338 protein-coding genes, 6 tRNA genes, 1 pseudogene and 1 CRISPR repeat array (2 of these 346 only partly in view) are annotated in these 461,373 nt (G+C 37.7%); of the genes and pseudogenes, 177 read left to right on the top strand and 168 right to left on the bottom strand.

Going from position 1 to position 461,373, the window contains the following annotated elements; all coding sequences use genetic code 11:
- From ACSBFT_RS21060 to ACSBFT_RS21040, 5 genes are all read right to left on the bottom strand, one after another.
- Nucleotides 1–1,069, bottom strand: the start of a protein-coding gene (locus ACSBFT_RS21060; RefSeq protein ID WP_489602321.1) for a TonB-dependent receptor. 2,363 nt of this gene lie to the left of the window's left edge; only the first 1,069 of its 3,432 coding nucleotides appear in the window; it begins with the start codon at nucleotides 1,067–1,069; its stop codon lies off the left edge, out of view.
- 134 nt (nucleotides 1,070–1,203) lie between these two features.
- The gene (locus ACSBFT_RS21055) at nucleotides 1,204–2,217 is read right to left on the bottom strand and encodes a FecR family protein (RefSeq protein ID WP_489602320.1); all 1,014 of its coding nucleotides are present in this window, start codon (nucleotides 2,215–2,217) and stop codon (nucleotides 1,204–1,206) included.
- A 10-nt stretch (nucleotides 2,218–2,227) separates the two neighbouring features.
- The gene (locus ACSBFT_RS21050) at nucleotides 2,228–2,785 is read right to left on the bottom strand and encodes an RNA polymerase sigma factor (RefSeq protein ID WP_489602319.1); all 558 of its coding nucleotides are present in this window, start codon (nucleotides 2,783–2,785) and stop codon (nucleotides 2,228–2,230) included.
- Between the two features lie 564 nt (nucleotides 2,786–3,349).
- Nucleotides 3,350–4,204, bottom strand: a complete 855-nt coding sequence (locus ACSBFT_RS21045; RefSeq protein ID WP_489602318.1) for a 3-keto-disaccharide hydrolase — start codon at nucleotides 4,202–4,204, stop codon at nucleotides 3,350–3,352.
- Nucleotides 4,205–4,320: 116 nt separating this feature from the next.
- Complete coding sequence (locus ACSBFT_RS21040; RefSeq protein ID WP_489602317.1) at nucleotides 4,321–7,113, bottom strand: Kelch repeat-containing protein; 2,793 nt, start codon at nucleotides 7,111–7,113, stop codon at nucleotides 4,321–4,323.
- 189 nt (nucleotides 7,114–7,302) lie between these two features.
- Here ACSBFT_RS21040 and ACSBFT_RS21035 point away from each other — a divergent pair, with 189 nt between their 5' ends.
- Complete coding sequence (locus ACSBFT_RS21035) at nucleotides 7,303–7,947, top strand: GntR family transcriptional regulator (RefSeq protein WP_463044447.1); 645 nt, start codon at nucleotides 7,303–7,305, stop codon at nucleotides 7,945–7,947.
- Nucleotide 7,948: 1 nt separating this feature from the next.
- Here the strand turns inward: ACSBFT_RS21035 and ACSBFT_RS21030 are convergent, their stop codons facing one another.
- From ACSBFT_RS21030 to ACSBFT_RS20960, 15 genes are all read right to left on the bottom strand, one after another.
- Entirely contained in the window at nucleotides 7,949–8,953 is a 1,005-nt protein-coding gene (locus tag ACSBFT_RS21030) for a 2-dehydro-3-deoxygalactonokinase (protein WP_489602316.1), read from the bottom strand.
- 235 nt (nucleotides 8,954–9,188) lie between these two features.
- A complete protein-coding gene (locus ACSBFT_RS21025) occupies nucleotides 9,189–10,067 on the bottom strand; it encodes a hypothetical protein (RefSeq protein ID WP_489602315.1) in 879 nt (292 codons plus the stop codon).
- Nucleotides 10,068–10,106: 39 nt separating this feature from the next.
- Nucleotides 10,107–11,324 carry a galactonate dehydratase gene (dgoD, locus tag ACSBFT_RS21020; protein ID WP_489602314.1) on the bottom strand — a complete coding sequence of 406 codons (1,218 nt, stop codon included), beginning with the start codon at nucleotides 11,322–11,324 and terminating at the stop codon, nucleotides 10,107–10,109.
- A gap of 71 nt (nucleotides 11,325–11,395) precedes the next feature.
- Complete coding sequence (locus ACSBFT_RS21015; protein ID WP_463044443.1) at nucleotides 11,396–12,688, bottom strand: MFS transporter; 1,293 nt, start codon at nucleotides 12,686–12,688, stop codon at nucleotides 11,396–11,398.
- 7 nt (nucleotides 12,689–12,695) lie between these two features.
- Nucleotides 12,696–13,334, bottom strand: a complete 639-nt coding sequence (locus tag ACSBFT_RS21010; RefSeq protein ID WP_463044442.1) for a bifunctional 4-hydroxy-2-oxoglutarate aldolase/2-dehydro-3-deoxy-phosphogluconate aldolase — start codon at nucleotides 13,332–13,334, stop codon at nucleotides 12,696–12,698.
- Nucleotides 13,327–14,328, bottom strand: a complete 1,002-nt coding sequence (locus ACSBFT_RS21005; protein ID WP_489602313.1) for a 2-dehydro-3-deoxygalactonokinase — start codon at nucleotides 14,326–14,328, stop codon at nucleotides 13,327–13,329. Before ACSBFT_RS21005 ends, ACSBFT_RS21010 begins: the two co-directional genes overlap by 8 nt.
- 50 nt (nucleotides 14,329–14,378) lie before the next feature.
- Nucleotides 14,379–16,553: an outer membrane protein assembly factor BamB family protein gene (locus ACSBFT_RS21000; protein ID WP_489602312.1), complete on the bottom strand. Its 2,175-nt coding sequence runs from the start codon at nucleotides 16,551–16,553 to the stop codon at nucleotides 14,379–14,381.
- The gene (locus ACSBFT_RS20995; protein WP_489602311.1) at nucleotides 16,550–17,503 is read right to left on the bottom strand and encodes a hypothetical protein; all 954 of its coding nucleotides are present in this window, start codon (nucleotides 17,501–17,503) and stop codon (nucleotides 16,550–16,552) included. Before ACSBFT_RS20995 ends, ACSBFT_RS21000 begins: the two co-directional genes overlap by 4 nt.
- Before the next feature lie 53 nt (nucleotides 17,504–17,556).
- The gene (locus tag ACSBFT_RS20990; RefSeq protein WP_489602310.1) at nucleotides 17,557–18,804 is read right to left on the bottom strand and encodes a mandelate racemase/muconate lactonizing enzyme family protein; all 1,248 of its coding nucleotides are present in this window, start codon (nucleotides 18,802–18,804) and stop codon (nucleotides 17,557–17,559) included.
- A gap of 45 nt (nucleotides 18,805–18,849) precedes the next feature.
- Nucleotides 18,850–20,097 carry a mandelate racemase/muconate lactonizing enzyme family protein gene (locus ACSBFT_RS20985; protein WP_489602309.1) on the bottom strand — a complete coding sequence of 416 codons (1,248 nt, stop codon included), beginning with the start codon at nucleotides 20,095–20,097 and terminating at the stop codon, nucleotides 18,850–18,852.
- A 24-nt stretch (nucleotides 20,098–20,121) separates the two neighbouring features.
- Nucleotides 20,122–21,138 carry a LacI family DNA-binding transcriptional regulator gene (locus ACSBFT_RS20980; RefSeq protein WP_489602308.1) on the bottom strand — a complete coding sequence of 339 codons (1,017 nt, stop codon included), beginning with the start codon at nucleotides 21,136–21,138 and terminating at the stop codon, nucleotides 20,122–20,124.
- A 111-nt stretch (nucleotides 21,139–21,249) separates the two neighbouring features.
- Nucleotides 21,250–22,602: an enolase C-terminal domain-like protein gene (locus ACSBFT_RS20975; protein WP_489602307.1), complete on the bottom strand. Its 1,353-nt coding sequence runs from the start codon at nucleotides 22,600–22,602 to the stop codon at nucleotides 21,250–21,252.
- A gap of 68 nt (nucleotides 22,603–22,670) precedes the next feature.
- Nucleotides 22,671–24,212 (bottom strand): SusD/RagB family nutrient-binding outer membrane lipoprotein, encoded by a 1,542-nt coding sequence (locus tag ACSBFT_RS20970; protein WP_489602306.1) that lies wholly within the window; start codon nucleotides 24,210–24,212, stop codon nucleotides 22,671–22,673.
- An 11-nt stretch (nucleotides 24,213–24,223) separates the two neighbouring features.
- Nucleotides 24,224–27,355: a SusC/RagA family TonB-linked outer membrane protein gene (locus tag ACSBFT_RS20965; RefSeq protein ID WP_489602305.1), complete on the bottom strand. Its 3,132-nt coding sequence runs from the start codon at nucleotides 27,353–27,355 to the stop codon at nucleotides 24,224–24,226.
- A gap of 769 nt (nucleotides 27,356–28,124) precedes the next feature.
- Nucleotides 28,125–28,658 carry an NADPH-dependent FMN reductase gene (locus tag ACSBFT_RS20960; protein WP_463046702.1) on the bottom strand — a complete coding sequence of 178 codons (534 nt, stop codon included), beginning with the start codon at nucleotides 28,656–28,658 and terminating at the stop codon, nucleotides 28,125–28,127.
- 222 nt (nucleotides 28,659–28,880) lie between these two features.
- Between ACSBFT_RS20960 and fbaA the strand changes: the two genes are divergently transcribed.
- From fbaA to ffh, 5 genes are all read left to right on the top strand, one after another.
- Complete coding sequence (fbaA, locus tag ACSBFT_RS20955) at nucleotides 28,881–29,963, top strand: class II fructose-bisphosphate aldolase (RefSeq protein WP_463046701.1); 1,083 nt, start codon at nucleotides 28,881–28,883, stop codon at nucleotides 29,961–29,963.
- 431 nt (nucleotides 29,964–30,394) lie between these two features.
- Entirely contained in the window at nucleotides 30,395–30,760 is a 366-nt protein-coding gene (locus ACSBFT_RS20950) for a T9SS type A sorting domain-containing protein (protein WP_489602304.1), read from the top strand.
- Between the two features lie 801 nt (nucleotides 30,761–31,561).
- A complete protein-coding gene (locus tag ACSBFT_RS20945; RefSeq protein ID WP_489602303.1) occupies nucleotides 31,562–31,927 on the top strand; it encodes a T9SS type A sorting domain-containing protein in 366 nt (121 codons plus the stop codon).
- A 944-nt stretch (nucleotides 31,928–32,871) separates the two neighbouring features.
- Nucleotides 32,872–33,237 carry a T9SS type A sorting domain-containing protein gene (locus ACSBFT_RS20940; RefSeq protein WP_463046698.1) on the top strand — a complete coding sequence of 122 codons (366 nt, stop codon included), beginning with the start codon at nucleotides 32,872–32,874 and terminating at the stop codon, nucleotides 33,235–33,237.
- Between the two features lie 162 nt (nucleotides 33,238–33,399).
- Nucleotides 33,400–34,719: a signal recognition particle protein gene (gene ffh, locus ACSBFT_RS20935; protein ID WP_463046697.1), complete on the top strand. Its 1,320-nt coding sequence runs from the start codon at nucleotides 33,400–33,402 to the stop codon at nucleotides 34,717–34,719.
- Between the two features lie 7 nt (nucleotides 34,720–34,726).
- Here ffh and ACSBFT_RS20930 read toward each other — a convergent pair whose 3' ends face one another.
- The 4 genes from ACSBFT_RS20930 to hemA form a co-directional block, all read right to left on the bottom strand.
- Entirely contained in the window at nucleotides 34,727–35,635 is a 909-nt protein-coding gene (locus ACSBFT_RS20930) for a PE-PGRS family protein (protein ID WP_463046696.1), read from the bottom strand.
- Between the two features lie 129 nt (nucleotides 35,636–35,764).
- The gene (locus tag ACSBFT_RS20925) at nucleotides 35,765–36,889 is read right to left on the bottom strand and encodes a lactonase family protein (RefSeq protein ID WP_489602302.1); all 1,125 of its coding nucleotides are present in this window, start codon (nucleotides 36,887–36,889) and stop codon (nucleotides 35,765–35,767) included.
- Between the two features lie 48 nt (nucleotides 36,890–36,937).
- Nucleotides 36,938–37,618 carry a GDSL-type esterase/lipase family protein gene (locus ACSBFT_RS20920; RefSeq protein WP_489602301.1) on the bottom strand — a complete coding sequence of 227 codons (681 nt, stop codon included), beginning with the start codon at nucleotides 37,616–37,618 and terminating at the stop codon, nucleotides 36,938–36,940.
- Between the two features lie 185 nt (nucleotides 37,619–37,803).
- On the bottom strand, nucleotides 37,804–39,060 hold the full coding sequence (gene hemA, locus ACSBFT_RS20915) for a glutamyl-tRNA reductase (RefSeq protein ID WP_489602300.1): 1,257 nt from the start codon (nucleotides 39,058–39,060) through the stop codon (nucleotides 37,804–37,806).
- A gap of 194 nt (nucleotides 39,061–39,254) precedes the next feature.
- On the opposite strand from hemA, the gene ACSBFT_RS20910 reads away from it, so the two are divergent.
- Complete coding sequence (locus tag ACSBFT_RS20910; RefSeq protein WP_489602299.1) at nucleotides 39,255–40,451, top strand: ATP-binding protein; 1,197 nt, start codon at nucleotides 39,255–39,257, stop codon at nucleotides 40,449–40,451.
- On the opposite strand, the gene ACSBFT_RS20905 is transcribed toward ACSBFT_RS20910, so the two are convergent.
- Nucleotides 40,448–40,879: a hypothetical protein gene (locus tag ACSBFT_RS20905; RefSeq protein ID WP_463046691.1), complete on the bottom strand. Its 432-nt coding sequence runs from the start codon at nucleotides 40,877–40,879 to the stop codon at nucleotides 40,448–40,450. The two genes, ACSBFT_RS20910 and ACSBFT_RS20905, sit on opposite strands and share 4 nt — an antisense overlap.
- Nucleotides 40,880–41,042: 163 nt before the next feature.
- Between ACSBFT_RS20905 and ACSBFT_RS20900 the strand changes: the two genes are divergently transcribed.
- A complete protein-coding gene (locus tag ACSBFT_RS20900) occupies nucleotides 41,043–42,107 on the top strand; it encodes a long-chain-fatty-acid--protein ligase (protein ID WP_489602298.1) in 1,065 nt (354 codons plus the stop codon).
- 79 nt (nucleotides 42,108–42,186) lie between these two features.
- On the top strand, nucleotides 42,187–46,053 hold the full coding sequence (locus ACSBFT_RS20895) for an AAA domain-containing protein (protein WP_489602297.1): 3,867 nt from the start codon (nucleotides 42,187–42,189) through the stop codon (nucleotides 46,051–46,053).
- Here the strand turns inward: ACSBFT_RS20895 and ACSBFT_RS20890 are convergent.
- A complete protein-coding gene (locus ACSBFT_RS20890) occupies nucleotides 45,995–47,071 on the bottom strand; it encodes a TerC/Alx family metal homeostasis membrane protein (protein ID WP_489602296.1) in 1,077 nt (358 codons plus the stop codon). The two genes, ACSBFT_RS20895 and ACSBFT_RS20890, sit on opposite strands and share 59 nt — an antisense overlap.
- Before the next feature lie 119 nt (nucleotides 47,072–47,190).
- Between ACSBFT_RS20890 and ACSBFT_RS20885 the strand changes: the two genes are divergently transcribed.
- Entirely contained in the window at nucleotides 47,191–47,931 is a 741-nt protein-coding gene (locus ACSBFT_RS20885) for a glycosyltransferase family 2 protein (RefSeq protein WP_489602295.1), read from the top strand.
- On the opposite strand, the gene pnuC is transcribed toward ACSBFT_RS20885, so the two are convergent.
- On the bottom strand, nucleotides 47,928–48,596 hold the full coding sequence (pnuC, locus tag ACSBFT_RS20880; protein WP_489602294.1) for a nicotinamide riboside transporter PnuC: 669 nt from the start codon (nucleotides 48,594–48,596) through the stop codon (nucleotides 47,928–47,930). The genes ACSBFT_RS20885 and pnuC overlap by 4 nt on opposite strands.
- A 113-nt stretch (nucleotides 48,597–48,709) precedes the next feature.
- On the opposite strand from pnuC, the gene ACSBFT_RS20875 reads away from it, so the two are divergent.
- The 6 genes from ACSBFT_RS20875 to ACSBFT_RS20850 all read left to right on the top strand — a co-directional run bounded on the left by ACSBFT_RS20875 (nucleotide 48,710) and on the right by ACSBFT_RS20850 (nucleotide 53,272).
- Complete coding sequence (locus ACSBFT_RS20875; protein ID WP_489602293.1) at nucleotides 48,710–49,702, top strand: c-type cytochrome; 993 nt, start codon at nucleotides 48,710–48,712, stop codon at nucleotides 49,700–49,702.
- 66 nt (nucleotides 49,703–49,768) lie between these two features.
- On the top strand, nucleotides 49,769–50,497 hold the full coding sequence (locus ACSBFT_RS20870) for a DUF6503 family protein (protein ID WP_489602292.1): 729 nt from the start codon (nucleotides 49,769–49,771) through the stop codon (nucleotides 50,495–50,497).
- A 15-nt stretch (nucleotides 50,498–50,512) separates the two neighbouring features.
- Nucleotides 50,513–51,181 (top strand): SGNH/GDSL hydrolase family protein, encoded by a 669-nt coding sequence (locus ACSBFT_RS20865; RefSeq protein WP_463045490.1) that lies wholly within the window; start codon nucleotides 50,513–50,515, stop codon nucleotides 51,179–51,181.
- 113 nt (nucleotides 51,182–51,294) lie between these two features.
- Nucleotides 51,295–51,852, top strand: coding sequence for a TetR/AcrR family transcriptional regulator (locus tag ACSBFT_RS20860; RefSeq protein WP_463045489.1), 558 nt, complete (start codon nucleotides 51,295–51,297; stop codon nucleotides 51,850–51,852).
- Nucleotides 51,853–51,879: 27 nt separating this feature from the next.
- Nucleotides 51,880–52,773 carry an alpha/beta hydrolase family protein gene (locus ACSBFT_RS20855; protein ID WP_489602291.1) on the top strand — a complete coding sequence of 298 codons (894 nt, stop codon included), beginning with the start codon at nucleotides 51,880–51,882 and terminating at the stop codon, nucleotides 52,771–52,773.
- The gene (locus tag ACSBFT_RS20850; protein ID WP_489602290.1) at nucleotides 52,754–53,272 is read left to right on the top strand and encodes a DinB family protein; all 519 of its coding nucleotides are present in this window, start codon (nucleotides 52,754–52,756) and stop codon (nucleotides 53,270–53,272) included. The genes ACSBFT_RS20855 and ACSBFT_RS20850 overlap by 20 nt, the downstream gene beginning before the upstream one ends.
- Here ACSBFT_RS20850 and ACSBFT_RS20845 read toward each other — a convergent pair.
- The 6 genes from ACSBFT_RS20845 to ACSBFT_RS20820 all read right to left on the bottom strand — a co-directional run bounded on the left by ACSBFT_RS20845 (nucleotide 53,269) and on the right by ACSBFT_RS20820 (nucleotide 59,746).
- The gene (locus ACSBFT_RS20845) at nucleotides 53,269–54,447 is read right to left on the bottom strand and encodes an MFS transporter (protein ID WP_489602289.1); all 1,179 of its coding nucleotides are present in this window, start codon (nucleotides 54,445–54,447) and stop codon (nucleotides 53,269–53,271) included. The genes ACSBFT_RS20850 and ACSBFT_RS20845 overlap by 4 nt on opposite strands.
- A gap of 70 nt (nucleotides 54,448–54,517) precedes the next feature.
- On the bottom strand, nucleotides 54,518–55,984 hold the full coding sequence (gene guaB / locus ACSBFT_RS20840; RefSeq protein WP_489602288.1) for an IMP dehydrogenase: 1,467 nt from the start codon (nucleotides 55,982–55,984) through the stop codon (nucleotides 54,518–54,520).
- 84 nt (nucleotides 55,985–56,068) lie between these two features.
- Nucleotides 56,069–56,491: a hypothetical protein gene (locus ACSBFT_RS20835; protein ID WP_489602287.1), complete on the bottom strand. Its 423-nt coding sequence runs from the start codon at nucleotides 56,489–56,491 to the stop codon at nucleotides 56,069–56,071.
- On the bottom strand, nucleotides 56,488–57,696 hold the full coding sequence (locus ACSBFT_RS20830; protein ID WP_489602286.1) for a serpin family protein: 1,209 nt from the start codon (nucleotides 57,694–57,696) through the stop codon (nucleotides 56,488–56,490). The genes ACSBFT_RS20835 and ACSBFT_RS20830 overlap by 4 nt, the downstream gene beginning before the upstream one ends.
- A 68-nt stretch (nucleotides 57,697–57,764) precedes the next feature.
- Nucleotides 57,765–58,259, bottom strand: coding sequence for an META domain-containing protein (locus tag ACSBFT_RS20825; RefSeq protein ID WP_489602285.1), 495 nt, complete (start codon nucleotides 58,257–58,259; stop codon nucleotides 57,765–57,767).
- A gap of 269 nt (nucleotides 58,260–58,528) precedes the next feature.
- Nucleotides 58,529–59,746 (bottom strand): NupC/NupG family nucleoside CNT transporter, encoded by a 1,218-nt coding sequence (locus ACSBFT_RS20820; protein WP_463045481.1) that lies wholly within the window; start codon nucleotides 59,744–59,746, stop codon nucleotides 58,529–58,531.
- A 99-nt stretch (nucleotides 59,747–59,845) separates the two neighbouring features.
- On the opposite strand from ACSBFT_RS20820, the gene ACSBFT_RS20815 reads away from it, so the two are divergent.
- Nucleotides 59,846–60,448 (top strand): hypothetical protein, encoded by a 603-nt coding sequence (locus tag ACSBFT_RS20815; protein WP_489602284.1) that lies wholly within the window; start codon nucleotides 59,846–59,848, stop codon nucleotides 60,446–60,448.
- Here ACSBFT_RS20815 and ppk1 read toward each other — a convergent pair.
- The 3 genes from ppk1 to ACSBFT_RS20800 form a co-directional block, all read right to left on the bottom strand.
- On the bottom strand, nucleotides 60,431–62,683 hold the full coding sequence (gene ppk1, locus ACSBFT_RS20810) for a polyphosphate kinase 1 (RefSeq protein ID WP_489602283.1): 2,253 nt from the start codon (nucleotides 62,681–62,683) through the stop codon (nucleotides 60,431–60,433). The two genes, ACSBFT_RS20815 and ppk1, sit on opposite strands and share 18 nt — an antisense overlap.
- 32 nt (nucleotides 62,684–62,715) lie before the next feature.
- Nucleotides 62,716–63,855, bottom strand: a complete 1,140-nt coding sequence (locus tag ACSBFT_RS20805; protein ID WP_489602282.1) for a cysteine desulfurase family protein — start codon at nucleotides 63,853–63,855, stop codon at nucleotides 62,716–62,718.
- A gap of 104 nt (nucleotides 63,856–63,959) precedes the next feature.
- The gene (locus tag ACSBFT_RS20800) at nucleotides 63,960–64,412 is read right to left on the bottom strand and encodes an Lrp/AsnC family transcriptional regulator (protein WP_463045477.1); all 453 of its coding nucleotides are present in this window, start codon (nucleotides 64,410–64,412) and stop codon (nucleotides 63,960–63,962) included.
- A 134-nt stretch (nucleotides 64,413–64,546) separates the two neighbouring features.
- Between ACSBFT_RS20800 and rocD the strand changes: the two genes are divergently transcribed.
- Nucleotides 64,547–65,782, top strand: coding sequence for an ornithine--oxo-acid transaminase (gene rocD, locus ACSBFT_RS20795; protein WP_489602281.1), 1,236 nt, complete (start codon nucleotides 64,547–64,549; stop codon nucleotides 65,780–65,782).
- Nucleotides 65,783–65,868: 86 nt separating this feature from the next.
- Nucleotides 65,869–66,393: a hypothetical protein gene (locus ACSBFT_RS20790; protein ID WP_489602280.1), complete on the top strand. Its 525-nt coding sequence runs from the start codon at nucleotides 65,869–65,871 to the stop codon at nucleotides 66,391–66,393.
- 7 nt (nucleotides 66,394–66,400) lie between these two features.
- Here ACSBFT_RS20790 and ACSBFT_RS20785 read toward each other — a convergent pair whose 3' ends face one another.
- From ACSBFT_RS20785 to recQ, 4 genes are all read right to left on the bottom strand, one after another.
- Nucleotides 66,401–67,423: a serine hydrolase domain-containing protein gene (locus ACSBFT_RS20785; protein WP_489602279.1), complete on the bottom strand. Its 1,023-nt coding sequence runs from the start codon at nucleotides 67,421–67,423 to the stop codon at nucleotides 66,401–66,403.
- Between the two features lie 11 nt (nucleotides 67,424–67,434).
- On the bottom strand, nucleotides 67,435–68,547 hold the full coding sequence (locus ACSBFT_RS20780; RefSeq protein WP_463045473.1) for an acyltransferase family protein: 1,113 nt from the start codon (nucleotides 68,545–68,547) through the stop codon (nucleotides 67,435–67,437).
- A 171-nt stretch (nucleotides 68,548–68,718) separates the two neighbouring features.
- The gene (locus ACSBFT_RS20775; protein ID WP_489602278.1) at nucleotides 68,719–69,912 is read right to left on the bottom strand and encodes a PHP domain-containing protein; all 1,194 of its coding nucleotides are present in this window, start codon (nucleotides 69,910–69,912) and stop codon (nucleotides 68,719–68,721) included.
- 94 nt (nucleotides 69,913–70,006) lie between these two features.
- Nucleotides 70,007–72,139: a DNA helicase RecQ gene (gene recQ / locus ACSBFT_RS20770; RefSeq protein ID WP_489602277.1), complete on the bottom strand. Its 2,133-nt coding sequence runs from the start codon at nucleotides 72,137–72,139 to the stop codon at nucleotides 70,007–70,009.
- Nucleotides 72,140–72,322: 183 nt separating this feature from the next.
- On the opposite strand from recQ, the gene ACSBFT_RS20765 reads away from it, so the two are divergent.
- Together ACSBFT_RS20765 and ACSBFT_RS20760 are read left to right on the top strand one after the other, a co-directional pair.
- A complete protein-coding gene (locus tag ACSBFT_RS20765) occupies nucleotides 72,323–72,679 on the top strand; it encodes a hypothetical protein (RefSeq protein WP_463045470.1) in 357 nt (118 codons plus the stop codon).
- 121 nt (nucleotides 72,680–72,800) lie between these two features.
- A complete protein-coding gene (locus ACSBFT_RS20760) occupies nucleotides 72,801–75,005 on the top strand; it encodes a carbohydrate binding family 9 domain-containing protein (RefSeq protein WP_489602276.1) in 2,205 nt (734 codons plus the stop codon).
- 10 nt (nucleotides 75,006–75,015) lie between these two features.
- On the opposite strand, the gene ACSBFT_RS20755 is transcribed toward ACSBFT_RS20760, so the two are convergent.
- On the bottom strand, nucleotides 75,016–79,629 hold the full coding sequence (locus ACSBFT_RS20755) for a translocation/assembly module TamB domain-containing protein (protein WP_489602275.1): 4,614 nt from the start codon (nucleotides 79,627–79,629) through the stop codon (nucleotides 75,016–75,018).
- Between the two features lie 47 nt (nucleotides 79,630–79,676).
- On the opposite strand from ACSBFT_RS20755, the gene tsaD reads away from it, so the two are divergent.
- The 4 genes from tsaD to ACSBFT_RS20735 all read left to right on the top strand — a co-directional run bounded on the left by tsaD (nucleotide 79,677) and on the right by ACSBFT_RS20735 (nucleotide 84,865).
- Nucleotides 79,677–80,687 (top strand): tRNA (adenosine(37)-N6)-threonylcarbamoyltransferase complex transferase subunit TsaD, encoded by a 1,011-nt coding sequence (gene tsaD / locus ACSBFT_RS20750; RefSeq protein WP_489602274.1) that lies wholly within the window; start codon nucleotides 79,677–79,679, stop codon nucleotides 80,685–80,687.
- Between the two features lie 237 nt (nucleotides 80,688–80,924).
- The gene (locus tag ACSBFT_RS20745) at nucleotides 80,925–83,279 is read left to right on the top strand and encodes a transglycosylase domain-containing protein (RefSeq protein ID WP_463045466.1); all 2,355 of its coding nucleotides are present in this window, start codon (nucleotides 80,925–80,927) and stop codon (nucleotides 83,277–83,279) included.
- A gap of 198 nt (nucleotides 83,280–83,477) precedes the next feature.
- The gene (locus ACSBFT_RS20740; RefSeq protein WP_463045465.1) at nucleotides 83,478–83,981 is read left to right on the top strand and encodes a GbsR/MarR family transcriptional regulator; all 504 of its coding nucleotides are present in this window, start codon (nucleotides 83,478–83,480) and stop codon (nucleotides 83,979–83,981) included.
- Between the two features lie 56 nt (nucleotides 83,982–84,037).
- Nucleotides 84,038–84,865 carry an endonuclease/exonuclease/phosphatase family protein gene (locus ACSBFT_RS20735; protein ID WP_463045464.1) on the top strand — a complete coding sequence of 276 codons (828 nt, stop codon included), beginning with the start codon at nucleotides 84,038–84,040 and terminating at the stop codon, nucleotides 84,863–84,865.
- Here ACSBFT_RS20735 and ACSBFT_RS20730 read toward each other — a convergent pair whose 3' ends face one another.
- From ACSBFT_RS20730 to ACSBFT_RS20720, 3 genes are read right to left on the bottom strand one after another with little or no spacing between them, the layout of a single operon-like run.
- The gene (locus ACSBFT_RS20730; RefSeq protein ID WP_463045463.1) at nucleotides 84,866–85,003 is read right to left on the bottom strand and encodes a hypothetical protein; all 138 of its coding nucleotides are present in this window, start codon (nucleotides 85,001–85,003) and stop codon (nucleotides 84,866–84,868) included.
- Nucleotides 85,004–85,005: 2 nt separating this feature from the next.
- On the bottom strand, nucleotides 85,006–85,503 hold the full coding sequence (locus ACSBFT_RS20725; RefSeq protein ID WP_489602273.1) for a SixA phosphatase family protein: 498 nt from the start codon (nucleotides 85,501–85,503) through the stop codon (nucleotides 85,006–85,008).
- An 8-nt stretch (nucleotides 85,504–85,511) separates the two neighbouring features.
- Nucleotides 85,512–85,961, bottom strand: coding sequence for a CBS domain-containing protein (locus tag ACSBFT_RS20720; RefSeq protein WP_463045461.1), 450 nt, complete (start codon nucleotides 85,959–85,961; stop codon nucleotides 85,512–85,514).
- A 114-nt stretch (nucleotides 85,962–86,075) separates the two neighbouring features.
- On the opposite strand from ACSBFT_RS20720, the gene ACSBFT_RS20715 reads away from it, so the two are divergent.
- Nucleotides 86,076–86,264 (top strand): hypothetical protein, encoded by a 189-nt coding sequence (locus tag ACSBFT_RS20715; protein ID WP_463045460.1) that lies wholly within the window; start codon nucleotides 86,076–86,078, stop codon nucleotides 86,262–86,264.
- On the opposite strand, the gene ACSBFT_RS20710 is transcribed toward ACSBFT_RS20715, so the two are convergent.
- Genes ACSBFT_RS20710 through ACSBFT_RS20680 form a run of 7 tightly spaced genes read right to left on the bottom strand, consistent with a single transcriptional unit; the run spans nucleotide 86,261 to nucleotide 93,076 of the window.
- Nucleotides 86,261–87,295, bottom strand: coding sequence for an FAD:protein FMN transferase (locus ACSBFT_RS20710; RefSeq protein ID WP_489602272.1), 1,035 nt, complete (start codon nucleotides 87,293–87,295; stop codon nucleotides 86,261–86,263). The genes ACSBFT_RS20715 and ACSBFT_RS20710 overlap by 4 nt on opposite strands.
- Nucleotides 87,261–88,565 (bottom strand): NADH:ubiquinone reductase (Na(+)-transporting) subunit F, encoded by a 1,305-nt coding sequence (nqrF, locus tag ACSBFT_RS20705; protein ID WP_489602271.1) that lies wholly within the window; start codon nucleotides 88,563–88,565, stop codon nucleotides 87,261–87,263. Before nqrF ends, ACSBFT_RS20710 begins: the two co-directional genes overlap by 35 nt.
- A gap of 11 nt (nucleotides 88,566–88,576) precedes the next feature.
- Nucleotides 88,577–89,191 carry an NADH:ubiquinone reductase (Na(+)-transporting) subunit E gene (gene nqrE / locus ACSBFT_RS20700; RefSeq protein WP_463045457.1) on the bottom strand — a complete coding sequence of 205 codons (615 nt, stop codon included), beginning with the start codon at nucleotides 89,189–89,191 and terminating at the stop codon, nucleotides 88,577–88,579.
- Nucleotides 89,192–89,205: 14 nt separating this feature from the next.
- The gene (locus ACSBFT_RS20695; protein ID WP_463045456.1) at nucleotides 89,206–89,871 is read right to left on the bottom strand and encodes an NADH:ubiquinone reductase (Na(+)-transporting) subunit D; all 666 of its coding nucleotides are present in this window, start codon (nucleotides 89,869–89,871) and stop codon (nucleotides 89,206–89,208) included.
- A 1-nt stretch (nucleotide 89,872) separates the two neighbouring features.
- Complete coding sequence (gene nqrC, locus ACSBFT_RS20690) at nucleotides 89,873–90,580, bottom strand: NADH:ubiquinone reductase (Na(+)-transporting) subunit C (RefSeq protein WP_463045455.1); 708 nt, start codon at nucleotides 90,578–90,580, stop codon at nucleotides 89,873–89,875.
- Complete coding sequence (locus tag ACSBFT_RS20685; RefSeq protein WP_489602270.1) at nucleotides 90,573–91,727, bottom strand: NADH:ubiquinone reductase (Na(+)-transporting) subunit B; 1,155 nt, start codon at nucleotides 91,725–91,727, stop codon at nucleotides 90,573–90,575. The genes nqrC and ACSBFT_RS20685 overlap by 8 nt, the downstream gene beginning before the upstream one ends.
- Nucleotides 91,728–91,747: 20 nt before the next feature.
- The gene (locus ACSBFT_RS20680) at nucleotides 91,748–93,076 is read right to left on the bottom strand and encodes a Na(+)-translocating NADH-quinone reductase subunit A (protein WP_489602269.1); all 1,329 of its coding nucleotides are present in this window, start codon (nucleotides 93,074–93,076) and stop codon (nucleotides 91,748–91,750) included.
- Between the two features lie 309 nt (nucleotides 93,077–93,385).
- Here ACSBFT_RS20680 and ACSBFT_RS20675 point away from each other — a divergent pair, with 309 nt between their 5' ends.
- Nucleotides 93,386–94,840, top strand: coding sequence for a S41 family peptidase (locus tag ACSBFT_RS20675; RefSeq protein WP_489602268.1), 1,455 nt, complete (start codon nucleotides 93,386–93,388; stop codon nucleotides 94,838–94,840).
- A 214-nt stretch (nucleotides 94,841–95,054) separates the two neighbouring features.
- Entirely contained in the window at nucleotides 95,055–96,122 is a 1,068-nt protein-coding gene (locus tag ACSBFT_RS20670; RefSeq protein WP_463045451.1) for a branched-chain amino acid aminotransferase, read from the top strand.
- A 227-nt stretch (nucleotides 96,123–96,349) separates the two neighbouring features.
- Here the strand turns inward: ACSBFT_RS20670 and ACSBFT_RS20665 are convergent, their stop codons facing one another.
- The gene (locus ACSBFT_RS20665) at nucleotides 96,350–97,363 is read right to left on the bottom strand and encodes a zinc-binding alcohol dehydrogenase family protein (protein WP_489602267.1); all 1,014 of its coding nucleotides are present in this window, start codon (nucleotides 97,361–97,363) and stop codon (nucleotides 96,350–96,352) included.
- A gap of 173 nt (nucleotides 97,364–97,536) precedes the next feature.
- Between ACSBFT_RS20665 and ACSBFT_RS20660 the strand changes: the two genes are divergently transcribed.
- The gene (locus ACSBFT_RS20660; RefSeq protein WP_489602266.1) at nucleotides 97,537–98,403 is read left to right on the top strand and encodes an AraC family transcriptional regulator; all 867 of its coding nucleotides are present in this window, start codon (nucleotides 97,537–97,539) and stop codon (nucleotides 98,401–98,403) included.
- Between the two features lie 21 nt (nucleotides 98,404–98,424).
- Here the strand turns inward: ACSBFT_RS20660 and ACSBFT_RS20655 are convergent, their stop codons facing one another.
- Nucleotides 98,425–99,495 carry a BamA/TamA family outer membrane protein gene (locus ACSBFT_RS20655; protein WP_489602265.1) on the bottom strand — a complete coding sequence of 357 codons (1,071 nt, stop codon included), beginning with the start codon at nucleotides 99,493–99,495 and terminating at the stop codon, nucleotides 98,425–98,427.
- Nucleotides 99,496–99,710: 215 nt separating this feature from the next.
- Between ACSBFT_RS20655 and recJ the strand changes: the two genes are divergently transcribed.
- The 3 genes from recJ (at nucleotide 99,711) to ACSBFT_RS20640 (ending at nucleotide 104,632) form a co-directional block, all read left to right on the top strand.
- Nucleotides 99,711–101,426, top strand: a complete 1,716-nt coding sequence (recJ, locus tag ACSBFT_RS20650) for a single-stranded-DNA-specific exonuclease RecJ (RefSeq protein ID WP_489602264.1) — start codon at nucleotides 99,711–99,713, stop codon at nucleotides 101,424–101,426.
- Between the two features lie 172 nt (nucleotides 101,427–101,598).
- The gene (lptB, locus tag ACSBFT_RS20645) at nucleotides 101,599–102,336 is read left to right on the top strand and encodes an LPS export ABC transporter ATP-binding protein (protein WP_489602263.1); all 738 of its coding nucleotides are present in this window, start codon (nucleotides 101,599–101,601) and stop codon (nucleotides 102,334–102,336) included.
- A gap of 64 nt (nucleotides 102,337–102,400) precedes the next feature.
- Nucleotides 102,401–104,632 carry an APC family permease gene (locus tag ACSBFT_RS20640; RefSeq protein WP_463048401.1) on the top strand — a complete coding sequence of 744 codons (2,232 nt, stop codon included), beginning with the start codon at nucleotides 102,401–102,403 and terminating at the stop codon, nucleotides 104,630–104,632.
- On the opposite strand, the gene ACSBFT_RS20635 is transcribed toward ACSBFT_RS20640, so the two are convergent.
- The 6 genes from ACSBFT_RS20635 to ACSBFT_RS20610 all read right to left on the bottom strand — a co-directional run bounded on the left by ACSBFT_RS20635 (nucleotide 104,633) and on the right by ACSBFT_RS20610 (nucleotide 113,205).
- The gene (locus ACSBFT_RS20635) at nucleotides 104,633–107,047 is read right to left on the bottom strand and encodes a TonB-dependent receptor domain-containing protein (protein ID WP_489602262.1); all 2,415 of its coding nucleotides are present in this window, start codon (nucleotides 107,045–107,047) and stop codon (nucleotides 104,633–104,635) included.
- 63 nt (nucleotides 107,048–107,110) lie between these two features.
- Complete coding sequence (locus tag ACSBFT_RS20630) at nucleotides 107,111–108,454, bottom strand: HTTM domain-containing protein (RefSeq protein ID WP_489602261.1); 1,344 nt, start codon at nucleotides 108,452–108,454, stop codon at nucleotides 107,111–107,113.
- A gap of 39 nt (nucleotides 108,455–108,493) precedes the next feature.
- Nucleotides 108,494–109,882 carry a di-heme oxidoreductase family protein gene (locus ACSBFT_RS20625; RefSeq protein WP_489602260.1) on the bottom strand — a complete coding sequence of 463 codons (1,389 nt, stop codon included), beginning with the start codon at nucleotides 109,880–109,882 and terminating at the stop codon, nucleotides 108,494–108,496.
- 67 nt (nucleotides 109,883–109,949) lie between these two features.
- Nucleotides 109,950–111,101 carry an imelysin family protein gene (locus tag ACSBFT_RS20620; RefSeq protein WP_489602259.1) on the bottom strand — a complete coding sequence of 384 codons (1,152 nt, stop codon included), beginning with the start codon at nucleotides 111,099–111,101 and terminating at the stop codon, nucleotides 109,950–109,952.
- A 24-nt stretch (nucleotides 111,102–111,125) separates the two neighbouring features.
- On the bottom strand, nucleotides 111,126–112,163 hold the full coding sequence (locus tag ACSBFT_RS20615) for an imelysin family protein (RefSeq protein ID WP_489602258.1): 1,038 nt from the start codon (nucleotides 112,161–112,163) through the stop codon (nucleotides 111,126–111,128).
- 538 nt (nucleotides 112,164–112,701) lie between these two features.
- A complete protein-coding gene (locus ACSBFT_RS20610; protein WP_463048407.1) occupies nucleotides 112,702–113,205 on the bottom strand; it encodes a ferritin in 504 nt (167 codons plus the stop codon).
- A 338-nt stretch (nucleotides 113,206–113,543) separates the two neighbouring features.
- Here ACSBFT_RS20610 and ACSBFT_RS20605 point away from each other — a divergent pair, with 338 nt between their 5' ends.
- Complete coding sequence (locus ACSBFT_RS20605) at nucleotides 113,544–113,858, top strand: hypothetical protein (protein WP_489602257.1); 315 nt, start codon at nucleotides 113,544–113,546, stop codon at nucleotides 113,856–113,858.
- On the opposite strand, the gene ACSBFT_RS20600 is transcribed toward ACSBFT_RS20605, so the two are convergent.
- Entirely contained in the window at nucleotides 113,855–115,531 is a 1,677-nt protein-coding gene (locus ACSBFT_RS20600) for a hypothetical protein (RefSeq protein WP_463048409.1), read from the bottom strand. The two genes, ACSBFT_RS20605 and ACSBFT_RS20600, sit on opposite strands and share 4 nt — an antisense overlap.
- Nucleotides 115,532–115,664: 133 nt before the next feature.
- Between ACSBFT_RS20600 and ACSBFT_RS20595 the strand changes: the two genes are divergently transcribed.
- On the top strand, nucleotides 115,665–116,894 hold the full coding sequence (locus ACSBFT_RS20595; protein WP_463048410.1) for a 4-hydroxy-3-methylbut-2-enyl diphosphate reductase: 1,230 nt from the start codon (nucleotides 115,665–115,667) through the stop codon (nucleotides 116,892–116,894).
- 112 nt (nucleotides 116,895–117,006) lie between these two features.
- Entirely contained in the window at nucleotides 117,007–117,201 is a 195-nt protein-coding gene (locus ACSBFT_RS20590) for a hypothetical protein (RefSeq protein ID WP_463048411.1), read from the top strand.
- A gap of 51 nt (nucleotides 117,202–117,252) precedes the next feature.
- Here the strand turns inward: ACSBFT_RS20590 and ACSBFT_RS20585 are convergent, their stop codons facing one another.
- From ACSBFT_RS20585 to ACSBFT_RS20575, 3 genes are all read right to left on the bottom strand, one after another.
- A complete protein-coding gene (locus ACSBFT_RS20585; protein ID WP_489602256.1) occupies nucleotides 117,253–118,590 on the bottom strand; it encodes a dihydroorotase in 1,338 nt (445 codons plus the stop codon).
- 2 nt (nucleotides 118,591–118,592) lie between these two features.
- Nucleotides 118,593–119,702, bottom strand: a complete 1,110-nt coding sequence (locus ACSBFT_RS20580) for a tetratricopeptide repeat protein (protein WP_489602255.1) — start codon at nucleotides 119,700–119,702, stop codon at nucleotides 118,593–118,595.
- A 66-nt stretch (nucleotides 119,703–119,768) separates the two neighbouring features.
- A complete protein-coding gene (locus ACSBFT_RS20575; protein ID WP_463048414.1) occupies nucleotides 119,769–120,428 on the bottom strand; it encodes a hypothetical protein in 660 nt (219 codons plus the stop codon).
- Nucleotides 120,429–120,552: 124 nt separating this feature from the next.
- On the opposite strand from ACSBFT_RS20575, the gene ACSBFT_RS20570 reads away from it, so the two are divergent.
- From ACSBFT_RS20570 to ACSBFT_RS20560, 3 genes are read left to right on the top strand one after another with little or no spacing between them, the layout of a single operon-like run.
- Nucleotides 120,553–121,017, top strand: coding sequence for a pyrophosphohydrolase domain-containing protein (locus ACSBFT_RS20570; protein WP_489602254.1), 465 nt, complete (start codon nucleotides 120,553–120,555; stop codon nucleotides 121,015–121,017).
- Between the two features lie 2 nt (nucleotides 121,018–121,019).
- Nucleotides 121,020–121,676 (top strand): YggS family pyridoxal phosphate-dependent enzyme, encoded by a 657-nt coding sequence (locus ACSBFT_RS20565; RefSeq protein ID WP_489602253.1) that lies wholly within the window; start codon nucleotides 121,020–121,022, stop codon nucleotides 121,674–121,676.
- Complete coding sequence (locus ACSBFT_RS20560) at nucleotides 121,673–122,047, top strand: DUF423 domain-containing protein (RefSeq protein ID WP_463048417.1); 375 nt, start codon at nucleotides 121,673–121,675, stop codon at nucleotides 122,045–122,047. Before ACSBFT_RS20565 ends, ACSBFT_RS20560 begins: the two co-directional genes overlap by 4 nt.
- On the opposite strand, the gene ACSBFT_RS20555 is transcribed toward ACSBFT_RS20560, so the two are convergent.
- Nucleotides 122,003–123,055 (bottom strand): hypothetical protein, encoded by a 1,053-nt coding sequence (locus ACSBFT_RS20555; protein ID WP_463048418.1) that lies wholly within the window; start codon nucleotides 123,053–123,055, stop codon nucleotides 122,003–122,005. The two genes, ACSBFT_RS20560 and ACSBFT_RS20555, sit on opposite strands and share 45 nt — an antisense overlap.
- A gap of 245 nt (nucleotides 123,056–123,300) precedes the next feature.
- Between ACSBFT_RS20555 and ACSBFT_RS20550 the strand changes: the two genes are divergently transcribed.
- Entirely contained in the window at nucleotides 123,301–124,251 is a 951-nt protein-coding gene (locus ACSBFT_RS20550) for a hypothetical protein (RefSeq protein ID WP_463048419.1), read from the top strand.
- Between the two features lie 75 nt (nucleotides 124,252–124,326).
- Here the strand turns inward: ACSBFT_RS20550 and ACSBFT_RS20545 are convergent, their stop codons facing one another.
- On the bottom strand, nucleotides 124,327–125,349 hold the full coding sequence (locus ACSBFT_RS20545) for a M28 family peptidase (RefSeq protein WP_489602252.1): 1,023 nt from the start codon (nucleotides 125,347–125,349) through the stop codon (nucleotides 124,327–124,329).
- A gap of 66 nt (nucleotides 125,350–125,415) precedes the next feature.
- On the opposite strand from ACSBFT_RS20545, the gene ACSBFT_RS20540 reads away from it, so the two are divergent.
- Nucleotides 125,416–126,240 carry an N-acetylmuramoyl-L-alanine amidase family protein gene (locus ACSBFT_RS20540; RefSeq protein WP_463048421.1) on the top strand — a complete coding sequence of 275 codons (825 nt, stop codon included), beginning with the start codon at nucleotides 125,416–125,418 and terminating at the stop codon, nucleotides 126,238–126,240.
- A 1-nt stretch (nucleotide 126,241) separates the two neighbouring features.
- Here ACSBFT_RS20540 and cysS read toward each other — a convergent pair whose 3' ends face one another.
- The gene (cysS, locus tag ACSBFT_RS20535; protein ID WP_463048422.1) at nucleotides 126,242–127,729 is read right to left on the bottom strand and encodes a cysteine--tRNA ligase; all 1,488 of its coding nucleotides are present in this window, start codon (nucleotides 127,727–127,729) and stop codon (nucleotides 126,242–126,244) included.
- 150 nt (nucleotides 127,730–127,879) lie between these two features.
- On the opposite strand from cysS, the gene ACSBFT_RS20530 reads away from it, so the two are divergent.
- From ACSBFT_RS20530 to porV, 3 genes are read left to right on the top strand one after another with little or no spacing between them, the layout of a single operon-like run.
- On the top strand, nucleotides 127,880–128,560 hold the full coding sequence (locus ACSBFT_RS20530) for a SprT-like domain-containing protein (RefSeq protein ID WP_489602251.1): 681 nt from the start codon (nucleotides 127,880–127,882) through the stop codon (nucleotides 128,558–128,560).
- 51 nt (nucleotides 128,561–128,611) lie between these two features.
- Complete coding sequence (gene porU / locus ACSBFT_RS20525; RefSeq protein ID WP_489602250.1) at nucleotides 128,612–131,938, top strand: type IX secretion system sortase PorU; 3,327 nt, start codon at nucleotides 128,612–128,614, stop codon at nucleotides 131,936–131,938.
- A gap of 58 nt (nucleotides 131,939–131,996) precedes the next feature.
- Nucleotides 131,997–133,145, top strand: a complete 1,149-nt coding sequence (gene porV, locus ACSBFT_RS20520; RefSeq protein ID WP_463048425.1) for a type IX secretion system outer membrane channel protein PorV — start codon at nucleotides 131,997–131,999, stop codon at nucleotides 133,143–133,145.
- 67 nt (nucleotides 133,146–133,212) lie between these two features.
- On the opposite strand, the gene ACSBFT_RS20515 is transcribed toward porV, so the two are convergent.
- The gene (locus ACSBFT_RS20515) at nucleotides 133,213–133,722 is read right to left on the bottom strand and encodes a rhodanese-like domain-containing protein (protein WP_463048426.1); all 510 of its coding nucleotides are present in this window, start codon (nucleotides 133,720–133,722) and stop codon (nucleotides 133,213–133,215) included.
- Nucleotides 133,723–133,824: 102 nt separating this feature from the next.
- On the opposite strand from ACSBFT_RS20515, the gene ACSBFT_RS20510 reads away from it, so the two are divergent.
- The 3 genes from ACSBFT_RS20510 (at nucleotide 133,825) to ACSBFT_RS20500 (ending at nucleotide 137,317) form a co-directional block, all read left to right on the top strand.
- A complete protein-coding gene (locus ACSBFT_RS20510; RefSeq protein ID WP_489602249.1) occupies nucleotides 133,825–136,272 on the top strand; it encodes a penicillin acylase family protein in 2,448 nt (815 codons plus the stop codon).
- Complete coding sequence (locus ACSBFT_RS20505) at nucleotides 136,269–136,619, top strand: hypothetical protein (protein WP_463048428.1); 351 nt, start codon at nucleotides 136,269–136,271, stop codon at nucleotides 136,617–136,619. The genes ACSBFT_RS20510 and ACSBFT_RS20505 overlap by 4 nt, the downstream gene beginning before the upstream one ends.
- A 101-nt stretch (nucleotides 136,620–136,720) precedes the next feature.
- Nucleotides 136,721–137,317: an OmpH/Skp family outer membrane protein gene (locus ACSBFT_RS20500; protein WP_489602248.1), complete on the top strand. Its 597-nt coding sequence runs from the start codon at nucleotides 136,721–136,723 to the stop codon at nucleotides 137,315–137,317.
- A gap of 38 nt (nucleotides 137,318–137,355) precedes the next feature.
- Here ACSBFT_RS20500 and ACSBFT_RS20495 read toward each other — a convergent pair whose 3' ends face one another.
- A complete protein-coding gene (locus ACSBFT_RS20495) occupies nucleotides 137,356–138,072 on the bottom strand; it encodes an NUDIX hydrolase (protein ID WP_463048430.1) in 717 nt (238 codons plus the stop codon).
- Between the two features lie 90 nt (nucleotides 138,073–138,162).
- Here ACSBFT_RS20495 and ACSBFT_RS20490 point away from each other — a divergent pair, with 90 nt between their 5' ends.
- The gene (locus tag ACSBFT_RS20490) at nucleotides 138,163–139,797 is read left to right on the top strand and encodes a carboxylesterase/lipase family protein (RefSeq protein WP_489602247.1); all 1,635 of its coding nucleotides are present in this window, start codon (nucleotides 138,163–138,165) and stop codon (nucleotides 139,795–139,797) included.
- Nucleotides 139,798–139,922: 125 nt separating this feature from the next.
- Here ACSBFT_RS20490 and ACSBFT_RS20485 read toward each other — a convergent pair whose 3' ends face one another.
- The 3 genes from ACSBFT_RS20485 to ACSBFT_RS20475 form a co-directional block, all read right to left on the bottom strand.
- The gene (locus ACSBFT_RS20485; RefSeq protein WP_463048432.1) at nucleotides 139,923–140,555 is read right to left on the bottom strand and encodes a hypothetical protein; all 633 of its coding nucleotides are present in this window, start codon (nucleotides 140,553–140,555) and stop codon (nucleotides 139,923–139,925) included.
- Nucleotides 140,556–140,653: 98 nt separating this feature from the next.
- Nucleotides 140,654–141,673 carry a uroporphyrinogen decarboxylase gene (gene hemE, locus ACSBFT_RS20480; RefSeq protein ID WP_489602246.1) on the bottom strand — a complete coding sequence of 340 codons (1,020 nt, stop codon included), beginning with the start codon at nucleotides 141,671–141,673 and terminating at the stop codon, nucleotides 140,654–140,656.
- 96 nt (nucleotides 141,674–141,769) lie between these two features.
- Entirely contained in the window at nucleotides 141,770–142,240 is a 471-nt protein-coding gene (locus ACSBFT_RS20475) for a thioredoxin family protein (RefSeq protein ID WP_463048434.1), read from the bottom strand.
- A 547-nt stretch (nucleotides 142,241–142,787) separates the two neighbouring features.
- Between ACSBFT_RS20475 and ACSBFT_RS20470 the strand changes: the two genes are divergently transcribed.
- The 18 genes from ACSBFT_RS20470 to glmM all read left to right on the top strand — a co-directional run bounded on the left by ACSBFT_RS20470 (nucleotide 142,788) and on the right by glmM (nucleotide 162,021).
- Nucleotides 142,788–143,354 carry an RNA polymerase sigma factor gene (locus ACSBFT_RS20470; protein WP_489602245.1) on the top strand — a complete coding sequence of 189 codons (567 nt, stop codon included), beginning with the start codon at nucleotides 142,788–142,790 and terminating at the stop codon, nucleotides 143,352–143,354.
- Nucleotides 143,351–144,274, top strand: coding sequence for a hypothetical protein (locus ACSBFT_RS20465; protein ID WP_489602244.1), 924 nt, complete (start codon nucleotides 143,351–143,353; stop codon nucleotides 144,272–144,274). The genes ACSBFT_RS20470 and ACSBFT_RS20465 overlap by 4 nt, the downstream gene beginning before the upstream one ends.
- 31 nt (nucleotides 144,275–144,305) lie before the next feature.
- Nucleotides 144,306–145,367, top strand: a complete 1,062-nt coding sequence (locus tag ACSBFT_RS20460; protein ID WP_489602243.1) for an outer membrane beta-barrel protein — start codon at nucleotides 144,306–144,308, stop codon at nucleotides 145,365–145,367.
- Nucleotides 145,368–145,553: 186 nt separating this feature from the next.
- A tRNA-Tyr gene (locus ACSBFT_RS20455) sits at nucleotides 145,554–145,636 on the top strand.
- A 24-nt stretch (nucleotides 145,637–145,660) separates the two neighbouring features.
- Nucleotides 145,661–145,733: transfer RNA gene (locus tag ACSBFT_RS20450), tRNA-Gly, on the top strand.
- Nucleotides 145,734–145,741: 8 nt separating this feature from the next.
- Nucleotides 145,742–145,813: transfer RNA gene (locus tag ACSBFT_RS20445), tRNA-Thr, on the top strand.
- A gap of 110 nt (nucleotides 145,814–145,923) precedes the next feature.
- On the top strand, nucleotides 145,924–147,111 hold the full coding sequence (gene tuf / locus ACSBFT_RS20440; protein WP_489602242.1) for an elongation factor Tu: 1,188 nt from the start codon (nucleotides 145,924–145,926) through the stop codon (nucleotides 147,109–147,111).
- A 71-nt stretch (nucleotides 147,112–147,182) separates the two neighbouring features.
- Entirely contained in the window at nucleotides 147,183–148,397 is a 1,215-nt protein-coding gene (locus tag ACSBFT_RS20435; RefSeq protein ID WP_489602241.1) for a TCR/Tet family MFS transporter, read from the top strand.
- Nucleotides 148,398–148,475: 78 nt separating this feature from the next.
- A tRNA-Trp gene (locus ACSBFT_RS20430) sits at nucleotides 148,476–148,546 on the top strand.
- A 15-nt stretch (nucleotides 148,547–148,561) separates the two neighbouring features.
- A complete protein-coding gene (gene secE, locus ACSBFT_RS20425; RefSeq protein WP_489602240.1) occupies nucleotides 148,562–148,753 on the top strand; it encodes a preprotein translocase subunit SecE in 192 nt (63 codons plus the stop codon).
- A gap of 6 nt (nucleotides 148,754–148,759) precedes the next feature.
- On the top strand, nucleotides 148,760–149,314 hold the full coding sequence (nusG, locus tag ACSBFT_RS20420; protein WP_489602239.1) for a transcription termination/antitermination protein NusG: 555 nt from the start codon (nucleotides 148,760–148,762) through the stop codon (nucleotides 149,312–149,314).
- Nucleotides 149,315–149,661: 347 nt separating this feature from the next.
- Nucleotides 149,662–150,099 (top strand): 50S ribosomal protein L11, encoded by a 438-nt coding sequence (rplK, locus tag ACSBFT_RS20415; protein WP_489602238.1) that lies wholly within the window; start codon nucleotides 149,662–149,664, stop codon nucleotides 150,097–150,099.
- A gap of 58 nt (nucleotides 150,100–150,157) precedes the next feature.
- The gene (gene rplA / locus ACSBFT_RS20410) at nucleotides 150,158–150,856 is read left to right on the top strand and encodes a 50S ribosomal protein L1 (protein ID WP_489602237.1); all 699 of its coding nucleotides are present in this window, start codon (nucleotides 150,158–150,160) and stop codon (nucleotides 150,854–150,856) included.
- A gap of 2 nt (nucleotides 150,857–150,858) precedes the next feature.
- Nucleotides 150,859–151,392 carry a 50S ribosomal protein L10 gene (gene rplJ / locus ACSBFT_RS20405; protein WP_489602236.1) on the top strand — a complete coding sequence of 178 codons (534 nt, stop codon included), beginning with the start codon at nucleotides 150,859–150,861 and terminating at the stop codon, nucleotides 151,390–151,392.
- A 38-nt stretch (nucleotides 151,393–151,430) separates the two neighbouring features.
- Nucleotides 151,431–151,811: a 50S ribosomal protein L7/L12 gene (gene rplL, locus ACSBFT_RS20400; RefSeq protein ID WP_489602235.1), complete on the top strand. Its 381-nt coding sequence runs from the start codon at nucleotides 151,431–151,433 to the stop codon at nucleotides 151,809–151,811.
- A 294-nt stretch (nucleotides 151,812–152,105) separates the two neighbouring features.
- A complete protein-coding gene (gene rpoB, locus ACSBFT_RS20395; RefSeq protein WP_489602234.1) occupies nucleotides 152,106–155,963 on the top strand; it encodes a DNA-directed RNA polymerase subunit beta in 3,858 nt (1,285 codons plus the stop codon).
- A 30-nt stretch (nucleotides 155,964–155,993) separates the two neighbouring features.
- A complete protein-coding gene (rpoC, locus tag ACSBFT_RS20390; protein WP_463046910.1) occupies nucleotides 155,994–160,301 on the top strand; it encodes a DNA-directed RNA polymerase subunit beta' in 4,308 nt (1,435 codons plus the stop codon).
- Between the two features lie 325 nt (nucleotides 160,302–160,626).
- Complete coding sequence (gene glmM, locus ACSBFT_RS20385; protein WP_489602233.1) at nucleotides 160,627–162,021, top strand: phosphoglucosamine mutase; 1,395 nt, start codon at nucleotides 160,627–160,629, stop codon at nucleotides 162,019–162,021.
- Between the two features lie 8 nt (nucleotides 162,022–162,029).
- Here the strand turns inward: glmM and ACSBFT_RS20380 are convergent, their stop codons facing one another.
- From ACSBFT_RS20380 to smpB, 20 genes are all read right to left on the bottom strand, one after another.
- On the bottom strand, nucleotides 162,030–162,317 hold the full coding sequence (locus ACSBFT_RS20380) for a hypothetical protein (RefSeq protein WP_463046912.1): 288 nt from the start codon (nucleotides 162,315–162,317) through the stop codon (nucleotides 162,030–162,032).
- A complete protein-coding gene (locus tag ACSBFT_RS20375) occupies nucleotides 162,310–162,831 on the bottom strand; it encodes a DUF420 domain-containing protein (protein WP_489602232.1) in 522 nt (173 codons plus the stop codon). The genes ACSBFT_RS20380 and ACSBFT_RS20375 overlap by 8 nt, the downstream gene beginning before the upstream one ends.
- Nucleotides 162,828–163,502, bottom strand: coding sequence for an SCO family protein (locus tag ACSBFT_RS20370; RefSeq protein WP_489602231.1), 675 nt, complete (start codon nucleotides 163,500–163,502; stop codon nucleotides 162,828–162,830). Before ACSBFT_RS20370 ends, ACSBFT_RS20375 begins: the two co-directional genes overlap by 4 nt.
- 29 nt (nucleotides 163,503–163,531) lie before the next feature.
- Complete coding sequence (locus ACSBFT_RS20365; RefSeq protein WP_463046915.1) at nucleotides 163,532–163,867, bottom strand: cytochrome C oxidase subunit IV family protein; 336 nt, start codon at nucleotides 163,865–163,867, stop codon at nucleotides 163,532–163,534.
- A 24-nt stretch (nucleotides 163,868–163,891) separates the two neighbouring features.
- Entirely contained in the window at nucleotides 163,892–164,620 is a 729-nt protein-coding gene (locus ACSBFT_RS20360) for a cytochrome c oxidase subunit 3 (protein ID WP_463046916.1), read from the bottom strand.
- A gap of 89 nt (nucleotides 164,621–164,709) precedes the next feature.
- The gene (locus ACSBFT_RS20355; protein WP_489604853.1) at nucleotides 164,710–165,282 is read right to left on the bottom strand and encodes a cytochrome c oxidase subunit 3; all 573 of its coding nucleotides are present in this window, start codon (nucleotides 165,280–165,282) and stop codon (nucleotides 164,710–164,712) included.
- Nucleotides 165,282–166,163 carry a heme o synthase gene (cyoE, locus tag ACSBFT_RS20350; RefSeq protein ID WP_463046917.1) on the bottom strand — a complete coding sequence of 294 codons (882 nt, stop codon included), beginning with the start codon at nucleotides 166,161–166,163 and terminating at the stop codon, nucleotides 165,282–165,284. Before cyoE ends, ACSBFT_RS20355 begins: the two co-directional genes overlap by 1 nt.
- A gap of 1 nt (nucleotide 166,164) precedes the next feature.
- The gene (locus tag ACSBFT_RS20345; protein WP_489602230.1) at nucleotides 166,165–167,109 is read right to left on the bottom strand and encodes a COX15/CtaA family protein; all 945 of its coding nucleotides are present in this window, start codon (nucleotides 167,107–167,109) and stop codon (nucleotides 166,165–166,167) included.
- 77 nt (nucleotides 167,110–167,186) lie between these two features.
- The gene (locus tag ACSBFT_RS20340; protein ID WP_463046919.1) at nucleotides 167,187–169,055 is read right to left on the bottom strand and encodes a cytochrome c oxidase subunit I; all 1,869 of its coding nucleotides are present in this window, start codon (nucleotides 169,053–169,055) and stop codon (nucleotides 167,187–167,189) included.
- Nucleotides 169,056–169,085: 30 nt separating this feature from the next.
- Nucleotides 169,086–170,192 (bottom strand): cytochrome c oxidase subunit II, encoded by a 1,107-nt coding sequence (locus ACSBFT_RS20335; protein WP_489602229.1) that lies wholly within the window; start codon nucleotides 170,190–170,192, stop codon nucleotides 169,086–169,088.
- A 57-nt stretch (nucleotides 170,193–170,249) separates the two neighbouring features.
- Nucleotides 170,250–171,596, bottom strand: coding sequence for a quinol:cytochrome C oxidoreductase (locus tag ACSBFT_RS20330; RefSeq protein ID WP_489602228.1), 1,347 nt, complete (start codon nucleotides 171,594–171,596; stop codon nucleotides 170,250–170,252).
- 55 nt (nucleotides 171,597–171,651) lie between these two features.
- Nucleotides 171,652–172,266 carry a c-type cytochrome gene (locus ACSBFT_RS20325; RefSeq protein ID WP_463046922.1) on the bottom strand — a complete coding sequence of 205 codons (615 nt, stop codon included), beginning with the start codon at nucleotides 172,264–172,266 and terminating at the stop codon, nucleotides 171,652–171,654.
- An 8-nt stretch (nucleotides 172,267–172,274) separates the two neighbouring features.
- Nucleotides 172,275–172,796 carry a DUF3341 domain-containing protein gene (locus tag ACSBFT_RS20320; RefSeq protein ID WP_463046923.1) on the bottom strand — a complete coding sequence of 174 codons (522 nt, stop codon included), beginning with the start codon at nucleotides 172,794–172,796 and terminating at the stop codon, nucleotides 172,275–172,277.
- Between the two features lie 31 nt (nucleotides 172,797–172,827).
- Nucleotides 172,828–174,189 (bottom strand): NrfD/PsrC family molybdoenzyme membrane anchor subunit, encoded by a 1,362-nt coding sequence (gene nrfD, locus ACSBFT_RS20315; RefSeq protein ID WP_463046924.1) that lies wholly within the window; start codon nucleotides 174,187–174,189, stop codon nucleotides 172,828–172,830.
- A 55-nt stretch (nucleotides 174,190–174,244) separates the two neighbouring features.
- Entirely contained in the window at nucleotides 174,245–177,283 is a 3,039-nt protein-coding gene (locus ACSBFT_RS20310; protein ID WP_489602227.1) for a TAT-variant-translocated molybdopterin oxidoreductase, read from the bottom strand.
- A gap of 56 nt (nucleotides 177,284–177,339) precedes the next feature.
- The gene (locus tag ACSBFT_RS20305; protein WP_463046926.1) at nucleotides 177,340–178,545 is read right to left on the bottom strand and encodes a c-type cytochrome; all 1,206 of its coding nucleotides are present in this window, start codon (nucleotides 178,543–178,545) and stop codon (nucleotides 177,340–177,342) included.
- Nucleotides 178,546–178,796: 251 nt separating this feature from the next.
- Nucleotides 178,797–178,867 (bottom strand) — tRNA-Cys (locus ACSBFT_RS20300).
- Between the two features lie 125 nt (nucleotides 178,868–178,992).
- Nucleotides 178,993–180,795, bottom strand: a complete 1,803-nt coding sequence (gene rpsA, locus ACSBFT_RS20295) for a 30S ribosomal protein S1 (RefSeq protein WP_489602226.1) — start codon at nucleotides 180,793–180,795, stop codon at nucleotides 178,993–178,995.
- A 152-nt stretch (nucleotides 180,796–180,947) separates the two neighbouring features.
- Nucleotides 180,948–181,457 (bottom strand): HNH endonuclease, encoded by a 510-nt coding sequence (locus tag ACSBFT_RS20290; RefSeq protein ID WP_463046929.1) that lies wholly within the window; start codon nucleotides 181,455–181,457, stop codon nucleotides 180,948–180,950.
- Between the two features lie 109 nt (nucleotides 181,458–181,566).
- A complete protein-coding gene (gene smpB, locus ACSBFT_RS20285) occupies nucleotides 181,567–182,022 on the bottom strand; it encodes an SsrA-binding protein SmpB (RefSeq protein WP_463046930.1) in 456 nt (151 codons plus the stop codon).
- 482 nt (nucleotides 182,023–182,504) lie between these two features.
- Between smpB and hflX the strand changes: the two genes are divergently transcribed.
- Complete coding sequence (gene hflX / locus ACSBFT_RS20280; RefSeq protein ID WP_463046931.1) at nucleotides 182,505–183,767, top strand: GTPase HflX; 1,263 nt, start codon at nucleotides 182,505–182,507, stop codon at nucleotides 183,765–183,767.
- 44 nt (nucleotides 183,768–183,811) lie between these two features.
- Nucleotides 183,812–183,883, top strand: a tRNA-Arg gene (locus ACSBFT_RS20275).
- 345 nt (nucleotides 183,884–184,228) lie between these two features.
- On the opposite strand, the gene ACSBFT_RS20270 is transcribed toward ACSBFT_RS20275, so the two are convergent.
- The 3 genes from ACSBFT_RS20270 to ACSBFT_RS20260 are packed head-to-tail and all read right to left on the bottom strand — an operon-like array spanning nucleotide 184,229 to nucleotide 185,165.
- Nucleotides 184,229–184,510, bottom strand: coding sequence for a hypothetical protein (locus ACSBFT_RS20270; RefSeq protein WP_489602225.1), 282 nt, complete (start codon nucleotides 184,508–184,510; stop codon nucleotides 184,229–184,231).
- Nucleotides 184,510–184,854, bottom strand: a complete 345-nt coding sequence (locus ACSBFT_RS20265; RefSeq protein WP_489602224.1) for a hypothetical protein — start codon at nucleotides 184,852–184,854, stop codon at nucleotides 184,510–184,512. Before ACSBFT_RS20265 ends, ACSBFT_RS20270 begins: the two co-directional genes overlap by 1 nt.
- Nucleotides 184,855–184,856: 2 nt before the next feature.
- Entirely contained in the window at nucleotides 184,857–185,165 is a 309-nt protein-coding gene (locus tag ACSBFT_RS20260) for a helix-turn-helix transcriptional regulator (RefSeq protein ID WP_489602223.1), read from the bottom strand.
- Nucleotides 185,166–185,570: 405 nt separating this feature from the next.
- On the opposite strand from ACSBFT_RS20260, the gene ACSBFT_RS20255 reads away from it, so the two are divergent.
- The 13 genes from ACSBFT_RS20255 to ACSBFT_RS20195 all read left to right on the top strand — a co-directional run bounded on the left by ACSBFT_RS20255 (nucleotide 185,571) and on the right by ACSBFT_RS20195 (nucleotide 203,394).
- Entirely contained in the window at nucleotides 185,571–186,494 is a 924-nt protein-coding gene (locus tag ACSBFT_RS20255; RefSeq protein WP_489602222.1) for a helix-turn-helix transcriptional regulator, read from the top strand.
- A 63-nt stretch (nucleotides 186,495–186,557) separates the two neighbouring features.
- A complete protein-coding gene (gene cas6, locus ACSBFT_RS20250; protein WP_489602221.1) occupies nucleotides 186,558–187,340 on the top strand; it encodes a CRISPR-associated endoribonuclease Cas6 in 783 nt (260 codons plus the stop codon).
- Nucleotides 187,282–189,159 carry a hypothetical protein gene (locus tag ACSBFT_RS20245; protein ID WP_489602220.1) on the top strand — a complete coding sequence of 626 codons (1,878 nt, stop codon included), beginning with the start codon at nucleotides 187,282–187,284 and terminating at the stop codon, nucleotides 189,157–189,159. Before cas6 ends, ACSBFT_RS20245 begins: the two co-directional genes overlap by 59 nt.
- Nucleotides 189,160–189,192: 33 nt before the next feature.
- Nucleotides 189,193–190,119 carry a type I CRISPR-associated protein Cas7 gene (locus tag ACSBFT_RS20240; protein WP_489602219.1) on the top strand — a complete coding sequence of 309 codons (927 nt, stop codon included), beginning with the start codon at nucleotides 189,193–189,195 and terminating at the stop codon, nucleotides 190,117–190,119.
- 11 nt (nucleotides 190,120–190,130) lie between these two features.
- Nucleotides 190,131–190,928 (top strand): type I-B CRISPR-associated protein Cas5b, encoded by a 798-nt coding sequence (cas5b, locus tag ACSBFT_RS20235; RefSeq protein ID WP_489602218.1) that lies wholly within the window; start codon nucleotides 190,131–190,133, stop codon nucleotides 190,926–190,928.
- Nucleotides 190,906–193,599, top strand: a complete 2,694-nt coding sequence (cas3, locus tag ACSBFT_RS20230; RefSeq protein ID WP_489602217.1) for a CRISPR-associated helicase Cas3' — start codon at nucleotides 190,906–190,908, stop codon at nucleotides 193,597–193,599. The genes cas5b and cas3 overlap by 23 nt, the downstream gene beginning before the upstream one ends.
- 86 nt (nucleotides 193,600–193,685) lie before the next feature.
- Complete coding sequence (locus tag ACSBFT_RS20225; RefSeq protein WP_489602216.1) at nucleotides 193,686–194,888, top strand: ATP-binding protein; 1,203 nt, start codon at nucleotides 193,686–193,688, stop codon at nucleotides 194,886–194,888.
- Between the two features lie 86 nt (nucleotides 194,889–194,974).
- Nucleotides 194,975–195,490 carry a plasmid pRiA4b ORF-3 family protein gene (locus ACSBFT_RS20220; protein WP_489602215.1) on the top strand — a complete coding sequence of 172 codons (516 nt, stop codon included), beginning with the start codon at nucleotides 194,975–194,977 and terminating at the stop codon, nucleotides 195,488–195,490.
- Nucleotides 195,491–195,501: 11 nt separating this feature from the next.
- Entirely contained in the window at nucleotides 195,502–196,017 is a 516-nt protein-coding gene (gene cas4, locus ACSBFT_RS20215; RefSeq protein WP_489602214.1) for a CRISPR-associated protein Cas4, read from the top strand.
- Nucleotides 196,014–197,018 (top strand): type I-B CRISPR-associated endonuclease Cas1b, encoded by a 1,005-nt coding sequence (gene cas1b, locus ACSBFT_RS20210; protein WP_489602213.1) that lies wholly within the window; start codon nucleotides 196,014–196,016, stop codon nucleotides 197,016–197,018. The genes cas4 and cas1b overlap by 4 nt, the downstream gene beginning before the upstream one ends.
- 56 nt (nucleotides 197,019–197,074) lie before the next feature.
- Nucleotides 197,075–197,338, top strand: a complete 264-nt coding sequence (gene cas2 / locus ACSBFT_RS20205; protein WP_489602212.1) for a CRISPR-associated endonuclease Cas2 — start codon at nucleotides 197,075–197,077, stop codon at nucleotides 197,336–197,338.
- 199 nt (nucleotides 197,339–197,537) lie between these two features.
- A CRISPR array of direct repeats spans nucleotides 197,538–201,906; the repeat unit is 30 nt; unit sequence GTCTTAATCGCATCACATAGAAATTGAAAC.
- 29 nt (nucleotides 201,907–201,935) lie between these two features.
- On the top strand, nucleotides 201,936–202,163 hold the full coding sequence (locus ACSBFT_RS20200) for a hypothetical protein (RefSeq protein WP_489602211.1): 228 nt from the start codon (nucleotides 201,936–201,938) through the stop codon (nucleotides 202,161–202,163).
- 202 nt (nucleotides 202,164–202,365) lie between these two features.
- Entirely contained in the window at nucleotides 202,366–203,394 is a 1,029-nt protein-coding gene (locus tag ACSBFT_RS20195) for a transposase (RefSeq protein WP_489602210.1), read from the top strand.
- 150 nt (nucleotides 203,395–203,544) lie between these two features.
- On the opposite strand, the gene ACSBFT_RS20190 is transcribed toward ACSBFT_RS20195, so the two are convergent.
- Nucleotides 203,545–203,799 carry a hypothetical protein gene (locus tag ACSBFT_RS20190; protein ID WP_489602209.1) on the bottom strand — a complete coding sequence of 85 codons (255 nt, stop codon included), beginning with the start codon at nucleotides 203,797–203,799 and terminating at the stop codon, nucleotides 203,545–203,547.
- Here ACSBFT_RS20190 and ACSBFT_RS20185 point away from each other — a divergent pair.
- The 6 genes from ACSBFT_RS20185 to ACSBFT_RS20160 all read left to right on the top strand — a co-directional run bounded on the left by ACSBFT_RS20185 (nucleotide 203,798) and on the right by ACSBFT_RS20160 (nucleotide 209,988).
- On the top strand, nucleotides 203,798–204,889 hold the full coding sequence (locus ACSBFT_RS20185; RefSeq protein WP_489602208.1) for a peptidase domain-containing ABC transporter: 1,092 nt from the start codon (nucleotides 203,798–203,800) through the stop codon (nucleotides 204,887–204,889). The genes ACSBFT_RS20190 and ACSBFT_RS20185 overlap by 2 nt on opposite strands.
- A gap of 86 nt (nucleotides 204,890–204,975) precedes the next feature.
- Nucleotides 204,976–205,935, top strand: coding sequence for an HlyD family secretion protein (locus ACSBFT_RS20180; protein WP_489602207.1), 960 nt, complete (start codon nucleotides 204,976–204,978; stop codon nucleotides 205,933–205,935).
- A gap of 182 nt (nucleotides 205,936–206,117) precedes the next feature.
- A complete protein-coding gene (locus tag ACSBFT_RS20175; protein WP_489601691.1) occupies nucleotides 206,118–206,477 on the top strand; it encodes an ISAon1 family transposase N-terminal region protein in 360 nt (119 codons plus the stop codon).
- Between the two features lie 28 nt (nucleotides 206,478–206,505).
- Nucleotides 206,506–207,441, top strand: a complete 936-nt coding sequence (locus ACSBFT_RS20170; protein ID WP_489602206.1) for an ISAon1 family transposase — start codon at nucleotides 206,506–206,508, stop codon at nucleotides 207,439–207,441.
- Nucleotides 207,434–207,841 carry a hypothetical protein gene (locus ACSBFT_RS20165; RefSeq protein WP_489602205.1) on the top strand — a complete coding sequence of 136 codons (408 nt, stop codon included), beginning with the start codon at nucleotides 207,434–207,436 and terminating at the stop codon, nucleotides 207,839–207,841. Before ACSBFT_RS20170 ends, ACSBFT_RS20165 begins: the two co-directional genes overlap by 8 nt.
- Before the next feature lie 461 nt (nucleotides 207,842–208,302).
- Entirely contained in the window at nucleotides 208,303–209,988 is a 1,686-nt protein-coding gene (locus ACSBFT_RS20160; RefSeq protein WP_489602204.1) for a S41 family peptidase, read from the top strand.
- Nucleotides 209,989–209,995: 7 nt separating this feature from the next.
- Here the strand turns inward: ACSBFT_RS20160 and ACSBFT_RS20155 are convergent.
- Nucleotides 209,996–211,090 (bottom strand): annotated as a pseudogene (locus ACSBFT_RS20155) (IS5 family transposase); the annotation flags it as partial.
- A gap of 100 nt (nucleotides 211,091–211,190) precedes the next feature.
- The gene (locus ACSBFT_RS20150; RefSeq protein ID WP_489602203.1) at nucleotides 211,191–211,652 is read right to left on the bottom strand and encodes an integrase core domain-containing protein; all 462 of its coding nucleotides are present in this window, start codon (nucleotides 211,650–211,652) and stop codon (nucleotides 211,191–211,193) included.
- 296 nt (nucleotides 211,653–211,948) lie between these two features.
- Here ACSBFT_RS20150 and tnpA point away from each other — a divergent pair, with 296 nt between their 5' ends.
- The 3 genes from tnpA to tnpC all read left to right on the top strand — a co-directional run bounded on the left by tnpA (nucleotide 211,949) and on the right by tnpC (nucleotide 214,210).
- Nucleotides 211,949–212,122, top strand: a complete 174-nt coding sequence (gene tnpA / locus ACSBFT_RS20145) for an IS66 family insertion sequence element accessory protein TnpA (RefSeq protein WP_489602202.1) — start codon at nucleotides 211,949–211,951, stop codon at nucleotides 212,120–212,122.
- 111 nt (nucleotides 212,123–212,233) lie between these two features.
- Complete coding sequence (gene tnpB / locus ACSBFT_RS20140) at nucleotides 212,234–212,584, top strand: IS66 family insertion sequence element accessory protein TnpB (RefSeq protein WP_489602201.1); 351 nt, start codon at nucleotides 212,234–212,236, stop codon at nucleotides 212,582–212,584.
- 72 nt (nucleotides 212,585–212,656) lie between these two features.
- Nucleotides 212,657–214,210, top strand: coding sequence for an IS66 family transposase (gene tnpC / locus ACSBFT_RS20135; RefSeq protein ID WP_489602200.1), 1,554 nt, complete (start codon nucleotides 212,657–212,659; stop codon nucleotides 214,208–214,210).
- A gap of 299 nt (nucleotides 214,211–214,509) precedes the next feature.
- Here tnpC and ACSBFT_RS20130 read toward each other — a convergent pair whose 3' ends face one another.
- From ACSBFT_RS20130 to ACSBFT_RS20110, 5 genes are all read right to left on the bottom strand, one after another.
- A complete protein-coding gene (locus ACSBFT_RS20130; protein ID WP_489602199.1) occupies nucleotides 214,510–218,184 on the bottom strand; it encodes a hypothetical protein in 3,675 nt (1,224 codons plus the stop codon).
- A 295-nt stretch (nucleotides 218,185–218,479) separates the two neighbouring features.
- Nucleotides 218,480–219,064: a hypothetical protein gene (locus ACSBFT_RS20125; RefSeq protein ID WP_489602198.1), complete on the bottom strand. Its 585-nt coding sequence runs from the start codon at nucleotides 219,062–219,064 to the stop codon at nucleotides 218,480–218,482.
- Nucleotides 219,065–219,108: 44 nt separating this feature from the next.
- On the bottom strand, nucleotides 219,109–219,630 hold the full coding sequence (locus ACSBFT_RS20120; RefSeq protein ID WP_489602197.1) for a hypothetical protein: 522 nt from the start codon (nucleotides 219,628–219,630) through the stop codon (nucleotides 219,109–219,111).
- A 276-nt stretch (nucleotides 219,631–219,906) separates the two neighbouring features.
- Entirely contained in the window at nucleotides 219,907–220,389 is a 483-nt protein-coding gene (locus tag ACSBFT_RS20115) for a hypothetical protein (RefSeq protein WP_489602196.1), read from the bottom strand.
- A complete protein-coding gene (locus tag ACSBFT_RS20110; RefSeq protein ID WP_489602195.1) occupies nucleotides 220,386–230,789 on the bottom strand; it encodes a DUF6443 domain-containing protein in 10,404 nt (3,467 codons plus the stop codon). Before ACSBFT_RS20110 ends, ACSBFT_RS20115 begins: the two co-directional genes overlap by 4 nt.
- A gap of 172 nt (nucleotides 230,790–230,961) precedes the next feature.
- Here ACSBFT_RS20110 and ACSBFT_RS20105 point away from each other — a divergent pair, with 172 nt between their 5' ends.
- Together ACSBFT_RS20105 and ACSBFT_RS20100 are read left to right on the top strand one after the other, a co-directional pair.
- Nucleotides 230,962–232,851: a T9SS type B sorting domain-containing protein gene (locus tag ACSBFT_RS20105; RefSeq protein WP_489602194.1), complete on the top strand. Its 1,890-nt coding sequence runs from the start codon at nucleotides 230,962–230,964 to the stop codon at nucleotides 232,849–232,851.
- Nucleotides 232,852–233,460: 609 nt separating this feature from the next.
- Nucleotides 233,461–234,663 (top strand): ATP-binding protein, encoded by a 1,203-nt coding sequence (locus ACSBFT_RS20100; protein WP_489602193.1) that lies wholly within the window; start codon nucleotides 233,461–233,463, stop codon nucleotides 234,661–234,663.
- A 280-nt stretch (nucleotides 234,664–234,943) separates the two neighbouring features.
- Here the strand turns inward: ACSBFT_RS20100 and ACSBFT_RS20095 are convergent, their stop codons facing one another.
- From ACSBFT_RS20095 to ACSBFT_RS20070, 6 genes are all read right to left on the bottom strand, one after another.
- A complete protein-coding gene (locus tag ACSBFT_RS20095) occupies nucleotides 234,944–235,315 on the bottom strand; it encodes a hypothetical protein (RefSeq protein WP_489602192.1) in 372 nt (123 codons plus the stop codon).
- 65 nt (nucleotides 235,316–235,380) lie between these two features.
- The gene (locus ACSBFT_RS20090; protein ID WP_489602191.1) at nucleotides 235,381–235,836 is read right to left on the bottom strand and encodes a hypothetical protein; all 456 of its coding nucleotides are present in this window, start codon (nucleotides 235,834–235,836) and stop codon (nucleotides 235,381–235,383) included.
- 345 nt (nucleotides 235,837–236,181) lie between these two features.
- Nucleotides 236,182–236,622: an SMI1/KNR4 family protein gene (locus ACSBFT_RS20085; RefSeq protein ID WP_489602190.1), complete on the bottom strand. Its 441-nt coding sequence runs from the start codon at nucleotides 236,620–236,622 to the stop codon at nucleotides 236,182–236,184.
- A gap of 11 nt (nucleotides 236,623–236,633) precedes the next feature.
- Nucleotides 236,634–238,025: an HNH/ENDO VII family nuclease gene (locus ACSBFT_RS20080; protein ID WP_489602189.1), complete on the bottom strand. Its 1,392-nt coding sequence runs from the start codon at nucleotides 238,023–238,025 to the stop codon at nucleotides 236,634–236,636.
- A gap of 556 nt (nucleotides 238,026–238,581) precedes the next feature.
- Nucleotides 238,582–239,784: a site-specific integrase gene (locus ACSBFT_RS20075; protein ID WP_489602188.1), complete on the bottom strand. Its 1,203-nt coding sequence runs from the start codon at nucleotides 239,782–239,784 to the stop codon at nucleotides 238,582–238,584.
- Between the two features lie 380 nt (nucleotides 239,785–240,164).
- The gene (locus ACSBFT_RS20070) at nucleotides 240,165–241,106 is read right to left on the bottom strand and encodes a nucleoside hydrolase (protein WP_489602187.1); all 942 of its coding nucleotides are present in this window, start codon (nucleotides 241,104–241,106) and stop codon (nucleotides 240,165–240,167) included.
- Between the two features lie 779 nt (nucleotides 241,107–241,885).
- Between ACSBFT_RS20070 and ACSBFT_RS20065 the strand changes: the two genes are divergently transcribed.
- From ACSBFT_RS20065 to ACSBFT_RS20010, 12 genes are all read left to right on the top strand, one after another.
- Nucleotides 241,886–242,353 (top strand): c-type cytochrome, encoded by a 468-nt coding sequence (locus ACSBFT_RS20065; RefSeq protein WP_489602186.1) that lies wholly within the window; start codon nucleotides 241,886–241,888, stop codon nucleotides 242,351–242,353.
- 11 nt (nucleotides 242,354–242,364) lie between these two features.
- Nucleotides 242,365–242,925, top strand: a complete 561-nt coding sequence (locus ACSBFT_RS20060; RefSeq protein WP_463047851.1) for a fasciclin domain-containing protein — start codon at nucleotides 242,365–242,367, stop codon at nucleotides 242,923–242,925.
- A 35-nt stretch (nucleotides 242,926–242,960) separates the two neighbouring features.
- Nucleotides 242,961–244,919: a Sec-dependent nitrous-oxide reductase gene (gene nosZ / locus ACSBFT_RS20055; protein WP_489602185.1), complete on the top strand. Its 1,959-nt coding sequence runs from the start codon at nucleotides 242,961–242,963 to the stop codon at nucleotides 244,917–244,919.
- A 70-nt stretch (nucleotides 244,920–244,989) separates the two neighbouring features.
- Entirely contained in the window at nucleotides 244,990–245,571 is a 582-nt protein-coding gene (locus ACSBFT_RS20050; RefSeq protein WP_489602184.1) for a hypothetical protein, read from the top strand.
- On the top strand, nucleotides 245,568–245,990 hold the full coding sequence (locus ACSBFT_RS20045; protein WP_463047848.1) for a nitrous oxide reductase accessory protein NosL: 423 nt from the start codon (nucleotides 245,568–245,570) through the stop codon (nucleotides 245,988–245,990). Before ACSBFT_RS20050 ends, ACSBFT_RS20045 begins: the two co-directional genes overlap by 4 nt.
- 10 nt (nucleotides 245,991–246,000) lie before the next feature.
- Nucleotides 246,001–247,365 carry a nitrous oxide reductase accessory protein NosL gene (locus tag ACSBFT_RS20040; RefSeq protein ID WP_489602183.1) on the top strand — a complete coding sequence of 455 codons (1,365 nt, stop codon included), beginning with the start codon at nucleotides 246,001–246,003 and terminating at the stop codon, nucleotides 247,363–247,365.
- Nucleotides 247,366–247,368: 3 nt separating this feature from the next.
- Nucleotides 247,369–248,604, top strand: coding sequence for a nitrous oxide reductase family maturation protein NosD (locus ACSBFT_RS20035; RefSeq protein ID WP_489602182.1), 1,236 nt, complete (start codon nucleotides 247,369–247,371; stop codon nucleotides 248,602–248,604).
- The gene (locus ACSBFT_RS20030) at nucleotides 248,601–249,308 is read left to right on the top strand and encodes an ABC transporter ATP-binding protein (RefSeq protein ID WP_489602181.1); all 708 of its coding nucleotides are present in this window, start codon (nucleotides 248,601–248,603) and stop codon (nucleotides 249,306–249,308) included. Before ACSBFT_RS20035 ends, ACSBFT_RS20030 begins: the two co-directional genes overlap by 4 nt.
- Nucleotides 249,301–250,083 carry an ABC transporter permease gene (locus ACSBFT_RS20025; protein ID WP_489602180.1) on the top strand — a complete coding sequence of 261 codons (783 nt, stop codon included), beginning with the start codon at nucleotides 249,301–249,303 and terminating at the stop codon, nucleotides 250,081–250,083. The genes ACSBFT_RS20030 and ACSBFT_RS20025 overlap by 8 nt, the downstream gene beginning before the upstream one ends.
- A gap of 99 nt (nucleotides 250,084–250,182) precedes the next feature.
- Nucleotides 250,183–251,019: a LytR/AlgR family response regulator transcription factor gene (locus ACSBFT_RS20020; RefSeq protein ID WP_489602179.1), complete on the top strand. Its 837-nt coding sequence runs from the start codon at nucleotides 250,183–250,185 to the stop codon at nucleotides 251,017–251,019.
- Nucleotides 251,020–251,120: 101 nt separating this feature from the next.
- A complete protein-coding gene (locus ACSBFT_RS20015; RefSeq protein ID WP_489602178.1) occupies nucleotides 251,121–252,329 on the top strand; it encodes a cytochrome-c peroxidase in 1,209 nt (402 codons plus the stop codon).
- A 16-nt stretch (nucleotides 252,330–252,345) separates the two neighbouring features.
- Nucleotides 252,346–253,872 carry a parallel beta-helix domain-containing protein gene (locus tag ACSBFT_RS20010; RefSeq protein WP_489602177.1) on the top strand — a complete coding sequence of 509 codons (1,527 nt, stop codon included), beginning with the start codon at nucleotides 252,346–252,348 and terminating at the stop codon, nucleotides 253,870–253,872.
- 185 nt (nucleotides 253,873–254,057) lie between these two features.
- On the opposite strand, the gene ACSBFT_RS20005 is transcribed toward ACSBFT_RS20010, so the two are convergent.
- The 10 genes from ACSBFT_RS20005 to ACSBFT_RS19960 all read right to left on the bottom strand — a co-directional run bounded on the left by ACSBFT_RS20005 (nucleotide 254,058) and on the right by ACSBFT_RS19960 (nucleotide 265,701).
- On the bottom strand, nucleotides 254,058–255,041 hold the full coding sequence (locus tag ACSBFT_RS20005) for a DUF4382 domain-containing protein (RefSeq protein WP_489602176.1): 984 nt from the start codon (nucleotides 255,039–255,041) through the stop codon (nucleotides 254,058–254,060).
- A 165-nt stretch (nucleotides 255,042–255,206) separates the two neighbouring features.
- Nucleotides 255,207–257,414 (bottom strand): TonB-dependent receptor, encoded by a 2,208-nt coding sequence (locus tag ACSBFT_RS20000; protein WP_489602175.1) that lies wholly within the window; start codon nucleotides 257,412–257,414, stop codon nucleotides 255,207–255,209.
- A gap of 11 nt (nucleotides 257,415–257,425) precedes the next feature.
- Nucleotides 257,426–258,703 carry a hypothetical protein gene (locus ACSBFT_RS19995; RefSeq protein WP_489602174.1) on the bottom strand — a complete coding sequence of 426 codons (1,278 nt, stop codon included), beginning with the start codon at nucleotides 258,701–258,703 and terminating at the stop codon, nucleotides 257,426–257,428.
- 63 nt (nucleotides 258,704–258,766) lie between these two features.
- Nucleotides 258,767–259,330, bottom strand: a complete 564-nt coding sequence (locus tag ACSBFT_RS19990) for a DUF4331 family protein (protein WP_489602173.1) — start codon at nucleotides 259,328–259,330, stop codon at nucleotides 258,767–258,769.
- 29 nt (nucleotides 259,331–259,359) lie between these two features.
- Complete coding sequence (locus ACSBFT_RS19985) at nucleotides 259,360–260,007, bottom strand: DUF4331 family protein (protein WP_463047836.1); 648 nt, start codon at nucleotides 260,005–260,007, stop codon at nucleotides 259,360–259,362.
- Nucleotides 260,008–260,692: 685 nt separating this feature from the next.
- Nucleotides 260,693–261,478 (bottom strand): anti-sigma factor, encoded by a 786-nt coding sequence (locus tag ACSBFT_RS19980; RefSeq protein WP_463047835.1) that lies wholly within the window; start codon nucleotides 261,476–261,478, stop codon nucleotides 260,693–260,695.
- Nucleotides 261,475–262,017: an RNA polymerase sigma factor gene (locus ACSBFT_RS19975; RefSeq protein WP_463047834.1), complete on the bottom strand. Its 543-nt coding sequence runs from the start codon at nucleotides 262,015–262,017 to the stop codon at nucleotides 261,475–261,477. Before ACSBFT_RS19975 ends, ACSBFT_RS19980 begins: the two co-directional genes overlap by 4 nt.
- An 89-nt stretch (nucleotides 262,018–262,106) precedes the next feature.
- On the bottom strand, nucleotides 262,107–262,661 hold the full coding sequence (locus ACSBFT_RS19970) for a fasciclin domain-containing protein (RefSeq protein ID WP_489602172.1): 555 nt from the start codon (nucleotides 262,659–262,661) through the stop codon (nucleotides 262,107–262,109).
- Between the two features lie 655 nt (nucleotides 262,662–263,316).
- A complete protein-coding gene (locus ACSBFT_RS19965) occupies nucleotides 263,317–264,249 on the bottom strand; it encodes an alpha-E domain-containing protein (RefSeq protein WP_489602171.1) in 933 nt (310 codons plus the stop codon).
- Between the two features lie 6 nt (nucleotides 264,250–264,255).
- Entirely contained in the window at nucleotides 264,256–265,701 is a 1,446-nt protein-coding gene (locus ACSBFT_RS19960) for a circularly permuted type 2 ATP-grasp protein (RefSeq protein ID WP_489602170.1), read from the bottom strand.
- A 393-nt stretch (nucleotides 265,702–266,094) separates the two neighbouring features.
- Here ACSBFT_RS19960 and ACSBFT_RS19955 point away from each other — a divergent pair, with 393 nt between their 5' ends.
- On the top strand, nucleotides 266,095–269,409 hold the full coding sequence (locus ACSBFT_RS19955; RefSeq protein ID WP_489602169.1) for a transglutaminase family protein: 3,315 nt from the start codon (nucleotides 266,095–266,097) through the stop codon (nucleotides 269,407–269,409).
- A 5-nt stretch (nucleotides 269,410–269,414) separates the two neighbouring features.
- On the opposite strand, the gene ACSBFT_RS19950 is transcribed toward ACSBFT_RS19955, so the two are convergent.
- The 6 genes from ACSBFT_RS19950 to ACSBFT_RS19925 all read right to left on the bottom strand — a co-directional run bounded on the left by ACSBFT_RS19950 (nucleotide 269,415) and on the right by ACSBFT_RS19925 (nucleotide 277,547).
- Nucleotides 269,415–270,152, bottom strand: coding sequence for a proteasome-type protease (locus tag ACSBFT_RS19950; RefSeq protein WP_463048669.1), 738 nt, complete (start codon nucleotides 270,150–270,152; stop codon nucleotides 269,415–269,417).
- Between the two features lie 116 nt (nucleotides 270,153–270,268).
- The gene (locus tag ACSBFT_RS19945; RefSeq protein ID WP_489602168.1) at nucleotides 270,269–271,594 is read right to left on the bottom strand and encodes a hypothetical protein; all 1,326 of its coding nucleotides are present in this window, start codon (nucleotides 271,592–271,594) and stop codon (nucleotides 270,269–270,271) included.
- A gap of 21 nt (nucleotides 271,595–271,615) precedes the next feature.
- The gene (locus ACSBFT_RS19940) at nucleotides 271,616–272,527 is read right to left on the bottom strand and encodes an AAA family ATPase (protein ID WP_489602167.1); all 912 of its coding nucleotides are present in this window, start codon (nucleotides 272,525–272,527) and stop codon (nucleotides 271,616–271,618) included.
- 144 nt (nucleotides 272,528–272,671) lie between these two features.
- Nucleotides 272,672–273,736 (bottom strand): alkaline phosphatase family protein, encoded by a 1,065-nt coding sequence (locus tag ACSBFT_RS19935; protein WP_489602166.1) that lies wholly within the window; start codon nucleotides 273,734–273,736, stop codon nucleotides 272,672–272,674.
- Nucleotides 273,737–273,770: 34 nt separating this feature from the next.
- Nucleotides 273,771–274,712 carry a purple acid phosphatase family protein gene (locus ACSBFT_RS19930; protein WP_463048665.1) on the bottom strand — a complete coding sequence of 314 codons (942 nt, stop codon included), beginning with the start codon at nucleotides 274,710–274,712 and terminating at the stop codon, nucleotides 273,771–273,773.
- Nucleotides 274,713–274,793: 81 nt separating this feature from the next.
- A complete protein-coding gene (locus ACSBFT_RS19925) occupies nucleotides 274,794–277,547 on the bottom strand; it encodes a TonB-dependent receptor (protein WP_489602165.1) in 2,754 nt (917 codons plus the stop codon).
- A gap of 257 nt (nucleotides 277,548–277,804) precedes the next feature.
- Between ACSBFT_RS19925 and ACSBFT_RS19920 the strand changes: the two genes are divergently transcribed.
- Both ACSBFT_RS19920 and ACSBFT_RS19915 read left to right on the top strand, forming a co-directional pair.
- Nucleotides 277,805–278,503, top strand: coding sequence for a glycosyltransferase (locus tag ACSBFT_RS19920; RefSeq protein WP_489602164.1), 699 nt, complete (start codon nucleotides 277,805–277,807; stop codon nucleotides 278,501–278,503).
- Nucleotides 278,504–278,883: 380 nt separating this feature from the next.
- On the top strand, nucleotides 278,884–279,342 hold the full coding sequence (locus ACSBFT_RS19915; RefSeq protein ID WP_463048662.1) for a DinB family protein: 459 nt from the start codon (nucleotides 278,884–278,886) through the stop codon (nucleotides 279,340–279,342).
- Nucleotides 279,343–279,533: 191 nt separating this feature from the next.
- On the opposite strand, the gene ACSBFT_RS19910 is transcribed toward ACSBFT_RS19915, so the two are convergent.
- A complete protein-coding gene (locus ACSBFT_RS19910; RefSeq protein WP_489602163.1) occupies nucleotides 279,534–280,544 on the bottom strand; it encodes a bestrophin family protein in 1,011 nt (336 codons plus the stop codon).
- 118 nt (nucleotides 280,545–280,662) lie between these two features.
- Here ACSBFT_RS19910 and trhA point away from each other — a divergent pair, with 118 nt between their 5' ends.
- Complete coding sequence (trhA, locus tag ACSBFT_RS19905) at nucleotides 280,663–281,328, top strand: PAQR family membrane homeostasis protein TrhA (protein ID WP_489602162.1); 666 nt, start codon at nucleotides 280,663–280,665, stop codon at nucleotides 281,326–281,328.
- Here the strand turns inward: trhA and ACSBFT_RS19900 are convergent.
- Both ACSBFT_RS19900 and ACSBFT_RS19895 read right to left on the bottom strand, forming a co-directional pair.
- Nucleotides 281,325–282,650 carry a sensor histidine kinase gene (locus ACSBFT_RS19900; RefSeq protein ID WP_463048659.1) on the bottom strand — a complete coding sequence of 442 codons (1,326 nt, stop codon included), beginning with the start codon at nucleotides 282,648–282,650 and terminating at the stop codon, nucleotides 281,325–281,327. The two genes, trhA and ACSBFT_RS19900, sit on opposite strands and share 4 nt — an antisense overlap.
- Nucleotides 282,651–283,970, bottom strand: coding sequence for a sigma-54-dependent transcriptional regulator (locus ACSBFT_RS19895; RefSeq protein ID WP_463048658.1), 1,320 nt, complete (start codon nucleotides 283,968–283,970; stop codon nucleotides 282,651–282,653).
- Between the two features lie 300 nt (nucleotides 283,971–284,270).
- Between ACSBFT_RS19895 and ACSBFT_RS19890 the strand changes: the two genes are divergently transcribed.
- The gene (locus ACSBFT_RS19890; RefSeq protein ID WP_463048657.1) at nucleotides 284,271–285,521 is read left to right on the top strand and encodes an efflux RND transporter periplasmic adaptor subunit; all 1,251 of its coding nucleotides are present in this window, start codon (nucleotides 284,271–284,273) and stop codon (nucleotides 285,519–285,521) included.
- Between the two features lie 49 nt (nucleotides 285,522–285,570).
- Here the strand turns inward: ACSBFT_RS19890 and ACSBFT_RS19885 are convergent, their stop codons facing one another.
- Entirely contained in the window at nucleotides 285,571–285,936 is a 366-nt protein-coding gene (locus ACSBFT_RS19885) for a four helix bundle protein (protein WP_489602161.1), read from the bottom strand.
- Between the two features lie 76 nt (nucleotides 285,937–286,012).
- On the opposite strand from ACSBFT_RS19885, the gene ACSBFT_RS19880 reads away from it, so the two are divergent.
- The 26 genes from ACSBFT_RS19880 to ACSBFT_RS19755 all read left to right on the top strand — a co-directional run bounded on the left by ACSBFT_RS19880 (nucleotide 286,013) and on the right by ACSBFT_RS19755 (nucleotide 332,466).
- The gene (locus tag ACSBFT_RS19880; RefSeq protein WP_463048655.1) at nucleotides 286,013–286,690 is read left to right on the top strand and encodes an ABC transporter ATP-binding protein; all 678 of its coding nucleotides are present in this window, start codon (nucleotides 286,013–286,015) and stop codon (nucleotides 286,688–286,690) included.
- 149 nt (nucleotides 286,691–286,839) lie between these two features.
- Nucleotides 286,840–289,230, top strand: coding sequence for an ABC transporter permease (locus tag ACSBFT_RS19875; RefSeq protein WP_489602160.1), 2,391 nt, complete (start codon nucleotides 286,840–286,842; stop codon nucleotides 289,228–289,230).
- 153 nt (nucleotides 289,231–289,383) lie between these two features.
- Nucleotides 289,384–291,789 carry an ABC transporter permease gene (locus ACSBFT_RS19870; protein WP_489602159.1) on the top strand — a complete coding sequence of 802 codons (2,406 nt, stop codon included), beginning with the start codon at nucleotides 289,384–289,386 and terminating at the stop codon, nucleotides 291,787–291,789.
- 165 nt (nucleotides 291,790–291,954) lie between these two features.
- Complete coding sequence (locus ACSBFT_RS19865; protein ID WP_489602158.1) at nucleotides 291,955–294,378, top strand: ABC transporter permease; 2,424 nt, start codon at nucleotides 291,955–291,957, stop codon at nucleotides 294,376–294,378.
- 29 nt (nucleotides 294,379–294,407) lie between these two features.
- Complete coding sequence (locus ACSBFT_RS19860) at nucleotides 294,408–296,834, top strand: ABC transporter permease (protein ID WP_489602157.1); 2,427 nt, start codon at nucleotides 294,408–294,410, stop codon at nucleotides 296,832–296,834.
- A 20-nt stretch (nucleotides 296,835–296,854) separates the two neighbouring features.
- A complete protein-coding gene (locus ACSBFT_RS19855) occupies nucleotides 296,855–299,212 on the top strand; it encodes an ABC transporter permease (RefSeq protein WP_489602156.1) in 2,358 nt (785 codons plus the stop codon).
- A 23-nt stretch (nucleotides 299,213–299,235) separates the two neighbouring features.
- Nucleotides 299,236–301,614: an ABC transporter permease gene (locus ACSBFT_RS19850; protein WP_489602155.1), complete on the top strand. Its 2,379-nt coding sequence runs from the start codon at nucleotides 299,236–299,238 to the stop codon at nucleotides 301,612–301,614.
- Between the two features lie 226 nt (nucleotides 301,615–301,840).
- Nucleotides 301,841–302,212, top strand: coding sequence for a BlaI/MecI/CopY family transcriptional regulator (locus ACSBFT_RS19845; protein ID WP_111373374.1), 372 nt, complete (start codon nucleotides 301,841–301,843; stop codon nucleotides 302,210–302,212).
- A 3-nt stretch (nucleotides 302,213–302,215) separates the two neighbouring features.
- Nucleotides 302,216–303,724: an ankyrin repeat domain-containing protein gene (locus ACSBFT_RS19840; RefSeq protein ID WP_489602154.1), complete on the top strand. Its 1,509-nt coding sequence runs from the start codon at nucleotides 302,216–302,218 to the stop codon at nucleotides 303,722–303,724.
- Between the two features lie 370 nt (nucleotides 303,725–304,094).
- Nucleotides 304,095–306,437 (top strand): ABC transporter permease, encoded by a 2,343-nt coding sequence (locus ACSBFT_RS19835; protein WP_489602153.1) that lies wholly within the window; start codon nucleotides 304,095–304,097, stop codon nucleotides 306,435–306,437.
- A 177-nt stretch (nucleotides 306,438–306,614) separates the two neighbouring features.
- Nucleotides 306,615–308,993: an ABC transporter permease gene (locus tag ACSBFT_RS19830; protein WP_489602152.1), complete on the top strand. Its 2,379-nt coding sequence runs from the start codon at nucleotides 306,615–306,617 to the stop codon at nucleotides 308,991–308,993.
- A 69-nt stretch (nucleotides 308,994–309,062) separates the two neighbouring features.
- Nucleotides 309,063–309,770, top strand: a complete 708-nt coding sequence (locus ACSBFT_RS19825; RefSeq protein ID WP_489602151.1) for a GIN domain-containing protein — start codon at nucleotides 309,063–309,065, stop codon at nucleotides 309,768–309,770.
- A gap of 52 nt (nucleotides 309,771–309,822) precedes the next feature.
- Nucleotides 309,823–312,222 carry an ABC transporter permease gene (locus ACSBFT_RS19820; RefSeq protein WP_489602150.1) on the top strand — a complete coding sequence of 800 codons (2,400 nt, stop codon included), beginning with the start codon at nucleotides 309,823–309,825 and terminating at the stop codon, nucleotides 312,220–312,222.
- Between the two features lie 200 nt (nucleotides 312,223–312,422).
- The gene (locus tag ACSBFT_RS19815; RefSeq protein WP_489602149.1) at nucleotides 312,423–314,855 is read left to right on the top strand and encodes an ABC transporter permease; all 2,433 of its coding nucleotides are present in this window, start codon (nucleotides 312,423–312,425) and stop codon (nucleotides 314,853–314,855) included.
- Between the two features lie 65 nt (nucleotides 314,856–314,920).
- On the top strand, nucleotides 314,921–317,341 hold the full coding sequence (locus ACSBFT_RS19810; protein ID WP_489602148.1) for an ABC transporter permease: 2,421 nt from the start codon (nucleotides 314,921–314,923) through the stop codon (nucleotides 317,339–317,341).
- Between the two features lie 310 nt (nucleotides 317,342–317,651).
- Nucleotides 317,652–320,069: an ABC transporter permease gene (locus ACSBFT_RS19805; protein ID WP_489602147.1), complete on the top strand. Its 2,418-nt coding sequence runs from the start codon at nucleotides 317,652–317,654 to the stop codon at nucleotides 320,067–320,069.
- Nucleotides 320,070–320,205: 136 nt separating this feature from the next.
- Nucleotides 320,206–321,555 carry an NAD-dependent succinate-semialdehyde dehydrogenase gene (locus ACSBFT_RS19800; protein ID WP_489602146.1) on the top strand — a complete coding sequence of 450 codons (1,350 nt, stop codon included), beginning with the start codon at nucleotides 320,206–320,208 and terminating at the stop codon, nucleotides 321,553–321,555.
- Nucleotides 321,556–321,714: 159 nt separating this feature from the next.
- Complete coding sequence (locus ACSBFT_RS19795; RefSeq protein WP_489602145.1) at nucleotides 321,715–324,105, top strand: ABC transporter permease; 2,391 nt, start codon at nucleotides 321,715–321,717, stop codon at nucleotides 324,103–324,105.
- Between the two features lie 60 nt (nucleotides 324,106–324,165).
- Nucleotides 324,166–326,553 (top strand): ABC transporter permease, encoded by a 2,388-nt coding sequence (locus ACSBFT_RS19790; protein WP_489602144.1) that lies wholly within the window; start codon nucleotides 324,166–324,168, stop codon nucleotides 326,551–326,553.
- A gap of 180 nt (nucleotides 326,554–326,733) precedes the next feature.
- Nucleotides 326,734–327,351 (top strand): 3-keto-disaccharide hydrolase, encoded by a 618-nt coding sequence (locus ACSBFT_RS19785; RefSeq protein WP_463049020.1) that lies wholly within the window; start codon nucleotides 326,734–326,736, stop codon nucleotides 327,349–327,351.
- A gap of 327 nt (nucleotides 327,352–327,678) precedes the next feature.
- Nucleotides 327,679–328,098 carry a PqqD family protein gene (locus tag ACSBFT_RS19780; protein ID WP_489602143.1) on the top strand — a complete coding sequence of 140 codons (420 nt, stop codon included), beginning with the start codon at nucleotides 327,679–327,681 and terminating at the stop codon, nucleotides 328,096–328,098.
- Nucleotides 328,080–328,781: a glycosyltransferase family 2 protein gene (locus ACSBFT_RS19775; protein WP_489602142.1), complete on the top strand. Its 702-nt coding sequence runs from the start codon at nucleotides 328,080–328,082 to the stop codon at nucleotides 328,779–328,781. The genes ACSBFT_RS19780 and ACSBFT_RS19775 overlap by 19 nt, the downstream gene beginning before the upstream one ends.
- Nucleotides 328,771–329,418 carry a glycosyltransferase family 2 protein gene (locus ACSBFT_RS19770; RefSeq protein ID WP_489602141.1) on the top strand — a complete coding sequence of 216 codons (648 nt, stop codon included), beginning with the start codon at nucleotides 328,771–328,773 and terminating at the stop codon, nucleotides 329,416–329,418. Before ACSBFT_RS19775 ends, ACSBFT_RS19770 begins: the two co-directional genes overlap by 11 nt.
- Nucleotides 329,405–330,088, top strand: coding sequence for a glycosyltransferase family 2 protein (locus ACSBFT_RS19765; RefSeq protein ID WP_489602140.1), 684 nt, complete (start codon nucleotides 329,405–329,407; stop codon nucleotides 330,086–330,088). The genes ACSBFT_RS19770 and ACSBFT_RS19765 overlap by 14 nt, the downstream gene beginning before the upstream one ends.
- Nucleotides 330,063–331,283 carry a PQQ-dependent sugar dehydrogenase gene (locus ACSBFT_RS19760; RefSeq protein WP_489602139.1) on the top strand — a complete coding sequence of 407 codons (1,221 nt, stop codon included), beginning with the start codon at nucleotides 330,063–330,065 and terminating at the stop codon, nucleotides 331,281–331,283. The genes ACSBFT_RS19765 and ACSBFT_RS19760 overlap by 26 nt, the downstream gene beginning before the upstream one ends.
- Entirely contained in the window at nucleotides 331,267–332,466 is a 1,200-nt protein-coding gene (locus ACSBFT_RS19755) for an SGNH/GDSL hydrolase family protein (RefSeq protein ID WP_489602138.1), read from the top strand. Before ACSBFT_RS19760 ends, ACSBFT_RS19755 begins: the two co-directional genes overlap by 17 nt.
- Here the strand turns inward: ACSBFT_RS19755 and ACSBFT_RS19750 are convergent.
- The 6 genes from ACSBFT_RS19750 to ACSBFT_RS19725 form a co-directional block, all read right to left on the bottom strand.
- Nucleotides 332,458–333,264 (bottom strand): lipid II flippase family protein, encoded by an 807-nt coding sequence (locus tag ACSBFT_RS19750; protein ID WP_489602137.1) that lies wholly within the window; start codon nucleotides 333,262–333,264, stop codon nucleotides 332,458–332,460. The two genes, ACSBFT_RS19755 and ACSBFT_RS19750, sit on opposite strands and share 9 nt — an antisense overlap.
- On the bottom strand, nucleotides 333,265–334,419 hold the full coding sequence (locus ACSBFT_RS19745) for a nucleotidyltransferase family protein (RefSeq protein ID WP_489602136.1): 1,155 nt from the start codon (nucleotides 334,417–334,419) through the stop codon (nucleotides 333,265–333,267).
- Complete coding sequence (locus ACSBFT_RS19740; RefSeq protein ID WP_489602135.1) at nucleotides 334,412–335,434, bottom strand: hypothetical protein; 1,023 nt, start codon at nucleotides 335,432–335,434, stop codon at nucleotides 334,412–334,414. Before ACSBFT_RS19740 ends, ACSBFT_RS19745 begins: the two co-directional genes overlap by 8 nt.
- A gap of 146 nt (nucleotides 335,435–335,580) precedes the next feature.
- Nucleotides 335,581–336,636: a family 20 glycosylhydrolase gene (locus ACSBFT_RS19735; protein WP_489602134.1), complete on the bottom strand. Its 1,056-nt coding sequence runs from the start codon at nucleotides 336,634–336,636 to the stop codon at nucleotides 335,581–335,583.
- 34 nt (nucleotides 336,637–336,670) lie between these two features.
- Complete coding sequence (locus tag ACSBFT_RS19730) at nucleotides 336,671–337,849, bottom strand: hypothetical protein (protein WP_489602133.1); 1,179 nt, start codon at nucleotides 337,847–337,849, stop codon at nucleotides 336,671–336,673.
- 247 nt (nucleotides 337,850–338,096) lie between these two features.
- Nucleotides 338,097–338,234, bottom strand: coding sequence for a hypothetical protein (locus tag ACSBFT_RS19725; protein ID WP_489602132.1), 138 nt, complete (start codon nucleotides 338,232–338,234; stop codon nucleotides 338,097–338,099).
- A gap of 225 nt (nucleotides 338,235–338,459) precedes the next feature.
- On the opposite strand from ACSBFT_RS19725, the gene ACSBFT_RS19720 reads away from it, so the two are divergent.
- From ACSBFT_RS19720 to ACSBFT_RS19710, 3 genes are all read left to right on the top strand, one after another.
- On the top strand, nucleotides 338,460–339,758 hold the full coding sequence (locus ACSBFT_RS19720; protein WP_489602131.1) for a Gfo/Idh/MocA family protein: 1,299 nt from the start codon (nucleotides 338,460–338,462) through the stop codon (nucleotides 339,756–339,758).
- Nucleotides 339,759–339,926: 168 nt separating this feature from the next.
- Nucleotides 339,927–341,450, top strand: a complete 1,524-nt coding sequence (locus ACSBFT_RS19715) for a M43 family zinc metalloprotease (RefSeq protein ID WP_489602130.1) — start codon at nucleotides 339,927–339,929, stop codon at nucleotides 341,448–341,450.
- A gap of 160 nt (nucleotides 341,451–341,610) precedes the next feature.
- A complete protein-coding gene (locus ACSBFT_RS19710; RefSeq protein ID WP_489602129.1) occupies nucleotides 341,611–342,804 on the top strand; it encodes a DUF4440 domain-containing protein in 1,194 nt (397 codons plus the stop codon).
- A 52-nt stretch (nucleotides 342,805–342,856) separates the two neighbouring features.
- On the opposite strand, the gene ACSBFT_RS19705 is transcribed toward ACSBFT_RS19710, so the two are convergent.
- From ACSBFT_RS19705 to ACSBFT_RS19690, 4 genes are all read right to left on the bottom strand, one after another.
- Nucleotides 342,857–344,677 carry a tetratricopeptide repeat protein gene (locus ACSBFT_RS19705; RefSeq protein WP_489602128.1) on the bottom strand — a complete coding sequence of 607 codons (1,821 nt, stop codon included), beginning with the start codon at nucleotides 344,675–344,677 and terminating at the stop codon, nucleotides 342,857–342,859.
- Between the two features lie 233 nt (nucleotides 344,678–344,910).
- A complete protein-coding gene (locus ACSBFT_RS19700; RefSeq protein WP_489602127.1) occupies nucleotides 344,911–345,237 on the bottom strand; it encodes a LytR/AlgR family response regulator transcription factor in 327 nt (108 codons plus the stop codon).
- Between the two features lie 262 nt (nucleotides 345,238–345,499).
- Nucleotides 345,500–345,871 (bottom strand): ThuA domain-containing protein, encoded by a 372-nt coding sequence (locus tag ACSBFT_RS19695; RefSeq protein ID WP_489602126.1) that lies wholly within the window; start codon nucleotides 345,869–345,871, stop codon nucleotides 345,500–345,502.
- Entirely contained in the window at nucleotides 345,795–346,322 is a 528-nt protein-coding gene (locus ACSBFT_RS19690; RefSeq protein WP_489602125.1) for a ThuA domain-containing protein, read from the bottom strand. The genes ACSBFT_RS19695 and ACSBFT_RS19690 overlap by 77 nt, the downstream gene beginning before the upstream one ends.
- A 119-nt stretch (nucleotides 346,323–346,441) precedes the next feature.
- Here ACSBFT_RS19690 and ACSBFT_RS19685 point away from each other — a divergent pair, with 119 nt between their 5' ends.
- The 3 genes from ACSBFT_RS19685 to ACSBFT_RS19675 all read left to right on the top strand — a co-directional run bounded on the left by ACSBFT_RS19685 (nucleotide 346,442) and on the right by ACSBFT_RS19675 (nucleotide 349,134).
- Nucleotides 346,442–347,344, top strand: coding sequence for a histone deacetylase family protein (locus tag ACSBFT_RS19685; RefSeq protein ID WP_489602124.1), 903 nt, complete (start codon nucleotides 346,442–346,444; stop codon nucleotides 347,342–347,344).
- A gap of 127 nt (nucleotides 347,345–347,471) precedes the next feature.
- Complete coding sequence (blaOXA, locus tag ACSBFT_RS19680; RefSeq protein WP_489602123.1) at nucleotides 347,472–348,284, top strand: class D beta-lactamase; 813 nt, start codon at nucleotides 347,472–347,474, stop codon at nucleotides 348,282–348,284.
- A 160-nt stretch (nucleotides 348,285–348,444) separates the two neighbouring features.
- Nucleotides 348,445–349,134 (top strand): hypothetical protein, encoded by a 690-nt coding sequence (locus ACSBFT_RS19675; protein WP_489602122.1) that lies wholly within the window; start codon nucleotides 348,445–348,447, stop codon nucleotides 349,132–349,134.
- Nucleotides 349,135–349,437: 303 nt separating this feature from the next.
- On the opposite strand, the gene ACSBFT_RS19670 is transcribed toward ACSBFT_RS19675, so the two are convergent.
- From ACSBFT_RS19670 to ACSBFT_RS19615, 12 genes are all read right to left on the bottom strand, one after another.
- Nucleotides 349,438–350,376 (bottom strand): nuclear transport factor 2-like protein, encoded by a 939-nt coding sequence (locus ACSBFT_RS19670; protein WP_489602121.1) that lies wholly within the window; start codon nucleotides 350,374–350,376, stop codon nucleotides 349,438–349,440.
- 200 nt (nucleotides 350,377–350,576) lie between these two features.
- Nucleotides 350,577–351,683 carry a tail fiber domain-containing protein gene (locus ACSBFT_RS19665; protein WP_489602120.1) on the bottom strand — a complete coding sequence of 369 codons (1,107 nt, stop codon included), beginning with the start codon at nucleotides 351,681–351,683 and terminating at the stop codon, nucleotides 350,577–350,579.
- 36 nt (nucleotides 351,684–351,719) lie between these two features.
- Nucleotides 351,720–352,049 (bottom strand): LytTR family DNA-binding domain-containing protein, encoded by a 330-nt coding sequence (locus ACSBFT_RS19660; RefSeq protein WP_463048627.1) that lies wholly within the window; start codon nucleotides 352,047–352,049, stop codon nucleotides 351,720–351,722.
- Between the two features lie 98 nt (nucleotides 352,050–352,147).
- The gene (locus ACSBFT_RS19655; RefSeq protein ID WP_489602119.1) at nucleotides 352,148–353,797 is read right to left on the bottom strand and encodes an AMP-binding protein; all 1,650 of its coding nucleotides are present in this window, start codon (nucleotides 353,795–353,797) and stop codon (nucleotides 352,148–352,150) included.
- Between the two features lie 64 nt (nucleotides 353,798–353,861).
- The gene (locus tag ACSBFT_RS19650; RefSeq protein ID WP_489602118.1) at nucleotides 353,862–355,577 is read right to left on the bottom strand and encodes a helix-turn-helix domain-containing protein; all 1,716 of its coding nucleotides are present in this window, start codon (nucleotides 355,575–355,577) and stop codon (nucleotides 353,862–353,864) included.
- Nucleotides 355,578–355,806: 229 nt separating this feature from the next.
- Nucleotides 355,807–361,305, bottom strand: coding sequence for a fibronectin type III domain-containing protein (locus ACSBFT_RS19645; RefSeq protein ID WP_489602117.1), 5,499 nt, complete (start codon nucleotides 361,303–361,305; stop codon nucleotides 355,807–355,809).
- 21 nt (nucleotides 361,306–361,326) lie between these two features.
- Complete coding sequence (locus tag ACSBFT_RS19640; protein WP_463048623.1) at nucleotides 361,327–361,830, bottom strand: lipocalin family protein; 504 nt, start codon at nucleotides 361,828–361,830, stop codon at nucleotides 361,327–361,329.
- 484 nt (nucleotides 361,831–362,314) lie between these two features.
- Nucleotides 362,315–368,434 carry a 3-coathanger stack domain-containing protein gene (locus ACSBFT_RS19635; RefSeq protein WP_489602116.1) on the bottom strand — a complete coding sequence of 2,040 codons (6,120 nt, stop codon included), beginning with the start codon at nucleotides 368,432–368,434 and terminating at the stop codon, nucleotides 362,315–362,317.
- Nucleotides 368,435–368,436: 2 nt separating this feature from the next.
- Complete coding sequence (locus tag ACSBFT_RS19630; protein WP_489602115.1) at nucleotides 368,437–368,736, bottom strand: LytTR family transcriptional regulator DNA-binding domain-containing protein; 300 nt, start codon at nucleotides 368,734–368,736, stop codon at nucleotides 368,437–368,439.
- Nucleotides 368,737–368,993: 257 nt separating this feature from the next.
- Nucleotides 368,994–370,661: a tetratricopeptide repeat protein gene (locus ACSBFT_RS19625; protein ID WP_489602114.1), complete on the bottom strand. Its 1,668-nt coding sequence runs from the start codon at nucleotides 370,659–370,661 to the stop codon at nucleotides 368,994–368,996.
- A 461-nt stretch (nucleotides 370,662–371,122) separates the two neighbouring features.
- Nucleotides 371,123–374,632, bottom strand: a complete 3,510-nt coding sequence (locus ACSBFT_RS19620) for a choice-of-anchor Q domain-containing protein (RefSeq protein WP_489602113.1) — start codon at nucleotides 374,630–374,632, stop codon at nucleotides 371,123–371,125.
- Between the two features lie 148 nt (nucleotides 374,633–374,780).
- Entirely contained in the window at nucleotides 374,781–375,137 is a 357-nt protein-coding gene (locus ACSBFT_RS19615; protein WP_489602112.1) for a LytTR family transcriptional regulator DNA-binding domain-containing protein, read from the bottom strand.
- 155 nt (nucleotides 375,138–375,292) lie between these two features.
- On the opposite strand from ACSBFT_RS19615, the gene ACSBFT_RS19610 reads away from it, so the two are divergent.
- From ACSBFT_RS19610 to ACSBFT_RS19570, 9 genes are all read left to right on the top strand, one after another.
- Nucleotides 375,293–375,925, top strand: a complete 633-nt coding sequence (locus tag ACSBFT_RS19610) for a response regulator (RefSeq protein ID WP_463048616.1) — start codon at nucleotides 375,293–375,295, stop codon at nucleotides 375,923–375,925.
- A gap of 116 nt (nucleotides 375,926–376,041) precedes the next feature.
- Nucleotides 376,042–379,383 (top strand): sensor histidine kinase, encoded by a 3,342-nt coding sequence (locus ACSBFT_RS19605; protein ID WP_489602111.1) that lies wholly within the window; start codon nucleotides 376,042–376,044, stop codon nucleotides 379,381–379,383.
- A gap of 246 nt (nucleotides 379,384–379,629) precedes the next feature.
- Nucleotides 379,630–381,609, top strand: coding sequence for a tetratricopeptide repeat-containing sensor histidine kinase (locus tag ACSBFT_RS19600; protein ID WP_489602110.1), 1,980 nt, complete (start codon nucleotides 379,630–379,632; stop codon nucleotides 381,607–381,609).
- On the top strand, nucleotides 381,609–383,441 hold the full coding sequence (locus ACSBFT_RS19595; RefSeq protein ID WP_489602109.1) for a sensor histidine kinase: 1,833 nt from the start codon (nucleotides 381,609–381,611) through the stop codon (nucleotides 383,439–383,441). The genes ACSBFT_RS19600 and ACSBFT_RS19595 overlap by 1 nt, the downstream gene beginning before the upstream one ends.
- Nucleotides 383,442–383,445: 4 nt before the next feature.
- Nucleotides 383,446–384,165 (top strand): LytR/AlgR family response regulator transcription factor, encoded by a 720-nt coding sequence (locus ACSBFT_RS19590; protein ID WP_489602108.1) that lies wholly within the window; start codon nucleotides 383,446–383,448, stop codon nucleotides 384,163–384,165.
- Between the two features lie 256 nt (nucleotides 384,166–384,421).
- Nucleotides 384,422–392,566 carry a 3-coathanger stack domain-containing protein gene (locus ACSBFT_RS19585; RefSeq protein WP_489602107.1) on the top strand — a complete coding sequence of 2,715 codons (8,145 nt, stop codon included), beginning with the start codon at nucleotides 384,422–384,424 and terminating at the stop codon, nucleotides 392,564–392,566.
- A 358-nt stretch (nucleotides 392,567–392,924) separates the two neighbouring features.
- A complete protein-coding gene (locus tag ACSBFT_RS19580; RefSeq protein WP_489602106.1) occupies nucleotides 392,925–398,198 on the top strand; it encodes a BspA family leucine-rich repeat surface protein in 5,274 nt (1,757 codons plus the stop codon).
- A gap of 204 nt (nucleotides 398,199–398,402) precedes the next feature.
- Entirely contained in the window at nucleotides 398,403–398,726 is a 324-nt protein-coding gene (locus tag ACSBFT_RS19575) for a LytR/AlgR family response regulator transcription factor (RefSeq protein WP_463047151.1), read from the top strand.
- Complete coding sequence (locus ACSBFT_RS19570; RefSeq protein WP_489602105.1) at nucleotides 398,723–405,964, top strand: choice-of-anchor Q domain-containing protein; 7,242 nt, start codon at nucleotides 398,723–398,725, stop codon at nucleotides 405,962–405,964. The genes ACSBFT_RS19575 and ACSBFT_RS19570 overlap by 4 nt, the downstream gene beginning before the upstream one ends.
- A gap of 81 nt (nucleotides 405,965–406,045) precedes the next feature.
- Here the strand turns inward: ACSBFT_RS19570 and yaaA are convergent, their stop codons facing one another.
- Entirely contained in the window at nucleotides 406,046–406,804 is a 759-nt protein-coding gene (gene yaaA, locus ACSBFT_RS19565) for a peroxide stress protein YaaA (RefSeq protein ID WP_489602104.1), read from the bottom strand.
- 271 nt (nucleotides 406,805–407,075) lie between these two features.
- Between yaaA and ACSBFT_RS19560 the strand changes: the two genes are divergently transcribed.
- The 5 genes from ACSBFT_RS19560 to ACSBFT_RS19540 all read left to right on the top strand — a co-directional run bounded on the left by ACSBFT_RS19560 (nucleotide 407,076) and on the right by ACSBFT_RS19540 (nucleotide 413,241).
- Nucleotides 407,076–407,369 (top strand): hypothetical protein, encoded by a 294-nt coding sequence (locus ACSBFT_RS19560; RefSeq protein WP_489602103.1) that lies wholly within the window; start codon nucleotides 407,076–407,078, stop codon nucleotides 407,367–407,369.
- Between the two features lie 75 nt (nucleotides 407,370–407,444).
- Complete coding sequence (locus tag ACSBFT_RS19555) at nucleotides 407,445–408,458, top strand: DUF4097 family beta strand repeat-containing protein (protein WP_489602102.1); 1,014 nt, start codon at nucleotides 407,445–407,447, stop codon at nucleotides 408,456–408,458.
- Between the two features lie 335 nt (nucleotides 408,459–408,793).
- Nucleotides 408,794–411,211 (top strand): ABC transporter permease, encoded by a 2,418-nt coding sequence (locus ACSBFT_RS19550; protein WP_489602101.1) that lies wholly within the window; start codon nucleotides 408,794–408,796, stop codon nucleotides 411,209–411,211.
- 95 nt (nucleotides 411,212–411,306) lie between these two features.
- Complete coding sequence (locus ACSBFT_RS19545; RefSeq protein WP_489602100.1) at nucleotides 411,307–411,813, top strand: hypothetical protein; 507 nt, start codon at nucleotides 411,307–411,309, stop codon at nucleotides 411,811–411,813.
- A 546-nt stretch (nucleotides 411,814–412,359) separates the two neighbouring features.
- Nucleotides 412,360–413,241: a PIG-L family deacetylase gene (locus tag ACSBFT_RS19540; RefSeq protein WP_489602099.1), complete on the top strand. Its 882-nt coding sequence runs from the start codon at nucleotides 412,360–412,362 to the stop codon at nucleotides 413,239–413,241.
- 88 nt (nucleotides 413,242–413,329) lie between these two features.
- On the opposite strand, the gene ACSBFT_RS19535 is transcribed toward ACSBFT_RS19540, so the two are convergent.
- Complete coding sequence (locus ACSBFT_RS19535) at nucleotides 413,330–414,292, bottom strand: nucleoside hydrolase (protein WP_489602098.1); 963 nt, start codon at nucleotides 414,290–414,292, stop codon at nucleotides 413,330–413,332.
- Nucleotides 414,293–414,805: 513 nt separating this feature from the next.
- Between ACSBFT_RS19535 and ACSBFT_RS19530 the strand changes: the two genes are divergently transcribed.
- The 3 genes from ACSBFT_RS19530 to ACSBFT_RS19520 all read left to right on the top strand — a co-directional run bounded on the left by ACSBFT_RS19530 (nucleotide 414,806) and on the right by ACSBFT_RS19520 (nucleotide 419,253).
- Nucleotides 414,806–415,468, top strand: a complete 663-nt coding sequence (locus ACSBFT_RS19530; protein WP_463047142.1) for an ABC transporter ATP-binding protein — start codon at nucleotides 414,806–414,808, stop codon at nucleotides 415,466–415,468.
- Between the two features lie 24 nt (nucleotides 415,469–415,492).
- The gene (locus ACSBFT_RS19525) at nucleotides 415,493–416,791 is read left to right on the top strand and encodes a TolC family protein (protein WP_489602097.1); all 1,299 of its coding nucleotides are present in this window, start codon (nucleotides 415,493–415,495) and stop codon (nucleotides 416,789–416,791) included.
- Nucleotides 416,792–416,925: 134 nt separating this feature from the next.
- Complete coding sequence (locus ACSBFT_RS19520) at nucleotides 416,926–419,253, top strand: ABC transporter permease (protein ID WP_489602096.1); 2,328 nt, start codon at nucleotides 416,926–416,928, stop codon at nucleotides 419,251–419,253.
- Between the two features lies 1 nt (nucleotide 419,254).
- Here ACSBFT_RS19520 and ACSBFT_RS19515 read toward each other — a convergent pair whose 3' ends face one another.
- A complete protein-coding gene (locus ACSBFT_RS19515; RefSeq protein ID WP_489602095.1) occupies nucleotides 419,255–419,731 on the bottom strand; it encodes a hypothetical protein in 477 nt (158 codons plus the stop codon).
- 131 nt (nucleotides 419,732–419,862) lie between these two features.
- On the opposite strand from ACSBFT_RS19515, the gene ACSBFT_RS19510 reads away from it, so the two are divergent.
- The 5 genes from ACSBFT_RS19510 to ACSBFT_RS19490 all read left to right on the top strand — a co-directional run bounded on the left by ACSBFT_RS19510 (nucleotide 419,863) and on the right by ACSBFT_RS19490 (nucleotide 425,138).
- Nucleotides 419,863–420,693: a winged helix-turn-helix domain-containing protein gene (locus tag ACSBFT_RS19510; protein ID WP_489602094.1), complete on the top strand. Its 831-nt coding sequence runs from the start codon at nucleotides 419,863–419,865 to the stop codon at nucleotides 420,691–420,693.
- Between the two features lie 66 nt (nucleotides 420,694–420,759).
- Nucleotides 420,760–421,473, top strand: coding sequence for a (Fe-S)-binding protein (locus tag ACSBFT_RS19505; protein WP_463047137.1), 714 nt, complete (start codon nucleotides 420,760–420,762; stop codon nucleotides 421,471–421,473).
- A complete protein-coding gene (locus ACSBFT_RS19500) occupies nucleotides 421,470–422,834 on the top strand; it encodes a lactate utilization protein B (protein ID WP_489602093.1) in 1,365 nt (454 codons plus the stop codon). Before ACSBFT_RS19505 ends, ACSBFT_RS19500 begins: the two co-directional genes overlap by 4 nt.
- Complete coding sequence (locus ACSBFT_RS19495) at nucleotides 422,831–423,409, top strand: LutC/YkgG family protein (RefSeq protein ID WP_489602092.1); 579 nt, start codon at nucleotides 422,831–422,833, stop codon at nucleotides 423,407–423,409. Before ACSBFT_RS19500 ends, ACSBFT_RS19495 begins: the two co-directional genes overlap by 4 nt.
- Before the next feature lie 94 nt (nucleotides 423,410–423,503).
- Nucleotides 423,504–425,138, top strand: coding sequence for a ribulokinase (locus ACSBFT_RS19490; protein WP_489602091.1), 1,635 nt, complete (start codon nucleotides 423,504–423,506; stop codon nucleotides 425,136–425,138).
- Here ACSBFT_RS19490 and ACSBFT_RS19485 read toward each other — a convergent pair.
- A complete protein-coding gene (locus ACSBFT_RS19485; protein ID WP_489602090.1) occupies nucleotides 425,135–425,593 on the bottom strand; it encodes a GyrI-like domain-containing protein in 459 nt (152 codons plus the stop codon). The genes ACSBFT_RS19490 and ACSBFT_RS19485 overlap by 4 nt on opposite strands.
- A 202-nt stretch (nucleotides 425,594–425,795) precedes the next feature.
- Here ACSBFT_RS19485 and ACSBFT_RS19480 point away from each other — a divergent pair, with 202 nt between their 5' ends.
- On the top strand, nucleotides 425,796–426,680 hold the full coding sequence (locus ACSBFT_RS19480; RefSeq protein ID WP_463047132.1) for a sulfite exporter TauE/SafE family protein: 885 nt from the start codon (nucleotides 425,796–425,798) through the stop codon (nucleotides 426,678–426,680).
- Here ACSBFT_RS19480 and ACSBFT_RS19475 read toward each other — a convergent pair.
- The 3 genes from ACSBFT_RS19475 to ACSBFT_RS19465 are packed head-to-tail and all read right to left on the bottom strand — an operon-like array spanning nucleotide 426,677 to nucleotide 430,313.
- Nucleotides 426,677–427,921: an acyltransferase family protein gene (locus ACSBFT_RS19475; RefSeq protein WP_489602089.1), complete on the bottom strand. Its 1,245-nt coding sequence runs from the start codon at nucleotides 427,919–427,921 to the stop codon at nucleotides 426,677–426,679. The two genes, ACSBFT_RS19480 and ACSBFT_RS19475, sit on opposite strands and share 4 nt — an antisense overlap.
- Nucleotides 427,922–429,454: a gluconokinase gene (locus tag ACSBFT_RS19470; RefSeq protein WP_489602088.1), complete on the bottom strand. Its 1,533-nt coding sequence runs from the start codon at nucleotides 429,452–429,454 to the stop codon at nucleotides 427,922–427,924.
- Complete coding sequence (locus tag ACSBFT_RS19465) at nucleotides 429,444–430,313, bottom strand: helix-turn-helix transcriptional regulator (protein WP_489602087.1); 870 nt, start codon at nucleotides 430,311–430,313, stop codon at nucleotides 429,444–429,446. Before ACSBFT_RS19465 ends, ACSBFT_RS19470 begins: the two co-directional genes overlap by 11 nt.
- A gap of 139 nt (nucleotides 430,314–430,452) precedes the next feature.
- On the opposite strand from ACSBFT_RS19465, the gene ACSBFT_RS19460 reads away from it, so the two are divergent.
- The 5 genes from ACSBFT_RS19460 (at nucleotide 430,453) to ACSBFT_RS19440 (ending at nucleotide 438,973) form a co-directional block, all read left to right on the top strand.
- On the top strand, nucleotides 430,453–433,593 hold the full coding sequence (locus tag ACSBFT_RS19460) for a SusC/RagA family TonB-linked outer membrane protein (RefSeq protein ID WP_489602086.1): 3,141 nt from the start codon (nucleotides 430,453–430,455) through the stop codon (nucleotides 433,591–433,593).
- Nucleotides 433,594–433,604: 11 nt separating this feature from the next.
- Nucleotides 433,605–435,122 carry a SusD/RagB family nutrient-binding outer membrane lipoprotein gene (locus tag ACSBFT_RS19455; RefSeq protein ID WP_463047127.1) on the top strand — a complete coding sequence of 506 codons (1,518 nt, stop codon included), beginning with the start codon at nucleotides 433,605–433,607 and terminating at the stop codon, nucleotides 435,120–435,122.
- 200 nt (nucleotides 435,123–435,322) lie between these two features.
- Complete coding sequence (locus tag ACSBFT_RS19450; protein ID WP_489602085.1) at nucleotides 435,323–436,249, top strand: RraA family protein; 927 nt, start codon at nucleotides 435,323–435,325, stop codon at nucleotides 436,247–436,249.
- Nucleotides 436,250–436,421: 172 nt separating this feature from the next.
- Nucleotides 436,422–437,942 carry a mandelate racemase/muconate lactonizing enzyme family protein gene (locus tag ACSBFT_RS19445; protein ID WP_489602084.1) on the top strand — a complete coding sequence of 507 codons (1,521 nt, stop codon included), beginning with the start codon at nucleotides 436,422–436,424 and terminating at the stop codon, nucleotides 437,940–437,942.
- A 101-nt stretch (nucleotides 437,943–438,043) separates the two neighbouring features.
- Nucleotides 438,044–438,973: a bile acid:sodium symporter family protein gene (locus ACSBFT_RS19440; RefSeq protein ID WP_489602083.1), complete on the top strand. Its 930-nt coding sequence runs from the start codon at nucleotides 438,044–438,046 to the stop codon at nucleotides 438,971–438,973.
- Between the two features lie 98 nt (nucleotides 438,974–439,071).
- Here ACSBFT_RS19440 and ACSBFT_RS19435 read toward each other — a convergent pair whose 3' ends face one another.
- The 3 genes from ACSBFT_RS19435 to ACSBFT_RS19425 are packed head-to-tail and all read right to left on the bottom strand — an operon-like array spanning nucleotide 439,072 to nucleotide 442,884.
- Nucleotides 439,072–439,431 carry a phage holin family protein gene (locus ACSBFT_RS19435; RefSeq protein ID WP_489602082.1) on the bottom strand — a complete coding sequence of 120 codons (360 nt, stop codon included), beginning with the start codon at nucleotides 439,429–439,431 and terminating at the stop codon, nucleotides 439,072–439,074.
- 41 nt (nucleotides 439,432–439,472) lie between these two features.
- On the bottom strand, nucleotides 439,473–441,959 hold the full coding sequence (gene priA, locus ACSBFT_RS19430; protein WP_489602081.1) for a replication restart helicase PriA: 2,487 nt from the start codon (nucleotides 441,957–441,959) through the stop codon (nucleotides 439,473–439,475).
- Between the two features lie 19 nt (nucleotides 441,960–441,978).
- Nucleotides 441,979–442,884 carry a DMT family transporter gene (locus ACSBFT_RS19425; RefSeq protein WP_489602080.1) on the bottom strand — a complete coding sequence of 302 codons (906 nt, stop codon included), beginning with the start codon at nucleotides 442,882–442,884 and terminating at the stop codon, nucleotides 441,979–441,981.
- Between the two features lie 97 nt (nucleotides 442,885–442,981).
- Between ACSBFT_RS19425 and ACSBFT_RS19420 the strand changes: the two genes are divergently transcribed.
- The 5 genes from ACSBFT_RS19420 to ACSBFT_RS19400 all read left to right on the top strand — a co-directional run bounded on the left by ACSBFT_RS19420 (nucleotide 442,982) and on the right by ACSBFT_RS19400 (nucleotide 449,054).
- Nucleotides 442,982–444,880 (top strand): 3-coathanger stack domain-containing protein, encoded by a 1,899-nt coding sequence (locus ACSBFT_RS19420; protein ID WP_489602079.1) that lies wholly within the window; start codon nucleotides 442,982–442,984, stop codon nucleotides 444,878–444,880.
- Nucleotides 444,881–445,223: 343 nt separating this feature from the next.
- On the top strand, nucleotides 445,224–447,020 hold the full coding sequence (locus ACSBFT_RS19415; RefSeq protein ID WP_463047119.1) for an acyl-CoA dehydrogenase FadE: 1,797 nt from the start codon (nucleotides 445,224–445,226) through the stop codon (nucleotides 447,018–447,020).
- Nucleotides 447,021–447,187: 167 nt separating this feature from the next.
- Entirely contained in the window at nucleotides 447,188–447,898 is a 711-nt protein-coding gene (locus tag ACSBFT_RS19410; protein ID WP_463047118.1) for an ATP-binding cassette domain-containing protein, read from the top strand.
- Between the two features lie 24 nt (nucleotides 447,899–447,922).
- Nucleotides 447,923–448,681, top strand: a complete 759-nt coding sequence (locus tag ACSBFT_RS19405; protein WP_489602078.1) for a HipA family kinase — start codon at nucleotides 447,923–447,925, stop codon at nucleotides 448,679–448,681.
- Nucleotides 448,671–449,054 (top strand): DUF3037 domain-containing protein, encoded by a 384-nt coding sequence (locus ACSBFT_RS19400; protein WP_489602077.1) that lies wholly within the window; start codon nucleotides 448,671–448,673, stop codon nucleotides 449,052–449,054. The genes ACSBFT_RS19405 and ACSBFT_RS19400 overlap by 11 nt, the downstream gene beginning before the upstream one ends.
- Nucleotide 449,055: 1 nt before the next feature.
- Here ACSBFT_RS19400 and ACSBFT_RS19395 read toward each other — a convergent pair whose 3' ends face one another.
- The 3 genes from ACSBFT_RS19395 to ACSBFT_RS19385 all read right to left on the bottom strand — a co-directional run bounded on the left by ACSBFT_RS19395 (nucleotide 449,056) and on the right by ACSBFT_RS19385 (nucleotide 451,629).
- Complete coding sequence (locus ACSBFT_RS19395) at nucleotides 449,056–449,613, bottom strand: DUF4136 domain-containing protein (protein WP_463047115.1); 558 nt, start codon at nucleotides 449,611–449,613, stop codon at nucleotides 449,056–449,058.
- A 114-nt stretch (nucleotides 449,614–449,727) separates the two neighbouring features.
- On the bottom strand, nucleotides 449,728–450,756 hold the full coding sequence (gene aroB, locus ACSBFT_RS19390; protein WP_489602076.1) for a 3-dehydroquinate synthase: 1,029 nt from the start codon (nucleotides 450,754–450,756) through the stop codon (nucleotides 449,728–449,730).
- Nucleotides 450,757–450,786: 30 nt separating this feature from the next.
- On the bottom strand, nucleotides 450,787–451,629 hold the full coding sequence (locus ACSBFT_RS19385) for a 1-acyl-sn-glycerol-3-phosphate acyltransferase (RefSeq protein WP_463047113.1): 843 nt from the start codon (nucleotides 451,627–451,629) through the stop codon (nucleotides 450,787–450,789).
- Between the two features lie 80 nt (nucleotides 451,630–451,709).
- Between ACSBFT_RS19385 and ACSBFT_RS19380 the strand changes: the two genes are divergently transcribed.
- Together ACSBFT_RS19380 and dinB are read left to right on the top strand one after the other, a co-directional pair.
- Entirely contained in the window at nucleotides 451,710–452,213 is a 504-nt protein-coding gene (locus ACSBFT_RS19380; protein WP_463047112.1) for a DinB family protein, read from the top strand.
- A gap of 11 nt (nucleotides 452,214–452,224) precedes the next feature.
- Complete coding sequence (gene dinB, locus ACSBFT_RS19375) at nucleotides 452,225–453,265, top strand: DNA polymerase IV (RefSeq protein ID WP_489602075.1); 1,041 nt, start codon at nucleotides 452,225–452,227, stop codon at nucleotides 453,263–453,265.
- Here dinB and ACSBFT_RS19370 read toward each other — a convergent pair.
- A complete protein-coding gene (locus ACSBFT_RS19370; protein ID WP_463047110.1) occupies nucleotides 453,262–454,599 on the bottom strand; it encodes a Gfo/Idh/MocA family protein in 1,338 nt (445 codons plus the stop codon). The two genes, dinB and ACSBFT_RS19370, sit on opposite strands and share 4 nt — an antisense overlap.
- 37 nt (nucleotides 454,600–454,636) lie before the next feature.
- On the bottom strand, nucleotides 454,637–456,004 hold the full coding sequence (locus ACSBFT_RS19365) for a 3-keto-disaccharide hydrolase (RefSeq protein WP_463047109.1): 1,368 nt from the start codon (nucleotides 456,002–456,004) through the stop codon (nucleotides 454,637–454,639).
- Between the two features lie 103 nt (nucleotides 456,005–456,107).
- On the opposite strand from ACSBFT_RS19365, the gene ACSBFT_RS19360 reads away from it, so the two are divergent.
- A complete protein-coding gene (locus ACSBFT_RS19360; protein ID WP_463047108.1) occupies nucleotides 456,108–456,971 on the top strand; it encodes an AraC family transcriptional regulator in 864 nt (287 codons plus the stop codon).
- A gap of 66 nt (nucleotides 456,972–457,037) precedes the next feature.
- Here ACSBFT_RS19360 and ACSBFT_RS19355 read toward each other — a convergent pair whose 3' ends face one another.
- The 3 genes from ACSBFT_RS19355 to metG form a co-directional block, all read right to left on the bottom strand.
- The gene (locus ACSBFT_RS19355) at nucleotides 457,038–457,421 is read right to left on the bottom strand and encodes a hypothetical protein (RefSeq protein WP_489602074.1); all 384 of its coding nucleotides are present in this window, start codon (nucleotides 457,419–457,421) and stop codon (nucleotides 457,038–457,040) included.
- A 282-nt stretch (nucleotides 457,422–457,703) separates the two neighbouring features.
- Complete coding sequence (locus tag ACSBFT_RS19350; protein ID WP_489602073.1) at nucleotides 457,704–458,081, bottom strand: T9SS type A sorting domain-containing protein; 378 nt, start codon at nucleotides 458,079–458,081, stop codon at nucleotides 457,704–457,706.
- A gap of 330 nt (nucleotides 458,082–458,411) precedes the next feature.
- Nucleotides 458,412–460,457 carry a methionine--tRNA ligase gene (gene metG, locus ACSBFT_RS19345; RefSeq protein WP_489604852.1) on the bottom strand — a complete coding sequence of 682 codons (2,046 nt, stop codon included), beginning with the start codon at nucleotides 460,455–460,457 and terminating at the stop codon, nucleotides 458,412–458,414.
- 183 nt (nucleotides 460,458–460,640) lie between these two features.
- Between metG and ACSBFT_RS19340 the strand changes: the two genes are divergently transcribed.
- Nucleotides 460,641–461,373 carry the 5' end (the start) of a glycoside hydrolase family 95 protein gene (locus ACSBFT_RS19340; protein WP_489602072.1) on the top strand. It continues 1,655 nt past the right edge of the window, so only the first 733 of its 2,388 coding nucleotides appear in the window; the start codon lies at nucleotides 460,641–460,643; the stop codon falls past the right edge of the window.

The following is a 461,373-nucleotide window of genomic DNA, read 5'->3' as shown; positions in this document are numbered from 1 at the left end:
AGACCCTCATCTTCTCTCTATTCACTCCAATTTTAGTGGTTACCAATACCACACCATTTGCAGCCTTTGAACCATAAATGGCGGCACTCGCAGCATCTTTAAGTACTGAAATAGATTGGATATCCGATGGGTTTATCTGATCAAAAGAACCCTCCACACCATCAATTAGAATCAAAGGATTGGAATTATTCAAAGTTCCCCATCCACGAATTCTAATTTGGGCATCATCTCCGCCTGGTTTTCCAGAATTTTGACTCACCCAAACTCCAGAAGCCGTTCCACCCAAAGCTTGTGACGCATTGGTTATCGGTCTGTTTTCTAATTTTTCATCGAACTGTATGGTAGATATCGCCCCTGTCAAATTCTCCTTTTGGCTGCTACCATATCCTACCACCACGATTTCGCTTAAGTTGGTAGCATCTGGTCTTAGTTGTACCGTTATCTGCTGCTGATTTTTAGCTACGTTTATTTCACGGTGGATATAACCCACAAAAGAAATAACTAAAATCACGTCTTCATCAGGAATTTCAAGCTGAAAATTACCATCCCCGTCAGACTGTGTGGCCATTTGGGTGCCCTTTACAAGGACCGTTGCTCCAGGAACAACTTCATTATGTTCGTCTGTAATTTGTCCTTGAATTTTCCTATTGATAATTTCATCGACAACAGGCGTAGGCGTTGAAAATATCACCCGAGAACTCATATCATCGTTTATTTTCAACACAATTCTATCTTCAGCCACTATGTATTTTAATCGGACAGGTGTTAGAATTTCCTTCAGCAAAGCATCAACCCTTTTATTCTTGGCATTGACATTTATTCTTTGATTGATGTTGATACCGCTTGGGCTGTATATAAATTTAATATTGACCTGGTTTTCAATGTCCTTTAATACATTTTCCAGGGGTACATTGTTCTTTACCAGTGTAACACGTTGTTTTAAATCTACCTGACTATATCCTGGTAGAGCAAGTGACAGTGTACAAAAAGTGTAAGAAATTAAGAGATAAAATAAGGTTGTCCTCATAATAATCCTCAGCAAATGGGTTTTGCATTGGTATTTTTTCATATTTTCGCAAGGTTTGATGGTTGTCAGAATCGTTTAAACATCCCTTTTCAAAAGGGTAAAAATTAGTTGGAGATGTTACAGCATCTCTAACTTTTTTAAGTATTTTCAAATCATATTTTATATCTGTTTTAGGGTTAATTACACTCTTTTCCTTTTATAATTATCTTGGCACCTTTGGTTTCAAAATCAGAGCCAATTACACTACAGATTAGGTTTAGCTTTTGGTACAGTGTTAAACTTATCAAGTCTCCAGTGAACAATTGATTTTCGCAAGCTTCATTTAACAAAATGACTTCTACGCCATAGACCTCTCTGATGTCTTTTATTATCTGTGATATTTTCTGTCCCTCGTATTTAAATATACCTGCTCTATTCCTAGAATTCCCTTTAATTTCCGCGGGATTGTCCACAATAGTTTCGCGAATCAACTTGGTTTTCTTGTCAAAAACAGCCTTTAAATTTGGCGTAAGTATCAATTCCTCCTTTTTGGTTTTGACTAAGTTTTTTTCAAGATGAACAGAAACCTTTCCTGTAAACACCTCCACTTCCACCTCTCTATTATCTTTCTTAGCATTAATTTCAAAACTGGTGCCTAATACACTCGTTACCAATCCCCCAGATTTAATAATAAAAGGTTTATGCTCATTTCTGGCAATATCAAAAAAGGCTTTCCCTTCAAATTTGATTTCACGTAAATTCTCATTGAATTCCTCATGTATAAACAGCTCAGACTCTCCTTTTAAAGTGACCACACTTCCGTCTGGTAATTGAATTTTCTTTTCTGAATTTATAATTTCATTCTTAACAAAAAGACGATAATCACTAGCGACAGAATCATTTCCAACGAAAAATGGCAAGAAAGACAAAGCGACAAGAAATAAAGCCGCTGCTGCCCATAAGACTGGCTTTGATTTGAGTGTTTTTTTGACAGGAAACAACCAAAATAGAAATGGATTAATTGCCCTTCTCAGTGCCCGAATTCCCCGTTCCTCAGCCTCATTTTTATCCTTTTCATCTTGGAATATCCCCAAAGACCCATCGCCTGAAAGATTATGCTTTGCCAATTGTTTCAGAAAACTCTCTTCTTCTGAAGTACAAAGCCCTTTTTCATACCTATTTATTAAATTATCTATTTCTTTTTCTTTCATTTTTCCTTTCTTAATTCTCTGAAAAAGAGCCTTTAAAATTCTCTCTTATAATTTTCATCGATTTTGTAATGTGATATTCAATAGCCTTTTCTGAGAGGTCTAACTTATGAGCAATTTTCTTAACAGGCATTTCTTCCAACTTGCTCATTTTAAAAATCAAAGCTGTTTTTTCAGGCATCCTAGACAACACCGTTTCCAATTTAAGTTTTAATAGAGACTCGTCCATTTTTTCTTCAATATGGGTTATCTCACCCATCTGATGCATAATTTGAAATTCTCTATACTTACGAAGGTTAATTTCTCTTCTAATAAATTTATTAATCTGGTTTCTAGCAGCAATAAAAAGGTAAACGCCTAAGCTCTCAATGTTTGCCGAATTTCTGTTTTTCCAAAGAGCGAGCATTATTTCATGAAGCACCTCTTCAGTTTCTTCGTTTGAACCCAAATTCCGATAAATAAATCCATATAAATTCTCCCAGTATTTGTTGTAAATAGATTCAAAAGCCTTTTTACTCCCACTTTTTAAGAGAGCAACGAGTTCTATATCTTCCAATTCATTCTGAGTCATGGTTTGTAAGGGTTGAGATTCTTTTGCCTAATAGTACCACTAAGTCTAGAAACCCCTAAATAAAATCCATTTTTTTTGTCAAATTTCACAATTAAGTAATTGTAACAGAAATCTCTCTATAAAAGATTGCTGTAAATAAGCTGCCTGTGAGACCTAAGTCGGTCGTTTTTTCTGTCAAAAAAGGCTTAAAACAGCTCCATCATTCCTAATAAGCAAAGACAGCATAAGCTGAGAAGACAATGATTCATCAAGTCTAGATAACAATTCCATCTTTTTGAGCTGAGAGAAAAAAACTTGGAAGCATATACGCTAGCAGAGATACATTCTTTGGTTCTGCCTATATTAAGCCTACATAGAGTTATCAGTATTTAACTTTTTAAAACCGAGTATAGATGAACAACAAGATTCTTTTTATTTCATTATCCAAGATTGGCATTCTCCACCTAAAACCATAGCAGCTCTAGTAATACCTATCATGAAATGGTAAGAACTGTTTAGGCCAACGTGATTTATTGGCAACAGGGAGGGAGATCTAAAAAGTATTACCCTATGAAAACTCCGACCTTAAAACTTACAAGATGCCGCATCGTCTTTAACGTAATACGACTTGTAGTTCTTTGCTTTAGGGTTCATACACCCTTTTAAGTTTAGTAGCTCTACTTTTCTAAATTCAATTGGGTGACTTTCACTTTGTAAAGAAATAGAACCATGACTTAGACGGCTTCCGTCTGGTTTAAACTCTGGGTCAAAACCACTTACCACACCTCCGCCAAAAGCTGGTTTTGTATATTCCATGGCCACCTCACCATTTACCCAATGACGAATCAATGAATCTCCATATACCTCAACCTCCACTTTTACCCATTCGTTTAATGGGGCAGCCTGTATACTTGAGCTTATGCAGTGCCGCTCGTCAAATTTACCTTCATACCACACCGTTGTGCCTGGCGTACATAAATTACAATTTGTTCTCGGCTTTTTATCATCATAACCTCCTAAAAGCTGTACCTCTATAGATATCGGAAAATCTTGTTCCAGACCCATGCTTTCTGCTGGCTGACCGTGAACCATAATACCACTGTTTCTAAAAGCCCAACCCTCTCCTTCAGGAGCTTGATCGCCAATAAACCTATACTCCGTAGCTATTTTGTAATAACTAAAATCACCATTATAAAATAGGTGACCATACTGTTTGTTAAAATCGTCGTATGCATCATAATTAACCACAATGTTCCCATTCTTAACCTGGAATGTCTCGTTATAATTATCATTTAACTCGTACCCTCGGATTTTAATATCCCAGCCGACTAGGTTCTTACCATTAAATAATTGCAGCCAATTTTCTTTAGAAGAATTTGCTTTTTGAGCTACACAACTTATTTGAACAAGGCAAAAAAGGAAGACTACTAGTTTTTTCATTTCAAGGAAATATTAATGGATTCAACAAGAAACTGCATTCTGACGATTTAAACAAGTGGATTTTCCCAAGTGTGTTATAAAGCATCAGAATGCAGCATTATCCGTAGATGAAAATATTACTTATTCGCCTTTTTTATTAATACAACCCAATCTTGATCAGCATTATTAGGTGAGGTACCTAAACTTTGAAGTGAGCCACCTTTCACAGCCATTAAACTTCCTTCTAACAATCCTCCACCTTTTATTGGGTTATACCACTTTATACTAAAATCACCTTCTGCTTCCGTTAAGTCAATTTTGGCATCGCCCTTTTTAGGTAGATAAACAGCATAAACCTCATTTTTCTTGCGAAAACAATAACCATCTTCCTGATTTATCAAATGATGGTTTGGAGTCATATCCCAGTACGGAATATAGTTTTCGAAAAAGACTCTGGCGTGATTAGAAAGCTCCCATAGTTGGTCTCTTTTTCTCCAGTCTTCGGAGGTAAGGTCGTTTTGCGGATGCTTCGCTCCAAAATACCACTCCACTCCTGCCGCACCAGACATCAAAGAACCCCAAAGCACAAAATGACGAAGCGAATCATGACCTGGATTTTCTTCATCCATAACAGCTCCTGTGTGCCATTTCCCAATCTCATCCATGGTAATTAACCACTCATGATTCTTTTCCTTAGCTTTTGCTCGCCAATGTTCTATTACTTCACTTGTTTCTGTGCGTTCTGCCTGCTGAAGAGATAGTCCATCCAAATATTTATATCCCACTATATCTTCTAAAATATCAGATCTTAAAGGGTCTTCGGAGTGAGTATGCAATAAAACTGGATGATTATAAGGATCATTTTCTTTCAGATATTTCGCCATAGCTTTTCTCTGAGCATCATTTTGCCCCACAGGCGACCAACTGGCGGGACCATTTTCTTCTCCTAAATTCCAAACTAATCCTAAGTTATGACCAAATCTTGCTATGAGTTCATTGAAGTAAAGCTTCCTCATAGGGCCTGTGTCACCGCCATCAAGCATGGTTTCGTTTTCTGTCTCCTGAATAACCAAATGCAGAAGAAGTCCCTTGGACTGCATATGATCGAATAGAATTTGCCATTGATCCAGCTTGCTCACATCAAATCTCGTAAAATCACTTTCATTAATATAAGGCCACACATCTTTCCCATCTCCCAGAATATTCATGGTTAAGAAATATACCGTGTTCATCCCTTTGGAAGACAGGTAATTCATGGAACCAATGATAGACTTCCCCTTTCCATTTTGCCAAGTAGGATCTCCTAATTTCCAGTCTTTTTCATGATTTGCATATTTATGCAGCTCATCAGAAGCTGTAGCCTCTCCTTCGCTGGCTTCAGAAGAAATCCTAAATGTCCCGTCAAAATCGCCATATGCTAAAAGGTTCTCAGGGCTATTGGTCCCCATTTTTATCCAGTGCTTATCCGTATCCTGAAATTTGAAATAACCTTCACTAGCCACTAAACGGCCTTTGCCACGAAAGTCTGCCTCATCTTTATCAGAAGGAACTACTATAAAATGGCCTTTAGCATTGGTGATAGAAATAGCCTTTTCTGCACTAGCCTCATTATTTAGAGCAATGTTTTCTCCTTTTTGCAAGGTTGCCGCGTAGCTCCAATCACCCACTTTATCTGGTGAAAACCTAACATTCCAAATGGCTCCTGCAGCTGCACTGGTCTCTCCCGCATTTCCATCGGCAGCGTAAAAACCTCTAATGGTTTGATTACTTTCTTTATGCTTAAACTCCACTAAAAGCCTATAATTTAAAAATGGATTATCAGTAGCATTCTCAGAAGTTTCTGGTCCTTTGAAAGAAAGCGTAACTGTGTTAAACTTGGTATAAACCGGGGTCTTTATAACTCCTTTAGTTGACGCAAAAGAAGATTCCTTAGGCAAACGTAAACGCTCTACCGATTTAAGTTCTGGCTCTCCACCAGGTTTCCCACAACCTGAGGCGATATAGACATAATCTCCAACCACGGCAAAGCCAGTACCATGTCTTCCTGTATTAAAAGAAGGCCATTTCTCCCAAGTTTCTGTCGCGGTGTTAAAGGCTTCCGCTTCATTCTGAGCAAGGGCCATTCCTGCCTGTTCTCCTCCTCCTATTATCACCAAATTGTTATGGGCAAAAGCAAAACTTCCTGCCCTCTGGGTAGGTATGGCTAAATTATTAGTTACCGGCTGCCATTTCTGAGTTTTGAAATTATAAATATTTCCATGCTGAATAGTTCTAGACATGTCTTCTCCTGTTCTCCTAGAGCTATTTCGTCCACCAAATGCATATAACTTGTCGTTAACAGCTACTGCCTGAAAATGGTCTCTAGCACTAGGGGCATCTTCTAAAACTTCCCATTCTCCTGTTTTAGGATCGTAAACATCTAACCAAGACTTTGAGCCATCCATATGGCCATTTGTAATTCCTCCTACAATATAAATTTTATCGTTATAAACCACGGCTCCGGCACCTCCTCTCCTCCTATCTTTTGGAATAGAATGTCCAAATTCGTATCGGTCTTCATTTGGGTGATAAATAATCACTTTATCCACTGGCTGTTCGGTTGGCCACTTTCCGGTCATGGCACCTACTATATAAATGGCATCACCATAACTTACTGGCTGAAAATGATGTAATTCTATTGGTGTTTCAGACTTCGAAGCCCATGAGTTTGTTGATGGGTCAAATTGAGAAGTTTCATTTATTCTTCTGCCACCCAATAAATATATTTTTGAATCATGAGCCACTAAGCCTGCTTCATGACGAGCCACCGGTTCTCCCTCCACAGCTAATGTACTCCATTGCCAGTTTTCCGTTTTAGGTTTAATACAACCCACAAGAAAAAAAATACCTAAAATGTAAATAATACGACTGAATGGTTGAAATTCCCTCATTAAAAATTGTTCGTTATTTGTTGTTCGCTCCAGATTAGAATTTATAAAAATAAGAGACTTAAATAATGCATAAGTCGCTCATAGAATGATATTTAATAAAATTATAGATTCATAAATAGAACTAGAATTTTATCAATCCTAACAAATCTAGTGATTTTCTAATACTTTTGTATACAAAATACAGTATACATGATAAAGCATTCCGACTTAAGCAAGCTAGCCTACCATGAGCTAAAAACCAGAATCCTAAAAGGTCAACTGGAAAAGGGTCAAAAATTGGTTCAGGAAAAAATTGCAGTAGAATTGGGCATTAGTCGGATGCCCTTGCATAAAGCTTTTCAAATGCTAGAAAGTGAGTTCTTGATTGAATCTGTTCCTAGAAAAGGTTACATCGTGAAAGAACATCATATAAAAGACAAGATAGATGCTTTTGAATGCCGAGAAGTATTAGAAGGATTAGCGGCTAGGAAGCTAGCGAAAAACGTAAACCACGAAAAAATAGCAGAAAAGCTAGCCTCATACTTCAAACCTTACCTTAATGAAACCGATATTGATGACGAAAAATACCGCAAGGCTGACCAAGACTTTCATAATGCCATTTGCGAATTAAGCAATAATGCCGTCTTACAAAAAATGGACGCCTTAGCCAATTACTTACAAATGACTTTCACTTATGGTTTAGTAAGAACACCGCAAGAAACTTTACCTGAGCATATCAGTATTATAGAGGCCATCAGAGCTGGGAATGCGGAAAAAGCGGAGCTATTAATGCGTGAGCATGCCACTATAACGATAGATAAACTCGAAAAAGAACTAAGGGAACAAAACCATTAGCTTAAGCTTCTGCTGCTATTAAGGCATGTTCCTTAAAAACCATTGATTGACCTGTCAAGGTGGCTTTTAATAAAATATCATTCGCAACTAGCTCTGTCCTATGCTCTAATTTTAAAACCTTTATGGCTTTTTGATAAAGTATATTTAATCCTTCGGCTCCGCATAAAACAATGGGTCTCTCGTCTGACGGTTTTGCTATATTAGACAACTCTTCGCCTAGAAGAAGCCCACTTAAATAAAAAGCATTCGATTTTTTATCGAAAGTTTCGAAGAGTACATTGGTCCTGACTCTAAAGAGGTTTGTTAGCAAGTTGGTCTCCTTAGCATCTAACACACCTTTTTCAAATGCTGTAGCAGCCTCAGCATTCACTTCTAACACTTTTTCAGTGTGTACCGAATTACTTAAAATACTATGTTCCGACAAAATCTGAAAGAGCTCACCTGTTAAATAGGTTTGAAAATGGGTTAAGGCTCCATTCTCTATAAAACAATGTTTGGAATGCGTTCCTGGTAGTATGACAATAGAATCATCATTTTCCCCAAAATTCATTAATTCTGCTAATCCCAACAACTGAATTTCCTCGCCACGCATAACATCGTGCGTGTCTCTTAAACCAGAAACCAATATCACTGGATTAGACCATTTTGAGTTGGGAACAATGGATTTAGAAAAAAGACTTTTCGGTTTTCCTAAATGAAAAGGTAAACTACCATACTCTAATTCTTCCATTCCAATAGAAGAAGAAGCCATTCCTGATAAAACCAAAGTGAGATCGGAAATATCAAAGCTTACTTTCTGTTGAAGCAAGGCCATTTTCAGACCTAAAAAATTACTGAAAAAATCAAATCTACTTTCGCTATCTGTCAATTGACTATTGACAAAAGCAATCCCTTCTTTGCTTTCTACCTCTGCTAAAACAGAATTATACTCCGAATCAATAAGCCTTAATCTGAAAGAACTGGTACCCCAATCGCAGCCTATATAATTTCCTCTACCCTCCATCATCTTTAAAAAATCCTATGAAACAGTATCGTGATATTAACCTTTAGGTTCACTAAACCCAATGTCACGTACTGATTTTTTTATAAACTTAGTATATATGCAAATTACATCATTTCGATTTTGATGCCTGAATAAATCTTTGAAGTGGTAAAGTACTGGTCAAAAAATCATAAAAAAAGTAGGCTTTGTTGTATTTCTATCAACAAAGCCTACTAGAACCAGGTATTTATGAATATTCCTATTCCGTAATTTCCATTTCTATTTCACCTAAGCTGCTGAACTGAAGGTTCACTTTAGCAGAACCTGTTACTGTTGGGTTCACATACATGGATCCGGTAATAACCACATCTCCTTTTTTAATCATCAATCCATATTTAGGAAGCAGATTAGCCAAGGCATTGAGGGCATTTAAATGGCCGCCATATATTCTGCTAGAAACGCCAGAGGCTGCCACTTTTCCATCAACAAAGCATTCCACTGACTCGTCTGATACATTAAAATCTGCAAAGTCAATTTTCTTATTTCCTAGCATAAAACCACACTGTCCGGTATCAAAAGCCAGCACATGATTAGTCTTTACCGTCTCAGGGTTATTGTTGATTCCGATGGCGTTTGACTGAGCAAACTCTACCGCTGCTACTGCATAGTCAATACCATTTTTCAATTCTTCAATAGACTTTACGCCGTTAGGAAAATCTTGTTTGAAAACAAAACCAACTTCTCCTTCTATCATCACTTCGCTAGCGGGAAACTTTTTAATGGATATTTTATCTCCAGAAAAATTCTGATTGGCTTTAAGCATATAACCCATTATAGGGTCAAAGCTAGCACTATCACCAACGGTTCCTCCCATTTTCCATCCAGCCAACTGTCCGCCGCCAGATAGTTCTTTCTTTAGTGATGCTAGCTGAAGCTCCACAGCCTTTTCTCTTTCAAGGTCAGGAAATTTACGCGACAAAAAATCTGTCTTGATTTTATTGTTCCTAAAGTAGAGCAGTGAATCTACTATGGCATCTACCTCTTCTGCTTCCGTCATACTTTTATCTGTATTACTGTTTCCCTCGCCGCAGGCCATTATGACTCCGACAAGAGCGAAAATCCATACATTTTTTAACATTCTCTATTTATTATTTCAATTTGTTAAGATACTCATTTCTCACCAATCTACTACAGAGCCATCAAATGAATCATAAGTTTCTGGATTTTTCCAATCATGATCTAATTTATCAGAAATTTTATCTTCATCTAATTCTACGCCTAAGCCAGGGCCAGTTGGAATCATCACATGACCATCTTTTTCTAACTTAAATGGTGTTTTCAAATATCCCTCTCCTAAAGAAACTTGCTCTTGCACCAAGAAATTAGGAATACTAGCTGCTAACTGAAGACCTGTAGCTAAAGAGATAGGCCCCATAGGATTATGAGGAGCTATTTGGGCATAATAGGCTTCTGCCATACCTGCAATAATCTTAACCTCCGAAATTCCACCTGCATGGCACATATCTGGCTGAAGAATACTGGCAGCACCTTTTTCCAAAATCTCTCTAAAGCCCCATTTGGTAAATATTCTCTCACCTGTAGCTATCGGCAAATACGTACTCCTAGCAATGTCTGCCAATACATCTATGTTTTGTGGTTGACATGGCTCTTCAATGAACATAGGCTGATACTGCTCTAATTCCTTGATTAGTATTTTGGACGTTTGCGGAGGAATGCTACCATGAAAGTCAATCCCTATATCCATTCCATCACCTCCAGCCTCTCTTAAGGCAGCAAAGTTTTCGATGGCGTGTTTGATAAATGCAGGGTTCTCAACGGCTCTGGCAGGGCGATCTTTCGCTACGCCAGTTTTGATAATCGTATATCCTTCTGCCTTTCTTTGCTTCATTTGCTCCGGAGTACTTGCTCTTCCGTAAATACGTACTCTATCTCTCGTAGGTCCACCTAATAATTCATATACAGGAACATTCAAAAGTTTACCTTTTATATCCCATAAGGCATGGTCAATCCCACTCAAAGCACTGGTAAGAATAGGTCCGCCTTTATAAAAACTATGTCTATAAATAGCTTGCCAATGGTGTGTTACAGCTCTTGGGTCTTTTCCTATAAGGTAAGGCTCTATCTCTTTAATGGCTGCCTGAATAGTTTGGGCTCTGCCCTCTAATAAAGGCTCTCCTAAACCTACTACACCAGCATCTGTATGAATCTTTAAAAAGACCCATCTTGGCTTTATCAAAAAAGTCTCCAGCTTGGTTATTTTAACCATAGTTCTGTCTTCTTTGTAAACCTTAGGTTCTGGTCTGGCAAAGCTTGTTCCTGGAATAGCCATTGCTCCGGCCAATCCTAATGAAGACAAAACCTTTCTTCTTGACATTCCGTTTTTCTTTTCGTTCAAATCGTCGTTCGTCATTTTTGTAGGGTGTATTTATATATTAAAATTTAATTTCAACTCAATTCTTCCAAAGACACTTTGCGGCCCCTTTTGGTCAATAAATGGATGATTAACCATGCCACTAAGTAGGTAAATCCGCAGATAGTGAATAAAATATTATAGCCCGCTTCTATGTTGCCCAAAGCTTTATACTTATCTAAAAGTCCACCGATAAGCATGGGAAAAAGAATACCTCCGAATGCTCCAGCCATTCCACCAATACCCACAACGGAGCTTACGGCTTGCTTGGGAAACATGTCAGAAGGCAGTGTGAAAACATTGGTAGCCCATGCCTGATGAAGAGCTACTGCAAAACTGATTAAACCTACAGCCACCCATACATTTCCAGCAAACTGGATAAAGATGACGGAAAGCTCCAAAACGGCAAAGACAAACAATACTGTCTTACGAGCCTTTATGGTTTCCATCCCTCTTTTTATCAAATAAGAGGACAAGTAACCTCCACCAATACTTCCTACTGTGGTGGCCGTATAAATTATCATTAACTCAACACTAAACTTCTTAAGATCTAAATCAAAAGTGGATGCAAAATAAGAAGGCAACCAAAACAGAAAGAACCAGTATATGGGGTCAATTAATCCTTTACCCGTTATGTATGCCCATGTTTGCGGATAAGAAAACAGTTTAGACCATTTTACGGGGTTTTTACCTTCTTCAGTCTCCGTTTCTTCTTGCCCAGACACAATGTACTCATACTCTTCTGCGGTTAGTTTCTCTTGCTTTGACGGAACCTGATATAACCAGAGCCAAAAAATTAACCAGACAAAACCCAAGGCACCTGTAAACCAGAAAACCTCATGCCAGCCATAATTTGCTAGAATAGGTGGTACTAAAACCAAGGCTATCACTACTCCTACACTAGTACCAGCGTTAAATATCCCTGTAGCCAATGCTCTTTCTTTCTTAGGAAACCACTCTGCCACCGTTTTAGCTGCCGCAGGATAATTTCCTGCTTCTCCTAGACCCAGTCCCACACGTGCTACACCAAAACCAAATGCACTTCGAGCTACAGCATGTAACATCCCTGCTATACTCCAAAATACTACGGTAAAGGAATATCCCTTTCTAGTACCTACTTTGTCAATTAGCCACCCGAAAAACAACAAACCTATAGCATAGGCTGCCGTAAACGCCATCACTATCCGAGCAAAGTCTGTTTCTGTCCACTCAAACTCTAGCTCTAAAACGGGTTTTAATAAACCTATAATTTGTCGATCCAAATAGTTAATAGTGGTTGCAAAAAACAGCAATGCTACTATTATCCATCTATAATTTTTAATTTTCATTAGGGTATTAATTTTGAGTTTTCAGAATGTATTGTTCAATATGTTCTTGTAATCCTTTCCAGTTTTTATCGTCAATTAATTTTTTATTAAAAAGCTGACTTCCTATGCCATATCCTGCTGCACCTGCCGCCTTAAAATCTTGGATATTATCTAAACTCACTCCACCTGTAGGCAAAAGTTTGATTTGGTCTAAAGGGCCTTTCAAGTCTTTAATAAATGACGGCCCTAGAGCAGTGGCCGGAAAAACCTTGACGACTTTTGCTCCCCAAGTCCATGCGGTGTAAATTTCTGTGGGGGTGTAAGCTCCAGGAAAAATAGGCACGCCTAGTGACACACATTTTTCAATAACAGCCTTCGAGATTATTGGTGTCACAACAAACTGTGAACCTGCCTTCAGAGCTCTTTCTAGGTCTGACTCCGAACAGACCGTTCCGGCCCCAACATTCATTAGACCATCACTGTTTTCAAAAGCATAAGAAATCATTTCTTCTACCCTTGGTGTGTTCATAGTTATTTCTAGATTAGTAAGACCTACTTGCTTACAAACCTCAAAAACCTCTTTAAAGTCATCGAAAGCTATGTTTCTAAGAATGCCTACGATAGGTACTTTCTCAAATAATTCCCAAGAAAACGTTTTATTAGTCATGTAGAATTTTGTTATGAATTTTAAATACTTCGGACTGACCTGCAATCGTTGATTTTATAAGAATGTCATCCGCTACAAACTGCGTTCTTTTTTCTATTCCTAAGACTTCCACTGCTTTCTTATACAGCACATTCATGTTTTCTCCACCACAAAGAATAATAGGTCTGGTATCGGACGACCCACTGATATTACCAAGCTCCTCACCAATAAGCAAACCACTCAAATACAAGGCATTTTCCGACTTATCCATTTCTTTAAAAAGGAAGTTGGTTCTGACCTTAAATAAATTGACCAGCATATTGCTTTCTTTAGCATCCAATACCCCTTTTGAGAAAGCCTCCATTGCCTTTGGCGTCCACGCTTTAAGGGTCTCTTTCATAACTGAATTACTTAAAATGCTGTATTCCGAAAGTATTTCATATAGCTCCCCAGTGAGGTAAGTTTGAAAATGGTTTAATATACCGTTTTTGACAAAGCAGTGTTTAGAATGTGTTCCAGGAAGTATAATGATGGTTTCTTCCTCTTTATTGAATTCCATTAAATGAGCCAAACCCAAAAGCTGAACCTCCTCTCCACGCATGACATCATATTTATCTCGCAAGCCAGAAATTAAAATAAGCGGGTTTACAAAGGATGTATTTCCCTCAAATATTTCAACATCTAAACCAGAAGCGTCTTGTATAGCAAATGGCAAAGAGCCATAAGGAAGCTCTTTCATTCCTATAGATGATGACGCCATTCCTGACACCACAATACTCAGACTATCAATATCGAAAGCGACCTTACTTTTCAATAAAGCCAGATTCTCGGATACCACTTCGCAGAATAAGCCGAAACGAACAGACTCCTTCTCTATCATTCTATTGGTTTTAGCTATCCCATCTGCACTTGTTATCTCAGTCAAAACAGAGTTTGTAGAGCTGTCAATAAGCCTTAATCGGAAAAAACTCGTTCCCCAATCACAACCAATAATTAAATTTTTTATATGTTCCATTTTTATAATGTGCTCCTTTAGTGTTTTCCCAACCTTATTTTCAAGTCGTCTTACTCTATTGAAAAGGCCATAAATTTTGACCCTCCTTTTAATCCATATCTAGCTCCACCGGCGGCTATAACAACATATTGTTTACCATTAACCATATATGTAGCGGGAGTAGAATAGCCGCCAGCCGGTAGCTGATATTCCCAAACAGTCTTTCCTGTTTTAGTATCTATTGCTCTTAATTTCTCATCAAAAGTAGCTCCTATAAATAAGAGACCTCCTGCTGTCACTACAGGTCCCCCATGATTTTCAGTACCTGTTACAGGCAAACCTTTTTTCATCAATTCAGGAAACTCACCTAAAGGAACCTGCCATAAAAACTCACCTGAATTCATATCAATGGCATTCAAGTTACCCCAAAGTGGCTTGATTGCGGGATACCCATCCAAGTCTAGAAACTGATTATTACCATTATTCAAATAGGGCGGATTATATGGAAATACTTTACCCTCCTCTGTTTTTATACGCTCTACTTTATGTACATCAAAACTTGAGCTTTCTTTTGCCAATAGAAAATTCACGATGGCCTGTCTATCCTCCAGTTTTAAGTGCTGAAAAGATGGCATCCTACTCCTTCCAGATTCCAGTATGTTTAAAATTTCAGACTCCTTTAAACGTGCACCAATGTTATCCAGATTTGGAAATGCCTGACTAACAGATCCACTTTTATCCATTCCATGGCAGGCACTACAGTTTTGATTGAAAAGGTGCTCTCCTCTAGATCGCTTATTGGTATCTGATCCTTCAGACATTTTCCGCATTTGAATCCACCACAGCATGTTATTGCCATTGACATACATGACGCCTTTTGGGTCTGCCGCTGCACCACCCCATTCTGCTCCACCGCCTATATGATAGATTAAAGAACCTTTTTCACTTGGTGGTAAATACTTGTGGCCTGAAATACTATTTCTAAATCTATCGAGTACAAAAGCATGAGACTCCGGTGTCCTATCTGTGATATCTTCTTCTTTCAGAACCTGATTAACGAAAGGTTTTGGCTTGGTGGGAATAGGTTGTGTAGGCCAAGGTTTTTCTCCTGGCAATGCCGGGGACACAGGAACGTCTATTTCTTCAACATCAAAAAGTGGTTTACCTGTATCTCTATCAAAAATGAAAACAAACCCGTCTTTGGTAGCCTGAGCCACGGCTTCTATCTTCTTTCCTTGATGCTTAACGGTCATAAGCGTAGGTGGACATGGGATGTCTTTGTCCCATAAATCATGATGCACGGTTTGAAAATGCCATACGCGTTTTCCTGTTTTGGCATCAAGAGCAATCACACAGTTGGCAAAAAGATTTTGACCTGGTCTTTCTGCTCCATAAAAATCTACCGAAGGCGAACCCGTGCCCAAAAACACCATTCCTCTCTTTTCGTCTACCACCATTCCAGCCCAGCTGTTTGCCCCGCCAATTTTTTTGTACGATTCTTTGGCCCATGTTTCATAACCATATTCGCCTGGCAGTGGTATGGTATTGAAAACCCATGTCAATTTTCCTGTCTTGACATCAAAGGCTCTAATATTTCCTGGCAATGCACTGCCTCCTTCTGAAACCGTAGAACCTATGATGAAAGTATTCTTATAAATTACACCGGGAGAAGTAGAACGAATGCTATATTCATTCACATCAAAACCCCTTACAGACTCGTCTCCCAAACCTTGATGCAAATCCACCAGACCTTTTTCACCAAAACTTTCTACCAGCTCTCCTGTAGTAGCATTTACAGCCAACAAAAAAGGACCTACCGTGTAAAGTATTCGTTTGTCTTCCTTTTCTTCCCAATAAACCACTCCTCGAATGGCATGAAAACTCTTTTTGAATTCTGGTAAAGTATAAGGGTCAAATTTCCATAGCTCCTGACCCGTGGCAGCGTTAATTGCAAAAAGCTTTTGTTTTGAGGTAGTTCCGTACAGCACTCCTTTTACCACAATAGGTTGACATTGATTGGCCAAAGGCTTTTCTGAATCCACCTCTTCTCCCGTATCATACTCCCAAGCCACCTTTAATGACTTTACGCTTTCGGTGTTAATTTGAGTCAACTCAGAATACCGTGTTCCTCCACTATCTCCTCCGTAATATCTCCAGTCTACATTTTTAGATTCACCTGAAGAGCCACATGAAGCCAATAGAAACAATAAGCTCTGGCAATAAATGATTATTATAGTCTTCTTCATGGCTTATCAATTAAAAATTCATAATTAATAGTCCACGTGAAAGTCTCCCCTGGCAATACTTCTACTTTAGTATAAGGTTCTGGACAAGAGGTGGTTGCACATGCCCAAAACACCATATTATTTATAGGTCGGTCGCTCGTAATGCGTACGCCAGCTTTCGTTTTTAGATTTTCAATTTTTATATCGAAGTCCTTTGCTGTGTTTCCAAAACCTGTCATTTCATTGGAAAACACATTTTCTTTTGAAGAAATAGCACGATTAAAAACAATAGCATTATTCTCAATTTTGGCCGTAGTGCCAAAACCTCTCACCACCCCTTCTGGCTTAACATCAAAAACAAAAGAGGTCTTTATATTTTCGTTGGTAGGTTCATTGTCAATGATGAAAAAGTTATGATTGTAAACACTCGTTTCAATCTTTCTATCTCCTGTATTTTTCAAACTATGGCTTATAATCAAATTTGAACCTTTCAATTCCATTTTTTTAGCATACTTATAAGCATAACCATTCGCCATTTTAAGGTTTTGAGTAAACGTTATTTCACTCTCCTTTACTTTGGTTTTTCTTTTTCCTTGATTTTGGATTTGATACGTTTTAAACCTCAAATAAGCTGGCTCTTCTGGCTTGATTAACTCACCTATTCCAATTTTCAAAAACGTTTCGCCCTCTTGAGCTTCATCATACCCAATTACTGTAAACTCTTCAACAGGCCCCATAATGGCATCATGCAGTCCATCTTCAAATTTGGGATTCCAAACGCCAAAGAAACTATGACCACCATATTCTAATTCGGAAACCACTCCCGACCAATCAAACCTTGTCCCTTGATAATATCCTTTTCCTTCTTTAGGTAGGAGGATTTTAGCAGTGATAAGACCATTGGAGATTTCTGCATTTGGATACTTTTGACCAAAGCAATTCACGGCAACAAACATTATTGCGAAAAACATTCTCATTCTAAATTCCAAATAGGGTTTATCTATTAAATTAAAACTGTTTTAACTTACCAACCATGAATAGCTCCATCTGGGCTTTTCAAGTATGGGTGAGGAAATTTTGTTCTCTCAGAAATCTCCATCACAAAATCTGCCTTCTTAGGGTTAAACTTAACTCCTAAACCTGGTGCTGGATTTAGATAAAGCTTCCCTTTATTAAACAGGATATAGTCATCATTAAAGTAAGCTGGTCTATGTGGTTCTCCACCTCCCAGCTCCATCATACATCTAGAAGGGCTGCTGGAACCCAGCACATGAACTAAAGAAGCTGTAGATAGTGGTCCAGTACCATGGGGAATCAAACCAGTGTAATGCGTCTCAGACAATGCTGCTATTTTCTTTAATTCGGTAAGTCCACCTGTATTAGGTAGCGTTACTCTAGCATAATCTAGCAGTCTACCTTCTATTAATTCATTAATATCCCATTTGTCACCAAACTGTTCTCCTACGGCAATAGGAACATTAGTCATAGCTCTGACCTGATGGTATATATCTATGTTTTCGCTGCGGATGATATCCTCTACAAAGTAAGGCTGAAGTTTTTCTAAGGCCGTACAAACTTTCAATCCATCTATCAGATCATATTTAGTATGTAAGTCAATGGCCCAGTTTCCCTGTCCGCCTACTGCACTATCTAACCTTTTGCAGAGTTCGATGGTTTTTTGAGTATTTTGATAAAAATCATAAGGCACATTGAAATCACCTCCGCCTGTAGGACCTGTTCTAAAACAACGCAACCCTGCCTTAAGACAATCTTCTGCTCTCCCTTCTAAAGTAGTGGCATTGGACGCTTTGAAACCTGTAGCATAGCATTCAATATAGTCTCTGGTAGCTCCACCCATTAAATCATAAACAGGCACATCCAGTGCTTTTCCTTTAATATCCCAAAGTGCCATTTCTAGAGCACCCAGAGCATGAAGCTTTTCTCTTCCTGGGGGATAAAACATGGTGCGATACATATACTGCCAGAGATGTTCTATTCTGAATGGGTCTTCCCCAATGAGCATTTGAGCACACTGCTCAATCATGTCCTTACTACCTCCTTCTCCTATCCCTATAATACCTTCGTCTGTTTCTATTTCAACGATACCGCGAGCCTGATTAAACAAGGGTTTAGTATAATCAGGGGCTGCATAATACCTAATTTTCTTTATTTTAAGTGAGGAAGTGGCGGTATTAGCTAGACTAGATTTAAGCCCAAGCATTAGGGCACCACTTCCTAATGCCATGTTTCTTAAAAATTTTCTTCTTTCCATTTCAATAGGGTTGAATTGCCTCTTTCTAAAACGAATTACTTCTAATTACCAGCCATGAATAGCTCCATCTGGGCTTTTCAGATATGGGTGAGGGAATTTTGTTCTCTCAGAAATCTCCATCACAAAATCTGCCTTCTTAGGATTAAATTTAACTCCTAAACCGGGTGCCGGATTCAGATAAAGTTTACCGTCTTTGAAAAGGATGTAATCCTCATTAAAATAAGCTGGTCTTTCTGGGGCACCGCCACCCAACTCCATCATACATCTGGATGGACTACTAGAACCTAATACATGTACCAAAGAAGCGGTAGATAATGGCCCTGTAAAGTGGGGAATCATACCTGTATAATGTGTTTCGGAAAGTGCTGCTATCTTCTTTAGTTCTGTTAAACCTCCTGTATTTGGAAGTGTAACTCGAGCATAGTCCAACAACCTCCCTTCTATCAGTTCGTTAACATCCCATTTGTCGCCATACTGTTCGCCTACGGCAATTGGCACTTTAGTCATGGCCCTCACTTGCTTATAAACAGCTTGGTTTTCACTCCTAACAATATCTTCTACGAAATATGGCTGCAAATCTTCCAAGGCTGTGCAAACCTTTATGCCATCTATTAAGTCAAATCTAGTATGAAGGTCAATAGCCCAGTTTCCTTGACCGCCAACCGCATTATCAATGCTCTTACAGAAGTCAATGGTTTTTTGAACGTTCTGGTAAAAATCATAAGGCACATTAAAGTCACTTCCGCCAGTTGGCCCTATTCTGAAACAACGTAATCCAGCCTTCAAACAGTCTTCAGCTTGACCCTCTGGGGTAGTAGCTTTAGAAGCTCTAAATCCTGTGGCGTAACATTCTATATAATCTCTGGTGGCTCCACCCATGAGTTCATAAACTGGTACATTTAATGCCTTGCCTTTGATGTCCCAAAGTGCCATTTCTATGGCACCCAAAGCATGCAATTTCTCTCTTCCTGGTGGATAAAACATGGTTCTATACATGAACTGCCAAAGATGCTCAATTCTAAAAGGATCTTCACCTATGATCATTTGAGCACATTGCTCTATCATATCTTTACTTCCACCCTCTCCTATTCCTACTATCCCTCCATCGGTTTCTATCTCTACTATTCCTCTTGCTTGATTAAATAAAGGTTTGTTATAGCCGGGTGCCGAGTAGTATCTGATTTTAGTAATTTTAAGGGACGACGTGGCCGCAAAACCGCTGGTAAATTTCAAACCACCTAGCAGTACACCTGTTCCCAAAATTGTGTTTTTCAAAAATGATCTTCTTTCCATTTCTTTTAGGGTTGACTTTGTATCTTATATCTGTTTAACTTTCTTATTAGAAGACTCTTGCTGTATTAATTTAGCTTTCATTAAAACCTGAGTCAGTGGCATTTCTTTATCATTAATTTTCCCCATTAATACATCTACTGCCTTAACTCCCAAGTCTTCTAAAGGCTGTAATAAATAGGTTATGGGGCAGTAATACAGCTCAAAAATCTCTGCCTGTCCAAAACTCACAATCGCGAAATCATCTGGGACTTTTAATTTCAATTCATTGATGTATCTCAATCCGTTAATGGCTAAGCCATAGGTGGCAAACATCAAAGCTTCTGGTCTGTTTTCCATCTTTAAAAAACCGTCGATGGCACGTTTAACCTCATCTTCCAAGGTTTCAAACTCCACCTCAACCAACCATTCATCTTTCCTTTCAATATTATTCTCCATCAAGGCAGACTGATAACCTTTTATCCTTTCATGCATATGATGCATATCTAGTTTATAAGCTATCAAACCTATCTTGTCATAACCCATTTTTATCAAATGCTCACACCCATCGTAAGAAGCCGTATAGTTATCTGTAGCAACAAAATCTGTATTAAGCTCAGGAAAATGTCTGTCTAAGAGAACAAATGGAATCTTCTTTTCCCGCAAATGCCTTATTTGATCTTCTGAGTGTTCTGAAGCTACTATGATGAAGCCATCCACCTGCCTGTTCATTAATACTTTTATTAAATCCCAAGCCTTTTCTGCATTTTCATCACAGCTTCCTATGATTACCGTATAACCTTTTCGTCTTGCTTCATCTTCCACCACTCTAGCAATATTGGCAAAAAATGGATTGGAAATATCTGCTATCACCAAGCCTATTGTATATGTTTTTCCGCTCCTAAGACTTTTTGCAACTTGATTAGGTTGATAGTTAAGTTTCTTAGCTATCTCCCTAATCTTTATTGCAATCTCCTTTCCAACCCTTTTCTCTTTCTCATTTCCATTTATCACATAAGAAACTAAGGCTGTTGAAACCCCTGCTTCTTTTGCGATATCTTTCATTGAAACCTTTTTTCCACTCATGGAGTAAACTTAAAAATTGATCTTAAGTAAAAAAACTATAAATCACGAAAAGTTAATTTAATCGATTAAATACCCCACATTTAAGTCCAATTATGGCCTTAAGATAGTTCCGTCATCTTTACGAACCTGCCAGTTTGACTTCGTCCCAATAGGATATTTGGCGGCTTCTTTCTCATTGAGATCTACCCCTAGCCCTGGCACATCATTTACAGACATGTAGCCATTTTTCATGGTAGGACAACCAGTGAAAACATCTTGCATTTTGTCGCTAAACGATACCGCCTCCTGTATTCCAAAATTCCAAACGGCCATATCAATGTGTGCATGAGCAGAATGGCCAACCGGGGAAACATCCCCCGGTCCATGCCACGCTGTTCTTACATTAAACCATTCACCTAACCTTGCCACTTTCATGGCGGGTGTAATCCCACCAATCTGTGATACGTGAATCCTGATAAAATCAAACCATTGATTTACCATCGGTTCCACAAATTCATTGATATTATTAAAAAGCTCACCCATCGCTAGCGGTACAGACGTGCTTGCTCTAAGCTGCTTAAACCATTTCATGTTTTCTGGAGAAAAAGGATCTTCAATAAAGAAAGGTCTAAACTCCTCCAGCTTCTTTATCATGTTTATGGCATCCATAGGCTGCACACGCTCATGTATGTCATGCAGCAATTCTACTTCTTCGCCGCAGCCTTTCCTAACAGCCTCAAACATCTTAGGCACAGATTTTAAGTAATACTGGGTATTCATGTAATTATCTCCCTCACCACCAAAACCTGCCGCCTTAAAATCCGGTGTTTGCTGTATAGCACCTACTGCCCCATAACCACCTTGCTGAATTCTTATATGCTTAAAACCTTGTTCTTGATATTTTTTAACGCTTTCCACCATCTCCTCTGGAGTTCTTCCATTAGCATGGGTATAACAAGGAATCGCAAACCTAGATTTACCACCCAATAATTGATAAACTGGCATACCAGCCCTTTTACCCTTAATATCCCAAAGAGCTTGATCTAAACCACTCAAGGCATTATTTAAAACAGGGCCGTTTCTCCAGTAAGAACTAACATAGGCAGACTGCCACATGTCTTCTATATTATCTACGTCTTTGCCTCTACAGAAATCATCTAGATAGCTATCAATAGCTGCCACAACAGCCACTGCTCGCTGGGTAAACGTGGCACATCCTAAACCATAAAGACCAGGTTCAGATGTTTCCACTTTAACTACTATCAGGTTGGACCCTTGGGGTGCCGTGGCTATTGCCCTCACTTTGGTAATAGTCACTTTGCCCATTCCCTTTGCGTAGCTTGGTGTGGTTTCTCTAGCTTCGGCTCTTGAGGCTCCACCAAAGAGCCCCAAGATTCCTGCCGAACTCAACCCTAGTTTCTTTATCGTATCTCTTCTACTTTCATTTACATTCAAATCCTTCATTCGTCTTTTAGTTAATAGGTTACAAATCTTTATTGTTTAAGCACTTGGTCTTTCAATTTGATTAAAATCTATTTTTTATCCCACCAAATGCGAGTTTCAAGATTATTAGGTCCTTGGCGTGCTATGGCTTCATTCATGTTTGCAGAGTTTACCACAATTTCACCATCAGGATAAGGAAGTCTTCTGATAAAACCTTCAGTTTTTAACTCAGAACCCGGATAAGGATTACTTTTCAATGTTGGAAACCCACTTCTTTTGAAATTGGCTACACTCTCATTTCCATCTAGAAATGTGGCAACCCAATACTGATTATTTATTTGCTCATATCCTTTAGCAGGGTCAAAAGCTTGCGAATCGATATATGCTTTTATAGCTGCCTCAGGTATGGCGGCTTTAGTATCATATAAGGCCATCTGCTCCAGGTTAGCTCTAATTCCATTGTTATAATAGGTGCCTGCATCTCCAGAAACCCAGCCTCTCAATGCCGCTTCTGCCAACAGTAGTTGCGTTTGAGAATAGGTAACATGAAACTCTGGTGCATCCAGTTTGAGTACTGTTGTTAGGTTTGGCTGACTATAATCCCATAAACTTGCCACTCCTTTGGCAGCAAATGTGGACGAAATAGAAACATCATTATAGCCCATTGGCATGCCAATTTGAACTTCTGGGGAATAATTAGCCTTAGAAGCGTTTTGCTCTTGACCACCCTTGGCTCCTACATGCCTCACTGCAAAAATACCTAATCTTGGATCATTGTTCTTCTTTAAATAATCTACAAAAGGTTCGGCTAGGTAATAATTTGTTTTTTCACGTGCAGCCAAATGATTTGCAATATAATTGTTCCAATTAGAGGTATGTCTGATAATTGAGTTGTCAGCGTTAGACTCAATCAATCCACCCGCTACGGCTTTTTTTACATAAGCTTGAGCTGTGGCTGGATCTACTTTACTCAAACGCATAGCAGCTCGAAGCATTAATGAGTAACCCAACTTTTTCCATCTAGGTACATTCCCGCCATACAAAATATCGGTAATAACCGCTGGTTCACTAACTTTAAGGCCTGCCGTTGCTTCCTCTAATTCTTTGAGGATGTCCTTGTAAATCACTTGCTGAGCATCATATTTAGGAGCGACCACTTGGTCAATATATCCTTTCCCAGCTTCAAAATATGGAATATCTCCATAGTTATCGGTCAAAATCATAAAAGAGTATGCTTTCCAAATCCTTGCTGATTGGTAGGTATTTACTTCTAATGGTTTGTCCTTGGTTTGCTCTACAGCGGCCACCACTTGTTTCAAAACATTTTGATAGAAGTTATTCCATATGGCAGTAGCATTTCCATTATTTAGCTGATTATAGTTGGCACCAGATAATGAGCTACCGTAAGGCGTAATAATTTGCTGTACTATACCAAAATTATAGCTTAACATACCCAATGTACTACCGCCATCGAGGTAAGTAGTTGAAATTATAGCTTTATTTAATATAGCTGAAGAGGTAAGCGACGTTGGGTTTATTCTATTTGTATTTACCTCGTCGAAACCTTTGTCGCAGGATACTGCAGACATGGCTAGCAAGGTGCCTAAAATGTATTTAATGTATATTTTCATTGTAATAATATTTAGAATTTGAAATTTAAATTGAATCCAATGCTACGGGTAGGCGGCAATCCTGGCCAAAAATCAAGCCCTACAGCATTATCTGATGAAACTAAAGCTTCTTCAGGATCCATATTCTCTGTCCATTTTTTGATTACCAAAACATTGTTAGCAATGGCACTTAAACGTAAACCTTTCACAAAACCGCTTTCGCTGAAAAGTTTGGTGGCATCATAGCTTAAAGTAAGCTGACGAAGCTTCCAGAATCCGGCATTTGAAACCCAGTCCTCATTGATCCCAAGTGGGTTGATAGCCTCATAGTAAGGTTGTACAGCCACTTGCGTTTTATTTACTTCTCCATTTTGGTTTACACCCTCTCCTATCACATATCCTACATCACGACCAGGCAAGGTACGTTTTGAAAGACCATGCCTTTGGAAGTTTGTATTACGACCGGCAATCATAGTGTGACCTAATTTAAAGTCGACTAAGGTTGATAAGGAAACGTTTTTATACGAGAATGTATTGGTAATACCTCCTACGTATTTTGGTAAGGCACTTCCTACATTTTGCATCACATTATTACGAAGTGGAAGTCCACTTTTTGCATCGAAAACTTGGTTCCCTTGGTCATCACGGAGATACATAAACGTATACAACTGACCAATTGGTTTACCCACTACTTGAGCTAGGTTACGACCACCGCCAGAAGCCACCGTTATAATGGTATCCGAATCTGTTAAGCCTAGTTTTAACACTTTCGAGGTATTATAGGCCATATTCGCATTTATATCCCAACGGAAATCTCCCTTAGCTACCGGTGAGAAGGTAAAAGCCATCTCAATACCTTCATTTTTACTACGTCCAACATTTATAAGCTTACTATTATAAGATGTTGCATTAGAAATTTGAGCCGCCAGAATTTGGTCTTCCGTAATCTTGTGATAGTAGGCAAAATCTAAACCAACTTTATTGAAAATCTTTAATTCTAAGCCTACTTCAGCTTCCTTAATACGTAATGGTTGAAGATTAGTATTTGGAACCACACCTGTATTTATGCCCCCAACTGGTACAGATAGCCCTGAAGGATTTGGAAACGGATTGTTTTCAACAGCATAGAATAGGGCATTGGAATAAGGGTTTACGTTATCAGAACCCACTTGAGCATATGCAGCTCTGAATTTACCAAAATTTAACCAAGCAGGTATATTATCAAAGGCTTGAGAGAACACAAAACTACTGGTGGCAGAAGGATAAAGAATACTTCTATTTGCTGGTGCCAAAGTAGAAAACCAATCATTTCGTGCCGTTACATTTAGGTATAAAAACTCGTTATATGAAATGGTTGCTGCACCAAAAACTGAATTGATTTTTTTCTCTGAAAGATTATAAAGTGGGTCTTTTATACGCCCATTCATAACCGTGTAAAGACCAGGCAAAACAAAATCCTGTACTGCTACTGAATTATAATCATTTCTAGCATATCGCTGATTACCACCCAAAGTAAGATCAACACCAATTTTACCGAAGGTGCGATCGGCACCAATAATTAAATCGACGTTACGCTCTAAATTTTGGCGAATGTCTTGAGTATAAGAGCCATTTACAAATCCAACTGGAGCTTTGGCAATAGGTGCATATCCGTTTGGTATATTGTATTCCTGATTACGGACATAAAAGTCTTCTGCAATTCTACCCTGTACATAAAGCCAATCGGTGAAATTATATTTAAGAGCAATATTTCCAAATATCCTGTTCCTATTTACATTTTCATATTTATGAGACATGGAATAATAAGGATTATTACGCACCAAGAAACGGGCAAATACAAATTCATCCCCATTGGGAAGCGTCTGGTTATCACGAAGGGCATCAAAGGGCATTGAATTGGCCAAAGTACCAATGACAGTTGCCACAGCTACATCTTGCGTATTAACTTGAGGTGGATTGGTGTTCTTTTCTAATGAATAGTTCACATTTCCACTGGCTACCAGTTTACTGGTTATGTTTTGATTGAATCCTAAATTAATAACCTTACGATCAAATTTATTGTTAGGCATTATCCCTTTATTAGCTGCATTAGATAATGATAAGCTAAAACCACCAGTGGCACCACTATTTGACACCGTTACTGTATTGTTAAGATTAGTACCTACATCATAAAACTGACGGATACGATTGTAAACCGGCTCATATGGGTAGGTTTTATTATCAAAAAGAGTTTGAGTCATTCCTGGCTCGAATTTTTCACCAAAACTCCACACGCCAGAAGTAGGGTTAGCAGTTGTAGGTCTTTTACCTCCTTCACCTTGACCATATTCATATTGATAGTCCGTAAAATCAAGTGGAGTGTCTGTCGTAAAATTGATGTTATAATCTACACCAAAACCTTTATTTCTACCACCCGATTTCGTTGTGATCATCACTACACCATCTTTAGCACGTGAACCATATAAAGCCGCCGCCGTCGCTCCTTTTAATACGGTCATACTTTCTATATCGTCTGGGTTTATGCTCGAAAGACCATCACCTCCATCTGAACTATTAGAAGACCTAGAACCAAAGTCTCCGCCTAAAGAATAGTTAGAGTTGTCCATAGGAACGCCATTGACAATAATCAGAGGATTATTTTGACCACTAAAAGAAGACTGGCCACGAATCCTGATTTTTGCAGTTCCTCCAGGGCCTGTACCCATAGTTGTAATATTCACCCCTGCCATTTTACCCTGCAAGCCAGACATAACATTCGGCTGACGGTTGATGGATATTTGGTCTGAATTTAAAGTAGCCGTAGCATAACCAAGCGTCTTAGCTTCCCTTTTTATTCCCAACGCAGTTACTACCACTTCTGAAAGACTAGTTTGCTCTTCTTCCAGATTTACATTAATAATGGAGGTGTTATTAACTTTTACAGCCTGAGTTAAATAACCAATAAAGGAAAATTTCAAAGTTCCACTTGAGGGAACATTAATGGAATATTTCCCATTCACATCTGTCATGGTACCTTGGGTACTGCCTTCTAAAATGACACTTACTCCTGGCAGGGCACCTGTCTCTCCTGAGACGGTTCCAGATACCGCTATGTTTTGTGCCAAGGCTACTGAGCCTGTTAGCAGAAACATAATTGCTAAATTTAAAAATAGTTTTTTCTTCATAGGTTTGAAATTTTAGATAGTTTAACTAAACGGAACCAAACAGATATCCTTTACCAAAACCACATGCTTAATCGTTTAAGCACATGCTCAAAAAAATATCTTTTGATTAAATACTTCTTTTATAAAGGTGGGCGGATAAATAACTTCCCCTTATTCATCTTTCCATGACAATGATAAGGGAAGGCTATTTTTTAAGGACAATTCAAAACTATGCTTAATCGATTAAACTGGCAAAACATTTTTAACTTTTATTTATAAAAAACACAAGTATAGTACCATTTAGTATCTCAAAGTGGATTATCAGAAGACGAAATTTAAATTCGAATTATCTAATATTATCTCCATTTAGTGCCATAATGCTAAAGTACGTTGGACATAATTATTACTGTTCACCTTAGAAATTCATAAAATCAAATAGTGTCCCAGCACAAGATGTTTGTTAGAAACTCGAGCTTACTCCATACCCAACTAACTCAGCATTAGCCTAATGACTATGCTACAACAGAAAAGTTCTAAATTTAAACTCGGATTATGCGTTGGGGAATCGTTATGAGTTTTAAAGTACAATAAATCAGACAATTAAAGGAAATTAGCATAGCGTTTACCCTGAGCTAATATCGAAGGGCTATGGTGATTAAGTTTAAATGGGTTTACGACTGAACTGAGCCTGAGAAAGTGAACTGATTTGTGTTACCCTGAGCTTGCCGATGGGAAGCATTTAGCTACGGTCCCGATAACAATCGGGAGATTTTCTAATGAATAAAGCGAGTTAAAACGCTATCAAACTTTGAATTTGTTTATCGATAAAACTGCCATAGGTCAAATTGGTTAAGGATCTACCATCAAAATGCTTATGAATTTCTCCTAATTTCACTCTCAAACCCAACACATGAGCACCCATATAGCTGAGTATGTCACTTAAGTGACTAAGCCCCACTGCATTTCCTAACACGCCATTAGACAAGCCCACCAATGCAATTTTTTTATCCTCAAAGGAGTCAGGGTATCTTAAACCGTCAATAAAGGTTTTTAAAACTCCAGGAAAAGAACCATTATACTCCGGTACTAACAGAAACGCCTTATCTACTTCATCCAACTTCTTTTGAAAAATATTATAAGCATCACTCTTCCCTTTATTTTCATATAATGCCGAAAAAGCAAAATCCTGAGGTAAGTCTAGCAGATTAATCATCACAGTTTCTTGCCCTGCTTTCTCCAGTTTCTCCTTATAATAAAGTGCCATCTCATAAGACATAGCCCCTGTTCTATTTGTACCTACTATAATCCCAATTTTCTCAGACATCTAAACTACTTTTCGGTTATTCTACAAAAACAAAGTTAAAAAAGTTAGGTTCAAATCCTTGGAAGTAACAGAACAACTGCAATACTCCCAAAAGCCAAAATATGCTACTTTTCTATACATATAGATACAAAAAGCTTACTTTTGAATAACTTTCCCATTCAAAAAGTGGGCTTCTTTTTAAGTTTAAAGAAATTCTAAACATAATACAAAAATAAAAAATTCATGAGTCAATCATTGATTAAACCGGGTGTTGTAACTGGTGAAGCACTAAATCAATTACTTCGTCATGCAAACGAAAATAATTACGCTCTTCCAGCAGTAAACGTGGTAGGTACTAACTCTATCAATGCTGTTCTTGAAACCGCTGCGGCCTTAAACTCTCCAGTTATCATTCAGTTTTCTAATGGTGGTGGCGTATTTTATGCAGGAAAAAGCTTATCAAACGCCGACCAGAAAGCTGCTATAGCTGGTTCTATTTCTGGTGCTATGCATGTTCATCAAATGGCGGAATACTATGGTGTACCTGTAGTATTACATACGGACCATTGTGCTAAAAAATTATTACCTTGGATTGACGGTCTTTTAGATGCAGGTGAAAAACATTTTGCACAAACTGGCAAGCCATTATTTAGCTCTCACATGATAGACCTTTCTGAGGAGTCATTAGAAGAGAACATGGAAATCTGTTCTGAGTATCTTAAAAGGATGGCAAAAATAGATATGACTCTTGAGATTGAACTTGGAATTACTGGTGGAGAAGAAGACGGTGTAGATAATTCTGATGTAGATAGCTCTAAATTATATACTCAACCTTCTGAAGTGGCTTATGTTTATGAAACATTAAAAGCTATTTCTCCTAACTTCACAGTAGCAGCTGCTTTTGGAAATGTTCATGGGGTTTACAAGCCAGGTAACGTTTCTCTTCAGCCTAAAATCCTTAAGAACTCTCAAGACTTTATTCAAGAGAAATTTAAAACTGGCCCACTTCCAGTGAATTTTGTATTTCACGGTGGTTCAGGTTCTTCTAGAGCAGAAATTAGAGAAGCTATAGATTATGGTGCTGTAAAAATGAATATCGATACAGATATGCAATGGAGCACTTGGGAAGGAATTTTGAAATACTATCAAAAGAACGAAGCCTATCTTCAAACTCAATTAGGAAATCCTGATGGAGACGATGTGCCAAACAAGAAGTTCTATGACCCACGTGTATGGCTTCGTAAAGGTGAAGAAAGCATGGTAGCTCGTTTGAAAGTTGCTTTTGAAGATCTTAACTGTATCAACAGAATAGAAGGTTTAGTTTAATCTCAATTAAGCTTCACATAATATTAGCTCCGTAAGTAATACTTACGGAGCTTTTTTATACATAAAAACCAAATATCCAATTAACCATTAAGATGTAAAAGTAACAATTTGAACAATTTCAACACGACTTTGGACTAAGTAGAAGCATTATCCAAGCACTTTCTTTAAATCATTTAAAACCAGTATATTACTGAATTGTTAATAGTCATTGTACTTTATAAAGTACTTGTATCAAAATATACATAACCATGGTACTTTTTAAAGATTATGGTAGGATTGTGTTATGAATCTTTCATTGACCATACCTAGCCTATTGCATCGTAAAGGCACATTTACCTAAGTTTGTAATGTCAAAGAGGCACAAAGTATGAGCCACTTGACTTGGTAACAAAACAAGAATTCACAATTCTTACAACACAAAAAGGAAAAATATGAAAAAGCTAATTTTAACCGCGGTCATGTTAATGGGATTATCAACCACAACTATCGCAGAAGCAAACGATCACATTTACACTGCAAATTTCTTTGAAACAGAATTAAGTGTAAAAGCTCTTAAAGGTCTTAAATTTAAAGTGACGGCTTTAAATGTAGAACAGAAGTCAGTTCTTGAAATTAAAGACACAAATGGCATTATTCTATATAAAGCTGTTGTCAATGATGCCGATTATGTAAAAGTATTTGACTTATCTACTTTACCTGACGGAAACTACAGCCTAGAATTATCAAAAGGAGCAGTAAAAACTGTGAAGTCCTTTGAAATCAAAACAGAAACAACAAGATCTGTATCTAATATCTAAAAATATTATTTCGCGTATTAATACAATACGTCAATTATCTGGCCTCTGCTTACAACTAAGCAGAGGCTTTTTTGTACACCTAGTTTTAAACCCGGTTTATGCCTTGGAGAATCGTAATGAGTAGCTAAAGTGGAATAAATCAGACATTTAAACAAAATTAGCATAGCAGTTTACCCTGAGCTTTTTGTCGAAGGGTTCTGGTGATTGAGTTTAAATGAGTTTACGAACCGATTTGAAGCAATTTAGCTACGGTCCCGATAGCTATCAGGACATTTTCTAATGCATAAAGCGGGTTAAAGCTAAACTAGGAAAATTAGTCTTCAACAGAAAGCTAAGGAAGCCGAAACACCACCACACACCAAAGAAAGCTGAGGCTCTCGAAGTTTTACAACTCCACACCACAGGAAGCTGAGGCACTCGAAGCTTCCAATTCTACCTAAGAAAACTGCATGACCCAAATCTCGGAATAATTCAATTTTTGTATTATTTGATAAGACATTTGGACACTTCAGAACGAACATCCTACCATAATCATCAAATCATTAAACATCAATATGTTACGCAATTGTTAACAAGCATTGTACTTTATAAAGTACTTATTGCAACCAGAGCACAATCGTAGTACTATTCAAAGAATACCGTAGGATTGTGATATGAACTTTCAACTTGACCCTTCTATGCTATTGCATCATTGACAGTATGTTAGCTACATTTGTATTGTCAAAAAGAAACAATGTAACAGTTTCAACATAAAGACAAAAACAAGAAAAAGGAATTACAAAACATTAAATTTATAAAACTATGAAAAAGCTAATTTTAACTGCAGCAATGATCATTGGACTATCAGCTGTAACTCTTGCAGAAGCAAACGATCACATTTTCTCTACAAACGTATTTGAAACAGAGTTGAGCCTAAAGGCTTTAAAAGGACTTAAATTCCAAGTAACTGCATCTAATGTTCAAGAAAAGTCAATACTTGAAATTAAAGATGCTAAGGGTGTAATACTTTATAAGGCTGCTGTAAAAGATGCCGATTATGTAAAAGTATTTGACTTATCTACTTTACCTGACGGAAACTACAGCCTAGAATTATCAAAAGGAGCAGTAAAAACTGTGAAGTCTTTTGAAATCAAAACAGAAACAACAAGAACTGTATCTAATATCTAAAAGTATTATTTCGCGTATTAATACAATACTTCAATTATCTGGCCTCTGCTTACAACTAAGCAGAGGCTTTTTTGTACTCCTAGTTTCAAACCCGGTTTATGCATTGGAGAATCGTAATGAGTAGCTAAAGTGGAATAAATCAGACTTTTAAACGAAATTAGCATAGCAGTTTACCCTGAGCTTTTTGTCGAAGGGTTCTGGTGATTGAGTTTAAATGGGTTTACGAACTAATTTGAAGCAATTTAGCTACGGTCCCGATAACAATCGGGAGATTTTCTAATACATAAAGCGGGTTAAAGCTAAACTAGAAAAATTAGTTTTTAACAGAAAGCTTGGGCTCTCGAAGCTTCACCACGTCAAACCAAAGAAAGCTGAGGCACTCGAAGCTTAACCACAACACACCAAAGGAAGCTGAGGAACTCGAAGCTTAACCACTACACACCTAAAAAGCTGAGGCTCTCGAAGCTTCACCACAACACACCAAAGGAAGCTGAGGAACTCGAAGCTTATCCACTACACACCAAAGAAAGCTGAGGCTCTGGAAAAAGGAAGCTGAGGAACTCGAAGCTTCCAATTCTACTTAAGAAAACAGCAGGGCCTAAATCTCGGAATAATTCAATTTTGTATTATTTGATAAGACATTTGGACACTTCAGAACGAACATCCTACCATAATCATCAAATCATTAAATGTCAATACATTATGCAATTGTCAACAAGCATTGTACTTTATAAAGTACTTATTGCAACCAGAGTACAAACGTAGTACTTTTCAAAGATTACCGTAGGATTGTGATATGAACTTTTAGCCTAACTCTACTATGCTATTGCATCATTGACAGTTAGTTACCTATATTTGTATTGTCAAAACGAAACAACGTAACAGTTTCAACACAAAGACAAAAACAAGAAAAAGAAATTACAAAACATTAAATTTATAAAACTATGAAAAAGCTAATTTTAACTGCAGCAATGATAATTGGACTATCAGCTGCAACTGTTGTAGAAGCAAACGATCACATTTTCACTTCAAACGTGTTTGAAACCGATTTAACTGTTAAAGCATTAAAAGGACTTAAGTTTAAAGTGACAGCCTTTAACTTAACTGAACTAGCTACCGTAGAACTTAAAGACAATTCTGGTGCTACACTTTACAAGTCTGAAGTAATTAACGGAGAATATGTGAAGGTACTTGACCTATCTTCTTTACCAGATGGCGACTACAGCATTGTACTTTCTAAAGGAAAAGATAAAACGGTTAAACCTTTCGAAATCAAAACAGAAACGACAAGATTAGTATCAAGTCTTTAAGCTGTAACAATACAATTTCAGGGTAGTCATTGAAAGTCTAGCCTAACAAAGCCTCTGCTTATTATAAGCGGAGGCTTTTTTATTTCTTTAGTACAAGGCAATTTGTTAAATTTGCATTCATTTTTTGCCCAAAAGGCAATGAACAAGAAACAGCTATAAATAATGTTTGAAAGTTTACAAGATAAGTTATCCGGTGCCTTTAAGACCTTAAAGGGTAAAGGCAGAATTACTGACGTCAATATTGCAGCCACTGTAAAAGAAATCCGTAGGGCTTTAATAGACGCCGATGTAAACTATAAAGTAGCTAAAGAAGTTACAGACAGAGTAAAACAAGAAGCTCTGAACCGTAAAGTAATGACGGCTGTGGAGCCAGGACAACTCTTCACTAAGATTGTTCAGGATGAACTAACCCAATTAATGGGTGGAACCGCTCAGAAGGTCAACATTACAGGTTCTCCTGCTGTTATACTTATTGCAGGTCTTCAAGGTTCTGGTAAGACCACATTTTCTGGAAAATTTGCCAGTTACCTAAAAAAGCAAGGTAAACAGGTATTACTAACTGCTGCCGATGTCTATCGTCCTGCTGCCGTAATGCAGTTACAAGTTTTAGGAGAACAAATAGGAGTAGATGTATACGCGGAACCTGACAATAAAAACCCTGTTGACATTGCCAGAAACGCTGTAAAAGAAGCTAAAGCGAAAGGAAAAAATATTGTCATTATTGATACTGCAGGTCGATTGGCCGTGGATGAAATAATGATGAACGAGGTGGCTGAAATCAAAAAAGCCATCAGCCCTACAGAAATCCTATTTGTGGTGGATTCCATGACAGGTCAGGATGCTGTTAATACAGCCAAAGCGTTTAACGACAGACTAGATTTTGACGGCGTAGTCCTTACTAAACTAGATGGTGACTCAAGAGGTGGTGCTGCCCTATCTGTGAAAGCAGTGGTAGATAAGCCTATCAAATTCATGAGTACTGGGGAAAAAATGGAAGACCTTGACATCTTTCACCCAGACAGGATGGCCAATAGAATCTTGGGCATGGGAGATGTTATCTCCTTAGTAGAAAGAGCTCAGCAGGCCTATGATGAGGAAGACGCTAAGAGGTTAAATAAGAAGATGAGGGAGAACAAGTTCGACCTTAACGATTTCTTAAGCCAACTACAGCAAATCAAGAAAATGGGGAACGTGAAAGACCTCATGGGAATGATTCCTGGAATGGGTAACGCCGTAAAAGATTTAGACATAAGCAACGACTCCTTCAAGCCTATAGAGGCCGTAATATGCTCTATGACACCTAAAGAAAGAGAAAACCCTGACATCATCAATGGATCCCGTAGAAAGCGTATAGCTAATGGTAGCGGAACATCCATTCAACAGGTCAATAACCTTCTAAAGCAATTTGACCAAATGAGAAAAATGATGAAGAAAATGAATAAACTTCAGGGGGCTGGTAGACTAGGAAAAATGTTCGGATAATTAATAATTACTCCGTTAGCTTTCTTTGATAGTAATATAGGTTAATAAAAGGCGTATTATTCCTTTCAGATAAGGTATAGTATCCTGAATCCTTTATATCAAAACAAATAGCTTCTCCCTGAGTCTCTACGTAATAAGGTGCTCCTACATCTCTGGATCTCGAAAGAGCCTGGTAGATGCTTTCGTTATCTCTAAGCCTCCAGTAAAAAATAGAATTATAATCTTTAATTAAAAGCTGCTTACCGTCTGAAGACATATCTGCAGCAGTTATAATAGAATGAGGAATCGTACCTAATAATTCGGCTACATTCTGAGACTCTGTACTATAAGGGTAAGTGAGTCTATAAACCCTAACACTAAATAGCTGCCTTTTAGAGATTAAATAGATATCTTTAGTTTTAGGATCTACAAACATCGCCTCCACGTCTATTGACACGCCATCCTGATATTTAAAAGATATGGTTTTTAGATCCAAATCCTTGTCATTAAGTGACTTAGGCTCTTTTAATCTATAAATCATATAGTCCTTATGAACATCAGCATTATCCCCTGTCTCGCTGATATAAAGGTAATTTTGCCCGTCTATAGGCCCTGGACCACTAGAAAGGTCTTCCCAGTCTCGGTTAAAAAGTGGTAACCTAACATCTCCTTTATATTCTCCCGAAGTAGAAAGCAAATGAACACCTGGAACCTCTAAGCCATCTTCAATAACCCAAAGATGCCCTGGCATAGAGCGAGAAATAGCTATCCCAGAAGCCTCATCAATAATTTTTGGGGCAACGGGGAAGATTGATGGTGTAGACAAAAATTGTGGAAGCGGCTCATCTTCTACGAGTGGGTCAATAGGATCCCCTTGAAAGAGAAAACACGATTGACACATCAAAACAAAAACTAACGCTACTAATATTCTACTCATCAAAACTCCCAGATATTTTCAGATTACTAACGACAAAACTATGCCATTAATGCATCATTAGTGGTATGATTTACCAGTTTGTTAGAAAAGTAGGTATTAAATCTTAATACTCGCTTTTTCAAGCCAATATCAGTCAACGAAAAGCAAACAAACAGGCATCGAAACTTTAATCTCTTTTCCGGAAGGAGAGATTTTTCCCGTGGCCGCATCCCTGTCGTAAATAACGATATTATCAGATTCTTGGTTGGCAACTAACACATATTTTCCAGAAGGAGAAATGGCAAAATTTCGAGGCATTTGCCCCAGCGTTGAGTGATGACTCACGGCCGTTAACTTCCCAGACTTAGCATCAATAGAGAAAACCGCAATACTATCATGGAATCTATTAGAAGCGTATAAAAACTTGCCGTCTGGAGAGATATGAATATCTGCGGAAGAGTTTTTACCCTCAAAATCAATAGGTAATGTGCTCACCTCTTCAATAGTCTCTAAACCCTTATCCGAATAATTAAAAGCAGTGACTTTACCCGTTAATTCTTGAACCACATAAGCATACCTACCATTAGGATGGAAAGTAAGGTGCCTTGGACCTGAACCTGCAGATACAGCTACAGAATTACCTTCTGTTAGCATACCAGTGCTATCATTCAGCCTATATGCCATGACTTTATCTATGCCCAAATCAGGCACAAAAAGATCTTTATTATTAGGAGAGACATTCACAGAATGTACATGTGGCTCTTTTTGCCTCCCTTTGTCTGGACCACTTCCTTTATGCACTATACTCTGTATTGGCTCACCAAGCCCACCATTTTCTAAAACAGGCAATACAGATAAAGAACCACTACTATAATTACCCGCAAAAACCCATTTTCCACTGTGATCAATACTTACATGGCAAGGATGAATTCCAGCTGATGAGACCATGTTTATTTTTGTCAAAGTAGAGTCACCCAAAGCTAAAGCCACCACACTACCTTTATCCGCTTCGCTTACAGTGTAAACAAATTTCTTGTCTGGAGAAAGGGCTAAAAAGGAGGGGTTATCTAAATCTTTGGCAACATCCACCAGTCTACTTTCTCCTGTTTCGGGATTAAATTTATAGACGTAGATACCTTCACTATCTCTGGAGGTATATGTACCTACCAAAAGCGTTATTTCTTCTATAGGTGTAGATTCCATTTCGTTTTCTTCTGTTTTTGGCTGACAAGATAATACTACACACAGAGCGGCTAAAAAAACTATATACTTCATTGTTTGGGTTAATTGAATAATGAATGTTTAAAACTTTATGGGACTAAACTATTTTAAAACCTTATCTAATTCTTTTTTAATTTCTACGGCCCATATGTCGTAACCATCTTGGTTTTGATGGAGCTTATCCCCTAAAAAAAGTTCATCTCTAGGAGTTCCTTCGGCATTTAAGTATGCCTGAACAGAATCAATAAAATAAAGATTTTCATGTTTCTCACAATAAGTCTTCATGGCAGCATTTAACTTTTGTGTTTCCGACCATACTTTCCATCTACTACTAGTTGGTGTAATGGCTATTTGAAATATCGGTGTTTCAGGATACTTTACCCTTACCGTATTGACCACTTCCTTAAATAAAGTCATCACCTCCCTCACACTCCTGTCATCGTCTCCTCCAGTGATGTCATTGGCCACAAAAATACATAATGCTTGAAATCTATGAGGATAAACTAGCCTCTTAGTAAAATGAACCAGGTCTGAAAAATGTGCTCCCCCATATCCTCTTCTAATAGGCTCATAAGGAGCCATATCGGATTGAATATTTTTCCATATCCTAATACTAGAGCTGCCAATAAAAAGAACGGCATCGTCAGAATAAGTCTCGGCATCGTCTTTATACTCCAGCATGGTTATCTCCTCTTCCCATCCCGCTGCAGTATGTGCATATTTTTTATAGGGCGAGCAGCCGAAAATTACCAAAGGGATAAAAAGTAATACGATTTTATTCATTTTAGATAGGTCTTAATTAGTAAGCAAGATACAAATCTTATGCACATCCTTATTATCCAAATAGCCGAGTGTTGCAATTCGTCTAGGCTAACATCAGTTAGTGTAGATAAAAGACCCATTCTTGACTTTAAAAGGTTTGGCACAAAAGTCCCAAGTCTTTAGAAATGCAGTATTATAACAAATAATTAAGCTTTAACCTTTTCTAGATCAAAAAGGTCATTAAGAAGGTCTATCAGTGTTTCCGCTTCTCCTCTTTTACATGCAGCTTTTAGCTGCAATACTGGCAATTTAATAACCTTTTGCATCATGCTACTGGTTATTTTATCCATTTTAATAGCTTCTTCCTCAGAAAGAGATTTCAAATATTTTGACATCTCCTCTTTACGAATCTGCTCTAAAGCCCCTTTCAACTTTTGAATAGTCGGAGAAACAACCATCTGATTTGACCAATCACCAAAATCATTGACGGCCTCGCCAATAATAGACTTCACAGCAGGTACAGAAGCTATTCTTCCTTCTAAAGCTTTATTGGCTCTAATTTGAATTTCATCCAAATCATAAAGCACCATACCCGGCACTTTTTGAATTTCTGGAGAAATACTACGTGGGACAGAAAGATCCACAAAATACTTTACACTTTTATGACCCAAACCCTTAACAGTGTCAAAGTCTATAAAAGGCTCTTCTGTGCGTATAGAAGAGATAACTATATCAAAGTTTTTAAGCTCACTTTTTACATCATCAAACGATAAAACATCAAACTTTAAACTCGCTGGAAGTTCTTCTGTTTTTGCAAGCGTTCTATTAGCAACAGTAAAATTGGTATAACCTTTATCGTCTAAGGTTTTCACAACATCCTGCCCTATTTCTCCTAAACCTAAAACTAAAATTTTAGGCTCATTCAAAAGGTGCAAGAAGGTCTCAATAGTTTCTACCGTAGCATAAGATGTAGAAGCAGCACCGTCTCTAAAACCCGTCTCCTGTACCACTCTCTTATTAACAAAGAATACCGTATGCATCAAGCGATGAATAAACGGACCCGCCATTGCCATATCCGCAGACCATTGATAAGCATTTTTAATCTGATTAGGAATCTGAAGATCTCCTATTACTTGAGAATGCAAACCCGTGGCTACTTCAAAAACATATTCTAAGCCCTGCTCTTCTGTAAAGGTTTCAATGAAGGGCAAAATCAATGAAGAATCAATAGATTTCTGGGCAGAAAGTAGCTTTATAAGATCAATAGTATGATTCGATTCCGATACATAATAAATCTCCGTACGATTACAAGTAGACAACACTACAGCCTCACTAATCCCAAAAATGTCCTTTATTTTTAAAAGAAGTGCCTTGCTCTCGTCTTCATTTAATGCAATTCTCTCCCTTAACTCCAGAGATGAAGTTTTAAATGAAATTGATATTACTTTAAAATGACCTGTCATACTGTATGTAATTCGACCGCAAATTTACGTTTAGAAAGTATATCTTTGTTATGATTAAAATCACAAAAGTCAATTTAGAATCATTCTAAACTAATTTTTAGCTTTCTTGAAAAAGTCCAATTTGAAATAATTCTAAGCTGTTCTACGGTGATATCTAACGAAATAAATCAATGTTCCGTTCCTAAATTCTTAAAATGTCAAAAAACAGGTTCTTTTTTAACATGTACGATCAGCTCTCTGGCTGGCGACTTGGTCTTATCAGTATTTTACTTATAGTTGGTGCGGGTGTATTATATTATTTCAATCAGCTTGGGCAAGCTTTAGAGGATAGAGAAACTAAATATGCCACGCTCTATGCAGAAAGTGTAAGATTCTTTATTGAACAAGGTATCGATAGCTCATGCGACTACACTTTCGTGTCTGACGTTATTGAAGCAAACGAAACCATCCCTACCATATTAGTTTCTGACGGAGTGCCTATTGACTTTAGAAATATACCCGAGTTAGCAGATTCCACCAGTAATTTCACCCCTGAAGAAGTAACCGCTTTGCTGCAAAGAAAAGTAGAAGAGATGAAAACCGAGCGGGAGCCCATATCCATAGATCTCTTGGATAATGAAACGGCTTATATATATTACTCCAGTTCTAGCACCTTAAAAGAGTTAAAGTTTTTCCCCTATATTCTTTTAGCCACATTTCTAATCTTTGGAACACTGGCATTTATAGCGTATAGCTCTTCCAGAAGAGCAGAAGAGAACAGGGTGTGGGTAGGCTTGGCAAAAGAAACAGCTCACCAATTAGGAACGCCTATATCTGGACTACTAGGATGGGTAGCAGTATTAAGAGAATCTGATGGCTTTGACCAAAATATTGGTGACGAAATGGAGAAAGATGTTTATCGCCTAGAAACCATAACCACAAGATTCTCAAATATTGGTTCAGTGCCTACCATGAAAGAAGAGAATCTAGGTATAGTAGTAGAGCAAACTACAGAATATTTAAAAAGACGTATTTCTACAAAAATCGAATGGTTTATCACTAACTCTCTTCCTTCAGACGTCATGACCAAAATAAACCGTCATCTCTTTGAATGGGTGATAGAAAATCTTTGTAAAAACGCGGTAGACTCTATGACAGGCGTAGGAGAACTTCACGTTACCATTTATCAAAAACCTAATGGGAAAGTACAGATTGATATAAGAGATTCAGGAAAAGGTATTAGCAATGCCAATCAAAGAAAAATCTTTAAACCCGGATTTTCCACCAAAAAGAGAGGATGGGGTTTAGGACTAACACTTGCCAAAAGAATAATAGAAACTTACCATGGAGGTAAACTATTCATTAAACAGTCTGAGTTAGATAAAGGGACTACTTTCGGGATTATAGTTTAAATCTGGTTAAGAATAATCTCTTCCGACTCTGCAGTATTGCTCAGGTTGCCGGAGTTATCCAATATCTGAATCTCAAATTTAAGCGTATCTTTTTTCGGGGAAAAAGCATGGAAAAACTCTATACTGTAACTCAATGTTCCTTGTATAGGACCAGGCTTGGTTTCAAAATTCAAACTCGGGAAATAACCAGAATAGGGAATCAATGGCGTAAACTCCTTAAAAACGCCGTTCTTTCTCCTAAATGGCCTTATGATGTAATTATAATTATCTGTTTCTTGAGCATCATTCTTTTGAGACTCGTTATAACCTAAATCTCCGTCACCATCTTCAAACCTGACAGAAACCACTACAGAGTCCTTGGTAAGACCTGCAAATTGATCTAACCTTATCTGACTATTGATGGAATCAAAATAGATAACTGGTGTCAATGAAAAGTTTGGTTCTTTAAAACAAGAACTCATGGTCACCAATAAACATAAAAAAACAACTAATTTTCCCACTATTCTCAATTCGAAAAGTAATTTTGTAAAAGAACGAAAAACAATTACGTTCTGTTTAAAAACGATTAAAAAAATAATCCATTGCCCATTAGTGAACCTTAAAAAAGATCTCAAAGCTGCTGTTATTTCACTTTCAGAAAACGACCAAAATTTTGAGCCGTTGGCTTTAGAAATTTTTAAGTTTCAAGCGGAACAGAATCCAATTTACAAAGCATTCCTAAAAAACCTTGGTGTAAAACCTTCAAAAGTTTCTCATCTCGAAAAAATACCTTGTTTACCCATTTCATTTTTTAAGTCTCATCAAATTTCAACGGGTAAAGACAATGTCCAGCAAGTTTTTGAAAGCAGTGGCACAACGGGTTCTATAAACTCAAAACATTTCGTCTCTGACCTTCCATTATACGAATACCTTAGCTTGAAAACATTTGAGGCCGAGTATGGCCCAGTAACGGATTATCACATTTTAGCCCTTTTACCCAATTACCTTGAGCGGAACAATTCCTCTTTGGTGTATATGGTTCAAAGTTTTATATACAAATCCTTTTCAGCAGATTCAGGCTTTTACCTTCATAACCAAAAAGAACTCATTGCTAAATTAAAGTCACTTTTAAACGACCCCGATTCCAACAGAAAAATACTTCTCTTAGGTGTCACTTTTGCATTACTAGATTTATGTGAAGATAAAGATCTAATGCTGGATAACCCTGATAGACTAATCGTAATGGAGACGGGTGGCATGAAAGGAAAAAGAAAAGAAATGCTGAGAGAAGAGGTGCATGATGAATTGAAAAGCGTATTTCATATTTCTGACATTCATTCTGAATATGGAATGACTGAACTGCTCTCACAAGCTTACTCCAAAGGCAACGGTTGGTTTAAAACCTCCGCCACTATGAAGGTATTGCTAAGAGAAGTAAACGACCCACTTAGTTATTTACCAAGTTTCAAAATCGGTCAAACACCAGCACCGAAAAATAAATACCGAAAAACGGGTGGTATTAATGTGATAGACTTGGCTAATATAGATTCATGTAGCTTTATAGAAACCCAAGACCTTGGTAGTTTTTCTGAAGATTATGAGTATTTTAATGTTTTAGGGAGGTTTGACAACTCAGACATTAGGGGCTGTAACCTCATGAGCCTTACTAATTTGTAGAAATACCTATCTATTAATAAATTATGGTAAGCTATTTGATTATACTTTTGTAAATTCTATTTCATTGCACCGTCATTGAATGTTAAAACTGCTTATAACATATAAAAAAAGGCTTACTAACCTTACGTCAAAAAATCGCTCTCTATTACTATTAAGGCCTATTCTCCGTCAATTTATTGACCTCCGAGAACTTGACCTTATCAATAGTGGATCCATTTTGAATGATCTCATTGCCTCTAAAAAAAGAATTGAACTATGCCATAGCATAGATCCAAGAGACGGAAAAACGAATCTTATAAGTCAACACCTAAGGAAAATCTGGAAAACAGACAATCTATTAAAAGAAGAAAGAGGGGCAGAAGATTTATACGTTGGATATCTTTTCATTACCGGAAAGCTCGTAGATGGCACTTTGATTAGATGTCCCTTGCTATTTTTTCCAGTGAATCTAGAATTACATGATAACAAGTGGTTTTTAGAGAAAAAAGAAGCCACAGTATCGCTAAACAAAACCTTTCTTTTAGCATACAGCCAATTCAATAAGACATTTATTGACGAAGAATTTTTCAATTTTAGTTTTGAAGATTTCGGACATGAGCCCCTGGTTTTTCTTACCCAGCTTTACGAATTCCTAAAAGACAGTAAACTAGAAATAAATTTTAACTCTGAACTTTTCACACAAAGCTTAAAACCTTTTGAAACCCTGAAAAAGGAAGATTTAGAGTCTATTAAAATTGGAGAACTTAAACTCGAGCCTCAAGCTGTATTAGGCATATTCCCCCAAACGGGTTCATATATAGCCGCAGATTATGACCAGTTGATATCCGACGGGCTCGCCAAATTTCAAGGTCCTGTTGAAGATTATCTTTTCAAAGATGCTCCATTAAAAGAGAAAATACGAGAGCAGGACTTACACCTCCCTTTTCCTGTAGATGCCTCTCAAGAAGAAGCCATAAGACAAATTAAATCTGGCAAGTCCCTCGTGATTCAAGGCCCTCCTGGGACAGGAAAATCACAACTTATCTGTAACCTCATGGCCGATTATGCCGCAGATGGGAAAAAGGTACTGCTGATATGCCAAAAAAGAGCGGCAATAGATACTGTTTATAAGAGACTGGAAGAAATAGGTATGGATAAATTCTCTGCCCTAATTCATGATTTTCAATCTGACAGAAATCTTCTTTATAAAAAAATCAGTTCACAAGTTGACAATATACTCCCTTATAAACATCAAAACCAGAGCTTAAATGCCATTTTTCTCGAAAGGGAATTTGATGCTTCCTGTAAAAAAATTGATCATTTAGTAAAAGAACTCACAGCATATAAAACAGCTCTTTTCGATACTTCCGTTTATGGGAAATCGGTCAAGGAGTTATACTTAATGGCGGATCACCAAACCGCAAAAGAGTTAGATTTAAGTGATACTTTCTCTTTTTTCCACTTTGATAGTTTAGACGTTTTTACGCATAAACTAGCTACCTTAGAAAGGTACCATAAGCTTTTTTTAGAAGATACAGAAGCCTATTCTTTCTGGCAGCAAAGAAAACCATTTACCAATTTTGCCCTTAAAGATTTAGAAACTATTCATAAATCTCTTTCACAAATTGTTCATGCTAAGAAAGGTCTAAATGAGCTAGGAGAACCATTTTCTTTAGAAGTAGACTCCGAAAGTGAGCTCGTTAAATCTTTTTTCCAGAATTTCAATTCTGAAAAATCTTTTAAAATTTTACTCGCTGCCACGCAAAATGGAAACCTTAAGAAAAAGCTTAGCAGCTTAATAACGGAGGTTGAAGCACTTAATACCATTGCTTTGCCCGAGTCATACCATTCGTCCCAAAAGATTACGGAATTAAGAGCGTTTATTAGTGAGGTAAAATTGGCTAGTTCAAATGTTCTTTCTCGTTTTCTGTGGAATACATTCTCCAAAAACAAACAAGTGGCTTTTGGTTATTTAGAAGAATTTAATTTTGAGCCCAATCCAAGAAATTTCGGAGTCCTCCTTCAAAACCTAGATGAACTTATTCGCATCAATGAAATTGGGAAAGCAATAAACCTTGAAAGAGAATGCTTTGATGGGGTAGAATTAAAGCAGGAACTAGCATTTCAGCAGAGCTGTCATACTTTCCTAGAACAATTAAAATCCAAAGCCAAGAGAGATATCAAGCTCACGGATAAAAAAAGTCTAGAATCTGAAATGTCCAATTGGAGAAATCTAATTAAGGGTATTGAAACCAATAAGTCTATTTGGCAGAAATATCTTTCCTTAGAACAGATAGAAGACATTATACCTGCTAATCATAAGAAAAATGAAACTTATCTAGATACACATTTTGACAACATTTGTGGAAGAGACAAGGTTTTTGCAGAATTATCTGCTATAGAGAAAAAGTGCTATTTACTCTGCAAAGATCATTTTAGAGAAGATTATACCTTTCATTTCAGACAATGTCTATTTATACATTTCATTGAAGATTTGGAGCAAAAATCACCCATTCTTCGTAGTGTCAGCTCATTGCAAATGGAATTATGGGAGGAAGAGCTGCAAAGCCTAATTCTAAAAAAGCAAAAATATAGCAACGAGTACCTTCTCATTAAACTTAGAGAAAACACGTATAAAAACATTGAAAAAAATAGACTAGGCAACTACACCACCTACAGAGAACTTTATCACCAAACCACCAAAAAACGTCAAATATGGCCCGTGAGAAAGTTACTCTCTAATTTCAAAACCGAGCTTTTTGATTTGGTGCCATGCTGGATGGCTTCTCCTGAAACGGTGTCCGCTATATTTCCCTTATTTTCGAAAGAGCAGTTTGACTTAATCATTTTCGATGAAGCTTCTCAATGTTTTGCTGAAAAGGGGATTCCAGGAATGCTCAGGGGGAAACAAGTGGTGGTAGCAGGTGACAGCAAGCAGCTGCAACCTAACGACCTCTATAGAATAAAAATGGATGAAGAAACGGAAGATGACGCTCTCATGGAAGTAGAATCTTTATTGGACTTTTCAGCTCATTTCCTTCCGCAAACTATCCTTAGAGGACACTACAGAAGTAAGTCCTTAGATTTAATTGACTTTTCTAACAAACATTTCTATGACAGTAAACTCAAATTACTTCCCAATTTCTTAGAATTAAATGATGGTCATGCGGCTATTGACTTTATAAAAGTATCTGGCGTTTGGCAAAATAATCAGAATCTAATAGAAGCCAATAAAGTATTGGAATTGGTAGAAAGTATAAGAGAATACAGCCAAAAGAAGACCATTGGCGTGGTCACCTTCAACTTTCTTCAAGCGGATCTAATTCAGGATTTAACACAAAAAGTGAAAAATCTTACGGTCAAAAACATTGAAAACATACAAGGAGACGAATTTGACATTGTCATATTCTCCATTGGCTATGCCCCAAATCTAGACGGTAAGTTATTAATGAACTTTGGAAGTTTAAACCAGCAAGGTGGAGAAAACAGGTTGAATGTGGCCATTACCAGAGCCCGTGAGAAGATCAAAATAGTATGCAGTATTAATCCTGCAGAACTAAAAGTAGAAAATAGTGCTCATGAAGGCCCCAAACTGTTAAAAGCCTATCTGGAATATGCACAGCTAGTAGCTAATGGCTCTTTTAAAGCTAGCCTTCCAAGCTCTTCAAATGTTTCTTGGACAAGAATGCTTAAAAATGAAATCATAAATTCCAATAAGGATTTTGCGACTGAACTTCCATTTGCCGATCTAACCATGATTCAAGACGGCAAATATGAAAAACTCATTCTGACAGACGACGAGCAATTTTATGCTGCCGAATCTATCAAAGAATCTTTTGCCTACTTACCCATTATGCTGAAGCACAAAGGATGGTTTTTCCAAAAAATATGGAGCCGAAACTGGTGGGTTAGACCTTTACCTCAGCTTCATCTTTTGGAGGAAAAAGTAGAGAAGCCACAATACTGATAACTAAAATACCTACAATTACCAGTAAAGAATGTTGGTTACTAAAACCCCAATCTGTAAGCCAATGATGAATCAACATCTTCACGCCTATAAAGGTTAATAAAACCCCTAAGCCATATTTCAAATAGGAGAACATATCGATAATGTTAACTAAGAAAAAGAACATGGACCTAAGCCCCATAATGGCAAAAACGTTAGAAAAGAATACGATGTAAGGGTCTTTAGTGATTGAAAAAATAGCTGGTATAGAGTCCACTGCGAAGATAACATCCGTGAAAGCAATAACGATTATCACTACAAAAAGTGGTGTAAGAAAAATTCTATTCCCTTTATACTTATTTTTTATGAAGAATCTATCAGAAACAAACTTCTCGTAAACATTAAAATACTTAGAAGTCAATCTTACCGCAGGATGTTTTTTAGTGTCAATTTCTTCTTCTTCGTCTTTTGTGAAGAGTATGTTTATACCCGTATAAACCAAAAACGCACCAAATATATAAAGTATCCATTCAAACTGCTGAATAAGAGCCGCTCCCAAGAATATAAAGACAAACCTCAATACAATGGAGCCTAAAATACCCCATACCAACACTTTCTTATAATACTTAGGGCGAACACCGAAGGAATTGAAAATTAAAATAAAAACAAAAATATTATCCACTGAAAGTGAATACTCTACCAAATAGCCAGTAATATATTCTAAGGCCATATTGTTCTGGAACTTCTGGGTAGCTACCTCATAAGAGAAGGAGGATAGATCCAAGTTTTGATAAAAATGACCCACTACACCTTCCAAGTTTTCGGGTGTACTAATATCATGAATAAGATATCCGTAGTGACGTAAGAAAAAATAAAATCCAACTGCCAAAGCTACCCAAACCGCACTCCAGCTAGCCGCTTCTTTAAACTTAACTGTGTGGGATTCTCCTTTAGAAAAAGCTCCTAAATCTAAAAGCATCACAAAAATCACAAAAACAGCAAAACCACCAAAAAACAATATTTCGTTAGATAACTCCATTCTTAAAAATTAAATTTTTACCCGGATTACGGCTGCAAAAATGCATCTTTATCTTCAAAAATATACTACTTTGGCATGAAATATGGGTTTGTCACTATAACTCAAAGAGACCTTCCAAAATGTATAATGATAAAAAAGTAATAGTGGTCATGCCTGCCTATAAAGCTGCACAAACCATAGAAAAAACTTTTAATGAAATACCTATGGACGTGGTGGATGAAGTTATTTTGGTAGATGATGCCAGTCCAGACGAAACCGTGGCTGTTGCCAAAAAACTGGGTATAACGCACGTTATAAGCCACGAAAAAAACAAAGGATACGGCGGCAATCAGAAGACTTGCTATAAAAAAGCTTTAGAACTTGGCGGTGAAATCATCATCATGGTACACCCTGATTATCAATACACTCCAAAACTAATCAAGGCCATGACGTCTATCATTGGCGAAGATTTATATCCCGTTGTTTTTGGTTCAAGAATCTTAGGAAAAGGAGCGTTAAACGGGGGAATGCCCGTATACAAATATATCGCTAATAGATTCCTTACTTTTACGCAGAACTTGCTCTTAGGGCAGAAACTCTCTGAATATCATACAGGATACAGAGCATATTCTGCCAAGGTTTTAAGAAGCATTGATTTTGAAAAGTGTGATGACGACTTCATTTTCGACAATGAAATCATTGCTCAGATTTTCTGGAAAGGCCACGAGATTGCAGAGGTTACCTGCCCTACCAAATACTTCGACGAAGCTTCATCTATAAACTTTGCAAGAAGCTCAAAGTACGGCTTAGGCGTTTTAGGCGTTTCTGTTCGTTACTTTTTAGCCAAACTGGGCTTACTTAAATGGCATATAGTAAACTAGGCAACTGCAGCTTCTTGTTTTAAATACCTTTTGGTCCACTCCATTGCTCCAAAAGCTGCGATAATAACAAACACAAAGTATAGCAAAGAATATAACTTAACGTCTTTGATGTAATACATATAAGTAGCTATTACGTCAACCACTAGCCAAATCCACCAAGCTTCTACTTTCTTTTTAATCAGCATAAAAGTGGCTACAATGCTCATGACCGTTGTAAAAGAGTCCATATACGGAAAAGCACTAGGGATACTGAAAATTTGAGGTGCTATTTCATGAAGGTTACTAGAGAAAGACCCCATCAGCAATGTACCAAAAACGCCCAAACCACTAAGAATAGAGAAATTTCTGACACTTAGTTTCGTAATTTTTAACTGATTAATGGCATTGGCCTCACTAGCCTTAGGAAACTTCCATTGCCAGAATCCTATTATGTTGGTCACAAAGAAAAACACCTGCAAAAACATATCTGGATATAGCTGAATTTGGAAGAACATAAAAAAAGCCAATACCACGTTTATTAGACCAATTATCCAGCTCCAAACATTCTCTCTGGCAGAAAGCCAAACAGCTATTCCGCCCGAAATGGTAGCGATAAGCTCAATAAGGCTCATGTTGTAACCTAAAACCGTAAAAAGCGTATTGTCAACATTAAAAAAATCTCCCATGGCTCAAAGATGCATTTCATTTTAATAAATCTTAGAATTTCCCGCTAAATAAAATAATTTAAAAAAAATGATGCCCTTTTTGTATTTTCATTGAGAAATTAACTCTAAAACTCATGAAAACCTTACTCAAAACTTTAAAGTGGATTGTTATTACAATCATTGTTATTGCAGCAGCCGGCATTTCATATTTAAAATTTGGATTGCCAAACATAGATGTCCCCGATAAGTTAAGCGTTGAGATTACCCCAGAGCGGGTAGAACGTGGAAGATATCTAGCCAACCATGTTAATCTTTGCATGGATTGTCATTCAGAGAGAGATTTCTCCAAGTTTTCAGGCCCCATCACCCCTGGAACTTTTGCTGGAGGCGGTGAAGTCTTTGATGAAAAAATGGGGTTCCCTGGCACTTTTATTTCTCGAAATATCAGTCCACATGGCATTGGAGATTGGACAGATGGGGAAATATATCGGGCTATAACTTCGGGAGTAACAAAGTCAAACGACGTAATATTCCCGGTGATGCCTTGGCCAGCGTACAGCAAAATGGCTTCTGAAGATATTTATTCCATCATTGCATATGTAAGAAGTTTGAAACCTGTTAATGTAGAAAACAAGATATCCAGTGCAGTGTTTCCAGTTAGCCTCATAAAAAACACTTTCCCAAAACCAGCAGACCCTCAAACGATTCCTCCTAAGACTAATAGAATTTCATATGGGGCATATTTAACGAATGCCGCTGCCTGCGTGGAATGCCATAGCCAGAAAGATGACAAAGGGAATAACATCCCAGGAACCGAGTTTGGAGGAGGTATGCCTTTCCAGTTACCGAATATTGGAACTGTTTACTCTGCCAATCTTACACCCCACGCTACCACAGGTTTAAACATAGGAGAAGAAGCCTTTATTCAAAAATTCAAGGCCTACGCGGATAGTTCTTACGTACCTCATGATATTAAAAAAGGAGACCTCCAGACCGTAATGCCTTGGATGATGTATTCTGGTATGACAAAAGAAGACCTTGGTGCTATTTATACCTATTTACATTCATTAAAGCCGATTAACAATCAGGTCATTAAATTCAAGCCGGAGGAAATGGCTTTAAAATAAGCGAGAACCATCTTTGCAAAAATCCCGTTTGTTATTTTTAACAAACGGGATTTTTAATTAATAAAAATGAAACTGAAATATATACTTATAGTACTTACAGGCATTCTTTCTTCATGTGCAGACCAAGCCAAACAAACGATTTCAAAAGCTATCAATGCTCATGGTGGTCAGGCTTATAAAAATGTGCATGTTAGCTTTGACTTCAGAGGAATGCATTATGATTTAGAAAATAATACTGGCCTTTTCACCTATCAGCGAGTACAAAAGGATTCACTAAACAACGAAATCAGAGACATTCTCAGTAACGATGGCTTTAAAAGGCTGGTAAACAATACTGAAATTAGCCTTCCGGATTCTATAGCAGGTAAATATGAGCGTTCTGTGAACTCTGTGGCCTACTTCTTCTTTCTTCCATACGGATTAAATGACGAAGCGGTTAATATGGAATACCAAGGTCTTTTCAAAATCAAAGATCAAAACTACGCTCAAATTAAAGTATGGTTTAATGAAGACCATGGTGGAGAAGACCATCAAGATCTGTTTCTATATTGGATTAATACAGATAATAATCTTGTAGATTACCTCGCTTATTCATACGAAACCGATGGAGGAGGTGTCAGGTTTAGAGAAGCCATAAACCGTAGGAAAGTGGGAAACTTGTATTTCCAAGACTACAAGAACTACGGTTACGAAGACTTAAACATAAGTTTAGACCAACTTCCGATTGATTTTGAAAATGGTAGTCTACCTTTCCTTTCTAAAATTGAAAATGAAAGCATAACTTTAATACCCTAAACCAAATCAAACCAGATGAAATTAGTTACAACGCTAGGTCTTTCTCTACTGTTCTTCATGGCATCTTCTTTCCAGTCTAAACCCGTAAAAATTATATTTTTCGGCGACTCCATTACTCAAGCTGGTGTGAGAGAAGGCGGCTATATTACGCTAATGCAGCAAGACCTTAAAAGTAAAAACTTGACCGACAAATACGAACTGGAGGGAGCTGGAATTGGTGGCAACAAAATCTATGACCTATACCTTAGAATGGAAGATGACGTGCTGTCGAAAAACCCAGATGTGGTCGTACTCTTTGTTGGCGTAAACGATGTTTGGCATAAAGCAAGCCATGGTACAGGAACAGACGCCGATAAGTTTGAAAAGTTTTATCAAGCTGTCATTCAAAAGCTTCAAAAACAAAATATTAAAGTGCTACTATGTACCCCTGCGGCTATTGGAGAAAAAACAGACCATAGTAATCAGCAGGATGGAGACCTCAATGAATACTCGAAAATCATAAGAGAATTAGCAGAGAAGAACAACTGCCAAGTGATAGATTTAAGAAAAGATTTCTTGGCTTATAATTTAAAAAATAATGCCGAAAATAAAGACCGAGGCATCTTAACGACGGATAGAGTTCACTTAAATGCTTTAGGAAATAGATTTGTAGCAGATAAAATGTGGGCGGCAGTTATTAAATAACCCAAATAAAAACCTTTAAAAGATCAATAGCTTCAATGCTGTTGGTCTTTTTTTGTTTTTAAATATTTGTCGAACGTTCGTTTGGTATACAAAAATAAAGGCTAACTTTAAATATGCCCTTAGTAAAAACGAACAAAGAAGAAATCATTGCTACCGCTCTTCAAGTCTTTAGAAAGAACGGATATTACAACACTTCTATGAGTGATTTGGCGACCGCCTGTGATTTACAAAAGGGCAGCTTCTATCATTACTTCGCCTCTAAAGAAATTTTGATGGGAGAGGTTTTAAAAACGGTTCAAAGCTATCTTGATCACGCTGTTTTCTCCATGGCCACGGATACTAATTTATCACCAAGAGACAGAATGGAAAAGATGCTCTTAAAGCTCGGTAAGGCTTTACTCTCCCAAGAAGGAGGTTGCATTGTTGGAAACACAACACTTGAAGTCGCCGCTCAAACGGTAATTTTCAAAGACACATTAAAAGACATTTTTGATTCCTGGCGAAATGCCATGAAAACCATTTATATGGAAGAATACCCAGAAGGGACTTCTGAAAGGCTCGCTGAACAATCTGTTATGGAATTTGAAGGAGCTGTTATGTTTAGCCAGCTTTATCAAACCGACCAGTATCTCAAGGACGTCTTTGTGCGTACGCTATCAAAAATGAAATAAAAATTTAACCTTATAAATAACGAACGTTTGGTTTATATAGAAAAACAAAACATAAGCATTATCACTTCTGATGGCATTGAGCTTTCCGCTATTCTACTAGCTCCTGAGCATCCGAAAGCCATAATTCAGTTCAATTCCGCCACAGCGGTACCTAAAGAATTTTATAGGGCTTTGGCTACATACTTTGGAGAAAAGAACTATGCTTGCCTACTATATGATTACCGAGGGGTATGTGCCTCTCAGCCAAAAGAAGGTTTAAAAAATTGTAACTATGACATCCTAGATTGGGGTAGAAAAGACATGTCTGCTGGCATCATCTATCTAAAAAGCAAATACCCAAATTTACCTTTATTCTTCATCTCCCATAGCGTGGGTGGTCAACTAATCCCATTCGTTCCAAATATTGACGAGGTCGATGGCATGGTTTGTATAGCCACCTCCTCTGGATTTAGAGGTGAAATGCCCTTAAGGCAAAGATTAAGCTCCCATTTATTTTTTGACCTCATAGCACCCCTTGTTCATGTGCTTTATGGATTTTCAAAACTAAAGTTTCTGGGCGTCATGGAAGATATGCCGAAAAATGTCACTAACACTTGGAAACGCTGGTGTAAATACCCAGACTACTTCTATCATCCAGATAATGTTATGGATATTCCTGAGCTAAATAACCCTAAAGTCTTTGGTTTTCCTATTACAGTTATAACAGCCACCGATGATGAGATTTGCACACGTGAAAATGTGCAGAACCTATGGAGAAATGTAAAAACCAAAACGCCCGTTGATTTTAAATGGCTTAAACCGGAAGACTTTGGATTGAAAGGTATTGGACATTTCAATTTTTTCCGCAGAAGAAAACTAAACACGCTATGGCCCATAGCTTTTAATCAAATTGAAGATTATTATGACCAAAAAAGAAATTAAGCAGGCTCTTCAGGAAATTGTGAATTCCGTCATTGCAGACTTAGATAATTTAAGCAAAGAAGAATTCTATCTTCAGAAAAACAACAAATGGTCTGTAGCTCAAAACATGGCTCATTTGACGCTTGGTGCCAAAGTGTTCAGGAAAGCTTTGCGAGCTCCTAAACTCGTCCTACCTTTTAGATTTGGAATAAACCTAAAGGCTCAAAGAAACGGCGAGTGGATCGCTAAAACATATGGCACTTCTGAATTCCCAGCCGTAACAGGTTTTGAACCTAGAATGCATGAAAACAGCTCCCTTGAGTTTGAAAAAGAACAATTTCTAAAAGTACATGCTGAGTTAATACAGCTATTAGATAATTGGACAGAATGGCAATTAAATACATTGCGTTTGCCGCAGCTGATTCTTGGGAAATTATCGATTAGAGAAATGTGCTTGTTTTTTATTTTTCACATTCGCCATCACCAAAAGGCGGTCAGAAAAGCTATCAATAAAGGCTAAGCCACTTTGTATTTTCTTTTGTACCAAACCAAGAACGCCACCGCCAAAGCAGCCATAAACATACAAAGCTGGAAAGCATAGCCTATTTGCTCTGGTTTATTATCATATAAAAACATTGGCAATACTGCCCCTAGACCTATACCGGTTTCTAACGAAATATACATGGTGGCCACTGCCCTGCCACGCGTTTCTTCGGAACATAAATCGATGGTCCAGGCTTGATAAGAAGGAGAAATTAAACCCCAAGATGTACCAAACAAAATACCTCCTGCTATAAAGTAATAATAATGCGAGGTTATGGAAGTCACACCCATGGCTATCACCAAAACTACAGCTCCAAAAATCAACACGTTAACCCTACCTTTATTATCGGAAATCTTGCCACCCAAGATTCTTGTAAACAGGGATGCCAAGGTGAATATCAAAAAGAAAAGACCTTTATTATCAACACCCACAATTTTGCTTAAATCTGGTGTAAGAGTAATAATGGTTCCAAAAGCAAAGGATGTCAAAAACACCGTGATCGCCACTGGCCATAAGTCTGGATGAAATATATCAGTCCGCTTTATTTTAAATAGCTTAAATGAGAAAGGCTCTCTTTTCTCTTCAGGTAGTGTTTCTTTCATAGAAAAAAGAATGGCCACAGACATAAATGCAAAAACGGAAGAGGTATAAAAAAGGGTATTTAATGAAAACTCTGCAGCCACTATACTCCCCAAATAAGGACCGAAAGCCATGCCTGTGCTGGTAACAAAACCGTAAATACCCATGGCTTCACCTCTCCTTGTGGTAGGTACTATATCGGCAATAAAAGCGGCTGTTCCCGTAGGTTTGAAACCGGTAGAAAAACCATGAATTAATCTAAGTAATAAGAAAAAAAAGATAGTATTGGCCCAAGGGTATATAAAACCACAAATGACACAGACTGAAGCCCCAACCACCATAACGGGTATTCTACCCCATTTGTCAGTCAATTTACCGCTAAATGGCCTGGAAAGAGCCGCCGTGATAGTAAACACACCAATAATTAAACCTTTATAATCTTCGCCACCCATGCTGCTCAAATAATCTGGCAACTCTGGAATTAGCATATTAAAGCTGGCGAAAAACAGAAACGAGCTCAAGCAAAGCAATATGTATTGCGGCGTAAATATTTTAGTCTGTTCTGCTATCATTTCTTTTAAAAACAAACAGGGGGTAACTCGAAAGCTACCCCCTGATTTATCAAATCTTATTCTTCATTATCTATCTCGAGTAATTCGGAGCCTCTCTGGTCACTTGCACATCATGCGGATGACTCTCTGCCATTCCTGAGGAAGTAATTTTGACAAACTTCGCCTGCTGAAGAGCTTCAATATTTGCAGCACCCACATAACCCATTCCGGCTTTCAATCCTCCAGCCATTTGGTAAAGTACCTCTCCAGCTTTTCCTTTGTAAGCTACTCTTCCTACTATTCCTTCAGGTACCAATTTTTTAACATCCGCTTCCGCGTCTTGGAAATAACGGTCTTTAGACCCATCTTCCATAGCTTCTACAGAACCCATACCTCGGTATGTTTTGAATTTACGTCCCTCGAAGATAACCATTTCGCCAGGGGCTTCGTCAGTTCCTGCTAAAAGCGAACCTATCATCACAGAACTTGCTCCTCCGGCTAAAGCTTTTACCACATCTCCAGAGAACCTTATTCCTCCATCAGCAATGATTGGTACACCAGAGCCAGCAATGGCTTTAGCAGACTCATAAACGGCCGTTAGTTGCGGCATTCCTATTCCTGCAATAATTCTAGTGGTACAGATACTTCCTGGGCCTACACCTACCTTTATGGCATCCGCTCCTGCATCTACCAAAGCTTTTGCGGCCGCACCTGTAGCTATATTTCCACAAATAACATCTACTGAGGGGAAAGCCTTCTTAATTCTAGAAAGTGTATTAATAACCCCCACATGATGTCCATGAGCTGTATCAATACTCACACAGTCTACACCGGCTTTAACTAATGCAGCCACTCTATCTTCAATATCGGCTGTTACACCAACGGCAGCACCAACTAATAACCTTCCAAAACTATCTTTGGCAGCGTTAGGTCTGTCTTTTTTCTTTAGAATATCTTTATAAGTAATAAGTCCTACCAATTTGTAGTCTTTGTCTACAATAGGAAGTTTCTCAATCTTATACTCCATTAAGATTTGCTCTGCCTCTTCTAAAGAAGCACCTAAAGAAGCTGTGATAAGGTTATCCTTAGTCATCACAGATTCAATCGGCTTGTACATATCCGTCTGAAATCTTAAATCTCTGTTAGTCACAATCCCGTAAAGGGTATTGTCTTCGGTGATTACAGGAATGCCACCTACTTTAAAATCCTGCATTAGTTTAAGGGCATCTCCCAAAAGAGCTCCTTTCTTTACAGTAATTGGGTCTATAATCATCCCACTTTCTGAACGCTTCACTTTTCTTACTTGCTCAGCTTGGGCAGCTATGCTCATATTTTTGTGAATAATTCCCATTCCGCCTTCTTGAGCTACGGCCACTGCCATCTCAAATTCTGTAACCGTGTCCATGGCTGCAGAAAGCAAAGGAATATTGAGAGAAATGTTTCTTGAAAGTTTGGTTACAGTGCTGGTATCCCTTGGAAGAACCTCAGAATAAGCAGGAACAAGTAGTACGTCGTCGTAGGTAAGTGCTTCGAAAAGAAGCTTGGAGGAGTTCATCATCAGCAAATAATTAAATATCTCTTATTTGCCACGCAAAGCTATAGAGAAAAGTTGAAATAAAATACTTCGTGCAGAAACTTTATATTATTGCTTTAAATAATAATAGGAAGAACCATCTGCCAAATAAGTATCAACATAACTTTTTTCATATAAGACTAAATGATATTTCCCGTCCATTTCTTCAAAATGATACCAGTGGTACATATGCTCGTCTAATAAAATCAAAGCATCCAATTCTCCTTGCTTCCCCTTTTCCAATCTTGATTTTTCTTCAGGAGTGTCACTCCTTTTTCTAGTAAAAGTTTTTGCTACGGCATCAATAATAATGGTCTCCTCAAAGCCAATCTCATCGCCTTCTAACTCCAGCTGAGCAAACCCGTTGACTACCTTCATGAGCTTCCACTCGCCATGAAATTCTGATAAATCTGGCGGAAGAACACAACAATCTTCCTCCGTGCATGATGCAAAGAGAAAGATGGTACTTAATAGAATTAAAAGATTTTTCATTCTTCTATATCCAGTATTTTTCCGGCAAACTGAATGGTATTAGAACCCTTTTCATATATGAAAAACAAAAATGGTTTGTCGACCGTAAATGGCTGATAAAAGGGTGCTGAAGTGACCTCAATCCCAATGGTAGTCACTGCTGCGGCTTCAGTCCCTTCTTCATCAACTGCGACAAAAGAATTCTGTTTTACAAAACTGACTTGGATTTTCCCTGCAGGTCCAGAGATTTTAGATAAATCTGCAGATGGACCAAATAAGCTCGGCATTCCCATTTTCACCAAAATGGTGTTCAGCTTTTTCTCATACTCCATTTTGAATTTGGGTAGTTTTAAATCAATTTTCTGAACCTGTAGTTTGTGGTTTATCTCGCTCCAAGTTTCTTGGTTAAGGCTTTTGAGTAACACAGAGACTTCACCCTCTTTAGGTAAGAGCACCCTCATGCCGTACTTCCCACTTCCGTAAGGTAAATCTGCCACTTGGTAGGTACCCATGTCCGCAAAAGCAAAGGTGTCTAGATTAGACATCATATCTACTTTCACTATTCCATTTTTGCCATTGAAGTTTTCCTTATAAGTATTATCCTTATCAAATTGGCTCGCCCAATCTCCTTTGAAATAAAGGGCATTCATCAAGAACATTACTTGGTCTCCAGAAATATCATCTAAAACCTTTTTAATTTTAGCATTGGTATTATCGCTTGCCCATTGATTGATTTTTTTTAGCGTGGAAGCATCAAAAGCTTCCTCATAAAGCTGTGCCTTAAAATAATCTTTCAAAACAGTTTTAAAATCTTGCTCGACATTAAAACCCTGTCTTTGCCACATAGAATTCGCCAAGGTATTGGTCACCTTAGGATCTATAACGGGAAGTTTATCTATCAATTCTAAATAACTTGAATTGATAAGATTCATATCAAATCCTTCGAGTTTTAGTGTTTTTATTAATTCGTCTTTAGAGGTGCCATCCGCTCCGTTCAATAGCATCCCTAGGGCCATATGAAGACTTAAAGGAGAAACAAAAAAAGTTTCATTGACCTCCTCTTCTTCCAAAGTCTTTAGGAAATCGAAAGCAAAAACATTGGTTCTTTCTGAGAAAGCAGCATCCACTTCTATATTGGCTACTTTGGGAGCTGCCGATTTGCTCACTTCGCAGTTACACATAAAAAAACTAAGGCTAAGCAAAATGGCGATTGATGTAAGTTTCATAATCGTTATTATTTAAAATCAAGCGTTAATTAACATTAAACTAATGAACGAAAGCCTTAAAAGGTTGGCTAATTACTTTCTAAAGTGAAAACTAAATACTCTTTGAAGTCTTCTGAAGTATACAAAATTAAGTTTTGACCTGCTACTCTGTATTCATAGCTTCTAACAGAAAGCATTCTTTTAAAATAGTCCTTTTCGAATTTTTCTTTACTGTGTTCCCCATTAATTTTGGTACTAATCAGTTCCGTAAATTCAATTTTATTTAGCGAAGCACTTACCACTACCGTGGCAAAGTAAAAATTGAGACAACTCTTACCACTAATGGTATACTCCCTTATATCACTATTTTTAGTTCTTATCTCAAAATTAACCTCATAAGGCACAACCTGGCCAGTATGGTAATGCAATAAACGATACTTGCCTAAAGGGAAACTGGCAGAAGATGCAAAACTGGCTCCGTCTGAACTTCCTTTTAAAAAACTAAATGGACCAACTTCCTCCTCATTCTTTTTACATCCTACCATTAGAACGGTAAGCATAAAAGCTAACACAACATTTTTCACTGAATAAAACTATTTAACCCGACAAAGAAAAAAGGTTGAACGGAATTGCTGTGAAGCGTTCCCTCAACCTTTTTAACCCTAAAACCCTTTTCACTGATATAGACCTCTTTAGATATAAAAAGGTTGGAAAACGTAAAAAACTTTCGTTATTGTTAAATCCGTAAGGATGTATTAGAGCATCGTAATGAGACCCTAAATGACAGCAAATCAGTCAGTTACTTAAAGCATCCCCGAAAATCATTGACAGGTTTTCTAATACCTCGTTCGTGTTAAATCAAAATTCCCGCAATACATGCTGTAAGGTTAGAAGCAATGGCTCCGCCTATCATAGCCTTGGTTGCCAATTTGGCTATATCTTTCTTTCTTTCTGGGGCAATCCCACCAATACCACCCAACTGGATGCCAATAGATGCAAAATTGGCAAAACCACAAAGTGCATAACTCGCTATAATGGAAGAACGCTGAGAAAGCTGTCCATCTGCCATGATTGTTCTTAAGTCTGCATAGGCTATCAGCTCAGTCAAAACAATTTTTTCTCCTAAAAGCCCCCCCACCGTACTGGCTTCAGACCATGGCACACCCATAGTCCACGCTAAAGGCTTAAATGCAACTCCAAGAATTTCTGCCAATGAAGTATTGGCATAACCCAACATACCATCTAACATTGCTACAATAGCTACCACGGCAATCAGCATCGCACCTATGTTTGCAGCCAATTTAAGGCCATCTACAGCACCATCTCCTACCGCCTCTACCACATTACCGGCACTGGTCTCTACATTAATATCTAATGAGTTTTTTGTTTCCGACTCTTCCGTTTCTGGAAACATTATTTTTGCAACAATTAATGCCGCAGGAGCATTCATAATAGAAGCCGCCATTAAGTGGCCTGCTATACCCGGAATGTCTTCTAACATTTTTACATAAATGGCCATTACCCCTCCTGCAATAGTAGCAAAGCCTGCCACCATGATAGTCATCAGCTCCGACTTCGTCATACCTTTTATAAAGGGTTTTACCAAAAGAGGGGCTTCCGTTTGACCCACAAAAATACTTCCCGCCACACTTAAAGTCTCTGAACCACTAGTACCCATGGTTTTTTGTACCACCCAAGCAATAGCTTTCACTACTCTTTGCATAATACCTAAATGGTAAAAAAGAGACACTAGAGCCGAGAAAAAGATAACGGTTGGCAATACTCGAATGGCAAAATTTATATTTGGAGAATCTACAATACCACTGACAAAAGATTTAAACAAAAAATCACCGCCAGCGTCGGAATAAGAAAGAAGCTTCCCTATTAGTACATCGAAAAATTTAAAGAAAGGTAAACCTATAGGGGTCTTGAGTATTAAAAGAGCAAAGCTCAGCTGCAGACCTAAACCCCACAAAACCAGCTTAATATTAATTTTTCTCTTGTTATTACTCATTAAAAAAGCAATTCCAAGTAAGACAATTATACCTAAAAGGCCTGTGAAACGTTCCATTAAAAGGATTTTGGTTTGAAAATTGTTCCAAAATAAGGGAATTAAACCTATATAGTTTACTTTCGTTTCACTTTACGTGCTTAAAATAGCTTTCTAACCTTGAAAATTAATTCCAGGAAAATAATATTGTCAATTCTCATGACCTTGATGGTACAGGCTGCTTACTCGCAACTCATGTATCGCTCAAGGTATAAATCAGCTATTCTTTTTGAAGGGTTTGGCCTTAGCCCAATTATGTCCGTGAATTATGAAGTCGCTCCTTTAAGGTACCATAAAAGCTTTGCTACAGCCAGATTGGGCTTTGGATATTTACCAGCAGGTTTTGGCCAGGGAGCTGGATTTTCCATTCCGGCGGGGGCGTCTTATAACGTTTTGATAAATAATCTCAAGAAAGGAATTTCTTCTAGAGTAATGAATAAATGTAGAACAAAACCTCCAAAATTTGACCTAGAATATTTTGTAGAAATGGGTGGAGGCTACTCTAAAATCATTTATCCGACTTCTCAGAACCGTGACTATTTTAATGTGCTTCTGGCTCTTAGAACTCAATTGGTTATAGATACACCACCAAAACCCAAAGTTTTCTACCTAAAATTAAGCGTCAACCCGAGAATAAATAGATCAGGCTTGGTGTTTTACCAAGCTTCTTTAAACGGTGGGCAAAACTTTTTCGGAGGCTTTGCTTTAGGCGTCTCCATTTAAGACTAATTCTTCTGATTCTGCATTTGTATTAAACAAGTAGTTCAGATTAGCCTTTTCTATATCTTCGTCTTTAAGCTGATAAAACTCCTCGTGAATATTAAATGGATTTACTGAAAAATCTGTCTTTACATACTCCCCTGTCTCTAATAGGTTATAAGAATTCACCGTATCCATTAAATTATTCTTAAGCATTAGAATAAGCTTCTTTTTTATGCCTTCATCCACTATTTGGAACATGGATTCTATTCTTCTATCAAAGCTTCTAACCATGGCGTCTGCACTACTTCCAAACACTTTTGGTTCACCATTATTATGGAAATAAAATATTCTAGAATGCTCCAAATAATGCCCAATAATAGATTTAACATGGATATTTTCACTTAAACCTTGTCTACCAGGTTTAAGGCAGCATATCCCTCTTACTATTAGCTCTATTTTTACACCTGCCTGCGAAGCGGCATAAAACTCCTCAATAATCTCTTTGTCCTCCAAGGAGTTCATTTTAATGCAGATTCCTGCCGACAATCCCTTCCTTGCGTTTTCTGCCTCATTCCTAATCATCGCTATAAGGTTATTTCGCATATCTCCAGGCGAGGTGATTAAATTCTTATAGCTATTTGGCAAAGAATGCCCTGTTATAACATTGAAAAACTCAGCAATATCATGTGTATACTCTGGCTTTGAAGTCATAATACCAATATCCGTGTATAGCTTGGCCGTATCTTCATTATAATTACCGGAAGCCATATGAGCATATTGGACCACTTTGTCACCCTCTTTCCTCACAATAAGCATAAGTTTAGTATGGGTTTTCAAACCGCCAATTCCATAAATGACAAAACAGCCAGCCTTTTGAAGTTTAGCCGCCTCTTTAATGTTATTTTCTTCGTCAAATCGGGCTTTAATTTCAAACAAAACTGATACGTGCTTTCCATTTTCAGCCGCTTTTAATAAAGCTGCGGTAATTCTAGAATTTTTAGCCAGTCTATAAATGGTCAGTTTTATAGCCAAAACCTTCGGGTCTTTGGCTGCCTTTTCTACCAATTGTAGTACGGGCTCAAAGTTATTATAAGGGTGATGTAATAGAACATCCTGATCTTTAAGTGTATCAAAAATGCTGTGCATTTTATCTCTTCCAAAATTAAAGGCAGGAACTGCCGCCTTAGTTTCAGGAAGGTCATCTTTAAACTCCGGATGGCCTATCAATTCCCACAAACGGGTATAATCCATAAGCTCATTATTCTGAAAGATGTTAGTCTCATCTATCTCCCATTTCTTCATCAGAACATCCATCATCCATTTAGATGGCTCATTTTCTATGCATATACTTACTAATCTACCTACTTTTCTTTCTTTGATTTTCTGTTTTATCTCGTCTACAAAATCAGCTTCAATATCGTCACTCTCTTCTAAAGTGAAGTCTCCGTTTCTTAAAATTCTAAATAAATCCACCGACTCTATATTGACATTCCTATATAGCTTCTGGATTTGACTCATGATAATCCGTTCTAGCGGTAAAAAATGAACAATATCATTTTCTATAAAAGTGTAAAACTTAGGAAGGTTTCTTGGAATCTGAACAAAAGACAGCTTCCGTGGCTCATCATCGCTGTTCCTATAAAACTTTTTCTTGGTATTGGTTACAACGCCAAGGATGAGGTTTTTTGCCAAAAGCACAGGAAATGCATGTGTTTGATCAAAAACCATTGGCGTGAGCATGGGAAAGATGTTCTGGTCAAAAAAATCAACCGCTTCCTTTTGCTGCGTCGGACTTAAATCTTCAAAGCCAATCAGCTTAAAACCATTCTCCAAAAAATGAGGAGCCAAATCCTCCTTAAATATCCGATTTCTTTCCTGGTAGAAATCATTGGTTAAACCCAAAAGATGATCTTTAAATGGTCTTTCTCTTAAGCCTGAATAGTCAATTCTTGGTTTACCGTAGTCCAGATAATTATATAAACTACCCACCCTTACCGTGAAAAATTCATCTAGATTAGACTCGGTAATGGCTAAAAACTTCAGTTTCTCAAAAATGGACAACTCTTTCTTTCTAGCCTGATCAAGTACTCTATTATTGAAAGTCATCCAGCTTAAATCTCTACTCAAAAGCGGTGAATTACTAATACTCTCAGCACGCTTATCTAGCTTACTGCTAAATACTGGCTTCAGCGTTTCCTCCTCCCTGTTTGTCAATGGCTTAAAAACTGTCTTTAAATAATTTACAAAATCTTTCATAGCATACTTTTAGTGCCTGAGCAAATACAGAATTATTTCTTTAAAATCTTTTTTAATACTGTTATGGTTTTGTCAATCTCCTCAAGCGTATTGTGCTTACTCATAGAGAAACGCACATTAGCCCTGTCTTCTTGTATTTTCAGTGCCTCTAAAACATGTGACCCAATATCTGTTCCGCTACTACATGCCGAACCTCCCGAAACACAAACACCTTCAATATCCAAGCTAAAAAGCAGCATATCGTTATCTTTATGAGCTGGAAAACTTACGTTTAAAATATGATACATACTTTCTCCTAAGACTCCAGAGGTTCCATTAAACAAAATTCCTGGAAACTCATTAAGCAAACACTCTTTAAGATGCCTTTTCAAAGAACCTATATATTCCTTCCTGCTTTCCATACTAACAACCGCTATTTCCAGGGCCCTCGCCAGACCCACTACGCCTGCCACATTTTCCGTACCTCCACGCATATTCCTCTCCTGAGCTCCACCAATAACGTAAGGGTTAATCTTATTGTTGGCATTGATATATAAAAAACCTACCCCCTTTGGACCGTGAAATTTATGACCAGAACCCGAAACAAAATCAATGTCAATTTCCTGTAGGTTAACTGGCAACTTACCAATTGTCTGTACCATATCTGAATGGAACAAGGCCTTATGTGTCCTACATAGCGAAGAAACTCTTTTTAAATCTAAAACATTAGCTACCTCATTATTGCCATGCATTAAACTAACAAGGGCATTGGGAGACTCCTTAAGCAAACGTTCTAAATCTGCATAATCTACCAAGCCGTTTTGATCCAAACAAACCAACTTAAAGTCGACAAGTTCTTTACTTTTCAAATACTCCAAAGGGTGCAAAATGGCATGATGCTCAATAGAAGAAGAAATAATAGTCTTAACATTCAGCGATTCCACCGCTCCCCTGATAACTGTATTATTTGCCTCAGTACCACCAGAAGTAAAAAACAACTCTGAAGGAGAAGTATGTAACAACTCCGCCACTTTCTTTCTTGCATTTTCTATGGCAGACTTCGCTTTTCTGCCCATACCATGGATGGAAGAGCCATTGCCAAAAACATCTGTAAAATAGGGCATCATCGCTTCCAACACTTGCGGATCTAAAGAAGTAGTGGCGGCGTTATCTAAATATATTGTTTCTCTCATAAATTCTAAATTCTGCCTGCAATTTACGAAAATCGCTATCCAGAATGCATCTTCCGTTATAAGAAATGAATATCAAAAACAACAATTTTAATTAGGAAAGAAGTTTAATCCAAAATAGGAACTCCTCTTTTAAAAGCTGTACCAAAGTCAATCAAAGATTCGGTTTTTAGAACTCCAGGAATATGGTCAATTTCTCCATAAAGCACTTTTCTCATATGTTCGCTATTTCTAGCAACTAGTCTTATATAAAGCGTATACTGACCTGTTATATAGTAACACTCCGTAACCTCAGGAATAGCCTCTAGTGCTTTAATAATATCCTCAGAATCCGAGTCTTCTTTAAGAACAATCCCTGTAAAGGCACTCCATTCGTATCCCATTTTTCTATCATCCAGTACAATACCGATGCCTTTTAAGCAGCCATTTTTTTTCATTTTGGTTATTCTCTGATGCACCATGGTATTTGAAATACCAAGTGATTTCGCAATCTCGGCATACGGCTTACGGCCATCAATGCTGAGCTGTTTAAGAATGGACCTATCTGTACTATCCAACATAATTTCTAATTAACAATTTCAGACAAAAATAAGTCATATTTCACTTATTTGAACCATATATAATTGATTAGACTCATTTTGTATTAAATAAGCGTCAATACAGTACCTTTGCGATTATTAAAAAAACAGTCAATATGCAAAAGAGAAGCTCAGAAAATCTAATAGCCCTAGAAGACAAATACGGTGCTCACAACTATAACCCCTTACCAGTGGTTTTAGATAGAGGCGAAGGCGTTTTTGTATGGGATGTAGAGGGCAAAAGGTATTATGACTTTCTTTCTGCGTATTCTGCCGTGAATCAAGGACACTGCCACCCCGACATTATTAAAGCCTTAACAAGCCAAGCTCAGAAACTGACATTAACCTCCAGAGCATTTTATTCTTCTAAACTTGGGGAATTTGAAGAGTATATGAGTAAGCTTTTTGGATATCAAAAAGTTCTAATGATGAACTCTGGAGCCGAAGCCGTGGAAACAGCACTGAAATTATGCCGGAAATGGGCTTATGAAGTCAAAGGAATTCCCGAAGGCAAGGCTAAAATATTATTTGCTAGCGAAAACTTTCATGGAAGAACACTAGGTATTATCTCCGCGTCCACTGACCCTGTCAGTAAAAAGGGTTACGGACCTTATTTGCCAGGATTTGAAGTTATTCCTTATAATGATTCAAAATCGCTTGAAACTGCCATTTTAGAAGACCCTTTTGTAGCAGGATTTATAGTGGAGCCCATCCAAGGCGAGGCTGGCGTAATGGTGCCAGACGAGAACTATTTAAAAGAAGTAGCCCAAATATGTAAACGGACCAATGTACTCTTTATAGCAGATGAAATCCAAACAGGCATAGCTCGAACAGGGAAAATGCTATGTACCGATCATTCCGAGGTGAGGCCAGATATTGTAATTTTGGGAAAGGCTCTTTCTGGCGGTGTTCTACCTGTTTCTGCAGTGCTCGCAGATGATCATATTATGCTTACCATAAAACCAGGCGAGCATGGCTCTACCTACGGCGGAAACCCACTGGCATGTGCCGTGGCTATGGAGTCTTTAGAAGTGGTACTTAGAGAAAACTTAGCTGAAAAATCAGAAAAGCTAGGTCAACTATTCAGAAGCGAAATGAGTAAGCTAATAGATCAATCCGATTTAGTAAAACTGGTAAGAGGAAAGGGTCTTTTAAATGCCATAGAAATAAACACCGACGAAAACGCTCCGATAGCTTGGGATATTTGCATAAAACTGCGAGATAACGGCTTGCTTGCCAAACCCACCCATGGAAACAAAATCAGATTTGCTCCACCTTTGGTAATTACTGAAGAACAAATATTGGAAACTACAGCCATAATCAGTGAAACCATCTTAGCATTTGAAAAATAGCTTTTTGAGGTTCACTTTAAATTGAGTGTTAATATTTCTTTAGATTATTTTTTGCTGTAAATTACATACACTAACCTTAATATCTAATGAAAAAAATCACTATAGCTGCCTTATTAGGTGGCGTAATTCTACTGATATGGCAGACCTTATCATGGACCGCCTTTGACCTCCACCATGAAATGCAAACCTATTCTCCAAACCAAGATGCTATTTTAGAATACCTCGGAGAGAACTTGGAAGAGGGTTTTTATTACATGCCAAATGTTCCTCCAGGGAAATCTGCCAATCCAATAGAAGAATATATCGATAAGCCTTGGGCTCAAATTTATTATCACAACGCCTACTCTGCCAATATGGGTATGAACATGGCCCGAGGGCTTTTGGTAAATATCCTTGCGGTAGGTCTTTTAGCTTGGCTTTTGTTAAAAATGGGTAACCCCAGCTACATAACCATTGTTCTGTCTACGGTGGCTGTAGGTGTTATAGGTTATTTAACCACTACCTATACCTATTCCATATGGTTTGAAACTAAAACTATTGGAGACCTTATTGATGCTCTGGTGTCATGGGCTTTGGTAGGTCAATGGCTCGGCTGGTGGCTCAGGAAATAAGGTCGTCTTACTGATTAACTCCCTTTGCCAGATCCATAATTGCGGTATGCACCTTGAAGGTTTTCTTAAAATCTTCAAGGTTGTAGGCTACGTTTTCCAAGACGACTATAGTTCTGTCTGATTTGGGGTAATAATAACTGGCAGACACAAAAGCGGGGGCATAGCCCAAAGCTCCTATCTCCAAATTTTCTTCTCCGAGCTTGAACAGTAAACCGTAACCATATTCTACCTTTTCAAAAATAGGATGCTCTCTGGTGGCATATCTAGTTTTCATCAGTGCCAACGTTTCCTTCTTAACTAAACGACCAGAATGCAAAAGCATATTCCATTTTTGTAAATCAAAAACATTGGATATAAATGCTCCCGCAGGAACATAATTCTCCAAACTATTGACCTCATAAGTCAGTTTTCCATTAGCCTCCTCTATATAACCTTTCACCAGATTACTATACGTGGTATCCTCTGGATGAAAAGTATGGGTCAAACCTATTTCTTTAAAATAAGCCGTTGAAATATCTTTGAAAGATTTCCCTTCTATTTTTTCCAAAACATCAGCCAGCAACTGATAACCCAACTGTGAATATTTAAATGCTGTACCCACAGGATAGGCTAAAGGCTCATCTATAGCCGAAATGCCATGCGTATGGGTTAATAAATGATGAATGGTGACCTCTTTTGACCATTCTTGGTTTACCTCTGGCAAATATTTAGAAACCGGATCTTCTAATTTTAAGTCTCCATTTTCATAGGCTTTTAAAACCAGAACCGCTGCTATTTGCTTGCTGATAGAACCTATCACGAACAAATCTGAAACCTCTAGCTTTCTTTTGGTTTCAAGGTCTGCATACCCTTTAGCTTTAATATAAATGATGCTGTCCCTCTCGGAGACCAAAACTACGCCATTGAATTTCTCCGAATTGAGAAGAGCATCTATTTTGATAGAAAGAGGATGATGTGAAACCTCTGTTGATGATTCTGTATTACACCCAACAAAAATCATCCCCACTAATATAGTGATTACCCTAACCATAGAAAATTAAATTACACCCTTAAAAAGAGTTTTTGCCTGTAAAGAATATATAAAAAGACCCATTTTACTGCTAGCAAACAAATGACGGCCACAACTGCATCATAAGGCTGACCAACTAACTGCAACAACCACTCAAAGAACGCTTTTGTGGTGTATGACCAATCTAAAAAAGCTGAAGACAGGTAAATAAGAATGGAGTTCATTCCTATTACTTTAAAAAAGAAAGCCCACTTATGATAACCTAAAATATCTATCACATAATAAAAAGCAGCCATGAGGATCATACTTATACCGCCACACCAAAGCACGAAGGAACTGGACCAAATATTTTTATTTATTGGAAAAACTAAATTCCAAATTTGGGCAAGCACCAAAAGTGCAAAACCAATGATAAGTAAACGTAGTACCGTTGCCCTTTTCTGCTCTGGCAGGGTTCTTTTAAGAATATTTCCGGTATAAATGCCCAACAACGCTGTCCCAATAGCTGGCATAGTAGAAACCAAACCTTCTGGGTCGTGAACTCCTAAATAAAGTCTCCCAGGCATTAAAATGGTATCCAAATAAGAAGCAAAATTCCCTTCCATGGTCAAATCGCCCATAGGATACCCAGGAGCTGAATTAAACATTAACAAAAACCAATAACCAAAAAGCAAGCACACAAACCATATCATTTGTCCTCTTTCCTTTACGTATATGTAGATGATATTGGCAAACATATAAGCCAGACCTATTCTACCCAAAACACTACCAAACCTAATTTCGGAGAGTGGCTTTAACTCTAAGCCATTATTATAAACTATTCCAAGAAGCACTAAGACTATGCCCCTCCTTATCACCGTAAACAACAAACTTTTTTTACTGACACCTTTATCTAACTGTTTTCCTACGGAATAAGGCGTAGCCACGCCAGCCAAGAAAAGAAAAAGTGGGAAAATCAAATCGTAGGCTGCAAAACCATGCCAAACGGGATGATGAAACTGATGACTCAAAGCCTCCCACGATGACGAATGCGTTATATCCGCCATTCTATGGAAAATCCTATCTGCTCCCATGATCCAGAACATGTCAAAACCTCTGAGGGCATCGAGCGAATAGAGACGCTCGCTATTTATAATTTGCTTCATTCTTAAATGGCAATACCTTTCTTAATAGTGGTTAAATTTGATTTTTTGCATTAAATCGCCACTAATCTAATCTTTTTTATATTCAAATTTTATAAGATCCAAATCTTTATAAAAAGGATTAAGCCAAGCCACCAAAACGATTTCCCTAAACCATTTTTTATCTGCTTAAAATCAGGGAGTTCTTTGTACTGGCTGGGTCCATGCCATTTCATAAATTAAGTTTTCTATTGGATTCTTTTGACGTTTTGATGAGGTCACTTTACATCTCACAAAGAGCATATTTTCAGAAACTTCAATGGAAGCCTTAGGCCCATTCTGAGATTTTAAAACCTCTGAATTCTCCTTCCCCTTTCTAACGCCAATAAAATCAATTTTATAAGACACACCTCCTTCTTCTAAAACCTCTACCTCCAGAAGGTTCTTAGAAAACTTCATTTCTTTCAAACTTACTCCCGTAGAAGAATAAAAGTCACCCGCCTCCATCGCATGAATCAACGATCCGGCATGCAAAGAATCTGCTCGAACCATAACCCAGCCCCTACCCGCATTACTCCAAGTCTTCCCTTTTACATGATAATGATGTGTATCGTCTGTAGCCAAGCCATGCATAATGGGCTTTCTATTATTTATATATGATACATTGATTTTATCCCACATCTCTTCTGTAGAGATACGTAGAGAGTCGCCAGAATTGTGAACTGTTGGATGTCCATTATACACTTCAAAAAACCTTTCGCCCTTTAGGGCAATCATATCATTTAGATTAATCGCAAACCCAAAATTTGGGTGATTTACATGAGGCATAATTGGCACCCCTAGTTCCTTTCGCTGCTGGAGCACCGCATTAATATTATTCTGAAGCACCTCCACCACACTTTTTCCTCCCTGAGGCTCTATCTTTTTCTGAATATTAGTAGCGTTCATGTGTAAGGGTTTGCCCTCAAAACCATCTGATATTTCTTCGGAAGGGATAATTAAGAACTTCTCTTTCTCTTCAAAGAGCTCCTTATACTCCGTCAGCATTTTTAATTTCACAACGGTTCTTCCAGAATCATTTTTATAATTGACCCATTCCACACCATATTTCTCCAAGTATTTTTCAAATCCAGCCTGAAAAACCGAATCTTGAGGAATGGTTTTCCACTTCTCTCCCTCTACCAATGTATTGTGATCAGAAAGAGCCACGAAATGATAACCTTCATTTTTGTACCAATCCATCACCATTTCGGGAAATTCGTCACCGTCTGACCAGTAAGAGTGTGTATGAAGATTTCCTTTATACCATGTCTTTTCTTTCTCAGGGACAGTACAAGCAAAACAGGAAACAATAAAGGATATTAAAACAAAATGGGCTAAACGTTTCATGATTTTCATTCTGGGTTTTTATGCTCCGAAGCTAATCAATTTAGACAGACGCTCACAGAAGTCCCTTTTAAAATATTATTATGCTTGGTAACTGTTAAGCAGATTCCTCCCAAAGGGCCATAGATATTCTTATTTTCTCATAACCAATATCTCCACCAAGATGGTCAAACAAGGGCCTTACGGGGTCACTGGTCTTCATATTTAATTCTATAGCAGCTTTGATTATGGTATCATAAGACCAATCATCTACTAATCTTTTCAAATCAATATCCTCCCCTCCTTCTTTCAACTTTACCAAATGCACCGCTATGGTTCCAGTGGCCATATTCCTCATCTTTGCTATCTCTTCTATATCATGGCCGTCTTTAAATAACTCCAAAGTCTGTGTATAAGTCATCCCCTTCTTTAGCACTACCTTATTTTCATTCACATAAGATACAATCTCTTTAAGAAATACATCTCCATACTTCTTCATTTTCTCCTGACCCACACCACTTACTGCCAACATTTGACTTTTAATAATGGGTTTATCGGTTGCCATTTCTAGTAAAGAAGTGTCATGAAAAACCACATAAGGGGGTATCCCAGCCTTATCTGCAATTTTCTTTCTCAACAACCTCAACTTTTCAAAAAGATCATTCTTTATAAACTCACGTTTAGATTTTGCCGTAGGCACTTCCTCATCCTGCAGGGCTTTCCTTTCTTCAAAAGTCACAAACTCCGATAACTCTAAAGCCCGCTGCCCTTTTAAAATCTGCCAGCTCACCTCACTTAACTTATAAGTATGACCTTCGTCGTACGCTATCTCCATGGCTCCGGAGTTCAACATTTGCATGAGATAGTCTGCCCAAATCTCCCATTTCAAATCCCTTCCTACACCAAAAGTCGTTAGTTTGTCGTAGCCTAAACCCATTAAGTTTTGATTCCTACTGCCCCTTAAAATGTCAATTAGCATTCCCATTCCTATTTTTTCCCCGGTTCTTGCTATACCAGAAAGAGCCTTTTGCGTAAGCACAGTACCATCAAACCGTTTTCTTGGATTTTTACAAACATCACAGTTGCCACAGTCTTCTGCCAAATCTTCATTAAAGTAACTCAGCAAGATCCTTCTTCTACAAATATTAGCCTCGGCATAATGACGCATACGTTCTAGCTTTGCATCCATAAGAAGCTTTTGTTCATCCGGTAACTCCGAGTCGTCAATCATTCTTTTACGCTGAATAATATCAGCATAACTATAAAACAACACACTTTTTGCGGCTTCTCCATCTCTCCCGCCTCTACCTATCTCTTGATAAAAACTCTCAACATTCCCTGGTAAATTATAATGCATCACCCACCGAACATTTGACTTGTCAATGCCCATTCCAAATGCCACAGTAGCTACCATTATCTGAATATCATCATTGATAAAATCTTCTTGTCTTTGGCTTCTAACATCCGCTGGGCAGCCTGCATGGTAGAATGCAGCTTTAAAGCCCATATTTAGCAAACTCGTGGTCACAGTTTCTGTTCCCTTTCTGCTCAGACAATAAATAATACCTGCCTGACCTTTAGACTCCGTTAAAAAATCTTCGATTTGTTTTAACTTTTTCCTTCCGGGCAAAACCTTCAGTCCAATGTTTGGCCGATCAAAACTGCTGAAAAACTCATTTTTCTGGTTAATCCCCAATTGATTACAAATATCTTTCCTGGTTACCTTATCCGCTGTAGCGGTCAATGCCACCACAGGAACTTCAGGATACGAATCTTTCAGATGTTTTAACTTTCTATATTCCGGTCTAAAATCATGTCCCCAAGAAGAAATACAATGAGACTCGTCAATGGCAAAAAGACTAATGTTTAAGCTTTCCAGGAGATGAGAACTGTCTGCAGAAAATAATTTCTCAGGGGCTATATAAAGTAATTTGAGTACCCCATTTCTTGCTTTTTTTAGGACAATTTCTTGCTCCGTATAATCCAAAGTGGAATTTAAATACCCCGCCTCTACACCATTGGCTTTTAAAGCCTCTACCTGGTCTTTCATTAAAGCAATGAGCGGAGATATAACAATGGTAATTCCGGAATTAATTATGGCTGGAATCTGAAAGCATATGGATTTCCCACCACCGGTGGGCATCAAAACCAATGCGTCTTTTTTGTCCAAAACATGTTGAATAATTTCAGCTTGTAGTGGTCTAAAATTATCGTAGCCAAAATATTTTTTAAGTGCTTGCTGTGGGTTCATATAAAACGAGAAAAAGTATTCATATTTCTATAAAAGGTAGAAAATCTAGGCGAAATTACTCAGAATTAAAGCGATTGCCATTTTAAAATTGCGTTGAGTCATTAGAATAGTTACATTTGTAGCTTGGACTAACACTACGGGAGCGAGAAAACCTTTCCGAATAATACAGAATAATTTACCAAAATGGATAAGAGCAAACATATAGAAAAGACTATTGCTTGGGCAAAGAAAAATGGATTTGACAAAATCAAGGCTAACATGGATGGCTTTGAAATTCCTTTTTCTTACGAGAGAGCCGCTGATCAATTAAAATTCGTTCCGGACGTAACAGGTGTTAGTTACTCTAAAAGATGTTTTTTCGAAGTTACTCTAAAAGCTTTGGATGGTCAAGAGTCTATCTCTAAATTGACGCTATTCAATGAGTTGGCTAAAATGAAAAATAGCAGACTTTATTTAATGGCTCCTACGGGAAACTTGAAATATGCCAAAGAATTAGTAGAGTCGGCACATTTGACTCAAGCAGAGGTAGTTAGAATCTGATAGACCGCCTATCTGAGAATAGACAAATAAAACACATCCGTAGATATACGTAGTATTTAAAAGCATCTTAGACGAGTACAATAGCCTACTTTTGCACTCTCAAATCTAAGATGCTTTTTTTATGCCATTACCTTACCTGAAAATTTCAGTACTCTTCTTCTTGACTACAGCTCTCTGTTATTCGCAGAAACCGAATGCTCAGTTTCAATACGCGATTAAAAAGGCAACCTCTGAAATTAGGGTGGACGGCCTGGCTGATGAACAAGCTTGGAAAGATGCCAAAGTCGCTGGCGATTTTTATCAAGTGCTACCCATGGATACCAGTATGGCAGCCGTTAGAACAGATGTCAAGTTGACTTTCGATGATAAAAACATTTACATTCTTTTTATAAACCACGACACCCTAGATGGCTCTTACATGGTGGAGTCTATGAAAAGAGATTTTGCTTTTTCAAAAAACGATAACAACCTTCTATTTTTAGATACCTTCAATGACCTTACCACCGGCTACTCTTTTGGCTCAAATGCTAAAGGAGGTCAATGGGATGGGCTAATGTCTAACGGGAGCCAAATTGACGTCAGCTGGGACAACAAATGGCAGTCTGAAGCAAAATATTATGGCGACTATTGGATTTGGGAAGCCGCCATTCCTTTTAAAACCATTCGCTATAAAAAGAACGTTACTTCTTGGGGTATAAACTTTTCACGAAACGACTTAAAATCGACTGAAAAATCTTCATGGACGCCCATTCCGAGACAATTCCCTACGGCGTCTCTGGCTTATACTGGTGATTTAATATGGGAAAACCCGCCACCTTCACCAGGTCTTAACATCTCTCTCATTCCTTATATTAACGTCGGAGGAAGCGTTAATAAAGAAGCAAACACTTCAGCACAACTCAAAAAAAACGTTGGCTTTGATGCCAAAATTGGACTTACCTCCTCTTTAAACTTAGACTTAACAGTAAATCCAGACTTTTCTCAAGTAGATGTCGACAATCAAGTTACTAACCTTGACAGGTTTGAGCTACTTTTCCCAGAAAGGCGTCAATTCTTTCTAGAAAATGGAGACATCTTTAATAACTTCGGTTTTGAAAGCTTAAGACCTTTCTTCTCTCGGAGGATAGGCTTAAATGCTCCCATTTTTTTTGGCGGAAAATTAAGCGGGAAAATAAATAAAAAATGGCGTATAGGTGCCATGGGGATGCAAACCGGCAGAGACAACTCAGACGATGGTCCAGGTTCCTTTTTTAATGTAGTTTCGGTACAAAGACAGGTGCTAAAACGCTCGTACATTTCTGCTATTTTTGTAAATAGAGACCTCGTTGGTCATAATACGATAAACGCTGAATCTCCAATATCCGCTTTTAACAGAACGGCTGGCTTAGAATTCAACCTAGCCTCTCAGAATAACAAATGGAGTGGTAAAACCTTTTTTATTAAGACCTTTTCACCGAACAAATTAGAAGACAATGGTATCCTAGCAGGTAAGCTCACAAGAACTACCAAAAACTGGCAAATCGAAGTAGCCATGGAAAGCGTAGGAAAAGGAGTTGAAGCCAATGAAGTAGGATATGTAAAAAGAATAGATTATCTAAGAGCCAACCCACATGTGGCTTATTTGTTTTTCCCAAAAAAGGGGCCAATCCTTAGTCATGGACCAGATCTCATTTTGAGTCAATATTTCTCTAGAGAAACCCAGCAAACATTTGAATACCTCCACATGCTTAATTATGGTATTAACTTTAAAGATCGAAGCGTTCTAAGACTTTGGGGAGCCATTGATTACGTAAAACCTCAAAGAGATTTTGACCCTACTAATTATGCCAATGAAAGAATATTGGCAGGCACAGAGCACTATTGGAAAGCTTATGGAGCAGAGTTCGACTCTAAACCTCAAAGCGTCTTCACTTATGCCTTGAGCAGCAGATTTGGTGGTTATTATGCCAACGGCAGTAGAATAAGACTAGAAGCAGAGCTTGGATATAGATTTCAACCCTTTGTGGCTATTCTTATGAGAGCAAATTATAACCAAATAACTTTCCAAGATGATTATAGACTTCCGGAGGGTTTAAAAAACACCCAACATAAACTCTGGCTTTTTGGTCCCAAAGTAGACGTTACACTTTCCAATAAGCTATTCTTCACGAACTTCTTTCAATACAATCAACAAAACAATAACGTCAACCTTAACACAAGATTACAGTGGCGTTATAGCCCAGCTTCAGACTTATTTCTGGTGTACACAGATAATTATTTGGCAGAAAACTTTAACGTAAGAAACAGATCCATTGTTATGAAGTTCACATACTGGTGGAACTTATAAGCTTAAGACATTATTTCAAATAAGAAACCTCGGGGACAAAATTTTCGTCGTCATCGTCTTCTTTTTTCCCAACGCCCAAAGGCACTTTAGTCGGTTTTTTGTTAAAAAAAGAATTAAAGTTTCTTGAGAATAGAATGCTAGCTCCAGAAACCGTGACATTGCCTGTAGTAGCGTTTAGAAATGAATAATTTGAATTTGGTACACTTCTAGAGTGAACTTTAAGCCTCCATATACCATCTTCAGAAAGTAAATACTCCAACTCCCCTCCTACAGACAGCTGACCTTGCGTAGCCGCAAAAGTGGCTGCATTTTCTAAGCCATTAGAATAAGAACTCCTTCCACTTAACTTTACTCTATTGTTTAAAAACTTATAGCTAAAGTTAAGCTGCATGTTATTGAGCAAGTTTTGTCTAAAATCGCCCAATAATACACCAACTTGTAAATTTGGATCCAGTTTATTGGCCAAGTTGCCTATCTGATTTGAAAGCATACTATTGATATTGTCTATCAAAAACTGCTGGTCAAAAGCATCTCTAATATTGTTTTCTGGGAATAACTTATTGAATGCAATAACACTACTCACATTTCTACTTAGCAGCTGTTCATTATCTCTTAATCTTTGCTCAAATGCCAGCAAATCTGTTTGGTGTCTGCTTGGAATTTGATTTTTATCAAACGTTAATTCATAGCTTATTTCTGGAGCCTGAAGTTCGTCGGAAATAGTGACCGTTACATTTACAGGATATCTGGTATTATCCGTTTCTGAGTCCGTAGTTTCAGAAGTCCAGATACCACTCAAATCTATGCTGGACTGATAAGCCGCTTTAATTCCTACGAGGGCATTATATGGGTCTCCAGACCACGTTATTCTACTCCCTTCCAATATTTCAAATTTCCTAAGCGAGGCCAAATTCTGAAAACTAAAATCGTATTTTCCTGAAACCACCTCATACGGCCCACTCATGGTAAACTTCTCGTCTCGCGAATCGTAATCAAAACTTAATCGGGCATTTCCAAAAGCATTTATCTTGTCGTTATTGGTTCTGTCCATTATGATTTCCACCTCCGCGTCTGGGTTAAGTGTAAGATTTAAAGACAGCCTCAATCCATTTATATTAGACCTTATTATTCTGGCCTTTTTCTCTCCATCTGACTCATCCGAATCACCCTCCGGTTTGGAGGCAAAAGGAATGGCTTCCACTTCAGTATTTACACTTTCCGCTGCATCCAGAGGTACCGTAACTTTACTTTTGGGTTTACTTACCAAGTTTCCGGCTATCAAAACATCTGAAAAGTCACCGGTTAAATGAATATCACCTGCAGCATATGCCGTCCCGTAGAAATAATCATTCTCATCTTGCCTTGTATTAAGCAATTTAAAACCATCGGGATCTTTAATATAGGCATGAAGACCCATCATAAAGTTACCTCCACCTCCATTAAAAATTCCGCCTTCTAGATAAGCCTCATTCCCATTATTTTTGGCGTCGTAAACTTTAAAACCACCTTTCTTCGCCACAAAACCTTCCTCCGTAAACCTTATGACATCAGAAAAGTATAAATATCCGCCTGTGGCATTTATTCTCAACTGCCCCTCTTCTATCTGCACTTCTCCTCTTACTATCGGATCCCGTGGCTCACCAGTTATGGATAATTGACCATTGACATAGCCCCCTAAATTCGAGAAAATATTGTCTACAAAAGTCCCCAAAATCACCAGATTGGCATTGTCCAAATTTGCAGTAAGCTTCATACCTTTTTTTGAATTCGGGTCATAGGTACCAATCACATCCAGTATTTTTACGCCCTTCCTTTCAATTTTTGAATCTATCTTAACCTTTCCTAAGAACCTGTCCCAGTCAATTACAGCATTCACATCTCCCACCAGAATGTCTTTGTAAACAAGCTCATTCACTACCACGTTACTTAGTAAAATAGGGTTTCTGTAAAAGTTACTTACTGAGAGATCTCCGTCTGCAATACCTTCAATCCTTAAAGCCGCCAAAGGCTCCAATGCTCTTAAATCAAACTTATTAATGGCAGCAAAAAGCTGTTTCGTAGAATCTTCAGAGATAAACCCACTTAAAGCCAAGCTTTGGTTTCTATTAGAAACTCTGAAGTCTTCAAACTGCACTTCTGAACCGAATACACTTACTAAATTCTCAGGGTCAAATTCCCATTTGAAGTCTAAAAGGTCTATATAACTATTTTTGGGGTTGATACTAATAGCAAATCCATTTTGCAAAAAAGAAAGATCTCCAAAAAGCGAGGCTCGGTTTTTACTATTTTTTTGTTTTACACCGCCATCAAAACTTATTTTTCTGGTGCCTCCCCAAGAGCCATTCAGCTGTAAATTTTCTGTTTCTACTTCGCTTGATAGCTTCTGTTCTTTAGAAGATAGAATAAGTGAAGTTAAAACATCTGGCGAAAACGCATTCTTTGAAGAATAGAAATCCAACTCATTATTATAAAAGGTATTTCCTTTATACACCAAGGTATCTATAGTGGTATACAACGACACTTGGGAAGTGGATTGAATCCTAATATCACCTGTGACCTGCATCCCCTGAGATACGGAAATCTCCGGGTTAAAGAAAGCGAAAAAGTCATCCGTGTCTTTTACCTTGACTTCGTAATGAGCAGCATAATTATTCTTTAATGAATCTCGTTTCTTTTGGTCATAGTAATCTATCCTGTCCTTTTCTGTACCCGAAAAGAACAAACCATACTCATCTTTCAACTGTATAAGGTCTTCTATTAGTTCGCTAGGAACAAACTCCCCAGTAATATCCCCATCGAAATACTCCGTTCTTATTCCCATACTTCGGAGATTTTGCCTCTTTTTACTCACAAAACTCAGCTTATCTATAACCAAATTTCTGTTTTCTCTATTGACAAAAGTGTCTCTGAAATCGGCCTGGCCAATCCAATTGTCTAGTTTATTACCATCAAAATCAAAGTTGAAATTGGTAACCAACTGAATCGGTTCATCTGTAAAGCCCAAAGGCATCAAATTACCCTTGGTCACACTACCGTTTATTCTAAACTGATTTTGTTCTGGATTAAAATCAACTTTACCATTCACGGTCGCATTCAAGTTTGGATCATTGACCACTACTTTTCCATCAAATACCGATTGCCTATAAAGGCCTACGACGGTCAAGTTTTTAAAATTATAATTATTAAACCATACTTGCAGTACCTTACCATCTAGATCAAAAGAGGCATCCTTTAATGAAGAACCAGCTCCCATGAGCTTACCGTTAAAAGAGATATCTTTTACCTTATCACTTCCTGTGAGCTTGGTCAGAGAAATTTGACTATGCTTAATATCTGCGTTGTAAATGGGTAGCTTGGTTCCTTTTTCCTCTTTATAAAGCAACTTCCCTTTCACAGAACCAATGTTGGAAGATACAATATTAGCATCTGTGAAAAAATCATCAAATGTTCCTTTGAAAAGCCCTTCAAAGTTCACTTTTTGAAACTGCTTCACATAGGCTTCATAATTCTCTGCTCCTGCATATTGCTTTGCATCTGGAGCATTTACATAAGAAGGGGCCACCTCCATATGATAAAAAGTACTATTGACATTCGGCAAGCCTTTAAAGTGACCTCTCCCCGCAATAAAGCTCTCCGCTCCAAAACCCACTTTAGCATTTTGAAAATATAAATCCGAAACAAGGCCAGTGACATCCGCATCTACGCTATAACGCTCATTATATTCATACATGGCCGTCGCAAATCTCCCTAAATCCTGAGCATCAAAAACGGAATTTCTAAGGTTCGCCTTTAATCTTACATCTGTAAAAAACCTGTTTAAATCTGACGGCTTATTATAATACATTCCTAAGAAATCTTTGATGACAGAATTATTTATTCTGGCTTCCAAGTTCTTAAGCAATATTTGTTTTTTGGAGTAAAAAAAATCGGTATCAATTTTCTTTATGGTAAGGTTACTCCGTGGCTCTATACCTTTTATATTCGTTCCTTGAAAAGTTATGGTGTCTCTATGAACATAGAAATCCTTAACGTTTCCAGTTATTTTATTGATTTGAAAGTTTGAGTAGTCAAAAAGCTCTTCTGGGAAACGCTCCTTATCCTCGTCGATCAACTGGAAGGTTCCGTTCTGTATGACGGCCTCGTCTATCGTAAAAGGTTTGCTAACCCTCTTTTTCAAACTGTCTCTGGTAGCACCTAAAGAAACTGCTTTGCTAATCCAAGCATCAATATTTAAAGAGCCGTCTTTTTCTCTAATTAATTTTACATCTGGCTCTTTTAACATCACAAAGTCCAGATTATTATCAAAATTAACGATGTCTTCTCTCGTAAACTTGAAGTTAGTTTTACAATTCACGTACACCTCTCTAACGTAAATCATATCTCTGCCTTCCAAGTCTTTGATATTTACATCTTCGAGACGAATTTCATCAAACCATTTAATCTGAACATTGCCTACGGTAACCTTTGACCCTAGCTTTTCAGAAAGCCACACCGCAGCTTTCTGACTCAAATCAGTCTGAATTTCGGAATATTGTATGGCATAGAAAAACAACCCTACCACTCCTAGAAGCAGTAAAATGGAAAGCATTAGAGCCTTAAATCCTATTTTCAGACCTTTTATCAAATTCCTTTCGTTTGTTCTTGCTAATTTTGAACACTTAAAAATATCTTATGCCCGAAAACATTGCTCTTTTAGCCATCGAATCTTCCTGTGATGAAACATCGGCGTCGGTTATTATTAACGGTGTGGTTAAATCCAACATTGTTTCTACACAGATAATCCATGAAAAATATGGTGGAGTTGTTCCAGAACTTGCTTCTCGTGCTCATCAACAACACATTGTACCTGTAGTGGATGAAGCCTTAAATCAAGCAAAGGTAACAAAAAATGACATCAAAGCTGTTGGTTTTACACGTGGCCCAGGCCTTTTAGGTTCGCTTTTAGTCGGAGCCTCATTTGCAAAGGGATTTGCATTGGCAAATGACATTCCTTTAATAGAAGTCAATCACATGCAAGCTCATATTTTGGCCCATTTTATTGATGACCCAAAACCCACATTTCCGTTCATATGTTTGACCGTAAGTGGTGGTCATACACAACTTGTTTTAGTCAAAAGTCACTTGGAAATGGAAGTTATAGGTGAGACCCAAGACGACGCCGTAGGAGAAGCGTTTGATAAGGGAGCAAAAATGATGGGGCTTGACTATCCTGGTGGGCCGATGATTGATAAACATGCCGCCAAAGGAAATCCCCTTGCTTTTGAATTTCCTATTTCAGAAATGAAAGGATTAAATTTTTCATTTTCAGGAGTAAAAACAGCTTTACTCTACTTTTTGCAGAAAAAAGTAAAAGAAAACCCAGACTTTATTGATCAAAACATTGACGATATCTGTGCTAGCTATCAGCATGTTCTTATTAAAACGTTGATTCAAAAACTAAAAAAAGCAACTAGGCTTCATAAAGTAAATCAGGTGGCCATAGCTGGGGGCGTAGCCGCAAATTCAGGGCTTAGAAATTATATTCAAGAAGTGGCAAAAAAAGAGAAATGGGAAGTTTTTATTCCTCAATTTCAATACTGTACAGACAATGCCGCGATGATAAGTATTTCCACTTATTATAAATTTCTAGCGAAAGAATTCTCTGATCAATCTGTAAGTCCGCTTCCTAGATACAAACTCTGAAAACTTAATATTTATTCATCAATTTAAGAAACTGACCGCTAAATTAAATTCTACTGAGCTAAACCACTAGTTCTAATTTGTTTATAAAAATCAATTACAGTTTATCAAGCCTCTACAGCTCATTTTTTAGCACTAGAAACAGAAGTAAAAGGTTTTCGTTTGAAATTTGGAATAAAAGAATTCGTTCTTAGCCATAAACCATTAAATTTGATTTTCGATTAAACTCGTTTTCCTTATATGAAGATTCCCAAGGTCGGTTTTTTAGCCGCAGGCAAATTCAAAAAACTTATTAATCTCTTTTACCTGTCTTTCTTTGGGGCAGTAGGTTTATTTGTTTTTTACCTTCTAGCCGTTAATTTCAATCTATTCTGGCTTTTTGGAAAAATGGCAACAGTAGATGATCTAGATAACCCAAAAAGTGAAATAGCCACCGAGGTTATATCTTCTGATGGTAAAGTTTTGGGTAAATTTTTCTATGAAAATAGAAGCCCTGCAGACTTTGAAGAGCTTTCTCCACATATTATTGACGCTCTTATTTCTACAGAAGATGTGCGATTCACCAAACATGGCGGTATTGACGCCCGTGCTATGTTACGTGTAATTACTGGAGTACTCACCATGAACCACAAAGGTGGTGGAAGTACCATTACACAGCAGCTAGCTAAAAATCTCTTTAGATTAAGAATGGATGAATCTTACCAAGGTATACTTTATAACGTACCTGGCTTGCGTACCCTTATCATTAAAACAAAAGAATGGATTACCTGTGTAAAACTAGAAAGAAGATATACTAAAAAGGAAATCATGAAAATGTATCTTGACACCATCGAGTTTAGTAGTGGTGCTCATGGTATTAAGTCTGCAGCTAAAACATACTTTCAAAAACTTCCTTCTGAATTATCAGTGAATGAATCTGCCTTGCTCATAGGAATGATTCAGAATCCATCTCGATTCAACCCTAAGTTTAGGCCAGAATATGCTAAACCAAGAAGAAATACAGTTTTGGCACAGATGGTAAAATATGGCAAATTAGCCAAAGATGACTTTGACCAATTAAAAGAAGAAGAAATCGTTTTAAAATACTCTCCAGATTCTCATAATAACGGTCTGGCTCCTTATTTCCGCCAGTTCTTGAAGGATTGGGCGAAAAAAGAAATCCAGAAATACGGCTATAAACCAGAAGACCTATATACCAAAGGGTTTAAAATTTATACGACCATAGACTCCAGAATGCAGAAATATGCAGAGGAAGCCATGGAAGAGCATATGGAGAGTCAGCAGAAGCTATTTGACGACCACTGGAAAGGGAAAAATCCTTGGGTACAGCGTAGAAATGCGGAATCATCGGTAGGTTATGAGGAGATACCAGGTTTCATTGAAAGCGTGGCAAGAAGAACTCAGATATACCATGACCTTAAAAAGAAATATGGCAAAGACGAAGACAAGATCTTTGCAGATATGAATAAGAAAACGGAAATGACCCTTTTCACATGGCAAGGGGAAAAAGACACCACCATGTCTCACATGGACTCCATCCGTTATTATAAACGTTTTCTTAACATGGGACTTATGGCCATGGATCCAAGAAACGGAAATATCAAAGCTTGGGTTGGTGGTATTAATTTTAAACACTTCAAATACGATCACGTAGAGCAAAGTAAAAGACAACCTGGTTCAACCTTTAAACCCTTTGTTTATGTAACAGCCATAGATAATGGATTTTCCACTTGTGAAGAGGTGGTTGACGAACCGGTTACTTTCGGAGCAGAAGATGGCCTCGTAGGAACAACCTACACGCCTAAAAACTCTGATGGCAAATACTCTTACCGTTCTGTTACACTTAGAAGAGCTTTAGGGGAGTCTATAAACTCGGTTAGTGCAAGGTTAATTAAGCAGTTTAAACCTTCTAGTGTTATACAGATGGCACATCAGCTCGGGATAAAAAGCGAACTAGCTAACAGCCCTTCTCTATGCTTAGGCGTAAGTGAAGTAAGCTTATACGAAATGCTTAGCGGCTATGCCGTATTCGCCAATGGTGGTAAGTATACAGAGCCTTTATTTGTTACCAGAATTGAAGACAAACATGGTGAACTGATAAGAGAGTATTTACCTGACCAAAAGGAAGTCTTAAGTGCTGAATCAGCTTATAAAATGATTCACCTTATGAAAGGCTCCACCATGAGCGGAGGAACTTCTGCTGGATTAGGAAGATATGGTGTCTTAAATGATAACGAAGTGGCTGGTAAAACAGGTACCACATCAAATTACTCTGATGGTTGGTTTATGGGGCTTACATCTAATCTTATTGCTGGTGTTTGGTCTGGGGCTTCGGATAGGGCAATTCACTTTAGGTCTATCACCTATGGCCAGGGTGCTCGTATGGCACTTCCGGCTTGGGGTCTTTTTATGCAGAAAGTATATGCAGATAAAGACTTGGACTTCCAGAGGAGCAGTTTCAATATTCCACCGGGCGTAAGGATTTCTGGAGACTGTATTTTAAGTCCTGGAGAAACCTTCAGAAGATCTACGGATTCATCGGGCATTGCCACACCAGGAAGAGTAAAGGCAGATGATGATGAAGAAATGCTTTAATACCATTTACGGTACACGCTGATCCTCAGAAGTATCATCATTTTATGGGTAAATGAATTTGGTTTTAAAATAGAATTAAAAAAGCTTTAATTGGAACTCGAAATAATTTTCAGAAAATTTTGAAAATTCAATAAGGTTGACTTACTTTGAATCTCAGTATTACGTGCAACCTATAAGTTTTTCAGTTAAAGCCAATTTATGGAATTACAAGAAGCGAAGGATAAATTTATCCATACGTGGGGTACCCTAGCTACGCAATGGGGAATAAACCGAACCATGTCGCAGATTCACGCCCTTTTATTGCTTTCGCCCAAATCATTGAATGCAGACCAGATCATGGAAGAATTAAAAATCTCCAGAGGTAATGTAAATATGAACTTGCGTGATTTAATGAGTTGGGGATTGATAAACAAGCAACTTCTTCCTGGTGAAAGGAAAGAGTATTTTCTTGCGGAGAAAGATATCTGGAAAGTCGCTCGCCAAATTGCCAAAGAAAGAAAGCGAAGAGAGATAGAGCCTATCATTGAAACCATGGAAGAAATTCAGGCTCAATTAGAACCAGATACCGATGAAAAGAAAGAAGTTCTAAAAATAATTGACGATATAAACAAGGTTACTAACTTCACTAACAACACCGTACAATCCGTCCTTAAGGCTGAAGAATCCTGGTTGATAAATAATTTCTTAAAATTATTCAAGTAAAAGTTTCGTAGCCCCATTCCTTGCTGTAAATTGTCCTATCAATTTACAGTTTTTTTATGCTTCTTAGATTACTTATTATCCTATTGCCCTTACAGGGTATAGCTCAATCATCCTTAAATGTGATGACATTCAACATTAGGTATGCCACGCCGAATGATGGCGAAAACCAATGGGAAAACAGAAAAGAGCACGTAGCAGAAACCATTAGTTATTTCGAAGCCGATCTCCTTGGGCTTCAAGAAGCCACAGAACCACAGGTGTTATATTTAGCCAACAGTTTATCCAACCTTAAATGGGTAGGTGTAGGCAGAGACGATGGAAAATCTGCTGGAGAGTTTTCTCCTATATTCTATAACACAAATAAATTAGAACTTAAATCTTGGTATAATACATGGCTTTCTACCACCCCTACTGTGCCCTCTAAGGACTGGGATGCGGCACTGCCTAGAATAGCTACCGTAGCCGTTTTTAAAAGAAAAAAGGACAAAAAGGAGTTTGTGACCATTAATACCCATTATGATCATATGGGTAAAATAGCGAGGGTGGAGAGTTCAAAGCTCATCCTTGAAATAGTCAAGGGCTTTGAGAAAAAAGGATTGCCTGTTATTCTTATGGGTGACTTTAATGTAACCCCAACAGACGAGCCCATACTAACCATAACCAACGGCGGCATGTTTAACACGCATAACATCTCTAAAACGGGTCATTTTGGACCAACGGATAGCTTTACAGGCTTTGAATCATTAGAAAGAAAGAATAGTCAAATAGACCACATTTTTGTCAATAAAGGAATTCAAGTACTGAAGCATGCCACCATCTCTGAAAGTTGGAATGGCAGATATGCCTCTGACCATCACGCAATACTCGCAAAAGTCAAGTTCTAATTAAGGTTTAATCGCTCTTTCTATTTGTTTGTTCTTATTCCACGGGGCCGTGGTATGCCTTGCCATGTCTGCTAAAAGAAGCAAAATCAAAGCTAAAAAAGCCAAGAAGGCTATTTTGAAAATATTTTTCTTTTTCATCACTAAATCTCAATATTCTTAACGTCAACTCTTCTTATGAATTCGCCAGATTTGCTGGAAATCTCATTCCAGTTAAGGTTTTTAAACTCAAGTTCAACAATGGAGGCCTTTTTCATATTTCCGCCTACATCGTCTCTGGTTAAATATTCAGCAAAAAAAGTAATATCAGGATTATGACCAAAAATGGCTACTGAATTAAAGTGATTTGGAACATTATTTATGGAAGACAAATATCCTCTAGGTCCACCACCGTACAGATCGGCATCTGTGACAATCTTTTCTTCATCTAGCTTAAACTGCTCTAGAAGCACTTTAGCCGTTTGATAAGCCCTGTTTGCAGGGCTAGAAATAAAACGTTCTATTTCAACATTTTCCTTTAACAGAAGTCTTCCGAGACGAGCAGACTGCGAGATGCCCTTACCCGTCAAATTTCTTTCAAAATCCCTATGCATACCATCCTCTGCTTCTGCATGCCTCACAATATATAATCTCTTCGTCATCTAATTCCTTAGCCAGCTATAGAGCCCGATATATAATTTTCTAGAAAGTCTATATGATTTCTTTGTTCTAAAATCAAACCATTCACAATATCCCCAATACTTAAAACACCTACCACCTTACCATCTTCACCTAAAACCGGTAAATGTCTAAAATGGTGATTCGTCATTATCTCCATACACTCTCTAATACCCGCTGTGTGGCTTGCCGTAATTACATGTGCCGTCATCACTTCCGCCATAGAGGTACTTTTGGCTTTTCTTCCCATAATTATACCTTTTCTAGCATAATCACGTTCAGAGAATATACCTTTTAGCTCACCATCCTCCATGACCAAAACAGCTCCTATTTTATATTTTTCTAGAATAGATAATGCTTCAATAACAGTGGTGCTTGGTAAAACCGAAACTATCGTCTTTAGTTCCTTTCCTTCTAGAAGTGTTTTAACTTTAGTAATCATTTCAATGCAGGTTATTTAGATAATTAATTTTTCTTTCTAAATTTAGATAAAACCCTCAATAAGATCAAGCATAGTCTTAATCTTATTCTAGTTATAAATACTTAAATTTACTTTATGAAATTATTATTAGTCACTCTAGCTGCTGTACTATTCGCCTTTTTCCTTTTTAGTGTGAGAATACTTTTTATAAAGAATGGAAGATTTAAAGGGACATGTGCCAATAACAATCCTATGCTTCAAAAAGAAGGAGCTGTATGTGGCGTATGTGGAAAACTTCCTGACGAAGAATGTAAAAATGACTAGTTTTCTTGTATCACCAGCTTTTTAAAGCTCTTTGAGTATTCCGTTCTCATTTCTCCATTTTCATCAAAAATACACTGAATCGCAATGTCATTTTTATTGGCATAAGACAGTGCGGCCTCTTTACCCATGACCATAAACATGGTGGCATAAGCGTCTGCATCTATGGCTTCTGGCACCACCACTGCTACGCTCAGAAGACTGTGGGTTACAGGTTTTCCCGTTAAGCCATCCAACGTGTGGCTATATTTCTTACCATCTTTCTCAATAAACTTTCTATAACTTCCTGAAGTAACCAGCGAAGCGTCTGAAAGTCCCACTACCGTTTTAACGGCATTATTTTCACTAGTGGAATTGAAGTCTGGATTTTCTATCCCTACTTTCCATTTCTCTCCGGACTGATTGAGACCTTTAGCTTTTGTTTCTCCTCCTACCTCCACCAGATAGTTCGTAATTCCCTGTTCCTCCAAGTAATCTCCAAGCACATCTACGGTATATCCCTGAGCTATGGCGTTAAAGTTAATTTCGGAGTGCCTCAATTTCTTAGTCAATATATTGCCTTTCAAACTAAAGTTATTTAGGCCTACCAATGTCAACAAACTATCAATTTGAACTTGATTAGGTAATTCTTTTTCATGTTTTCGAGCAAAACCCCAAGCACTAATCAAAGGACCCAGTGTTGGATCAAACCTGCCTTCACTGATTTCATAAAAGAACATAGACCTTTTAAAAACATTAACAAAATGCTCATCTATCTCCACTGGATCATCTGACTCATTCACCCTCCTTATTAGTGATGTGCTATCCCAAAGCGACATACTTTTATCTATAACCAGTAGAATGCTATCTACCGCATTTATATAATCTTTGTCGGAAATTGGTTCATAAACAATCCTAAAGGTGCTGCCCTGTGCATATCCCTGAAAAACCGAATAGGGCTTATGCTCTGCTTGGCAGGACATAAACCCTATGGTGACTAATATTAAAAGAAGGCTACTTTTAGCCCCCGAAATCATCGAATGATACGTTTTCATCTGGTATTCCCCAATCGTCCGCCATTTTTAGAACAGACTGATTCATCATAGGTGGTCCACAAAAGTAAAGTTCTAAATCTTCTGGAGCTTCATGCTTGTTTAAAAATTCTTCGATCACCACATTATGAACAAAACCTTTAAATCCGTCTCCTTCTGGATCGTTAATGTCCTTTTTCAATACCCAATTATCTTCTGGTTGAGGATTATCCAAAGCGATACAAAACTTGAAATTCGGGAATTCCTTTTCAATTTGCCTGAACTCCTCAATATAAAACAGCTCACGCTTGGTTCTTCCTCCATAAAAGAAGGTGACCTTACGCTTGGTTTTAAGAGTATGAAAAAGATGGTATAAATGGGAACGCATTGGTGCCATACCAGCTCCTCCTCCTATATAAAGCATTTCTGCCACGGTATCTTTAATGAAGAACTCACCATAAGGTCCAGAAATCGTTACTTTATCGCCTGGCTTTCTTCCAAAAATATAAGACGAACAAAGTCCTGGATTTACATCCATCCATGTGTTTTTAGCTCTATCCCAAGGTGGCGTAGCAATCCTAATCGTTAAACTAACCATATTCCCTTCGGCAGGATGATTCGCCATAGAATACGCTCTAAATACCTCTTCGTCGTTGACCATTTTTAATGGCCAAAGATTAAACTTATCCCACTCCTCTTTAAACTTATCCGGCGTTTCATGATACTTTGGATGAGCCGTAATGTCAATATCTTTAAATTCAACGGTCGTTTTAGGTACGTCAATTTGAATATATCCTCCTGCTTCAAAATCCAAGTTTTCTCCTTCTGGTAATTTAACTTGAAACTCTTTTATAAATGAGGCTACATTATAGTTTGAGGTCACTTCACACTCCCATTTTTTAACACCAAAAACTTCATCAGGAATTCTGATATTCATATCCTCCTTCACTTTTACCTGACAGGCCAAACGAAGATTCTCTCCAACTTGACGTCTATTTAAGTGGTTAGTTTCTGTCGGTAGTACCTCTCCACCACCACTGTAAACATTACAAACGCACATGGCACAGGTTCCACCGCCACCACAAGCCGAAGCCAGAAAGAGATTATTAGCTCCTAAAACGTTTAAGAGCGTATCACCAGATTTGGTTATGATAGGGTTATCCTTATCTCCATTGATGGTAATTTTTACATCGTTTTGAGGTAGAAGCTTAGCTTTAGCCGTAAGTATTAAAAACACAAACAGCAGTACTACTAAGACAAAAACAACAATACTACTAAGTAGGATAGGTAGCATAAGAAAAAGGTTTACAATTTAATACCTGAAAAACTTAAAAAAGCAAGAGCCATAAGCCCTGTCACCATCATGGCTATTCCTAAGCCTTGAAGAGCTGCAGGAACCTTAGAATATTGCAAACGCTCTCTAATAGCCGCCAACAACACGATAGCCAAGAAAAAACCAATCCCCGTCCCCATGGAGAAAACAAAGGTCTCTGAAAAGTTGTACTCTCTTTCTTGCATAAAAAGAGAGGCACCAAGAATGGAACAGTTTACGGTAATAAGAGGTAAAAAGATACCCAGTGCACTATACAGAGCAGGAGCAAATTTCTCAATGGCCATCTCTACCAACTGAACTGCACCTGCAATGGTGGAAATGAATAATATGAATGACAAGAACGTTAAATCCACATCTGCCAAGGAAGGGTGAATCCAAGCGAGGGCTCCTTCACCAAGCATATATTTCAGGATAACATAATTTAAAGGAGTGGTTAAAACCATTACAAAAATAACAGCCAAACCTAATCCAAATGCCGTCTTCAATTTTTTTGAAACGGCCAAGAAAGAGCACATTCCCAAGAAAAATGCAAACACTGCATTTTCAACAAAAATGGCTTTAACAAAAAGACTTAAAAGATTTTCCATAATGCTAATTTCAGTTAGGAAACGTTAATTAATTTCTGGTTTCTACTACGCTGTATCCAGATATAAACTCCTATTAAGAATAATGCTGCAGGGGGCAGAACCATCAAGCCATTATTTACATAACCATGATCATAGGCCCAGTCTGGAATAATTTGAAAACCGAGAATACTTCCAGCTCCAAAAAGTTCTCTAAAAACACCAACTGCTATTAAGATAAGGCCATATCCTAAACCGTTGCCCACACCATCTAAAAAGGCCGGCCAAGGTTTCTGTCCTAAGGCAAAAGCCTCTAAACGACCCATAATGATACAGTTAGTAATAATTAAGCCTACAAATACGGCAAGCTTCTTACTAACATCAAACATGTAGGCTTTTAAAACCTGGTCAACAATCGTTACGAGTGTAGCCACTACAATAAGCTGAACGATAATACGAACCCTACCTGGAATACTTTTTCTGAGCATACTAATAATAAGGTTAGAAAAAGCACTTACAAAAAGTACTCCTAACGTCATAATTATAGCTGGTTTCACCTGAACAGTTACTGCCAAAGCAGAACATATCCCAAGTACCTGAACAGATACGGGGTTGGTGTCATCAAGGGGGTCTCTTAGAACCTGAAGATTCTTTTTTGAAAAAAATGGCTCTTTCTTTTCTTTTATTTCTGCTACTTCTGCCATATTAATTTGATTTTAGCTTGTTAAAATAAGTCAAATACGGGGCTACACAATTTTTAATCATTTCGTCAACGCCATTTGAGGTGATGGTTCCGCCAGAAATACCGTCCACTCTATTTTCTGGATCTAGTGAAGATTTCATGGTAGATTTTAAAACATTGACAGATGCGAACTCGCCATTTTCGTCCAATATTTTCTTTCCTTGAAATTGAACCTGAAAAGGTAATTCTGTAATCTCAGCCCCCAAACCAGGCGTTTCTCCTTTGTGGTCAAAAAACGCACCTTTGATGGTATTAAAATCGCCATCTATGGAAAGGTAACCCCAGATTGGTCCCCAAAGTCCTACACCTCTCATAGGTATTATGTATGCCTTTGATCCACTTTCGTCTGAATAAATGTAAAGGGGAAGCTTTCTTTCAGAAGGCTCTTTAGCAACCTCCCTCTTCATATCTACATCCTTTGCATTTACGCCTTCTATTATATTTCCGTCGCTATCAACAACAATCTCTACTACCGAACCGTCATAGGAACTTTCTATCAGTTTGTCGTCGTCCGATTGTACCAATACCGACTTCAAAACACTTCTTTTATTGTCCAGAGCCACATTGGCCTCTTGTAAAGGTTTGAGCTGCTGCGAAGTCAAAACTAAAATAATCGCCGTAAGCATGGATAGCCCAATAGCATATAAAAACGTGTATTTATTACTATGCATGTTTCAATCTTTTTTTAATGTGTGATTCTACAACCAGATGGTCAATCAAGGGTGCAAAAACATTGAACAATAAAATACTCAACATCATACCCTCTGGATAAGCCGGATTAAACACTCTCAAGAGTACTGTAAAAGCCCCGATTAACAGTCCGTAAATTATTTTTCCTTTAGCCGTATGAGCAGCAGTAACGGGGTCTGTTGCCATAAAAACAGCACCAAAAGCAAAACCTCCCACCAACAAATGATTAAGAGCTGGCATATGCATGGCATGATTAGCTGCCTCAGGAGCCAGAACATTCATTAAAAGCCCCATTAAAAAACCGCCAGCAAAAACCGACAACATGACCCTAAAACTCCCTACGCCCGTAATGACCAAAATGGCCGCTCCTATAAGACAGGCAATAACCGAAGTTTCCCCAATGGAACCCTGTTCAAAACCCATAAACATATCTGATGCAGACTGCATGGCAGAGAAGTCGGTATCAAAAGGAACCAGGTTAGTAGCACCAGAATAACCATCTAGAATTACTTTCCCTTCTTCTGCCGAAAGGTCTGTCCAAACTTCGCCAGACATAAAGGCTGGAAAGGCAAAAAACATAAATGCCCTAGCCAATAAAGCTGGATTCATAAAGTTAAAGCCTGTACCTCCAAAGATCTCTTTCCCTAAAAGTGTACAAAAAACGGCTCCTAAAGCTACCATCCAAAGCGGAACGGTAACAGGCAAGGTCAAAGGAATGAGCATTCCTGTTACCAAATACCCCTCGCTTACGGGATGCCCTACCACCACTGAAAAAACAAATTCTACGCCTAAACCAACAGAATAAGACACCGCTACAATAGGCAGTACTTTCCAAAATCCAAACATGAATTTAGTCAGTAAGTCCTCTTCCATTCCGAAGGCTAAATAATGCTGGTGACCTACATTCCACATACCAAAAAGTAGACAAGGTATCAAAGCAATTACCACGGTAATCATGGTACGCTTCATATCCATCGCATCTTTAATGTGCACGCCATTTTTAGTGGTAGTGGCAGGAACAAAAGCCAATGTTTCAAAGGCTTCGAAAGCTGGGTGCCATTTTTCCAACTTACCTCCCTTTTGAAAATTTGGCTTAATAGTCTCTAGAAAATCGTGTAATATCTTCACTAAATATGCTAGTTTAAATTTTATCCTTCCGCACGCATCAGGTCAAGACCTCTACGTACCAACTGTTGAACATCTATTTTGGAGGTACAGACGAACTCACATAGAGCTAAGTCTTCCTCAGACACTTCATAAATCCCAAGAGCTTCCATTTTCTCAATATCTCCAACCATGATGGCTTTCAATAATTGCACAGGCATAATATTCATAGGCAATACCTTTTCATACTCCCCACTCATTACAAAAGCCCTTTCTTCTCCATGGGTATTGGTATCTATTTCATATTTTTTACTAGGCATTAACCAAGAAAAATATGTTCTCGATAAACTGAGCTTTTTTGCCGAAGGCAATAACCAACCCAAAAACTCAGCCTTATTCCCTTCTGGGATTACCGTAAGCTGGGAGGTATAGAAAGAAAGGTAATCTTCCTTGTGGGAAGTTTCACCAGTCAGAACATTCCCCTGAATATACCTTACGTTATCGTTAGTGATATGGTCTGAAAATAGCTTTGACAGCGACTGCCCCACCTTTAATTTATAATAAGATGGTGTATCTACCTCAGAACCCGTAAAAGCCAAAATTCTGGTAGGGTCATACATTCCAGTCAGAAATAACTGCCCCAAAACTATAACATCCTGAACATCCATATACCAAACTTTCTCTCCCACTCTAATAGGGTTAGTATGGTGTATCTGAATGCCAACATTTCCTGAAGGGTGGGGACCGGAAAATTCGTTTTTATTTCCTGACAAAATAGATAAATCAGATGCGGGTGTTACACCAACCTCTAAATTACCATTTGAAAGCACTTCCAATACCTTTAGACCGGCATCGAAACCTGTTTTATTCTGTGCCACAATAAAGGATAAGTCAGGAGCTAAGGGAGCCGTATCAAATGTCGAGATAAAAATAGCTTTAGGCAGATCTTGAACATCTGGAATTATTGAAAAGGGTCTCTGCCTTAATAAAGACCATAGATTGGCGTTTAACAAAGTCTCCTTAACATTTTCAACTGTTAATTCCGAAGGGATATTTACAGTGGTATGTTTAGAAACCTTATCTGCTAGAATCCTTATCTCTAGAACCTTCCTTTTTGCTCCTCTAACTATTTCCACCACTTCACCACTTACTGGTGATGGGAAATTAATCTCAGGTCTCTGTTTGTCTTGAAATAAAGCTCCACCTTCTAAAACTTCGTCACCTACTTTTACAAGGAGCTTTGGAACAATAGCAAAATAGTCTGTGGGTTTTACTGCAAAAATTTCGGCTACAGGAACTTCTGAAATTTCCTTTAAGGCCTCTCCCAATAATTTAATGTCGTAGCCCCTTTTTAGGCTGATAGATTTTCCCATGAAATCTTAATATTTTCTTTGGGTTAAGTACAATTTTTTAGAGTACACCACAAAGTTAATTTTTTTGTGGAATTAGCAAAATCCTAAGCACATTGTTTCAAGAAACAGAAGATAAAACTTGTCATTCTGATGGAATAAATTTGAATTACAATATTTCAAAGCCTCCGTTATAAGGTCAAATCTATTGTCATTCAAACACTTAGCTGTAAATTCGAATAAAAAACCATTTGGAATGACATTCGTATGTTTTGACTTAGAATGTTCGTTATTAAATTGCAAGTCATTATCATAATAAAAAATAGCTACACTATGAGGAATAGCCTACTTAAACTCTCAATTCTTGGCATCGCTTTATTATTCGGATGTAAAGAAAAGACGGTTGATCCTGTAGAAGCAATAGATGAAGAAATCGTCGTAGACGAAAACCCCCTTCTAGCTAATTTGCAGGTAAACGACTGGATATATAATAAAATGAAGTCCTATTACCTCTGGGAAAGTGATATGCTTGCATTGGAAAAAACGGATCTTTCTTTGGAGCCTAACGACTTCTTTAATTCCTTGTTAGTTGGCAAAGGTGATATTGATAGGTTTTCCTGGATTGACGCCAGTACAACCAATCTTACCAATTCACTAAATGGAGTGGTGAGTCTTTATGGCTTTAAGTACAAAACTTTTTATGCAAACCCTGCAAGAACAAGAATGGCTTTTGCGATAACCTATACCTTAAAAAATAGTGCCGCGGAAAGGGCAGGAATAAAACGAGGCCATTTTATCATCAAAGTAAACGGCGAGGATTTAACACTAGATAACTACCAGACTGCTCTTAAAGACGAAAGTGCTACATTAACTATGGGTACCTACAATAATGGCACCATAGAGGACTCCAAAAATACCAAAGCTATCACCAAAGAGCTCACTCAAACCGAGGCCCTACAGCACTACGAAATACTAGAATTAGGAGGAAAAAAAATCGGCTACTTCGTTTACAATCAATTTTTGACGACTAGCGATAAGGCTGTTAATGATATGTTTGGCGAGTTTAAGAATGCGGCTATTGACGAATTGGTCGTAGATTTTAGATATAACCCAGGAGGGTACATCTCCTCTGCAGAAATGATTAGCTCGCTAATTGTAAAAGATTTAAGTGAGGATAAGTTAATGACAAAGCAAGTCTGGAATGCTGAGCAAATGGCCGCAAAGCCGAAAAGTAGCTTTGATGTTTACTTTTCAAAGACTAAAAAAAGTATTAATGCTACCTTAAATAACCCTGGAACAATTAATCGAGTTTATTTTTTAGTATCCAATAGTTCCGCATCCGCCAGCGAGTTAGTGATCAATAATCTTAAACCCTATATGGATGTAATTCTCGTGGGCGAACATACTACCGGAAAAAATGTGGGTTCACTGACGCTTTCTGACGATAAAAGCCCGAAGAGGTGGAATTGGGGTCTTCAGCCTATCGTTTTAAAATCTTTCAATGCCAAAAACCAATCAGACTATGGCTCAAAAGATGGCTTTGCTGTGGATATAGCTATCCAGGATAGAATTCTTCCATATAAGGAATTTGGCAACCCAGATGAGACCTTATTATATGCCGCACTCTCAGACATTTTAGGCTCAAATACCATGGCAAGAATAAGCAGTAAGTTAAAGAAGACGCCTACTGCAATCTTCCAAGAGGCTTCCCCAGAAGCCATCTATGGCAATCCAATTCTGGATAGAAAAGAGATGTGGGTTACGGAACTCCCTTGGGATAGAAAATAATTTCAGAACAATCCTTTAGGGGAAGTAAACATGGAAGACCATTGAAGCTTTTTTTCATTAATGTGACCGTTAAAACAGATTTTAGTTGTCTTGACAACTATTTTCAGCAAAACGCTTGATACTCTAATATATATTCTCAATAATTGTATCACAAAATCGAATCATTAGTTTTGTTTCAATGTTTGCATATTACATTTTATAACAATTTTCAATTATGGTAGAAGCAGCTCAAGCGTTCAAAGTAACGCAAGTACAGCAAAGTCGTGTTAATCAGTTAGATCCAGAAAACATTGTCTTTGGAACACTCTTTACTGACCACATGCTGGTCGCAGACTGTATTGATGGCGTCTGGCAGACACCTGAAATTCTACCTTACGGAAATATTGCTTATAATCCAGCCTTGGCATCTTTACATTATGGTCAGTCTATTTTTGAAGGCATGAAAGCTTTTAGGAATGTGGACAATGAAGTGGTTATGTTTAGACCTGAAGAAAATTTCAAGAGATTTAACATCTCTGCTGAAAGAATGTGCATGGCACAGGTTCCAGAGGATGTTTTCATGGGTGGCTTGAACGAGATATTGAAATTAGATGCAGCATGGGTTCCTAAAGGCGAGGACAATTCTCTTTACTTACGCCCTTTTATGTTTGCCTCTGATGTTTACTTAGGCGTAAGACCTTCTTTTAATTACAGATTCATGATAATCATGAGTCCTGCTGGAAAGTATTATTCTACTCCACCTAAGGTAAAAATAGAAACAGAATATATTAGAGCCGCAGCAGGTGGCGTAGGTTATGCTAAGTGTGCTGGAAACTATGCAGCATCTCTTTATCCAGCTAAACTAGCCCAAGAGCAAGGTTACACGCAGTTATTATGGACAGACGCTCAAACGCATACTAAGTTTGAGGAATCAGGAACCATGAACGTCTTTTTTGTTCAAGATGGCAAATTGTTGACGCCAAAAACAAGCACCACCATTCTTAAGGGAATTACCAGAGACTCTTTAATCACCATTGCCAGAGATGCCGGATATGAGGTTTCCGAGCAAGATGTTTACGTTAAAGACATTGTAGAAGGTATTCAAAATGGTTCTGTCACAGAAGTATTTGGTGCTGGAACGGCCGTGGTGGTTTCGCCGTTTTCTGGAATCGGTCATGAAGGAAATGATTTTGCTCTTCCTGAAATTAATGAGAAATCTATCTCTAGCATTCTTAAAGAAAAACTAGATGGAATAAGAAAAGGTAAACTTGAAGATACCCACGGATGGGTTTGGAAAGTTTAATGCTATAATAAGGAAATCCTTTTAAATGCTGGAGAGCCTCCAAACTACGTTTGGAGGCTCTCTTTATGTATAGCGTACCTTACTAAATAGCTATTCTCATAAACACGCTTTATGTATTAGGCAATCTCCCGATAGTTATCGGTACCGTAGCTAAATTGCTTCATATCAGTGCGTAAACTACTCATAACGATTCCCCAAACGCATAAACAGGGTTAAATGTAATTCCCTTAATACTCAATAACCGTTTTACCAATCGTCTTACCAGACTCCTGCATTTCGTGAGCCTTTTTAAGGTTTTCAACTGTGAACCCTTTCAAGGTGGTGGTTAAAGTAGTTTTTAAGGTTCCAGCATCCATCAAATCTGCTATATGATTAAGGACTTCATGCTGCCTGTCAATATCGTCGGTTGTAAACATAGAACGTGTATACATCAACTCCCAAGAAAAAGAGACACTTTTGGCCTTAAGCAGAGATAGGTTTAGTGGCTCGCTGCTACCAGTAATAGATACAATATGCCCCTGAGGTTTAATAACTTCAGCTATCGTTTCCCAGTAAGCGTTGATATCCACAAAGTCCAATATATAATCTACTTGGCCGTGCCCAATCTTTTCCAGCTCCTCTTTCAAGTTACGGTGATTAACCACAAAGTCTGCACCCATTTCATTACACCACTTTTCAGAATCAGGTCTTGATGCCGTAGCAATAACCGTAAGTCCCGCCACTTTTTTAGCTAACTGAATGGCGATCGAACCTACTCCACCCGCTCCTGCTAAAATCAACACGGTCTTTCCTTTATCCTTTTCTGGATTAACTTTAATACGGTCAAATAGGGACTCATAAGCGGTTAAACCTGTCAATGGCAAGGCGGCAGCTTCTGCAATACTCAAACTCTTCGGTTTGAAACCAACTATTCTTTCGTCAACCAATTGGTACTCGGCATTACTCCCGTTTCTTGTCAGATCTCCTGCATAATACACCTCATCTCCTACCTTAAACCTGGAAGCTTTATCACCTACAGATTCTACAACTCCTACCGCATCCCAGCCAATAACTTTGGGTGTATCCAGTACTTTATCCACTGCAGCACTTTCTCTAATCTTGAAGTCTACCGGGTTAACAGAAATGGCTGCTATTTTAACCAATAAGTCAAAACCTTTGGCGACTGGAATTTCTGTTTCAAATGCTATAAAACTCTCTTTTTCGATAATTGGTAACGACTGCTTAAATCCTATTGCTTTCATTTTTCTATATTTTGTTTCTAAATCTTAATACAAATGTAATGGCTTCCTTTTGACCAAAACGAGTATCAAAAAAGGGAATGCATGTACAAATAAAGGCTTTCCCATCTTCCGCTAGGAAAAACAATACCAAAACACATACTTTTACACTACAATAAAGCAAAAAATCTCATAAAATGCAGATTGAACAAACACTTAAGCCTTTTGAAATACATATCCAAGAACTAGAAAGCTGGGAGAAAAGGCCTCATCAGCATAACTTTTTTGAGCTTGTTTATATAGTCAAAGGTGAGGGCCTTCAATGTATAAACGACGTCCGATTTCCATATAACAGCGGAAACATTTTCCTTTTACCTCCATTAGACTGCCATTTCTTTCAAATTAAAGAGAAGACTACTTTCTACTTCATAAAATTTACAGACCTCTACTTTTCTAAAGAAGCTTTAAACGGAAACTACAGCGATTGGTTTAGAAAACTCTCCTATGTGCTTTCTAATTATAATAAAGTAGCTGGTGATATCATCATAACTCGCTCCTCAGCAGAAAAAGAACTTCTGGTGAGTTTAATCAAACAAATTCATCATGAATACTTATCAAAAGATGACTACTCTGACACTATCATTGAAAGTTTAATGGTGAGTATCTTAAATATTCTGGCAAGGAATATCGAAAAAGGCTATGTAGATGCCGGTCATACTAAAGACTATAAGTTTGGCGAGATTATCAGATATATTCAACAAAACCTGTACGACAAGGAAAAGATTACGCTGGAAAACCTCTCCAATGAGTTTAATGTTTCACCCACATATTTTAGTGAATACTTCAAAAAACACTCCGATTATTCTTTTCAGGAATATGTGATCAAGTCAAAATTAAAACTGGCCGAAAACTACTTCAAACATAGTCAATACTCCATCAAGGAAATTGCCTATAAACTTGGATTCACCGATTCCAGTCATTTGTCAAAGACCTTCAAGAAGAATTATAATATGACCATCCAAGATTTCAAAAAAGGCGATGTACAAGTATGTGCGAGTCTTTAGCCCACCAAAACAAAAAGCTTCCTAAAAAGCTTCTCCTATGGTAGCGTAAAAGTTACCATCTCCATAAGGAGAAAGGCCGTAGTCTAATCTTAAGTTCAAATGCTTTTTTGTAGCTATTCTTAAGCCTGCTCCATAGGTATACTTTGGCAAGTTTAATCTTAGTATACTGTCGTTATCTCCTAAAAAACCCATTGAGCCAAAACCTGCCAGCCCGATAAAATTCCATACCTCCCACCTTAATTCAGCTTGCAGTAGGGCAGTGTTTTTGTCTCTAAAAAAACCTTGATAGATACCTCTCATTCTTTTAGGCCCACCAAGCTGAGCCAACTCACTAAAAGGTACATCATCACCAAAAGTAAAAACACTATAATAATTAGTAGCCAACACTAACTTTTTTGACAGTGAATTATATATAGACAAATCTAATGTAGTCTGTGTAAATTCCTTATTCGCCCCAAAAACCTTGGTAGAGGGCAAGACACTAAATTCCCCAAACATCCCCTTTTTGGGGTAAAAAACGGCATCTCGGGTATCTCGCATTATAGCAGGTCCTAGGGCAGAAGTTCTACTATACTCACTCCCATTAATTTTTCCAGTTGCCAATTCTCCATTTTCTTCCGTGCCCGTTACGCTATATTCAACATAATTTATACGGGCTCCTAAATATAGATTAGGCTTAACCTGTTTGCCAAACAGTAGTTTAATCTTAGGAAATTTAACATCATACTTTTCTTGAGGTATTTGACGCTCTCCAATACCATAATAGAAGTAATTATATTTAAACCACCCTAAGTCGGCGTTGATGAAATAATTATTATTATCAAAAAATATTTGAAAAGGCAGGAATGCTAAAATTTGCTTATTCTGCGTATAAGTGAGCCCTAATGAAGCCTGAGAGGGCTTTGACCAAGAACTATCTCTAGCCCAAGACCAGCTGGCCGTACCTGCCACACCACCTCCCCAGCCAGTTTCTGGAAATCTAAAAACTACAGGCAACGCTAAAATAGATTTATCTCTAAGTATTGGTTTCTTTTCTTGAGCCCAAACAGAAGTACTAATAAGAATTAATAAAACACAGCTTATTCTTTTCATTGCACCAAATACGTAATTCAAATTAAAGTAGATGCAAAAAAAAATGAACGCCTCCACGACGTCCATTTTACTGTTTTCGACAAACTTAACAAATTACTTTAAGTTTCATGACCAACTAGTAATTCATAAATCCTCTAACGTAATAGAAACAGGATTTCGATTTCACAAAATATAAACATCCAAATTCTATGCCAAACTTTGGCTAATTTTACACAATGACTGAAAAAAGGTGGCACCTCATGCCCGACGGAAAAGAAGAAGAGATCATAGCAAATCTCATCAAAGACTTAGGAATTGAAAGACCCCTTGCCACAATGCTTTGGCAAAGGGGTATTAAAAACTTTGAAGAGGCCAAATACTTTTTTAGGCCCTCTTTAGACAATCTACACGACCCTTTCTTAATGAAAGACATGGACCTGGCAGTGGGCAGACTTCAGAAGGCCATCGACCAGAAAGAAAAGATAGTTATCTATGGAGATTACGATGTGGATGGCACCACTGCCGTAGCTTTGGTATACGGCTTTCTAAGCGAATTTTATGACAATTTGGAATACTACAACCCAGACCGATACAAAGAAGGATATGGTATTTCTTTCACAGCCATAGATTGGGCAGAATCCATAGGTGCCTCCTTAATAATAGCCTTAGATTGTGGTATTAAATCTAATGACAAAGTAGATTACGCAGCAGAAAAAAACATCGACTTTGTAATCTGTGACCATCATGAGACCGGAAACGAATTGCCGAAGGCCATAGCCGTATTAGATCCGAAAAGAACTGACTGCCCCTACCCCTTCAAAGAGTTGACAGGAAACGGTGTTGGGTTTAAATTACTTACCGCCTATTGCATCAACAATAAGATTGACCTTGAAAGACTTTATGCTTACTTAGACTTTGCTATGGTCAGCATAGCTTCCGATATAGTACCCATAGTAGGAGAAAATAGGATTTTAGCATTTTACGGGCTTAAGAAAATAAATGATGCCCCAAGAACAGGGCTCAAAGCCCTTAAAGAAGTGGCGGGTGTTAATGGAGAAATGAACATTGAAAATGTGGTGTTTACCATAGGCCCAAGAATTAATGCCGCTGGAAGAATAAAACACGCTAAAGCCGCGGTACAACTATTATTATCTTCTAACTATGAAGAAGCCGTGGAATTTGCTTACACCATTCAAGACCATAATCTAGAAAGAAGAACGCATGATGCTAAAATCACGGAAGAGGCTTTGGCAAAAATAAGAGAAGATGATTGGCTTCTGAATGAAGCCAAAAGCACGGTGTTATTTCAGGAAGATTGGCATAAGGGGGTTATTGGGATAGTGGCCTCGAGATGCATAGAGCATTATTACAGACCTACCGTTATTTTCACTAAAACCAAAGGCAATATGGCCGCGGGCTCAGCCAGATCTGTGGTTGGTTTTAATTTATATAACGCCATAGAGGCTTGTTCTCACCTTTTAGAACAGTTTGGTGGCCACATGCATGCTGCAGGAATGACCATTCCGATTAGTAACATTGACGAATTTAGACAGGCTTTTAACCAAGAGGTATCCAAAAACATAAGCGATGAACAGCTCGTTCCTCAGATAAACATTGATCTCAAAGTCAAATTAGAAGACCTCAACCAGAAGTTCTATAGGATTATGAAACAAATGGGTCCCTTCGGCCCCAAAAATATGCATCCCGTTTTTCAAACCAATGAGCTTGTTTTAGCCGCTCCACCAAGGATACTGAAAGAGAAACATTTGAAACTGGAACTGGTAGAAAAAGAAACTGGTACCACGATGACTGCCTTGGGTTTTGGAATGCGAGAAGCATTTTATGATAAATTAATGAATACCGATGGCTTTCACATCGTTTATACGCTGGAAGAAAATAACTTCAAAGGAGTGAGTACCCTACAGCTATTCCTGAAAGACATAAAGTTCTAAAGCTATATTCAAAAACCGCTTGCTCGCCGTTATATTTGTGGCAAATGATGAGAGGTATTTAAAAGCCCGAATATAATTTCAATCTAGCAAAAGTGTGCTATTTTGGTTTTTATGAAAAAATACTTAGCCTAAACCATGAAATACCTATATTACTAGAACCTGATACTAATAAATGATACTTCGTACAGAAAATCTTATTAAAAAATACGGTCAAAGACTGGTAAACAATCAAGTAAGCTACCAAGTAGAACAAGGGGAAATTGTGGGTCTTCTGGGTCCAAATGGAGCCGGAAAAACCACTTCCTTTTATATGGCTGTGGGTCTAGTGAAACCCAACTCTGGTAAAATTTGGCTTGACGACCTAGACATTACTCATTTACCGATGTATAAAAGAGCCAAACTTGGCTTGGGCTATTTGGCTCAGGAACCCTCTATATTTAGAGACCTTACGGTTTGGGAGAATATTTATGGTGTTTTGGAACTGGCCATGCCTAGTCTGAACAAAGTAGAGAAAAAGGAAAGAACCGAGCAACTACTAGAAGAGTTCTCCTTAGAACATGTTAAAAAAAGCAAGGGTATAGTGCTCTCTGGTGGAGAAAGAAGAAGAACCGAAATAGCTAGAGCATTAGCCGTAGACCCTAAATTCATTTTATTGGATGAGCCATTTGCAGGAGTTGATCCGATAGCCGTGGAAGAAATCCAGACCATTGTGGCCAAATTGAAACATAGGAACATCGGAATTTTAATAACCGACCATAATGTGAACGAAACGCTATCTATCACAGATCGGGCTTACCTTCTTTTTGAAGGAAAAATATTAAAACATGGCTCTGCGGAAGAACTAGCTGCCGACGAAATGGTAAGAAGAGTGTATCTTGGAAAACATTTTGAGCTAAAGCGGAAGGTTTAATTTAAAACGCCACTCTAAACTTTTCTAACCCAAACGAAACTGACAGCATCACCCTAATCCTATTATGACAGAAAATCAAAATAAATTCGGGACTGCCCCTGTCTTCTTTACTGCTATTTCCACTATTCTTGGAGCCATTCTTTTCTTAAGGTTTGGCTACTCCGTGGGTACTGTAGGCCTAGGAGGCACCCTTATTATTGTCTTAATTGGGCATGCCGTGACTATCCCTACGGCCATGGCTCTTTCGGAAATTGCCACAAACATAAAAGTTGAAGGTGGCGGTGCATATTATATTCTTTCTAGATCTTTCGGTCTTGTAATAGGCTCTACCATAGGTGTGGCATTATATTTATCTCAAGCCATCAGCGTGGCGTTTTATATTTTAGCATTTACCGAAGCTTTTTCACCTTTTTTCGACTGGCTTTTCAAACATTATATTTTCCTTCCGTGGGCAGATTGGCTACTGCATCAAAGTCAAACTTTAGCGATTCCTGCTCTTTTTGCACTTACAGCTATTGTTCTCACTAAAGGTGCGAAACTGGGGATACAAACTTTATATTGGGTTGTTGCTATTTTGACGGTAGCATTGATAGCATTTTTCATGGGAAAACCTATTGAATTAGACCCATTAGCCACCCCTCCTCCACCTATTCCAGAAGTTTCATTGTTTACCGTTTTTGCCATTATCTTTCCTGCATTTACGGGTATTATTTCTGGAGTTGGTTTGTCGGGAGACTTAAAAGACCCTGGAAAATCTATTCCACTTGGCACCATGGCCGCAACGTTTTTCGGCATGATTATCTATGTTTTGATAGCCTTAAAGCTTTATAATTCTGCCCCTCTTCCTCTTTTAGCGGACACTTCTCGTTTGGTAATGTCCGACATTGCCATTCAAGGCTGGTGGTTAATCCCATTGGGATTGGCGGCCGCAACCATTTCTTCTGCTATTGGCTCCATTTTAGTGGCTCCTAGAACACTTCAAGCCATGGCAAAAGACAAGGTATTTCCGGGCCCTGCCATAAATTCTTGGTTGGCTCAAGGAAAAGGGAAAGGAGACGATCCCTATAATGCCTCCATTATTACAGGAACAATTGCCCTCTTTTTTATTCTTCTAGGTAAACTGGATGCCGTAGCTGAAGTTATTTCAATGTTTTTTATGGTAACCTATGGTTCCTTGTGTTTGATCTCCTTTATGCAGCATTTTGCGGGCGACCCATCGTACCGACCAAGGTTTAAGTCAAAATGGTATATCAGTTTATTTGGAGCTGTAGCATGTTTTGGATTAATGTTCTTTATGAATTCGGGCTATGCTTTTATCTCTATCTTCTTTATGCTAGCTCTTTATTTCACATTAAATTATTTTACGACAGATAAGAAAAACATTGCTGTAATTTTTCAAGGAGTGATGTATCAGGTAAGTAGAAAAATTCATGTTTTCTTACAGAAATCGGATAAGGAGGATAATAAGAGCTGGCGACCATCTGCCGTCTTTTTAAGTCCCCATACCTTTCAAAGGCTCGATGCCTTTAACCTTATCAGGTGGATTTCTCATAAATACGGCTTCGGAACATATATCCATCACATTGACGGTTATCTGTCAAAACAAGCCAATCAAGATGCCAGATTGATGAAAAACAGGATAATAAAAATGGCTCAGGCCACCAATAGTGAAGTTTATATAGATACACTTATCAATCAAACCCTAGAGGGATCCATATCTCAGGTGGTGCAATTGCCTAGTATTTCTGGTACTGAAAATAATATGCTATTGTTTGACCATGCCAGAAACAACCCATCGGAAATTCAGACGATTGTTGACAATTTCAAGCTCATTCAAGCGTCAAATTTTGACATTGGTATCTTGTCAACTTCGGAAAGGCAGTTTGGACTCATGAATGAGATCCATGTTTGGATAACCAGCTCCGACTATGAAAACGCTAACCTCATGATTTTGATGGCCTATGTTATTTCTGCACACCCAGACTGGAAAAACGGAATAATAAAAGTTTTCTATGTTTTCCCAAAGGCATCTATTCAGCAAGAAAAGGAAAAAATAAACAATATGATTTCCCTAGGTCAATTACCTATCTCGGCTAAAAATATTGTTTTTATCGACCGCGACGAAGATGTCTCCCTCAATAGTATCATCAATAAAAACTCACCTGATGCTGATATGTTAATTCTAGGTTTCCTGAGTGAAGCTTTGAAACGATTTGGGACAGCTGTTTTTGAAGGATATGGAGACCTTTGTAATATTCTTTTTGTGAATACCGAAGAAGGGAAACAGATTAAGTAACTAAAGCGTTATCCCTAGTGTGGTATAAAAACCTCTTCCGTCGGATGGAATAATGCCCGGACCAGGATAAGCTTCGGCTCTTCTGGTGAAGTACATCTGGTTCAATAAGTTGTTGACAGACGCTTCTAGTTTTAGACACTTCCAGGTATATGCAGCCGAAAGATCTACCACTTGGTAAGAAGGAATAATTCCTTCTACTGCTGTAGCTGTCCTTATGGCGTTAGTAGCATCTGTAAAATGCTCTCCAACATAAGAAAACTGAACAGACGAACTGAATGATTTATCTCTATAGGTAATGCCAGTTCTCAGCATGACGGGTGGCACCATTTCCACTTTCTTACCTTTAATGCTGGTTTCCTCATTATGGATATACTTGGCGTCTACAATAGCCCCGTTGACATAAACAGATAGCGATTTTATACTTTTAGGTCTTAAGGCCTTTAAAATATCTAATTCTAAGAATGACTCTAAACCTATATTTCTGGCGTCGGCCACGTTCGTTCTAAGTCTGTAATCCAAATACAATGGCGGCTGATCTGCTTTTAATATCTGACCTATTCGGCCTTTATAAGCTATATAAAATAGACTTAAATCATAGGTGAGATAATTGCTAGCCTTACCTCTTAAACCTAAATCTGCCGTGTATCCTTTTTCATCTTTCAAGTCTGGATCTACCGCAAAATTTGGATTCACAATCCTTAAATCTGTGAAGTTGATGGCTCGGTAATTCTGCGACAGATTAGCGTAGACTTCCAAATCGTCATTTTTGCGATAAGAAGCTCCCAAACCTAAAATCACAAAGGAACGGTTTCTTGATAGATTGTCTTCAATCTTGGTATCAGCAACGATGTTGCCAGCAAAATCAAATACTCGCTGCCTGTAATAACCTTCAGATTGCGTATTGATATACTCGAATCTTACTCCCGGAGTAATGCTGAACTTTGACGAAAGGTTAAAGATATTTTCTACAAAAGCAGAAAAGTTAGTGTTTGGAAAACTAAAGCTTGAGTTTTCAGGATATTCGGGATGATTGAAACTCAAATTAGCATCTGAGCCATCCGACCCGTCTCCTTGAATGGAAGTGGTGACACCTCTGTAATATCTTGTGCCTATGACAAAAGCACCGTATTCTTTGCCCAAATCATAGCGGTTTAATAATCTCGTTTCGTTGCCTATATTGTCAAACTTGCCTTTTATCAGGGTTCTATCTCCTCCTAAGTCGGCCACGTTTATCCGCTCCAAATTCCCCAATGCGGCACGGCCTGCATCCAAAACAAATGTTCTGGAATTTATTCTAGTTTTCTCTGAAAGTTTCCAATCCAAAGTAAGTGCGGTCAAATTCCAATCAACATCAAACCAGTTTCTTTCTCTTAAAGACTGGCGTGGGTCTTGGTCAAAAAGGGCGTCTGTTAATCCACCTGGCTGCTGTGCGGTATAGCTACTATAGGTATGATTAAATTCTAAACTGAAGTTGTCTGTAAAATTATAAGTCAGATCCACATAAATATTATTTTGCTTAAAACCAGCATTTGGCCTCCAGCCATCTCCCTGCTTATGTTGATAAAAGGCATAATAATTCAATTTACCTACGGTCCCACCTATGCTATTAAACGAACCTAGAAAGTTCCAACTGCCTAAAGTTTGGCGACTCGTCAATGCTATCTTTTTATCCTTCGGACCTTTATTAAATACAAAGTTGAGCATTCCGCCAAACTGTGTGCCATATTGCAGAGACGAGGCACCTCTGATAATTTCAATTTTCCTTAAAGCTTCTGTAGGTGGTGTATAATAACTCTCTGGGTAACCTAAAGCATCTGCTGATATATCATAACCATTTTGACGGGTATTGAAATTGGCGGTTCTGTTTGGACTCAAACCTCTTCCTCCTATGCCTAATTGTAAACCTGCTCCATCACTTTCCCAGATATTAAGACCTGTAATTTTAGCATATACCTGACGAGCATTATTGGTAGATAAGTTCGCAGAAATATCTTTCAAAATCACTACTTCACTTTTCTTGCTTTCGTAAATAGACGTTCCTTGAATTGCTTTTAAATGCGTACGACCAAACGAATTGTCAGATTTTGCATTAACGGTTACAGCCTCTAAATCTAGAGAATTGTTCTCCAATTCCACTCTTAAATAAGGAGTACTAGTAGAATGGTTAATATGTAAGCTTAAAGGAGATTTACCAAGTAGCTTGAAGTATAAATCGTAGTCTCCAAAAGGTAAGTTTTCAAAAACAAAAGAACCATCCTTGGCTGTAAAAGCAACTTCTGACCTAGACGTTATACTGACTATCACATCTTGCAATGCAGACCGCGAACTCGTCTCTAGAACAATTCCTTTAAGGTCTCCATTTTGACCTATGGTCAAGACGGGAATTAGGAAGAAAAAAGTGATAAAGTACCTCATAAAAATTTCTGAGGCACAAAGATAGCTCTTTAGACCCAGTCTAAATAAATTTAAGCCATTAATTTAATTTGGATTTAAAGGAATAATCCAATGCTTTTGTTGCCAAGAGTCTTGAATGGTCATTAAATCTACGTTTGGTTCTATCATCAGCTGACTAGGACTTGCATTTAAAGTCACCCATGCTTCCGCCCTAACCTCTGGACTTTGTACGCCAAGCCTTTCATAATGTTCGCCTAAAAAATGGGCATATTGTAGTATCATATCTGGCTGAAAAGCCATTTGTTTTTCTTGATGTGTATTCAGAAACTCACTATTGTCTACAATGCCCACCCTTCCAGTCTCACCATCTTTCACATAAAATGTGGCTGTTCCTGCCTTTTCCATAAGCATTACTCGCCAACTAAATCGATACCCTTCCTCGGTCCAAAACATATTTCCTGAATAAAGTAAATACCTCAAAGGAAAAAATAGTTGAAAAACGAGATAACAAGTAATTAAACCAGCTACAACATCCTCCCTTACGCCTTTATACCATCCAAAACCTAAAGGTTTTGACGGCGTAATTCTTTCAAAAATCCTTCTGAAGAAAACACCTAACCTCGAATTCTTCAACGCCCAAATTCTATTTTGATGCCATTCGTTAGAAAAGAAAATAAGCGTAACCCCTATCATGGCCACCGGGAAAATCCCAATCTGAAACAAAACGCCTACCATTACATGAAAGATTATGACCAAAATATAAGCGTAAAACCGCGTAGGTTTGAACAGCAAAAAAAACACAATGAAGGTATCGTAAAACATGCCCATCCAGCTAAAAACATAAGGTGAAAAGCTATGGCTAAAAATGCTTCCTAAAACAGGCACAGTATCATGTGCTGGAAGCCAGATTTTCATCGGTAAGGCATTATAAAGCCAGTCACAATTTATTTTGGCAATTCCTGCAAAAAAGTACACCACAAAAATCTGAAATTTGATGATATTCACATGCCAAGCCTTCGTGGTTTTGGAGAATAATAGGGGCCAAATCTTAGCATCTATACTCCAATATTTATGAGCCGGAATAAACACTAAAAGCAGACAAACCAGACTTACAAAATAGTAGTGATTGAGATAATAGGTAAGGTCTATGAGGTCTGTATAAGTGAAAGAAACAAAAAGAAGAACAGCCGAAAGTCGGTATAAAAACCCCAGCATAAGACCAAGAGCGGCCAAAAGAATGATTATATGCAGGACATACATCCAAACAGGCTCCAATAAATTGACCCATTCAAATCCGAAATATTTAAACTGAAAATGGGTGTTGATGAAATGGTCCGTAATCCAACCGAGATACATAAACCTAGCGGTAGAAACAACCATCAATAAACCAAACACAACTCTAAAGGTTACCAAGGGGTAAATTGGCACTTTCTTAAAAAGAAATTTAGTCCATCGGCCGAACATGATTTATAAGCTTTCCAAAAATGTTAAAAGGCTTTTACGATCTTGTACTGGCAAATTAACAAATTTTTCTTTGGAACCTTTAGCTTCACCACCATGCCAAAGTATCGCCTCTTCTATATTTCTTGCCCTGCCGTCATGTAATAAAAAGGTATGATTATTTACGGTCTGAATCATTCCCAAGCCCCATAGTGCGGGAGTTCTCCATTCTTTTCCTGTTGCCAGATTATCTGGTCTGTTATCCGCCAGTTCGTCTCCCATGTCGTGCAACAATAAATCTGTATATGGCCTTATAGTCTGCTCTCTTAAAGCGGCAATCTTATGTTCAATGCCTGTTTTGAACTTTGGCGTATGACAAGAAGCACAGGCTATTTGATTAAAAATAAGCTTCCCCTTTAAAACATCAGCATCTTTTACATTTCTTCTGGCAGGCACACTGAGTGTCTGTAAGTAAAATACAACCTCATTAAGGTTTTTATCAGATATTTCTGGCTCTCCGCCGTTAGCCACATCTTTTAATTCCTGCTGAAGCTCCGTGGTATGATCTTTCCTGAAAACCGAGCTGGTGATACCAATATCGCCATTAAAAGCTCCGGCAGTCTGCTGCAACAAACTAGGCTGATTAGACTTCCATCCAAATCTACCCAAAACAGTACTTTGCGTTACTTCTTCAAAAACGTAATTGGCTCGTCCACTAATTCCGTCATTGTCTGCGTCGTTTTCATCCACCTTAGCTAAGATATCTGCTTTGCTTATAGCCTCTAAAAGACCTACTCCGCCAAGCTGATTACCAACTCTAGGAGAAAAAAGAAAACCACTTTCTATAGCTCCATATCCCCACTCCGAAAATTCATAACTTGGTTTTCTCAGACTGTAACTACGCCCGTCTGCATATTTTCCTGAAATTTCGGTATACTTAACACCTACTTTTGCTTCAGGTTTTTTTCCTAGAATGGCTTTATCTTGCAGCTGCTCGCCATAGGTCGGCTCTGGTAAACCATTGACCCCACTGAGTCTAAAAAGAAGACCACTTAAAGGTTCACCAAAAGTAAGAGGTGGAGCAGACCTACCATCTTTAGGATGGCATCCGCCACATGAACTTGCATTAAAAACAGGACCTAAACCATCCCTGGCAGATGCTGATGCCGGAGCCGTTGTCCAGTTTGACCTAAAAAAAGAATTACCGACAACAAAAGCGTTTTCTTCTTCATAACTCAAATTTGGAGCAGAGTGACCAAAAGCGTTTTCACTCAAGTCAAAAGTGGTTAAGTTACCTCCAGCATATTCTTCATTTTCCTCATATTGTCCTTCGGGGGAAAGAGCATCTTTATTCTCACAATTTAACAAAATTGTAGCGGCCAAAACTAACAGTAGACTATGCGAAAAGTTCTTCATCTTAAAAAAACAACATAAGCAGAGCCTTAAAAGCCTCTGCTTACCCTTGAAAGGTTATATTTATCTCTTAATCCAAATTGGCGTTCACCTGAATTCCTATCGCTAATGCAGCATCCACAATAGCATCGCTCAACTTTCTTAAAGAAATGATAGAGCTTTCTATTTTTCCATTTGGATCACCTGCTCTTAAAGCAGCGTCAAATGGAGACGGAATGCCATCAATGTTAGCACCAGATTCTACCAGTAAGTTTAATACGCTTGTGTTTTTAGCAGCATCTGCAGCTCCTAATAAATCAGAAAGTGACGTTCCGCTAGTAACTGTACCTTTTGAACTGGTATAAGAACATTTGTAAACATTCTCAATTCCTTTAAAATTCATAGCGATATCTGCCTTTGTATTATCGCTAAAACAAGAGTGCTCATCTTCCTGGTCGCCATTTTCTAAAGCCACTGTCATACGCTCTCCAGCCAACTCACCTTTACTTAAAGCACCTATTCCTCTTAAAATATTGGTAATAGAAGTTTTTCCTCCTGCCACAAAAGATATCGTGTACGCCGCTCCTGGTGCCCAAGCATCTCTTATTTCTGTTAAGTTCTCTATCAAAAGCCCTGTAACCACTTTTAAGTAGGTGGCTCTTCTGTCTGCATTTTCTGCTATAGTATAATCGGTGAAAGGTCTACTTCCAGGGCCATTGTCATTAAAGTCTTGTCCCCAAAGCAAAAATTCTATGGCGTGATATCCAGTACTTAAATTAGTCTCACTACCGTTTTCATTAGCATCCATTAAGGTTTGCTTATTCAAAGTTGGAAAGCTCACGCGATCGTTTATAATTCCGCTTTCTGCGTTTCCTACCACGTAATCGATATAACTCTCGTCTAATGGCCATCCGTTCAATAGACCCTCTGGTCCATCTTCACTGTCAATAGGGCCTCCATAAAACCTAAACGCCTCGGTTTGACCGTAAGGATTTCTTGCAGCAAGCCATGCATCCTTTGCTGTCTTTAAAGAAGCTTCCGAAGGAGAAGCTACGAATGCTTCTACAGCTGTTTGAAGTGCTAAAGCCGTTTGTAAAGCGTCATCGTAATTGGCATATACCAAACTGGCATATTGCAATAAAACCTCATTTTCTAAAGCTACACCTGGTGTAGGTTCTTCGTTTTGATCATCACAAGAAAACGCTGTAAATAATATGACACAGGAAAGAATAAGTCTTTTCATTTTTATTTTTATTGGGTGTTAAAATCAATCTCCATCACCACTGCTGAACGTTATTGCGATTCCCAGCAAGGATGACATTTCACTTTTAAAAAATCTTGTTAGCTTTTGAAGCTCAGTATGCAGTGCTATTAGCCTCTCATTCCCGTCTAAATTCTGTTCTAGGAAATCAGACTCAATTACATCCCCAAAGACCACTTCCACTTCATTTATTTGTAGTTCGGTGCTATTAACCAACGTTTCGCCTCCTTCTACGGAAAGTAAATAATCTCTAAAACCCTTTTGACTGTAGCCCATCCAAAAGGTCTTTAGAGCATTAAAATGCTGCTTTGCAAATGCTAAGGAATTTTCTGAATAATAAGCCTCCACGTTTTGAGGAACCGCAGTTGTCTGACCAGGTCTAAGACCCAATGGTAAACCTAATTTGAAATTTTTAAGACCCTCAAAGCTTTTCAAAAATTCGTTATACATCTGAGAAGTAGAGCTTCCGGCTGAAGTACCATTATTAGCAATAAACTCAGCTCTATAATTAGATTTCCATTCGGTCAAAACAACTTCTAATCTAGCACTTGTAGCATCTGCAATAGCCTTTAAATACGGGAAAGAGGCCACATCGGCATTCTCAAAAAGAATATATTCCATCGCCATAAAACCGCGTGTAGCTCTTTGAGAATCCGTCATCTTAAAATCTCCTGAATTAATCTTAGATTTTAATGAAGAAACATTTACCGGAAAGGTCGCTAGTTCTTCCACCAGAGATTTGGTCAAAACTTTTTCTTCCGCAGGCCCAAAGTTATACTGAGAAACATTGAGGTAGGATTGATAAGCATTCTTCCAAGCTATTTTAGATTCCTCTAAACTCCCCGTTCCATTATTTAGATGCTCAATAGCCACCCCTAAAGTCTTAGCTGAGGAGCTAGCTACCTCAAAACCTGAAATAATTAAATTATCGGCATAGCTTTCTAAGAACTGAGTTCTATCAAATTTAACCTCGCTGTTAGGCTCCTGTGTTTCACTGCAACCTAAAAGTCCTATAAGCCCCAAAAGAAATAAAATCTTGTACATTAAATATCTGTTTTACGTACTAGTCGTAAGTTTTCCTAGCGACATTCACAGGAAATACATGAGTCGCTATAGCTTAATTATATTTAGAATAATTAAAAACTAGGCACAAAAATACCTCTAGGGACTTATAGTATCAACCCTATTTAGAATTATTTTAAATAATTTTTCAGGAGAAAGTTATAGTTAAATCAAATAACGAAAAAGTACCAAAAAGCAATTACTTTCTGGATGAAGAACACTTAAATAGGCCTTCATTAAAGCTTAGGGCACTTTTTACAATGGCGACCCTTCTTTTTATACGCTTTACAACATTTCTTTAAAACGCAACATTCATTGTCAAAAGGAGATGTCAAAAATGGATTTTTATCTTTCTCCTGTGACTCTTCAAAAATGTATAATTCGTTACTTTCCATTTTCTTTAAATAATGTTGCGACAAAAGTAATGATTTTATTTATATTAAGTCTAAATAAGATTAAAAAAACAAGAACAAAAAAAAGCCACCCATTAGGTAGCTTGATTTTAGAATCTTAGTGGGTCTTAAACTGCTGGCTCCAGCACTCTTTTTAAAAGCTCATCATTTAATAAATATAATGCTGAAGAGTTATCACCTATCATCTCTAACTTTTTTAATAATGCCTTTACACTAGCTTCCTCTTCTACCTGCTCTGTAATGAACCATTGCAAAAAAGTATGCGTAGCAAAATCTCCTTCATCTAAAGCCTGTCTTACTAGGCCATAAATACTTTTGGTAACCAATTTCTCATGAGCCAATGTTTGCTCAAAACAATCTACAATGGATTCAAACTTATTCTCTGGGGCTTCAATAAGTCCTATCGTAATTTTCCCGTCAACCTCATGCACATAGTTAAATTGCTTTTCGGCGTGCTGCAACTCTTCTTTGGACTGAATTCTGAAGTAATTGGCAAAACCATCCAAATCTCTATCCAAAAAATAAGAACACATGGATAGATACATATTTGCTGAGTAGACCTCTTTGTTATATTGTTCATTGAGCATTTGCTCCATTTTTTCACTTATCATAATATTCTTATTGGTTACGTATTCCTAACAGAAAAGACCTCTTCCCTGTTCGCAAATACACAGATTTATAAATGGTCTAAATTAAATACAAATAAAGGGAATCAATTTATTCGGAGTCAGATTTTAGAATTCTCCAAAACGCTTTTCTCAAGCACAAAAAAACAGCCCTTTTAGTAAAGCTGCTCCTAAAATCGCATAAAAGTCTATTAATGTGTTAAACACAATGACCTTAAAACGCCAAAGTCATATCATTTGTTTCACGATTGATAAATAATAAAACTATTTTTCAATTTATTGTGCTAAATTCAATTTTTCATCCTATAATCTTCCATTCTACAGTGAAAACCTCAAAAATAATCCTTGTTGAAGTCAATTTTAGGCATGAGCTCATTTCCATAAAAGGCAGTCCATCTACCTTTGGCTACTATTCTAATCTTACACTAGCATATGAAGCTTTGAAGGAAACACTATTGCTTAATGAATGGGAGTTGGACGGTTTCAATTATACCGCAGTATATAGGGCTATAAAACAACGAGGAGTCTATGTGAAGGTTTTCAAAAGCAAAGGAACTGCTTTTTTTAAGGTCTCTATCAATCAGCAAACCCTTAACCCCAAATTGAACACTTTAGATATTGTAAAAAACCCGTTTTAGAAGAGTAGCTGCTGGTTTCCAATATTCCATCTTACGCCGAAATTGAAAAGAGAAGTTTTCACATCTTTCAATTCTTTGTAAAATTCCTTACGATTTTGAAAAGAGGCATCTAAGAACAAATTATGTCCTAACATGTAAGCGGCTTCCATACGCCATAGGTATAAATTCTGTTTGGTACCTTGACCAATGAAATTTCCAAAATCACTTGGTCTATTATCTCTATAACTTTTAAGAATATCGCCACCCCAATTTTCGGTATCTATATCTATTCCCTTCAGGGCTGTCATCCATGTTCCCTTCAAAGATAGCTTTGGGGTCGGTTGATACCTGGCCACAAAAAGAAATTCCTTAAAATTCGCTCCCAAAGGATGAGCCAAAGGGACATTATAATTTACGGTATTGGTAAAAGTACTGAAATGGCTATAGGTATAAGGTCTTGCAAAATTATACTCTGCTTGTAAATCCAGTTGCTTTATCCCTAAGAAATCGATGTACTTCAGACCTAACTGACCGGCATTTTTTTCTCCATACCATCCTTCTTTTTTGCTCTCTGCAGAGTTAAACTCATCTAAAACAAATTGTCCATAAAGAGAGAACGATTTCCCTAAAAGCAGTTTAAAATCCGCACCCACTATGGCATTGTCTCTGCTCCCTATTAATCCTTCTACAAAACGATAAAAAATGATGGGGTTTAAATAATTGAGATCAAAAGCCCTGTCTCCAAACATGACCGTTTCAAAAAGGCCAATGTTCAGTTTTTTAGAAAGGTTCACATTCAAATGATGAAAAGCCATATATTTAGCAGGAATAGGTTCCGTATTGGCAACACCCACATCTTCTTGGGTATTATTCATTCTTGCCAAAATATTATGGTATTCTAACCTCCCCATTTTCACATTGACCATTAGGTTTAAATAAGGAGCACTAAAATCACTCAAAATCATAGATCTTATTCCAGAACCGATAAAGTTAGTAGAATGCCCAAATCTTAGGTTTATACTTTTGGATGGTTTAAAAACAAAATAACCAATCGCCTGCATATAGTCTCTTCCTAGTTTGGAAGAATCTTCTTTGATAATTTTTGTAAAGCCAGAATAAGGAAAGCCTCCTGTTTGCCTTTGATAATCTCTTATATAATAAGGTGTGGAAGCTTGATTCTCGGTAAAAAAAGTGTAAAAGCCTAGTTTCTTATTCACAGTACCATAAACACTAATTCCTCTGGTGTTTACAAATTGTCCTTCTTTATGGCTATCCCTAAAGTTACTTCCTCCTCCAAACTGAAAAACAGGGTCAACATGAATGTCAAAATCTTCATTCTTTATCGCATAGAAATTGGCCCTTCTTTGAAAAAAATGTGTCCAAAAAGGCTTTCCTATACCTAACAAAGAATCTGAAACATAAGCCCAGTTATCAGATTTTAAATAATTCAAATTCCACGAATCCACAGACGACATCATCGAATCAGGAATCTCCAAGCCATCCAAAAAATTTGAAATAGCTATCCGCTCATAAGGTTTCACGTCATCGTGAAAGTCATTACTTAACTTCCCAGACTTAAGCTCTAGCCTTTCAATCTTGTGGTAATAGTCATCATCGAAAGAAACAAATGCACTTTGACCTTTTACAAAATGCGTAAGAATCAGAAGAAAGACCAATGGTCTGATAAAATTCAATTGCTCTTTAATTAGGTATTTAGGCTCAAATTTAAAGAGAATTTTATGAAAGTCTCCTTTTCAGAAATAGTACTTTTGTAATTCTAGTTCAAATGAACCTAAGTTCTTCTCGCAAACGTAACTAGACCTAATTATGAAGAAGTTTGACATCCCCGAAATTTACAAAAGCAATATCATTGGTTCTATTAAAGAACTTAGACGCTCCAAGGATAAATTAAAAAAAGACTTTTCTCCAAGTCATCTAGACTTTGGTCCTGTTGAAATTCTCATTGCTCGTCATTTTGGTTTTTGTTACGGCGTTGAAAACGCCGTAGAGATCGCCTACAAAACCTTGGAAAAACACCCAGACGAAAGAATATTTCTGTTGAGTGAAATGATACATAATCCTGATGTGAATCAAGATTTATTATCGAGAGGTGTAAAGTTTCTTATGAACACCCATGGAGAAATGCTAGTGGATTGGTCAGAATTAACCTCCGAAGATATTGTAGTAGTACCTGCTTTTGGAACCACGCTAGAGATTCAGGAGAAATTAAATAACCTAGGAATAGACCCTTACGCTTTTGACACCACTTGCCCATTTGTAGAGAAAGTTTGGAACAGAGCTAGCCAGATTGGAGAAAGGGGATATACCGTTATTGTTCATGGTAAACCAAAACACGAAGAGACCAGAGCTACATTTTCTCATAGTGTAGCTAAAACACCTACACTGGTGATCAAAGATATTAAAGAAGCCCAGAAACTGGCCAAATATATTACAGGTGAATCTGATTTTAAGAATTTTTATGACGATTTCGAACATCAATATTCCGAGGGTTTTGACCCTACTAAACACTTACAAAAGATTGGCGTAGTAAACCAGACTACTATGCTTGCCTCCGAAACACAGGAAATATCGGAATACCTAAAACAGACGCTGATTAGTCATTTAAATCTAACTCCAGCAAAGGAAGCCGAACATTTTGCAAACACGCGAGACACCTTGTGCTATGCCACCAATGACAACCAAGACGCCACCTATGCCTTAATAGAAGAGCAGGCAGACCTGGCTATTGTAGTGGGTGGATACAACAGCAGTAATACTTCTCACTTAGTGGAACTCTGCGAAAGCAAACACAAGACTTACTATATTCAATCTGCCAAAAGTCTCTTATCAAAAGAAAGTATAAGTCACTTCGAACTCCATACAAAGCAAATCGTTTCATCTGAATCTTATATACCTAAAAAAGACAAAGTCAAAATTCTTTTAACCTGTGGTGCTTCATGCCCAGATGCGGTCATGGAAGAAGTATTATTAAGAATAGTGTCCTATTTCGACAATACTTTAAATATCGAAAACGTTATTAAGCGGATAAGTTTCTAATACCTTTAAGCTCAAGATCAATTTGCTATTTCAGCTTAAATATTATATATTTATCGTACAGTTTATAAAAAGATATTGGAGTGTTAACCTAAAACCTTTAATCCTTATGTCCATGTTAGAATACATAAAAATGATATTGGAGAAGGTAAGTTTTGACCGTAAGTTATTTGAAAAAGAGTTAATTAAAGGAATGAAGCAATTGGTTCCTACAGAAATTAATCTCTTGAAGGAATGGTGCTATAATGAATATGGCACCGCATACAAAACTCTTCTTAATAGAATTTTTAGAAGACCCCAATTCGCGTAAAGAAAGCCCTTCGACGTGGTAGTGTACTACCAACATACGAAGGGCCTTTTTTTATCTATTAAACAATAACCTTTCTCCTTTCTTCTCTTCAAAAAACGCTCCTTGTGAATAGGCCAAATGACCTGATACGATGGTATGCGTTACACTAGATTTAAATGTATGCCCTTCAAAAGGCGACCATCCACATTTATAAAACAGTCCCTCCTTGGTAACTTTTGAAGACCGATCCAAATCTACAATTGCAATATCAGCCCAATACCCTTCGCGTAAATACCCCCTTTCCTTTATCTCAAAACAAATGGCTGGAGCGTGACTCATTTTCTCGACCACTCTTTCAATGCTAATCTTACCTTTAGCACTAAAGTCTAACATCGCCTGTAAACTATGCTGTACTAATGGAAGACCTGACGGTGCAGCCCAATAGCATTGCTGCTTTTCCTCCCATTGGTGTGGTGCATGATCAGTGGCAATAACATCAAACCTGTCATCCAAAAGAGCTTGAAATAGTTTGTCTCGGTGATCATGTTTTATCGCTGGATTACACTTTATCTTAGTACCCATTTCTTTGTAATCTTCAGCATCAAACCAAAGGTGATGAACACAAACCTCCGCCGTAATTTTTTTATCTGCTAATGGGATATCATTTCGGAAAAGCTCAATTTCCTCGGAAGATGAAATATGTAAAATATGAAGCCTAGTACCATGTTTTTTAGCCAAGTCCACCGCCATAGAAGAAGACTTATAACATCCTTCTTCATTTCTAATTAAGGCATGTATGTCATAAGGCACTTCCTTATTAAGATACATTTCCTTATAACGTTCAAAATTAGCCTTCACGGTAGCCTCATCTTCACAATGCGTAGCTATTAACGATGGAAAATTGGAAAACACCTTAGAAAGCGTGTTCTCGTTATCCACAAGCATATTTCCTGTAGAACTTCCCATAAAGATTTTCAAACCACAGATATTACTCATATCTGTTTTCATGACCTCCTCATAGTTATCATTAGAGGCACCCATATAAAATGAATAATTGGCCAACGAACCCTTTTCTGCAATGTCATACTTTTCTTGAAGGAGCTCTTGCGTTAGTGCATTGGGAACAGTATTAGGCATCTCCATAAAACTGGTCGTTCCACCTGCCACAGCCGCTCTAGCCTCCGTATAAATATTGGCCTTTTGTGTCAAACCAGGCTCCCTAAAATGAACCTGATCATCTATAACACCCGGAAGCACATATTGGCCCTTGGCATCAATTATCCTATCCACTCCTTCTGAAGAAATTTCCGCTGCTATTCTCTCAATTCTTCCTGCTTTAATCAACAAGTCGGCCTCTACGATGCTACCTTCATTGACCAGTTTACCGTTCTTAATTAATATCGTTTCCATAATTATACTTTTTTCAACCCTAAATAAGCCTTTCTCCTAACCTCAGTATACTCGGCTATTTCCAAACACTTTCTAAAATACGCTTTAGCTAAATCGTTTTGACCATTTGCAAGATAAATATTACCCAAGCCTAATAAGGCCATACTTTTCAAATCTGAAGTCTCTCTCCCGTCTTCCCGTATCTCCATTGCTTTTAAAAGCTTAGGCAAAGCTAACGCTCTCTTCTCTGACAATAAATCAATTTCTGCACTAAAAACCAAAGACGCTATCTGATAATCGGCTCCTTTGAATGTTTTTAAGGTCTTAATTTTCTCCGCTGCCACATTTGTCTCTCCGTTGGCAAGCAACGCTTCTGTATATTTTAGAAGAAAATCAGGGTTTTGAGGATACTTTAAGCTTAATTTCTTTGTTAGACTTTCTGCTTCTGATGCTCTATTTTCATATTTCAGACAAATACTTGCCAGAGTGAATGCTGCTTCTGTCTGTGTAAAAACAGCACCATTTACGGCCTTTCTTAAATCAGAGAGTCCTTGCGTTTTATTACCTTCAGCAAAAAAGTATATAATAGGTTTTATACTCGGATGAGTTTCTGGATACTGAACTCTATAATATTTGTAAAGGCCATTCGTAAAATAAAACTCGGCATTTTTCTGTGCCAACCCTAAACCCTCTTTTAGATATCCATATGCTTTTTTAGCCTCAAATCCTGCTTTAAGATAATCCTTTCTATCATGATAAGCTCGACTTATATAACCCTGCGATGCCAAAAGATAAAATGTAGCGTCTACCCTGTACTTTTTATCAACATACATTTCTTTAGCCAACCGCTCGCAAGACTCCAAATGACGTAAATATTCCGAAAACCTCACTTGATTACGCTCAATTGGTCCATATTCATATTGAAGCATTAATGCCTTCAATAAATAACCCACCGGGTGATTATCGTACTTTAGATAAACTGGTTTAAAAATAGCCTCCGCCTCTCTAAATTCTAAATTATATAGCTTATCTAAGCCCGCGATCGTTATCTCTTTACTTTTAGTATCTTCCGAGAATTGAGCATTAGCAATTCCCGAGAATAAAATACTTAAAAAAAATATTACTTTTTTCAAATTACTATATATAAAAATAGCCTTTCCAGTAAACTGAAAAGGCTATCAAAAAAGAGATGATATATTTTATAGTTGAGTAGGTAGTTGTACCGACTTACCAAGATAATTCATAACAGCGTTATAGTCTTCTAAAGAAACTCCAGCAGCTTTAAGAGCGATAGCTTCAGTTTCTTCTACAACCACAAACTTAACAGTTAATGCAAATTGAGGTTTGTAAGAAGTGCTACCACCAAAAAGAGCAGTTTGGCTCTTATAATATAAGTTTGCTTGACCAGTTTTGTAAGAGTATTCTAAAGACTCAACAGAACCATCTATTTCCTTAGAAAAAGAGATTGGTAATTTTATTTTCTCATCACCTGTTACAAGATATGCCAAAACAGATTTATCGGCAGTGATAGTAGCATTTGGAACAGCAGCTCCACCCCAAGTACTTGTAGTGTTAGTACCTATACCAGCACGTTCAACATTTCCCCAATCAGCAACGGCTACGGTTTTAACAAAGCTCTTAACATTTGCATTACCATTTGTACCATTTGTTCCATTTGTACCATTAGTACCATTTGTTCCAGCGGTTCCGTTGGTACCATTTGTTCCGTTTGTTCCAGCGGCTCCAGTAGGACCTGCAGGACCAATAGGGCCAGTGTCTCCAGTGTCTCCTTTACATGATACGAAAGCTACTGTGGAAGCTAAGGCTAGTACGCTAATAAGCCTAACTATTTTGTTCATAATTTTAAGTTTAAGATTTAATTGACTTCAAGTTTTCTTAGCAATATTACTCGATTTATAAGAACTTTGCAAACTACAAGACTCGATAATTTATTTTACGGCATCTTAATTAATCTTTTAAATAATGCAATCACCCAATTCCCTTTCTCAGGTCGCTGAATTTCATAAAACTTTCCAACATCCAATAGTTGAAAAACCGCAAATCCCATCTCAAAAAAGATGTGATTTAAGGGTTGAATTAATTTCAGAAGAGCTAAATGAATTAAAGGAAGCCATTGCTAATAACGATCTTGTGGAAGTGGCAGATGCACTTTGTGACATTCAATATGTTCTATCTGGAGCCATTTTAGAGTTCGGTCTTGGCGAGAAATTCAAGGCCTTATTTGACGAAGTCCAACGTTCCAATATGAGTAAGGCATGTGCCACAGAGGAAGAGGCTCTTGCTACCATTGCTCATTACAAGGAGAAGGGGACAGATAGCTATTTCAAAAAAGACGGAGATAAGTTTTTAGTGTTTCGTGAAGGAGACCATAAGACCCTTAAAAGTGTTAATTATTCTCCTGCCGACCTAAAAAGCATTCTGGGGTAATTATGAATACTATCCAATCCAACATTAAAGAAATTCAGGACAAAATAGGGCATTGCAAACTTATCGCCGTTTCTAAAAGACAGTCAGAAGAAAAAATATTAGAAGCTTACGAAGCGGGAATAAGAGACTTTGGAGAAAACTACGTTCATGAGTTGGTAGATAAATACCAAAATCTACCCAAAGACATCCAGTGGCACATGATAGGCCACTTGCAAACTAATAAAGTCAAATACATCGCTCCGTTTGTTAGCCTCATACATTCTGTAGACTCCATAAAACTGCTCAAGGAAATCAATAAGCAAGCTCAGAAAAGCGATAGAATCATAAACTGTCTTTTGCAAATTCATATCGCTCAAGAAGAGACTAAAACAGGTTTTGACGAAGAAGAAATTATGAGTGCCATTGAAGCGGATTTTAGCCAATATCAAAATGTGCGGATCATTGGCCTGATGGGCATGAGTACTTTTACAAGCGATAAAGAAGAAGTGGTGAAAGAGTTTAAAAACCTACAGCAGCTATTTGAAAGGATAAATCAAAAAGCACCAGCTCTCTCTTTGAAAGAATTGTCTATGGGGATGAGTGGAGATTGGCCAGAGGCCATAGATAATGGAAGTACAATGATTAGAGTGGGTAGTTCAATTTTCGGAAATAGATTATGAAAAAGTATTTTTTAATTTCTGGTAGTGCTTTCGGTGTTCTTGGGGTGGCACTTGGTGCCTTTGGAGCTCATGCTTTAAAGGAAATGTTGATTAATGCAGGTAATTTAGACACCTATGAAACTGCCGTGAAATACCAATTTTACCATGCTATAGCTCTATTAATGACAGGTATTTTAGCGAAAGATTTCCCGAACAAATGGAATAAATATGCCGGTAATACTTTCATTGCTGGAACCGTAATATTTTCGGGTTCTTTATACCTTATTTGCTTTACGGGTATTAAAACTTTTGGAGCGGTGGCTCCCATAGGCGGCACGCTACTGTTATTAGGCTGGGTCTTCCTTATACTTTCCTTTGTCAAAAAGACTTAGCCTTGTAAGGTTAAGTTCCAGAACGTCTGCCATGCTTTTACAAGCATTGAAATCCTTCGTTCTGTGATGCTCATTCAAGTCCGATTTTAGCCTTTCTAAATTTTGAGGTAAGTAATTATTATCTTCTCTCATCACCTCCATGAGGTTATTCAACCTCTCTTTTTCAGATTTTATTCTGTTACCTATCAGCGTTCTTTCCTCTTTCTGATACTGTTTAACAGACTCCGGTGTCATATATTTTATTCCTAACTCAATAATGGCATTATTCTCTTTGAAATATTGAGGCATATAAACCGACTTGTTTCCTTCATAAGATTGCTGGTCAAAATCTATTGCCCTTATTCGGTAATGAAAATCCTCAAAGTCGGGGGTGATAATAACCACAAAGTTAGCGGAATGCATATCACCCAAAAGCCTTGCGAAGCATCGTTCATTGAATTTAATAAACTCTTTTGCCAGTCTAATAGGATTTAGATTAAGATCATTTAAATGATACTCCATGAATATATCTCCTGGTATGCCTGCAATGTGCTCTTCCACCAAAGTATCTTTATTGGTAATGTAACTCAGTACATTTGGAGATAAAAGGTGCTCCAGTTCTAAACCATATACTCTTGAAGAATCTGCATTTTTAATATAGAAATAGTCGTAATTATCATTAACCTTATTAATTATTCTTACTCTAAAAGGTGAGGTGTTGGCATAGGTACAAGTGTCTACCCTATCTACCACTAAATGTTGAATGACGGCTTCATCGCCATCGGTTTTTAAATCGGCATAAATAACTTTAAGGTTTTCATAAATCTCCTTAAGATCTGACTGCGAATAAAATACCGTTTCCCACAGTGTATCATTATTGTTTTTATCCATCAACGGTATCCTATTGTCGATGCGTAGCAAATCACTGTACTTTAATGGAATTTCTCTCTCTCTTCCATATTTCTGTAAATATGACCTCAATGAGGCATTTATCTTATATGGAATTTTTTTCTTTGAAATAAGAGCCATAAATAGTCAGTTTTAGTTTTTCTTAAATTTTTCTTAAAATTTTGCAGCCTTATATAATAACTTTGACAAAGTACAGTTAATGTATTGAAATTGCACCTCCATGAGGCGTATTAAAGCGATTTGCAATGTTTAATATATGTATCATTCATCAATAACTAAGGCACTTAGCCCTAATAAGAGCGAATAAAAACGTATCTTTGCATTCCTTTTTCCCTAAAATATAAAATTGACTAAAACATTTCAAAATGGAACATTCAGAAAGAAACAACAATTCAGGCTTAAAAGCAGGTTTAATTATTGCCATAGCTTTAGCTGCGATCCTTGGTTATCTTTATTATCAGGAACGTCAAAAAGTAGATAACAAAACCGTAGAGGTTAGTCAGGTTAATAGGGATCTTATGTTAGCGAGTTCTAAACTTGACTCGATAGGCACTCAGCTGGATAGCAAAATTGCAGAAATCTCTGCACTTGGTGGTCAAGTAGAAGAGCTTCAGGTTCTTAAAGCTCAATTAGAAAAAGATAAAAAGAATCTTATTTATTCTAAGAATGTAAGTCTTAAAGACTATCAAACTAAAATCTCTAATTATGAGATGGTGCTTAGTCAAAAAGATAATGAAATAGCCAAACTTAGAGAGGCTAACATGATCTTAACTAATAAAAACGAAACTTTAATAAGCGAAAAAACAGAGCTTATTCAAACAAATACTGCTCTTGAAAACACAAAAGCCGCTCTTACGGATTCTGTTTACTCTGTAAGTGTTAAAAATTCGGAGCTTAGCGAGAAGGTTTCTCTAGCTTCTACCTTAAGACCAATGAATTATGCAGTTTCTGCTATCAACTCAAGAGGTAGAGAAAGAGATGGTGCAGAGTTTAAGTCTAAGCGTGTTGATAAAGTAAAAATTGCTTTCAAACTTGCTGAAAACCCACTTACTCGTAAAGAAAACAAAACCATACTGATTAGAATAATGGATCCTAAAGGTGCTGTAATTTCTGATATGGCAACAGGTTCTGGAACTTTCAGTTTCGCTGGTAAAGAAACGGTTTATACCGCTAAACAAACGGTAATGTTCACAAATGACGGTCAAACTGTTGACTTCATTTATGACAGAGGAGCTTCTTATGAGTCTGGAAAATATACGGTAGAATTATTTTCTGAAGGTTATAGAATCGGTCAAACAACTTTTGACATCAAATAATCTTCCGAACGGAATTAAATAAAAAGGGTTTCTCGTTTGAGAAACCCTTTTTTTATGCCTTCTATCATGCGTAACCTACTGCACAATGCCGTTTTCTTCATAAAGCATTTGGAGAACAGTTTCACCTACTGCTTCTAGCGTATTGACGTCAATCGCTTCTAAGTTATCACTGTGGGTATGCCAATGGTCAAAGAAAGTTTGATTGCCACCTATTTTTTGGTCAATGATATCAATCATAGGTATTTTTCGATGTTGTATCACGGGGATATGATCATCTAAAATGTCTCCGCCAATAGGGGAAAGAAAAAAGGAACTAAAACCTTTGGCACTGGCTATATTCCAAACTTTATTCACCACAGAAGGTGCCACCTGCATAGAAACCTTGTCTTTATAGAACGTAGCCCCTTTAGCCCCCACCATATCCAATAAGACGCCATAGAAAGCAGTGTAGTTTTCTTTATGAGGATTTTTAGCCCAATACTCCGAACCCATCAAATACCCTCCATAATCATTTAAAGCATTACCCGGAAATGAATCTGGCTTTCCGCCATCCTCCGCATCAAAAAATATAAAGTCAATACCAACATTTGGCTTTTCTATGGCCTGAGCTATACTTTCCGCTATTTGCATTAAAACCGCCACACCGCTGGCTCCGTCATTGGCTCCAAGTATTGGCTCTTCTTTTCTTGCCTCATCTTGGTCTGCCACTTCTCTGGTATCCCAATGTGCCGCTAAGAGAATTCTTTTTGTGGCTTCCGGATTATAAGAGGCTATAATATTTCTTGCAGAAAGGCTTTTACCCTTAAAGGAATAAGCTTGAAACTCCTGCTGCTCCACCAAAAGCCCATAACCTTCCATGGTTTCCACTATCCAGTCGCCACATTTTTTATGACCATCGGTATTTGGAAGTCGTACGCCAAACGACAGTTGTTTTTCTACTTTTTCATAAGCTCCTTTGGAATTAAAATCAGGAGCTAAAACGCTTGGCTTAGTCGCTTCAAATTCTTGATTACCGGACGATTCCGAGCTATCAGACCTACATCCTGATAAAAAAGAAACAGAGAGAATAAAACCTAAAATTTTGATTGTTGACTTCATCTATTTAACTTTGATAACAATATAAAGTCCTTTACGGACTAGCTTTTCTAATAAAACATGTACAAAATGAGAAAGACAATAGCCGCTTCTGTGGTCATATCATGCCTTTTCCTTCTAACTTCTTTCAATGACAAACCTAATGAAAAGTCAGCCATTAGATATGTCAATTATTCTATTTTTGGCAAAGATTATGCTAAAACACCCATTTACGATAACACATTAAAAGAACATGTTTACTATATCGTAAGCGGACATGGAGGGCCAGACCCAGGTGCCATGTTTCAAATGGGAAACGACTGGCTCTGCGAAGATGAATACGCCTATGACGTCAGTCTAAGGCTGGCAAGAAACTTAATAAGCAACGGTGCCAGAGTCTATATGATTACCCGTGACGAAAACGATGGCATCAGAGACGAAAAAATTCTTGCTCCAGATAAAGATGAAACGGTTTGGGGTGGTGCTAGTATGCCACTTAACCAAAAGGCCAGATTACGTCAGCGAACAGATATAATCAATCAGCTTTATGAACAAAACAAAGCCAAAGGTTTTAAAACACAACGTACCATCATTACGCATGTTGACTCAAGATACGAACACAAAAAAGTGGATGTTTTCTTCTACTACAATGAATTTAGTAGCTCAGGAAGATCATTAGCACACTCCATTTATAATACCGTTAAAGACAAATATGACGAACATCAAAATGGCCGTGGCTATGAAGGTGTGGTAAAATCTCGCGGTCTATGGATGCTAAATGAAACCAAACCTACTGCGGTCTACATTGAACTTGGAAATATCGCTAATGAGTTTGATCAAAGAAGATTGTTAATTCCTAATAACAGACAAGCCATAGCCAACTGGGTTTCTGAAGGTATTAAAAAGGAAGAGTAAATTACTCTTCCCAAGCCCAATCAATTCGATGCTTTAAGTCTTTAATCACCATGCCATTATCTTTAAAGTAGGCCCTAATTTGGTCTACTTTATCAAACTGTCTATTGGCTTTATATTCTTTATAGAGTTCTAACATGCCATTTAAAACAGAAGTATCAGTTCCATTCTCTTCTTCCGACAAACCAAGGATATCTTCAAAAAAGCGAATGTAATTTTCTTTTAGACTATTAAACGTTTCTTCTCCTAACTCTGCAGATGACAGCTGTTTCATATACATCATGTTGATATACTTCAACATGGTAAACAAGTGTGCTATGCCAACGGCTGTGTTCAAATCGTCTCCTAAGGCCGTGTAAAATCCTTCAATGGCCTCATCTACAATGCCTTTCTTTTTTAAATCAACCTCCACATCGGCAGTTTCATAACCTAAAGACTTCACTATTATAAGGCCATTCAATAACCTTCTAAATGCTTTCTGAGAGCCCTTTAAAGCATCGTTAGAGAAATCTAAAGTACTTCTGTACTGCGACTGCAACATGAAGAACCTCACTGTCATTGGACTGTAGGCTTGGTCTAATAATTCATGATCTCCCGTAAAAAGCTGAGCTGGCAAAAAGCTATTGCCTAAAGACTTTGACATCTTTTGACCATTGACCGTAAGCATATTGGTATGCATCCAGTATCGCACTGGCTCTTGACCTGTAAGGCTAGTTCCTTGAGCTATCTCACACTCATGATGTGGGAATTTCAAATCCATTCCACCTCCATGAATATCAAACTGATCCCCTAAATACTTGGCACTCATGCAGCTACACTCTAGGTGCCAACCTGGAAAGCCCATTCCCCAAGGACTAGGCCATTGCATAATATGCTCAGGAGAGGCATTCTTCCAGATAGCAAAATCTAATGGATTCCTTTTTTCAGACTGACCGTCCAAAACTCTGGTTTCATTTAGTAAATCTTCCAGAATTCTTCCAGAAAGCTTACCATAATTACCGCCCTGCTCATTATATTTATTGATATCGAAGTAAACAGAACCGTTTGACTCATAGGCCAAACCTTTTCCTATTAAATCTTTGACGGCTTCAATCTGCTCTATTAAATGCCCAGTTGCCGTAGGCTCCACACTTGGCGGAAGGAAATTAAACTGCTTTAATACGTCATGAAAATCGTTGGTATATCGCTGCACCACTTCCATAGGCTCTAGCTGCTCTAGCTTAGCCATTTTACCAATTTTGTCTTCGCCCTCGTCTCCATCTCCTACCAAATGTCCTACATCTGTGATGTTTCTGACGTACCTTACTTTGTAACCTATATTTTTGAGATACCTAAAAAGGACATCAAAAGTCAGAAAAGTACGGACATTGCCCAAGTGAGCATTGCTATAAACCGTGGGGCCGCAAACATACATTCCCACGTAACCTTCCGTTAAAGGCGTAAAAACTTCTTTTTTCCTATTCAGCGTATTGAAAATCTTCAGCTCTCTCATTAAGTCTTTTTAAATTCCGCACAAATCTAATTGATTTGGCATTAACGAACTCCCTCAAAAAGCAAACAATCCAAAATGGACTTCTTAAATTTGGGTTTACAAAAATTCCGTTAGGAGACATCTCCTTTACTAACAACATTGCATCAAATAATGTTTGACTTCAAAAAACTTAAGCCTTTAGTACATTCTAAGCTTGTGAAAAAGAAGGTGAAACCTGTTTTAACAAGAGCCGTTTTTAAAGAGGTCTTACAACCCAAAATACCCGCAGATGCTCTCGAATACTGCACCCAACTTTGGGAGGATAATCCTTTTTCTTTTTCTATTACCAAAACCCGTAGTACCTGTTTGGGAAATTATAAGTTTCAAAACGGACACCATACGATAACCGTAAATCATGATTTAAATCCATATAATTTCCTAATAACCTATATCCATGAAGTGGCTCACCAACATGTGGCCATTAAACATCAGAAAAATAAACCCGTACCTCATGGAAAAGAGTGGAAATTGAATTTTCAACACCTTATGATTCCCGTGTTAAATGAATCTGTTTTTCCTTTAGAAATACTGAAACCTCTGGCCAAACACATGATTAACCCACCAGCATCATCTACCAGAGATGTTATACTGATGAAAGCCCTAAAGTCTTTTAATGAAGGTGGGCAGGCCAATAGCTTATATTTAGAAAATATACCTGACGGTCAAACTTTTATTTTCAAAAAACGTAAGTTTCAAAAGATTGAAAAACGCAGAACTCGTATTCTGTGCCAAGATGTGATTACTAAAAGGAAATATACAATACCCATCATGGCAGAAATCGAACTGCTTTAGAATGATTTTTAAATCGATGCGTTATTAATAACAAGTCACCTCAGTGTCAATTTGAAAAAAGTATATCTACTATTCTTCATTTTTACGTTTTCTCTCCAAAATACCTTTGGACAAGCCAGCATTTTATCTGAAGGTTCTTGGTTTAAAATTCCTATTACAGCAAATGGTGTTTATAAAATTGACAAAAGCTTTTTAGAAAAAACGGGTATTAACCTTCAAAATTTAAACCCCCATAATATCCAAGTTTTTGGAAGTACAACAAAGCTTTTACCTCAGCCAAATAGCTCTACCAGAGCCAAAGATTTACAAGAAATCAGTGTTTTTGTGAATGATTCCGATGGGAAATTTGATAAAGAGGATTATATCCTTTTCTATGCCGAAAACCCAGATGACATTTATTTTGATAGCCTTAAATTAGGATTGGTGCATGAACAACATCCTTATTCCAATAAAAACTTTGTCTTTCTAAAAACGGATAGTAAAGCATCCAAAAAAATAAAAACGCATACACCTAAAAGCTTGAGTTTTGAGCCTATAACTTCTTTAACTCATTTTGAATTCTACGAACCCGAATATACCAACCTACTTAATTCTGGTAGAGAATGGCTTGGCGAATATTTCTTTTCGGAGTGGAAATACAAATTTGAAGTGGAAGGATATCTTAAATCAGAACCAGTTTCTTTAGGTTTCCAGTTTGTTGGTCAAACTTTTGAAGATACCGAGTTGGCCATAATAGTGGGCGGGGAAGCTAAGGTCAACGTAACATTACCGAAGATAAACTACAGATGGAACGATTACTTCAAAAGATATAACAGAGCGGGCGAAATAGCACAAGGCGTACTTCTTACACAGAATCAAGAGCTGTCGTACACATTCCAGCTCCCAAATGATCTTGATATTTCTTCTGGCGTTTACCTAGATTACTTCGACCTGTCATTAAAAAGGGAAATCAAGTTTTACCCCAAACAGCATCAGGCATACCTGATTCATAAAAACAGTGTAAGTTTTAATATTCCTCATAACTCGGCAAAGCAAATTGTATGGAATGTCAGCGACCTTTTTAATGCAGAAAAGCTAAACTCAAGCGATGCCACTAAGTTTCAATTTCAAAAATCAACAGAAACTGCCAAGCTTGCCTTTTTTAATTTAGACAATCTCATTACCCCCACTCAAATTGAATCCGTTCCAAATCAGAATTTAGCCCAACTAGAGGTACCTGACTTACTGATAGTGTATCCTAAGTATTTCGAAAAAGAAGTTAAAGAACTGGCAGATTTTAGAGTCTCAAATGATAAACTAAAGGTGGCATCCGTAGAAATTCAAACCATTTATAATGAGTTTTCAGGGGGGAAAACCGACCCAACGGCTATCAGGGATTTTGCTAGGTCATTATGGCTTAAAGACCCCAATAAATTGAAGTATCTTTTACTTTTTGGAGACACCAATTTTGATATGAAAGGCTCCAATAATCTAGACTATGTAAAACAGGACAGGCTTATTCCCACCTATGAAAGCAAAGAGTCTCTTGAGCCTATTTATAGCTATTCTTCAGACGATTATTTCGGATTCTTAGAAGACCATGAAGGTGACTGGCCAGAGGGCTACTCTTTAAATGGAAGATGGAAATCAACTTCAAACAGAGATCACAGTCTAGATATTTCTATTGGCAGGCTTCCTGTAAAAGAGCGTATAGAAGCCAAACTGTTAGTAGATAAAATCATTTACTATAACACCAACAAAGGAAGCTGGAAAAGAAAAATCAGTTTTGTGGCCGATGACGCCGACTTAAACATACATCAAAGAGATGCTGAGACTTTTTCTGAAATAGCACTTCAGAATAATGCGGCCATTAGACCAAACAAAATTTATTTAGATGCATTTCCCCAACTCAAAACAGAACTTGGAGAACGCTCTCCATTAGCTAAAAGCACCTTCGAAAAAGCCATAAGTGAAGGTTCTTTGATTATAAATTATAACGGACATGGCTCGGAAGATGGCTGGACGGATGAAAAACTACTTACGCTAGACCAAATTTTAAGATGGCGAAATAAAGACAAAATGCCTATCCTCTTTACCGCTACCTGTGCATTTGGAAGATATGATAACCCCGCCGCAGTTTCTGGTGCAGAGGCTGCCATTTTAAATCCAAATGGTGGAGCTATAGCCCTACTCACCACTACTAGGCCTGTTTTTTCCAGTACAAACTTTAAAATTAATCAGGCTTTTTATAATAGAATTTTCTCAAACACCGCCGAAACAACCAGACTCGGTGATATTTTTAAGGATACCAAAAATAATTCTATTGACGGGGAAGTCAATCGCAATTTCTCACTTCTAGGAGACCCATCAATGGCCGTAGTTTATCCTAAAATAAATATAGCATTAACTTCCATAAATGGAGAAAACCCTGAAGGCACTGTAATAAACGGCTTATCAAAAGTATCAATGAAAGGGCAGGTTGCGGATGATAATTTTAATGGAACCGTGGATATTACGCTTTATGACAAAGCCATTACCAAAAAAACAATTGGAGCAGATAACTACCCCTCTATGAACTTTAAGAGTATTGAGAGCAAACTCTTCGAAGGAAAAGCGAAGGTTATAAATGGTAAATTTGAAAGTACATTTTCCATTCCCAAAAGTGTAAATGAACAACTGGAAAAAGGACATTTTTACTTTTACGCCATTAGCTCAGACAGCACCAAAGAAGCTATGGGCGGATTTAATAACTTTCTAATTGGGGGTACTTCAGAAGATATTATAACCGACGCCAACCCTCCAGTATTTGAGATGAATTATTTCGATAAAGAGCAATTATTGATCATAAAAGCATCAGATGAAAGTGGTATTAACATTTCATATAATCAGCAAGGGAAAGCCATGGTTTTGGTATTAAACGACACGCTGGAAATACCACTTCATGATTATTATTCTGCCAGTGAAGACGCTAAAAATGGTGAGATTATTTATATGTTTTCTAAATTGCCTGCAGGTAAATACTCCATTAAGTTAAAATTGGCAGACGTCTATAATAACGCCAGAGAAGAGGCGTTAAACTTTACAATTAATGAAGAATCACTTACTTTGACCCATTATTTGCTTTATCCAAACCCTGCCAACGATATTGTTAGCCTGAAAGTTGAACACAATAAGATAGGGGAAGATTTGCGTTTCGAAATTTCTTTTTTAGATATTTCTGGTCGATTAATGGCAAAAGAGATTAGAGATTGTTATTCTTGTGAAGCATCAATAAGTTTTGGTATGAATCTTGAATCCTATTTCACAGTCACGGGTAGGTATTTTTATCAGGTGATTGCTACGCAGTTATCTAATAATGACAGGAGTTCCAAAGGTGGTAAGTTTTACTTTTGGAAATAAAAACAAAAAGGTGGTAAATTTGGGGCTTGCTTGAGCCTAATAATAAATATACATTTATATGAAAAATCGTTTCATTGCGATTGTTTTAGTCGGTTTTTTCCCTTCTGTTCTTTTCGGACAGTCTCTTACTAAAGATTACAATATAGTATCGTCTGCGGTTCCTTTTTTAACTATTTCACCAGATTCGAAGGCCGCTGCATTAGGTGATGCAGGAGTAGCTTCAACCCCAGATGTAAACTCAATTTATTGGAATACAGCCAAATTGGCGTTCATAGAAAAAAGTGCTGGTGTCAACTTCTCATATGCCCCATGGCTTAGAGATCTGGTTGGAGATATGGGTCTTTTAAATGCCTCTGGTTACAAAAACCTTGGTGATGGTAAAGCTATAACCGCAGGATTTACCTATTTCAATCAAGGTTTAATAGAATTCACCACCAATACTGGAGCAGATGCAGGAAGCTTCCAATCTCGTGAATTGGCTTTAGCTTTAGGTTATGCCATGAAACTGGGTCAGGATTTCTCTGCCGGCATTAACTTAAAGTATATCAACTCTAACCTGATTGGCACGCAAGCCATCAACAATCAATCGAGTAAACCAGCAAAATCTGCTGCTGCCGATTTAAGCTTTTACTATCACAAAGATAGACCAACGGATGAGTTGAAAAAGACAGATATAGCTTTCGGACTTAACATTAGCAATGTTGGAGGTAAAGTTAACTATGGTTACGACAAAGAGTATTTCTTACCTATGAACTTGAAATTGGGGACTTGTTTTACACTTAACGCAGACCCTCAAAACAAATTTAACTTCCTTTTAGATTTCAATAAATTACTAGTACCTACTCCTCAAGAAGATGGAACACTTCCAGAATATGGCACCATCGAAGCTTTATTTAAGTCTTTTGGAGATGCTCCTGGCGGATTCAAAGAGGAATCAAGAGAAATCACGACCTCTTTGGGTGCTGAATATATTTATCAAAACCTTTTAGCGGTAAGAGCGGGTTACTTTTTTGAACCAGAATCTAAAGGTGGAAGAAAATACGTAACCATGGGTGCAGGAATTAAGCTTAAAGAACAATACGGTTTAGATTTAGCTTACCTGATTCCAACTAAAGCTGGCAACCCATTGGCCAATACATGGAGAATAACTTTAAACGTAGATTTGCCGCAAAAGCAGATAGCTTCTACCGCTCTCAACAGTTTTTAATAAACCAAAGCATTAAATGAAAAAAGACGAGCAATTCACTCGTCTTTTTTTGTGCCCTAAAAAGGCATTAGTCATGATATACTTTCTCACCCTTATTAAGCCAAACTCCCCATCTCTTATTATAAGCGTGAACTTTTGAGGTTTTTTTACCTGACATATCATAAACGGGGTTCCCTTGGTTTACCCATTCAAAAATACTCCCATATAGATTGGAGACATTCTTAAAGCCTGCTGCTTGCAATTTCTCGCCTATCTTTTCGCTTCTTACGCCTATGGAGCAATAGATAACTATATTGGCGTTTTTATCCACATCAGAAACTCTAGTCATATTAAAATCGTCATAGCCAATCCATTTCGCATTTTTTAAATGGCTGACATTAAACTCCTCTCTTTCTCTGGCATCCAAGAACACCGTTTTAGCAGGCTTGCTTTTAGATAATTCTTCTACAGATATAGTAGGCACGGTCTCGTGGAGCATGGATTTCAATAGAAGATTAAAGGCTCCACTCTCTACCTGAGCTAAACAAGAAATATATGCCGTAAAAGTCAGTACAACGGTAAACAGAATCTTTTTCAAAGTAACTTTTATTTTATAAACGAGTATATGGAATTAAAAGATTCAAATATATTGTTTTTTAGTATTTTGCATTATCAACAGAACTAACCCTTAGAAATATTTATGAAAATCCTTAAGGCCATTTGGCCGACGTTACTTTTGGTAACATTACTCTATCTTCTAGGCAAATCCCACGCAACCGTACCAGCCATTGGTAAATTGTTTAGCCCCTTCACTGGTTTCTGGCAAAATGCTGAAACAAACTCAAAAAAACCAGAATCACTATCCCTAAGTGGTTTACAAGAGGAAGTCATTATTAAGTTTGATGAGAACCGTGTACCACACATTTTCGCTAAAAATGATCATGACCTTTATTACGCCCAAGGCTACACCATAGCTTCAGACAGGTTATGGCAAATGGAGTTTTACACCTTAGTTTCTTCAGGTCGTTTGACAGAAGTGGTAGGAGAAAGAGCTTTAGAATATGACCAATATAATAGGAGAAGCGGCATGAACAAGACCGCAGAAGAGATCATTAAACGTTTAGATGAGGTTCCAGAATTAAAAAAGACTTTAGAAGCATATGCTGATGGTGTAAACGCATACATTGCTACACTAAAAGAGAAAGATTTACCCATCGAATATAAAATCCTGGGTTATCAACCTGAGCCGTGGTCACCAAAGAAAACCATGCTTATGATGATGAACATGCGAAATCAGCTTAATGGTGGAAGTACGGATTTCAGACTCACTAAGCTTGCACAAAAATATGGCATGGATGTGGTCAATGAGCTTTTCCCTGACTACCCTAACATGGCTGAGCCTATTATTCCAGTGGGAAGCCCATTACTTTTTGAGCCATTAAAAGTACCCGAAACTCCAGACTTAATAGCCGCATTTCCAGAAGATAAAACGGTGGCAATGAGCCTTAAAAACCCGCGACCAGAAATTGGCAGCAATAACTGGGCAATAGCGGGCTCAAAATCTGCGACAGGTTTGCCTATTTTGGCTAACGACCCACATCTAGGCCTTTCATTTCCTTCTATATGGTATCAAATGCAGCTTACCTCGCCAAACGTAAACGTTTATGGCTCTTGCTTACCAGGTGCTCCAGGTGTCACTATAGGCTTTAATAAAGACGTAGCTTGGGGAGTTACCAATGTAGGCCCTGATGTTATGGATTTTTATAAAATCAAATTCAAAGACAACACTCATTCCGAATACTTCCATGATAACCAATGGAAAAAAACGATCAAAAGAGTTGAAACTTACGTTTTAAAAGATGGTAGAACAGTTTCAGACACGGTAGTTTCAACACATCATGGACCAGTGATTTATTTTGAAGATGATTCCAAAAACTTCAACAAATCTGTTCCTGCTGGCTATGCCATGAAATGGATAACTCATGATAGCTCGCCAAATGATTTAAGTTGTTTCTTAGGTCTTAATACTGCCAAAAACTATGAAGACTATATGGAGGCTTTGTCCTATTATGTGGCTCCTGCACAGAACTTCGTTTTTGCGAGCAATCAAAATGATATTGCCATTACGCCAAATGGAAAATTACCCTTAAAATGGCATGATCAAGGTAAATTCCTTTTAGATGGAACTAGGGCAGACCACGACTGGCAAGACTACATTCCTAGCAATCAAAATCCTCACGTTAAAAACCCACAACGTGGCTTCGTTAGTTCTGCCAATCAATCTGTTGTTAGCCCTAAAGATTACCCTTATTACATTGACTGGACTTTTGCACCTCCCTATAGAGGAAAGCAAATCAATAATAGACTAGAAGCCATGAAAGACGGAACTGCAGATAGTCTTAGAAGTGTCCAAAACGACAACTTCAACTTGGCTGCCAAATGGTTTTTACCTTCGCTTATCAGCATATTGGAAACCAGTAACACCTCCAACACGGAAGCTTTGAAGTTGTTAAAATCGTGGAATTATCAAAATGATGCTCACAATAAAGCCGCTTCCATTTTTGAAACATGGTTAAACGTCCTAATGACGAAAATCTGGGATGATGAATTTCCTGAAAATCAAAACTTGATGTACCCCTCTGAAGATAAAACACTGGATCTCATATTACATCACCCTGATTCAAAATGGTTTGATGATGTCAATACCAAAAATAAAGTAGAGACTTTATCCGACATTGTAAGTCAAAGTTTTAACGAAACAATAGACTCTTTAAATAAAACCTACGGACCACTTTCCGACAAATGGGAATGGTATAAAGTAAAGCAAACAGCTATCCGACATTTAATACCAGCCTTTGAAGCTTTTAGCACTTTAAATATTGAAGCTGGCGGAGGAAAAAGAATAGTAAATGCCACGACAGACAAATGGGGACCCTCTTGGAGAATGGTGGTGGAATTGGACAAAGAATGGCCAAGAGCATATGGTGTTTACCCTGGCGGGCAATCCGGAAACCCTGGTAGTAAATTTTACGATAATATGGTCAATTCTTGGGCGGCAGGAGAATTAAAAGAACTTCTGTTCCTAAAAAACGCTAGCCAAGAATCTGATAAAATAATTATAAGTCAAACCTTAAAACCATCAAAATGATATACCTAATAATTCTAATCGTTGGAGCTATAATGAGCTTTTTCGGACCTTGGTGGATTGTGGCTCCCATAGCTTTTATTGCATGCCGGTGGAAAGCCACCTCTTCCAAGCAGGCCTTTGCTCAATCATTTGCAGCACTTTTAAGTCTATGGATGACCTACATCATTTATATATTCCTTAAATCAGAAATCAATTTTGTAAACAAGATAATGGGAGTTTTAACCAGTACACCCGCTGGTTTTAGTACTGCTGCTAACCTTTCTATTGTTCTTCTCGCTACTGCCCTATTGGCTTCTATTGTGGGTGGAATAGCAGGTTTAGCTGGCTATAAACTTAAAAAAATATGAGTAAACAGCTGTTTGTTAGATTAATTCCCATTTAACCTAAGCGAGCTAAAAAATAAAACTATATTTGCACCTCATTTTTAAGAACCTAATTATTGATATTAATGAAACAAATTTTAAGTATCCTTTTTGCAGTGGCCCTATTAGCGTCTTGTAAACAAGGAGGACAAGAGGGTACATCTGGACAAGCTTCAGGTAGAATTGTCTATGTTAATACAGACACCTTACTGACCAACTATGAATACTACAAAGAAGTAGTTAGCGAATTCCAAAACAAGCAATTTGCACTGGAAAACGAACTGAAGAAAAAGTCAGAGTCATTCCAAAATGAGGTAGCTTTATTTCAAAGAAGAATTCAAGCAGGTGGTATGACTCAACAGCAAGGTGAAACTACACAGCAACAACTGCAACAAAAAGAGCAAGATATCTTATTATATAGAGATAATGCTGCGGGCGGTTTAGCTGCTGATCAAGCTGCCAAAACAGACGAGATTCTCTCAAACATTCAGGCATACCTTGAGAAATTTAATGAAGACGACCGTTATGATATGGTTATTGGATTCTCAAAAGGTGGTGGTGTATTATACGCTAAACCTAATTTAGAAATTACTAAAGAAGTTTTAGAAGGACTAAATAAAGAGTACGCAGATAAGAAAGGACAAAAAGGTTTTAGTGTTACAGATAGTACTTCTACTAAGTAATAAACTAGAAATCATCTCATTAAGAGGTCATTTATAAACTAAATGGCCTCTTTTTTTGTATCAAAACTGTACAGGAAAGGGGCCTTATGTGCACCTCCTGTAAATTGCTTTTCATGCCTTTCAAGAATATTTAAACTGAGCATCTTTCTTTGAAAAGTAGTTCTTCTCAATTTCTCCCCCAAAATGGCCTCATAAACATTTTGCAGCTCTTTCATGGTGAATTTGGCGGGCAATAAATTCACTCCTACAACCTTCCTATCCAAATTAAGCCTTAAAGTTTCAAGGGCTTTTGCCACTATCGCTTTATGATCCTGTATTAAACTCGGCAGCTCATCTACCTCATACCATTTACAGGAGTCGGACAGTTCATCTGGCATAGGCACCACATCGTCATAATTAATCAAAGCATAATAGGCCACAGAAACAATCCTTTGAAGCATCCAAGAGCCCTTTTCAAGATCGATGGAATTTGTTTCCAAAATCCTTTTCATTTCCGGGGTCTGATTCCTTTTTGTATTTCCAAATGTATAACACTGCTCCAGGAAAACATCTTTCAAACCGGTACGCTCAAAAAGTCCTCTCCTAACGGCATCATTTAAATCTTCTTCCATATGAACAAAACCTCCAGGAAGAGCAAAAAGACCTGTATTATGATATTCCATTATTAGAATTTTTAGTTTATCGCCAGAAAAACCAAAAACTACGGAATCGTATGCTAAGTTAGGAAGGCAAAAAACACCATTAAGTTCAGCCACAACAAATATTATTTTTTCGCAAATTAATAGGATTATTATAAAGCACCTATTATTATTGTCACAAATTGAGACAATAAAAGATTTCCAAAAATGAAAAAATATTACAGGCTCCTAAGCCTCCTATTAGTTACCCCTTTTCTATTGAAAGCTCAGAATGACAACAACTTTGCTGTTCAAACTACCATTGTCAATGGTGTAATAGAAGGTAATTATGATGTCAAATCGGGTGTACAAAAATATTTTGGAATCCCCTTTGCAAAGCCTCCTATAAAAGACTTACGGTGGAAAGCACCACAACCTTTAGAGAACTGGAGTGGCGTTAAAATCACAAAGGCATTTGGTCCAAGGCCAATGCAAGCCATTGTTTTTGGTGACATGAATTCCAGATCAAGCGGTATCAGTGAAGATTGCCTTTATCTAAACGTTTGGACAACCACAAACAGAAATACCAAAAACCTTCCTGTGTTAGTTTATTTCTACGGGGGAGGAAACGTTGCTGGAGATGCCTCTGAGCCTAGATACGATGGAGAAAACATGTCGAAAGAAGGAATAGTGGTAGTAACCTGCAATTATCGATTAAGCCTTTTTGGATATTTAGCTCATCCAGAACTATCGGCCGAAGCACCCTATAAAGCATCGGGAAACTATGGTGCCCTGGATCAATTAGCGGCTCTTAAGTGGGTACAGGAAAATATTAAGGCTTTTGGTGGCGATCCATCCAAAGTAACTATTGCTGGTGAATCTGCTGGTTCAATAGGAGTAAGCACGCAAATGGCCTCTCCACTGACCAAGGGACTTATAACTGGTGCCATAGGAGAAAGCGGAGCAGCCATCCCGCCTACCATGGCTCCGATAAGCCTTGCGGAAGCAGAGAAAAACGGAGCAGAATTTTTAGAGAAAGCCGGAATAAAAAACATTTCGGAGCTCCGATCCATGAGTACCAGGGACCTCTATGAAATCTACAACGACTCCAAAAGGTTTGGTTTTCCTTTGGTCATCGATGGTTACTTTCTTCCTAAGAGCCTTGTAGATATTTTCAATGCTGGTGAGCAGTCCCAAATACCACTCTTGGCTGGATGGAATTCCGCCGAAATTCCTGGAATGGCTTATATGCAAGGAATGCCTTACACTTCTGAGGCTTTTATCAGCAAAACCAAGCAAACTTATCCTAAGGAATATGAGCAAGTTTTAGCTCTTCACCCGCACAGTACACCCGCAGAAGTAGAACAGTCTGCCACAGACCTAGCCTCAGACAGATTTATAGCCTATAGCACATGGAAATGGATTGATTTACATAAGAATAACAGCGAAAAATCTGTTTACAGGTACCTTTACAGTAAACTCCGTCCAGCTCTGGTCGATAAATCGCTTTCTTCTGGATTAGCGGGAGGTACTGTAAAAGCAGAAAACGCACCTCCAGCCCCAAAATCTATGGGAGCACCTCATGCTAGCGAAATAGAATATGCTATGGGAAACCTTGACAAGGTTCATGAATATGCATGGACACCAGATGATTATAAAGTTTCCCAAACAATGTTTCAATACTTTGCCAATTTTATAAAAACAGGGACGCCAAACGGTGGAGATTTGCCTAAGTGGCCGGCCATTGACGCCAAAGATACCACCCCAGCCTATATGATTATCAACACGGAAAGCAAAGCAGCCGAATCTAAGGTAGAAGCTCGATATCATTTTCATGATAAAGCATTCGGAAACAACAAATAAACGCCTCTAAAATTTATCTTAAAGCATTTGAGCTCTGGCCTGGGTACTTTAACTACTAAAAAGGGCTGCCTCATCCATTTGAGACAGCCCTTTTACTTCAATATATTTCACTGTATTCAAGTATATTATAAGCTTGAATACGGAAGCATTTTTGCCAACTGTTGAGCCGTATCTCCTCCAAGCCTTTTAGGTGTATCCATCCTGTTTGTTGGTCGCTGTACCACTTCTCTTTGCCATATCAGAGCCCCTGTTCTTCCATCGTATAGATTGCCTATAGTGGTAGCACCGCCAGGCAAAGAAGTAAAACCAAAAGGAGGATTCACCACAATATTTGTTTCGCCCCAAACCACGGCATCCACATTCAGAACTCTACAAAGATCTCCTTTATCCAATTTAGGAATATCATATATCTTAACACCAGAACTTTCCAAAAGCTTATTTGTAGTCAAGAAGTCCTGAATTACTTTTTCAAACTTCCCTTTCTCTACTTGTCTTGCCACAGAAATAAAAAACTCTTTTTGCATATCAAGACCAGCTAACCTTTCTTGTTCCTGCCAATACTCCGGTCTACTACTCCCCCTTCCTCTTATCCCAGAACTACTTTTATATTCTTCATTAAATTCCACATCAAACGGAAGAACCGCTATTCTTTGATGACTAGAAAGCAGGGTCTTTACCTCTTCAGATAGATTTGATTTGGTAGAAACGCAGGAAACTTGAACGATTACTATACCTAAAAACAGAATGAGCTTTTTCATACCCTATACTACGTCCAAAGACCTTAAAATGTTGTGTAAACCATTCGAATTCAAACATTACTTATTCGAACAAAAAGAAAATTTTTTTTTAAGATAGCCTACCAAGATTTAACAGTGTCAATAAAACATTTCACCTTTTCTGGATCCATATCTGGGTACACCCCATGACCTAAATTAGCAATATATCTTTCTCTACCGAAGGCATTAAGCATCGCTTTCGTTTCTCTCTCAATATCTGCAAAAGAGCCATATAGAATACAAGGATCTAAATTTCCTTGAAGCGTTTTATTCGGCACCAGCCTTCTTGTCTCTTCTATACTCATGTTCCAATCCATACCCACCACATCACAGTTAAGCTGACCTATCTCTTCTCTGGCAAAATAGGCACCTTTTGCAAATACCGTAACGGGCACCTCATTAATGGCATCGCAGATTTGAGTAATATAGGGAACCGCAAATTCTGAATACTGTTTCGGAGAAAGTATTCCAGCCCAACTATCAAAAATCTGCACCAAATTAGCACCACACTGTACTTGAGCCTTTAAATATGTAACGGTTACCTCCGTGATTTTTTTCATAAGACTATGAGCTAACTCAGGCTGCGTATAAAGCATCTTTTTAGCTTCAGAGAAAGTTTTAGATCCTTTCCCTTCTATCATATAACAAAAAATAGTGAATGGAGCACCCGCAAACCCAATGAGTGGCACGCTATCATTCAATCCGCTTTTAACCAATTTTATAGCATCCAATACATAAGACAATCGGTCTTCTATGTCAGTCGTATTTAATACGTCAATATCCGCTTTACTTTTAACGGTTTTTCTGAATATAGGGCCGGTTTTTTCAACCATCTCATAAGGAAGATCCATAGCCTCTGGTACCACCAGGATATCAGAAAATATAATAGCGGCATCCACGCCTAAAATATCCACTGGTTGTAAAGTGACCTCTGCCGCCATTTCTGGATTTTTTGCCAAGTTGATAAAGCTTCCTGCTTTACTTCTTACTTGACGATATTCCTTTAAAATTCTCCCTGCCTGTCTCATTACCCAAACAGGCACTCTTTCGGTGCTTTCACCCTTTGCTGCTCTTAAGAGCAAATCGTTTCTTAAATTCATGTCGCAAAAATAACAGGAGTTTAAACTACATTTATTTTTTTCCAAAGAAAAAGCCGACCATTGGGTCGGCTTCAGTATTTATATTGAAAAGCAACGTTAGTTCATCACATATTGATCTTTTTTCATTTCACCATAAAGTTGGTGCTCTTGATTTAAATTCTCGAGTGTTTTTTGAAGGTAATTTGGCATATAAAAACCTTTTAATTGTGTTACCTCATTTCCTTTATAATCTCCTACAAGCAAAGTTGGGAAAGCCTTAACATCAAATCGTTCCACTATCTCCATCCCATTGAAAGAGTCTATATCCACCTTATAAACTAAAAAATTCTGATTTACATAACTAGCAAAATCCTTGTCGGCAAAAGTTTCCGTGTCCATCTTCTTGCATGGAGCACACCAACCAGCCCAAAAATCTATTAATATTGGCTTGTTTTGTTTTTTCGCTTCCCTCAAAAAGTTATCGTAAGTGCCTGTAAAAAATGCTACAGAAGTAGTTTTGGGATTATCTCTCCAAGAACTGAGCGTTAATAACGCAATGGCCAAAGCCAAGGTGGTAATTATCTTCATTTTGCACACGTATTAAATATATTAACTATAACGTCAACATTCATGCCAAAGATACACAATCTTATATTTCAAACAAATGAATTTATTGAAGCACTTATATTCAAGTATTTAAACCACCCGTATGTTTCCTATTTTAGAAGTAACTGCCTTTAAAATATTAACCCCTCTAAATTTTTTAGAGGGGTAATATGCTCACCTTTTAACCTAAATTCTACATTGAATTTTAAATTCTTTATAGGAACACATAAAAGATATTTATAAGAAACTAATACAATTCAAACACCTCTTATGCCCTCAAATGTTAAACTACGCATATTTAACGCTTAATAAGTGCTTTAGTAGCTATATCACTATATTCATTCGTTAAAACCATTTATTGGGTAGATTGGAGCTGAGGGCAATCAAACCTCTTACATATTTTCATTTAGTACGGACTTTCACAGTCCTACATTTCAGTTTCGTTCATGTTCTAGTCTGAAGTATTTTATTAATTTAGATGCAACCCTTCATATCTATTTATGCATCTTGATATTGAAATAGGCCATTTATGACAAAAATTTTATCCTTGTTCAGCTCGGAATATAATCTTGCCAAAGCTCTAAAGCAAGGAGACAGAAAAGCTCAAAATCTTTTGTATGAACGCTATTCAGGATTAATGCTGGGTATATGTATGCGTTACCTGGGAGATAAGATGACAGCTGAAGATGTCATGATTAAGGGCTTTATGAAAATATTTGAGAAAATTGAACAGTTCAATTTTCAAGGAAGCTTTGAAGGGTGGATAAAAAGAATAATGGTTAACGAAGCCCTTATGAAATTGAGATCCGTAAAAGCAACCGAAGTAGGAATAGATGATGTTTCCGTTTCAAACTTTCAAAGCAAAGCATCCTCAGACCTTGAAGCGGAAGACCTACTTACTTTGATTAATACTTTACCCACAGGGTATAGGACAGTTTTTAACCTATTCGCAATTGAAGGATATAGTCATTCTGAAATATCAGAAATACTAGGAATCTCAGAAGGCACTTCTAAATCCCAATTAAGCAGAGCTAGAGCATTGCTCCAAACCAAATTAGAGAATCAGGACAGCAACCTTAGACGAGAAAGACAATGAATTCAATAAATAAAAACATGAAGCATCCAGTAGATGAGCTTTTTCAACAAAAGCTCAATAACTATGAAATACAGGCTTCAAATGAAGCCAAAGAGAAATTTTTAATGGCAATTAACAAGCAGAAATCCTCTAGAAGGCCCCTTTTGTTTTTCTCAGCCGCAGCTTCCATATTACTGGTTGGAATCATTAGTTTGTTCCTATTTACAGACTTATTCTTTCATTCAGCTCCAGAACTAGCAAATATGGAACAAACCAAGACTCAGCTTGACACAAAACAACCAACTGAAGATTACGTACTAGAATCTCCAAAAGCGGAGAACAATGAGCGTCAAAGTACTCCAAGTCTTGACAATGCAGTTTCTGTGACTGCCACTAGAAACTCACCAGTGACCTTAAAAACAAGCAAACCAACAAATCTTAAAGAGGTTAATTCATCCGTTAAAAATGAAGAAAATAGAAGTTTGACGGGCGTATCAGAAATCGACGAACCCATTTTAGACAAGCTAACCATCGCATTGCTAGACTCTGAAAAGAAAAAGAACTTGGAACAAAAGACATCCCAAAATTTACAACCTAGTCACAAACTTTTTGAAAAAAGCATTGGTGAAACCATTATTATTGTCACTTCGGAATTACGAGAAGAAGAAATATATATTCCAGATGTAAATTCAGACTCTCCTATTACCATTGCGGAAGCCAAAGACTTGGGAGAATCTAAACTAGAAGACGAGCGTTCTTTTGTTGCTAAAGTATTTACCGAATTAAAGCATTTAAAACATGGTGAAAAGGTGAGTATTAATGCTATTTTAGCTTCTAATGACGACTCTTTCATCAATAACGAAGATGGCTTTATAGGATATGAAGCCATGCAGTTTAAACAAAGATTCAAAAGAATAAAAAATACAATTACCAAGGAGTAAACTTAAAGAAATCGCTATTAGATAGCTCAAAATGAAAAAACTTATAATCTTCGGAATATTCCTAATTTCTAGTTTATCCTTGAAGTCTATGGCTAATTCGGCCACGATACAGGATACTACCATCATTTCTTTTTCAGACAATAACCTTAATAAAAGAGTTACCGTTATTGCATCTGGAGAGAAAAGCTTTGACTTGCCGTTATCCTATAATTTAAATAGCCTACTCAAGGAATTGGGTCTTGATGATGAAGCCAGAAAAAAGGCATTAATAGAAATAGAAACAAGAACAGACCAAGATGATACTTTAAATGTGATTACTCCCGAAGGTCAGAAAATACAAATTATAACAAAAGGCCGCATGTTCTCAGAAAATCAAAGGCCGCATTCCGATAGCACTAATGTCTTCGGAGACGAAAACGATAAACAATCGTTTAAAGATATGATCATTGAGGAATCCAAAAAGGAAGCAAACCCTAATGCCCGCTTTTTCCCTAAAAGTGACTTTGGATTCTATCTTGGACTGAATAACTATTCAAACTCATCAAACGTATCCCCTTTCCAACTAAACGCTCTTAGGCCATGGCAATCACGGTTTGTCGCCTTCTCTTTAAGAAAGAATGCAACCTTAACTAATGGAGAGAATGTAGACTTAGCATTAAGCTATGGTCCAGAATTTGCCATTTACAATTTCATGTTTGAAAATAATAACTCCATATTTAAAACAGATTCGGATGGTCAAACCATATTCTCCGAATTGGACTTTCGTACCAAAAAATCTAAACTTACTGTACCCTATCTTACCTTCCCAATACTTCTAAACATGGGACTTAAAAAAGAAAAAATTCAAATTGGAGTAGGCGGTTACCTCGGATATAGGGTAGGAAGTCATACCAAAACGAAAGACCTTAATAGGAATAAAGAGAAAATCAAAGATGGTTATAACCTCAATAAATTCATGTATGGTCTGACGGGTGAGGTCGGTCGAAAAAGTGGGGTTACATTTTTCTTCAGATATGACTTGAATAAATTATTCAATTCTAACCAAATTTATGCAAAAGACCTTCAAGCTTTCAGTTTTGGACTAAGACTATAAAATAAGTAAAATACTCTTTTTAGCCATAAATGCCCGATTATCAGGCGATAGGTTCTACCTCAATTTTAAACATTAAAAAAAAGAGAGTTTTTTTTAATCAATATTTTGCCAAACCAAAAAATCGCTATACTTTTGCAACTCCTTTTTCAGGAACAGTTCTTTACAAAGAGAAAAACAACAATTTTTGGGGGTGTACCAGAGTGGCCAAATGGGGCAGACTGTAAATCTGCTAGCTTACGCTTACGGTGGTTCGAATCCATCCGCCCCCACTTTTTTTATACGAATATTTTTTTGCGGGTGTAGCTCAGTTGGTAGAGCGACAGCCTTCCAAGCTGTAGGTCGCGGGTTCGAGCCTCGTCACCCGCTCAAAAAAAGCCTTCGTAGCTCAGGGGTAGAGCACTTCCTTGGTAAGGAAGAGGTCGGCAGTTCAAATCTGCTCGAAGGCTCTGCTTGTTTTTTTAGCAGAAGGTCGGTTTCATTGACATGGAAGTTTTTCCATGTCGTTTTTTATTTGAATTTTTACATCGGATTTAATATAATTTAATTTAATAACAATATGGCAAAAGAGAATTTTGACCGTAGTAAGCCTCACGTAAATATTGGTACTATAGGTCACGTCGATCACGGAAAGACTACTTTGACTGCTGCGATTACAACCGTTTTAGCAGGTAAAGGCCTTTCAGTTCTTAGAGACTTTTCATCTATTGATAATGCTCCTGAAGAAAAAGAGCGTGGTATCACTATTAATACTTCACACGTAGAGTATTCTACAGCTAACCGTCACTATGCACACGTTGACTGTCCTGGTCACGCGGATTATGTGAAAAACATGGTTACTGGAGCGGCTCAAATGGACGGTGCCATACTTGTTGTTGCTGCAACTGATGGCCCTATGCCTCAAACTCGCGAGCACATACTTTTGGCTCGTCAGGTTGGTGTACCTGAGTTAGTAGTATTTATGAACAAAGTTGATATGGTGGATGATCCTGAACTACTTGAATTAGTAGAAATGGAGATTCGTGAACTATTGACATTCTATAAATTCGATGGTGATAACATTCCTGTAATTCAAGGTTCAGCACTTGGTGGCTTGAACGGTGAAGAGAAATGGGTTAAGACCATTGAAGAATTGATGGACGCTGTAGATAGCTTCATTCCACTTCCTCCAAGAGCTACTGATAAGCCATTCCTAATGCCTGTTGAGGACGTATTCTCAATCACTGGTCGTGGAACTGTTGCTACTGGTCGTATTGAAACTGGTATCATCAACTCTGGTGAAGCAGTTGATATCTTAGGTATGGGTGCTGAAGGTTTGAAATCAGTTGTTACTGGTGTTGAGATGTTCCGTAAAATACTTGATAGAGGTGAGGCTGGTGATAACACAGGTCTTCTTTTAAGAGGTGTTGAGAAATCTCAAATCAAACGTGGAATGGTAATCTGTAAGCCAGGTTCTGTTAAGCCACATACTAAATTTAAAGGTGAAGTTTACGTTCTTTCTAAAGAAGAAGGTGGTCGTCATACTCCATTCTTTAACAAGTATCGTCCTCAGTTCTACTTCAGAACAACTGACGTAACTGGTGAAATCATGCTTCCTGCAAACGTAGAAATGGTTATGCCAGGTGATAACGTTACAATCGAAGTAACTTTGATTAACGCAATTGCAATGGATAAAGGTCTTCGTTTCGCGATACGTGAAGGTGGCCGTACTGTTGGTGCAGGTCAGGTAACTGAAATTTTAGAATAATCTCATTCTGATTATCATACAAAAAGCACTCCATAACTGGAGTGCTTTTTTTGGTATAAGGTTGTCCCTAAATGAGAAACAAAAAAGCTGGTATTCTATTCATTTTCATCACTGTACTCATTGATGTTATTGGAATTGGAATTGTAATCCCTATAATTCCTAGTTTGATACAAGAGTTAGTAGGTGGCAGCCTAAGTAACGCAAGTCATTACGCTATTGGACTCGTGCTCATCTATGCCGTTATGCAATTTATCTTCTCCCCTATTATTGGTGGTTTAAGCGACCAGTATGGAAGAAGAAAAATATTACTTTTCTCATTATTAGGATTTGGAATAGATTCCCTATTTCAAGCCGCCGCTCCTACCATTGGCTGGCTATTTATAGGCAGAACCATTGCAGGTATTACTGGAGCCAGTTTCACCACCGCCAATGCCTACATAGCAGATATAAGCACCCCAGAAAAGAGGGCACAAAACTTTGGACTGCTGGGAGCAGCTTTTGGTTTGGGTTTTATAATAGGTCCTACGCTAGGAGGCGTTTTGGGCTCTTATGGAGCCAGGTTGCCGTTTTATGTCTCTGCAGGTCTTTCATTTGTTAACTGGCTCTACGGCTACTTTGTATTGCCAGAATCACTTGCTTTAGAAGATCGAAGGAAATTTGACATTAAAAGAGCTAATCCCATCGGAAGTTTATTAAATCTTAGACGTTATCCCTTTATTCTTTCATTGATCGCTTCATTATTCTTAGTCTATGTGGCTGGTCATGCTCTGCAAACTACTTGGTCTTTTTACACCATAGAGAAATTCCACTGGACAGAAATGCAAGTAGGACTCTCTCTAGGCTTTGTGGGCCTTATGATAGCCATAGTTCAAGGTGGACTCATCCGCATCATTATACCCAAAATAGGACAAGAAAAAGCCCTTTTTACAGGCTTAACCATTAACATGCTCGGCTTACTAGCCTTTAGTTTCGCATCCGAAGGATGGATGATGTACGCCATTATGGTTCCATTTGCATTAAGTGGACTAGCCAACCCAGCCTTTCAAGGCATTATTTCTAGCCAAGTTAAAAAAAATGAACAAGGTGAACTACAAGGAGCTTTAACAAGCATTTTAAGTATCGCAGCTATTATTGGTCAACCTCTTATGTTGGGACTTTTCGGTACTTTCTCAAAAGCAGGAGCCCAACCCTATTTCCCTGGAGCCCCCTTTCTTTTAGGTGCCATATTCTGCTTTATTAGTATCATAATTACCAATAGAGTTTTAAACAAAGAAAAAGCTTCGTAGAATAATTTGGGAATCAGATTTTTTTATTTACATTTGCAGCCCCAAATACTCCCTCACACGGAGTACTTTTTTTTATACACGGGCATAGTTCAATGGTAGAATAGCGGTCTCCAAAACCGTTGATCAGGGTTCGAATCCTTGTGCCCGTGCTTTAATTTTATACAATGGAAAAATTACAAAGTTTTGTTAAGGAGTCATGGCACGAAATTACCAACGAGGTAACATGGCCTAAATTCAGCGAATTACAAGCAAGTGCAACATTAGTTCTTGTTGCCTCTATAATATTCGCATTAGTGGTAGGAGCTATTGATTTTGTTATTGACAATGGCCTTAAACTACTTTATCAATCGTTCTAAAAAAATATGGAAGAAATAAACTGGTACGTAGTAAGAGCTGTTTCTGGACAAGAGAAGAAGATCAAAATGTACATTGAGAATGAGGCTGAAAGAGCAAATCTTAAAGACTTTATTCCTCAGATTTTAATTCCATCCGAAAAAATAGTAGAAGTAAAAAACGGCAAAAAACGTGTCCGTGAAAAAAACTTCATGCCTGGTTATATGCTCATCCAAGCCGATTTAAATAACGGTGAAGTCATGCACATGATTAAAAGCTTACCTGGTGTAATTGGTTTCTTAAGAAAAGATGGTAACTCATCTATTGAACCAGAACCATTGAGAATGTCAGAAGTTAACAGATTCTTAGGTGTTCAAAATGAAGTAGAAGAACAGATCATTGACTCTGCTATTTCTTTTGTCGTAGGAGAAGCCGTTAAAGTTATTGATGGTCCATTCTCAACTTTTGAGGGTAACGTAGAAGAAATCTACGAAGAAAAGAAAAAGTTAAGTGTAAGTGTAAAAATATTTGGAAGAAGTACACCTGTAGAGCTAAGCTACATTCAAGTAGAAAAGCTTTCATAGGAAAACATTCTTACGTTTTTAATAGAAAAAGCCAGCCTGAAGAGCTGGCTTTTTCTATTCTTCCCCAGTATTAAAATATTTAGCTTCAGAGGTATTGTTTAAAACTAAAATAATATTACCTTTGCAGTCCGTTTCTGCAATCGTATTGATTTCAGGTCGGTGTAAGGTCAATTGATTTCTTGTCAGGTGTTAATTTTTAGTACCTGCTAGGCTTCCCCTGAGAATATTTTGATCTTATGGAGAAACGAATGAGCATTATGAGCGGAAATAGCTAATTGTGACTAGGTTATTGAAATTCTTTTGTGGTTCGTCATTTCGTATTTCTCAACATTAAACAAGTAAAAAAGATGGCGAAAGAAATCGCAGGATACTTAAAATTACAGGCAAAGGGTGGTCAAGCCAACCCAGCACCTCCAATTGGTCCTGCCTTAGGTTCTAAGGGTATTAATATCATGGAGTTCTGTAAGCAATTCAATGCTAGAACTCAAGATAAAATGGGTCAGGTGGTTCCTGTGTTAGTAACATACTACACAGACAAATCATTTGAATTCGTTATTAAAACCGCACCTACGGCCGTATTACTTTTAGATGCAGCGAAAGTTAAGAAAGGTTCTGACCAGCCAAATCGTGCTAAGGTAGGAACTATAACTTGGGATCAGGTTAGGACTATTGCCGAAACCAAAATGCCAGATCTTAATTGTTTCACTGTAGAGTCTGCCATGAAAATGGTAGCGGGTAGTGCAGCTAATATGGGACTTAGAATTAAAGGTGCAGCACCGTTTTAATTAAAAATTATTAATGGGAGCCACTCTCACAAGTGGCGTTAATTACCAAAAAAAACAAATGGCAAGATTAAGTAAAAAAAGAAAAGACGCTCTGTCGAAGTATGATCCTACCCAGGAGTATGCTATAAAAGATGCAGCTGGTGTATTGAAAGAAATTTCTTACACTAAATTTGATGCTTCTGTAGATTTAGACATCCGTTTAGGTGTAGACCCACGTAAAGCAGACCAAATGGTTCGTGGTGTGGTAGCTCTTCCTCATGGTACAGGTAAACAAGTAAAGGTTTTAGTTCTTTGTACGCCCGATAAGGAGCAAGAAGCAAAGGATGCTGGAGCAGACTTCGTTGGCCTTGATGAATATATCGACAAGATATCAAAAGGTTGGACCGATATTGATGTAATTATCACTATGCCAGCAGTTATGGCTAAATTGGGTCGTTTAGGTAAAGTTTTAGGACCTAGAGGTCTTATGCCAAACCCTAAAGCCGGAACAGTTACTCCTAACGTTGGACAAGCAGTTATAGATGTTAAAGCTGGTAAAATCGACTTTAAAGTTGACAAAACAGGTATCATCCACGCTGGTGTTGGTAAAATATCTTTCGAAATAGAGCAGTTAGAGGCTAATATTAACGAGTTGATTCAAACAATCGTTAAGTTGAAACCTTCTTCTGCAAAAGGAACATATGTAAAAGGCATCACTTTGTCTAGTACTATGAGTCCTGGAGTTAAAATTGATCTTACCGGTATAAAGGGACTGTAATCATGAATAGAGAAAACAAAGGAGCGATAATCCAAGAATTATCTGAGAAGTTTGCAAACAACCCATTCTTTTATATCACTGACGCTAGTGGAATGTCTGTAGCTAAAACAAATAAGCTAAGAAGACTTTGCTATGACAGAGGTATAGAGTACAAAGTTGTTAAAAACACTCTAATCGAGAAAGCTCTAGAGACACTAGACACAGATTACACGCCATTCAAGACATCTGTATTGAAAGGTTTTTCAGGTATCATGTTTCACCCAGAATCTGGGAAAGATGCCGCAAAACTTATCAAGGACTTCTTGAAAGACAACAAGGATTCGATTAAATTAAAAGGTGCATCTATTGATTCTGATCTATTCATAGGTCATGACCAGTTAGATATGCTTTCTAACTTGAAATCTAAAGCCGAATTAATTGGCGACGTAATCATGTTACTTCAATCACCTGCTAAAACCGTTATTGGTGGATTGCAAAGTGGTGGTAACAAACTGGCAGGTATTCTTAAAACTCTTTCAGAGAAAGAAGCCGCCTAATTTTAATCAAAATAAAAACTATTTAAATTTTAGAAATAATGGCAGATTTAAAAGCCTTCGCAGAACAATTAGTTAACCTTACAGTTAAAGAAGTAAATGAGTTAGCTGACATTCTTAAAGATGAGTACGGTATTGAGCCAGCAGCAGCTGGAGCTGTAATGGTAGCAGGACCTGCTGGTGGAGACGCTGCAGCAGTTGTTGAAGAAAAATCAACTTTTGATGTAATTCTTAAGTCTGCTGGTGGAAGCAAACTTCAAGTAGTGAAATTAGTTAAGGATCTTGCAGGCTTAGGCTTGAAAGAAGCTAAAGATCTAGTTGATTCTGCTCCTAAAGCAATCAAAGAAGGTATCGCAAAAGACGAAGCAGAAGCTTTGAAAAAGCAGCTTGAAGAAGCTGGTGCTGAAGTAGAATTAGCATAAGCTATACTTCAAACACTCATCAGACTCGGTCCGATTTTCTATGAAAATCGGTCGAGTCTTTTGCTGTAAATAACAGCCGCATTCTAAATAAACACAATAAAAGAGATTCAAGACGTTAATGTCTTGGTTATTAATAAGATTTCTGCCCGATACACTGCTGTTTTTCGTAGGACAGTTGCAAAGGGGCTTAAATTGGCTTCACTGCGAGTTCTTTGGCTTAGTTAAAGACAAATACCGTCGAAACTAGCGTGCCAACAAGTTATAATTTTTTTTAAAATTTAAACAATTAAAGCTTTGAATTTGACAGCAACCGGAAGGAAGAGTTTTGCCAATGTTCACCCTGCTTTAGATTATCCAGATTTCTTGGATATTCAACTTCAATCTTTTCAGGAATTTTTCCAAATAGATACACCTGCAGAAAGCCGCCGTGCGGAAGGTTTGTATAAAGTATTTATGGATAATTTCCCGATTGCAGATTCCAGGGAAAACTTTGTGCTTGAGTTCGTTGATTACACAGTAGATCCACCTAAATACTCCATCGATGAGTGTATTGATAGAGGATTAACTTATTCAGTTCCATTAAAAGCAAAATTAAGATTGCTTTGTAATGATGATGATAACGAAGATTTCGAGACGATCGAACAAGAAGTGTTTCTAGGAAACATTCCTTACATGACCAACCGTGGTTCGTTTGTGATCAATGGAGCAGAAAGAGTTATCGTTTCTCAGCTTCACCGTTCTCCTGGTGTGTTTTTCTCTATGAGTAAGCATACTAACGGAACAAAACTTTACTCAGCTAGAGTAATCCCAATGAAGGGTTCGTGGATTGAATTTTCTACCGATGTAAACAACGTCATGTATGCCTACATCGATCGTAAGAAAAAATTCCCAGTAACTACTTTATTACGTTCTATTGGTTTTGGTTCTGATAAAGATATTCTTAATCTTTTTGAATTATCTGAAGAAGTAACCGCTACCAAGAAAGACCTTAAAGCTGCTATAGGAAGAAAGCTTGCCGCTAGAGTATTAAAAACATGGACAGAAGATTTCGTGGATGAAGATACTGGTGAGGTGGTTTCTATTGATAGAAATGAGGTTATATTAGAAAGAGATTCTATTATAGTTGAAGAAGATATTCAGTTAATCCTGGATACAGACCAAAAATCTATCATTCTTCACCGTGAAGATGCTAACATAGCAGACTATAATATTATTTATAATACGCTTCAAAAGGATAGCTCAAACTCTGAGAAAGAAGCCGTAGAACAAATATACCGTCAACTTAGAAATACCGAAGCTCCTGATGAAGCCACAGCACGTGAAATCATCCAAGGTCTGTTTTTCTCTGAAAAACGTTATGACCTAGGTGAAGTAGGAAGATACCGAGTTAATACTAAACTTGAAATGGATACGGAATTATCCAAAAGAGTATTGACCACAGAAGATATCATTAAGATTGTTAAGTATTTAATTACATTGATTAATGCTAAAACAGTTGTTGATGATATTGACCACCTTTCTAATCGTCGTGTTAGAACTGTAGGTGAGCAGCTTTCTAGTCAGTTTGGTGTTGGTCTTGCTCGTATGGCAAGAACTATTAAAGAAAGAATGAACGTTCGTGATAACGAAGACTTCAAACCAGTTGATTTGATTAACGCTAGAACGTTATCATCTGTAATCAACTCTTTCTTTGGTACCAACCAACTTTCTCAGTTCATGGATCAAACCAATCCATTGGCTGAAATTACGCATAAGCGAAGAATGTCGGCACTTGGACCAGGTGGTCTTTCTAGAGAAAGAGCAGGTTTCGAGGTTCGAGATGTTCACTATACGCACTATGGTCGTCTTTGTACTATTGAAACTCCTGAGGGTCCAAACATTGGTTTGATCTCTTCTCTATGTACTTATGCTAAGGTAAACTCTATGGGTTTCATAGAAACTCCTTACATGAAAATAGCTAATGGAAAAGTTTCTGGTGATGTTCAATACCTTACTGCTGAAGAAGAGGATGGTAAGAACATAGCCATGGCAACTCCAGATACTAATGGTAATGGTACTTTTAGCACGGATACTTTAAAATGTCGTTTTGAAGGTGATTTCCCATTGAAAGATCCTAGCGAAATTGACTACATGGATATTGCTCCAAATCAAATTGTTTCGGTGGCTGCTTCTATCATTCCATTCTTGGAGCATGATGATGCCAACCGTGCTTTGATGGGTTCTAACATGCAGCGTCAAGCCGTACCTTTATTAAGACCTGAGGCTCCAATCGTAGGAACTGGACTTGAAAGTAGAATTGCTCGTGATTCTCGTACTATGGTTGTGGCTGAAGGCCCAGGAACTATAGAATACGTAGACGCTAATAGAATTGTAGTTAATTACGATTGGAACGAAGATGACATCATGGTCAACTTTAACTCTAGTGAAAAAACTTACGATCTTATCAAATTCAGAAGAACCAACCAGGACACTTGTATTAACCTAAGACCTATCGTTGCCATTAAGGATAGAGTTGCAAAAGGCCAAGTATTAGTAGAAGGTTATGCCACACAAGGTGGAGAATTAGCTCTTGGTAGAAACATGATGGTGGCTTTCATGCCATGGCAAGGTTATAACTTTGAGGATGCTATTGTAATTTCTGAAAGAGTCGTAAGAGACGATATCTTTACTTCACTTCATATTGAAGAATTTGACTTAGAAGTTAGAGATACAAAAAGAGGTCAAGAAGAATTAACCGCGGAGATTCCAAACGTTTCTGAGGAAACTGTTAAAAATCTTGATGAAAATGGAATCGTAAGAGTAGGAACACATATTAAAGAAGGTGATATTCTAATTGGTAAAATCACTCCAAAAGGAGAGTCTGACCCAACACCAGAAGAAAAACTTCTTAGAGCCATTTTCGGTGATAAAGCTGGAGATGTTAAAGATGCGTCTAAAAAAGCTTCACCATCTCTTAGAGGTGTCGTTATCGATACTAAACTTTTCTCAAGACCTTCAAAAGAAGAAAGAGTTAAGCACAAAGAAGAGCTTAAAGTTTTATTAAAAACACATAGTAAAAATCTTGCAGAGATTAAAACTATAATGATAGATAAAATGGTGGCCGTTCTTTCTGGTAAAACGACCAACGGTGTTAAGCATAAATTTGGTGATGAATTAATATCTAAAGGTGTTAAGTTCAATAAGTCAAATATTACCAACAACCTTTTCCCTGAGAAAAACCCATACGTAGACGAAAGTACCTATAGTGTACCTGAAGAGTCTAACCTATTAGGTGATATCATGTTGGAAGGCTGGACTAAAACTGAAGAATCAAACGTACTTTTAGTAAGATTAGTTAAAAACTATCTTTCAAAGAGAAGTGAGATAATAGGTGAGTTCAAAAGAGAGCGTTTCGTTCTTGAGGTTGGTGATGAATTACCAGCAGGTATTGTTAAGTTGGCAAAAGTCTATATCGCTAAAAAGCGTAAGTTGAAAGTTGGTGATAAGATGGCTGGTCGTCACGGTAACAAAGGGGTTGTAGCTAGAATAGTACGTCAAGAAGACATGCCATTCCTAGAGGACGGTAGCCCAGTTGATATCGTATTGAACCCATTGGGTGTACCTTCTCGTATGAACATTGGTCAGCTTTATGAAACAGCATTAGGATGGGCTGGAAGAAAGCTCGACAGACGTTATGCTACGCCTATTTTTGACGGTGCTACTGCCGCTGAAGTAGATGCAGAACTAAAAGAAGCCGGTTTACCAGACTTTGGTAGAACAGATCTTTTCAACGGTCTTACCGGTGAGAAATTTGACCAAAAAGTAACTGTAGGTATAATCTACATGCTTAAACTGGGTCACTTAGTTGATGATAAAATGCACGCGAGGTCTATCGGACCATACTCATTAATTACGCAGCAGCCTCTTGGTGGTAAAGCACAATTTGGTGGTCAGCGTTTTGGAGAAATGGAAGTTTGGGCATTAGAGGCCTTCGGAGCTTCTCATGTTCTTCGTGAGATTTTGACATTGAAATCTGATGATGTGGTTGGACGTGCCAAAGCCTACGAGGCTATCGTGAAAGGGGAAAATCTTCCAAAGTCAGGAATTCCAGAATCATTCAATGTACTTGTACATGAATTGAGAGGATTGGCTCTTGAGATTACCTTGAAATAATTTATCATTTTCATTTAAAAAAGAAAGAAAATGTCTTTTAAGAAAAACAAAAAGTTAAGCAGCGACTTTAACAGCATAACCATTAGTTTGGCTTCTCCAGAATCAATTCTGGAAAGCTCTTTTGGTGAAGTTACGCAACCAGAAACTATCAACTACAGAACTTACAAACCAGAAATGGGAGGTTTGTTTTGTGAGCGTACTTTTGGTCCAGTAAAAGACTGGGAATGTCATTGTGGAAAATATAAGCGTATTCGTTATAAAGGTATCATCTGCGACCGTTGCGGTGTAGAAGTTACCGAAAAGAAAGTACGTAGAGAGCGTATGGGTCACATTGAACTAGTAGTTCCTGTAGCTCATATTTGGTACTTTAAAAGTCTTCCAAATAAAATAGGTTACCTATTAGGTCTATCTTCTAAGAAACTTGACCAAATTATTTACTACGAGCGATACGTTGTAATTCAAGCTGGTGCAAAAGAAGAAGATGGTATCCAGTACATGGACTACCTTACGGAGGAAGAGTACCTTGATATCGTAGATAAATTACCAAGAGAGAACCAACTGCTACCTAACGACGACCCTCAAAAGTTCATCGCCAGAATGGGAGCAGAAGCTTTAGAGATGCTATTGAGCAGATTGAAGCTTGACGAACTTTCTTACGAACTACGTCATCAAGCTGCAACTGATACTTCTCAACAAAGGAAGGCAGAAGCTTTAAAAAGATTGAGAATTGTAGAAGCTCTTCGTGATGCCAACACAAGGATAGAAAACCGTCCAGAATGGATGATTATCAAGATGGTTCCTGTAATTCCACCAGAATTACGACCTCTTGTTCCTTTAGATGGTGGACGTTTTGCGACATCAGATTTAAATGATCTTTACCGTCGTGTTATTATTCGTAATAATCGTCTTAAAAGGTTATTAGAAATTAAAGCCCCAGAAGTAATCTTACGTAACGAAAAACGTATGCTTCAAGAGGCCGTAGATTCTCTTTTCGATAACTCAAGAAAAGTAAATGCGGTACGTTCTGATGGAAACCGTGCGTTGAAATCACTTTCAGATATGCTGAAAGGAAAGCAAGGTCGATTCCGTCAAAACTTATTGGGTAAGCGTGTTGATTACTCTGGTCGTTCTGTAATTGTTGTAGGTCCAGAATTGAAATTGCACGAATGTGGTCTTCCCAAAGGAATGGCTGCCGAGCTTTTCAAACCATTCATTATCCGTAAGCTTATTGAGCGTGGTATCGTGAAAACGGTTAAATCTGCAAAGAAAATAGTAGATAGAAAAGACGCTGTAGTTTGGGATATTCTTGAAAACGTGTTGAAAGGACATCCGGTTATGCTTAACCGTGCTCCTACGCTTCACAGATTGGGTATTCAAGCTTTCCAACCAAAATTAGTGGAAGGAAAAGCCATACAATTACACCCGTTAGTATGTACAGCATTTAACGCCGATTTCGATGGTGACCAGATGGCCGTTCACGTTCCTTTGGGACAAGAAGCTATTTTGGAAGCCTCAGTATTAATGCTTTCTTCTCATAACATCTTGAACCCTGCCAACGGAGCACCTATTACGGTACCTTCTCAAGACATGGTTTTAGGACTTTACTATGTAACTAAAGGTAAACGTTCTACAGAAGATGAGAAAATAGCTGGTGAGGGAATGACATTCTATTCTCCAGAAGAAGTTATTATTGCAATGAACGAAGGCAGTGTTTCAAAACATGCTTATATCAATTGCAAACTGACCGTTAAAAATGAGAAAGGTGAATTAGAGAAAAAGATTATTGAGACCGTTGCTGGTAGAATACTCTTCAATCAATTTGTTCCTGAGCAAGTAGGATATATCAACGAACTTCTAACTAAAAAGAAACTTCAAACCATTATTGGTCAGGTTTTCAAAGAAGTAAGTTTTGCTAGAACAGCGGATTTCCTTGATGATATTAAAACGCTTGGATTCCAAACGGCCTTTACTGGTGGACTTTCCATCGGTTTAGGAGATATCATGATTCCGGAAGAAAAGCAGGATCTGATTGAAAATGCTCGTGTAGAAGTAGAAGAGGTTCAAAGTAACTATATGTTCGGTATTATTACGGAGCGTGAGCGTTATAACCAAATCATTGATATCTGGACTCGTGTAAATACGAGATTAAGAGAAACACTTCTACAACAATTAGAAGATAAAGATCAAGGCTTTAACTCTGTTTATATGATGATGCACTCTGGAGCCCGTGGTTCTAAAGAGCAAATTCGTCAATTGGGAGGTATGAGAGGTTTGATGGCCAAGCCACAAAAGAACATTCAAGGTTCTGTAGGTGAAATCATTGAAAACCCAATTCTTTCTAACTTTAAAGAGGGTCTAGATGTATTAGAGTACTTTATCTCTACCCATGGTGCTCGTAAAGGTTTGGCTGATACAGCCCTTAAAACTGCCGATGCGGGTTACTTAACAAGACGTCTTCATGATGTTGCTCAGGATGTTGTCGTAAACGAACAGGATTGTGAAACCCTTAGAGGTATTACAGTTTCTGCGTTGAAAGAAAACGAAGATGTGATTGAGCCATTATCTGAAAGGATTCTTGGAAGAACAGCTGTAGACGACGTGATAGATCCTGTCACTAAAATGCTATTAGCTAGGGCTGGTGAAGAAATCACAGAAGAAATTGCAGATCTTATTGAAGAGTCTGCAGTAGATTCAGTGGAAATTCGTTCTGCTTTGACTTGTGAGACAAGACGTGGAATTTGTGGTAAATGCTACGGTAGAAACCTTTCAACCAACAGGATGGTGGAAGTAGGAGAAGCTGTTGGAGTAATTGCCTCTCAGTCTATTGGAGAGCCTGGTACACAGTTAACGCTTCGTACATTCCACACAGGGGGTACGGCGATGAACGTTTCTGTAGATGCTAGTATCAAAGCGAAATTCCCAGGTATAGCCAATTTCGATCAAGTACGAACAGTTGAGAGTATAGATAAAGAAGGAAATCCTACTAAAATAGTTTTAGGAAGACGTGGAGAGTTGAGAATTGTAGATCCTGAAACAAATCAGATCTTAATTACCAACAACATTCCTTACGGTTCTACTTTACAGATAGAAGATGGTCAAAAACTAGAAAAAGGTGATGATGTATGTCACTGGGATCAGTTTAACGCCGTTATTATTTCTGAAAGAGATGGTAGCATTGAATATGATGCTATTGAAGAAGGTATTACTTTCCGTGAAGAAGCCGATGAGCAAACTGGTTTTAAGGATAAAGTAATTACAGACTCTAAAGACCGTACTAAGAACCCGGCCATCATTATCAAAGGAAAGAAAGACGACGAAAAATCGTATAACCTTCCAGTTGGTGCCCGTGTAATGGTAGAGGATAAAGCTAAGGTAAAAGCAGGACAGATTCTGGCGAAAATACCAAGAGCTATAAACATGAACGCCGATATTACTGGTGGTCTACCTCGTGTAACGGAGCTTTTTGAAGCACGTAACCCTTCTAACCCAGCTGTAGTTTCAGAAATTGACGGTGTTGTATCTTATGGTGGTATTAAAAGAGGTAACCGTGAAGTATTCGTGGAAGCCAAAGATGGTACTAAAATGAAATATATGGTTTCTCTTTCTAAGCTAATCTTGGTTCAAGAAGGAGATTACACTAGAGCTGGTGAACCACTTTCTGATGGTGCCATTACTCCTGCTGATATTCTAAGAATTAAAGGACCTACTGCGGTTCAAGAATATTTAGTAGAAGAAACTCAGGCGGTATACCGTCAGCAAGGTGTAAAACTTTCTGATAAGCATATTGAAGTGATTGTACGTCAAATGATGCAGAAAGTAGATATCCTAGACGCTGGTGATACTATTTTCTTAGAGATGCAAGCCATTGATAAATGGAAGTTCCGTGTTGAGAATGACAGAATCCTAGACATGAAAGTTGTTGAAGATGCTGGAGGTTCAGACCAATATAAGCCGGGACAAATGCTTACTAATCGTGATTTCAGAGATGAAAACAGTAGATTAAAGCGTGAAGATTTGAAGATAATGAAAGTGAGAGAAGCAAAACCTGCTGTATCACAGACTATTCTTCAAGGTATCACCACTGCTTCACTAGGAACAGAATCTGTATTTTCTGCAGCATCTTTCCAGGAAACTACTAAAGTCCTTTCTCATGCCTCTGTTCAGGGTAAAGAAGATACCTTGGAAGGTTTGAAAGAGAACGTGATTGTAGGTCATCTTATCCCTGCCGGTACAGGTAAGAGAGATTATCAAAATCTAATTGTAGGTTCTAAAATTGAACTTGAAGCTGCTCAGGAGCGAATGCTGATTGAGAACAGAAAAAGAGAATATGTAGATTAATAGTTAAATCCCGTCAGCTGAAATGTTGCCGGGATTTTTTTGTTTTATGACACTATTTTAACCAATTCTTTCACAATAATAGGTAACTCATTCATTTTGATAGCTTTGTGACTGTATTCAATTCACTTTGGAGTTGAAGGTATTTCATTTGAAGTGAAACTTTATAGGTTAAAGTATTTTCGTATTAGAAAGACACCCCGGAATCCTGGGTGTCTTTTTTAGTTTTATACAATACTTTTTATTTTAGCAATGCTCGCATTAACTTCTAATTCCATATTATTCAACGTATTTTTGCCATCCATATTCATTAATCATAAGAGATACCGTGACCTTAATTAAATCTATATCAGGCATTAGAGGAACTATTGGAGGTAAAACAGGAGAGAGCCTTAGTCCTTTAGATGTTGTTAAATTTACCGCAGCATTTGGAACATTCTTACTTCAAAGAAATCCTGATCTTAAGAAAATAATCATTGGACGCGATGCAAGACTCTCAGGTGCAATGATATCTGGTTTAGTGAGCAATACGCTCATAAGTCTAGGTTTTGATGTTGTGGACTTAGGACTTTCCACAACACCCACAGTTGAGATGGCAGTGGTGTTTGAAAAGGCTTCTGGAGGAATCATCCTAACCGCCAGTCATAATCCTATACAATGGAACGCCCTAAAGCTACTTAATGAAAAAGGTGAGTTTATTTCTGCTTTGGATGGTGAAGAATTACTGGCCATTGCAGATGCTGAAAACTTCAACTTTTCTGAAGTAAAAAAACTAGGCACTTACAGCACGGATGATACTATGTTACAGAAACATGTAGATGCCATTCTAAAGCTACCTCTGGTAGACGTAGAAGCTATTAAAAAGGCCCATTTCTCTGTTGTGATCGATGCCATCAACTCTTCCGGAGGAATAGCAGTTCCTTTGCTTCTAAATGCACTTGGTGTTAAAAACATTAAATGTATTAACTGTGAACCCACCGGTCATTTTGCACATAATCCAGAACCACTTCCAAAGCATCTGACAGAGATATCCCATGAATTGGAAAAAGGAGACTATAATCTTGGTATCGTAGTAGATCCTGATGTGGACAGGTTGGCATTTATTTGCGAAAATGGAGAGCCTTTTGGTGAAGAGTATACACTGGTGGCCATTGCTGATTATATTCTTTCTAAAACTCCTCAAAAAGGCCTAAAAACAGTCTCGAATCTATCTTCTAGCATGGCTTTGAAGGTAGTCACCGAAAAACATGGTGGGGAATATCAAGCTTCGGCTGTAGGTGAGGTAAATGTAGTGACCAAAATGAAAGAAATCGGTGCCATTATTGGTGGAGAAGGAAATGGTGGAATCATTTATCCTGAACTACATTATGGAAGAGATTCATTAGTCGGTATAGCCCTATTCCTTTCCCAACTGGCTCATTTCAACAAGCCCGTAGGTTTCCTTAGGAAAACATTCCCTAACTACTTTATTGCAAAGAAAAAGGTAGAATTAGACGCCTCTATGGATGTAGATGCCATCATAGCTTCCATTGAAACCAAATATAAGAAATACACTATTGATAAGCAGGACGGATTAAAAATCACTTTCGACAACGAATGGGTACACCTTAGAAAATCTAATACAGAACCAATCGTTAGAATCTATGCAGAATCGGAGTTCGAAACCACAGCCGATAACCTTGCGGATAAAATTATTGCTGATATAAAAGAACTTATGAAATAGATAATATTCTATTTATAGATATTCTTTAAGCGGGTAGACAAAGAGAGCTTTTCTGAGAGCTCTCTTTTGCTAGCTCGAAACCAAAAAAAAGCAACTCCAGCTACCAAAATATAAGGCATTAGCAATAGATATAATATGCCGAAATTTAAACCTGTCCCTATAACACCTCTACCCTCGCTAAGATTACTGCCTACAGTGGCTCTACACATGGCACACTGAGCCATGCTCACATTAGAAGCTACCATTACCAAAAGTAATATTAAAACAATTTTAGTTATCGAATTCTTTTTAAGCATAATACGGTGAAATCATTAAGTAAGCTATAACCCCTGTTATAGAAACGTACAACCAAATAGGATATGCAAATTTAACCAACTTTTTATGTCTTTGAAAATCACCTACCAAAGCAAAATAAAATGCTCTAAGCACCAATGGCAGCACTACAAGGGATAGGATTATATGACTCAATAGGATAAAATAATAAAAATATTTCACACTTCCTTCACCACCAAAAGAAGTAGATGGATTCGTTAAATGGTATAGCACATAACAAACCAAAAACAATCCACCTAGACAAAAAGCTAAAGTCATAGACACTCTATGAGCAATCTGATTTCTACGTTTTATAAAAATCAAACCTAAAACCAACAGTACGCTGGTCATGATATTTATTCCTGCAATGATATGCGGTAACATCTTTGACCATTCGCCTAAATATGGCTTCGACCGTATTCCTAGTAGTACCGCCACCACTAAAGGAACCACCACAGATATTACATTTATCGTTTTAAGAGAATAATCCTTTTTCATTTCTGCTTATTCATTATATCCTTAAGCACCTTAATTTCCAGTTTAAGCCTTTCTATTTCCTCTAAATCCGTTCCATCATAAATTCCCCTTACGAGGTTATGATTATCCACCAGAACCACCTTATCGGAATGAATGAAAGCCATGTCAATGTCGTCAATAACTTCAGCTTCATTATCAGAAGACGCATCCATTACGGGAAGCTTAAACTGCTTAATAGCTAAATTATAAATGTATAGTTTATCACCAGTTAAAAACTGCCAGGTACTTTTTCCTTGAACAAAATCTTTTGAATAAGCATTTAGAACCGAAGAACTATCATGTTCGGGATCTACTGTTATACTTAAAAAACGAACATGCTCATCCTCTTTAAAAGTATCTTGAACTCGACTTAAATTCTGGTTAATGACAGGACAAATGGTCCCACATCTAGAGAAGAAGAAACTTACCACTTTAATATCCTTCTGATAATCAGAAAAGGTCATTGTTTCCTCTAACTGATCTTCTAAAGTGAAATCCTCTATTGCATGAAATAGCGTATCCCCTTCTATGACTTGAATGTGACCTCTTTCATCCAATTCTGGAAAGTAAGTTGGTAATTCAAAGTTATTAGCTCCGCAAGACTTAAGAAAAATAAAAAATAAAGCCGGAATCACTAATAAAAATATTAGCATCCCGGCTTTTAAAAAACCTTTATTCATGATTATCTCAAAGAACCAATGTATCCTCCTTCAAAATAAACTAAAGCTGCAATAAACCAGAATACAAAGACAACTGGTAATATTACTGTCCATATTAAAGCCTTCACTTCATTTTTAAGGTGCATAAAGGTGCCTACGATGTAGAAAGACTTTACAAAGGTTAAAATGATAAATAATGATATTTTAAGCCATTTACCTAAGCTACTGTCAGAGCTAATTGTGAAAGCAATTATAAACTCGACTGCCGTTATGATTAACAAAATCCAGAATACCTTCCACAATTCCTTTGTTTGTGGTTTCTGTTTTTCTGCTTGAATATTTTCTATGTGTTCTGTCATCTTATATAATACTTTTGAAAATAATTAAACTAGGTAAAAGAAAGTAAATACAAACACCCACACTAAATCTACAAAGTGCCAGTACAAACCAACCTTCTCCACCATTTCATAATGCCCTCTTTTCTGATAAACGCCATTTGAGGCGTTATAAAAAATAAGGATATTTAATATAACTCCAGAGAGTACGTGAGTTCCGTGAAATCCAGTAATAAAGAAGAAGAAGTCTGCAAATGCTGCAGGGCCGTATTCATTATGAACTAAATTAGCTCCACCTGCTCCTGTTCCATGAATAAAGTGAGACCATTCCCAAGCTTGAGAACCCAAAAAAGTAATCCCTCCAAGTATAGTCCATAACATCCACTTCTCTACATCAGCTTTATCCATTCTATGTCCAGCTTCAACAGCCAGAACCATAGTAACAGAGCTAAAAATCAAAATGAAGGTCATGATACCAACGAAAACAAGAGGTAAACTTAGACCATGTAAAAAAGGCACCGCCTCAAACACCATTTCTGGCGTAGGCCACCATTCTTGAGAAAACGTGAAATCCTTAATTGACTGACCTGGATTTAGATCCTTGAAAGTAGGAAAACTAAACCTTACCAATCCATAAGAAATCAATAAAGCGGAAAATGTAAACGTATCAGATAGTAGAAATATCCACATCATCAATTTACCATATCCAACTCTCATTGGTTGCACCCCACCCTTCCATAAAAGATTATCGGGTGTTGAAGAAGCATGACTTGACATAAAACGTTCTTAATTTTTAACTATAAAACCGAGGCAAATTTAATCATCTTTTGCAAAAATGCCTTGGGAATAGCGTATTGGTTAAAAAATTATCTAAAATACAATAAAAACACAAAAAGGTAAATCCATAAAATATCTAAAAAATGCCAGTAAGTAGCACAAACCTCAATTTGAACCATCTTTTTACCATGAATACTCATTCTAAAAGCTGCAACTAACGAAAACAATAGAACCACTAAGCCACTTAATAAGTGGAAAGCGTGCAGCCCTGTTAAGATATATAAAAAAGAACCCGAAGGATTTCCCTTCAAATATACGCCTGCTGATTGCAACTCCTGCCATCCAATATACTGCATCACTAAAAATATCAGACCAAAAATGGTCGTAATACTTATGAAAATCCTTAGTTTTTTAAACTCATCTTGCCTAGCCGCTTTTAATCCCAAATGCATAAAAAGACTACTTATGAGTAAAACCAACGTACTCCAGTAAAATATAGCTGGAAGTGTAAACTCCACCCAGTTACCCTCAGCCCTACGTACTAAATAGGCCGATGTTTGCGATGCGAAAAGCATCAAAATAGTAATAATAAAAAGCCATGTCATAAACTTCCATTTATTGACACTTAAAACCGGCTTAGGTTCTTTTTCTGATATTGCCATCATAATTTATCGAGTAAATATGCGATTTGCACCACAGGTAAATAAATAAAAGAGCCAAACATTAACTGAAGTGCAGCCTTTTTGTCCATCTTCCGCATCAGATGAAATGTTTGAATCAAGAATAACACGCCAAAAAGCATGGCTATCATAGCCGAGTGAATTCCTGTCATTCCTAAGTAAAATGGTACCCAACACAAAGGTAAAAGCACCACTGTATACATCATAATTTGTATAGCAGAATTGATATTTCTACCACCAGATGATGGTAATAACTTAAAGCCTGCTTTTGTATAATCTTCATCCAACACCCAAGCGATAGCCCAAAAGTGAGGGAATTGCCAAAAAAACTGAATTCCAAATAATATTCCTGGCTCTAAACCAAATTGATTAGTAGCCGCTAGCCATCCAATCATCGGAGGGAAAGCCCCTGGTAAAGCTCCCACAGCTACCGCTACTGGCCCCTTCCTTTTTAATGGTGTATAAACAAATCCATAAAGCACAAAAGACAAAAAAGAAATACCCGCTGCTTTAAAATTAAAATAATAAGACAGTATAAATAAAGCTATACAAAGGCAAATAGCACTAAATATTGCAGATTCTTTAATTGATAAACGACCAGATGGAATAGGTCTATCCATCGTTCTAGTCATTAATTTATCCAAATCCTTCTCCCAAATCTGATTCACCACATTGGCAGCAGCAGTGGTTAAAAAAGCAGCTAAAGCAAATAGTGAAAGACTACCATAATTTACATTGTGGCTTCCCAACATATAACCAATAGCACTGGAAAACACCACGGTAGAAGATAACCTAAACTTTGTTAACTCAAAGTATGCCTTAAATTTCAAAACAAAATTATTTAGAACAAGACTCTCTTCCATTTCAATTTCCTTTTATAGCTGACTGATTACCAAAAATCAAATAAAGACTAAACTGCAATCCGATAATAAGCGTTGCAAAGGTAAGATGAATTGGCTGTGCAAACGCTGGAATTTCAAAAAGACCTAAAATTCCTCCTACAACAAATTCTAACACCACCAACAAAACTAAGTATCTCACAAATTTTAACCCTAATCCACCCTTCTCCGATTTCTTTACCGCTTTCAATAAAAGCCCATGGGAAATCAAAAGAATAATACCCAGAATAATATGTATATAAAACCTTCCTCCAAGTAATAAACTAACCCATTGCTCCCTTGGCTCACTTCCAAAAGATAAATGGTCCACAGCCTCCCTTATTTGTGTGCCCAAGATCAATTGACCAAAACTTAAAATCAACAATATGAGCACTCCAAATCTATAAGAAGTATTTTGTTCTGTGTCATACACTTTATCATACCTGTAGGCCAAAAACAAGGCATATATCAATAGCATAACAACAAAGATTGCCAAAACCATATGAACAGTCACTAATCCCGGATGTAACTCGTAAGAAACCACTTTCGAACCCAAAAATCCTTCCACACCTACCAAAACAAAAGCTAAGAAGGAATAAAGAATAACGCCTGATTTAGTGTTTTTATATTCTTTATATGAAAAAACAAGTGTGATAAAAATAAATAAACCAATAAGAACACCTACCAATCTATTCACATATTCCACCCAAGTCTTAAATGCATGGAATTCCACCTCACCCTTTAGTTTTTCACCGAATATCTCCTGATAATTCTCGGGAAGCTGACTTACATGTGTAGGAGGAATCCAAGTTCCAAAACATTTTGGCCAGTCTGGACAGCCCATACCAGAACCGGTAGCTCTCACTACTCCTCCTACGAGAATTAGAAAGTAAACTGCAGCAATGGTAATAATGGCAAATTTTTTATACATCTTAAAACAAAAAGAACGAAGTACTTGGCATTAACTTCCAGTACTTCGCACTTGGTTTTATAAATAATACCGAGATATCAATCTGGAATATTCTTATCAAATTCTATAGACTCCACTATTTTCTCTTCTTCTATCAACTCATTCTCCTCTGGGAAGTTAGATTCAGGAGTGGCAGAAAAAGGTATGTGTTGTGGAATAAAATCCTCTTTAGCACCAGGCTTACTATAATCGTAAGGCCATCTGTAGACTGTTGGTATTTCACCAGGCCAGTTACCGTGACCAGGAATAATTGGTGTCGTCCACTCCAAAGTATTAGAATTCCATGGATTTGCAGGTGCCTTCTTACCCCAGAAAATAGAATATATAAAGTTAAATATGAATATTAATTGAGCTGCAAACGTAACAATGGCAGCCACTGTCATGAATGTATTCAAATCTGCGTAAATATTGAAAGCGTCAAAACCAGACCATGCATAGTATCTTCTTGGGAAACCAGCAATACCAATATAGTGCATAGGGAAGAAAACCGCATAAACACCGGCAAATGTTATCCAAAAGTGAACGTAACCCAAAGACTTGTTCATCATTCTACCAAACATCTTTGGGAACCAGTGATAAACTCCTCCAACCATACCAAATATAGCCGCAGAACCCATTACTAGGTGAAAGTGAGCCACAACAAAATAGGTATCATGAAGCTGAATATCTAGAGCAGAGTTACCTAATATAATACCTGTCAATCCACCTGAAACAAAGAAGGAAACCAATCCAATAGCAAATAACATTGCTGGAGTAAAAATAATATTTCCTCTCCAAAGTGTCGTAATGTAGTTAAACGCCTTTACCGCTGAAGGAACTGCAATAATCAAAGTCAATAACATAAACACTGAACCCAAGAAAGGGTTCATTCCTGTCATAAACATATGGTGAGCCCAAACAATAAAAGCTAAGAACATAATTCCAGCCATTGATAAAATCATGGCTTTATACCCAAAGATTGGCTTACGGGAATTGGTAGCAATAATTTCAGAACTTAAACCTAAAGCAGGTAAAATAACAATGTAAACTTCAGGGTGTCCTAAGAACCAAAACAAGTGTTGGAAAAGAATAGGACTTCCTCCTTGATTTGATAAAGCTTGTCCATTGATATATATATCTGAAAGGTAAAAGCTAGTACCAAAACTTCTATCAAAAATCAATAATAATGCTGCTGATAATAAAACTGGGAAAGAAAGTATTCCCAAGATAGCTGTAAAAGTAAATGCCCAGATAGTCAATGGTAACTTGTCAAAGGTCATACCCTTTGTTCTTAAGTTGATGACGGTACTCACATAGTTTACTCCACCTAACAACTGTGAAATTATGAATAGAGCCATGGCTACTAACCATAATGTCATTCCCGAACCAGAACCTGGATTAGCATCTGCTAAAGCACTTAGTGGTGGATATATTACCCAACCACCACCAGCAGGACCAGTCTCGATGAAAAGAGACCAGAACATTATCACACTGGATAGGAAAAAGAACCAAAACGATAACATGTTCATAAACCCTGATGCCATGTCACGGGCACCAATTTGAAGTGGAATCAAAAAGTTAGAGAAAGTACCACTCAAACCTGCCGTAAGCACAAAGAAAACCATGATGGTACCATGCATGGTAACCAAAGCCAAATAAAAGTTAGGATCCAATTTTCCTTGACCATCTATCCATTGACCTAAGAAAGGCTTTAGGAAAGACATGTCCAAATCTGGAAACCCTAACTGTAATCGGAAAACTAGAGACATTAAACCCCCAATCACAGCCCAAATAATTCCAGAAATTAAATACTGCTTCGCAATTATTTTATGATCTTCCGAAAAAATATAAGTTCTAATAAAACCAAGCTCATGATGTTCCTCATGACCGTGATCGTGTGATCCTGTATGTGATAAATCTGTTGACATATATCTTAAGACTTTAAATCAAATTTAAAATTATTCTCCTGCTACCTCTATTACTTCTACAACTTCCACCACTTCAGGTGTTTCGTTAGAACCAATGTATTTAAGAGCTCTGGCTTTTAAATTATCTGGTACTAATTCTATAAAACCTGGGTTCATAGTCAAGAACGGTGTTTGTTCCCTTTTCCAAGCCTCATAATCTTCTAATTCATCCACAATCAGTATAAGTCTCATACTAAAGTGACCTCTTCCGCATATTTCAGTACAAGCGATTTCATAATTAAAATCAGGGTTACCCAATTCCTTCCTCATGTCCTCCGTTGACTTATCTGTTTCAAACCAGAATTTAGTTGGCATTCCAGGAACAGCATCCATTTTAACTCTCATATGAGGGATAAAAACTGAGTGCAATACATCCCTTGCTCTAATTTTTAAAAGTACCGGTTTTCCTTTAGGGATATGTATCTCTGTGGCACTTGTGAAATCATCAAAAGAATTCGGATCTGTAAAATCAATACCAAAAGAATTTGATTTGGTATCATCTATCAAACGATAATCATAGTCACCCAATTTGTTATCATCTACGCCTGGGTAACGAACTGCCCATGCAAACTGACGACCCATAATTTCAATAACCTCAGCATCTTCAGGGGCATCATCCATTATCTTATTCCATACTCTCAAACCAGAGAATACCAACCCAGCCATCACCACAGCAGGAATAACTGTCCATATTACCTCTAATTTATTATTATGAGGATAAAATGAAGCTCTATGGCCTTTTCTGTATTTATACTTAATAGGGAAATAAAACAACAATGAATTCACTATAAAGAATGCAACCATAATTACACTCATAGAAACCCAAAACCAAAAATCTGTCTCACGCCCATGAATAGAAGAAGCTTCTGGCAAGAAGTCCTTTCTAGCATCTAGAAACGACCATACCAAACCTACTACACATAGTATCCAAAAAATAAACAGACCAATGGCATTCCAGTCATTTGAACTGTCTAAATGGGTGTCCTCTACTTCAGCGGTTTTCCCCTGAACACCCTTTAATAAATCCTGTGTTTTACCTACAACGATAATCGTTAAGGCTACAAACAAAAGGGCTAAAATTCCTATAATAATTGTCATATAATTAACTATTCAATCTCTTTTTAAGATATATATATTCAATTAAACCTTTAATGATTAAATATCGTGATGTAAACTCTCCTCTAAGAACGGATGGTTCTTAGCATACATATTAGCCTTACTCAATTGTGAATACACAACATAAATAAATGCACTCGCAAAAACTGTTGTAACACCAACTTCAATCAACCCAATACCACCTTGGTTTTTCGCTATACCTGGCATCAGCATTTGATAAAAATCAAACCAATGACCAATCAAAATCGCCCAACAAGCCAACTTTAAAAATGTATAATTTCTTTTAGAACCTCTTGCCATTAAAATTAACAGAGGGAAAAGAAAGTTAAGGATAAGACTTATATAAAATGGTGCATTATATCTTCCATCAAAACCTGTTAATCTCTCTCTGAAATAAATCGTTTCTTCAGGTAAATGAGCATAGAATATCAAGAAAAACTGACTAAACCATACATATGTCCAGAAAATAGAAAATCCGAACATTAATTTACCCAAATCCTGAATAGCTGAATCATTTACCGCTTTCAAATACCCCTTTCCTTTTAAAGTAACTATCATTAACATAATAGCTGCCAAACCTGCTACGTGCCAGCTAGACAAATGATACCAGCCAAACATCGTAGAGAACCAGTGAGCATCTACTGCCATTGATAAATCCCATGCCGCTGTAGAACTTGTTACCGCAAAGAAAATTAAAAACATTTTTGCGTACTTTCTACTTGATGCGTAATCATCCAAACTTCCAGAAGCATCCTCCAATAAAGAATACTTTCTAATTTGCTTCCATAAATACCACCAGATAACAAAGTAAGCTACCAATCTAAACATATAGAAAGGCATGTTTAACCACCAACTTTTACCCGCTATAATCGCATCGTAATTGCTACTTGTAGGATCCATTATGCCATCATGTGTCCAGTGCATAATAATATGTCTTGAACCAGGGATAGTCATAAGAATTAATATTATAACTGCCGGAATAACAATAAACGCTGGAAACGCCTCGGGTATTCTTTTAAACGAAGTATACCATCCAGCTTTCGCTACATAATTATAAGAAATGAAGAATACACCTATCACCGATATTCCTAAGAAATAAATTGAATTCATCCAGAGATTTCCTACAATTCTATTCATTAATGTTGCTTCATGATGCCCTTCTGCTGCATGAGCATCTACTGCTCCATGTGCATCGGCAGCTCCATGAGCTACTTCGTGAGCACCACCAGCAAAGCCGTCTGGACCCCACCAACCGATGTTTATCAAAAATACTCCAATAGCTACTAGAGCTAAGCCAATAACACCGCTGATGAGCAGTTTACGTTTTAGCTCTGGGGAGAAATCATAAGATTCTTCTACTGAAGGAGTTTCGTGCTTATGAGCCATGTCTAATTCTTATTATTATTCCTTTTTAAAGGGAAAAACTTGTTAAATTCCTAAATTAAATTCCTAATTGTAAACGCTGTACATAATGTACAATCTTCCATCTCTCTTCAGGAGTAACCTGAGAAGCATGAGGCCACATTCTTCCTTTACCATATGTAATAACATGGTAAATATGACCACCACTTACTGAACTTAAAGCATCAGAAGCGTAATTTGGAACACCTTTATAAACAGCACCTACCTTACCATCACCAGCACCTTTGCTACCGTGGCAATGCATACAATTTCTTTCATACAACACTTTACCTTGATCCTCTGCTGTTTCAGACCAAGGGATAGGATTTACAAGATTTTTAGATGCCCAATCAAGGCTATCTTTATCCATATCATACATCATCAAGTCGGTTACCACCGTACCATCATCCTGAAGTATCTCTGTATTATAATTAGCTCTAGCAACGGTACCTTCTACTGGTAATCTCATGTTCATCCCATGTGGGTTCACATTATTAGGTCTAAACTGAGTTTGCGACTCATAAGCTCTTGAATTATACATATTAGGAGCATACTCCCAACCTGTACTTTCATTATCGCTACAAGAGACCATAGTAACAGCCACCATAACACAGGCTAAAACTGAAATCGAAAGTTTGTTTTTCAAAATATTCATTTCTTCAATTATATCTCTTTAACGTTAACCTCAGAAGCACCCGAATTTTTCAATGCTTCTTTAACTTCTTCTTCCGAAGCACCACTTTTTTCCAAATCAATGGCCATTACAAATTTATCATCTGTAATTCTGTCATCAAAGATAACCGGCTTTGCAAATGGATTTAAACCTTCCATTCCAAAAAACACAAATGACATACCATAAGAAGCCAACAAAACTGTTAACTCAAATACGATAGGAATATTTGTAGGGAACGGAATGAAATTCTTTCCACCAACTATCATTGGCCAATCAAAACCCATCGTCCAAAAAGTTAATAAAAAAGCCAATGAAGTACCCGTAATTCCAAAAACGAATGCAGGAACACCCATTCTAGCTCTTGGATAACCTAAGGCAGCATCCAAGCCATGAATAGCGAATGGTGAATAGACCTCATGAATTTTTATTCCTTTTCCACGAACACTGGACACCGCATTCATCACGACTTCATCGTCTTCGTAAACACCTATTATATATTTTTTATTTGCCATTATTGACTTATAAATTATGCTACAGTCTGATTTATTTAGATTTCTTTTCTGAAGATGACTTTAGTACACCTTTTACCTCTGCCATGTTAATGACCGGAAGGAATTTGGCAAACAATAAGAAACACACAAAGAAGAATCCGAACGTAAATAAGTAATCTCCAATATCACCCATTCTTGGGGTAAAGTAAGTCCAACTAGAAGGAAGGTAATCTCTGTGTAGAGATGTAACAATAATTACAAATCTCTCAAACCACATTCCTATATTAACTACTACTGCTATTACAAAAGATACTACGATACTTTCTCTCATTTTCTTGAACCAGAATATTTGAGGAGAAAGAACATTACAAGTCATCATGGCCAGATACGACCACCATAAAGGTCCAGTAGCTCTATTTATAAAAGCATAACTTTCATATTGCACTCCTGAGTAAGCGGCAATAAAGAACTCTGTAATATATGCCACACCCACTATCGAACCCGTAACCGTAATGATTTTATTCATTAAAGAAATATGCTCTATGGTAATGTAATCTTCCAATTTGTAAACTACTCTAACAATTAACATCAAGTTTTGCACCATTGCGAAACCCGAGAAAATTGCTCCTGCCACGAAATATGGAGGGAAGATAGTTGTATGCCATCCAGGTATTACTGATGTGGCAAAGTCCATGGATACAATAGTATGTACCGATAGTACTAATGGTGTTGATAAACCTGCAAGAATCAAGGATACATCTTCATATCTAGCCCAAGCTCTCGCTCCACCTGTCCAACCCATAGAAAGGGCACCGTAAATGGTTTTTCTAAGACCCGTAGCTCTATCTCTAATAGTAGCTAAATCAGGTATTAAACCAATATACCAGAAAAGTAATGAAACTGATAAGTAAGTGGAGATGGCAAAAACGTCCCAAACTAAAGGGGAGTTAAAGTTAATCCAAAGCGAACCGAAAGTGTTAGGAAGTGGCAGTGCCCAATATGCCAACCATGGTCTACCCATGTGAAAGAATATAAAAGTACCTGCACATAATACCGCAAAAATGGTCATTGCTTCAGCAGCTCTATTAATGGATGTTCTCCATTTCTGACGGAACAATAACAAAATGGCTGAGATAAGGGTACCAGCGTGACCAATCCCAACCCACCATACAAAGTTTGTGATATCCCAAGCCCAACCAACGGTTTTATTTAAACCCCAGTTGCCTAGTCCATGAAACCATGTTTGATAAGCCCAGTATCCACCATAAGCCAAAACAGCTAATGATATACCGAAAACCACTTTCCATTCTTTGGTTGGTTCTCCTTCTACATGTCTGCTTATGTCTTCAGTAATATCATGAAGGGTCTTACCTCCCGTTACTAAATGTTCTCTAATTGGCGAAACTACTTGCATAATTGCTACCCTTTAATAAAAGAGTTCCTATTATTTTCGTTTAAAAAATTCTTTATTAACCGTGAGCCTCAACTTCAGTATGAGTCTCTTTTTGATGAGCTGAAGCCTTGGCATCAGCTAAATCTTTATTTCTGATCTTAGTCAAGTAACTAACTTGAGGCTGAACATTAATCTCTTCCAAAACATGGAATGCTCTACCTTCCTTCTCAACCGCTAAGGTCTTAGATATTCTAGAATTTGGGTCCAACATGTCACCAAACGTGATAGCTCCAGTTGGACAAGATTGAGAACAAGCTGTTTCTATCTCTCCATCCTCTGGTCTACGCTTCTCTTTCTTTGCAACCAATTTACCTGATTGGATTCTTTGAACACACATAGAACATTTCTCAATCACACCACGAGATCTTACTGTAACCTCAGGATTAAGAACCATTCTACCCAATTCATTATTCATGTGGAAATCGAAATCCTCGTTTTCATAATATTTCCACCAGTTAAATCGACGAACTTTATAAGGACAGTTATTAGCACAATATCTTGTACCCACACATCTGTTATAAGTCATTTGATTTAAACCCTCAGAACTGTGCGTTGTCGCTAATACTGGACAAACCGTCTCACAAGGAGCATTGCTACAATGCTGACACATCATTGGTTGGAACACCACTTCTGGATTTTCAGAAGCATCTTCCATTTTTCTAATGTATGCTGGGTCTATTTTATATGTCGTATCTGCGTCTGTGCTGTAATAACGATCCAGACGAATCCAATGCATTTCACGAGCTCTAGCCACCTCTTTCTTTCCAACAACAGAAACGTTGTTTTCTGCCTGACATGAAACCAAACAAGCAGAACATCCTGTACAAGTGTTAAGGTCAATGACCATTCCCCAGCTATGATTCCTTTTCTCATGACCATCCCATAGGCTAATGCTGTATGGATTTACTGGGCCTTCAGATGTCTCTATCTTTGGCTCAAATCTACCTGCTTTCTTGTTATTAACATACTCACTCAATACAGACTCCTGAACAACGGCCTTACGACCCATTACTGTTTCGTGCGTTTGAGTTTGTGCTAAAGTATATCCTGATTTTGTTTTTTCAATTGTTGCATTAGCAGTCCAATTGACACCATTAGTAAATGGCATGGCGTTCGCTCCTACATTACCACATTTTCCTGCGGCTGTACGACCGTAACCCTTAGCTACACTAACAACATTATGAGCTTGGCCAGGTTGAATTAACACAGGTAATTCTATGCTATAATCACCCACAGTCAATTTAGCCCAATCACCTTTTTCTAAGCCTTGCTCGTTGGCGGTTTTTTGAGACACGTTTAACGTATTCTCCCAAGTAACTTTAGTAATTGGATCTGGCATCTCTTGAAGCCATGGATTGTTGGCTTGAGAACCATCACCCATAGGCACTGATTCAAAAACACTAATCTCTAATCCGCCACCTTTAGTTGCTGCTACCTTAGAAGCCGCAGCTCCTAAATCACCCGAGAAAGAAACACCTTCGGCTGAAAGTAACTCTCCTGTTTCAAGAACTCCATCATGAAGAGCAGAAACCCAAGACTTACCACCTAATACATTACTTTTCCAGTTGGCTTTTAAATATTTATGATAATCACCATCAAGACCAGCCCATAATAATAAACTAGACTCCGCTTGACGCGTATTAAATATCAAAGAAATAGTAGGTTGCTGAAGTGAATAAGAACCTGTTTTAGGAGAAGCATCTCCCCAAGACTCTAAGAAATGAGGTGCAGGTGCTACATACTTACAAGCAGCGGCAGTTTCATCTACACGATCAGCAAAAGAAACAGATGTTTTAACCTTTGCAATTAAAGTCGCAAGTTCAGAACCATTCGCTTGGTTAAAAACTGGATTGGCATCCAAGAAAATAACAGCGTCTACGCTCCCTGATTTCAACTCATTAACGAAATTTGCTAAAGCAGCATCACTACCCTGACGAGTATTGTTTGCTCGAGCTAAACTAATTGTACTTCCATAACTTCCTAAGAAGCTATTGATTCCGTTAACGATTGTTTGTATGGCCGTATCATTAGAACCAGAAACCACCAAAGCCTGTCCGTTAGCGGCTTTAAGATCTATTGCACATTTATTGACTAGTTCAGAAGAAACAGATGAATTACCAATAACATTACCTGTTAACTTATTATACAAAGCAATCAACAAAGCCCCTTCCTCAGATGGCTTTATCATATCTCTGTAATCAGCAGAAGCACCCGTGATAGTCATTCCAGTTTCAAACTGATAATGACGAGACATGTCATGCTTTCCATCTTTACCGCTATTCAACCTACGGCCTTCCGCCCATTGAGACGAATATTCTATAGGAGAAATCCAGTTTCCTAGAAAATCACAATTAATACCTACAATTACCTTGGCTTTAGAAAAATCATAAGAAGGAACAATTGCTTTACCAAAAGAAGCCTGATTTGCAGCAATTAAACCAGATACAGAATTAGCATCATAAGATACATGAACTGCTGAAGGATAATTTGCAGTAAAATCAGCTATTACCTTATTGGCTGTTGGTGAAACAACCGTTGAAGAAACAATTCTGATATTTGATGCAGACTTTAATCCTGCAATAACCTCTTTATCTAGATCTTCCCAAGAAATTTCAGACTCACCTTTTCTTGGACCTTGAAGTTTTTCGTTGTCATATAGAGAAAGAACCGATGCATGAACACGACCGCTCATACCACCTTTAGTCACTTTAGAAAGTTTGTTACCTTCTATTTTGATAGGCCTACCCTCTACTGTTTTAACTAAAATACTTGCATAATCACCACCTTGAAAGTAAGTAGATGCAAAATAGTTAGGAATACCTGGCTCTACAGATTCCGGTTTCTTTAAATATGGAATAGTTTTTCTTACTGGAGCATCACAGGCAGCTAAAGAAACCGCAGCAACACCAAAACCGAGCATTTTCAAGAAGTCTCTTCTGTGAGTTCCTCCTTCGATATCGTCTAAGTTAAATTCACGATCCGCGTTTTTAACCACCTCAATATCATTTCGATACTCTTCTATCCCCTTCCAATACCTTTTAGTAGTATTTTCCATTAGTATTTATATTTCCCCACAAAGGGTTTTTCTAAAAATCTCTTACGATTAATATTTTAATAATGACATCTGGCACATTCCAGACCACCAATATCCTCCACTTTCATTCCTCCAATTGAAGTCGCTTCATGAGCTTCCACAAGCTTATCGTAATACGCATTACCTTTAGCGTTAACGTCTGTTTGTCTGTGACAATCAATACACCAACCCATGGTTAAAGTATGACGCTGCTGAACCACTTCCATTTTATTAATTTCACCATGGCAATTCTCACAATCCAAACCAGCCACATTCGTATGCTGAGAGTGATTAAAGTAAGCCAAATCTGGTAAATTATGAACCCTTACCCATTCAATAGGTTGGTCAGTCTCCAGTGCAGTATAAATTTTTTGAATTTCTGGCGAACCTTGCTTAATGCTATTATGACAGTTCATACATATACTAGCTGAAGGTATACCTGCTTGCTTGCCTTTATAAACCCCAGTATGGCAATATGCACAATCAATGTCCATATCTCCTGCATGAAGCTTATGAGAAAACGGTATTGGCTGGGTTGGAGCATAACCTTGATGTACCCCTATTCCATAAAGACCATCAAATGTTGCTTTCGCACCAAACAAAAGGAATAACACGATAATAGCATTTCTAACAGTTGGGTTTTGAAAAACAACTTTCGCTGAATCTCTAAGCTGCTCGCCTACACCTCTATTATCAATGGTTTCACCTTCTCCTTTCGTTAATTTTGAGAGTACGTTTAAGACAGCAATAAGTGCTACTAAAACTAGACCCATTAAAACTAATAGTGTTACCAAAATGATATTAAAGAAGTCTCCTTCTTTAGAACCTCCATTATCAGCAGCGTTTGCAGCTCCAGGAACAGCAGCCGTTGCCGGTGCAGCCTCGTTAGCAGCTTTAACGTATGCCAAGATTCCCTTAATTTCGTCATCTCCGAAACCAGCGAATGCGGTCATCTGCGTTTTGTTGTACTCTTCGTACAAGTCAACAGCGTATTGATCTCCACTTGCGATTACGGCGGCGGGATTGATAATCCAAGCTTTCAACCAATCATAATCTCTTCTTTCTTCGATATCTTTTAGACCAGGACCTACTACGATATCAGCCCCTGAGGAGTGACATGCAGCACAGTTATTCTTAAATATTTTCTCACCCAAGGCAGCATCGCCATCTTGCCCAAAAGTAAGGGTAACGGTTGTTAAAGAAATAAATAATAGAAGAAGCGGTCTTATATGCGTTTTGAACATATTCTATTATTGACGGTGTATTTGTTTTGAGAGTGCAAATCTAGCCATGGAAAGAGTTCCATCAAAAAAGAATTTTGATTTTTTCTGTGGTTGACTATAATTTAGAATTGTTATAAATAATTGCATAACTTACTGAACAGCAATGTCTTAAATACAAAATACCATCCTAAATCCTCAAATATTGAGTCCTTAAGAATGGTATTTTTAAAAGATGCTGTAACAAAGACAATTTGTATACAACTGAGCTTGAGAGGTCTCGAGCGGATTCGAACCGCTGTACATGGTTTTGCAGACCACTGCCTAGCCACTCGGCCACGAGACCCTATTTTTAATCCTTGGCTGCAAAACTACAATTGACATGCCAAACTGCCAAAGGGCTTAATCTTATTTTTTTGAAATAGGGACTAGAAAAACTAGTCCCTATTCAAATTAAGCTTTTTGAGAATACTACTCTCCCTTCTTAGCCTTAGCTTTCTTAGGAGCTTCCATCTCTTCCTTCAAAGCAGCCAAAGCTGATAAGTCACCTAAAGTAGACTTCTCTGAAGTTTGATTTGTCGAAGTTTTAGCTTTGCTAGCAGCAGCTTTCTTAGTGCTCTTTGCAGCTACCTCTTCAGCAGAACCATCCCAAATTTTGGTATGAGAAAGAATAATTTTCTTCTCCTCTTTATTGAATTCTGTAACTATGAAAGAAAGTTTGTCGCCTATTTCGCCAACAGAACCATCTTCTTTCGCTAAACTTTTCAATGCAGCTGCACCTTCGATTCCGTAAGGAAGCTCTAATGCTGCCAATTTATCAGACTTAGAGATGATAGTACAGTCATGCTTAGTTCCAACATCAAAAGTACCTTCGAATGCATCCCATGGATTCTCTTCTAAGTGCTTATGAGAAAGAGCCAATCTTCTGTTTTCTCCGTCTAACTCTAATACAATTACTTCTAGTTCATCACCAATCTTAACAAAGTCAGATGGATGTTTGATTTTCTTAGTCCAAGAAAGATCTGATACGTGAACTAAACCATCAATTCCTTCTTCTAATTCTAAGAAAAGACCGAAGTTAGTTAAGTTTCTTACAGTTCCTTTATGCGTAGTTCCAACCGCATACTTGCTAAGAAGATCTTGTTTTGTCCAAGGATCTGCAGCAAGCTGCTTAATTCCAAGAGACATTTTTCTCTCATCTTTATCCAATGTCAATACGACTGCGTCTATTTCGTCACCGATTTGCAAGAAATCAGATGGGTTACGTAAATGCTGAGACCAAGACATTTCAGATACGTGAATCAATCCTTCTACACCTGGGTGTATTTCAAGGAATGCACCATAATCTGCAAGATTAACAATTTTACCTTTAACAGGGGAACCAACTTCCAAGTTAGACTCAAGGGCATCCCATGGATGACTTTGAAGTTGTTTCATACCTAATGAAATACGCTTCTTGTCTTCATCAAAGTCAAGAACAACAACATTAAGTTTTTCGTCAAGGTTAAGAACCTCGTTAGGGTGATTAACACGACCCCATGAAATATCTGTGATATGCAGTAAGCCATCCACTCCACCAAGGTCAATAAATACACCGAAGTTTGTGATATTCTTAACAACACCTTCAAGTACTTGACCCTTTTCAAGGTTAGTAAGAATTTGCTGACGTTGTTTTTCAAGGTCTTTCTCAATAAGTACTTTATGAGAAACAACCACGTTATCGTTGGTGTGATTAATCTTAACAACCTTAACTTCCATTTGTTTGTTAACAAATACATCAAAGTCTCTGATAGGCTTCACATCAATTTGAGAACCTGGCAAGAATGCCTCAATTCCGTGAATATCAACAATAAGACCACCTTTAGTACGTCTCTTAACAAGAGCGTCCATAATTTCGTCAGTCTCAAATGCTTTCTCAATATTACTCCAAGCAGTAAGAATTCTAGCTTTCTTACGAGAAATAACAAGCTGCCCAAGGCTATCTTCTTGCTTCTCAATGAAAACCTGAACAGTGTCTCCTACTTTTAAATTTGGCAAATCTCTAAATTCTGATCTAGAAACAATTCCGTCAGATTTAAAACCAATATTTAATAAAACCTCACGTGCTGTAACGCCTACTACTGTGGCTGTTACTACATCCTTCTCCTCTATCGTCGTTAAAGTCTCTTCGTAGATTTTAGAAAGCTCTTCTTTCTCTGCACTAGAATACCCTCCACCAATACCTTTCTTTGAAACTCTGTCCCAATCAAATTCTGGAAATTCTTGATTATCCATATATCTTATTATCAGCCCTTTGATACATCTACGTTACGAGCCTAATACCGCAGAAATTAATTATTAATCGAACATTCCTCTTAAAAGGACTGCAAAAGTAATCAATTGCGATATATAATCAAATAAGAATTGCTTAAATAGCTAAATTAATACTAAGCCATTTTATTGGCTCCTAAGAACGGAGCCCAATTTTCTCCTACTTTGCCAGAGAAATTCCGAAGAAACATAACAAATGTAGGTTTAAAGGGTTTTTTGCTCAGTGGCATCCCTGCTTCTTCAGGTGTATTGTCACCTTTTCTACCATTGCAAGATTTGCATGCTGCCACTAGGTTAACCCAATTGGTTTTACCTCCTCGAGATTTAGGAATAACATGATCCAGAGTCAAATCTCTATTTCTTCCACAATAGACACATTCATTTCCATCTCTTTTGAAAATGTTTTGTCTATTCAAAACCACACCTTTATAGGGTACTTTGACGTAATTATTAAGTTTTATAACGGATGGGAGGGGATATGAAACCGATACGGTTCTTAGACGAGCCTTATTGTCATCTTTCAAGAGTTCTGCCTTGTTTAAATAAACGAGCAAAAAGGCTTTAGGTACAGTGCAAACTGTGATGGCACTAAAATCGGCATTTAGAACTAAAACTTTCCGGCCCATTTGCTTGTAACTGATTGAAAATGATTCCCGAAGATAATAGTTTTACCGAAAAATCAAGCACTTACAGCCAAGTCTTTACTTAAACATAATATTAATACTAAAACAGCACCTAAAACTTTCTACTTTCTTGCCTTTCAGTATCTCTAGATTTTATACTCTCTCTTTTATCGAACAATTTTTTACCTTTTGCTAAAGCAATATTTAATTTAGCCAACCCATTCTCGCTTATAAATAATCTTGTTGGAATTATGGTTAGACCAACATCTTTGAGCTTCCCTTCTATTTTCCTCAATTCCTTTTTCTGCAACAACAATTTACGCTCTCTAAGCGGTTCATGGTTATAGTGCGTACCGAATTCGTAAGGTGAAATATGAAGATTCTTCACAAAAAGCTCACCATTGGTAATATAACAGTGGGCATCGGAGATATTTGCTTTACCCATCCTGATGGACTTCATCTCGGTTCCACGTAGCACTATACCAGCCGTATAAGTATCTATAAACTGGTACTCGTAAGAAGCCTTTCGGTTCTTAATCTCTACTTTACTTGAAATTTTACTTGACATATTACTTAAGGGAAAAGATTGCAAAGCTATAAAAATAAAATCCCTGCCTCAATTTTAGTGACAGGGATTCCGACTTACGTGCTTTCCTAATAATCCATGTGTATCACGTAAACGTGAAACAAAGCGGATTAAGCCTTTATGAGTTCAACACTCAAATATTTTTATAGTCTGTGGCATCTAGATAACAAATGTATGCACTCCAATTCTATTTTCCAACAGATTTAAGTTTTTCCGTTTAAACACCTGATAATTAATAGTAACTGAAATTAGTTGCAGATTTAATCAGATTCGAATAGTCTAGTTACGAATACTGTGCCAGTTTGTATTATCAGTGCAATCTCCAAAAATCAAAAAAACATTATAAAATTTTCACATATATTTTCACCTCTTTATCAATCGGTTACAAATATATCTATGAATTTTTATTTCTTATAACTAACTTTGGCACGTCAATTTAGACGAATTAAAAACAAATTACAAGTTTGCAGAATAGCCCTTTATTTTCTACTTCTAAGGAAAAAGAAAAATGTGTGTTGGTAGGTGTGATAAATAAAGACCAAGATGCAGAAAAAACTAAAGAATACTTGGATGAACTGGCTTTCCTGGCCAGTACTGCTGGAGTAACCTGTGAAAAAGTATTTACACAAAGACTCCCAAAGCCTGATAATAAGACGTTTGTAGGGAAAGGAAAACTTGAGGAAATACAAACTTATCTATTAGCCAATCCAGTGGATTCTATTATTTTTGATGACGACCTATCTCCATCTCAGGTAAGAAACCTTGAGGCCAAATTTGAGGACACAAAAATCTTGGATAGAAGTCTCCTTATTCTTAATATTTTTTCTCAAAGAGCCAAATCAGACCAAGCCAAAAGGCAGGTTGAGCTGGCTCAGCATCAATATCTATATCCTAGACTAACCCGAATGTGGACTCACCTTAGTAAACAAAAAGGTGGTGTAGGTATGAGAGGGCCTGGAGAAAAGGAGCTAGAAACCGATAAGCGAATAGTAAAAGACAGAATCTCCTTCTTAAAAAAGAAGCTTGAAAAAATAGACGTTCAATCTTTAACAAGAAGAAAAGAAAGAGACCGATTGGTACGTGTGGCCTTGGTAGGTTATACCAACGTAGGAAAATCTACATTAATGAGAGTTTTGGCTAAAACAGATGTTTTTGCAGAAAATAAACTTTTCGCCACTATAGACTCTACCGTCAGGAAGATTGTTTTGGGAAACATTCCTTTCCTTCTTACAGACACCGTTGGTTTCATTAGAAAACTCCCAACCACCCTAGTGGCGTCTTTTAAATCGACACTAGACGAAATAAGAGAAGCAGATATACTCATTCATGTGGTAGACATCTCTCATAGGTCATTCGAAGAGCAAATAGATGTTGTTAACGGTACACTAGCAGATATTGGTGCTGCGGACAAGCCTACCATTCTGGTTTTTAATAAATTAGATTTATTTAAGCCCGAATCCGAAGAAGGTCTTGATGCTCACTTAGCCACCGATGAAGATTTAGAGAAAAACCTATCTCGACTAAAAACCAGTTATTTGGCCAAAAACATGGACAATGTGGTTTTCATATCCGCTGAAAATAAAGAGAACCTTAGTGAGTTAAGATCCGTTCTTATGGAGCATCTCACTACCAGGCATTTTGCGATATACCCCAATTGGGATCCAACGCAAAATCCGCTTTATGACTGGCAAGGCCATCAAGATTCTGGCACAGAAGATGAGAATTAAACTTATTAAAAGGTAAAAGCTTACCATTTAGTAGTCTTTCTCATGGCCCCGTAGTTCAATGGATAGAATAGAAGTTTCCTAAACTTTAGATCTAGGTTCGATTCCTAGCGGGGCCACTATTCGGCACGCTAACGTGCTGTTAATCAGTAAGTTAACGCACTATATCAGTGCTAGGTAACAGCAAGTGTAACAGTGAACTTAATTACAATAATAAAGTAGATTGAACACCCATACTGTAATTAGTGAAATATAACTGCTTAATTTCATTATGTGCACCTTGAATTATAGACTTCAAGAGAAATTTATAAATTCTACTAAGTCTTAGAAGTCATTGATTCTACTTTTTAATACTACCCCTTAAACAATAAAGTCCAATTCACAAAAGCCACATGCGGACTCTCTTGAATTGGACTTATAATTTCGTTTGTAATGCAAACGAAAACTTAAAGCTAACGAATGGACTAAACTATCGGTGTTGTCACTTCTTGATTATCCAGTGGTTTCTCTTCTAACAAAATGGCTCTAATTGATAGATAGAATCTCATCACTTTATCCCAATGCAATATCACAAACGCAGCAGACATTACTGCTATAATCAATCTGAGCATTATTATAGTCTCATTTTTCGTTTTGTAGCTATGCTCCATTCTTTCGAAAGGGACATGTCTCACTACTTTTGTATACCTCGGTAAATCCCATGAGTTCCAAGTCTCAAAATCTATCTTATTTAATCTGGCTTTCATTATCTTAATCTTTTGTGGATATAAAATGTGTTTAATTCTTTCCTTCTTATTTCGTACTCCCCCACTAAAGTTTGACCACTTGAGTTAAATCCTGTGATGCATCCATAGTTCAGCTCAGTTTTAGCCAAAATTGAAACGGGCAGAGTATTGCTACCAAAGACCTCATAAAGCATTCTCAGAATCTCTCTATTCCTTTTGATTTCTTTGACGGTTTCATGAAAATGCAAATTCGCTTTTCTATACTTTTCGTTATTAAAGGCTATTTTACATTGATTCGTACAGAATAACTTATTCCTCCTACCCGAAAATACGGCATTACATTTTTTACAAATCAGCTCTTCCATAATTAGATTTCCTTTCGGCTGTTAACATAGCTATCCAGGTCTCCTTTTGAAAACATAACCCTGTTTTCCGAAACTTTATAACAAGATATTTTACCTTCCTTTCTCAACTTGGAAAAGGTAGGCTTGGACAGACCAAGGTATTTTGCTGAGGCTTCAAAGTTCAGGTACTCTGTAGTGCTTGTGGTGTAACTTGACTTTCCCCCTGATGATTTTTGAGAGGCCAGCACATCATTCAAGATGGCTTTTTGCAAGTCTAAAAATTCGCTTACCGTTAGTGTGAAAAGTGGATTGCTCCGGTTTTCTTCTTTCATTTGTTTGTTTTTTTTTGTGTGGAAATATTAAATACAATGCAAATATACAGGGTCTTAAACACTTAAAGGGTTTAAATTCATCGCTCTGAACAACGTTTCGCAATTTCCTGCAACCTTTCTCAATTTCCAGCGATCTTTCTTAATTTTCAATTTTTCTAAAAATTGAAAAAAATCGCATTCCTATACGTGTCACTTATTCTGAAAAAAACTCATCCAAACGAATTAAATATCCTTTTATCCGAATTCATACAGATTGAAATGATATACAACTGCCTCTAGACGAATCATTTCAATTGATACAGGACATTAATTTATTTATTGATACCTTTTAATCAGTTTGCTTTAAAATGACATATTAATACTCTAATTTTATTCAGCAACTTAAAAAGCCTTATATAAAACTGAATGAACTTCCAACCACACGGAGTTAACGTAAAAAAGCGAATACTCGAAATTCTAAGAATCCTAATTGAAAACCCAGGATACTATACACGAAAAAAGCTAGCTGAAATATATGGCGTTAGTGGAGATACCATTTTAAGGGACTTGGAAGATATCCGAAACGCTGGATTTGATTTAGCATCAGACCAAAATCATCGTTACTATCTAACTGCGGAAAAGACTACAGAGCAAATCAAAGATCTTCTAATATTAACTGATCATGAGAAAAACCTAGTTAATCAGGCCTTAACTCATAACGCCAATGAAATAGAGCATAGGCGAATCATTAATAAGCTGGAAACTCTGACCAATCTACCTAGAATTGGTAATATCATTTTCACAAAACCATACTTAGCCAAAACCAGCATTCTTTTCAAAGCCAAACGGGAGAAACAAAAGGTAGTATTATATAATTACAGGTCTACCAATAGCAACACACATAACGATAGGACCATTGAGCCTTTTCATATATCTGTAGAAGAAGACATTCTACATGCCTTTGATTTAGAAAGAAATGAAATACGGCACTATAGAATTAGCCGCATAGAGCGAGTAAGGCAGCTAGATGATGATTGGGAGAACGAAGGGAAGCATAACATTATAGCTACGGACATATTCAAGATAGCAGATAAAAATCAAGTGCCCATACATGTACGTTTAAAGATAGGCGGTTATAACGAGCTCATAGAACGCTACCCTTTATCCAAGTCAGCTCTCACTCCTGCTCCTGACAAAGAAGATGAATACGATTTAATATGTAAAGTGAATCACCGGTTTTATGGCCTACAAAACTTCCTTCTTGGCTATGCACATTACGTCGTAGAAATAGTAGAAAATGAGACTTTGAAAATACACATGGCAGAAAAAATCAAACAAATTAAGTTCTAGAGGGTGGGTGCGGCATCTGCTGCGTAACTCACTTGCTAGTTTTGACCAACGATAAAGACAGAAATGAGATTTAGATTAACATTACATAATCCTACTTCGGCTACGGCCATTACATGGAATTACAATTACCTGCTGATGGCGTGGATTTATGAGCGTTTAAAATTGGCAGATGAGTCATATGCCAATTTTCTACACCAAGAAGGCTATACCTCAGAACACAACCGAAAACGATTTAAGTATTTCACCTTCTCACCTTTTCATTTTAATCCAGGACGAAACGAGTATAGTTTTAATAGAGATGGCATGCTGATAAAGGGAGAAAGCTTTTTCCTAGACCTCTCTTTTTACATGGACAAAGCAGCTGAGAAATTTATAGTAGGTGTTTTTAGAGACCAAAAATTAAAAATGGAGAACCATAGATTTAGAGCGAATTTCCAAATTGGTCAAATCGCCACGCTGCCTGAACCCGAATTTTCGCCAAGTATGACATTTAAAGCTTGGGCTCCAATGAACGTTGCCCAAACGCTGGAAGGAGAATACGACAAATATCTAAAACCAGAAGAGCCAGAATTTGCAGAGTTATTAAGCCTGAATTTGGCAGACAAATACCATAATGCAACTGGAGAAGCCCTTTCGCCAAAGGAAATCAAATACAAGCTTTTAACAGACCCTAAAAAAATAAGCTCTCGAAAATTTAGCATCAAAGAACAAAGTAAAGCCGAAACCCAAATAAAAGGATACCACAATTTTGAGTTCAAACTATCAGCCCCCATAGAAGTAATACGATGTGGGTATTACAGTGGGTTTGGGAGATTTAATGGACAAGGGATGGGGATGGTTAAATAAAAAATTTATGATACACGAAATAATCAATTTTGTAGATACTCTTCCTAAAGAGGTATTCACAAACAATCTACAACCTAAAGATGGGCTTTATATTCTTTTAGATATTGATGAACAGGGAAATTTGATAAATGTTGATGAGGGTGGTAAAATTAAAGAAGAATACATAGGATTTTATTCTCAGAATGACAATTTTCTCTCAGAGCATTTGAAGAAGTGCAATAGCTTTTTTCAAAATTCTCAAGTTATGGGAGGTGGTACAAATAAAAGCTTTAATTCTTCTTCTGGTTTATTTTCAACTATTGCAACGCCTTTTGGAATTGGGTTTTCAAAGAAAAACTATACTAATCCCGAAAGAGATAGAAGTAAGACTTTTATTAACAGCCAAATTGAAGCTTATTTCAAAGCAGCTTCAGTTTATATATTAGATGATATGAAGCACAAAGAAAGTATCAGAAGACTACAACTTTTTTGTGAAAAACATTTAATAGATTACTTAGAAAAATTTGAGATTCTATCTGATTTAAAGAATACAGAATGTATTTGTTTGTTCTTAAAGGGATTGAATGATGAAGATTTTTTAACAGTTAGCCAAAGATATTTGGCTCAAAGATATTTCAATATCGAACAATTGCATAAAACGGAAAGAATTGGTGTTTATGCAGGTTTACATAATGTAAATGCTGATAAGCCCTTTTTAAGTCATGTTACAGGAGTTAATCAAAACAACTTTTGGATTAATGAAGCTGCTGCTGCGAAAATAGAACAGTTCTATTCTATCCAAAAGTATTTACCTAAACCATTCCCATTGTTTATTTACAAAGGGGAAATTGAAAGTGCTGTTAAAATTCTAAAACAAGATGGCAAGATTAGATATGACGAAATGATAAAAAAAATGTTGGGTGATGCCAAAGATGAATTGCACAACTATTATCTTATATTTTTTGCAGGTGCTGATTATAGTAGAGTTGTGGATATTGATTTCGTTTCAACTTTTAATTATTCATTAGATATTCAAATTAAAAAAATCTTCCCTTTAAGTAAAAATGACTTTAATGCTTTGAAGCTTGAAAATGTCTTTGATTTTGAACAACACATTGCTAAACCAATACTGAATATTCGTGATGATTTTTATATAAGCTATTTTGGAGAAGAGAAATTTGACACTAAATACACAACACATAGTTATTTCAATCAATTCTTAAAATATAGAAAAGCCTTTTATGACTTTATCTATAAATCAAAAACTGAAGCCGTTTCTCAACTAATGTTTGACGATATTTTACTTAAAGGAATATTGGAGGATATTAAAACAGATGAATATGATACTCAAAAAGACCAACATTCAAAAAGGTTTCAAATTTTAAATAAGCTCAATATTTGGTTCAGCTTATATAATTATTTCCATTCGTCAAATTATAAAAAATCAATTGATATGATTTCAAAAATTGAAAAGCATCGAAATAAAGTAGATGAAATTATTACTCAAAACGCTTTAATAAATAGCGTAGATGAATTCGCCTATTTAGCTGGGCAGTGTATTCGATATCTTTTTTCTAAGAGCGAGACAAACGATAAAAGTTATAATCGTTTAGAAACATTCTTACAAAAAACGGATTGCAGGCTATTGCAAAAAGCTATGGCAAATTTCTTTGCAATGTATAAGCACAAAGAGGTTACTAGTAAATTTGGGAAAGTTTTTGCTCAAGTTATGGATTATGAAACTACGGATAATGTAAAAGATTATTTGCCAGAATTTTTAGCAGGCTTCTTTGATAACAATCAACTGTTCTCCGAACAAAAAGAAGAAAATATTAACTAATAATAATTCAATCACTTTATAAATTCTAAAATAATGTCATATAAAAATAGAGTATTCGGCTGTGTAATTGTAAAATCAATCAATTCAAATTATAATGCTGATTTTAGTAGCCAGCCAAGAACTTTGCCTGACGGAACTGTTTATGCTACTGATAAAGCCTTCAAGTATACTGTTCGAAATTATTGGGATAAAATGTACCCAAGAGAGAAAGTATTTTATTTTACTCGTAGCGATGAAAATGGCAATCCTAAAACTTTAGATGGATTATTTCTTCATCACTTTCAAGCTTTTCCTACAAAAATAATCACTAAAGGAGAAGGTAAAAAAGCTAAAGAGCATGAGATTGTAGATAAGTTAAAATTAAAATCACACTTACTTGATTGCCTTGATATTCGATGTTTTGGAGCGACATATGCTGGTCATTCAAATGTATCTATTCATGGAGCGGTACAAATCAATCACGGAATTAATATTTGGAAGGAAAACAACATTTTTAGTGAGCAAATCAAATCACCAGTTGCAACAGACGAAGGCGATGGCATGACGACAATCGGGCGTTCAACAAAACTTCAAGAGGGTCATTATATTCATCACTTTTCAATAAATCCGATTAATAGTGATTTCAAACTTACAGATTCTGATATTGAAAAGCTAAAAGATGCAATGTGTAAAGGTGTTACCTATTACGATAGTACATCAAAAGCAGGAACAGATAATGAATTATTATTTTGGGTAAAACTTAAAGAAGACTCAAAACTCGTACTTCCAAATTTTAACTCATTAATCACAAAAGAGGAAGTTTCAAAAACAAATGGAAAAATCACATTTGATTTTTCCAGAATAAAATCATTATTAGAAAAATATCCTAATGACTTAGAAGCAATTGAAATTTATTATCAATCAGAGAATACGATAATTTTAAATGCACCAGCCTTGGCAAAGACTTTTGATTTAAACTAAAAACTGTTAAAATGAAAGAAATTATATCATTTGATATTAAGGCAGATTTTGGTTTCCTAAAAAAGCCCGACACTAATTCACCTGTTTATCTTACTTATAATATGATGCACAAACCATGTATTTTAGGGGTTTTGGGTGCAATTATGGGATATAGTGGCTTTAAGGGTAATAAAAAAAAGCCTGAATATTTAGAAAAGTTTTGCAATGAGAATCCTATTAGGATTGGTATTCAACCAATTAATCATGAGAAAGGAAATTTTCAAAAGACCACGATAAAATATAATAACTCAACAGGTATTGCGAACCTATCTACGTTAAAAAACATAGGCGGTAAAGATGTTTCCACTTTTGGAGCGACAATTAATGTAATTGAACAAATATTAATAAAACCATCTTACCGTATTTATCTTTTAACCGACAATCTGGAACTAACTCAAAGAATCCAAAATCATGAAGCTGAATTCCTTCCTTATTTAGGTAAAAATGATTTCTCACTTTGGTGGGAAAATGTTCAAACGTATAAGTATGAAAAGTTTGAACCGAAACATAGTTATCAAGTCAATTCTCTATTTATCAAAAAAATGATACTTAAGGATGGTAAAATGGTCGATGACGATGTTCCAGCCTGGGATATTGATTTTACAAAAAACGACTTTGCCTACTTTGAAAGGTTGCCCACTGGTTATGATGAAGAATTGTTCCAATATGAATATCAACCTTTTGTTTTGACTTCTTTCAAATTAAAAAAAGATTATGAAATAGAGAATCTCTACTTACTCAACAACAATGACGTTATTCAAGTCTTTTAAAGATTTAATTCTAGAGGAAACCAAAATTGAGCATGTTTTAAGTGATTTTGAAAAGTATCATGCTCATACCCATAATGTTCGTGAATTTGAAAAACTACATGAGCATGTCCATTTAGTAATGAACTACGCATCAAGTTTGGTCATTGCTCATGGACAAGATAACGTAATGGATAGCTTGATACATGATTTAATAAGGATAAATTCAAAAATTGAAGAAATAGAATTTGTTGGTAATTTTGTAAAACGCCTTTTTGTAAATGCTTTAATATATCACGATTATGGAAAAGTAAATGAGAATTTCCAAATCGAAAAAATGCAGGATAAAGGCTTTTTTAAGCCAAATAAGAACAATAAAATAGGCTCACAACATTCTATTTTAAGTGCCTTTATTTTTTTAAATGTCCATTTAAAGGAAATTACAGAAAAGCAAAATCTATCAAATTCGGAGTTAAATTTCTTAATCTTTGTTACTTATTTATTTGCCAATCCTATTTTAAAACATCATTCAAGTTTTTTTGAACATCACATAGAATTTGACGAGGAAAGGCTTGCAGGATTAGAGTCATACTTGAAATTATTTGACAACGCTTTAACCAAACCAACTAAGCATTTAATTCTAAACATTCCTGGAGTAATTGATAACGAACTGAAGAAACATGACAAAGAAGGAAGTTATTATTTCTCATTCTACGCTTTACTAAAACTTAACTTTTCTCTTTTAACCGCTTCTGATTATTATGCCACAAACGACTTTATGGGCGATTTGCCTATAAAAGATTTTGGATTAATTGATAAAGGCTTCAAAAACGAACTTTTACAGAATTTCATAAATAATAAAGGGGCTCAATACAATGGCGAACTTTACAAAAAAATTGAGTATTTCAATCAACTGAACTTTTCTGAACTACAAGAACGCAGTAATAAAAATCTAAATCAATTACGCCAAAAGATGGCGGCAGAAGCGATTACTGCACTTCGCCAAAAGATTGACAAGAGACTATTTTATTTAGAAGCCCCAACGGGTAGTGGGAAAACGAATATTTCATTTGCTTGTGCATTGGAATTGCTAAAATCAGATGAACGATTGAATAAAGTCTTTTACGTATTCCCTTTTACAACCTTGATAACACAAACTTTTAAGAGCATTAAGGAAACTTTGCAGATAGAGAATGATAAGGTTATTCAACTACATTCAAAAGGTGGATTTCATACCAGCGAAAAAGAAGATAACGAAGACGGCCTTTTCGGAGATAAAAAATTAAATTATATCAATAATCTATTTATCAATTACCCATTTACATTACTTTCTCATGTAAAATTTTTTAACATCCTGAAAGGCAATGGAAAAGATGACAATTATATTTTGCATCGAATGAGCAACTCCGTTGTTATTATTGACGAATTACAAACCTATACCCCAAAGCATTGGGATAAAATAGTCTTCTTTCTACATCATTATTCTAAGCATTTTAATATCAGATTTGTTTTAATGTCCGCCACTTTGCCAAAGATTGATAAGTTAAGTAGAGAAGCAAAAGGGAAGGTTCAGGCTTTAATCACAAATAAAAATGAATACTTTACTAACCCCAATTTTAAAGACCGAGTTACTTTTGATTTTTCATTGCTCGGAGAAACAGGAAATCAAACCATTAAATTAGAAAACTTAGCAGATGTAGTTTATTTAGAATTAGAAAAGTATGCCATTAACAATGAGAACACCTCCAACGGTTTAGTTGAATTTATCATTAAAAAATCAGCATCCGCATTCTATCGATTGATTGAAAAGGATGGTAGATTCCATGATTATGAAAAGTATTTGATTTCTGGGACTATACTTGAACCTCGACGCCAAGAAATCATTCACGCCATTAAAGAAAAAATCTTTCAAAAAACTCTGGTAATTACTACTCAGGTGATTGAAGCAGGTGTAGATATAGATATGGACATTGGTTTTAAAGACCGCTCTCTAGTTGATAGTGATGAACAATTAGCTGGTAGAGTTAATCGAAATGCGAGCAAAAGCGGCTCTAAAGTTTTCATTTTCAACTATGATCGTGAAGCCAAAATTTATGGAACAGACAAGCGATATCAGCAGCGACTAACTTTTCCTATTTATAAAAATATACTTGAAAGTAAGAATTTTGATTTGTTATATGATAGTGTTAATAACAGTATCAATAAGTTAAATCAAAGCGAAGTCTTTGAAAATATCCAAGACTACCTTGATAACTTTAAAAGGTTTCATTTTCGAAAAGTAAGTGATGAGTTCAAACTAATTGACACACAAACAACCTCCGTCTTTGTACCGTTGAAAATTGACAGAAAATGGTTTACGAAAGCCGAACTAGCATTTTATGACAATTTTAATTCAAATGACTTCTCACAAGTTAGTGGTGAAATTGTTTTTGACATATATAAAAATATCGTTTTTGGCGAGTCTGATTTCATAAGAAAAATGATAAACAAGAAACAGATTGGAGGAATAATGTCCAAGTTTATGTTTTCCATCTTCACTGACTCAAAACTAAACAAGGAACTATTGTCATATTGTGACCATGAAGATGAGGTCTTTGAGAAGTTTGGTTTAATCTATTTATCGCATTGGGAAAAAGTTTATTCATTAGAAGGTGGGATTGATGATAGCCAATTTGAAACGGACTTATTTATTTAACCCATTTATGGTCTCCTACACTCACAATGAAATCGAACTAGTTCTTAAAAATAATCGTACTTTTGTCGTGAAAAACATACAATAACATGGAAGAATTGTGGTCATATCACGACAATTTAATAAAAAATACGCAAACGGAGCGATTTAGATACCTCTATGAGGAGATAGATTGGTCTGTGCGAATGATGGGCATTAAGGGGCCTCGTGGTACGGGTAAAACCACCATGATGTTACAATACATCAAAGGGAATTTTGAAACGGGTTCTCCATTAGCTTTATATGCCACACTGGAGCACCCTTATTTTTTCACCAACTCTCTTTATGATTTTGCAAAGGAATTCTACATAAACGGCGGCAGGCATTTGTTTATAGATGAGGTTCATAAATATGAGCGTTGGTCTAGAGAGTTAAAAGTTATTTATGATGGTTTTCCGGAGCTTAAAATAGTTTTCTCGGCCTCCTCTGCTCTTGATATTTTTAGGGGAGAGTCTGATTTAAGCAGAAGGGCTTCCGTCTATCAGCTTCATGGCCTTTCTTTCAGAGAGTATATTAATTTTTCGCTCAACCAGAAATTTGAAAAGATTGAAATAGAAAACATTTTCACCGATGTTAGAAGACTATCTGCACAAATTGCGGAGCAAATACAAGTCATACCGCTGCTCAAAGCCTATTTAAGAAATGGGTACTACCCTTTTCATTTAGAAATTCAGGAATCGGATTATTTACAGCGATTGGTACAGGTCATTAATACCGTGATTGACACAGACCTGAATTACATAGAAGGCTACAGTGCCGAGGCTAATAAAAAGGTAAAGAAGCTGCTTAGAGTGGTAGCCGAATCTGTGCCATTTAAGCCAAATGTATCTGAGATTAGTAGGAAAACGGGTGTAAGTAGAGACCTGATTTACCTTTATTTGGGGCATTTGGAATCGGCTCATTTGATTAGTCAACTTCACCAAACGGGCAAGGGTGTTTCTACTTTACAAAAGCCCGACAAGTTATATCTAGATAATAGTAATCTTTCTTATGCTTTGTTCTCGAATCCTGAAATAGGCAATATGCGGGAAACCTTTATTATTAATCAGCTCAGAAACGCAGGATTAGAAGTTTCTCTTCCAAAGAAAGGTGATTTCTATTTAGACCAATCAGGAATTACCATAGAAGTAGGTGGAAAAAACAAAGATGGGAAGCAGGTTGCGGGAATTGAAAATGCGTTTTTAGCCAAAGACGAGATAGAAACGGGCATCGGAAATACCATTCCGCTTTGGCTCTTTGGATTTTTGTATTGACATGAAATTATGGGCAAAAGAATTCTCAACAAATGGTTGTCATTAAATCCATAATCGTATAATTTCAGATAAAACATTCTTTATCCATGATTTACCAATTAAAAATACAACTAAAAAATATCAGCAAACCACCTGTGTGGCGAAAAGTAAAGGTACCAGGTAATATCAGCTTACATACACTCCATGAGATTATCCAAATGACTTTTGGCTGGGACAACTATCACTTGTATCAGTTTTCGCCAAAGGGCTGGGGTTCTAAACCTGATTATGCACCTTATAATGAGGAAGATGACATTTTTGAATCAGATGAAGATAGTATGGAGAACGATGTGGAAGATGTCTTTACTCGGAAAGGACAAACAATGGTTTATATCTATGATTTCGGAGACGACTGGATGCATCTAATCACTGTTGAGGCTATTGAAGAAGGTAACTTACTTCGGCCTATAATTTTGGCAGGAAAAGGAGCCTGTCCACCTGAAGACTGCGGTGGAGTTTGGGGCTACGCAGAAATGAAAGATAATGAAGAAGTAGACCCTGATGATTTCGACATTGAAGATGCTCGTGTTTTCTTAAATGACCTATGGGATGAACAGTCTTAATATATATTGACATGAATATCATAGCCACACATATAAACTACCTCCACATTTGCCATAGAAAGCTTTGGCTCTTTGCCAACGGCATTAATATGGAACATACGTCGGAGCTGGTATGTGAGGGCAAAATGATAGGTGAAAAAACTTACCCGCAGCGTGCCGAAAAGTATCGTGAACTAGAAATAGATGGTGTCAAAATAGATTTCTACGATGCCAAAAATAAGGTGGTACATGAGATAAAGAAATCGTCTTCTTATAGTGAAGCACATTTGGCTCAGGTGAAGTATTACCTGTATATTCTTAAAAGAAATGGCGTGGACGGTGCAACGGGAATACTAGAATACCCAAAACTACATAAACGAGAGACAGTAACATTAGCGGATGGAGATGATGAACGTATAGCCCATTGGGTGAAAGAGGCAACAGCCATAATTGGTCAGGAAGACGCTCCGCCTAAAATCCAAAAAAGCAAATGTAAGAAATGCAGCTATTATGATTTTTGTTGGATAACAGAAAGCCCTGAAGAATGAAAAAAACCTACTATTTATTTAATCCTGGGAGGTTATCGAGAAAAGACAATACCTTAAAGTTTACACCCGTAGATGAGGACGGCGTGGTAGGCCAGTCTAGGTATTTGCCTGTTGAAACCATTAACGATTTGTACGTTTTCGGCAGTTTAGATGCTAACTCTGCTCTTTATACTTTTTTGGGCAAAAACCATATAGCCGTACATTTTTTCGACTATTACGAGCATTACGCAGGCTCATTCATGCCAAAAGAGTACTTGCTGGCCGGTAAAATGCAGATTCAGCAAACCAAGCATTACATGTCTGCTAAGAAAAGGATAGTAATAGCCAGGGGGTTTGTGGATGGAGCTGCCGCCAATATCTTAAAAAACTTACAGTATTATAAAAGACGTGGCAAAGAGCTTACTGGTGCTATAGAACAAATAGAAGCTTACAGAAAAGATATAGTTGACACAGATAACATTCCACAGCTGATGGGTTTGGAAGGAAATATCCGTCAGGTGTATTACAAGGCTTTTGATGAAATATTGAATGATTTCAATATGGGAAACAGAACCAAACAGCCTCCTGAAAACGAAGTCAATACGCTTATTTCTTTTGGTAATATGATGTGCTATACCACTTGCCTTGGTCAAATTTATCATACGCAGCTTAACCCCACCATTAGTTTCCTGCATGAGCCTGGTTATAGACGATTTTCGCTGGCTTTAGATGTCGCAGAGATTTTCAAGCCACTACTAATTGACAGAACCATTTTTAGCTTGCTCAATAAGAAGCAAATTAAAGCGAGTGATTTTAGAAGTGAAGTGAGTAGATGTGTGCTAAAAGATAGTGGCCGAAAGACCTTTATAAGGGTATATGAAGAAAAGCTTAAAGAAACAATACAGCACAGAAGCCTAAATAAGCATGTGAGTTATAAGCATCTGATAAAACTGGAATGCTACAAACTGAGTAAACACATGCTAGGAATGGAGGAATATGTGCCTTTTAGGGCTTGGTGGTAGCATGAATTTGATATCACTTAGTTTGCATTTCAATTGTAAAATATAAATCCAGACCTATGTACGTAATATTGGTGTATGACATGAATACAAAGCGAGTGGCGAAAATGCTGAAACATTGCAGGAAATACTTAAATTGGATTCAGAACTCGACTTTTGAAGGTGAAATAAGTAAGGTCAAATTGACAGAAATGCTAGACCGAGCTTATGAAATCATGGATGATGAAGAAGACAGTATTATAGTTTTCAAAAGCCGCTCAAAAGACTGGCTCGATAAGGAAATTCTCGGTTTCGAGCGGCAAAGTACGGGTCAAATTTTATAAGGACTGTTGTCGATGTGGTGACATAATGTTTTATAGAAGTTCATTGACATATTGAATTTATTAAAATCCTATTGACAGGGCTTGAAAAGGCGTTGTCGAACTCAGGGTAAAATCGTATTATTGTAGGTCGACACGATTCTAATGTATTTTGGATGTTAAAACATTGGATTCGTGTCTTTTTTGCCTGTTTTATAAACGGGTCTTAATCGCATCACATAGAAATTGAAACGAAATCATCATCTACGCTTAGCGTGATTCCGTCTAGTCTTAATCGCATCACATAGAAATTGAAACCGTTTTCGGGGTAAACAGATTTGAAAACAACTTAAAGTCTTAATCGCATCACATAGAAATTGAAACTGGCAGATCCACCTGCGTTCGTGGTTCCTGACGTGGTCTTAATCGCATCACATAGAAATTGAAACAGATTAAACCCTTCGAGGGCATTTCTGGAAAGTACAAGTCTTAATCGCATCACATAGAAATTGAAACTGAAAGATTAAAAACGGCGATTGCTCCACGTTCCGGTCTTAATCGCATCACATAGAAATTGAAACTTTCGTCTAAGAGGAGGTTAAGAAAGTCGGCTGAACGTCTTAATCGCATCACATAGAAATTGAAACATTTCAAACTTGGTGCAACGGTGAACAACATAGACAGTCTTAATCGCATCACATAGAAATTGAAACTTCGACTTTTGTGATGAGTTCGGATGACCTGTACAAGTCTTAATCGCATCACATAGAAATTGAAACTCCGAACATCCTTACAGAAGCACGTGCTATCAGAAAGTCTTAATCGCATCACATAGAAATTGAAACTTTTCATCTATAAATAGCACTTCACCCTCTTCACTAGTCTTAATCGCATCACATAGAAATTGAAACCTTCACAGTAGCTAAACAGTTGACAGAATACTATAAAGTCTTAATCGCATCACATAGAAATTGAAACTTCCGAGCGTATTATAAATGTCTCTTTGCTCATAAGTCTTAATCGCATCACATAGAAATTGAAACAGACCTAACTATTGAACCATTCATAGAGCAAATAGAAGTCTTAATCGCATCACATAGAAATTGAAACAGGCAGGTAGTAGTGAAGCTCAGAAAATGATAGAAAAGTCTTAATCGCATCACATAGAAATTGAAACCGGCAACCATGCCGGACGACCTTTAAGAAAACCGATCGTCTTAATCGCATCACATAGAAATTGAAACTATTCTTTAAGAATAACACAGATGTCATCTATCTTGTCTTAATCGCATCACATAGAAATTGAAACAGGCTCAGAGGTGCAACTAGGGTTTATTCTCCAAGGTCTTAATCGCATCACATAGAAATTGAAACAGTATCAATGCTCGTAGTGTAGGCTGCCCCTGTAACGTCTTAATCGCATCACATAGAAATTGAAACTAATATTAATCAAATGAGTTACGAAATAATAAGAGGGTCTTAATCGCATCACATAGAAATTGAAACACAGGTACGGCATTTGTAGGTACGCAGGCGGCATACGTCTTAATCGCATCACATAGAAATTGAAACTGCACCACATAAGGGATGCCAAACGTGGTCAGCTTTGTCTTAATCGCATCACATAGAAATTGAAACGAACAAATCCGCCGTTTGATAAGGCTCCAGTTTCAGTCTTAATCGCATCACATAGAAATTGAAACTAAGTCGGTAATCCTGTTATCTGCCAGCAGTGCCGGTCTTAATCGCATCACATAGAAATTGAAACCTTCCTTCCTGTCACTGCTGTGCAGTAGCTTTTTCAGTCTTAATCGCATCACATAGAAATTGAAACGAAGTTCCGGCAGTGTTATAAGTGCGTATCTTTTTAGTCTTAATCGCATCACATAGAAATTGAAACCTCTTTACGGTTTTGCCTTGATACTGAACTGGATTTAGTCTTAATCGCATCACATAGAAATTGAAACCACCTGTCTGCCTTGCGAATGCTGTAGCTTGTGCCGTCTTAATCGCATCACATAGAAATTGAAACTTTACTAAGCCTTCAATTTCGGACTTTTTAGATTTTGTCTTAATCGCATCACATAGAAATTGAAACGGCGATTAATGACTTTTACGTCAACTTCGTCAGGCAGTCTTAATCGCATCACATAGAAATTGAAACTTACCGCAATGGGTGGAACGTGGGGCTTTGAAACTTGTCTTAATCGCATCACATAGAAATTGAAACATGTAATTGGCAGCGGAGCTGTAGGAGCGATGGCTGTCTTAATCGCATCACATAGAAATTGAAACAAAAATAAAACACTTATTATTAGGCAATTCAAAATAGTCTTAATCGCATCACATAGAAATTGAAACCGGAACCAATCTTACGTCTGGTGCTACAGCTGCCGAGTCTTAATCGCATCACATAGAAATTGAAACTTTGATACGTATAATAATACTGTAAGAGATATAACGTCTTAATCGCATCACATAGAAATTGAAACTAATTCAGATAGTAATTCATATAGTAATTCGGAAAAGTCTTAATCGCATCACATAGAAATTGAAACTTGAAATTAATCAATGGCTTTTTGTGGTGGGTGTTTGTCTTAATCGCATCACATAGAAATTGAAACTGGAATAGTTTCAGTTCCTAACATGCTTATGAGTACGTCTTAATCGCATCACATAGAAATTGAAACTACATTTATGTACTTTGTCACCTACATCTTCAGTTAGTCTTAATCGCATCACATAGAAATTGAAACCAATTTTAGACATATCTAAGCCCATCACTTTAAACGTCTTAATCGCATCACATAGAAATTGAAACGAGCCTTCTATTTTCCAAGCGTTCACGTTTGTGTAGTCTTAATCGCATCACATAGAAATTGAAACTAAAGACAAATGGTTCTACAATTTCCTTTATGACTGTCTTAATCGCATCACATAGAAATTGAAACGGATCATGTCTCCTTCAGAACCCGTAAAGTCTATTGTCTTAATCGCATCACATAGAAATTGAAACTGATTAAGGCCGCCCCCAGGTTAGGCGAACTAATACGTCTTAATCGCATCACATAGAAATTGAAACTACGTTAGCAACAATACTAATCAAGGTCGTTTAACTGTCTTAATCGCATCACATAGAAATTGAAACTCGGAAGGGTAACCCCTGCTAAAATTGCGGTTAATGTCTTAATCGCATCACATAGAAATTGAAACTAACCATACCGCCCCAAATTATCAAGGCAAAAGGCAGTCTTAATCGCATCACATAGAAATTGAAACTCTATGAAAAGGGATACCATCTTGCACGTATTCCCGTCTTAATCGCATCACATAGAAATTGAAACATAACTATATAGGCTATGCAGGGGAAAACGATGGCAGTCTTAATCGCATCACATAGAAATTGAAACCCAGACCCAGCAGGTCCTACCATAATAGCCTGAAGAGTCTTAATCGCATCACATAGAAATTGAAACAGGAATCTTTATTGGTAATGGTGCAAAATCCAAACGTCTTAATCGCATCACATAGAAATTGAAACCACGTGCAGGCTTCACATAGCTCTCCACGCCCTCCTGTCTTAATCGAATCACATAGAAATTGAAACGTACTTTTCCTTCCTGAACCTCCTTTTGCCCGTAAGGTCTTAATCGCATCACATAGAAATTGAAACCAATTATATGCAGATTTTAAGATTCAAAAAGATGGAAGTCTTAATCGCATCACATAGAAATTGAAACTCAATGGACTTGATTTGGTAAGGGTCGGATGATAAGTCTTAATCGCATCACATAGAAATTGAAACGTAAGTTTTCCACCGCTTCCAGGCCTTTCTTCAGAGTCTTAATCGCATCACATAGAAATTGAAACTAAAATGTCTGATGATTTTATTGAAGAAAACACTGTTGTCTTAATCGCATCACATAGAAATTGAAACTCACTCACCCAAAACTCCCAAAAAACTTCGATGCATGTCTTAATCGCATCACATAGAAATTGAAACTCCATTAATACATCATAGCCATTTATCCAGACATCGGTCTTAATCGCATCACATAGAAATTGAAACTTACGGATGAAACGGTGTATGCCGGAACTATCTAGTCTTAATCGCATCACATAGAAATTGAAACTGAAACATTCACCGCCACCCTAAATCCCTCTATATTGTCTTAATCGCATCACATAGCAATTGAAACTAGTCTATTACAAAGGTGTATGCTTTTGACTGGGCAGTCTTAATCGCATCACATAGAAATTGAAACTGGTTAACATCATTTGCCCTTGTTCCGTGCCTGAAAGTCTTAATCGCATCACATAGAAATTGAAACGTTTCTTTAGCCTGTGGAGAAAGCTTTCTCATTCGTCTTAATCGCATCACATAGAAATTGAAACTGAGATTTCCACAGGACCTAAGCTCTTGTAGTGTAAGTCTTAATCGCATCACATAGAAATTGAAACAGGTCTGCGGATACTTTCGTAGATACGGCGGTGAATGTCTTAATCGCATCACATAGAAATTGAAACCCAGTAAACCAGCACGACCCAAACGCAGCTTGCGAGTCTTAATCGCATCACATAGAAATTGAAACCGTGATCATGATAAATTTTAACCTTGAAAGTGGCTGTCTTAATCGCATCTGTTTCAGCCCCTTTATATATCAAACGTGATTACGAAATAATTTTTGTAATTATGAGTATGGGAAAGAAGTATAGCAAAGCCGAAAAACTGGCTATTGTAAAAGAAGCCTCAGAGAAAGGCGTAAAAATCACGTTGGATAAGTATGCACTTTATCCAGCTACCTTTTATTACCTGTCTGCCGACAGGCAGGCTGGAAGAAAAAGGTAGAAGAGATGGGTGAGGTTGGCCTGACTCATGGCCTTACTAAGGAACGCCTTGCTATCATCAAGAAACTGGAAAAAGAGAACAAAGCTCTGAAGGAAATCATAGCTGAGAAAGAGTTGGAGAGTAAGCTAAAAGATGAGTTGCTAAAAAAGAAGTACCCCCATCTGAGAAACAAGCTTTAGTCAGAAAGTACGTCGGATGGGGGATGAAATTAGAACTTACTTTAAAGCTCTGTAAACTCACTAAATATGAGTACTACAAGAAGTTAGGCAAACGTAAAAAAGCAGGTAGGAAACCTACTTGTATCACTAATCAAATAAATGGGCATGGCGACTTGGTGGAAGTAGCCGAAGAGCTTGTCATTGGTGTAATTATTAACACCCTGCTGTTGCCAGAGACCAGTTATGGATATAGAGTTATGACCGCGGCCTTACAGCACGAAGGTTTTTTGATTAATCACAAAAAGGTATATCGCCTAATGTATAAATATCAACTGCTTGGTGACCGACATAAAAGAGCGGCTAGGAATTATGTAAAATATAGGCGGGTTAATCTTAAAAGGCCTTTAGAGGTCTTAGAGATGGATAGAAAGTTCCAGTGGGTTATAGAACATCAATGCTATGCATTCATTCTTACAGTAATAGATTGTTTTACAAGAAAGGTACTTTATTGGACGGTGGCTTACTCCATTAAACAAGCCCAAATTAAAGCTGCTTGGGAGCAAATTATCCTTCAAGAATTACAACCAGCAGGTCTGCTGGAGCAAGAACTAACCCTAGAGCTTCGTAACGATAATGACACAAGATTTGCTGCCAAAACAGTCCAAGAATACTTTGCTAAAAATCACATCAAGCAGGTATTTACACATCCCTATACGCCCCAAGAAAATGGTCATGTAGAAAGCTTTCATGCCATACTTGGTCGCTCACTAGAACTCCAGGAATACAAGACCATAACTGACTTAGAGAAACAGCTAGAACACTTCTATTATACTTATAATAACGTGAGGTTACATGGAAGTCTAAAGCACCTAAACCCCAACGCATTTATTAAACTTTGGGAACAGGAAATGATATTGGTAGAACCGCATAAAAAGATTAACCACAAGTACAATATTCAATTACGAATACCTCATTATAAAATCAAACCAAATGGAGAATTCAGAATTATATCAGAAGAAACTAAAGCTCTGCTGGCACAAAGAAACCAGAGAACAAGCACCTTAAACAGCTAAAATCGTAGTATAAGAAAAACAATTTTATACATTTAATAAACCTTCGGCAAGTGTCTGCCTATTAGGGGGCTAAACCACTGAAATGTAGCTGTATACTTTGGGTTTTCACCGATTAAAAGACTGTATATTTTAAGCATCTTATTTTTTAAGTTAAATGTTTTTGATAGAATTTAATAAAGTTTCGCCAGTGATATAATCATTCAAGCCTTGGATGAAGCCTTTTCTGTAACTATGAATACAGTTCATTACCCATCCTTCATTTTCTATGGAAAGCTCCTTCTGTTTTTCTAGCAGATTTAGGGAGGAATAAATTTCTTCAAGGGTATTCTCTAGTTTTCTAGATGAATCGCTTGAAATCCAATTGGTACAAGCCGTGCCAGAATTAAAATTGAACAATGCCACCATGCGAAAACGTTGGGATTGGGAGGGACTGCAAGTGCGTGATTTTAAATTGAGCTTTGAGAGCCTGGCGTTGCAACAATATCAACAAACGGGTGGTTTTTTTATAAATGAAGGGAAAAACATTTTTATCACATTTTTAGCAGCAAACGCGGTAGTGAACGGGCAAATGACGCTCGGGGCAATGATGGCATTACAATACATAATTGGCCAGCTAAATAGTCCGATTGAGCAGATGATTGGCTTTATTCAACATTTACAAGATGCTAATTTAAGTATAGAACGCTTGAATGAAGTTCACAAAATGCCAGACGAGGAGGCATACAGTGACCACTTAATGAGCTTCTTGCCTGAGAAACGAGATATTCATGTCAGCAATTTAACTTTCACATACCCTGGTGCGGGCAACGAGCCTGTGTTGGAAGATGTTAGTTTTACCATTCCCGAAGGTAGAATTACTGCGATTGCAGGTAGTAGCGGGAGTGGTAAAACGACGATTTTAAAATTATTTTTAAAGTTTATTGAACCCCAAAAGGGAGATATAAAAGTAGGGACGGGCAACTTAAAGAATATTAGACATCAGTTTTGGCGGAACCATTGTGGTACAGTCATGCAGGATGGTTTCATCTTTTCCGACACTATAGCTAATAACATAGCTATTTCAGAAGAGTATCCCGACCCCAAAAAGTTACTTCATTCTGTTAAGGTAGCCAATATCCAAGATTTTATAGAATCTCTACCTCTCAGTTACAATACTAAGATCGGATCGGAAGGCAATGGTATTTCACAAGGTCAAAAACAACGGTTATTGATTGCCAGAGCGGTTTATAAGAACCCTGATTTCCTTTTCTTTGACGAAGCTACTAATTCTCTAGATGCGGATAACGAACGAGTTATCATGGATAACCTTAACGAATTTTTTCTTGGAAAAACAGTTGTGGTAGTAGCCCACCGTCTAAGTACGGTTAAAAGTGCTGATCAAATTATCGTGTTGGAAAAAGGCAAAGTTGTACAGACTGGAACACATTATGTGTTAATTAGGCAAGGGGGAAGATACTTTGACCTTGTTAAAAATCAATTGGAATTAGGAACGTAGCAACCTTTATTTTAAGCATTATTAGTGTTTTGTCGATTGAAATAGTACCCTAACAGGGTACTAAATGTAACAAAAGTTGTACTTATATGGGAGACAAAAAGTATATATCATCCTCGGAACAGTTACTACACACTGACTTTAAAGAGTTATTGGGTGGTAAGACTACGCTTTCCAGCGATCGCGTAGTAACTGATATACCACCACCATTAAAACCGCCTCTCACTCTTGACAATGGTGGAAGAAATAATGAAAAACTTCCGGAACTCCGGAGTGAAGCTGTAAACGATATTATGACGACCCCACCAAGTTGGTTGGTACGCTGGGGAACTACACTGTTTTTTGTTTTAATATTAGTACTAGTGACTATTGCCAATATGGTCAAATACCCAGATTTAGTAAAAGGTAATTTAATAATAATGGCAGTAAATTATCCCAAATCAGTTGTGGCGAAAGTAGATGGGAAACTTGAACGTCTATATATCCACAATGGTCAAAGGGTTGTATCCAATGAGATACTTGGGCTCATTGAAAATACGGCTAATTATCAGGAAGTAGTTACGCTGGAAAACAAAATAGATAGCTTCCTTGCGGTTGCTGAAGTCGGCGAAATTGGGAAAATTTGGAATGCAAAAGTACCATTCCTTTTTCGACTTGGTGAACTACAGAAATCATATCAAGAATTCCACGGCAATTTCATACGTACTAAAGGCTATACGAATGAGGGAGCTTTTCTAACAAAGAAAACCATGCTCTCTAGTGATTTAGGAACGATAAAGAATATCAACAACAACCTGAATACGCAATTATCTTTACTTAATAATGAAATGAAGTTGGCACAACAAGAACTTGAGAGGCAAAAACTTCTGTCTGATAAAGGTTATGTTGCAAAAAAAGATGTTCAAACAGCTACACTATTTTTTTTATCAAAAAAAAAGGAGTATGAACTAGCAAAGAACTCTATTGAGAATAATCAGTTGGTTTTTAGCCAGAAAGCCCACGAGATTGTAGATATCAAGAGGCAAGTTATAGAACAAAAAATAGCTTGATTCAGAGTATCACGACTCTTAAAAGTGAAATTGAGCAATGGAAACAGCGTTACCTGCTCAAAGCTTCTACCTCTGGTAGAATTTCTTTTATTAATCCAATTCAAGAAAATATTGGACCAAGAACAAAAGTTGGGGGATAGCTGTTAAATTCTGAATTTTGGAGAAATTTAACATCTATAAAATTGGAAGAACTAGTAAAGCTATTGTTGCCCGAATTGTTAGTCGATAATTTCAATCTGATAAAGGTCGATAAGGATAAAAAGACTGAAATTCTGCGAATTTACTTAGAAGAGAAGTTGGATATTCCACAGGAATTATCAGAACTAAAACTTCATTCAAAAGGCTTCTATGATGAAATAACCATCCAAGACTTTCCGATTCGTAATTACAAAGTGTTCCTTCATGTCAAACGTCGTAAATGGAAGGATTTGGAAACAGGAAAGAACGTAACAAGGAATTGGGAAATAGTAGCTCAGGGAACTCGAATGACAACAGAGTTTGCTGCTTTTTTAAAAGAATTCAATAGATACACAGGCTATTGATGTCGAAACGGTTGGCAAGTTCTTCGGATTGAATGGGAAGAAACTACAGCGGCAGTATAAGAATCATTTAAGCGACTTCAAAAACTGGAAGCAAAAGCCAAGAGCCAAAGAATGGCTAATCTACCCACAAAATATGGGAGAATATCTGTCAATAGATGAAACTAGCCTTTCGGATGGAGAACTCTATACTATTCTGACCAATAAAGAAGCGAAAGGAAAAAAAGGGAGCATTGTTGCCATCATAGCAGGCACTAAGGCGACTGATATTATAAAAGCCCTACGTAAAATACCAGATCCTAAACGTAAGAAAGTCAAAGAAGTAACCCTTGACATGGCTCCTAATATGGAGTTGGCTATCAAAAAATCATTTCCTTGGGCCAAACGAGTTACCGATAGGTTTCACGTACAAAAATTAGCCTGGGATGCGGTGCAAGAAATGCGAATCAAGCATCGTTGGGAGGCTATAGACCAAGAAAGTGATGCCATCGAACTTGCAAAAGTAAAGGGAACTCCTTATAAACCTGAGATACTAAATAATGGCGATACACTCAAGCAGCTTTTAGCTAGAGGTAGATATGTACTTTATAAACGACCAGCAAACTGGTCTAAGTCGCAAGCCGAAAGAGCTGCTCTATTATTTGAACGCTATCCAGATATTGAAAAAGCCTTCGGACTGGGTATTAAACTAGCCGAGATTTATGACAAAACCACTGACCAAACTTATGGTTTAGCTCGACTAGCCAAATGGCATGAAGAAGTAAGACAAGCAGGCTTTAAATCCTTTAATTCAATTGCCCGAACATTTGAGCATCATTACAGAACTATTCTTAATTATTTTGATAACAGAAGTACCAATGCTTCAGCAGAATCTTTCAATGCGAAAATCAAAGCTTTTAGATCTAGGTTTAGAGGTGTCAGGAGTATTGAATTCTTCCTTTTTAGACTATGTCAAATTTATGCTTAAAGAACTCATCCCCCAGATTTTGCTCTTGACCCAAAATATTCATCTTAAAACTGGGCAAGAACTATTTTTCATACAGCCAGATGATGAAAAGTTTTACGGAGAGATGCTACTCGGACAGTATAATTTGGGAAAAGTCAGCGTAGGTCAGTCAGTTTTAATCAAAATTAATAGCCATCCCTACCAACAATATGGAATAGTAAGAGCAAAGATTAGTCAAATAGCTGAATTGCCGAAAGACTCGACTTACGCTGTCAAAGTTATTTTCCCCAACCTTTTGAATACCGATACGAATATACAAATTCCTTTCAAAAATGGTATGACGGCATCTGCCGAAATTGTAACGGAAGAATTATCTTTGCTAGATCGTTTCTTTTATGAAATTAGGCACGTTGTTAAATGAATATTCCTTTCAAGAAAACAATATTGATAAGTTTCACAACTGTTCTCTGCAATGGTCAGGATTTATATTTACAAGATTGTATTGAGTACGCTATAAAGAACCATCCGATCATTAGAAATTAATGTTTCTATTGAGCAAGAACAGTTCGAAGTTTTCAGAAAAAATGCGTTACCAAGCATCGATGTTAGTTTTTCACAAGGAGGTAGTTTAGGGAGGAATATTGACCCATTTAGTAACACAATTGTTACTACTGGTATCGGTTTTAATTTACAATGGTTTTCGGCAACGCTATGAAAAAGAATTACAGCAACTGAAAGTGAAAGATAGCTGGCAGGAAGTTGAGAGCATAACCCATAAAATATCGTAAGTCTACAGTTTCTGTTAAAAAAATTGTCTTGTTTTGAATAGACTTTAAGTTTCTTTAGCTTTTAAGCATCACAATAAGTCGGTTATTTAGCGGCATGAAAACATTCTTAGTTTGTTTTATGTGTTTCTTTGTAATAAGTTGCCATAGAAGTGATGATGAACAAGGTAAAGAGGCATACAATCAAGGCTCGAAAGTTGTCTTTGGCTCATTGACAAAAAATGATGTTAAAGACCTTGTATTGCTCGGCAAGGTTTGGGGCTTCCTGAAATATCACCATCCCGCCGTTACGTCCGGCAAGTACAACTGGGATCACGAACTTTTTAGAATTTTGCCTGGATATTTGGAAGCTCGTAATACATCGGAAAGAAATGAATTATTAACAAATTGGATTCATAGTTTTGGGAAGGTTCAGCCTTGTCGTTCGTGTGGCAGTGGTTCTAAAAAAACGTCCTTTATACTCCCTGACCATTGTTGGTTTGATGCAGAAGCCGTATCTGAGGAATTGAGCAAAAAACTTCATTTAATCTATGAAAATCGTAATCAACATGAGCAGCACTATGTAAAGCAAGACCTTATAGTTGGTCATCCCGAGTTTTTAAATGAAGATGACTATTCAGATTTCTCCTACCCCGATGCAGGTTATAGATTACTTGCCCTTTACAGATATTGGAATATAATCGAATACTTTTTCCCGAGTAAATATCTTATTGAAGGTAATTGGGATGATGTTTTAGAAAAACACATCCGTGAATTTATTTATGCAGTAGACGAGTTTCAGTATGAATTAAAATTGGTACACTTGATCGGAGAAATACATGATTCCCACGGTCAGCTATTTGGTGATGCAGATAAGTTGGACGAATACATAGGTTCTAACTTTGCCCCAATAACATTGAAATACATAGAAGATCAAATTGTAGTTTTTGAATTAGCGGAGGGTTTTGATCATTCACTTTCCTTAGGAGATGTTATTACTCGTATAAACGGAAGGCCGATTAGCGAAATTATAAAGGAGAAAGTGGGTCTTCTTCCGGCATCAAATGAAGCTGTTAAAATGCGTGACGTCTGTAGAATTTTAGCGAGGTCTGATGAGAAAGAAGTTAGTTTCACCTTGAGAGATAGCACCACCAAAAAGGTAGCGCTATTTGATCGAACGAGCTACTATAAAAAAAGATTAGAGAGCAAAGAGAAGTCATTCAAAATGCTGAAAGGAAACATTGGCTATATCACCCTTGCCACCATAACGGCAGAAGATGTAATTAGCATCAAAGAAAAATTCAAAAACACCAAAGGAATTATTATTGACATCAGGAATTATCCCGCTACCCCTGTATATTATTCACTGGCTTCTTTCTTTATTGACAAAACCTCAATCTTTGCAAGATACACCGCTTTTATACCGACTCATCCCGGACAGTTTAATTTTTTTAACCAGGATGTTATTACTTATGATACAGAGCCGTTCAAAGGTAAATTGGTAGTATTGGTAAATGAACAAACACAAAGTCAAGCGGAGTATACTGCCATGGCTTTTAGGGCTGGTCAGAATACTACAATTTTAGGAAGCACAACGGCTGGTTCAGATGGTAATGTCTCCACGATTCCGCTTCCCGGAGGTCTTTCAACTTGGATTTCGGGAATTGGCGTTTACTATCCAGATAGCGCCCGGACTCAAAGAATCGGTATTGTCCCAGATGTTTACGTTGAACCTACAATAGAAGGAATAAAGCAAGGCCGAGATGAACTTTTGGAATGTGCGATAACCATTTTTAATAATTAGTCGTTCCTTACGAACTCAGTTTTAAGTTAACTATTAGCAAGGACTTTAACAGGTTGATTGAGAATTTAACGATGAATTGCAAAGGCCAAATAATAGATTCTTTGATGATTGCCATTCTTTTCTTCAAATTCCATCCTGATGCAGCTAAAAGTGCATTTAATTTAGGTGATTCAGTGCCCCATAGATAGTTTTTACCCATCCTAAAATGTTCTTTCAGGTGGCTTATGACTGGCTCTATGGCTGCTCGTCTTCTAAACTTCTTTCTTTTTTGGCGTTTGGTGTATTCCTTATCCTTTTTAAGTGGTTTGGATGGGGTAAGTATCTCGGTGTTATAGATTTTCTTTCTACCCTTTCCTCCTCTGTCATAAACAATTTCTTTGGGTTGATAATCGAAATTTTGCTTTGCTTGTCGCAGTAGAGGAGCTATCGTTCTGCTATCGTGTGGATTTCCACTGAAAGTATCTATGGCCTGGATTACCAGGTTTTTTGAATTTATCATTAGCCCAGTTTTATTTCCAAATTCATATTTCTTATGAGCTTTGCCTTTGGCAATACATGACGTAAATGGCTTGTAGAGGCTATAAACTTTGTTCTTAGTGTCTCTTTTTTGATTGATAATTTTCCACATTAATGTAAGCTCCTTTTGGTATTGTTCTTTTTGAGTTACATCCATATTCCTTTCCAATTCCCTTAACAATCTGGCCGAGACTGTCTTTAACTTTTTTGAGGCACTTCTTGCTTTCTTTGCTCTTTTAGGGTGAGATGAATTAAAAGTATCCCTGACCAATTGTTTACTAACTCGAGTGTAAGTTTTTCTTTGAGCTATACGCTCTCCTTTAGCTATTCCATTACAACGGTCAATTACTTTTTTAGCCAATTTTGCATCAGTCGGAAATGTGGTATTGTTTTCTTGAACAGTAGTATCAGAAAGGCTAGTTTTACTAAAAGCATCTCTACCATGGACTTTAACAGATAAAGCAAATATGGATTCAATTCCCTTGACACCAATGCGTTTTCGAAAATGAACAAAGTCACTAGGGTCGCAAGGAAAGGAATGCTGAAAATATCCCTCTCCAGTAAAAAACTGCATGTAGGGATTAGTTACCCAAGCATCTGTGGTTTAGCCCCTTAATTGGCAGACACTTTCTCGGTTTAGTTTAAAGTTATATAAAATATTTTTCAGGCTCTACGTTTTTAGTTGTTTAGGGTCGTTTGAGTTCGCTTTTTCCCTTTATTCTGAGTTTAGTTTCCTCTGACAATTTCCTGATTTCTCCATTTGGTTTTAATTTGTAATGTGGTACAAGTAACCTGATCTCATACTTATGTTTCAGTTTTTTATGTGGTGCTACTTGGATACAATTTTGCTTCCATAGCTTTATAAATGCCGAGGGGTTTAGATGTTTTAAGCTCCCATGAAGTCTTACATTATTATATACATGATAGAAGTGATTTAGGTGCAGAGTTAAATCATTTAATGTTCGGTATTCTTTCATAGCCAAAGACCTACCCAAAATTGCATGAAAGCTTTCTACATGTCCATTTTCTTGCGGTGTATAGGGATGCGTAAATACTTGATTTATATGATTATTTGCAAAATATTTTTGCACGTCTTTGGCGGCAAACCGTGTATCATTATCATTTCTTAGTTCAAGTCTTAATCGCATCACATAGAAATTGAAACTTAACTAGCCTTTCTGCTGCTTGTAACTTGGCGTTAGTCTTAATCGCATCACATAGAAATTGAAACCAATCATGACAAGCGATAGCAATTGAACCACTTCCGTCTTAATCGCATCACATAGAAATTGAAACAATACAAACAAAGAAAAGGCATTAAGAGGATTTCTCGTCTTAATCGCATCACATAGAAATTGAAACGAATACAAAGAACGTATCCACCCGAGCAAGTACATCTTGAAATCCGTTAGCTAGTCATAGACCTTTGTAATCAAAAAGGTTTATGAAGATGGATTGGCAAGAGGTATTGAATGAATTTTCAGGGAGTGGTATTACTGCTATGCAGTTCTGCAAAGAACGATCAATAAATAAGGCTACCTTCTATTACCTGTCTGCCGACAGGCAGGCTGGAAGAAGAAGTTGTCGGCAAACAAAGAACACCCAAAAGGCTTTCTAGAAATAGATGTAATTGCCCCAATTAAAGCTGGTATTGAGATTGAATATCCCAATGGGGTCAAGCTTCGAGTCTTGAGTTCTCTTTCTAAAACTGAGCTTCGCAGGCTAATCTATGTTTAGCCTCAGTGGAAACCAGCGTTATTACCTTTATCATTGCCCTTGTGACATGCGTAAAGGATTCGATGGTTTGTTTGGATTAGTTACTTCGGAGCTAAACCAACGCGTTGTCAATGGTAGCGTGTTTGTGTTTATTAACAAGAAGCGAACTCACATCAAGTTACTTCATTGGGAAGATGGTGGACTGGTGATTTATCACAAGCGATTGGAGCAAGGCCGGTTCGAAATACCAAAACTGGAAGCAAATAAAAGCCAACTCAGCTGGCCAGAACTGGTGATGCTAATTGAAGGCATTAAGATTTTAAGTGTAAAACGAAAGCCTCGTTTCCAGCTTCAAGATGAGTAAAAAATACTTGCATTTTTACCTAAAACTCTGCTGCTGTTTTCGTACTATTGGGTATACAAAAACAGTCTCAAAATGCTATCTGAAAAGGAAATTGCTTCTATTTTAGCTGAAAATAATAAGCTCAAAAAGCTTGTAATACAGCAAGAGGAATCAATTTTTAAGAAGGAGAAAGTAATCTCGGAGAAGGATGCGAAAATCTCCGAAAAAGAAGGCATTATTGCGGAGACAAAGGCTCTCATAGCTCGTCTTCAGCGAATGCTTTTTGGTCAAAAGCGAGAACGTTTTGAGTCGCCGACCAATCAACTTGATATTTTCCAAGAAATTTCTTCTGAAAAGCAAGAGAGACTTGAGCAGCAAGCTGCTGAAAAGATTGAGGTCACTTATCAAAGAGAAAAGAAAGCTCATCCTGGTAGAACCAAGCTGCCCGATAATCTTGAAGTTGTGGAAACAGTACTAGAGCCTGAGGGCGATTTGAGTGAAATGAGTTGCATTGGTCAAGAAATAACAGAGGAACTAGGCTACCAGCCAGAGAAATTCTTTCTGCACCGCATCGTTCGTAAGAAGTATGCTCCAAAATCGGCAGAAGGTAGTTTTATAATAGCTCCATTGCCACTTAGAGTGATTGATAAAGGTATCCCATCGGTAGAATTGCTGACTCAGCTTTTGGTCGATAAATATATTGACCACCTGCCTTTGTATCGTATTGGCCAGCGATTCGCCCGAAATGGTATCAAAATACCTGATTCAAGCATAGATGGTTGGGTGAAAACCTGTCTAAATCGGCTAGCCATTCTTTATGAATATGTGCAAGAACAAACCAAGCTACAAGACTACCTTCAAGTGGATGAGACCACGTTGAAAGTTCAAGACCCAAAACTTAAAGGCAAAACACATCTGGGCTATTACTGGGTCTATCATGCCCCAGTAGATGGACAAATATTCTTTGAATACCAGCCCAGCAGGGCAGGCAAACACGTATGGGAAACCCTGAAAAACTTTAAAGGTTACCTGCAAACCGATGGTTATGCTGGCTATAATGCCATTGCAATGCGTGAAGATGTTATACATATAGCGTGTATGGCACATATCAGACGCAAGTTTGATGAAGCACTCAACAACGACAAAGCCAGAGCCGAGAAAGCTCTAAGCTATATTCAATCACTTTATAGTATTGAAAGACAAGCTAAAGAACAGACACTCTCTGCTCAGGACACTAAAATCTTAAGAATAGAACAAGCCTTACCTATCATCAATGAAATGGGAAGGTGGATTGCAGATGAAAATGCCAAAGTATTACCTAAAAGTGCTATAGGGAAAGCCTTCAGATACACCATAGAAAGATGGGATGAGATGAGCAATTACCTCTATAATGGAAACATTCAAATAGACAATAATCTCATAGAAAATGCTATCAGACCCATTGCCTTAGGTCGTAAGAACTATCTCTTCGCTGGTAGCCATGAAGCCGCTCAGCGTGCTGCCATGATATACACCTTCTTTGCTCAGTGCAAAATAGAAAAAGTAAACCCTAGCAAATGGCTAGCTCATACCTTGCTACACATCATGGACACCAAAGTAAACCAGATAGAATCATTACTCCCTAAAAACTTCCACATAACTTCCTAGATGCACTTGCTCGGGGGGATACAAAGAACTTACTGATGCCATAGGAGAGGCTCACTTTAACCCGGAATAGGTGGCCCATTTTGACCCGGAATATCCAGAAATGATTTAAGCATGGGCTTTAATATAGAATTTGTTTCCCATACATATTCCAAAACTCATGCCACCGCTTAATAACTTTATTGCTAAAAGCTGATTTTAGATGTCTTCCATTGGGCTGAAAATTAACTTTAACTCCACAAAAATAATCCCCGCTCACATGTCGTAAACGAGGATTATAATTGACTTTTACTTCTTGGGTTTTACTGACCTTGACCTACGTAATTGTAGTTATATGATTTTACAACTTTTCCGTTGTTGTCTTTGATGAGTTTTAAGCGTTGGAACTCATCGTACTCATAATTATTACTTATGCCGTTAGGAGCGGTTTCTTTGAAAACACCGATCATAGGTAAATAATCAAAAGAATTGGTCAAAGTGACATTAGACCCATTTACAGTTTTTGATTTAATAAAATTACTTTTAGCAGCGTCGTAAGAATCCCAATAATCAATATCGGTAGTTAACCCATTGAGTTCCGTAAAGCTAGTAGGTTGGCCTTTATTAGTGTAAGAGTTAAAAACTATTTGAGTAACTAATTCATCGCTAGAGCCTAGTTGGTTTTGAATACTAATTGGGGCGTAAAAAGCCGAATTCCAAAAAGCAAAATTAGTTTTTAACAAACCAACTTGGAGGTTATTCAAGAAGCTACTTTTTTCAATTATGGGAGATATTTTATTCTGCGAAATCATTCCTATGTAAACTGGATCATTTGATTCATTTGCAATCTCAAAAGGATATTTATAAACTTCTCTTTTTAGTTTATTTTGACTGTCAAATGTTTCTTTGGCAGTCACTTGAAGATGTTGATTACTACCGTATTCGATATTTGAAGTAGTTGAAATAAAGGAATTATTTGAAACGTCGTCAATGTTGTAAATACGTTCTTCTGAAGAAGGAGAGTAGTAAAAACCAGCTGGAATATCATATTCGACCTTTGTAACGACCCTACTAACTTGATTTGGCAGAAAACCAATGGTATACCTCATTCCTTTGTATGTAGCTTCAACATTAGGTTTAGAAATAGGAGTTTGATTAATTACTTCTTTAACCAATCTACCATTTACATCTAAATACCTTTCTCTTAACAAGTTACCATTATTTACATCTGACGCAGTTGGTAAGTCTGCATAAAGTGTGGATGTTACAGGATCAGGATTATTTACATAATTATAAATTATACTTCCATTATTTAGACCCGTTTCGTCGATGTTCATCACCTTAACTTGCGAATAGCCAACATGACTTCCGCTTGCGGCAGTACCTAAAGGAGCTAAACTTGAAGACTGCATTTTCACAGCCCAAAAGTTTTTGTTACAGCTGGCGGCAATACTATTTCCAGCTAACTCCCAAATCCGAAGTATTTCCGGGTAACCATAACAATATCGAATTGGATCTCTCATCTGTTTTCCAGACCCATTACCATCATCGTTTTTGTATTCAAACACTTTGGTGGATGCTATTGATTCTCCATCATGCGTTACTATTTTGGAAACTCTAAGACCTGCAGTTTTTTGAATTTCAAAATTAGATCCTGTGATAAATTTGTAAGTCCTAACCGACATAAAAGGATTTGGAGCCGAAGCTCCCAAAACACTAGGTCGCTGAACTTCCAGTCTATATATCCCTGGACTCAATTTGACTTGAGTTTTGTAAGTAACCTCACATCTTTCAGAACTTGAATTTATTCTCGTGCATACTTTTGAGGAACTTGCCCAGTCCGAATAGTTTTTAACTATAAAGTCTGTGCCATTAAATAGTTTAGCAAACCATTCATTAGCACCAGGTGAATTTGGGGTAGCTGGGTTTTCACATCCTATTGGAGATGATTGTCCGTTTTCTGGATTAAATCTATCACAAGAAAGCATCATGGTTACGTCCGCAAATGTTTCATTGTCAGTGATCAAGAAGGAAGGAACTACACGATTGCCATAAGTCTCATAATAATTACTTGTCACTTCTCCTTTTCCTGCTAAACCTTCATTTGATCCATAGTAGAAGTTCCCACTACCGCCTGTAGGATAAATAATCTTATTTAGTGTGCCATATTTTTTGAACTCATCATCTACACTTCTTTCAATTCCTTTTTCATAGGTATCTCCAAAACCAACAACTTTAAATTGATAATCTCCCCCAATTTTGAATGCCGACATTTTGGGAAAAGCCTGATTAGGGATAGACGTGGCAAATGAAGAGGAATTATTATTAATTTCTCCATTGTAATATCCCCAAAAATCTTTGGCTAAAGACACTTTGCTTGGTAACCTGACAGCAGTCAATAACTCATCGTCATCTGAATTTAAAATATCACCATAATAAAAGAACTTATATGGTGAAAGCGAATTTGAAAGGTCACCGCTAATTTCTTTGAATCCATCAAGTCTTAATCTCAGTTTGTTATACTTATTCATGTTATAACTATAAGATTCTGAAGTTGGATTAAGATTTACATCCTGAGTATTAAAATAAGAGTGTTCTAGCTCCCATCTTTTTATTCTATTATTATTTAAGTCAAAAAGTTCAATTTGACTTAATTTTAATGGTTTAAGAATGTTTTGACTCTCTAAGCCTAAACTAGTGTTATCATTAATTGCTGCTTCTTGTAAAAAACCAGAAAACGGACTATTCGCATTACTAGTAGGATAGTAAGGTTGCAAATCTTCTCTATCAGTCATTACAAAGCTTAATTTTCCTGTACTACATACAATTTCTTTTAAATAGGTATTTCTCGTTACGTTAATTGACAAGTTTTGCGAAGGCTGGAGGTCCGATTGGTTTAAAGTGATCGGAGTCGAACAATTTGGTTGATTTTCTTCTAAAATTTCTCCGCTATTTGTAAAATTCTCATTAAATGAAATGCGACTTGTAGAATAAAACTTGCCAGCTCTATTATAATTGAAAAGGATCGTTCTATCAGTATTGGGAGAGTAAATAGAGCTAATATACCATGCACTTATATTGTGTGACCGGTCAATATTATAGGATAAGTCGGGTGTAAGACTAGAATTATTATTAACAATTTGAGGAGTAAAACCAGAGGCGGATAAGCTTGTACTAATTTCTTGTTCTGAAAATATGTATTCTATACCATTGGTATCTGTAAGTCGCCATGTATATTGATATTGGTCTCTACTATTACCTGTTCTGCTAACACATTCAATTTTAATATCCGACCGATCTAATAGTAATCCCTTGATGGGAAAAGTATTGTTAGGTTTTGCTTCCAAAATAAACTTACCACTAAGCCCATTAATATTAAAATAGAACATATCAGGCTCAGTATCCAAATCAGGATTTGCGGCACTTAACGTTTTTTCCGAAAAGATTGAATTATCTAATGGGTCTGGAAGATAATCCTGAACAGGTGGGTTAAAAGCGGCACCATTAATAGGGTGAAAATCGTCTTTACCCCTGATTGTCCTTGTAATTGCTCCTCCAGCATTAATAGTCCAACCCAAACCCACCCACGACGCATCTTCTTCCACTCTAACTCCTCCATGGTGATAAGAAAGGCTAACAGGAACTGAAATATCTCCATCTGAAATCGTGTAAATAGGTATTGATGTGTTTACCAAACCAGTGTAATAACTTACAGGAATATCACCAAATTTCCCCAATGCAGCGGCATTAGGTGATGGAGGCACAGCATTTGGAGCGAAACTTTCCTGCTCATTTGCTTGACTAAACTGAAGCAAAGTTCGCTGTGCTGCTGGAACTAGCTTTACAGTATCCATTTCTATTTTTTGGGCCTGAATATCCGAAAATAAAAGTGTTAAAATTACTGATGCTCCTAGTCGTGCAATTTTCATACTTATCCTACATTCATTTAAAATTGGAATCCTATCAAAGCTTAGATACTTAGTGTTTTTTGAACTCATTTTTTGCGTCAAGTTGATTTTGAACCTTGGAACTAGAAAGTGAAATAAATATCTTGTCATAGTATTGGGTTAATTCTTTTTATGTGGTTTTATATCTTATTTGTCTCTATTTCTTAGCATTCTAAGAGTTCCCAAACAGAGACTCCGAGAGGACTTTTTATACGCTACCAGAAACCCGACTGTGCGGTGAGCATGCCCGGTAACACTAACAGCATAAGTATTTTTACTATTTTATTCATTATGTGTTTTTTAGTAATCCTATGTTTCTATCTCTTTTTATAAATTATTTCATTTTTCATATTAAAGTTCTCCTCTCCGCTGAATACCGCAGAGTCCCTAACGGAGACTCTGCTTTGGGAAGAGTGGAAATCGAAATTGAACTAAAACCATGATTTTTTTTAAGAGCTGTCGTATTAATTCGCTTTTCAAGTCTTAGAATAATTTCATTATAAAAACGATCCTCAATTCTTTTCAATTCAGGCTTGTCGTCATTAAAATCTTCAACAATCCTCCATCTTCCTAATCCATTATGAATTGCCCTAACCGAGATATCTGTAGTTGGGAATCCTTCTTTAATTGTGTGTTTTTCATCCAATTGATAATAGGTTATAAAAAACAATTCTTCAGGTTTCTCTTTAAAATAAAATATTTTTCCTTTTAACGACCCAAAACCTCTTTCACTCCAATTGTCAAATTGTTCCCATTTTTCAGGAATAATAAATTGTGGAATATCCGAATATAACTTTTGAATTTGTACATCCATTTCATTTTCAGATACTTCAAAGTAATATGATTGAAATGAACCTAAACTTCCAGCTCCAATATATGAACACGAATATGTTGTTAATAAAATCGCAACAGCTATTATTATTATTTTCATTTTTTTAATGTTGAATTTTTGAAGCAGTCTGAAGACCGAAAAACTTATTCCGCAAAGTCAAAAAGACTTGGCGGAGCGGTGTTTACTATTTGATAATTACTCAGGTTTTCATGTTCAGGAATTCTTTGGCCCTCTTGAACAAGAGGCTGAGGAATCATGTTTTGTGGTAGTGGATTTAAATCACTGAAATACCTATTGTCTTCAAAATCATCTTGCCCCATGACAGTGCGTGAAACCACTCCCCCTGCATTTAGAGCCCAGCCTAGCCCTACCTGACTAGCCTCTTCTGCCACCTTAATGCCAGACGGATGGTAATTCAAACTAATGGGAACTTGAATTTTGCCTTCTGAAACGGTGTATAGTGGGGAGTTAACCTGAACCGTGCCGGTGTAATAAGAAATAGGAATATTACCAAATTTACCTATACTAGCCGCATTTGGCGATGGTGGCACCACCTCGGGTGTGAAACCTTGGTTGGTTTCTTGTGCCAGAACGCTTATTTGGATAAATATAAGTGCTGTAAATAGGAGCTTGTTTATCTTCATGTTGTTTAGGGATTCTTTCATGTTGGGTCTATGATATTCTCTAATAAAATGTGTTACTCGTTTCTTTTAGTTTTTTAGAAAGTGTTGTTGTGGTTTAAGCTCTTCTTTAACATTATGTCTCTCTTTTTTTTAAAAACACTTACTTACTTTAATGCCGCAGAGTCCCTAACGCCTGCCTGTCGACAGACAGGGAGATTCTAATAAGGAAAAAAATCACTTCCTACCCTTCACCTCGGTCTGAAGACCGAAAAACTTATTCCGCAAAGTCAAAAAGACTTTGCAGAGCGGGAGACTCTGCTAGGGAAAACTTCTAATCAGGTTTATGATTTCTAAAACTTCATTCTCCCTGAAATTTAAAATGAAAATTTTTATGTTATTATTGAGTATTAAACCCTTTGAAAACTTTCCATTTATCTTAGACTGATCAATTTCAATTGATTCTTCATGTATGAATTTAATTGGGTCTAGCTGTTTATTTGATGAATTCGACTTGATATAAATAATTTTATTTTTTTTATAGAAAAAAATAAAATCGGTTAATCCAACTACTTTATAGTTAATTATCCCCTTTGGTAAGGCTATAGTAAATGATTTAAATAATTGGATTTGATTATCTGACAATCCAGTTGTTATTGGCTTTACTTTTAGTATGTTTTTCTTTACACCAAAGACTAGCTCAAAATCTTTTCCAAAATTGCCTTTACTGATTGTATTGTCAATTTTTCTAGAGCAACTAAACAGGCAGATTATTAAACATACTATTATATTACATGTTTTCATTTTCTGTTAATTTTAGAAATTGTGTTTTTAAAGTCAGAAAATAAAATAGTTTTAGAATTAATTTGAGAAACATTGGCTTTATAAAAACCAATAGCCCTTTTGAAACTTGTCGTATATGAACCTCCAATTGTCCCTGAAGGTGGTGGAGTATTTACTTGAGTATACCCTAAGACGATATTTGGTTGAGTAGTTATAGTGTTATTCGCAGGATCTGTATCTTTTTCTAAACCAGAAGATCCCTGAGGTTGACCAATACTTATAACATTTCCATTACTATCTTTGTGAAGAGGATGGGTGTGAACATCAGAAGCAGGTAAATCTCCTTTGTCTGTTAAATCCTTATGAGCTTCCCTCATACTAGCACTCGACATTTTACCAGCATTGCCTTCCACTATTTTGGAATTTGTTCCGTTTTCCCCTATATAAAATGCATGCTCATTTCCTGTATCCTCTGTTCTACTATATGCTTCATCCATACTTTCAATAGTTTCATTTGTAGGCACGTTTATTAGGTTACCCGCGGCAATAAAGCTTTCAATCTCATCAGACTTTTTACTATGTGTTAATACTAATTTTTTATCTGTTTTATTATCATTTATCTGTTTTACAAGTTTGCCGGCAAGATTATATATATCAGTTTCTGGCCCCCTTCCGTCTGGGTCAATAAACCTTAAAGGGTTATTAAAAACGTAGTTATAAGGTGACCATTTCCGCATTTTGTCGGCTAGGGGATCCACATTACTCCATCTTGCGATAGTGGCGTCATAATGCCTCGCCCCATAATCATATAACTCAATACCTAAGTCTTGGACTCTTTCTTTGGAATTGTATTGGAAGCGGTCGGTTAGCTTTGAGCTTTGTGCATTGAGCTCTGAACTTGCTTGTCCAAAGTCCAGCCCCCAAGCATCATAATCGTTTTGTTGTACTATTCTTATAGGCTCTCTATTTGAAGCGTTTGGTCTTATTTTTCCTGTATTATCATTTCTTAATGGGTCACCACATCTACAGGCTACTCTTAGGTTACCCAAGTGGTCTTTGAGTTGATATTCATACCTAAACTTATTGCTTTCTTCATCTATATAATTTGGTAAACTAACAGAGCCATCTGGGTTTTTATGTAAGGCGTCTAGGGTCAGCACTCGGCCTTCTCCTGTTCCAATAAATTCTATTTCACCAGCTTTAAGTACCATACTACTCAAATACACTCGGGTTCTTTCTCCATCTATGGCAGCACCATTTGTTACGGTTGTGGCTACTTCTGTCATCAGCTTTTGACCAGCGGCAGAGTAGTAGTATTTCATGCGGCCATTGTTTTCTGGCTTGTTGGTATTGTCGCGTACTATCTGTAAAGGCAGGTTAGCATGGTTATACTGTATTTCTGTTATGCCTTTGTTTTTATCTGCCACCATATTTCCCATGGCATCATAGGTATAATCATCTGTGGTGGTGTTCAGCTCATTAAAATAGCGAGTATCCACATCAGTAGCAGCGTCTGTTACGGCATCTAGGCGGTTGTTGTTTTGGTAGGTGTAGCTCATTTGGTCTACGGTGCTGCCGTTCACATTTCTAAGCATGTTTAGTATGTTCCCATTAAGGTCGTAGGCTTTGTTTGCTGAGCCTGCGGCAAACATCCTAGTGCTAATACCATTAAGAGCTAAAGCTGCATCAGAGCTGTTATAGTCTGCCGTGAGTAGTCGGTTAAGGTGGTCATAACTGTATGCATAATTCTGCTTTTCGGCTATGCTTACTTGGTTTATGTTTTTCTGCACCTTATCCATGGTACGCCAGCTTTGGGAGGTAATATTACCAGTATAGTCGCCTGCATGAGAAAGGCTCATAGAGAAAAGGTCTTTACTGTTTTTATAGGCCTCGCCTGTTTTTTCTACATCGTTAATTTTAGTCAGCCAGCCTCTTATATTATACTCATAATCTACATTTTGTATGTCGCAGCCCAGCGTTTTGGTCACTAATTCACCCATTGGGGTATAGGTGTTTCTAGCTATCGGCTCCCATCGGTCTTCATTTATTTTCTGAGAGATGGAGGCCACTCTTCCGCCTTGCTCGTAGGTGGTTTTGGTATAAATGTTTAATGCTTGTAGGCCTTCAGTGCCTTCATAGTTTACAGTACTATGGCTTTCAATGGCTCTGCCAGCAAAATCTAATTTAGTAGAGCTTACTTCTACCAAGCCCTGTACATTATCTGTTTGGGTTTGAATGGCTCTACCTAAATTGTCATAATAGCTTACCGTGTTAAGATATTGATCAGAACCATTTAATTGTCTTAAATCATTGTTTTCGTCCATTACAGCCACGCGGCTTACGGTAGGCATTCCAGTGGTGTTTGTTAGATTTGCTACTCCAAAAGCGTGTGAAACATCAAAGGTTTTACTATTGGCGTTAGCATAGTTATCATAAAAGTTTTCAGAGATTATTTTTTCATCGTCTGAATCACCATTCCTTAAATAAGTGCGAGTTGGTCGGTTAAGACCATCATATTCCATTCGAGTAGTTTTTCCATTGGCATCGGTAGTTTTAGTTAATCTATCTCGAAAGTCGTAAGACATATTCACAAATGCGTCCATACCTGGTACTCTCTTTTTTGTCATGCGGCCTCTTGCATCATATTCATAAAAGAAAATGAAATGCGTATATGGCGTAGTATAAAGGTTAAGAGAGGTTCCTATGCTTAAATTATCCAGTACTTTAGAAGCCATAGGTTGTAAGACATACTGTAATTGACCAAAGTCATTATAGATGTAATTAGTTTCAATGATTTCATCTGCTGAGAAAGCCCCGTCTAATGTAATCTCATTATAAACCCTTTTTGCTACCACATTGCCTGACTTATCTGTAAAAGAGGCACTTAGGTGTCCATTGGCATCCTCAGTAAGAGCGGCCATTAGTTCATGGGCAACATAGTACCTTGTTTCTACGGTTTGTGTAGTGATGTCGCCAGTTTGATCATTGAAGTAAAACAGTTTCACATTATCAAGCAAATATGCTTTTATGGCTTCTTTGTTTCCATTTGGTAAAGGCAAACCAAGCGTGGTGTTTGAGCTATAGGTCATTTTGGTAGTGTGACCATTTTCCAAGGAAAAGTCTTCGCCTGGTGCACTTTGCTCTAGTACTCTGTTTAATGGGGAGTTTTCAAACACTACTTCAGCAAAGGCTTTATTGGCATCTGTAGCTTTTCCTGGTTGCGAGCTGTAGTAGTTTTGCTGTATAGCCAGCATAGCTGTAGGTTCTATAAAGTCTCCCCCATTATTTGACAGGCTAAACGGCAGAAACTTTTGTGTTTCTCTTCCAAAAGCGTCGTACTTCATGAAGCTTACAATGTCTTGCTGCAATTGGTTCCTATATGGTCCACCCGCGGCATTTACATTCATAGATTGTATTGGTCTTCCTAAGCCATCAAAATAAGATACTGTTTGTACGGCCTCCACATCTGTGGAGGGAATTTCAGAGAATGGCTGTAAATAGGTATTCTCTACCACATAGTTATAATTACCAAAGGCCTTAGAGGGGTTATTTATGGGGTTAATGGTTAGAGCTTTGTCAGTAGCGTCACAGCCGCAGTCTTCGTCTATTACGGTAATATCTACGCTCGCCGTGGCAGTACAGCTACCTCCATTTGAGGTGGTTAGGGTATAAATACCGGCATTGTCTGTGCTTGCAGGCTCAATCGTAAAGTTTTTTTCCTCACTGGTATAATTATTTGGTCCAGTCCAACTATATTCTTTCGTTTTACTACCATTTCCTTGTATAGATATCTTATCACCTACGGTTACTGGAGAATTATGTCTTATTATAGCTTCGGCGATTTCATTAACTTTAACTTCTGCAGCTGTTTCTGAGTTTGGACTCTTACATGCTCCAATAACACATTTTACACGATATCTAGTAGTACCCTTGACTTCAGCAAGTAATGATGGGTTTAGTTCAGTTTGATTTAGTTCATCATTTTCTTTATTCCACTGTAAGTAACCATTTGTGCAAGCAGTAGTTACATTTAATTCAAATGTAGAACCAACACATACTTCCTGAAAAGCTGGACTTAACACTGGCTGTGTAGGTTTGATGACCAAAATATTAATAACCTCAGAAACCAAAGTTTCACAATCGCTGGTACAGGTTACATAATATGGAAACTCTTGACCTATGGCTCTTTTGTTTTCGTTGCTTATGATGCTTCTTCCCACTTCACCATTTGACCACGTAAGAGTCCCCGTTTCACAGCCAGAGGCAGTAAGAATAATTTCAGTTTCTTTACAAACCGCTGTAATTCCGGTATTGGTGGTGATAATAGGTTTTGTGTTACTTTCTTTTACCAAAATATCAATAGATGCAGAAGGCGAACTACAGATGAGGTCTGTACAAATGGCCGTGTATGTTGTGCTAACCGAAGGTTGAACGGTAATCTCCGAACCAAATTCTTCAAATCCATTTGCCGTAGTCCACTTAACATCTGCGTCACAATTAGTGGCCGTTAAAGTTGCTGTAGTTCCAAGGCAAATGTCACTCATAGAAGAGCTTAAAACCGGGGCTTCGAAGTTATTGACAATAATTTCTACAGATTCCGAAGTTTTGGTATCGCAGAAAGAAGTACATGTAACATTATAGCTGGTAGTTTCAGTTGGGCTCAAACTTCTAACGGTTTCTGTGGAGCCATCATTCCATACAATGCTGCCATTGCAGTACCCTGCATACAGAGTAAGCTGTTCACCCAAACATATACTAGTGGTGGTGTAGGAGACAAAAGGTACTACAGCTTCTGGCTTCGTTGGTATTACCAAAGATGAAGCAGTAGAAATAAGAGAACAATTAGGTGTGGCACAAGAGATACTATAAATATCACCATTTGCGGCAGGTTTTGTTATAGAACTAGGATTTCCATTTGTTGTATTTGTGATATCACCTGTATTCCACAAAACATCTCCATCGCAACCAGAGGCTATAATAGGAATTAAGTCTCCTGGGCATAAATCATTTGTATCTACCGCTATGCTTAGCAATACTATTTCATTAACACCAATTGTTATTTCGGCAGTAGGAGAAACGCAAAGGCCCGAAGGGTTGGTACAGTAAACGCTATAAGTGGTTTCTTGCGTCGGTGATATTATTCTATTGCTTTGGTTTTCAGAAATATCAGACCAAGTAAGTATACCATTACAGTTTGTAACACTTAAATCTATAGTTTCTCCTACACAAATGTCATTCTTTAAAGCCTGTAAATCAGGTAAGATAGGTTGTTCTTCCACGGTAATAGTAACACTGTTTGAAACAGTTTCGCAATCGTTAGTACATGAAACCGTATAGGTGGTGGTGGTGTTTGGGCTAACATTGATGGTTGAGGTGCTAGCACCATTTGACCAAGCAAGTGTACCTAAGCATGAACTACTATTAAGCTCTACGGAAGTGCCTGCACAAACTAAACTACTCGTGCTTGAGATAACAGGATTTGTTAGTAAAGGAATGGTGTTAACAGTTACGGTATTAGATGTCAACCTTAAAGAACAATCTTCTGTAAAGCAGCTTAGTTTATAAATAGCATTTCCCGAAGGAGAACGGGTTATGCTTGATGTATTTTCAGTTAAAAGAATATCATTTTCAAACCATTCTATTTCACTTGAACAATCCGAGGTAGAGATTGTCACCTCAGCACCAAGACATACTAAATTTTGGTCAGCTGCAATAATCGGATTAACCGGTTGTGAAACTAAGATCGTAATAGAGGCCTCTTCAGAAACACAGCCTCCAAGTATAGATTTACATATAGCTTTATAAGTACTCGTTTGTGTTGGATTTACTGTTCGTGAGGATTGTGTAAATACATTACTTCCATCTGTCCATATAAGTTCCCCAGTGCAGTTTGGAGCTGAAAGGATGGTTGACTCTCCTTGGCAAATACTTTGATTTTCAGCTTCTAGTAAAGGACTTAAAGGAATTGGCTCTATAGTTAAAGTAAAATCTGACGATGCCGTCCCACAATCATTTGTACAGGTTGCTGTATAAGTAGTTGTACTGCTTGGCAGCACATTTATTTGTGTAGTATTTTCTCCTGTTGACCACAGAATGTCTCCATTACAGGCCGCTGCTTCCAAGGTCACATCTTCAATTCTATCACTACAAATAGCGGAACCCTCTATTTCCAAGGCCGAAAGTACCGGTGGCAATGGAGGTGTAAGTACAGTAACTTGAATGGCATTGGAATTTGGAGAAACGCATGAGCCAATAGTACATGTAGCCGTATAAATATCGGTTTCTACTAATACTAGTGAGAAACTACTCCCCGTATTTCCATTACTCCAGTTAATGGTACCAGACTCACAGCCTGTGGCGGTAAATACTGTTGGAGTTCTATCTTCAGAATTAGAACAAACCAAGTACGTGGAAGCCGAAATTGTTGGAGGTGTAGGATCTTGTACTTGGAGTGTTATTGACTCTGAACTTATGTTTTGGTTACAACGAGTACAAATGGCAGTATAGGTAGTGGTAATATTAGGAGATACTGTTATCTCATTCTCATTTAAAACAGACGTTTGGTTATTTATATCCGTAGAATTCCAACTGATAATGCCCGAGCAGTTTGTAGCACTAAGGGTCACATTATCTTGACTACATATTGTAATGCCTGAATAATCTATTATTTCTTGAGATTCGTTTTTACTAACAATAACAGGCAAAGTGACTTCGGTGACAACCTCATTGCTTATTCCTAAACCTAAGCCACACTCATTTGAACACTGAGCCTTATAGGTGTATGGCACTTCTGCTTTTGTTATTTGAAGGGTTCCCGTAGTACTTGTATTTCCTTCTTGACTATCCGAACTAGTCCATGTCCAGTAAACATCGGCTGTACAGCCTGTAGCCGTTAGAAGGTCAAAACATGGGTCACTTGTTGAAGTTAGTGTGATTGCTGGAGTTTCTTGAGGTATTGTTTTTTCTGTAATAGTCAGGGAATTGCTTAGTGAACTTACGCAGCCTTCACTACTTGTACATGTAGCGGTGTAAACACCAGTTTCAGAAATAATAATTGAATTTCCAGAGCTCCCATTTGACCAATCAACCGTTCCATTTAAGCAATTTGAGGCAATAAGTGTTAAGCTTCCGTCAGAACACATCTCTGTTCCTCCATTGGAACTTTGTATGCTAGGAGTGCTTGGGATAGGATTTACCATTATCTCAATGCTGTTGCTAATAGGGCTGTTACAATCTTGTCCATCACCACATGTCGCAGTGTAACTTCCCGCCGATGAGACTATTAAGGTGTTTCCTGTCGCGTTGGTATTCCATGTAACTATACCAGCACAACCTGTAGCCTGAAGTTCAATAGTCTCGTTTTCGCAAATAGAAGTATTACCCTGTGCTGAAATATCAGGTGCTATGTCATAATTATTGCAGTCATTAATAGTAACAACCGTAGTAGCTGTAGCCGAACATTTATTATTGTTTACGGTTACGGTGTACGTTCCATTGTTAAGAGATGTTACGTTTGAAATAAGGGCTCGATTATTAGAAGAATTAGAATAGAAACCGTTAGGACCTGTCCATGTGTACCTAGTAGTGCTACTACCTTCAACATTAGTGGCTATTGCTGTAAGAGTTATGGATTGTGTGGCATTCTTAGGGCCATTATTTGTAGCTGTAATATTGCCTACGGGAGGATAAAGGATGACATAATCGGTATTTGTCAGATAGTTATTTGATCCTTGACAACCAGTGACGCATGTAGCAAAATATACAGCATGTATGGAGTGGTCTATATTAGTACTAGGTCCACTACCTACATCATAGAATATAGAGGTTGTATTATGAGGCCTGTATGACCAGTTTACGGTGCCATTACAATTCGATGCGGTATAAGAGAAAGAAGCATTACTGCAATTTGTCATTTCTGTGCCAACGGGACCGAAAGAAGTAGAAATTATTGGTTTTGTGGGGGCGGGAATGTCCTCAACATATACAGTGGCTGTCACACTTGGACTTGGGCAAGAGGAAGCGGAGGTACACCTTACGATGTAGCTTGTAGTAACAGTAGGACTGACGGTAATTTTGTTTAATGTAGAACCATCAGACCATAGATATGAAGTGCAGCCAGATGCCGTAAATGTATTTGTTACTGTAGAGCCCTGACAAACCGTTCTTTCATAAACATTGAGGGTTGGAGTCAAGAGTTCAATACCTTCAATAATAGAAAGTTCATTGCTTTCTAAACTTTCACAAACTCCATCTACTGAACATTTAGCTGAATAGGTACCCGCAATGGAAACCTCAATATTATTTCCAACTTGTCCATTTGACCATAAAATATCTTGTGTACATCCACTGGCAGATAGAACTACCGGTAAATCTGTGCATAAATAGTTTTGATTGCTAGTGACTACTGGTGGAGCAATGGACTGGTAGGCGTTTATTGGATCTAAATTTATTGGAATCTCAATGTTGCCGCTTGAGATTTCGTTTAGATAAGGTGTTATACACTTACCAACAAAGGTGATAGTTTGATTAGAAGAGAGTCCTTGATTTATATAAGAGTAGGTTGTTCCCGTTCCAAGCAGGCCTTGAACAATGTTATTTGTCCATTCTACAGTACCATTGGTACAACCTAATAGCTCTAAGTTAACGCTTTCATTATTACAAAGATCAGTTGTAGTCTGATTAGAGTTTAAGTAATAGAGAGTTACACTCGCGGGTTCTGAGATACAATTGACATCAGACCCAACGCACTGAACACTAAAGGTTTCTGTTTCATTAACCGTTTGTAGCGTAATTGTTCTAATAGGGTCGGTTGACCTTATCCCGTCCCACCATATATATTCAAGACTACAGGAGCTGGCTGTTAATACTACTGAGGTTTCATTTGGGTTCTTTTGAATAGCCTTTAGATTGATATTCCCTGCGTATTCGAAGGATAAAGAAGGTGAAGGGATTTGATTAATACCAGCCGGTAAGGATATCCTTCCGGAGAGGCTACAGCCTTGGTATTCACAGATGTAGTCAAATGTTTGTATTTGGTCGGTAAATGTGACATCAAAGGCGTTGTCAATAATGCCGCTGTCCCACGAAATGGTTCCCTCGCAGCCAGAGGTACTCATTTCAATGGTTTGACCTATGCAAAACACATTACTTAAGTCATTAAGCGATGTCTGTTCATTAGACTTTATCCCAGCTGAAATGAAATTGATGTTAATTCTCCCTATAATCGGATTAATTTTTGAAACAGTATATGTCTGAGATTCTACAGTGGAACATTCTCCATCTTTTTCGCAATTGGCGGTTATGAGATATGAGCCACCGTTTTTTCCAGTTGTTTGATTCAATGTGGAACCTTCACTTTCAAAGGAAGTCAAGCCATTCGTTCCTTTAAACTTATAAGTATAATCTGTAGGGCAACCAGAGGCGGTGAGTACAAAACTGTTTTCTGGACAAACTTGATTGTCACCTGAAATGGTCAGAAGATGATTTGGGGCTTGTGTACCAGAAACGGTTATAGTAAGGTCATTCGAGTTTGAGACTTGCCCGTTGACCGTACATGTGGCGTTATACACGGTGGTATTCGAGGGAGATACAATTATGTTTTCTGTGGTAAGGCCGTTAGACCACATTATATTTCCATCCAAACACCCATCACTAAAAAGAAGTGTAGATTCTCCGTTACAAATTGTTTTGTTTGAACAATTTGCATTAGGGCAATCGCTTTCGTCTAAATATGCTGTGATTCCGAATACTTCCATGGTACTATTTGCTACAGTCCTAAGAGAAGAACTGGACAAAACTTCATCTTGGTTTATACCATAAAGATTGTCTCCAGAGAGATAAGAGCCCACACTTTTAGAAGAGAAGCATAACGTCCTTTTTTTGACAAAAATTGTCTCTTCATTTGACACTTGGGGGCCTTTCAGAAGTAGAAAGCAAGCATCTGGGTTTTCTTCCGTAAATATTCCTTCTATGAAGATTTCTTGACTTGGGTTTCTATCATTTAAATTAATGGGCATGAAATCTTTATAATTTCCACCTAGCATTTTAAACCCTTTTGGGAAAACCACCTTTAAACTAAATTCACTACAACCTTCTTCTCTCCAAGAGGGGTGAAGTTGATCTTCAAAATCTAAGCGGAGATTTATTCTAACTTTGGTGTCTCTTAAGAATTCAGTACTTTTTCCACCAATTCTGTCAACATTCTTTGTGGCGTAAAATGAATACCTAATACAATCTACTCCTCCGTCATCGTTAATCCATTGTATTTCCTTTTCTTCTAAATTTAAAGGTGTTACCCTGACGTTGCTTAGAGAATCATAAATACTTTCTTTCGCTTCAAGATTAAGATTTGAAAGGAAAAAATGAAATAGTAATATACAAGTTGTAAACAACTTTTTACTAGAAGCAGAGATGTGTGTCATGTAGAGTCTTTCTTATATGGAAGTAGTTCGAGCCCTGAAATATACATATGTATTTATATGATTTAAAAGAAAAAATGAAAATTTAAATAGATGTTTGTCAAATGATTAGAGGAAAAAGAATTTTCAAACTAATATTGGGTGTGAGTTTTTTGCTTTTATTTAAATCTGCAATGTGAAAGTTTGGTTGACCTTAATGTTTAGTTTGTGCTATGGAACTGCTTTCTGTCAAAATGTGGGGGGAGAGCTATTTCTTAGGAAGATTGATAAGCCAGGTCTTAATTATGAAATAGGAATTACGAATTACTGGGATCGAAATATTATCCCTTTCAATTATGATGAATATTATCTTAGAATTTACAGGAAGCGTGACAACCATTTAATGTTGCGAATTAGAAATCCAAAAATTAGTGATAGAGAATTGGCAAATCCAAACAAGCCATGTTCAGATAGTTTGGGAGTTGACTTTTATGGAGTTGATTACAGAAGAGAAACTTTTCTAGATCCTGATGAATATGATGATCCACAAGGTTATTTTATAAAAATGGATGAATGTTGTAAATATAAATTTCTTAACAACATTGAAAACCCGAGATATACAGGTTTTGTTTATTATGCCGAGTTTCCAAGCCTAAAAGAATATCCGGAATTTAGTTCACCCTCCTTTGGCTTGTCAGACATGCAAGTTTATTGTGTAGATGAAACTTTTAACTCCAACTTTGGTGCTATTCCTGCATCAGGTTTACATCATAAATACAAACTGGATAATCCTATCACTGGTTATTCTACCTATAACTCTCCAACATTACCGACGAGTACGTCTTTAACATATCCTCCAATAGTTTGGGCTAATGGATATAATAAAGACAGGGTTTTTATGGGTAGTCCAACCTTAACTATTGATGAAAAGACTGGGGTAATATCAGGCCATCCAGTTGAGTCCGGAAGTTTCTTGTTTGGCATGCGGTGTGAGGTTTATAAAGAGGATGAATTACTTGGATATTTTAGGAGGGATTTTGTTATAGTTGTGGTTGATTGCAAAAACGAGCCTCCAAGTACTCCTCATATTTATAGTAATGGCAATTTAATAACAGAGGAAGCTCTTCTTTGTCAGGGAGAGAACTTGACATTGGAGGCGGAGTATCATCCAAATTATAATTATACATGGTTTAAGAATGATGCCGCGATTGGGGTGGGTTTTGAGATAGAGGTTTCTACAGATGGGAATTACAGTGTAGTCAAATCAGCAAAGAATAGTTGTACTAAGGTTTCTTCTTCGGATTCTATTAGGGTAGTTAATCTTGAAACATCCAGTTTACCAAAAATTGAAATAGATGAGCCTTTTCCTTGTGAGGGAGATACCGTAGAGTTAAGGGCTTCAGATAACATAGGTAGTATAGTTTGGAAAAAGGAGGGAACTCAGATTTCCGAAATGGAAGCTATCAAAGTAACTTTGGGAGGGACTTATTCTTTAGAAATTAAAGAGGCTCAAGGCTGCCCAAGCCTCTCTCCACCAATTCCATTAAGCTTAAACTTTAAAAGTGCACCCACAATAATTACCCCCCAAGGTCCATTTTCGTATTGTTCTGGTGAAAATCTTTTACTTACCAACAGTGATAATTCTTCATGGACTTACCGTTGGCTAAAGGAAGGTTTAGAACTACCAGGAGAAAGCCTCTCATCTTTATCTGTATCGGAAATTGGGAAATATCAAGTTGAAGTGTCACAAAATAATTGTAGCAGTCTGTCCGACAACTATGAGGTCGTCCCTGGACCCAATTGCGGAGGAGACGGTACTGATGTCGTTTTTATGCCAACAGCATTTAGCCCTAATTCGGACATCTATAATCAAAGCTGGAAAATTTTCAATTTAGAAGCACAATCCTCTTCTGAATATATATTAACAATATTTAATAGATGGGGAGATGTCGTTTTTCAGTCCAAAGATATTTCTGAGTCGTGGGACGGCAATTACAAGAGGAAACCCCTGCCGGCGGGAGCGTATTTGTATCAACTTCGATTAGATACTTTTCGAAAAACCGGTCAAATACAACTTTTACGGTAGAAGCCCACAAAAGCTTGGGAGTACTAGGTAAGTAAAGGAGAATAGGTAATACCGAAGTCAAACATTTTTTATTAAACTTAGGATTAGTCTGAAAACCAAAGGAACCTTCTGAGCATATAAATTTTGGTATAATCTTTAAAATGTAGTCACCCTTAAGGCTTTTTAACTGTATGTTACGACCATACCTAAATAGCCATTATAGAGGATTATAATACACTGCAACTACATTGAATAAGATTACTAATTATTTTTTTGACTACAGAATTTACACGGTCAGATATCAAGATTTTATGGGCTAACACCATAAAACTTATACCGGAAATAACCAAAGAAAAAAACCTTCGTTAGATTAGTCTTCTTGAAGGGTTAGATAGCTTGACTGGATTTTCGTACAATCGCGATTGCAAATTCACATTCTTACCACCTTGCCATTGCCGCCCTTTTATCGCTCTCTCCAATTTTAATATACTTTTGAAAAGAGGCCAGGTCTTTATGACCAGTCATAGATTGGATAACGGGAATGGGAACTCCCTTGATATTTTCAGATAGTGTAAAACTAATTTATATCCAAACCCATTCGTATCTTTGTCGTGAATAACATACAATAACATGGAAGAATTGTGGTCTTATCACGACAATTTAATAAAAAATACGCAAACGGAGCGATTTAGATACCTCTATGAAGAGATAGATTGGTCCGTGCGAATGATGGGCATTAAGGGGCCTCGTGGTACGGGTAAAACCACCATGATGCTACAGTACATCAAAGGGAATTTTGAAACGGGTTCTCCATGGGCCTTATATGCCACACTGGAGCACCCCTATTTCTTCACCAACTCCCTTTATGATTTTGCGAAAGAATTCTACCAAAACGGCGGCAGACATTTGTTTATAGATGAGGTTCATAAATACGAAAGATGGTCTAGGGAGCTAAAGGTTATTTATGATGGTTTCCCGGAGCTTAAAATAGTTTTTTCGGCCTCCTCTGCTCTTGATATTTTTAGGGGAGAGTCTGATTTAAGTAGAAGGGCTTCCGTCTATCAGCTTCATGGCCTTTCCTTCAGAGAGTACATTAATTTTTCGCTCGACCAAAAATTTGATAAGATAGAAATAGAAAACATTTTCACCGATGTTAGAAGACTATCTGCACAAATTGCGGAGCAAATACAAGTCATACCGCTGCTCAAAGCCTATCTAAAAAATGGGTACTACCCTTTTCATTTGGAAATTCAGGAGTCGGATTATTTACTGCGATTGGTTCAGGTAATTAATACCGTGATAGACACTGACCTGAATTACATAGAAGGCTACAGTGCCGAGGCTAATAAAAAGGTAAAGAAGCTGCTTAGAGTGGTAGCTGAATCTGTGCCATTTAAGCCAAATGTATCTGAGATTAGTAGAAAAACGGGTGTAAGTAGAGACCTAATTTACCTTTATTTAGGGCATTTAGAATCAGCTCATTTGATAAGTCAACTTCACCAAACGGGCAAGGGTGTTTCTACTTTACAAAAGCCCGACAAGTTATATCTAGATAATAGTAATCTTTCTTATGCTTTGTTCTCGAACCCTGAAATAGGCAATATGCGGGAAACCTTTATTATTAATCAGCTCAGAAATGCTGGACTAGAAGTTTCTCTTCCAAAGAAAGGTGATTTCTATTTAGACCAATCAGGAATTACCATAGAAGTAGGTGGAAAAAACAAAGATGGGAAGCAAGTTGCAGGAATTGAAAATGCCTATTTAGCAAAGGACGAGATAGAAACGGGCATCGGAAATACTATTCCGCTTTGGCTCTTTGGATTTTTGTATTGACATGAAATTATGGACAAAAGGTATCCACCCGAGCAAGAGCACCTATAGTTTTTTCCCAAAGTTAGCTGGGAGCATGTTGTGGAACTGGCTTGGCTTAGTGAGAAGAATGTTTTGTAAGGCGTAGCTAATCCATTGGCTAGGATTGATATCGGCGATTTTGCATAGGGCAAAGAAGAATTTACATAAAGCATAAACTTAACTTTCAAATTATTGCTATTATCAAGAAATATAACTTCATCAGAAAACTCATATCAAATTAATTCAGCAGATGCTCTGCTTTTCAAAATAAATGAAACAGAAGATCCTGCCATCTGAAGGGTAAATATATCACTTCAGTATCTCTGAATAGGGCTTCCTTATTCATATTGGCCTCATCAAACTCATAAAGGCGGCCTTTCACCACATTGTCATCCGAGGCAGTGATTTTGAGATCAAGGCTTTCATAAACCTCATCTGGTTTACTTCTAACCTCTCTAGATATTCTACCACCAGCATTTAAATGCCAATTTAGGCCCACTCTAGAAGAGACATGGTTTTCCTTTACACCCGAGCTATCATAATTAATGGAAACAGGAACAGAGACTTTGCCCTCTTGCAAAGTGTATATTGGTAAATTTACCATGTTTGCCCCAGTAGAACTTGGCTGAGCCATGGCACTATGACCTAAAAAGAAAAAAGAATATTTTAGTAAGTTTTTTAAGCATTATTTTGTGTGATTTATAAACTAACAACCAACTTTAATTCATTAGAGCTAAACCTAAGCTTTAAATAAGAAACATCAGATGAGCCATTAAAAAGGGCTACAGCAGACTTTAAGTGCTTTTTAGATTTGACTTGAAAAGGAACCGAGGCAATACCCAAACCTAAGCCAATAAGAGCAAACCTATTAGCTGCACTTTTAGTACCTCCAAGTAAGTTCACTACCGCTAAAACACCGCTGGCTCCAGCCCCAATACCTATAATGTCGCCTATTTTACCGGTCTTTTTAGCCTTATTGAACTCATTTAAACTTTCAAAATTGGTCTCGAAAATAGGTGTTGCAAACTTAAGCTTGTACTCTTGCTGCTTGTATAGTATGGTGCTGGGTGAGGTAATTACGATATCTTGGGCGAAGACCGAACCTGCAAAAAACATACTAAAAAACAGCAAAATGGTATTTGTATATATTTTCATTTTAAGAATTGTTATTGTGCCTTGAACTTTTATTAATACCTGAAAAATAAGTTATTATAAAAAAATAAATACTGCGAACAAACGTAAAGGCATTTTGGAATAATAAAGTGATTTTCATTTTAGAAAGATTTACTTGAAGCATTCTTTAAAAACTATAAAAAGGCTATCAGAAAAAAAAACTCTATTATAATTCATCTCCCATTACTTTATCAAAGCAGCTTATTCTTTGGCTCACCGCAGAGTCATCAAGCAAAAATGGGTTAAAGAGAGAAGCTTTATAACTTTCAGAAGACATTGCCATGGAAAATTAAATAGTTAGACAAGTGAGAGTAAGATTTTAAAACTTTATTCCTTAATCTTTTTGATTAGAAAATCCAGGAAATTCTCTGCGTACAAACTTCCATCAACATCTTTATAAACTGGGCTTTCTCCATCCGCATCAACTTCTTCTAAATTAAAATAATAGGACTCACCTTGGTCATTTTCTTGTATAGTTAATTGCAGATCAGTGGCAGTGCCATTTTTTCGATTTAATTCATTTATATACACAATATCACCTCCAACTACTGTATCAAAATCTATTGCATAAATACTAAAAATTTCTTCCCCATTAATCTCACCACCGCTATAATTCTTGAGCCACCATTTATAGGAAGGTGGGAAATTTACCCCCAATCGATTTTGTGCATTTTCAATCCAAGAATCCGAAACACCCTGACCAAATTCACCAAATGTTATAATGCCCGAGTTTTCTTCAACAATTTTTTTTATTTTTTCAAAATTCATAATCATTCTAATTAAAAGTTACTAGCTCTATTTATCCAATAATTACTACGCCATACATCAAATTGACTTCTATTGATACCTGAAGGAATAGTGTTAGGATTAATATGAATTATACGATGATTCACTTTATGAAATGTTTGAGTCATTTCAGCCATACCAGAAGAATTTGTTTGGATCATATGATGTATGTTTACTGACTTCCCATCAACCCCTATTGGAGCCCTACCAGAAGCCATTCTTTCAATATTAGTTCCTGTTACAGTTTTTCCATTAACTTTCCATGAGCTTACTCTATTTGGGTTGAAAATATCATTCCTTTGGAAAACTCTGACTCCATCGAATGTAATTGGTTTATTCCAGTATTTGCCTCCATTAACGGAATAACGTAAATTTGCACTTATTTGTTTAGATAATGGCCCGGTCATGAGAGAATATAATCCAAACAATCTAGTACCTACTTTATCATCATAATTTTCAAAACCCTCTCCCGAGATATGATTATTAAACAAAAGAGAATAAACCCCATCCAAGGCACCGTGCGTCACACGATAGGCTAAAACCCAAGTATTAACGCCATCTGAACTAAAAACAGGCTGTTGTGATTTATTCTGGAGGTCGGTAAAAAGGTTGGCACTAGGGTTTGTTTGCCTAACTGTTGCTTGAGCACCTTGACCTGGATTACCCTTAATCATAGATATTTGTGCCGGCGGTGTTAACCAAGCTAAACCGTTTATTGCACTATTAGTAAAACTCGTGGCTATCTGATTAAACCCTGTGGCAGTCAAGCCCGGGCTTTTAACTCCTTTTACTACTATCTCATCCAAGGGAATAGGATTTAATGAGCCCCCATCTTTGAAAATATTTTGAAGAAAAGCTGGCCAAGGGAAAAGTCCACTTGGGTCATTAAAATTCACTGGATTATTAAAGCTGTACTGGTAGCCGTTAATTCCTGTTAAAGACGTATACATTAAATCTACTTGCCTAAAGCTACCTATTTGTGGGTCATAACCTCTGAAACTAGTTTCATACATATAGGAGCCGTCGGGTAAATACCCTTTCTCCGTCATTCCGTTAAACTGCCACCAGTCTTTAGGCTGCCCGGCTTGAAACTCTATGCCTGCCAAATTTAAGCCCCAAGGGTCATAGTGGCTTTCTTGTACCAGCGTTCTAGGGTCTTCGCCTAAATCTGCAGGAATAAGCGTGCCATTGGAAAATTTCTCTCCACAGCGGCATGCCGTACGCAGGTTTCCTTGGTAATCTTTTTGCTGATATTCATATCTAAAATAGTTGGTCAGCAGGCTGGTAGCGTTAAAAGTCTCTGAGATGTCAAGCGGTGGTAGAGCACGCCCTTCTGCCGTATGTATAAACTCCAGTTTCTCGCTCACATACACCATGCCCGCCATATAGTCTATTTTGCCAGCTGGAAAAGACTCGCTTGCTCCGTCAGATACGGGCAGCGGGGCATTCTGTTTTTGTATTTTCTCTCCTCGGCTAGTGGCCCACTTTGAACCGGAATGGGTGGCTCACTTTCATCGGAATATACAGAAAATGGAACAATTGAGATAGTATTTATTTGACAGCTACTTTTGTACTCGATATTAAACAAAATCAATCCTGTTCCACGAAAACAAAAAAAGTCAAGTAATTAGTACGTTTGTATTTGAATTAGAATGCTTTCACTAAATGAATTATCAAATCTTATGAAAGAGTTTTACAGGACATAACCTATTTAAGGGACTTTACTTCATTAAAATTCTAGGTCTTTTATCAATTGTAAAACTTTTCTCAGAAGGCAAATCGTTCATCTTAAGTTTGGAATGAAACAGCATTCAATTAATTTGGAACTTCCTATATATTCCTATAATTCCTATTTTCCAAACAATACTCGACTTTCGAATGGTTTGTAAGAAGAAAAGCTTAACTGGGTTTTCGTACATGCAGGATTGCAAATTCACATTCTTACCACCTTTCCATTGCCGCCCTTTTATCGCTCTCTCCAATTTTTATATACTTTTGAAAAGAGGCAAGGTCTTTATGACCAGTCATAGATTGGATAACGGGAATGGGAACTCCCTTGAGTATATTTATTGTAACAAAACTCCTTCGCCCGACATGTGAAACTAATAATTCATAACGCGGCATGGTAACTTCTGTTCTCTTTCCACCTTGAAAGGAAACAACTACCTCTTCATCATCTAGTCCTGCCAGTTTACCTACCTCTTTAAGATAATCATTTAGCTTTTGTTGAGAGATTTTAGGTAATTTATATTCATACTTCTCGAGAATGCATTGAGAGAATTTATTCAAAGGAATTTCAAGTTCTGTACTCGTTTTAATGGAGTTAATATAAATATTTCCATTTCTCACGTTCGCTTTCTTCAAATTCTGTACGTCAGATTCCCTTAAGCCTGTAGCACAAGCAAAGACAAATAAATCTCTGACCCTTTCCAATCTAATTTTATCTGAGAAATCATACTCCCATAGCTTTACCAATTCACTCTCTCTTAAGGCAATTCGAGTGGTTGGTTTACTTTCAAGCATTTTAAATTTCGATAACATTGAAATATCAAAAAGGTCATAGTTGCCACAGTATCTTAAAAAAGTTTTTAACGTTTTCAACCTTTTGTTAACGGTATCATTTTTATGCCCTTTTTCTTTCAGTAACCATTTTTTAAAGCCTTCATAAAAACTAAAATCCAGATCTTTTACAAGTATGTCTTTCCCTTTCCTGAATTCCATTACTTGGTTAAATAGCACTTTATAACCTTTTGTTGTTCCAACGCCATATTCCTGAGACTTTGAATCTAAGAAATGATGAAATAAACCAATAAAAGTAGTGGGCACTTGTTCCGATGGAATAAGTTCACAAGATATTGTCTCGAAATTAACTCGCTCCCCGTTTACTGTTTTCTGAAAAATAACATCTTTAATCTCTTGATGTCTTTTTTCAAGAACCAAATTAAATTGAGTATGATCGTTACTTCCGGGGATACGCTTGATTTTCTGATTTCTCACATCCCAGTAAGCCGACTCAATGCTTAGCCCAGTTGGGTAAAGTTTAACTTTACTATTAATACAGACTTGAATATAAAGGCCTAGCTTACCTCCTCTATTCTTCCGATCTGGCCTTAGCCTTATTTTCGTCGTTGCCTTATTACTCATACTTTAATTTTTCATAAGTAAATATACAAATGGTAACAGTAGGTGTAACAGTAAAATGGATAAAAATAGAAGTTATAGCAAATAGACTAAATTTACAACTACTTGATAACTAGTGTTTTTAAGTAAAATATGTACAAATAAATACCAATAAGTTCGATTCCTAGCGGGGCCACAACCTTAGACGTTAAATTCGTTTAATTCAGTTATTTATATAATTCAATTCAGCCATATCCCCACCAGGGCTATATATTGAATTTGCAACCGACTACTGCCTACCGCATAAATCGAATCACAGAAATTCCTATGATTCTCTGTTTTAAACAAACTCATTACCAAGACCTGCTTATATAAATCTTTTATCGGTTATGATACTCTTAGTTTCAGGGTTCATAGATCATTAATTCATCTATAACCTCTTCAATTTTTTCATACGGATATTTATGAGCCAAGAAGAAGTGTTGCTTCCCCCCTTCTGGGATCCACTCATTGGTGCCATCTTTGAATACCTTAAACGTCCCTGGACCAAGAACATAAAAATAATCTTCAGGGTCTCTTATCGCAACAAGGACTGCCGTCTGATCAAAGGACACTTTTGGGAAACCTTTCTGACCCTTATAGGTTCTTGAATTATATTCATACGCCCAAGCGACTGGATTTTTTTTAGGATCAAGCTCTTTCAATGGCCCGCCAGTCAGTATTGGGAGTCCTATTTCAAAACCACTAAAAAGAATGGGGGTTGGCCAATCCCGATAAACAGAATACGAGGCGTCCGGAACTCTTCTTACATTAAACTCATTTCCTTCAGGAAACCTCCCAGCCATAGTCACCCAACGAAGTACCTTTTTACGAACAAGTTCTAACCCGGATAACTCTGAATATTCATCAGGATTTGTTTCTAAAAGTGCCGCCAGATTTGATGCAAATCCTACAGTAATAATGACCACACTTGCATCTGGCTGATTCGCCAGTATTTTCCTATAAAGACCAACTGCAGGTTCGTAAGCATTTTTGGATAATTCAAAATGATTAAACAACGAATCATTCCAGTTATTGGGAGAAAGAATACCCGGAGCATCGGTTACCGCTAAGCCAATCGGGATATCTGGCCGCTTAAAGTACTGATTATAAAGGTCAATTGTGGGAGCAACCAATTCATGTGAATCACTAGCCATGCAGGCTAAAATTTCACATTCTCCCCTTGCATCAAGAGCATGTAGCATGGCAATGGCTCCTACATCATCGTAATCTGGTCCCATGTCGGTGTCAAAAATCACCTTTACTGGTTGAGGCTTCTGCCCAAACACCATTAACACTTGAAACATACATAAGCAAACCAAAATACCTTTTTTCATACTATAAAATTCTAGCTCAATATTATTAATATATAGCAGGTCTAAACTAAGGGTATTTACTGTAAAAGGCTATTTAGAGGTCATTGTTTTTCAAAAACCCATATTCTTCTCGAATGAGATTGCATTAAGCCATCCAAAGAATAACATCAGTACCTGCAAAAACCACTGACCTTGCTTTAGCATTTTTCATTGCTTTTGCTGATAAGAATCCACCCTCTGATAAGCTTCTTATTAGTTGAACAAAACGTAAAACGTCCAAAAAAACGAGTATTTATCAAGTAAGTAGTCGACCTTAAAAAAGAGTGCTACCCCTCTTTTTTTGTGCAAAATAAAAGTAGCACTTGAACTATTACTCTAATTGGGAAAAGGCTCTAACAAAAAAAACAGCATTTCGATAGCATACCTTAAGCTATTCTTTTCCTTAAAATTATGACGACAATCAGATGAAAACATGACACTTAAGTACTGGACAATATTGTCCAGATTCTGCTTCTAAGTAACTTTGTAGTGTTCATTTAAAATAAGTTTTGTGATGGGTAACAAATATATCGAAGCGATGCTTCCAGCTAGTTGGCTACAGGAACTAGACCTTTCCGAAATCTATAGCATTAGACATGAAATTTTAGCTCTGTCCGCCTCTAGCACCTTTAATCATATTGGAGGTCGCTTACCAAATGCCAACCATTTTAAGAAACTTATATCCCGAATTTACAAAACAGTAATAGTGTATTAATAAAATAATTAAACCAATGAAAAACACCTCTATTTTAACCTTTATGTTATTCTTAAGCCTGTTAATTGCAAGCTGCGGAAGTAGCGAATCTAAAACAGAAAATGAAAACGAAGTAGCGGTCGCTACCGCTGAAGTGGATGCTGCTCCCACTGCGAAAAACAAAGGTGTTGGCCCTATTACCTCGGTGACACTTGCGGCAGAAATAGACACAGAACTAGCCAAAAAAGGGGAAGAAATATTCAAAGCAAAGTGTACCGCATGCCACAGCTTAGATAAAAAGTTTATAGGACCTTCTCCTATGGGTGTCTTGGAAAGAAGAACTCCAGAGTGGATTATGAATATGATATTAAATCCAGAAGTCATGGTGGTAGAAGACCCAGATGCCAAAGCCCTCATGATTGAATTTAACGGTGCTCCAATGGCCAATCAAAACCTGACTAAAGATGAGGCGAGAGCGGTCCTAGAATATTTCAGAACCATATAAATAAGATGAAAATGAAACACTTAAACCTAGTTATTATACTTGCTTTTTCATACACCATAATGTCGTGTACAAGTAGCTCTACAGAATCCAGTTTATCTGACGATTCACAAAACTTGGAACGAACAGGTCAGGCGTTTATCGAAGATGAAAATTCAACCCCAAATTGCTTACAGATTGCCATTGGCTCTCCTGATCACACCACTCTAGTTGCTGCCGTTCAAGCAGCTCAGGTAGAAAACGCCCTTGTAAATGTGGGGCCATTGACTGTTTTCGCCCCTACAAATGCGGCATTTGACGCGTTACCTGAAGGCACCGTTGAAAGTTTATTGAAACCAGAAAACAAAGCCGCTTTAGCTAACATTCTGAAATATCACGTAACTCCAGGAAACTTAAAAGCAGACTTCTTGACGAAGTTCAAAAAGCTTGGACAAGCCAATAATCAAAACGTGGAAATAACAGTAGTAGATGGCAAAGCCAAAATTGGCGGTGCAAATATCATTGCAAGCGTACCTGCTGGTAACGGGATAGTTCATGTTATAGATGCGGTACTTCTTCCACCTACCATAGAATAGTTTTAAATCTTAATAAACAGATGATGTATAAAATCATGAAAAATATTTTCAAAAAATCACTTTTGCTTCTGTTGCCTCTAGGCATCTTAACGGCCTGTAGCTCGAAGAACAGCAAGTCAAACTCTGCCTTAGCAGAAGGAGCAGCAGAAAAAGTTTACGTAAAACCAGGTGACCACGATGAGTTTTATGCGTTCGTTTCTGGAGGCTTCAGTGGACAGTTGGCTGTTTATGGTCTGCCATCTGGAAGGTTATTTAAAGTAATCCCTGTTTTTTCTCAAGATCCAGAAAAAGCTTATGGTTATAACGAAGAAACCAAACCAATGCTTAACACGTCACATGGTTTTATACCTTGGGATGATGCTCACCACCCAGACATTTCACAAACAGCGGGTGAATTAGACGGCAGGTTTCTCTTTATCAATGGTAATAATACACCAAGAATTGCAAAAATTGACCTTACTACTTTTGAGACTACCGAAATAATTGAAATCCCAAATAGTGCTGGTAATCACTCTTCTTCTTTTGTGACAGAAAACACGGAGTATGTAGTGGCAGGAACGCGTTTCTCGGTACCTGTTCCACAAAGAGATATGCCAATCAAAGACTATAAAGGAAACTTTAAAGGTGCGTTATCTTTCATTTCTGTAGACCCTAAAGATGGTGCTATGGATATTAAATTCCAGATTATAATGCCTGGTTTTAACTATGATTTATCTCACCCTGGTCGTGGAGATTCGCATGGTTGGTTTTTCTTTACTACCTATAATACAGAAGAAGCAAACTCACTTTTAGAAGTAAACGCTTCCCAAAACGACAAAGACTTTATTGCAGCCATTAACTGGAAGAAAGTAGAAGCGTATGTTAATGGTGGTGGAGGTAAAAAAATGCCTGCAAACTATGCTCATAATGTATATAGTGATGAGACTCACTCGGCTACTTCTACTATGAAAAAAGAAGTATTGGTGGTAGATCCTAGAGAAATCCCTGGTGCTATTTATTTGTTGCCTACACCTAAATCTCCACATGGCTGCGATGTTGACCCTAGCGGAGAGTTTATCGTTGGTAGTGGTAAATTATCATCCAACCTTACCATTCATTCATTTAGTAAAATGATAAAAGCGATTAACGCCAAAAACTTTGATGGTGATGCTTATGGTATTCCAATTTTGAATTTTGAAGCCATAAATGCTGGTACTGTACAACAAGCCGGTCTAGGTCCATTGCATACAGAATTTGATGGCAAAGGAAATGCTTATACTACTTTCTTTATCTCTTCTGAAGTGGTAAAATGGAAACTAGGTACTTGGGAGGTCATTGACAGAAAACCAACTTATTACTCTGTGGGTCACTTAATGATACCAGGTGGTAACTCTAGAAAACCATTCGGTAAATATGTATTGGCCATGAACAAAATCACTAAAGACAGATACTTACCAACAGGTCCTGAGGTAACTCAATCAGCCCAGTTGTATGATATAAGTGGTGATAAAATGGAGCTATTATTAGACTTCCCCACTATTGGTGAACCGCACTATGCTGCAGGTATTCCTGCAAGCTTAATTGCTCCGAAATCTAAGAAATTTTACGCCTTAGCAGATAATAAGCACCCATATGCGGTCAAAAGCGAAGCCGATACTAAAGTAGTAAGAAAAGGCAGAGAAGTGCATGTCTATATGACCATGATTAGAAGTCACTTTGCTCCTGATAATATTGAAGGCGTTAAAGTAGGTGATAAGGTATACTTCCATGTAACCAACCTAGAGCAAGATTACGATGTGCCTCATGGTGTAGCTATGATTGGTGCTAATACTTCTGAACTCCTAATTATGCCTGGTCAAACAGAGACCTTTACTTGGGAACCAAAACAAGTGGGTGTATGGCCATTCTACTGTACAGACTTCTGTTCTGCACTTCATCAAGAAATGCAGGGCTATGTTAGAGTGTCTCAAAACAACTCTATTTTACCATTGTCTTGGTCACTCGGTGAAGACTAGAAATATATAACTCTATTGGAGGGGAGTATTTATTTATTTCCCTCCATATTTTGAATAAAAGAACAAATAAATGAAAAAGTCAAAGATTTTGATGTTAGTAGGTGTACTACTACTTGGTGGTCTTTTTGTGCTACCACTTTGGAATATTTCCTTAGAAGCTCCACAATATCCAGAGGCCATCGGTATGAATATTCATATCAACAAAATAGCCGACATGAATCCAAGTGACATCAAGAATATCAATATCATGAACCATTATGTGGGTATGAAAGATATTCCAGAGGTATTGCCCGAATTTAAAATTTTCCCTTACGTAATCATAGCAATGATGGTGCTAGGGCTAATTATTGCCTTCAAACTTAATTACAAATGGTATTTGGCTTGGTTTATCATAATGTGTTTGCTAGGTACAGCCGGCATGTACGATTTCTACCTTTGGGAATACGACTACGGCCATACACTTAGAGAAAACGCGGCCATTAAATTTCAGAATCCAGATGGGACTCCGCTAGCCTACCAACCTCCATTACTAGGAACCAAAATTATTCTAAATTTTGTGGCATATTCTTACCCCCGATCTGGAGCATATATGTTATTCACAGGAATGCTTCTTTCGTTCATCGCATTTTTTGTAGGTAAAAAAGAGTCATGAGAAATCTAGTAACCATTATGATTGCAATTTTTCTTTGGTCTTGTGCCATTGAACCTAAAGAGATCTACTACGGCAAGGATGCTTGTCACTCCTGCAAGATGAACATAATAGATCAGCGGCATGCGGCTGAAGTAGTGAGCAAAAAAGGAAAAGTATATAAATACGATTCTATAGAATGCATGATTCGTGACAACAAAGAAAAAAAACCAGAAGATATAGCGATGTATTTGGTCATGGACTTTAATGAACCCAACACTTTCCTAACAGCAACAAAAGCCACATTTATAATAAGTAAAAACTTACCCAGCCCGATGGGTGGCTTTCTCTCTGCTTTGAGTTCTGATGCAGAAGCAGAAAAGCTCCAGAATCAACATGAAGGTTCGCTCTATAATTGGGAAGATGTACAAAAACAGTTTTAATCTAATTCTCATGAAAGCGATCAAACTACTCTTCTTCTTCCTTCTATCAATTAGTGTTTTCGGCCAAAAACAGTCGGCTTGTTCTTTGTGTAAAATGGACATTTCTAACGTCAAGTTTATGGCATACGCTGAAGTAAAAAATACTAAAATATCTTTTGACGCAGCAGAATGCTTGGTCAATTATATCAAACTCAACCCAGAAGCAAAAAAACTGCAAGTAACAGACTACCAAAGCGGTAAACTGCTCGATGCTACTTATGCCTTTTATTTAAAAAGTGCTACGATTCCAAGTCCAATGGGTGCCAACATCTCAGCATACAGCACCGAAAAAGCAGCACAGTCTGTTCAAGATGGCGAAGTGATGAATTGGACTACGCTTCTTAAGCGTTTTGAGAGTTCAAAATTTGGAAGTAAATCAGCGTCTCATCACCATCATTCATCTAGACCTGACATGTACGGGCCAACTGGAATAACGGGAGACCACCTTCACCCAAAAGGCGGAAAAATGCTATCCGTTAAATACATGACCATGCCTATGGACGGTAACAGGTCTGCTAGCAAATTAATCGATAATGAAATGGTTTTTGCCAACTATATGGTAAGTCCTCGGAAAATGAATATGCAAATGTTTATGATTAGTGCTATGTATGCCGTTTCAGACAAATTGACACTAATGGCCATGCAAAACTACAGGCTTAACACCATGAACCTTACCCATAAAATGGAGATGGAAGGCATGCCTATGCTCCATACTTTTGACACCAAAGCTTCCGGTTTTGGCGACCTTAATCTGAGTGCATTAATTGGCCTTATTGCAAAAGAAAATCACTCATTTCATTTGAACACTGGAATTAGCATACCTATTGGAAGTATCTCCAAAAGAGATAAAACACCCTTAAACGAAAGTGCCAAACTCCCTTATGCTATGCAGCTAGGTTCTGGTACTTATGATGCTACTTTGGGTGGTACTTTACGAGGCTCAAGAAAGAAATCCTCATGGGGTGTTCAGCACCTGAGCACTTTCAGAATGGGTAAGAATGAGTACGACTACAACTTAGGAGCCTTACACCAAACCAACCTTTGGACAAGCTTTGCACTAACTCGTAGGCTTAGCACCTCGCTAAGAATAAATGCTACCATTAACGACCCCATAGATGGCAAAGATGGAGAACTTATGCCTATGATGGTACCTACAGCAAATGGTTCAAACTATAATCGACAAACCATAAGAGCTTTTGCTGGTGTTAACTCACTTACACTTACCAAAGGTATCTTAGCCACGGGCGAAATTGGCTTACCCATATTTCAACATAACTCGGGCATCTTTATGAACGAGACTTTCGCATTAAATACCGGACTAAGATTTATTTTATAAGTTATGTCTAGAATCCTTTTCCTAATTTCATTAGTTCTATTTACTCAGAAAAGCCTGCATGCAGAAACTATCAAAATCTGCCATGAATGTTCTGTAAAGTCGATCCAAAAAGGGATTAATATGGCTAGAGATGGAGATATACTTGAAATTCAAGATGGCAAATATTTTGAGCACGATATCCTGATTGACAAAGCCATTTCGCTTATAGGAATAGGAAATCCTCAGATTGACGTAGAATCCAAAGGTTATGGCATTTTGATAAAATCAAATAAGGTAAAAATCAAAAACTTAAGGCTTACTCATATTGGAAAGAGCTTCACAAAGGATTTTGCGGCCATCTATATCTCAAAGTCTAAGAATTTTTTGATTGAGAACGTTACGCTTGAGAACGTCTTCTTTGGAATATTGATAGAAAAATCTAACAACGGAATCATTAGAAACAATCACATTTCTAGCAGTGCCATCTTAGAGGCGGCTTCTGGCAATGGCATTCACGCATGGTATTGCGACAGCCTCACCATTGACAAAAACGAACTTCATAATTTAAGAGATGGAATTTACTTTGAATTTGTAACTCATAGTAAAGTAACTCATAATAAGTCCTATGATAACCTGCGTTACGGGCTACATTTCATGTTTTCAAACAATGATGAATACCATTACAATACATTCTCTAAAAACGGTGCTGGTGTAGCCGTTATGTTTTCAAAGTTCATCAAAATGACCCATAATCGGTTTCACGAAAACTGGGGTTCGGCTTCGTATGGTTTACTGTTGAAAGAAATTTACGATGCAGAAATTGAAGACAATATTATTGAGAAAAACACAGTGGGTATAAATGCTGAAGGTTGTACCAGAATCAATTACAAAAACAACAGTTTTATAAGCAATGGCTGGGCCATCAAAATATCTGGAGCATGCTACGCCAATGTTTTCCAAAGAAACAATTTTCTTAATAATTCATTTGATGTGTCTTATAACAGTAAAATGAACGACAACACTTTTGATGGCAACTATTGGAGCTCTTACACCGGTTACGATTTAGATAAAGATGGCGTAGGCGACGTGCCTTTCAGGCCTGTTAAACTCTTTTCATACATCGTAAATAGAACCCCAGAAACCATCTTATTACTGAGAAGCCTTTTCATGGAGATTCTAAATTTCTCAGAAAAAGTGTCGCCAGTTTTCACTCCAGACAACTTGATGGATTTTAAACCCTTAATGAAGAAAATAGGATGATAAAAATAGCAGGGTTAAGCAAAAACTTTGGGAAAGTCCAAGTGCTAGATGATCTAGATTTAGAGATAAAAACGGGAGGGATATTTGCCGTACTTGGACCAAATGGATCGGGCAAAACCACACTTATAAAAAGTATGCTGGGAATGGTTATTCCTGATAAAGGAATTATTGAAATAGACGGAACTAACGTGCTGAAGCAATATGCCTACCGTAAAAATATTAACTATCTTCCTCAAATCGCTAATTTCCCAACAAATCTTACTGTTGCGGAGTTAATCAAGATGATTAGTGACCTTAGGGGAAAGGCGGTCTCGCATGAAGGTCTTATATCAAAATTTGCATTAGAAAGCCACCTTGACAAAAAACTTGGTCACCTCTCTGGGGGTACCCGGCAAAAAGTAAATATTCTGCTAACTTTTATGTTTGACAGTGACTTGATAATTCTGGACGAACCCACATCTGGCCTTGACCCCTATTCGCTCATTCAGCTGAAAGACATTATCAAAAAAGAGAAGGATAAAGGGAAAACCATCCTTATCACTTCCCATATTATCAGTTTTGTGGAAGAAGTGGCTGACAAAATTGTCTTCATTTTAGATGGTAAAATCTACTTCAAAGGCACTATTGAAGAACTTAGAAAAAAGACAGGGCAAACCAATCTGGAACATGCCATTGCAAAAATCTTAACTCCAAAAAATGTTTAAAATCTTCAAATATATCTTTTCCGATTTGATACGTAGCAGGTGGAGCTATGTGTATTTTCTGTTCTATTTGGCATTGGGATTCGTGATGCTTTTCCTGAACAATGATGTCTCAAAGGCCATTATTACACTGATGAATATTATTGTAGTACTTACGCCCTTGGTCGGTACTGTTTTTGGTGTGATGCACTATTACGATTCCAAAGAATTTACAGAACTTCTGCTAGCTCAACCCATCAAACGCTCTACACTTTTTTTAGGGCAATACATAGGTTTATCACTCTCCCTTACACTGAGTTTAATGTTGGGTCTAGGTATACCTTTCTTAGCATACGGCGTATTAGAATCTACTGCCATCTGGAATTTTAGCTCGCTACTCCTCATAGGAGCATTTCTAACTTTTATTTTTGTGGCCCTGGCTTATCTTATTGCACTTTCTAACGAAAACAAGATTAAAGGCTTTGGTTATGCCATCCTTCTTTGGTTGTTTTTGGCTGTAATTTATGATGGCATTTTTCTTATTACGCTTTTGGTTTTTGACGACTACCCTATTGATAAGTTTGCCTTAGTGGCTACGGTCTTTAACCCCATCGACCTTTCCAGAATTCTTATCTTACTAAAACTGGATATTTCCGCCTTATTTGGATACACGGGAGCAACTTTCAAAATGTTTTTAGGAACAAATTTAGGAATGCTGGCTTCCACTTTTATTCTAAGTTTATGGGTGGTTATTCCAGCTTGGTTTATTGTCCTAAAAGCAAAAAAGAAGGATTTTTAGTTAAAACATTCTGAGTCCATATTCTTCTATTTTTTAATCACCTGAAATGGAATAATTAAAATATTGACATTTATATTACCTTTAGTTTAGTTATACTAAATGAAGGCAATCATCAACATACTCTTTCAAAAAGCCCCTTATCTGGATTCTACCAGAAACAAGCTTTTCCATATTGGTTTTCTAACCGTATTTACTTCCATTTTTTTAAGCGTCTACTCCCCTTTTAACATGAGTGAATGGGGCGGTAATATATTTGGATATGTAATAATTGGCACTTTCGTATCATTCACCTCCCAATTCCTGTTAAGATACCTTCTTGGATTAAAACACTTAAGGCTGCACCAAATGATACTTTTGGCAGGTTTAGAATTTATTTCAATAACCATTTTACTCTACTTCATATATGGTGTAGAATACACAACTCTCGACCAAAAAATAGGAGAATTCTTAGTAACGCTAAAGTTCGTTTTTCTAATTTTGGCGGGACCTTATCTTTTGTCTGTCTGGTTCTTGGCCGGAAGGCAAAATACATTTTTATCCTATGAGCCTTCACTAAGCAATTATATAGATAAGAGCCCTGCTTTGTTGAGTATAAAGTCAGACACAAACAAAGTACTTTTGGCCATACGATATGACCAAATAATCCTCCTCAAATCGTCTGGAAACTATGTGGACATTTATTATTTAAAAGGTGAAAAAGCCACGAAAGAATTAGTAAGAATTAGCTTAAAAGAATTGGAATCCATTATCAAAAACTCCAATATTCTCAGAATTCACAGATCCTATCTAGTGAACATACACATGATTTCTTCTTTCAAAAAAACAAGGAAAGGATATGAGCTCATCGTAAAACATATTTCCGATGAAACTGTACCTGTTTCCCTAGGCTATAAGGAAAGTTTTGAAGAAGCATTGGCATTAAAGCTGTCCCATTAGTCACAGTATAGCACCGTTTTGTAACAAAATCCTCAAAAAATTTAATCTTCGCTAATGTTACCGTTTAATTAGTGTTTCGAAAAGAAACGATGATTATTCAAATGAACAAGCGAAACATCCTATTAAAAGCAGGTATCGTGGGGCAATTATTGGCCTTTACCTTGTATTTTTTATGGCCGAATGATTCAACTGTTTTAGGTGAAATCCTTTCCGAAAATCCTGAGGCTGGTTTTAAATTAAATGAGAATTGTCCTCCAGGATTTAAGCTCAACGAGCAAAACCAATGTATTTCACAAAATTTATACCTTCAATATGATTCTCCCAACAATAAAGGAGTGGGAGGGCTTCAAACCGGATTACCAGAATTAAGAGAAGGTTTTTCTCCGCAGGAAATAGATTTAGGTCGATTATTGTTTTTTGACCCCGTTCTTTCTGGCAATGGTACCATGTCCTGTGCCTCTTGTCATCAGCCTAGCAAAGGCTTTAGTGATGGAATGGCTACGGGTATCGGTAATGAAAATCAAAAGCTACAAAGGGCTACGCCATCTCTTTGGAATGTAGGCTATTTAAGAACCCTGTTTTGGGATGGTCGTTCAAGTTCCTTAGAGGATCAAATAGAGGGTCCGCTATTTGCAAAAGATGAAATGAATAATACACCTGAAAATCTTTTGAAAACCATCAATGAGATCGAAAGCTACAAGATATTATTTGCTGATACTTTCCCACAAAAGGAAGGTGCGAAAATTGGGTTAAAAGAGATTTATACCGCGATAACGGCTTTTCAAAGTTCGTTGATTTCTTTAAATAGCAAATATGACCGATATGCACACGGCTATCACGATGCCCTAAGTAGTAATGAAAAAGAAGGCATGAACATTTTTAGGTCTTTTGTGGCTAGATGTGCAGAGTGCCATACGCCTCCTCTTTTCACCAATCAGGAGTTTGCCGTAATCGGCAGCCCAGAACCTAATGGTTTGGCACTAGATCCTGGTGCCCAAATACCTAAAAATGACAGTACATTAAGAGGTGCTTTTAAAGTCCCTAGCTTAAGGAATATTGAAAAAACAGCTCCATATATGCATTCAGGCAACTTTTCCACTTTGAGAGAAACCGTATCGTTTTATACACAAGGTCGTGGCCATGCCGTTCCCGAAGGCGAAAACCTCCTCATTCATTGGCATATTTGGGAACCTAATTTAAGCGATTACGAACTAGACCGACTTGTAGATTTTCTAAAAACTTTAACCGACGAATCTTTTTTACCAAAAATTCCAGTAAAGGTACCTTCTGGCCTAAAACCTTCTATTTAACATAAACTAATACAAAATGAAATCAACCTTATTCAAAATTATGGGCGGATTGGCCCTTTTAATACTTGGTGTATTTTTAGGTAAATCCTTCTTTTCTTATAGCGGCGAATCTGTTCCTGTGCCTATGGGCATGCAATACAGAAATGTCGGTCTTTCTGGAGAAGGGATAGAATTAACTCAAAACAAAACTTTTACCGGCAATATTATAGAAGTAAAAAAAGGAGGTTCTATTCAAAAAGCAGTGGAAAGAGCCATACCAGGAGATTTGATTAGAGTTTTTCCAGGAACTTATTCCGAGAATGTTTTTATTGACAAAGATGATATCAGCATGCAAGGCGTGGTAATTAATGGAGAATGGCCAACTTTGGATGGTAAGAAGAAAATAAATGATGCGTTTCTGTATTCCGGAAACGGTATTTTGATAGAAAATTTCAAAATCATCAATTACAAGGGAAATGGCATTATGGGGCAGGCAGGAAATAATTTTGTTATTAGAAATAACTGGATTATTGACACTGGGGTCTATGGCATTTTCCCTCAATATGGCAAGAATGGTCTTATTGAGCACAACGTCGTTAGCAAGATAGCGGATGCCGCCATTTACGTAGGTATGTGCGATAATGTAGACGTCCTGCATAATGAGGTTTTTGACAATGTCGCTGGCATTGAGATTGAAAATTCTAGGCATTGTTTAGTAGAAAACAATTATGCCCATAATAATACCGGTGGTATATTGGCTTTTGTAACACCTGGATTACCTATCAAGACCACTTTTGACGTGATCCTTAGAAACAATTTTGTGGTCAATAATAATCATGAGAATTTTGGAGCTCCAGGCTCTACGGTATCTGGAATTCCTAAGGGAACAGGTATTTTAATTATGGCCGCGGATGATGTTATCGTAGAAAACAACATTATTACTGGCAATAATAACACGGGAATTACGATTGTGGATTTAGCCACTGGTGCCCCTAAAGCAAATGACCCGAACTCAGAAGGCAACCCAGACCGTGTGGTAATTTTGGACAATATAATGTATGACAACGGTAACGACCCAATTGGAGAAATAAAAGCCGTTATGCTGACTAAAATGGACAGTAAAGGACCGGATATTTTCGCTTTTGGTGGTGGGGTTGGCAGTACTATAAGAGACAAAAACAAGTTCCGAACTTTCGGTATCACTAGCTACGGCATAGCCCAAATAACAGACACAAAGAACATACCGACCATGAGAACACCTGCTCCAGTGGCACCTCGTTCTGTATCAAAAGAAGAGTTAGGTGAGTTAACTTATTATGGCGTATGTGCTGGCTGCCATGCAGTGGGAACTAGATTGATTGGAGTACCAACGGAGTACATTCAAATGATTCATAAAGGAAACCCTCAAGGTATAGTAGACTACATTAATAAACCTTTAAACCTTAGAGAAGATTATCCTGAAATGCCTCCACAAGATTACCTTTCTGAGGAAGCCAAAATGGCCGTTGCAGAATTTATCTTGGCCATTAAAATTGATGAAGGCTTTAAGAAAGAAGTTAAATAGTTGCACCTTTTGAGGTTCAAGTGCTAGGCTCTTTTTGAGCTAATTTATAAAATCCAGTTGACAAGCGTTGACTGGATTTTCTTTATAAATTCACCTAACACCATTTCAGAGCGGGACAATTTGCTGCATAAAAAAAACGACCGTCAAAATTGACAGTCGTTTTAAACCCTCTAGCTATACACTTTTTACAAACCTAAGTTTCCTCCAAGTACGCCAGTTAATTTAAGTGATAGAGAAAGGCTAGTTTCTGCACCAGCATTTACACCTATATTACTTAAATCCATGCTGCTATTAATATCCAAAAGCGTGCTTAAACCTAAGCCAGAATCACTTTGTTCAGGCTTATCACATTGAATCTCATAGTTACCTTCTGGCAAAAATGATAATTTAAAAGTGCCATCGGCCTTTACAATTGCACTGGTTACGGCATTGGCGTATTTAATATTGCTGCTTCCTTGACCTTTAGTTTCGGTATTGGCATTAAACGATCCTTTCTTATAAACATACACTACCACATCACCCTTAGCTGCAGCTGCATTTTCAATCTTACCTTTGATTGCACCCGTCATCGCTTTGTTTTCTGCTCGTACTGCAGCGTTCAATTCATTATTAGACACAAATGAATAATCTCCTCCAGAAGATTTAACAGACTTTCTTAAATCAAAATCCATTATTATTTCTGTGTTGGCCTTTTCCGAAATTTTGAAATTGCTCGGTTTCATAGTAATTGAAGTCGCACTTTTGGATGCCAACTCCAGCTTCTCTTTAGTACCATCTGTTTTTAAAACATAACAGCCAGGGCCAGTACCTGCTGCATCTTTTTCTGCATCAATAACCATTTCCAAGGTTGTATAAGAACCCGCTGCCACGTTACCTTCCCCTAAAGCTAAAGAGTTACCGTTTTGAAGCTCTAAAACGTTTACCGTCTTAGGCCCTTTAAAACCGCTAAAGGTTTTTCCATCCACCTTAATCTCCGTTACCGTTACAAAAGCAGCAGATACATCAGCCTGATCAATAGGTGCATCCGTAATACTAAAACTTAAGCTGCCTTGTGGTTCGTTTGGATCGTTGATGTCTCCTTTTGGTGATGACCCGTTGTCTTCACACGAAAACGCCAAAACAGACAACGTCAGAACACTTACTGCTACAATTTTACTTTGCTTTTTCATTTAATTTACTTTTAGTTTAACAATTTTTAGCGGAGTATCGTACATACTCTTCCGTTACATAGAAGAGACAGAAATAACTATTCCTTCATGAAAATCTTTAAACAACAGTATCAAATGGGAAAACCTTCCCCGTCTTGGGGAAAACTTATGCAGAATAAAGGGGTATTAAATCCTTACCGAAAGACTTGTTCTTATTGAAATAGGTGCACCTGGCGTGAAATGTATTTCGTCAACGGTGTTAGACTCACTCCTCAATCTTGATGTAGTAGCAAATTGAGTTTCATTCCAGGATTTATTAAAGAGATTTTGAATATTGAAACCCAACTTCCATTTTCTAAAACTATAATTCACGTTTGCATCTGTAATCCAATATCCATCTGCCGTAATGGAGTAATCCTCGTTTGCTGGCCTCTTACCTAAAATTCTCGTTTTTATTCCACCAGAGAAACCTTTCCAAGCTGTGAAAGCAAACCCTCCAGTATAGGTAAGGGCTGGTGCCAAAGGAATATAGTTTTCTCCCGATGGTTCATCCTTACTTCTGGCGTAAGAATATGTAATATCTGAATCAAAAAACACACTAGGCGTAAGTTGAGCCCTGAAACCAAAATCGGCTCCTAATCTATTCGTTTTGCCACTGGGCTCCACTATTCCCTCATCTCCTACATAAACAAACTCCTGTTCTAAATTAAGAGCCCATAATGTGACATTCAGAATGATTTTGCTATTGGGTTTTAAAACAGTTCCCAAATCTGCACCGTAAGACCTTGGTAAAACTTGATGATTATCCTTAAAAATGACAGCCCTACTATCATTGGAGTGGTAACCCGTTCCGGTTTTTAAGAAAAATTGGGTGCTTTCATTCGGCTGAATTATAAAACTCAATTTTGGGCTTAATAAAAAGCTTTGTTGGGAATTCCCCATGCCATCGTCTGTAAGTTTATCATTATAGTTAAAATAGAAGTGATCCACTCTCAAACCTGGAATAACGCTTAACTTACCATAATTAAACACCGTATTCAGATTTAAATAAGAATTGGTTTCGTCTATATTTCCATAGTACACATAATCTAAAATAGTGGTTTTATTCTCGGTTCTTGTAAGCTGATTATCTCTAATGAAATCTGATCTTATACCTCCATTGGCGTTTAATATAAATCCTTTAAATTCTTTATTATAGGACGTCTCAAAACCGAATAAATTTCTATTCTCCGCCTGCTTTATTTGGTCTCCGTTAACTGGATTGTTGGCAAAAAATGTAAAATTAGAGAAGAGCATAAAGTCATAATTGGTATAAAAAACTCGCGACATCAAAGACGCTTTATTTCTCAAAGACTGATGATAGGTCACGGAGGCGTTTGCCCTGGATGTGTTTCCTCCCTCTGTATCGTCAATAGCACCAAATCTGGTTATAAGACCCGAATCTACCGCTCTTTGAGGAATCTGTCCAGATGCATCCCATTTGCTGGTAAAATAAGACCCAGTCACTTCTAATTTTGCAGAGTTTGATATTTGATTATTCCATTTTCCCATCACATTAAACCTGTTAAAGTTTTGTGGAGACACAAATGGCCCGTCGCTATAAATATATTCAGACGCAATGTAGGCTTGACTTTTAGACGACTTATCTGCCACTAAATTAAACAATCCTAAAGCTCTCTTATGGTTAAAACTTCCATATTCCAAACTGACAGAGCTGTTATCAATCCTTTCTTTGGTTTTATAAGCTACGCTACCAGCAGTTGCAAAGTTACCTTGGTCTGCCTTATAGCTTCCTTTTGAAAACGCTATGCCCTCGATAGTCTCTGGAATAACAAAATGTAAGTCTGAATAACCTTGTCCGTGAGCATGGGAGACCATATTTACGGGCATGCCATCTACAGAAATATTAAGGTCAGTACCATGGTCAATATCAAAACCCCTTAGAAAAATTTGTTCTGCCTTACCTCCTCCTGCATGCTGACCAGTAAATAAACCAGGTACCATTCTTAATAAATCTTGAGAAGAATTGACTGGGTTAACTTGAAGGTTTACATCTGCAAAAATTTGCATCGCATCCATTTCTGGCTTTACCTCTACTCCAGCTAACGAAATGGCAGACGTTTTAAGCGTAATGTTTCTGACTGACGCCCCATTATAAGCTATAATGTTGGGGGTGAACCCTATAATACTGAATGATATACTATCTCCTAAAGTAATCTTATCAATAGCATATTTTCCATTAAAATCTGTTTTAAAATATTTGTTTTGACCTAATATTCTTATAGAAACCTCTGGAATGGCGAAACCATCTTCGTCTGTTACTTTACCTTCAAATTGCTGAGAAAAAATGGATGTACTGATAAAAAATAATACTAATGTTAATGTTTTTTTCATGGCTTTTTTTCTTACAACTTTCTAATAAGCTCGGCCATGTTTGGCCCTACTTCAAAATAACTTCCTTCCAATTCTGTTTTTAAAGCGGCCACATTTCCTTTGTCTCCCATGGCCTTATACACCTGTGCCAAATGGAATAAGCTTTTTGGCTCAAAGGTTTTATCCTTAACTTTTGAATTGGCAATAAGCAGTGCTTCAGACTTATTACCGTTTTGATAATATGCGGAAGAAAGCAACTGGTAAGATTGAGGTGTTGGTCTATTTTTCACCTCTTTAATGGCTAACGCTAAGGCCCTTTCTGGCTTGTTTTCTAACATTGTCACTAAATATGCATTATACATGTCTCCATATTCTGGAGCAGAAACCTGGGCTACAAAATTAGCATTTAAGGCGGCTTCTCTTTCCGAATCTCCCCTGTATTTTGCGATTTCAGACATTAACAAATTGTAATCAGGTGCAACATGTTTCTTCTGAATGAAAGTTATAATTCGTTCTGCTTCTTCTAGATTTTTTTCATGAGAAAACGCAATCCAGGCAATACCTTTAAGTGCATAAACATAATGATTATCAATCTCTAAAGCCTTTAAATAATTATTGTACGATTTTTCAATGGCTCCCACATGACCGTAAAAGTCTGCCATATTAGAATAAATCCAAAGTTTTAATTCTTTACTGTTTATTTCCTCTGCTTTAATACTGGCGAGCATTAACTGGTCAATAGCTCCTTTGGTGTCTCCCTTATGATCATACCATTTTGCCAACCTTATAAGGTAATCAAAATCCTCTTTCTCGCTCATCATTTTTAGAGCCTGCTCTGCTTTTTCATATTGACCTAATTCCATAGCCACATCAAAAAACATTTTTTGGGTAGCGTCCTTATTTTCACCTAAAGAATCTGCCAAGAATAGGCATTGATTTGCCTCTTGAAATCTATGTTGTGTTATTCTGGTTTTAGCCAGCGACCTTAAAACAGAGGCACTTGAAGTGGATCTCATTTCATTTACCTGGGCTAGCTGATCTGCTGCGGTGTTTAAGTAGTTTATCTCACCCGTTAAAGCGAATAATTGATTGTTCGCACCTGCCATTTTACTTAAAAAAGTGTTTTGGTTAGGAGCTTGGTCAAACTTATCTGACCAAAACTTTAATTCTCCTTTCTGAAAATCTAGTTCTTCGTTCTCTAAATTTTCGATAAGGTATCGATTGTAGTCTTCTGAGTTCGTGACGGTGTTTTTATGAGCGTTACAAGCCAACGCAATAACACCAAGTAAGATTATATATAGCCGGTTCATAATCGTATGTGTTTGAGAGTTAAAAAATAGGGCAAGCACTTATGCTTGCCCATTAAAATTATCTTACCAAGGAGTGGCTAGATAAGGAAAAGAAGCACTAAAAGCTTTATCGTTAGCATCCACGTTGTCATTTGATAATGATGGATTCTCAGAGAAGTCTTCTCCTCCAAATATCAAAAGCAATTCAACTGTAATAACGTCGTCAGAAAGGTTTCTTCCTGTAAGTACGTTAGTACCATCATAAAAAGTAGTAGGTTTTGTAGTAGATACACTTAAAACATCCGTAGCTAAAACACTACCAAAAGTCGTTGCATCTAAACCCAATGCATTTTTATCTCCCGCGTTTGCATAAGCTGGGCTTAATCCTTTAAGACCTGCTGCAAAAGCTGAAGCATATTTGGCTCCCTGCTGAGAAGGTGGCGTTACGTTGAAATCATCTTTCATACTCGCCGGTACAAATACCGTGTTAATTGCTGGTCGTCCCATTTGGTCAGAAGTCTTATATGTACCGCTGAATTCTGGTCCTGTTGGATTCACCGTTCCCATGTCGTCGTCTTTATCGCAACTCGTTAGAGCGAAAGCTCCTAACAGAGCCATTCCCAATATATTTCTCACTAATTTTTTCATCTTAATCTAATGTTATTGTAATTGAATAATTATTTTCTTTTTGCTTCAACCCATGTGTTGATCGTACCAGTACCTCCTAAAACAGATTTTGGAAGTTCTACCACAAGAGAAAGCACGTTTGTACCTGCAAAAGTGTCGGTACCTTTAGCACTAAACCCTGTTGCAGTTCCGCCAATGATTTCAGTATACTTTCCGAAATCAAAGAAGAAAGGGTCGTCACGAGGACCGGCAAAAACAGTCATACCACTGGCTGTAGCAGTTTTAGCTGCAGTTCCATAAGGCGTAATGTCTACAGAAGCCATTGGTGCCGCTGTCATCACTGTACTCGTGGCTCCTGGAGCACTTGGTGCCACTGGACCGAAGAAATACATTTTTCCATCTCTTGGAATTGCCTGAATAACTAAGTCTTCCACATTGTCTCCGTTGTTGTCAATGTTAATCTCTACCAGCACATTCTCGTCGAAGGCGGCTGCAGAAGTAGCTGATGGACTTAATAAACCTTGAAGGTTAGCTACGAATACCATGTTAGCGGTGTTTTGCCCTTGGAATGCGTAGAAATCTGTAATGTCTGCAGTAGTTCCTTTTACTCCTGGAGCATCAATGTGGTCAGCAGCTACGATGCCGATTCCTACGGCAAGAAGAGCAACTACACCCCATATTTTTTTTGACTTTTTCATAATTCGTTTTTGTTTAAATTTTAAATTCCCCTTACGTACGTGTCGAGTTGAAAGTTTAGATCGATTATTTATTACATATTTTTAATCTGTTAATATACAGCTAGTTACACAATACAATCATTTACAAAACGCGATGATACTATTCCAATGGAGAAGAAAGATCAATGCAAATCCATTAAGATAGCACGGAGTATTCGAAAAAATACAGGTAAAAATGCGTGTGATAGAAGGAATATTTTAGCAGCTCCAGAGGAGCAAAACGTATGTGGCGAGGATGGAATAATTTTATCTGCAAATGCAGATTTATCTTTTTTCCTTATATCTAAAGTTAATTCGTTGAGTTGATTCGTATACCCTTTCAAAATCTCAATAATATCCCGTCTTTGATAGACTCTTCGTTTTACAGAAACAAGCGAAAATCTTTTTGAATGCGTTGAAAAAAAATAGCCTTAAGAATTTCTCCTTAGGGCTATCTCCAATGACTTTTCCTGATCTCGTACAAATACTTCGGAACCATTAAGGCCTATTTATAGGGAAGTTATTTAGGATAACGTAGGAAAAAATATTCTCGCTTGTTCTCTCTGCGTCCTCATAGAAATTTAAACCGAACATTTTTTGGACTAGAAACACCAAAAGCCCCGAAGGGCTATTTTGATGTTGGATAAACGATATCCGGCTACATTCTTTATACGTTTCCTATGACGTAAAGTTCTTCTAATGTTGGGCTTGGCACGCCACCCTCTTTTTCCAATGTAATGGCAAAGGCAGATGGTTTTCCACTGACAGACTTCATCGATAATAATTTACCCTGGAAATCTTTGTCAAGCATTCCCATATCTTCTGGACCATTTTCTCCTATTATCCAAAGCTGATATTGCTTACCGGCTTCTGGCACAGGGAGATTATTGACCATGAGTTCTACAGAGTTATCTTTCTGATTCCACATCACAGTTACTGCTGCGTCTGGTTTCCCTTCCGTACCGGCTAATTTAACAATCTTATTTTCTGGATTATTAAACTCTGCGAGAAGTAAGCTGCTGTTATTAAAAGACCCTTCAAGGGCTTCCACTCTTTGGCTCATTTCTGAAGATTCAAGTTTTAGCTGGTTATTTTGAGATAGCACCCACGCCGTGGTAGCTGCTAACAATACAGACGCTGCTAAAGCCATTTTACTCCATAATGGAATTATTTTTACTGTAGCTTCTTGCTCTTCTTGTACCGGAAGTAATTCTTCATCCTCTTCCGCAAAAGTCATCTGAGCGAAAATCTGATCCTTGAGAAAGGCAGGGGGCTGCTTCTCGTAGACCGCCATGTATTTTCCTAGTGAATGATTTAACACTTCTATTTCTTGTTTAATTTCGGGATAGGTCTGGGCTAGGCATTCTATACCTGCAGCCTCCTTTTCTGGAAGGTGTCCTAAAACGTACTCCTCCAGCATCCCTGATGATTCTATAAATTCTTTAATGTTCATGCTGCATAGTAGAGTTTAAGGTCCTGTAAAGCTGTCCTAATTCTAGATTTAGCTGTACCCAATGGTATGTCTAGTTTCTCGGCGGCCTCTTGCTGAGTATAACCCTGCAAGTAAACCAAATCTAACAAAATCTTACGCTCTGGTTTAAGTTTGTCAACGATGCTACGCAAATCCAGTGTATTCACTGAAATTTCCTCTTGATTACTTTTATCAATTACGCCCACTTCTCCGTCAATATCCACATGATATTTGTTCTTCTCTTTTCTATAAAGATCTATTGACGCATTACGTGCGATGTTCATCATCCAGGTGTATAACTTGGCCTTTGACGGCTCGTAGTCACCTATTTTTTTCCATATTTTCAGAAAAACGTCTTGTAATAAATCTGCCGCTTTGTCTTCGTCCGGAATTATCCTTGAGATCACCCCAAACAGGGCAGAGGAATAATTGTCGTACAGGTAGTCAAATGCCTGTCGCTGATTCTTTTTAAGTGAAATCACAAGCTCATCCTCTGAATATCTGATTGTTTTTGTAGCCAAAATATATTCAGTTAAGAGTTTTAAGTATTATATAAATGTAATTAATTAACTCCCAGCTTATCGTATCACTGGGAGTTTTCCTGTCAAATTTAGCTAGGCATTAATACCTTATCTATAGAGTGAATCACGCCATTGCTCTGATAAACATCATAAACATTGATATTGGCCGCCCCACCTTTTTCGTCCAGAATCATGATATTATGCATACCATTCATTTTAAACGTTAGCATACCACCAGAAAGCGTTTTGAGTGTCGCTACTCCTTTACCCTTCTTAATCATTTTCATAAGTTCGTCGGCATCAATTTTACCTGACACTACATGATAGGTTAAAACAGAAGTCAGCATATCCTTACTTTCTGGTTTAAGAAGGGTGGCAACCGTACCTTTTGGTAAAGCATCAAATGCCGAGTTAACAGGAGCAAAAACTGTCAAAGGACCATCGCCCATTAAGGCGTCTACCAGACCAGCAGCCTTAACTGCCGCCACTAGTGTAGTATGGTCATTAGAATTTACAGCGTTCTCAACAATGTTCTTTTTCGGATACATAGCCTCTCCTCCAACCATCACGGTCTGAGCATTTACCATTGTACTTGCGGCCATTCCAGCTAAAATAAGTGCTAAAGTTTTAATTTGCTTTTTCATAATTTGTGTTATTTCATAATTTGTATGCTGCATGTACGCCATTAGATTTCTTTTGGATGGATTAGTTCAAAAAAATCTTTTTCTGATGTGTATACCCCCGATGAACATATTAAACCCGATTTATACATTGGAGAATCGTAATGAGCAGTTAAAGTGGAATAAATCAGACATTTAAGCGAGATTAGCATAGCGTTTACCCTGAGCTTTTTGTCGAAGGGTTCTGGTGAATGAGTTTAAATGGGTTTACGAACTGATTTGAAGCAATTTAGCTACAGCCCCGATAAAATAGGGAGATTTTCTAATGCATAAAGCGGGTTAAAAAACCCATATTGCTAAGGCTAGACGCCCATTTAGCGAAAGCGTCTTTTGTTTGTGATTTTAAATCAATTCTTGATGTAATTGAAAAACTGAAGTATCGGTAGGAATTAAAAAGCAAACCCTAGGCAGATCAGATAGAGCCAATATATGAAGTGGGCAGCCTAATTGGGAGGACTAGACCGAACGGTCAAATAAATGAAAGAATCCAGCAACAATCAAATGGAATTTAATTATAACAGGATTCGATTCATGACGTGGCTTTCAAGCTTGACATTCAAATAGCGTTAAGTCAATAGTTTTTGAACAAGCACTTATTGAATAATACGCAAATCAGTATTTATGAATATGCAAAATACTTGGTTACCAATATTTCGTTTATTTCTATAATTCTGGACTGTACATCATCTAGGTATTCTGATTCCTTTCCTTCGATATCGTCCATATGATAATAGAAGAGCTCATTTCTGAGGTTTCGTGCGATAAGCTTGACAGAATTTGCTTTTCCTTTTTGATCTAAAGACAAATCGCTGATGCGTTCTTTAAATTCAAAAAGACAAAACGCCAACGAACGAGGAAACTTCTCATTAAAAATCAGGAATTCTAAGGCTCTTCTTTTCTTTACGGGCTTTTTATAATACTTCCTGTTCATGTCAAAAGCTTCTAAGCTTTTAAGAAGATTACCAAACTCATTGTCAATCATCCTAGAGTCTTGACCTTCTAAGGCCTTTTCATCCGCTAATTTAAGTTGGCTAATTCTAGTTATTTGAAAGCTCCTTTCTAAAAGAATTCCGATTTTCAAAATAGACCAACCTTGGTCATGAATAAGCGTACTGTCTACTCTTGCTTTACACAATTGCACCAAATCAAGAACCTTGAGCATAAAATCACTCATGCTGGTTTTAAGGTAGGTTTCCTGGTCAAATGTCCTGACAAAATGATATAGGTTATTCACCGCCTCCCAAAGCTCAGAGCTTATAAAATCTTGTGTTCCTCTACAGTTTTCTCTGAGCAGATTAGCACATGAAATGATAGACGATGGATTTTCTAAATCAAAGGCCACGTTTGACAGCACTGCGTCAACATCCAGATCTTCTTCTGTTATCAGGTTTCCTGCCATAGAATTTATATTTCTAAGCACAAACTGTGAACCGGTTTCTAAAGGTCCGTCCAGACTGGCAAAATAATTTACCGGTACAAAACGAGCAATATGCTCCATTCTTTCTAGGTTTCTTCCAGCCCAGTATAAATTGTTCGCTATTCTTGAAAGCATATAAGTTTAATTAACTACCCAGGTATCTTTAGCACCACCACCCTGAGAAGAGTTTACAATAAGGTTTCCTTTTTTTAAAGCTACTCGCGTTAGCCCACCAGGTAAAACGTAAGTTTGGCTAGCTCCCTGCAAGCAAAAAGTCCGCAGATCCAAATACCTAGGTTCAAAGGTTTTGGTGTCTTCCATAAAAGTAGGAGCCATAGAAAGACTCATAATGGGCTGGGCAATATACTTTCTTCTATTTCCTGTAATGGTTTTCCTTACCTCCTCTATTTCCGCCTCGGTCAAAGTGTTTCCTATGGAAATTCCATATCCACCAGACTCATCTACAGGCTTAATCACAAGGTTATGAATATTTTCACATACAAATTTAAAGTCTTCTTCTATTTCGCACCTGTAGGTGGGTACATTATTAAGTTTTGCTTCTTCTCCTAAATAAAACTTGATAATTTCAGGCATGTAAATATAAACGGCCTTATCGTCGGCGACTCCCGTCCCCGGTGCATTCACAAGATTTACATTACCCGCTTTATAGGCACGCATTATACCTGGAATACCCAAAGCAGAATCTTTCCTAAAAACTTCTGGATCCAAAAAGGCATCATCTATTCTTCTATAGATCACATGTACTTTAGCCGCTCCATTAATTGTTCTAGTATAAACACAGTTATTTTCTACATACAAGTCTCTTCCTTCTACCAACTCTATACCCATAGACTGTGCCAGCCATGCGTGTTCGTAATATGCAGAATTATAAACACCGGGTGTTAAAACTACGCAACGGGGCTCACAATCTATATTTTCCGGAGCAACAGACTGAAGCATATCCAAAAGATTAGAAGGATAGTCGTTTATCTGTCTCGTTTTATTTGCAATAAATAACTGTGGGAAAGTTTCTTTTAATGTGGTTCTGTTGGCATAAACATAACTTACCCCAGATGGACACCGAACATTATCTTCAAGAACATAATACTCCCCATCTTTATGTCTAATAACATCACTGCCACTGATATGGTTATAGATTCCTCCAGGTGGCACAAAACCTTTCATCACATCAAGAAAATTCTCAGAACTCTCAATCAGATCCCTAGGCACAATATTCTCTTTAAAAATCTCTTGCCCGTTATATATATCCTTTAAAAATAAGTTTATTGCCTTATTTCTCTGAACAATTCCCGCTTCCAGCTTGTCCCACTTAGACGCCGTAATTAATCTAGGAATCAGATCAAAAGGAAAAATCCTTTCGGTGGACTGCATTGTTTCAGAGTAAACGGCAAAAGTAATTCCCTTATTAAAGAAGATGTCTCTTGCTTCCTTGGCCAATTTCTCAAAACTGGCAGTGTCATAATTATCAAAATGTTTTGATAATATTTCATAATGTTTTCTAACCGTCCCATCGGCATCAAACATCTCATCGTACACGTCTCCGTTAGGTATGTAAGAGTTAATCATATCTTTAAGCTTCAATTTATTCCGTTATCTTGTACTCCAACGGGCATTTATATATAATATATGTACATAAATGAATTATAGATTTTGTAATTTAGCAAAAATGCCAACGATTATTTCGAATCTTAGGAAATAAAAACAAACAAAGTGCAAGAAATTCAGAAAGTAGTCCATTTTCTTACAATTACATTAAAAAAACAAAGCTAAATGACGCAGCAAGCTCTCTGATTCTCCAATTTACAATCTAAGAATATCACCAAAGCTATTGTGATGCCGAATTTTAAACAATCTTTGTATAGTTCTATCATTTTCTTGTGTTTATAGCACTTTTTATTTTAAACAATGCTCGTTAAAGCAAATAAAATATCATATTCATAAATCAATAAAGTACAATATATGTCCATAAGAGTAGCAATTCGCCATCAGATGCATTATGATTATGATAAATTCATCAATGTTTCACCTCAGGTCATAAGATTGAAACCTGCGGTACATTCTAGAACACCCATTCACTCCTATTCCTTAAAGATATCTCCAGAAAATCATTTTATCAATTGGCAACAAGATCCTTTTGGAAATTTTCAAGCTAGGGTTGTCTTTCCAGAAAAAATCAAAAATCTATATGTCGATGTAGAAGTTATTGCGGATTTAATAGTTCTGAATCCTTTCGATTTCTTTGTAGACGAATATGCGGAGAAATTCCCTTTTAAATACGACGATCAAATAAAAAAAGAGTTAAGTCCTTACTTTGAAATTAGTGAAGAAGGTGAACTTTTAAAAGATTTCTTACAAACTCAAGTCCCTAAAGAGGACATGCAGATTGTAGACTTCTTAGTTGCTATAAATCAAGCCCTATTTAGAAAGGTAAACTATACCATTAGATTAGAGCCAGGTATTCAATCCTGCGAACAGACCCTCGGTATGGCTTTAGGCTCTTGCCGAGACAGTGCATGGGTCTTAGTTCAAATTTTCCGCCATTTAGGCTTGGCTGCAAGATTTGTTTCGGGCTATCTCGTTCAGCTAACCGCTGACGAAAAGTCGCTAGATGGTCCTTCAGGACCTGAGGCCGACTTTACAGACCTTCATGCTTGGGCAGAGGTTTTTATTCCTGGAGCGGGCTGGATTGGCCTAGATGCAACTTCTGGACTATTTGCAGGAGAAGGACATATTCCGCTATCATGTACGCCATCTCCTGGAAGTGCCGCACCTATCACTGGTTTATTAGATGCTTGTGAAACAACCTTTAATTTCAAGAATGAGGTCATAAGAATTCATGAAGAACCTAGGGTAACTAAGCCTTATACCGATAATCAATGGCAAGACATCCTAAATCTGGGGGATAAAGTAGACCAAGATTTAGAAGCCATGGACGTGAGACTCACCATGGGTGGAGAACCCACTTTTGTATCTATTGATGATATGGAAGCGGCCGAATGGAATATTTCAGCAGATGGTTCTCATAAAAGAAAATTAGCACAAGAACTCACAAAACGTATCAGAGGAAGTTTTGCTCCAAATGGAATGCTTCATTATGGTCAGGGGAAACTATACCCAGGAGAATCTTTGCCAAGATGGCAATATGGATGCTTTTGGAGAAAAGACGGCTTACCTATCTGGGGCAATTCAGAATTAATAGCATCACCCAATAAAGAAGGAAAAAATACCACCGCGGATGCCTTAAGTTTTTTTCAAAAATTGAGCACTTTATTAAAGCTAGAAGAAAATGCCATTCTACCAGCTTATGAAGACGCCTTTTACTTTGCTTGGGAGGAAGATAAACTTCCGCTCGATAAAGACCCTTTTAAGTTAAACTTAAAAGATAGCGTTGAAAGAAGAACCTTAACCGAGAACCTTAATAAAGGCTTAGGAAATACCACTGGATACGTATTACCTCTTAGATTTAACAGAAAAGAATCTTCTTGGGAAAGTTGCAAATGGCCTTTCAGAAAGAAAAACCTCTTTTTAGTTCCTGGAAATTCTGCTCTCGGTTTCAGATTACCGCTAAACTCTCTTCCTGAAGCCATTATGGAAGATGAAACTTTTCCTCGCGACCCATTTGCTCCGCTACCGCATTTAGAAGATTACGAAGCCAAGCTAAAGTCTAATACTGCCAGTGCCAAAAAGACCCGTGAAGATATTTGTTTTAAAACGGCCTTATGTATTGAGGTAAGAGAAGGGCGTATTCATATCTTCTTACCACCTCAGGATCTTCTTGAGCATTATTTGGAATTGGTAGCGGCCATACACTTAGTGGCTAATGAACTTAATACTCCCGTTATTTTAGAAGGCTACGAGCCCTCCAGCGAAGGCAAACTCCATAAATTAATGGTTACGCCAGACCCAGGAGTTATTGAAGTGAATACACACCCATCTTCTTCTTGGAGAGAGCTAGTAAACACTACGCTTAACCTTTATGAGCAAGCTAAGCTTTCGCGATTAGGTACAGAGAAGTTCATGATTGATGGAAGACACACCGGAACAGGTGGCGGAAACCATATTACAATAGGTGGCATTACGCCAAAAGATAGCCCATTACTTAGAAGACCTAAATTGCTTCAAAGTTTAATTACCTACTGGCAGCATCATCCCTCTTTATCTTATCTTTTTAGCGGACCCTTTATTGGACCTACTTCTCAAGCTCCAAGAGTAGATGAAGGGAGAGACGATGTACTCTACGAACTAGAAATTGCTTTTAGTCAGGTACCTAAAGAAGAGAACCCTCCTCTTTGGATAGCAGACAGGCTATTTAGAAATTTATTGATAGATGTAACAGGAAACACCCACAGGGCAGAATTCTGTATTGACAAGCTTTACTCTCCATATGGCACTGCCGGCAGACAAGGTATTTTAGAGTTTAGAGGGTTTGATATGCCTCCTCACGCACAAATGAGTTTGGCACAAAATCTACTTATAAGAACACTCATAGCACGTTTTTGGAAGAAACCTTACGAAAAAAGATTAGTAAGATGGGGAACAGAACTGCATGATAAATTTATGTTGGAGCATTATGTAAGGCAAGACCTTTATGATGTGGTTTCCGAAATCCAAGAAGCAGGTTATAATTTTGACCGCTCTTGGTTTGACGCCTTCATCGAATTCAGGTTTCCGGTATTAGGCAAGGCTCAATACGGTGATATTTCTCTAGAACTAAGATGGGCCATAGAGCCATGGAATGTGCTTGGTGAAGAAGTGACCTCTCAGGGGACAGCAAGATACGTGGATTCATCTGTGGAGCGTGTACAAATAAAAGTAAACGGCTGGAATTCTGACAGATACATACTGGCGTGCAATGACACCAAAATACCACTTAGAGCCACTAATCTTAAAGGTCAGTTTGTAGCTGGTGTTCGTTATAAAGCTTGGGCTCCACCATCTGCTTTGCATCCTACCATTGGTGTGGACACGCCTCTTACGTTTGACATTGTGGATACTTGGAATAATAAATCTATTGGTGGCTTTACGTACCATGTGGCTCATCCTGGTGGACGAAACTATGATACTTTACCGGTAAACAGTATGGAAGCGGAGGCTAGAAGACATACCAGGTTCTACAGCGAAGGCCATACGCAGGGTTCTGTAAAAACCGTTCAGGAATATACCGCTGTAGGTAGATTCTTTGAAGAGAAACACGATACAAGAACCGTTAATATACCAATAGAAGAAAGTATTGGTAACCTTTCTACTACCTTGGATTTGAGGAAAAGGGGTTGATTAAATCAACCCTTATCAAATAAAGGAGATTTATCAAGAATTTTGTCAATCAGGTTATCTGGAATCTGGTTGACAGAGTTCTTCAACCTTTCGGCCCAAAAATCTGTAATCTCTTGTAAATCTCTTTCCTCTAGCCTGTGCTCTTCCAATTCAAAAGTTTCTCTATTGAATATTAAGATATCAATTGGGAAACCCACATCACTAGCACAAACTCTGGTAGAGTCAAAAGACAAGAAACCCGTTTTTAGAGCAAACTCTAAACTGGAATCATAAGTAATGGTACGCTGCAAAACAGGCTTTCCATAACCGGAATTTCCAATGATCATAAAAGGCGTACCTTCACCTACTTCTATCCAATTGCCTTCAGGATACAGCAAATACAGTTTAGGCTCTTCGTCCTTTGGCATTTGCCCACCCACAATGGTAAAAATATTGAAGCTTATTCCACTTTTGGCTAAAATGTCACGGTCTTCTGCCGCCACACGTTTAATCTGCTTACCTAAGGCATTAACAGCCTGATACATCTTATCAAAACCTTCTGTCTCCTCCAAAAGCTCTTCAAAATAACAGAGTACCTTATCTCTTACAGACCTCAATCCTGAGGTCATGATGAAAATAGGATATTTACCATATTTATGAACAAAAACCTTTTTTGCAGTCGTGGTTTCTGAGCCTGAAGTAATTCTAGTGTCTGCCAGAGCCACTAGCCCTTTTCGTAATTTTATTCCTAAACAGTAAGTCACTCTTTGAACGGTTTAATAATGATCGCCACAAAGGTATTGTAGAACAATAATTTTGCTAATATTCGGAGAAATAGTTTTTATTTTTTTGTCAATCTGCCATTCTAAGTAGACAAATCTTAGATTTTATAGACCCCAGCCTTCTTATTCATCTCCATTACCGCATCTTCTATACCTTTTGGAGTCATGGGATACATTTCTATGATCTGCTTAATTATTTGTAGTGACATGGTATGTGCCCAGTATTTTACGGGCTCTGGATTTATCCAAGCTATCTTCTTGAATTTCTTCTTGAGGCTTTCATAGCTATTTAGGCTTTGTTGGTTAATTTCATAGGTTCCCATACTGGCATCACCAATGATGAAAATCCTGTAACTCGGGTCCTTATTTAAGAGCTCTTTAATTTTAACGATTTTAGTCCGATGCACGTCTGCAAAAACCTCACCATAAATGGTATTATGAAAATAGTAGGTTTCCAAATCGTGGGCAAAGCGGGTTTTCATTTTCTTAAAAAGCTCTCTTACCACCTTTACATAGGAAAGCATAGAATAGCCCCCATTATCTATCAGTAAAATAACCCTAAGCTTACTTTCCATTACATTTTTAAGCTCAGGAATGAAAAGACCTCCTCGCTTTATGCCTAAGTTAATGGTATTCTCAATGTCTATTTCGTCGTGAGCAGATGCTTCCACTATCCCTTTTAGTGCTGCCAATGCGGCATCAATATTATTGTCATTCACCAAACTATTGACCTCCACCGGAAAATAGTTTTTATCGTCCAAAACAGCTCTTGCCATCTTTCCACCTCCCGTTCCTCCTACCCTTATTCCTCCTCTGGCAGCACCGCCATGCCCATAAGGAGAAATACCGCCCGTACCTATCCAATGACTACCACCAGAGTGCTTGGTTTTCTGGTTTTCCTGAATGGTTTTCATTCTCTCTAGCAACTGTTCTAATGACAGACCTGAATAATCAGCCATTTTCTCTAAACGCCTTTCCTGACTTTCGCCCTCTTGCTGCAAAGATGAATCCTGCTGATAAGGATTATCCTTATCCCATAGCTCTTTCCCGTTTATTACCTCTTGAATGTCATAAGTTGTGAGATGAACCTCATCTAAGAACTTGTTGACCAATTGCTCTTCATCCAGAGACAGGTATTCTTGATATTGTTTTACTTTCCATTTTTTAAAAGTCGCAGAGCGAAGGATTGCATCGTTTAGGCGTTCGCCATTATCAATATCTATCTCTAAGAAGTACGCATAAAAGGCTATGGTATAAGGCCCAATCAAGGCTTTGTCTTTAACAATGATGGCCTTCAACACGTTATAAATATCTCCAAGGGTTCTTATCAAACCCATTTCCATAGATTTTTGAAGCAAAAGCAAAGCCCTTACGTCGGTAGGTATACCATGTTCTCTAAAATGCTGTGGAAGGGTTTCGAACATACTTACTAAGAATATTTAAATTCAATTATAAAACCCTTGTTTTCTAGGCTCCGGCTGGCCTGAAAGTGAACGCTTGATTTTCTCCATATCCGCTTGGGTTTTGACCAATACTCCTAAACCGTCCAAACCTTTAATTTTTTCTATGGCACCCTCGCTAGAAAATGCCTGAACATATTTGAGCCAGTTTAGTAATTCTCTTGTGGTAGGGGCTCTTTCTAAACCTAGATTGCGAAGCTGATAAAAAGCATCCAATGCTACCTCAATTACCCTATCATGAATTTTAGGGTGATGCTTTAGAACTATTTCACGCATTAAAGTAGCGTCAGGGAAATTGATATAATGGTAAATACAGCGACCCTTAAAAGCCGTTGGCAACTCCTGCTCTCTGTTGGATGTAATCACTATGGCTGGCATATTCTCTTCTGAAACGGCTATCACCTCACCAGACTCTGGCATGATAAATTTTCTATGACTCAAAGCATAGAGTAAATCGTTAGGAAACTCTCTTGGAGCCTTGTCTATCTCGTCTATTAGCAGCACCGAATGCGGACTAGAGAAGGCCAAAGCTGCTGGGCCTTTAGCAACATAATCTGCCAAGTTTTCAGAATTTCTTCCACCTGTAGAAAGATTGGTTTCTAGGCCCTTCTCGTTTCGCTGGGCATTTAAAATTTCTATTTGAGAGTCACGCAAATACTTGACATGGTCAAACCTTGCTACAAAATGCTCTACATTACTTTTTGAACCCGTAGGATAGGTGAAAATGGGCAAACCCGTAGAATCGGCATACTGAATAGGGAGCTCTGTTTTACCCGTTCCAGGCTCTCCTTCTATCAATAATGGCATTCCTAAAACCCTTGCCATATGAAATGCTTGTGCCAAACTCGCGTCACAAATGTATTTATCGGAGCCTGTCCAAAACTCAGTCAATGCCATTACTTTTTTGTTGATGTTTAGTGCAATTTAACACATTTTTCCAAACGAGCGTTCTAGTCCCGCTCTTCAAATGGCACCATCAAAGTCAAAAGCAACTGCTTAAAGTAGCATTACCTATTGCGTTTATGAAAGACTTAAGCGTTCTTATTTTACTATCAAATCCATGGATTCACCTATTTGATGTCCATTTTCAAATTTCTCTCCTAAGAGCTTAGCTACGGTAGCGGCTATTTGATTTTGATACACTTGATGCTCCACCTTCATTTCTCCTAAAGCAGGGGTGTCTGGACCAATAGCGGCTAACCATATGGAGCGGCAGCCTTTCACGTCTTCGCCATGGCTTCTCCATTGGTCTTTTATTTCCTGTCCACGTCCGTGGTCTGAAGTAATAATTATGGTAGTTTTATCCTTGTACTTCGGATTTGACTGGCAATATTCCCAAATCTTTGAAATGTATTTATCAATGGAATTTGCAGCATAAAGATACTCTCTGTATTTGCCCTCATGAGCAAACTCGTCTGTCTCATCAAAACCAATAAACAATAGCTTAGGCTGTTTCTTTTCAAGGTATTCTTGAGCCATATAGTAGGTAACAAAGTCAAATCTTTGGCTAGCCAAACTTGGAACCATAGCTTGTATTTCGTTTAGCAAAGCCTCTGTTTTAGACTCCGTCACTTCCATAGATTTCCCTGCGGCATTCACGTAAACGCCACTTCTTTTATCGTTTATGATATACGGGAAGACATTCCATGTGGCAAAAGCCGCCACCTGATCTTTGTACTTTTTCTTCTTATTAATAAACTCTAAGACAGTCATATTCTTGTTATAAATTTTATCATTAGAATCTACGCTATCATCAGGGTAACCTGTTAAAATCTCGTTATACCCAGGATAAGAAAACCCATAAGGATTCTTAATATCCATCTTACTACCTAATGTTTTGTTCCCGATTATTACACCCTTCTCTTTTACGGTACTCCATAAAAAAGGCATCAAAATCTCTCTTCTCAAGTCTCCCGCTTCCATCCAAAACTTGCCGGCTGTATTTTTAATCGATTCGGTGTAGCCCTCGTCAAATAATAGAGCAGAATCTGCACCAGTAAAAACCTCTTGCCATCGAAGTCCATCTAAGGTAATAAGAATTACATTTTCCGTTTTCTGGGCGGTAGCCGCAAAACTAAAGGCCAAAAGAATAAGAATTTTTTTCATGAGGTTGAATTAAAGTTGAAACACAAATATATAGTTATTTGGTAATGTTGGCTTCGTAGAGCAACTTCCCTTTATAGTCTATAAAACTTAAGTGGGCAGCATTTTTCTTTAAAGTGATGTAAGCAAATCCCTGTCTGGACTCCGCAAAAATAGTATGCTCTAGTTTACCAGTAGGTCTAACCTCAGAACCCGCACCGGAAACAATATGGTGTGTTTTACCCTCTGGTTTTATATACTGCAAATCGTGCTCATGACCTGCTAAATAAAAATCTACATCAAACTCTTTCAAAACTGGAAGTATATGATTTCTCACATCATTTGGATCCTCAATTCTTTTTCCTCCGGTGTATAAAGGATGATGGCCTGTCACTATCTTCCAATCTGCATCAGAATCTCCCAGAGTTTTCCTTAACCACTTCATCTGAGCAGTAGTGTCTTGTGCTGCTACTTTTGCGGCGTATTTTTCTTCTCCGTAATACGCGTCATTCAGGGGATTAGAGTCAATAAAGACAAATAGACCTTTGCTCCCATCTTCTAGTTCTTGCTCAAAAGAATAATATTTTTCAGGCATATTCCATCTTCTGCTGATGTTCGTATAATCAATCTCAGCCTGCATATTTCCTCTGTAATCATGATTACCTAAAACCACAAACCAATTAATATTTAAAGCATGGTCTGAATAGACATCTTCAAAAGACGCCTTCCACTGTGGATCTGAAACACTAGCCACACCATTTGGATAAAAATTATCTCCTGTAGAAATGATAAACTCAGGTTCTAATTTTCTGGCAGCCGCACCCATTGCATTGGCCAGTTCCTTTTGCTTAAATTCTCCCCCTCTTCCCCAATCCCCAAAAACAAAGATACCGGTGGCATCATCATCATAAAATATTTTCTTATCCAGCTTTACCCCTTTCTGCCCGAAAGAAAAGCTGAAAACTAAACTGCATAACACTACTAACTTTATATTTCTCATTTCTTTTATTTAAAACAAATAGATGCCCAAATAATGGGCATCTAATTCAGTCTTTCAACCTACTAATTTTGGGCTAAAAACCTATTTCTTTTTATTCAAGTCAAACTTTAATCCTAAGTTATATCTCGAGTTATAAAACTCCTTCTGCATGGTTCTAGAAGAAATGCCTTGATAATATCTTAAGGGCTTATTAGTAAGGTTATTTCCTTCCAGGTAAATCCTTAATGCTGGTGTTATAGAATATGCTGCATTCACATCTAAGAACGTCTGTTTGTCATAATATCTATCTTCAAAAGCTGAGCCACCCAATTCGTCAATGTAATCGCTAGAATAATTCACTGAAGCTCTGGCTACAAACTTTTTATTTTCGAAAGATAGCGAAGCATTAAACATATTGTTTGCCGTTCCTGGAAGAGCCAAATTCTCATCTTCACGCTCTTCTATCCCAGTAGTTGAAGATTTTGTGTAGGTGTAGTTCAGATAGATTCCAAAACCCTTCCATATCTGACGCTGAAGAGCAACTTCTAAACCGTAAACATCTGCCGTACCGCCGTTTTTAGGTAAACTATATTCTAAGTCATCACCAAATACTGGATCTGAATAGTTTTGTATGGTTTGAGAATAAATAAAATTGCTGATGTCTTTATAGAAAAAGCCCCCAGAAACAATACCCACGTTTTCGAAATAGTTTTCTGCCATTAAATCAATATTAGAAGCAGTAGTCGCTTTCAAATCTGGATTTCCTCTTTCCAATTCGGCATCTTGAGCACTATAATTTGCAAATGGCACTAGGTCATAGTAGTTCGGCCTAGCCATGGTGTTTGTCCAAGCAAATCTTATAATGGCATTTTCCTTAATATCATACTTCACATGCACACCTGGCAAAAAATTTCCGTAAGAATTCGTTCTTGAATCTTTAGAAACCGTCTCGTCGTCTATGTTATATACGTTTCCGGTATAGTCAATGTTTGTATGCTCATATCTCAAACCAACAATTGCAGAAAGCTTAGGCGTAATCTGCTGGTCTACCATGGCATAAACAGCCTGAATGCCTTCATTTGCAGCATAAATACCAGAAATGTATTCTTCTGGAACGTCCTTCTTTTCAAAAAGAGCCGTATTATTCAAATCAAGATTTCCAAGAAATTCTGGGTTGGCAAATTGACCTACTTGATATGTTGAACCAGGTAAAAAGCCAGCATCAGAATAATCTGAATGCGGAACGCTGGCCAGGTCGGTTATCGTTTCATTGATCTGCTCATATTCAAAGTAGTTCAAGTCTCTGTTTTTTTCTTTGTTCCTTGATCTACCACCAAACTTCAACACACCATTATTCGAATATGGTAGCTGAAAATCTAATTTCGCATTAAGATCTTTATCAAAAGTATATTGATACTGCTCAGAAATGGCGTCAAGGCCTATAGACAGATTATCTGCTCTGTTTGCCAAATAAGTAAAAGGAGACATGGTGTCTCTTACATCAATAGTAACCGTTTGGCTTTTGTCTCTAAAACTGATATAACGCTCGTTTGGTCTTTCTTCAGAAGCCTTAGCCAATGTCACATTCCATGTGGCCAGTAACCTATTGAAAAGATGAGTTCCGTTTAGGGTATAATTATAAACACGTTGGTCTTCTAACCTTTTAGCCTTATTTCTGTCTGTGTTTAACCCTCCTTTGGTCTGGTATTCTACTCTCCCTGCAGATGAGGTAAATGTCCCGTCAGAATTTAAAGTGAAATCGCCGTCATCAAAAGCGTCTTCCAGTTGACTCACTCTCATTCTAAATCTATTTTCCCAGTCGTCTCTCCAGTTATACATGGCTGAGAAACCAATAGAATGATTGGTACTTAATTCATAATCAAGATTGGCAGAAAAACTTCTTCTAACACGCTGAACCTGATAAGCTCTAATATCCAATTCGTCAATAACCGCACCTTGTTCTGAATCTACCCAAACTGCTTCCACGTTATCCGAGCCAAAATTATGGTCATTATAAGAGCCTGAAAGTACAAAACCCAGCTTCTGATTAAAGATTCTGTTTCCTATCACGAAAGCACCATTATAAATGGGTTTCTTGGACAGCATGTTTATACCAGAGCCCAACGTTCCAGAAATTCTTAAATCGTTAGGAGCCTTTCTAGTGACCAAATTGACAGAACCGCCAATGGCATCCGCATCCATATTCGGTAAAACAGCTTTGTTAACCTGAATGGTCTGAATCATATCAGAAGGAATTAAATCCATCTGCACCATTCTATTGTCACCTTCAGCGGAAGGTATCCTTTCGCCATTTAAAGTAACCGAGTTTAGCTGAGGAGCCATACCTCTAATTACAATATTCCTGGCTTCCCCTTGGTCGTTCTGCATCGTAATTCCGGGAATCCTCTTCAAGGCATCTCCTATGTTTGAATCTGGAAACCTTCCTATTTGATCAGAAGAAACCACATTGGTAATATTGGCATTGGTTTTTTGTTGATTCAAAGCCTTCGCCTGGCCTTTTAGTCTATCTCCTAAAATTATCACTTCTTTTTTAAGGGTAATTCCAGAGATCAACTCAAAGGTAAATTTGTTTGGACCAGCTGCTAGGTTTATGATTTTCTCGAAAGTATTATATCCGATATAAGAGATTTTAACATTCCTAGAACCTGAGCTAAGGTTAGTTAAATAAAAGCTTCCGTTCATATCCGAGATAGCCGTTTTACCATCTACTTTTACGCTTGCTCCCGGCAGCACCAATCCGTTATCGTCGTAAACATGACCAGAAATGCTCGCCTCTTGTGCTATTGATATTATTGAAATAAAAAGAAAGGTTATTAAAGTAAAGACTCTCTGCATATTTTAGGTATTTTGTTAAAGTTCCGCAAAGGTATTTTTCTAATATTATCGAATTGTTACGCTAAAGTTTCGAATTTGTTTAATATCAAATCTTAGATTTAAAAGCACTTTACTCAGAATAAAACATTCATTTACACCCGATTAAAAAAGACTAGAAAAAAGGCTCCGCCGTAAAAACTCATCAGAGGATGTCCATTCCAAATCTTTTTCAATCTCAAAACACACGCCTTCCGTACATAGATTTTATACCACTTGATATGATAAGCATAATTATCCCTACCTATAACGAGACTGAGCAAATTAAACCTTGTTTGGATCAGATACGGAATAATATCCCGCAAAGCACGGCTTATGAAATCATTCTAGCCGATTCTCCACTTTCAAATGACAACCTTGAAAAAGTAGCCCACAACTTAGACGTTGAACTCTATAAAGCCCAAAAAGGGGGACGGAACCATCAGATGAATGAGGCTGCAAAAAAAGCAAAAGGTGACATTCTATATTTTGTTCATGCGGATGTCATGGTTCATCAAGATTTCATCAAGGATATATATGATGCGGTAAAAAATGGAGCGGATATGGGTTCTTACCGAAGTTGGTACGACGACTACCCAAACCCATTACTTTATATCAATGCTTTTTTCACCAGGTTTCCTATGATATGGTGCCGCGGTGGCGACCAAACCTTATTTATAAAAAGCGAAGTTTTTGAGAAGCTCAATGGCTTCAGTGAAAAACACTGTATTATGGAGGATTATGACATCATAGTAAGAGGTAAAGACAAATTTAAGTTTAAAATAATCCCAAAAAATGTTTTAATTTCTTCACGGAAATATACGATAAATGGCTATTGGACAATACAGAAAGCCAACTATTTAGTCATGAAAAAATGGATTAAAAACCAAGCTAGCCCACAAGAACTTCATCAAACCTACAAAAGCCTTCTGAAGCATTAAGAAAACAACCTCTTTGAAAATCTTATAATGATACCTCATAAATAAAAAAGGTGTTTATCGCGTATCCTAACGAAATGTTAAAACGCTTTAAATGCTAAACAAAAAGCAACATTTTTCACAGCTTTATGCCACCATAGCATATAAAGACAGATGCAACCTGCTTTTAGCTAACATTCAACCAAAACTCTAACATCTAAAATTCATCATTTGTCTGCGAGATAGCCAAATCTGTAGCTATATTTGACAAAAGTGCATTTGAAATAAAACAAATCGTGAGTCTTTGCTGCAATGATAGAAAGATGCAACCGTTTTAATGTTACAAACATTTATTCAATACATAAGCAGACACTTAACGATCCCCAAAAGATTGGGTGCCATTCATGAAATCATTTTTTAAAGAGATTTTCGAATATAACCATCACTTCAACCAAAAGTTAATCGAAGAGTTGGTTAAGCATAAAGATGTTCTTCCAGAAAGAACACATCCGCTTTTTTGTCATATGCTAAATGCTCACCAAATCTGGAATGCCAGATTAATGTATACTACGCCATTTGGTGTTAACCAGATATATTCTTGTGAGAAAGCACATCAAATTGACTCCATAAACCTAGACAACTCTTTAAAAATCATTAAAGACCTGGATATGGATACAAAAATCACTTATACAAATCCCAAAGGAGAAACATTTGTGAACACCGTTCAAGACATCCTCTTCCATACCGTAAATCATCATACCCACCACCGTGGTCAAATAATTTCGGACTTTAGGCAGGCAGGTATAGAACCCTTAATAACTGATTATATTTTTCTTAAAAGAGGGGGTTTCTGCAAATCTTAAACCCGCTTTATGCATCAGGCAATCTCCCGATTTTATCGGGACCGTAGCTAAATTGTTTCAAATCAGTATGTAAACTCAATCACCATAGCCCTTCGACATTAGGTCAGGGTAAACACTATTCCAATTTCCTTTAATTGTCTGGTTTATTGCACTTTAACTTCTTATAACGTCTCCCCAACGCATAATCCGGGTTAAACCAAGATATTCATTTCCCCTATTGGTTCTATAGGTTCTGGCAAATCCGTTTCATCTAGCATCTGACGGATATCTCTTTCTATCCCCACCACCATACTACTGATGGGGACGTCATTATATGTACCTTCAAAAGGATTTTCACTATAATCGCCTATCATTTCCATAGTCCAGAAAACCCAAGAACCTAGCACAGAAAAAACAGCAGAAAACCAAATGGAATGGCTTGAACCCAAACCTACAAACACATCAAGCATACCGAAAGGTAAAAGAATCACAAATAAGAGAACGAAATAATAATTTACAGTGGCATATTGACGTGGAAAAGGGAAGTTTTTAATTCGTTCAGACTTCCCCTGCAGTGCATAAAATTCCGTGATTAAGGCATGCATTTCTAAATGCCTGAAACGGTCTAACTTCCCCATTTTTTTAAGGGAAATTATATCTTTAGACTGGAGACTTAATAAATGAGAAGACCTATTTCCCTTTCCCATCACATAGTCGTATTCCGATGGACTTATATAATCTTTAAGTTTTTCAAATTTACTTTCTGAATAATCGGTATCAAACGCCTTTCTGAAAGCTCGTTCCGTGCTCCCATTATGCTCCCACTTTTTTAATTTCCTCAGCTCAAAACTAAGGGCGTAGAGCCAAGCTATATGTCTATAAACTAATCGTTTACTAATCTCCGTTTCTTCTACTTCTGGCCTTGTCTTAGTAAAAACAAAGTCTCTGGACATGACCGTAAATGAACGAGAGGCATTTACTATTCCACCCCATATTTTTCTGGCTTCCCAAAGCCGCTCATAAGAGGAATTATTTTTAAAGCCAAGGTAAAAAGCTACCGCAATACCAATCAATGATATGGGTTGCCAAGGAATATGCAGCCACTCCCAACCAAAAAAGTGATATAACACCACGGGAATAGCATCTATAACAAGAAATGCAAATAGGAATTTCATTTCCCATCTTAGTAATTGAAACAAACTATATCTTCTTCCTGCTTGCATGCCAATTTCACTTGATTTAAAACAAATTTAGCCTTTTTCTCCAATTCGTATGGACAAATAGTCTTCCTCTATTCAATGGGAAAGGCTACATTTGAAATATCAAAAATTATAGACAGGAATGCCTCTTTTCCCCAAAACAGTCCCTCCGCAATTAAATGGCCTAGTCAGGAGCATTCCAGAGGAAACGGCTAACATGCTTTCTCATGCCATTGGACTGCTCATTTTCCTTGTTCTAACGCCTATATTGCTGATTAAAGCTTCATCTATCCAGGGGGATTGGTATTTCTGGGGATGCCTGGTTTTCGTGATATCGCTGCTTATGGTATACACCTCTTCCACCTTATATCACGGAACTTTTAAGCTAGAACTTAGAAAAAGGCTAAGGGTAGTAGATCACATTTGTATTTACTTTTTAATAGCGGGGAGTTTTTCTCCATTTATTCTGGCTCATCTTCAAACCAAAATTGGTCTGCTCATCTTCGTTATATTATGGCTTATTGTTCTTGTGGGGAGCGTTTTTAAATATTTCTTCACCCATAGATTTAATCTAGTGGCTACTTTAGCTTACGTAGGTATGGGTTGTATGGCATTTTTTATCATCGAACCGCTATTTAAGGTCATTCCAGAAACCAGTGCTTATTGGCTTACCATTGGCGGAGCCTCATATCTTATTGGTGTGTTTTTCTACCTTTGGAAGAGTCTAAAATATGGTCATTTCATTTGGCATCTTTTTGTCTTAGGTGGTAGCCTTTCTCATTATTTAGCCGCTTGGTATTTATATTAAAACTCTAGCCTAAAAGCCGTTCCCTGTCCCAATTCCGATCTCACCGTAAGATCTCCCCTATGCATCTGAAGAATCTGTTTTGAAAGGCTCAAACCGATTCCCTGTCCTGTTTTCTTAGTGGTATAAAAAGGTATGAATATTTTCTCCAATGCTTCTTGGACAATACCCAAACCATTGTCTTTTACTTCGATGGCATTTCTTTTTGACAGCTGCATTGCTTTTACCAAAACCAAACCTTTTTCCTTTTCTGAAATAGCCTCAAAGGCATTTTTGACCAGATTTATCAATACCATTTCTATTTGGTCAATGTCACACCAGACCGTAAAATCAGACTCCACAGAAAAAGAAATATCTAATGTTTTGGCCTTGGCATCTGCCAATACCAAAGTTTCTATTCTATTTAAAATTTCGGAGACCGCCACTTCTTTAAAAACCGGTTTTGGTAAGGTGGTAAAATCTCTATAGGCATTCACAAAACTCATGACCCCTTTTCCTCTAGATTCTATCGTTTTCAAAGCTTCGCTTAAATCTTCAATGGCCTCATTATTCTCAACCTTATTCATCAAATCTTCTTGAACGATGTCTCTCATGGTACCTACCAGAGAAACAATAGGTGCAATGGAATTCATAATTTCATGCCTTAATACCTTCGTCAAATTTTGCCATGCATCCAGCTCCTTTTCTTGTAACTCGGATCTAATGTTTTGAAGTGAAATAATCTTAACGGCACGCCCTCTCAAATTCACCTTTGTGGCATTTACAGCCAGCTGGATTCCGTTTTTCCCATTATACATATACCTACCCCCTGAGGTCAGCTTTCGCATTTCATGATAAAGTGTAGCGTGTTCTGTTTTAAGTAAATCGCTCAAATTCCTCAACCTATAAACATCCAAAAGGCGGATTGCAGCATTATTAAGAACCTCTATCTGCCCATGGGCATCATAGCAAATAATACCCACATCTATATGCTGAACCATGGTATTCAGAAAGTGAATGTTTGCTTCCTTTTCTGCTCTGGCAGACTTAAAAGCTTCTATCACCTGATTCATTTCCAAGTTGAGATCTTGAAAACTCTTGCCCAGCTTATTATCCGAACTAAACTTTACGGTGAAATCGGAATATTGAATGGACTCAAAAAAACGAGTCAACTTAATATTAACCCCAGAAGCATAATTATAAAGAGAAACCCCAGAAATAACCGCTGCAATTAAAAATATCACCGCTACTGGTTTATTTCCCGAGTACCACACAAAAGGTATAGGACAAAGAAAAATGGTCAAGAAAACTATCCTAAAGACTATCTGAATTGAAAATCTTTTCATTTAGATACCATATTTTTCAATTCTCCTATAAAGAGCCGCTCTAGAAAGTCCTAATTCTTTAGACGCCTCTGTAATATTTCCATTGAATTTTTTTAAAGCCTTTACTATCATATGTTGCTCCATATTCTCCAGATCATAGCTTTTAGTGGTTTCATGGGAAGCCTTAAACTGATGCTGCTCGCCAAAAACATCTTCAATTGCCAAGGTGTTTTTCTGGCACATTATAACCGCTCTTTCTATAGCATGTTGAAGCTCTCTCACGTTTCCAGGCCAGTTATACCTGTTCATTTCTTTAACCAGTGCCGAGCTTAGTCCCGTAATTTTCCTATTATACTTTTTCTTATATATCTCCAGAAAATGATTCCCCAAAAGTTCTATATCACCCGTTCTTTCACGTAGCGGCGGCAGTTCAATGGTAATGGTGTTAATCCTGTACAATAAATCTTGCCTAAACTCACCCTTTGCCACCATCTCCTGAATAGGGCTATTGGTGGCACACACCAACCTTATATCCACATTCTGAGGTTTATTATTTCCCAACTTCACTATGGTTCGCGACTGAAAAACATTTAGGAGTTTACTCTGAACAGGGAGCGATAAGTTACCTATTTCATCCAAAAAGAGCGTACCCTTATTAGCCTCCTCAAACTTGCCCACTCTATTTTCTTTGGCGTCTGTAAAGGCTCCTTTTACATGACCAAAAAGCTCACTTTCCACAAGTGTTTCTGGCATAGCAGCCAAGTCTACCCTTACAAAACTCTGCTTTTTACGCTGGGAAAGCTTATGTAGGGCACTCGCCACTAAATCTTTACCGGTACCGTTTTCGCCCAAAAGAAGCACGTTGGCGTCTGTGTCTGCCACCCTATCTACGGTACTAAAAACCTTTTTCATAGCTTCTGAACTCCCTATAATGTCATCATCAGAAGAAGGTTTCTTGTCTGGAGGAGCCTCGCCTAAGGCAGATTGTATGGTAGAAAGCAGTTTATCATTTTCCCATGGCTTTATCACAAAATCCTTTGCTCCAAGTTTTATAGATTTTACTGCCATTTCCACGTCACCATAGGCTGTAAACAGCACTACTTTAACCTCCGGTTTCAAATCCAGTATCTTGTCTAACCACAAGAAACCCTCTCTACCCGTATTTACGTCTTGGGTAAAATTCATATCCAACAGTATGAGGTCAAACTCATAATTGTTTAAGAGAAATGGTATTTTCTCAGGATTTTTCTCAATCGTAACTTCATCAAAATGCCTTTTCAAAAAAAGTTTGGCTGCACTTAAAATGTCGACATCGTCATCTATGACTAATATTTTTGACATGGTTATCTTTTTAATAGTTTCGTCTTTCCCTTTGGGCAAATTCAAAGATGTATCGTTTTTAAAATTAACATAATAATTCGTGAGATACATCTGTATAAATATTGAATTCTAATACATAATAAAAGACCTTGTCAAGTAGTGTTCGGAAACGGACATTCATGTACGCTGCCGAACGAATAAAAAACGGACACTTTATCATAAAATACTCATAAACAAACACATAGTCTATTTGGCACAGGTTTAGAATATCAATTGGCACACGCCTTTTGACCAAATCAATAAACGGGGGCTGGAAAAGAAATGGATAGAAAAATAGAAAAGAAGTTTTGGACAGTAAAACGCATAGGTTTGATAGCTCTTGGAGTTGTGGTGATTTCACTGCTTGGATACAATTTTATCTTCGCAGACCACAGGTCAAAACTTAATGTAGAAACCGATAAAATTTCAGTGTCAGAAGTGTCAGAAGGTATTTTTGACGAGTTCATCATCGTTCAGGGTGTGGTACAACCTTTAAAAACCATTCAGCTAGATGCTATTGTAGGTGGATATGTCACCAACAAGCTAGTGGAAGGTGGAAATATGGTGAGTCAAGGCCAGATCATTTTAAGATTGGAAAATCAGCAACTAAAATTAAATTTTCTGCAATCTGAAACAGAGGCCAGCCGCCTGGTAAACGATTTACAGAACACGCGTCAACGTCTAAAAGTTGAACGCTTTACGCTACAAAAAACATTAAGTGATTTGGACTTTCAAATTGCTCAAGCCAAAGACGCCTTTGACAGGAATCAACAATTGAAAAAGGATAATGTGGTCTCCGACATGGAATACATGCGTACCAAAAGAGATTATGAAAAGTTGGTAAAACAAAGAGAGATTGAGATAGAATCTCAAAAATATCAGGAAGAAAACGCTGCACTTCAAATAAAGCAATTAGAAGGCACTTTAGAAAGAACACAGAAAAACGTAGACTTGTGGAGACAAACATTAGAAAATCTAGTGGTGAAAGCTCCGGTGGCAGGTTTGCTATCATCTATAGACGTGGAGATAGGCTCCAACATAAATCAAGGTCAAAATATAGGTCAGATAGACGATATGAACGGCTTTAAAATGCGTGTTGAGATTGATGAGCACTATATTTCAAGAATTTTTGCCGGCTTACAAGCCAACTTTGACTTCAATGGTAGTACCCATAAAATGGAAATCATCAAAGTATATCCAGAGGTTTTAAACGGCCGTTTTGCAGTGGATATGGTATTTAGCAAGTCCGCTCCTGATGGAATCAGAAGGGGTCAATCTTCTCCAATTAGATTAGAGCTGGGGAAATCTGAGAAGGCCACTTTACTTCCAGTAGGTGGTTTCTTCTCAGACACCGGAGGAAACTGGGTGTATGTGGTAGAAGAAGGAGGAGCCAAAGCCACAAAGAGAAACATTACACTAGGCAGAAAAAACCCAAGACACTATGAAGTATTAGATGGTCTTAAACCTGGAGAAAAAGTGGTGACGAGTTCTTATGGAAACTTTGGGGATAAGGAGGTTTTGGAGTTGAAATAGAGTAAGGGTTAATAGTTCGAAAGTTAAATGTTAAAAGCTCTTTCGAAAACTACCTGCCCAACTTGTTATTAACACTATTTATTAAAGTTTGAATTTGTTTTGATACGGAAATGATGCGAGAATTGAAATTATCTGCGACAGTCTCTTCTAAAAGCCCCACAGCTTTGGCTATGACTAATTGTGTTCTAATTTCTCCAGCAGAGCCTTTTGAAAACTTAAGAAAACGAACAAACTCTTTGTCATTGTTTCTTTCAAATCCTTCGGCGATATTGGAAGGGACTGATACGCCCGCTCTTAAAATCTGGTCTTTAAAACCAAAATCTCGACAGTTCGAAAATTTTTTATATAGGTCAATAGATATTTTGATTGAATCTTGCCAAATCCTTAAATCTTCTATTGATGAAATCTTAGACATAATTAACTTGAAGTATGGTAATAGGCTAAAGTTAAAACCTTTAACTCTTAACCTGTAACTTGTAACCAAATAAAAAATGATAAAAACAACCAACTTACAAAAGATGTTTACCACCGACGAAGTGGAGACTACGGCCTTAAATGGCTTGGATTTTGAAATTAAGGATGGCGAGTTTGTGGCCATTATGGGGCCTTCAGGCTGCGGCAAATCTACCTTACTTAATATCTTAGGACTATTAGACAATCCTACGGAAGGAAGCTATGATTTCTATGGCACCGAAGTGGGCGGAATGAGCGAGCGTCAGCGTGCTCAGTTAAGAAAAGGAAACATTGGTTTTGTGTTTCAAAGCTTTAACTTGATTGATGAGTTAACTGTTTTTGAAAACGTGGAGCTACCCCTTCTTTATCTTAAAATACCTTCTGCAGAACGTAAAGAAAAAGTAGAAGCGGCATTGGAAAGAATGAATATGATGCACAGAAGGAATCATTTCCCTCAGCAGCTTTCTGGTGGTCAGCAGCAGCGTGTTGCCATTGCCCGTGCCGTAGTAGCCAAACCTAAATTAATTCTGGCAGATGAACCTACTGGTAATTTGGACTCTGCGAACGGTGAAGATGTAATGAAACTCTTGCAGGAACTAAATCAAGAAGGTACCACCATAGCCATGGTGACTCACTCTCCATATGATGCTGGTTTTGCTCACAGAACCGTCAACTTATTTGATGGTCGAATTGTAACGGAGAATTTTCACGTTTAATCTACCTCTAGATTAAAACAAGACTATAATGATTTTAAGCGAAGGTGAGTTTTAAACAGCTCGGCTTCGCTCAATTTGAACTTACAACATACATGACAATCTCTTAAAACCATTACTAAAACACAGTGAAACCCTAAAACCTAACGGTCATGCTTCAAAACTATATCAAAATAGCCCTGAGAAATTTAATCAAAAACGGGCTTTTTTCGTCGCTGAACCTTTTTGGTTTGTCGTTTGGGATCGTCATATTCTTGTACCTTTTTCTATTTACAAAACAGGAACTCTCTTTTGATAAATATCATACAAATGCGGATCACATTTACCGTGTCGGTCAAACTGTCAGTTTTCAAGGAAAAGAAGACTGGGGATCTGTACCTAATATAGTAGGTCCCAAAATGACTGAGGAGATTCCTGAAATTAAATCTTACACTCGCTTTTTGCATCACTCATTCGGGAATATTGCTTTCGTAAACACCGACCAAAACAAATTTTCCGAAAAAAAACTCTATTGGACCGACCCTGGACTATTCGATATTTTCAATGTTCAATTAATTTCCGGAAACCCAAAAACCGCACTAGATGCTCCAAACAAAATCATTATCAGTAAGACAAGTGCCGAAAAGTATTTTGGCAATGAAAACCCTTTGGGTAAGTCTTTAAAAGTTGACAATGATTATGAAATGACCGTAAGTGGTGTCTATGAAGATTTCCCAAACAATTCTACGATTGATGCCGATCTTATTGGCTCCTTTTCAACAGTAAAGTGGGCTAGCGATAACTTACATTGGAGTAACGCTAGTTATGAGACCTACTTTTTGATGGAACCCCAAGCCAATCTTAAAAAAGTAGTAACTAAAATCAATGCCATTCTGGATGAAAATATTGCCAAGGAGAATCAATGGTTCACATTTTGGTTACAACCACTTACCGATATCCATTTGTATTCTACCCATATTGTTAATACCAATATGACAAAAGGTAGCGATATAAAGCAGGTAAATATATTGATAGCTTTGGCATTGGGGATTTTAATCATCGCGTGTATTAATTATATGAATTTGGCTACGGCTCAATCACAAAAACGTATAAAAGAAGTAGGGATTAGTAAGGCTATGGGTGCCAGTCAGTCAAGCCTTATAAAAAGGTTTTATACCGAAGCACTTATTATGGTGTCTCTCGCCGTCTTTCTTGGATTTATGCTATTAATCATAGGGCTACCTTTCTTAAATAGTATCGCTGGGGAAAAAATATCTTTGAATTCAGTGATTGATATTCCTTTAATAATTGGCATTGTCATAACCACTATCGCATTAGCAATTGTTGCTGGCTCCTACCCTGCACTTTTACTTTCTTCTTTTTCTCCACTTTCTCTTTTTGGAAGAAAAGACGATTACGTCTTTGCCGCTTCAACGGTTAGGAAAGGCTTAGTCATCGTCCAGTTTTCAGCCTCGATTATTTTAATGATTGGCACATTCGTTTTTTACAGTCAGATGAAATTTATTCAGGACCGACAACTCGGCTATGACACAAAACACGTGGTTGCCATTAACATGCAAGGTGCCGAAAATAAAACCCAAATAGATGACCTCCTGGCTTCTTATAAGAATATGACTTATGTGGGTTCGGTTTCACGATCACAAACTTACCCTGGTGCTAGTGGAAGTGGCCGTACTATTGTGCGTTACGAAGAGCCTGATAAAGTATTGGCAATCCAAACTAACTATACTGACCCCGAAATATTAGAAACGCTTAATATTAAACTATTAGCGGGTCAAATGTTTACCAACAAAACCGCTCTCCAAGACTCAACTGTACAGGTGGTAGTCAACAAAACAACCATTGATTTTCTAGGCTTTTCACCCGATGAGGCCATAGGACAAATTGCTTATAATCTTTTCAATTGGAATAAAGCCGTTATTGTGGGCGTTATGGAAGATTTTCATTTCCAAGACTTCCATAAACCCATAGGTGCCTATGCTTTTCATAACAGTCCGTCTGAAGAAAAGAACAACTTATTGGTACAGTTTAGCGGTGGAAATTTGGCAGATAACCTATCGGTTTTAGAGGCTGGTTTTCACAAATCAGTCCCTTCTTCTGCCTTTGAATATCAGTTTTTGGATGATGTGGTAGCTAGGCTATATGCTACAGAAGAGCAATTGGGACGAATTGTTCTGTTCTTTTCAATTACCGCAATTTTTATTGCCTGCTTGGGGCTTTTCGGACTTTCTGCTTTTACTGCTGAGCAGCGAACTAAAGAACTCGGTGTTAGAAAAGTATTAGGTGCAAACTTTGCCAATTTAGTGCGTTTACTTTCCTCGGACTTCCTGAAACTCGTATTAATCGCTCTTTTCATATCGGCACCCATAGCTTGGTATATGCTCAATGGCTGGCTAGAAACATATGCCTTTCATATCAGCATGCCTTGGTGGATTTTTGGAGCATCAGGTATCCTCACTATTTTGATAGCATTCTTAACGGTGAGTTACCAATCTATCAAAGCAGCATTAATTAATCCGGTAGAGAGTTTGAAGAACGAGTAAAAGCTTTTCACTACCGAACAGTGTGTCCGATTTTGGACAAATTGCCATTGCTTCGAATCCGTTAAAAAGCTCATTATAAGCACTATAGTCTTACTGGCACAGTTTGGGTTATTCATTAAGTGTCAATCGCACTTTCATAGAATATTTAGAATTATGATTAAGAATTACATCAAAATCGCCTGGAGAAACCTAAAACACGACCTTAGTTTTTCTGCCTTGAACATATTGAGTTTAACCATCGGTTTAACTTTTAGTCTCTTGTTATTTTACTATGTCAAAGATGAATTAAGTTTTGATACTTATCATGAAAAAGGCGAACGTGTTTATCGTATAAACTCCGAATTAATAGAGCCAGAAAAAACCGACAATATTGCCATCTCTCCGATGATAATGGGACCTGCTCTTAAAACTGACTACGACGAAGTAGAGCATTCGGTAAGGTATATACCAGGAAACCAAAAGACACTTTTAAAGAATAATGGCCAAGAAGCCTACATAGAAAAAGTCTTTTATGCCGACAGTAATAACTTTGCCGTTTTTACGCATCCTTTTATCGTTGGAGACCCTAAAACCGCCTTAATTGAGCCTAATAGCATTGTTATTAGCAGGTCTACTTCTTTAAAGTTTTTCAAGAAACCCGAAGATGCTCTTGGCAAAGCTTTGGAAGGTGAAGGCACCAACGTTTATAAAGTAACGGGCGTGATGGAAGATGTTCCGGAGAATTCTCATATCCTTTTTAACTCGCTAATTTCAATCTCCACACTTTCCTACCTAAACGATCAAGGTCAAAACTGGGGTAATTTTGGAGCATTGACCTATGTCCTTCTTAAACCAGGGGCAAGCGTTAGCTCTTTTGAAGATAAACTTTCCTCTATCTACCCAACTTATCAAAAGTCGATTTTTGAGCAATTTGGTGTAACCATGAAATATGCCGCGATGCCGATTACGGATATCCATCTAAAAAGCACATTGAAATACGAACCAGAGCCTTTAGGGAACATAAACTATGTCTATACTTTTTCTACCATTGCTGTTTTACTTCTATTAATAGCTTGTATAAACTACATGAACTTGACCACCGCTCGTTCTGCCAGAAGGGCTAAAGAAATAGGAATTCGTAAGGTTTCTGGTTCTGTTCAGGGGCAGTTGGTTGCTCAGTTTTTAACTGAATCAATGCTGCTTTCTTTCATTTCTTTTGCTCTCAGTATGATTTTGATAGCAATTCTGCTGCCTTCGTTTAACGACATTTCAGGTAAAGCATTCTCCTTCTACTACATTCTGCAGCCACTCACATTACTTTATACTTTGGGTATCGTATTGTTTGCGGGTTTTATTGGCGGTAGTTACCCCGCTTTTTTCCTATCAAAATTTAACCCTTTAGTGGTCTTGAAAGGGAAATTATCAAAAGCATCTTCAAATGCGGGTCTTCGAAAGACCCTAGTGGTCATTCAGTTTACGGTTGCCATTGTCATGTTAATTTCTACATGGATAATCTACAATCAGCTTAATTATTTACAAAACAGAGATTTGGGTTACGATAAAGAGAACATCCTGGTGCTTTCTCTTCCCTTTGTAGAGCGTCGCAATACCAGCACGCTAGATTACATTAAAAATGAAGCTCTTCAAAATCCCAAAATAAAAGCAGTTTCTACCTCGTATTATACTCCGGGAACCACCGGTCAAAATTATAATTTATTTGAAATAGAAACTGCCGATGGGTTTACTTCACAAGGCATCGACAATTTTGGGATTGACGAAAATTATTTGGAAAACTTTGGGATAGCATTGGCCGAAGGCAGACAATTCAGATTAACAGACAGACCAGATTCTTGTATCAACGTGTTAGTTAATCAGGCCTTTGTTAAAAAGATGCATTGGGGAACGGGTGCTTTGGGTAAAAGAATCAAAAACCAAGGCAATGAGGCCGAACCATTTTTTTATGTTATTGGTGTGATAAAGGACTTCCACATGCGTTCTATCTATAATCCTATAGAGCCTCTTATGCTAACTTATACGCATAATAACGCCTCTATGCAATTTAAAGTGAAGGAAGAAGACATGGCTAGCTCCATTACTTACATTGAAAATATTTATAAAAAGTCTTTCCCAAAAGAGCCAATGGAATACTCTTTTGCTTCTGAAGATTTTAAGACGCAGTTTAAATCAGACCAAAAGCGTGGCCAGCTCTTTTCTACTTTCTCAGGGCTGACTATTATCCTTGCTTTTTTAGGGCTTTTAGGCTTGATAGCTTATACCACGCAGCAGCGTAAAAAAGAAATAGCAGTAAGGAAAGTAATGGGGGCTGAGAGCTACCAGATTGTGTTTTTATTGGCCAAAAACTTCATGATTCTAGTTGGGGTATCTTGCCTAATCGCATTTCCATTGTCTTACTATTTCCTAGACCAATGGTTAGATTCTTTCACCTTCAGAACGGCTATAAACCCAATTGTTTTTGCATATTCTGCTTTGATAATTCTTACGTTAACCATGCTTGCCGTGGCATATCATTCAATAAGAGCGGCTTTAGGAAATCAAGTGAATGCTATGCGGATTGAGTAAGACAGGGTGGCGTTTAGTTGAAATAATAAAACCCAACGTCCGACCCGTCCATTATCGGACATTCGGCAGGAGTAAACAATTCCACAAACACCTAACAAATAAGCATCTAACACTTCTGGCACAGTTTAGGAACTAAAGCTTAACATATAAAAGTCAATAGCATAAATGATTAAGAATTACATCAAAATCGCCTGGAGAAACCTCCTTAATTTAAAGTCTTTCGGACTTATAAATCTACTTGGTCTTACGGTGGGAACAGTCTGCTGTATGTCTATCTTGATTTATGTGCAGTCTCAGTTCGGTTATGAAAAACATTTCAAAGACTACGAAAGAATATATAAAGTAACCACCACCATTGACAATCCAGACACGCCAGATTTTGTAGCCATTACGTCTTCTCCAGGTATGGGTACAGCTCTGCTTCAAAACTTTGAAGAAGTGGAGATACAAACGCGAGTAGTGAGCATGGACAACGAGTTTCTTATGAAACCCGAAGGCTCTTCCAAATCATTTTTCGAGAAAGACGGCATTTTGGCTGATTCTACATTTTTTGACGTTTTTAGTTTTACCGGGATTGCGGGAAATTTAAAATCTGCTTTGGATAATCCAAACAGTATTGTCCTTTCTTCGGAAATAGCTAAAAAGCTATTTGGCAACTCCAATGCAGCGATGGGCAAGGCCTTACAAATTTCAAATTCGGGTGAAGCATTCACTGCCCAAGTAACGGCTATTTTTGACGAAAAAGTGGGCAAATCTCATTTAAGACCAAATTTTGTGCTCAGTATAGGAAGTACAGGAATGGGAAGGTTTGTCCAAAATTCCACTGAACTAGCTACTAATAATTTTGTTCACACTTATTTAAAGGTCAATCCCAATACTAAACTACCAGTCCTTGCCTCTAAACTTCCTAATTTCTTGGAAAAGAATGCGAAAGAGATGCTGCTTTCTAGAAATATGGATAAAACATTGGGCTTAATAAAAATAGAAGATATAAACCTTAAATCCAGCCAATATGCCTTTCCCATTGGCAAAGTCTCTGATATAAATTATCTGTATCTACTGCTTGGAATAGCCATTTTCATTCAACTCATGGCCTGTGTTAATTATATAAACTTAACCACTGCACAAGCCACTAGGAGAGCTAAAGAAATAGGCGTAAGAAAAGTCAACGGGGCTGCCAGCAAAGCCCTGGTTTATCAGTTTATTACCGAATCACTCTTATTCTCTCTCCTGGCCGTAATTTTGGCCATCCCCATTGTGATTCTAGCACTCCCATATATCAATGACCTTCTGAACGCTGAACTAAATATTCGTAATATTTTATCGCTACAAACACTATATATTATTTTAGGAATTAGCATATTAACAGGTGTATTAGCAGGCTCCTACCCTGCCTTCTACCTCTCCTTAATGAATCCTATCAAAATTCTAAAAAAGAGCTTTAAAACAGGGAAAAAAGCCTTTGTCCTTAGAAACGGACTTGTTGTTTTTCAGTTTGTCATGGTGTTTTTGCTTATATATGCTGTTTCCGTTATTACGCAGCAATTAAATCACCTCAGCAATACTGATATAGGTTTTTCACAAAACCAAAAGCTGGTAATTCCATTAAAAACACAAGGTGCTGTGGCAAATTATGAGGTGTTAAAAAATGAGTTGAAGTCTATTCCACAAGTAGCGGAAGTTACTGCTACCCAATTCATTCCGTCAGAAAACATCTGGTACGACCAAAAACTTTTTCTCAAAGGAAAGACTGTGGATGAGGGTCAAATAGTACACTTAAATTTAGCACGAGAGAACTTCTTTAAAACTATGGAAATCACGCTGTTGAAAGGGAGAGTATTCCCGGAGGCAGATGGCACCCAAATGGTAGTAAACGAAACCTTTTTAAAAACTTATGGTATAAACCTAGATAAGGCCATAGGTATGCAGTTCCTAAATCAGGAGATGGATGCCGGCGACACACCCTATGAAATAGTGGGCGTTATTAAAGATTACAATTTCCTTTCTTTAAAAACCGTGGTAGTCCCTGTAGCCACATTTTACGATAGTAATCTAAACAATATGATTGTCAAATTTGATGCACAGAACACCTCACAATTGCTGTCTGCTATGGAAGAAAAATGGTTGACAAAAAATCCAGATGTTCCTTTTCAATATAGTTTCCTAGACGAGCGGATGGCCACTGTTTATGCAACTGAATTACGCCTTAAAAAAGTCTCACACACCTTCGCCTTTTTGGCCATTTTTATCAGTTTGCTGGGCATATGGGGATTGGTTTCCTTCACTACCCAGCAACGTACCAAAGAGATTGGTGTTAGGAAAGTTTTGGGAGCGTCTGTAAGCGAGATTACCAGACTACTTTCAAAAGAATTTGTGATATTGGTAGGTATCTCTGTGATTATAGGAGCACCCTTAGGCATGTATGCCATGGGCTCATGGTTAGACGGATATGCTTATAAAATTAATAACACGTCTGTTTTAATGATTTTTGCAGCTCTTACTACATTGATCGTTTGTCTTATTACTGTGATATACAAAACATTGAATGCCGCGAAAGCAAATCCTGTGGACAGCATTAAAAGCGAATAGTTTAAAGCACCAAAATTAAAGACAAAACTATGTTAAAGAATTACATCAAAATAGCTTGGAGAAATCTGATAAGAAATAAAGCCTTCAGTGCTATAAATATTGTAGGCTTAGCCATAGGACTTACTTCATTTGTCTTTATTCTAGAATACATAGGCTTAGAAAAAGGAGTCAATAAGTTTCATGAAAATTCTGACCGTATATACCGTGTCATGAATTTTAGTTTAGAAGGAGAAAGTTGGCCAGAGATAGCCCCTGGCTGGGCAAAAATTATAGCTAATGAAATTCCAGCAGTTCAGTCCTATTGTCGTTTTGAACAAGGCGTAGGAGCGGGTATAGTACAAAATGAAGCCTCCAATATCTCTTTCAGAGAAAACAGCATTGGTTACGCAGAAGGTAACTTTTTCGATTTCTTTAGTTTTCCTCTTTTAAAGGGGAATAAAGTAGATTTTGAGGCTCCAAATACCACTTTTATTTCTGAAACAACTGCTAAGAAATACTTTGGCAATGCAGATGCTATTGGCCAACAATTAGTACTCAATAACCAATTCAAAGCCATCAGCTATACCGTAAAAGGCGTTTTTAAAGACATGGATCATCACTCCAGTTTTCAATATGACATGTTGTTTTCTTTAGAAACGCTTAGAAATCCCTCAAATTTAGGGGGAAACGACTGGGCAAACCTTGACAATAAAGATTCTCAATACATCCAAACGATGCTATTGCTTAATGAAGGAAGCGATTTCAAACAGACTGAGTCAAAACTTAATGCACTATATCAATCTTTAAATGGCGAGGATGATGGTACTGCTCTCAGGATGCAGTCTTTAAATAATCTACATATTGCCGCCTCACTTGATGAGGACTTAGCTACCACTGGCAACCTGAAATACATTTACATTCTTTCGGGTGTTGCACTTTTAATTCTGCTGATTGCTTGGTTTAACTATATCAACCTTTCTACAGCTGCTTCTCTAAAAAGAGCAGCCGAAATAGGTATTAGAAAGGCCATAGGTGCTACCAAACCACAGGTTCTTAGCCAATTTTTAACTGAAACGGCTCTTTTAAATTTGCTAAGTATTGGTTTAGCCCTGCTTTTGATTTTTTCATTACAGCCATATTTCAATGAACTCATTGGAAAACAAGCAAATCTCAATGATTTGGGCGATGCATCCGTATGGATCAGTGGCGGTTTTGTTCTTCTTTCCATTTGCATTGCATCAGGACTTTATGCTGCTTTCATTATGTCTGGTTTCAATCCTGTTGATACTTTAAAGGGGGAAATTGGCGGCAGCAGAAAAGGGCAATGGATTAGGAAAGGTTTGGTTATTACTCAATTTGGTATCTCTGCTTCCATGATTTTAGCGACTGTTGTTATTTATTCGCAGTTGAACTTTATGAAAAGCGAAAGCTTAGGAATAAACGCCAAGCAAACTTTAATCCTGAATGGTCCACAAGTTGGACAAAATGATTCTTATACTAATAGGGTTGGGGCATTTGATGATTACTTAAGCCAGCAAAGCTTTGTGCTTAATCACTCAGAATCAGGTTCTGTTCCCAGTAAGTTTTACAATTTTAAAACTTCAGGTTTTACACAGCCAGGATCTAAACCAGACGACAAGTTTACAGCCTACTCATTTGTCATCATTGATGATTCTTATTTCCCCACTTACGAAGTTTCTCTTGTTGCAGGAAGAAATTTCTCTGCCGCCGAATGCGATGTGGAATGGAATGAAAACAGCAAAATCATCATAAATGAAAAGGCCGTAGAAGCTCTTGGTTTTGAATCAAATCAAGACGCTATTCTTGAAGGCATTCAATGGGACGAACGTCATTTAGATATCATTGGAATTAGCAAAGATTACCATCATACCAGCTTACATTCAGAAATTGAACCTATGCTGTTTTACCCCCAAAACAACAACAACTATTATTCTATAAAACTTACCCAAGAAGACCTCCCAAAGAAAATAGCCGCTATTGAAGCTTCTTTCAAATCCACCTTTCCTGGAAATCCTTTCGATTATACTTTTGTGGATCAAGCGTTTGCAGAAACCTATACACAGGAGCAGCAATACGGCCGCGTTTTTAGCACAGCCTCTGGCTTATCCATATTCATCGCTTGTCTAGGACTCTTTGGCTTGGCCATGTTTACAGTGGAATCTAGAACCAAAGAGATTGGTGTTAGAAAAGTGTTGGGAGCAAGTGTGGCCTCCGTGGTCGGTTTATTAAGTAAAGACTTTTTGAAATTGGTGGTGGTGGCTCTATTCATAGCCATACCTATTTCAACCTATTTTATGAATATGTGGTTGGCAGATTTCCCATTCAGAATAGACATAGAATGGTGGATGATTGGCATTGTCGCTATAGTATCTATACTTATTGCCATAATAACCGTCAGTTTTCAAAGCATAAAAGGGGCCATCAGCAATCCTGTAGAATCCCTTAAAACAGAATAGTCTCAAGTGTATAAAAAATTATGATAAAGAATTACATCAAAATCGCTTGGAGAAACATTCTTAAAAGCAAGGCTTTTTCTGCTATAAATATTACAGGGCTCGCCCTTGGTATGGCGTGTAGCCTGCTCATATTTCTGTGGGTACAAAATGAAAAATCTATCGATAAATATCACGAGAATAGTACACGAGTTTTCCAAGTTTTGAGCAACCAATTCTATGAAGAGCAGCCAAGCACAAACTTTGCTGCTCCTGGAATTTTGGCAGAAAATATCAAGAAAGATATTCCTGAAATAGAAGCTGCTAGTCAAATACTTTGGGAAGAAGAAACACTGTTTACTGTCGGAAATATCTACGAAAAAGAGCATGGTAGATACGTTCAAAATGACTTTTTAAACATGTTTTCTTTCCCATTAGTAATGGGAGACTCAAGTTCCGCACTTAAAAACCCAAACTCTGTCGTTATTTCTAAAAAAATAGCCACCAAGTATTTTGGAACAGCGAATCCGCTGGGAAAAAGCATAATAATTAACGACCAAGACCTTGTGACCGTAACGGGAGTTTTGGCGGAAGTTCCGCAAAATTCTTCGTTAAAGTTTGAGTATTTAATGAGTTATGACAATTGGCTAAAAGACAACGAATGGGCCAAAGAATGGACTAATGGAGGGCCGAGGTGCTATGTAATGCTCAACAAAAACGCCGATGTAGCAAAAGTAAATGCTAAAATAAAAGACTACGTTTTACAAAAAAATCCAGATGCGAATAGGGAAATTTTCTTAGCAAACTTTGGAGACCTATACCTCCATGGCAACTATGAGGCAGGCGTACTGACAGGAGGGCGAATAGACTACGTCAACATTTTCTCTATCGTGGCTATTTTCATTTTGATCATTGCCTGCATAAACTTTATGAACTTGGCCACGGCTCGCTCAGTAACACGGGCAAAAGAAATAGGCATACGAAAAGTAGGAGGTGCCCCTCGCTGGGTTTTAATAAGTCAGTTTATGGGCGAGTCCATTTTAATTGCCTTTTTTGCCATGTTATTATCTCTGCTGGTCGTGGTCCTCGTTTTACCTGAGTTTAATTCACTCACAGAAAAGACCTTGTCACTAGATGTTACAAATCCTGAGTTTTGGCTTAGTGTAACTGCAATAACAATTTTTACTGGTATTGCTTCGGGTTCATATCCAGCTTTGTTTATGGCGTCACTTAATCCCGTTGTCGTCTTAAAAGGGGCACTGAAGTTTAAACCTAGTGCAACGATTTTCAGAAAAGGGCTCGTAGTTTTTCAGTTTGGTTTATCCATTATGCTCATATTGGGTATGATTGTGGTTTTTAAACAAATAGACTTTATCCAGAGCAAAAACCTAGGATTTAATCGCCAAAACCTACTTTATGTACCCATAGAGGGGGCGGTAAAGGATAAATTTCTCACTATAAAGCAAGAGCTTGAAAACTCAGCCGGTATAGCGTCAGTATCCGCCAGTCAGGCTACTCCACTGGAAGTTGGAAGCAGCACCCAAGGCGTTAGTTGGCCAGGAAAAGACACAACTCAAATCATTGTTTTTTCACAGAACCCAGTATCTTTTGACTTCCTAAAAACCATGGATATCACGCTCTTAGATGGAAGAGAATTTGATGCTAGTTACGGAAACGATTCATTGAGTTATTTAGTAAATGAAGCCGCTGCTAAAAAGATAGGATACAAAGACCCTATTGGAAAAGAATTGACATTTTGGGACCAGAAAGGGCAAATTGTAGGCGTTATGAAAGACTTTCATCACGAAACCATCAAAGAAACCATTGAGCCACTCATCATTAGATTAATGCCCAAATCAGAGCATTGGGGCTACGCTATCATAAGAACCGAACCCGGAAAAACCAAGTTGGCGATAAGCAGTATTGAACAAATATTTAAACGATACAACCCAAGCTATCCGGTAAACTATCAGTTTACCGATTTAGAATTCAAAAAACTATACACCACCGAAACCACCATCAGCAGCCTGGCCAGCGTTTTCGCTATTTTGGCCATATTTATCTCATGCTTAGGATTGTTTGGACTTGCTACTTTTACAGCTGAGCAGCGAACCAAAGAAATAGGCATAAGAAAAACCCTTGGGGCAAGTGTTGAAAGTCTAATCGGGATGCTTTCCAAAGAATTTATAGTTTTGATTCTTATCTCAACACTTTTAGCCTTTCCGGTTGCTTGGTTTTACCTCCAAAACTGGTTAGAAAAATACGCTTATCGTATAGAGATGGAATGGTGGTATTTTCTGTTGGCTGTGGCTTCGGCAGTAATAGTAGCTCTTATAACTGTGAGTTATCAGGCCGTAAAAGCGGCTGTAGTAAACCCTGTAAAATCATTAAAATCGGAATAACCACCGCCAAAATTTTAAAAGCTATGATACGTAATTACATCAAAATCGCTTGGAGAAATATTCTCAAAAGCAAGGGAACCTTCGCCATAAACATCATAGGGCTTTCTACGGGTTTGGCTTGTTTTATTCTCATTGGCTTATGGGTTAAGGATGAAATGAGTTTTGATAAATTTCACGAAAATGATAAACAGCTTTATCAAGTCATGGAAGTTATGAAGGCTAACGGCGACATTTCTGTCAATCCTGACACACAGGGTTTACTGGCCGAAACCATGGCAAAAGACCTCCCAGAGGTTGAAAAGGCGACAACTTTTTTCTCACTTGTAAATGAAGGCTATGAATTTAACTTAAAAACACCTAATAATAAGATCGTAAAGGCTGGGGCCATTTTTGCGGATAAAGCTTTCTTTGAAATATTTACGTTTCCTCTTATTCAAGGAAACACCTCGCAGGTTTTTAATCAGAAAGAATCTGTAGTTATATCAGAGAGTTTGGCTCAAAAGATTTTTGGCTCTTCAGATGTTTTGGGCGAAACCATCGATTGTACATTTTTTGGTATGAGTGTACTCGCCAAAGTAACTGGCGTGATGCACGATGTACCAGAAAATAGCACCATGCAGTTTGATTTTGTATTGACCAAAGGAACACTCTTTGACATGGTACCCAACTTTAAAGAATGGAGTAATGAAGGTACTAACACATTCATAACTTTAAAAGAAGGCACAAACATAGAAGCCTTCAATGCCAAGATTAAAAACTTTGTGCACGCTTACAGCAACGACACGCGTTTCCAGTCATTTGTAAGACCTTACTCAGACGCCTATTTATATGGCACTTACGAAAACGGTGTTCAGTCGGGCGGGCGAATAAACTATGTCAAACTTTTCTCCATCATCGGCCTGTTCATCCTAATAATCGCCTGTATTAATTTCATGAATTTGAGTACGGCTACCGCTTCAAAAAGAGAAAAAGAAATTGGAATAAAGAAGGCTGTAGGTTCGTCCAGAGGTAGTTTGATACTTCAGTTTTTGTCAGAATCGGTTATGACCGTATTATTTGCCCTTGCTGTAGCTGTCGTTTTAGTGATAGTTTTATTACCCAATTTTAATGACATCACGGGCAAATCTATTTCCTTAAATATTGATGTGTTAACCGTTATTTATCTTCTTTTAGGAGCTATTGTCACGGGTGTCATTTCAGGATACTACCCTGCATTTTACCTTTCTAGCATTACTACCATCGGTATTTTAAAAGGCAAGGTCAAGACCTCTTTTAGTGAAATTTTAGCTCGAAAAGGGCTTGTCGTCTTTCAGTTTTCCATATCACTTTTTCTTATTGTGGCGGTATTGGCTGTTTATAATCAAGTCCAGTTTATTCAAAACATGAACTTGGGTTACGATAGAGAAAATGTGATTTATATAGAGCGTGACGGCCCTTTAATGGAAAAATCTGACGCTTTCTTATCTAGGGCTAAAGAAATACCAGAAATCACAAATGCCTCTTCTATACAGGGAGCCATTGCCCAGTCTGGCGATAACTCAAACACTTCCGGACTTGACTGGCAAGGAAGAGACCCAGAAGCAAGTTTAGTATTCTCTATAAAAACGGTGGATTACGATTTAATAGAAACCTTGGACATTGAAATGGCCGAAGGTCGTAGTTTCTCAAGAGATTTTGGTACTGAAAACGAAAGTTTGATATTCAACGAAACCGCCATTAAAGCTATGGGAATTGAAAACCCGATAGGTAAAAAGATAAACATGTGGGGTGAAGAAAAAATCATAGTGGGTGTAACAAAAGATTTTTTTTCAAGCTCCATTCATGAGACCATTCAGCCTGTTTTATTTAGATATTCGCCTCAGCGTACTTCGCAATTCGTCTTTAGAGTTGCCAAAGGTCAAGAAGCAACAGCCATAGCGAGTCTGAATGATTTATATGCAGAATTTAATCCTGGTTATCCTTTTAATTACTCCTTTATGGATGATAGTTATCAAACCCTCTATGCCTCAGAAAAAAGAGTAGCAACCCTCTCCAAATACTTTGCGGGCTTAGCCATTCTAATTTCGTGCTTGGGATTATTTGGACTGGCCATGTTTAACGCCAAACAGAGAGCAAAAGAAATAGGCGTCCGAAAAGTACTCGGAGCCTCGGTAGGCAGAGTGGTCTTATTACTTTCGAGTGACTTTGTCAAACTAACTTTAGTGGCGGTCTTATTCGCTTTTCCATTAAGCTGGTATGCCATAAATAAATGGCTGGATGGCTATGCCTATAAAGCAGAACTTGATTACGCCATTTTTATTTATTCCTTCATCGGGATTGTTTTAATAACTATAATTACCGTGAGTTATCAGGCTATTAAAGCGGCTTTGGTAAATCCTGTGGAAAGCTTAAAGAGCGAGTAAAAAAACTAAGCATTTATAACATTTTTAGGAAAGAGTAGTGTCTACAAAGATTCTACTCTTTTTCTTTATTGAGCTATCACTTTCCACTACAACCTTCATAAACCTATACCTAACAAGTACTTACGGCATTTTCAACATCAAACCACTAACCAATTAGTAGATAAATACTAATTCATTAGGAATACTACTAATCAATTAGTAGTATTGTGTATCAATAATTCAAATTATGGTACAATTAGCAAAGAGAGAAGACCAAATAATGCAGATAGTTTGGCAACAAGGAAACGTATTCATCAGAGATATTATAGAGGAGCTACCAGAGCCAAAACCACATTATAATTCTGTGGCCACTATTGTAAAAATTCTTGTAAAAAAAGGATTTCTGAACTCTGAAAAAATAGGCAACACACACCAATATTCAGCAGCTGTTCCTTTTGAAGATTACAGAACAGAGCATTTAGGTGAAATGAACATCAAGAAGAAATTCTTCGGTGGCTCGTTTTCCAGAATGGTTGCACATTTTGCCAAAGGCGAAAACCTTTCGGAAGAAGAGATTAAGGAATTGGTTTCGGTTATCAACAAAAATAAAGACGCCTAAGCCATGCTAGTAATACTTCTAAAAGCCTCCTTTATACTCGCCGTTTTACTGGTGTTTTATAAACTATTTTTAGAAAAAGAAAGCTTCTTTTCTACCAATAGAGTTTATCTACTCATAAGTTTGGTCTTGGCCTTTACCCTGCCCTATATTGTTTTGCCAAAGATGGTAAATCAACAAGGTTTCGTTTCTGAATTCATAGAAAAGGTTGACACAAAACCATCAGCCGTAGCACCAATTGAAAAGATTGAAGCATCGCCAAACACTGAGAGTGCTTCAAGAATAGAAAGTGTCGTTCAAACTGAACGAACCTTGGTAGACTGGTTAATCCTAATCTATTATTTCGGGGTAGCTATTTTCTTCTTAAACTTTATTTCTCAGGTTATCTCTATTCTCCTAAAAGTTTGGAAAAGCCATGACAAAATAGAAGACGAACATGCCATTATTATCAATACCCCTCTTGTCCAAGAGCCCTGCTCTTTCTTCCATTATATCTTTATCAACCCTGAGAGTTATGATTTTGAGACCTACGAGCAAATTCTAAAACATGAAAAAATCCATGTAAGTAAGCGTCATTCCTTTGATTTACTTTTTTCTGAATTGGCAGTGATGGTTCTCTGGTTTAACCCCTTGGTTTGGCTTTGGAGAAAAGAGGTAGAAAAAAACATAGAATACCAAACAGACGATTTATTACTAGAAAGAAAGGCTGTAAAACGAGATTCATATCAAATGAACCTCCTCAAAGTAGCTACCTACACCAGCCCACTCACCATAACTACTAACTATAATCAGTCATTATTAAAACAACGAATTATGAAAATGAATACAAAAAAATCGAACAATCAGAGTTACTGGAAATATGCTTTTATAGCACCATTGTTATTTGTTACAATATTATTGACCAATAATCCTGTTGAAACTTTTGCTCAAGAAAATCTTAGCCAAAATAACGCAGAGCCTATTAAGGAATCGACCTCAGCAATCAATAGAGCAGACGCTGAGCCTGAAAGCATCAGAGATTTCGTTTTTAGCACAAAAGGTTGCAGAAACCTCTTAAATGCGGTAAAAAAAGAAAACATTCAAGACGTAAGAGAGTTCTTAAAAAATCAAGACCCCGACTGTGCGTATACGGGCGACGGTGAGCCACGTTCACCATTGGTAGCAGCTGCCCGCCAAGGCAATTACGAAATTGGTAAAATGATTTTAGAAGCAGGAGGAGATACAGAATATCACTTTTCAAGAGATGAAAGTCCGCTAATGGCTGTTTCTCGAAGCGGAAATATAGAACTTACTCATTTACTCTTAGAATATGGTGCAGATGTTAATAAAGAGAGCCGCGGAGATGGTACAGCACTAATTTATGCCGTAAGGAATAACCGCTATGAAATAGCAGAATTATTACTGGAAGCCGGTGCAGACCCTTATCAAAATGTCCCTGGCGATGAATACGCTATGTTTCACGCCCGCTCTTCTGGCAATACGAAGATGATTAATCTGCTCCAGAAATACGAATAGAATTAGCGAAAAAATATACTAGTAGTAAACAAAAAGCCTAGAAAGGGCTTCTAGCCACTGCTTTGTCGAAACTGTCAAACGGAAGACAATGTCAGTTTGAACGAATACAATGTCACATCGAGCGAAGAGGTTGTCAGTTCGAGCGATTACTGTCACATCGAGCGAAGTCCCTGCCTGTAGGCAGACAGGGAGATGCTCCTTTAACGACTGTTCTCGTCTTCGCTCGAACTGACAACATTCTAGAGTGCAAATTGACAAAAAAAACAGCAAACACTCGAAACCCCTCATCCAACACCAGACACCAAAACCCATGTTCCAAAACAATCTAAGAACAGCCTTCAGATACCTCAAGAATCACAAGCAATTCACTTTGATAAACATCATCGGACTTACTTTTGGTTTCTATTGTTTCTTTTTACTAAATGCTTACGTGCTCCGTGAAAGCTCTTTTGATACGGAACAAGAAAACGTGTATCGACTGCTAGAAATAGCCACTGAAGAAAACGGAAATGTTAGAGAGTCGGCTCAGTTAGCTCCTGCCATAGCTAGAAAAGCCGCTAACCTTTTTGATGAAATAGAAACCCAAACGCAAATTTTACCCATAGGAAGAACCGATGTTGGAAACGACCCTGAAACGGTTTCTCACGAACCAATTGTCATCTTATGCCATAATTTTCCGGCTGTTTTTGACTTCCCCTTTGCCGAAGGTAGCCTTACGAATGAATCAAACGGCATAGTACTTACCCAGGCTATCAAAGAGAAATATTTTGGTAAAGAGCCTGCTCTAGGGAAGGTTTTGAAAACTGGGTATGGTGAGCATCCTATTGTAGCTGTTTATCAAGACTTTCCAGAAAACTCACATCTAATGAATGGGATTTTCTTAACTGAAACTGTAGCAAAAGGAATATTTGATGAATGGGAACAAGCTATTTCTGGTGATTTTGAAAACAGAAACTTCATTTCCTATTTCAAACTTAATCCACAAACAGATTTGAATGCTTTAAGTGCTAAGATTCAAAACCTTACAAAAGAGAATTATCCTAAAGAAAAACCATTCAACAGCACATTTAAGCTACAACCTGTACAAGACATTCATTTATACCAAAACGAGGTAGAAGGCGAAATAAATAAGGCCAAAGGCAATGGTCTTTATGTAAAACTCTTCTTTTGGATAGGTTTAATAATTCTATTAGTGGCTTGTTTTAATTATGCTGGCTTACTGAATATCGCCTTTATGGACAGAGCTAAAGAGATTAATCTCAGACAAATGATGGGTTCAGGTAAACTACAATTGCTGCGTCAATTCCTTGCCGAATCCATGTTACTCACTAGCATTTCCATGTTACTCGCTTTTCTGATTTTACTTGTCAGTAAAGCCACTGTTCAGAACCTTTTTAACACTACCCTAAACCTTTCTGGGATACCTCTCAAGGGAATTCTTTTTACGCTAGCGGCAGGACTTTTCATTACCTTTTTGGCGGTCGCTTATCCTTTCTCCCTCATCATCAAAAATGATTCTTATCGTAGTAAATTCTCCGCTTCCAAATTACCATTTAGACGTGTGATGTTAGTATTTCAGTTTGTGGCCGTCATTTCATTTTTGATGGCTTCTATTGTTTTTAATAAGCAATTAGATTTCCTAAAGAACCGAGAAATTGGTTTTAAGAAAGATGGCTTAGCTATGATTGATGTCAACAGTCGTGTTTACCGACAAAAGTTTGAAACCCTAAAGGCAGAATTTTTAAAAATCCCTGAAGTAGAATCTGTAAGTGTTACCTCCCGCGTGCCAGGTGAGTGGAAAAATATCCCTGTAGTGAAAACATTAAAAACTGGACAGAACAGAGAAACAGCCCAAGATGCCCTTTTCATAGGTGCAGATAAAGACTTTTTGAAAACTTTTCAGGTAGAACTTCTCAAAGGTGAAAACTTTAGAGGGCTACCGGCAGATAGCACAAAAGTGCTTATCAATGAGGCCGCCGTTAAGGCACTTGGCCTTTCACAGCCTATCGGTCAAAATATTGACATACCTGCTGTTAATTATGGTGGCAGTTTAAATGAGCTTGACAAAACCTTCCACGTCAGCATAGCGGGCGTAGTAAAAGATTTTCAAATGGAAGACTTCAGGACTACGGTAAAGCCTTTAATCATTAGCCACTGGAATAACCCTATTCACAGCATTGATTACTATACATTGAAAATCAATTCGGCTGATTGGCAAAAAACAAGAATGGCCATTGAAGAGGTAAACGATGCTTTTGCTCCAGAAAGCCCTGTAGAATTTAATGTTTTGGATGCCCAGTTTGACCGTTTTTTAGCTACCGATTTATCAAGGTTTAAGCTCCTAAACTTCTTTTCCGTAATCATTGTACTTCTTGCTTTTATGGGTCTTTTCGCCATGAGTGCCTTTGTTGCCAAAAGCCGAACCAAGGAGATTGGCATCAGAAAAGTACTGGGTTCTAGTGTTTCTGAGATAGTCACCTTATTGTCGGCAGACTTTGTCAAACTAGTTTTTGTCGGATTATTAATAGCTACGCCAATAACCTGGTATTTGTTAGATCAGTGGCTGACAGATTTTGCTTATCAAATAGAAATTAAATGGTGGATGGCAGCTATCGCTGCTATAGGCTGTTTGACATTGACACTCGGAACTGTAAGTTTTCAAGCTATAAAAGGAGCATTGGCAAATCCCGTGAAATCTTTGAAGAGCGAGTAAAGACCTCTAAAATAAAATATTAAACCTGTCCGAAAGCAAACCAAAATGTTCGCTTTCGGACATTTTAGTTTAAATCAAAAGAACACAAAACACTATCTATAAGAAAACTAACACTACTGGCATGGTGTATGAATTTAAATGTAGCAGCAGGGAGCTCTTATAAACTCAAACTAAATTATGCTTAGAAACTATCTTAAAATCGCTTGGAGAAACCTCCTCAAAAACAAAGGATTCTCTGCCATAAATATTGGAGGTCTTGCCTTAGGAATGACTGTGGCTATTTTGATAGGTTTATGGGTCTACGACGAAATTTCATTTGATAACACCCATCAGAAGAAAGACAGAATAGTACAGGTGATGCAGCACATCCAACGTAATGGAGATAAGAAAACTCAGGCTTGGAATCCATACCCAATGGCAAGCGAAATAAGAAAACTATATGGCTCCGATTTTGAATACCTTTCTCAGTCTAATGGTAGTTACGAGGTATTAAAAATAGGGGACAAAAAAGCTTCTCATGAAGGCAAATTCTTTGAAGAAGAAATTACAGACATCCTAACTTTTGATTTTATTGAAGGTACAAAGTCTGCATTAAACGACCCCTACTCTATCATGCTCTCTGAGCGTGTGGCTAAATCGCTTTTTGGCGAAGCCAAAGCTATAGATAAAGTCATTAGCATTGACGACAAATATGACGTCAAAGTAACTGCAGTTTATAAAGATTTTCCTGAAAACTCCACCTTCAAAAGCATTGCCTACGTGATGCCATGGAAGCTCTTTGAAATCAGGGAGGCAGAATGGTTAAATAACATGGAAGACCCATGGCGACCAAACTTCGCTTTTACCTATGGTCTTTTAGCCAAAAACGCAGATTTAGAAACAGTTTCTGCCAAAATAAAAGACACGCGATTAAGAAACTTGAATGAAAGATTAGCTCTCCAAAAACCCGAAGTGTTTTTATTTCCAATGGCCAAGTGGCACTTATACGAAGAGTTTGAGAATGGTATAAATTCAGGTGGAAGAATAGAATATGTTTGGTTATTTGGTATAGTAGGTTTGTTCGTTTTGTTTTTGGCCTGTATAAACTTCATAAATTTGAGCACTGCTCAGTCAGAGAAAAAAGCGAAAGAAGTAGGCATCAGAAAGGCCATAGGTTCTAAAAAAAATCAACTCGTTTTTCAATATCTGAGTGAGTCGGTTTTGACTACCACTTTGGCATTAATCATCTCGGTAGCACTAGCATTTTTACTGCTTCCAAGTTTTAATGAGATTGCTGGCAAGAAAATACAAATAGACTGGCTCAGCCCTCTTTTCTGGTCCATTTTAGTTGTTTTCACCCTGATTGTAGGCTTGCTTTCTGGTAGTTATCCTGCCCTCTATTTATCATCTTTCAAACCTGTAAAAGTTTTAAAAGGCACTTTCAAAGCAGGGAAAATGGCAAGTCTTCCAAGAAAAGCTCTTGTAGTAGTTCAGTTCACAGTGAGCATAGCTTTGATTATTGGTACGCTGGTGGTTTTCCAACAAATAAACTTCGCTAAAGACAGACCTCTAGGTTACAATCAAAACAATCTCATTTTTACAAGAATTTCAGATAAAGCTCATCAGAGTTTTGAGGCCATTAAAAATGAGTTAAAGTCAAAAGGATTAGTAGAAGAAATGTCTCAATCTTCTGATCCACCAATCGGAATGGGCAGTACCACCACCGGAATAGACTGGGATGGAAGGGATAAATCACAAAGTCTGGAATTACCATTTTTTGGTGTTTCAAAAGATTACGGCAAAACCATAAACTGGAAAGTGATTGATGGGCGTGATTTTTCAGATGATTTTGACGATATGGGTAAAGCCTTCATCATTAATGAAGCTGCTGCCGAACTTTTTGAAAAAGGGGCCATTGGAACCATGACCAGATGGGATGTAGACCCATTTAAAGTAATTGGCGTGGTAGACAACATGATAGTAGGCTCTCCCTACGACCAAGCTCAGCCAATGTTTTATTACCTTGACAATAGTCAAAAAAGCTTTATCAACATAAAACTTTCTGGGACAAAAAATATAACAGAATCATTGGCTGCCATTAAGACTGTTTTCGCAAAATTTGACCCAGAAAATGCCTTTGATTATGAATTTGCAGACGAAGCTTATTCCGCTAAATTTAGTAGCTTAGAAAGACTAAGCAAACTCATCAATATTTTTGCAACCTTAGCTATTCTCATCAGCTGTTTGGGTTTATTTGGCCTTGCTAGTTTCATGGCTATGCAGCGTTCTAAAGAAATTGGCGTTAGAAAAGTACTTGGAGCTACGGTTACCAATCTTTGGGTCATGCTCTCAAAAGACTTCATCATCCTTATTATTATATCCATGCTCATTGCTGCTCCTTTGGCTGCTTATTTCATGAACAATTGGCTTGATGGCTTTGATTATAAAACCAACATTGCTTGGTGGACATTTGCTGTTACAGGTTTTGGAGCCTTGCTTATAACAATAAGCACAGTGAGCTACCAAAGCATTAAAGCGGCTGTAGTTAACCCTGTAGAAAGTTTAAAAAGCGAATAGTTTCCCCAACCTGACCACGGACAGGGATTTCGTTCAAATTGACAACTATTCGTGAAACAAATAATAATTATGAAAAACTTAACAAAATCTATCGCCTTTAGCCTAATCGTTCTTTTTGTGGCTACCGCTTCAAAAGCACAAAAAATCCGTGTCAATCATTTTGATAAAGTAGTGGTTAATCCTGACATCGAAGTTGTATTTATTCATGGCTCAGAAGAAAGTGTAAGTATTAAAAAAGCTTTTATTGATGAAGATAAGATTGATATAAAAGTGGAAAACAACAGCCTAAAACTCTCCATTGAAGGCTGGAACTTAGACAAGAAATATAAGCATAACGGCACTAAAGCTTCTCTAGTGGTGACCTATAGAGATATAAAAGAAGTTGTTTTAAAAGGAGACCAGGATATTCTTTTTGAAAATAAACTTACCGCACAGGACTTTGAAATTAATATCTATGGCGACTCAGAAGTTACCATGAATGATGTAGACATTGATTATATGGAAACTAACAGCTACGGTGACCATACGCTGAAAATAAAATCAGGTAGAATTAACAATCACGATTATACGGTTTTCGGAGATTGTGATGTAAATACTCAGAACGTAGATAATTATACCACAAAATTGATGGTTCTAGGAGATGCTAGTTTTAACATTCATGTGAGTGAATCTTTAAAAATAAATACTTTGGGCGATGCCGATATTACCTACTCTGGAAACCCAAAAATTAGCAAAGGGCTTTCATTAGGTGATTCAAGTATTCAGAAAGCTAGATAAACTAAAAATGAGTCAGTCACGCTGTTTTTCTTAGCACAATCAACAAAACACTATGCTTAAAAATTATATCAAAATAGCCTGGAGAAACTTGGTAAACCACCCTACCTACTCTCTTATTAATGTACTTGGTTTGGCCCTTGGCATGGCGGTTACCATCATGATTAGCCTTTGGGTATATGGTGAATTGACTTATGACAGTCACTTTAAAAACAAAGACCAAATAGGGCAGTTTTGGCAAAGCCAAACTTTTAATGGCTCCATCAGTACAGGAAGAGCTATTCCACGTCCATTGGAGTTTGAACTTCATAATAACTACAACCAATATTTCAAGCATACCGTCATGAGTACTTGGACACAGTCGAGGTACCTGAGTACAGCAAATAATACGATCAATAAAACTGGGAATTATATGTCACAAGCAGGCCCTGAAATGTTTGATGTGGAAGTGATAACCGGCCAAAGGGATGGATTAAAAGACATAAAATCAATCATGCTTTCTCAGTCTACCGCAAATGCACTTTTTGGAGATAGTGAAGCCTTAGGGCAAATAGTAAAGGTCAATAACAGAACCGACATGAAAGTTACGGCTGTTTATAAAGACTTCCCTTTCAATACCAGCTTAAACGAAACACAATACATCATGCCGTGGGACCAATACGTGGCAGAAAACGAATGGGTTCAAAACTCGGTAGACAGTTGGGGAAATAACTCTTTCCAAATGTTTGCTCAGGTCAGTGACAACCAAACGGTAAAGAGTGTTTCGGATGCCATAGCAAAAGTAAAATATAAGGCCGCCGGTGAAGACTTTCAGGCTTATGACCCAACATTGTTTCTCATGCCCATGAAAGACTGGTATTTGCGTTCTCTTTTTAAAAATGGGGTACAAAATGGCGGCAGAATTCAGCTGGTCTGGCTTTTTGGTATTATTGGCGTTTTCGTATTGTTTTTAGCATGTATCAATTTCATGAATTTGAGTACCGCCCGTTCAGAGAAACGAGCCAAAGAAGTGGGTATTAGAAAGTCCATTGGTTCTTTGAGAACTCAACTAGTCAAACAGTTTTTGAGTGAATCTTTCATGGTGGTAATTCTTGCATTCGTGATTGCCATAGCATTGGTTTTAATATTTCTACAGCCATTTAATCAATTGGCCGATAAGCAAATTGAATTCCCCTGGTCAAATAGTATATTTTGGCTAATTAGTCTAGCTTTCATCACGCTTACCGCCTTAATCTCTGGCAGTTACCCTGCACTTTATTTATCGTCATTTCAGCCCGTCAAAGTCCTTAAAGGGACTTTTAAAACAGGTAAATACGCCGCAATTCCAAGAAAGGTGCTGGTGGTGCTTCAGTTCACAGTGTCTATTGCTTTAATCATTGGTACTTCCATGATTATGCGTCAAATAAACCATTCCAAAAACCGGCCGATAGGTTATGACAAAAAAGGAATGATTCAGCTCCCTGTGATGTCAAATGAGTTTTTAGGCAAATCTGATTTTATACGAACACAGTTTCTCAACAGTGGAGCTGTTCAAGAATTCTCCACGTCTAGCAGTCCTACCACCGAGGTTTACTCAAACCGTTCTGGCTTTCTTTGGGAAGGAAAACAAGAAGGTTTTCAGGAAGATTTCGCTTGGACGGAGGTTTCTCCAGAATATGCCAAATCTCTTGGCATGAAAGTAATAGCGGGAAGAGACCTTTCTCGTGATATGTCCACCGACTCAAACGCGGTTTTGGTCAATAAAACTTTTGTGAAATACATAGGCAAAACAGATGTAATAGGACTTCAATTAAGAGACGACTCTGATGAACCCGGCCCAGCGTTGACTATTGTGGGCGTGGTGGATGATATCATAACGCAGTCGCCCTACGAACCAGTGAAACAAGCTGTTTATGCTTTTGACCAATATGGCAATGTTAGCTATTATAATTTGCGTTTAAACCCAAGCAAATCTGCTAAAGAAAACCTGGTTGTGGTTGAAAGTGTGTTTAAAGAGCATTTTCCAAACCTGCCTTTTGAATACCAATTCATTGATGATGAATACGGTAGAAAGTTTGAGATGGAAGAGCGAATAAGCTCTTTGGCAGGAGTTTTTACCGCATTGGCCATTTTGATAAGTTGCCTTGGGCTTTTCGGTTTAGCTTCTTTTGTTGCGGAGCAACGAACCAAAGAAATAGGTGTAAGAAAGGTATTAGGAGCATCTGTCACAAACCTATGGGCCATGCTCTCAAAAGACTTCATTTGGTTAGTTTGTATTTCAATGCTGATTGCGGCACCCTTGGCATACTTTGGTATGGATGCCTTCTTAAGTAGATATACGTATCGTACAAATTTAGCATGGTGGGTATTCTTACTTGCTGGACTTGGGGCAGTTATCATAACCCTTCTCACCGTCAGCTTTCAGGCCATTAAAGCCGCGATGAGTGACCCTGTCAAGAGTTTGAAAAGTGAGTAAGGTCTTTTATCAAAAGCCAAAACCCATTATAAACTCTATACTTCATACTTGTCCGAAAGCGATTTCAAATGTTCGCTTTCGGACATTTTCCATTTCAGCACTTACCACAAACAATTGACTACAAGACAAATAAAAGTAATGGCACGGTGTATGAAATTAAACATGTAATTGTACAGCACATATTTAAACGCAGACCAAACATGTTAAAGAACAATATAAAAATAGCATGGAGAAGCCTTAAAAAGTCTCCCTTTTTCACCTTCCTAAATACTTTCGGGCTAGCCATTGGTATGGCGGGTGGGCTACTCATTGGTTTATACATTTATGATGAGCTAAGTTTTGACGACATGTTTGCCGATGCCGACAGAATTCATCGTTTAAATGTTGACATTAAATTTGGCGGACAAGCACAAGAGTTTGCTGTGGCAGTTCCTCCTATGGCTGCAGCCTTAAAAAAGAATTTTTCTCAGGTAGAAGAAACCACCAGATTTAGAACTTGGGGTAGTATGCTGGTGAGAAGACCCGAAACCACAGAAAACCAAAAAGAAGAACAAAGTACCTATGCTGATGCCAACTTCTTAAGTTTCTTTGGCTTGAATTTATTAGAAGGCGATGCGGCTACTGCTCTTTCCCAGCCAAACACTACCGTTATTAGTGAAACCGCTGCAAAGAAATACTTTGGAAATACCTCCGCTATTGGCAAAAGTATCCTTATCAATAACGAAGAAACCTTTAAAGTAACTGGCGTAATTCCAGATTTACCTAAAAACTCTTTTTTAAGAAACTATAGTGTTTTTATGGCCATGGAAGGTTATGAAGAGTCTAAAAGCCAAGAGTGGGGAAGTAATAACTTTAATACGTTCATCAAATTAATTCCCTCTGTAAATGCCGCAGATTTACAGCAGCCTCTTCAGATTATTTTTGAAAAGTACATGGTACCTTGGGCTGCCGCCTTTATGCCTGGCTTAGACCGTGAACAATTTGAAGCCGAGGGAAATTACATCAGATACAGCACAGTGGCTTTAACTGATCTCCACTTAGCCTCTAACAGAGTGGCAGAGATGAGTACCAATTCCGACAAACAAAACATCTATATTCTTTCTTTCATAGCCTTGTTTCTGATGACATTGGCTTGTGTAAATTTCATGAATTTATCTACCGCCCAGTCTTTAAAAAGAGCTAAAGAAGTAGGCGTTAGAAAGACCCTTGGTTCTGGTAAATTTGGCTTAGTTAGACAGTTTTTGACAGAGTCAGGACTTATCTCATTTCTATCTTTATTGTTGGCCTTAGTTGTGGCTATTATAGCCCTACCATACTTTAACGATTTGGCTGGAAAAGAAATGACCATCCCTTTTGCCAATCCATTATTCTGGCTCACCATAATTTTAACAACCCTCTTTCTTGGCCTTTTCTCTGGTAGCTATCCAGCTTTCTTTTTATCAAGATTTGTACCTGTGAAAGTATTAAAAGGCGGAGGACAAACGAACATAGGAGGCGGAAATATCAGGAACTCCTTGGTAGTATTCCAATTTGCTATTTCTGTCTTTTTAATCATAAGTACTTTGGTCGTATTTCAACAGTTGAAATATATTCAAAACAAAGATTTAGGCTTCCAAAAAGACCAGATGCTCATCATTGACGATGTTTATGCTGCGGGTACTTCTGTAGAGTCTTTTAAAGAACAAGTTGCCAACTTAGGTTTAGTAGAATCTGCCACGTTAAGTAGCTTTTTACCTACTCCATCAAACAGAAGTGATAATGGATTTGAACTAGAAGGCTCTGGAGAAGAAAACAATTCCGTTCAGATGCAAAGCTGGGCAATAGACCACGATTATGCCAAAACATTAAACTTAGAGATGGTGGCAGGACGCTTTTTTGACAAGTCTTTTAGTACGGACACTAGCGGAATAGTTATCAATGAAACGGCTTTATCTATTTTGGGCCTAAGTCCCGAAGAAGCCATTGGAAAAAGATTGACCACTGGGGTCGGTGTTGAAAATCCAGAATATTCTACCATTATAGGTGTGGTAAAAAACTTCCACTACTCATCATTCAAAGACGACATTGCTGCACTAAGCATGCATATCGGAGGCTACGCAAACAAACTAACCGTAAGACTGAAACCTGGTGATTTTAAAAGCACCATAGTCGAAATTGAAGAAAAATGGCAGGCAGTGGCTCCCGGGCAGCCTTTTAATCATTATTTCATGGATGATTCTTTCAATAACACTTATGAATCAGAGCAGCGTTTGGGAAGTATCTTTTTCACTTTCACCATTTTGTCTCTATTAATTGCTTGCCTTGGCTTATTTGGTTTAGCTGCTTTTAATGCGGAAAAACGTACCAAAGAAATAGGTATAAGAAAAGTAATGGGGGCCAGCGTAGGTCAAATTAGCTACCGACTTACCATCGACTTTTTAAAGCTAGTGGGTGTAGCCATTTTGATAGCATTGCCTTTAGGCTGGTTTGTCATGAACAAATGGCTAGAAGACTTTTCATATAGAATTGACATTCCTGTTTGGATATACATTTTAGCAGCAGTTTCTGCCGTTCTAATTTCTATTTTGACCGTGAGTTATCAAAGTATAAAGGCCGCTGTAGTCAACCCTGTAGAATCTTTAAAGAGTGAATAGCCCATTTATCCATAGAAAGGAAGGCACATCAATCGAAATAACATCAATTAGAAAAGCATTAAACCATGATAAAAAATAACATTAAAATAGCTTGGCGTAGCCTAAAAAGTTCTCCCTTCTTCACCTTCCTAAATACGTTTGGACTGGCTATTGGTATGGCAGGTGGGCTACTTATAGGGTTATATATATATGACGAACTAAGCTTTGACGACATGTTTGCTGATGCCGACAGAATCCATCGAGTGAATGTCGATTTGAAGTTTGGCGATTACGAAAAAAGCTTTGCCAGTGCTCCTGCAGTTCTTGGCCCAACATTGAAACACGATTTTGACGAAGTAGAGTTAACAACGCGATTTAGAAGTACAGGTAGTTTATTGGCAAAACGGCCAAATGTAGAAGAGAATTTAAAAGTAGAATCTACAACATTTGTTGACCCTTCTTTTCTAAAAATGTTCGGTTTCAAACTGCTTCAGGGAAATCCTGAAATCTGTTTAACTGAACCAAACACGCTCCTAATTACCGAAAGTATAGCCAAGGCTATTTTCGGCAGTGCAAATGCTTTGGACGAAAGTATCATGCTGGATAACCAAGAGACATACAGAATAACCGGTATAGTGCAGGATATGCCTCAAAAATCTTTTTTGCGTAACTACGGTCTCTTCATTTCTATGTCTTCGTTTGAGGCTGCCGAAAACCCTGAATGGAGCAACTACAACTTCCCAACATTTATTAAATTAAACGAGAAAGTTTCTAAAACAGATTTCGCTCCCAAACTGCAGACAGCTATTGATAATTACTATCTTCCTATTACTCAAAATGATACTCCAAAACCAACCGAACGTGATTTGGAAGAAACGGGTAACCATGTTAACTATTCACTCCTAGCCATAAATGATTTGCATTTGTCGTCCAATAGGCTATCTGAATTAAGCCCAAATGGTGATATGCAGAGCATTTATATTCTTGGATCCATAGCCCTTTTTCTAATCCTACTGGCTTGTGTTAATTTCATGAACCTTTCTACGGCTCAATCGCTAAAGAGAGCCAAAGAAGTAGGTGTCCGCAAAACACTTGGTTCTGATAAACTAGGTTTGATAAGCCAATTTCTTACAGAGTCTGGTTTAATTACTTTTCTATCATTATGCCTAGCATTAATTGTGGCCATTATAGCCCTGCCATACTTTAATCAGCTGGCCGACAAAAACATGTCACTGCCTCTTTTGAGTCCAGTTTTCTGGTGCGTTCTTTTAGTCGTTACTTTTATTCTAGGCTTGTTTTCAGGAAGTTATCCAGCTTTCTTCTTATCAGGTTTTACACCTGTAAAAGTATTAAAAGGTGGCAACCAAAACCTTGGTGGCGGTAAAATCAGAAATTCATTAGTTGTTTTTCAATTTGCCATTTCCGTCTTTTTAATCATTAGTACTTTAGTAGTTTTTCAGCAATTAGATTATATCCAAAACAAAGATTTAGGTTTTCAAAAAGAGCAAATTCTTATCATAGACGACGTTTATGCTGCCGGTACTTCTGTAGAATCTTTCAAAGAGCAGGTAACTAATTTGAATCTAGTGGAATCCTCTACTTTAAGCAGCTTTCTTCCAACGCCTTCAAACAGAAGTGATAGTGGATTTGAATTAAAGGGGGCAAATGAAGAGAATAAAATCATTCAAATGCAAAGATGGCGAGTGGATTATGATTATGCCAAAACGCTCAACTTAGAGATGGTAACTGGACGGTTTTTTGATAAATCTTTTAGCACAGACACCAGCGGAATAATCCTTAATGAAACAGCACTTGACATTTTAGGTCTAAGCCCAGAAGAGGCTATTGGTAAAAGATTGGCAAAGAATGTTGGTGATGAAAATTATACTATTATTGGTGTTGTTAAAAACTTCCATTACGAATCCCTTAAAGATGACATTGGAGCACTTAGCATGTATATTGGTGGACATGCTGGCAAACTAACCCTAAAACTTAGCCCAGGTTATTTTAAAAGTACCCTAGCCGAAATAGAAGAAAAATGGCAGGCAGTGGCTCCCGGGCAGCCTTTTAATCATTATTTCATGGATGATTCTTTCAATAACACTTATGAATCAGAGCAGCGTTTGGGAAGTATATTCTTCACTTTCACCATTTTGTCTCTATTAATTGCTTGCCTTGGCTTATTTGGTTTAGCTGCTTTTAATGCGGAAAAACGTACCAAAGAAATAGGTATAAGAAAAGTAATGGGGGCCAGCGTAGGTCAAATTAGCTACCGACTTACCATCGACTTTTTAAAGCTAGTGGGTGTAGCCATTTTGATAGCATTGCCTTTAGGCTGGTTTGTCATGAACAAATGGCTAGAAGACTTTTCATATAGAATTGACATTCCTGTTTGGATATACATTTTAGCAGCAGTTTCTGCCGTTCTAATTTCTATTTTGACCGTGAGTTATCAAAGTATAAAGGCCGCTGTAGTCAACCCTGTAGAATCTTTAAAGAGTGAGTAGTTTTATTGGCTAAATTTCTTTTATCCGAGTATAGAAAAATATATAAACAATGGATTCCTTATATCGCCATGTACTGTTTGAACATTGTCGAAATTCTAACATCAAAAGCTAAATGATGAATGAATGAATAAGAATTTCGACTGTGTGAGTTTACATGGTGTTGTTTTTTTTGCTTCGTTTTTTTTCTAAAAAAAATGACGTCCCCACTGGAAAGTGAGCGAGTAATAAGATTTGGTTGAAGAACATACTTTCTCTTTAGCGGTCATTTTCCAGAGTATTCATCAAAATAAGCAACACAAAAGCATTAATTATGTTGAAAAATTATTTCAAAATAGCTTGGAGAAATATCAAAAACGACAAACTGTTTTTTGGCATCAATATGCTAGGCTTAACTGTGGCTTTTCTTGTGGCCCTTGTGCTTTTCTTGTCGGCTCATTTTGAGTTTTCTTATGACAACTTTCAGGCAAACAAAGAGCAACTGTACAAGGTCTTTTACAAAGTAAACAGACCTGAGAAATCAGAATTTGGGACGGCTATGCCTTTCCCAAAACAACCTGCTATCAAAGCAGAGTTTCCTAATGAAATAAAATACGCCAGCAGAATTTTAGATGGAGGAATGTACCTTCAAAAAGGGGACAAATCCTTTGACTTAGATGTCAATTTTGTGGACGAAGATTACTTTGAAATGTTTTCTTTTGAATTGTTAAAAGGCAATAAAAAATCCGCTTTAAGTCAACTTAATAATATTGTAATAAGCCAAAAAACCGCTGAAAGCATTTTTGGCAAAGCTAATCCTATCGGTGAAACCGTTATGGTTAATTTTGGAGCAGGCACCGTGCCCTTTACCGTCAATGCTGTCACACAAAATGCCCCAGAAAACTCCTCCATTGAAAATCAGAATCTGGTTAGAATAGAAGCTTTTCCAGACTACTTAAAACAGAAAGACAACTGGAACTCAAAAAATCATGACTTATATATACAATTGGCCGAAGGAGTCAATTACCTAGACTTTGAAAAAAACCTTAAGCCTTTCACAGAAAAGTATTACCATGAAGACATCAATTTTGCCAAAGAATCGGGTTACGCAGGTGACGAACGTGGTGAAATAATCAGCACCAGGTTATTACCTTTTACTAAAATACATTTTGACCAAGAAGTTGGAAATAATGCCACCGACCCCTATTACCCATATATTTTATTGGCTATTGGTTTATTAGTTCTTCTCATTTCATCCATAAACTTTATCAATCTCTCCATTGCCAAAGCCTTCAAACGCTCTAAAGAAGTAGGTATGCGAAAAGCATTAGGTGCTTCCAGAAAACAGCTCATTTGGCAGTTTTGGAGCGAAGCTTTTATCACATATTTCCTTGCTTTCGTTTTGGCTATGACTTCAGCTCTATTTATAATTCCTGAAGTGAATGCATTATTAAATGGACATCTAAATTTCAAGCAGCTCTTTCAAGTAAATGTTTTGCTAAGCATCTTCATAACCTTTACCATCATTACTGCTTTGGCAGGTGGATATCCCGCATTGATGGTCTCGAGATTTCAGACCGTGGCGGTTTTAAAAGGTAAAGTAAAAACGAGTTTGGTAAAAGGCGGAATCAGGAATACGCTCATTGTGGTTCAGTTTACTATTTCTATTGGTTTAATAGCGGCCACTTTTGTTATCTGGAATCAGATAAACCTGCTGCAAAACAAACCATTGGGTTTTGATAAAGAACATGTGATTAGTATTCCTGTGGGTAACAGCATTGATGGCTATTCACTTTTAAGCTATTACAGAAATGCTTTAGCCGGCGAAAGTCAAATTCAAAGTATTACGGGCTCTGATGGCAACCTAGGTATTGGCAATGACCACAGCAGTATGTCATCCGTTTTCGGGTTCAACCAAGAGAACAAGAACATTCAAACCAACGGTCTTAATGTAGATTTTGACTATGTAGAAACCGTGGGTTTACAACTTATAGCCGGTAGAAGTTTTAATAAGAAATACGCCACAGACAGCACGGAAGCCTGTATCATCAATGAAGCCATGGCCAGAGAGCTTGGAAGTATAGAAGATTTAATAGGTACCAGAATCAATTTGGACGAAGGAAAAACAATTATCGGGATTGTAAAAGATTATCATTTCCAGTCACTGCACAAAACGGTAGAGCCTTTGACATTAATGTTTAACAAGCCATTTGGTATTTCCTATATTCTTGTCAAAATCAATGGCTTAAATCCAGGACAAACCATGAAACTCTTAGAGGACAAATATCTGGCTTATGCTCCGCAGGCTGATTTTCAAGGATCTTTCCTAAATGAAAACACAAACAACCAGTACAAAAAGGAGCAGAAGTTTGCGAAAATCTTTGTAACCGCCGCCAGCATTGCCATTCTTCTTTCTTGTATCGGGCTTTTTGCGGTAGCACTTATGGTGATTAAAAACCGAACAAAGGAGATAGGTGTAAGGAAAGTTTTAGGAGCTGACACACATAGGCTGGTAGTACTCATGAGCAAAGACTTTCTTTTATTGGTTTTAGCATCTATCCTAATAGCATCGCCCATGGTCTATTATATCATGAATTCTTGGCTAGAAAAATTCCCATACAGAGTGGGTGTAGACTGGAAAGTATTGGCTTCTTCAGGAGCTTTAGCTTTGCTAATAGCATTTATCACGGTGGCTTACCACGCTATTAAAGCAGCTCAAATGAATCCCGTCAATTCATTAAAATCTGAATGAGTTAGGAACCTCTCTATCCTGTTTATCGTAAATTAGATGAAGTATTCTTTGAGACAGATTTTCATGAGACATCTCTAGTTTAATTCATTCAATTTCGATAACAACCTCCTAGGAGGACAAGTATAAAACAGGTAATATGAAAAGTATAAATCCGGCAACAGACCAACTCTTAAATAACTATCAAGAACTCACAGATGAGGAAATTATTTCCAAATTAGACAAAGCAAAGGGTGCTTTTGAAAGCTGGAGAAAAGTACCATTACTGGACAGATGCAAATTACTCACAAGGGCAGGCGAAGTCCTTAGAGAAAACATCGAAGAATACGCCAAAACCATAACGGAGGAAATGGGGAAACCTATTTCCGAATCTCGCTCAGAAATAGAAAAATGTGCTTGGGCATGTGATTTCTACGCAGAAAATGCAGAAGAGTTTCTAAAAAATGAATTCATAGAAACCGACGCTCAGAAGAGTTTTGTCGCACATCATCCAATAGGCACTGTCTTCGCGGTAATGCCTTGGAATTTCCCTTTTTGGCAGGTTATTAGATTTGCAGCACCTACGCTAACTTCAGGAAACACTGGCGTTTTAAAACATGCATCCAATGTTTTTGGATGTGCGTTATGCATAGAAGACGTTTTCAAAAAAGCGGGCTACCCAGAATTTGTTTTCCAGAGCTTTTTAGTAAGCTCAAGCAAAACGGAAATTATTATTTCTCATGAAGCCATAAAAGCCGTAACTCTAACGGGAAGCGAAGCCGCCGGTAAGTCTGTTGCGGCATTGGCCGGAAAATACCTCAAAAAGTCACTATTAGAACTCGGTGGAAATAATGCGTTTATAGTACTTGAAGACGCGGATTTAGAAGAGGTAGCTGAGCTAGCCGTAAAAGCTAGAATGTTGAACGCTGGGCAGAGCTGCATAGCCGCTAAAAGGTTTATCATCGCAGAAAGTATTTATGACGAATTTGTTGAGAAATTCATCGCCATCACTAAGAAGCTAAGAACAGGTAACCCGCTAAAAATTGAAACGACCATTGGCCCTTTGGCTCGAAAGGAATTAGCTACTGATCTTCAGAAACAAATAAGCGTCTCCGTTAGCCAAGGAGCCGAGATCCTTTTGGGAGGAGGTAGAAACGGAGCCTTCCATGAGCCTACCGTTTTAGGAAATGTATTACCTGGAATGCCGGCTTTCGACGAAGAAACCTTTGGACCCTTAGCTGCCATGATAAAAGCCAAAAACACAGAAGAAGCCTATCAATTAGCGGCAAATTCGAGTTTTGGACTTGGTGTGACCGTTTGTACTACCAATATTGAGTTGGCACTTTCTATGGCCCCAGAGATTCCAGATGGAGCATACTTTATCAATGAACTGGTGAAGTCTGACCCAAGGCTACCCTTTGGCGGAACTAAAAACTCTGGATACGGCAGAGAACTCGGTAAAGACGGTATGATGGAGTTTGTCAATAGACAAACCGTTTATTTGAAATAAATGAATTCGACGCTGAACTGTCCAAAAACGGAAAAACTGTCCGAAACTGAACAAAATTAACATCCCAGAGTTGAAATAGAACACTCATTATGAGACACTTGTACATAATGGCATAATGTGTGACAATTTTTAAATATAGAAACGCTTAAGCAAAACACTATGTTTAGAAACTATTTCAAAATCGCTTGGAGAAATCTTATTAGAAATAAAGTATTTAGTTCTATTAATATTTTGGGCTTGTCGCTAGGCTTAGCCGTGGTAATGCTTATTACGCTGTATGTTAAAGACGAGCTAAGCTACGACCGTTTCCATGCTCAAGAACAACAAATTTTCAGGGTTGTTAATAATTGGTACAAGCCAGACGGCAGCAAAGGCGGGACGGATAGTAACACTGGAAATCCACATGGACCGATGTTTCATGCTAACGTACCAGGCATCAAAGATTATGTAAGGGTAAAGGGAGAATACAAGGATGTCAGACAGAAAAACCAAGTCGATGGCTTTGAAATGCTCAGTGCCGATTCTTCTTTCTTCTCTATTTTTAGTTTCCCTCTGGTGTATGGCGATTCCAAAACGGCACTGAAAGAACCTCATTCTATTGTTCTATCTGAAGAAAAAGCAGTACAGTTTTTTGGTAAAAAGAACGCCCTCTACGAAACTATAGAAATAAAAGATGGAGACGATTTTAAATACTTCACCGTCACCGGAATCACCAAAAAATCACCTCAAAACTCCAGTATAAAGTTTGATATGCTGATACCTTACATTGTCTCCTCTGAAGCTGACAATGAACAGTGGTTTAATCATTTCTTAAACACTTTTGTGGTGTTAGATGAAAAAGCTAACAAGAAGGAAGTAGAAGCCCAAATAGCCTCTTATTATAAGAAAGAAACGGCATTGGCACTAAAAGAAATGCAGGAAACCTATGGAGACGTAGGTAGCTCAACATATGTTTTACAATCTTTAAAAGATATGCATTTGAGTACCGACTATGTGGCTCAAAACGGCCTAAAAGACAGCAGTAACCCCATGCTATCTTATTTATTATCAGGAATAGCTATTTTTCTATTGATCATTGCTTGTATCAATTTTATCAATCTAACCATTTCCCAGTCGCTTAAAAGAGCCAAAGAAATTGGCCTAAGAAAAGTGGTCGGCGGAGATAAAAAACAGCTGATTTATCAATTTCTTGGAGAGTCCTACTTAATTGGTCTTTTGGCTTTCATTTTCGCCATCTTGCTGGTTAATTTATTCCTCCCAACATTTAATGAACTGGCCAACAAAGCTCTATCCTTTAGCTATCTGCTAGACGCTAAGCTTATTGGATTTTATATAATGACCTTCATACTCACCTCCACCTTGGCAGGCTTTTATCCAGCATTGGTTTTAAGTGGTCTTAGTCCTGTGTCTTCGCTTTACAACCGAACTAAACTATTAGGTAAAAACTACCTTCAAAAATCTCTGGTGGTGGTTCAGTTTGCTTTAGCAGGTTTCTTAATAGTCCTTTCTTTAACGGTTTACAATCAGTTCAAATTCTTAATAAACAAAGACCTTGGCTATGACGATAAGGATATTATAGAAGTGTATTTTGGACAGAATATAGATAAAGAAAAAGCAACCCTTTTTAGAGAGCTACTTCTTAAAAATGCGAACATTCAGGGTCTTGCGGCAAAAAATAGTGGCGGATGGGGTACATCAGCCAAAGTAAACGGGAAAGACGAACTAAATTTCGCCTATGAGACTATTGACGAGGCCTATATTCCTATGCTAAAACTGACGCTCAAAGCAGGAAGAAATTTCTCAACAGAGTTTCCTGCAGATGCTTCTACAGGAGTTTTGGTAAATGAGGCTTTCGCAAAAAAAGCAGGCTGGAAAGTGCCCTTAGGTCAAACTGTAGACTTTTGGTATAAAGACAATGAAAAATACACCGTCGTGGGGGTAGTAAAAGATTATCATTTTTTAAACTTAAGTCAGGAAATTCGCCCACAACTTTTCACCATGAAACCAAACGGTTTTGGTATGGCAAATATTAAAATTGCTCCTAAATCCGAGTCGGAGAGTTTAGCACATATAGAAACTACCTTTAAAAGTATATTCCCTAGAAATTCTTACTCTTATAATTTCAAGAACTTAGAAAATATAAAGGACTATGAAAAAGAAGCCAAATGGCAACAGATAACATTTATAAGCACACTGTTGACCATCTTCATTTCATGTATTGGACTTTTTGGCCTGGCCCTTTTATCTGCCGAAAACAGAAGTAAGGAAGTAGGAATTAGAAAAGCCATCGGTGCCTCTGTAGTGAGTATTGTCAAACTCTTAACCAAAGACTTTCTAATACTCACACTTATTTCGTTGGTCATTTCTTTGCCATTGGCATATTTCGCTGGACAAGAGTTCTTGCAAAATTATCCTTACCACGAAGAAATGCAGCCGTGGATATTCGTAATTTCAGCCATTTCTGCACTATCCGTTGCCCTACTAACGGTTTCCTATCAAGCCGTGAAAGTAGCTCTTATAAATCCTGTTGAAACTTTAAGACGAGAATAGCTTCGACAGGATTAGATAACTTTTTGAGAAACTCAGTTATCTAAATTTGAAAATTACTTTATGCTAAAAAACAACTTCATACTCGCTTGGCGAAACCTTTCTAAAAACAAGCTATACACCTATATTAATATTGGTGGCTTGGGATTGGGTATGGCTACCGCCGTTATGCTTATACTCTGGATTTATAACGAATTTACTTTTGATGATTTTCATAAAAAATCAAAAGCAATCTACCGAGTTACTTCACATATAAAAATCAATGAAAACGAAACTTGGCATTGGGGCTTAACACCTATGCTCTTACCTCAAGAGCTCAAAAACAACTTCCCCGAAATAATTGAAACGACATACCTTTATACCCCATGGAATGACGCAGATGTAAGGATTGACAATAAGTTAATATCTGTCAAGAAACTTTTGTATGTCGATAGTAATTGGTTTGACATATTTGATTACGAAGTAATTAATGGGAGTTTGGTTAGTCTCAAAAACAACAAAAATGCCATTGCCATTACCAGGTCGAAGGCAAAAGAATTATTTGGAGAAAACGACCCATTAGATAAATTGATACAGCTGGACTCTCTAAATTTGGTAATCAAAGTAGTTTTAGCTGATTACCCACCAAACACCACTTTTAAGTACGATGTGTACATTCAAAATGCAGCCAGATTAACAAATTCAGAAGCATTAAAAAACGACCAAAATTGGAATAGTTTCAATTACCAAACCTTTGTGGTATGTAACGAAAAAGCTGAACTAGCAGGGCTTTCAAAAAAAATGACAACCATGTTCAGAAAGCTTAGGGACGATAAAAATGGAAGCAACAAACTCGAACTTCAAGCTTTATCCGCTATACACTTCGACGATTCTATCACACAAGGGGAATTAATTGCACCAATCGACAAACAGGTACTCTATATTTTTTCAGGAATTGCGTTTTTAATTCTCTTGACAGCATGCATAAATTACATAAACCTTACTACGGCCAATCTTAGTCTCCGAAACAAAGAAGTTAGTATTAAAAAATTTATGGGTGCCTCGAAAAAAGGTTTGTTTTACCAATTTTTCACCGAATCTGCCCTTACAAGTTTTTTGGCGATGCTGCTTGCCATTGCTCTTATATATATTGGACTTCCAAGATTAGAGACATTGGTCGAATATAAATTTAATATAAGTAAAAACATTCTCGTTTGGCAAATACTGGGAGGCATTACGTTAGTTACAATTTTGTTTAATGGTATTTACCCTTCTGTACTTTTAGCAAACCTTAAACCCTTAGAATTAATCCGTGGTAAATCACTACTTGGTACCCGAAAAGCGACTTTTCGCAAAGTTTTAGTTGTATTTCAATTTGCATTTACCATTACCCTTTTGATATGTACAACATTGATATTTAATCAATTAAACTTCATTCAGAATAAAGACTTAGGATACAATAAAGAGCAAGTTTTTTCTATCTCCATTCCCTGGTATGCCGATCAATCTGGCGACAAAACTGCCTTGATCTACAATCAATTACAAAACGAAAGTCAGCTGATTAATATCACCCGTAGCAGCGGAAACATTGTGGATTTCAGTAATAATCATAGCGGAAGCCTAGATTGGGATGGAAGAGAAAAAGACTGGAATCCTACAGTTTCGCCAATGTCTGTCTCTGATAATTATCAAGCATTTTTTGGATTAAACATTAAAAGTGGAAGATGGTTTGAGCCCAAAAACTCAAGCGATGACAATCATATCATCTTAAACGAAACGGCCGTAAAGGAATTTCAACTGAAAGAACCTATTTTAGGTCGAAAATTCACCTATCAGGGTCGTACAGGACAAATTATTGCTATCGTAAAAGACTTTCATTTCAAAAGTCCAAAAGAAAAAATTTCGCCTTTGCTTCTTTACAGAAATAACAACCGACAGAGCACCATAAGCATAAAAGCAAATGCCCACAATATTTCAGGAGCTATTGCTTCAGTGGAGAAAATTTGGCAAGCTAATTTACCAAATATGGCTTTCAAATATGACTTTCTGAGTGATACATACGCTAAACTTCACGAGTCGGAAACTAAACAATTGACCATGTTTTATTCCTTTGCAGGTATTGTTTTACTTATATCTTGCATTGGGCTTTTTGGTTTGGCGACATTTGCGGCAGGTGCAAGAATCAAAGAAATAGGCATACGCAAAGTGTTAGGAGCTAGCGTAATAGAGATTATTAATTTGCTTTCAAAAGAGTACCTAAAATTAATAGCAATGGCCACACTTATGGCCTCACCTCTGGCGTATTGGATCATGGAAAAGTGGCTGCAAAATTTCGCAAACCGGATACATATAACTTGGTGGTCATTCTCTATTCCTGGCCTTTTAGTTGCTTTTGTAGCCTTGTTGACCGTTAGTTACCAATCTGTTAAAGCAGCTTTATTAAACCCTGTGGAGAGTTTGAAGCGTGAGTAACTTTAAGGAGATTTCACAAATACACTTAACCTAGGCTGATATAAAGAAAAGTAAGCTACCACGAGAAAAATAGATGAGAAAGTAGGGCTTCCGAAGAAATCAATGGTGGACTGGGTATATAGAAACAAATTTCTTTATATTGTATCTTGATATTATTCAAACCCTCGAACCCATAAAATCATGAAGAAAACACTACTACTCCTTATTCTATTTACGACCAATTTAGCCTTTGCTCAAAAGGGCTGGACTTCGCTTTTTGATGGAAAAACATTTGATGGCTGGCATATCAATGAAGACGACCCAAGCTGTTTCTCGATTGAAGATGGCACTATTAAAGTAGCAGGTAAAAGGGCTCACGTTTTTTATGATGGAACTGTAGGAAATCATGACTTTAAGAATTTTGAGCTTAAAATAAAAGCCATGACCATGCCTGGGTCTAACTCTGGAATTTTTATCCATACCGCCTACCAGGCTACTGGCTGGCCATCAAAAGGATATGAAATACAAGTAAATCAAACGCATACCGATTGGCGAAAAACGGGAAGTCTTTATAGTGTTGAAGATGTAAAGGAGAATTTTGCCGAAGACAACAAATGGTACCAGTATCATATCATTGTAAATGGTAAAAGAATTATTATTAAAATAGACGGAAAAGTAGCCGTAGATTATACCGAGCCTGATGTACTTCCAGAAAGTCGTGGGACTAAAAGACTGAGCTCTGGAACTTTCGCACTTCAAGGCCATGACCCCAAAAGTATTGCCTATTTTAAGGATATTAAAGTGAAGATTTTAAATTAGGGATAAATTCCTTTTGAAGAAAATATTATGGCAAAGCTCGGTGGGCTTTGCCATTTTTATAAGACCACCATTACTTTATGCTACAATATTACCAAAGCCACTTTGAACACTTCTGTTTTGAGCTTGAAGAGTAAGAAACTATTAAGTCCTAACTCTAAATCACTCCATAAAATCTTTTGACGAAGAACATTTACTAGGAGATATATAACACTTCTATTTATTCCTTAAAAAAAGTGTTTAAATTTTATCCATATACGTCCGTACTTGTTTTATCTAAAAAACATTATACCTATCATTGTGCAAAGCTTTGAAACCATTAAAGTCAGAATGAATAAAAACTATCGAATAGCTACGTCGGGAATTGCGTTTGAACAATTCAGTGATGAGTTCGTTATTGTAAACCTCCCAGAGGGACATTATTATAGCTTAAGAGGTACCGCCTTTTTCATGTTTCAATTTCTCACTAAAGGCTCTAACGCCTCAAATATTTCTGAGGAACTTATTAAACATTACGATTTAAACGACCAAGAAGCACTGAAAGAAAGTGAACAATTTATTGATACACTTATTTCACATAAATTACTTTCTGAAACGGAAGAAAGTGTTGAATTAAATATGAAGACATCCGAAAGTAAAAGTGTTTTCACAAAACCAGAAATTGAAACTTTTGACGACATGAAAGAACTACTCATACTAGACCCTGTTCATGATGTAGACCCTCAAGAAGGATGGCCTCTAAAAAAATAAGTACGCCAAAAATCTCAGTAATAATACCTCTTTTTAATGGTGAAAAATATTTAGAAGAGGCTATCAATAGTGTGATTAGACAGTCTTTCCAAGACTTCGAATTGATTATTGTAGATAATGGCTCTACTGATAGCTCTAGATTAATTTCTGACAAATTTGAGGATAAAACAAGACTTTTTTTTGAGTCGAAAAAAGGGGTAGCTGCGGCAAGAAACACAGGAATTAGGCATTCAAAAGGGAAATATATTGCCTTTTTGGACCAAGATGACTACTTCTTGCCAACAGCTCTTGAACAACTGTATAATGTTATAAATCGAACTGAATCCCAAGGTGTCATGGGTAAAACTCATTACTTGTTCGAAACTCAAGCTTCAAGAAAGCGATGGCCGCAAATAAATGAAGAAGGAATTCTATTTTCAACACTACTAGGTGCTTGTGTTTTCAAAAAGGAGCTTTTCGAAAAACTCGGGTACTTATTAGAAAATCCTGAAGTTTCAGATGATGTAGAATGGTTTTATAGACTTGACCAAAAAGGAATAGAAATTCAAAAAGTCGACACTGTTACCCTAACGTATAGGCAGCACGATAACAACACTACAAGCAGTCAATCATATACTCAGGGAGTGATTCTCAAATTATTAAAACACACACTAGACCAACGCAGAAAAACAAATGCTTCTTAGTATAATCATACCCGTATACAACTCAGCGTTCTTCATTGAAGATGCTCTGCGGAGTGTTGTGAACATTGTTCCTCCACAATCCGAAATACTGGTTATAGATGATGGATCCACAGACCAAACTGCTGAAATCATAAAAGGTATAGGGCATAAAATCAGTTATTTCTATAAGGAAAACGGTGGTCCTTCCTCAGCAAGAAATTTAGGACTGAAATATTCCAAAGGAAAATACATTGGCTTTTTAGATGCCGACGATATGTGGCCAGATGATAAAATAATAAGGCAATTAGGCTATTTAGAAAGTAACCATAACATTGACTTAGTTTGGGGGCATACTTTACCTTTTGGCATAAACACTCAGCAACATAAAGCCCTATTTAGTGCATATTTGGGAGCTGCATTATTCAGAAAGTCAGCCTTTAATAAGACAGGATACTTCGATGAGCAGTTACTGTTTGGTGAAGATATAGATTGGTACTTAAGAGCTAAAGAAGCAGGTTTAGAAATTAATATTGAAAACGAAACCGCCCTTCATTATAGGCTTCATACCCACAATTCTACAAATAACGTAGCCTTAAGAAACGCTTATACTGTTAAATTTTTAAAAAAGAAACTAGACCGACAGAATGCTTCCAATTAGTGTCATAATGGCTGTTTACAATGGAGAAAAATACTTGCGTCAAGCATTGGATTCAATAATGAATCAAACGCAGGCCATGTCTGAAATAATCGTAATAAACGATGGCTCCACAGATAGCACGTCTGAAATTTTAAACGATTATAAATCCAGTATTAAAGTAATCACCCGAGAAAATAAAGGTCCTGCCTGCTCTGTTAACGAAGGGATTTTCATATCAAAAAATGACTGGCTTTGTTTTCTAGATGCAGATGATTTATGGACAAATAATAAACTAGAAAAGCAATATGAATTTGCACAAGCTAACCCCAAAGTAAAAGTATTTTTAGGGCTTAGTGAACAATTTTTTAGCGATGAACTTACAGAAGATCAAAAAAGTAAAATTACACTAATATCAAATCCACAAAAAGGTATATTGAGGTCAACCATGCTGGTTCACCGCTCTATATTCGAGAAGACCTCGTTATTTGACACTACATTAGTCTTTGGTGAATTTATAGACTGGTTTACAAAATTAAAAGAACTTAATATACCTTATTTAGTACAAGACGAATTGTTTCATAAAAGACGACTCCATCCAAATAGCTTAACCAGTAAAAAAGAGCACTTTAAAGATTTTGCGATGCTGATAAAAAACAAACTTGATCGTGAGAGAAAAAGTAAAAATATATAAGTGGTCACTTGGAGTAATGGTAACTGTACTAATACTCCTACTAACATATAAAAAAAAATATTTCCTTGATAGGCAATTAACTATTAGTATTCAAAAAATACACAAAGGAATAGCAGATCTAATTGAAACTCCTGAGTCTATTGTAGCATTTCAAACAATCTTCTCTAATATTAAATTTGATCAACCAACTTGTTTGAAAATTATAAATAAAGAAGATGACGAGATATTATATGTTTCTGAAAAAGCAGGAAGACTCTTCTCTATTAGCCTTAAAAGTAAAAAACCAGTTAAGAAACTAATAATAGATATTTCAAGTCATATAAATAACAATATGAACAATGGCTTAATTGGCTTTGAAATTGATAACGCAAATGACAGAATATACCTCCATTACAACTCTGACAAAGAGACTATTCAAATTTCCACCTTTGAAAAGAAGAATGCATTTAAAAAGGAAAACCAAATCTTAACAGTAAACCCTGTATACCACAGTGGTGGCACTTTAAAATTAGACAGTACTGGAAACCTATTAATTTCAATAGGAGATTCTAAAAGGTTTGATAGTGAAAAATCCAGTCAAGATTTAAGAATGCTCCAAGGAAAGCTCCTCCGAATTAAACCAGATTTAAATAACCCTTCTAAATATAGCATTCCAAATGATAATCCTTACACTGCTAACCAGTTTGGTTACAAAGAAGAAATCTATGCCTATGGCTTCAGAAATCCTTATCGATATACATTAGACCCCTTAACTGGAAAGATGTATCTCGGTGATGTAGGTGAGGATAATTTTGAAGAAATAAATTTAATTACAAAGGGTGGCAACTATGGATGGAATATAAAAGAAGGAAATCACGTATATAGAGAAGACTCGAGCTCTTCTTCAATCAAAACAATTCCACCAATTTTTGAGTATAAACATGGACTTTCCGGCTTTTCTATAACCTGCGGTCCAGTTTACAGGGGTGAAGAAATACCAAGTTTACAGGGTCTTTTGTTATATGCCGACTATGTAAGAGGTGCTATATGGGCATTATCAACCAATAATCTTACAAAAAAATTAATTGCCGAAAATTCTGGAAACATCTCATGCTTTGCTACTAACGGGAAAGGCGAAATTTATTTTTCGGATCTAAGTTCTGGATACATAAAAAAACTAGTCAATATTAATCTAACAAATGAAGATAACAGCTAAAAAATTTGAATATTTCGCTGTCTTCCTAGTGGGAGTTATTTTTTTACTTTTAACCATTTTTAAAAGCCACTGGTTTTTTCAAGACAGTGGATGGCTAAAACTCGCATATCCATTCTGCCTTTTTTTAGGCATGCTACTTGTTTTTTTTTACGGATTTAAAATAATCAACCTCCAGGGCACTTACGGCCTAGTTACACTTTTCTTTATAGAATTAATTTTATACACCAACCTACATTTTTCAGCCAAAAATCAAGATGCCCTAATTTCCTCCTTGCCTTTACAGAATATGTTTTATAATGAATTGGCAAGTATTATGCAGTACGAACCTACAATTAGTGAGTTTGATAGTAACATTGGATACATGTTTAAGCCCTCATCCACTGCTATATTCAGTAATCTAGAGTTTAAAACAAAAATTTCCACTAATAGTTTAGGGACTAGAGATGATGAAGCTTCGTTTAAAAATCCTGAAATTATAGTGTTAGGAGATTCCTATACTGCTGGCTGGGGAGTAGAAGGCTCTGAAAGATTTACTGAAATACTCGAAAGGAAAAGCAAATTGAAAGTGCTGAATGCTGGAGTTTCCTCTTTCGGTACTGCTAGAGAAACATTACTGTTAAATAGGATAGATTTAGACTCTTGTAAAATGATAATTATCCAATACTGTATGAATGACTATCTTGAAAACCATACATGGCTTGATAGAATTTCAAAAGGAGAAACATTCAAACCTTCTTTTAACAAAGCTCAGTATTTATTACGTGTAAATGGTAATGAAATACTAAGTCACTACACACCTTTAAGGTACTTGCATGCATACCTTTTAACCATTGGTAAAAGACTTTTCTCTAAAAACTTCTCTCTACCTAAAGTGGCGACAAATGACATGCCTGAACATGCAGATTTATTTCTTAAGGGTTTACAAATAATTCAAAAACAATTTAAAAATAGAATTCTAGTTATTAGTCTTTCAAATAGCTACGAAAGGCTAGACCCAGCTTTTGAAAATGTCCTTCACGAAAAAATTATTAGTTCTGGATTATCCAATATTGATATTCTAAGAACAAGCCATCTTTTAAAGAAAGAAGACCATTTTTTTTTAGACAGTCATATAAATATTAAAGGCCACGCCAAAGTTGGAGATGCACTATATGATTATTTAAAAGATAATCCGTTAAAATAGATTTTCGGCTAGGAAAACGACTACGTGAGCAGTCGGTATTAATAGAAATACGCCTAAGCCTGTCCCTGCCACTCTAGCAACCATAACCCATTTCAAATACCTCTTGAAATAGTTTTTATCCATTCCATCAAACGCTACTTTATCTGCAAGTATTCCGATATGAGGCTCTGTAATTAATATTGATAAAACTGTAGCAAAACCTACGATAAATCCATTTAAGGAAATGCATGTTCCTCGGAGTGATGGATTTAAATAGCCCGCGTATAAACAGGAAAGCACACTTACCGTCAAAATAGCCTGAATGGCAAGGTTAGCTCCAATCATACTAATTGGCATACCTCTGAGATTATAACCTTTATTGAGATCCAAAACCTTTTCAGAAACCAACGAAGAACTAAAAAGTGACTTTATCCTTTTAAGATTTATTTCTTTAAATAGTCTAGTGATTGAATTTTGATGATGAGCTTTTTGGACCACCCTTGAAATACTATTAATTGTAAAATTAATAGCAAAAAGACCCGCAAATGCCCCAATAAAAGAAAGAGCAATTAGAAAAATAAACAAAAAATCGTTTGGGGATTTTTGCTCAATAATTTCTAACTCCACAGTTTTAGATAATAGAGGAGCCTGAAGTGTATTTGCAAAACGAGTGAAAAGAAAAATAATATTATAAACAGAATAAGTGGCAGCCATTTTCTTGGTTTCAATGCCTACCATTTTTACTGAAAGGCTCAAAGTGCTCAAGAAATGAATGGATATTGTTAAAAATCCTATAACAAATAGACTACTATCTACCACTTAAACTATTCTTTTTTGTTCTCTTTTCCATCTCGTCAGATACCAATTGAATAAATATACCCATACATTAGGCCACCTTTCTTTTAAAAACATTCGGTAATAAATAAACCTACGTTTAGTTCCAAAGTAAATCATCGCCAATGTGCCCTTTTCTCTAATATTAGACGATATTGATTCATAATAAGACATTTCATCCCGTGTGGGTGTCAGCCCTTCCAATTCAGTTAAAACTGCTTGAGGAATTTGAGCGTCAAAGCGTTCATATAGATATGGGATAGCTTTTTTTATGAATGGTAAATAACAAAACGTCTTACTTAATCTTATAAATTCACTCCAATCAACAGCATCTACATCTTTTCTTAAGATCATAAAACAATCAGCCACCCACCTTATAGGAGGTACCGGGTCAAAATCCCTACCATGAACTAAGGCAACAAAAAACTCATGGGTTGTATTTAACTTTTTTGTCTTTATTTCATCCCAATCAAATTCGGATGATTTCTCCCATATAAAATCACAAGACTTACTTACTTGTGAATATTCGCTAAATACATGCCAATGAAGATCTATATCCATTCTCCCTTTGCCTTCTAAATGAGTGGCGTGTACAAAGTCCAGTATTTGCATATCAGCTTCATTAAAATCAACACCCAACTTAGAGTTCCCTATAAGTTCAAGAACCTTATCTTTATCCTTCATAGGAATCAGTAAGTCTCCATCGTTCATTGGCCTATGCTCAATACGACCATAATATTGGGTCGCTAGGCTTATACCTTTAAAAACAATGTGTTCTATATCATATTCATTTAATGCCTTTATCAACTCTTTTACAGATAAAAATATCCTCTGATTTCTAACCCATACATTCTTTTGGTGCCCTTTTAGCTTTTTAAGATATGCATGATTTTCAATACCCAAATTATCAACCAATAAAGGAAGTAATCGATGGCATGCAGGATCAAGAGGGTCTAAGAATCGAGAGAGAAAATCTGGCTCTTCGGGATTTAAAGCAGCTAAATTTTCCGTGACTAACCATTTCTGAAAAAAAACCAGAGCTTCATCCCTTGGGAAAAGGGCGGCTTTTAAAAGATACTCATGCGACTTGGTAGGGAAGTGTCCTCCTTTATGAAAAATAGAATAATCCGTACTAATCATTCAAAATCTTAATAATCATGTCTATACTCTCTGGAATTTGCTTCAAGTCTTTTCCTGTATTTAATTCAAACACTTTTACGTCATTTAACATCTTCGATAGTTTATTCAAATAGGAAACATCTGTTTTAAGGAGCCCAATGCTGCTTGGTGCAAGTGCCATCAATGCTCGAGCTGCATTACTTTCTTTGTATTCTGTATTTTCGGTTCCTAAATACTTGGGTAGTACCACACCCAAAAAAGGCATTTTACAAATTAACTTTTCAGGACAAAAATCATTTAAGAAAACTTGAGCTTTTTCCAATGGAAGGGCTTCCGAATTGAAAATATGTGCCTCCAATTCTGGGAAAGTATTTATATGACTCTCTTCAAGTTTCGCCACATTATAGAGACTATAAATAAACTGTTTATTAAAATCTACAAGCACTAAATCATCTCCTGCATAAAGTAAATCTGATTTTAAGCAAGATAATGCAGCTGTAGACTTGCCTGACCCTCCTCTGCCTGGCATTAGAACACCACCAAATGAGTTTCCCACGGCTGCAGCATGCACCACAGCAAAATGTCCATAGGAGTTAAAGATATAATGAAAAATATCTCGGAAAGGAAAACTTCGCTCCCATTCAGGCATTTCCTTGTAGTTTTTAATCCAGAAAAAAGCTCTTTTTTTATCTAAATCGACAAGGTAGAAACAGTTTTGCCATGACATAAACCTAGCCATGAATCTACTAATATCTTCTGAAGGGATAAAACCATTTTGATCTAAGCTTTCCCAATTCCATCGGGGTTTAGGCAAATGCAATTCCCCATTTTCCATATCTGATACGTAAATGGAAAATTCAGATACCACCTCATTTGAAACTAAATGACCAATGGCTTTACTGAAATTATCTTGTTCCCTAAAACCACAGTAATTAACCGTAAAGATAATTCCCCCTACGCTATAATTTTTAGAATCACTTACTCCTACATTAAGAAACCTTTCTAAGGTTTCATCTACAAATGGTTGCCCCAACATCCTATCAAAAACTCCTCTTATTATTTAAACATTTTATCACAAGCACTTTAGATAAAATACTATTCTTTAAGCAAGAATGAGTTTTCTAGTTAACGAGAAATCTCATATCATTCAAGGTAATTGAGTTTTTTATGTATCTTAACAAATCACTTCTCAAACAATGCCTTAAAACACTTGGCATCACTATCTTCTTGACTATCGCCATAAAACCTGTCTAAAAAGCTGCCTGCTGAACTCCAAACCGTTTGAACCATGCCTGTAAAACGCTCTTTCATTTCTGGAGTAGCGTTGGCTCTTAAGTCTAGCATCATTTCCTTTTGCTTTAAAGCCAATTCTGTATTTCGCCATGGCGAAATAGCCACATCAAATCCTTTCATGGCAAACATAACAGCCGTAGGATCTACACGCTCATAATGCCAGTCGCAAATCATGACATCTTTAGGAATCATATCAATGGCTCTGTGCGTATTATTATAACTCGCCTCCCATAGCCCTATTCCAGTAGTTTTTCCATCTATTAATCTATCTCCCCAAATCCATAAACGTTTGCCGTTTTGGGCCAAATGATTACGGATTTTAGTTACCTCTCCTGCAAATAACTCTGCCTTATCTCTTCCCTGACATCTTGGGCAGTCTTCATGTCCGATATAAAAGACTTCATCCATACCCGCATGAAAAGCATCCGCCTTAAAAGCAGCAATTATCTCATCTACTATTTCAAAAACTACCTTATGCACTCCTGGATGAAGCGGACAGTAACTTTTGCAGTACAGTCCATCACTATTAGGCCATTCATACTTCTTCGGCATCTTCACTCCGGGTGTTTCATCAAATTCTGGATAGGCCTTCAAGAGCATCTCCTCCTCCTCTGCCCAAGACTGATGTCCTAATAAATTGACCTGCGGAATTACAGCAATTTTATTTTTTTGACATGCAGCCACTATTTTGTCCACCTCAGATTGAGATAGCCCATCTTTTCTGGCCAATTCTGGATGAGATTTATATTGAAAATTATAATCCACCCTTAAGATTAAAGTGTTGATGTGGCGAGGAGCTAACTCCTCATTGATAAATTTCACAAAACGGTCTACATTCTTTTTATCCGGGGCGGCTATCGCAAGCCCTCTTACCGGCAACGTTTCTTGAGCCAGTGCTATTCCTGAGATAAGCAACGAAAGCGTAAATACGATGATTTTTTTCATTCAAAAGGGTTGTTAAAGTTTAAAAAAAGCGAAATTACAATTTTAATCTGACGCCAATTTTGGAAAGAATTGCAGCGAAACCTATCATGGCAAAAGCCCACACTAAAGAACCCAAAACCGCCAACCACTGTGTTTCATCTTGTTTATAAAATAATACTTGAAAAGGCATCGACCAGATTAAATAATAGACAATATCTGGGGCTAAGTAAGTTGTTAACGAATTTTCACCCGCTGGCTTAAATGGTCTGAAAACACCCGTTATACTTTTCACATCAAGCACATAATATAATACCGCAAAAAGCAACATACTTATGCCACTACAAAGCATCGCCCAACTAGGCGTAGCCTGAATTTTAGAGAAAATAAACCAGTTGTGAAGTACAAACGCTAGTATTAAGCTTCCCAAGCTTATTGGAATTATCTGTTTCAAAAACTTGATATGTTCATTTCTGAATTGCTTTAAAAGAACGCCTATAAGCAGTCCAGAAAGCACGATAAAAGGCACATTGCCATTTAGAATAACTCCAAAAATAGATTTAAGAGGATTTAGAAAGGCTGTCAATCCCAAGACGGAGAGCATGTTTAAGCTTAGAAAAACCAAACAAGCCAATGCTGTCTTCCAGACACTGTCTCTCAGAAAAAAATAGGTAAAAGCAGCGGTAAAATACCCCCAACCAATTAAGCCTAAAATGCCCCACCAACTTTTTTCTATAAACGTTGGATTTTCTGCTGTGCCCCCTCTGAAAATAAACGCTAGGAAAAGCAACAGTACTATACCTACATATTTTAGATAAGCAACTTTACTTCCTTTAGGATATTTATTCCAAACCAAAAACACGGAGATATAACCTAAAACCACCCAGAGCGTTCTACTTATTCCGGTAAGCTCCTCGTTAAAGCTTTCTGAGGCATTGACCATGAAAACCCCAATAATTAATAAACTAAAGGTCCTGCTCAAAATATGCAATACCAGCTGAAAAGAGCTTTCCTTACTTTTAGCACGAGCAGCAAATGCAAAAGGAATAGACAAACCCACCATAAATAAAAAGCCTGGAAAAACCCAATCTGCCAGACCTAACCCATCTTCCGTTGCACTTGTATGACCCAGCCACTGTGGAACCCCCGGAATAAAAAGGTCATTCACAAAAAGCATCAAGAAAAGCGTAAGCCCTCTCATGATGTCTATGGATAGAATACGTTTAGTTAATTCCATTTCTACTTTTGAAGCTTGTTCATTTTAAAAATAGGGCTGTCGAGCTAAGATTATTTTAAATACCAAATGACTCATAAGCAAACTTAATTTATTAAGAATTTTTAATATATTCACTTCATGTAGACAAATATTTAAAGAACGGAGACGAGTTCATTTCTCCGTCCTAACTCCATCGAATAAATGAAAAAACTTTTACTTAATTGCCACCTTTTACTTATTATAAGCTAGTTGCACTAAAACCACTGAGCTAAAAACAGTAATCTGCCAATGGCAAGACGATAAATGGTCTGCTATCTCTTTCATTTATGATGATGGCGTCCATTGACCACACATTATGGTAGGCATTCATTTGAAGACCTACGAGTGTTTTAGCATGCAATTTCATAATCTACAATCAATCTGTCACTATGGTTTTCCTCACTCCATGGTCTTCTAGATTTTAAAAATATAGAAACATTATTTCCGTCTCGAATGTAATCTCTACCAAGCGTAATTGGCAGTACGACTTTTGAAGAAACTATAGATTCCGCATTCGCTAAAAACCTTACGATAAAGAGAACTAATATTACATAATTCCCTAAATTGTTATTCTATTCAACCCTATATAACAATGAAAAAGATAAATCGCAGAGCCCTGCTCAAAACTGTGGTGCCAGCTACCGTGGCGGCTTACACCATTCCAACGTTAATTCCTTACAGTGCTTTTGGTGCCAACGACAGGTTACGAGTGGCCGTTTTAGGTGTCAATGGCCGAGGAAAAAGTCATATAGCAGGATTTATGGAGCAAGACAATGTAGAAGTGGCTACGCTCTGCGACCCAGACATGAACATCAGTGGACAAAGAGCCAAAGAGTTTGAAGCAAAATATGGCAAAAAGGTAAGCATAGAACAAGACCTTCGAAAAGTCTACGAAGACAAAAGCATAGATGCGGTGAGTATAGCTACACCAAATCACTGGCATGCATTGGCTGCCATCTGGGCATGTCAAGCAGGTAAAGATGTGTATGTAGAAAAACCAGCTTGCCATACCATTTGGGAAGGACAACAATTAGTAGCAGCAGCAAAAAAATACAAACGTATAGTGCAGCACGGTGTGCAATTGCGAAGCTCAAAATCTATTCAAGAGGCTATTCAACATTTAAGAGATGGGCTTATTGGTAAAGTATACATGGCCCGTGGAACGGTTTATAAATGGCGTCCAAGTATTGGAGATAAAGGAAACTCAAAAGTACCCGCAGGACTTGATTGGAATCTTTGGCAGGGGCCTGCCAAAGAGAAAGAATTCTCAGAAAATTATGTGCATTATAATTGGCACTGGTTCTGGGATTATGGCAATGGCGATATAGGTAACCAAGGCATACATGAAACCGATTTGGCCATGTGGGGACTAGACGTTGGCTTGCCAGAAGAAATAACTTCAGCAGGTGGTAAATACCTTTGGAACGACTGCAAGGAAACTCCAGAACTTCTCACCTCTACATATAACTACCCGAAAGAAGGAAAAATTATAGAATTTGAGGTAAGACCTTGGATGACCAATCAGGAAGATGGCGTAAACGTTGGTAACATTTTCTATGGAGACAAAGGCTATATGGTCATAAACGGCTACGCTGATTACAAAACATTTTTGGGAAGAGAAAAAGAGCCTGGCCCTTCTGGAAAAGAAGGAGGCGACCATTATAAAAACTTTGTGGAGTCTGTGCGTGCACAAGATTACAGTCATTTGAATGGCCCTATAGAAACAGGATACAAGTCTTCTGCTTTGGCACATTTAGGAAACATAGCTTACCGATTAAAAAGGCAATTAAATTTTGACCCAAGTACCGAGAAGTTTATTGGCGATGAGCAAGCAAACGCCATGTTAAAAGGGCATTATAGAGCTCCTTTTATGGTGCCTAAGATTGTTTGACATTAAAAATACCGCTCGCTCAAAAAGCACCAATTGGTTTGGTCACAAAACCTTTTGGTGTTATTATTACGCATAGACAGGTGCTTTTTATACTTAGTTTTGATTGGCAAAGCTGTAAATCGTACAGTTCATTTGTATAATTATTAGCTTCAAAAATTCATCAGATTAATGAGCCAACATTATTCCATTTTTAAGTTTTTCTTATTCTTTCTCCTCTTTTTAGGGCTAATAAGTACCGCTAACGCCCAAGAACCCTGTGGCACAACGGAATTGCTCAAAGAGCAACTGAAGAACGACCCTGACATGCAAAAAAGAATAGATAAAATGGATGAGCAAGTGAAAATATATATGGCTAATCCACAACTACTTAATGATGACTTGGTCACTATTCCTGTGGTGGTTCATGTTATATATCATACCGAGGTAGAAAATATTTCTGATGCACAAATTTATAGTCAGTTAGAAGTGCTTAATGAAGACTTTAGAAGATTGAATGCAGACACCATAAACACTCCTGCCATTTTTAAAGATAGAGCTGCTAACATTAACCTTAAGTTCGTATTTGCCAAAAGGGACCCAGATGGCAATGCTTCATGCGGTGTAACCCGGACTTACACGGATAGTACAAAATTCAATTACTACACTACTATGAAATATAATAGTTCTGGCGGCCATGATCCATGGCCAATGAAGGATTATTTAAACATTTGGGTTTGTACATTAAAAACTGGTCTCTATGGTTTTGGTACTGCTCCTGGTGGCTATGACCCCGTAGATGGAATAGTAGTAGTTCCTAGAGCTTTTGGAAGAGGTAATGAATTTGATCTTTTTCCACATTTAAGCCAGGGTAGATTAGCTACGCACGAAGTTGGGCACTGGCTTAGATTAAAACATATTTGGGGAGATGGAAATTGTAATATTGATGACGAAATTTCTGATACCCCAGTTGCAGATGGCTCTAGTTCCTTTTATAATACATGTACTTTCCCAGATCGAAATTCATGTAATTATATTGAATATGATGGAATTGACCAGCCAGATATGATTCAAAACTATATGGACTATTCTTTCGCATGCATGAACCTATTCACTGAAGATCAGAAAACCTTGATGAGGGTTGCTTTTGGTCCCCTCGGTGCACGTAGTACCTTACGTAGCTCACTTGGAGCGACTTCAACTCTGGGCAACATTTTAACGCTAAGTATACAATTTGACGGAAACGCGGAGGAGGTTTCATGGGACATTGTAAATAAATCTACTAATGATACAGTATCCTCTTCTAATGGAGTAGCTGGCGAGCAAACTCATGAATCCAATTTAAATTTACCAGATGGGGACTATACTTTCAATATATATGATGGATATGAAGATGGAATTTGCTGTGGTTCTGGCTATGGAAATTACTTATTGAAATCAAAATTTGATACGTTACATATTTCCAATGGCATGTTTGGGGCAGGAGAAAGCTTTGACTTTAATCTTAATAATCAGCATTTTCGATTTGTAGGCCCAGGTACTGATTGGTATGAAGCGGCAAATTGGAATCATGCAGTACCATTAACGTTGGGCTGTCAAGAGTACAAAATAATAATTGAGTCTAATTGTATTAAAACAGATGGCCTTGAAATAAAACCACCCAATGGACTTCTTATAAAACATGGTGTAACGTTTTCTGCTACGGTTAGTCCTTAAAACTCAAATTTTAAAATTCAATAGGTTTTAACAATGAATCATTCATTGTCAAAAAAAGCATTTAGAAAGCTATAAAAACAAGAATGGTAGATACCCTTTGAGCTTCAGTATTCTGATGCCCAGTTTTTGACTAAATTTGATAAAACCCTATAAATTAATCATGAAAAAAATTATTTTACTTCTTTTTCTTACTTCTCTATATTTCCAAACTCAAGCCCAAGAAATCGGTATTATTATGGGTACCGCCCGTGACTATATGCGAGACGGAAATGTAGAAGAAGGTCTTATTAAGCTCAAAAACATGGGCATCAAGTACCTAGAAGGCACAGGGGCTCGAGGAATGGCCAATGAAGATTATAAGGCTCTTCTGGATAAGTACGGTTTTCAAGTCATAGCTGGAGGGACGTCGTTTGATAAACTTGAAAACAAGGTAGAAGTGGATGCCTATATCAAGACTTTGAAATTCTTTGGTGCCAAATACGCTGTTTGCTACTGGATACCTCATAACGGAGACAACTTCACTTTTGAAGACATGCAAAAAGGAGTAGCTGTTTTCAACAAAGCGGGTAAGCAGTTTGCAGAAGCGGGAATATCATTTCTTTACCACGCACATGGCTATGAATTTAGACCTTATAATGGAGAAGGCACCATGTATGACTATATGATGGCAAATACAGACCCACGATACGTCAATGTGGAAATGGATGTTTTTTGGATGAAAAATCCAGGTCAAAATCCTGCTGCACTGCTTAGAAAATATCCAAATAGATTTCCAGTAACCCACCTTAAAGATAGAATGAAAGGCTCGGTGGATAATCTTAACGGACGCCAAGATCCTAACAGGAATGTGGTCTTGGGTTCTGGCGATGTCAACATCGCTGAGGTTATGAAAGCCGCCAAAGAAGTGGGCGTTAAATACCATTTTATTGAAGACGAATCTTCCAGAGCAGATGTGCAGCTTCCTATGCATTTAGCCTACCTAAAAACTTTAGATTACGAGAATCAAGCCGTGGAATTATCCTTAACGAAGTTTCACAAAGCCTTGGAAAATGCCGATTCACTGGCCTTAAACAATCTTACCTGTGATGAGCTTACCTATGGTCACTCTAACGGAAAAATAGAAAACAGAGCCACATTTATAAATAGCCTTCTAAGCGGCGAGTCAGACTTTGTTAAAATCAATTTTAGTAAGCCCGATATTACCATAAAAGGCGATGTGGCCTGGGTAAGGGCAGTCATGAACGCCGACATAGTGGATGGAGGAAAGCCCAACACGATTGCCTTAAAAATTCTTTATGTCTGGACAAAAGAAGACGGTTTTTGGAAGTTGCTCGCTAGACAGGCCGTCAAGTAACGAAACACCAAGTTCAGTGAGAAGAAGCCTTTGCGTGGTTTCTTCTCATTGATTAATTAAAACGTAATAGATATTCCTCCAAATCGTCTTCCGTATTTAGATCCAATTTCTTTCTGAGCCTATATCTGGCTTTCTTCACTCCGTCTGTAGATATACTTAAAATTTCACTAATATCTTTAGACGATAAATTCATTTTCAATAAAGAAACAAGGCGAATTTCGCTTTGACTTAAAACCCCATGCTTTTCCATCAAATTTTCCATGTAACCAGAATGCAAGCTATTAAACTCTGTGGAAAATTGCTCCCATAGGTTTTCTCCCGAAACATCTCGTCTTATGAGTCTACCTATTCTTCTTGAGATTTTATCCACCGTAATGTCAACCTCTTTCTTCAATCTCTCAACCTCCTTTTCCAAGGTGCCTAAAAACTCATTTTTACGTGCCAGCTGTAGAGCCTTACTTGCCAATTCCTTCTTTTTAAAATCTAAGGATTGCTCTGCAATGATGACTTTATCTTGTGCTATTTCTAATTTTTGTTGGTAGATCATCTGTTCTCTTTTACGCTTTTGATACAAAGCATAGAAAAGGCCTAAACCAATAACCGCTAGTAAGAATAGCCCTAGAGCTAATCCATATTTTTTCAGTTTATCTAACTCGGCATTTTTGTTAAGTAAACTTATCTCTGCATCCTTCTTCTCGGTCTCATATTTGGTCTGAATTTCATTAATTTGTTTGGATTTATTCAGGTTAAATAAGCTATCGCTCAAAACTTGAAACAATTCCATTTCTTTGATAGCTCTATCTAAATTACCCTTTTTGACATAAATTTCTTTCGCTATTTTATGAGCATCCTTCTCTAGGTCAATGCTTCCTGCTTTTTTAGAGAGTTTAATTCCAGAACTTATTTCTTTTTCAGCCAAGCCTATTTTACCTTGTTTAAAATAGGTGTTCGCCAAGTTTATTTTTAAGTCTGCTTCGACATTTATGTACTCATTTCTTTCTTCTAAAACCAAACCCCGCTTAAGCACCTTTTCTGCCTCTCCATACTTCCCTAATAAATTATAGACGTTACCAAGGTTGTCTAAAACTATCATCTCAGCGAATTCGTCTTTTTGTTCAAGACAAATTTCTAGAGCTTCTTTATAGTAAGCGACAGCATCCTTAAAAAGCCCTTTTTTCTTGTAAACAATACCAAGGTTTTGAACAGAACTTAGAATGTCATAAGACTCCCCCTCCTCTTTATAAATTTTAAGAGCACTCTTAGTTACTTCAATAGACTTATCCAAATTGCCTATTTTACTATGAACAATACCCATGGAGTTTAGTGCGTGAGCGGCATTCAAATTATCCTTCATTTTGAGAGCCAATCTATAAGAATCATTTGCCGTTTTCATCCCTTCATCAAGTCTATCTATATCGATATTAAGAATGGTCATTTTATGATATACTTCCATTAAAGCCGTGGAATCATGCTTGGCTAACAGTATATTTTTGGCCATTTCATAAAGCCCATAAGCTGCTGTACTATTCCCTGTAAACGCCTCTATTCTAGCCTTAAAAAGATAATTTTTTGCCAGTAGCTTTTCCTTGCCATCTTTCTTATTAAAACCAATGGCTCTATCAATATAGAAATTTGCTGAATCTATTTTATCTAAGAAAAAATAAGCTTGGCTCACCCTCCAAGTCATCTCAGAAAGCTTGTCTGATTTAAGTACAGCGGCCATTTCATGGGCTTGTTTAGCATAATTCAGATTTGCTTTTGGGTCGTCGTAAAGCGTTGCTAAATTTTTGTTAATGAGCTTGTCAAGCTCCTCGGGAGATTGCGAAAAAGACAACTGAGATATAAAACTTAGAATGAGGAGATATCTGAGCATTAATTAAAGGGGCTTAAGTGAATGCTTTAAATATAGGCAATAATCACTTTTAACCATCAATTGGAGCCCTTTGGTACATATAATAAATTATTATGACCCTTTATCAACTGAGGTAAGACCCAAATTCAGTTAAGTTACTTTCATGGTCATTTTCAAAGTTCATCTAGGCAGCCCTAGTACCTAAATGAACTTCTAGATTTTTTTTTCATGGCTATAAAGGGCTTTTCTATTTTTTAGGCTAAAACACGCTGAAACAAATTTGGATGCTGCCTAGAAAGCATTGATTTTCTTCTCCTAGGAATCGCCAACGTTTCATTATTTAACAAATGAATTATAGAACCATTTGAAATTCCCTTTATAAATGCTTTGTTGACCAAGTTTGCTCTATCAACCCGAATAAAAGAATACTCTTGCAATAGCACTTCAAAATATTTAAGGTTATAAGCCGACAATAACTCCTTCCCATCGGTAGTATGAAGAATGGTGTAGTTATCTGAAGCTTGTAGATAAAAAACATTTCTGAATGAAATTCCTTTCAAAATTTTTGGTAGTAATATCATTCTCAAAAAATTAAATTGGTCTGAACAAATAGAATATGTGAAGATACCGTGGGCTGCAAGAAATCACCAAAAATACTAGGTAGACAAAGGGTAGACAAAGCCCAAAATGGCTCTACAGAGAGCAGCAAGCCCTATTATGAAAAATGAAAACTGTTGATGTCGCACCAAGATATCCATGCCTATACTAAGTATATGCCTAAAACCCTCCTCGGTTAAGGTTAAAAACCACAATTATTATTTCTTTTCCGAAATCAAATCAATTTCAAATTTTAACGTAATCCGGATTTTCGAATGTTTCTGCAGTATGTCCAGGAGCCACATAAAATGCCATGCCTTTACCTACTTTCATTTTCCAAATGTTTGGATGGAATTCTCCCATACCCCATTTTTTGTCTTTCATCCAAAGTAAGTTTCCATTGGGAATAATCTTGTTGCCGTCCATCGCATAAAGCACCTCTGCTCCTTTTTCTCTAGGTTCAGAATTGAAAACATACCATTCTTCCTTAAGTTCTAAACTAATAGGGAGTTTCGTTCGGCTCAAACTATCCACAGACTTTTCAAGATAAATGGTAGCATTCTGTAGTTGCGGATTTAAAGGGTGATGAGAAAATGTAGTTCCTAAAAATATGATCATAATACCACTGCCAATGGTGAGAGAAATCCCCTGCTGCATGAATACCCAAAATACTTCCACCATTTTCAAGATAGCTTTGAAAAGCAACTCGCTGCTCTTCTGTTAAAACTTGGCCAGAAACATTATTCCAAATCACGACATCAAACTTGGCCAGTTGTGCTGCATTAAAAATACCGGCTTTGTCGGTTTCGTAAATAAACCAACCGTTTTTTTCTGCCATTTCATGAAACACTTTTTTGCCCGCGACAATGGCATCGCGATGAACAAAACCGTTCGTTTTCGAAAAAAGCAGAATGGACTTTTTGTCATTCATAAAAGTTATTTCTGGTATCTCAGTTTCATAAAAAGGCATGCCTTTAGTCACTCTATACATAAAGTAGCTCACAAAAAGAGCACCCCCTAAAAACAAAACGCCAATGCCTATTCCAATTCTTTTAAGCCATTTTTTCATATTCTAATAGGGGTCGTACATATTATCTTTTATAAATGAATTACGCTTTGAAACCGATTTGATTATTTCTCACTTAAACACTCAAAATATAATAAGCTAATACATAGTTTTGTGAGCCTATGTTAATGATTGCTTATTCACCCATTTATAAATATGAACTACCAGAAGGACATCGGTTCCCGATGGAAAAGTATGAGCTCATTCCCGAGCAATTGCTCCATGAAGGTACAGTAAATCAAGAAAATTTCTTTCATCCACCTGCACTTTCGGACGAGGAAATATTACTAACTCATACTTCTGAATACCTATATAAATTAAATACCCAAACACTTTCACGAAAGGAAATACGAGCTATCGGCTTTCCAATGTCTGAAAAGTTGATACAGAGAGGCCGCCATATCTCTTATGGTACTTTAATGTGTGCTCGATTTGCTATGGTACATGGCGTCTCGATGAATATTGCTGGTGGTACGCACCATAGCTTTGCCGATCATGGTGAAGGATTTTGTATTTATAATGATATAGCCATTTCAGCCAACATCCTTCTTCAAGAGGGTATTTTTAATAAAATATTGGTGGTAGACCTTGATGTACATCAAGGAAACGGCACAGCCAAAATCTTTGAAGCAGACCCCAGAGTTTTCACTTTCAGTATGCACGGTGCTAAAAACTACCCTGGCAGAAAAGAAATAAGCGATTTAGATATTGGCCTGCCAGATGGCACTGAAGATGAGCTTTACTTAAAAACTTTAAAAGAAACACTCCCAAGGCTTATAGAAAATGTGCAACCGCAGATCGTTTTTTATTTATCTGGTGTAGATATCCTAAATTCTGATAAATTAGGAAGACTATCTGTTTCTATGGCAGGTTGCAAAGAACGGGACCGTTATGTTTTACAAACTTTCAAAGACCATAATATCCCAATTTGCATCAGTATGGGTGGCGGATATTCTCCTCATATAAAAGACATCATAGAGGCACATTCAAATACTTTTAGAGTCGCTTCTGAGATATTCTTCTGATTATGACTATTCAAATAACAATAGATAGAATTTTTAAGATTGTTGTCTTTTCCATATGAAAGCATCTCTCAATAGAAGTAATTTCAAATCAAATTCCCAATGCTCATCTAGCTTTATAAAATCAGCCATGCTTAAATACATTTTTCCTTTAATCGTTCTTCTAGCCTCTTGTAAAGCCTCCACTGAAGAAGAAGCAGAAAGTAAAAAGCAAGATGATAGCATCCAAGCTCTCTTAGACTCGGCCAAGGTTCAAGGCTCCATCCTAATTTTTGACACCAATGAAAATCTTTACCTTTCCAATGATTTCAAATGGGCCGAAACTGGCTTTATTCCAGCTTCTACCTTCAAAATAGCCAACTCTATTAATGCTCTAGAAAATGGGATTGTGGAAGATACCAGCAGCATGTTCCAATGGGATGGAGAACCTAAATTCCTTAAATCTTGGGAGGAAGACATGAATTTCCGCCAAGCTTACCAACGCTCTTGCGTCCCTTGTTACCAGGAAATAGCTCGAAAAACGGGTGTTGACACAATGAAAATCACATTAAGCAAAATTGGTTATCCAGGAATGCTTTTCGACAGCACAAGCATTGATAATTTCTGGCTAGAAGGAAACTCAAAAATATCGCAGTTCCAGCAGATTGATTTCCTAAAACGCCTTTATAAAAAAGAGCTATCCGTTTCTGAAAAGACCTATGATGTCATGAAACAAATCATGCTTTTAAGCGATAGCCCAGAATATAAACTATATGGAAAAACAGGTTGGGCTACACAAAAAGAATTAAACGTTGGCTGGTTTGTGGGCTACGCCATAACCGCCAACAATGTCTATTTCATCGCTACCAACATTCAACCAGCAGAAGGTTTTGACATGGATAATTTTGGCAAAATCAGAATGGGAATTAGCTTAGAAGCTTTGGATAAAACAATAAAAAGATAACTCAGCCACCATTGCTGGCTTTTACAGCTTGTAAGTCCTTTCCAAGGAAATAAGACATGTAGTGCTTTAATACCCATTTTTTACATAAAAACATGCTTTATAGGTAACCGGATAAGAAAATTGTATCTTTCAATTGAACCTCGATTTAAAAATTGCAATTATGAAACAGACTTATAAAATAGAAAACCTGCAAAATCAATCCTCAAAAGAATTACCAATCGCATGGCACTCGTCGGATTACATAAACATCCTTGATAAGCTAGGATTTTCGGAGTCTGAGAGTCTAAAAGAATCTGAATTGGAGGAGATGACTTTAATGGCTATTGCGGACTTAGAACCAACTGAGGCTGCCATTGAATTATTAACACTTTCCTTTCCAGACCATTTGAACGAAGGTCAGATAGATCAGATTGCGAATGATATGCAAGGTGATAAGATTTTTGAAGAGTACCCAGAAATCGCACTTCATCATCGCTTATTCGCTGTGAATCAACTCTTAAGAAAAGCTTATAATGGAAAATTTCCATCTGGAGAAATCGTTAAAATTCAATTTACAATAGTTGATCACAAGAACAATTTTGACGCTGCGGAGTCAATTTCAAAAGAAATTCTATTGAAAATTCTTGCTCCGGCTATGCCGGATAACTCATTAATTAAAAGACTCTTCCGTGATGAATTAGCGGGCGAAAAAGAATTTACAGATGCAGATGCCATCGTTTGGCGTTCAGAAATCTCCAAATCAGAAAATAAATTTAACGTAGAGCTTATTAGCTCCGACTACTGGTTAGGCGACCTACGTCAGATTAGCGAAAGCTATGATGTTACCGTCGAGATGGCAGAAGAAGAATAACCTCCTGAGGATTAGAGACCCTTCACAGGAAATTCCATTATTGATAAAATATACGTCGTTGAAAACACCCACTCCTAATATCATTGCTTTTACTAACGACCTTTATCAGATCATTTAAAAAGTCTATGGAAACTATGTGATTACTTTTAAGAGTTAAAACACTTTTCCCCGCCCATCTTTCCTTCGTTTAAATGCCTACTAATCGGCTTTGGGCTTAGCCCGTTTACGCTTTACTATCTAAACTCCAATTATTATTTAAATAAAAGACCTTCGGTGAATCACCAAAGGCCTATATTCTTTGTCTTAATTAAATAGTGAACCGTTATAATACGATATGACATTGCTGAATTTCCCTTCTTTGTTGACATTATGCTGATAGTGAATTGGCAATTCAATCGCCTTTTTATCAGACTTTCTGGTCAGGTGCAATTTCCACCAGGAATACAATACCCCTGAGTCACCCATTTCATAATGCATATAATCAGGATAACCCACTTGCTCAAAACCCACAAGGTCATAATTTTCTAAAAAAGCCGCTTTTTGAGCCTTATCTTCTGCTAAAGAAATAGATTTAAAGCCTTCTGCATTCATATCTCTAAAAGAGGCGTTATCTGCGAAAAAACTATAATATTTCTCATAAGCCCCGTTCTCTGCTGCCGCTAACATCAATCGCAGTTTGTTGATGTTTTCGTGTTGGCTGTAAATGGTTCCATTCTTTCTTTCTGAATATGCTCTGCCAATTTCACTTCCAATTTCGGGGTTATTGTAGTTCATCACACGTCTAATTTTATTGTCTTTGGTTAGCGTAAATGACCTATGTAAATATTGATCAATTTTTACACCCGTTTTTTTATGAACGCCTTTTCTTATGTCCCAAGATTCTACTGTGACGGCATTATTGTCGCTTGGGTCTTTGGCATATTCAAAAGCATCTTTATATGATCCCCCCATAGTTTCAATTGAGAAATAATCTATATTTTCATGAATCCATGCAGTTGTTTTCAGAAAAGAAGATTTATCATTCCCTTTGCTAAACTGGGTAGAACCTACCGGACTAAAAGCTCTAAAATCATCGGTCATCATTGTTGACATTGCCGTTGTGTCACCTTTTACGATGGCTTTCGTAAAAGCCTCCACCACATTTATAGCAGGGTGCTCAATGTAGATTTTACCGTTTTCCTTTTTTTGGCCAAAGCCGATGAAAGGTAACATCATCAATAAAACTATAATTATTTTTTTCATAGTAGTTATATCCGTTTTTAAGGTGCTGATACCGCACAGTTTTAGGTTAAATAGTAATACAGTAAACGCTTTGTTATGCTGTATAGTAAGGACGAAGTATAGTGTGTTAAACTTCTTTTTAAGACCTATTCTTTATCATTTAGAGCCCTTAAATTGAGGCTTGTGGTGATATCTGTTTAAATTTATTCATAGGTGAACAGCTAATTCATCAACTTCGCTTTCAGTTCTTCAAGTTGAGTCCTCAAGTCATTCGTTTCCTGAAGTTCAGCTTTGAGAGCTTCAATCTGCTCCTGTTGTTCTTGAATTGCATTTACCAGCGGCATCACAAAATCAGAATAGGCTAGCGAAAGCATCCCGTCGTCAGACTTTTTTAAACCACTAAAAGGAACACCTAAGGCTGTTATTAATTTTTCAATATCCTGAGCTATGAAACCGTCGTATCGAACTTTGTTTTTATCTGCGATGTAGTTGTAAGAAACTGTTTTCAGACCATTTATAAAATCTAAACCTAAGCGACTGGTGTAAAGAATACCTTCCTTTAAACGTCTGTCAGACGGGTTACTCCAAGCCACTTGGCCTTCGATAACGGAGATATTGGCATTACCAATCCTTACTTTATTGGTGGCATCCACTATCGCATTTTCTCCTACAGCCGTAGCGTTTGAAATGATTTCGGAACTCGCATCAGCTCCGAAACCCAAAAAAGTATTATAACCACCTGTAGTGGTTTTTCTCCCAGCATTTACACCAATGGCTGTATTATAAACGCCAGACGTGACCTCTTTAAGGGCAAATACTCCTACTGCGGTATTGCCTTCTGCATTAGCATTAATAAGTGCCCAATTACCAATGGCTGTGCTATAACTATTGGTGTCATTTTTAAATAGTGCAGAATTCCCTATCGCCGTATTTCGTATTCCAGTGGTATTATAGTAAAGTGCTAAATTCCCTATACCTGTATTGTGCGAACCTGTTGTATTCGTCGTCAAAGCGTAAGCTCCCACGGCTGTATTTGCTGGTGCTGTAGTATTGTTCTTAAGTGTCAAAACTCCAAAAGCAGTGTTTACAAAACCCGTGGTATTGGAAAACATGGAAGAATCACCAATGGCAGTGTTATTATCAGCGGTATTATTTTTAAGAGCGTTGGAGCCAACCGCTACCGATTGTTGACCAATTGTTGAATTGGATTTTCCTTCTACGCCATTAGGAGTAATGGTAATGGAGCCGTCTTCTGTGCCTTGTACCGCAATTTGTCCGTTTATAAGGAGGGAACTAAAAAGAAAAAAAAGAAAGTAGGATTTATTCATAATCATTTAATATTCAACTAGTTTATGGCAAAAACATTAAGCATTAAGATAGGCCTTAAAAGCAGCCACCCGCCTGCGAGAAAGAAAAATATCTTCTGCATTTTTTCTCCTAGTATTTGGTATGTTCCTAGAAGTATAATGAACTGTGAAGAAGTCCAGATAGTCGAGATTAATGAGCGTGGAACGGCTGGTTCTAAAAAAATGAAAAGGTTTTAATCGCTTTTCTAAGGTTCCTATGTTGGTAGACGATAAAAGCTCGGTACCGTCTGTAAAATGAATTACGGTATAGTTATCTTGAGCTTCTAACTTTGAGATATAGCTTGGGCTCACGCTTCGGCGTGCACCTAAATGGACTATTTTTTTCATGATATTTACTAAGCTTTTTTGTATTCTTTAAAGTTAGAACATGACTTTCCAAGGCACTTATTACATTGTGCCAGAAACTTAGCTTATTGTGTCATGGTTTATGCCCAAATAAGGACCTCTGTCCTTTCAATCCATAAAAGAGAGCTAGATTTATACGTTTTTTCTATATGGTTTCGCCTTAGTTTTAGGGTAGGCGTTATGAAATCATTTTCAGCGGTCCATTTATCTTCTAACACCACTATTTTCTTTATTCTCTCGTAAGGCTTTAATGCAGAATTCACTATGTCTAAGTGTTTTAGTAAATCTTGCTTGTCATGTTCATTGAGATTTTCTTCATTTAGCGTGACAAGGGCAATAGGCTGAGGTAGCCCTTCGCCTATCACACAGATATGCTCTAGATAAGTCTTTATGGCAAACAAGTTTTCTATCCTGCTTGGTACTACATATTCACCTTTGCTGGTTTTGAATATTTCCTTTACCCTACCCGTAATTTTCAGGAACCCATCTTTATCCAGTTCTCCCATATCTCCGGTATGAAGCCAGCCATCAACATCAATAGCATCCATCGTCAATTCTGGTTCTTTAAAATAGCCTACCATATTCCAAGGGGAACGACTTATTATCTCACCCGTGTCGGGCAGAATTTTCATTTCTACGCCATCCCAAGGTTTACCCACGGTATCATCTTTGGTCAGCTCTTCGGGCATGATACTGCTTACACCCAAATTCTCGGTCATGCCGTAAATTTGCGTAAGGTCAATGTCTATTTTCCTAAACCACTCCACCAAGCTAATTGGAACACTTGACGCTCCAACAAGACTTATGACAGCATCCTGCAATCCCAGACCTCGTTTTATTTTTCTTTTAATGAAACCGTTCATCATCGGTATTTTCAAAAACAGGTCTAACTTCTTTTGAGAAATAGCATCTAATATCCCAGCCTGAAAGGCACTCCAAATACGGGGTACAGCTAAGAAGTGGGTAGGGCTAGCATCGGCCAAATTTCTTTTAAACGTTTCTAGTGACTCAACAAAATAGATGACTCCGCCCGCCACTATAGCGGCTCCGCCCACTGCACAGCGTTCACCCGCATGAGCCATAGGCAAATAAGAAAAGAAACGAGCATTTGGGGTATCCCACTTTAGTCTTTCATGCACAACGGGTAATACGGCTGAAGTCATCCTGTGATTAACCATCACCCCTTTGGGATTACCTGTGGTTCCAGATGTATATATGATGGTATAAATTTGATTTATTTCTGCTAGAATATCTTCTTGTAGCGGCTTATTATTGGACATGATAGACGCCCACTGTATATGTAAAGGGTCTGGATTATACCTTGGAAAAGAGATGCGTTTTATATCCTTGGAAATCTCTTTTTGAATACTTGATATATCATCCAATTTACCGAGGAAAAGCACTTGGCAATGGCTGTGTTCTAAAAGCTCTACTAACTGCGAGCTATTTAAGCTTGGATAAAAGGGAACGACAACATGCCCCGCCATGATGATAGCCAAGTCGGTAATTATCCATTCTGCACAGTTTTTAGATAATAAACCAATATTACTTTGAGGAGGTAAATTCAGTGAGATAAGATATGCGGCTAATTTTCTGATAGATTGACCAGCTTCTGCCCAGGTAAAATCTATATATACTCCATTAAAAGGCTGTTTAAGGAAAATCTCATTTGCTTTTTCCTGCTCCCATTTATAGAAATGCCGCATGACACCCTTATTTTCCTCTTTCATTCCCATTCTTAATAATCCAATAAAAAAGTATGCATTTCCATCCCATTGGAGTAACTCACTTTCCCTACATGATGGATTCTTGCAATTGTTCGATAGTGTCAAAAAAACGCTTGAATTCTGGACTTGTCTTAAAATAACGAGCCCTTCTAAAGGCCTGATGAATCATCAGCATACGCCCTTCATGCTGTTCTTCTGCCTTTTCAAAACATTTATAAGCTTTCATAAACTCTCCAGTGGCCACATATAATTGAGCCAAATCGTAATTACATGTTAATCCAGAATTGACTCTTTCCTCTACTTCTTTAATAAGTTTTTGTGCATCTTTTTGTTCTCTTAAAAAAACATAAACGAGGGCTAAAAGTCCTTTAGAATTAGCACTGGGATACATTTTACTAGCATTCAAAGCATAAGGTAAAGCCTCTTTGTACTTCTGTTGCTCTAGTAATACCAAACCCTTCATAAAGTAGCCCGTCCAGTGGTCTGTGTTTTTAGAAATAGTTTTGCCTGCCAACTTTAGACTTTCCTGTAAGTCGCCCTCCATCCACTTCATTAGACTCCAATTAGAATAATAGAGGCTATTAAATGGGTCTAACTGAATGGCCTGAGAAAAGAACTGATCGCATTTATCATGCAGACCAATAAATCCGTAAAACATGCCATATTGCATGTGAATTTCAGGTGAATTTGGGTTTAATGCATAAGCCTTTTCAAAGGCCGTTTTAGCGGCTTCAAAATCCCAGTTATACCAAAACTTCATTTCGCCATCGGCATTATGACTATCGGCATTTTGAGGCTCTAATTCCAAAGCCCTTTTAACAGCATTTTTGGCTAAAAGAATACTTTCGGCAGGAGGTAATTCCGAGAAAAACCAAAGATGAATATAGCAGTGGGCTATCCCAGCGTAAGCATTTGCATAGCCTGGTTCTAGCTTAATAGCCGCTTTATAAAAATCGATAGCTTTGAAAAAATTGTCGTTATTATTGAATTTATAATGAAAGAAACGACCTTGAAGGTATAATTGATAGGCTGCCGTGTTATTGGTTGAGCGTTTCAGCATACTTTCCTTTTGCTCCCCCAAGAGTTTTATTTTTATCTGTTCTAATATGGCCACTGAGATTTCGTCTTGTATATCAAAGACATCTATCAATTGCCTATCATAAGTTTCAGACCAGAGATGAAACCCATCTTCTACCTTTATTAACTGAGCTGTTATCCTAAGTTTATCTTTTGATCGCCTTACACTACCCTCTAAGATATAATTGACGTTCAACAATTTTCCTAGCTGTCGCAAATCAGGCGTTTTCCCTTTAAACCTAAAAGAAGAAGTGCGTCCCGCTACTTTAATTTGAGGCACTTTGGCTAGCACGTTTATGACTTCTTCTGTTATACCGTCACTAAAGTATTCTTCCTCTTGTTCGCTCATATTTACAAAAGGAAGTACCGCAACGGAGTTATCACATTGATTCTCAAATGTATGAGAAAACGACTCCCTTCTAAATTCTGAAGGATTAATAGAAAACGCTTTAGTGAAATACTTGCTAAAGTTCTGTGGAATGTCAATCCCCACTTGATAGGCTACTTCTGAGATACGTAAATCCGTAGTTTCTAATAGGTATTTAGCCTTAATAAGTCTTCTTTGACGAACGTATAAACTGGTAGATTGAAAAGTATTTTCCTTCACAAGCCTGTGCAATTGCGAACGACTAAGACCTAGGTTTTGAGAAAGTAAATCAATGGTAAAAGAGGAATCTGTTAAGTTTTCGTCAATTACCTTGTTCAATTTTTCAAGTAATCTATTTTCTGAGTTTACCATTAGCTATGGCTCATTATTTCTTTCTTCAGCTATGATGTACGCCCTAAGTTAAGGTTTTCCAGCTTATTACCCTCTTTTAATGGATATCAATTGAATGATTTTTAGGCTTTTAAGACCTTTAGAATAAAGCTTAAAAAAAAGGCCACTTTTGTAAAAAAAGTGACCTCCCCAAAAAACTAGATGATATTAAGTAAAATTATCGTTTTATAAGTCGCTTATACACTACCCCTGTTTCTGCTTTTATCATTAAGAAATGTAAACCCGCAGGAAGATTTTCTAAATTCATTTTGGCAAGTCCATTGGTCACAATCGTTACATTTGGTCTAAGAACCACTCTGCCTGTTAAATCTACAATCTCCACACTTTCTTCCTTTAAAACGGCACCAGGAAACCTTAAGTTGACCCTAGTACTGAATGGGTTTGGATAGATATGATAAGCGTCTTTAGCATCGAACTCTATCACCGAAAGTGTGCCTTCTTCCACCGTAGTTACTTTTAATGCTGTCGATTTCTCAGAGGCATTTCCTGCCGCATCTTTGGCCACAACTTGAATGCTATATGCCGTTAATTTGGTAAGGTTGCTCACTATAAAACTCGTTTCTGAAGAACTACCAACTAATGTTCCATCAACATATATGTCATATTGGGTAATTCCCACATTATCTGTAGATGCCGTCCAAGACAATAAAACACCCGTGTCCGTCACCTCATTGGCTACTACATTTGATGGGGCACTTGGGGCTTGAACATCCACTACCGCTCCTGTAGATGTGGTAACCTTTAGGGCTGTAGAGGCCGTTGATGTATTTCCAGCGGCATCTGTGGCTGTTACATAAATAGAATAGGCTGTACCTGCCGTTAGTCCAGAAAGAGAGAAAGTGGTACCCGTGACGGTGGCTGTTAAACTTCCATCTACGTAAACTTTATACTCTTTCACGCCTACATTATCTGTAGCTGCGGCCCATGAGATATCTATACCTGTGGTTCTTATCTCTGTGGCTGTTAGGCCTGTTGGAGATGAAGGAGCTTGAGCATCCGAGGCGGTTTTTGTGGTTACACTCACACTCGTAGACGCACTTGACTTATTCCCTGCAGCATCTAAGGCTACAATGGTTACGGCATAAGTTTTAGAACCCGCCAATCCGGTAATAGTGAAACTAGTTTCTGATGTTTTTCCTTTTGATTCACCATCAACAAATACCTCATATTCTGCAACGCCTACATTATCACTAGCAGCGGTCCAAGAAACTTCCGCAGTAGTCTCAGTAATAGTTCCTGCTGTAGGAGAGGTAGGTGCTGTAGGTGCTTTGACGTCGGCTACACCCGTTAATGAAATAGAAAATGCTCCGTTATCACCATCAAACCCGTCCACCATGATATAGTAAGTCTCACCGGCTGTTAAGCCTGTAACCGGTAAATAACTGTCAAAAAAAGTAGAGCAATCTTCAGGTCCTGCATCATTGGCTGCTTTTAGACTAAATGTACTAAAGTCTGAAACGCTCGTTGCGGTATACAGTGCCAGTTGTGTATCAAAATCAGCTAAATCACAGGTACTGATATTGACTTTACCGTCTGCAGGGGCTATAAACTTAAACCAGACAGAATTGTCCACTTGTTTATCACACCAGCCGGTGGTACAGTCCTGATTATTGGCAGGAACGGGTCTAATATCTTGTTCCTTATCTCTTACTGTAGCAAACGAATTTGAATAACCAGATTTCACTTCTCCATCTACGGGCAGTTCTATGGCATTGACCACATCATCATTGGCAGGGCCAGGAGTGATGCTATTTCTAACTATAATACCAAAACTTCCTCTATTCCCTCCGTAGCCATCTACCACAATATAATACTTTTTCCCTGTGGTAAGGTTTTTCAAAGGAAGATAGCTGTCTCCATTAGTAGCACAACTTTTAGGTCCATCTTCGTTGGCTGCAACAAGCACAAAGTTTGTATCAACCTTACAATCCTCCACTTCAAACACGGCAATCTGGGTATCAAAATTCGCCAAGTCGCAAAGTGAAATTTCAGCCTCCCCACTTTCCGAGGCTACAAATGTAAACCAGACTGTTCCGCCTATACTTTTATCAAGCCATTCTGCAGGAAGGATTTTCCTTTCTGTGCTTGACACCGTGGCTGCAAAATTGTTAAATCCCTTTTGAACATTACCGTCTGTTTTTAGAGCAATCGCATCACACGCCTCGTCATTGGCCGGTATTTCGGTGATTTTCTGAGTTATTAAATCAATCGAAAATTGCCCAAATGAATTAAGAGAGCCATCCACTACCAAATAATAGGTTTCTCCTCCTTCAAGACCCGTTACATCCAAGATGCTTCCACGAACACTTGTTCCATTTGGGTATTGACTGCTAGGAGGAAGGCGGCATAGATGACCACCGTCATCCGCACCAAGATACTCATAGGTGCTAAAATCTTCTAGGTCTCCTACCTTATAAAGAGCTAATTGAACAAAAAAGCTCGCTTGATTACATGTACTGATCTGCACTGCCCCTTCGTTCGGTGCTACAAATTTAAACCAGACAGAACGTTCAATTTGCCTGGCTCGGTTATCGCCTGGCTTGTCTGACCAACCATTTGGCTTGTTCAGCTCAGAAACAGGTGGAGCTATTACCTGCTCTTCATCGGATGCCGTGGCACCACCATTATTAAAGACCCCTTGCCCAACGGCATCTAATTCTAAGGTAATGGCATTTTCAATCAAATCATTATCTGGCAACGCCAATTTAACTTGTAAATCGAAAGTTCCCATTGCTCCTTGGTATCCATCTACCAGAATATAATAATAAATACGGTTTTGAGTGGTTTCGTAAGGCAATCCTTTTAGTATTAACTTGCTACCAAATCCGCCATCCAGACCCACATCATCGTTCGCTTTGTATAATTCAAACTTGTCGAAATTTTCACCTCCACAATAGGTTCTTAAACCATAAACAGCGAGCTGTGTATCAAAAGTGGCATTCAACACTTCGATGGAAACTGCCCCCTCTTTAGGTGCACTAAATCTGAACCAAACCGAATGCTGAATTTCATCCTCTTTCCACCCAAACACCGGATTGGTAGCTTGTGGAATTAACATACTTTCGTTTATTTCTGCAGTGGAGTTATAATTTGATAAACCAGTTATGATAGTTCCATTCCTAATATAGCTGTTTAAATCCAAGTTAATCGCTTCGCAATTCTCATCGTTTTTCGGCGGTAAACTTTCAATGGTTATTCCAAAGTCACTTTGAGCACCTTTAAAACCATCTACCAAAACGTAGAGTGTATCTCCTAAAGTGAGGTTTTCCATTTGCACCCCAGCAGATTCATTTGTTTTATTTCCTGTGCGGCAGAGTCCCCTATCATTAGAATTAAGTATGTTATAGGTGCTCATATCATTAATGTCACCCACCTTATAAACCGCAATTTGTGAATCAAAACCATCATTTATTGGATCGCAGAGCCTGACTTCAGTTGTGGGGCTACTCACCACAAATTTGAACCAAACCGAATTGGTTATTTCTGGGCCAGAATCATTTTCTTTATTCCAGTTGACGGGTACTATAGCTACCTCTTCTTCTGCTGAATTGGCATTGATATTGGTAAATTTGGCTTCCTTACTAAACTTATTGATATAGGTGGTCTGCAAACTTCCGTCTGTGGTAAGCAAAAGTGCATTCGTAGACAAATTATTGTCAGGTGCCCTGTTTTCATCACTATCTCCATAGAAGGCAGAGATTAATACGGTGTCCGCCACGGAGTTATCAAATTCGGAACTACATTTTGAGCCAAAAATCACTTGAATGTCTTCGTAAGCTACATCTGTTTTCTTACCCGATCTGTCAACGTCTATTATGAGTAGAACAGAATCATTAGGTGCCATTAGAAAATCCTTATCAGCCGGGTCGAAACTTAGGCTAGCTCTGTTATAGTTTCTTTGTAAATACGCTATAGCATAGGTTCTTTCAAACTTGCTATTGTTCTTAAGCACTATTTCAAAAGAAGCCGTTTCTTCCGGTCCTAAATCAGAAATCTTTGCCTTTTTGGCTTTCTTGCCGGTAACAGGATCTATGACCACAATACCGGGGTCGTCTACTTTTACACCTCCTTCATACGGGCAGCTCGTTTCACTTACCGGTAATAATTCAAATATTGGTGTACCAAAAACCGGATCTGTATGTACCTTATACTCAATTCTATCTCCATCATTATCGTCAATATGATAAGATACAGCAGTGGCATCTTCATCCACATTGGTGTTCCCGTTGGCAGCCGACGTAGTGACGCTAATGGTGTTTTTCTTTGAGTAAGACCCTCCAGCACTAATTGGCCCTGCTTTAATCCCAACAGACCCTTTTATTTCCAACGAGGTCGTAGAATTGAAAGATACCTCCTGACTAAAAGATGAGGCACGAGATTGGGTAGTGGCAAACCTTTTATCAAAATTCAACGAGTTATAAACCTCCTCATTCCTAAAGGCAGCGTTTTTTATTCTGGCATTGAAACGCATCGCTTCTTCCCAAAAATCAGCTTCTTCTTGTTTACCTCTTTGTCTTAATTTGATAATTTCACCATCATCTCCTTGAAGCTGTTGTTCGGTATATTCTCTAGTCCAATTGTATTTTGTGGGATATAAGATAACATCTGTATTGGACTGAAAATCAACACGATCATTGCTAGGACTCGTAGTGGCAATTACCCACGTTTGTAGAATAAAGTCGACATAAGGCTGTCTGGCAACAATCTTATCACTTTTAGACGTATTGGTATACGTAGTCTCTAGATCATATCTAATGGAATTTGCTCCACCTTGGGATTTGGCTTTGGTATATTCTTTTGAGCTTGTGGACGTAACTTCTCCACCTGCCGAAATAGGCCCCAGTTCCAGCCCAACGCTTGCCGTAGCCGACTCCTCCACGGTCTTGCTATTTACTTTTGAGGAAGACCAATTGAATTCTTTTGAATAACTTTTTCCTTGTGTTAAAGAAATCGAACTCTTATCACCTGGAGGTGCTCTTAAGATGGTAATAATATCTACCGGTCCATTACCCTCTCCAATTTTTTCATAATTGTTCCCTATAACTCCAATGGGTAGAATGACCGTTTTGACATGGGTACTACCAGTATAAAGTCTATAAATCAACAATTTAGTATGGTCGTATTGACTATTCATCACAACATGCCGTCTGTCAAAATTGAATGTAAAACCCTCTGAAATGGGTATGTTTGTAAATCTCGTTCCTAGCCACAGAAAATCTGGGATAGTGATATATCTTACCGTTCTTGCAACAACTAGAGGCCTTGTTTCATTACCAAGTTCACCATACGACACGCTTACTTTGTCAAAAATCTTATCTCTTGAAAAAAGGGGATTTAAGACTCCAAAATTTAAATCAAAAGCAATAGGAGAAGTATTTCTATACGTCGTAAAGAAATGTCCTCTATCTGGCCCATTGTATATCTTTTCTTCTATTTGTGCCGTAGTAGGTTCTCCATCAAAGACATAAATCTGTCCCCTCTTGGTCACATCCGCATCCTTAGCTGATATACTGATATAAATTTGAGAATCGAAAGGCAGGCCAGAACTGTTGTTGTACACTACAGCACTTTCAAACCGTTCTGCTTGTGCATTAACTTCAAGACTAGAAATAAGCCCTAAAAACAGCAGTGGCAGTATTTGTATAATTCTTTTCATGATTAAACTGTTTTAATATGTTTATTGGTTTGTCATTTCATACTCTGTTTTAGAGGCTCCAGTTTTTTTATCCACGGAGTTTCTAGTCAACTTCAAGCTTGTATCGGTGAGGTTATCAATGGTATAAGCTATGGTACCGCCTGTTCCAGTAGGTTCTGGACTAAGACCTAAAAGCGTTAAAGTTTTCCCATCTGCAGAAATAGACCAGGTACCAGTAAAAGTATGGCCATCTACAGCCGTAAACTTAGCAGAAGAAAGGCTACTTAGGTTTAGTTTAAAGTCCGCATAACCCAGACGCAAGCTTGAGGTATTTCCTTTTGTATACACCACAGCAGCATCTTCTTTGACGGAGCTTACAGACCATGTTTTATTCATTCGTTCTGTTATCGTCGGCGTTGATGGGGTGCTAGGGTTTGAGGGCGTAGGTGCAGTGGTTGAACCACAGCCTGTAGAAATCAGAATCGCAATCAGAATACATCCTATTGCAACTCTATTTATGGTTGGTTTTAATTGTTTTTTTTTCATGTGTAATAGGTTTAGATAAAAGGAATGATTTTAATCATTTCACAGCTATTGCGTTGTCCAGCAGTTGGCTTAACTAATTTAGCTCTACACGTTTACCTATTTTTAAATGGTGGGGTGGACAAAAAGTAGACAAAAAACAAAAAGCCCATTTCAAGGCTTTAAATGGACAATTATTTATTATCCTTAACTGGAAACAAGCAGCTTACACCTATTGATGCTCAACTATTTAGAGACAAATACGTTAAAATATTGAACCTTGAAATTGGAAAGAAACCTTGAAGTTCTTCCTTTGCTCATATCTCATTTTCTTTCTGAGCGTGAATCTGACCTTATTAATTCCATCCATGGAATTTTGAACTTATCTAAATTTGTTAAGATTAGGATTTAACTCAGGACGGAATAAAATCAAAAAAAAGAAGCCCTCTCATGTTATAAATGAGAAGACCTTCTTTCTATTTTCTAAAGTTTACTCTTATTAGAATTATTAAGTTGAAGTGTCCACAATAACTATTTTGTGTATGTAACTAAGCAGGTCTCCATTGATGGTTAAATAATAGGTTCCAGAGGCCAGATTGTTGGTAGTAATACTCGTTAAGTTTTCACCAATCTTGAAAAATTCTTCAGTCGTATAATCTTGAATTACATTGGCATATCCATCTATGAGTTGGATGTTTAACTGCTGTTCTAAAGGATTACTGAATTTTATACTTACAAAGCCATCTTCTTCTAATAATTCGCTATAAATTTTATTTTCATAAACTTGAGGATTGGCTTTCTGACTCTCTTTGGATGAAGAATTAGAATTTTGTATAAAAACAGAAGAAGTTTCAGACGGACAGTCTTCTAAAATTGCTATAAAAACTGCTCCATTTTCTACACTAAAGCCCGGTTTAAGTAAAACAGAGCGTTCACCTTTAAAAACCACTGTGGTAGGAGAATCCACGTCACCATCAGATTCTAAAAGTAATTTATGGTATGTATCTGGCGTAATAGCCCCACTGCCATTATTGGCCAGATTAAAGGCATTTCCATTGTTCTCACAATCATTAAATGCGGCATCATCATTCAAAATTTGGAGCTCTATTTGGTTGTTTCCTCCTATGTTATAGTCGCCACCGTTGATTATGCTCAGCAGTATGTTTTCATCTAATTCTGGTTCTAAGTCGCTTATTGGGTCAAAGTACAGTTTCTTAGAAGTACTGCCAGTTAAAATCTTAACCACACCAGCGTTTCCGTCAAATGTATGATAACCAGATACCGTATAGTCTTCTCCAGAAATGGCTTTTCCTGCTAATAGAAAATTGATGGTAACATCATTGGTATCCGCCTGTGAGAGCGTAAAGTTTATGCTCAGCTTACCATTGGCATCTTCATTTATTTCAGTGTTTACACTAGTGATGGTATTGCCATCTTTCTCTTCTGACTTCTCCTCTTCTGCTCCCGAAATACTGATTGGGCTAGAGGCCACATTGGCCAAAAAGGCACCAGTGTTTAAAACAGGAGTGCCTATTCTGAAATCCCAATCAAAACTTTGACTAGCCGTATTGCCAGCAGCATCTTTTATGTTTATCAAAGAAACGGCTACGCTATCGCCTATCCAGCCGCTTACATCGACAGTTGGTGTCAGAATGATTTTGTTTTGATAACAACCTAAAATAGCAGGAATAGCTGAGTTATTTGAAAGTCTGGTTAATGTGAAATTTGAATTATTGAGAGCCGTACAAGCAAGGTTCTCATTGAAAGTTTGAGATATTTCATCACCCAAGGCATAGTTAAAGTCATTTGGAAGCGGAGCTCCAAAGGCGATAGGACCTTTGCGGTCAACGGTCCCTCTAATAATATCGGAGTATCTTACTTTAGAGCCTTTTTTTAGTTTTAGCCTAAATTTGTATGCACCATCTGCCAGTGAATTTGGCCAAAAGGAATCCATACTGTTAGCCGCCAAATTTACTTTTTGAATGGTTTTAGCAGTTACCCAACTATTGCCTGAGGCAGATGCATATTCAAAAGATATTTCAGACAAATTAGCCAAGTCATAACCACTCATGGAGTAATTAATATTTGGGCCGTCGGTAGCGTTTACTGCAAAGTTATTTTCAGGAGCAGAAAGTATAATGGGGCTTATACCATCTTCAAACTGAGCCTTTACTATGATGTTGTCTTTGAAATTAGCACCTGATGGGTTTCCTGCATTACATTCATCAAAAACCTCAAAGAACATTTCAAAGTTGGTGATGTTAGGGTCAAACTGGCCTACACTGGCAGTGAAATCATGTGTTGCATTATTTGCCAATTGCGTGTCAAATGGACCTGCTCCTAAACCTTCAATAGATACTTGAGCTCCAGAAGTACTTTGACCGGGAACATACCTAAGGTAATAGGTTCGCTCTTCAGAGCTTTCACTTTCGTTGGCAAGGTTCAATTGAAACAATTGAGAAGATCCTGCGGGAATACCAGTCATATTATAGTTGCTGGTCGATAAAACTACCTTGTCTCTTTTTTGTGTATTCACTTCATTTGGGCAGCTACTGGCACCCGCTATCAAGTCAAAAACTGGGGTATTGTAAACAGGGTCTGTTTTTACATCCACAGTGAAATAATCGCCATCGTTTCCATCATCAATGGTAAACCCTGTGGTAGTTTCTTTAGTGGTAGTTAGAACTTCTGAGTTACCAGTTTGCATTCTTAGTGAAATGGTACCACCTTCTGAAAGGCCACTTCCGCCTAATTCCATGCCTATCTCTACAGCTAGTGTGCTGTCCGTTTCCATTTGGAACTCAATGGTAGACACCTTTGTAGCACTCGAAGTTACACTGGAAGTTCTAGGGCCATTTATGCCGTCAAAAGAAATATTATGATGATGCTTAGCTTCTCTTTTTAGCCTTTTGTTTTCAGATAAAATTTGTTGCCAAACACTAATCTGATTTTCCTTTTTACGTTTTTCGTTTGCCGTGGTGGCAGGAGCATCTCTTATGGCAATTAAATTAGGGATGACTACATTTTTGATATGATACTCAGAGTAGGCATAGTCGGTAGCGAAACCATCTGGAGCCAATATAAAATCACGGGTACTGTTAAACGTACAACTCGATGCATCAAAACTTATTTCATCTACAGGAGCATAAAGAAAGTTGACCGCTCCACCAAAATAGATATCTCCTTCCTCTCCAGGAACGGCATCATCTGCCGTGGAATACTCTTCAGAATTAGTCATGGTGATTATTTGCTCCGTAGAAGAAGTGTTTTCTGTGGTCATGGCAAATGAACCTTTAAGATTTGCCCAAAATGCTGACTCATAAGAAACTCCTAAGCCGGCTTCGAATTTTACACCTAATTTGGCATCGACCCAAACGTCTTTGGAATTGGTACGTTTGGTAGAAAAACTAGTAGCAGTGCTGCTACTTGTTTGAGCTGTTCTGAAACTGAAACTTTTATCGCCAGGAGGGTCACGAAGTATCAAGAATGGTATTTCTGGAGAAACCGTGGTAAAGGTTCCTACACCTGCTTTTATTCCGGTTACTATGGGCTTTATGTCGTTTTTACTGGCATCACCACCTTGTCTATCATATTTATCAGTAAAACCTAACTGTAATGTTTTTTCATAGTTGCCGCTTATCGTAGGTTCGCCAGGAGTTACAGTTAAGGTATCTATTCCGTTTACGGTAACATGAATTAACTCTACCGCGGCAGTTCCAGATGCTATGTTGGTGAAAATGGTAAGCGTATCGTCTTCAATAGGGCAACCCAAAACGGTCTGACTATTATATGTTACGTACTTATTTGGGTCACCTTGGAATACGCCAATAGTTATTTTTTTAGTTTTTCCTTGTTCTAAAATAGGATTAAGGGGTTTGGTACACGGACCCGCCAAATCAAATACCTTTATTTGTGGTTTTTCATGAAAAACTAGATTGAAGACGGTGTCTTTGGTAGTGACATCCATTCGCATAGCTGATGAAGGAAAAAAGTCTGTGTTTTCAAAGAAAGCTACCATTTCATCTTTATTGTATTTGGGAACGCTGTTGCCATCTACCGGAATATCTATAAAATCTGTTACGCTCACTAAATAATGGCCTGCTGGTACTCGCTTTGAATATATCCCAGATACATTAGCGGTATCTTTTAAGATAAATTCTGCTGCATTAAATACGGCGGTGTTACCCACTTGCTTCATTTGAGTAAATTGTACTACAGCTCTTCCTATTTCTTGGTCACAGTCTGCTTTTATAGTACCTGAAATAACATTGGTACTTGTATCTATAAAATTGACATTCGCCACTTCTATGGCTGTTCCAAAAGTAATTACGGAGTCTTTTTTGACAAAAACATGGTTTTTGAAGCGTGGTGAAATTTTATAATCATTGTCTTCTTCAAAAGTAATGGCATAAGAGCCATCCACGCCCGTTTTAAAGTTTGCACTGGGTATAGTGTCAGTTGGGTCTGTAGGTACAGGGAAATCTGTCAATCTGAAAGTGACGTCTTTAATAGGTGAGGAAACAGGAAGACTTTGACCACTTAGAACCACACAATCATAACAAAGCTGATTAATGTTTCCGGTAACGCTAAAAACGGTTTCGTCTATAAAATCAATGTTGTTTTGAGTAAAGGATACTTGCGTAAGTGCGGCATCATAAAATGATTCGCTAGGATTACTACCTTCTAGTGTAAAAACATGGTCTGGTTTAGAAGGTGATACTTTAAAAACAGCCGAAGCTCCAGAGCCCGAAGTTTGGAGTCCGTAGTAAAGACCTTGCAAAGAAAAAGAACCATTAGAGGTGGTAATCGCACTATCAATTTTATTAGCCAGTCCGTTTGGTGGTGAACCAGATATACGCTGAGCTGTCACGGTAATGCCAGCTACTCCAGCACCAGATGGACTTTTTACTTTCCCGTTAATTACACCATTAGGGTCAATCACGGTAATGGTTATAGGAGCTGTATATAGCGTCGGTTGAACCGATGAGCCGCAATGGTGTATAGCCTTTCTTCTAAACTGGGTAGTTTCCGTTAGACTGCTAGGCGTATGGGTAAGAGAATTATAAATGGCCGAAGTGGCAGGTTCCCAATTCCCTGTAGTTTTTTGTTCCCAATCTATGCTATAATAGGAGCCCGAATTGACTGTGGGACTGCTTATATTCCCAATTGCTGAAAGCGGTATCTCTTGAGGACTTGGTACTGCTGTAGTTCCTGATATACTACCTGAAGTTAAGGATAATGTTAATGGAGTTACCGTGACAATATTGCTATAAGCAGTATTTCCACATGCGGTTACAGCTCGCCTAAAGCGTACCGTGGAGTAACCCTCCATTCGCCCGTTATAAGATTGGCTACCAGCTTCATTATCATCTCCAGTGTCAAACCATGCACCTCCGTCATTGCTTCTTTTCCATACATAGCTTAAAGAGCAGCCCAATGATGAAGAGGCATCTGTCAATGAAGGAATATATTGAATATCATATGCATAAGGGTCGCTTCCCGGGCATTCTTCTCTGGTAGTTTGTAACTGGTCATAGGGAGATTGCTCATATAATGTAATTACGCCAGGGTCGGGAAGAACAGTCTCCGTAGTTATTTTTATTTCAAAGTCTCCTTCATTAGTATTATAGCCCTCTACTATGGCTTGGTAGGTACCAGGGGCTAAATCCATTACAATCTGAGAAGTTCTGTAAACAGCACCCCCATCATCATTACCCGCTAAGTAATTATAATTAGCTCTGTTATTTGTTAAATTGATTAGGTGAAGATAAGTATCAAAATTAGTAGAAGCTGAAGAAGTAGTAATAGTGACCTTTTTTGCTTTTTCCAAAACAAATTCATAAAAAACATCTTTTGAATCCTGAAATTCATCAAAGCCACTCCAACCGTTAACGTAACCAAAAGACCCTCCTAAAATAGAAGGTTCAGGATTTCCTCTATTCCCGTTTTTATGACTTATGGTGGCATCAGCATTTAGTACGCCAAACTGAATGGGATCGTTAACATGATCTCCATGAGAGGGCCTAACGAAGTATTTAAGATAGACATTACTGTCGTATTCACCGTTTATTTGCCCATCCCCAGAATTGTCCATAGCGAAATCTATATAATTAGGCAAGCCAACTTGCCCAGCTCGGTAGTCATATATTTCATTTTTTATAGCTCTTTGAGCATCACTTGTACTCCATGTAATATTATCGTTGCAACACTCATCCCAGCTCATTGCAGAGATTTCAAATTTGCCATTACCAGTAACATAAAAGTCATATATATGAGCCCAATCTATGCCGAAAAGAGGTTTTGTGGGATCAGTATATTTGGTAGAATAATACCATTCAGCAGGGACATTATGATTATTATTCATAGATAAAAAAGGAATACCATCCGCTGAATTGTCGTATCCAGAAGTCGTATTTACTAATTGGTCGGCAATCCCATTTTGGTCAAGACTTATTTCTAAATACATACGATTGTCGGCAAGGCCATTCCCTCCATCGTTATTAGTAAGCGAGGCTTTCCAGTCTCTTAGATAAACGCCCAAGTGATACTCATTCAAATTGCTCGATTGAGCAAGAAGCCCATAGGATGAGCATAAAAACAAGATTAAAAAAAGTAGTAGTTTTTTCATGGCTATATAGTGGTTTGATTTGTAATAAAAAGGTTAGGGTATTTTTCTTGTAGCATGACTTTTCTTCTTCGCGGAATCAGAATCTCTTCTTTGTTTTTAAGCTGTATATAAATACCGTGGTCGCTTAAAAAAGTCCGTTTTATGAATGAGCTATTAACGAGGTTGGCTCTGTCTATTCTTATGAAATCTTCGTCGGAAAATAGAATTTCAAATGTCTTTAGATGATAAGCAGACATCAGCTTCTTTCCATTTTTCAAGGTTAAGACAGTATAATTAGAACTAGCCTGTAGATGCGATATCATACTTGGCTCTGTTTCATTTAAGAACTTAGGGTGGTGTAAAGGGCTCATACTCAGAATAAATCTGTTGATATTCCTAATATAGTCCTACATACAAACCTTTACCTTATTCAAAGGGTGGACAAAAAGTAGACAAAACACAAAATACGTGTTCTATGGCCTGAAATGGACAATTACTTGTCCGACCTAACTGAAAACAATTAAGGATAAGGTCTAAATAGTGTTAAACCTTGAAGCCATAAACCTATAAAAAGTAGCCTTTAAAACTGATAGGATATCAAAAAACCTTGGATATCTTCATCTGAACTCACCTTAAGTTTTTTCCTTAGTCTGTATCTAGCCTTCTTTATGCCATCTGGGGAAATATTTAGGGTATCTGCTATATCTTTAGAAGAAAGGTTCATTTTCATAAGCGAAATGAGCCTTATTTCACTTTTGCTAAAGGAGCCATATTTAGCCACAAGACTATCTAAAAAACCTTGATGAAGGCTGCTAAATTCGGAGGAGAACTGTTCCCACTGTACGTCATCTGCGGCATCACGTTTTAGTAACTTGGAGATTTTTGTTGACGCCTTATTTACAGTACCGTCCACATTAGTTTTTAGTGTTTCTACTTCTTGTTCTAGTTTATTTAGAAACTCATTTTTTCTAGCCAACTGAAGCACTTTTGAGGTGAGCTCCTTTTGTTTAAATTCTAGCTCTATCTCTTTATTTTTAAGTTTCTCTTTCTGAATAGCGACGACCTGTTCTGAAATCAGCTTCTCTTTCTTTCTTTTCTGAACAAAAGACCAAAATACAATAAAGCCGATTATCAAAATCAACAATATAGAAGCAATTAAGACCCATTTCTGAAGCCTGTTTAGTTCCGCTTCCTTATTCAAGATTCCTATTTCTGCATCCTTTTTTACGGTTTCAAACTTGGCATTCATCTCCGCTATAATTCCCGTTTTCTCTATAGAAAGAAGGCTGTCTTTGACATGAACCGCCCTTTCTAAAGTTTCTACAGACTCTTTATATAAGCCGGCCCCTTTTTGTGCTACCCATAGAGAAGATAAAGCGTCTTTTAGTCGATGTGGATCTTTTACTTCCAAGGCTATTTCTACTGCTTTATTTGAATAATGTATGGCCGTGGCATATTCCTTTTTTGCCGAATAATTATATGATAGATTTCTATAAGCGTGCTCTTGACTGGTCCTGATACCATTTTTCTCATAAATGACAAGAGCCTTTTGGAGAAGGCCTATAGCTTTATCGTGCTCTTTATAGTAATCGAGATATATCTGAGAGAGATTGGCATATAAAATCCCTACGCTGTATGTTTCTATTCCTTGTTCTTTCGCGATTTTCAATCCTGTCAGATACGATTCTTCCGCTAATTTATACTCTTCTAAGTCTCTATGAATAATACCTATATTGGAGTAAACCCTCAAAAAGCCATCTTGGTCGTCCGCCAGTTTATAATATTCCAGTGCTTTTTTTTCGTATGCTAAAGCTTTTCTAGAAAAGGGAACGACCTGTTTTTTATCACCGCTATTTTTTTTATATGTTATACCCAAAGTATTATACGCACTGGCCAATCCTTGATTGTCATTCAGTTCTTCGTAAATTTTTATGGCTTCTTCATTTGCTACAATGCTCCTTTCAAAGTATGTAAGGTTTTGAAGGTGGTTTGCGGTAGCAAGAAGGACACTAGCTTTTAGCTTTTTATCTTTTGACTGCTCTGCAAAGGCAGTGGCTAATGTTAAATAGACCTGTGTAGAGTCAGGATTAACTTGACTATAAAACTTGACTAGTTCTAGGGCTGTGGAAGCCTTGAGTTTTACTTCGGAAACTTTATTTAATACTAATTTTAAAGAGTCACTATTCGTAATCTTTTGGGCATAGCCCAAGGAGGTGAACAGCATCAAAACAAATGTTATTTGCTTCATGGAATCAAATAGTGGTTACTTAAATCTAGCTTTATTTTGTTGAATCTCTTGACTTAACTAGGTCTAATGTTTTTTTAAAGAGCAGGTCAATTTCCTTTTTTAGCGAATCCAGCTCTTCCTCGACCTCAACAATATGTTGTTGCCTACGTTTGATTTCCTCTACTTTTTCTTTTAATGTCCTCCCATCCATCCCATGTAGAGTTTTATTGATTCTATTTATTCGAAGGTAGCAATGGAAATTCTTTGCACAGAATTTTAGAGGTAGACAAAAAGTGGACAAATCACAACTTCTGTCTTTAGAGACCCTTGCAAAGGGTCGACATTATGATTTTTACATTAAGCAAGAAATCAGAATATCTAACCCACTTAAACTAGAACTATGCATTAGATAACCTATTATGATGCTCCTCTGCATAATTTGGGTTAAAACACTGAACCCTCATCATAAGATTCAAGCCAAATCATGGGCATGTAAGTGTCTCTATTTTAGCCTGAAAAATGGCTCCGACATCCACTTTAAAACCAGGATTTAGTTCTATACTGTGTGCCGCCTGATATAAAGTGTTCTTTGTATTTAAAATAACTTTATTAGCCGCCAGCACTTGATTAGAGTAAAACAAAGCGGGACTTCCTACTCCAGAGCTTAAGTCTACGCCATTCAAATCAAGCGTTGCATTAGCGTAAATTCCTTGAAACTCATACACGCCCATATCCACCGTCTGATTGGCAAATCTTCTAGCGTTATGGGCTAAATCAAAACTGGTAATCCCAGTATTATTACCTTGATTAATAACCGGTGAGCATATGGAAACATGGTAATCTCCATTAATCGTAGGAGCGGCATTAAAAGAAGGCATAGAAACAAAAATAGGATTAACCGTATTGCCGTCAAGATTACCGGTGCCAGAAGTTAGCCCCTGAACCAAGCTGTAACTTATGTTCTGAGCAATAGTCCCGTTGCTCGTGTTATCCACAACTATTCCCTGCGAATTCCCATAAATTATGGTATTCTTTAAAATAAGGTTAGTGCTTGCACTTTGCTTCACGGCAAAAAGATAAACTGCATCTCCATTATTGCTGGATATGATACAATTTTCAAGTGTCAAATTGGCCGTAGCGTTTTCAAAAGAACCCATGTCAATTATGGCCGCATTTGAAGCACTAGTGTTATTATTACCTGAAATCAGACAATTGGTAAACTTAACCGAAAGGTTATTAGTACCTGAATAAATTCGAATAGCTCCACCATCGGAGGAACTCTGGTTGCCCCGAAAAATACATTTGTCAATGAGAGGATTACTATTTCCATATATGGACAAACCAGTTCCTTTATACCCCTTATTATTTTGAAAAATACAATTTGAAATTAAAGGGTTTGAATCTGATATTTCTATTGGGCTACCTGAGTCAGAGTCATCGACGTTAGTGAATAGAAAGCCATCAATTACAGTTTGATTATTACAATCTCTCATATCAAAAATATCCTGGCTGTTAAAACCCTCAAAATCAAGTCCGCCGAAATCGTCATGTCCTATGTCTCCGCTAAGTGTGCTTAGGTTAGTGGTATGGATTAGTGCCATATTCCTCTGAGAAAGTGCTGTTTCCGCCCCAGAAAAACCGCCATAAATCTTAGTGCCAGATTTAATTGCAAACCTCGTAAATAAGTCTATTTGACTTGAGGTATATTCCCCTTTAGCAACCCAAGTTTCATCTAAATTAGGACATTGGAAAACGGTAGACTGAACCCAATAGAGGTCTTTTGATGCATTAGCCCAACTTAAACCATTTCGATTTCCCGACCCACTTTCTGTGACATATAATCTTGTGGCACTCCCAAGATTTCCTTGGTATTCAAAATGACCGATATCCGTAAAACCACCAAAAGTTCGTGGCTGTCCCGCAAAATCGATGGCATAAACACCGCTACTTGTTCCAGCATTAATTAGCGGCGAACATCCCACTATTCTATATCCTTCTTTAATGGCGTCTTCAGTATGAAAATCTTTGGCAAATTTTGGCTCTGTGCTACCAGCAAGATTATTATTTACTCCAGCCATAGTTATATACTCCACTAGACTGTAACTTATTGAACTCGCAGTAATTACATCGTACTGGTAAATACTACTTGATGCCGTTCCATATTCGTAAATGGTGTTGCCCTTAATCACCGTATTTTTTATAATTAGAACAGCATCACCTGCCGTCTTTATACCTCCGCCATTAGAATTTTCGGCAGTAGTTCTATTGTCAGCTATTGTGCAGTTTATAAATTCTATCTGAACTGTTGAATTATCACATTCTATTGAGACCCCTCCTCCTCCAAATACAGATTTGTTACGAGCAATTAGGCAATTATAAAATTGAGAAGGACTAGTACTCGTCTTAAAGCGTTGATATACGCCAGCCCCAACCGAAGCACTATTATCTATAAACTTACAATTTATCAGTGTGGGATTTAGACTAGAACTTCCATCTATATTTAAATTGGCAAAGCCCCCTCCAGCACTCATGGCAGCATTATTATAAAAAAAGCAATTGACAATAAAAGGGCTCCCATTCTCATTAAGCCATCCTGCTCCAAATCCAAATACAGTCATATTTCCATCTGAAATTCTAAAACCATCTACCCTAGTGTTTACACCTACATGAGTTGTTTTTACGACATGATATGAATTACCACTTAACAGACCATCTTGATCTATATCCCCACTTAATATGGTCGTGTTTTTCTCGATATCTCTGAGGTCCAAATCATAGCTACTGTCTTCATTTCCAGCAAACCCCCCATACATTTTTACTTGATCAGGAATTTCAAAGGAAATGTTGAAATCAGCAGTGGATGTAGGATAATATGTTCCCTTGGCCACCCAAATAGTAGAACAATTGTTTGTGGCACTTAAGGCATCTTGCAAATCATTGTATGCATTTTCCCAAGAAGTGCCATCATTAAGACCCACCGCATTGTTTTTGACATAAACCTTTGGAGCATCTGATGTAGTAACCCCTAATTCAAAATTACCATTGCTTGTATTATAACCCTCTACAACAATACCATATTTACCAGGACAAAGGATTTCGGAAAGTTGAGATTTTGTGCCATAAGCATCATCATTACCCGAAACATAAGAAAGAAAACTGCCGTCGGGATTTAATCTAACCAGATGTATATAAGTATCATAATTTGTAAAATTGCTGATGGTACTCATGATGACTTTTTTATTATTCGTTAATTCAAAAGAATAAGTAACATCAGGAGCGTTAGTAAAAGCCGCATTATCTGCATCGTCCCAATCATTATGATAACCTAAAATGCTTGTATTTGAGGCCCCAGAAGGAGCGTAGCGGTTTGAATTCTTACTGGTTTTTAAACCATTTGAAGTTAAGTCACCAAAGTTTAGCGGGGAACTGTCCCTACCATTTTCATATCGCCAAGTGTATTTTATTCTGGCCTTTGAAGGATTAGGGATGTTGGGAATAGCTATTGTGTCTGTCCTCCATTCACAAGCATTTACACTGTCGGTAGTACTTATTAATAATACCCGAAAACCTGGGCTATCATCGGTGGTGGTGTATTGGCATTCACCCACTACCACATCTTCTTCCCAACTAAATATATCAAAATCGAATTTACCGGCCGGTCCACCACCTATTAATGCCAGATTGGCATCTACTTCTGGACCCCATATATCCGTGGTAACCGCCATATTATAGCAATAACTCCCTGAATTGTTCCCTCCTGAACTATGATCTAATAAGGTATCTGCCACATTATTATAGTCATTAGAAACCGTCATCTGAAAAGTTTGTTCAGGATCATTTCCTGGAGCATCTTCACTAATAAACCCATAGCCTTGAAGAAAATGTACCTCGTAAATTATATTAGAATTTAGAACTTGAGCGTTTATGGGTTGGGCTAATACTGAGGCCAAAACACCTAAAATTACTTTTAAAAATCGTAGTTCTTTTCTCATAATATTCATAGTTAATTAGCGTTTCTCTTTCCTTAAATGAAATTTTGAAAATGCTTGAAACTCCGGTTTACTTTTTAACTTTTACCGTTAGAAATAAATAGTGTTATGACTTTTATTGTCTTTAAGATAACACTTTTAATTTTAAGTTTTACTGACTAATGGCTGACAATAAGACCTCTATCTTCTCTTTTTTTCGCCGTGGCACCTTAATAATCGTGTTATCTTTTAGAATAATACTGGTACCTTGACTACCATGGTATAGAGATTTAATAAAGGTTCTGTTCACTAAATTTGACCTATCAATTCTGATGAAATCTTGACTTTGAAAAAGGTTTTGAAAAACCTTTAAGCTATATGCGGATAAAACCTTAGTACCATCACTTGAGATGAGGTAGGTATAGTTAGCATCCGCCTTTAAATGCGTGATTTTTTTGGCATTAAACTTTAACAAAATTCGAGGCTCAGTTATGCTATCGCTTTTATGTTTTAGTGATTGTTTCATCATGTAAAGTACCCTTATTATCAAGTACTTGTCAATCACCCCATAGGGTGATTTTTGCATCAAACAGTCACCCTATAGGGTATTCTTTTGATTTAAAGGTTAAATTAGCCTTGCATTAAGGTTTGAACTGAGCTCTTGAATACTTACAGAAGTAAAATATGATTAAAACAGTCTCCATTGTAGATGACGACAAAATAGTAACTGATAGTGTCGGTGCTTTTATTAGTATCCAAGCAGAAATGGAAGTGCTTAAAGTTTATCATTCTGCCGAAGACTTCTTACGAGATATACTGGATACCGCCTTCCAAGCACCCAGTATTCTGCTGCTCGATATAGGTCTTCCAGGTATGTCTGGCACAGAAGCTATCATTCCTATTTTAGAAGCTCTACCAGACTTAGATATTATAGTGCTGACCACCTACGAAGAAGAGGACGTTATCTTAAAAGCCATAAAAAATGGAGCTTGTTCATATATCTCCAAACGAAGTGGCTTAAAGGCCATATTGGATGCTATAAATATTGTGAGCATGGGTGGGTCTTATATGTCGCCATCTATAGCCAGAGAAATAGTAAACCACCTTTCTTCTCAAAAACATAACAAAGAAGAGCAATACCTACCCAAAAGACAATTAGAGGTATTAAATCATCTGGTTGAAGGAAAAACTTATGGTGAAATAGCGGATGATATGCATATCTCTATTGAAACCGTACGTTCGCAAATAAAAAAAATGTATAAAACCATGAGCGTCAAAAACAAAGCGGAGGCCATTACCAAATTTTTGAGAAACTAGTGACCACAAGTGCTTTTGGGCATATAAAATCACAAACCACTTCCAGAGCATTTTTTATCACCACCGTATTCTTTTAAATTTAAATCTGTGAGTTAAAACCCTATTAAAACCAAAAATTGATATTGAAACTCATTTCAAAATATCGCCACTTAACCTTTAGACTTCTTCTTTCTCTATTTTGTATTTGCTATTTTATTGCTTGCCAAAAATCCCAACCCGAAGAAGTATTCCTTATTCAAGAAAAGGATGCTGAATTTTATGAGATAGCATTGGATTCCATGCCGGTACCTTTGACTTTTGCGATGAAGGCTGGGAGCATCAAAAAGGTAAGACCACCAGAAGTTTTAACATTTATAGATAATGGACTAAAGGTTTCTGCAAAAAACACTTCTGCCGCCAAAACACAAGCAATTACCCCAGGACAAGATGGTGTGCCCCCTGCATTTAAAACAAAACTAATACCACATAAAATTAAAGGTGCTCGGCCTCAGATAAATATAGCTAAGCCACCAACCTTCCCCGATTATAATCCCTATAATTTCAATATTTACGATTTAACTTCTGGACTTATTGACAGTAAAATTCATGACATACACCAAGACCGAAAGGGTAATATTTGGTTTTCTTCTTACATCGGTGTTTCTAAATATAATGGCAGAACGTTTGAAAATTATAGTTCAAATCAAGGGCTAGAAGATGGATATATTGAAGACATCTCCGAAGACAAAGCAGGTAATATTTGGCTTGGTCACAGAACAGGATTGAGCTATTTTGACGGCGAATACATGACTTCTTTTAAAACAGAAGAAGATCTTTTTGACCATGGCGTCAATCAAATTTTAGAAGACCGAAAAGGTAACTTATGGTTCTCAACCTATTCTTCTGGCATCTGTAAAAAAGAAAAAAATGATGATTTTATATCCCAATATGCCACAGAACAAAAATTATCAAATACTATCTATGGAGTTTTAGAAAGCAAGGATGGCACACTCTGGTTTGCCACGGATGATATGGGCCTGATAAAATACGATGGCAAAACTTTCCGTACTGTCTCTCTCTCTGCTGGTCTGGAAATAACCAAGGTAACCTGCCTTACCGAAGCCCGCGATGGCTCCATTTGGTTTGGAAGCGATGGAGCGATTGGACGATTCGACGGCACCACCTTCAGTACTTACAATGTTGGTAACTCCACCGTGAGGTATCTTTTAGAGGATCCGTCTGGTACCATTTGGGCAAGCACCATGTATGATGGCGTTTTCACCCTAAAGGACCATCAATTAAAGCGGATTAATGAGCAAAACGGATTACCCGTCAATGAAGCTAGTTCTTTACTTTTAGACCGCTCTGGAAATATTTGGATCGGTACTTATGAAGGTGCGGTAAAATATAACCCGATGTTTGCGAGTATTTATGCCCAAGATGGCCTCACCAGTAAATCTGCCAGAAGTCTATTAGAAGATAGAAAAGGGAATATCTGGGTCGGTTGCGAGCTTGGAGGCGTTTCTTATATTGACCATCAGAAAAATACGATCTCCAACTATACCGAAAAAAACGGCTTAAGTGGTCAGAATATCAATTCCATATCTGAAGATCGTGAAGGCAATATTTGGTTCGGCTTCTGGGATAGCGATATCTGCAAACTCTCCCCAGACCATAAAACCATTACCCAATATAAAGATATGGGTCATAAAACGGTCTCTTTTTATACCGACAATCGTGGAGACATTTGGTACAGCTCAAGAATCAAGGGTGGTGTTATTAAAATTGACAAAAACAAGAACAACACAACCCATTTTACGGTTAAACAAGGATTGGTGGATAATGAAATTATCCAAATAAATCAAGACCAAGACTCCAATTACGTTTTCACCACTTTTTCAGGTATTTCCATTCTGAATAAAGCACAAACCCATATTACGAATTATCCTCAAACTAAAAATCAAAGCTTAAGCATCATAGAAAGCTGCTTTCAAGACCACACTGGAGCATATTGGTTAAACTCGCTCGGAGGAGATGGCCTTTTTAGATTGAACCGGAAAACCAATAAAATAAGGCAATTCACCATTCAAGATGGCCTACCGAGCAATATTCTGCTATCTGCCATTCAAGATGATGATAAAAACATGTGGCTAAGCTCCCGAAATGGGCTTATTAAAATAGATAAAGAAACTTTAGAAAGCCTTGATATAACATCCATCAAAAACAAAGAAAACCTTTTCATTACCTATGGAGCTGAAAACAATTTTCCTGGAAGCGGAGACGGAAGACACCATATATTAAAGGACATGACCAACAAGATTTGGGTTCTTTTATTAGAAAGAATATCTTTAGTGGACTTAAACAAAACCCAAAACATCGATAAGGAAATTCAAGTAGAATTACTCAATGTCAAACTCTTTAATGAAGACATTGACTGGACCACAGACAGTACCTACGCCTTAAAAAATGGCCTAAAAGTGGGTAAGTTTAAGTTTGATGCACTTATTAAAAACACAGGTATTCCAGATCAACCCGCCCTTCCTTATAATAATAATTTCATCAGTTTTGAATTTATAGGAATTGATGTTAACAAACCACAATCTGTAAAATATCAACACAGACTAGAAGGTTTAGAAAACAATTGGAGCTCTATCACCACCAACCCAGAAGCTACCTATGGCAATCTAGCATCGGGAAAATATGTATTTAAGGTTAAAGCGATGAATGAGGCTGGCCTCTGGAGCAATGAGAGTCTATATGAATTTAGCATTACTCCTCCTTGGTGGAAAACCTGGTGGGCATATTTTATCTATGGCTTACTGGCTTTACTCCTCATTTATGCTTGGACCAGATATAACGTTTATCTAACCTTAGAAAAATATAAGGCTACAGAGGCTATGAGGGTAAAAATATCTTCTGATCTACATGATGACGTTGGAAGTATACTGTCTGGCTTATCAATGAAATCGGAACTGATGTCTTACTCGGCAGAAAAAAATCAACAATTGGATTTAAACGCTATCAGCGAAATGAGCCGAGATGCCATGGAACGTATGAGAGATACCGTGTGGGCCATGGATTCTAGAAAAGATAAATACGAAAACCTGATAGACAGAATGAAGGCATTTGCCGAGACCAACTTATCAATGAAAGAAATTACGTATGATTTTAAAGTAGAAAAGCTAAAAACCAACGAGTTCATTAGCCCTGAAATACGTCAAAACCTGTACTTCATTTTTAAAGAGGCCATTACCAATATTTTAAAACACTCAAATGCCAGTCATGTGACCGTTAGTTTTAACAAAAGACGAAATAATCTAGCGTTAAGTATTCATGACAATGGTACGCAAAAAAAAGCAAAGATTGGAGATGGTCTTGGAATGAGTAATATCAAAAATAGAACGGATAAAATGAGGGGCATTTACAGCATCTCTTACACAAATGGCTTTTTAGTTGAGGTTACTGTACCCATTCATTAACTGAACCCCCATTTGGAAGTTACTAGTTTAACCTTAGCCAGTACCGTTAAACCCAACCCCAAACATGTCATTAACCTCTAATTATCAATTACTTACAACTACATGCCTTGATCGTAAATTCAAAATCCCCATCTAAATACTTTTCATACTTATAAAGAATATGTATTGAACAGCTGTTCATAAGTATTATTTAGCATAACTTGGATAAGCAGTTTTTTACTCATCCCCAAGATCTAACCAAATAAAATGTCTCGAAAATTAGCTGCAATAGTACTCCTATACTGCTGTGTTGTAAACGTGTCTTTCGCTCAGCATTACAATCCAGATAGTCTACGACTTATTTTGGAGTCCGATGCTTTGCATAAAATGACATTCGACGAACATATAAAGATTCAACGCGAACTTCCAAATATTGATAAAGACTTAACCATGGCCTTCGGAAGTGCTCTAGAAAAAAGAGAAGACTTTATGGCAGTAGATAGCCTTAAGGCAAAGGCTTATTTTGAACTAGGATACAATTATAGAAACTGGGGAGATAACTCAAAGGCCATTTTTTACATCAAGGAAAGTTTACGCCTTTACAAGAAAATAAAAGACGTACCTCATCAAGTGGACCTCACAAATCTCATGGCTGTTTATTACGCCAATATAGACGAAGACAGCACCGCCATCCAGCTTTACACTGAAACCATTAGACTTGCACAGACTATTGGCGATACCCTGAGATGGATAAGCCCTTACAAAGGATTATCAAGCCTTTTTGCCAAACTTGAATTAAACGACAAGTGCATTGCTTATTGCGAAGAAGGATTGGCTTTAGCTAAAAAAATCAATCATGAAATGTCTATAGCGGCATTATATAATAACATGGCCATTGGCTATTACCAGAAAGAGGAGTTCGATAAGTGCATCGCTTACCTTATGGATGCTTTAGCTATTAATAAAAAATCAAAAAACCATGAGGCCACCATTAGAAACCTATCGAATATTGGCTCTGTTTATCTGGAACAAGGGAATATTACTGCGGCCGTAAAGTATATGGAAGAAGCCGAAAGTCTACTTGTAAATATCAGTGTTCCCAGAACAAGTATTTACACTTTTATAGAATTGGCTAAGCTAGCAAATCTTCAGAAAAACTACCCAAAGGCAATAATGTACTCGAAAAAGGCCATTCGTTTAGGTGAAGAATCTGAAATAGAAAGCATTTCAGCTGGAGCCTATATGACTTTGACAGATGCATACAAAAAACTTGGACAGCCCAACAAAGCATTGAAAGCTCTAGAGAAATATTGGGAAATTCAGCAGATATTTTTAGAAACAGAAAGAAACAAAGCCATAACAGGTGTTGAGCAAGAATTCCAACAATATAAAAAGGAAGCAGAAATATCGCTTCAAAAATCTGAAATAGAACTTTTAAAAAAGAACCAAACCCTAAATAGAACGCAAAGAAACGGGGCGATTGCCTTGGCTTTTCTTTTAGGAACGGTGGCCCTTCTTTATTTCAATAGATTCAGGCTTAAAAAGAAAGCAGCGTCACTTCTAAATAGGAAGAATGAGGAAATAGAAAAACAGAGCATGGTTATTCAAAGCTCCCTAACCGAAAAGGAAACACTCTTAAGAGAAATTCATCACCGTGTAAAAAACAACCTCCAGATCATCTCAAGTTTACTCAACATTCAATCCAGCACCATTGACGACCCTTCTGTACTTTCGTCTATTCAAGAGGGTCAGAGCAGGGTTCAGGTCATGAGTTTGATTCATCAAAACCTTTACCAGTCGGAGCATATTAATGACGTGGACATTGAAAATTATTTAAAGGAACTGGTTCACTACCTTTCCGACATGTTCACAGGAGGTGATAATAACATAAAGGTTGATGTTAAGGCAGCAAACATCAAATTTGATATTGACACCGCTATACCACTAGGTTTAATTGTAAAAGAACTTGTTTCCAATGCCTATAAATATGCTTTTGAACAAAGTCAAAAGGGCAAAATTAAGATTGGCATTAAGGCCATCAATAGTGAAGACTATGAGCTTCATGTAAATGATGATGGAGCAGGTCTACCAGATGATTTTGATCCTGAAAAAAGCAAGTCCTTAGGGCTGAAATTGGTGAAAATATTAAGTAAACAGTTAAGGGGAAATTTTTCATCTCGCTCAGATAATGGTGCTAATTTTACGGTTCTCTTCAAAGATATTAGGGCTTATCAAAACAATATCTAATGAAAGTTATTTACCTATTTATTGGCTTTTATTTAATGGCAATTGGTCTCTTTGGCCAGAAACCTGCCTATTCAGAAAAAGATACGGCTGTGGTACTTCAGATACTAGCTGATGTCAGACAGGTAAGAAATGATAAAGACGCTGCCGATATACTCGTTAGTAAAGCATTAAGCCTTTCTGAAGAGATAAAATATGAAAAGGGGATAGCCTTAGCAAAGGCTCAAAAAGTGAATATCTATTTGGGAGAAGGAGACTATCCAAACGCCGTCCTATTTAGTTTAGAAGCCATAAGCGGATTTGAGAAATTAGGAATGATGGAAGAGGCTATTCTACACGAAATAGCCCTTTCTACCATTTATAAAAATTTGGGTGCCGAGCGAGGTACGGTAGATTATCTTCTTAAAGGACTGAATTTAGCACGAGAAGCGGAAATAAAATCTAGAGAACTAAATTTTGAAGGGGTATTAATCAATAGTTTGAATAATCAAGGAATCATTCTTAGAGACCTAAGATATGTACAGCAGAACCCCTCACTGATGGATTCTGCACATATAAAGTTTCTAGAGGCCATTGAGTTGCTCGAAAGAACAGCTGGAAACGACGTCCTATTACAAAGGCTCTATAATAATATCAGCCAAGTTTATATTGAGCATTTTAAAGACTTTGATAAGGCTTTTGAAGTACTGAATAAGGCCATTGCCATTAATACACGAATAAGTAGTTCTTATAATCTTTCTTATAACTACGCCAATTTATCTAACCTTTATAAAGAAAAAAAAGACTATAAGAAGGCCAAGGAATATGCCTTCAAAATGTTAGCCATTGGCGACGGCCTGAACATGCCCCATAGGGTAATGAATGCCTATGGACATTTGAGAACCATCAATAAACTGACTCATCAATATGACTCTGCCCTCTATTATTACGAGAAGCGTGTTCAACTTAATGATTCGCTCACCAATCTGACCAAAACACAGCAAGTGGCAGATTTTCAAACAAAGTATGAAACCGTAAAAAAGGAGCTAGAGATAAACACGCTGAATCAGGAAAATGAACTGAGGTCCAAACAGACTTTTTGGGCATCCATGCTGGGAATCATTCTTTTAATTGGACTGGGGTTAAGTATACGTAACTACAGAATACTACAAAAGAAAAAGCAAGTAATAGAGAAACAAAGCGATATCATACAAACTTCATTAACAGAAAAAGAAACACTCTTAAGAGAAATTCATCACCGTGTAAAAAACAACCTCCAGATCATCTCTAGTTTACTCAACATCCAATCCAGCACCATTGACGACCCTTCTGTACTTTCGTCTATTCAAGAGGGTCAGAGCAGGGTTCAGGCCATGAGTTTGATTCATCAAAACCTTTACCAGTCGGAGCATATTAATGACGTGGACATTGAAAATTATTTAAAGGAACTGGTTCACTACCTTTCCGACATGTTCACAGGAAGTGATAAAAACATAAAGGTTGATGTTAAGGCAGCAAACATCAAATTTGATATTGACACCGCTATCCCGTTAGGTTTAATAGTAAACGAACTCGTTTCTAATGCCTATAAATATGCTTTTGCTAATAAAGAAACCGGAACCATCAATATTTCCATCAAAGCCATCAATGAGGTGGACTACGAACTATACGTAAATGACGACGGCGAAGGATTACCAGACAATTTCGACCCTGCAAAAAGTAAATCGTTAGGCCTGAAGTTGGTTAAAATATTAAGCAAGCAGCTTAGAGGTAAGTTTACTTCCAAAACGGAAGGTGGTGCTAATTTTACAGTTTATTTTAAAGATATTAGAGCATATCAAAGTCAGACAGCATAATTATATGATTAAAATTTTACTTGTAGAAGACGAGGGAATCATTGCGGCAGATATGGAGAACATGCTGGAAGCAATGGGCTATGATCTCATGGAAACAGCCATGGATTACGAAGAGGCCTTAGAGCGATTAGAAGAGGAAACACCCGACCTAATCCTTTTAGATGTAAATCTGGGTGGTAAAAAAGATGGCATTGACCTAGCCGAAGTCATTAACGAACGATTCAATGTTCCGTTTATATTCACAACCTCCTACTCCGACGGCCCCACCATTCAAAGAGCCAATGCTGTAAACCCAACAAATTACCTTGTTAAACCCTTTAAGAAAGAACAACTTTTTACAGCCATAGAGCTGGCTTTATTAAAAATAGCAGGAGAGAAAACCGAAAAGTCAGAAACGGAGGGACTGGTCATAAAAGATGCCCTCTTTATCAAAGAAAAGTATCGTTATACGAAGCTTTCAATTAGTGATATCCTTTGGCTCAAAGCAGAAGGGAATTATATAGAAATTCATTTAGCAGAAAAAAAAGAACTTATAAGAATGAGCCTCAGCCATTTTCTGGAAAAAATAAATAGACCCAACTTCTTCCGAACGCATAAATCGTATGCCGTTAACCTAGATTATATGACCAAGTTTGAGCCCACTTTAGTCACCATCTTAGAATCTGAAATACCGATTACAAAAACATATGCAGAAGAATTGGTCAAAAGAATAGAGGTGATGTAGTCTAATTCTATAGGCTCTTTTTGTCTACGCCTTTTTTTCTCATCACCAGCCCAACCCGTTTCACACCAAGTGCAGGGCGTTTCAGCCCAAAAAGTTGGCTTAACCAACTATAACGCCTTCCTTACAGTATCATATTTTTTAACTGGCTAAGAATAATCAGTTAAAAAACTTGTAAGAGCACTTACAGGTTTTTACATCCCTGTTCTCAATCGCAGAAGGGATTAGAGGTATTGATCAATTAAAATATAATTTTAATATGAAATCATATCCAAAGATACCATTTGCAAAGTTTCTAAATTTTCAAATAAGCCTAAGCCTGCTTGCTTCATTTTGCGTTTTGCTTTCTCTGATACCTTCAAGCTCCTACGCTGAAAATTTTACTTTCAGAAATGTTTACGTAATTCCAGGCACTTTGATTCCAAACCCAGGAGACTTCAAGGTATGGTCCAATCCGGTTAATTGGCTACCGTATTACCCAGGCACTGTTATTGATGCTGACGATGAAGTAACAATTATTGGCCACTGTGAGATTGATTTAAATATTACAAACAACGGAATCATAACATTTGGAGCTTTCCCTGGAACAATATATAACTCATATTTAAACGCTCAAAATAAAATAGAAAATAATGGTACGCTAACCCAGGACAATCATAATTTCACAAATTTTGGAGTGGTAAACAATGCAGGTGTTTATACGCTTAGTTCCGTCTTTGGAGCTCCTTATTTTATTAATTCGAGTGGTGGTATTTTTGACAATAAGCTATCTGGAAGTTTAGCTTTAGAGTCTGGAAGTGTTTTTCATAATAATTCAAGTTTTTACAACTACGGAGGGGTAACAAACAACGGTACTATTGCCAATAATAATTGGTTTCTGGATCCTGGAACCATGAATAATACGGGGGTATTTAACCTTAATAACGGCGGAAGTTATGAATTAAGAAAAACGGCCACCAGTCTTATCAATGGTACGCTTAATTGGTATTCAGGCGGTACCGTAATTATTGGTACTGGTGGCAATGTAACGCTAGACAACCTTACAATAGCTGCCGGACAAACATTGGCCATCACGGGTAGACTCATGATGAATAATCCATTGGTCAATAATGGAACCGTTACACTGAATGGAAAATTAGTATTAAACTATCCCAATATTACATTTCCCATTTTTACAGGATTTGTTTGGAATGCATATAGTCAATTAACTATAGGTCCTGCAGGAAATATGTCTTTAAACACGCCACTTACTGTACCCTTGAATGCCGTATTGAATATTGAAGGAGTTTTAACTGCAAACCCCGGATCAACACTCCTTGACCACGATGGATGGATTGACATATCCAATGGAGGGAATTTAATAGTCAATACCGTTGATACCGTTGATTTTAATCTTACTATATATGAAGGGGGGGGAGTAACCATTGGTAGCTCAGGGAGTCTTGTTGTGGCTGTTATTTTAGAAGTTCCTATAAATGGCTTCTTCGTAAATAACGGTACTCTTATAGTAAATACAAATCTCTTTGTAAATGAAGGAACTGTAACCAACAATAATTTTATCCAATGTAATAATACCATTGTAAACACAGGAACAATTAATAATTCAGTAGGGGCTACAATTTTCACATTATGGGATATTAAAAGTGTTGGTACCATAAATAATAGTGGGCTTATAGAATTGAATGGTTCAAATGCTGAACTAATTAATGAAATAACAAATACGGAAGGCACCTTCACAGGCATCTTCAATATAAATACAAATGGGAACCTTTTTTATAACAAAAACAGTACGTTCACGCTAGGATTGCCAGAGGGTACAGTTAATTGGAATGGAGGTAAAGTGACCCTAGGGGCTTCATCTTATTTACGCACGCAATCTCCTTTTACCATTGGTGCAAGCGGAGTTTTTGAGAACAATGGTAAAATTCTAGTTCAGTCTACTTTTACCAATAATGGCACATTTAATAATAATGCTGAATTTAAATCTTTAGTAGCAGAATTTCATAATACGGGTACTGTGGTTAATGCGGATACCATGACGATAGGCTGGCCTATGACGAATTCCGGCACTTTAACCAATAATAAATCTGTTATTATCGGTTCAGGGGCTTCTTTGACCAATTCTGGAACAATTGATGGCACAGGAAAAATAGACCTGCTTTCAAATGGAGAATTAATTTTAAATTCACCCAACACAATCATTCCATACAATAATTTCATATGGAATCCTTTTGCAACAGTCTCCATTGGTTCATTGGGCAGCATGACTTTAAATAGCACATTGACTTTGGATAATAATAAAAAGTTTGAAAACCATGGTTCGCTGGATATCATAAACGCTGGTGAGATTCAGGCCGTTACAGGTACAACAATTAAGAATTATGGCAATATATCAATATCAGGAAATGGCATATTGAATTCCTTAGGAAGTTTTGACCAATACGCTGGTAATTATGAATTGAACAATTCTTCAGCCTCTACATTAACTGGGTTTGGTCTATGGGGAGGAAATTTGACAATTGGTGCTTTGGCAGATTTAACAATTCCGAGCGGTTTTACTGTCCCAATATCAAGTAATTTGATTGTAACGGGCATTTTACGAGTAGGTACTATTGGCTTTTCAGGTGGTATTAGCAATAATGGGACTTTTGTATTAAACGCTACAGGTAGCATTTATTTTAATTCTGGGTCAGACCTAGGCCAAATGACTTGGAATAGCGGCGGGAAAATAATAGTTAATTCTGGTGTTAATTTTTCTGTCAACAATCCATTAACCATTCCTAGTGGAGGAATATTTGAAAGCTACGGAAAAGTTCAAATAAGTAGTGGATCTAGCCTAAACTTGGAGCTAGGCTCCACATTTAATATTTACAATGGCAGCAAATTAGACATATCCTCCACTCTTACGAATAACGGAACTATCAACTTGAAATCTGGTGGTGAGTATAGTTTAAGGTATAATACCACACTTCCAGCCCCTTCTGCAAATTTCAATTGGGAAACAGGCGGGATTTTATCCTCGGGAGGAGGAGCTTATTTGTCATTAGCCAGCCCTTACACCGTTCCTATAGGGAGAATTCTAAAAATGGATGGCGGTATTTTTTCCGTAAATAAAAAACTAACCAATGAAGGCACTATCAATTTATGGAGTCCATTAAGTATTACAGATACTTTAGTCCAAAACAAAGACTTCAACCTTGGCTCAGGTAGAATTAGTCTTCAATCTAATGGAGTATTTATATTAAATGACACCCTCACCTACTCGGTAAATGATACCATAAAAAACGATGGCTTGGTTAAAATAAATCAAGGCGGTGCCTTAATAGGCGATGGAGTAGTAAAACTAACCGCTTTTCCCAATAGCCGATTATGTCTCAACCAAACACAGGCCAATTTTGACCTTAATAAGATTGTTTGGAATGATGGTAGCAGCATTATCATTGGCGAAAACAGCAGCTATGAGGCACCCGATGGTTTTTCAATTCCTGCAAATAAGAAATTTCAAGCTGATGGTGTTTTGGATATAAATGCAGCCCGTACCTTCAATAATAATGGATTTTTGACGGTCAATGGTATTTTAAATGATAACGGAACTATAAACAATAACTCTGGAGCAACTTTTACCAATAATGGCATAAGTAATATCAATGGCATTTTTCTTAATAATGGCATTATAGCTAATACCAATACTTTAAACCTAAATACGGCGGGTAGTTTGACGCTAAATAATGGAAATATTACATTGGACGGCACTTTCAATTGGCTAGCAGGTGGAGATTTAACTATCGGTCAAAATGCCAAGATGTATCTTGCAAATACGCTGACCATTCCCTCTGCTTCTACTTTAAATGTGGATGGTTTGCTTCAAATTAATGCCAATGGGAACATTGCCAATAACGGTATCCTTTCTTTAAATTCTACAGGTAGTTTTGTCATAAAAGATACTACCGACTTTATAACCAGTGCAAATTTTATATGGAATAGTGGGGCTGATGTATCTATAAAAGAAGATGGTTTAGTGGCCCTCTCTCAGCCTTTTACAATTCCTGCCTTAAGTAGCTTTATTATAGATAGAGGAACTTTAGAGCTAAACCCTGGGGCTATAGTGACAAATAATGGCACAATAGATTTAAATGCTTACGGCAATATCATATTAAACGAGAGCCCGGACTTTCTGGTCAACGGAAATTTCAACTGGAATACACAGGGTATAGTTACTTTAGGAAGTGGGATAACATTTAATGTTACTGCTCCCCTCGCTGTAGCATATTCAGGTGTTTTGGTGAATAATGGTAAAATTGTGATTCCGAGTGGCAGCAGTATAAATAACGGAGGAACCATCACCAATAATGATTCTTTAATTAATAATGGCACACTGGTGAATACCCAAAGTAATAACAGCTTCATTTATAATAATGGCGTTTTAGTAAATAATAGTGTGCTTACTAACGATAAATGGTTTTATAATTCAGGGGATTTAATACTCAATACATCAGGAAATACTATATCTTCATTACACTTATCTTCTAATAATTCTGGAAATCTAATTATAGGTCAAAATGGAGTCCTCGATATATCAGAAAGCGTAAATTCACTTTCTGTTCAAAATTTAATCGTTGAAGGTGTACTTAATGTAAATTCTGGAGCTTCGTATTGGCAAGGTTTAGAATTGAAAGATGGCGGTAGAATTAAATTAAATACATTTGCTTCATACCGTAAAGGGGATGGGTTTTATCCCGTTGAGTTTGGAAGTTCTTTTCCTTTAATCAATGACTTTAATTGGAATACAGTTTCTACGCTCGAGGTTTCGTCATTGGGAGAACTTGCCCTTTCTGATACTTTAAAAATCCCTGCTAATGGTAAATTAGTTATCAATGGTGCAGTAAATATCAATGGTAGCGGCAATTTTAACAATCAAGCCTCACTGCTGGAGAATGATGGTACTATTGAATTAAATAGTGGTGGGAATTTAAATTTCAAAAACCCACTAGCTATTTTTCCTACTGGCGACTTTAATTGGAATGGTGGTGATATGACTGTTTTTTCAAATACATCTCTCATACTTACAAGTCCATTTTCTATTCCTACTGGAAGAACATTAAACAATAACGGTACCCTAAACATTAGTGCCAATGGGGCTCTAACTCAACACGGCACCTTAACGAATTCAGGCGACCTAAATGTGGATGCGAATGGAACGCTAACTGAAATTGGTACACTAACAAATTCAGGGACTTTCAATCTGAATACCGACGGCGAATACCGAATCAAAAAGGCAGTTGCCGTTTTACCGTCAGGCACTTTTAATTGGAATGCAGGAAGATTAGCAATAGATACTGCCAGCGTTTTTGATTTGACTAATTCATTATTGATTCCTACAGGAGGGACTTTAGGCATAGAAAAAAATGCAGCCTTTAATATTAACTCTGGAGGTGTTTTAACTGAACAAGGAACTTTAGAAATCAACGAAGGTGCTTTAAACCTTAATACTACCGGGCAACTGGTTTTGGATAAAGCAAGTGCCACCGTTCCGGGAGCTGGATTTGCATGGAATGCAGGAACCCTAAAAATAGGAACCATTGGCACGATGGGTTTAGCAAACGCCTTAACTATTCCAGCCACGGGTATCTTCGATATAGATGGGTTATTAGAAATAGATAATGGCGGTTCTGTAAATAATCTGGGGATTTTCAATTTGAATAATACGGGCCAGTTAGTTTATAAAACAACATCTGCCCTACTGCCAAATGGAACCTTCAATTGGGTTTCCGGAGGTGATATTTCAATTAATTCTGGCAGTACACTTTCTTTAACAGATTCATTAGGGATTCCTGTCAATAGTACATTGGCTAATAATGGAATACTGAACATCAATAATCTAGGAATTCTAGCTAATGGTGGCACCTATAATGGCACTGGAATAACCAATTTAAATAATGGAGGTAAGTACCTGATAACTGATGCTACCACTGGTGTTCCTAATACAAATTTTAATTGGAATACGGGTGGCATTTTTGAGATTACCAGTACAGGAGCTCTGACACTTACTGACTCACTTACCATACCTTTCGAAAGAACCTTGACCAATAAAGGGCAACTTACTGTTAATCAAAATGGAATTTTGACACAAATGGGAAGTTTGGACAATCAAGGTACTTTTGACCTCAATGATGCAGCTTATCTAGTCCTTAAAACTTCACCATTAGAAACCAGCCCGGGAACAGTAGCCTTCCCAAATGGAAGCTTTAACTGGAATTTAGGTGGCGTCATTAAAATTGATTCATTTACAGTTTTTGATAATGCTACACCTTTCATGGTAGTGGCAAATAGAGAACTCGTTATTTGTGGTACTTTTAATAATACCAGCACACTCGATATTAACGGAAAAGTCTCTTTGGCTGGTAATCTAAGCAATACAGACGCCATCAACTTGAAATTTGGAGGGGAACTGAATTTCTTAACACCAACGGTTACTTTTCCATCTGGTAACTTTGATTGGCAAGAAGGTGGAGATTTAAACATTAGCCCACAAAGTACTTTGACGCTTGCTAGCTCTCTTACCATTCCTCAATTTAGCAACATTAACAATGAAGGTATTTTAACCATTAACACAAATGGTGTTTTGGTAAGCAATGGTGGGCTTGTTGGAAATGGCCTATTAAACTTGAATAATGGGGGTAAATACCTCATCAATTCAACAGTATTTCCATCACTTACTTCAATGAACTGGAACACAGGCGGAGAAATAGAAATTGGGTCTACTGGTACAATGGAAATTACAGAGCCATTTGAAATTCCCTACGGTCGTATATTCACGAATAAAGGCACTGTAAACATTGGTGATGGAGCTATCTTCAGCACGGCTAAATTAACGCAATCGGGTACATTTGATAATTCCCTTGGCAACCTGGTTTTGAAGCCATACGGAACACTTGAATATAAGACTTCACCATCAGACCCAGGACCAAGCTCATTTACTTATCCTTCTGGAAATTTCGATTGGCAAGTTAAAGGGATTGTGAAAGTTGCGGAAAATACCATATTTGATAATCAAAGCCCATTTGATGTCGTTTCTGGAAGAGAACTCATGGTGGATGGCACTTTTGAAAACAATAATATACTAGCTATCAATGGAACGCTAACCGCAAATGGTAATTTAACAAATGAAACAACAGGAGTTTTAAACTTAAATGACGGAGGCAACCTAGTTTTAAATAAAGTAGGAGTTCAAAAACCTGCCAATGTATTCAATTGGGCAAGTGGTGGAACATTGACGATTGGCGAATTAGGAGGTATGGAAGTTTCAACAGCATTTGATATTCCTTCTGGGGCAATTCTGGCAATTGAAGGGAGTTTAAAACAGCTGGGTACTAGCATATTAAACAACTTGGGTTCAATAGACCTAAATGCTGGCGGTAACTTGATTTTGGATTACGATAATGCCCCACTGCCAACTGGAACCTTCAATTGGCAAGGAAATGTAATTTTTGCTGAAAATCGCACATTTAATATTGCTGGAAATTATATGGTTACAGAAAACGGCACCTTGATTAATAAGGGTATTGTTGGGGTAAACGCAAACAGCAATTTAACCATCGAAGGTAGCTTCATAAATGATAGCCTTTTTACAAACAACGGAATAGTAAATGTGGGAGACTTTGGATACCTCGCTAACAATAAAAGCTTTGTGAATAACGACACATTACATAATGATAATACCATTGAGAATTTAGGGAAATTTACCAATTCAGCCACTGGAAACATTTTTAACCACTGGGATTTTTATAATTACGACACGCTTTACAATCATGGTATTATTAGTGGAGACAATGGTTATTTATATACTGAATTTGGCTTGCTTTTTGAAAATTCGGCAACTGCCCAAATAGCACCTGGTGATGGTCAAAGTGTCGGATATATTTTAGTTGAAGGCGACTTTGATTTAGGTCAAGGTAAAGTAAAAATACAGCTCGATGGAGCCGCTGCTGAAGACCTTTTAGAAGTAAGAGATTTGGCTGTTTTAAGTAATGCTGTTTTAGATATTTCTTTCCTGGCCAATCCTGCAAGTACTCAAAAAGATACGTTGATGCTTTATGGAAGCAAAACAGGTGAGTTTGCACAAGTCAATCTACCAACAATCTCTGGCTATCAATTTACAGTAACTTATACGGCACATTCTGTTATTCTTGAAACAACCAAAGACTGTAATGCTACCGAGCATATAACAACATCAATATCAGAAAACAAGATTATTTCCGCAGGCCAAACCATAACAGGAAGTGCCATTATACAAATAAACGCTAGTGTCACTTTCTCTGCAGGAGCATCCATTATTTTAGAACCAGGCTTCCAAACTGAAAGTGGATCTGTCTTTCTGGCAGATATTGGGGGCTGCGTTGAGTGATGAGTGCCGTTTAAATAGTAGGGTTTAAAGTCCTTCCTTTTTTGCTATAAGTCTCGGCTTTACATGGAGTTTGTTGTGAGTATCATTTCCTATGCCTTTCGAAAAGAAACCAACTAATAATACTTTGATCACCAGCCCAGCCCGTTTCATCACAAGTGAGTGACCTTACAGCCCTATTATAAATTTAATGCTTTAGAAAAACCTACCTTTAAATATCTCCTTTTTTACTGGTTTAAGAATATTCCAGTAAATGAGCTTGTAAGTTCACTTGCAGCTATTTTTAACAACCCTATTCTTAATCGCACAGGGGCTTAAAGGTATTGACCAGATCAGACTTAAGCGTTAAAATACCTCCTGAATGAAAAACTACTTACAAGAAAAGACTGTCCAAACGCATTTATTTATAAAATGGATTATTTCACTTTGTGCATTTTTCATATCTATAGCCTATGTAAATGCTCATGAATCGGATCATAGAATCATTGGAAATGTACCGCCAGTAGAAGATACATTATTTATCACTCGTTGGGACTTATCCAAAGAAGTTATAGACAACCGTATAAATTTCAACATTAGAAAAAGTGGTCCCGTAAATTACACTTGGCAAGAAGTAACATCGGGTACAGGACTTTCCGGTTCTGGAACCGTTTCTGATAACATTTCTGCAGTCTCTATTAGAGACTTACCAGCTGGAGCCATCATAGATGTCAGTATCCATCCTGCTAATTTAAAACAATTTGATGTCCTTAATTTAGGTTACGACCGATTCAAAATAATAGACGTAAAGCAATGGGGTACAGCTGTTTGGACATCTATGAATTCTTCTTTTTATGGTTGTTCTAACCTTAACATAAGTGCCACTGATGTGCCTGACTTATCTGGTGTTACTGATATGAGCAGGATGTTCGCAGGCTGCTCTTCTTTGAATTCTCCTACAAATATTGGATTATGGAATGTAGCTAATGTAACCGACATGAGTGTGCTGTTTAGCAGTGCTAGTGTTTTTAATCAAAACATTGGCACATGGAATGTGGGCAATGTAACCGATATGAGTAATATGTTTAGCTCTGATACTACGTTCAACCAAAATATCGGCTCATGGAATGTGGCAAAGGTTACCGATATGAGGAGGATGTTTGATGAAGCGAGTGCCTTTAATCAAAACATCAGTTCATGGATTGTAACGAACGTAAACGATATGAATTCAATGTTTTACAAAGCCAATGCATTTAATCAGAATATTGGTTCTTGGAATGTGGGCAACGTAACCGAAATGAGTTATATGTTTTACCAAGCCAGTGCATTCAATCAAAACATTGGTTCTTGGAATGTTGCCAATGTAACTAATATGCGTTCAATGTTTTTCCTAGCCAGTGCTTTCAATCAAAACATTGGTTCTTGGAATGTTGCCAATGTAACCGATATGTATAATATGTTTAGTCAAGCCAACCTTTTCAATCAAAGTTTGACAAGCTGGGCTCCAAAGTTTAATGTGGCAGTAAACTTGGAAGGTTTTTTAAGCAATTGTGGAATGAATATAGCCAATTACGAAGAAACTCTTCTTGGCTTCAAAACATTTGCCCCTCCAAATAGAACAATGGGTGTCTATGGTTTGAAGTATTGTGTTGCCTTCGCTGAAAGAGACACGCTTGTGATGCCAATAGCTGAAGGGGGCAGAGGATGGACCATCACAGGTGATAAAAAACACTGCCCCACCTCCACCAGTCTATCCTCAGATCTTAATCCATCATTCTATTCCGACAGTGTAACTTTTTCGGCTACCGTTACTCCAAATATTGCAACGGGTTCCGTTGCTTTTTTAGACGGAACCACTAATATTATTGGTTGGGGTACTATTAGCAATGGAGTCGCTACGTATTCTATAGACATATTGACTGTTGACACCCATTCCATTACAGCCGTTTACCACGGCGATGCTATCTATACTGCCAGTACGAGTGCTCCGGTTTCACAGGTGGTAAATAAAATTAATACGACCACCGTTGTTAGCTCAGATGATAACCCTTCATTAGTGGGCAATAGTGTGACTTTTACCGCTACTATCTCCCCCGATAATATTATGTATGAGGGTTTAGCTTCTTTTACAATTGATGATGTAATTGTTCATGAAGGGATGTTGGGCTACGGGACTTATCGATATACAACCTCCACCTTATCGGCTGGACCACATACTATTTCAGCAAAATATTTAGGTAACGATTATTATGTTTCCAGTACCTCAAGTGAGATTATTCAGGTAGTAAATAAAGTAACCACTACCACTACTCTAAGCTCAAACCTAAACCCTTCTTTGATAGAAGATGATGTAACTTTTACAGCCAGCATTTCTCCAAATAACGCTACAGGAACAGTTACTTTTAAAGATGGCTCTGTAATACTTGGTACAAGAAACGTGAGTGCTGGTAAAGCGACTTTCCTAACCTACTCATTATCCGGCACTACGCACTCCATTACAGCAAGCTATAATGGAGATAATAAAAATGCCACAAGTTCCAGTTCCCCTATACAACAGGTCGTAAATAAGTATGAAACCACCACTTATGTTAGTTCCAATCTAAACCCCTCCATAGTAGGCGACAACGTAACTTTTACTGCAACCGTTTCTCCCTATATTGCCACAGGGGCAGTGACGTTTAAAAATGGCACAGAGATACTCGGTGCCGGAACACTAAACGGGAGCGGAATAGCAACGTTCTCTACCTCCACATTGACAGTTGCAACACATTCCATAACCGCCGTTTATGATGGCGATGCCTCTACTTTAGGAAGTACAAGTACGCAAGTTTCACAGGTAGTCAATAACATTAATACCAGATTCATCACTCGCTGGAATTTGGCAGAAGCTGGATCTGGTGCAACTCAATTGAACTTTGAAGTTAGTTCTTATGGGGAGGTAAAATATTCCTGGGAATCAGTTCCTGCAGGAACAAGTGGTTCAGGGACATTTACTGGTTTCAACAGTTATACCGTTACAATTAGTGATTTACCAGCGGGAGCAACTATAGACCTAAAAATTGACCCTACAAATTTTAATAAAATTGTTCTCAAAAATCGGATTGATAAAAATAGATTAATAGACATCAAGCACTGGGGTACCACACACTGGATATCAATGTCTGATGCTTTTGAAGGTTGTGAAAACTTAAATATATCTGCCACCGATGTACCTGATTTATCAGCAGTTGGTTCTATGTCACGTATGTTTAAAAATTGTACAACTTTAAACTCTCCTTTAAATATAGGAACATGGAATGTGGAGAACGTTAGCAACTTTAGTTTTATGTTTTATGAAGCCAGTGCATTCAACCAAAATATTGGTGGCTGGAATGTGGCAAAGGCAACAAGTATGAGCGTAATGTTTTACGGAGCCAGTGTGTTCGATCAAGACATAAGCTTATGGAATGTGGAAAAAGTTTCCATTATGAATTTTATGTTTTTGGGAGCCAGTGCATTTAATCAAAATTTGGCAAATTGGGGTTCCAAATTTAATTCAAGCGTCTCTTTAAATGGTTTTTTAGATAATTCCGGTATGGATATAGCCAACTATGATGCTACGCTTATTGGCTTCAATACAGACGGACCTACTGGATTAACAATGGGGGCTACCAGTTTAAAGTATTGTGCAGCGACATCAGACAGAGCAAATTTAGTATTAGGCACATCAAGCGGAGGTAAAGGATGGACCATCTCTGGAGATACTCAATTTTGTAGTACTACCACCAATCTCGCATCAAGTATTAATCCTTCAGAAGCAGGTGAATTGGTCACTTTCGCTGCTACAGTTTTGCCCAATACTGCAACCGGAACCGTTACTTTTAAAAACGGTACAGAAATTTTGGGAACTGGTATATTAAACGCAGGCGAAACGACGTTTTCAACCATAGAATTATCTGTAGCAACTCATCAAGTAACAGCTTTCTATAATGGCGACGGCAATTTCACAAGCAGCACATCAAGTATAGTTTTGCAGGAAGTCAATAAAGTAGTTACTACCACTGTTATCTCTTCGAATTTAAACGCTTCAAAGGAAGGAGATAACGTAACTTTCACCGCTACAGTTTCGCCCAATACCGCCACAGGAACAGTTACATTTAAAGATGGAACAGAAATACTTGGTGCCCAAACAATGAGTACTGGCGAAGCCACGTATTCCACCACAACATTGTCTTTAGGGACTCACGCAATCACAGCAACTTATGCTGGTGATGGTGCCAATGAACCGAGTACAAGTACTGCAGTTTCACAGTTCGTTTATGATATTGATGCCCAATTCATAACCCGTTGGGATTTATCAAAATCAGGCTCAGCAGATATTACGGGAGAGGCACAATTAAGCATGGGTGTTCTTACCTCAGGCATAGTTAACTATACATGGGTATCCGTGCCAGCAGGTACAAGTGGCTCAGGTGTATTTTCTGGAACTACCGCTACTATTACAGGTTTACCATCTGAGGCAACTATAGATCTAAGCATTAACCCTACTAACTTTCAACGCATTAACATGAATTATGGATTAGATAGAAGCAGGTTGATTGACGTAAAACAATGGGGTACAACTGCCTGGACTTCCATGGCAACTGCTTTTAACGGATGCTACAATCTAAATATAACTGCCAACGACTCCCCTACCTTGACAAGCGTTTTTGATATGACAAGCATGTTTTCATCTTGCACAAACTTAAATGGTCCAAGCAACATAGGTTCATGGGATGTGTCAAAAGTAACTTCTATGAAAGCCATGTTTCAAGCAGCTACGGCCTTTAATCAGGTCACTAGCCTTTGGAATGTATCAAACGTGACCGACATGAGCTATATGTTTCAAGAAGCAAGTTCTTTTGACCAAGACTTAAGCCTTTGGGATGTATCGAACGTGACCGATATGAGTTATATGTTCAATTTTGAAAGTGTACTGTTTTTTCCTTACCCTATTGCATTTAATCAAAGCTTGGGGGCATGGGGAACAAAACTAAATGCCAATGTAAACCTAGAAAGCTTCTTGAATTATTGTGCAATGAGTTCTGAAAACTATGATGCCACCCTCAGAGGTTTCAATGCAGGTTCAGCCATAGGAAGAACATTAGGTGCAACTGACCTTAAATATTGTTCATCAACGGCCGAAAGAGACCATTTAATAAACAATAAAAACTGGACAATTTCGGGAGATATATACTCAGCTTCATGTTTTAGAATTATTAGTCCTACCATATCTACCATTTGTCCAGGAGCATCCATATCACTCACCGCATCAGGCTGTACCGGTATTTACACTTGGTCTGGAGGTACTACATCCCAAACAGGAAGTACAGCCAATTTCACACCTATAACCTCTACCATCTATACTGTTCAATGTTCCACAGGTGGAAGTGCAACAGTGGAAATTAATGTAGCAACTTCAGACCTAACTGTTGCAAATGATTTTAAAGTTGGCGTTCATAAGAAAAAGACGACCAACAGCATACTATCCAATAGAAAAATTGGCGATCCAACAAGTATTACAGCAACCGATGTGATTTTTGAATCAGGTGGTTCTGTCCTGTTGAACCCTGGATTTGAGACCTTTTCTAATAGTATTTTTAAGGCGACAATTGTGCAATGTCCCAATCTTGATTAAGCTTTCTGCATTTCATTTTTTAAAAGTAAATGAAAGAGAATCAATAGATTTAACTCATTTATACCTTGTCATAATTCCTTCACTAATTTTTATTTCATCACAAGCCCCGCTTGTTTCATCACAACTCCACGGCGTTTCAGCCCTTTTTTTTTAGTCTATGCAATATCTGGATTAAGTTACTTATCAAATAGAAACTTTATAGCCATGAATGCACCTAAAATTTTAGAACAGATTGCTAATGAAGGTTCCATCCTTTTCATAAAAGCCGACCAAAATTATTCCGTATTCCATCTTGAAAACGGAATAAAACACACCTCTGGGTATACACTAAAATTTTATGCAGATTTTTTGGACTTGTCACAGTATCTGAGACCCAATCGCTCCATACTCATTCATAAAAGATTTGTAAAAGAAATCAAAGAAAAGCCGAATGCTAGTTATATCAAACTACGAAACGGTAAGCATATACTTATCAGTAGAAGAAGACTAAAAGCTATTCAAGAACAATTTGAAAACTCAGTCGCATGAAAAATCTTAACCATAATAAAAATGCAGGAAAACTGGTTTTACTTATTTTCCTATTCACAATCAGTTATTCATCGTTTGCCACCATCAGGTATGTAGCTTCAGATGGTACAGGAATAGGCACCTCTTGGGCAGATGCCTCAGGCGATTTGCAGGCTATGATAGATGCTTCCGCTGCGGGAGATAGTGTGTGGGTGAAAGGCGGAATTTATAAGCCAAATGCCTATCCCACAGGAAGTAGTGGTGGGACTACGGACCGTGACTTTACTTTCACCATGAAAAATCAGGTAAAAGTATTTGGCAGTTTTGCCGGAACAGAACTCAGCCTAAAACAGAGAGCAAAGAATGTAATGCAGCTCAATCAATCTGTACTGAGTGGAGATATTGGTACACCTGATGATATGAGTGATAATGTCTATCATGTAATTATTTCCGTATCGGACGATGCCAATACATGGTTAGATGGATTTATTATTACAAAAGGGCAAAACTTCTATGGCCATAGCATAAACCTTGAAGGAGAGTCAATTAACAGTTATGATGGGCCTGCATTAAACAGCACAAAATCAAGTTTACAAATTAAAAATTGCAGTATTATTTCAAATAATTCCGCTAAACAGGGATATGGAGGAGTTTTTATAGGTTATGGTTATCCACAAATAGACCATTGCATATTCTCAAATAATAAAGGGGGGAATGGAGCTGGTGTCTCTGTTAAATACAATTCTGGTTTTGTTATTTCAAATTGCGTTTTTTTCCAGAATGATGGTGGAAATGGTGGAGCAATTTGGAGTGTAAACTCTTCAAACGGCACAATTTATAATTCAGTGTTTACAGAAAACAACGCTAGTACTGGTAGCGTTTATGGCAGCCAGTATGGAAGTTGTAGTCTGACGAATTGTACCATTTATAATAATACAACTAGTTCTGGTGGACCCTTTTATGCGTATGGTGGTTCAACCAGCATAGCTAATTCTATACTGTGGTCTAACCCTGGAGGAATAAATGCCACTGCCACGTATTCAATGATTGAAGGAGGTTTTGCTGGTACAGGAAACTCAGGTTCCAATCCTTTATTTGTAGATTCCGCTAATGCGATAGGATCAGACGGCATTTGGGCTACATCAGACGATGGTTTGGCTGTTAGCCTATGTAGTCCGGCGGTAGACAGTGCAAACAGCAACTTAAATACACAACTTACTGATATTATAGGCTTCAACAGAACATTCAATAGTCTCACAGACATGGGTGCTTATGAGATTGGGGTTGGCTCTAATGCTCCTTTAACAAATTTAGAAACGCTGGAGTTGTATAGTTCCCAAGGCCTGAGTAATTCATGGACGGGCCCAAATAGTTTCACAGCAAGTATTCAAAATCCGACAATTAGTAATCTCTCAACCGCTAATTCGGGTACCTATACTGTAACTATCACAGGGAGTACATGTAGCACAACAGCTTCCATTGAAGTAACTATAGTTGACCCACCCGCAAACCCTACTATAACAAGCCCTACAACACATATCGCCTGTGCACCAGATTCAATAGCTGTATATGGGAGTTGTGGTCTAGGTCAAATTATCTGGTATGATAACACAAGATTAGACAGCGTAATTATAATGAACGCAGGTGTTCATCAAGTTTTTGCAGTTTGTCAAATTGGCGATTATTTTTCAATCCCGAGTGATACTGTCGAAGTAACAATTCATCAAATCGTTTATGCAAACATTACAACTATTCCCGAGGAACTCGTAGTCTGCCAGCCTGCCTCTCTTGTCTTAAAGGCAAATTGTTCAACAGGAAACACCATTTGGTCTGATAATTCTAATTTGGATAGCCTAGTTTTCAGTTCTGTAGGCACCTATGACGTGTACGCCTCCTGTATGGCAAATGGCTGTACTTCAGACACCTCTTCTCATGTCTCATTACAAATTAAAGCACTACCATCAAAGCCTCTAATTCTAGCCTCCACCAGTACGTACGCCTGTGCCCCGGATTCCGTAGTTTTGAGTACTTCCTGCTTATCCGGTGATATACATTGGTCTGATCTATCAACCACAGATTCTATAATTCTCAAAAATATAGATGTCTATACTTTTTCTACCAAATGCGACTTGAATGGATGTATCAATGAATCCGATGAATTTACTTTTGAAATAAAAGAAAGTCCACAGGCTCCGGTTATAGGTAATCATTCAACCCAAAGTGTATGTACTCCAGATACCCTATTTTTTAGCTCGGCTTGCTTTGGCGGCGGAAATGTATTGTGGTTTAATTATGAAGCAGTAGACACATTGGTTTTAAAAACACCTGGTACTTATATCCCCACTGCTGTATGCGATAATGGTTTTTGTAACTCAGACACCATATCATGGGCTTATCTATATAGCATAACCCAAACACCGGTAAGCCCTACCTTAGAAGTTAGCAATACCACCATCTGTGACCCAGATTCCATCATTATTAAAGCAAGTTGCCCTATTGGGAACCCCCTTTGGTCTGACAACACGCTTAGAGATTCGATTGTAGTCAAAGGTTTTGGCACCTACTCCTACAGTGTAGTTTGTAAATCAAGTGATTGTTATTCAGACACCACTTTTGTACCGTTGCTCGAAATAAAAAGCAAGCCACAAATTACTATTACCAGCAATTCTCCGATATGCGAAGGACAAACATTAAACCTGACTGCAAGTTCTGCTCTAGCTGAGTTTTATTCTTGGACCGGACCGGTCAGTAGTTTAGACTCTTTTTTAGTTGTTCAGAATGCCGTTTTAGCCAATTCAGGCAAATATTTTATCAATGTGCAAGGTACAAATGGCTGTAATAGTACCGACAGTACAGAACTAGCAGTAAACCCGAATGTAAGAATATACGTCAACTCCAGTGCCACTGGAAATAATGATGGAAGCAGCTGGGCAGATGCTTATACCAGTTTACAATCAGCCCTTGACTATCCATGCTTTTCTGAAACCTGGGTAGCCGGCGGCACCTATTATCCTAGTAAGACGGTGAACGGCTACACAAGCGGAAACCCAAGAGCCTTTACGTTTAAACTGCGGAACGGCAAAAAAATCTACGGAGGCTTTGCCGGAACGGAAACAGATTTAAGTCAAAGAACAAAGGCTGTTATTAGGGCCAATCCTAGTATTTTGAGTGGAGATTTAGGACTTAAAAATGATATTTCTGATAATGCTTTTAATGTGGTCCTTATTAGCAATGGTACTTCAGAAGACCTTCTAGATGGCTTTACAATCTCAGGAGGAAATGGTGATGTTTTTGGTTCTCACTATGTCAATGGAAGGCCTCTGTATTATAATAACGGTAGCGGAATAAATATAGATTCGTCATCCACTACCATTGCCAATTGCATCATCAAAGATAATACCTCTTCTAATAATGGTGGAGGTGTTTATATCACCAATCACTCAGATATTAAATTTATAGACTGCGTGATAGACTCCAATGCTTCCCAGACATATGGTGGAGGCATTTTGGCAATAGTTGGTTCAAAAATCACAATGGATCGGTCTGTCATTTCTAATAATACATCTCAGTTTGCAGGTGGTATAATGAGTAGCGAAGGTGCCGTCATTCTGCGAAATAGCATTATTTATAAAAATACAGCCTCCTGGTATTCGGGCGGACTTCGAATTACATCAGGTATTACAAACGAATCGCTTATTGAAAACTGTTCTTTTGTGAAAAACATATCGTCATACGGAGGAAGTGGAATGGAAATCCAGCAATCAGATTCTGTGCGAATAGTAAATACCATCTTTGAGCAAAATATTAAATCTGCCAATAATAATAGCTTTGCAGAAGATATACTATTTGACAATAGTGGGTATCGCTTATTCATAGAAAACTCCTTACTTCAGCATGAAATTTCAGAAGGTAAGTATCCCGAAAATGGGACAATCTCCGGCTTTCAGTTTACAGATACCTTCTTTAAACAAAATCCACTTTTCAATAATATTGATAGCCCCGCTGGTATTGACGGAATTCTAGGCTCTGTTGATGATGGTTTGATTCCTAAAAATTGTAGCCCAGCCGTTAATACGGGCACAAACACCATATCAACAAATATTGATTTTAAAAATGAAAACCGCACTGAGCAGAGCCAGACAGACATGGGTGCGTATGAAACCAATCATACTCCACTGCCCATTAGTGTGAGCCTCACTTCTAATTACAGCGGGCCTATTTGTAATGGCACTGAATTAACCTTTAAGGCTGTAGGCCAAAATATAAGCGAAGGCGTAAATTATGCTTTCCTTATCAATGGTGTAGGCGTTCAATATGGTTCCGTTGACTTAGTAATAGACCAACTAAATGATACAGACTCTATACGCGTTTACATGACTTATGGTATATGTGAAGCTATGTCAAACCAAATAAAAGTAACCGTCAATCCTGTTCCTGTAAATTATGCCTCAAATGAAGTTAATATTTGCCAGGGACAAACCTTGATTTTTTCGGCAAATGGAGGTGATTCTTATGTATGGACAGGTCCCAACAGTTTCGCAGCAAACTACGCAGGCGATAGTACTTTCACAATTAACAATGCTGGACCAGAGCTTTCTGGAACCTACTATGTTTCCATTTCAAATGCCCACTGTACCATCAATGATTCTGTAGTGGTGACGATACTCAATCCTACAGTAACTTTAAGTTCTGATGCTGTAGGTCAAATTTGCCCTGGCACTGCGGTGACTTTTCAGGCATCCATATCTGGCAATTTATATCCATCTCCAAATACGATTTTCACTGTAAATGGCGTAGCAAAGCAAAGTGGCCTTAACCAGACTTTCAGCACAAGCACACTCAATGATGGCGACGTAGTAAGCGTGACTGTAAGCGACGCCTGCGTCATCTACTCCAACCAAATAACCATGGATGTGGCAGATTTTTCAGGAGTTACTTTTACGCCATTAGTATCTTTTTGCGGCGGAGACACCCTGAGATTGTCATCTTCCGGTGGAGACTCCTATGCGTGGTCAGGTCCGCAGAGTTTTAGTTCCTTAGAACAAAATCCTAAAATTGCCAATGCCACGGCGGCGGCGTCCGGGTCTTATTCGGTAACAATCAGCATAGGCGAATGTACCATAGAAAGAATTACGGTGGTTTCAGTTTCAGCATTCCCCTATAAAAGCAAAATATATGTAGACGCTAGTGCCACTGGAAACAACGACGGCAGCAGCTGGACAAATGCCTTCCACGATTTTCAATCTGCCTTAGATTATGGCTGTTTCGATACTATTTGGGTAGCCGGGGGTACTTATTTACCCAGCAAAGACCCATCAGGAAATGCTAGTCCAACAGATAATCGAGATAAAAGCTTTTTCTTGCCTTCCAATAAAGTGATTATAGGAAGTTTTGCCGGAACTGAGACGGCATTGACCCAAAGAGACTCCACCACCAGAGCCCATAACCCAACAATATTAAGTGGCGATTTGGGTGTTTTAAACAATGTTTCTGATAATACTTACCATGTCGCCATGGTGGCTATTGAGAGCAATCAGTCCGTTTTCGATGGTTTTACTATTCAGGATGGAAACGCAAATGGTACAGGACAATTGACATTGGGCTCAATTCAAGCCAAAAGAAGTTATGGAGGTGGGCTTATGTCTGCAGTAACAGCGACCCAGATGAGAAATATTACATTTAGAAATAATAAAGCCAAGTATGGTGCGGGAATGTATAATCAAAACGGATTTCAAACGATTATAGATTGCATTTTTACAAACAATATTGCCGATAGTACTGGTGGTGGTTTGTTTAATGTTGGTTCAAACCCAATGATTAAAAATGCTGAATTCATTCAAAATTCCGCAGCAGCTTTTGGTGGAGGTGGAATGGCCAATGCCAGTTCTTCGCCTTCCCTAGATAAGTGCTTATTTAAACTTAATTCTGGAAAGCAAGGTGGAGGTATTGGAAATTCTATAGGATCCAGTCCAATTGTCAAAAACAGTTTTTTTATTCAAAACGCAGCTTCCTATGCTGGTGGCGGCTTTGGTACCGATGGGACATCTGGAGGAGCAGCTCCTCTTCCTAAAGTTATCAATTGCGTCTTTGCAAATAATACGGCTCAACTAGGTGCTGGTATTGCAAATAATTATGCCTTCCCTACAATTACCAATACCACTTTTTATGGCAATGCCGCTTCCCAGTTTGGTGGAGGAGTATTTAATGCCACTAGTTCTAATTCAACAATTCTAAATAGTGTTTTCTATGGCAATTCCGCTAATTTCGGCGGTGCTGATAATATGAATTACGGGGGCTCGGCAAATATTACTTATACTTCTACGCAAGCTTCTATATCAGGAACAGGAAATATTTCAGGTCAAAACCCAACCTTTGTTAATGCAGCCCTTCCCCAAGGAGCAGATGGAATATACTGGACGGCAGATGATGGATTTGGGCTTCTATCAGGTTCGCCTGTTATTAATATAGGCACTTCTACGGGTGCTCAAAACACAGACATATTAGGTCAAGTAAGGCCTGCTTCTGGAACCTCGGTAGATTTGGGAGCGTATGAATTTGGCTCAATAAGCTTGCCTACCGATGTTAGTGCCAGTGTCACCGTTTTATGTGAAGGTCAATCATTAATTTTAACTGCCGACTGTAGTACAGGAGCAGTCAATTGGTATGATGTGAGCACGGATGGTACTTCCATTGGAAGTGGCTCCAGTTTAAACTTAAACCCGGTAAGCACAAAAACATACTATGCCACATGTTATTTAGGTGGCCTTGAAAGTCCAAGAGTTGCCACTCAGGAAGTAGTGGTGAACCCAATTCCATCACCGCCATCAATAAGTGCGAATCCAATGAATATCAACAATGGTGAAAATACTACTTTAACAGCTACCGGATGTTCAGGAACAATAACATGGTCACCAGGTGATTTGACAGGCATTTCTGTAACTATTGCTTTGAGCAATACCACTTCTTTCACTGCTACCTGTACAGAGGCAAATTGTTCAAGTAACATTTCTAATTCGGTGGAAGTTACTGTAACAAGTTTGCCATGCTTATCTCTGTTAGATTTAATTAGCTCTGATGATGATTTCTCCACGGGTACCAAAAATAAAACAGCCTCAAGTTTATCTGGAAGAATAAATGCAAGCAATAAAATTACTGGAGTGGGAAAAGCGACTTATGGAGCCAAAACCATTGTGCTTTTACCAGGATTTCTTGCAGATAAGGAAACCGTATTTTTAGCCGAAATAGGCGGATGTAACTAATTCTACAATGCCACAAAAAGTCTTCTAGAAGGCATTTTGTGGCATAATAACTCCGCTCTTTTCATTAATAAGAGCGGAAACTTACCTTACAAAAACCAATTCCTCTTTTGAAGAGGCGTTTACATCAAACTCGTAATTGCCATAGTTAAACGTTTTAAGGTCTTCGGCTTTCTCAATATTCTTATCTAGTACATAACGCACCATCATGCCTCTTGCTTTCTTAGCATGAAAGCTCACTACCTTGAGGTTGCCTTTGATATAGTCTTTAAAAACAGGTGTAATTACTGGCGACTTAAGTAGTTCGGGCTTAACCGCACCAAAATATTCATTACTCGCCAAATTTATAAATGGCTCTCCATCCTCCAATTCTTCATTGATAGAATCTGTTATTTTCTTATCCCAAAACTTATACAAGGACGGCTTACTGCCCACCTTTAGTTTGGTGCCCATTTCTAATCGGTAAGGCTGGATTAAATCCAAAGGCTTTAAAAGTCCGTAAAGACCAGAAAGAATTCTAAGCTTATCTTCCATCTGATCTATCTGCTCTTCATTTAAGGTATAGGCATCTAAACCCAAATAAACATCTCCTTTGAAAGCAAAAACAGCCTGACGAGCATTCTCTAAGGTATAGTATTCTGTTCTTGTTAAATTCCTTTCTCTATTGAGCTCTGCCAAAGCCTTTGAAATATCCATAAGGTCAGAGAGCTTTTTAGCCGATTTTGTTCTTAAGGCCGCATTCAACTTTTCGGTTTCTTTTAGAAACCTAGGAGTGCCAAATTTTTCTGTTGGCAATGGGCTTTCATAATCTAATGTCTTGGCAGGAGAAATAACTAACTTCATTTTTACTTTTCTTAATTACTTATCAAAACGCTAATCTACTTGAATCAGTTTCTCATCGGAAGAGAATGCTCAAATTTTCAGCACTTTGACCGCCCTATTACTAAAACATTGTCCGAAATCGGACACAAAAGCAAGAATACATACACCAGAAAATACTGGTTAGCAATTATTTAAAAAAATTGGCATAACCTTGGCTTTAAAGCAAGTGTAAGACTTAGAGTGCTTTCTACCGTATGGAAAACCCTGTTTAAAACTTAAAATTTGATTCAAAATGGCACATATCGCAATTCCCATTCCTCCGGGCAATGGAAAACAAGAAGTTGAAATTGAGGTGACTATCAATGGTCAAAAACAAGAATTACACTACCGAGTAGAGCTCTTTTATTGGGAAGATTGTTCTGTACCTACTGTTCACAGGGCTGAGTGTATTAGTGAACTCTTAAAAGGCTATGACCAAGAATGGGCCCTCTATTTTATTGGCTCGCCTACGGAAGAATTTGTGCCCATTACTTTTGTTAAAAGAGAAGATTTAGCAAAACAAAAAGCCTTACTGCAACCTATTTGACCTAAACCTCATCTCACAGCAAATAAAGAAGTTCTTATGAACGCCATCTATTCAAAACTATTATCAATAAAAATTATGAAAAAGCTTATCGCATTATGTTTGACAGCACTTATCAGCATGAGCACTTTTGCTCAAAAAGACCCTTTTCTAGCAAAAACCTTTAGCGGTACTGACCTAAAAAAAATAGAAGTTAATACCTCTGGAGGGAATATAGAAGTTACAGGCACCAATGCTGGAAGAACTGTAGTAGAAGTATACATTAAAGGGAATAACGGCTTCAATAGTCTCACCAATTCGGAGATTGAGGAAAGACTGAAAGATTATATTCTGGATGTCCGTAAAGAGGGTAATACCTTAATTTGTCAAGCCAAATCAACCAAACCAAATAATTGGAAGCAGGGCTTAAGTATCAGTTTCAAAATACAAACTCCCGAGCACATTGACACAGATTTACTTACCAGTGGCGGAAGCATTACGCTATCAGATCTTCATGGAAACCTTAATTTTAAAACAAGTGGAGGAAGTTTAAACCTTGCAAATTTGAGCGGTGAAATTCATGGTCGTACTTCTGGCGGAAGTATCACAGGAATTAATATGGAAGACTTAGTAGAACTTAGCACAAGCGGAGGAAGCATTACTGTAAAAAATGCAGAAGGAGACATTAAATTAAGAACCTCTGGCGGTGGCATCACGCTGGCAGACTTAAGCGGATTAATAGATGCACATACCAGTGGTGGAAGTATTAAGGCTAGCGATATAGACGGCGAGTTCATTACAGGAACTTCTGGAGGCTCTATCAGAATGGAAAGAATGACGGCCAGTATTAAGGCAAGCACCAGTGGTGGAAGCATTACGGCTGATATTTTAGAAGTAGGTGAATTCTTGGTTCTGCATACCAGTGCTGGTGGTATTAATGTAAATATGCCTATGGACAAAGGAATGAACTTGGACATAAAAGGCGGAAGGGTAACCATGGCCTACAAAAATTTTGATGGAAAATTTGATAAAAATCATGTACATGGAACCATTAATGGTGGCGGTGCAAATGTGGAAATCTCTGCCAATGCTGGGCATGTAAATATCAACTAAGACTCTATATTTTGAGATTAATAAACCCGGTTTATGCATTGGAGTATCGTAATGATTAGTTAAAGTGGAATAAATCAGACATTTAAACGAGATTAGCATAGCGGTTTACCATAAGCTAATGTCGATGAGTTCTGGTGTTTGAGTTTAAATGGGTTTACGAACTGATTTTAAGCAATTTAGCTACGCACTAGATTTCCTAATGAATAAGGCGGGATAAAAAGTGTCCGAGGCTGAACAAACGTTCGGTTTCGGACATTTTTTATTCAACAAACTCAATTTTAAATACTGATTATGAACCAGTTAACACAAATGGCATTACTTTAGCAAGGGTACTTATGAAAAGAATTGGTAATCTAATAAAATCTGAAATCATGCTAAGAAGCTATATCAAAATTGCCATAAGAACGCTAAAGCGAAACAAAGCCTACGGTTTGATTAATGTTATAGGCCTTACGCTTAGTATTACTTCTTGTATTCTCCTCTTCTCATTTATCGTTTATCATCTAGACTTTGATGGATTTCATAAAGACTCCAGTCAGATTTACAGAATAGTAACCGAACAGCAGCGAGACACTAAAACGTACCAACCTGCGGTTCCAAGTCCCTTGGGAGAAGTGGTTAGAAACCAATTTGATTTTGAAGAAGAAATTGCCCGAATAGCCACTTTCGACAAATTGCAAGTCAGTGTAAATCATGATATAAAATTTATCGAAAATGAGGGTGTGGCCTTCGCCGAACCTTCTTACTTCCGCATTTTTAATTTCCCAATGTTTAATGGGAACATAACCAAAGAGTTTGAGGAGCCCAATAAAGCTCTTATCACAGAGCGAATAGCCAAAAAGTACTTTGGAAATACGGATGTTATAGGGAAATCCATGAAAATGGATAACACCATAAACTTTACTGTGATGGGTATTTTAAAAGACTTACCTACCAACACTTTTCAAAAAACAGAGATATACCTATCCTATATTACTTTAAAAGAATACAATGATTGGTTTATAAATCCAGACTCCTGGGGAGGTATAACTTCCAGTATGCAGGCTTTTATTAAACTTAAAAATGGTGTAAACCCAACTCAGGTAGAAGCGGCCATGGCTCCTTTTCCTGCGAAGTACAGACCTTTCAGCTCAAACGTCCATACTTATAAATTGCAGCCTTTATCGGATATGCATTTCAATGCCAACTATAACGGCCCCATGCCCAAAAAGACGCTCTGGACTTTGGGAATCATAGGTCTGTTTTTGATGCTGTCGGCTTGCTTAAATTTCGTAAATTTAGCTACAGCTCAGGTGGCCAATAGACTAAAAGAAGTAGGGGTAAGAAAATCATTGGGCAGTAAAAAGCGGCAACTTTTCTGGCAATTTATGTCAGAAACCGCCATCATAGCGTTCACTTCTACTATTCTAGGCATAGTGCTGGCCTTTTTACTTCTTCCTTCTCTTAATGCTCTTTTTAATTCCACAATCAGCACTGCCATCTTTTTAGATATCAAAATAATATCCTTCATCCTTGGAGTATTTTTAATAACAACCTTGATTTCTGGTTCATATCCAGGTTTGATTCTCTCTAATTTCAAACCCATAACTGCTCTGAAAGGAAAGCTGGCTCAGGTAAGTATTGGTGGTTTTAACCTCCGCCGCTCGCTTATTGTAGTACAGTTTGTCATTTCTCAGGTTCTTATAATAGGGATGCTGGTTATTATTAAACAAATGCAGTTTAGCCAAAATGCAGACTTAGGCTTTGACAAAGAAGCACAGATTATGATACCCGTAGCTCCTGGAATGAAACCTTCAGACTTTAAAGTTTTTAAAGAAAAACTAGCAGCTATACCTTCAGTTGATGGTTCTACGGTCTGTATTGCAGCACCAAGTTCCAATAACCTTTGGGGAACCAGCATTACTTTTAAAGGAAAAGCAGAACAGGAGGCTTTCTCTATGAATGTTAAGGCAGGAGATGAAGATTATGTCAAAACTTTTGGTCTTCAAATATTGGCAGGTAGGAATATCAGTGCATCAGATACGGCCAATGAGATTTTAGTGAATGAGACTTTTATTAAAAAAATGAATTATGCCACTTCTGAAGAAATACTCGGTAAAAGAGTTTCCGTGTCTGGAATAGAAAATATTGAGATTGTGGGCGTGGTTAAGGATTTTCATGACCAATCCATGCATGGAGATATCTCCGCCTTGGGAATTGGTTCTTTCAATGATGTATTTTGGAATTTTGCGGTAAAAGTCAAGCCCTATAATATGGCTCAAACACTAAAAGAAATAGAAGCAGTGTGGACTTCTTTAAATCCAGAAGCCGTATTTACCTATGAATTTGTAGATGATTCATTAAAGAACTTTTATAAAACCGAACAAACCATTTTAAGCCTCATTCAGATTTTTACATTGATAGCCATTTTTATTGGAGCCATGGGGCTATATGGCTTGATAAGCTTTTTGGTAGAAAGAAAAACCAAAGAAATAGGGGTAAGAAAGGTACTTGGAAGTACAAGTGCAGGCATACTTTGGATGTTTGGCAAAGAATTCTCCGTTCTCCTCATCATTTCCTTCTTATTAGCCTCTCCCTTAGCGTGGTGGCTGACAAATAAGTGGCTAGAAGATTTTCAGTTCCAAATAAACATTAGCCCAGGTTTATTTCTAATAGCTCTAGGGATCTCTTCTTTGATTGCCGTTATTTCCATTAGCTTTAAATCTCTTAGGGCGGCATGGACAAATCCAGTAGAAAGCCTAAGAAGTGAATAACCGTAAAATCAGTTTTTAAATAATTCAATATTGTAATACAACTTCTTGGCACCTTTAAACATTATAGAGCTATATAAACTAATTTATTCAAACACATGAAAAAGGTATTATTGGTATTAGGTATTTTAAGTTTTATGGCTTGTAAAAACGACAATGTGGAAGCGGAGGACGCTGGCAATGTGGAATTTATTACAGCAGAACCTTTGGAGGATTTTGAATGCGTGGGCCAGCAAGTGGAAGACAACCTGCCTACCATAGAAAACGCTAGAACTATCATAGTGGGAAAATGGCAGTTGAAAGGAATGATCACCATGATACCTACCGTAGAGGTTCCAAATATCCAGATTGAGTTTAAAGAAGACGGTGGTGTATTTGTAACGCAGGCTGGGAAAAATATTTTCACAAATGCATATAGCATCAATGATAATGTTTCAGATGATGGCTACCGTTCCATCGTAATCACCACAGACGATTTTGGTACCGATCTTAATGAGAACAACTTCATCAGAGGAAACATCAGAATTTGTGAAAACGAATTGATGATTGACAACGGTATCGCGTTTGATGCCCCGGGTTATTTGCTTCGTAGAATTGAAGAGTAAAAAAAGCGATGTTTTAAAAAGCCGCTGGGAGAGAAATTCTTCCAGCGGCTTTTTTTAGTAAAAGTCAGCTGGTTCTTTCCCTTAACCTTACATCCAAGATTCCGTTTTGAGTCCACTTATTTTAGAGACAGAAATCCCCTTTCTAAAGTCTCTTCGGCTGAATTTATCAAGCGTTTGGAAATAGTGTGAAAACATTTTATTTCAGACCCCGTTCGTTTCATAATAAGCCCATTGCGTTTCAGCTTTTTTAGTGGATGCATTTGTATTCATCAGAAGCACAGCAAGGAAAAACATTCCTTATTAAATACTTGGCGTAAAAGTATTTGTCTGCTTGCCGTATGCTAGTGGCACAAAGTATAATCAGCTACAAACTTGTAAGAATCATGCCCACTTTCTGAAGCTGCAGAAATCCGACACCCGTTTCTGAGGAAACTGAAAACTATTAGCTCATTTATAGTTATTCTTGAACAGCATGTTTTTAACTAATTCATTATATTTATTAAGCGTAAAAAATATAAACCATTCCGGTTACTTTATCTTTTCATTATGAAAGCATTTGCTACATTTCTTTGGGTTTTCTTTTTTTCAATTTCTTCATTTTCCCAAGGTCCCAAAGTTCTAATTGTTACCGCTCACCCAGACGACGAAACGATGTTTCCAGCTACTATTTTTAAAATAACAAGAGAACTTAAGGGCACTGTAGACTTAGCTCTTATTACTGATGCTTCTGGAGGATATAATGGGTTAGTGGCTTCGACGTATTATAATAAAAACCTTACGGATTCGGCTACAGGTAGGGCCGAACTGCCTTTGTTACGCAAGAAAGAATTGTTGTGTGCAGGTGAGGTTATGGGCATTAGAAATTTTTTCTTTTTTGACCAGCTGGATGATTTTTATCAAATAGATCCCAAACCCTTTTTTGAAGGAAAGCGTTGGGATATGGCTTTTTGCGAGGAGAAATTAAATAAAATATTAGAAGAAGGCCAATACGATTTTGTTTTTTGTTTAGTACCTAGTGCCGAGCAACATGCACATCATAAAACGGCAAGTATTTTGGCAATTAGAGGAGTTGGAAACTTAAAATCACCTAAAAAACCTATCGTCTTGGGAGGAAGGGCATTAAATAAAAACTACACCTATAAATATGATGTGTTAGCGGGTTTTCCTGAGACTAAAATTTCAGAAAAAGCACCTGTTTTTTACTTCGACAGATCATTTGGCTTTGGAGAAAATAACAGTCACAGCTACATGATTGTGGCCGACTGGGTAAAGTCATGCCATAAGTCCCAAAGTGGCGATATGAATAGTTCCATGCATCGTGGAGAGTTGGAAACGTTTTGGTATTTCGATATCAATTCTGAAGCTGGAATAGTACCCACAGCCCAGCTTTTCGAAAGTTTGAGAAACGCCGGTTTTCGAACAAAATAACATCCAAAAGCTGGATCAAAGGTTATTTATTAAATTATAGAAGTGAACCGATATCATTTTACATCAAGCCTAGGGCATTTCAGCCACTCTATTTCAATCTACTTTTCAAAAGCTTCACCAACCTTGCATTATCTGCCTCAAGCATTACATTAACAGCAGGCCTTCCACGCCATGGCTCTGAAGCTGGTCTGGCTAAAGCTTCTTCATCGCCAATAAATGCCCAAGTTTTCCCTAAACTAAGCCCGTCTTGAGTCTCTACCCTCACAGGATACTTTTCCCCCGAAAAAATGGAGGGATCTATCAAATAAGCTATCACAGAAGGGTCATGCAGAAACGAGCCGTCAATTTTATTATTGGTGGTATTAAACTTCTCATAAAAAACATAGGCATCACACACCATCTTGTTCAACACCGAATCGGAAGCCACTCGTATCTCCCGAGCATCCTTACTTGTTAATAAAGTAGACTCCGTTACATCCAAACCAATCATGGTGACTGGCCAGCTGGCACCAAAAACTAAGTCTGCGGCTTCTGGGTCATTTAAAATATTGGCCTCCCCTGATGGTGAAGCGTTTCCTGGAGCAAAAGCATTTCCTCCCATAACCACCACTTCTTTTACCAGTTCTACTATTTCAGGAGCTTTTTTCAATGCCAAAGCAATATTGGTTAAAGGCCCCAAAGGAACCAATATGATTTCATTTGGGTATTTTTTAACCTGTTCAATAATAAAATCTTCCGCCGAAAGGCTTATAGGTTTCAAACTACTTTCTAGGCGAAAAATATTACCCAAACCATCATCTCCATGAACAAAAGCCACTCCGCCCCCAAAAGGTCTATTTAATGGTTTGGCAGCACCCTTAGCTACAGGAATATTACCTCTGCCTGCCGCCTCTAAAAGTTTTAATGCATTTCCAGTAGTCAACTCCAAATTCACGTTTCCATAAACGGTGGTCAGCCCAATCACGTCTAACTCAGGTGAGTTTAGTGCAAACTGTATGGCCATGGCGTCGTCTACTCCTGGATCCGTATCGATGATTATTTTTTGCGGCATTTTAATTCGTTTGTGATGATTCTCCTTTAGAGATTCGAATTTACTTGGTTTTTCTATATTTCGCTGTTCGTCACCGAACGAGAGCGTTCGCTTTCGGACACATTTTTTACTCCAAAACAGCGTAATACTCTATTAACGTGTTAATTATAATTATTGGCATTATTTAAGAACATTAAATGGCAGAAGAGAAAAACTTTGCGGTCATTCTCCAACACAAATTATGAAAAAGTATAACACTTGTTTTTATTTAAGAGAGTTCTGAACTTATAACACTGTCAGTCCGAGCGACAGACAAGGACTTGTTATAGATTCGATGGGTTAATTTAGAATAGGTAAGACTATTCTCCCCGTCTGCCGATTTATCCGCCGTTAGGAGGACAGGCAGGGACTTCGCTAGAACTGACAGGGCAGATTTTACTCGAACTGACAGGGTTAAATAAATTTAAGGACATTTCGAGTTCGCTCGATGTAACAATAGAAAACAATATCAAGCTCATGGCTCAAAGCAAATAAATGATAAAACTAAATAACATATCAAAATACTATCCAGCTGGTTTTGGAAAGACCTACGTGCTCCGAAACATCAATGTTGAAGTAAAAGAAGGTGAATTCGTTTCCATCATGGGACCATCAGGTTCTGGAAAATCTACACTGCTGCATATTCTAGGGCTCTTAGAAGAAGCCTCTGAAGGAGAATATCTTTTTATGGATACACCCGTTCAGAAATTAAAAGAAAAACAAAGAACAGAACTCCATAGAAACGCCATCGGCTTCGTTTTTCAAGCCTACCATTTGATTGACGAACTAACCGTTTATGAGAACATTGAAACGCCATTGCTGTATAAAGGAATCTCTGGTTCTGAGCGTAAAAGCAAAGTGGCCGACATTCTAGACCGTTTTAACATTGTTGCTAAAAAAGACCTTTTCCCGAGTCAGCTGTCGGGTGGCCAGCAGCAGTTAGTGGGTGTTGCCAGAGCTTTGGTAACAGAGCCAAAAGTCATTTTTGCAGATGAGCCTACAGGAAACCTTCACTCCGAACAAGCGGACGACATTATGAAAGTTTTTAAAGAATTAAACGAAAAAGACGGTGTCACCATCATTCAGGTAACGCACTCCGAAAAAAACGCCGAATACGGCAATAGAGTTATAAGACTTAAAGACGGCTGGGTAGATTAATAAAACAGTTCACAGATTAGAAATATGAAATTTTATATAACCCTCTTTTTCAGCCTTGCCATCGGCATAGCTAGTGCCCAAAGCATTTCCTTAAAAGAGTGCATAGCATTAGGTTTAAAAAACCATCCAGATTATCAAACAGGCGTTTTAACGGCAGAAGCTGCCAATGCCAGTTTATCCGAAGCCAAAAGTTTAAGATTCCCTACTATGGGTGTGGATGTTTACCAAAGTACCAATACCGGTAGAAGTATTGATAGGTTCACAAACAATTATATCAATGACCTATATAACAGTACATATGCCCAAGCAAGGCTAACTCAACCTCTTTTCCAAGGTTTTAGAATCCAAAGCACTATTCGTCAAAACGAACTGTTGGTAGAATCAGAAAAACTTAACTTAGCGTCTACCCAAAACCAATTGACTATCAGAATTATTCAGGCATATTTGAATGTTTTGGCAAGTCAGGAACTCTTTGCCATTGCTCAAAATCAAGTACTAACTTCTCAAACCCAGCTGGACCAAATAAGCATAAGAGTTAGTGCGGGTGTCTTAGGAAAAACAGAAGAATTACAAATCAAAACACAAGTAGCCAATGACCAATTTTCAGAAATCACAGCCTCTGGGAATTTAAGAGCCGCACGTTTAGATTTGTTTCAATTAATGAATGCCAATCTCGCTTCAAACACACAATTTGAAACGCTGAATGCAGAGATTGTTGCTAAAAAATATGGTAATGAACTAGCGGAGAACGCTCTTTCAAATCTACCAGAAGTTAAAGCGGCAGACTTTGAGATAAGAAGCTTCGATAGCCGAATTAAAGCAATAAAAGGCAGTAAACTTCCAAGTCTAAGCTTTTTGGCAGACTGGAATACCTTTTACGCATCTTCAAATCCTGAACAAGAATTTTTTGAGCAAATAAACGGCTCTCGGAATGCTTCTTTTTCATTAGGTTTAAGTATCCCGATTTTAGGAAGACTACAAACTAACCCAAGGATTCAATCTGCCTCTATTCAAAAAAGAATAGCACAGAACAATTTGGCCGCTACCAAACTTCAGGTAAATCAGGCCGTGCAAACCGCCATTCAAAATTATGAGCTAGCCTTTGAAAGATACGTCAACGCACTTTCTCAGGTGGCCATAAATCAAGAAAATATAGACGCTATTCAGGCTCAAATAAATGCCGGAACTTTGAATTCCATAGAGTTTATTTTGGCTAAGACCAATTTCGACCGAGCAAATTCGAATTTAGTTCAAGCCAAATATGCTTTCTTGCTTCAAGAGAAAATTTTGAAGTTTTATGAGAATGGAGCCTGGGATTTATAAAAAACGGCCATAAGAAAAGTTAAAAACGTTAAAAGTCAAGGGTATCTACTCTTGGCTTTTTACTTTTATTTATGCTCCAAAACTACTTCAAAACAGCCTGGCGAAATCTAATTAGAAAACGCTATTTTTCATTCATGATGCTTACAAGTCTTTCGATAGGCTTAGCGTTTTCATTCATTATTGGCAGTTATGTTTGGTCTGAGTTACAAGTCAATCAAAACCTTAGCAACATAGACCGCCAGTTCCTACTAAAAAGCGAATGGAAACAAGAAGGAAGGTCTCCAGACTTTGTGAGTCCTGCTCCTTTGGCGGAAGCCTTAAAAAACCAATACCCCCATTTGGTGGCAAATGCCTATACCTATGATGGCGTAGGTGTTACTTTTCAGCATGAAGATATTGTCCATACGGAGTCCGTACAGCTTGGCGATAATATTTTAGAAATGTATGGTTTAGGGCTAAGTCAAGGAAATCCAAAAACAGCATTGAAAGACCCTTACAGCATGGTCATTTCTGAGAAAATGGCTTTAAAGTACTTTGGAAAAACCGATGTACTAAACCAAACCCTGGAGGTAGAATCTTTCAGCGGAGAAAGAAGACCATTTAGAATTTCAGGCGTTTTAGCAAAAGCACCCTTTAACTCCGTTTTACAATTAATAAATGAAGAGCTTCCTGTTTTAATGTCAAAAGAATGCTTGCGTTACTTTGGCAGATTTGAAAGCATAAATCAATGGCAAAATCTGTTTGCTGTCAATAACATCGAACTGGCCGAAGGTGTTTCTCCCGCACAATTAGAAAGGCCAATTAAAGACTTATTGCAAGCAAACACATCAGCAGATATATCGGAGAATTTAAGCATAAAACTAGCCGATTATAAAACCCTGTATTTGACAGATAAAAACGGTTTTGTACAAAAAAACGTCAACACCTTATTGGCAATAGCTTTGGTCATGTTACTCATTGGCATTATAAACTTTGTCAACATTTCGCTGGGTGCTTCTTCCAATAGATTAAAAGAAATTGGCATTAGAAAAACACTGGGTAGCAACAAAAAACAACTCGTCTTTCAGCTGATTTTAGAAAGCTGCCTACTTTCCTTTATCGCTTTTGTAATCGGACTTATCATTTACCAATCTGGCAGAAATTACTACTCAGAAATATTGGGTAAACCACTAGTTTCTTTGTTCCAAATCAATATCGCGTTCTTTGGTTTTGCATTCTTATTTAGTTTACTCATTGGCATTTTAGCCACACTTTTCCCTGCCTTAATTGTGTCCAAACTACATGTGGTTTTAGCTGTCAAAAACCGTTTCCAAAGCATTTCTGGGCAAACCAATTTGAGACGATTTCTAATTGGCGTTCAGTTTGCCATGGCTTTGTTTGTAGGTTTTGGAGCCTTGGTGGTAGACCAACAAAACAATTACTTCTTTGAAAAAGACTTGGGTTTTAGCCAGCAACAGATGGTCTATTTGACAATGCCTAGAGACTGGTCGCCAATAGGCATCTCTAAAATGAAAACCATTCGGACAGAATTTGAAAGTCTTCCAGAAGTAGAAAAAGGAAGCATCTCTTTCGAAATTCCTGATGGAAAATCAGGCATGAGAACTGGAATAAAAAATGGAGAGTCTCCGCAAGTGTTTGCTGAAATTTTACAAACAGACGAAGCCTATTCCGACGCCTATAACTTAAAACTATTGGCTGGGAGGTATCATAATGCAGGAAGTGAACCAAACAACCATATTGTCATTAATCAAACCACCGCTAAAAGCTTAGGTTTTGACACTCCTGAGAGTGCACTAAACCAAACAATTTATTTAGAAACCTTTCAAGGTGATTTTGAAATCATAGGCGTTCTTTCTGACTTTCACTTCGCCAGTTTCCATCAAAAAATTGGCCCACTCGTTTTCACGAATATCAATAATTCCAACATCTACCGATACCTTTCTTTACGTCTAGGTGCTTCAGATTTTGGCGAAGCTAAAAAAGCCATCGAAACCAAATGGCAAAGCATTTTCCCTAATTCTCCTTTCATTTACCAAAGCCAAGAAGCTAATCTAACTAACCTCTACAGCTCCGAAATTCGCCTAAAAAAAGCGTCTCGCTTGGCCACCATTTTAGCTCTTATCTTAGTTAGTCTTGGTGTGCTTGGTACACTTTCTTTAAATGTGTCTAAAAGGTTAAAAGAGCTTAGCCTGAGAAGAGTACTTGGAGCAAATTTCGTTTCTGTAAATTGGCTGCTCATAAAAGAATTCGTGTTCATTCTTCTGGTGGCATTATCCTTAACCATTCCATTCACTTATTATTTATTGGGCGATTGGCTTCAAAACTATGCTTTCCGCATTTCCATGCCTGAGCAGAGTTTTGTGCTTGTGGTCATTTGCTTTTTGAGCATCATTATAAGCTTGGCTGTTTTTCAAATCAACAAAGCATTAAGACTAAACCCTGTGGAGCATTTGAAAGAATAAATCAGGGAATCAGATTCAATATTCTTTTGGCTTTATAATGTTCCTTTTTTACGGGTCTTATAATTAACTCGTCGTTTACCTTGGCATATTTAAATATCTCAGAAATTTCGACCACATAAAACTGCTTGTCAAACAACGGAACAGAAGAGGGATAAATAATTACGCCGTCTCTTCTTAAACTCACCTTAAACAGAATTTCTGTTCTATCACCTGATTCTGGATTACCTCTAACCACCGTTAATTTTCCATGCGAACGCAAATTGAAGTCATTATAATCTAGCGGCTTTTCGTTTATAAGAATGGGATTGGTATAAAAGGGCTCGTCTTTGCCCAATTCATTTCTTTCCATTTCGTTATCTCTTTGAATAAGCCATTTCTTATCTCCTTTGATTATGGAATCCCAATCTTGAGCATTTGAAACAAAAGAAACCGACAGAAAAACCAACACCACAGCTCCTACTTTCATAATTTTATTCATTCGCTTTTTTGATAAAAGTACCGGTGTGAAGAAGTGTAGAGGCAATTTATACTGTAAAAATATATGTAAAAAAGTGTAAAATAGGCTTTTACAAAATGTTACTCGCCAAGCAAAGCTTTACCTTTAGGCAAATGAAACTTTTCAAAAACATTCTTCTTATTCTAAGCCTTTTCGCTACGCCTTCTTTTGGCCAACAAGCCTCTTTTGACGATGCCAAAACAGAGGTAGTCATGAGAATGATAGGCTATCAGGTATTACTTCAAAACGCTGACACCACCACACGTGTTTTACCCATCATAAAGTTAGCTGACGCTCAATATCAAATTCATTTCAATGGCCCTATCCGTCTGAATCCTGACTCCTTGGTCAATATTGTAAAAAGGCAAATGGACGCCAACAGCATAGAAATATCTTATATAGTAAGCGTAAAGGAATGTTTAATTCAAGAGACTTTATTTTCCTATGCCATTCTGCAAAAAGGACAGGAAGAAATAGTCCCTTGTAAAGACAGGCCCCTGGCTCCAGACTGCTACTTTATAGAAATCAGTTTTGACAAAGAATCCAAAGCAGATTGGACAATTGTTTCTGTCCTATTATTCATAATTGCTTCTTTAACGCTCTATTTCACTTTTAGAAAAAGGAGCACTAGCCCCTCTGATAACTTATTAAAAATAGGCAAATATGAATTTGACACGGCCAATCGATGCTTGCAAATAGGAGAGCAAAAAATCAAATTGACCTATAAAGAAACCCAAATTCTGAGCATTTTGGCAGACAGCCCTAATCAACTGATTGAAAGAAATCGTATTCAAAAAGAAGTATGGGAAGACGAGGGTGTAATAGTAGGCCGCAGCCTTGATATGTACATTTCAAAACTCCGTAAAAAGCTCGCAAAAGACCCAAATATTTCTATTTCTAATAAGCACAGTATAGGTTACGAACTTGCGGTTAAAACGGCGTAGTCCTTGCACCGTACCCATCTATGATGTAACTATGCTATACAATTGACAATAATCCTGTAGGAAATCTTGAAAGTATCTCTTTTTATACCCTGTTATATTGACCAGTTATATCCTCAAACTGGCGTAGCGACCCTAAATCTTCTAGAAAAATTTGGCTGCGAGGTGGTTTTTCACCAAAGTCAAACTTGCTGCGGACAGCCTATGGCAAACTCTGGTTTTCAGCATTTGACCACAAAACTAGATGGATTGAATCAAAACCTCTTTGGAGATTCTGAATATGTCGTCTGTCCTTCGGGAAGCTGCACTTTGCATCTGAAAGAACATGTTTTAGGTACACAAACAAAGATTTACGAGCTCTGCGAGTTTCTTACAGACGTACTAAAAGTGGAAAGTTTAACATCTAGTTTTCCTTTCAAAGTTGGCTTACACCAAAGTTGTCACGGACTTCGTGGATTGCATTTGGCCAAAAGCTCTGAACTGGTAGCAGAGCCATTTTCAAAACTAGAACCCCTACTGAAGATGGTAGATGGCTTAGAACTCTCCTACCCCGAAAAAGTAGATGAGTGCTGCGGTTTTGGAGGAACGTTTTGCGTAAGTGAAGAAGCCGTTTCTGCTAAAATGGGTCAAGATAAAGCAGCAGAATTTGAAGCCGACGAAGTGGATTATATTACCAGTGCAGATATGTCTTGCTTGATGCACATTGATGGCATATTGAAAAGAAAGAAATCAAATATTAAGGTGATTCACATTGCTGAAATTTTAAACGGTTTAGCATCATGAGTGAAGGAAAGCACGCCAGTTTAGCAGAAAAACTAACCAACGACACAGACAGAACCGATTGGCATAATAAGTCTATTTGGGGCGTTAGAAAAAAAAGAGATGTAGCCGCTTTCGGTATTCCTGATTGGGAATTACTGAGAGAAACAGCATCTAATATCAAAGACTATGTTCTTGACAACCTCCACGATTTACTGATAGCGTTTGAGCAAAATGCCACCAAAAATGGCATTCAAGTCCACTGGGCTGCCGATGCCGAAGAGCATAATGCCATAGTTCATGGAATCTTGGCAAAACACAATGTTAAGAAAATAGTAAAGAGCAAGTCCATGCTCACAGAAGAGTGCGGACTGAACCCCCATTTAGAGAAAAACGGCATTACGGTTATTGATACCGACCTGGGCGAAAGAATAATTCAACTTCGAAATGAGCATCCCAGTCATATTGTGATGCCAGCCATTCACCTGAAAAGAGAAGAAATTAGCGATACTTTTCATGAGTCGTGGGGTACAGAAAAAGGAAACTTTGACCCCAAATATTTAGCCGGAGCAGCAAGAGAAAGCCTACGCCAAGACTTTTTAACGGCGGATGCCGCTCTTACAGGAGTAAATTTTGCGATAGCCGAAACAGGCGAATACGTGGTATGTACCAATGAAGGGAACGCCGACATGGGAGCACATTTAGCACCTGTTCAGATTTCCTGCATGGGTTTAGAAAAGATAATTCCTAAAAGAGAACATCTAAGTGTAATGCTTCGTTTGTTAGCAAGAAGTAGCACTGGGCAACCGATAACGGCTTATTCGAGTCATTTCAAAAAGCCAAGAGAAGGTCAAGAAGTGCATTTGGTTTTGGTAGATAATGGGAGAAGTAGGCACATCCAATTGCCTAAATTTAAAGCTGGCTTAAAGTGTATTAGATGTGCGGCATGTATGAATACCTGTCCGGTTTACAGAAGAAGCGGCGGACACTCTTACCATGTGACCGTTCCTGGGCCTATTGGTTCTATTTTGGCTCCTAATACAGATTTGAAAGAATATTCTGACTTGCCGTTTGCCTCTACCTTGTGTGGGGCTTGCAGCAATGTATGTCCTGTAAAAATCAACATCCATGAGCAGCTCTATGAATGGCGACAAGTCATTGGAAAAGCTGGGCATGTAGAAACTTCCAAGAAGATAGGATTGAAAGTGATGAACTTCGTTTTATCTAATCCGAAGGTGTATGATATGGGTGGAAAAATAGGAAAGAAAGTGGTGTCTCTTATACCCTATGCAGTCAATAATCCGCTGAACCCATGGTATAAAAGCAGAGAAATGCCGGACATGAACACCGAAAGTTTTAAAGATTGGTATAAGAAAAATAGATGAGCAGTAGAGACCAAATATTAGAAAGACTTAAAAGCCAAACTTCAAATCAGGAGCACGTGAGTTTGCCAGATTTTGATGTAGCATACATTGGCGACCCCGTATCAAAATTCAAAACTATCTTAGGCGAACTTTATACCGATGTCATTGAAGTAAACGCTTTAGCAGAAGTGGCTAGTTTCATTTCAGAAAGGTTTGAAGGGAAAAGAATAATCTCCAATGTTAAAATTGACGGTTTTCCTTACAGCCAAGATTGGCAAAACGAGGACCCACATACACTGGAAAATGTAGAATTTGCATTGTTTGAAGGTACGCTTGGCGTAGCAGAAAACGGAGCAATCTGGATAGCGGATGAGCAGATGGGGCAGCGAGTAGGACCTTTTATATGTCAAAGGCTAGGCATTATTGTCAAAAAAGAAAACATTGTGCCTTTAATGCAGCAAGCCTATCAAAAACTGGATAGCGGTGATTCTAGCTTCGGTACTTTTATTTCCGGACCTTCCAAAACTGCAGATATTGAACAATCCTTGGTGGTAGGAGCCCATGGCTCTAGAGAGCTTTTTGTTTTTCTAACCTAAGAAAACAGCTTATTCTTTCATTACTCTTTTATTCAAAAGGCTACGTTTCCGTTTTAAGTTTTATCTTTAAGCTTAGAATAAACAACCATTTTGAATGACCGCTAAATACACCATCGGAATAGATTTTGGCTCGGACTCTGTAAGAGCCTTGGTCGTCAATACCGCTAATGGCGAAAGCCACGGCACCTCTGTTTCCTATTATCCAAGATGGAAAGCAGGAAAATACTGTGACCCAGCCGCTTCGCAGTTTAGACAGCACCCCTTAGATTATATTGAGAGTTTAGAAACGGCTGTAAAAGGAGCATTGGCAGAAGCTGGCTCGGAGATAGCTAAAAACGTTGTCGGTATTTCTGTGGACACTACCGGCTCCACACCAGTAGCGGTTGATAGAAATGGAACACCCTTAGCTCTTTTGCCTGAATTTTCTGAAAACCCAAATGGGATGTTCATTCTCTGGAAAGACCATACGGGCAATGCTGAAGCAGAAGAAATAAATAATTTGGCTCATAACTGGACTGTAGATTACACGAAATATGTGGGAGGGATTTATTCTTCAGAATGGTTTTGGGCTAAAATTTTAAGAACCCTAAGAGTCGATGAGCAGGTAAGAGAAAAAGCCTTCTCTTGGGTAGAGCATTGCGACTGGATTTCGGCAGAGCTTACTGGAAACACAAACCCCTTAACACTAAAAAGAAGCCGATGTGCCGCAGGCCATAAAGCCATGTGGCATGATGAATTTGCTGGGCTTCCCTCAGAAAAGTTTCTTTGCACGCTAGACCCTTTATTGTCAGGACTCAGAGATAGACTTTTCTCAGAAACTTTCACTTCCGACGAATCCATGGGATTCATTTCGGCTCCATGGGCAAAAAAACTGGGTGTGCCGGAAAACGTAGTGATAGGCGTGGGTGCTTTTGATGCTCACATGGGTGGTGTGGGTGCTGAAATTGAACCTTACTCGCTGGTAAAAGTGATGGGAACTTCCACTTGTGACATGCTAGTGGCACCTACAGAAGAGGTAGGACATTTGTTAATCAAAGGAATTTGTGGACAAGTAGATGGCTCTGTATTACCCGGAATGCTTGGGATGGAAGCCGGTCAATCTGCTTTTGGTGACGTTTACGCTTGGTTTCAACGATTAATTATTGAACCTGTAAATGAGCTTATCACGGATGAAGCCATCAAAAACAAAATGGCGAATGAGCTCATACCTTATTTGGCAGAAAAAGCATCACAAATAGCCCTCACAGAGAATGACGCCATAGCACTAGATTGGTTCAATGGAAGACGAACGCCGGATGCTAATCACACCTTAAAAGGTGCTTTTACTGGCTTAAATTTAGGAAGTGATGCGGCCACCGTATTTAAGGCTTTGGTAGAAGCCACAGCCTTTGGCTCAAAAGCCATTGTTGACCGATTTATTTCCGAAGGTGTACCTATCAAACAAGTGATTGCGATTGGTGGAGTAGCCAATAAATCTTCTTTTGTGATGCAGACTTTAGCAGATGTGCTAAACATGCCGATCAAAGTGGCAGCCTCAGACCAAGCATGTGCCTTAGGTGCTGGGATGTTTGCCGCCACGGCGGCTGGTATTTACGAAAATGTAGAGGCCGCACAAAAAGCAATGGGTTCAGGATTCGATAAAGAATATCTCCCAAACCCATCAAAAACGGCTATTTATAATACCCTTTACGATAAATACCAAGTCTTAGGTCAATTTGTAGAAGGCTAGTTTAACGCCACAAAAATATCAACCTCGGCATCGAATCGATTTTGTGATTTTGCACCATAGACTTCAAAGTCTGTGGTGTATCTTCTATCTACGTCGGTTTTCCATATTTCCATCCATGCGTCTCCAACAACCCCTTGTTCCAAATTGCCTTTTGCCGTAAACTTAGTGTAAGCTCCTCCTCCTATTTCTAAACCTTTCATTCCTTCAGGAATTTCATCCAAACTACTTACTTCACAGGCCAAAACGGTCGTATAAGGTTTTGTAAAATCACCTTCATATTCTGTGTAAATAGCATAAATTTCGGTTCCTATTAAATTGGGGATTTTCGACATGATTTCTTCCGACATAAACCTGCCCCAAAGGGTCCGGATATCCGTTAAGGCTTGCTGCTCATGATTGCTTGTTCTTACCCAAATTCCCATTACTTTTTTAGATGCTAATTCTTGTTTTTGCATATGCTCTTTTCTTTTGATTCAAAGTAAAATGATAGTGGTGACATCCGTTTGTCAGTAGGTTTGGAAAAATACTTTTTTGATTGCCATAAAATATTTTAGTCTATTTAGCTTATAGATTAAATAGAGTATAGTTTATTTGTTAAAGTTTTAGACACCAAGGTATCTGAAAATCATATTATAAGTATTTCTTTTTGATTCCCTTATGCATTCAAAAACGCAAAAAAGTCAAGTCTCCGACGCTAATAAACTCTGGTATTTTATCCCAGTATTTTTGCTTACCGGGCTTGCCATTTTCCTATTTCTGAATTATTCTGAGACCTTTTCTTTAGAAAAGATTAAAAATGGTTTCAGTGAAGATTTTCTCATATTCTTGATGATTGGCATATTTGCCCAACTTGTTGACGGCACCTTAGGTATGGGTTACGGTGCCACCTCAACTACTTTTTTACTTTCATTTGGTGTTCATCCTGCCACGAGCAGCATGGCGGTTCATGTGGCAGAAATGTTTACTACAGGAGCGTCGGCCATATCGCATTATAAGTTCAAGAATATCAACAAAAAGCTAGTTCTTAACTTAATTGTTCCGGGTACGGCAGGAGCCATAATTGGTGCCTATTTATTGGCAGATGTTATTGACGGCGACACCATAAAGCCCTTCATAGCCGTTTACATGATTATTCTTGCAGCCACAATTATCATTAAGGGTTTAAAGAAAAATATAAAAAAGAAGAAAAGTAAAAACCTGGGTTTATTGGCTGGCTTCGGTGGTTTTATGGATTCCATTGGCGGTGGTGGCTGGGGACCTATCGTCACCTCCACACTCATGGGTAGAGGAAGAGACCCACGATATACCATTGGCTCTGTCAACACAGCAGAGTTTGCCATTTCCTTTGCCAGCGGTATCACCTTTGTACTCTTTGAAGGTATCAGCGGATGGCGTGTGATAGCAGGATTGGTTATCGGTGGTATTATTGCCGCACCGGTTGGAGCATATTTTTTAAATAAAATTCCACGAAAACCAGCTACCGTTTTAGTCGGTTTACTGCTGATTGTTTTAAGTGCAAGAACACTTATTAAACTTCTTTAAACCTTCACAAAGATTTTCTTCTTATAAAAAACGGCTAACACGGCAAACCAGAACAAAAGGTAAAGAATTGCCCAAGAAAGAGACGCATACTTTGGGTCTGTAAACATGGGTACCAAGCCATGCTTATAAACATATGGCTGAAAGCCCACACCCTCTATCTGTACGGTAGAAAGCACCCTCGGAATAATGCCTGAGAAAAAGAAAACGAGCATTGGGTTTACACCAAATATCACAAAAGGTTTTATCCAAAACTTATAACCACGTTCTTCAACCACAAAATAAACCAAGGCCATTAACAAGGATGCCAGACCTGCAGTGTAAACCACATAAGAAGATGTCCATAAAGCCTTGTTTATTGGAAAAACCATGTTCCAAAAGTACCCTAAGGCAGTTAGGCCAAGGCCTGCATAAATAAGATAATTCACCCTTTCTTCTTCATACTTTTCTTTGACCAAAAGTGTTCCTATAAATACGCCAATCAAACCTGTAGCAATAGCGGGTATGGTACTAAAAAGCCCTTCTGGATCCCATGTTTTGGAGGAAACCCACATGTGACCTTCCAAAAACATTCTATCAAAAACTGCTGCCACGTTTACATCTTTGTCGTAAACACCACTTACACCATCTATTGGAATCAATGCCATGGCTGCCCAATATCCCAAAAGAAGCACCACACAAATACCCGCCAACATTTTTAATGAGAGACTGTTATAGAGCATGGCCACCACAAAATAGACTAAAGCAATACGCTGTAATACACCAGGGATTCTAACGTTTTCGTATCCAGAAACAGGCAAGTACGCCAAAGTAAATAGTACGGCAAGCAAGCCCACTACCGCATATAATTGCTTCCTTAAGTCGTATTTGGTTAATAAGAGATAATAGACCAATGCCACAAAAACTAATCTAACCAGTAGCAATGGATAACCTTCTAGTCCAAAGAGATCGATTTTGGAAAAGAAATTCAGAAAGAGACCTAAAGCGAAAATCCTTAATGCCCTAACTGTAATTTTCAAAAAAGTGGTCTTGTCCAAAAAGGGTTCAGGGGAAGCCAAAACCGTGGTAATGCCCACCACAAAAAGAAAGAATGGAAAAACCAGGTCTGTAGGTGTACTTCCATGCCATGGGGCATGAAGAAAAGGCTTTATCACATTTCCCCAATCTCCTGGGTTATTGACCAAAGTCATTAGCATTATGGTAATTCCTCTGAATACATCTACTGAGATTAATCTATTTTTCATTTAATAGTCGTTTTGAAGTTTTGAAATTTCTTCAAATTCAGATTCCAATTTATGGGTCAATCTCTCAAAAAGTGCGTAATACTTAGAATAAATCTTGTTTTTCTTTCTATTAGGGTTTCTAACGATCCTTTCCGGAGCAATTTTCAAGGAATCTTCTAGATTTTCATAAACACCCATAGACGTAAGGCCTACCATAGCCGCTCCTATATTAGGGCCATGTTTATAGGTACTCACAGATGCCGGCATGCCATACATGTCGCAGATTATCCCAGACCATAATGGGTGCATGGCGTTATATCCATTTAAGTGTATAGATTCAAAATCTCTATGACGCTTAATAGACCTTCCAATGCTATATGTTTCGTACAAAATGCCCTCTAGCGTGGCTCTAATAATGTGCTTTGCTTCATGCGTTATATTCAAACCAAAATAAACCCCTCTTGCGTTTGAGTTCCATATAGGAGCTCTCTCTCCTTGAAGATATGGCAAAAATAGAAGACCTTCAGAACCTTCTTTCACCTTGGCAGCCTCATTATATAATTTTACCAATAGCTCCTCAATTGGCAAATTTTGATAGTTATGACCAAAATTTCTAGCAGCCCACTCAAAAGCCACTCCGCCATTATTAGTAGGTCCTCCACTTATATACTTCCCCTTTTCTAAGATATAATTGAAAAAGCTTCCTTTACCATCTACTAAACATTCTTCTCCAAAAACCCTTACAGCACCAGAACTAGTCACCGATACAACAGCCTGATTATTGCTCATTGAGCCTGCACTTAAAGAAGCCAAACAACCATCAGAACTCCCTAATATCAGTTTCGTTTCTTTATGCAGTTTTAAAGAGTTTAGAATCGGAGCTTTAATCTCTAAATCGGCGTAAAATATATCTACTGGTCTAGAAAAATATGACGCATCCAGATGGGCAAACTTCATGGCATCCTTATCCCAATCTAGTTGTTGTAAATTAAAAAAACCAGTGGCTGACGCTATGCTATAATCTACACAAAACGCACCAGTAAGCTGATAAATCACATATTCTTTTATGGAGACAAACCTGCTAATCTTTTCAAACTTTTCAGGCTCATTCTCTCTTATCCAGGTTATTTTAGAAAGCGGAGACATCGCATGGATTGGAGTACCTGTATTTTTATAGATTTTGTTTCCAAGCTCTGTTCCTTTCAAAGAAGTCGCTATATCACAAGCACGATTATCAGACCATATAATGGCATTCCCGAGGGTGTTACCGTTTTTATCCAAGGGTAAAACACTGTGCATTGAAGAACTCAAAACAATACTTTGCACATGATGCTTATCGTAAAAGGAAACATCATTCAAGATTCCTTTGAGCAAAAACATGATAGTAATAAATACTTGCTCTGGGTCTTGTTCACTCCAGTCGGGACGTGGATGAAACGTTGGGTATGAGCCCTTTCTATTTACAACTTCCTTCCCTAAATAATCAAACCCAATTATTTTTGTGGCGGATGTACCAATATTTATGGTGAGTATACAGGCCTTTTTAGAATCCATTTTTTCTGTAGCTTTTAGGAGAGAAACCCGTTAATTTTTTAAAGGTAGAGGAGAAATGTTGAGAACTATAAAATCCGAGTTCCAAGGCAATCCTCGTCATAGAGTGATCCGAATTTTTAATCATACGCATGGCCTCCGCCACCCGCAAGTTTATCAAATATTGTAAAGGTGCAAACCCCGTATAAAATTTTATTTTTTCTGTAAAGGCCGTTGTCGCCAATCCCACCATGCTTCCCATTTCATTTACCGTCCACGGATGTGACAGGTTTTCTCTCAACATTTTATCTAGTTTAAGAAACACTTTTGGGAAGTCGTGACTCTGATTGTTTTCAATACTCAATGCTCTAGAAACTTTAATGAAAAGCTCATCAATAAGACTGTTTACTCTGGTCATATAGGCTATTTCACATTCGGTTAATTCTCTCATTAGCCTCTGAAATATCCCTAAAGCATCTTTCACATCTTGAATAACCAACGGGAAACGCTGTTCCAATAATTGTTTTATCAGCAATCCGTCTGGTACACTTATTCCACTCCAGCTTTTATGAAATAAAACCTCGTCAATCTCCTGGATGGAAAATTCTACATAAGTACCCATTTCCAAAATACCTCCACCCAAACTTAAACAATCCTTCGGTCGTAGAATTAATAAATCATTAGGAAGCAAAACACAAGAGACGCCGTTGACATACCATTCGAATTTACCCTCATGAATGAAAAAAAATGTCAAAACTTCCACCTCCCATAACGAAGCGTGCTCCGCCTTTTGTAGCACACTCTTATGTACCACAAACTTCCCAATCTGTTTAAATGGCGTTAATAGGTCTGTTTGGCCTTGCAATAAAACTTTAGGAGTCATGAATAAGGTTAAATGTCATACTAAATCTGCAGATTATACCATTTTGCAAAATTAGCCGCCGAAACAATTTGAAAGTTTGTTATAAATAAAAGAAGAACTTTTGACACTTATTCAATCTTCCAAACCTTAATTATAAACTATGAAGAACAATTATCTCATTCTATTGAGCTTGACACTTCTTTCTTTCAGCACTCTGGCCCAACAAATTAGCGGGACCGTGAGATCGGCTGCAGACAATTCCACCTTACCCGGTGTTTCGGTTATAGTAAAAGGTACAACTACTGGAACAACGGCAGATGCGAATGGTACCTATCAAATTAACGCAGGAACCAACGCCACACTAGTATTTAGCTTTGTGGGTTTTAACCCTCAGGAAGTTTTGGTGGGAAACAAAACCACTATCAATATAAACCTGACCGAAGATTCTCAAAGCTTAAATGAAGTGGTGGTTACCGCACTTGGTATCAAGAAGGATGCAAAAAAACTCGGTTATGCCACTTCTACCGTACAGAAAGAAGCACTGACAGAAAACAGACAGCCTAACTTTATGAATGCCCTCCAAGGTAAAGTGTCTGGTGTTAATATTTCTGCCATGGGAACAGGCCCAGGAGGAACCTCGAAAATCAGAATCCGTGGTCAATCTTCTATTTCTGGTCAAAATTCACCACTTATTGTAGTGAACGGTGTACCAATCGACAACACCAATTTCGGAACCAACCAAAACAACGCTGGTTCAGACAATTCTATAGGCGTAAGGGGTGGTGGTGGAATTTACTCTGATGGTGGTGATGGTCTTTCATCTATCAACCCGGATGACATTGAAAGCATGACCGTACTTAAAGGAGCTACTGCTGCTGCTCTTTATGGCTCTCGTGCCAAAGACGGTGTAATCATGATTACAACTAAAACGCATGGTGACGGAAAAGGAATAGGTGTAACCTATAATACCAACTTCACCACAGAAAAAGCCCTTGATTTTACAGATTATCAGTATGAATATGGACAGGGAGAAAACGGTGTAAGACCCACTTCACCTAACCCAACTGACGGTCAATGGTCTTTCGGAGAAAAGTTTGCCCCTGGTATGACCCAAGTTCTTTTTGATGGTGTGACCGTACCTTACGAACCTATCAAAAATAGATATGATATCTTTTATAGAAATGGTCAAAATTTCACGAATACCATCTCACTTTCAGGTGGTGATGCTTCTGGTGGATTTAACATCTCCTTCTCAAACCTTGATAGTAAAGGCATTGTACCTAACAACTCATTTAATAGAAAAACTGTTAATCTAGGATTGTCCTATGAGCTATCTAAGAAACTTAGTATTGCCAGTAATATTAATTACTCCAACGAGAACAATACGAACCCTCCCAATATTGCCAATCAAGATAACTCCATTCCTACTTCAGTAGCAATCATGTCTAATTCCATGCCTTGGGATTTATTAGAAGAGAAAAAACATGACGCAGATGGAAACGAATACGTTTACTCTAGGTTCAAAAACAGAACCAATCCTTATTTTACACTGTCAGACCAATTTCATAACATCCAAAGAGATAGGATTTTTGGAAATATGTCTTTAAAGTATGAACTGGCAGATTGGTTATTTGTACAAGGAAGGGTAGGCCAGGATTACTGGTCAAGAGACGAAGATTATAATAACTTCCCTACAGGTCATGCTTCTAGAGGTCCTGCACCAGCTGGTTTTGTTAATGGTGTTTATACCCAAGAAGCCAGAAGATTTAGAGAAATCAATAAAGACATTCTTATTTCTGGAACGAAAGAGTTTGGAAACATTGGTCTTGACGTAAATCTTGGAGGTAACCAAATGACCCGTCGTTCTGATTTAAATAGTACACAGGTAACTGACTTTGTTGTAAGAGACCTCTATACCGTTATGAACGGTAGGGTAAAAGACCCTATTTACGGCTTGTCTGAAAGAGCGGTAAACTCAGTTTATGGTTCTGCCGAAATATCTTATAACGACGTTCTTTTTATAAATGGTACAGCCAGAAACGACTGGTTCTCTACCCTTTCTAAAGAAAACAGAAGCATTTTCTACCCATCTGTTTCTGGTAGTTTCGTATTTTCTCAAGCCATGGCCTCCGCTCCAACTTGGCTGTCTTTTGGTAAACTAAGAGCGGCTTACGCAGAAGTAGGTTCTGATACAGATGTATCGCCTTATTCTAATTCCTTGTTTTATGGAATAAATGCCAACTTATTTACAGGACAGCCAGTTGGAAGCTCACAAGGAAGCACCGTTCCTAATGCTGGCTTACGCCCAATGCGTACTTCAGAAGCAGAGGTGGGTTTTGAATTAAAGCTTTTCAATAATAGAGTAAGCTTAGATATGGCTGCTTATGAGAAAATCACAAGAGACCAAATCGTATCTGCCCAAATATCTGATGCGTCGGGTTTTGTTAGCACACTTATCAATAGCGGTAAAAGCAGAAACCGAGGCGTAGAATGGTTATTAGGTATTACACCTTTAAAAACCAACGACTTTAGATGGGACTTCACTTTCAACGGTTCTTATAATAAAACAAAAGTGTTGAGCTTATTAACAGATACCCCTGGTGAAAAAATAACTACAGGTACCCATGTATTTAATGGTGAATTAAGACAAGTAGTAGGCGAAGAGCTAGGTCAGCTTTACGGTTTTGGCTTCAAAAGAGACGACCAAGGAAGAAAAATATTTGGCTCAAACGGAATTCCGATTAGAACACCAGATTTAATTTCTTTTGGTAGTGCATTGCCAAACTGGGTGGGTGGTTTCACTAACGCATTCAACTATAAAGGAGTTAGCCTTTCTTTCCTAATAGATTTCAAACTTGGAGCCAATATGATGTCAGGTACCAACTTCAACTTAACCAGACATGGCTTGCATAAGCAAACGCTAGAAGGAAGAGATACTGGAGTAATAGGAGTGGGTGTAAATCAGTCTGGTGAGCCTAATACGGTAGCTGCCAAGTCTCAGCCATACTGGGAAGTCATTCGTTCTCAAGCACTTATCGAGCCTATCATTTATAATGCAGGCTTTTGGAAATTACGTCAGATTAATGCTGGATACGATTTCACTAAATTCTTACCAGCCAACTTCCCTGTGAAGTCTGCAAAACTAAGTATTGTGGCAAACAACGTACTCATGCTTAAGAAATGGGTGCCAAACATAGACCCTGATTCTTTCGGATATACTTCTGACAACATTGTGGGCTTAGAGTCTACTGGTGTGCCTACTACAAGAGGTCTTGGCTTCAATCTTAATGTTAAATTCTAAAATCAATTCTGATGAAAAAGATAACAAAATATATATTTCTTTCCTTCCTAGCCTTAACCTTCTCTGCCTGTGATAAAGGTTTTGACGAACTTAACATCAATACTACCGCAGCTACGGCTATTGACCCTGCTTTTATTTTAAACAATGCTATTCTTAATACCGCTTTCCCTAATTCTACTGCGATTTACGAAATGGGCGTTGTTCAGCAGTTAGTTTCGCCAAACTCAGGAGTATTAACTGGTGCTAATTATAATCAGGATAACAGAGCTCTTTTAAGCCCCATGTGGCCTCAGTATTATAGAAATGTCATAAGAAGTACCACTGATGTAATAGCTCAAGCAAAAGAAAGAGGAGATAGAAATAACCTCATTCAAATGGCCAGAATATGGCAAGCCTACACATTTATGGTTTTGACAGACACTTATGGTGATGTTCCATATTTTCAGGCTGGAAAAGGCTTTTCAGATCAAGTAGTTTTACCAGCTTATGATTCTCAGGAGGCTATTTATACGGATATCATAAAGGAGCTAACAGAAGCTTCTGCAGCCCTAAATGCTTCAGGAAAAGTGGAAGGTGCAGAAGTAATGTATCGCGGAGACATAGCGAAATGGAAAAAAATGGGGTATTCTCTGCTACTTAGAGCAGGGATGAGACTTAGCAAAGTTGATGCCGCCAAAGCGAAATCCACAGTGACCGCTGCTGTAGCTGGTGGTTTAATGCAGAGCAACTCAGACAACTGTGTAATCAAGCATGACGCTAACTACCAGAACCCTAACGGTTCAATGTTGAACTCCACAGAATCAAGTAACTTCTTTATTCCTGCTGCATTTATTAATCAACTGAAAAGTACTTCTGACCCAAGACTAAAGAGTATTGCGGTTCGCTATGTCGGTGCAGATTCTGGTTCTGGTCAAACAGCAAATAAAGCGAATAGAGATCCTGCAGTTCAGATGGGTATTCCTATGGGATATGATAACTCGAGTATCAAAGCCGTAGCCACAGCAGCTGGCTTGGTTAGTTTCTATGAATATTCTCAGATAGATAGAACTAGAATGGTGAAAAACACCGCTCCATCATTCTTAGTTACTTATGCCCAAACTCAATTATTATTGGCAGAAGCCGCAGTTAATGGATGGGTAAGCGGCTCCGCATCTATTTATTATAAAAATGGAATAGAGGCTCATATGATGCAATTAGGGGATTACGATGTCAATAGTGCCGTAGCTCCTGAAGATATAGCCACTTTTGTTTCAGCAAATCCTTTAGGAGCAAACGCTTTGAAAGAGATTGGCACCCAATACTGGATAGCATCTTTTTTAAATGGTCCTGAGGCATTCGCCAATTTCAGAAGAACAGGGTTTCCTACTTTAACTCCAAACCCTTTCCCAAGAAAAGATATCAAAGGCGATTTTATTAATAGACTAACTTATCCAAACTCTGAAATATCTGTTAACGGAACCAACATTCAAGCTGCTATTTCAAGACAAGGAGCTGATAATCTAGATACCAAAGTTTGGTGGAACAAATAATATTAGCATGATTTTGAACGCCATTTAGTTAATCTTAACTGAGTGGCGTTTATGCTTCTGATAACTGCACTTCACTAAAAAATATGACCAAAATTCTATTTACCGCCACTTGGTCGATCAAATCCATTTAATGGACTTATTCTGTGTTTAATTTGAATTATTCTTACGTAATTATGGCAATAATACCCTAAATAATAAATATGAAGCAAATTAACTTATGCCTTACCTTCTTCTGTGCTTTGATAGTTTTCTCAGCCAGTGCCCAACAAATAGAATGGACTCCTGAACAAATAAAAACCTTCACCAGTGACTACAGTGGCCCTCGTTCTGCAGATGGTCGTCCGCATGTTTCTGATGCCCTTATTAAAAGATTGGCCAATGTTTCTACCGAAGAGGCTTGGGGCTTTTTAAGAAATAAAGGATACCATAATCAGTTTGAGGCTGGTTGGGTTATCATTGGAAACAAACCCTTGGTGGGCCGTGTTGTAACCACCCAATACATGCCTTCTCGTCCAGACATGGACGACAAAATAAAAGCAAAAGGTAAAGCAGAAAACAGGGTGGGCTCTCCTAACTCATGGCCTATTGATGTGCTACAAAATGGCGATGTATATGTAGCTGATGGATTCGGAAAAATTATTGATGGAACGCTCATTGGCGATAACCTAGCCAATGCCATCTATGCCAAATCTGGCAATGGCGTTGTATTTGATGCTGGTGCAAGAGATGTAGAAGGCATTAGCAAAATAGAAGGTTTTGTTGGTTTTGTAAGAGGCCTTGACCCTTCGTATATACAAGGTGTAATGATGACCTGTATCAACTGCCCGATCAGAATTGGAAGAGCCACTGTTTTGCCTGGTGACTTGGTCTTAGGAAAACAGGAAGGCGTGGTTTTTATTCCAGCTCAATTTGCAGAAGACTTGATTCTAAATTCTGAATTCACAGCACTTAGAGATGAATTCGGGGTTTTAAGGCTTAAAGAAGGTAAATATACGCCAGGTGAAATTGACATGAAATGGTCTGAAAAAATCAAAAATGACTTTCTTGGCTGGATTAAAGCTAACCCTAAAAAACTTCAAATGACGCCTAAGGAATTTGATGATTATATGAAAGAAAGAAACTGGTAGCATCGACAAGCTCAGCTTAGTTCTTCGACAGGCTCAATTATATGAACTCATTTAATGGATTCAAAGAGCTTTTTTCAGTGGCTTTTCTTGGATAAATGATAACCCAATAAGATTAAAAATAAAAATTCAACGCTGACCCTCAGGTCAATCATTCTTATAAAATTGAAATAACATGAAAAAGAATTTATTAGACAGATTTAAATTTAATGGTCAAATTCCAGATGGCCCTGCCCTTCATTCCTCAGACGAAACTGCTCATAAAATAGCCTCTGAAGATAGCACAGAAAAACCATCAGGAGGAGATAATAGACGAGATTTCATCAGAAAATCGGCATTGGGAGGACTCTCTCTAGGGATGATGTTTAATGGTCACCCCGATAAAGAAATAGAATTCCTTACCCAAAAAGTCAAACGCTCCAGTAGCCCTTCAGACTTGAGAATAACAGATTTAAGAATTGCTGTTATTAATAAAGCCCCTATGACCTGCCCTATCATAAGGATAGACACCAATCAAGGTATTTCAGGTTATGGCGAAATTAGAGATGGGGCCAGTGCCAAATACGGTCTCTTTCTAAAAAGCAGGCTTCTTGGTAAAAACCCTTGTACACCAGAAATGCTTTTCAAAGAAATCAAACAGTTTGGTGGTCATGGCCGTGCTGCTGGTGGCGTATGTGGTGTGGAAATGGCATTGATGGATTTAGCCGGAAAAGCATATGGCGTACCTGCATACCAAATGCTTGGAGGAAAATATAGAGACTACATTCGTATTTATGGAGACACCCCTACCGTGCCCGATCCAGTGGTGTTTGCCCAAAAAATGAAGGAAAGAAAAGACTTAGGACTGACTTTTCTGAAAATGGACTTTGGTGTTGATCTTTTGAAAAACCACCCTGGAACAATTATAGGTGGATTAAATACAGATTATTCTAAGCAATGGGGTAACCCTCCTGCCACTAAAGGAAACGCAAGAGGCTATGCCAATACCAAACACCCTTTTACAGGCATTCAAATTACCGATGAAGGTCTGGACATTATGGCCAATTATGTAGAAGAGGTTCGCAAAGCGGTAGGCTATGACATTCCTTTAGCGGCAGATCACTTTGGACATTTTGGTGTAAACACCGCTATACGCTTGGCCAAAAAAGTGGAGAAGTATCAGCTAGCATGGCTTGAAGATATGATTCCTTGGTTTTATACAGACCAGTGGAAACAAATCTCTGATGCCGTGGACACGCCTACCTTAACCGGGGAAGATATTTTCTTAAAAGAGGAGTTTATTAAACTGATTGATGCTAGAGCGGTAGACATGGTTCAACCAGACTTAGCCAGCTCGGGAGGTTTGATTGAGACTAAAAAAATCGGCGACTATGCAGAAGACCATGGTATACCAATGGCCATGCACTTTGCGGGTTCTCCCGTTTGTTTCATGGCAAATATCCATTGTGCAGCAGCCACTGAAAACTTTGTAGCTCTAGAACATCACAGCTTTGACATTCCTTGGTGGGAAGATCTTGTAGGCGGTATAGACAAACCTATTTATAAAGATGGTTTTGTGAAAGTGCCAGAAAAACCAGGTTTAGGCATTGAATTAAACGAAGCAGTGGTTAAAGAGCATCTAAAAAGTGGCACCATGTATTTTGCTCCTACAAAAGAGTGGGATGAGCTAGACAGCCACGACAGAACTTGGAGCTAATACAATTGGAAAAATAAATTATTTCTCTTTTAGAATGGAAGTTAGAGGCTTAACTAAATAATTTTGTTAGACTCTAACTTCCAACTTATATAACCTATTGAATGAAAAATTACATTTACACTATTGTTATTATTGTTCTTGTCATTATTGCCTATAATTTCCCAGAGTATTTGATTTCTGTTGGAGGTGTGGAATTAACCCTTTTAATCATTCCGGTACTTCAGATTATTATGTTTGGTATGGGAACCACCATTACCATTGACGATTTTCTAGAAATTTTGAAAACTCCTAAGCTCGTTTTGATTGGTATATTTCTACAGTTTATGATTATGCCGCTTTGGGGTTACGGATTAACACAAATTTTTAATTTTCCAGCCGAAATAGCCGCAGGAATGATACTGATTGGAAGCAGCCCTAGCGGTTTAGCGTCAAACGTCATGTCTTTAATAGCAAAGGCTAACATTGCACTCTCTATAACGCTTACCATTTTTGCTACCATGCTGGCTCCCATACTCACCCCTACGCTTATGCAGTGGCTAGGTGGAGAGTTTATTGACATCGATTTCTTAGGTATGATGTGGAGCATGTGTAAAATTGTGATTCTACCGGTCGCGGTTGGGTTTCTTTTAAATAAATTTATTCCGAATCAGATGCAAGCCATAAAGAAAATATTGCCTTTGTTTTCGATGGCGGGAATTGCTTATGTCATTACGGTAGTAACCGCTGCTGGTCAAGCATCCCTAGCCGCTGTAGGAGCATTGCTTTTTGTGGCTGTGGTGTTGCATAACTTAGGAGGCTATGCTTTTGGCTATGGTGCTGCCAAACTGTTTGGTCTAAATAAAAGAGACGCCAGAACCATATCTTTAGAAGTGGGTATGCAAAACGGCGGACTGGCATCTGCCTTGGCAGTGGAAATGGGAAAAGTAGCTACTGTAGGATTAGCCGCCACTATCTTTGGCCCATTAATGAATGTTACGGGCTCTATGTTGGCCAGTTGGTGGGGAAAAGATGCAAATTCTCCTGACAAATAAAAAACTTAGATTGTAAATTTTAACCCTGTAAATCACAAAACCCCGTTTGGCTTAATCACCAAATCGGGGTTTTAATGTATATACTGCCTAGAGCTATCTCAACTATCCATGGCATCCATTTCCTTCTGAATGGTCTTAGTTATCATTTTCTTTATTTCTGATTTCTGATAATAAAAGAATACCATAGTAACTATCAATAAGCCCAAAACAACCACATAGCCATAAGGCTCGCCAAGCCAAATATTCAAACCATAAGCGGCAAGAATAAGTGTGAAAACCAACACCATTGAACCCAAAACAAATAATAGCAAGACAAATATCAACTCTGCCACTCCCTTTTCGGCCTTTTCCTGAATTTCTATTTTTTTCAGTTCAAACTTGGCTTCAAAAAGACTAATAACACTATCCTTTATTTCACCTATTTTGAATAAATCACCTATTGAATTTCTTAGTCCCATATCGTTTCTTATTATACCCTAAGCAGCAAAACCTTTCGGCTTTAAACCACGTCTACAGTTACCACAAACCTAACACTTTTAAATTCCTTTTGTGTATTCAATTCTGTAATCTGTTCTCTTATAAATAGCTTAGTGGCAGGCATATTCAGCTTGTTTTTTTCAAGCTTCATCCAAACTTCAAAAATATACTGATTCCTAATCCTTTCTATCATGGCCTTCTCTGGTCCCAATACCCTTTGAGCACCCAGCTTTTCTCTTAGCATATCAGCCAAAAGACCCGCTGCTTTATGAGAAACACTCCTATCAATGTGTTTCGTACTTATGCTGATAATCCTAGAAAATGGTGGGTATCTAAAGGCCTCTCTCTCTTTTATCTCCGTTTGATAAAAGCCCTTATAATCCCCTTCTAAAACAAATTTCAAAACTTGATGTTCTGGGTCACCCGTCTGTATCATCACCTTTCCTGGCTTCTCCTTTCTGCCTGCCCTACCACTTACTTGCGTCAGCATTTGGTATGCTCTTTCTGCGGCTCTAAAATCTGGAAAATGTATCATTTTGTCGGCATCAAAAACACCTACCAAACTCACATTGTCAAAATCTAAACCCTTAGATATCATCTGGGTACCTACTAAAATATCTACCTCGCCTTCACCAAATTCATTGATGATGTTTTGATATGCGTTTTTAGCTCTAGTGGTATCAAAATCCATTCTCAAAATACTGGCATCTCTAAAGATCTCTTGTAGATCTTCCTCTATTTTCTGCGTACCAACACCCTTTGATTTTAGTTTTAAAGAATTACAAACAGGACAAGATTTTGGTAATGTTTCTGTGTAACCACAATAATGGCATACCAAAGTATTTTCATACAGATGATGGGTAAGACTTACCGCACATTGATGGCATTTGCCAATCCAGTTACACTCCTCACAGTTTAAATAAGGAGAATATCCTCTCCTATTCTGAAAAATGATAGACTGTTCTTTTTTCTTGATGTTAGCTTCAATACCAGCGAGTAAGATGTCAGAAAAATCATGCCTTATGGTACTATTTTTACGAGCCTCCTTCATATCAATGAGTTCCATAGAAGGCAATTGGGCATCTCCAAATCTCTTATTCAACTCCACCAAACCATAGTTTTCATTCAGAGCCTGCATATAAGATTCAAAAGATGGCGTAGCCGAACCTAAAAGCACCTTGGCATTTTGTTTATAGGCCAGCATAACGGCCACATCTCGAGCATGATACCTAGGAGCGGGGTCAAACTGCTTGTAGGAAATCTCATGCTCTTCATCTACTATAATAAGACCTAGATTCTGAAAAGGAAGAAAAATAGAAGAACGTACCCCTACCACAAACTGATATCTGCCAGAAAGCACACCCATATAAACCTCCACACGCTCATTATCAGAAAACTTGGAGTGGTAAACTCCCATTTTATCTCCAAAAACTTTCTGAAGCCTACTTACTATTTGGGTGGTTAATGCTATTTCTGGCAAAAGCATTAGTATCTGAGAACCGTTTTCCAGAACCTTTTGTATGAGGTCAATGTATATTTCCGTTTTTCCACTTCCCGTAATTCCATGAAAAAGCACCACTTGCTTTTCGGCAAAACCATCCATAATGGCTTCTGAGGCCTTTGACTGATGCTCTGTCAGTTTTATTTCTTTCAAACTGTCCGAATCTATGCTGTCAAACCTAGAAACAGTTATTTCAAATTGCTCTAAAATTCCTTTATCTATTAATGTCTTTAAAGATGAAGCGGAATTCTCAGCTTCTTTAAAAAACACTTTATCAATGCCGTGAAGGTTTTTCTCTTCCAGAAAATCAATATTGATATGACTTAAATAGGTCAATATCACCTCTTGCTGCTTTTGCGACTTCCCCAGTTTATCTATTAAACCTAAAACCCCAGACTTTGTAGCTAACGAGGCTTTAAGTCTAATCTTTTTAATCTTTTTTGGTGTGTAACGCTCCTTTACTTCCTCATAAACGATGATGGCATGTTTGGCAATTAGCGTTTTCACCAGCTTAGTCACGTCTATTTCATTGATAAACTTCGATAAATCGGCATAGGAAATAGAGTCATTCTCTTCAATAATTCTCAGAATTTCCTTTTCTATAGGTTCTAATGTGCCCTCCTCCTCAAAATCTGGATTAATCTGAATTCTAGACTCGCTATTTACCTTTAGTCCTGAAGGCAAACCCATATTCATCACTTCACCAGCATGGCACATATAATAATCTGCCACCCATTGAAAAAGCCACAGTTGACTGGCTGTTACCACAGGCTCTTCATCCATCAGCTCCGAAATGTATTTGGCCTTGTATTTTTCTGGTGGGGTACCATGAATAGCAGAAATAATGCCCGTAAGGACTCTATTTCTTCCGAAGGGAACAATAACCCTACTTCCGTTTTTTACATATTCCATTAGATGCCTCGGAACTCTATAAGTAAAGGCTTGCGGAATAGGTACCGGAAGTAAAATATCTACAAAAAGTGTTTCAGACGGAAATAATTCAGACATATGAAACAAAGATAAAATATCAGGTAGCCTTTTTAGACTGATAGGAAATAATTATCCCAGAAATTATAACGAAGGCTATTCCAAGAAATGCTAAAGTCGTGGGCCTTGGATCTCCCAAAAATATTCCAAATATGACCGAGAAGACAATATTACTGAAACCCACGGCGGAGATAGTCCCTGCTTTACCATAACTAAAAGCTTTCGTAAGATAAATTTGACCTATCATAGCGGCTACGCCCAAAATCACTATCCAAAACCAGTCTGAGCCATGCGGCTGGACATAGGATGCCACCAGAAAGTCTAAGGAAGGCAATTCGTAAAACTGTCCAATGCCCATGGAAATAATAGGCAGTAAAATACCCGAAAGCATAAAAGATAAGACGATACTTCTGGCGTCATAGTAGGCACTTAAACCTCTTATGCTCATATAGGCAAAAGCCGTAAGTACGGCATTGGTGATACCAATAATATGACTGCGAGCATTGACAAGCCCAGAGGACATTTGTGGCACAAAAATGAAACATATTCCACCAAAACCTAAAAGTACCGCCAGCCACTCATTTCTTCTAAGACCTTCGCCCGCAATGAAAACAGAAAAAATAGCGATGAATAGAGGATAAGTTTGCTGATAAGTGATGGCTTCTGCCAGCCCTATTTGAGTAATACTATAAAAGAAGGTATATAAAGCTATGGTGCCAATCACCCCCCTAAATATTAAAAGGCCTGGTTTTCCACCAATTTGAACCAATGGTCGCCTCAAGACAGAATATGCTATAAAACAAACCCCAATAAGGTTTCTGAAGAATACTATTTCTACCGAACTGATAGAATCTCTAAGAATACGTGTACAAGCACCCACTAATGCAAAGCAGAAGGAAGCAATAAGCATAAAAATAATGCCTTGTTTAAGATCTTGTTGGTTCATGTGTCCGTAAAAGTAAACGACTTAAGAACCTTAGAATCAATTTAAGAAGATATATATGCTAAAATGGCCTACATCTTTTATTTTTGTACAGCTTATTATGAAAAAATACACATTTCTCTTCCTTGGTCTATTGAGTTTCTTATCTGTAAAAGGGCAAATCTCATTGACTTTCCCCGTTGAAAGGCAAATTTTTCAACGGAATAACTCCAATCAAGCCTATATTCAAATCAGTGGAAACTTTACAGCTGAATACGACAGTATTATAGCCAAAGTTTTTCCTAGGGTTGTGGGACAAGGAACTGCTAGTGCTTGGCAGAAAGTAGATGAAAGAGATGGAAAACCTTACTTCTATGGTAAAATTTTGGCTCAAGGCGGCTGGTATAAATTAGCAGTGAAGGCTTATAAAAATGGGATTCAAATAGATTCCGTAGGAAGAAATCGAGTAGGCATAGGCGAAGTTTTTGTGATAGCTGGACAATCGAATGCCTCAGGAACAACTTCAAACACTTATTTAAATACCGGAATCGATTCCAAAGATGACCGTTCCAATGTAATGCGGTTCTCAAATAGCTATAATGAATTTAATACATTGCCCATTGGTTTTTCTTCCATGAATAGAGATAGCGTTGCATCAGATTCTGTTTATGTAGGACCATTTCAAATATCTCCTTGGTGTTGGGGTCCTTTGTCCAAAAAGCTGGTTGATAGTTTAAATGTTCCCATTTTAATCTATGGAGCAGCATTTGGAGGAACAAGTGTTAGGTGGTGGAAACAATCTGCATATGGGGAACCCCTAACTGATGGTGCTCCAGAGTACGTCAAACCAGAATACCAACATCCCTATGGAGCTCTAGCCTCTGTATTGAAGATGTATGCCAGTCTTACAGGTCTTCGGGCGGTATTATGGCATCAGGGAGAAGGAGACCCTTGGATGGACGCCAACACCTATCAGAACTTATTAACACCCACAATTGCAAAATCAAGAGAGCAAATAGAAAGTCCAACTTTCGCTTGGATGGTTGCACGAGCTTCGTATACTCACGGTGCTCATGCAAATGTAATTTTGGGTCAACAACAAACAATTGATGCCGATCCTAATATATTTAACGGACCACAAACTGATGAATTAGGAGCAAGCTTTCGTTCTGATAATATTCATTTAGATAAGGAAGAGGGTCTTTTAGGGCATGGTAACGGTTGGTTCAATTATATTAATAATGGGTTCTTAAGCTTATCTACTCCTGTTTTAGCTTCTGACTTAGTTGAATTAAATTTTACTTGTAACACAGCAAATGGATCTACTCCTATTAATTTAAGTACCGTAGGTAGTTATAATAAATACGCTTGGTCAAATAGAGACAACAGCAACTCGGAAGCAAGAGGATATACCGGCGACTACTGCTGCAGTTACACCAACCTCCCCCCTACAGGCTATAAACGCTTAAACTGGCAATACGACAGTACCAGTAGTATTACCGTAGGTCCTGGAAAATATGCCCTTAATGTAAGTAAGGCCACTTCTGGCAAGATACTTTTTAGCCCTATTGTAGACCTTAACACTTTTACACTTCCTACTAATCCTAGTTTTGTGGCTTCCGCAACTCAAATTCGGTCTGGTGACACCCTTACATTAACGGGTAGCAACTGCAATGGCATCTATACTTGGAATACAGGCGGAAAAGTAAATCCACTTAAGTTATACCCTACCAGCACGGCCAACTACACCCTAGCGTGTAAAACTTTACACTGCTTAAGTACCTCTACTGCTCCCAAAAACGTTGTGGTGTCTTCTTGCTTTGCCAGTCCGTTAAGTTTAACGGGAAGTGTTATAAACGCCCAAAATCCTTATCAAACGCAGCAAACCCTTCAAAGTGTTCAGAAGCTATCAGCCGTAGGTAAGATCAACTATACTGCAAATCAAACCGTTTTACTAAACCCTGGCTTTGAAGCCAAAGCGGGTGCCGTCTTTAAAGCTACTATTGAAAATTGTCCTTAAACCCGGTTTATGCAATGGAGAATTGTAATGAGTAGCTAAAGTGTAATAAATCAGAGATTTAAACGAGATTAGCATAGCACCGCTCTGGTGAGTGAGTTTAAATGGGTTTACGAGCTGATTTGTGTTACCCTGAGCTTGCCGATGGGAAGCAATTTAGTTATGGTCCAGATAAAATCGGGAGATTTTCTAATGCATAAAGCGGGTTAAAATAAGACAAGAATTTATTTCCCTTTTTTTCTAATAGTATGCTTGCATACTATTAAATTATTGTTTTATATTTGCAATGGTATGCAAGCATACTATTATTTGTATTTAACAACAATATTTCAACTCTATAGTTCCTATGACAACACTATCAGCAAAAGCATCTTTAAAGGGTGGCGAATTCTTAATCAAAGAAACCGCTGCACAAGACGTATTTATCCCAGAAGAGTTCAATGAAGAGCAGCGAATGATAGCTGAGACTTGTAGTGATTTTCTAAAAACTGAAATACATCCCATTTTAGATGAAATAGACAAAGCAGAATCTCCAGAGCTTATGTCTTCTCTTATGGATAAAGCCGGTGAGCTAGGTTTGTTAGGAACAGCTGTACCAGAAGAATATGATGGTTTCGGCATGGATTTCAATACCTCCATGTTAGTAGCAGAAGTTTTGGGTTGTGGTCATTCTTTCTCTGTGGCACAGTCTGCTCATACAGGTATTGGTACCCTACCTATCTTATATTACGGAGACGAAGAGCAAAAGAAAAAATATCTTCCAAACTTGGCAACAGGTGTATGGAAAGCTGCTTATTGTTTAACTGAACCAGATTCTGGTTCTGATGCCAACTCCGCCAAAACGAAAGCTACATTAACCGCAGATGGTAAACATTATAAAATAAATGGACAGAAAATGTGGATCACCAATGGTGGTTTTGCAGATGTGTTTATTGTGTTTGCTAAAATAGAAGACGACAAAAATCTAACGGCGTTCATTATAGAGAAAACCTTCGGTGGCATCACCATGAACGAGCCAGAGAAAAAACTAGGTATTAAAGGTTCTGATACGCGTCAGGTCTTTTTTAACGACTGCATGGTTCCCGTAGAAAACCTTCTTTCTAGCAGACAAAACGGTTTTAAGATTGCGGTTAATATTCTAAATATTGGCAGAATAAAATTAGGAATAGCCGCTGTAGGTGGCTCCAAAGGAGTCATTAATCATGCTATTAACTACGCTAACGAGCGTAAGCAATTCGGTATCGCAATCGGCCGTTTCGGTGCCATCAAGCATAAGCTCGGAGAAATGGCCACTCGAATCTGGGTTTCAGAAACGGCTTGTTACAGAGCTGGTCAAAACATAGACGACCTAATAATCACCTTTAAGGAAAGTGGCAAAACAGATGCAGAAGCAAAGCTAAGTGCACTAGAGCAGTTTGCTATTGAGTGTGCCATTTTGAAAGTACATGGTTCAGAGGTTTTAGACTATGTAGCAGATGAAGGTGTACAAATTTACGGAGGTATGGGCTATTCTGCAGATGCTCCTGTAGAAAGAGCATACAGAGATGCCAGAATCAACAGGATTTTTGAAGGCACAAACGAAATTAACAGACTACTTACAGTGGACATGCTTTTAAAGCGTGCCATGAAAGGTGAAATGGACTTAATGGGTCCAGCACAAGAAGTAGCTAAAGAAATCATGTCTATCCCATCTTTTGGTGGAGAAGAAGACGGCATATTCTCAGCAGAGAAAAAAGTAGTCGCAAATCTTAAGAAAGCTGTTTTAATGATTGCGGGAGCGGCTGTTCAGAAATTTATGATGAAACTTTCTCATGAGCAGGAAATCTTAATGAATGTAGCAGATATGATTATAGAAGTTTATGCTGCAGAATCTGCCTTATTAAGAGTAGAAAAAATGATTGGCATTAAAGGCGAAGAAGCCGTAAGCCTAGAAAAAGATATGATGATGCTTAACCTCCACAAGGCCGTAAACAACTCAAATGCCGCCGGTAAAGATGCCATTCAGTCTTTTGCAGAAGGAGACGAACTAAGGGTAATGCTAATGGGTTTAAAGAGATTCACTAAGATTGAACCTTTTAATACCAAAGACGCTAGAAGACGTATTGCTGATGTAATGTTAACGGAGAACAAATACACCTTCTAAAAATATAACACCCCTTTTATAAAATTTACAATACTTCAACAAACACGAAAACCAGAAACCGTCCCGCCATTTGGCAGGGCGGTTTTTCCATTTAGGTGCATTTGATCTTTTTTACGGAAAGCCATGTCATAAAATGTAGTAATTTCGTTTTCTCAAAAATAGATTACATGTCAATATCAATAAACGCTCTAACAAAAAATTACGGCTCTCAAAAAGCCATTGACAGTATTAGCTTTGATATAAAAAAAGGAGAAATAGTGGGCTTTTTGGGACCAAACGGTGCCGGAAAAAGTACAACCATGAAAATCTTAACAGGCTATTTGGAGGCTACAGCTGGAGAAGCTATTGTCAATGGTTACAATATTGCTTCACAAACCAAAGAAGCTCAAAAATGTATTGGTTATTTACCAGAGCACAATCCGCTCTATCAAGACATGTATATAAGAGAGTTTTTAGCGTTCACAGGCTCTCTTTTCGACATGAAAGGAAATGCACTTAAAAACAGAGTAGAAGACCTCATTGATATGGTGGGTCTAGATAGAGAAAAACATAAAAAAATTGGGCAACTGTCTAAAGGTTATAGACAGCGAGTAGGTTTGGCACAAGCTCTCATTCATGAACCTGAAATACTTATTTTAGACGAACCCACTACGGGCTTAGACCCTAACCAACTCAGTGAAATAAGGGCATTGATAAAAGAGGTAGGGAAAGATAAAACAGTCATTTTTAGCACGCATATCATGCAAGAGGTAGAATCCATCTGCGAACGTGTAATCGTTCTTAATCGTGGTCAAATAGTAGCAGACGATAGTTTATTGGCACTAAAGGCTTCTGGTGAAACAATGGAGGAAATTTTTCATAAACTTACTCACTCTTAAGGCACAATTTATTCCATTTACACCATGCTAGATATCAGGACCGTCCATATTGACCGATACGTAACGCCACTTCGTGAGGGAGGTTCGCTGCCCGCTATTGTAGATGCTGACGACGGATTTTCCTATGTTTTAAAGTTTAGAGGTGCAGGTCAAGGTTGCAAAGCTCTCATAGCCGACTTCATAGGCGGAGAGCTTGCTAGAGCGGCCGGATTAAAAATCCCTGAAATGGTTTTCGGTAATTTACCAGAAGGTTATGGCAGAACAGAAGCTGATGAAGAAATTCAAGACCTTTTAAAATGGAGCGTTGGCCTAAATTTAGGCATTCATTACCTCCAAGGCTCTATTACTTTTGACGCGGTAGTGAACGATGTAGAGCCTTATCTAGCCTCTAAAATTGTTTGGTTAGATGCCTTTTTGATGAATATTGACCGCACACCAAGAAACACCAATATGCTTATGTGGCATAAAGAACTTTGGCTCATTGACCATGGTGCCTCCTTATACTTTCATCATCAACCAGAAATGTGGGAAGAGCAAAGCAAAAAACCTTTTGTTCAAATCAAAGACCATGTACTTATTAAAAAAGCCAGCAAATTAGCGGAAATTCATGAGGAGATGTTGGAAAAACTAAATCCGCTGGTAATAGAAGAAATAGTCAATGCCATTCCAGAAGATTGGTTAGAATCCGACGTAAACCTCAGCAAAAAGCTTTATAAAGATTTTTTATTAAACAGAAGAGTTTATGCCAATATCATCTTAAAAGAAGCTATCCATGCTAGATAAACACCTATACGAATACGCCACCCTTAGGCTTGTGCCTTGTGTAGACCGTGGAGAATTTATAAACGTAGGAATAGCTTTATACTGTAAGTCACCACGATTCCTCGGTTTTAAATTTAAGCTAGATGAATCTCGTTTAAAGGCATTTGCATCCCATCTAGACTTCCAAGAGATCAAAGAACACTTAGTGTCCTTTCAGAAAATATGTGAAGCCTCTAAAGATGCGGGTCTCATAGGAGAACAAGACATGCCATCTCGATTTAGATGGTTAACCGCTCGAAGAAGCACCATTTTACAGGCATCAGAAGTCCACCCAGGATACTGTAATAGCCCAGAAGAAACGCTAGATACTTTATTTCAAAAAATGGTCAACTAACTTAGTAAATGCTGGTAAGCTTACGAGGTTTTTCACCTGCCGCAAAAAGCGGATATTGATCAAAAATGGTTCTGACCACACTTCTGTAATAGTTGACGGGCTTTTTAATGTTTTTATTAAAAACACCAGAAGCGTATCCTCTCCAAATTAGCCTGCTACTCTCCGCATCTAATAAAGAAACCAGAATCATACCTCCACCAAAATTGAAGTTTTGCGTTTTATAGGTGTCGTCATAGTCATATTTATTAACCCATCTGTCTAAAGTAGGCTGAAAATATCCTTTGTACTCTACCCGCTCTTTTATGATACTATAACTCACCAATAAACCTGGGCCATCTTCTGTTAAGTTATATCCTCTAGCTCTCATTTGCCTTCTAATAGCATCCTGAATTTCTGTACAGATAAAAGAGGTGTCTATCTCGCAGGCTAAGAAATTATAATTTTTATACGTTGTAAAGTCGGTATCATAACTATAATCGTTATCCACCATTAGTTTCATGGTGTTGCATCCTGCAATACCAAATGCTAAAAGAGCAAGAAAAGGTAAGAGTTTTTTCATTGGAAACTGTTTTAAAGGTTTTAGGCATGTACGCACCCACTTAAGAAAAAGATGCGAACACTAATAAAAATAAACCCGAAAACGGTTAAAACCAAAGAATTAGCTCAAAATGACCTAACCCACATAATATAATAATGCCTTTTTCATTTCTTGTTTTCCTGCAACTATATCATAAGTACAGCTCCCACGACCATCCAATAGAGAAAACCTGACTTTAGCGTCTCTGTTTTTCTTATCTTGTAAAGTGTGCTTTAATATCGCTGGTAAATATTCTTCCTTCAATTTTACTTTTCCATAGACAGAGAAAATAAAAGCTTCAATTTCCTCAAAAAGCCTTTGATCTATTAAGCCTCTCTCTAAAGACATATAGGCTTCGCAGATCATACCTACCGCAACAGCCTCTCCATGAAGTAATCTTTTCTTAGGGTTCTTCTCTAAAAAATAAGTTTCGACAGCGTGCCCAAGCGTATGTCCAAAATTCAAGATTTTCCTTAAACCTTTCTCTGTAGGATCTTCTGCTACCACTTTCTTTTTAATCTCAATAGAATGCTCTATTAAGTTATCAAAATCTTGCTCTTCAAAATCTTTGACGTTGATTTCACCCCATTTAGCTCCATCCTGAATGAGACAGTGCTTCACAATTTCCGCAAAACCAGAGCGAAGCTCTGCCACAGGAAGTGTCTTCAAGAAAACAGAATCTATAAGTACCGTTTCTGGCAGTTGGAAAACACCTATATGATTTTTAAAGCCGTTAAAATCAATTCCTAGCTTACCTCCAACACTGGCGTCTACCTGTGCCAACAAGGTGGTAGGAATTTGAATAAATTCTATCCCTCTTTTGTAAGTAGCCGCACAAAAACCACCCATGTCTCCTATTACGCCACCACCTAAATTTATCATTAAAGCATGCCTATCCATATTGGCATCCGTCATCACTTGCCAAATCTCCTGACAGGTATCTAGTGTTTTATACGTCTCTCCACTTTTGATTTTGACCAAAGTGTGTTTTGGCAACAAATCTTTAATCAATGGATAACAACTTTTTTTGGTGTTTTTGTCCACCAAAACAATCACTTGAGAATATTTCTTATCTGCTAAGTAAGCTGGCAATGTTTGACCAATAGGTCCTATGTGTACTGACATTCTTAAAAATATTTTACTAAAAAGATAAGGTTAAAAGACTTGTTTTAAGACCAAAAACAAAAGAAGTAAGTATAGCGGGTAGGAAAGATAAAGCAATCCAAACCATATAGAATCCGAAAATATGGTCCTACCAAACTTCTTTTTAACGAAGGCATCGATAGCCAAATACAAAGGAAAATTAATTAGCCAGCCAAAGTAGAAAAAAGCATTTCGCAGGAATCCGACAGGCTTAAAAACGTGAGAAAATAAGGGTTTCATCCGCTCCGAAAGCTCTACCGTAAAGCTCTTAGAAAAACTTATTTCCTCTGATAAGTCAAATTCCGACTTCTGGAGCGGCTTCCCGATATTCAAATTAATTCTCTTACCAAACTTCTTAAAGGAATCGTAAGTAAGCACCACGGGCACTACTTGCACATCTATGTCTTCATTCCAAGCCTTAAAGGCCATGGCAGCTGTTCCTCTTTTTTTAAGAGGCAATAAGGACGTTTGATTCTTGCATACCCCTTCTGGATAAATCAAAACCTGCTTGTTTTGCTTAAACAATTCATTGCATTTATTAAATGTCTTGGCATTCCTTGACATGTTTTGTCTGCCTTCTGTTATTCTCCAAACTGGAAGCATGTGAATATAGCTCAATATTTTAGCCACAATCGGTTTTTCAAAAGCATCACCTCTAGCCAAAGCATACACATATCTTTTAAAAACGAGATGAAGCACGATGGCATCATAAAAAGAGTTGGCGTGGGTAGACGCAAAAAGAATGGGTTTGTCTTTGGCTACATTTTCAAGACCGGTAACGTCCATTCTTTTGACAAAAAACAGATTGACTAAAAATGCCTCAAAACGAAGGAAGAAATATATGAAGGGAATCAAAGCTTAACTTTTGTTTGTAATAGCCTTTTGGGGCTTTAGAATTCTAAATCTTTAAATTTGGCTCAAAATTAACTATTTGGATGAAAGAAACCGCTGAAATCTTAAAGGATGTTGTCATTAATATAGGGCCAATTCTGAAGCAAATAGAAGACGCAGCAGCTTCAAAAAAGCCAATGCCAAACAAATGGAGTGCTAAGGAGATTATGGGTCACTTGATTGACTCAGCTAATAATAATCAAATGCGGATTGTGAACTCTACGAGCACTGCTAAAATTGATGTGGTGGCCTATCAGCAAGAAGAATGGGTAGAAAACCAGAAATACAATGATGCAGATTGGCACGGATTAATAGATTTCTGGAGTCAGTTTAATCTTCATATTGCTCATATTATGGAGAACACTCCAACAAATGCCCTCAAAAACGAAATAAAAGTAAATGGCGAAGGGCCTTTTACATTGGCATTTATGATGAAAGATTATGTCATCCATCTCAAACATCATTTGACTCAGATACTTCCAGAGCGTGTTTTGGATACCGCATTTAAACCTACTCCTAAAGAATGGATGCTAAGCTCAGAAAAATAATCCATATAGACATGGACGCATTTTTTGCGTCGGTAGAGCAGCGTGATAATCCTGAACTGAAAGGGAAACCTGTGGCCGTGGGCGGTAGTGCAGAAAGAGGTGTGGTGGCGGCCGCTAGTTATGAGGCTCGGCAGTTCGGTGTTAAATCTGCCATGCCTTCTAAAACAGCCAAGAGGCTCTGCCCAAACCTTATCTTTGTGAAACCAAGGTTTGACCAATACAAATTGGTTTCAAATCAAATAAGAGAGGTGTTTTTTGAATACACAGATTTGGTAGAGCCCCTATCGCTAGACGAGGCCTATCTGGATGTTACGGAGAATTTCAAAAACATTCCGCTGGCTACTGAAATTGCGAAGCAAATACGACAAAAAATAAAAGAAAGAACCTCTTTAACCGCTTCAGCAGGCATTTCATTTAATAAGTTTCTAGCGAAAACAGCTTCGGATGTCAATAAACCCGATGGCATGTTTGTAATAAAACCTCATCAAGCAGAAGCCTATGTGGAAACCCTTCCAATAAAAAGATTTTACGGTATTGGAAAAGTGACGGCAGAAAAAATGACGAAAATGGGGATTGCCACCGGAAAAGATTTAAAAGGTAAAAGCTTAGCGTTTTTGGTCAATAACTTTGGCAAAGTTGGCCGATATTACTTTGATATATGTAGAGGAAAAGACCACAGAAAGGTAAACCCCGACAGAATAAGAAAATCTATTGGTGTGGAAAACACCTTCAGTAACGACCTCAATTCTTCTGACGAACTCTACGCGGAATTGGATGTCATCTTAGAACAATTATGGAAAAGGATAAATAAAGCAAAGGCGTTTGGCAAGACCCTCACTTTAAAGATAAAATTTGCCGACTTCGAGATTATAACCCGAAGCAGAACTTCTCAGCTATTATTACTGGAAGAGGAATTTATCTCTAAAAATGCTTACGATATGCTAAACGCCTTGCTACCCTCCGAAAAGGGGATAAGACTGATGGGGCTGACGATCTCTAATCTGGAATTTGATGCAGATACAGAAGGTCGTCAGCTCATCATCGGATTTTAATATTTGAATGGCACACCACCCGCTAAAACTTCCTGACTTTTCTCGTCAAAAGTAACTTTAAGACCTGTTCTATAAGCCGCATTTGACATCATAGTGGCAATAGAATGTTGATAACCTGCTTCAATAGGTGCATTAGGTGTCTTTCTGCTTCTTACGCACTCCATCCAGTTTCTCACATGGTTATTCGTAAGAGAATCTCCACCTGTATTGGCAGCTGTTTCTACTTTTTGTCCTTCTATTTTAGCTGTCTTTAATAAGTTAGCTTTCATGCCCATGGCAGACGCATGTCTAAGATCTAAACCTCCTTCATCAGAAATTTCATTCGTATCCAAGTTTATCATTCCACCATTAGAATAATAAAGCTCTTTAGTTCCACCGGCTGAGTTAGAAAAACGGCTGGTAAACTGAACTTGGAAACCTTTAGATAAATCGTCTAGAGGGCCATAATCAAATACTACTGTCAATGTATCTGCGTTACTTCTGCCATCTTTCCACTGATAAATTCCACCATTGGCAACAACGCTTCTTGGGTGAGGCAAACCACTAAACCAGTGAACGGTGTCAATTTGATGACTCATCCACTGACCTGGGATTCCTGAAGAATAAGGCCAGAAAAGTCTGTATTCTAAATATTTACGAGCATCAAAGGCCTCATAAGGTCTATTTAGTAGAAACCTTTTCCAATCTACATCAGACTCTTTCAAGTTAGCCACTAAATCTGGTCTTCTCCATCTGCCTGGCTGATTTACGTTCCACATCAGCTCCACCATGACGATATCACCGAATTTGCCCGATTTAATATAATCTGCTGCAGCATGATAGTTAGAGCCACTTCTTCTTTGGGAACCTATCTGTACTATTTTCTTAGAATCTTTTACTGCTTTAAGCACCGCACGGTTATCTTCCATGGTTTCGGCCAAAGGCTTCTCTGCGTATACATCACATCCGGCCTTTACCGCCTCAATGGTATGTAATGCATGCTGAAAATCTGCCGTACTGATCATCACAGCGTCTACACTATTAGATGCATATAGATCATCATTATTATTATAAGCGGTCACTTTACTTCCTAATTGGCTTTGAAGATATGCTTGTCCTTCTGCTCTTCTTTTGTTCCAGATATCCGAAACAGCCACCATTTCAAAGTTCATTTCTTTTTGTATGTCTTTGAAAGCAGACACATGGGAAGAACGGTGTCTGTCAGAAAAACCTACACAACCCACTCTTACACGATCATTAGACCCAATAATTTTAGCATAACTGCTTGCTGAAAAACTGGTGGCCACTCCTGCCATCAATGACTTTTTTATGAATTCTCTTCTATTAGTACTCATTCTTGTTTTTATTATTTTAATAGGTATTGATTTCTTATTACAGCTTTCTGATCTTCAGGTTTTTAAACCTTACTTCATCTCCATGATCTTGTAGCAATATTGGTCCCTCATCAGCTGTACCAAAATTCTCATATTTCTCGTATTTACTTCTAGCTACTAGGGCTTTGTAAATGTTACTTTTCCTTTCATACTCCACCACTTTATAACCATTTAGCCAGTGCTGCACCGTGTTATTTGGCATGACTACCAAACGACCTTGGTTCCACTCTCCAATCTTTCTTTGAAAACGCTTATCAACTTTGATTGATGGTATCAAATCATATAGAGAAGCCAATGTTCTATTTCCAACGGCTCCCATCTTAGCATCTGGATGAAGCACATCATCTAGTACTTGATACTCAAGACCAATACCAGATTTTCCACCGGCATCAAAGTCCTCATTCACAAAATACTTTACGCCAGAGTTTGCACCAGGAGTCAATTTGAAATCAAATACTAACTCAAAAGCACCATAGTTTTCTGTGGTTACAATGTCGTTTCCTGTTTCAGAACCGTCAGATTTGCTAATCATAATGTTGCCATCATTGATAGACCATCTTTTACCAGTCATGTCTTTTCTGTTAACACCTCTCCATCCGTCAAAACTTTTACCATCAAAAAGTAATTTATACCCTTGAGCCGTTTCTTGTGCAGAAAGGTTATTATCAATTAAGTTGACTACAGGAACTTCATCATATGGGCTAGGCACGATATTGTCCGTCTTTATTCTGATGTTACGCCATTTTATCTGCTTTCCTGCTCTGTCGCTTGAGCCTATACCATGTACCTGAAGAGCAATAAAACCAACAGCTGTTTCTTCGTCAATAAGGTGAGAAACTGGCACACCATTAACCCATGTTCTAATCACAGAGCCAATAGCTTCTATTCTGTAAGTGTTCCAATCATTATGCTTGAAAGCTTTTTTTGCGGGCTCATTCATATTAGGAATATAAAGCCATCCTCTTCTAGCTTCGTCATATATTCCACCAGACCATGCTCTGTCAGATGGATCTACCTCCATTTGATAGCCATGTACTCTGCCTTTATTATAATCTTCCGAAGACAAACTTCTGAATTGAACACCTGAATTCATTTCTTCTGCAACTTTAAGATCAACCTCAAAAATGAAATCCCCATAAGTTTTGTTGGTACATAAAAATGAATTTGGAGTATTGGCTACGGTAGTACCCACAATCTCTCCATTTAAGACCTCATATTTAGCTTCGCCATTTTTTTGATTCCAGCCATCTAGGTTTTTTCCATTGAATAAGGTCACCCAACCATCTTTAGAGGCTTTTTGAGCAAAAGAGTTAAAGCTAAGACCACTTAGAAGCACGTATAACATGCATGTACTTAATGCTTTCATTGAACTATTTTTTGATTATATATGAAATTATCCAACAAAAGTAACAGAAATCTAATACTATTATTACTATTATATATTATTTTTGAGCAAAATATAGTTAAAAGTGAAACCACAATTACTCAAAATATCTACGCCTTCTGATTATTCCTTCAGTCTTTTTGATCAGGAAGCTCCTTATTTTCCTACGCCATGGCACTACCACCCTGAGGTGGAAATCGTCTTTATGCAAAAAAGTACGGGCGAAAAGTACATAGGAAGTAGCATTACTGACTTTGAACCTGGAGACTTAGCGATGATAGGCTCATACCTTCCTCATTACTATAGAAGTGCTCCAGAATACCATAGAGAAAACTCCGGTCTAAGAGCCAAATCATTAGTGATACATTTTAGTGAAGACTTTTTAGGGCAAGGTTTTATGGATGCTCCAGAAAATCATTTGATTAAACAACTCTTAGACCATAGCAAACGAGGACTTCAGTTCGGGAAAAAATTTGCAGAAGGTTTAGAAGATGAAATAGCCGCTCTTTCTCAGAAAGAGAATATGGATAGGCTAATCGCCCTTCTTTCTATTTTAAATAAAATGAGTAAAACGGAAGATTTCAAATTCCTAACCTCAGACCCGATATACCTAAACAATAATGTAGACTCTGACCGTATAAAAAAGGTTTTTGAGTATGTTATGCAGAATTTCCGTCAAGACATTAAATTAAATGATATTGCAGGCTTGGCCAGTATGAGCGAATCTGCTTTTAGCAGATATTTTAAAAAGAGAACAAGAAAAACATTTAGTACTTTTCTAACGGAGATACGGATTGAGCACGCGTGCAAATTATTGCAAAAAGATAAACATAGCGTTTCAGAAGTTTCCTTTGAGAGCGGATTCAATAATCTTTCAAACTTTAATAGACAATTTAAGAGTGTGAAAAGTACCACGCCTTTAAACTATAGATCAAGGTTTCTCTCTTAAAAAGAAAGAGCAAAATAGACTGGCTACTCTGCTCTTTACCCTACGCGACAATCAGCACTAAATATGCTATTTAGATAATTTCACTACCTTATCAGGAGTAGGTTGAGAAATGTTCACCGGATAAACAAGCTCCGTGGAACCATTACTTATCTTAATGCTATATGTACCAATAGGCAAAGTATTAATATCAAAATTTACTCTGCCAGACTGCGATTTCCTTTTCAAAAAGGACTGCGATAATTCATTGCCATCCTCGTTTACAAAAGTTATAAACAGCAGATCCCCTATTTCCTTCTCAATAAATGTTTTAACAGTTCCGCTGTTAGAATCATAATACATGCCTACTTCAAAAGACTTTTTCTTATCTGGATGTGTAACATTTGCTAATGCAGCGAAAGAAAGAGTTGTTGTCAATAAGGCTAGAACGATAGTTTTAAATTGCTTTTTCATAATAAGTTTTTTTGTTTTTTTTAAAGTAAATAGTTTTTCATTGGACGCTTAATTGCGTTTCGATAGCTCAAAGGTGAGTAATAAACCAGCTACTATGCAATACATATTAGTATGTATGGTAAATTAAAAGTTTAAATGGTGAACTTCCCATCTAAGAGTTCCTGCCTTCTTAGATACCAATCTGATATTCTAGGTTGCATGTCCATTTTACCGTATAACTAAGATTAAGATCTCTTAACATCGAAACTCTCAAGAACACTTATTGACCAATAAATTCTGTCATTAGAAGACCTCCATTTTATACTCTGGCTCTACCTTCTCCATTTTAATAACCTTAGATATGACTTCTCCATTATGAGCGGCCTTGACCGTATATATCCCATTCTCTAAACCACTAAGGTCAAAATTCACTCTAGCACTGTATCTTTTCTTGCTAATGTGAATGCCATTTAACACTCTTCCTTTCTCGTCAGAGATAGTGATGTCAAGGTCAGAACCCTGTGCTTTTTCATAAAAGGTTTTAACCACTCCAGTGGTCTTGTTAAAATACATAGCCATTTTAAAGGCATTTCCTTTTTCTGGATTTGGAAGCTCATCGTTAGCGAAAGCAAAAGATGAAATGAACAATAAACCCGCCATAATTTTTAATAACTTTTTCATAATATGTTTTATTTAAAATTTCGGATGTCAACAAGGTTTATGAAACCGCTCATAACCACTGCACCCTCAATGCCAATTATTCCAAAGGCATACCATAAAACATAAACCACTTATTACAAGGATATTGACAATGTCTTTCTATTTTTTTGCGTCCGCTAGCGAACAACTGAACGGCAAATCGGACGATTAATTGAAGTTAGAAAGGGCTGATATTCTCTTTTATTGACAAGAAGAAATGGGTAAGCCTTATAAAAAAATAGCCCATCGCTTTTTTAAAAGCAATAGGCCAATTATTAATACGTATAAATAGAGAGTAGGGTCAGTCAAAAATTAAGAAACCGTACCACCATTCCAAACAGCTTTGTCTGGCTGAATAAGGGCTAAGCCGCCATCATTATTTTCCGCCATAAGAATCATTCCTTGAGATTCTATTCCCATCATTTTTCTTGGGGCTAAATTGGCTACAAAAGTCACTTGCTTGCCAATCATCTCTTCCGGATTATAATGCTCTGCTATTCCGCTTAAAATGGTACGTTTCTCAAAACCATCATCTATTAAGAATTTCAGAAGCTTCTTGCTTTTCTTCATAGGTTCTGCCTCTAGGATGGTACCTATTCTGATATCCAACTTCATGAAGTCATCAAAAACTATTTCTTCCTTTATTTCAGGAACTGCTTTACTCTCCAATTCATTCATTTTCTTAGTATCCAATAATTTTTGTACCTGAGCTTCCACCGTGCTGTCTTCTATTTTCTCAAAAAGCAATGATGCTTCTTTTAGTTGATGACCGTCTGCCACCGCGTCTGCTTTTCCTGCAAATAACCATTCACGTTTCTCAACATTAAGCATAGCATTAATTTTGGTCGCAGTAAACGGCAAAAACGGCTCACAGGCAACTCCTAACGAAGCGGTAATTTGCACCGCTATATTCATAATAGTTTTGACACGCTCAGGGTCTGTCTTTATTAATTTCCAAGGCTCCGTATCCGCCAAATACTTGTTCCCAAGTCTGGCTATCTCCATCATGCTAGACAAGCCATCTCTAAATTTGAAATTCTTTAATGCGTCTGAAACATCACAAGGAAGCTTTGTCAATTTCTCTAAGGTCTCTTTATCAAAATCTGTCAATTCACCTTTCGCTGGAACTATACCCTCATAATACTTATTGGTAAGCACCATGGTACGGTTAACAAAATTCCCTAAAATGGCCACCAACTCCGAGTTGTTTTTGGTTTGCCAGTCTTTCCATGTAAACTCAGAATCTTTTGACTCAGGAGCATTTGATGTTAATGCATAACGCAGCACATCTTCTTTGCCAGGAAAGCCCTCTAAATACTCATGAAGCCAGACAGCCCAGTTTCTAGAAGTGCTGATTTTATCACCCTCTAGATTCATAAATTCATTTGCAGGAACGTTATCTGCCAAAGTATAATCTCCGTGAGCCATCAGCATGGCAGGAAAAATAATACAATGGAAAACGATATTGTCTTTGCCAATAAAATGTACCAGCTTGGTATCTTCTGATTGCCAGTAATCCTTCCAATCCTTGCCATTGGCTGCCGCCCATTCTTGCGTAAAAGTGATGTAGCCTATAGGTGCATCAAACCACACGTAAAGCACTTTTCCATCCGCTCCTTCTACGGGCACCTTAATGCCCCAGTCTAAGTCTCTGGTCATGGCACGTGGTCTAAGGCCGTCTTGAAGCCATGATTTACACTGTCCAGCCACATTATTCTTCCATTCTGGATGGCTATTGACATATTCCTCAATTTGGGGCTGCATTCTATCCAAAGGCAAATACCAGTTTTTGGTCACCTTTTTAATGGGTTCAGCACCAGAAAGTGTCGATTTCGGGTTTTTTAATTCCAATGGAGAAAGAGCTGTTCCACAACTTTCGCATTGGTCGCCATAGGCTTTATCATTCCCACATTTTGGGCAAGTGCCAATCACATATCTATCGGCCAAAAATTGACCCGCGGCTTCATCATAAAGCTGCTCCGTTTCTTCTTCTACAAAATCTCCTTGGTCATACAACTTCCTAAAAAAGTCTTGAGATACCTCATGATGGATAGGCTTGGAGGTTTGAGAGTAAATATCAAAATTTATCCCAAAATCAATAAAACTCTGCTTGATTTGCTTGTGATATCTATCCACCAATTCCTGTGGCGTAATCCCTTCTTTTTTTGCTTTGATGGTAATGGGCACGCCGTGCTCATCTGTCCCCGAAATAAACGCCACGTCTTTTCCCTTTGCTCTTAAGTAACGCACATATATGTCGGATGGCAGATAACAACCTGCCAAATGACCAATATGAATAGGCCCATTGGCATAAATTAAAGCAGCAGTTACGGTGTATCTTTTCGGAGTTTTAATCATCAATCTTCTTGTATTTGAAATCAGACTGCAAATTTAGTCAGAAAAGGCTTGAAAAGTAATCATGGCCCAGTAGAATCTAGGAAGACCGCTGTTTTATATCACTTGTTATGCCCTAATTTTCTATGGAAATTTGAAACTGTCAAAAATCAGCCCTAACATTGACCTTGAACCCAATCATTAATAATGAAAAAAGTACTATTTGCTCTACTTTTCACTTCCTCTGCCATAGCCCAGCAAGCCCCTATGAAACTATGGTACGATAAACCAGCTGAACATTTTGAAGAAAGTTTAGTATTGGGAAACGGCAAAATTGGAGCTACGGTTTTTGGCGGAGTTTCCTCCGACAAGATATACCTCAACGACATTACACTTTGGTCTGGTGAACCCACCGACCCAAATATGAATCCTGATGCTCGTACCTATATGCCGCTGGTAAGAGCAGCCCTCAAAAACAATAACTACAAACTGGCCGACTCGCTCATCAGAAACATTCAAGGCAAATTTTCAGAGTCTTTTGCTCCACTAGGAACATTGACCATGAATTTTGACAATCTAAAAGGTCAAAACTATTACCGTGAATTAAGCCTCGATGAAGCCACCGTCAAGGTTCGCTTTGACAATGATGATAATGAGATTGTGAAAGAATATTTCACTTCACATCCTGATAAGGTTTTTGTTATCAAACTAAAAGCGAAGCACAAAAACAGCTTAAATTTCAACTTGGCGTTTAGCAGCTTACTAAAATATAAAGTAACTACGAGCCCGAATTTACTTAACGCCCATGGCTATGCTCCTACGGAGTCAAAACCTAGTTATTTGGGCAATGTGGAAAATGCGGTGCAATTCAGCGAAGGAAGAAGCACCAAGTTTTCTAGCCTAATAAAAGTAACTAAGACCGATGGCGAGATAACACAAA

The organism is Arcticibacterium sp. SM2516 (assembly GCF_057914865.1).
Note: the sequence above shows the minus strand (reverse complement) of the source record. Positions and strands in the feature narration are given on the sequence as shown.

Bases quoted from the DNA above. Each gene is read 5' to 3' on its own strand.
- ACSBFT_RS21055 (WP_489602320.1), bottom strand. From the start codon at position 2,217: ATGAAAGAAAAAGAAATAGATAATTTAATAAATAGGTATGAAAAAGGG.
- ACSBFT_RS21050 (WP_489602319.1), bottom strand. From the start codon at position 2,785: ATGACTCAGAATGAATTGGAAGATATAGAACTCGTTGCTCTCTTAAAA.
- ACSBFT_RS21045 (WP_489602318.1), bottom strand. From the start codon at position 4,204: ATGAAAAAACTAGTAGTCTTCCTTTTTTGCCTTGTTCAAATAAGTTGT.
- ACSBFT_RS21040 (WP_489602317.1), bottom strand. From the start codon at position 7,113: ATGAGGGAATTTCAACCATTCAGTCGTATTATTTACATTTTAGGTATT.
- ACSBFT_RS21035 (WP_463044447.1), top strand. From the start codon at position 7,303: ATGATAAAGCATTCCGACTTAAGCAAGCTAGCCTACCATGAGCTAAAA.
- ACSBFT_RS21030 (WP_489602316.1), bottom strand. From the start codon at position 8,953: ATGATGGAGGGTAGAGGAAATTATATAGGCTGCGATTGGGGTACCAGT.
- ACSBFT_RS21025 (WP_489602315.1), bottom strand. From the start codon at position 10,067: ATGTTAAAAAATGTATGGATTTTCGCTCTTGTCGGAGTCATAATGGCC.
- dgoD (WP_489602314.1), bottom strand. From the start codon at position 11,324: ATGTCAAGAAGAAAGGTTTTGTCTTCATTAGGATTGGCCGGAGCAATG.
- ACSBFT_RS21015 (WP_463044443.1), bottom strand. From the start codon at position 12,688: ATGAAAATTAAAAATTATAGATGGATAATAGTAGCATTGCTGTTTTTT.
- ACSBFT_RS21010 (WP_463044442.1), bottom strand. From the start codon at position 13,334: ATGACTAATAAAACGTTTTCTTGGGAATTATTTGAGAAAGTACCTATC.
- ACSBFT_RS21005 (WP_489602313.1), bottom strand. From the start codon at position 14,328: ATGGAACATATAAAAAATTTAATTATTGGTTGTGATTGGGGAACGAGT.
- ACSBFT_RS21000 (WP_489602312.1), bottom strand. From the start codon at position 16,553: ATGAAGAAGACTATAATAATCATTTATTGCCAGAGCTTATTGTTTCTA.
- ACSBFT_RS20995 (WP_489602311.1), bottom strand. From the start codon at position 17,503: ATGTTTTTCGCAATAATGTTTGTTGCCGTGAATTGCTTTGGTCAAAAG.
- ACSBFT_RS20990 (WP_489602310.1), bottom strand. From the start codon at position 18,804: ATGGAAAGAAGAAAATTTTTAAGAAACATGGCATTAGGAAGTGGTGCC.
- ACSBFT_RS20985 (WP_489602309.1), bottom strand. From the start codon at position 20,097: ATGGAAAGAAGATCATTTTTGAAAAACACAATTTTGGGAACAGGTGTA.
- ACSBFT_RS20980 (WP_489602308.1), bottom strand. From the start codon at position 21,138: ATGAAAGATATCGCAAAAGAAGCAGGGGTTTCAACAGCCTTAGTTTCT.
- ACSBFT_RS20975 (WP_489602307.1), bottom strand. From the start codon at position 22,602: ATGAAGGATTTGAATGTAAATGAAAGTAGAAGAGATACGATAAAGAAA.
- ACSBFT_RS20970 (WP_489602306.1), bottom strand. From the start codon at position 24,212: ATGAAAATATACATTAAATACATTTTAGGCACCTTGCTAGCCATGTCT.
- ACSBFT_RS20965 (WP_489602305.1), bottom strand. From the start codon at position 27,355: ATGAAGAAAAAACTATTTTTAAATTTAGCAATTATGTTTCTGCTAACA.
- ACSBFT_RS20960 (WP_463046702.1), bottom strand. From the start codon at position 28,658: ATGTCTGAGAAAATTGGGATTATAGTAGGTACAAATAGAACAGGGGCT.
- fbaA (WP_463046701.1), top strand. From the start codon at position 28,881: ATGAGTCAATCATTGATTAAACCGGGTGTTGTAACTGGTGAAGCACTA.
- ACSBFT_RS20950 (WP_489602304.1), top strand. From the start codon at position 30,395: ATGAAAAAGCTAATTTTAACCGCGGTCATGTTAATGGGATTATCAACC.
- ACSBFT_RS20945 (WP_489602303.1), top strand. From the start codon at position 31,562: ATGAAAAAGCTAATTTTAACTGCAGCAATGATCATTGGACTATCAGCT.
- ACSBFT_RS20940 (WP_463046698.1), top strand. From the start codon at position 32,872: ATGAAAAAGCTAATTTTAACTGCAGCAATGATAATTGGACTATCAGCT.
- ffh (WP_463046697.1), top strand. From the start codon at position 33,400: ATGTTTGAAAGTTTACAAGATAAGTTATCCGGTGCCTTTAAGACCTTA.
- ACSBFT_RS20930 (WP_463046696.1), bottom strand. From the start codon at position 35,635: ATGAGTAGAATATTAGTAGCGTTAGTTTTTGTTTTGATGTGTCAATCG.
- ACSBFT_RS20925 (WP_489602302.1), bottom strand. From the start codon at position 36,889: ATGAAGTATATAGTTTTTTTAGCCGCTCTGTGTGTAGTATTATCTTGT.
- ACSBFT_RS20920 (WP_489602301.1), bottom strand. From the start codon at position 37,618: ATGAATAAAATCGTATTACTTTTTATCCCTTTGGTAATTTTCGGCTGC.
- hemA (WP_489602300.1), bottom strand. From the start codon at position 39,060: ATGACAGGTCATTTTAAAGTAATATCAATTTCATTTAAAACTTCATCT.
- ACSBFT_RS20910 (WP_489602299.1), top strand. From the start codon at position 39,255: ATGTCAAAAAACAGGTTCTTTTTTAACATGTACGATCAGCTCTCTGGC.
- ACSBFT_RS20895 (WP_489602297.1), top strand. From the start codon at position 42,187: ATGTTAAAACTGCTTATAACATATAAAAAAAGGCTTACTAACCTTACG.
- ACSBFT_RS20890 (WP_489602296.1), bottom strand. From the start codon at position 47,071: ATGGAGTTATCTAACGAAATATTGTTTTTTGGTGGTTTTGCTGTTTTT.
- ACSBFT_RS20885 (WP_489602295.1), top strand. From the start codon at position 47,191: ATGTATAATGATAAAAAAGTAATAGTGGTCATGCCTGCCTATAAAGCT.
- pnuC (WP_489602294.1), bottom strand. From the start codon at position 48,596: ATGGGAGATTTTTTTAATGTTGACAATACGCTTTTTACGGTTTTAGGT.
- ACSBFT_RS20875 (WP_489602293.1), top strand. From the start codon at position 48,710: ATGAAAACCTTACTCAAAACTTTAAAGTGGATTGTTATTACAATCATT.
- ACSBFT_RS20870 (WP_489602292.1), top strand. From the start codon at position 49,769: ATGAAACTGAAATATATACTTATAGTACTTACAGGCATTCTTTCTTCA.
- ACSBFT_RS20865 (WP_463045490.1), top strand. From the start codon at position 50,513: ATGAAATTAGTTACAACGCTAGGTCTTTCTCTACTGTTCTTCATGGCA.
- ACSBFT_RS20860 (WP_463045489.1), top strand. From the start codon at position 51,295: ATGCCCTTAGTAAAAACGAACAAAGAAGAAATCATTGCTACCGCTCTT.
- ACSBFT_RS20850 (WP_489602290.1), top strand. From the start codon at position 52,754: ATGACCAAAAAAGAAATTAAGCAGGCTCTTCAGGAAATTGTGAATTCC.
- ACSBFT_RS20845 (WP_489602289.1), bottom strand. From the start codon at position 54,447: ATGATAGCAGAACAGACTAAAATATTTACGCCGCAATACATATTGCTT.
- guaB (WP_489602288.1), bottom strand. From the start codon at position 55,984: ATGATGAACTCCTCCAAGCTTCTTTTCGAAGCACTTACCTACGACGAC.
- ACSBFT_RS20835 (WP_489602287.1), bottom strand. From the start codon at position 56,491: ATGAAAAATCTTTTAATTCTATTAAGTACCATCTTTCTCTTTGCATCA.
- ACSBFT_RS20830 (WP_489602286.1), bottom strand. From the start codon at position 57,696: ATGAAACTTACATCAATCGCCATTTTGCTTAGCCTTAGTTTTTTTATG.
- ACSBFT_RS20820 (WP_463045481.1), bottom strand. From the start codon at position 59,746: ATGGAACGTTTCACAGGCCTTTTAGGTATAATTGTCTTACTTGGAATT.
- ppk1 (WP_489602283.1), bottom strand. From the start codon at position 62,683: ATGAAAGATTTTGTAAATTATTTAAAGACAGTTTTTAAGCCATTGACA.
- ACSBFT_RS20805 (WP_489602282.1), bottom strand. From the start codon at position 63,855: ATGAGAGAAACAATATATTTAGATAACGCCGCCACTACTTCTTTAGAT.
- ACSBFT_RS20800 (WP_463045477.1), bottom strand. From the start codon at position 64,412: ATGTTGGATAGTACAGATAGGTCCATTCTTAAACAGCTCAGCATTGAT.
- rocD (WP_489602281.1), top strand. From the start codon at position 64,547: ATGCAAAAGAGAAGCTCAGAAAATCTAATAGCCCTAGAAGACAAATAC.
- ACSBFT_RS20790 (WP_489602280.1), top strand. From the start codon at position 65,869: ATGAAAAAAATCACTATAGCTGCCTTATTAGGTGGCGTAATTCTACTG.
- ACSBFT_RS20785 (WP_489602279.1), bottom strand. From the start codon at position 67,423: ATGGTTAGGGTAATCACTATATTAGTGGGGATGATTTTTGTTGGGTGT.
- ACSBFT_RS20780 (WP_463045473.1), bottom strand. From the start codon at position 68,547: ATGAAGCAAATTATAAATAGCGAGCGTCTCTATTCGCTCGATGCCCTC.
- ACSBFT_RS20775 (WP_489602278.1), bottom strand. From the start codon at position 69,912: ATGAAACGTTTAGCCCATTTTGTTTTAATATCCTTTATTGTTTCCTGT.
- recQ (WP_489602277.1), bottom strand. From the start codon at position 72,139: ATGAACCCACAGCAAGCACTTAAAAAATATTTTGGCTACGATAATTTT.
- ACSBFT_RS20765 (WP_463045470.1), top strand. From the start codon at position 72,323: ATGGATAAGAGCAAACATATAGAAAAGACTATTGCTTGGGCAAAGAAA.
- ACSBFT_RS20760 (WP_489602276.1), top strand. From the start codon at position 72,801: ATGCCATTACCTTACCTGAAAATTTCAGTACTCTTCTTCTTGACTACA.
- tsaD (WP_489602274.1), top strand. From the start codon at position 79,677: ATGCCCGAAAACATTGCTCTTTTAGCCATCGAATCTTCCTGTGATGAA.
- ACSBFT_RS20745 (WP_463045466.1), top strand. From the start codon at position 80,925: ATGAAGATTCCCAAGGTCGGTTTTTTAGCCGCAGGCAAATTCAAAAAA.
- ACSBFT_RS20740 (WP_463045465.1), top strand. From the start codon at position 83,478: ATGGAATTACAAGAAGCGAAGGATAAATTTATCCATACGTGGGGTACC.
- ACSBFT_RS20735 (WP_463045464.1), top strand. From the start codon at position 84,038: ATGCTTCTTAGATTACTTATTATCCTATTGCCCTTACAGGGTATAGCT.
- ACSBFT_RS20730 (WP_463045463.1), bottom strand. From the start codon at position 85,003: ATGAAAAAGAAAAATATTTTCAAAATAGCCTTCTTGGCTTTTTTAGCT.
- ACSBFT_RS20725 (WP_489602273.1), bottom strand. From the start codon at position 85,503: ATGACGAAGAGATTATATATTGTGAGGCATGCAGAAGCAGAGGATGGT.
- ACSBFT_RS20720 (WP_463045461.1), bottom strand. From the start codon at position 85,961: ATGATTACTAAAGTTAAAACACTTCTAGAAGGAAAGGAACTAAAGACG.
- ACSBFT_RS20715 (WP_463045460.1), top strand. From the start codon at position 86,076: ATGAAATTATTATTAGTCACTCTAGCTGCTGTACTATTCGCCTTTTTC.
- ACSBFT_RS20710 (WP_489602272.1), bottom strand. From the start codon at position 87,295: ATGAAAACGTATCATTCGATGATTTCGGGGGCTAAAAGTAGCCTTCTT.
- nqrF (WP_489602271.1), bottom strand. From the start codon at position 88,565: ATGCTACCTATCCTACTTAGTAGTATTGTTGTTTTTGTCTTAGTAGTA.
- nqrE (WP_463045457.1), bottom strand. From the start codon at position 89,191: ATGGAAAATCTTTTAAGTCTTTTTGTTAAAGCCATTTTTGTTGAAAAT.
- ACSBFT_RS20695 (WP_463045456.1), bottom strand. From the start codon at position 89,871: ATGGCAGAAGTAGCAGAAATAAAAGAAAAGAAAGAGCCATTTTTTTCA.
- nqrC (WP_463045455.1), bottom strand. From the start codon at position 90,580: ATGCATAGTAATAAATACACGTTTTTATATGCTATTGGGCTATCCATG.
- ACSBFT_RS20680 (WP_489602269.1), bottom strand. From the start codon at position 93,076: ATGGGAAAATCTATCAGCCTAAAAAGGGGCTACGACATTAAATTATTG.
- ACSBFT_RS20675 (WP_489602268.1), top strand. From the start codon at position 93,386: ATGAGGAATAGCCTACTTAAACTCTCAATTCTTGGCATCGCTTTATTA.
- ACSBFT_RS20670 (WP_463045451.1), top strand. From the start codon at position 95,055: ATGGTAGAAGCAGCTCAAGCGTTCAAAGTAACGCAAGTACAGCAAAGT.
- ACSBFT_RS20665 (WP_489602267.1), bottom strand. From the start codon at position 97,363: ATGAAAGCAATAGGATTTAAGCAGTCGTTACCAATTATCGAAAAAGAG.
- ACSBFT_RS20660 (WP_489602266.1), top strand. From the start codon at position 97,537: ATGCAGATTGAACAAACACTTAAGCCTTTTGAAATACATATCCAAGAA.
- ACSBFT_RS20655 (WP_489602265.1), bottom strand. From the start codon at position 99,495: ATGAAAAGAATAAGCTGTGTTTTATTAATTCTTATTAGTACTTCTGTT.
- recJ (WP_489602264.1), top strand. From the start codon at position 99,711: ATGACTGAAAAAAGGTGGCACCTCATGCCCGACGGAAAAGAAGAAGAG.
- lptB (WP_489602263.1), top strand. From the start codon at position 101,599: ATGATACTTCGTACAGAAAATCTTATTAAAAAATACGGTCAAAGACTG.
- ACSBFT_RS20640 (WP_463048401.1), top strand. From the start codon at position 102,401: ATGACAGAAAATCAAAATAAATTCGGGACTGCCCCTGTCTTCTTTACT.
- ACSBFT_RS20635 (WP_489602262.1), bottom strand. From the start codon at position 107,047: ATGAGGTACTTTATCACTTTTTTCTTCCTAATTCCCGTCTTGACCATA.
- ACSBFT_RS20625 (WP_489602260.1), bottom strand. From the start codon at position 109,882: ATGAAGAACTTTTCGCATAGTCTACTGTTAGTTTTGGCCGCTACAATT.
- ACSBFT_RS20620 (WP_489602259.1), bottom strand. From the start codon at position 111,101: ATGAAAAGACTTATTCTTTCCTGTGTCATATTATTTACAGCGTTTTCT.
- ACSBFT_RS20615 (WP_489602258.1), bottom strand. From the start codon at position 112,163: ATGTACAAGATTTTATTTCTTTTGGGGCTTATAGGACTTTTAGGTTGC.
- ACSBFT_RS20610 (WP_463048407.1), bottom strand. From the start codon at position 113,205: ATGATAAGTGAAAAAATGGAGCAAATGCTCAATGAACAATATAACAAA.
- ACSBFT_RS20595 (WP_463048410.1), top strand. From the start codon at position 115,665: ATGAAGAAGTTTGACATCCCCGAAATTTACAAAAGCAATATCATTGGT.
- ACSBFT_RS20590 (WP_463048411.1), top strand. From the start codon at position 117,007: ATGTTAGAATACATAAAAATGATATTGGAGAAGGTAAGTTTTGACCGT.
- ACSBFT_RS20585 (WP_489602256.1), bottom strand. From the start codon at position 118,590: ATGGAAACGATATTAATTAAGAACGGTAAACTGGTCAATGAAGGTAGC.
- ACSBFT_RS20575 (WP_463048414.1), bottom strand. From the start codon at position 120,428: ATGAACAAAATAGTTAGGCTTATTAGCGTACTAGCCTTAGCTTCCACA.
- ACSBFT_RS20570 (WP_489602254.1), top strand. From the start codon at position 120,553: ATGCAATCACCCAATTCCCTTTCTCAGGTCGCTGAATTTCATAAAACT.
- ACSBFT_RS20565 (WP_489602253.1), top strand. From the start codon at position 121,020: ATGAATACTATCCAATCCAACATTAAAGAAATTCAGGACAAAATAGGG.
- ACSBFT_RS20560 (WP_463048417.1), top strand. From the start codon at position 121,673: ATGAAAAAGTATTTTTTAATTTCTGGTAGTGCTTTCGGTGTTCTTGGG.
- ACSBFT_RS20555 (WP_463048418.1), bottom strand. From the start codon at position 123,055: ATGGCTCTTATTTCAAAGAAAAAAATTCCATATAAGATAAATGCCTCA.
- ACSBFT_RS20550 (WP_463048419.1), top strand. From the start codon at position 123,301: ATGGAACATTCAGAAAGAAACAACAATTCAGGCTTAAAAGCAGGTTTA.
- ACSBFT_RS20545 (WP_489602252.1), bottom strand. From the start codon at position 125,349: ATGAAGTCAACAATCAAAATTTTAGGTTTTATTCTCTCTGTTTCTTTT.
- ACSBFT_RS20540 (WP_463048421.1), top strand. From the start codon at position 125,416: ATGAGAAAGACAATAGCCGCTTCTGTGGTCATATCATGCCTTTTCCTT.
- cysS (WP_463048422.1), bottom strand. From the start codon at position 127,729: ATGAGAGAGCTGAAGATTTTCAATACGCTGAATAGGAAAAAAGAAGTT.
- ACSBFT_RS20530 (WP_489602251.1), top strand. From the start codon at position 127,880: ATGTTTGACTTCAAAAAACTTAAGCCTTTAGTACATTCTAAGCTTGTG.
- porV (WP_463048425.1), top strand. From the start codon at position 131,997: ATGAAAAATCGTTTCATTGCGATTGTTTTAGTCGGTTTTTTCCCTTCT.
- ACSBFT_RS20510 (WP_489602249.1), top strand. From the start codon at position 133,825: ATGAAAATCCTTAAGGCCATTTGGCCGACGTTACTTTTGGTAACATTA.
- ACSBFT_RS20505 (WP_463048428.1), top strand. From the start codon at position 136,269: ATGATATACCTAATAATTCTAATCGTTGGAGCTATAATGAGCTTTTTC.
- ACSBFT_RS20500 (WP_489602248.1), top strand. From the start codon at position 136,721: ATGAAACAAATTTTAAGTATCCTTTTTGCAGTGGCCCTATTAGCGTCT.
- ACSBFT_RS20490 (WP_489602247.1), top strand. From the start codon at position 138,163: ATGAAAAAATATTACAGGCTCCTAAGCCTCCTATTAGTTACCCCTTTT.
- ACSBFT_RS20485 (WP_463048432.1), bottom strand. From the start codon at position 140,555: ATGAAAAAGCTCATTCTGTTTTTAGGTATAGTAATCGTTCAAGTTTCC.
- hemE (WP_489602246.1), bottom strand. From the start codon at position 141,673: ATGAATTTAAGAAACGATTTGCTCTTAAGAGCAGCAAAGGGTGAAAGC.
- ACSBFT_RS20475 (WP_463048434.1), bottom strand. From the start codon at position 142,240: ATGAAGATAATTACCACCTTGGCTTTGGCCATTGCGTTATTAACGCTC.
- ACSBFT_RS20470 (WP_489602245.1), top strand. From the start codon at position 142,788: ATGACAAAAATTTTATCCTTGTTCAGCTCGGAATATAATCTTGCCAAA.
- ACSBFT_RS20465 (WP_489602244.1), top strand. From the start codon at position 143,351: ATGAATTCAATAAATAAAAACATGAAGCATCCAGTAGATGAGCTTTTT.
- ACSBFT_RS20460 (WP_489602243.1), top strand. From the start codon at position 144,306: ATGAAAAAACTTATAATCTTCGGAATATTCCTAATTTCTAGTTTATCC.
- tuf (WP_489602242.1), top strand. From the start codon at position 145,924: ATGGCAAAAGAGAATTTTGACCGTAGTAAGCCTCACGTAAATATTGGT.
- ACSBFT_RS20435 (WP_489602241.1), top strand. From the start codon at position 147,183: ATGAGAAACAAAAAAGCTGGTATTCTATTCATTTTCATCACTGTACTC.
- secE (WP_489602240.1), top strand. From the start codon at position 148,562: ATGGAAAAATTACAAAGTTTTGTTAAGGAGTCATGGCACGAAATTACC.
- nusG (WP_489602239.1), top strand. From the start codon at position 148,760: ATGGAAGAAATAAACTGGTACGTAGTAAGAGCTGTTTCTGGACAAGAG.
- rplK (WP_489602238.1), top strand. From the start codon at position 149,662: ATGGCGAAAGAAATCGCAGGATACTTAAAATTACAGGCAAAGGGTGGT.
- rplA (WP_489602237.1), top strand. From the start codon at position 150,158: ATGGCAAGATTAAGTAAAAAAAGAAAAGACGCTCTGTCGAAGTATGAT.
- rplJ (WP_489602236.1), top strand. From the start codon at position 150,859: ATGAATAGAGAAAACAAAGGAGCGATAATCCAAGAATTATCTGAGAAG.
- rplL (WP_489602235.1), top strand. From the start codon at position 151,431: ATGGCAGATTTAAAAGCCTTCGCAGAACAATTAGTTAACCTTACAGTT.
- rpoC (WP_463046910.1), top strand. From the start codon at position 155,994: ATGTCTTTTAAGAAAAACAAAAAGTTAAGCAGCGACTTTAACAGCATA.
- ACSBFT_RS20380 (WP_463046912.1), bottom strand. From the start codon at position 162,317: ATGCTTAAAAAGAATTCGATAACTAAAATTGTTTTAATATTACTTTTG.
- ACSBFT_RS20375 (WP_489602232.1), bottom strand. From the start codon at position 162,831: ATGAAAAAGGATTATTCTCTTAAAACGATAAATGTAATATCTGTGGTG.
- ACSBFT_RS20370 (WP_489602231.1), bottom strand. From the start codon at position 163,502: ATGCTAATATTTTTATTAGTGATTCCGGCTTTATTTTTTATTTTTCTT.
- ACSBFT_RS20365 (WP_463046915.1), bottom strand. From the start codon at position 163,867: ATGACAGAACACATAGAAAATATTCAAGCAGAAAAACAGAAACCACAA.
- ACSBFT_RS20360 (WP_463046916.1), bottom strand. From the start codon at position 164,620: ATGTCAAGTCATGCTTCTTCAACACCCGATAATCTTTTATGGAAGGGT.
- ACSBFT_RS20355 (WP_489604853.1), bottom strand. From the start codon at position 165,282: ATGGCAATATCAGAAAAAGAACCTAAGCCGGTTTTAAGTGTCAATAAA.
- cyoE (WP_463046917.1), bottom strand. From the start codon at position 166,163: ATGGAAGAGAGTCTTGTTCTAAATAATTTTGTTTTGAAATTTAAGGCA.
- ACSBFT_RS20345 (WP_489602230.1), bottom strand. From the start codon at position 167,109: ATGTATAAAAAATTTGCCATTATTACCATTGCTGCAGTTTACTTTCTA.
- ACSBFT_RS20340 (WP_463046919.1), bottom strand. From the start codon at position 169,055: ATGTCAACAGATTTATCACATACAGGATCACACGATCACGGTCATGAG.
- ACSBFT_RS20335 (WP_489602229.1), bottom strand. From the start codon at position 170,192: ATGACAATTATTATAGGAATTTTAGCCCTTTTGTTTGTAGCCTTAACG.
- ACSBFT_RS20330 (WP_489602228.1), bottom strand. From the start codon at position 171,596: ATGGCTCATAAGCACGAAACTCCTTCAGTAGAAGAATCTTATGATTTC.
- ACSBFT_RS20325 (WP_463046922.1), bottom strand. From the start codon at position 172,266: ATGAATATTTTGAAAAACAAACTTTCGATTTCAGTTTTAGCCTGTGTT.
- ACSBFT_RS20320 (WP_463046923.1), bottom strand. From the start codon at position 172,796: ATGGCAAATAAAAAATATATAATAGGTGTTTACGAAGACGATGAAGTC.
- nrfD (WP_463046924.1), bottom strand. From the start codon at position 174,189: ATGCAAGTAGTTTCGCCAATTAGAGAACATTTAGTAACGGGAGGTAAG.
- ACSBFT_RS20310 (WP_489602227.1), bottom strand. From the start codon at position 177,283: ATGGAAAATACTACTAAAAGGTATTGGAAGGGGATAGAAGAGTATCGA.
- ACSBFT_RS20305 (WP_463046926.1), bottom strand. From the start codon at position 178,545: ATGTTCAAAACGCATATAAGACCGCTTCTTCTATTATTTATTTCTTTA.
- rpsA (WP_489602226.1), bottom strand. From the start codon at position 180,795: ATGGATAATCAAGAATTTCCAGAATTTGATTGGGACAGAGTTTCAAAG.
- ACSBFT_RS20290 (WP_463046929.1), bottom strand. From the start codon at position 181,457: ATGGGCCGGAAAGTTTTAGTTCTAAATGCCGATTTTAGTGCCATCACA.
- smpB (WP_463046930.1), bottom strand. From the start codon at position 182,022: ATGTCAAGTAAAATTTCAAGTAAAGTAGAGATTAAGAACCGAAAGGCT.
- ACSBFT_RS20270 (WP_489602225.1), bottom strand. From the start codon at position 184,510: ATGAAAGCCAGATTAAATAAGATAGATTTTGAGACTTGGAACTCATGG.
- ACSBFT_RS20265 (WP_489602224.1), bottom strand. From the start codon at position 184,854: ATGGAAGAGCTGATTTGTAAAAAATGTAATGCCGTATTTTCGGGTAGG.
- ACSBFT_RS20260 (WP_489602223.1), bottom strand. From the start codon at position 185,165: ATGAAAGAAGAAAACCGGAGCAATCCACTTTTCACACTAACGGTAAGC.
- ACSBFT_RS20255 (WP_489602222.1), top strand. From the start codon at position 185,571: ATGAACTTCCAACCACACGGAGTTAACGTAAAAAAGCGAATACTCGAA.
- cas6 (WP_489602221.1), top strand. From the start codon at position 186,558: ATGAGATTTAGATTAACATTACATAATCCTACTTCGGCTACGGCCATT.
- ACSBFT_RS20240 (WP_489602219.1), top strand. From the start codon at position 189,193: ATGTCATATAAAAATAGAGTATTCGGCTGTGTAATTGTAAAATCAATC.
- cas5b (WP_489602218.1), top strand. From the start codon at position 190,131: ATGAAAGAAATTATATCATTTGATATTAAGGCAGATTTTGGTTTCCTA.
- cas3 (WP_489602217.1), top strand. From the start codon at position 190,906: ATGACGTTATTCAAGTCTTTTAAAGATTTAATTCTAGAGGAAACCAAA.
- ACSBFT_RS20225 (WP_489602216.1), top strand. From the start codon at position 193,686: ATGGAAGAATTGTGGTCATATCACGACAATTTAATAAAAAATACGCAA.
- ACSBFT_RS20220 (WP_489602215.1), top strand. From the start codon at position 194,975: ATGATTTACCAATTAAAAATACAACTAAAAAATATCAGCAAACCACCT.
- cas4 (WP_489602214.1), top strand. From the start codon at position 195,502: ATGAATATCATAGCCACACATATAAACTACCTCCACATTTGCCATAGA.
- cas1b (WP_489602213.1), top strand. From the start codon at position 196,014: ATGAAAAAAACCTACTATTTATTTAATCCTGGGAGGTTATCGAGAAAA.
- cas2 (WP_489602212.1), top strand. From the start codon at position 197,075: ATGTACGTAATATTGGTGTATGACATGAATACAAAGCGAGTGGCGAAA.
- ACSBFT_RS20195 (WP_489602210.1), top strand. From the start codon at position 202,366: ATGAAATTAGAACTTACTTTAAAGCTCTGTAAACTCACTAAATATGAG.
- ACSBFT_RS20185 (WP_489602208.1), top strand. From the start codon at position 203,798: ATGCGAAAACGTTGGGATTGGGAGGGACTGCAAGTGCGTGATTTTAAA.
- ACSBFT_RS20190 (WP_489602209.1), bottom strand. From the start codon at position 203,799: ATGGTGGCATTGTTCAATTTTAATTCTGGCACGGCTTGTACCAATTGG.
- ACSBFT_RS20180 (WP_489602207.1), top strand. From the start codon at position 204,976: ATGGGAGACAAAAAGTATATATCATCCTCGGAACAGTTACTACACACT.
- ACSBFT_RS20165 (WP_489602205.1), top strand. From the start codon at position 207,434: ATGCTTAAAGAACTCATCCCCCAGATTTTGCTCTTGACCCAAAATATT.
- ACSBFT_RS20160 (WP_489602204.1), top strand. From the start codon at position 208,303: ATGAAAACATTCTTAGTTTGTTTTATGTGTTTCTTTGTAATAAGTTGC.
- ACSBFT_RS20150 (WP_489602203.1), bottom strand. From the start codon at position 211,652: ATGCGATTAAGACTTGAACTAAGAAATGATAATGATACACGGTTTGCC.
- tnpA (WP_489602202.1), top strand. From the start codon at position 211,949: ATGAAGATGGATTGGCAAGAGGTATTGAATGAATTTTCAGGGAGTGGT.
- tnpB (WP_489602201.1), top strand. From the start codon at position 212,234: ATGTTTAGCCTCAGTGGAAACCAGCGTTATTACCTTTATCATTGCCCT.
- tnpC (WP_489602200.1), top strand. From the start codon at position 212,657: ATGCTATCTGAAAAGGAAATTGCTTCTATTTTAGCTGAAAATAATAAG.
- ACSBFT_RS20130 (WP_489602199.1), bottom strand. From the start codon at position 218,184: ATGAGTTCAAAAAACACTAAGTATCTAAGCTTTGATAGGATTCCAATT.
- ACSBFT_RS20125 (WP_489602198.1), bottom strand. From the start codon at position 219,064: ATGAAAATAATAATAATAGCTGTTGCGATTTTATTAACAACATATTCG.
- ACSBFT_RS20120 (WP_489602197.1), bottom strand. From the start codon at position 219,630: ATGAAAGAATCCCTAAACAACATGAAGATAAACAAGCTCCTATTTACA.
- ACSBFT_RS20115 (WP_489602196.1), bottom strand. From the start codon at position 220,389: ATGAAAACATGTAATATAATAGTATGTTTAATAATCTGCCTGTTTAGT.
- ACSBFT_RS20110 (WP_489602195.1), bottom strand. From the start codon at position 230,789: ATGACACACATCTCTGCTTCTAGTAAAAAGTTGTTTACAACTTGTATA.
- ACSBFT_RS20100 (WP_489602193.1), top strand. From the start codon at position 233,461: ATGGAAGAATTGTGGTCTTATCACGACAATTTAATAAAAAATACGCAA.
- ACSBFT_RS20095 (WP_489602192.1), bottom strand. From the start codon at position 235,315: ATGGCTCAGCCAAGTTCTACTGGGGCAAACATGGTAAATTTACCAATA.
- ACSBFT_RS20090 (WP_489602191.1), bottom strand. From the start codon at position 235,836: ATGAAAATATATACAAATACCATTTTGCTGTTTTTTAGTATGTTTTTT.
- ACSBFT_RS20085 (WP_489602190.1), bottom strand. From the start codon at position 236,622: ATGAATTTTGAAAAAATAAAAAAAATTGTTGAAGAAAACTCGGGCATT.
- ACSBFT_RS20080 (WP_489602189.1), bottom strand. From the start codon at position 238,025: ATGGCGGGCATGGTGTATGTGAGCGAGAAACTGGAGTTTATACATACG.
- ACSBFT_RS20075 (WP_489602188.1), bottom strand. From the start codon at position 239,784: ATGAGTAATAAGGCAACGACGAAAATAAGGCTAAGGCCAGATCGGAAG.
- ACSBFT_RS20070 (WP_489602187.1), bottom strand. From the start codon at position 241,106: ATGTTTCAAGTGTTAATGGTGTTTGGGCAGAAGCCTCAACCAGTAAAG.
- ACSBFT_RS20065 (WP_489602186.1), top strand. From the start codon at position 241,886: ATGAAAAACACCTCTATTTTAACCTTTATGTTATTCTTAAGCCTGTTA.
- ACSBFT_RS20060 (WP_463047851.1), top strand. From the start codon at position 242,365: ATGAAACACTTAAACCTAGTTATTATACTTGCTTTTTCATACACCATA.
- nosZ (WP_489602185.1), top strand. From the start codon at position 242,961: ATGAAAAATATTTTCAAAAAATCACTTTTGCTTCTGTTGCCTCTAGGC.
- ACSBFT_RS20050 (WP_489602184.1), top strand. From the start codon at position 244,990: ATGAAAAAGTCAAAGATTTTGATGTTAGTAGGTGTACTACTACTTGGT.
- ACSBFT_RS20045 (WP_463047848.1), top strand. From the start codon at position 245,568: ATGAGAAATCTAGTAACCATTATGATTGCAATTTTTCTTTGGTCTTGT.
- ACSBFT_RS20040 (WP_489602183.1), top strand. From the start codon at position 246,001: ATGAAAGCGATCAAACTACTCTTCTTCTTCCTTCTATCAATTAGTGTT.
- ACSBFT_RS20035 (WP_489602182.1), top strand. From the start codon at position 247,369: ATGTCTAGAATCCTTTTCCTAATTTCATTAGTTCTATTTACTCAGAAA.
- ACSBFT_RS20030 (WP_489602181.1), top strand. From the start codon at position 248,601: ATGATAAAAATAGCAGGGTTAAGCAAAAACTTTGGGAAAGTCCAAGTG.
- ACSBFT_RS20025 (WP_489602180.1), top strand. From the start codon at position 249,301: ATGTTTAAAATCTTCAAATATATCTTTTCCGATTTGATACGTAGCAGG.
- ACSBFT_RS20020 (WP_489602179.1), top strand. From the start codon at position 250,183: ATGAAGGCAATCATCAACATACTCTTTCAAAAAGCCCCTTATCTGGAT.
- ACSBFT_RS20015 (WP_489602178.1), top strand. From the start codon at position 251,121: ATGAACAAGCGAAACATCCTATTAAAAGCAGGTATCGTGGGGCAATTA.
- ACSBFT_RS20010 (WP_489602177.1), top strand. From the start codon at position 252,346: ATGAAATCAACCTTATTCAAAATTATGGGCGGATTGGCCCTTTTAATA.
- ACSBFT_RS20005 (WP_489602176.1), bottom strand. From the start codon at position 255,041: ATGAAAAAGCAAAGTAAAATTGTAGCAGTAAGTGTTCTGACGTTGTCT.
- ACSBFT_RS20000 (WP_489602175.1), bottom strand. From the start codon at position 257,414: ATGAAAAAAACATTAACATTAGTATTATTTTTTATCAGTACATCCATT.
- ACSBFT_RS19995 (WP_489602174.1), bottom strand. From the start codon at position 258,703: ATGAACCGGCTATATATAATCTTACTTGGTGTTATTGCGTTGGCTTGT.
- ACSBFT_RS19990 (WP_489602173.1), bottom strand. From the start codon at position 259,330: ATGAAAAAATTAGTGAGAAATATATTGGGAATGGCTCTGTTAGGAGCT.
- ACSBFT_RS19985 (WP_463047836.1), bottom strand. From the start codon at position 260,007: ATGAAAAAGTCAAAAAAAATATGGGGTGTAGTTGCTCTTCTTGCCGTA.
- ACSBFT_RS19980 (WP_463047835.1), bottom strand. From the start codon at position 261,478: ATGAACATTAAAGAATTTATAGAATCATCAGGGATGCTGGAGGAGTAC.
- ACSBFT_RS19970 (WP_489602172.1), bottom strand. From the start codon at position 262,661: ATGAAAAAGCAAATTAAAACTTTAGCACTTATTTTAGCTGGAATGGCC.
- ACSBFT_RS19965 (WP_489602171.1), bottom strand. From the start codon at position 264,249: ATGCTTTCAAGAATAGCGAACAATTTATACTGGGCTGGAAGAAACCTA.
- ACSBFT_RS19960 (WP_489602170.1), bottom strand. From the start codon at position 265,701: ATGATTAACTCTTACATACCTAACGGAGACGTGTACGATGAGATGTTT.
- ACSBFT_RS19955 (WP_489602169.1), top strand. From the start codon at position 266,095: ATGTCCATAAGAGTAGCAATTCGCCATCAGATGCATTATGATTATGAT.
- ACSBFT_RS19945 (WP_489602168.1), bottom strand. From the start codon at position 271,594: ATGTTCGAAACCCTTCCACAGCATTTTAGAGAACATGGTATACCTACC.
- ACSBFT_RS19940 (WP_489602167.1), bottom strand. From the start codon at position 272,527: ATGGCATTGACTGAGTTTTGGACAGGCTCCGATAAATACATTTGTGAC.
- ACSBFT_RS19935 (WP_489602166.1), bottom strand. From the start codon at position 273,736: ATGAAAAAAATTCTTATTCTTTTGGCCTTTAGTTTTGCGGCTACCGCC.
- ACSBFT_RS19930 (WP_463048665.1), bottom strand. From the start codon at position 274,712: ATGAGAAATATAAAGTTAGTAGTGTTATGCAGTTTAGTTTTCAGCTTT.
- ACSBFT_RS19925 (WP_489602165.1), bottom strand. From the start codon at position 277,547: ATGCAGAGAGTCTTTACTTTAATAACCTTTCTTTTTATTTCAATAATA.
- ACSBFT_RS19920 (WP_489602164.1), top strand. From the start codon at position 277,805: ATGATAAGCATAATTATCCCTACCTATAACGAGACTGAGCAAATTAAA.
- ACSBFT_RS19915 (WP_463048662.1), top strand. From the start codon at position 278,884: ATGAAATCATTTTTTAAAGAGATTTTCGAATATAACCATCACTTCAAC.
- ACSBFT_RS19910 (WP_489602163.1), bottom strand. From the start codon at position 280,544: ATGCAAGCAGGAAGAAGATATAGTTTGTTTCAATTACTAAGATGGGAA.
- trhA (WP_489602162.1), top strand. From the start codon at position 280,663: ATGCCTCTTTTCCCCAAAACAGTCCCTCCGCAATTAAATGGCCTAGTC.
- ACSBFT_RS19900 (WP_463048659.1), bottom strand. From the start codon at position 282,650: ATGAAAAGATTTTCAATTCAGATAGTCTTTAGGATAGTTTTCTTGACC.
- ACSBFT_RS19895 (WP_463048658.1), bottom strand. From the start codon at position 283,970: ATGTCAAAAATATTAGTCATAGATGACGATGTCGACATTTTAAGTGCA.
- ACSBFT_RS19890 (WP_463048657.1), top strand. From the start codon at position 284,271: ATGGATAGAAAAATAGAAAAGAAGTTTTGGACAGTAAAACGCATAGGT.
- ACSBFT_RS19885 (WP_489602161.1), bottom strand. From the start codon at position 285,936: ATGTCTAAGATTTCATCAATAGAAGATTTAAGGATTTGGCAAGATTCA.
- ACSBFT_RS19880 (WP_463048655.1), top strand. From the start codon at position 286,013: ATGATAAAAACAACCAACTTACAAAAGATGTTTACCACCGACGAAGTG.
- ACSBFT_RS19875 (WP_489602160.1), top strand. From the start codon at position 286,840: ATGCTTCAAAACTATATCAAAATAGCCCTGAGAAATTTAATCAAAAAC.
- ACSBFT_RS19870 (WP_489602159.1), top strand. From the start codon at position 289,384: ATGATTAAGAATTACATCAAAATCGCCTGGAGAAACCTAAAACACGAC.
- ACSBFT_RS19865 (WP_489602158.1), top strand. From the start codon at position 291,955: ATGATTAAGAATTACATCAAAATCGCCTGGAGAAACCTCCTTAATTTA.
- ACSBFT_RS19860 (WP_489602157.1), top strand. From the start codon at position 294,408: ATGTTAAAGAATTACATCAAAATAGCTTGGAGAAATCTGATAAGAAAT.
- ACSBFT_RS19855 (WP_489602156.1), top strand. From the start codon at position 296,855: ATGATAAAGAATTACATCAAAATCGCTTGGAGAAACATTCTTAAAAGC.
- ACSBFT_RS19850 (WP_489602155.1), top strand. From the start codon at position 299,236: ATGATACGTAATTACATCAAAATCGCTTGGAGAAATATTCTCAAAAGC.
- ACSBFT_RS19845 (WP_111373374.1), top strand. From the start codon at position 301,841: ATGGTACAATTAGCAAAGAGAGAAGACCAAATAATGCAGATAGTTTGG.
- ACSBFT_RS19840 (WP_489602154.1), top strand. From the start codon at position 302,216: ATGCTAGTAATACTTCTAAAAGCCTCCTTTATACTCGCCGTTTTACTG.
- ACSBFT_RS19830 (WP_489602152.1), top strand. From the start codon at position 306,615: ATGCTTAGAAACTATCTTAAAATCGCTTGGAGAAACCTCCTCAAAAAC.
- ACSBFT_RS19825 (WP_489602151.1), top strand. From the start codon at position 309,063: ATGAAAAACTTAACAAAATCTATCGCCTTTAGCCTAATCGTTCTTTTT.
- ACSBFT_RS19820 (WP_489602150.1), top strand. From the start codon at position 309,823: ATGCTTAAAAATTATATCAAAATAGCCTGGAGAAACTTGGTAAACCAC.
- ACSBFT_RS19815 (WP_489602149.1), top strand. From the start codon at position 312,423: ATGTTAAAGAACAATATAAAAATAGCATGGAGAAGCCTTAAAAAGTCT.
- ACSBFT_RS19810 (WP_489602148.1), top strand. From the start codon at position 314,921: ATGATAAAAAATAACATTAAAATAGCTTGGCGTAGCCTAAAAAGTTCT.
- ACSBFT_RS19805 (WP_489602147.1), top strand. From the start codon at position 317,652: ATGTTGAAAAATTATTTCAAAATAGCTTGGAGAAATATCAAAAACGAC.
- ACSBFT_RS19800 (WP_489602146.1), top strand. From the start codon at position 320,206: ATGAAAAGTATAAATCCGGCAACAGACCAACTCTTAAATAACTATCAA.
- ACSBFT_RS19795 (WP_489602145.1), top strand. From the start codon at position 321,715: ATGTTTAGAAACTATTTCAAAATCGCTTGGAGAAATCTTATTAGAAAT.
- ACSBFT_RS19790 (WP_489602144.1), top strand. From the start codon at position 324,166: ATGCTAAAAAACAACTTCATACTCGCTTGGCGAAACCTTTCTAAAAAC.
- ACSBFT_RS19785 (WP_463049020.1), top strand. From the start codon at position 326,734: ATGAAGAAAACACTACTACTCCTTATTCTATTTACGACCAATTTAGCC.
- ACSBFT_RS19780 (WP_489602143.1), top strand. From the start codon at position 327,679: ATGAATAAAAACTATCGAATAGCTACGTCGGGAATTGCGTTTGAACAA.
- ACSBFT_RS19775 (WP_489602142.1), top strand. From the start codon at position 328,080: ATGGCCTCTAAAAAAATAAGTACGCCAAAAATCTCAGTAATAATACCT.
- ACSBFT_RS19770 (WP_489602141.1), top strand. From the start codon at position 328,771: ATGCTTCTTAGTATAATCATACCCGTATACAACTCAGCGTTCTTCATT.
- ACSBFT_RS19765 (WP_489602140.1), top strand. From the start codon at position 329,405: ATGCTTCCAATTAGTGTCATAATGGCTGTTTACAATGGAGAAAAATAC.
- ACSBFT_RS19755 (WP_489602138.1), top strand. From the start codon at position 331,267: ATGAAGATAACAGCTAAAAAATTTGAATATTTCGCTGTCTTCCTAGTG.
- ACSBFT_RS19745 (WP_489602136.1), bottom strand. From the start codon at position 334,419: ATGATTAGTACGGATTATTCTATTTTTCATAAAGGAGGACACTTCCCT.
- ACSBFT_RS19740 (WP_489602135.1), bottom strand. From the start codon at position 335,434: ATGTTGGGGCAACCATTTGTAGATGAAACCTTAGAAAGGTTTCTTAAT.
- ACSBFT_RS19735 (WP_489602134.1), bottom strand. From the start codon at position 336,636: ATGAAAAAAATCATCGTATTTACGCTTTCGTTGCTTATCTCAGGAATA.
- ACSBFT_RS19730 (WP_489602133.1), bottom strand. From the start codon at position 337,849: ATGGAATTAACTAAACGTATTCTATCCATAGACATCATGAGAGGGCTT.
- ACSBFT_RS19725 (WP_489602132.1), bottom strand. From the start codon at position 338,234: ATGAAATTGCATGCTAAAACACTCGTAGGTCTTCAAATGAATGCCTAC.
- ACSBFT_RS19720 (WP_489602131.1), top strand. From the start codon at position 338,460: ATGAAAAAGATAAATCGCAGAGCCCTGCTCAAAACTGTGGTGCCAGCT.
- ACSBFT_RS19715 (WP_489602130.1), top strand. From the start codon at position 339,927: ATGAGCCAACATTATTCCATTTTTAAGTTTTTCTTATTCTTTCTCCTC.
- ACSBFT_RS19710 (WP_489602129.1), top strand. From the start codon at position 341,611: ATGAAAAAAATTATTTTACTTCTTTTTCTTACTTCTCTATATTTCCAA.
- ACSBFT_RS19705 (WP_489602128.1), bottom strand. From the start codon at position 344,677: ATGCTCAGATATCTCCTCATTCTAAGTTTTATATCTCAGTTGTCTTTT.
- ACSBFT_RS19700 (WP_489602127.1), bottom strand. From the start codon at position 345,237: ATGATATTACTACCAAAAATTTTGAAAGGAATTTCATTCAGAAATGTT.
- ACSBFT_RS19695 (WP_489602126.1), bottom strand. From the start codon at position 345,871: ATGATCATATTTTTAGGAACTACATTTTCTCATCACCCTTTAAATCCG.
- ACSBFT_RS19690 (WP_489602125.1), bottom strand. From the start codon at position 346,322: ATGAAAAAATGGCTTAAAAGAATTGGAATAGGCATTGGCGTTTTGTTT.
- ACSBFT_RS19685 (WP_489602124.1), top strand. From the start codon at position 346,442: ATGTTAATGATTGCTTATTCACCCATTTATAAATATGAACTACCAGAA.
- blaOXA (WP_489602123.1), top strand. From the start codon at position 347,472: ATGCTTAAATACATTTTTCCTTTAATCGTTCTTCTAGCCTCTTGTAAA.
- ACSBFT_RS19675 (WP_489602122.1), top strand. From the start codon at position 348,445: ATGAAACAGACTTATAAAATAGAAAACCTGCAAAATCAATCCTCAAAA.
- ACSBFT_RS19670 (WP_489602121.1), bottom strand. From the start codon at position 350,376: ATGAAAAAAATAATTATAGTTTTATTGATGATGTTACCTTTCATCGGC.
- ACSBFT_RS19665 (WP_489602120.1), bottom strand. From the start codon at position 351,683: ATGAATAAATCCTACTTTCTTTTTTTTCTTTTTAGTTCCCTCCTTATA.
- ACSBFT_RS19660 (WP_463048627.1), bottom strand. From the start codon at position 352,049: ATGAAAAAAATAGTCCATTTAGGTGCACGCCGAAGCGTGAGCCCAAGC.
- ACSBFT_RS19655 (WP_489602119.1), bottom strand. From the start codon at position 353,797: ATGAAAGAGGAAAATAAGGGTGTCATGCGGCATTTCTATAAATGGGAG.
- ACSBFT_RS19645 (WP_489602117.1), bottom strand. From the start codon at position 361,305: ATGAAAAGAATTATACAAATACTGCCACTGCTGTTTTTAGGGCTTATT.
- ACSBFT_RS19640 (WP_463048623.1), bottom strand. From the start codon at position 361,830: ATGAAAAAAAAACAATTAAAACCAACCATAAATAGAGTTGCAATAGGA.
- ACSBFT_RS19635 (WP_489602116.1), bottom strand. From the start codon at position 368,434: ATGAAAAAACTACTACTTTTTTTAATCTTGTTTTTATGCTCATCCTAT.
- ACSBFT_RS19630 (WP_489602115.1), bottom strand. From the start codon at position 368,736: ATGATATCGCATCTACAGGCTAGTTCTAATTATACTGTCTTAACCTTG.
- ACSBFT_RS19625 (WP_489602114.1), bottom strand. From the start codon at position 370,661: ATGAAGCAAATAACATTTGTTTTGATGCTGTTCACCTCCTTGGGCTAT.
- ACSBFT_RS19620 (WP_489602113.1), bottom strand. From the start codon at position 374,632: ATGAGAAAAGAACTACGATTTTTAAAAGTAATTTTAGGTGTTTTGGCC.
- ACSBFT_RS19615 (WP_489602112.1), bottom strand. From the start codon at position 375,137: ATGATGAAACAATCACTAAAACATAAAAGCGATAGCATAACTGAGCCT.
- ACSBFT_RS19610 (WP_463048616.1), top strand. From the start codon at position 375,293: ATGATTAAAACAGTCTCCATTGTAGATGACGACAAAATAGTAACTGAT.
- ACSBFT_RS19600 (WP_489602110.1), top strand. From the start codon at position 379,630: ATGTCTCGAAAATTAGCTGCAATAGTACTCCTATACTGCTGTGTTGTA.
- ACSBFT_RS19595 (WP_489602109.1), top strand. From the start codon at position 381,609: ATGAAAGTTATTTACCTATTTATTGGCTTTTATTTAATGGCAATTGGT.
- ACSBFT_RS19590 (WP_489602108.1), top strand. From the start codon at position 383,446: ATGATTAAAATTTTACTTGTAGAAGACGAGGGAATCATTGCGGCAGAT.
- ACSBFT_RS19585 (WP_489602107.1), top strand. From the start codon at position 384,422: ATGAAATCATATCCAAAGATACCATTTGCAAAGTTTCTAAATTTTCAA.
- ACSBFT_RS19580 (WP_489602106.1), top strand. From the start codon at position 392,925: ATGAAAAACTACTTACAAGAAAAGACTGTCCAAACGCATTTATTTATA.
- ACSBFT_RS19575 (WP_463047151.1), top strand. From the start codon at position 398,403: ATGAATGCACCTAAAATTTTAGAACAGATTGCTAATGAAGGTTCCATC.
- ACSBFT_RS19570 (WP_489602105.1), top strand. From the start codon at position 398,723: ATGAAAAATCTTAACCATAATAAAAATGCAGGAAAACTGGTTTTACTT.
- yaaA (WP_489602104.1), bottom strand. From the start codon at position 406,804: ATGAAGTTAGTTATTTCTCCTGCCAAGACATTAGATTATGAAAGCCCA.
- ACSBFT_RS19560 (WP_489602103.1), top strand. From the start codon at position 407,076: ATGGCACATATCGCAATTCCCATTCCTCCGGGCAATGGAAAACAAGAA.
- ACSBFT_RS19555 (WP_489602102.1), top strand. From the start codon at position 407,445: ATGAAAAAGCTTATCGCATTATGTTTGACAGCACTTATCAGCATGAGC.
- ACSBFT_RS19550 (WP_489602101.1), top strand. From the start codon at position 408,794: ATGAAAAGAATTGGTAATCTAATAAAATCTGAAATCATGCTAAGAAGC.
- ACSBFT_RS19545 (WP_489602100.1), top strand. From the start codon at position 411,307: ATGAAAAAGGTATTATTGGTATTAGGTATTTTAAGTTTTATGGCTTGT.
- ACSBFT_RS19540 (WP_489602099.1), top strand. From the start codon at position 412,360: ATGAAAGCATTTGCTACATTTCTTTGGGTTTTCTTTTTTTCAATTTCT.
- ACSBFT_RS19535 (WP_489602098.1), bottom strand. From the start codon at position 414,292: ATGCCGCAAAAAATAATCATCGATACGGATCCAGGAGTAGACGACGCC.
- ACSBFT_RS19530 (WP_463047142.1), top strand. From the start codon at position 414,806: ATGATAAAACTAAATAACATATCAAAATACTATCCAGCTGGTTTTGGA.
- ACSBFT_RS19525 (WP_489602097.1), top strand. From the start codon at position 415,493: ATGAAATTTTATATAACCCTCTTTTTCAGCCTTGCCATCGGCATAGCT.
- ACSBFT_RS19520 (WP_489602096.1), top strand. From the start codon at position 416,926: ATGATGCTTACAAGTCTTTCGATAGGCTTAGCGTTTTCATTCATTATT.
- ACSBFT_RS19515 (WP_489602095.1), bottom strand. From the start codon at position 419,731: ATGAATAAAATTATGAAAGTAGGAGCTGTGGTGTTGGTTTTTCTGTCG.
- ACSBFT_RS19510 (WP_489602094.1), top strand. From the start codon at position 419,863: ATGAAACTTTTCAAAAACATTCTTCTTATTCTAAGCCTTTTCGCTACG.
- ACSBFT_RS19500 (WP_489602093.1), top strand. From the start codon at position 421,470: ATGAGTGAAGGAAAGCACGCCAGTTTAGCAGAAAAACTAACCAACGAC.
- ACSBFT_RS19495 (WP_489602092.1), top strand. From the start codon at position 422,831: ATGAGCAGTAGAGACCAAATATTAGAAAGACTTAAAAGCCAAACTTCA.
- ACSBFT_RS19490 (WP_489602091.1), top strand. From the start codon at position 423,504: ATGACCGCTAAATACACCATCGGAATAGATTTTGGCTCGGACTCTGTA.
- ACSBFT_RS19485 (WP_489602090.1), bottom strand. From the start codon at position 425,593: ATGCAAAAACAAGAATTAGCATCTAAAAAAGTAATGGGAATTTGGGTA.
- ACSBFT_RS19480 (WP_463047132.1), top strand. From the start codon at position 425,796: ATGCATTCAAAAACGCAAAAAAGTCAAGTCTCCGACGCTAATAAACTC.
- ACSBFT_RS19475 (WP_489602089.1), bottom strand. From the start codon at position 427,921: ATGAAAAATAGATTAATCTCAGTAGATGTATTCAGAGGAATTACCATA.
- ACSBFT_RS19470 (WP_489602088.1), bottom strand. From the start codon at position 429,454: ATGGATTCTAAAAAGGCCTGTATACTCACCATAAATATTGGTACATCC.
- ACSBFT_RS19465 (WP_489602087.1), bottom strand. From the start codon at position 430,313: ATGACTCCTAAAGTTTTATTGCAAGGCCAAACAGACCTATTAACGCCA.
- ACSBFT_RS19460 (WP_489602086.1), top strand. From the start codon at position 430,453: ATGAAGAACAATTATCTCATTCTATTGAGCTTGACACTTCTTTCTTTC.
- ACSBFT_RS19455 (WP_463047127.1), top strand. From the start codon at position 433,605: ATGAAAAAGATAACAAAATATATATTTCTTTCCTTCCTAGCCTTAACC.
- ACSBFT_RS19450 (WP_489602085.1), top strand. From the start codon at position 435,323: ATGAAGCAAATTAACTTATGCCTTACCTTCTTCTGTGCTTTGATAGTT.
- ACSBFT_RS19445 (WP_489602084.1), top strand. From the start codon at position 436,422: ATGAAAAAGAATTTATTAGACAGATTTAAATTTAATGGTCAAATTCCA.
- ACSBFT_RS19440 (WP_489602083.1), top strand. From the start codon at position 438,044: ATGAAAAATTACATTTACACTATTGTTATTATTGTTCTTGTCATTATT.
- ACSBFT_RS19435 (WP_489602082.1), bottom strand. From the start codon at position 439,431: ATGGGACTAAGAAATTCAATAGGTGATTTATTCAAAATAGGTGAAATA.
- priA (WP_489602081.1), bottom strand. From the start codon at position 441,959: ATGTCTGAATTATTTCCGTCTGAAACACTTTTTGTAGATATTTTACTT.
- ACSBFT_RS19425 (WP_489602080.1), bottom strand. From the start codon at position 442,884: ATGAACCAACAAGATCTTAAACAAGGCATTATTTTTATGCTTATTGCT.
- ACSBFT_RS19420 (WP_489602079.1), top strand. From the start codon at position 442,982: ATGAAAAAATACACATTTCTCTTCCTTGGTCTATTGAGTTTCTTATCT.
- ACSBFT_RS19415 (WP_463047119.1), top strand. From the start codon at position 445,224: ATGACAACACTATCAGCAAAAGCATCTTTAAAGGGTGGCGAATTCTTA.
- ACSBFT_RS19410 (WP_463047118.1), top strand. From the start codon at position 447,188: ATGTCAATATCAATAAACGCTCTAACAAAAAATTACGGCTCTCAAAAA.
- ACSBFT_RS19405 (WP_489602078.1), top strand. From the start codon at position 447,923: ATGCTAGATATCAGGACCGTCCATATTGACCGATACGTAACGCCACTT.
- ACSBFT_RS19400 (WP_489602077.1), top strand. From the start codon at position 448,671: ATGCTAGATAAACACCTATACGAATACGCCACCCTTAGGCTTGTGCCT.
- ACSBFT_RS19395 (WP_463047115.1), bottom strand. From the start codon at position 449,613: ATGAAAAAACTCTTACCTTTTCTTGCTCTTTTAGCATTTGGTATTGCA.
- aroB (WP_489602076.1), bottom strand. From the start codon at position 450,756: ATGTCAGTACACATAGGACCTATTGGTCAAACATTGCCAGCTTACTTA.
- ACSBFT_RS19380 (WP_463047112.1), top strand. From the start codon at position 451,710: ATGAAAGAAACCGCTGAAATCTTAAAGGATGTTGTCATTAATATAGGG.
- dinB (WP_489602075.1), top strand. From the start codon at position 452,225: ATGGACGCATTTTTTGCGTCGGTAGAGCAGCGTGATAATCCTGAACTG.
- ACSBFT_RS19370 (WP_463047110.1), bottom strand. From the start codon at position 454,599: ATGAGTACTAATAGAAGAGAATTCATAAAAAAGTCATTGATGGCAGGA.
- ACSBFT_RS19365 (WP_463047109.1), bottom strand. From the start codon at position 456,004: ATGAAAGCATTAAGTACATGCATGTTATACGTGCTTCTAAGTGGTCTT.
- ACSBFT_RS19355 (WP_489602074.1), bottom strand. From the start codon at position 457,421: ATGAAAAAGCAATTTAAAACTATCGTTCTAGCCTTATTGACAACAACT.
- ACSBFT_RS19350 (WP_489602073.1), bottom strand. From the start codon at position 458,081: ATGAAAAAGTTATTAAAAATTATGGCGGGTTTATTGTTCATTTCATCT.
- metG (WP_489604852.1), bottom strand. From the start codon at position 460,457: ATGATTAAAACTCCGAAAAGATACACCGTAACTGCTGCTTTAATTTAT.